This window comes from Reichenbachiella sp. (assembly GCF_965233835.1).
GTDB lineage: Bacteria > Bacteroidota > Bacteroidia > Cytophagales > Cyclobacteriaceae > Reichenbachiella.
In genome coordinates, this window is record NZ_OZ247585.1 from 2,461,714 (window position 1) to 2,923,086 (window position 461,373).

The 461,373-nt window shown below is 39.6% G+C and carries 365 protein-coding genes, 1 tRNA gene, 1 other RNA gene and 1 riboswitch (2 of these 368 cut by a window edge); of the genes, 221 read left to right on the plus strand and 146 right to left on the minus strand.

The window, feature by feature from the left end; all coding sequences use genetic code 11:
* Positions 1–1,230: the 3' portion of an ABC transporter permease gene (locus ACO6S2_RS10485; protein WP_422358499.1), read on the plus strand. The gene continues 1,206 nt to the left of window position 1, outside the view; only the last 1,230 of its 2,436 coding nucleotides appear in the window; the start codon falls outside the window, past its left edge; its stop codon occupies positions 1,228–1,230.
* Between the two features lie 52 nt (positions 1,231–1,282).
* Here the strand turns inward: ACO6S2_RS10485 and ACO6S2_RS10490 are convergent, their stop codons facing one another.
* Genes ACO6S2_RS10490 through ACO6S2_RS10500 form a run of 3 tightly spaced genes read right to left on the minus strand, consistent with a single transcriptional unit; the run spans position 1,283 to position 3,563 of the window.
* Positions 1,283–2,236, minus strand: a complete 954-nt coding sequence (locus ACO6S2_RS10490) for a succinylglutamate desuccinylase/aspartoacylase family protein (protein ID WP_422358500.1) — start codon at positions 2,234–2,236, stop codon at positions 1,283–1,285.
* 3 nt (positions 2,237–2,239) lie between these two features.
* Complete coding sequence (gene rimK, locus ACO6S2_RS10495) at positions 2,240–3,139, minus strand: 30S ribosomal protein S6--L-glutamate ligase (protein WP_422358501.1); 900 nt, start codon at positions 3,137–3,139, stop codon at positions 2,240–2,242.
* A 1-nt stretch (position 3,140) separates the two neighbouring features.
* Positions 3,141–3,563, minus strand: coding sequence for an ATP-dependent zinc protease (locus ACO6S2_RS10500; protein ID WP_422358502.1), 423 nt, complete (start codon positions 3,561–3,563; stop codon positions 3,141–3,143).
* A 147-nt stretch (positions 3,564–3,710) separates the two neighbouring features.
* On the opposite strand from ACO6S2_RS10500, the gene ACO6S2_RS10505 reads away from it, so the two are divergent.
* The 17 genes from ACO6S2_RS10505 (at position 3,711) to ACO6S2_RS10585 (ending at position 21,655) form a co-directional block, all read left to right on the plus strand.
* Positions 3,711–4,184, plus strand: coding sequence for a GNAT family N-acetyltransferase (locus ACO6S2_RS10505; protein ID WP_422358503.1), 474 nt, complete (start codon positions 3,711–3,713; stop codon positions 4,182–4,184).
* Positions 4,181–5,395, plus strand: coding sequence for a sodium:proton antiporter (locus ACO6S2_RS10510; RefSeq protein WP_422358504.1), 1,215 nt, complete (start codon positions 4,181–4,183; stop codon positions 5,393–5,395). Before ACO6S2_RS10505 ends, ACO6S2_RS10510 begins: the two co-directional genes overlap by 4 nt.
* A 29-nt stretch (positions 5,396–5,424) precedes the next feature.
* Complete coding sequence (locus ACO6S2_RS10515; RefSeq protein ID WP_422358505.1) at positions 5,425–6,477, plus strand: formylglycine-generating enzyme family protein; 1,053 nt, start codon at positions 5,425–5,427, stop codon at positions 6,475–6,477.
* Between the two features lie 213 nt (positions 6,478–6,690).
* Positions 6,691–7,437, plus strand: coding sequence for a hypothetical protein (locus tag ACO6S2_RS10520; protein ID WP_422358506.1), 747 nt, complete (start codon positions 6,691–6,693; stop codon positions 7,435–7,437).
* Positions 7,438–7,486: 49 nt separating this feature from the next.
* Positions 7,487–9,034, plus strand: coding sequence for an arylsulfatase (locus ACO6S2_RS10525; protein ID WP_422358507.1), 1,548 nt, complete (start codon positions 7,487–7,489; stop codon positions 9,032–9,034).
* Positions 9,035–9,097: 63 nt separating this feature from the next.
* Positions 9,098–10,099, plus strand: a complete 1,002-nt coding sequence (locus ACO6S2_RS10530; RefSeq protein WP_422358508.1) for an HAD family hydrolase — start codon at positions 9,098–9,100, stop codon at positions 10,097–10,099.
* 7 nt (positions 10,100–10,106) lie between these two features.
* Positions 10,107–11,072 carry an AAA family ATPase gene (locus tag ACO6S2_RS10535; RefSeq protein ID WP_422358509.1) on the plus strand — a complete coding sequence of 322 codons (966 nt, stop codon included), beginning with the start codon at positions 10,107–10,109 and terminating at the stop codon, positions 11,070–11,072.
* Positions 11,073–11,075: 3 nt separating this feature from the next.
* Complete coding sequence (locus ACO6S2_RS10540; protein ID WP_422358510.1) at positions 11,076–12,005, plus strand: DUF58 domain-containing protein; 930 nt, start codon at positions 11,076–11,078, stop codon at positions 12,003–12,005.
* A gap of 2 nt (positions 12,006–12,007) precedes the next feature.
* Positions 12,008–12,487 (plus strand): DUF4381 domain-containing protein, encoded by a 480-nt coding sequence (locus tag ACO6S2_RS10545; protein ID WP_422358511.1) that lies wholly within the window; start codon positions 12,008–12,010, stop codon positions 12,485–12,487.
* Positions 12,480–13,490, plus strand: a complete 1,011-nt coding sequence (locus ACO6S2_RS10550) for a VWA domain-containing protein (protein ID WP_422358512.1) — start codon at positions 12,480–12,482, stop codon at positions 13,488–13,490. Before ACO6S2_RS10545 ends, ACO6S2_RS10550 begins: the two co-directional genes overlap by 8 nt.
* A 175-nt stretch (positions 13,491–13,665) precedes the next feature.
* Entirely contained in the window at positions 13,666–15,201 is a 1,536-nt protein-coding gene (locus tag ACO6S2_RS10555; protein ID WP_422358513.1) for a VWA domain-containing protein, read from the plus strand.
* Positions 15,185–16,519, plus strand: a complete 1,335-nt coding sequence (locus ACO6S2_RS10560) for a hypothetical protein (RefSeq protein WP_422358514.1) — start codon at positions 15,185–15,187, stop codon at positions 16,517–16,519. Before ACO6S2_RS10555 ends, ACO6S2_RS10560 begins: the two co-directional genes overlap by 17 nt.
* 17 nt (positions 16,520–16,536) lie before the next feature.
* On the plus strand, positions 16,537–17,070 hold the full coding sequence (locus ACO6S2_RS10565; protein ID WP_422358515.1) for a hypothetical protein: 534 nt from the start codon (positions 16,537–16,539) through the stop codon (positions 17,068–17,070).
* Positions 17,071–17,132: 62 nt separating this feature from the next.
* Positions 17,133–17,696 carry a DUF4136 domain-containing protein gene (locus ACO6S2_RS10570; protein WP_422358516.1) on the plus strand — a complete coding sequence of 188 codons (564 nt, stop codon included), beginning with the start codon at positions 17,133–17,135 and terminating at the stop codon, positions 17,694–17,696.
* Between the two features lie 116 nt (positions 17,697–17,812).
* The gene (locus ACO6S2_RS10575) at positions 17,813–18,421 is read left to right on the plus strand and encodes a fumarylacetoacetate hydrolase family protein (protein WP_422358517.1); all 609 of its coding nucleotides are present in this window, start codon (positions 17,813–17,815) and stop codon (positions 18,419–18,421) included.
* Positions 18,408–20,288, plus strand: a complete 1,881-nt coding sequence (locus tag ACO6S2_RS10580; protein ID WP_422358518.1) for a M23 family metallopeptidase — start codon at positions 18,408–18,410, stop codon at positions 20,286–20,288. Before ACO6S2_RS10575 ends, ACO6S2_RS10580 begins: the two co-directional genes overlap by 14 nt.
* A 197-nt stretch (positions 20,289–20,485) precedes the next feature.
* Entirely contained in the window at positions 20,486–21,655 is a 1,170-nt protein-coding gene (locus ACO6S2_RS10585; RefSeq protein ID WP_422358519.1) for an aspartyl protease family protein, read from the plus strand.
* 9 nt (positions 21,656–21,664) lie between these two features.
* On the opposite strand, the gene ACO6S2_RS10590 is transcribed toward ACO6S2_RS10585, so the two are convergent.
* From ACO6S2_RS10590 to ACO6S2_RS10600, 3 genes are all read right to left on the minus strand, one after another.
* A complete protein-coding gene (locus tag ACO6S2_RS10590; protein ID WP_422358520.1) occupies positions 21,665–22,849 on the minus strand; it encodes an aspartate aminotransferase family protein in 1,185 nt (394 codons plus the stop codon).
* Between the two features lie 65 nt (positions 22,850–22,914).
* Positions 22,915–23,874, minus strand: a complete 960-nt coding sequence (locus ACO6S2_RS10595; protein ID WP_422358521.1) for a transketolase family protein — start codon at positions 23,872–23,874, stop codon at positions 22,915–22,917.
* Between the two features lie 13 nt (positions 23,875–23,887).
* Complete coding sequence (locus tag ACO6S2_RS10600) at positions 23,888–24,739, minus strand: transketolase (RefSeq protein ID WP_422358522.1); 852 nt, start codon at positions 24,737–24,739, stop codon at positions 23,888–23,890.
* Positions 24,740–24,936: 197 nt separating this feature from the next.
* Here ACO6S2_RS10600 and ACO6S2_RS10605 point away from each other — a divergent pair, with 197 nt between their 5' ends.
* The 8 genes from ACO6S2_RS10605 to ACO6S2_RS10640 all read left to right on the plus strand — a co-directional run bounded on the left by ACO6S2_RS10605 (position 24,937) and on the right by ACO6S2_RS10640 (position 38,098).
* Entirely contained in the window at positions 24,937–26,979 is a 2,043-nt protein-coding gene (locus tag ACO6S2_RS10605; protein WP_422358523.1) for a carboxy terminal-processing peptidase, read from the plus strand.
* Positions 26,980–26,994: 15 nt separating this feature from the next.
* Positions 26,995–27,801 carry an alpha/beta hydrolase gene (locus ACO6S2_RS10610; RefSeq protein WP_422358524.1) on the plus strand — a complete coding sequence of 269 codons (807 nt, stop codon included), beginning with the start codon at positions 26,995–26,997 and terminating at the stop codon, positions 27,799–27,801.
* Between the two features lie 31 nt (positions 27,802–27,832).
* On the plus strand, positions 27,833–28,282 hold the full coding sequence (locus tag ACO6S2_RS10615) for a DUF302 domain-containing protein (RefSeq protein ID WP_422358525.1): 450 nt from the start codon (positions 27,833–27,835) through the stop codon (positions 28,280–28,282).
* 109 nt (positions 28,283–28,391) lie between these two features.
* Positions 28,392–29,414, plus strand: a complete 1,023-nt coding sequence (gene holA, locus ACO6S2_RS10620) for a DNA polymerase III subunit delta (protein ID WP_422358526.1) — start codon at positions 28,392–28,394, stop codon at positions 29,412–29,414.
* Positions 29,415–29,495: 81 nt separating this feature from the next.
* Positions 29,496–32,462: a tetratricopeptide repeat protein gene (locus ACO6S2_RS10625; RefSeq protein WP_422358527.1), complete on the plus strand. Its 2,967-nt coding sequence runs from the start codon at positions 29,496–29,498 to the stop codon at positions 32,460–32,462.
* Positions 32,463–32,472: 10 nt separating this feature from the next.
* On the plus strand, positions 32,473–34,125 hold the full coding sequence (locus ACO6S2_RS10630) for a hypothetical protein (RefSeq protein WP_422358528.1): 1,653 nt from the start codon (positions 32,473–32,475) through the stop codon (positions 34,123–34,125).
* 82 nt (positions 34,126–34,207) lie between these two features.
* Positions 34,208–34,747 carry a hypothetical protein gene (locus ACO6S2_RS10635; protein ID WP_422358529.1) on the plus strand — a complete coding sequence of 180 codons (540 nt, stop codon included), beginning with the start codon at positions 34,208–34,210 and terminating at the stop codon, positions 34,745–34,747.
* 219 nt (positions 34,748–34,966) lie between these two features.
* Positions 34,967–38,098, plus strand: coding sequence for a CHAT domain-containing protein (locus tag ACO6S2_RS10640; protein ID WP_422358530.1), 3,132 nt, complete (start codon positions 34,967–34,969; stop codon positions 38,096–38,098).
* On the opposite strand, the gene ACO6S2_RS10645 is transcribed toward ACO6S2_RS10640, so the two are convergent.
* On the minus strand, positions 38,091–38,846 hold the full coding sequence (locus ACO6S2_RS10645; RefSeq protein WP_422358531.1) for a tetratricopeptide repeat protein: 756 nt from the start codon (positions 38,844–38,846) through the stop codon (positions 38,091–38,093). The two genes, ACO6S2_RS10640 and ACO6S2_RS10645, sit on opposite strands and share 8 nt — an antisense overlap.
* Positions 38,830–39,456 (minus strand): RNA polymerase sigma factor, encoded by a 627-nt coding sequence (locus ACO6S2_RS10650; RefSeq protein WP_422358532.1) that lies wholly within the window; start codon positions 39,454–39,456, stop codon positions 38,830–38,832. Before ACO6S2_RS10650 ends, ACO6S2_RS10645 begins: the two co-directional genes overlap by 17 nt.
* Positions 39,457–39,991: 535 nt before the next feature.
* On the opposite strand from ACO6S2_RS10650, the gene ACO6S2_RS10655 reads away from it, so the two are divergent.
* The 8 genes from ACO6S2_RS10655 to ACO6S2_RS10690 all read left to right on the plus strand — a co-directional run bounded on the left by ACO6S2_RS10655 (position 39,992) and on the right by ACO6S2_RS10690 (position 56,048).
* A complete protein-coding gene (locus tag ACO6S2_RS10655) occupies positions 39,992–43,108 on the plus strand; it encodes a hypothetical protein (protein ID WP_422358533.1) in 3,117 nt (1,038 codons plus the stop codon).
* 15 nt (positions 43,109–43,123) lie between these two features.
* The gene (locus tag ACO6S2_RS10660; protein WP_422358534.1) at positions 43,124–45,766 is read left to right on the plus strand and encodes a DUF6443 domain-containing protein; all 2,643 of its coding nucleotides are present in this window, start codon (positions 43,124–43,126) and stop codon (positions 45,764–45,766) included.
* A gap of 19 nt (positions 45,767–45,785) precedes the next feature.
* On the plus strand, positions 45,786–51,734 hold the full coding sequence (locus tag ACO6S2_RS10665) for a DUF5675 family protein (RefSeq protein ID WP_422358535.1): 5,949 nt from the start codon (positions 45,786–45,788) through the stop codon (positions 51,732–51,734).
* The gene (locus tag ACO6S2_RS10670; RefSeq protein ID WP_422358536.1) at positions 51,731–52,303 is read left to right on the plus strand and encodes a hypothetical protein; all 573 of its coding nucleotides are present in this window, start codon (positions 51,731–51,733) and stop codon (positions 52,301–52,303) included. Before ACO6S2_RS10665 ends, ACO6S2_RS10670 begins: the two co-directional genes overlap by 4 nt.
* Positions 52,304–52,671: 368 nt before the next feature.
* On the plus strand, positions 52,672–53,007 hold the full coding sequence (locus ACO6S2_RS10675; protein ID WP_422358537.1) for an SH3 domain-containing protein: 336 nt from the start codon (positions 52,672–52,674) through the stop codon (positions 53,005–53,007).
* Positions 53,008–53,035: 28 nt separating this feature from the next.
* Positions 53,036–53,581 (plus strand): REP-associated tyrosine transposase, encoded by a 546-nt coding sequence (locus ACO6S2_RS10680; RefSeq protein ID WP_422358538.1) that lies wholly within the window; start codon positions 53,036–53,038, stop codon positions 53,579–53,581.
* 122 nt (positions 53,582–53,703) lie between these two features.
* Positions 53,704–53,916 (plus strand): hypothetical protein, encoded by a 213-nt coding sequence (locus ACO6S2_RS10685; protein ID WP_422358539.1) that lies wholly within the window; start codon positions 53,704–53,706, stop codon positions 53,914–53,916.
* A gap of 563 nt (positions 53,917–54,479) precedes the next feature.
* Positions 54,480–56,048 (plus strand): hypothetical protein, encoded by a 1,569-nt coding sequence (locus tag ACO6S2_RS10690; RefSeq protein WP_422358540.1) that lies wholly within the window; start codon positions 54,480–54,482, stop codon positions 56,046–56,048.
* Between the two features lie 3 nt (positions 56,049–56,051).
* Here ACO6S2_RS10690 and ACO6S2_RS10695 read toward each other — a convergent pair whose 3' ends face one another.
* Positions 56,052–56,783 carry a toxin-antitoxin system YwqK family antitoxin gene (locus tag ACO6S2_RS10695; RefSeq protein ID WP_422358541.1) on the minus strand — a complete coding sequence of 244 codons (732 nt, stop codon included), beginning with the start codon at positions 56,781–56,783 and terminating at the stop codon, positions 56,052–56,054.
* A 487-nt stretch (positions 56,784–57,270) separates the two neighbouring features.
* Between ACO6S2_RS10695 and ACO6S2_RS10700 the strand changes: the two genes are divergently transcribed.
* The gene (locus tag ACO6S2_RS10700) at positions 57,271–58,584 is read left to right on the plus strand and encodes a hypothetical protein (protein WP_422358542.1); all 1,314 of its coding nucleotides are present in this window, start codon (positions 57,271–57,273) and stop codon (positions 58,582–58,584) included.
* 3 nt (positions 58,585–58,587) lie between these two features.
* Here the strand turns inward: ACO6S2_RS10700 and ACO6S2_RS10705 are convergent, their stop codons facing one another.
* The 7 genes from ACO6S2_RS10705 to ACO6S2_RS10735 form a co-directional block, all read right to left on the minus strand.
* Complete coding sequence (locus ACO6S2_RS10705) at positions 58,588–60,324, minus strand: ABC transporter ATP-binding protein (protein WP_422358543.1); 1,737 nt, start codon at positions 60,322–60,324, stop codon at positions 58,588–58,590.
* An 83-nt stretch (positions 60,325–60,407) separates the two neighbouring features.
* On the minus strand, positions 60,408–61,004 hold the full coding sequence (locus ACO6S2_RS10710) for a hypothetical protein (RefSeq protein WP_422358544.1): 597 nt from the start codon (positions 61,002–61,004) through the stop codon (positions 60,408–60,410).
* Between the two features lie 13 nt (positions 61,005–61,017).
* Positions 61,018–61,644, minus strand: coding sequence for a DUF4136 domain-containing protein (locus ACO6S2_RS10715; RefSeq protein ID WP_422358545.1), 627 nt, complete (start codon positions 61,642–61,644; stop codon positions 61,018–61,020).
* Between the two features lie 117 nt (positions 61,645–61,761).
* Positions 61,762–62,634: a TolB family protein gene (locus tag ACO6S2_RS10720; protein WP_422358546.1), complete on the minus strand. Its 873-nt coding sequence runs from the start codon at positions 62,632–62,634 to the stop codon at positions 61,762–61,764.
* Between the two features lie 36 nt (positions 62,635–62,670).
* A complete protein-coding gene (locus tag ACO6S2_RS10725) occupies positions 62,671–63,579 on the minus strand; it encodes a DMT family transporter (protein WP_422358547.1) in 909 nt (302 codons plus the stop codon).
* A gap of 27 nt (positions 63,580–63,606) precedes the next feature.
* Positions 63,607–64,557, minus strand: coding sequence for a bifunctional helix-turn-helix transcriptional regulator/GNAT family N-acetyltransferase (locus ACO6S2_RS10730; RefSeq protein ID WP_422358548.1), 951 nt, complete (start codon positions 64,555–64,557; stop codon positions 63,607–63,609).
* Positions 64,558–64,636: 79 nt separating this feature from the next.
* Entirely contained in the window at positions 64,637–65,146 is a 510-nt protein-coding gene (locus ACO6S2_RS10735) for a GNAT family N-acetyltransferase (RefSeq protein WP_422358549.1), read from the minus strand.
* Positions 65,147–65,191: 45 nt separating this feature from the next.
* Here ACO6S2_RS10735 and ACO6S2_RS10740 point away from each other — a divergent pair, with 45 nt between their 5' ends.
* Positions 65,192–65,572: a rhodanese-like domain-containing protein gene (locus ACO6S2_RS10740; RefSeq protein WP_422358550.1), complete on the plus strand. Its 381-nt coding sequence runs from the start codon at positions 65,192–65,194 to the stop codon at positions 65,570–65,572.
* A 6-nt stretch (positions 65,573–65,578) separates the two neighbouring features.
* Here ACO6S2_RS10740 and ACO6S2_RS10745 read toward each other — a convergent pair whose 3' ends face one another.
* A complete protein-coding gene (locus ACO6S2_RS10745; protein ID WP_422358551.1) occupies positions 65,579–66,640 on the minus strand; it encodes an exo-beta-N-acetylmuramidase NamZ family protein in 1,062 nt (353 codons plus the stop codon).
* A gap of 181 nt (positions 66,641–66,821) precedes the next feature.
* Between ACO6S2_RS10745 and ACO6S2_RS10750 the strand changes: the two genes are divergently transcribed.
* The 7 genes from ACO6S2_RS10750 (at position 66,822) to ACO6S2_RS10780 (ending at position 77,465) form a co-directional block, all read left to right on the plus strand.
* Positions 66,822–68,039 (plus strand): ABC transporter permease, encoded by a 1,218-nt coding sequence (locus tag ACO6S2_RS10750; protein ID WP_422358552.1) that lies wholly within the window; start codon positions 66,822–66,824, stop codon positions 68,037–68,039.
* A 101-nt stretch (positions 68,040–68,140) separates the two neighbouring features.
* Positions 68,141–68,662, plus strand: a complete 522-nt coding sequence (locus ACO6S2_RS10755) for a flavodoxin family protein (protein WP_422358553.1) — start codon at positions 68,141–68,143, stop codon at positions 68,660–68,662.
* Between the two features lie 80 nt (positions 68,663–68,742).
* Positions 68,743–71,247, plus strand: coding sequence for a hypothetical protein (locus ACO6S2_RS10760; protein WP_422358554.1), 2,505 nt, complete (start codon positions 68,743–68,745; stop codon positions 71,245–71,247).
* Positions 71,248–71,256: 9 nt separating this feature from the next.
* Entirely contained in the window at positions 71,257–74,061 is a 2,805-nt protein-coding gene (locus ACO6S2_RS10765) for a CHAT domain-containing tetratricopeptide repeat protein (RefSeq protein ID WP_422358555.1), read from the plus strand.
* Positions 74,062–74,134: 73 nt separating this feature from the next.
* Complete coding sequence (locus ACO6S2_RS10770; RefSeq protein ID WP_422358556.1) at positions 74,135–75,049, plus strand: glutaminase; 915 nt, start codon at positions 74,135–74,137, stop codon at positions 75,047–75,049.
* Between the two features lie 562 nt (positions 75,050–75,611).
* Positions 75,612–76,517: a WD40 repeat domain-containing protein gene (locus tag ACO6S2_RS10775; RefSeq protein WP_422358557.1), complete on the plus strand. Its 906-nt coding sequence runs from the start codon at positions 75,612–75,614 to the stop codon at positions 76,515–76,517.
* A 9-nt stretch (positions 76,518–76,526) separates the two neighbouring features.
* Complete coding sequence (locus ACO6S2_RS10780; protein ID WP_422358558.1) at positions 76,527–77,465, plus strand: DUF1579 family protein; 939 nt, start codon at positions 76,527–76,529, stop codon at positions 77,463–77,465.
* Between the two features lie 12 nt (positions 77,466–77,477).
* On the opposite strand, the gene ACO6S2_RS10785 is transcribed toward ACO6S2_RS10780, so the two are convergent.
* The 6 genes from ACO6S2_RS10785 to ACO6S2_RS10810 form a co-directional block, all read right to left on the minus strand.
* Complete coding sequence (locus ACO6S2_RS10785; RefSeq protein ID WP_422358559.1) at positions 77,478–78,635, minus strand: aminopeptidase C; 1,158 nt, start codon at positions 78,633–78,635, stop codon at positions 77,478–77,480.
* 67 nt (positions 78,636–78,702) lie between these two features.
* On the minus strand, positions 78,703–79,368 hold the full coding sequence (locus ACO6S2_RS10790) for a uracil-DNA glycosylase family protein (RefSeq protein WP_422358560.1): 666 nt from the start codon (positions 79,366–79,368) through the stop codon (positions 78,703–78,705).
* Positions 79,369–79,386: 18 nt separating this feature from the next.
* Positions 79,387–79,986 carry a bifunctional nuclease domain-containing protein gene (locus ACO6S2_RS10795; RefSeq protein WP_422358561.1) on the minus strand — a complete coding sequence of 200 codons (600 nt, stop codon included), beginning with the start codon at positions 79,984–79,986 and terminating at the stop codon, positions 79,387–79,389.
* 7 nt (positions 79,987–79,993) lie between these two features.
* Complete coding sequence (locus tag ACO6S2_RS10800) at positions 79,994–80,950, minus strand: electron transfer flavoprotein subunit alpha/FixB family protein (protein ID WP_422358562.1); 957 nt, start codon at positions 80,948–80,950, stop codon at positions 79,994–79,996.
* A gap of 25 nt (positions 80,951–80,975) precedes the next feature.
* Positions 80,976–81,713 (minus strand): electron transfer flavoprotein subunit beta/FixA family protein, encoded by a 738-nt coding sequence (locus tag ACO6S2_RS10805; protein WP_422358563.1) that lies wholly within the window; start codon positions 81,711–81,713, stop codon positions 80,976–80,978.
* A 305-nt stretch (positions 81,714–82,018) separates the two neighbouring features.
* A complete protein-coding gene (locus tag ACO6S2_RS10810; RefSeq protein WP_422358564.1) occupies positions 82,019–82,555 on the minus strand; it encodes a DUF3347 domain-containing protein in 537 nt (178 codons plus the stop codon).
* A 112-nt stretch (positions 82,556–82,667) separates the two neighbouring features.
* Between ACO6S2_RS10810 and ACO6S2_RS10815 the strand changes: the two genes are divergently transcribed.
* Complete coding sequence (locus ACO6S2_RS10815) at positions 82,668–82,904, plus strand: hypothetical protein (protein WP_422358565.1); 237 nt, start codon at positions 82,668–82,670, stop codon at positions 82,902–82,904.
* A gap of 58 nt (positions 82,905–82,962) precedes the next feature.
* On the opposite strand, the gene ACO6S2_RS10820 is transcribed toward ACO6S2_RS10815, so the two are convergent.
* From ACO6S2_RS10820 to ACO6S2_RS10830, 3 genes are read right to left on the minus strand one after another with little or no spacing between them, the layout of a single operon-like run.
* A complete protein-coding gene (locus ACO6S2_RS10820) occupies positions 82,963–83,454 on the minus strand; it encodes a glycine zipper domain-containing protein (RefSeq protein WP_422358566.1) in 492 nt (163 codons plus the stop codon).
* A 4-nt stretch (positions 83,455–83,458) separates the two neighbouring features.
* The gene (locus ACO6S2_RS10825; RefSeq protein ID WP_422358567.1) at positions 83,459–83,959 is read right to left on the minus strand and encodes a nuclear transport factor 2 family protein; all 501 of its coding nucleotides are present in this window, start codon (positions 83,957–83,959) and stop codon (positions 83,459–83,461) included.
* Positions 83,960–84,011: 52 nt separating this feature from the next.
* Entirely contained in the window at positions 84,012–84,689 is a 678-nt protein-coding gene (locus ACO6S2_RS10830) for a hypothetical protein (RefSeq protein WP_422358568.1), read from the minus strand.
* A gap of 137 nt (positions 84,690–84,826) precedes the next feature.
* Here ACO6S2_RS10830 and ACO6S2_RS10835 point away from each other — a divergent pair, with 137 nt between their 5' ends.
* The 5 genes from ACO6S2_RS10835 to ACO6S2_RS10855 are packed head-to-tail and all read left to right on the plus strand — an operon-like array spanning position 84,827 to position 92,255.
* Positions 84,827–85,978: an efflux RND transporter periplasmic adaptor subunit gene (locus ACO6S2_RS10835; protein WP_422358569.1), complete on the plus strand. Its 1,152-nt coding sequence runs from the start codon at positions 84,827–84,829 to the stop codon at positions 85,976–85,978.
* Between the two features lie 9 nt (positions 85,979–85,987).
* On the plus strand, positions 85,988–89,140 hold the full coding sequence (locus ACO6S2_RS10840; RefSeq protein ID WP_422358570.1) for an efflux RND transporter permease subunit: 3,153 nt from the start codon (positions 85,988–85,990) through the stop codon (positions 89,138–89,140).
* Between the two features lie 2 nt (positions 89,141–89,142).
* Complete coding sequence (locus ACO6S2_RS10845; protein ID WP_422358571.1) at positions 89,143–90,549, plus strand: efflux transporter outer membrane subunit; 1,407 nt, start codon at positions 89,143–89,145, stop codon at positions 90,547–90,549.
* On the plus strand, positions 90,550–91,209 hold the full coding sequence (locus ACO6S2_RS10850) for a potassium channel family protein (RefSeq protein ID WP_422358572.1): 660 nt from the start codon (positions 90,550–90,552) through the stop codon (positions 91,207–91,209).
* A gap of 20 nt (positions 91,210–91,229) precedes the next feature.
* Entirely contained in the window at positions 91,230–92,255 is a 1,026-nt protein-coding gene (locus ACO6S2_RS10855) for a S1C family serine protease (protein ID WP_422358573.1), read from the plus strand.
* Here the strand turns inward: ACO6S2_RS10855 and ACO6S2_RS10860 are convergent.
* The 4 genes from ACO6S2_RS10860 to ACO6S2_RS10875 form a co-directional block, all read right to left on the minus strand.
* Complete coding sequence (locus ACO6S2_RS10860) at positions 92,252–92,980, minus strand: DUF3307 domain-containing protein (protein ID WP_422358574.1); 729 nt, start codon at positions 92,978–92,980, stop codon at positions 92,252–92,254. The genes ACO6S2_RS10855 and ACO6S2_RS10860 overlap by 4 nt on opposite strands.
* On the minus strand, positions 92,977–93,579 hold the full coding sequence (locus ACO6S2_RS10865) for a transcriptional regulator (RefSeq protein WP_422358575.1): 603 nt from the start codon (positions 93,577–93,579) through the stop codon (positions 92,977–92,979). The genes ACO6S2_RS10860 and ACO6S2_RS10865 overlap by 4 nt, the downstream gene beginning before the upstream one ends.
* Positions 93,580–93,674: 95 nt before the next feature.
* The gene (recQ, locus tag ACO6S2_RS10870) at positions 93,675–95,825 is read right to left on the minus strand and encodes a DNA helicase RecQ (protein WP_422358576.1); all 2,151 of its coding nucleotides are present in this window, start codon (positions 95,823–95,825) and stop codon (positions 93,675–93,677) included.
* A gap of 86 nt (positions 95,826–95,911) precedes the next feature.
* Positions 95,912–96,214 (minus strand): GIY-YIG nuclease family protein, encoded by a 303-nt coding sequence (locus tag ACO6S2_RS10875; protein WP_422358577.1) that lies wholly within the window; start codon positions 96,212–96,214, stop codon positions 95,912–95,914.
* Positions 96,215–96,421: 207 nt separating this feature from the next.
* Here ACO6S2_RS10875 and ACO6S2_RS10880 point away from each other — a divergent pair, with 207 nt between their 5' ends.
* Complete coding sequence (locus ACO6S2_RS10880; RefSeq protein ID WP_422358578.1) at positions 96,422–97,699, plus strand: phage integrase SAM-like domain-containing protein; 1,278 nt, start codon at positions 96,422–96,424, stop codon at positions 97,697–97,699.
* 33 nt (positions 97,700–97,732) lie between these two features.
* On the opposite strand, the gene ACO6S2_RS10885 is transcribed toward ACO6S2_RS10880, so the two are convergent.
* The 5 genes from ACO6S2_RS10885 to ACO6S2_RS10905 all read right to left on the minus strand — a co-directional run bounded on the left by ACO6S2_RS10885 (position 97,733) and on the right by ACO6S2_RS10905 (position 101,651).
* Positions 97,733–98,026, minus strand: coding sequence for a hypothetical protein (locus tag ACO6S2_RS10885; RefSeq protein WP_422358579.1), 294 nt, complete (start codon positions 98,024–98,026; stop codon positions 97,733–97,735).
* A gap of 30 nt (positions 98,027–98,056) precedes the next feature.
* Positions 98,057–98,482 (minus strand): hypothetical protein, encoded by a 426-nt coding sequence (locus ACO6S2_RS10890; protein ID WP_422358580.1) that lies wholly within the window; start codon positions 98,480–98,482, stop codon positions 98,057–98,059.
* Positions 98,479–98,925, minus strand: coding sequence for a hypothetical protein (locus ACO6S2_RS10895; protein ID WP_422358581.1), 447 nt, complete (start codon positions 98,923–98,925; stop codon positions 98,479–98,481). The genes ACO6S2_RS10890 and ACO6S2_RS10895 overlap by 4 nt, the downstream gene beginning before the upstream one ends.
* Entirely contained in the window at positions 98,915–99,409 is a 495-nt protein-coding gene (locus ACO6S2_RS10900) for a hypothetical protein (protein WP_422358582.1), read from the minus strand. The genes ACO6S2_RS10895 and ACO6S2_RS10900 overlap by 11 nt, the downstream gene beginning before the upstream one ends.
* A 127-nt stretch (positions 99,410–99,536) precedes the next feature.
* The gene (locus ACO6S2_RS10905) at positions 99,537–101,651 is read right to left on the minus strand and encodes a KAP family P-loop NTPase fold protein (protein WP_422358583.1); all 2,115 of its coding nucleotides are present in this window, start codon (positions 101,649–101,651) and stop codon (positions 99,537–99,539) included.
* A gap of 212 nt (positions 101,652–101,863) precedes the next feature.
* Between ACO6S2_RS10905 and ACO6S2_RS10910 the strand changes: the two genes are divergently transcribed.
* From ACO6S2_RS10910 to ACO6S2_RS10920, 3 genes are read left to right on the plus strand one after another with little or no spacing between them, the layout of a single operon-like run.
* Entirely contained in the window at positions 101,864–102,058 is a 195-nt protein-coding gene (locus ACO6S2_RS10910; protein WP_422362442.1) for a helix-turn-helix domain-containing protein, read from the plus strand.
* A gap of 4 nt (positions 102,059–102,062) precedes the next feature.
* Entirely contained in the window at positions 102,063–105,182 is a 3,120-nt protein-coding gene (locus ACO6S2_RS10915; RefSeq protein WP_422358584.1) for an Eco57I restriction-modification methylase domain-containing protein, read from the plus strand.
* Positions 105,183–105,184: 2 nt separating this feature from the next.
* Positions 105,185–107,491 (plus strand): ATP-binding protein, encoded by a 2,307-nt coding sequence (locus ACO6S2_RS10920; protein WP_422358585.1) that lies wholly within the window; start codon positions 105,185–105,187, stop codon positions 107,489–107,491.
* Here the strand turns inward: ACO6S2_RS10920 and ACO6S2_RS10925 are convergent.
* The 13 genes from ACO6S2_RS10925 to ACO6S2_RS10985 all read right to left on the minus strand — a co-directional run bounded on the left by ACO6S2_RS10925 (position 107,486) and on the right by ACO6S2_RS10985 (position 117,458).
* Positions 107,486–107,950: a JAB domain-containing protein gene (locus ACO6S2_RS10925; protein WP_422358586.1), complete on the minus strand. Its 465-nt coding sequence runs from the start codon at positions 107,948–107,950 to the stop codon at positions 107,486–107,488. The genes ACO6S2_RS10920 and ACO6S2_RS10925 overlap by 6 nt on opposite strands.
* 162 nt (positions 107,951–108,112) lie before the next feature.
* The gene (locus ACO6S2_RS10930; RefSeq protein WP_422358587.1) at positions 108,113–108,697 is read right to left on the minus strand and encodes a hypothetical protein; all 585 of its coding nucleotides are present in this window, start codon (positions 108,695–108,697) and stop codon (positions 108,113–108,115) included.
* Positions 108,694–109,419 (minus strand): relaxase/mobilization nuclease domain-containing protein, encoded by a 726-nt coding sequence (locus tag ACO6S2_RS10935; RefSeq protein WP_422358588.1) that lies wholly within the window; start codon positions 109,417–109,419, stop codon positions 108,694–108,696. The genes ACO6S2_RS10930 and ACO6S2_RS10935 overlap by 4 nt, the downstream gene beginning before the upstream one ends.
* On the minus strand, positions 109,416–109,730 hold the full coding sequence (locus ACO6S2_RS10940; RefSeq protein WP_422358589.1) for a plasmid mobilization protein: 315 nt from the start codon (positions 109,728–109,730) through the stop codon (positions 109,416–109,418). Before ACO6S2_RS10940 ends, ACO6S2_RS10935 begins: the two co-directional genes overlap by 4 nt.
* A 143-nt stretch (positions 109,731–109,873) precedes the next feature.
* Complete coding sequence (locus ACO6S2_RS10945; protein ID WP_422358590.1) at positions 109,874–110,767, minus strand: toprim domain-containing protein; 894 nt, start codon at positions 110,765–110,767, stop codon at positions 109,874–109,876.
* On the minus strand, positions 110,764–111,414 hold the full coding sequence (locus ACO6S2_RS10950; protein ID WP_422358591.1) for a hypothetical protein: 651 nt from the start codon (positions 111,412–111,414) through the stop codon (positions 110,764–110,766). Before ACO6S2_RS10950 ends, ACO6S2_RS10945 begins: the two co-directional genes overlap by 4 nt.
* A complete protein-coding gene (locus ACO6S2_RS10955; RefSeq protein ID WP_422358592.1) occupies positions 111,407–112,480 on the minus strand; it encodes a VapE domain-containing protein in 1,074 nt (357 codons plus the stop codon). Before ACO6S2_RS10955 ends, ACO6S2_RS10950 begins: the two co-directional genes overlap by 8 nt.
* A 186-nt stretch (positions 112,481–112,666) precedes the next feature.
* Positions 112,667–112,912: a hypothetical protein gene (locus ACO6S2_RS10960; protein ID WP_422358593.1), complete on the minus strand. Its 246-nt coding sequence runs from the start codon at positions 112,910–112,912 to the stop codon at positions 112,667–112,669.
* A gap of 73 nt (positions 112,913–112,985) precedes the next feature.
* Entirely contained in the window at positions 112,986–113,693 is a 708-nt protein-coding gene (locus ACO6S2_RS10965; protein ID WP_422358594.1) for a hypothetical protein, read from the minus strand.
* A 145-nt stretch (positions 113,694–113,838) separates the two neighbouring features.
* Positions 113,839–113,912: transfer RNA gene (locus ACO6S2_RS10970), tRNA-Thr, on the minus strand.
* Positions 113,913–114,123: 211 nt separating this feature from the next.
* Positions 114,124–116,238, minus strand: a complete 2,115-nt coding sequence (locus tag ACO6S2_RS10975) for a DUF349 domain-containing protein (protein ID WP_422358595.1) — start codon at positions 116,236–116,238, stop codon at positions 114,124–114,126.
* 45 nt (positions 116,239–116,283) lie between these two features.
* Positions 116,284–116,862, minus strand: a complete 579-nt coding sequence (locus ACO6S2_RS10980; protein WP_422358596.1) for a YqgE/AlgH family protein — start codon at positions 116,860–116,862, stop codon at positions 116,284–116,286.
* 11 nt (positions 116,863–116,873) lie between these two features.
* Complete coding sequence (locus ACO6S2_RS10985) at positions 116,874–117,458, minus strand: tRNA-(ms[2]io[6]A)-hydroxylase (protein ID WP_422358597.1); 585 nt, start codon at positions 117,456–117,458, stop codon at positions 116,874–116,876.
* 128 nt (positions 117,459–117,586) lie between these two features.
* Here ACO6S2_RS10985 and pdxH point away from each other — a divergent pair, with 128 nt between their 5' ends.
* The 3 genes from pdxH to ACO6S2_RS11000 are packed head-to-tail and all read left to right on the plus strand — an operon-like array spanning position 117,587 to position 121,177.
* Positions 117,587–118,234, plus strand: coding sequence for a pyridoxamine 5'-phosphate oxidase (gene pdxH / locus ACO6S2_RS10990; protein WP_422358598.1), 648 nt, complete (start codon positions 117,587–117,589; stop codon positions 118,232–118,234).
* Between the two features lie 3 nt (positions 118,235–118,237).
* Positions 118,238–119,494 (plus strand): glycosyltransferase, encoded by a 1,257-nt coding sequence (locus ACO6S2_RS10995; protein WP_422358599.1) that lies wholly within the window; start codon positions 118,238–118,240, stop codon positions 119,492–119,494.
* 54 nt (positions 119,495–119,548) lie between these two features.
* Positions 119,549–121,177, plus strand: coding sequence for a hypothetical protein (locus tag ACO6S2_RS11000; RefSeq protein ID WP_422358600.1), 1,629 nt, complete (start codon positions 119,549–119,551; stop codon positions 121,175–121,177).
* An 8-nt stretch (positions 121,178–121,185) separates the two neighbouring features.
* Here the strand turns inward: ACO6S2_RS11000 and ACO6S2_RS11005 are convergent, their stop codons facing one another.
* On the minus strand, positions 121,186–121,731 hold the full coding sequence (locus tag ACO6S2_RS11005; RefSeq protein ID WP_422358601.1) for a hypothetical protein: 546 nt from the start codon (positions 121,729–121,731) through the stop codon (positions 121,186–121,188).
* Between the two features lie 567 nt (positions 121,732–122,298).
* Between ACO6S2_RS11005 and ACO6S2_RS11010 the strand changes: the two genes are divergently transcribed.
* Positions 122,299–123,234, plus strand: coding sequence for an ROK family protein (locus ACO6S2_RS11010; RefSeq protein ID WP_422358602.1), 936 nt, complete (start codon positions 122,299–122,301; stop codon positions 123,232–123,234).
* A gap of 66 nt (positions 123,235–123,300) precedes the next feature.
* Here the strand turns inward: ACO6S2_RS11010 and ACO6S2_RS11015 are convergent, their stop codons facing one another.
* Complete coding sequence (locus ACO6S2_RS11015; RefSeq protein WP_422358603.1) at positions 123,301–123,765, minus strand: RNA methyltransferase; 465 nt, start codon at positions 123,763–123,765, stop codon at positions 123,301–123,303.
* 56 nt (positions 123,766–123,821) lie between these two features.
* Positions 123,822–124,235, minus strand: a complete 414-nt coding sequence (locus ACO6S2_RS11020; protein WP_422358604.1) for a GNAT family N-acetyltransferase — start codon at positions 124,233–124,235, stop codon at positions 123,822–123,824.
* Positions 124,236–124,434: 199 nt separating this feature from the next.
* On the opposite strand from ACO6S2_RS11020, the gene ACO6S2_RS11025 reads away from it, so the two are divergent.
* Positions 124,435–125,241 carry a DUF2490 domain-containing protein gene (locus ACO6S2_RS11025; protein ID WP_422358605.1) on the plus strand — a complete coding sequence of 269 codons (807 nt, stop codon included), beginning with the start codon at positions 124,435–124,437 and terminating at the stop codon, positions 125,239–125,241.
* Positions 125,242–125,249: 8 nt separating this feature from the next.
* On the opposite strand, the gene ACO6S2_RS11030 is transcribed toward ACO6S2_RS11025, so the two are convergent.
* Entirely contained in the window at positions 125,250–125,837 is a 588-nt protein-coding gene (locus tag ACO6S2_RS11030; RefSeq protein ID WP_422358606.1) for a tetratricopeptide repeat protein, read from the minus strand.
* Between the two features lie 495 nt (positions 125,838–126,332).
* On the opposite strand from ACO6S2_RS11030, the gene ACO6S2_RS11035 reads away from it, so the two are divergent.
* The 15 genes from ACO6S2_RS11035 to ACO6S2_RS11105 all read left to right on the plus strand — a co-directional run bounded on the left by ACO6S2_RS11035 (position 126,333) and on the right by ACO6S2_RS11105 (position 142,234).
* Positions 126,333–127,163 (plus strand): prephenate dehydratase, encoded by an 831-nt coding sequence (locus tag ACO6S2_RS11035; RefSeq protein ID WP_422358607.1) that lies wholly within the window; start codon positions 126,333–126,335, stop codon positions 127,161–127,163.
* Positions 127,160–128,317 carry a pyridoxal phosphate-dependent aminotransferase gene (locus ACO6S2_RS11040; protein WP_422358608.1) on the plus strand — a complete coding sequence of 386 codons (1,158 nt, stop codon included), beginning with the start codon at positions 127,160–127,162 and terminating at the stop codon, positions 128,315–128,317. Before ACO6S2_RS11035 ends, ACO6S2_RS11040 begins: the two co-directional genes overlap by 4 nt.
* Complete coding sequence (locus ACO6S2_RS11045; RefSeq protein WP_422358609.1) at positions 128,257–129,204, plus strand: prephenate dehydrogenase; 948 nt, start codon at positions 128,257–128,259, stop codon at positions 129,202–129,204. The genes ACO6S2_RS11040 and ACO6S2_RS11045 overlap by 61 nt, the downstream gene beginning before the upstream one ends.
* A 14-nt stretch (positions 129,205–129,218) precedes the next feature.
* A complete protein-coding gene (locus ACO6S2_RS11050) occupies positions 129,219–130,331 on the plus strand; it encodes a chorismate mutase (RefSeq protein WP_422358610.1) in 1,113 nt (370 codons plus the stop codon).
* A gap of 106 nt (positions 130,332–130,437) precedes the next feature.
* Positions 130,438–130,962 carry an RNA polymerase sigma factor gene (locus ACO6S2_RS11055; RefSeq protein ID WP_422358611.1) on the plus strand — a complete coding sequence of 175 codons (525 nt, stop codon included), beginning with the start codon at positions 130,438–130,440 and terminating at the stop codon, positions 130,960–130,962.
* Complete coding sequence (locus tag ACO6S2_RS11060) at positions 130,959–131,780, plus strand: FecR family protein (protein ID WP_422358612.1); 822 nt, start codon at positions 130,959–130,961, stop codon at positions 131,778–131,780. The genes ACO6S2_RS11055 and ACO6S2_RS11060 overlap by 4 nt, the downstream gene beginning before the upstream one ends.
* 52 nt (positions 131,781–131,832) lie before the next feature.
* On the plus strand, positions 131,833–134,433 hold the full coding sequence (locus ACO6S2_RS11065) for a TonB-dependent receptor (protein ID WP_422358613.1): 2,601 nt from the start codon (positions 131,833–131,835) through the stop codon (positions 134,431–134,433).
* A 109-nt stretch (positions 134,434–134,542) separates the two neighbouring features.
* Positions 134,543–135,448, plus strand: coding sequence for a FecR family protein (locus ACO6S2_RS11070; protein WP_422358614.1), 906 nt, complete (start codon positions 134,543–134,545; stop codon positions 135,446–135,448).
* Positions 135,449–135,474: 26 nt separating this feature from the next.
* Positions 135,475–136,521 (plus strand): hypothetical protein, encoded by a 1,047-nt coding sequence (locus ACO6S2_RS11075; RefSeq protein WP_422358615.1) that lies wholly within the window; start codon positions 135,475–135,477, stop codon positions 136,519–136,521.
* Positions 136,522–136,674: 153 nt separating this feature from the next.
* The gene (locus ACO6S2_RS11080) at positions 136,675–137,049 is read left to right on the plus strand and encodes a hypothetical protein (protein ID WP_422358616.1); all 375 of its coding nucleotides are present in this window, start codon (positions 136,675–136,677) and stop codon (positions 137,047–137,049) included.
* A gap of 136 nt (positions 137,050–137,185) precedes the next feature.
* Positions 137,186–137,929, plus strand: coding sequence for an acyl-[acyl-carrier-protein] thioesterase (locus ACO6S2_RS11085; protein WP_422358617.1), 744 nt, complete (start codon positions 137,186–137,188; stop codon positions 137,927–137,929).
* A 168-nt stretch (positions 137,930–138,097) separates the two neighbouring features.
* A complete protein-coding gene (locus tag ACO6S2_RS11090; RefSeq protein ID WP_422358618.1) occupies positions 138,098–139,021 on the plus strand; it encodes an ATP-binding cassette domain-containing protein in 924 nt (307 codons plus the stop codon).
* Between the two features lie 11 nt (positions 139,022–139,032).
* Positions 139,033–139,758: an ABC transporter permease gene (locus ACO6S2_RS11095; protein ID WP_422358619.1), complete on the plus strand. Its 726-nt coding sequence runs from the start codon at positions 139,033–139,035 to the stop codon at positions 139,756–139,758.
* 44 nt (positions 139,759–139,802) lie between these two features.
* Positions 139,803–141,314: a GldG family protein gene (locus ACO6S2_RS11100; RefSeq protein WP_422358620.1), complete on the plus strand. Its 1,512-nt coding sequence runs from the start codon at positions 139,803–139,805 to the stop codon at positions 141,312–141,314.
* An 11-nt stretch (positions 141,315–141,325) separates the two neighbouring features.
* Positions 141,326–142,234 (plus strand): DUF4340 domain-containing protein, encoded by a 909-nt coding sequence (locus tag ACO6S2_RS11105; protein ID WP_422358621.1) that lies wholly within the window; start codon positions 141,326–141,328, stop codon positions 142,232–142,234.
* Positions 142,235–142,269: 35 nt separating this feature from the next.
* On the opposite strand, the gene ACO6S2_RS11110 is transcribed toward ACO6S2_RS11105, so the two are convergent.
* Positions 142,270–142,737, minus strand: coding sequence for a CBS domain-containing protein (locus tag ACO6S2_RS11110; protein WP_422358622.1), 468 nt, complete (start codon positions 142,735–142,737; stop codon positions 142,270–142,272).
* Positions 142,738–142,938: 201 nt separating this feature from the next.
* Between ACO6S2_RS11110 and ACO6S2_RS11115 the strand changes: the two genes are divergently transcribed.
* The 3 genes from ACO6S2_RS11115 to ACO6S2_RS11125 all read left to right on the plus strand — a co-directional run bounded on the left by ACO6S2_RS11115 (position 142,939) and on the right by ACO6S2_RS11125 (position 149,332).
* A complete protein-coding gene (locus ACO6S2_RS11115; RefSeq protein ID WP_422358623.1) occupies positions 142,939–144,969 on the plus strand; it encodes a tetratricopeptide repeat-containing sensor histidine kinase in 2,031 nt (676 codons plus the stop codon).
* Positions 144,970–145,716 (plus strand): LytR/AlgR family response regulator transcription factor, encoded by a 747-nt coding sequence (locus tag ACO6S2_RS11120; RefSeq protein WP_422358624.1) that lies wholly within the window; start codon positions 144,970–144,972, stop codon positions 145,714–145,716.
* A 199-nt stretch (positions 145,717–145,915) separates the two neighbouring features.
* Positions 145,916–149,332 carry a T9SS type A sorting domain-containing protein gene (locus ACO6S2_RS11125; protein ID WP_422358625.1) on the plus strand — a complete coding sequence of 1,139 codons (3,417 nt, stop codon included), beginning with the start codon at positions 145,916–145,918 and terminating at the stop codon, positions 149,330–149,332.
* A 222-nt stretch (positions 149,333–149,554) separates the two neighbouring features.
* Here ACO6S2_RS11125 and ACO6S2_RS11130 read toward each other — a convergent pair whose 3' ends face one another.
* On the minus strand, positions 149,555–151,960 hold the full coding sequence (locus tag ACO6S2_RS11130) for an ABC transporter permease (RefSeq protein WP_422358626.1): 2,406 nt from the start codon (positions 151,958–151,960) through the stop codon (positions 149,555–149,557).
* Between the two features lie 108 nt (positions 151,961–152,068).
* Here ACO6S2_RS11130 and ACO6S2_RS11135 point away from each other — a divergent pair, with 108 nt between their 5' ends.
* Positions 152,069–152,515: a nuclear transport factor 2 family protein gene (locus ACO6S2_RS11135; protein ID WP_422358627.1), complete on the plus strand. Its 447-nt coding sequence runs from the start codon at positions 152,069–152,071 to the stop codon at positions 152,513–152,515.
* A 125-nt stretch (positions 152,516–152,640) separates the two neighbouring features.
* Positions 152,641–152,940 (plus strand): GIY-YIG nuclease family protein, encoded by a 300-nt coding sequence (locus ACO6S2_RS11140; protein ID WP_422358628.1) that lies wholly within the window; start codon positions 152,641–152,643, stop codon positions 152,938–152,940.
* Between the two features lie 120 nt (positions 152,941–153,060).
* On the opposite strand, the gene ACO6S2_RS11145 is transcribed toward ACO6S2_RS11140, so the two are convergent.
* The gene (locus ACO6S2_RS11145) at positions 153,061–154,716 is read right to left on the minus strand and encodes a M1 family metallopeptidase (protein ID WP_422358629.1); all 1,656 of its coding nucleotides are present in this window, start codon (positions 154,714–154,716) and stop codon (positions 153,061–153,063) included.
* A 222-nt stretch (positions 154,717–154,938) separates the two neighbouring features.
* Here ACO6S2_RS11145 and ACO6S2_RS11150 point away from each other — a divergent pair, with 222 nt between their 5' ends.
* A complete protein-coding gene (locus tag ACO6S2_RS11150) occupies positions 154,939–155,733 on the plus strand; it encodes an alpha/beta fold hydrolase (RefSeq protein ID WP_422358630.1) in 795 nt (264 codons plus the stop codon).
* Positions 155,734–155,791: 58 nt separating this feature from the next.
* On the opposite strand, the gene ACO6S2_RS11155 is transcribed toward ACO6S2_RS11150, so the two are convergent.
* The gene (locus ACO6S2_RS11155; protein ID WP_422358631.1) at positions 155,792–156,376 is read right to left on the minus strand and encodes a hypothetical protein; all 585 of its coding nucleotides are present in this window, start codon (positions 156,374–156,376) and stop codon (positions 155,792–155,794) included.
* A 112-nt stretch (positions 156,377–156,488) separates the two neighbouring features.
* Between ACO6S2_RS11155 and ACO6S2_RS11160 the strand changes: the two genes are divergently transcribed.
* The 8 genes from ACO6S2_RS11160 to ACO6S2_RS11195 all read left to right on the plus strand — a co-directional run bounded on the left by ACO6S2_RS11160 (position 156,489) and on the right by ACO6S2_RS11195 (position 166,197).
* On the plus strand, positions 156,489–156,680 hold the full coding sequence (locus tag ACO6S2_RS11160; protein WP_420581382.1) for a cold-shock protein: 192 nt from the start codon (positions 156,489–156,491) through the stop codon (positions 156,678–156,680).
* A gap of 148 nt (positions 156,681–156,828) precedes the next feature.
* Positions 156,829–158,580 (plus strand): PQQ-dependent sugar dehydrogenase, encoded by a 1,752-nt coding sequence (locus ACO6S2_RS11165; protein WP_422358632.1) that lies wholly within the window; start codon positions 156,829–156,831, stop codon positions 158,578–158,580.
* 255 nt (positions 158,581–158,835) lie between these two features.
* Positions 158,836–159,975: a saccharopine dehydrogenase family protein gene (locus ACO6S2_RS11170; RefSeq protein WP_422358633.1), complete on the plus strand. Its 1,140-nt coding sequence runs from the start codon at positions 158,836–158,838 to the stop codon at positions 159,973–159,975.
* An 87-nt stretch (positions 159,976–160,062) separates the two neighbouring features.
* Positions 160,063–161,793, plus strand: coding sequence for a DEAD/DEAH box helicase (locus tag ACO6S2_RS11175; protein ID WP_422358634.1), 1,731 nt, complete (start codon positions 160,063–160,065; stop codon positions 161,791–161,793).
* A 208-nt stretch (positions 161,794–162,001) separates the two neighbouring features.
* Complete coding sequence (locus tag ACO6S2_RS11180; protein WP_422358635.1) at positions 162,002–163,810, plus strand: tetratricopeptide repeat protein; 1,809 nt, start codon at positions 162,002–162,004, stop codon at positions 163,808–163,810.
* A gap of 43 nt (positions 163,811–163,853) precedes the next feature.
* Positions 163,854–164,027: a hypothetical protein gene (locus tag ACO6S2_RS11185; RefSeq protein ID WP_422358636.1), complete on the plus strand. Its 174-nt coding sequence runs from the start codon at positions 163,854–163,856 to the stop codon at positions 164,025–164,027.
* 41 nt (positions 164,028–164,068) lie between these two features.
* Positions 164,069–164,995 carry a tetratricopeptide repeat protein gene (locus ACO6S2_RS11190; protein ID WP_422358637.1) on the plus strand — a complete coding sequence of 309 codons (927 nt, stop codon included), beginning with the start codon at positions 164,069–164,071 and terminating at the stop codon, positions 164,993–164,995.
* A gap of 68 nt (positions 164,996–165,063) precedes the next feature.
* On the plus strand, positions 165,064–166,197 hold the full coding sequence (locus tag ACO6S2_RS11195) for a sensor histidine kinase (RefSeq protein ID WP_422358638.1): 1,134 nt from the start codon (positions 165,064–165,066) through the stop codon (positions 166,195–166,197).
* Between the two features lies 1 nt (position 166,198).
* Here the strand turns inward: ACO6S2_RS11195 and ACO6S2_RS11200 are convergent, their stop codons facing one another.
* Both ACO6S2_RS11200 and ACO6S2_RS11205 read right to left on the minus strand, forming a co-directional pair.
* Positions 166,199–167,032 carry a hypothetical protein gene (locus tag ACO6S2_RS11200; RefSeq protein ID WP_422358639.1) on the minus strand — a complete coding sequence of 278 codons (834 nt, stop codon included), beginning with the start codon at positions 167,030–167,032 and terminating at the stop codon, positions 166,199–166,201.
* A gap of 54 nt (positions 167,033–167,086) precedes the next feature.
* Positions 167,087–167,944 (minus strand): hypothetical protein, encoded by an 858-nt coding sequence (locus tag ACO6S2_RS11205; RefSeq protein WP_422358640.1) that lies wholly within the window; start codon positions 167,942–167,944, stop codon positions 167,087–167,089.
* A 250-nt stretch (positions 167,945–168,194) separates the two neighbouring features.
* Between ACO6S2_RS11205 and ACO6S2_RS11210 the strand changes: the two genes are divergently transcribed.
* Positions 168,195–168,923 carry a hypothetical protein gene (locus tag ACO6S2_RS11210; RefSeq protein ID WP_422358641.1) on the plus strand — a complete coding sequence of 243 codons (729 nt, stop codon included), beginning with the start codon at positions 168,195–168,197 and terminating at the stop codon, positions 168,921–168,923.
* 21 nt (positions 168,924–168,944) lie between these two features.
* Here the strand turns inward: ACO6S2_RS11210 and ACO6S2_RS11215 are convergent, their stop codons facing one another.
* The 4 genes from ACO6S2_RS11215 to ACO6S2_RS11230 form a co-directional block, all read right to left on the minus strand.
* Complete coding sequence (locus ACO6S2_RS11215) at positions 168,945–169,967, minus strand: DUF481 domain-containing protein (RefSeq protein ID WP_422358642.1); 1,023 nt, start codon at positions 169,965–169,967, stop codon at positions 168,945–168,947.
* Between the two features lie 58 nt (positions 169,968–170,025).
* Entirely contained in the window at positions 170,026–172,023 is a 1,998-nt protein-coding gene (locus ACO6S2_RS11220) for an OmpA family protein (RefSeq protein WP_422358643.1), read from the minus strand.
* A gap of 226 nt (positions 172,024–172,249) precedes the next feature.
* On the minus strand, positions 172,250–174,487 hold the full coding sequence (locus ACO6S2_RS11225) for a DUF5916 domain-containing protein (RefSeq protein ID WP_422358644.1): 2,238 nt from the start codon (positions 174,485–174,487) through the stop codon (positions 172,250–172,252).
* A 115-nt stretch (positions 174,488–174,602) separates the two neighbouring features.
* Positions 174,603–176,198, minus strand: coding sequence for an ABC-F family ATP-binding cassette domain-containing protein (locus ACO6S2_RS11230; RefSeq protein ID WP_422358645.1), 1,596 nt, complete (start codon positions 176,196–176,198; stop codon positions 174,603–174,605).
* 99 nt (positions 176,199–176,297) lie between these two features.
* On the opposite strand from ACO6S2_RS11230, the gene ACO6S2_RS11235 reads away from it, so the two are divergent.
* Complete coding sequence (locus ACO6S2_RS11235; protein ID WP_422358646.1) at positions 176,298–177,515, plus strand: NAD(P)/FAD-dependent oxidoreductase; 1,218 nt, start codon at positions 176,298–176,300, stop codon at positions 177,513–177,515.
* On the opposite strand, the gene ACO6S2_RS11240 is transcribed toward ACO6S2_RS11235, so the two are convergent.
* Complete coding sequence (locus tag ACO6S2_RS11240; RefSeq protein WP_422358647.1) at positions 177,504–178,238, minus strand: pseudouridine synthase; 735 nt, start codon at positions 178,236–178,238, stop codon at positions 177,504–177,506. The two genes, ACO6S2_RS11235 and ACO6S2_RS11240, sit on opposite strands and share 12 nt — an antisense overlap.
* A gap of 95 nt (positions 178,239–178,333) precedes the next feature.
* Here ACO6S2_RS11240 and ACO6S2_RS11245 point away from each other — a divergent pair, with 95 nt between their 5' ends.
* The 3 genes from ACO6S2_RS11245 (at position 178,334) to bglX (ending at position 182,264) form a co-directional block, all read left to right on the plus strand.
* Complete coding sequence (locus tag ACO6S2_RS11245; protein ID WP_422358648.1) at positions 178,334–179,134, plus strand: DUF481 domain-containing protein; 801 nt, start codon at positions 178,334–178,336, stop codon at positions 179,132–179,134.
* A 66-nt stretch (positions 179,135–179,200) separates the two neighbouring features.
* Positions 179,201–179,890 (plus strand): head GIN domain-containing protein, encoded by a 690-nt coding sequence (locus ACO6S2_RS11250; RefSeq protein WP_422358649.1) that lies wholly within the window; start codon positions 179,201–179,203, stop codon positions 179,888–179,890.
* A 121-nt stretch (positions 179,891–180,011) separates the two neighbouring features.
* Positions 180,012–182,264 carry a beta-glucosidase BglX gene (gene bglX, locus ACO6S2_RS11255; protein ID WP_422358650.1) on the plus strand — a complete coding sequence of 751 codons (2,253 nt, stop codon included), beginning with the start codon at positions 180,012–180,014 and terminating at the stop codon, positions 182,262–182,264.
* Between the two features lie 17 nt (positions 182,265–182,281).
* Here bglX and ACO6S2_RS11260 read toward each other — a convergent pair whose 3' ends face one another.
* Positions 182,282–182,641 carry a LytR/AlgR family response regulator transcription factor gene (locus ACO6S2_RS11260; protein WP_318172083.1) on the minus strand — a complete coding sequence of 120 codons (360 nt, stop codon included), beginning with the start codon at positions 182,639–182,641 and terminating at the stop codon, positions 182,282–182,284.
* Between the two features lie 244 nt (positions 182,642–182,885).
* Here ACO6S2_RS11260 and ACO6S2_RS11265 point away from each other — a divergent pair, with 244 nt between their 5' ends.
* Positions 182,886–185,651, plus strand: coding sequence for a phosphoenolpyruvate carboxylase (locus ACO6S2_RS11265; protein ID WP_422358651.1), 2,766 nt, complete (start codon positions 182,886–182,888; stop codon positions 185,649–185,651).
* 151 nt (positions 185,652–185,802) lie between these two features.
* On the opposite strand, the gene ACO6S2_RS11270 is transcribed toward ACO6S2_RS11265, so the two are convergent.
* On the minus strand, positions 185,803–185,961 hold the full coding sequence (locus ACO6S2_RS11270) for a hypothetical protein (RefSeq protein ID WP_422358652.1): 159 nt from the start codon (positions 185,959–185,961) through the stop codon (positions 185,803–185,805).
* A 302-nt stretch (positions 185,962–186,263) separates the two neighbouring features.
* Here ACO6S2_RS11270 and ACO6S2_RS11275 point away from each other — a divergent pair, with 302 nt between their 5' ends.
* The 4 genes from ACO6S2_RS11275 to ACO6S2_RS11290 all read left to right on the plus strand — a co-directional run bounded on the left by ACO6S2_RS11275 (position 186,264) and on the right by ACO6S2_RS11290 (position 191,331).
* A complete protein-coding gene (locus ACO6S2_RS11275; protein ID WP_422358653.1) occupies positions 186,264–186,725 on the plus strand; it encodes a MarR family winged helix-turn-helix transcriptional regulator in 462 nt (153 codons plus the stop codon).
* 132 nt (positions 186,726–186,857) lie between these two features.
* Positions 186,858–189,254: an efflux RND transporter permease subunit gene (locus ACO6S2_RS11280; protein ID WP_422358654.1), complete on the plus strand. Its 2,397-nt coding sequence runs from the start codon at positions 186,858–186,860 to the stop codon at positions 189,252–189,254.
* A 62-nt stretch (positions 189,255–189,316) separates the two neighbouring features.
* Positions 189,317–190,102, plus strand: a complete 786-nt coding sequence (locus ACO6S2_RS11285; protein ID WP_422358655.1) for an outer membrane lipoprotein-sorting protein — start codon at positions 189,317–189,319, stop codon at positions 190,100–190,102.
* Positions 190,103–190,104: 2 nt separating this feature from the next.
* On the plus strand, positions 190,105–191,331 hold the full coding sequence (locus ACO6S2_RS11290) for a hypothetical protein (protein ID WP_422358656.1): 1,227 nt from the start codon (positions 190,105–190,107) through the stop codon (positions 191,329–191,331).
* A gap of 48 nt (positions 191,332–191,379) precedes the next feature.
* On the opposite strand, the gene ACO6S2_RS11295 is transcribed toward ACO6S2_RS11290, so the two are convergent.
* The 3 genes from ACO6S2_RS11295 to ACO6S2_RS11305 all read right to left on the minus strand — a co-directional run bounded on the left by ACO6S2_RS11295 (position 191,380) and on the right by ACO6S2_RS11305 (position 196,148).
* Complete coding sequence (locus tag ACO6S2_RS11295; protein WP_422358657.1) at positions 191,380–193,764, minus strand: ABC transporter permease; 2,385 nt, start codon at positions 193,762–193,764, stop codon at positions 191,380–191,382.
* A gap of 231 nt (positions 193,765–193,995) precedes the next feature.
* Positions 193,996–194,700, minus strand: a complete 705-nt coding sequence (locus ACO6S2_RS11300; protein WP_422358658.1) for a hypothetical protein — start codon at positions 194,698–194,700, stop codon at positions 193,996–193,998.
* 38 nt (positions 194,701–194,738) lie between these two features.
* Positions 194,739–196,148, minus strand: coding sequence for a CCA tRNA nucleotidyltransferase (locus tag ACO6S2_RS11305; protein WP_422358659.1), 1,410 nt, complete (start codon positions 196,146–196,148; stop codon positions 194,739–194,741).
* A gap of 113 nt (positions 196,149–196,261) precedes the next feature.
* Between ACO6S2_RS11305 and pafA the strand changes: the two genes are divergently transcribed.
* Positions 196,262–197,896: an alkaline phosphatase PafA gene (gene pafA / locus ACO6S2_RS11310; RefSeq protein WP_422358660.1), complete on the plus strand. Its 1,635-nt coding sequence runs from the start codon at positions 196,262–196,264 to the stop codon at positions 197,894–197,896.
* On the opposite strand, the gene idi is transcribed toward pafA, so the two are convergent.
* Positions 197,893–198,408 (minus strand): isopentenyl-diphosphate Delta-isomerase, encoded by a 516-nt coding sequence (idi, locus tag ACO6S2_RS11315; RefSeq protein ID WP_422358661.1) that lies wholly within the window; start codon positions 198,406–198,408, stop codon positions 197,893–197,895. The two genes, pafA and idi, sit on opposite strands and share 4 nt — an antisense overlap.
* A gap of 163 nt (positions 198,409–198,571) precedes the next feature.
* Between idi and ACO6S2_RS11320 the strand changes: the two genes are divergently transcribed.
* Together ACO6S2_RS11320 and ACO6S2_RS11325 are read left to right on the plus strand one after the other, a co-directional pair.
* A complete protein-coding gene (locus ACO6S2_RS11320) occupies positions 198,572–200,995 on the plus strand; it encodes a penicillin acylase family protein (RefSeq protein WP_422358662.1) in 2,424 nt (807 codons plus the stop codon).
* On the plus strand, positions 200,995–201,366 hold the full coding sequence (locus ACO6S2_RS11325; RefSeq protein ID WP_422358663.1) for a hypothetical protein: 372 nt from the start codon (positions 200,995–200,997) through the stop codon (positions 201,364–201,366). Before ACO6S2_RS11320 ends, ACO6S2_RS11325 begins: the two co-directional genes overlap by 1 nt.
* A gap of 3 nt (positions 201,367–201,369) precedes the next feature.
* On the opposite strand, the gene ACO6S2_RS11330 is transcribed toward ACO6S2_RS11325, so the two are convergent.
* Positions 201,370–201,897, minus strand: a complete 528-nt coding sequence (locus ACO6S2_RS11330; protein WP_422358664.1) for a hypothetical protein — start codon at positions 201,895–201,897, stop codon at positions 201,370–201,372.
* 392 nt (positions 201,898–202,289) lie between these two features.
* On the opposite strand from ACO6S2_RS11330, the gene ACO6S2_RS11335 reads away from it, so the two are divergent.
* From ACO6S2_RS11335 to ACO6S2_RS11405, 15 genes are all read left to right on the plus strand, one after another.
* Positions 202,290–204,989 carry an ATP-binding protein gene (locus ACO6S2_RS11335; protein ID WP_422358665.1) on the plus strand — a complete coding sequence of 900 codons (2,700 nt, stop codon included), beginning with the start codon at positions 202,290–202,292 and terminating at the stop codon, positions 204,987–204,989.
* 1 nt (position 204,990) lies between these two features.
* A complete protein-coding gene (locus ACO6S2_RS11340) occupies positions 204,991–206,127 on the plus strand; it encodes a response regulator (RefSeq protein WP_422358666.1) in 1,137 nt (378 codons plus the stop codon).
* A 144-nt stretch (positions 206,128–206,271) separates the two neighbouring features.
* Positions 206,272–207,066: a hypothetical protein gene (locus ACO6S2_RS11345; protein WP_422358667.1), complete on the plus strand. Its 795-nt coding sequence runs from the start codon at positions 206,272–206,274 to the stop codon at positions 207,064–207,066.
* A gap of 155 nt (positions 207,067–207,221) precedes the next feature.
* Positions 207,222–207,791: a hypothetical protein gene (locus tag ACO6S2_RS11350; protein WP_422358668.1), complete on the plus strand. Its 570-nt coding sequence runs from the start codon at positions 207,222–207,224 to the stop codon at positions 207,789–207,791.
* 9 nt (positions 207,792–207,800) lie between these two features.
* Positions 207,801–208,676 (plus strand): hypothetical protein, encoded by an 876-nt coding sequence (locus ACO6S2_RS11355; RefSeq protein WP_422358669.1) that lies wholly within the window; start codon positions 207,801–207,803, stop codon positions 208,674–208,676.
* 2 nt (positions 208,677–208,678) lie between these two features.
* Positions 208,679–209,062, plus strand: coding sequence for a peptide-methionine (R)-S-oxide reductase MsrB (gene msrB / locus ACO6S2_RS11360; protein ID WP_422358670.1), 384 nt, complete (start codon positions 208,679–208,681; stop codon positions 209,060–209,062).
* A 59-nt stretch (positions 209,063–209,121) separates the two neighbouring features.
* Positions 209,122–210,315, plus strand: coding sequence for an L-2-hydroxyglutarate oxidase (gene lhgO / locus ACO6S2_RS11365; RefSeq protein WP_422358671.1), 1,194 nt, complete (start codon positions 209,122–209,124; stop codon positions 210,313–210,315).
* Between the two features lie 317 nt (positions 210,316–210,632).
* Positions 210,633–211,562 carry a PLP-dependent cysteine synthase family protein gene (locus tag ACO6S2_RS11370; RefSeq protein ID WP_422358672.1) on the plus strand — a complete coding sequence of 310 codons (930 nt, stop codon included), beginning with the start codon at positions 210,633–210,635 and terminating at the stop codon, positions 211,560–211,562.
* Position 211,563: 1 nt separating this feature from the next.
* Positions 211,564–211,992: a M67 family metallopeptidase gene (locus tag ACO6S2_RS11375; RefSeq protein ID WP_422358673.1), complete on the plus strand. Its 429-nt coding sequence runs from the start codon at positions 211,564–211,566 to the stop codon at positions 211,990–211,992.
* 4 nt (positions 211,993–211,996) lie between these two features.
* Entirely contained in the window at positions 211,997–212,275 is a 279-nt protein-coding gene (locus ACO6S2_RS11380; RefSeq protein ID WP_422358674.1) for a MoaD/ThiS family protein, read from the plus strand.
* Between the two features lie 10 nt (positions 212,276–212,285).
* Entirely contained in the window at positions 212,286–213,425 is a 1,140-nt protein-coding gene (moeB, locus tag ACO6S2_RS11385) for a molybdopterin-synthase adenylyltransferase MoeB (protein WP_422358675.1), read from the plus strand.
* 128 nt (positions 213,426–213,553) lie between these two features.
* Positions 213,554–214,156, plus strand: a complete 603-nt coding sequence (locus ACO6S2_RS11390; protein ID WP_422358676.1) for a Crp/Fnr family transcriptional regulator — start codon at positions 213,554–213,556, stop codon at positions 214,154–214,156.
* Between the two features lie 53 nt (positions 214,157–214,209).
* Positions 214,210–214,659, plus strand: coding sequence for a DMT family transporter (locus ACO6S2_RS11395; protein WP_422358677.1), 450 nt, complete (start codon positions 214,210–214,212; stop codon positions 214,657–214,659).
* Positions 214,656–215,387 carry a GNAT family N-acetyltransferase gene (locus ACO6S2_RS11400; RefSeq protein WP_422358678.1) on the plus strand — a complete coding sequence of 244 codons (732 nt, stop codon included), beginning with the start codon at positions 214,656–214,658 and terminating at the stop codon, positions 215,385–215,387. The genes ACO6S2_RS11395 and ACO6S2_RS11400 overlap by 4 nt, the downstream gene beginning before the upstream one ends.
* A 35-nt stretch (positions 215,388–215,422) precedes the next feature.
* Positions 215,423–216,052 (plus strand): NAD(P)H-dependent oxidoreductase, encoded by a 630-nt coding sequence (locus tag ACO6S2_RS11405; RefSeq protein ID WP_422358679.1) that lies wholly within the window; start codon positions 215,423–215,425, stop codon positions 216,050–216,052.
* On the opposite strand, the gene hrpB is transcribed toward ACO6S2_RS11405, so the two are convergent.
* Entirely contained in the window at positions 216,049–218,544 is a 2,496-nt protein-coding gene (hrpB, locus tag ACO6S2_RS11410; RefSeq protein ID WP_422358680.1) for an ATP-dependent helicase HrpB, read from the minus strand. The genes ACO6S2_RS11405 and hrpB overlap by 4 nt on opposite strands.
* A gap of 265 nt (positions 218,545–218,809) precedes the next feature.
* Between hrpB and ACO6S2_RS11415 the strand changes: the two genes are divergently transcribed.
* The 6 genes from ACO6S2_RS11415 to ACO6S2_RS11440 all read left to right on the plus strand — a co-directional run bounded on the left by ACO6S2_RS11415 (position 218,810) and on the right by ACO6S2_RS11440 (position 223,248).
* Complete coding sequence (locus ACO6S2_RS11415; protein ID WP_422358681.1) at positions 218,810–220,246, plus strand: histidine kinase; 1,437 nt, start codon at positions 218,810–218,812, stop codon at positions 220,244–220,246.
* A gap of 2 nt (positions 220,247–220,248) precedes the next feature.
* On the plus strand, positions 220,249–220,893 hold the full coding sequence (locus ACO6S2_RS11420) for a response regulator (protein WP_422358682.1): 645 nt from the start codon (positions 220,249–220,251) through the stop codon (positions 220,891–220,893).
* A 170-nt stretch (positions 220,894–221,063) separates the two neighbouring features.
* Positions 221,064–221,516: a DUF1987 domain-containing protein gene (locus ACO6S2_RS11425; protein ID WP_422358683.1), complete on the plus strand. Its 453-nt coding sequence runs from the start codon at positions 221,064–221,066 to the stop codon at positions 221,514–221,516.
* A gap of 191 nt (positions 221,517–221,707) precedes the next feature.
* The gene (locus tag ACO6S2_RS11430; RefSeq protein WP_422358684.1) at positions 221,708–221,866 is read left to right on the plus strand and encodes a hypothetical protein; all 159 of its coding nucleotides are present in this window, start codon (positions 221,708–221,710) and stop codon (positions 221,864–221,866) included.
* A gap of 72 nt (positions 221,867–221,938) precedes the next feature.
* Entirely contained in the window at positions 221,939–223,054 is a 1,116-nt protein-coding gene (locus tag ACO6S2_RS11435) for a tetratricopeptide repeat protein (RefSeq protein ID WP_422358685.1), read from the plus strand.
* A complete protein-coding gene (locus tag ACO6S2_RS11440) occupies positions 223,054–223,248 on the plus strand; it encodes a hypothetical protein (RefSeq protein ID WP_422358686.1) in 195 nt (64 codons plus the stop codon). Before ACO6S2_RS11435 ends, ACO6S2_RS11440 begins: the two co-directional genes overlap by 1 nt.
* A gap of 9 nt (positions 223,249–223,257) precedes the next feature.
* Here ACO6S2_RS11440 and ACO6S2_RS11445 read toward each other — a convergent pair whose 3' ends face one another.
* Complete coding sequence (locus ACO6S2_RS11445) at positions 223,258–223,644, minus strand: hypothetical protein (protein WP_422358687.1); 387 nt, start codon at positions 223,642–223,644, stop codon at positions 223,258–223,260.
* 213 nt (positions 223,645–223,857) lie between these two features.
* Here ACO6S2_RS11445 and ACO6S2_RS11450 point away from each other — a divergent pair, with 213 nt between their 5' ends.
* Positions 223,858–224,091, plus strand: coding sequence for a hypothetical protein (locus ACO6S2_RS11450; RefSeq protein ID WP_422358688.1), 234 nt, complete (start codon positions 223,858–223,860; stop codon positions 224,089–224,091).
* 50 nt (positions 224,092–224,141) lie between these two features.
* Here ACO6S2_RS11450 and ACO6S2_RS11455 read toward each other — a convergent pair whose 3' ends face one another.
* Both ACO6S2_RS11455 and ACO6S2_RS11460 read right to left on the minus strand, forming a co-directional pair.
* Positions 224,142–226,214, minus strand: a complete 2,073-nt coding sequence (locus ACO6S2_RS11455) for a helix-hairpin-helix domain-containing protein (protein WP_422358689.1) — start codon at positions 226,212–226,214, stop codon at positions 224,142–224,144.
* Entirely contained in the window at positions 226,211–227,056 is an 846-nt protein-coding gene (locus ACO6S2_RS11460; RefSeq protein ID WP_422358690.1) for a hypothetical protein, read from the minus strand. Before ACO6S2_RS11460 ends, ACO6S2_RS11455 begins: the two co-directional genes overlap by 4 nt.
* 47 nt (positions 227,057–227,103) lie before the next feature.
* Between ACO6S2_RS11460 and ACO6S2_RS11465 the strand changes: the two genes are divergently transcribed.
* From ACO6S2_RS11465 to ACO6S2_RS11515, 11 genes are all read left to right on the plus strand, one after another.
* Complete coding sequence (locus ACO6S2_RS11465; protein WP_422358691.1) at positions 227,104–227,304, plus strand: hypothetical protein; 201 nt, start codon at positions 227,104–227,106, stop codon at positions 227,302–227,304.
* A gap of 87 nt (positions 227,305–227,391) precedes the next feature.
* On the plus strand, positions 227,392–228,384 hold the full coding sequence (locus ACO6S2_RS11470; RefSeq protein WP_422358692.1) for an SMP-30/gluconolactonase/LRE family protein: 993 nt from the start codon (positions 227,392–227,394) through the stop codon (positions 228,382–228,384).
* Between the two features lie 311 nt (positions 228,385–228,695).
* Positions 228,696–229,490, plus strand: a complete 795-nt coding sequence (locus ACO6S2_RS11475) for a thymidylate synthase (protein ID WP_422358693.1) — start codon at positions 228,696–228,698, stop codon at positions 229,488–229,490.
* A 168-nt stretch (positions 229,491–229,658) separates the two neighbouring features.
* A complete protein-coding gene (gene sdaAB, locus ACO6S2_RS11480; protein WP_422358694.1) occupies positions 229,659–230,333 on the plus strand; it encodes an L-serine ammonia-lyase, iron-sulfur-dependent subunit beta in 675 nt (224 codons plus the stop codon).
* A gap of 7 nt (positions 230,334–230,340) precedes the next feature.
* Positions 230,341–231,789, plus strand: coding sequence for a TolC family protein (locus tag ACO6S2_RS11485; protein WP_422358695.1), 1,449 nt, complete (start codon positions 230,341–230,343; stop codon positions 231,787–231,789).
* 4 nt (positions 231,790–231,793) lie between these two features.
* Positions 231,794–233,140, plus strand: a complete 1,347-nt coding sequence (locus ACO6S2_RS11490) for an efflux RND transporter periplasmic adaptor subunit (RefSeq protein WP_422358696.1) — start codon at positions 231,794–231,796, stop codon at positions 233,138–233,140.
* A 117-nt stretch (positions 233,141–233,257) separates the two neighbouring features.
* Positions 233,258–236,362, plus strand: coding sequence for a UvrD-helicase domain-containing protein (locus ACO6S2_RS11495; RefSeq protein WP_422362443.1), 3,105 nt, complete (start codon positions 233,258–233,260; stop codon positions 236,360–236,362).
* A gap of 12 nt (positions 236,363–236,374) precedes the next feature.
* A complete protein-coding gene (locus ACO6S2_RS11500; protein WP_422358697.1) occupies positions 236,375–237,349 on the plus strand; it encodes an NADPH:quinone oxidoreductase family protein in 975 nt (324 codons plus the stop codon).
* Between the two features lie 43 nt (positions 237,350–237,392).
* Entirely contained in the window at positions 237,393–237,770 is a 378-nt protein-coding gene (locus tag ACO6S2_RS11505) for a hypothetical protein (protein WP_422358698.1), read from the plus strand.
* A gap of 535 nt (positions 237,771–238,305) precedes the next feature.
* Positions 238,306–239,904, plus strand: a complete 1,599-nt coding sequence (locus ACO6S2_RS11510; protein WP_422358699.1) for a hypothetical protein — start codon at positions 238,306–238,308, stop codon at positions 239,902–239,904.
* An 8-nt stretch (positions 239,905–239,912) separates the two neighbouring features.
* A complete protein-coding gene (locus tag ACO6S2_RS11515; protein WP_422358700.1) occupies positions 239,913–241,361 on the plus strand; it encodes a DUF5723 family protein in 1,449 nt (482 codons plus the stop codon).
* Here ACO6S2_RS11515 and ACO6S2_RS11520 read toward each other — a convergent pair.
* From ACO6S2_RS11520 to hisS, 5 genes are read right to left on the minus strand one after another with little or no spacing between them, the layout of a single operon-like run.
* Positions 241,358–242,371, minus strand: a complete 1,014-nt coding sequence (locus ACO6S2_RS11520) for a metallophosphoesterase family protein (protein WP_422358701.1) — start codon at positions 242,369–242,371, stop codon at positions 241,358–241,360. The two genes, ACO6S2_RS11515 and ACO6S2_RS11520, sit on opposite strands and share 4 nt — an antisense overlap.
* Positions 242,372–242,373: 2 nt before the next feature.
* Positions 242,374–243,390 (minus strand): glycosyltransferase family 2 protein, encoded by a 1,017-nt coding sequence (locus ACO6S2_RS11525; protein WP_422358702.1) that lies wholly within the window; start codon positions 243,388–243,390, stop codon positions 242,374–242,376.
* Complete coding sequence (locus tag ACO6S2_RS11530; protein WP_422358703.1) at positions 243,383–243,721, minus strand: YbaB/EbfC family nucleoid-associated protein; 339 nt, start codon at positions 243,719–243,721, stop codon at positions 243,383–243,385. The genes ACO6S2_RS11525 and ACO6S2_RS11530 overlap by 8 nt, the downstream gene beginning before the upstream one ends.
* Positions 243,722–243,725: 4 nt before the next feature.
* Entirely contained in the window at positions 243,726–245,651 is a 1,926-nt protein-coding gene (locus tag ACO6S2_RS11535; protein WP_422358704.1) for a gliding motility-associated C-terminal domain-containing protein, read from the minus strand.
* A gap of 45 nt (positions 245,652–245,696) precedes the next feature.
* Positions 245,697–247,067, minus strand: coding sequence for a histidine--tRNA ligase (gene hisS / locus ACO6S2_RS11540; RefSeq protein ID WP_422358705.1), 1,371 nt, complete (start codon positions 247,065–247,067; stop codon positions 245,697–245,699).
* Between the two features lie 136 nt (positions 247,068–247,203).
* Between hisS and ACO6S2_RS11545 the strand changes: the two genes are divergently transcribed.
* Positions 247,204–248,394: an NlpC/P60 family protein gene (locus ACO6S2_RS11545; protein ID WP_422358706.1), complete on the plus strand. Its 1,191-nt coding sequence runs from the start codon at positions 247,204–247,206 to the stop codon at positions 248,392–248,394.
* Here the strand turns inward: ACO6S2_RS11545 and ACO6S2_RS11550 are convergent.
* The 4 genes from ACO6S2_RS11550 to ACO6S2_RS11565 are packed head-to-tail and all read right to left on the minus strand — an operon-like array spanning position 248,378 to position 252,184.
* Positions 248,378–248,914 (minus strand): DUF4136 domain-containing protein, encoded by a 537-nt coding sequence (locus ACO6S2_RS11550; protein WP_422358707.1) that lies wholly within the window; start codon positions 248,912–248,914, stop codon positions 248,378–248,380. The two genes, ACO6S2_RS11545 and ACO6S2_RS11550, sit on opposite strands and share 17 nt — an antisense overlap.
* 7 nt (positions 248,915–248,921) lie before the next feature.
* A complete protein-coding gene (menD, locus tag ACO6S2_RS11555) occupies positions 248,922–250,598 on the minus strand; it encodes a 2-succinyl-5-enolpyruvyl-6-hydroxy-3-cyclohexene-1-carboxylic-acid synthase (RefSeq protein WP_422358708.1) in 1,677 nt (558 codons plus the stop codon).
* A 3-nt stretch (positions 250,599–250,601) separates the two neighbouring features.
* The gene (locus tag ACO6S2_RS11560; protein ID WP_422358709.1) at positions 250,602–251,819 is read right to left on the minus strand and encodes a chorismate-binding protein; all 1,218 of its coding nucleotides are present in this window, start codon (positions 251,817–251,819) and stop codon (positions 250,602–250,604) included.
* Complete coding sequence (locus tag ACO6S2_RS11565) at positions 251,819–252,184, minus strand: hotdog fold thioesterase (protein WP_422358710.1); 366 nt, start codon at positions 252,182–252,184, stop codon at positions 251,819–251,821. Before ACO6S2_RS11565 ends, ACO6S2_RS11560 begins: the two co-directional genes overlap by 1 nt.
* Before the next feature lie 110 nt (positions 252,185–252,294).
* Here ACO6S2_RS11565 and ACO6S2_RS11570 point away from each other — a divergent pair, with 110 nt between their 5' ends.
* The 3 genes from ACO6S2_RS11570 (at position 252,295) to ACO6S2_RS11580 (ending at position 255,715) form a co-directional block, all read left to right on the plus strand.
* On the plus strand, positions 252,295–252,912 hold the full coding sequence (locus ACO6S2_RS11570; RefSeq protein WP_422358711.1) for a histidine phosphatase family protein: 618 nt from the start codon (positions 252,295–252,297) through the stop codon (positions 252,910–252,912).
* Positions 252,913–253,132: 220 nt separating this feature from the next.
* Positions 253,133–253,309 (plus strand): hypothetical protein, encoded by a 177-nt coding sequence (locus tag ACO6S2_RS11575; protein ID WP_422358712.1) that lies wholly within the window; start codon positions 253,133–253,135, stop codon positions 253,307–253,309.
* 81 nt (positions 253,310–253,390) lie between these two features.
* Positions 253,391–255,715, plus strand: coding sequence for a PAS domain S-box protein (locus ACO6S2_RS11580; RefSeq protein ID WP_422358713.1), 2,325 nt, complete (start codon positions 253,391–253,393; stop codon positions 255,713–255,715).
* Here ACO6S2_RS11580 and ACO6S2_RS11585 read toward each other — a convergent pair.
* Together ACO6S2_RS11585 and ACO6S2_RS11590 are read right to left on the minus strand one after the other, a co-directional pair.
* Positions 255,712–257,916: a B12-binding domain-containing radical SAM protein gene (locus ACO6S2_RS11585; protein WP_422358714.1), complete on the minus strand. Its 2,205-nt coding sequence runs from the start codon at positions 257,914–257,916 to the stop codon at positions 255,712–255,714. The genes ACO6S2_RS11580 and ACO6S2_RS11585 overlap by 4 nt on opposite strands.
* A 104-nt stretch (positions 257,917–258,020) precedes the next feature.
* The gene (locus tag ACO6S2_RS11590; RefSeq protein WP_422358715.1) at positions 258,021–258,470 is read right to left on the minus strand and encodes a hypothetical protein; all 450 of its coding nucleotides are present in this window, start codon (positions 258,468–258,470) and stop codon (positions 258,021–258,023) included.
* A gap of 321 nt (positions 258,471–258,791) precedes the next feature.
* Between ACO6S2_RS11590 and ACO6S2_RS11595 the strand changes: the two genes are divergently transcribed.
* A complete protein-coding gene (locus ACO6S2_RS11595) occupies positions 258,792–259,772 on the plus strand; it encodes an SDR family oxidoreductase (RefSeq protein WP_422358716.1) in 981 nt (326 codons plus the stop codon).
* A gap of 81 nt (positions 259,773–259,853) precedes the next feature.
* On the plus strand, positions 259,854–261,650 hold the full coding sequence (locus ACO6S2_RS11600) for a M2 family metallopeptidase (protein WP_422358717.1): 1,797 nt from the start codon (positions 259,854–259,856) through the stop codon (positions 261,648–261,650).
* 50 nt (positions 261,651–261,700) lie between these two features.
* On the opposite strand, the gene ssrA is transcribed toward ACO6S2_RS11600, so the two are convergent.
* Positions 261,701–262,096, minus strand: a transfer-messenger RNA (tmRNA) gene (gene ssrA / locus ACO6S2_RS11605).
* Between the two features lie 168 nt (positions 262,097–262,264).
* Here ssrA and ACO6S2_RS11610 point away from each other — a divergent pair.
* Together ACO6S2_RS11610 and ACO6S2_RS11615 are read left to right on the plus strand one after the other, a co-directional pair.
* Complete coding sequence (locus tag ACO6S2_RS11610; protein ID WP_422358718.1) at positions 262,265–262,852, plus strand: RNA polymerase sigma factor; 588 nt, start codon at positions 262,265–262,267, stop codon at positions 262,850–262,852.
* Positions 262,836–263,207, plus strand: coding sequence for a DUF6768 family protein (locus ACO6S2_RS11615; RefSeq protein ID WP_422358719.1), 372 nt, complete (start codon positions 262,836–262,838; stop codon positions 263,205–263,207). The genes ACO6S2_RS11610 and ACO6S2_RS11615 overlap by 17 nt, the downstream gene beginning before the upstream one ends.
* A gap of 1 nt (position 263,208) precedes the next feature.
* On the opposite strand, the gene ACO6S2_RS11620 is transcribed toward ACO6S2_RS11615, so the two are convergent.
* The 7 genes from ACO6S2_RS11620 to ACO6S2_RS11650 all read right to left on the minus strand — a co-directional run bounded on the left by ACO6S2_RS11620 (position 263,209) and on the right by ACO6S2_RS11650 (position 296,732).
* Positions 263,209–264,279 (minus strand): SO2930 family diheme c-type cytochrome, encoded by a 1,071-nt coding sequence (locus ACO6S2_RS11620; RefSeq protein WP_422358720.1) that lies wholly within the window; start codon positions 264,277–264,279, stop codon positions 263,209–263,211.
* Between the two features lies 1 nt (position 264,280).
* Positions 264,281–265,528 (minus strand): parallel beta-helix domain-containing protein, encoded by a 1,248-nt coding sequence (locus ACO6S2_RS11625; RefSeq protein ID WP_422358721.1) that lies wholly within the window; start codon positions 265,526–265,528, stop codon positions 264,281–264,283.
* A gap of 129 nt (positions 265,529–265,657) precedes the next feature.
* Positions 265,658–266,914: a M24 family metallopeptidase gene (locus ACO6S2_RS11630; protein ID WP_422358722.1), complete on the minus strand. Its 1,257-nt coding sequence runs from the start codon at positions 266,912–266,914 to the stop codon at positions 265,658–265,660.
* 106 nt (positions 266,915–267,020) lie between these two features.
* Positions 267,021–267,950, minus strand: a complete 930-nt coding sequence (locus tag ACO6S2_RS11635) for a type IX secretion system membrane protein PorP/SprF (RefSeq protein WP_422358723.1) — start codon at positions 267,948–267,950, stop codon at positions 267,021–267,023.
* 6 nt (positions 267,951–267,956) lie between these two features.
* Positions 267,957–291,584, minus strand: coding sequence for a gliding motility-associated C-terminal domain-containing protein (locus ACO6S2_RS11640; RefSeq protein ID WP_422358724.1), 23,628 nt, complete (start codon positions 291,582–291,584; stop codon positions 267,957–267,959).
* Positions 291,585–291,812: 228 nt separating this feature from the next.
* Positions 291,813–295,124 carry an FG-GAP-like repeat-containing protein gene (locus ACO6S2_RS11645; protein WP_422358725.1) on the minus strand — a complete coding sequence of 1,104 codons (3,312 nt, stop codon included), beginning with the start codon at positions 295,122–295,124 and terminating at the stop codon, positions 291,813–291,815.
* Positions 295,125–295,130: 6 nt separating this feature from the next.
* Entirely contained in the window at positions 295,131–296,732 is a 1,602-nt protein-coding gene (locus ACO6S2_RS11650; protein WP_422358726.1) for a type IX secretion system membrane protein PorP/SprF, read from the minus strand.
* Positions 296,733–296,985: 253 nt separating this feature from the next.
* On the opposite strand from ACO6S2_RS11650, the gene ACO6S2_RS11655 reads away from it, so the two are divergent.
* On the plus strand, positions 296,986–297,822 hold the full coding sequence (locus tag ACO6S2_RS11655) for an outer membrane beta-barrel protein (RefSeq protein ID WP_422358727.1): 837 nt from the start codon (positions 296,986–296,988) through the stop codon (positions 297,820–297,822).
* An 8-nt stretch (positions 297,823–297,830) separates the two neighbouring features.
* On the opposite strand, the gene ACO6S2_RS11660 is transcribed toward ACO6S2_RS11655, so the two are convergent.
* Positions 297,831–298,253, minus strand: coding sequence for a TerB family tellurite resistance protein (locus ACO6S2_RS11660; RefSeq protein ID WP_420581483.1), 423 nt, complete (start codon positions 298,251–298,253; stop codon positions 297,831–297,833).
* A gap of 322 nt (positions 298,254–298,575) precedes the next feature.
* Between ACO6S2_RS11660 and ACO6S2_RS11665 the strand changes: the two genes are divergently transcribed.
* From ACO6S2_RS11665 to ACO6S2_RS11710, 10 genes are all read left to right on the plus strand, one after another.
* Entirely contained in the window at positions 298,576–300,012 is a 1,437-nt protein-coding gene (locus ACO6S2_RS11665) for an anthranilate synthase component I family protein (protein WP_422358728.1), read from the plus strand.
* A complete protein-coding gene (locus ACO6S2_RS11670; RefSeq protein ID WP_422358729.1) occupies positions 300,012–300,578 on the plus strand; it encodes an anthranilate synthase component II in 567 nt (188 codons plus the stop codon). The genes ACO6S2_RS11665 and ACO6S2_RS11670 overlap by 1 nt, the downstream gene beginning before the upstream one ends.
* Before the next feature lie 4 nt (positions 300,579–300,582).
* On the plus strand, positions 300,583–301,596 hold the full coding sequence (gene trpD, locus ACO6S2_RS11675) for an anthranilate phosphoribosyltransferase (protein WP_422358730.1): 1,014 nt from the start codon (positions 300,583–300,585) through the stop codon (positions 301,594–301,596).
* A 2-nt stretch (positions 301,597–301,598) separates the two neighbouring features.
* Positions 301,599–302,393, plus strand: a complete 795-nt coding sequence (trpC, locus tag ACO6S2_RS11680; protein WP_422358731.1) for an indole-3-glycerol phosphate synthase TrpC — start codon at positions 301,599–301,601, stop codon at positions 302,391–302,393.
* Positions 302,390–303,001 carry a phosphoribosylanthranilate isomerase gene (locus ACO6S2_RS11685; RefSeq protein ID WP_422358732.1) on the plus strand — a complete coding sequence of 204 codons (612 nt, stop codon included), beginning with the start codon at positions 302,390–302,392 and terminating at the stop codon, positions 302,999–303,001. Before trpC ends, ACO6S2_RS11685 begins: the two co-directional genes overlap by 4 nt.
* A gap of 7 nt (positions 303,002–303,008) precedes the next feature.
* Positions 303,009–304,190, plus strand: a complete 1,182-nt coding sequence (gene trpB, locus ACO6S2_RS11690; RefSeq protein ID WP_422358733.1) for a tryptophan synthase subunit beta — start codon at positions 303,009–303,011, stop codon at positions 304,188–304,190.
* 31 nt (positions 304,191–304,221) lie between these two features.
* Positions 304,222–304,992: a tryptophan synthase subunit alpha gene (gene trpA / locus ACO6S2_RS11695; RefSeq protein ID WP_422358734.1), complete on the plus strand. Its 771-nt coding sequence runs from the start codon at positions 304,222–304,224 to the stop codon at positions 304,990–304,992.
* 517 nt (positions 304,993–305,509) lie between these two features.
* Positions 305,510–307,273 carry a peptide MFS transporter gene (locus tag ACO6S2_RS11700; protein WP_422358735.1) on the plus strand — a complete coding sequence of 588 codons (1,764 nt, stop codon included), beginning with the start codon at positions 305,510–305,512 and terminating at the stop codon, positions 307,271–307,273.
* 154 nt (positions 307,274–307,427) lie between these two features.
* Complete coding sequence (locus ACO6S2_RS11705) at positions 307,428–308,954, plus strand: peptide MFS transporter (protein ID WP_422358736.1); 1,527 nt, start codon at positions 307,428–307,430, stop codon at positions 308,952–308,954.
* Positions 308,955–309,105: 151 nt separating this feature from the next.
* A complete protein-coding gene (locus ACO6S2_RS11710; RefSeq protein ID WP_422358737.1) occupies positions 309,106–309,537 on the plus strand; it encodes an outer membrane insertion C- signal in 432 nt (143 codons plus the stop codon).
* An 81-nt stretch (positions 309,538–309,618) separates the two neighbouring features.
* Here ACO6S2_RS11710 and ACO6S2_RS11715 read toward each other — a convergent pair whose 3' ends face one another.
* Together ACO6S2_RS11715 and ACO6S2_RS11720 are read right to left on the minus strand one after the other, a co-directional pair.
* A complete protein-coding gene (locus tag ACO6S2_RS11715) occupies positions 309,619–310,185 on the minus strand; it encodes a carbonic anhydrase (RefSeq protein WP_422358738.1) in 567 nt (188 codons plus the stop codon).
* Positions 310,186–310,297: 112 nt separating this feature from the next.
* Entirely contained in the window at positions 310,298–312,721 is a 2,424-nt protein-coding gene (locus tag ACO6S2_RS11720) for an ABC transporter permease (protein WP_422358739.1), read from the minus strand.
* A gap of 135 nt (positions 312,722–312,856) precedes the next feature.
* Between ACO6S2_RS11720 and ACO6S2_RS11725 the strand changes: the two genes are divergently transcribed.
* Positions 312,857–313,342, plus strand: a complete 486-nt coding sequence (locus ACO6S2_RS11725) for a hypothetical protein (RefSeq protein ID WP_422358740.1) — start codon at positions 312,857–312,859, stop codon at positions 313,340–313,342.
* 54 nt (positions 313,343–313,396) lie between these two features.
* On the opposite strand, the gene ACO6S2_RS11730 is transcribed toward ACO6S2_RS11725, so the two are convergent.
* From ACO6S2_RS11730 to ACO6S2_RS11745, 4 genes are all read right to left on the minus strand, one after another.
* Complete coding sequence (locus ACO6S2_RS11730; protein ID WP_422358741.1) at positions 313,397–313,795, minus strand: hypothetical protein; 399 nt, start codon at positions 313,793–313,795, stop codon at positions 313,397–313,399.
* Between the two features lie 126 nt (positions 313,796–313,921).
* On the minus strand, positions 313,922–314,515 hold the full coding sequence (locus tag ACO6S2_RS11735; protein ID WP_422358742.1) for a TetR/AcrR family transcriptional regulator: 594 nt from the start codon (positions 314,513–314,515) through the stop codon (positions 313,922–313,924).
* Positions 314,516–314,591: 76 nt separating this feature from the next.
* Entirely contained in the window at positions 314,592–316,610 is a 2,019-nt protein-coding gene (locus ACO6S2_RS11740; RefSeq protein ID WP_422358743.1) for a dipeptidyl-peptidase 3 family protein, read from the minus strand.
* Positions 316,611–316,706: 96 nt separating this feature from the next.
* Positions 316,707–317,339 (minus strand): deoxynucleoside kinase, encoded by a 633-nt coding sequence (locus ACO6S2_RS11745; RefSeq protein ID WP_422358744.1) that lies wholly within the window; start codon positions 317,337–317,339, stop codon positions 316,707–316,709.
* 135 nt (positions 317,340–317,474) lie between these two features.
* Between ACO6S2_RS11745 and ACO6S2_RS11750 the strand changes: the two genes are divergently transcribed.
* Together ACO6S2_RS11750 and ACO6S2_RS11755 are read left to right on the plus strand one after the other, a co-directional pair.
* Positions 317,475–318,116, plus strand: a complete 642-nt coding sequence (locus ACO6S2_RS11750) for an O-methyltransferase (protein WP_422362444.1) — start codon at positions 317,475–317,477, stop codon at positions 318,114–318,116.
* On the plus strand, positions 318,113–319,915 hold the full coding sequence (locus ACO6S2_RS11755) for a LysM peptidoglycan-binding domain-containing protein (protein WP_422358745.1): 1,803 nt from the start codon (positions 318,113–318,115) through the stop codon (positions 319,913–319,915). The genes ACO6S2_RS11750 and ACO6S2_RS11755 overlap by 4 nt, the downstream gene beginning before the upstream one ends.
* 243 nt (positions 319,916–320,158) lie before the next feature.
* On the opposite strand, the gene ACO6S2_RS11760 is transcribed toward ACO6S2_RS11755, so the two are convergent.
* The 3 genes from ACO6S2_RS11760 to dnaX all read right to left on the minus strand — a co-directional run bounded on the left by ACO6S2_RS11760 (position 320,159) and on the right by dnaX (position 322,860).
* Entirely contained in the window at positions 320,159–320,986 is an 828-nt protein-coding gene (locus tag ACO6S2_RS11760; RefSeq protein WP_422358746.1) for a hypothetical protein, read from the minus strand.
* A gap of 198 nt (positions 320,987–321,184) precedes the next feature.
* Entirely contained in the window at positions 321,185–321,547 is a 363-nt protein-coding gene (locus tag ACO6S2_RS11765; RefSeq protein ID WP_422358747.1) for a hypothetical protein, read from the minus strand.
* A 197-nt stretch (positions 321,548–321,744) separates the two neighbouring features.
* Positions 321,745–322,860 carry a DNA polymerase III subunit gamma/tau gene (dnaX, locus tag ACO6S2_RS11770; protein WP_422358748.1) on the minus strand — a complete coding sequence of 372 codons (1,116 nt, stop codon included), beginning with the start codon at positions 322,858–322,860 and terminating at the stop codon, positions 321,745–321,747.
* A 154-nt stretch (positions 322,861–323,014) separates the two neighbouring features.
* Between dnaX and ACO6S2_RS11775 the strand changes: the two genes are divergently transcribed.
* Positions 323,015–323,332 (plus strand): hypothetical protein, encoded by a 318-nt coding sequence (locus ACO6S2_RS11775; protein ID WP_422358749.1) that lies wholly within the window; start codon positions 323,015–323,017, stop codon positions 323,330–323,332.
* Between the two features lie 236 nt (positions 323,333–323,568).
* Here the strand turns inward: ACO6S2_RS11775 and ACO6S2_RS11780 are convergent, their stop codons facing one another.
* The gene (locus ACO6S2_RS11780; protein WP_422358750.1) at positions 323,569–324,432 is read right to left on the minus strand and encodes a M57 family metalloprotease; all 864 of its coding nucleotides are present in this window, start codon (positions 324,430–324,432) and stop codon (positions 323,569–323,571) included.
* 122 nt (positions 324,433–324,554) lie between these two features.
* Between ACO6S2_RS11780 and ACO6S2_RS11785 the strand changes: the two genes are divergently transcribed.
* Positions 324,555–327,368, plus strand: coding sequence for a S8 family peptidase (locus ACO6S2_RS11785; RefSeq protein WP_422358751.1), 2,814 nt, complete (start codon positions 324,555–324,557; stop codon positions 327,366–327,368).
* Between the two features lie 5 nt (positions 327,369–327,373).
* Here the strand turns inward: ACO6S2_RS11785 and thiH are convergent, their stop codons facing one another.
* The 11 genes from thiH to ACO6S2_RS11840 form a co-directional block, all read right to left on the minus strand.
* Positions 327,374–328,495: a 2-iminoacetate synthase ThiH gene (gene thiH, locus ACO6S2_RS11790; protein WP_422358752.1), complete on the minus strand. Its 1,122-nt coding sequence runs from the start codon at positions 328,493–328,495 to the stop codon at positions 327,374–327,376.
* Positions 328,488–329,258, minus strand: coding sequence for a thiazole synthase (locus ACO6S2_RS11795; protein ID WP_422358753.1), 771 nt, complete (start codon positions 329,256–329,258; stop codon positions 328,488–328,490). Before ACO6S2_RS11795 ends, thiH begins: the two co-directional genes overlap by 8 nt.
* On the minus strand, positions 329,224–329,883 hold the full coding sequence (locus tag ACO6S2_RS11800; protein ID WP_422358754.1) for a thiamine phosphate synthase: 660 nt from the start codon (positions 329,881–329,883) through the stop codon (positions 329,224–329,226). Before ACO6S2_RS11800 ends, ACO6S2_RS11795 begins: the two co-directional genes overlap by 35 nt.
* Complete coding sequence (locus ACO6S2_RS11805) at positions 329,880–330,629, minus strand: hydroxymethylpyrimidine/phosphomethylpyrimidine kinase (protein WP_422358755.1); 750 nt, start codon at positions 330,627–330,629, stop codon at positions 329,880–329,882. The genes ACO6S2_RS11800 and ACO6S2_RS11805 overlap by 4 nt, the downstream gene beginning before the upstream one ends.
* On the minus strand, positions 330,622–331,194 hold the full coding sequence (locus tag ACO6S2_RS11810; protein WP_422358756.1) for a thiamine phosphate synthase: 573 nt from the start codon (positions 331,192–331,194) through the stop codon (positions 330,622–330,624). Before ACO6S2_RS11810 ends, ACO6S2_RS11805 begins: the two co-directional genes overlap by 8 nt.
* Positions 331,195–331,197: 3 nt before the next feature.
* On the minus strand, positions 331,198–333,069 hold the full coding sequence (gene thiC / locus ACO6S2_RS11815; protein WP_422358757.1) for a phosphomethylpyrimidine synthase ThiC: 1,872 nt from the start codon (positions 333,067–333,069) through the stop codon (positions 331,198–331,200).
* 9 nt (positions 333,070–333,078) lie between these two features.
* Positions 333,079–333,285 (minus strand): sulfur carrier protein ThiS, encoded by a 207-nt coding sequence (gene thiS, locus ACO6S2_RS11820; protein ID WP_422358758.1) that lies wholly within the window; start codon positions 333,283–333,285, stop codon positions 333,079–333,081.
* The gene (locus tag ACO6S2_RS11825; RefSeq protein ID WP_422358759.1) at positions 333,282–335,525 is read right to left on the minus strand and encodes a TonB-dependent receptor; all 2,244 of its coding nucleotides are present in this window, start codon (positions 335,523–335,525) and stop codon (positions 333,282–333,284) included. The genes thiS and ACO6S2_RS11825 overlap by 4 nt, the downstream gene beginning before the upstream one ends.
* Positions 335,526–335,576: 51 nt before the next feature.
* A riboswitch (TPP riboswitch) is annotated at positions 335,577–335,681 on the minus strand.
* Between the two features lie 56 nt (positions 335,682–335,737).
* Entirely contained in the window at positions 335,738–336,274 is a 537-nt protein-coding gene (locus ACO6S2_RS11830) for an AAA family ATPase (protein WP_422358760.1), read from the minus strand.
* Entirely contained in the window at positions 336,241–336,873 is a 633-nt protein-coding gene (gene pnuC / locus ACO6S2_RS11835) for a nicotinamide riboside transporter PnuC (protein WP_422358761.1), read from the minus strand. The genes ACO6S2_RS11830 and pnuC overlap by 34 nt, the downstream gene beginning before the upstream one ends.
* A gap of 109 nt (positions 336,874–336,982) precedes the next feature.
* Positions 336,983–337,504, minus strand: a complete 522-nt coding sequence (locus tag ACO6S2_RS11840) for a hypothetical protein (protein WP_422358762.1) — start codon at positions 337,502–337,504, stop codon at positions 336,983–336,985.
* Positions 337,505–337,676: 172 nt separating this feature from the next.
* On the opposite strand from ACO6S2_RS11840, the gene ACO6S2_RS11845 reads away from it, so the two are divergent.
* The 5 genes from ACO6S2_RS11845 (at position 337,677) to ACO6S2_RS11865 (ending at position 341,164) form a co-directional block, all read left to right on the plus strand.
* Positions 337,677–337,862 (plus strand): hypothetical protein, encoded by a 186-nt coding sequence (locus ACO6S2_RS11845; RefSeq protein ID WP_422358763.1) that lies wholly within the window; start codon positions 337,677–337,679, stop codon positions 337,860–337,862.
* A gap of 133 nt (positions 337,863–337,995) precedes the next feature.
* Positions 337,996–338,397, plus strand: a complete 402-nt coding sequence (locus ACO6S2_RS11850) for a hypothetical protein (RefSeq protein WP_422358764.1) — start codon at positions 337,996–337,998, stop codon at positions 338,395–338,397.
* Positions 338,398–338,512: 115 nt separating this feature from the next.
* Positions 338,513–339,622: a sensor histidine kinase gene (locus ACO6S2_RS11855; protein WP_422358765.1), complete on the plus strand. Its 1,110-nt coding sequence runs from the start codon at positions 338,513–338,515 to the stop codon at positions 339,620–339,622.
* Entirely contained in the window at positions 339,619–340,377 is a 759-nt protein-coding gene (locus ACO6S2_RS11860) for a LytR/AlgR family response regulator transcription factor (RefSeq protein WP_422358766.1), read from the plus strand. The genes ACO6S2_RS11855 and ACO6S2_RS11860 overlap by 4 nt, the downstream gene beginning before the upstream one ends.
* Before the next feature lie 76 nt (positions 340,378–340,453).
* Complete coding sequence (locus ACO6S2_RS11865) at positions 340,454–341,164, plus strand: hypothetical protein (protein ID WP_422358767.1); 711 nt, start codon at positions 340,454–340,456, stop codon at positions 341,162–341,164.
* A 51-nt stretch (positions 341,165–341,215) separates the two neighbouring features.
* On the opposite strand, the gene ACO6S2_RS11870 is transcribed toward ACO6S2_RS11865, so the two are convergent.
* The 3 genes from ACO6S2_RS11870 to ACO6S2_RS11880 all read right to left on the minus strand — a co-directional run bounded on the left by ACO6S2_RS11870 (position 341,216) and on the right by ACO6S2_RS11880 (position 344,357).
* Positions 341,216–342,049, minus strand: a complete 834-nt coding sequence (locus ACO6S2_RS11870) for a S1 RNA-binding domain-containing protein (RefSeq protein ID WP_422358768.1) — start codon at positions 342,047–342,049, stop codon at positions 341,216–341,218.
* A 97-nt stretch (positions 342,050–342,146) separates the two neighbouring features.
* A complete protein-coding gene (locus ACO6S2_RS11875; protein WP_422358769.1) occupies positions 342,147–343,106 on the minus strand; it encodes a hypothetical protein in 960 nt (319 codons plus the stop codon).
* A gap of 102 nt (positions 343,107–343,208) precedes the next feature.
* Positions 343,209–344,357 carry a vWA domain-containing protein gene (locus tag ACO6S2_RS11880; RefSeq protein ID WP_422358770.1) on the minus strand — a complete coding sequence of 383 codons (1,149 nt, stop codon included), beginning with the start codon at positions 344,355–344,357 and terminating at the stop codon, positions 343,209–343,211.
* 203 nt (positions 344,358–344,560) lie between these two features.
* Here ACO6S2_RS11880 and ACO6S2_RS11885 point away from each other — a divergent pair, with 203 nt between their 5' ends.
* Genes ACO6S2_RS11885 through ACO6S2_RS11900 form a run of 4 tightly spaced genes read left to right on the plus strand, consistent with a single transcriptional unit; the run spans position 344,561 to position 348,301 of the window.
* Positions 344,561–345,058, plus strand: a complete 498-nt coding sequence (locus ACO6S2_RS11885; RefSeq protein WP_422358771.1) for a GyrI-like domain-containing protein — start codon at positions 344,561–344,563, stop codon at positions 345,056–345,058.
* Positions 345,055–347,034, plus strand: coding sequence for a histidine kinase (locus ACO6S2_RS11890; protein WP_422358772.1), 1,980 nt, complete (start codon positions 345,055–345,057; stop codon positions 347,032–347,034). Before ACO6S2_RS11885 ends, ACO6S2_RS11890 begins: the two co-directional genes overlap by 4 nt.
* Positions 347,027–347,785, plus strand: coding sequence for a LytR/AlgR family response regulator transcription factor (locus tag ACO6S2_RS11895; protein ID WP_422358773.1), 759 nt, complete (start codon positions 347,027–347,029; stop codon positions 347,783–347,785). Before ACO6S2_RS11890 ends, ACO6S2_RS11895 begins: the two co-directional genes overlap by 8 nt.
* A gap of 33 nt (positions 347,786–347,818) precedes the next feature.
* Positions 347,819–348,301, plus strand: a complete 483-nt coding sequence (locus ACO6S2_RS11900; protein ID WP_422358774.1) for a hypothetical protein — start codon at positions 347,819–347,821, stop codon at positions 348,299–348,301.
* 50 nt (positions 348,302–348,351) lie between these two features.
* Here ACO6S2_RS11900 and ACO6S2_RS11905 read toward each other — a convergent pair whose 3' ends face one another.
* A complete protein-coding gene (locus ACO6S2_RS11905; protein ID WP_422358775.1) occupies positions 348,352–349,149 on the minus strand; it encodes a DUF3108 domain-containing protein in 798 nt (265 codons plus the stop codon).
* Positions 349,150–349,286: 137 nt separating this feature from the next.
* Here ACO6S2_RS11905 and ACO6S2_RS11910 point away from each other — a divergent pair, with 137 nt between their 5' ends.
* Complete coding sequence (locus ACO6S2_RS11910) at positions 349,287–350,462, plus strand: twitch domain-containing radical SAM protein (RefSeq protein WP_422358776.1); 1,176 nt, start codon at positions 349,287–349,289, stop codon at positions 350,460–350,462.
* Here ACO6S2_RS11910 and yaaA read toward each other — a convergent pair.
* Positions 350,437–351,216 carry a peroxide stress protein YaaA gene (yaaA, locus tag ACO6S2_RS11915; RefSeq protein WP_422358777.1) on the minus strand — a complete coding sequence of 260 codons (780 nt, stop codon included), beginning with the start codon at positions 351,214–351,216 and terminating at the stop codon, positions 350,437–350,439. The genes ACO6S2_RS11910 and yaaA overlap by 26 nt on opposite strands.
* A gap of 119 nt (positions 351,217–351,335) precedes the next feature.
* Between yaaA and ACO6S2_RS11920 the strand changes: the two genes are divergently transcribed.
* Positions 351,336–352,535, plus strand: coding sequence for a helix-turn-helix domain-containing protein (locus ACO6S2_RS11920; protein ID WP_422358778.1), 1,200 nt, complete (start codon positions 351,336–351,338; stop codon positions 352,533–352,535).
* Position 352,536: 1 nt separating this feature from the next.
* Here the strand turns inward: ACO6S2_RS11920 and ACO6S2_RS11925 are convergent, their stop codons facing one another.
* The gene (locus tag ACO6S2_RS11925; RefSeq protein WP_422358779.1) at positions 352,537–354,984 is read right to left on the minus strand and encodes a caspase family protein; all 2,448 of its coding nucleotides are present in this window, start codon (positions 354,982–354,984) and stop codon (positions 352,537–352,539) included.
* Between the two features lie 176 nt (positions 354,985–355,160).
* On the opposite strand from ACO6S2_RS11925, the gene ACO6S2_RS11930 reads away from it, so the two are divergent.
* The 3 genes from ACO6S2_RS11930 to ACO6S2_RS11940 all read left to right on the plus strand — a co-directional run bounded on the left by ACO6S2_RS11930 (position 355,161) and on the right by ACO6S2_RS11940 (position 360,372).
* Positions 355,161–357,527 carry an ABC transporter permease gene (locus ACO6S2_RS11930; RefSeq protein WP_422358780.1) on the plus strand — a complete coding sequence of 789 codons (2,367 nt, stop codon included), beginning with the start codon at positions 355,161–355,163 and terminating at the stop codon, positions 357,525–357,527.
* 165 nt (positions 357,528–357,692) lie between these two features.
* A complete protein-coding gene (locus ACO6S2_RS11935; RefSeq protein WP_422358781.1) occupies positions 357,693–358,817 on the plus strand; it encodes a PAS domain S-box protein in 1,125 nt (374 codons plus the stop codon).
* 31 nt (positions 358,818–358,848) lie between these two features.
* The gene (locus ACO6S2_RS11940; RefSeq protein ID WP_422358782.1) at positions 358,849–360,372 is read left to right on the plus strand and encodes a sensor histidine kinase; all 1,524 of its coding nucleotides are present in this window, start codon (positions 358,849–358,851) and stop codon (positions 360,370–360,372) included.
* Here the strand turns inward: ACO6S2_RS11940 and ACO6S2_RS11945 are convergent.
* Positions 360,369–360,950, minus strand: coding sequence for a hypothetical protein (locus ACO6S2_RS11945; RefSeq protein WP_422358783.1), 582 nt, complete (start codon positions 360,948–360,950; stop codon positions 360,369–360,371). The genes ACO6S2_RS11940 and ACO6S2_RS11945 overlap by 4 nt on opposite strands.
* A 188-nt stretch (positions 360,951–361,138) precedes the next feature.
* Between ACO6S2_RS11945 and ACO6S2_RS11950 the strand changes: the two genes are divergently transcribed.
* The 6 genes from ACO6S2_RS11950 to ACO6S2_RS11975 all read left to right on the plus strand — a co-directional run bounded on the left by ACO6S2_RS11950 (position 361,139) and on the right by ACO6S2_RS11975 (position 374,332).
* Positions 361,139–363,052, plus strand: coding sequence for an OmpA family protein (locus ACO6S2_RS11950; protein ID WP_422358784.1), 1,914 nt, complete (start codon positions 361,139–361,141; stop codon positions 363,050–363,052).
* A 114-nt stretch (positions 363,053–363,166) separates the two neighbouring features.
* A complete protein-coding gene (locus ACO6S2_RS11955; RefSeq protein WP_422358785.1) occupies positions 363,167–366,211 on the plus strand; it encodes a two-component regulator propeller domain-containing protein in 3,045 nt (1,014 codons plus the stop codon).
* Positions 366,212–366,265: 54 nt separating this feature from the next.
* Positions 366,266–367,252 (plus strand): ChbG/HpnK family deacetylase, encoded by a 987-nt coding sequence (locus tag ACO6S2_RS11960; protein WP_422358786.1) that lies wholly within the window; start codon positions 366,266–366,268, stop codon positions 367,250–367,252.
* A 302-nt stretch (positions 367,253–367,554) separates the two neighbouring features.
* Positions 367,555–373,686: a T9SS type A sorting domain-containing protein gene (locus ACO6S2_RS11965; RefSeq protein WP_422358787.1), complete on the plus strand. Its 6,132-nt coding sequence runs from the start codon at positions 367,555–367,557 to the stop codon at positions 373,684–373,686.
* A gap of 185 nt (positions 373,687–373,871) precedes the next feature.
* Positions 373,872–374,087, plus strand: a complete 216-nt coding sequence (locus ACO6S2_RS11970) for a cold-shock protein (protein ID WP_422358788.1) — start codon at positions 373,872–373,874, stop codon at positions 374,085–374,087.
* Positions 374,088–374,140: 53 nt separating this feature from the next.
* Positions 374,141–374,332 carry a cold-shock protein gene (locus ACO6S2_RS11975; protein ID WP_084370440.1) on the plus strand — a complete coding sequence of 64 codons (192 nt, stop codon included), beginning with the start codon at positions 374,141–374,143 and terminating at the stop codon, positions 374,330–374,332.
* A 56-nt stretch (positions 374,333–374,388) separates the two neighbouring features.
* Here the strand turns inward: ACO6S2_RS11975 and ACO6S2_RS11980 are convergent, their stop codons facing one another.
* On the minus strand, positions 374,389–375,258 hold the full coding sequence (locus tag ACO6S2_RS11980) for a DUF72 domain-containing protein (protein ID WP_422358789.1): 870 nt from the start codon (positions 375,256–375,258) through the stop codon (positions 374,389–374,391).
* 243 nt (positions 375,259–375,501) lie between these two features.
* On the opposite strand from ACO6S2_RS11980, the gene ACO6S2_RS11985 reads away from it, so the two are divergent.
* Complete coding sequence (locus ACO6S2_RS11985; RefSeq protein WP_422358790.1) at positions 375,502–376,671, plus strand: T9SS type A sorting domain-containing protein; 1,170 nt, start codon at positions 375,502–375,504, stop codon at positions 376,669–376,671.
* Between the two features lie 49 nt (positions 376,672–376,720).
* On the opposite strand, the gene ACO6S2_RS11990 is transcribed toward ACO6S2_RS11985, so the two are convergent.
* Positions 376,721–377,536, minus strand: a complete 816-nt coding sequence (locus ACO6S2_RS11990; RefSeq protein ID WP_422358791.1) for a M48 family metalloprotease — start codon at positions 377,534–377,536, stop codon at positions 376,721–376,723.
* Between the two features lie 128 nt (positions 377,537–377,664).
* On the opposite strand from ACO6S2_RS11990, the gene ACO6S2_RS11995 reads away from it, so the two are divergent.
* Entirely contained in the window at positions 377,665–379,014 is a 1,350-nt protein-coding gene (locus ACO6S2_RS11995) for a DEAD/DEAH box helicase (RefSeq protein WP_422358792.1), read from the plus strand.
* Positions 379,015–379,018: 4 nt separating this feature from the next.
* Here ACO6S2_RS11995 and ACO6S2_RS12000 read toward each other — a convergent pair whose 3' ends face one another.
* Both ACO6S2_RS12000 and ACO6S2_RS12005 read right to left on the minus strand, forming a co-directional pair.
* Positions 379,019–381,946, minus strand: a complete 2,928-nt coding sequence (locus tag ACO6S2_RS12000) for a CHAT domain-containing protein (RefSeq protein ID WP_422358793.1) — start codon at positions 381,944–381,946, stop codon at positions 379,019–379,021.
* A gap of 67 nt (positions 381,947–382,013) precedes the next feature.
* Complete coding sequence (locus ACO6S2_RS12005) at positions 382,014–383,438, minus strand: hypothetical protein (protein ID WP_422358794.1); 1,425 nt, start codon at positions 383,436–383,438, stop codon at positions 382,014–382,016.
* Between the two features lie 120 nt (positions 383,439–383,558).
* Here ACO6S2_RS12005 and ACO6S2_RS12010 point away from each other — a divergent pair, with 120 nt between their 5' ends.
* Positions 383,559–384,035: a nucleoside deaminase gene (locus tag ACO6S2_RS12010; protein ID WP_422358795.1), complete on the plus strand. Its 477-nt coding sequence runs from the start codon at positions 383,559–383,561 to the stop codon at positions 384,033–384,035.
* Here ACO6S2_RS12010 and ACO6S2_RS12015 read toward each other — a convergent pair.
* The 4 genes from ACO6S2_RS12015 to ACO6S2_RS12030 form a co-directional block, all read right to left on the minus strand.
* Positions 384,032–384,490 carry an ExbD/TolR family protein gene (locus ACO6S2_RS12015; protein WP_422358796.1) on the minus strand — a complete coding sequence of 153 codons (459 nt, stop codon included), beginning with the start codon at positions 384,488–384,490 and terminating at the stop codon, positions 384,032–384,034. The two genes, ACO6S2_RS12010 and ACO6S2_RS12015, sit on opposite strands and share 4 nt — an antisense overlap.
* Before the next feature lie 2 nt (positions 384,491–384,492).
* Entirely contained in the window at positions 384,493–385,044 is a 552-nt protein-coding gene (locus ACO6S2_RS12020) for an ExbD/TolR family protein (protein ID WP_422358797.1), read from the minus strand.
* Positions 385,045–385,161: 117 nt separating this feature from the next.
* On the minus strand, positions 385,162–385,545 hold the full coding sequence (locus tag ACO6S2_RS12025; protein WP_422358798.1) for a response regulator: 384 nt from the start codon (positions 385,543–385,545) through the stop codon (positions 385,162–385,164).
* The gene (locus ACO6S2_RS12030; protein WP_422358799.1) at positions 385,546–386,679 is read right to left on the minus strand and encodes a sensor histidine kinase; all 1,134 of its coding nucleotides are present in this window, start codon (positions 386,677–386,679) and stop codon (positions 385,546–385,548) included. It lies immediately after the preceding gene.
* A 137-nt stretch (positions 386,680–386,816) separates the two neighbouring features.
* Here ACO6S2_RS12030 and ACO6S2_RS12035 point away from each other — a divergent pair, with 137 nt between their 5' ends.
* From ACO6S2_RS12035 to ACO6S2_RS12055, 5 genes are all read left to right on the plus strand, one after another.
* The gene (locus tag ACO6S2_RS12035) at positions 386,817–387,143 is read left to right on the plus strand and encodes a PadR family transcriptional regulator (protein WP_422358800.1); all 327 of its coding nucleotides are present in this window, start codon (positions 386,817–386,819) and stop codon (positions 387,141–387,143) included.
* Positions 387,140–389,776, plus strand: a complete 2,637-nt coding sequence (locus ACO6S2_RS12040) for an ABC transporter permease (RefSeq protein WP_422358801.1) — start codon at positions 387,140–387,142, stop codon at positions 389,774–389,776. Before ACO6S2_RS12035 ends, ACO6S2_RS12040 begins: the two co-directional genes overlap by 4 nt.
* Positions 389,777–389,903: 127 nt before the next feature.
* Positions 389,904–390,242 carry a PadR family transcriptional regulator gene (locus ACO6S2_RS12045; protein ID WP_422358802.1) on the plus strand — a complete coding sequence of 113 codons (339 nt, stop codon included), beginning with the start codon at positions 389,904–389,906 and terminating at the stop codon, positions 390,240–390,242.
* A 2-nt stretch (positions 390,243–390,244) separates the two neighbouring features.
* On the plus strand, positions 390,245–392,845 hold the full coding sequence (locus ACO6S2_RS12050) for an ABC transporter permease (RefSeq protein WP_422358803.1): 2,601 nt from the start codon (positions 390,245–390,247) through the stop codon (positions 392,843–392,845).
* A gap of 144 nt (positions 392,846–392,989) precedes the next feature.
* A complete protein-coding gene (locus ACO6S2_RS12055; protein ID WP_422358804.1) occupies positions 392,990–393,988 on the plus strand; it encodes a carboxypeptidase-like regulatory domain-containing protein in 999 nt (332 codons plus the stop codon).
* Between the two features lie 69 nt (positions 393,989–394,057).
* Here the strand turns inward: ACO6S2_RS12055 and ACO6S2_RS12060 are convergent, their stop codons facing one another.
* From ACO6S2_RS12060 to ACO6S2_RS12070, 3 genes are all read right to left on the minus strand, one after another.
* Positions 394,058–394,621, minus strand: coding sequence for a hypothetical protein (locus ACO6S2_RS12060; RefSeq protein ID WP_422358805.1), 564 nt, complete (start codon positions 394,619–394,621; stop codon positions 394,058–394,060).
* 160 nt (positions 394,622–394,781) lie between these two features.
* The gene (locus ACO6S2_RS12065) at positions 394,782–394,916 is read right to left on the minus strand and encodes a YcxB family protein (RefSeq protein WP_422362445.1); all 135 of its coding nucleotides are present in this window, start codon (positions 394,914–394,916) and stop codon (positions 394,782–394,784) included.
* Entirely contained in the window at positions 394,892–395,284 is a 393-nt protein-coding gene (locus tag ACO6S2_RS12070) for a hypothetical protein (protein WP_422358806.1), read from the minus strand. The genes ACO6S2_RS12065 and ACO6S2_RS12070 overlap by 25 nt, the downstream gene beginning before the upstream one ends.
* Before the next feature lie 200 nt (positions 395,285–395,484).
* On the opposite strand from ACO6S2_RS12070, the gene ACO6S2_RS12075 reads away from it, so the two are divergent.
* The 10 genes from ACO6S2_RS12075 (at position 395,485) to ACO6S2_RS12120 (ending at position 400,687) form a co-directional block, all read left to right on the plus strand.
* Positions 395,485–396,336 (plus strand): ATP-binding cassette domain-containing protein, encoded by an 852-nt coding sequence (locus ACO6S2_RS12075; RefSeq protein WP_422358807.1) that lies wholly within the window; start codon positions 395,485–395,487, stop codon positions 396,334–396,336.
* Entirely contained in the window at positions 396,333–397,088 is a 756-nt protein-coding gene (locus ACO6S2_RS12080) for a hypothetical protein (protein WP_422358808.1), read from the plus strand. Before ACO6S2_RS12075 ends, ACO6S2_RS12080 begins: the two co-directional genes overlap by 4 nt.
* Before the next feature lies 1 nt (position 397,089).
* The gene (locus ACO6S2_RS12085; RefSeq protein WP_422358809.1) at positions 397,090–397,464 is read left to right on the plus strand and encodes a GntR family transcriptional regulator; all 375 of its coding nucleotides are present in this window, start codon (positions 397,090–397,092) and stop codon (positions 397,462–397,464) included.
* A gap of 18 nt (positions 397,465–397,482) precedes the next feature.
* Positions 397,483–397,998: a hypothetical protein gene (locus ACO6S2_RS12090; RefSeq protein ID WP_422358810.1), complete on the plus strand. Its 516-nt coding sequence runs from the start codon at positions 397,483–397,485 to the stop codon at positions 397,996–397,998.
* 27 nt (positions 397,999–398,025) lie between these two features.
* On the plus strand, positions 398,026–398,211 hold the full coding sequence (locus ACO6S2_RS12095) for a hypothetical protein (protein WP_422358811.1): 186 nt from the start codon (positions 398,026–398,028) through the stop codon (positions 398,209–398,211).
* 4 nt (positions 398,212–398,215) lie between these two features.
* The gene (locus tag ACO6S2_RS12100; RefSeq protein ID WP_422358812.1) at positions 398,216–398,434 is read left to right on the plus strand and encodes a hypothetical protein; all 219 of its coding nucleotides are present in this window, start codon (positions 398,216–398,218) and stop codon (positions 398,432–398,434) included.
* Positions 398,435–398,436: 2 nt separating this feature from the next.
* Entirely contained in the window at positions 398,437–399,393 is a 957-nt protein-coding gene (locus tag ACO6S2_RS12105; RefSeq protein WP_422358813.1) for an NAD(P)-dependent alcohol dehydrogenase, read from the plus strand.
* A gap of 214 nt (positions 399,394–399,607) precedes the next feature.
* On the plus strand, positions 399,608–400,051 hold the full coding sequence (locus ACO6S2_RS12110; protein WP_422358814.1) for an Hsp20/alpha crystallin family protein: 444 nt from the start codon (positions 399,608–399,610) through the stop codon (positions 400,049–400,051).
* Positions 400,052–400,171: 120 nt separating this feature from the next.
* Positions 400,172–400,339 (plus strand): hypothetical protein, encoded by a 168-nt coding sequence (locus tag ACO6S2_RS12115; RefSeq protein WP_422358815.1) that lies wholly within the window; start codon positions 400,172–400,174, stop codon positions 400,337–400,339.
* A 156-nt stretch (positions 400,340–400,495) separates the two neighbouring features.
* Complete coding sequence (locus ACO6S2_RS12120) at positions 400,496–400,687, plus strand: hypothetical protein (protein WP_422358816.1); 192 nt, start codon at positions 400,496–400,498, stop codon at positions 400,685–400,687.
* Here the strand turns inward: ACO6S2_RS12120 and ACO6S2_RS12125 are convergent.
* From ACO6S2_RS12125 to ACO6S2_RS12145, 5 genes are all read right to left on the minus strand, one after another.
* Entirely contained in the window at positions 400,674–403,061 is a 2,388-nt protein-coding gene (locus ACO6S2_RS12125; RefSeq protein ID WP_422358817.1) for a leucine-rich repeat domain-containing protein, read from the minus strand. The two genes, ACO6S2_RS12120 and ACO6S2_RS12125, sit on opposite strands and share 14 nt — an antisense overlap.
* Before the next feature lie 2 nt (positions 403,062–403,063).
* Positions 403,064–403,897 (minus strand): hypothetical protein, encoded by an 834-nt coding sequence (locus ACO6S2_RS12130; RefSeq protein ID WP_422358818.1) that lies wholly within the window; start codon positions 403,895–403,897, stop codon positions 403,064–403,066.
* Entirely contained in the window at positions 403,894–404,469 is a 576-nt protein-coding gene (locus tag ACO6S2_RS12135; protein WP_422358819.1) for a hypothetical protein, read from the minus strand. The genes ACO6S2_RS12130 and ACO6S2_RS12135 overlap by 4 nt, the downstream gene beginning before the upstream one ends.
* A gap of 21 nt (positions 404,470–404,490) precedes the next feature.
* Positions 404,491–404,982, minus strand: coding sequence for a nucleoid-structuring protein H-NS (locus tag ACO6S2_RS12140; protein ID WP_422358820.1), 492 nt, complete (start codon positions 404,980–404,982; stop codon positions 404,491–404,493).
* Positions 404,983–405,128: 146 nt separating this feature from the next.
* Positions 405,129–406,160, minus strand: a complete 1,032-nt coding sequence (locus tag ACO6S2_RS12145; protein ID WP_422358821.1) for a sensor histidine kinase — start codon at positions 406,158–406,160, stop codon at positions 405,129–405,131.
* 256 nt (positions 406,161–406,416) lie between these two features.
* Between ACO6S2_RS12145 and ACO6S2_RS12150 the strand changes: the two genes are divergently transcribed.
* The 11 genes from ACO6S2_RS12150 (at position 406,417) to ACO6S2_RS12200 (ending at position 426,068) form a co-directional block, all read left to right on the plus strand.
* Positions 406,417–408,108 carry an FG-GAP-like repeat-containing protein gene (locus ACO6S2_RS12150; protein WP_422358822.1) on the plus strand — a complete coding sequence of 564 codons (1,692 nt, stop codon included), beginning with the start codon at positions 406,417–406,419 and terminating at the stop codon, positions 408,106–408,108.
* A 166-nt stretch (positions 408,109–408,274) separates the two neighbouring features.
* On the plus strand, positions 408,275–409,579 hold the full coding sequence (locus ACO6S2_RS12155) for a sensor histidine kinase (RefSeq protein WP_422358823.1): 1,305 nt from the start codon (positions 408,275–408,277) through the stop codon (positions 409,577–409,579).
* A gap of 32 nt (positions 409,580–409,611) precedes the next feature.
* Positions 409,612–410,292 (plus strand): hypothetical protein, encoded by a 681-nt coding sequence (locus ACO6S2_RS12160; RefSeq protein WP_422358824.1) that lies wholly within the window; start codon positions 409,612–409,614, stop codon positions 410,290–410,292.
* Between the two features lie 80 nt (positions 410,293–410,372).
* Positions 410,373–411,599, plus strand: coding sequence for an alpha/beta hydrolase-fold protein (locus tag ACO6S2_RS12165; RefSeq protein ID WP_422358825.1), 1,227 nt, complete (start codon positions 410,373–410,375; stop codon positions 411,597–411,599).
* A gap of 73 nt (positions 411,600–411,672) precedes the next feature.
* Positions 411,673–412,188 (plus strand): HEAT repeat domain-containing protein, encoded by a 516-nt coding sequence (locus ACO6S2_RS12170; RefSeq protein ID WP_422358826.1) that lies wholly within the window; start codon positions 411,673–411,675, stop codon positions 412,186–412,188.
* A 3-nt stretch (positions 412,189–412,191) separates the two neighbouring features.
* Positions 412,192–413,610, plus strand: a complete 1,419-nt coding sequence (locus ACO6S2_RS12175; protein WP_422358827.1) for a protein adenylyltransferase SelO — start codon at positions 412,192–412,194, stop codon at positions 413,608–413,610.
* Positions 413,611–413,675: 65 nt separating this feature from the next.
* Entirely contained in the window at positions 413,676–415,700 is a 2,025-nt protein-coding gene (locus tag ACO6S2_RS12180; RefSeq protein ID WP_422358828.1) for a M13 family metallopeptidase, read from the plus strand.
* A 272-nt stretch (positions 415,701–415,972) separates the two neighbouring features.
* Complete coding sequence (locus ACO6S2_RS12185) at positions 415,973–420,994, plus strand: beta strand repeat-containing protein (protein ID WP_422358829.1); 5,022 nt, start codon at positions 415,973–415,975, stop codon at positions 420,992–420,994.
* Positions 420,995–420,996: 2 nt separating this feature from the next.
* A complete protein-coding gene (locus tag ACO6S2_RS12190; RefSeq protein ID WP_422358830.1) occupies positions 420,997–422,874 on the plus strand; it encodes a hypothetical protein in 1,878 nt (625 codons plus the stop codon).
* A 2-nt stretch (positions 422,875–422,876) separates the two neighbouring features.
* Positions 422,877–423,920, plus strand: coding sequence for a PorP/SprF family type IX secretion system membrane protein (locus ACO6S2_RS12195; RefSeq protein WP_422358831.1), 1,044 nt, complete (start codon positions 422,877–422,879; stop codon positions 423,918–423,920).
* Positions 423,921–426,068, plus strand: coding sequence for an OmpA family protein (locus tag ACO6S2_RS12200; protein WP_422358832.1), 2,148 nt, complete (start codon positions 423,921–423,923; stop codon positions 426,066–426,068). It abuts the gene before it with no gap.
* Here the strand turns inward: ACO6S2_RS12200 and ACO6S2_RS12205 are convergent.
* Entirely contained in the window at positions 426,065–428,983 is a 2,919-nt protein-coding gene (locus ACO6S2_RS12205) for a CHAT domain-containing protein (protein ID WP_422358833.1), read from the minus strand. The genes ACO6S2_RS12200 and ACO6S2_RS12205 overlap by 4 nt on opposite strands.
* A gap of 197 nt (positions 428,984–429,180) precedes the next feature.
* Between ACO6S2_RS12205 and ACO6S2_RS12210 the strand changes: the two genes are divergently transcribed.
* Positions 429,181–429,441, plus strand: coding sequence for a hypothetical protein (locus tag ACO6S2_RS12210; protein ID WP_422358834.1), 261 nt, complete (start codon positions 429,181–429,183; stop codon positions 429,439–429,441).
* 9 nt (positions 429,442–429,450) lie between these two features.
* Here the strand turns inward: ACO6S2_RS12210 and ACO6S2_RS12215 are convergent, their stop codons facing one another.
* The gene (locus ACO6S2_RS12215; protein ID WP_422358835.1) at positions 429,451–433,323 is read right to left on the minus strand and encodes a hypothetical protein; all 3,873 of its coding nucleotides are present in this window, start codon (positions 433,321–433,323) and stop codon (positions 429,451–429,453) included.
* A gap of 236 nt (positions 433,324–433,559) precedes the next feature.
* Complete coding sequence (locus ACO6S2_RS12220; RefSeq protein WP_422358836.1) at positions 433,560–436,580, minus strand: triple tyrosine motif-containing protein; 3,021 nt, start codon at positions 436,578–436,580, stop codon at positions 433,560–433,562.
* Between ACO6S2_RS12220 and ACO6S2_RS12225 the strand changes: the two genes are divergently transcribed.
* Entirely contained in the window at positions 436,575–437,831 is a 1,257-nt protein-coding gene (locus tag ACO6S2_RS12225) for a clostripain-related cysteine peptidase (protein WP_422358837.1), read from the plus strand. The genes ACO6S2_RS12220 and ACO6S2_RS12225 overlap by 6 nt on opposite strands.
* Here ACO6S2_RS12225 and ACO6S2_RS12230 read toward each other — a convergent pair.
* Both ACO6S2_RS12230 and ACO6S2_RS12235 read right to left on the minus strand, forming a co-directional pair.
* The gene (locus ACO6S2_RS12230) at positions 437,828–438,190 is read right to left on the minus strand and encodes a hypothetical protein (protein ID WP_422358838.1); all 363 of its coding nucleotides are present in this window, start codon (positions 438,188–438,190) and stop codon (positions 437,828–437,830) included. The two genes, ACO6S2_RS12225 and ACO6S2_RS12230, sit on opposite strands and share 4 nt — an antisense overlap.
* Positions 438,191–438,220: 30 nt before the next feature.
* Positions 438,221–438,901, minus strand: coding sequence for a response regulator (locus ACO6S2_RS12235; protein ID WP_422358839.1), 681 nt, complete (start codon positions 438,899–438,901; stop codon positions 438,221–438,223).
* 195 nt (positions 438,902–439,096) lie between these two features.
* On the opposite strand from ACO6S2_RS12235, the gene ACO6S2_RS12240 reads away from it, so the two are divergent.
* Entirely contained in the window at positions 439,097–439,483 is a 387-nt protein-coding gene (locus ACO6S2_RS12240) for a hypothetical protein (protein ID WP_422358840.1), read from the plus strand.
* Between the two features lie 232 nt (positions 439,484–439,715).
* The gene (locus ACO6S2_RS12245) at positions 439,716–442,691 is read left to right on the plus strand and encodes a ligand-binding sensor domain-containing protein (RefSeq protein ID WP_422358841.1); all 2,976 of its coding nucleotides are present in this window, start codon (positions 439,716–439,718) and stop codon (positions 442,689–442,691) included.
* A 4-nt stretch (positions 442,692–442,695) separates the two neighbouring features.
* Here ACO6S2_RS12245 and ACO6S2_RS12250 read toward each other — a convergent pair whose 3' ends face one another.
* Both ACO6S2_RS12250 and ACO6S2_RS12255 read right to left on the minus strand, forming a co-directional pair.
* The gene (locus ACO6S2_RS12250) at positions 442,696–443,982 is read right to left on the minus strand and encodes a flavin-containing monooxygenase (protein ID WP_422358842.1); all 1,287 of its coding nucleotides are present in this window, start codon (positions 443,980–443,982) and stop codon (positions 442,696–442,698) included.
* A 434-nt stretch (positions 443,983–444,416) separates the two neighbouring features.
* Positions 444,417–448,511 carry a T9SS type A sorting domain-containing protein gene (locus ACO6S2_RS12255; protein WP_422358843.1) on the minus strand — a complete coding sequence of 1,365 codons (4,095 nt, stop codon included), beginning with the start codon at positions 448,509–448,511 and terminating at the stop codon, positions 444,417–444,419.
* A gap of 393 nt (positions 448,512–448,904) precedes the next feature.
* Here ACO6S2_RS12255 and ACO6S2_RS12260 point away from each other — a divergent pair, with 393 nt between their 5' ends.
* Positions 448,905–450,605 (plus strand): chondroitinase-B domain-containing protein, encoded by a 1,701-nt coding sequence (locus ACO6S2_RS12260; RefSeq protein WP_422358844.1) that lies wholly within the window; start codon positions 448,905–448,907, stop codon positions 450,603–450,605.
* A gap of 5 nt (positions 450,606–450,610) precedes the next feature.
* Here the strand turns inward: ACO6S2_RS12260 and mltB are convergent, their stop codons facing one another.
* Positions 450,611–451,618: a lytic murein transglycosylase B gene (gene mltB, locus ACO6S2_RS12265; RefSeq protein ID WP_422358845.1), complete on the minus strand. Its 1,008-nt coding sequence runs from the start codon at positions 451,616–451,618 to the stop codon at positions 450,611–450,613.
* Positions 451,619–451,760: 142 nt separating this feature from the next.
* Between mltB and ACO6S2_RS12270 the strand changes: the two genes are divergently transcribed.
* The 10 genes from ACO6S2_RS12270 to ACO6S2_RS12315 all read left to right on the plus strand — a co-directional run.
* The gene (locus tag ACO6S2_RS12270; protein WP_422358846.1) at positions 451,761–452,204 is read left to right on the plus strand and encodes a hypothetical protein; all 444 of its coding nucleotides are present in this window, start codon (positions 451,761–451,763) and stop codon (positions 452,202–452,204) included.
* Positions 452,179–452,328, plus strand: coding sequence for a hypothetical protein (locus ACO6S2_RS12275; protein ID WP_422358847.1), 150 nt, complete (start codon positions 452,179–452,181; stop codon positions 452,326–452,328). The genes ACO6S2_RS12270 and ACO6S2_RS12275 overlap by 26 nt, the downstream gene beginning before the upstream one ends.
* Before the next feature lie 508 nt (positions 452,329–452,836).
* Entirely contained in the window at positions 452,837–453,442 is a 606-nt protein-coding gene (locus tag ACO6S2_RS12280) for an OsmC-related (seleno)protein (protein WP_422358848.1), read from the plus strand.
* A gap of 428 nt (positions 453,443–453,870) precedes the next feature.
* Entirely contained in the window at positions 453,871–454,227 is a 357-nt protein-coding gene (locus tag ACO6S2_RS12285) for a hypothetical protein (RefSeq protein ID WP_422358849.1), read from the plus strand.
* A 6-nt stretch (positions 454,228–454,233) separates the two neighbouring features.
* Positions 454,234–455,562, plus strand: a complete 1,329-nt coding sequence (locus ACO6S2_RS12290) for a hypothetical protein (RefSeq protein WP_422358850.1) — start codon at positions 454,234–454,236, stop codon at positions 455,560–455,562.
* A 1,006-nt stretch (positions 455,563–456,568) separates the two neighbouring features.
* On the plus strand, positions 456,569–458,299 hold the full coding sequence (locus tag ACO6S2_RS12295) for a multicopper oxidase family protein (protein ID WP_422358851.1): 1,731 nt from the start codon (positions 456,569–456,571) through the stop codon (positions 458,297–458,299).
* Between the two features lie 26 nt (positions 458,300–458,325).
* Complete coding sequence (locus ACO6S2_RS12300; RefSeq protein WP_422358852.1) at positions 458,326–459,723, plus strand: tyrosinase family protein; 1,398 nt, start codon at positions 458,326–458,328, stop codon at positions 459,721–459,723.
* 4 nt (positions 459,724–459,727) lie between these two features.
* A complete protein-coding gene (locus ACO6S2_RS12305) occupies positions 459,728–460,276 on the plus strand; it encodes a hypothetical protein (RefSeq protein WP_422358853.1) in 549 nt (182 codons plus the stop codon).
* 27 nt (positions 460,277–460,303) lie between these two features.
* Positions 460,304–460,714, plus strand: a complete 411-nt coding sequence (locus tag ACO6S2_RS12310; RefSeq protein WP_422358854.1) for a hypothetical protein — start codon at positions 460,304–460,306, stop codon at positions 460,712–460,714.
* 58 nt (positions 460,715–460,772) lie between these two features.
* On the plus strand, positions 460,773–461,373 hold the start of the coding sequence (locus tag ACO6S2_RS12315) for a S8 family serine peptidase (RefSeq protein ID WP_422358855.1). Its footprint extends 776 nt past the window's final position; the window shows 601 of its 1,377 coding nt (coding positions 1–601); its start codon is at positions 460,773–460,775; its stop codon lies off the right edge, out of view.

Consider the following 461,373-nt stretch of genomic DNA (forward strand, 5'->3'; position numbering starts at 1 on the left):
TTATTTGCAGGAAGCTATCCGGCATTCTATTTGTCGAGGTTTCAGCCAGCAGAGGTGCTGAAAGGAAAAGTGAAATTAGGAATGAAGAGTGGAGCACTAAGGAGCCTCTTAGTAGTTTTTCAGTTTAGTATATCTATTGTCCTCATGATTGGGACGGCCGTGGTCTTTGACCAACTTTCGTTTATTCAGAACAAAAAGCTGGGGTTTAATAAGGATCAGATTCTTATGGTTGAAGATGCCTGGATATTGGATCAGAAAGTGGAAACTTTCAAGACCGAGGTCAAGAGGAATATTAATGTAGAAAATGCGACGGTAGCCAGCTTTACTCCGGTAGGAGGGAATGATAACAGTGACTTGTTTTTCAAAAGTCCGTCTGGAGAATCAGATCAAAGTTTAGTTACCAATAAAGCTCGAGTGGATCATGACTTTTTAGAAACCTTAGGTATTGAAATGTCGGAAGGTAGATTTTTCTCTCGAGAATTTCTGTCTGACAGTAATGCGGTTGTGATCAATAAGGCTGCCGTTAAAATGTTCGGTTATGAAAACCCGATCGGAGATAAGATATACACCTATGGAGGCAGCCAGGAAGAGCCTGAGGTCATAGCACTAAAAATTATCGGCGTAATGGAGGACTTTCATTACAAATCGCTAAGAGATAATATAACTCCGTTGATTTTCTCACTAGGTAGAAGTACCGGATTTGCCATATTCAAAGTCAATACTGATAATATTCAGCAAACCATTTCAGATATAGAGCAAACGTGGTCGGATATTTCACCGGGACAGCCTTTTACCTATAGCTTCATGGATCAAAAATTTGATAGTATGTATGAAGCCGAACAAAAAATAGGACAGATTTTTACGGTGTTTGCCATACTCGGAATATTGATAGCTTGTCTGGGATTGTTTGGTTTGGCATCCTTTACTGCCGAACAGAAAACCAAAGAAATAGGTATCCGCAAGGCGTTGGGTGCTTCTATCTCTGGAATAGTTTTTATGTTATCGAAGAGTTTTATCAAACTCGTAGCAGTGGCTTTTGTATTGGCCGTTCCAGCCGCCTATTTCGCCATGGGATATTGGTTGGAGGACTTTGCCTACAGGACAGAAATTAAGGCCGTGACCTTCATTGGGATTGGAATTTTAGCATTTGCTATCGCATGGCTAACTATGGGATTTCAATCCTGGAAGGCTGCCCGACTAAATCCTGTGAAGTCTCTCAGAGAAGAATAAGCATTGATTTCAAGTTGAGTTTTAAGCCGTGCCGGAGGGCGCGGCTTTCTTTTTATCCTACGAAGCCAATATGAATCAACGCATCTCCACGATTGACCACTGGTACATTATTAATAGCGATGGCATATCCTGAGCTCGGTGCTTTCATTTTATGTTCGAATTCACCGTACGGGCCTGTGATTAGCCCTATTACAGTACCCTTCTCTACAAATTCTCCTGTGCGACAATAGGAGTGATAGATGCCGGCTGATTTTGCCCTGATCCAGGAAGATTTTTTTATGTACAGCGGTTCGCTATTGGCTACTGGAGCCTCTTCCCTCATATTCAAATGTTTCATGACTCGCAAGAATCCGTTTACGCCTTCGTCGATCGCATGCTTTCTCAATCTTAGAGACTCCCCGCCTTCAAACACTAATATAGATTTATCCTTCTTGGCAGCTTCTTTTCTGAAGGATTTTTCCCTGAAAGGGGAGTGGATCATGAATTTTGGTGAGAAAGCTTTTGCAAGCTCCAGGTTTTTTGCATCATCCATTTGGGCCCTAATCTGTGGGTAGTTATTGATCCGAGCACCTCCAGTATGATAGTCTATGCCGTAATCTATCAATGGTAAAATGTCCTGTGTCAATCTATACGCCAGTTGACTGGCCAAAGACCCATGGCGTGTTCCTGGAAAACTTCTATTTATGTCTTTTCCTCCATCGGCTGTTTGCCTGGAGAAATTGATGAAACCATAAACGTTGAGTATGGGAATACATATAACAGTACCGATAAGCGGCTTATGAAATTTGTTAGAAATAATTCGCCTTACGATTTCGATACCATTGATCTCATCGCCATGCATACCTCCAGTTATCAACAAGGTCGGCCCTGGCTTTTTAGCTCGACTTATGATGATTGGAATATCAATAGAGGTACGACTCGGTAGTTTGGCGATTTGCGCATCGATTTGCTTTTCTTCCCCAGGGGCAATGGCTATACCAGCAATTTTTATTTCCTGTAGACTCATCTTTTAGGCATCTACTTTTTTTCTTTTCTTCTGACTATTGATTTCAATATACTCAACAATTTTTCCTGCTATATCTACACCTGTAGCTTTTTCAATGCCTTCTAACCCAGGCGATGAGTTGACTTCCAGAATGAGTGGGCCTCTTTTTGATTGTAGCATATCAACTCCAGCTATTTTGAGTCCCATGGCTTCAGCGGCTTTAAGCGCAGCTGACTTTTCAGCTCGTTTTAGTTTGATAATATTGGCGCTACCACCACGATGGAGGTTGGAACGAAATTCTCCCTCTTTACCTTGACGCTTCATCGCTCCGACAACTTCACCATTGACAACGAAAGCCCTAATGTCTGCGCCTCCAGACTCTTCGATGAATTCTTGTAAAATTACCCTGGCCTTGAGACCTTCGAAAGCTTCAACAACAGACTTGGCGGCTTTCTTAGACTCTGCCAAAACAACCCCTAATCCTTGTGTGCCTTCTAGGAGTTTAATAACTACAGGAGCATTTCCGACTAACTCAAGCGTATTGTTTTCTTCTTTAGAAAAATTGGTAAATGCAGTCTTTGGCATGCTTACGCCTGATCTGGATAAAATTTGCAGGCTTCTGAGCTTATCTCTAGATCTGGTAATGGCCAACGAACTGACAGCCGAAAAGACTTTCATCATTTCAAATTGACGGACGACTGCTGTGCCATAAAAAGTCACTGAGGCTCCAATTCTTGGAATGACAGCATCAATGTCTTTTAGTTTTTCTCCTTGGTAATATAAGGATGGCCCTTCGTCGTCAATGATAATATCACATTTCAAATGGTCAATAATTAGCCCTTCATGCCCTCGTTGCTCTATCGCTTCCAGCAATCTTTTCGTTGAATACAAATTCGGATTTCTGGATAATACGGCTATTTTCATTTTATTGGATTTTTAAATTATATGATAAATCTTTTTCTTGAACATCAACAATGAAATGTCCTGCCAAGAGCTTTCTGCCTAGTAGTATCGGATACTTCATGTCCGTTCGATCGGTTAATGAAAAAGATGTCTTAAAGCGCTTACCGAATAGCACTACAGTTGTCTTTATAATATAACGTTCTTCGACATGCCCAGACGAACTTTTAATTTTTTTCTTGAAAAAATCTGAGCTATGGAAAGAATTTTCCTCTCCATTGCTCGCTAGAGGAATGCTGAAAATGATGCTGTCTACCCCTTCAAAGTCTCTATGTTCAATTTTGGAACAGTGAATAGAAGAACGGTTGGCACCTGTATCAATTTTTGCTTTGATATTCTCCAATGCAAATTCCGGAAGATCTATTTTATCCGCTCTTCCTATAGTCATTTTTTCCATGTCAAAAGCCTAACTGTTTATTCAAACTGAATTCAATTTATTAAGTTAATTTAGTTCGACCTATTGGCAATTGATGTACATATCAAATTTTATTTTCGCTTAATTAATTTGTGCTATTTTGCATTAAAAAAACAATACTTGATCGTACGAAAAATTCAGAAGTTAGAACCCAGAGACATCAGCACTTCTACAATTCTTTGGGCGTTGTTTCAAAAGTCTTACAAGGTGGAAGCAGAATTAGTGGCTGTATCGGATTTTCCACCTCTTCGAAGGGCAGTTGAGGATTTTCAGGAAAGTAACACTATGTTTTATGGTGTTTTGATCAATGAAAAATTGGCTGCGGCGACAGAGGTGTCCATAAACGAAGTTGATTTAGAAGTTTGTAGTTTAGTGGTTGATCCAGACTTTTTTAGACAAGGTCTTGCTCGTGAATTGTTAATCTTTATTGAGGAGAGATTTAAACCTGAACGGAGTACAGTGGAGACGGCAGCAGTTAATATTCCTGCGATCAAGCTCTATGAGAAACACGGCTTCGTCATGACTGATCAATGGATGACATCATTCGGCATAGAAAAAGTAAAATTAGTTAAGAGAAAAACTAGCTGTATATGACCACTGCAATTATTATTACATTTTGCACTTTATTACTGGTGGCCTATTTGTTTAATCTTACTTCGGCAAAAACCAAGGTGCCTTCAGTGATATTGTTGTTGATATTAGGATGGGCTCTTAAAAGAGGAGTGGAGTACTTTGAGATTAATGTGCCTAATTTAACAGCCATTCTACCTGTATTAGCTACAGCTGGATTGATTTTAATAGTGTTAGAGGGCTCGCTTGAATTGCGTTTGAATAAGTCCAAAATCCCGCTCATCAAGCAATCTGTTTTGGGGGCACTTGTCCCAATGATCAGTCTATCCTTGCTACTGGCTTATGTGTTTTCTTTGATGGGTGAGTATTCTTTCTTGAGGTGTTTGACCAATACAGTGCCCTTATGTATCATAAGCAGTGCCATAGCAGTGCCAAGTGTTTCAAATCTTTCAGAGTTTGACCGTGAGTTTGTCATCTATGAAAGTAGCTTGTCAGATATTCTGGGTGTGTTATTTTTCAACTTTGTTGTACTTTATGATAGTATTGGGGCGTCTTCATTTGGCCATTTCAGCATTCAATTGGTTGCGATTGTAATTATCTCTTTTGTCGCTACCTTAGGGTTGGCCTTACTTATTCGTAGAATTGATCACCACGTAAAGTTTATTCCTATCATATTGTTGGTGATATTGATCTATACGATTTTAAAAATCTATCACTTACCGGCACTGATATTCATATTGATATTCGGATTGTTTATTGGCAACGTAAACCAACTTCGTTGGTTTGCATGGATCGATAGATTGAAACTTGATGTTTTGGAAACCGAAAGTGTTAAATTCAGAGATTTGACTATTGAGCTGGCGTTTTTGGTTCGAGCGTTATTTTTTATCCTCTTTGGTTTTTTATTGGAGACATCAGAGATTCTAAACCTTGAAACCTTGATGTGGTCTGTTGGTATAGTGGCTTTGTTTTTTCTTGTCAGAAGTCTTCAAATTAAAATATCAGGGCTTCCGTTCAAGCCACTTTTATTTGTGGCACCACGTGGTCTTATCACTATTCTATTGTTTCTGAGTGTGACACCTGCTCAGCAGATTCCATTTGTGAACAATTCATTGATCATTCAAATTATATTATTAACCGCCATAGTGATGGCTGTGGGAATAATGACTACGGATACAGAGGAAGAGGAAGAATTTGATACGGTAGACGAGTCTTCGATAGAACAAAATAATTGATCAAAATTTATATAATAACTACGAACAGAATGAAGAATTTTATAGTAGCTCTATTGGCTATAGGAACAATAGCTTGTTCCTCGAAAGATTCCAACCAAAAGAATACTAATCTTCAAAAAGAGATAGTGGCGGAGACCCCTATCGACATGGTCTTTATCCCTGGAGGGACCTTCGTGATGGGAAATGAAGGCGAAGAAGCCACGCCCATAGAAGGGCCTGAGTTTAATGTTGAGCTTTCTGGATTTTATATGGATATAACAGAAGTGACAAATGCTCAATTTCAAAATTTTGTAGATGCTACAGGATATAAAACAGTAGCAGAGAGACCAGTGGACTGGGAAGAGCTCAAAAAGCAATTACCAACAGGGATAGAGAAGCCAGCTGATTCTTTGTTGCAGCCTGGCTCATTGATTTTCGCACCAATACCAAATGTCACAAATCTCTACGATATAGCTCAGTGGTGGGCCTGGCAAATTGGTACGGACTGGAAACATCCCTACGGACCAGGTAGCGATATCAAAGGAAAAGAAAATCACCCAGTGGTACATATTGCACATGAAGATGCTGAAGCCTTTTCCGAATGGGCCGGCAAAAGATTGCCTACGGAAGCAGAGTGGGAATATGCTAGCCGAGGTGGTTCGCAACAATCTTTTGCCTGGGGAGAAGAGTTGACACCTGAAGGTCGTTTTTTAGCTAACTTTTTCCAAGGCACTTTCCCAGGAGACAATTCTATGCAGGATGGTTTCGGGAAAACAGCACCTGTGAAAAGTTATCCACCAAACGCCTACGGATTGTATGACATGATAGGCAATGTATGGGAATGGACTAGTGACTGGTATAGACCAGATAGTCATTTAAAAAACAAAAATAAGGCAATAACGGTATGCAAAAACCCAACTGGGCCAGCGTCTAGTTATGACCCTATGGAACCACAGGTTCCCAAAAGAGTAATCAAAGGTGGCTCCTTTCTTTGCAGTGATCAGTATTGCAGCAACTACCGGCCCAGTGCCAGAATGGCAACGGCTATAGATTCAGGTCAGGAGCACTTGGGATTTAGGTGTGTTATTAGCGCGAAAAACTAGATTTGGAAAAAGCATCGTTACGATAGTGTTATCATTTTAGTCAAATCACTAGATTTTTAGGTTCATGTTTTTTACTTGTTGAACAATTTATTAATTTGTTTGACGAGTGGACTTGTCAATAGGCTAGTTCATAGAACAAACCTAAACGCTAAAATGACTTATTGTTTGAGATTTATTTCTCTTATATGTCTCTTGTCAATTTCCTCCTTGGCCTTGGCCCAAGATAAAGAGGAAGCAGCAGGTGGGGCTGCCCAAGCGAATAATCCCCTGGCCAATATGACGGCCCTTAACTTTCATAATTATTATATGCCTAAGTTGAGTGACGCACAGAATGATGCTTACCTCAATACTTCCTGGATTCGTTTTGCCAAACCGTTTAGTTCGGGAAAATTATTGCTTCGAGCATCTGTGCCACTAAGCACCGTAGCCATTCCTGACCCTAGTGGTGTGGTCAATTCTGAAAATGGCCTTGGAGATATTAATGCTTTTGTTTCATACAATTTTATATCAAAAGCCAATGCTACAGTGGGCATTGGGCCGATGATTTCGGCTCCTACCGCCTCAGCTGATGCTTTGGGTACTGGCAAGTGGCAAGCCGGATTGGCATTTGTAGCCTTTGTTGTCAAAGCCCCGCAATTTCAGCTTGGAGGACTGGTGACCTGGCAAACTTCTATAGGTGGTGATGCAGATCGAGCTGACACCAACAATGCAGCAATTCAGCCTTTTTATTTCTGGCAACTAGGGAAAGGAACTTATCTAAGAGGGGCACCCATATGGTATTTTGATATAGAAAATGAATCCTATGTTGTTCCAATTGGGTTAGGAATTGGAAAAGTAATTAAAGTAGGAAATACCGTATTCAATTGCTTCATTGAGCCGCAATACTCAATGCTTCATGAAGGCACTCAGCCACAAATTCAACTTTTCACGGGCATCAATCTACAATTTCTCAACCCATAGATCAGGGGTCAAATCAAGACATTAAATTTTATCAACTAATATTTATCCTATGAAAAATAAATCAATACTACTTTTGATAGCCTTGTTTACGCTCTGCGTGCCATTGGCAGAAGGTCAGAAAAATAAGAAACCCAATATCCTTGTGCTTTGGGGAGATGATATTGGACAGTCAAATGTGAGTGCCTATTCGATGGGAATCACAGGGTACCGAACCCCAAACATTGATAGAATTGCCAAAGAGGGGATGATTTTCACGGACTATTATGCAGAGCAAAGCTGTACAGCCGGTCGTTCCTCATTCATCCTTGGTCAAAGTGTTTTCAGAACCGGATTAAGTAAAGTAGGTATGCCAGGTGCGGCAGAAGGGATATCAGAAAAGGATCCTACGATTGCCGAACTATTAAAACCTCAGGGCTACGCCACGGGCCAATTTGGAAAAAATCACTTGGGAGATAGAGATGAGCACCTTCCTACCAATCATGGCTTTGATGAATTCTATGGGAATCTATACCATTTGAATGCTGAAGAGGAGCCTGAGTTGCCAGATTATCCGGATCCAAAAGAGTACCCAGATTTCAGAAAGAATTTTGGCCCAAGAGGAGTAATTCACTCTACTGCTGATGGGAAAATTGAGGATACGGGACCTTTGACTAAGAAACGTATGGAAACCATCGATGACGAATCATCAGAAGCAGCAATGAAGTTTATTAGAAATGCGGTGAAGGCGAATACACCATTTTTTGTTTGGTGGAATGGTACGCGTATGCATTTTAGAACGCATGTGAAGGCCGAGTTGAGAGGCGTTTCTGGCCAGAACGAATACGGTGATGGTATGGTAGAGCATGACATGCATATTGGGAAATTTTTGGACCTGTTGGATGAATTGAAAATTGCAGATAATACCATTGTGATGTATTCAACGGATAACGGTCCTCATAAAAACACTTGGCCCGATGCTGGTATCAATCCTTTTCGAGGAGAAAAAAACACCAACTGGGAAGGAGGATGGAGAGTGCCTGCTATGGTTAGATGGCCTGGTACCGTAAAGCCTGGTTCTATATGTAATGAAATCATGTCAGGTATGGATTGGATGCCTACATTTTTGGAGGCAGCCGGACAGGGAGATGTGCCTAAAAAATTATTGAAAGGATACTCTGCCAATGGTAGAAATTTTAAGGTACATCTAGATGGTTATAGTTTCATGCCTTATTTCAAAGGTGAAGTAGACAAAGGACCTAGAAAGGAATTATTCTACTTTTCAGACGATGGTGATCTGACGGCATTAAGATATGATGATTGGAAACTAATTTTCATGGAACAACGCTCACCTGGAACTCTGCAAGTTTGGGCCGAACCATTTATTCCATTAAGGTTACCGATGATTTACAATTTAAGAAGAGATCCTTATGAATTTGCTTCTATCACGTCAAACACGTACTATGACTGGTTATTAGATCATGCTTTTCTTCTAGTACCTGCGCAAAAAATTGTAGGTGATTTTCTAATGACTTTTAAGGAGTATCCGCCAAGAATGAAAGCGGCTAGTTTTAGCTTGGATAAAGTGATGGATAAACTAAGTACCCCTTCAAATAACTAATACATATTATTAATTCTTACAAAGCCGAATAGCATCTATTCGGCTTTGTTTTTCCTATTAATTATGAAAAATATATACATCATATTTTTTGGTTTATTGTGCATGGGGAGCTGTGGCCCCGAAAACGATAAAGTATCTGAAGTAAATCAAACCCCATTGCCTTCATGGAACGAAGGAGCAAGCAAATCGGCTATTTTGAACTTTGTACAAAGTGTAACGGATTCTACCAGCGCCTCTTTCGTTGCCATCCAAGATAGAATTGCTGTATTCGACAACGACGGTACCTTATGGTCAGAGCAACCCATGTATTTTCAATTGGCTTTTGCTTTGGATCAAATAAAGAAAATGGCTCCCGATCATCCAGAGTGGAATGAAACCGAACCTTTCAAATCTGTGCTCAACAATGATCTAGCTTCAGTGATGCAGCAGGGCGAGCACGCGCTTATTCAAATTATAATGGCTTCTCATGGAGGAATGACAACAAATAAATTTGAAGTCAACGTTACTGCCTGGATGAAGGCAGCCAAACATCCAAGATTTGGTAGACCGTACACTGATTTGATTTACCAACCTATGCTTGAAGTATTAGAGTACCTCAGAGCAAATGATTTCAAAACGTTCATTGTTTCTGGTGGAGGAATCGGTTTTATGAGACCTGTAACTAATCAGCTATATGGTATTCCAGCAGAGCAAGTGATGGGGAGCATGATGAAAGTGGAATACGACAAGGAGAACAAAGTGATTAATAGATATCCAGAATTAGCTTTTCTTGATGATAAATCAGGAAAGCCTGTTGGTATTTATAATTTTATTGGGAAGAAACCCATTGCTGCATTTGGCAATTCTGATGGAGACCTACAAATGTTGGAATGGACTTCTACCAATGAAAACTCATTCATGATGTTTGTTCGCCACACCGATGCCGAGCGAGAATGGGCATATGATAGTTTGTCTCATATTGGCAGATTGAAGGAAGGATTTGCAGTCGCTGCTGCATCTGGCTGGACCATAGCTGATATGAAAAAAGACTGGAAAGTGGTGTATCCCTTTGAGTTAGAAAAATAGAAAAAGCATGTCTGCATTAGAATCTATACAAGAATTAAAGTCTCGGATGTCGGCTTCCATCATAGGCCAAGATCAGTTAATAGACCGAATAATACTGGTGTTATTGGCGGATGGAAATATGCTCCTAGAAGGATTGCCAGGATTGGCCAAAACAAGAGCCATTAAGACCTTGTCCAAAGAATTGGATTGTGGATTAAGTCGAATTCAGTTTACTCCGGATTTGTTGCCTTCAGACATTACGGGTACTGAAATTTATCAGCCTGAATTGGAAGAGAAATTTATTTTTCAGCAGGGTCCGATCTTTAGCAACCTGATTTTAGCAGATGAAATAAATAGGTCACCAGCGAAGGTGCAGTCAGCATTGCTCGAAGCCATGGAAGAGCGACAAGTTTCCGTGGCTGGGAAAACTTATCAGATGGAACCCCTGTTTATGGTCATGGCCACACAAAATCCAGTAGAACAGGAGGGAACTTATCCACTTCCTGAAGCTCAGATGGACAGATTTCTGATGCACGTTATCATTAGCTATCCAGACGATGCTTCGGAATTAGAAATTTTAAGGCTGAACCGTTCAGAGCAAATGAATGCGGCGAATGAAAAGAAGGATAAGATATCTCCAGAAGTTATCCTTGCGGCAAGGAAAGAGATTGCCGATATTAAGATTTCCGAGAATATGGAACGCTACATTGTAGACTTGGTGTCTGCTACCAGATATCCTGAAAAATATTCAGAAGAACTAAATCAATGGATAGATTTTGGTGCGAGTCCTCGGGGGACCATCGCTTTGGATAGGTCAAGTAGAACTCATGCTTGGATGTCGGGCCGTGATACTGTAACGCCCGATGATGTGCGCGCAGTGATGCATGATTGTTTAAGACACCGATTGATTTTGAGCTATGAGGCCAATGCAGATGGTGTGGATGCAGATCAAGTGCTTGATGAGATTTTGAAGCAAGTGGCTGTGATTGGTTGATTGATGGCAGATCAGGACAAATACCCGAAAGATATTTTCACTTCCCTGAAAGAACTTCTGGAAATGGAGCGATTTGCGCACAGCATTCGCTTTCAATCATCAAAAAAGAAGGTAAAAAGTGTGCTAGGAGGTAAACATGCATCAAAGCTTAGGGGTAGAGGATTGGATTTTGAAGAGGTAAGAAACTATGTTCAAGGTGATGATATCCGTAACATCGATTGGAAAGTAACAGCTCGAACAAAAGTTACACATACCAGAGTGTTCAGTGAAGAAAAGGAAAAGCCAGCCTTGGTAGTCGTAGATCAATCCAGGTCGATGTTTTTTGGCTCAAGTCAGCGAACCAAGTCTGTCGTAGCTGCGGAGCTAGCGGCCATTGCAGCATTCAAGGTACTGAAGCAAGGAGACCGAGTGGGTGGAGTTGTAATCGCTGACGAGGAAATTGATGTCCTAAAACCCAAAAGAGACAGAAGGAATATTCTGAGGTTTTTAGAGAAAGTTGTTTCGAGAAATCAAGAATTGATCGAAGGTAAACCGACCAATTTTGATGATGTGTTGAAAGCGACTTTAACAAAAGTACAAAACCTTGTAACACATGATTATTTGGTGGTCGTTATTAGCGATTTTCACAGGTATTCTCCGGAGGTAATTCAGTTCGCCTCTCGAATGAAGCATCATAATGATGTGGTGTTCATACAAGTGACTGATCCGATGGAGCGTGATATTCCTGCTACGAAGTTTGTAGCCGGCGATACAGCAACACAAATTGCTATCGATGGTGCAAATGCTAAACTTAGAAAGCATTTTTCGGAAGCGTTTGATTCGGATTTAGACAGTTTCAAGTTGCAAATGAAAATGCATCGCATACCTGTTTTGCAGTTCGATACGGTGCAGTCCATAGATCAGCAACTGAAAAAAGTTTTGGAACAAGTTTGAAAATGGATTTTCTAATCTCACAAAAGGCTGATACCACGCAACTCAAGGCAGCAGATTTCAAACTTGAAGGACTATACGAGCCGCCTCCAGTAGAATTCACCTTTGAAACTATTGGGTGGAGTATTTTGGCAGGATTGGTTTTTCTAGCGATCGGTGTATGGATGTTTAGTTCTATAAGGCAGTTCGTTAAAAACAAATACAGAAGAGAAGCACTGGCTAAAATCAAGAATTCAGATAACGACATTAACACTATCTGGGTCGTACTAAAACAAGTGGCTATTTATCGTTTTGGAAGGAGAGGGGTTGCAGACTTGACTGGAAAAGATTGGTTGTCGTTTTTAGAGTATTCAGCTGCCGATGTGGAGTTTTTGAAGTGGAGTGATGAGGTCAATAAAATGCTATATGAAAAGATAGTGCTTGATGAATCCATCAGGGTCGAATTAGTAACTAATGCGAAAAAATGGATAAAAAACCATGCCTAGCAATTTTGAAATAGCGTTTCCATGGGCCTTATTTCTACTCCCATTGCCACTCTTGATCTATTGGCTTTTTCCTCCATTACGGATGCGAAGTGCTTCGCTCCAATTGCCGAATTACGACCGAGCTGTTGCATATACTAATCAGAAAACCAGAAAGTCGTCTTTCATAAAGAAGAGAGGCTTTTTTAGATCACTTGTCCTAGTTGCAATTTGGATATTGATAGTCGCAGCTTTAACAAATCCACAGTTGGTAGGTAAGCCTGAAATGAAAGTAAAAACCTCGCGTAATTTTCTGATAGCTGCTGATATATCGTTCAGTATGGCGCAAGAAGATTGGGAAATTGATGGAAAAAAAGTAAGGCGGTGGGAAGCTGTTAAATCCGTGATGCGTGAGTTCATAAAGAAACGGGAGGGAGACCGAATGGGTCTGATTTTTTTTGGGTCAAGTGCCTATATCCAGGCTCCTTTTACTCCCGAATTAGAAACAGTCAATCAAATGCTAGATGAAGCAGATGTTGGCATGGCAGGACAAATGACACATATCGGAAAAGCCATTACCAAAGGAGTTGGTATGTTTGAAAAGGACACTATCAAGACGAAAGTCATGTTACTGCTCACAGATGGAATTGATGCCGGTACCGATATTTTGCCACTCGACGCTGCTGACATGGCTCGCGAAGATTCTGTCATGATTTATACCATCGGGATTGGTACACCTGGCAACCGAGGGTCTGACTTAGATGAAAATACCCTTAAGGAAATTGCAGAATTAACAGGTGGTCAGTACTTTTTGGCAAAAGACAATAAACGGTTACAAGAAATCTATGCTGAGTTGGATAAACTAGAGCCCATGGAGTATGAGGAAGAAAAGAATAAGCCTATCACTCTACTTTATCCTTACCCGCTAGGAGCTGCATTAGCGCTCATGATGGTGCTTACATTTTTGCTCATGATTGTAAACCTTTTGGAGAGCATAAGTAACAGAAAGGAGGTTTACAATGAGTGATTGGCTACCATTAGATTGGGAACAATTCCATTTTTTGAGACCTGTATTTTTATGGGGATTTGTGCCAGTTATATGTTTTGTAGTTGTGGGGTTATTAAACCTAAAACAGGAAGTAAAGTGGCGGAATGTCATCGCACCGCATTTAAGGCCTTATGTGATTCAAAAAGGTAATCATATGGTCAGATTCTGGATGAATCTTGTTTTACTTCTGGTCTTTTCGTTTGGTCTGTTGGCATTGGTTGGACCTACGTGGAAGAGAGTAGAAGTGGCTGGCAGGGACCTGGAAACACCTATGGTGATATTATTGGACTTGTCGCAAAGCATGTTGGTAGATGATCTACAGCCTAATCGTTTGGAAAGAGCCAAATTTAAAATCAAAGACCTCTTGGGTAAGAACCCGCAAGCCAGAGCAGCTTTGGTTGGGTATTCGGGATCTGCTCACACGATTGTGCCGTTAACACGAGATTATGAAATAATAAATAACCATGTGGAGGGCTTAAAACCATCAGTCATGCCATTCCCCGGTTCTGACCTTGCTGTAGGTATCGCATGGTCTGACTCTGTTATGTCTGTGACCGACGCACCGGGTACGTTGATTCTTTTTTCAGATGATTTTGAGCGTTCTCATTTTGAACTAATCAGCAAATTTTTTTCACAATCTGAACACAAGGTGGAGATCGTGCCTATGAATACATTGGCAGGGGGAGAGGTGCCCAATCGATGGGGCAACAACCCTATGATGGACGACAAAGGCAATCCAGTATATTCTGCCTTGAACCAAGAAGCACTGGACTATTTGAGCGCTATTGACGGAGTAACGGTACATGCGCTAACCTTGGATGATAGCGACGTGGAGGCGATTAGTGAAAAAATAGCGGCTAATCTAAAGTTTACTGAGGAACCAGAAGAAAAAGAAGAAGACTGGCGGGATGCTGGTCTTCTGTTGGTTTTTCCTATGGCCTTCTTATCCCTATTCTGGTTTAGAAAGGGATGGGTCATCTATCTGTTGCCAATAGTATGGCTTTCTTCTTGTGGCCAGATCAATGATTTTGATGACCTATGGTATACACCAGATTATCAGGGACAGCAATGGAGCACGAAAGGTGACTTCAAAGAAGCAGCTGAAAAATACCAAGATCCATTAAGGAAGGGTGTGGCTTATTATAAGGCCGGAGATTTTGAGTCCGCCATCAAAGCATTCAATGAAGATACGACTGCCATGGGTGTTTATAATTTGGGATTGGCATACTTTAACAATGGTGATACACTAGCCGCGCAATTGGCTTTTGCCCAAGCCGTAGAAATGGACCCTACCAATGCGGCGGCCGCAGAGAATCAAAACTTGGTAAAACAATTGATCGGAGGAGTAAACGAAATAGATCCAAAGGAAGCTCAAGAAGCGTCAGAGTCTGGTTCTGCTGAAAATGAGCAAAACAAGGATATGGAAGACCTTGGTGGTGGAGGCCAGGAAGCCACAAAGGAAGACATGGATAAAAAGCGCAAGGAAGAAACCGTATCCACCGACATGCGGAAAGGAAAAGAGTTAGATCAAGTGCCAGACGATTTGGGTACAGATGCTCCACGTAGTGATCAAAGCAAAGTGCTTATGCGTAAAGTAGATGATGACCCCACTTTGTTTCTAAAAAGAAAATTTGAATATCAAGTAAGGAAAAAACAAATTAAACCCAACCCTGATGCTGACAAGTGGTAAGATAAAATACGGTTTTTTGTTTATGGTCATGATGGTTCTCTTGGTTAGTACTGCTGATGCTCAAAAACTGTGGAGCCAAGTCAAACTCAATAGATCTGTGACCTATGTCAATCAGCCTGTAGAAGTTACCATTACAGTCTACACCTCAACTTGGTTTACCAGCGGAATAGACCCGGGAAACGTCAAAGTGAACGGCGCGTTTACTACCTATTTCAGGCCTGTAAGCACTTCTTTTGTAGACAAGGGACAAAACTATGCAGGCGTTCAATTGATTTATCATGTTTTTCCTTTTGAGAAAAAGGATGTGGTTTTTCCATCGCTTACACTTGAACTAGAAACTCCACCTGATGGGGACTACGTGGGTGTCCTGAAAAAATTGAAGACCAAAGAACGCTTGATTAAAGTAAGACCTGTTCCTTCAGGATTTAGTAAGTCTGATTGGCTTGTCGCCAATGGCTTAAAAGTAGCTGATCGGTGGAATAGATCAAGTAAGCAAGTCAAGGTAGGAGATGTGCTAGAAAGAAAAATCACAAGGACGGCTTATGGAACTGTTGCCGAACTCATCCCGCCAATAAATTGGGATACCGTAAGAGGAGTGAGTCTATACCCTACCCGGAGTCAAGTTGAAAATTTCAAAACCAAAACAGCCATTAGCGCTTCTCGAACTGAAACCATGCGCTATTTGTTTGAAAAAGAAGGAAAGGTTACTTTACCCGAAATAGTTTTCACCTGGTATCATCCTTATCATAAAAAACTATATAAAAAGACCTTAGAAGAAGTTACTGTCTTGGTGGCTTCCAATCCAGACTTAGGAATGCTTTCAAGTGTCCGGGACTCGTTGCTGGTAGATAAAAAGCACGAAGAAATGTTGACAAAAGATGATCAGCCTTTTGGAATGTTGGGCCTGACCTGGCAGGAGTTGGTGAAATATGGAATTGGGGTGCTTGTAGTTGCTTATTTTATGACTTTGTTGATAAAAAGGACAGTTCTCTATATCCAGTTAAAACGCAAAGCTTACCTTCATTCTGAAGCCTTTTATTTCCATGAAGTCAAGAAAGCCGTTAGGCGAAATGATCGAAAAATGATGCTCAATAGTCTATATAGTTGGCTGGCTCAACTAGAGGGACATCATACTAGCCTAACCGCATGGGTGAATTTATATGGCACGATTCGGTTGAAAAAGGAGGTTTTAGACTTAGAAAATGACAAAGAAGATTTTACTTGTAGCATTAGCGAATGGGTATATGCAAGGAAAAGCTATTTGCGAGAAGTCCATCGAACACATAAGCCATCCTTAGCAAGTTGGATTAATCCGTAAACATTAAAATGTAAGATATGAGGTTGATTAAGATTCTTTTAATTATTCTGGCTACAATTTTTTCACAAAGTATTTACGCGCAGGAGGCGGAAAGAGGAGAATTTAAAAACCATAAACTCTCTTTGATCATTGGACATGCTTATGTTCCTGCAGGTGTAAACATATTACGAGAAAAGGTATGGACTGTCTTACCCAGTTGGGGACTAGATTATGACTTTAGGTTCAATGAAAAGTGGGGCTTGGGAATACATACCGATTTAGTTGTGGAGAGTTTCGAATATGAAGGAAATGAAAAGATTGTCTTCGAACGAACACGACCATTTTCGGCAGTTCTAGTGGGTTCAAGAAAGTTTGGTAAACATCTTACTTTGATGGCTGGAGGAGGAATAGAATATGCAAAAGAAGAAAACCTAAAATTAGTTCGTATTGGCTTTGACTACGGCTGGGAATTACCCAATGAATGGGAGCTAAGTGCAAGTCTAATGTCGGATTTTAAAATTGATGCATACAACTCGTGGGTGATTGGCTTGGGAGTGGGGAAATTATTTTAACTTAACTATCTAAATCATCATTGAATTAAATTATTAATATTATTTATCTAATCTAATTAACTATGAAGAAGACTATATCCTTTGGAGCTTTAATGATCATGTTGTTTTTAGCTCAGACGTCTATAGGACAAGTGAAAAGTGACTACGATAAAGAAGCAGACTTTTCGAAGTATAAGACGTATACATTCGCGGGATGGCAAGAAAACAGTGATAAGATCCTAAATGAATTTGATAAGAAAAGAATTCTAGATGCCTTAAGATCGGAGTTTTCCAATAAGGGGATGGAAGTTGTAGAGTCTGATGGTGATGCCATTATTACGCTCTTCGTTGTTGTCAACCAAAAAACAAGTACGACCGCATACACTGATTTTAATGGCGGCATGGGCTATGGCGGCCGATGGGGCTGGGGTTATGGTGGTATGGGCATGGGAAGTGCTACCACCACCTATACAGAAAGTGACTATAACGAAGGTACATTGGTGGTAGATATGTACGATACTACTGAGAAGCAATTAATCTGGCAGGGCGTTATTACATCTACTGTGACTGAGAATCCAAAAAAACGAGAGAAAACCATTCCGAAGAAAATACGGAAGCTTATGAAAAAGTACCCTCCAAAGAAATAGAGAAAAAATCCCCGGAACCCCCGGGGATTTTTTTTATGATGCACTTAGTTTATGCTTTGCAATAAATTATCTTCACCGTTTAATTGAGTTTCAAGTCTAGATAAAGCAACAAACACATGAAAATCCTGGCGATTGGAAGAAACTATGCTAAGCATATAGAAGAGCTGAATAATGAGCGACCGGATGAACCAGTGGTTTTTGGCAAACCCGAAACTGCTATTTTAAAGAAAAACGCAGCCTTTTATTATCCAGACTTTTCAAAAGACATTCATCATGAGGTTGAGATTTTGGTGAAAATCTGTAAAGTTGGTAAGAATATTGATCAACGGTTTGCTCATAAGTATTATGAGGAGATTGGTATAGGAGTGGATTTTACAGCCAGAGACCTACAGTCTAAGGCTAAAGCCAAAGGACTTCCATGGGATTTGGCCAAAGGTTTTAACGGATCTGCCCCAATCTCAGAGTTCGTACCTAAAACTGATTATGATCTTTCCAACCTTAATTTTAGTTTAAAGAAAGATGGTGAAGATGTGCAGGTTGGAAACACCTCAATGATGCTCTTTAATATTGATTACATCATATCCTATGTCTCCAAGTTTTTCATGTTGAAGAAGGGAGATATTATATTTACCGGCACCCCTGAAGGAGTTGGTCCAGTTCAGATAGGACAAAGGTTAGAAGCATTTATTGAGGATAAAAAAATGATGGATTTTGAAATCAAATAGAGTCCTTTTTGTCCTTGTCTTTATTGGTTTTCAGACATTAGCTCAAGTGGTGCCGAAGAGAGGGGACTTTATGTTTCCAGTTCGTCCTAAACAAGAAAACTATTTGGCAGGAACGATGGCAGAGTTACGGTCTTCTCATTTCCATTCAGGCTTGGATATCAAAACAAGTGGGATAACTGGTTTACCCATTTACGCAGCAGCAGATGGATACATTCAAAGAATTAGAGTGGCGTTAGGTGGTTATGGTAACGCACTATATCTGGTTCACCCTGAAAATGGAACAGTCACCGTTTATGCACACCTCAAGTCATTCAATCAGGATATTGCGGCCTACGTTAGGAAACAGCAGTATGAGGACGAGTCTTTTTCAATTGATCTCTATCCAGACAAAAATCAGTTTACCTTCAAGAAAGGGGAAGTCATTGCCTTGTCAGGTAACTCAGGATCTTCTTCTGGCCCTCACCTTCATTTTGAAGTTCGAAATTTGAGACATCGAGCACTTGACCCACTGGAGTACGGTTTTGACGAAATTGTTGATAAGACTCCACCCGTGCTAGCTTCTGTTGCCTTTGTGACTATGGACGAACACGCCAGAGTCAATGGCATGTGGGGAAGAATTGAGTTTGATGTAATCACGGATGAAAACGGAAACGCAAGAATAGAAGAAGGAATCTCTTTGTTTGGAAAGATTGGAATTGAAATTTATGCCTACGATAAATTTGACGGTGCTAGAAACCGCAACGGTATCCGATACCAAACCATGCTTTTTGATGGTAAACCAGCTTTTACTCAGCGTATTGATCAGCTTAATTTCAGCACGCAAAGAAATATCTTGGTGCATACGAACTATAAGCGATCGAGAGAAGGAGGAAGAAGGTTTAATAAGTTATATAAGGATACTGGCAATAAACTGTCTTTTTATGATACCAATGATCAATCTGGCTTGCTAAGGGTATATGATCCAATGGAGCATCAGATTGACATCAGACTGGAAGATGCCTATGGGAATATCAATCAGGTGAATATTAAAATAAATGAGAATGGATTTGAACGCAGTCGTGACCTTAAGCATACTTATGGACTCGATAACGAAGGGTTTGATTTGTTCAGGCACTGGCTAGAAATAGAAAGTGAAGAAGGTTATTGCGATGCTAATTTTTATATAGAGGGCAAAAAACAAACGGTAGATATGGCGTATTATACAAATACTAGTCATCATTTTTTGTGGGATCTTCGAAAGGGCTTGCCGGATTCTGCTGAGCTATGTAATAAATCCTTTCGTTTTTCTTTGGTCGAAAGTATTCCCTCCGAACAAAAAATCAAGTGGGAAGGTGATGGGTTAAGATTATCCTTTCCGAAATATGCGTTGTTTGATACGACATATTTGCGTTACGAAAAGTTGGAAAGAAATGGTTTTGAAGTTTTCAATCTTCAAAACAGAACAACACCGCTGAGACAGTTCTCAACTGTTTATCTAAAGCCTGAAGGCGTATATGATTTGATCAAATCAGGGGTCTATTCAATTACTAGTAAGAATCAACTTGGATTCGTAGGAGGGGAGTGGGAAGGAGACGAGCTTGTTTTTAAAACCCGAGATTTGGTGCCTTTTACCATTGCTACAGATTCTGTTCCGCCGACCATTGTAAGGAGACCTTCAAGAAAAGGTCGGGTAAAATTCAAAATTGAGGACAAGATGTCTGGTATTCATTCGATTAAAGCAACCTTGAATGGAACTTGGTTACTTATGAATTTCGATGCCAAGTCAGGATATATCTGGTCTGATGAAGAAGTTGAAATTATAGGTCAGTTTTCGCTGTCAGTCAAGGACAATGCAAGCAATATTACCCGCTTCGAAGCGACCTTTTGATTTTTTTGGCATAATCTCTGATTGGTAGGCTCAAATTATGCTTAATAAAAAGGTGGCGTGTTTTGATATTCCGCTATTTGAGATTAATTTCATGCACTTATGACAAATCAGGTATTAGGTGCTGTTTTTTTTAAATCATCAACCTGAATTAAGCACACGGTAATTTTGATTTGATCACTTCTAAAAACTATTAAATAATGAAAAGAAAAATAGGAATAGCAATAGCAGCAGTACTCTATGCTGGTGTAGCGTTGGCGCAAAAGCCTGTAGCAAGTTTTCCTTTTGAACAATATGGCTCTCATTCGTTCATTAAGGTTAAGGTCAATAATTCAGAAGAATTAGATTTTATTTTTGACACTGGAGATGGCTTGACAGTTCTCAATATTGACAGAGCCATTGAGCTAGGTATGAAAGCTGGTTCTAATGCTACTACCACAAGTGCCGAAGGTACTATTAGCGGTAAGTTGGTTAAGCACAATGAACTAACAGTAGGTGGTGCGCCAGTTCACAATATCAAGGTGTATGAGACTTCATTAAATCATTTGGAGATAAGCATAGGAAGAGATATCGATGGTATTATTGGATATGACATCCTTAACAACTATGTGGTGTCCATGAATTTTGATACCAAAATGATTGACCTCTATGATCCTTCTACTTACAAGTACAACGGTACAGGTAAGATGATGAGCATCAACTTGACTTCATTCATTCCACATATCTCGGGTCAGGTTACGCTGAGCAATGGTGAAAAAGTGAAAGGGGAATTTTTCGTAGATACAGGAGCTAAGGCTACAGTTGATTTTAATACACCTTTTGTAGAATCCAATGGGATGGCATCAAAGATTGGCGACAGCTATATCTATTTAGTGGCAGGCCTTGGTGATAAGGAGTACGAACACCATCGAGGAAGGGTACAGAAGTTTGAGTTTGAAGGGTTCTCTTTTGATGACATGCCAGTAGGGCTTAGTCACGCTAAGCATGGTATTCAAAATCATAAAAAAGTTTCTGGCATTATTGGAGGAACTTTGTTGAGTAAATTCAATATCGTATATAACTACAAAGACAAAAAGATGTACTGGGAAAAAGCCAAATCTTATGATGAAGCATTTCCTGTGAATGCATCGGGTATGGAGCTCCAGTTAAGTAGAAATAAGTCTCAGGTTTTGGTACACAAAGTATTTGACGATAGTCCGGCTTCCGAAGCAGGAGTAAAGGTTGATTCCACTATTGAGGCAGTGGATGGTCAGGATGCTTCAGAATTGGGCTTGGCCAAGCTAAGAGAAATATTCGCTCAGGATGGAAAAAAACTTACTGTTACTATCGATGGTAAAGACATTGAAATGAAGTTGAAATCGATGCTGTAAAGTATCCGATCAACTCACTTTATCAATGGCTTGCAATATTTTATTGCAAGCCATTTTTATTTCCTCTGATGTGATCGTGAGTGGAGGAGCGATACGCATAGAATTATCACAAAATAAGAACCAGTCAGTGAGTATTCCCTCATCCAGCAATTGATGAATGATTTGATCCAGGTATTCAAAAGATTCAAATTCCACAGCCATCATCAATCCCACATTTCTTACCTCTTTGATTTTATCGTGCTTGAGTAATGATAAAAATAACGCTGCTTTTTCAGTCACTGATTCAATCAAATTTCCTTCTTGCAACACTTTGACTGTTGCCAACGCAGCAGCGGAACTTACAGGATGACCTCCAAATGTAGAAATATGGCCAAGGATTGGGTCGTGGGTTAAATCGTGCATGATGGCTTTGGAGGATATAAATGCACCGATAGGCATACCACCTCCCATACCTTTGGCACAAAGCAAAATATCAGGGAAAACGCCGTAATGTTCGAAAGCCCAGAATTTGCCTGTTCGCCCGAATCCGCATTGAATTTCATCCATAATCAAAAGTGTACCAGTCTCTGTACATTTTGCTCGTAAGGCCTCAAAATAGGTGCTGTCTGCAAATCGAACGCCAGCTTCTCCTTGTACGGTTTCGATAATAACTGCGGCAGTTTCTTGATCAATTTGGCCCAGATCTTGTATCTCACCAAATCGGATTTGATGGATGTCTGGAAGTAATGGCCTAAAAGGGGCCTTGAGTTTTTCATCTCCAGCTATGGAGAGTGCGCCTGAAGTAGAACCGTGATAAGCATCTACAAACGAAATAATCTTTTTCCTTCCCGTATGTCGCTTAGCCAGCTTCAAGGCACCTTCGGTGGCTTCACTGCCTGAGTTCACTAGAAATACATTATCCAGGTGTTCGGGTAGCGTTTGAGTAATGGCATGCGCCAATTGAACTTGTGGTGCAGTGACAAACTCTCCATACACCATCACATGCAAATGCTTGTCTATTTGGGTTTTTATAGCTTCTATTACCTTCGGGTGCCTATGTCCTACAGAGCTGACTCCAATACCGGAAATAAGGTCCAAATAGGCCTTTTCATCTTTGTCGTACATGTAGACCCCTTCGGCTCTTTCAATTTCAAGAGCCAATGGAAATTCTGATGTTTGTCCTAGGTGTTTGAGGAAGAGTTGTCTGTTATTCATAAAATAAAAAAGCTGCCTAAATTTAATACAATTCAGGCAGCTCCATGATTTTGTTATTGTTTGTCTTAAGCGTTCTTTCTTGCGATTGCTTTTTTAGCTGATTCCACAATGCTCTCTACACTCAATCCATATTTAGCCAGAAGCTCGACTGGTTTGCCACTTTCACCAAACGAATCGTTAACGCCAACGATTTCTAACGGCTTAGGTGTGTTTCTCGCTAGGAGAGAAGCAATGCTTTCTCCCAAGCCACCTGCTATTTGATGTTCTTCTGCAGAAACGGCACAACCTGTTTTTTCAACAGATTTCAACACAGCCTCATCATCCAATGGCTTAATCGTATGGATGTTAATGATTTCAGCAGAAATACCTTGTTCAGCTAAAATAGCTTCTGCTTCAATCGCCAACCATAGCATATGACCAGTAGCGAAAATGGATACATCTGAGCCCTCAACAAAGTTGATTGCTTTACCAATTTCGAATTTCTGATTCGGGTCAGTGAAGATTGGCCATGCCGGACGTCCGAATCTCAAATAAGCTGGTCCATGATGATCTACTAAAGCTAGTGTGGCTGCTTTAGTCTGATTGTAATCACAAGGATTGATAACAGTCATGTTTGGCAACATCTTCATCATTCCGATGTCTTCCAAAACCTGGTGAGTTGCTCCATCTTCACCCAAGGTTAATCCTGCGTGAGAAGCACATATTTTTACGTTCTTTTCAGAATAGGCAATCGACTGTCTGATTTGATCATAAACTCTACTTGTAGAGAAGTTGGCGAAAGTACCTGTAAAAGGGATTTTACCACCAATAGTCATGCCTGCAGCAATACCCATCATATTGGCTTCGGCAATACCTACCTGTACAAATCTTTCTGGGAACTCCTTTTTGAAGTCTCCCATTTTTAAAGAACCAATCAAGTCAGCACAAAGGGCAACTACATTTGGATTGTTTTTACCAGCTTCCAACAAACCGGCACCAAATCCTGATCTTGTATCTTTTTTTTCTGTGTATGTATATTTTGTCATCGTCAGTCAAGATTTAGTAATCACCTAAAGTTTCTTCCAATTGGGCTAAAGCCTTTTGCAAGTCTTCGTCATTTGGAGCAATACCATGCCATTTGTGAGTGCCTTCCATGAAGTCTACGCCAGCACCCATTTCTGTTTTCATGAGAATTAAGATTGGCTTTTCTTTCTTAGAGAGAGACTTGGCCAATTTAAGGTTGGAAACAATGTCTTCCATTTCGTTACCGTCGGCTTCTATAACTGTCCAGCCAAAGGCTTCCCACTTAGCTTTCAAGTCACCCATGTCGTTTACTTCAGACGTAGGGCCATCAATCTGCTGACCGTTGAAGTCAACTGCGGCAATGAGATTGTCAACCTTGTTACTGGCAGCGAACATGGCTGCTTCCCAGATTTGCCCCTCTTGCAATTCGCCGTCACCCATTAAAGTGAAGACGGTCGAGTCATCTCCGTTTATTTTTTTAGTTAATGCAGCTCCAATAGAAACAGACAAACCTTGTCCTAGAGACCCAGAGGCAATTCTAATACCTGGAAGTCCTTCTTCTGTAGCAGGGTGTCCTTGTAGACGGGTGTCTAGTTTCCTGAATGTAGCCAGCTCCTTCACATCAAAGTACCCGCTACGAGCCAAGACACTGTAAAACACAGGTGAGATGTGCCCGTTCGACAAGAAGAAGAGATCTTCATTATTGGCGTCAGGGTTGAAGCCTTTGTCGTGACTCATGATATGAAAATACAAAGCGACCAAATAGTCGGTACAGCCTAAAGAACCGCCCGGATGACCGGACTGAGCGCCATGGACCATACGTACGATGTCACGTCGGACTTGGCTTGCGATTGATTTTAATTTTTCTATGTCTGGATACTTATCCATGGGAAAGAGATTTTTGACGCGAAGATATAATAGAAAGCAGTGACATGCCAGATGAATTGAAAAGATATCCTAAGATTCTTGACAACTTGAATAACCACCTAAATAAAATGAAGACAAAATACACCCCAATGCTCCAAATTATCGTTGATATAATCCATATTTACCAATTACATGAGGTAAGAAAATAAGAATCTAATATGAATTTGAAGGAATTGAAGAAGTTATTTGTTGTAGGATTGTTGGGATTGATTGCCTTTTCATCGCAGGCATTTGTACTCAGGGATTCTGTTACAGTTTTAGAGCCAGCCGAAAAACATGTTACGGAGATTGAATTGACGATTGGGTTATTGGCAACAAATCATTATTTGAAAATTGATTTAAATGATTCTATATCTGCGGTCGTGTTTGACAATTTCTTATCCTCGTTGGATGATAATAGAACTTTTTTTTCGAAATCTGATATAGACTATTTCACGAAATACAAATACCAATTGGATGACGACCTGAAGGAACGAAATGTAGATGTGGCTTTTCAGATTTTTAGGATTTTCAGAGAGCGAGCCAACTTAAGAATAAATTACATCCAGACCCTGATTGACGGTGGGTTTGATTTTACCAAAGAAGAGTCAATCGAACTTTCGGATGAAGAATTACCCTGGGCAAGCACTGATGCGGAAATAAATGAACGTTGGAGAAAGCTTATTAAAAGCCAGGCTTTGAGTCTAAAGCTATCTGGAAAAGACGAAGCAGGAATAAAAGAAACCCTTGCTAATAGGTACGAACGGTACCGTAAAGGAATTAATCAGTACAACTCGGATGACGTCTTTCAGTTTTTCATGAATGCGGTGGCGGAAACCTACGATCCACACACCAATTACTTTTCACCTATTTCATCAGAGAATTTCAATATTAATATGAACCTTTCCCTAGAAGGAATTGGGGCTAGGTTGACACAAAGTATGGATTATACAGTGATCAATGAAGTGATTGCCGGAGGCCCAGCCTATAAGAGTAAACAATTGCACAAGGATGATAAGATCATTGGTGTAGCTCAGGGAGACGAAGATTATGTGGATGTAATCGGATGGAGATTACAAGACGTGGTACAATTGATCAGAGGACCAAAAGGTAGCAAAGTGAGGCTTCAATACTTGAAGCATGGAGAAGAGACGATTGTCAAAGAAGTAAGTATCATAAGGGAAAAAATTAATCTGGAGGATGAATCTGCAAAAGCGGAAATGATTCCAATTTCTAAAGGAAACAAAGTGTATAATCTGGGTGTCATCACGATACCAAGTTTTTATATGAATTTTGAAGATGCTAGAAATGGAGTGCCAGATTACCGCAGTGTGTCTAGGGATGTACAGAAATTGATTGAAGAGCTGCAAACACAAAATGTGGATGGAATTATGATTGATCTGAGATACAATGGAGGAGGTGCTTTGCCTGAGGCCATTAATCTTACTGGCTTGTTTATTGATCAAGGCCCTGTAGTTCAAGTGAAGCACAGCAATGGACGGATAAACGTGCAAAGAAACCGAAATGCCGGAGTTTTTTATGACGGGCCCTTGGCCGTGTTGGTTAATAGGTTTTCTGCTTCGGCTTCTGAGATTTTTAGTGCTGCTATCCAGGACTATCATCGAGGGATTGTCATAGGGGAAACCACTTTTGGTAAGGGAACAGTGCAGCAAATGGTAAGCTATAATGGTATGCTTCCAGATTTCACTGAAAGAATGGGAAATCTTAAGCTTACATTATCAAAATATTATAGAGTGTCAGGAAGTAGTACACAAAATATTGGTGTGACCCCGGATATAGAATTTCCGTCTGCGTTTGATGCAGAAGAGTTTGGAGAAAGTTCCAGACCCAATGCTTTGAAATGGGACCAAATAGTTTCTTCGTATTATCAGCCTACTCAGACCATCACTGATGAAATCATTGAGAACCTTAGGTCCTTATATAAGGAAGATTTGAAAGTAGATGTGGATTTGAAAAATATGCAAAAGGATATCGCGAAGATGAAGGCTAATCAGGAACGAAATGAGTTGTCATTGAATCTGGAAGAAAGAAAAGCCGAACAGGATAAAAATACTGAAGAAAGTGATCTGCAAAAAAAGCTTTCGGAATCAGCTGGAAAAATATATCAGGAGTACAGCACCTCTGAAGAAGATCAGAAGAAACTCAGAGAAGATCCGTATCTCAAAGAAGGATTGAGACTGTTGGCGGAGCTGGTCAAGTAAGGCAGATAATAGAAAATGAGTTCCACATCACTTGGAATTGGACTGGCAGTTGTATTTGCGATGTTGTTACTGTACAATTTGTTTTTCGTTCTGTTTTATGAAAACATCCTTTTTCAGGGAGATTCTCTGGATGAATCCTATGAATTCGATTTTCAGTTCCCGTATCAAGAGGTTTTAATAGATGTAGAAGATAAGGCGCGCTTGCATGGTCTGCTTCTGAAGGGAGATTCTTCTAAGGGACTCATTCTATATTTTCATGGTAATCGAGGGAATCTTGAAAGATGGGGTTTGATTGCTGACGACATCAGAAGCCAATATGATTATGATGTACTAGTAATGGACTATAGAGGCTATGGCAAGAGCAGGGGAGATCGTAGCGAGCAGGCTTTGTATCAAGACGCCACCGTTGTATATGATTATGCTAGAAAGGAATTAGAATATGATAATATAATCATCCATGGTAGATCGCTTGGTACGGCTATTTCTACTTATCTGGCTACCCAAAGATCAGTGGCTCATTTGATTCTAGAGACTCCCATGACCAACATTCGTGCAGTGATTCCGACGCTTGATTTTCTCTTAATTAAAAAATCCTGGTTGCAGTATGAATTCAATTCTTTGTCTAGAATAGATGCTGTTTCATGCCCTGTTACTATCCTACACGGCACAGAGGATCGCATTGTCCCCTATGAATTAGGGTATCAATTGTATTTGGATATAGATCAGTCTGAGAAAAAAATAATTACGATAAATCAGGGTAAGCACAATAATTTGGATACTTTTGACATATATCAGCAAGCTATGGAACGAATTTTGAAATAACGCCAAGGTGTTCCATTGGCTCTTGCTTAGAATGAACAAACGAATAATAGCACTTCTTTTTTTCTTGATCATCGGTTTTGCGCTGCAGGCTCAAGATGTAACAGTTTACAATAGTCCGCACGATTTGGATGATACCATTTCAAAACTTTACTTCAGTATTGACAAGAACGGGTTCTCCTATCTAAATACAGAAGAGTATAAGGCTAGCCCCCGTGGTTCTAATGGGGTGTATAAAGGTAGAATTCAGGTGATTAGCTTTGAAACCGATGAGGTAACTCGACTCGCTTCTTGTGAGCCTACTGTTATGCTAGATGTACCGTTCAAGATACTGGTCTGGCAGGATGAAGACGATACTTTTATTGCATTTACCAATGCCATGAATCTGAAACATAGATATATGATTCGCGACTGTGACGATATTATCCATGAAATAAACAAATCGCTGATTCGTATAGTAAATGATGCCATTCGGACCAATTAGATTTTTGACCCTTTCTACACACTTATCGGCAAAACAGAATGTGTAATTGCTGCACTTTCTGTGATTAATTTCATTTATTTGCCAAGTCAGAATTTAATCAAAAAGAAGCGTGGCCGTTACTTATCAGGACATCCTAAGTAATCTAAAGAATAATCAATATGCACCTGTGTATTTCTTGCAGGGAGAGGAGTCTTTTTTTATTGATGAGGTGATCAAGCATATCGAGAAGCATGCCATGGACGAAAGCCTGCGCAGCTTCAATCAGGTGGTGGTTTATGGTAAAGACGCCAATATTCCGGATATTCTGAATCATGCCAAGGGATTTCCAATGATGGCTGAGCGTAAGGTGATTATCATCAAGGAGGCACAAGAGATAGCCGGATTCAATAAAGAAGAAAATGAGAAAATGCTTCTTGGCTATTTAGAGAATCCTCAGCCTTCTACAGTACTGGTGTTTGGTTACAAATACAAGACACTTGACAAACGTAAAAAACTCGGAAAGGTAATAGATAAAAAGGCTGTGCTCATGACGGCTACAAAGTTCTATGACAACCAGATTCCGACTTGGGTTGAATCATTCGTGAAATCCAGAAATCGTCAGATTGATCAGAAAGCCTTACAATTGATTGTTGAGAATATTGGGAATAATCTTACCAGGATAGCCAATGAAATTGATAAAATGCTGATCAACATAGGTGACGAACCCAAGATCACTGCGGAGCATGTTTATAAGAATATTGGTATCAGCAAGGAATACAACGTTTTTGAGCTTCAGAAAGCTTTATCGTTTAGAAACGTGATGAAGGCTAACGAGATTATTCATTACTTTAAATCCGATCCTAAGTCGAATCCAATCATTCCGGTCATTGCGAATTTATTTTCGTTTTTCAATAAGTTATTGCTGTTGCATCACTCCAAAGACAAGTCAGAAAAACATTTGGCATCTTTATTGGGTGTTCATCCGTTTTTCGTAAAAGAATATACGATGGCAGCAAAAAATTATCCGTTGGCCAAGGTAGTTGCCAACGTAAAGCATTTGAAAATTGCAGACATGAAATCAAAAGGAATCGACTATCCGAGTCAACCCGAAGGTGAAATCTTGAAAGAGTTGATTTTCAACCTGATTCATTAATTTCATTGTTAAATTTTAATAGTTTCAACTATTAGACGTTATAGCTTAATCTATCTGTTAAAAGAATTAAAATATTCTATTTTGAATTCACTGAATCCCAAACGACTAGCATTCAGTCTGCTATTCTTCTTTTTTGTTTTATTGGGTTTGAGCGCAATAGCTCAGCCTATTCTGGATTTTCAGCAGCGATATAATCATGCCAAAGACCTGTACCAAAGAGGCGCTTACAAGGCCGCACGAGCTGAGTTTAGCAATACACTAATTGATCCATATTTAGCAGAGTCAAGCTATTTCTTAGCCTCTAGTGCAATCAGAGGGGGTCAGGCTGATGGAGAGCAATTGATGAATGAATTCGTGAGCCAATATCCGTTTCACGTTTTTGCGCAAAGTGCTTATTTAGACATTGCTGATTTTTACTATGGCAAAATGAAGTACGAAGAAGCCTTGTCTAACTTCGATAGATTCGAAGGACATTTGACCACTTCTAATCTATTTAAAAAGGGGTATTGTCAGTTTCATCTGGATAGATATGATGGGGCACTAGCTACATTCAAAAAGTTAGAAGGCAGCTACTCGACCGCTCAAAATGATGCTGCCTACTTTCAGGGTTATATCTACCACAGTCGTGGTGATTTCAATACTTCTTATGAATTTTTAAAAGAAGCTTTTGAATCAAAGGAGTATAGGAAGCCTGCCATGGAGCTGTACGCCAGTACACTTTATGAAAATGGCCAGTATCAGGAGTTAATTCGTTTGGTAGAGTCCGAACTATCACCCGTTGATAATGGAATAGTGCTCAATTTCTTGGCCGATTCTCAGTATGCACTTGAGAAATATAGATCTGCGGCAGGGAGCTACAAAGACTTATTCAAGTCTTATACAAAGCATAGGAATGAAAGAAACTATTTCAGAGCAGGGTATAGCAGTTTCAAAATTGAAAATAAAGATGATGCCATTCAGTATCTGAAAAGGTCAGCAGTGGCTGATGATAGCGTAGGTGCTTATGCTTCATATTACTTAGGCGTGATCTATACAGAACAAGAGAATTGGCATTTTGCTGTCAGCTCTTTTGAAAATACGGCCAAATACCCGACGGTTATTCGAGAAGATGCTTTGTTTCATCAAGCCCGCAGCTTAATGCAGTTACCTAATTACCAAGAGGCTATAGAGGTATTGAATACTTACACTTCTTCTTACTCTTCAGGAAGATTTTCTTCAGAGATCAAAGAAATGTTAAGTATCTGCTATGCACAGACGAACGATTATGACTTGGCTATTCAGCATATTGAAGAGTTGGATCGATTAACCCCAGAGTTGAAACATACTTATCAGCGAGTATCCTTCCTAAAAGGAGTTGCTTTATTTAACGATAAGAAATTCGACCTGGCTGCTGAGGTGTTTCAGAAGTCACTCATATACGATGAAGACGTTATCCTCAACCAGCAGACTTATTATTGGATGGGAGAAACTCTGACATTGATGGATCAAAATGACGTGGCGTTGCTTTATTATCAAGGCGTGCAACCTGACCCAAATATGATTGTGTATCTCAAGTCTTTGTATGGTAAGGCGTATGCATACTTTAATTTGAAAAATTACGAGAGCAGTGTTAAGGTGTTTCGGCAGTTCGAATCACAATATTCCAGTGAAGTCAATAGAAAGTATTTGGCAGACGCCTTACTTAGAATGGGGGATTGCTACTTTGCACTCAAAGAATATCAGCAAGGCATAGACTACTACATCAAAGCAGAGAAAGCTGGAAACAGGAATAAAGACCATATCTATTTTCAAATTGGTTTACTCAATCGGTACTTGGATAATCAAGGGGAGGCAAAGCAGCATTTTAATCGACTCATCAAGGAGTTGCCTGAGTCTTCAAAAGCAGATCATGCTTATTTTCAGATCGCTCAAATGGACTTTGAAGCTGGTAATAGCAAGCAGGCGGTAGAGTCTTATCGCATGTTCATGATGAAATATCCGTCTAGTGATTTCATCCCTTTTGCGTTGTTGAATCAGGCGGTTGCCTTTGACAACGAAGGACTAACCACATCGAGCATTTCGAATTACAGAGAAATCTTAGATAGGTTCCCAAGGCACCAAACAGCCAATAGTGCGCTGCTGGGCTTGCAGGATAAAAACACGGCCGGACAATTTGATGAGTTTGATGTATATCTAAAAAAATACAAGCAGGCAAACCCTAACAGTGAGGCACTGGAGAATATCGAATTCGAATCGGCCAGAGCGAATTATTACAATCAGCAATATGAATTGGCGATCAAGGGACTTGAGGATTTTGTTAAGGCTTATCCAAATAGCTCACTTATTACAGAAGCACAGTACCTGATTGGAGATGCGTACTATAGACAAGAACATTACGAAAAGGCCTCGGCAAGCTTTAAAAAACTGGAGGGGCTGGTTGATTTTTCAAAGCATGCGCGCGTACTTTATCGTTTGGCGACCATTGAAAGTCTCCTTGGGGATTTGGACAAATCGAATGCCTATTTCTACAAGTTGGCAACTGTTTCCAGATCCTCAAGAAATGTGATCAACGTACATACGGGACTGATGGAAAATTACTTTGCAGCCTCACAATTTGATTCGGCTATTTACTATGGCAATGCATTGCTCGACAACCCCAGAGCTGGTGTTTTGATTAGTGCCCAAGCCAATTTGATTATAGGAAAGTCCCAATACGAGCGCGAGAATTTAGAAGAGGCCTTGCAAAATTTCTTGCCACTGGTGAGTAATTCCCCAGATGAGAGAGGGGCAGAGGCTTATTATTACATCAGTAAAATATATTATGATCAAGCGAACTATGATCGGGCCTTAGAGAGCCTGTTTATTCTGACTGATAATTTCATGGCTTATGAAATTTGGCTAGGTAAAGCCTATCTGTTGATGGCTGATATATACATTGAAACGAATGAATTGTTTCAAGCCAAAGCCACACTGAATTCATTGATTGAGCATTCCTCATTGCCGGAAGTGACTGCCGTGGCCAAAAGCAAATTAGAACAGATTGAAGATTCCATTGACACAAACGAATAAGGTTAGAAATATGAAAATTGTGATCAAAAATATTGTCGTTGTTTTGGTGGTTCTTGTGACTGGTTCGTTCGCTCAGGCGCAGACTGATTATGAAGTGGATGGCGAAGTTCAGGATGCTGAAATACTAATCGAAAAAGAACGCAAAATAGAGCTCAACAAGGAAGTTAAGCTCTATGAGTTTATCAAATGGACACCGGAGCGAACAACTCCTGTTTCGAAGCCAAGTGAATTCAGATGGTATGTTTATGACGTGGCCAATGAGCCCATGCAGTTTGAGCCAGCCAAGGCGATGGCTGTGCAAAAAGGTCAAAATTATCAGCATTATGGAAAATTAGGTTTTGGTAATTATGCTTCACCGTTGCTGGATGTGAGTCTGACCTCTATGGATGACCCTAACAAAATGATTGGACTAAATGTAAAACATGAGTCCTTTGGTAAGGGAGAAGTGGATGATGAAAATAGCGCATCTGCCGCTTCGGAGATAAATCTGTACGGTGCACTGTTGAGAGAGCAAATAAAGTTGGAATCAGCGATAAACTATCGACTGGAGAACAACTACTATTATGGCTATCCTACCGGAACCGTAGTGGATCAAGATGACATCAGGCATAAGGGAAATTTCTTTAACCTGGATCTGTCGGCAGTGGGTACAGAAACAGAAGATTTATTCGCCTACAAAGCTGCGCTAAGCTTCAAGCACTATTCAGACAATTTTGAGGCCAAAGAGAATACACTGACGCTCGATCTAAATGGTAATTATGGCGATAATATTTATTTGGATGCGCAGATCAAATTTTCAGGATATAAGGACACGGGGATTGATGAATCCAGGGCTTACTTTAGATTAAATCCTTACTATAGACTTATGCTTGATGAATTGACATTGGATGTTGGTTTGTCGCTCAGTCTACAAAATGACGATTTGCCAGACATAAGTACATCTAAGGTTTTTCCTTTTGCCAAAGCCAGCTATGACTTGAGTTCCGATTATAATGTCTATGCGAAATTGGATGGGGGCTACACTTTCAATAGTCTGTATGACTTTGCTATGGACGTTGGTATCCTTAATCAATCGGTAGGAGTGGCTAACTCAGAGCGTTTGTTTGATTTATCTGGAGGAATTGTTGGCAATCCTATGGATCAGTTGAGTATAAGGGCAGAGGTTGGGTTTCAGTCCGTTAGATATTTACCCATATTGGTGAATAGTGCAACAGATCAATCAAGAATGGATATCACCTATGACATAGAAGAATCTAAAGTTTTTACTTTCAAAGGTGAAGCTCAGTACGAAATCAACGCAGAGCATCAGTTGTCTTTAGGAGTGAATTTATACGGTTACTCTTCGGACGGCTATGATCAAATCTATCATAGGCCTACTTCAGAGATATTATTGACTGGTGATCATCAGGTTGTCCCGAAACTGAGCGCCAAATGGAATTTCACCCTGATCAATGGGGTCGTTGGCCAAGATTTGTCATTGGCAGATACAGATGTAGCGTTGGATGCGATACCAAAACTTGATTTAGGTTTACATTATCAGCTTAAAGAGCAATGGGGAGTGTTTCTGTCAGGAGAAAATCTGATTAATAAAAACTACTCCAGGTATCTGTATTACCCTCAAAGAGGTATTCAGGTCAAGGTGGGGGCTACGTTTAGACTCTGATTTTCCCGGCTACTAAGCTGTTTTTATTTGACTTTTTTTCCTTTTTTTCACTATATTGGTTCATCAGCATCCAGGGAAAGTTATGAAAAAAGGTCTATTCACACTAGTGAACTGTGTTTTTGGGTTTATGCTATTAGCCCAAGACATCACTGACAACGGAAAAAACCTTCAAGGTTTGTGTCCTACCGAGAGTTGTATCTATATCACATTCACTTCTACTATTTATTTTCCATTCGCAGAGGACAAGCAGTGGGAGATTAGGAATATGGAAATAGCCACCAAGAAGAATGGTAATTTTCTAGCGACAGGTGACTTGTATATTCATGGGGTAGATACGGCAGCTGCCTTACAGCTCGAACTGGTTTTTATTTCAGAAGACGACAAAGAGCTATACAGATACCCAATTCCTGAGTTTGAGTTTTACAATGAGCCGGCTGGCGCAGAGCCCATTGTAGCCTCTGGTAAAATGGAGGCATCTATTGCTGCACAAGTGAGCTATGTCGATGTGGATATCAAGGGTAGCCGATTGATGCCTTACTATGAGGTAGACTCAGACTGCTACCATGCTTGCAAAGAACATAAACTCAAAGAAGCAATGAAAGCCTTTAAGAAGGCTAAATAATCAAGTTTATTAGCATTAACTAACTATTAACTTGTTTCTAATAAAGGCTGGATTAGTATCGTAATATCTTTCTGAGTCTGTTTTTTAATCTAAATAAGATAGGTGGAGACCCTAATGATTCAATTCCTTAAAATTATTTGATAAATGCTGAATTGAGATTGAGTTTTTATGCACATTTGAGCCGGAAATTAACTTTTGCTATTATTTTACCGCCAACAAATGAAGTTTACATCTGGTTTCATATTTTATCAATTTTTAGTTCTTGGCCTCTTTTCTATTAATGGAAAATGCTTTGCACAAGAAAAATTAAGTCGTCAAGATACACTTGTCGCTAATTCACTGTTTTTAGAGGGTGATTCTCTATTACTCTCTGGGAATTATGAGCGTAGCAATGAATTGTTTATTCAAGCGGCTGAACTTTATGGTAAATCAAATCAATGGAAACGAGTTGCTATATGTTATAATAATATAGCTGGTAACCTTTCTAAGCTTGGACAACTAGATCAGAGTAAAATATTTTCAAATAGAGTTGTCAATGAAGTCACGCAAAAGTATGGACAGCATCATCTCGAAAAAACTAAGGCTTATGCCAATCTTGGGTTTATTTATGCACTAAAAGGAGATGCAGATTTGGCACTCCAGTATTATGAAGATTCCGAAGATATAATACAAAGTTCACCTAATAACGAGCATCCATTTCTGATTAAGATTTATTCAGGTTATGCTCATGTATATTATATAAAGGGAAATTTGGATAAAAGTCTTGAAATGTTGTTGCTGGCCCTTGAGATAGGAAATCAAGTTTTAGAAAAAAATAGTCCTAAACTTGCATTTTTATATAATAACATCGGAGGTATATATGGTATTCGTGGAGATCAGAGAAAATCTCTTGAATTTCTTCAAATGGGGCTTGAAATTAATATTAAAAGATATGGTTCGAATCACCCGAAATTGATGAATACCTACGATAATTTGAGTCAATCTTATAGAAAAATGGGCCAGTACAAAAGGTCTTTAGAATATTCGAACAGGGCTTGTAGTCTTGCAGAAGAATACCTTCCCGAGAATCATGAAAAAATTGCCGATTTGTATTTATTTATAGGAAGCCAACTTATAGAAGTTGGACTAGTTGATTCGGCAAAGACGCTTACTTTTAAGGGAATCAAGATACTCGAAAGTAAAGAACAGATGTCAGTTTCGCTGATGCGCGCTTATGCCTATGCTGCATTGTTATATGATGAGACTGAAGAGTTTGATAAGTCGTATGAATATGGGGCTAAAGCGTTGAAAATACATAACGAACTAAATTTAGAAAATACAAGAAACGGTGATATTTACAACATGATGAGTAGAATATACAATCAGTTAGAGGATTTTGAAAACACAATTGTATATTCGAAAAAAGCCATTAAATCTTTAAGAAATAGTTATGGAAGTAAGAATATAGTACTTACTCAAGCCTATACCAATTTAGCTTATGCTTATGCTTCTTTACAAATGTTCGATAGTGCAAAAGTGGCGATGGATAGCGCAAAACTCTCAAACTCTTTGTTGTACAATGCTGGGTATTCAAACTATCAATTTAAGGATATAGGGGGTGAAATTGGTATTTATTTACTTCAATCCATTATTGAAGTAAAAGAGTATTTGGTTGATTCCAATGTAGAACATTTGGAAATAGCTGAAACGATTAATATCAAAGGGGATTCTATTATTTCTCATTTCATAAAAAATTCAACAAGGCATCTTGATGATAAATTGACGGTATCTAGAAAAATCAGACCATTTTATACAACGGCAATTACCACCTGTTTCAAAAAATACATGGAAACAGGGAAGGTTGAAAATTTGGAAAGAGCATTTTATTATTCTGAGAAGGCAAAAAACAACCTTTTGAGAGGATCCGTCCAATTAGGACAAATAGAAAAATTTTTCAATATACCTGATAGTATTTTGGAGAAGGAAGAAAGATTGCGGGTAGATATGGCTTATTTCGAGTCAGAACTAAACAAACATTCAAAGAATAAGGTTGACATTGACTCAGTCCATAGTGAATTAAAAAAAAAACTGTTTCAGTCAACAGATGCATTCTATGATTTGCAGGAGCGCATCAAGTCTAATTACAAGGACTATTTCAATTTTAGTAGAAAAGCCGAATTAAAGGACTTAGGTGATATTAAGAACGCCTTGGGTGATGACCAATCATTAGTCGAGTATTTTGTTGGAGATTCAATTATATACATTTTTTCTCTTGACAAGAATAACTTGTCAATTAAGGTTCAACCCAAGCCGGATAGCTTGAGTTTATTGGTGAAGGATTTTAAGGACGCCATTGTTTCATCAGATTTTAATACATATCGCGACAATGGACGAGAGTTATATGATCTTCTGATTGCACCCATATTGGATAAAACGAATGGAAACAGGCTTGTAATTATTCCTGATGGCCCTTTGTGGGAGGTTAATTTTGACCTCTTACTGTCTCAGGACAGTGGTGTCAAAGATTATAGATATCTTGATTATTTAATGAAAGACTTTGCTATCAGTTATATATATTCTGCAGACCTTCTAATTAAAGAGAAAAGTATTCCTAAGGAATTTGGAGGTGAGGTGTTGGCCTTTTCCTTTGGTAAGAAAAAAGAGCCGGGAAATGTGATGAATTTTCAAAAATACAGGAACAATTCAGAACCACTACCAGGTAGTGTCAATGAAATATTTCAGGTATCAAAATTAACAGATGGTCGGTATTATTATGGAGATTATGCCAGTGAAGAGGCCTTTAAAAAGAATGCTCAAAAATATTCAATTATTCATTTGGCTGTTCATGGTCTGGTAGATGATAAATTCCCAATGAATTCAGGGCTGCAGTTTATGCCTGGGTCTGACTCCATAGAGGATGGTTTTTTGCATGCCTATGAGTTATATAACTTATCTATTGGTGCGGATATGGCTGTTTTGAGTGCGTGTAACACAGGGGCTGGTAAATTGATAGAAGGGGAAGGTTTGATGAGTTTGGGACGAGCTTTTTCATATGCAGGATGCAAAAGTCTTGTTATGACTCAATGGCGAATTGCTGACGAAAGTAGCTCGTTGCTAATGGATAATTTTTACAAAGAACTTACTAAAGGGGAAACTAAGGATAAAGCCTTACAAAGAGCTAAAATACTATATCTTGAGCAAGCTGACGTGCCCGTGACAAACCCCATGTATTGGGGTGCTTTTGTAGTAGTGGGTGATGTAAGTTCAATTGAGCTCGCAAAGCTAAACGATCAAAAATATTTTTTATTGATTTGTGCTGTTGGTGTTGCTTTGCTAGTTCTTGTTTATAAGAGTAAACATTTATTTATTTAGTTTTTTGATGATTTTTCATCTTGTTTAAGAGCTCTTGGGCCTCTTTAAAATATAGTTGTTTCTGGTCAATTATGTCTGTTAAAACTTCCTTAGAGTCATTTATTTTTGCGCTTTTTAAATAACTCAAAGCCAGGTACCATTTAGCATGGGCTCGTATATCTTCTTCCGATGACTGCTCAGCAAGTTTAAAGAATTTAATGGCTTGATTTATATCATCTTGAGCAAGAAAGGAGTTGCCAATATATATAGCAAGATTATGATCTGATTCTTTTGAAAATTGCTCTAATAAATAAGGGAGAGCGTTCTGGTAATACCCTCTTTCATAGGCTTGGATAGCCTTTGATAAGTTGTCTTTTTGATTTAAATCTCGAAAGATGGGGTGTGCAGGATACTCTTCATAATATTCCATGAAGAGTGTTTGACTGATGTTGTCAGAATCATTATTTAATGCAAAAAGTGAGCAAAGGACAAGTGAAATTCCCGCTGCAATAAGACTGAGTTTTTTAATTTTTGTATTTTTTTCAATTTCTTTTTTCGAATGTTCAAATATTTCAAAAAGTTCTTTTTTTGTAAATGGCTGATAATTCTCTTTGATATCCTTAATTGTTATTAGGGCTAGTTCTAGCTGGTCTGAAAATTCGACCGATTGCTGTACCTTTTGATGAAAAAGATTTGTTTCCTCATCAGACAATGAATTATCTATATACTTTTCAATTAGTTCGATTTCGCTATCAGAAAGTGTCTTCATAATCCCTTAATTGAGTTTCATTCTGAATCAAATTAACCTGCTGAAGTAGTTTTTTGAAGCAGCGAGATTTGGTTGTTTTGGCCACATTTTTGTTGGCCAGTCCCATAATTTCTGCGATCTCAGTCATTGATTTATTTTTTACATAGAAATGACTGATGATTTCCTGACATTGCTTACCGAGCCTGTTCAGAGCCTCCATGCCAGTTTTAAGCTTTTCTTCTTTTTCAAATGAATCATTGTTCCTATCATAAAGTTCACTAACTATATCTTCTGAATGACTACTTTGAGCTTTTTCTTGATGATACTTTGCTAACCACATACGATAGCAGGTAGAAAAAAGATATGCCTTTACATTGGTTAGATATTTAACTTTTCCACTGATTATTTTTTCTCTAAAATTTAAAACGGAATCCATAAATAGATCTTCAGCATCAGCTTCCGAGCATCCAGTTTTATTTATTAGGGTCCCTATGCAATAGGAAGCATACTTATCAAAAATTACTTTAAGACAATTATTTTTCCCTAACAGCAAATCCTCCTTTATTAGTCTTAAATCATTGATTTTCAATTCTTTGTATATTATTGTAAGTGTATGATGAAGTTCTGTCAAAAATACTTCATCTAATCATGTTTACCTTTTTTACATTTTCTTATACCCTTCAAAAATATCTCTATTTTAATCAAATATGCAAATAGAATAGAAGGTGGGTAAGTCGCTTGTATGAAGATGAAATAATTTACTGATACTGAATCAGCAGGTGACCTAAAGAAGAATATTGTATAAGTTTTTTGAATTGAGAAAAAATTTAGTTTTGATAAAATGAATTTTGTATGTACACTTGCGGCAGCACACGAGAAAAATTCATTTTCAAAAACCTGACCTACTTTGAAATGAATTTTAACACTATTATAAACCGTTTAATCAACCAATGATAATCTTGGCTTTTTGAGTTCTCAGGAAGCCTTCTCAATTATAATGTACTGATTGGCTTTCTTCATTCCTTTCTATGGAACAGGTATGCCTATGAGCCTGTCTGCAAGATTATGTTGGCATAAAATATTCCTTTTGAATTCTCAAATGGAAAAATAAATATTGAAATACCTATTAGCTCTTGAAAGAAACTATAACAAAACAGTTGAAATCTATGAATTCAAATTTTTATCGGCTGGTGTTTATTTGTCTACTGACTGCACAATTGAACACGGTTGTCAACCTCACGCTCGCCCAGGAAGCCTCAAAGCAAATAACCAACTATGAAGGGTTTGTTAGCCCATCGATCAACTCCTCAAATGCAGCTCTAACTTCGGTAGGGAATAACGGAGCGGTTCGTTTGAGCATTCCCTTGACTTCCTTTAGTACGGATTTTTATACCATTCCTGTTTCACTGAGCTACTACTCCGGAGGAACTCTTGTGTCTCAGGAGTCTTCTCAGGTTGGGTTGAACTGGTCCTTACAGGCTGGTGGGATGATCAGTAGGGAAGTTCGTGATCAGGCGGATGATATTAACTCTCCCGTAGGCGTTAAAGAAAACCTGGATATGAACGATCCTATTGACAAGAGCTATGTGCAAGACGTAGCAGAGAATGAGACCAGGGACAGTGAACCTGATCTCTTTTCCTATCAATTTGCCGGGGGGCAGGGCACTTTTGTGTTGGATGCCACTGGTGCATTTGTACCATTGGAACACCGAAATTGGGAGATTTCTGTTTCAAACGATATGACTGTATTTACTGTCAAAACTGATGATGGTATGCTTTACAAGTTTGGAACTGTCGATGGTGAAAAAAACGAACAGGATGACTCATCGGTAACTACGGCCTGGTACCTGGTTAATGTGATTCACCCCACCGGACAGCAAATTGTTTTTACTTATGAAAAGCATACAATTTATAGCACGCAGAAAGGTTTTCAATACAAATTATCTTCCTTGAATAGTGCCCAACCCTGTGGGGCAGGTTTTAGTGAATCAAGTCAGCAAATTCAAGGAGAAACGGTAGAATATCAGACTCCTTTTGTGTCAACAATATCCAGCTACGGTTGGGGATCATGTTCGTTTGAATATGATACTTCGGGCGAGAATGTAAGGCTATCCGCTGTGTCCCGCTACGATTCGAATCAAAGTCTGATCAGTCAGTCAGTATTAGATTACTCGTCTGTAAACGGTCGTCATTTCCTTGATAAAGTTACTCATAAGGGCTCAGATGGTATAGAGGTTTCAAATTATGCGATGACCTACTATAATCCTTCAGGGCTACCTGCTTTTGACTCCTTTGCACAAGATCATTGGGGATATTATAACGGTGCCACAACGAACGATGACAATAATCAGTTTGTGCCTAAGAACAATGTGCTACTGGATGTTCCTACCACACTACATTTTGGTTTGGACGGGGCTGATCGTGAGGCCAATGCTCTACAAGCGCAAGTAGGGATGTTGGAATCAATTAAATATCCTTCAGGTAAAACCGTTTATTACGAATATGAAGGCCATGAAGTGGAGGATGTCATTAAAACAGCCGGAGCGCCGACCATACTCTCCAGAGGACTAACCGCCCCATCAGGAGCTGGAAGTAAAGACTATCAGTTTTTGTCCTATTATAATCAAACGATTACACTAAATATTGATGTTCAAGGTACACCCGGAGTTGGGTCATCTGGAACATTGAAAGTTTGGGATGAACTGTCTCAAAGCTATGTGCCTGGGCTATCCAACTATAATATTGAAGCAGATGGAGAGGTTTCGTTTAGTGGTGTTCAAGGGGTGTACTATAAGCTGGAATTAGTGGCCAATAGTACCAATAATGTTGCGGTAAGTTTTGATCAGAAAGAGCCTACCATTGTTGAATCCACTGGGACTGTTGCCATTGGTGGTGTGAGATTGAAAGTGGTTACGGCTCTGGATGGTTCATCCGGACGAGAATCATCGACCCGATATTATTACGGACCAAAAGAGTCGTATGCTGTTAGCTCTGGCGTGACTTATGAGAAATACCCTTATAGATCATATTATAGCAATACCACACTCACTCAGGAAGGAGAGGATTGTGAATACATTATCCTTAGTTCCCATTCCAGAAACTTGCTGCATAAAAGCGGCAATGAGGGAGTACAGTATGAGTATGTAACTGTTAGTAAAGGTGGAGATAATTTTGAAAACGGGGGTTATCAGATGCAATACAACATTGGTGCTCAAAGTGCTCCGGAAGTTGTTTCGGGTAATCCTATCCAAGATAGCCCATGGTCCAATGACAACTGGAACCGGGGACTTCTAAAATCCAGAGAAACATTTAAAAAAGAAGGGGAAAGCTGGAAGGTATTAGAACGTGTAACTACTCTATATGATTTAAAGGCAGAGCATAGCAAGACCATACCTGCGTATGTGATCCGAAAGAGATATGAGTCTCAAGACGATCCTGAATACCAGCGGTATGATGCCAGTGGATACAACTATCATGTGTATAAGCCAAAAGCCTATCAAGTGGTTACAGAAATGTATGACGAGAATGCCGATAACCCTATAGAAAGTACCACTCATTATCATTATGATAACTCAGAACATCCCTATCTCACGAGAGTAGAGACCTTGGATTCTGAAGGCAAGACCAAAAAAACAACTACTAAGTATCCGCAGGATTTTGCTTCGCCCGGTAGCTTGATTTCTACGATGGTAGGCGACAGATTTTTGAATGCTCCTATTGAAATCATTACGGAAGAAAACGGGACGGTAGTAAAAGCTGCAGCGGTCGCTTATGAATATGATACTGATTATAATTATTTCTCTGTCAAAGAAACCTTGCAGTTCGAAGTTGGATCTTCATTCACTGAATCTAACAACGGGGAGTCATTTCATTCCTCTTATCAGTGGCAAAGACGAGTATTAAAACGAGATGATCAGGGCCACACCCTAAGTGAAATATCACGCGCTGGAGTACCTACTACTTATATACGTGGTCATGGAGGCAAGTATGTGGTAGCCGCCATTGTGAATGCTACCTATGATGAGGTTATGAGTGCTCTTGGGCTCAATGCTAATCTCCGTTTGTCTGGCGAGCTTTCTGTCGAACAAAATACGACACTTAGAAATCAACTGTCCAATGCAAGAGTGAGTAGTTATACTTATCAAGAAGGTGTTGGGGTTACCTCAAGTCAGGATCCTAATGGCAGAGTGAGTTATCATACTTACGATCCTGCCGGAAGGTCCAAACACACCAAAGACCATAATGGTCATGTTCGATCAACCCAATCCTATTATATCAAATAAGCAATTCCAATAAAGATGAAATACTTAATATCCTTCCTTTTATTAGTTTTTTGTTTAGCCTCCGCTGAACGACTTTTAGCACAAGGCCCTCCCGCTGCTCCTCCGGCTGCTGGCGGTGGTACGCTCCCCCCTAACCCTGATACAGAGGTCTCTCAGACTCACGAATGTGGTTATACAGTATTGAAGGCAACGAGCACTCCGCCAGGTGGATATGCATGGTATTGGCAAACGAGTAGAGACGGAACAAGTACGACGCATTCTGCAAGTAATAATTCGCCCTATAATGCTACAAGTACCTCGGCCACTTATTATATCCGAACTTATTATTCGCCTAGTGAAACCTGGAGTGATGAGTATGAATCGCTTCGTGTTCAGGTGAACTCAGGGTTCAGGGTCAAACCAGCCAACCCTGTAATTACCGAGGACCGCCACTGTGGGTCAACGGCCTTATTAGCCGAAAACCCTTCGACTAGCATCACCTGGTACTGGCAAACCAGTGATTCACCTTCGAGTTATCAGGTTAATAATGACAGTAGTGTGCTTTCCAGAACAACGGCAGGTACGGTGTATCTAAGAGCTAAACACAATAGCAATGGATGTTGGTCAGATGGTACAACTTCAAAATATTACACGGTAAGAGAGATTCCCGAGTACCCACCAGCTCCTGTCGAAACTAATAATGGAGGTAATACGCTTCTGACAGCAGCTACACCTACGGATCCGAATGTAAGGTTTTACTGGCAAACCGAACCTGACGGTACCAGCCAGGCTAACGATGATAAAGAGTATACGGTCTATTCTGGTAATCAAGTATGGCTGAGAGCATTTAACAAACTGAGTTCGAATGAATGCTGGTCAGGTACCAGACTGGTAAATTATCAAATTCTCTATAGCCCTGCACCGCCTACTTATATTGGTTCTTCCGAATGTGGGAAAACTACATATAGGATGGATTTGGAGGAACTGAATTCAAGAGGAAATGAAGAGTGGTATTGGCAGACAGATGAATATGGTACAAGTCAGGACGACGATAGTCCGGAAAAGGTGATTACTCAAGTAGAAGGTAAACCCTCCCTGTATTTACGAGCCAAGAAAAGGAATCATAACATATGGTCAAGTACCACAGTGATTCACAGGTATATAAAAAAGAATCCATCTACACCATTAGCGAGTGATAAAGAGGCGTGTTTTGGTCAGGACGTGACGACACTAAGTGCTAGTAGTTCAGAAGAGGGAGTTACCTTGGAATGGTATAGATATCCGGGATCAGGATCTATAATTAAAACTGGTTCTACGCTTTCAATAAATGATATCTCCGAAAACGAAACCTATTATGTTGGAGGATATAAGGATAGTTGTCGATCTATAATTCGAAGAAAAGTAGAGGCCAAAATAGTAGAATACCCCGAACGTGAATTGAATTACAAGATACAGAAGATGAATGAGCTGCCTTGTACTGAATTGTACGTCATTAATTTGGAAGGCCAACAGGATAATCCTTATTACTTCTTAGGTGAAAATCCGAATGGAGAAGTTAAGACCTTTAATTCGCCAACCATCAGCTCATCAGGAACTTATTATTTTGCTCAAGGTAATGGAGCTGCTGATCCAGCCAATGCCTGTTTGTCTATACCCGTATCGGAAACATTTGATATGGGAGTCCCTCCTGATATGAAGACCGTCGTAGGAGGGGGACGTATTATGGATCACCCTTATTCTTATAATAAAATTCATGTGATCAATGCCTCAGAAGACACCTATTACCATATTTCTGATGGTAGCGGCCAGGTAGATGTATTTAAAGGAGATACCAGAAACGCTTCCGTTGACCTGGAAAATGGCAACTATTCTGTTCAGGCTTCCCATTACCTTAATAATTCACCGATTGAATGTTTAACTGACTTAGGAGAGGTAGAAATAACAGAAGGACATTTGACCCTTTCAACAAGGTCATACAATAGCGTAGAGACTTATCTTACTCCTACAGAAGAAGCTGATATCTCTTCCAGCCTGGATTCAGATGTGATCAAATCCACCACCTATAGAGACGATTATGGTCGCCCCATTCAGTCAATTGTGGAGAATGCTTCACCGGATGGGAGAGATATTATTCAGTCTCAGAGCTATGATGCTTTAGGACGTACCCCCAAGGTTTACTTGCCCTATGCAGCAGCATACAACGGAACCTATCACTCAGGAGCTTCTGCGTGGAATGATCAGGTTGAATTTTATACCACAGAGTCAGGTGTAGCCCATGATGCCCGACCTTACTCAGAAATGACCTTCGATGATTCACCCATGAATAGAGTGAAGACGATGACAGGTCCAGGGGAAGACTGGAAAGATAATGACCGAAAGGTTAGAAATGAACAACTAAATAACACGCTTTCAGACGATGTGATACACTGGGAGGTGATAGATGGTCAGATTGCCAATGTAGGCAGTTATGCACCCGGCTTACTTATTAAACAAGTTACATACACCGAAGACAACCAGACGAAGATTGTGTTCATCAACAAGTCAGGTCAGGCGATACTGAAAAGAGAGCAGGCACCTTCTATAGATGGCGGCTGGGCGGATACTTATTCAATCTACGACGAATACGGAAACGTTGTAGCTGTGATTCCTCCGAAAGCCTTAGAAAATTTAAATAAGTAATAGAAATAGCAATAAGATCATGAAATTACGACCAAATAACACAATTTTTTTCGGCCTTGTTTTTCTTTTTGCTATGGCCTGTTTTAGCAGTTTCGCTCAAGGGCCAGCACCTGATCCAGACCCAGGAGGTGGTAGTGGAGGTGGTAGTGGAGGAGGTGGTGGCACTAGTGGAACACCAGCCAGGCCATCTACATCATTTAGTACTTATTATCAATGTGGTACTACAAAAGTGAAAAGAAACTCGAACGCACCAGCAGGAACGGTGTGGTACTGGCAGACTTCTTCTGGTGGAACAAGTAAATCGTACCAGGGTACCTACTATTCATTTACCAGTTCTAGATCTGTATACCTTAGATCATACAATCCTTACAGTAGAAAATGGGGTAGTGCCCAGAGCGCTGGCTATAAAAGCGTAAACCCGAATAACTTGAATGCAGGGAATACAAGTGGAGCGAAGACTATTTGTTATGGCGCTTCTGCCGGAACTTTAGGGAATTCTTCCAGTGCTAGTGGTGGTTTATCTTCTTATAGCTATCAATGGCAGGTGTCCAGTAACAATTCCAGTTGGTCCAACATTTCAGGAGCTACGGGTACGTCGTATTCACCAGGAAATTTAACGGCTACCAGGTATTACCGCCGTAGAGTAACCTCCTGTGGGCAAACCAAGTACGCCGCCAGCGAAAAAATTACCGTAAGAGGTAATTTGAAATCAGGAAGTATCGGCAATGCGCAAACGGTATGTTACAATGGTAACCCCAGTACATTGACCAATACCGCTTCGGCTTCTGGTGGAGCTACTCGTTATTATCAGTGGCAAAAATCAACATCGAGCTCATCTAGCGGTTATTCAAACATCAGTGGAGCTACCGGTAGCACTTATAATCCACCTACTCTGACCCAGAATACTTGGTATCGGAGAAGGGTAACCTCGAGCTCAGGGTGTGGAACTAAATATACCAACGTGATAAAGGTGACCGTTCGATCTAATCTAAGCGCTGGAAGTATTGGTAATGCCCAAACCTTATGCTATAATAATGATGCAAGTACGTTGACCAATACTGCTTCTGCTTCCGGAGGAGCCACAAGAACCTATCAGTGGCAACAGTCCACTACTAGTTCTTCCAGTGGATTTGCAAATATCAGTGGAGCTACAAGCAGTACATACAATCCTCCCGCCTTGACTCAAACTACATGGTATAGAAGAAGGGTAACCTCCAGTTCAGGTTGCGGAACTAAGTATACCAACGTCATTAAGCTGACGGTGTATGGCAATTTGGTGGCAGGAAGTATAAGCGAGCCACAAACGCTCTGCTACGGCAGTGATCCAGTGGCCTTCAACAATACATCATCTGCCACTGGCGGCACAGGCCTTAGCTACATATGGCAACAGTCCACTACCAGCGCATCCAGTGGATTTTCGAATATCATGGGTGAGATCAATAGCACCTATAACCCTCCTGTGCTCTACCAGTCTACCTGGTATAGAAGGGGTGTTGTATCGGGGGCTGGATGTGGAACAAAGTATACCAGCGCCGTAAAAGTTACTATTCATGATGAATTGCTGTCAGGAAGCATCGGCAATGCCCAAACCATCTGTTACAATACAGACGCAGCCGCTTTGACCAGCGAGGTGTCAGCTTCAGGTGGAGATAGTAGGGTTTACCAGTGGCAGTCGTCTACGACTAGTGCTTCTGTTGGCTTTTCAGATATCATTGGAGAAACAGCTTCCACCTATGACCCTGGTTCATTGACTCAGACCACATGGTTTAGAAGAAATGTGATTTCCTGCGAATCAACCTTAGGTAGTAACGTGATTGCCGTGAATGTATATGAGCCAATGACATCAGGTACGATTGCAGGCCCGTCAAGTTTGTGTTACATAGAATCAGGTGTAATTAATGCTACCAGCCCTACAGGGGCAAACGGTAGTTATAATTATCAATGGCAAACATCTATAGATCAAGCCAATTGGTTGGATATGGACGGTGCCACTTCTAGTTCTTTGGTGCTAGCCGATTCGTCTCAGTCAGCCTATTATAGAAGACAAGTGAATACCAGTTGCAATATTTTGCTTTCAAATGAAATATTTGTTGAAGTGAAGTCGGCGATAGATCCAGGATCCCTTGGTGATGATTTGGTAATCTGCGAAGAATACGTAGCAGATCCTATCATTGGGTCTGATCTTTCATCTCAAGGTGCCACTTACCAATGGCAAGAGTCGGCAGATGGAAACGTCTGGTTAGATATTGCTTCAGCTACCAACCAGAATTATACGCCCCAGGCACATAATAGCTACTATCGCAGAGCCGTAACAGTCGATGGCTGTACCGTTTTCAGTGATGTCAAACAAATTGAAGCCATCGCTTGTGTGGCAGCGGCAGGAGAAGATAAGGTAACTACATCTGATGATCAGCCCATGACACTATCCGGAAGTCCGGATGGCGGAACCTGGACAGGTGCTGGCGTTGTCGATGATATTTTTGATCCAAGGGTTGCGGGAGAAGGCCTACACGAACTTACCTATACTTATACCACGGCTCCAGGAGGAACTACCGAAGACAAGCTTTTGGTAGATGTATCATTTGCTTCTATTGCGCCTGAAGAATTAGCAAAGCACATTTTTCAATACAAATATGATCAACGCCACCGTTTGATCGCTAAGCTAGTGCCTGGCGCCGGCTGGGAGTACATCGTCTACGATGCACGCGATCGGGTCGTATTGACCCAGACAGCCAATCAGCGTCTGGAAGATAAATGGTCTTTCGTGAAGTACGACCAGTTTAATCGCCCAATAATTACAGGAGAGAAAGTGATTGCAGGAGATGTGGAAAACATCCGGGCAGCGGTAGCCAGTAGTGAAGGGGTTGAATCCTTTGATACGAATGGATTGGTTCAGTATACCAATACAGCCTATCCTGTAGGTATCAGTATCGATGAGATATTGTCCGTCACTTACTACGACAATTATGACTTCACGAGTGAAGGATTTCAATTGCCAGCCGGTGTATTTGATGCGACAGAAAACAAGCTCATTCCTGCCGAAAGTACCTTTGGGGTGAAAGGGTTGACCACCGGGTCTATGGTCAAAATCTCGGGGACCACAGATCAGTTTGTGAGCACGGTCAACTTCTATGATAACGACTATCGCGTAGTGCAGACTGTGGCTCAAAACCATAAAGGAGGTACGGACAGAATGACGGCTCAGTACCACTGGCGAGGATTGCTTATGAAAACTTATGTAGAACATCAGAGCCCGGATGCCAATATTGGGAACCTGAGTATTACTCAGGTATATACTTATGACCGTATGGGCAGACACCTGACGACTACGCATCAGATAGGAAGTGATACGCCTGTACCCTTGGTGAGCAACAGCTATAACGCCCTGGGCCAGTTGATCAACAAAAGCCTGGCCGATGGTTTTGATGAAGTAGATTACGCCTACAACATCAGAGGGCAAATCACGCAAATGAACGACCCGAATGATGCAGAGGATCACCTTTTCGAGATGGCCTTCAAGTATCAGGATGCTACTCATGCCAAGTGGGATGGTACGATAGGAGAGGTGGCTTGGAAAAACCCCTACGAATCGCAAACCAATGGTTTCGACTACCAGTATGATGAGATGAATCGAATCAGCGAAGCGACCGGATTGGGCGAAGCGATCAACTATGACCTGTCCGCCATCAGCTATGATCTCAACGGAAACATCAAGTCCTTGAAACGTAAAGGCACCCATGCGGATACAACGAATCAAATGATTGACGATTTGGTATATGCCTACCATGAAAATACCGATCACCTTATCGGTGTGACGGACACTTCGGATAAATCGACAGGATTCTTTGACGGTAATACAGCAGGGGAAGACTATGCTTACGATGCCAACGGCAACCTGACGATGGACAAAAACAAAGGCATCACCGCGATGACCTACAACCATCTCAACCAGCCCCTGACTGTAAGTCTGAGCCATGTAGCTGGCGACAGTAGTAAGACCCAGCATACAGAGAATATTTACGCAGGCGCACAGAAGGTGGCACAGGTACACTACATAGATGGAGTGGCAACCAAGCGCACCGACTACATCGGAGGCTTTGTGTATGAAAATGATACCCTGCAGTTTATAGCTCATGATCAGGGACGTGTAGTGGCTGAGAGAGATGTCAACAATCAATTCGTGGAGTATGAATACCAATATCATTTGACTGATCACTTGGGTAACATTCGTGTGACCTTCAAAACGGAAATCGATGAGGACAACTATCTGGCCACGATGGAGAATCAGGATACGACATCCATCAAAGCCTACTTCGAGAAGTATGACGAAGTGTCTCGAATCAAGTCCACACTGTTCGACCATACCACAGACAGCACAGGCTATGCGATACATCTCGATGGTAGTGCGAACAAAAGAATCGGACTGGCTAAGTCTTTGATGGTGATGCCGGGAGATACAGTAGACATGGAAGTGTTTGCCAAGTATTACCACAACGATAGCTCAGCCAGCTGGACGGCCCTACTCAATACCGTAGCGGCCAATATAGCAGGAGGAGCGCCGGACGTGGTCTACGAAGCAGCCAACAACGCCTCAGGACTTCCTTTTGCAGACTTTTTTAGTGGAAATAGAAATCCAGAAGACGCCCCAAAGGCCTATCTCAATTATCTGGTATTTGACAGCAACTATAAAGTAGATTCGACCAGATGTGGTTTTCAACAGATCAGTACCGTAGCCGAAGAAAAAGGTAGCAATGGAGACCACGAAAAACTCAGTCATCAACTTACTTTTGATAAGCCAGGATATGTATATATTTACTTGTCCAATGAGGAAGATACGCCCATGGATGTGTTCTTTGACGATTTTAAGGTCACGCAGAAGCATAGTCCTGTAGTACAGAAGGATGATTATTATCCTTTCGGCCTCTCGTTTAACTCGTACACCAGAGCAGCGATCACTGATCAGAACTTCAAGTTCAATGCAGGTAGTGAGCTGGAATCTATGACTGACTGGTACAGTACACCATTTAGAAAGTATGATCCGAGCCTGGGCAGGTTCCATGGGGTGGATGCTTTGGCGAGTATGTATAGCTCGTGGTCTCCGAGTCAGTTTGCTGGGAATAATCCTGTGATGTATAATGATCCTACTGGGCTACATAGAGATGATCCAGATGGAGAACCTAGTGCGCCTGGGAATCCATTTAGAAATAGCGGTTTATTGGTGAGCTCTGGTACACATTGGAGTAACTCAATGAGATCAGAGGAAGATAATGCAAGATATATGAGTAGTAATACGTGGAACAAATATTACGGAACGGATCAGATGACCGAAAGTGAAAAAGCTGATTTCGCTGAAAACCTGGCAGATCCAGTTTATAAAGTAACTTCAGAAAAAGGAACCTTTTACTACCTAGATAATAGTTTTCATGATGATTTTAAGGGTGGAGTATGGTATAAGGCACAGAATATGAGTCTTGCTCCAAAATATGGAGTTACCATCTATCAAAACAGGTTCTTGTCTTCCGAAAGTGCTACAATAAGTACCTTTAGCGCTGTGGCTGTTGAATCTGTAAGAAGAATAAATGGATACCTTTTTGAACCTGGAGGTCCCTCTACTTTCGAAAGTGGAAAGGATAAGGCTATTCCGGCTGGAACATATACTGTTGAACCTTATAGCAGCAAAGATCATCCGAATTCATGGATAATATCTAATGACAAAGTATCTAAGGATAGAAGGATTCTTATTCATACAGGAAACTTACCTTGTCATACGGAAGGTTGTCAGCTTCCAGGATCAGATTATGGGTTTGGCAATATGTTTGATACAGCAAATGATATATTGGTTAGAGATACATATTATGTTTCTGGAAGTAACGCCGCATTTAAAGAGTTGTCAGGGTTCTTAAGAGCATATGGTTCCGCAGGAATTCAATTAATAATTACTGATGTAAAAAAACCTGGGTTATTATGAGATTAGTTCTAAATTTTTGTTTGTTACTTATTTCTATTCCTCTGTTTGGAAAACAAGATGATGTCATAAAGGAAAAAGCAGATAGTCTGCAATTCCTTGCAAGGGAAATTTCTTATGGTAACGCATTCGAAGATGTCTATTTAAGGACGTTTCCAAGTGATTTTGATACTTTTCTACAAATATTTGGAGATAGGAACGAAACTTCATCTGGATCTTTTGATGGAGGACCATTATATGATGAAGGATATACTCATATCATGGAAATTATGCTAACAATTGATGAAAAAGTGGATTTACAGATGTACTATCAAAAACTTGTTGATGCTTCGATTAACGGTAGATGGCAAGCAGATGGAGTGAATTTTTTTTCTGGATTGGTTGGTTATAAAATGAAGGAAAGACCCGATAGGTTTTTTAGTATACTTTGTCAGAAAAACCCTGAAGAAATTGACTCTTTTTGGGATTTTTATGTGGACGGACCACATGGAGAAAAAAGACTCGATGGGATGTTACTTCTTGTAGAGGATTATCCAAAACTAAAATCAAGTGTTAAAAGATATATTAAGTGAGCCCCCAGCTCTTTTAAGTCTTAGCGAAGCGAGATTTGAAAGTGTAGGATAAGGGCCAAATCTGCAACTTCGGATATAAAATAATTAAAATGACTGACCTTAGGGTTGGTCATTTTTGTTTTGTGGGAGTGTTAGGGCACAGGACAGGAGAGACTGAACGACAGAAACAACAGGATTTGGTCATGTGAAGTGAGAGTTTAGAGTAGGGGCTAATGTGTTGTAGGACTTTCTGTCATTTTTGGTATTTCTGTCTCTAGAGGATGTTGGTTCTTTGATATAGTTAGAGATAGAACTATATTAGTGACAGCAGTTTTTTTTGAGAAAATTAAGATTAGGAATAATCCGACACAACCTTAATTTTCTAAGCTATGAAAAAGCGAATTTTTCTATCTCTTCTTCTCTTATCAATCAGTTTCATTTCATTTTCTCAGACCTACTATGTATCTGTTGGTTCATTGAACCTAAGGAGTGAATCAAACACAAACTCTGAGGTGCTAGCAAAACTCAGGTATGGTGATAATGTGGAATTCATTAGTAATGCCATTGTTGAAGGATGGTACAAGGTAAGTATTGAAGGCAAAGAGGGATTCGTATCAAATCAGTATATAAAAAGGGGTAAGTGCATAAAAAGTTCATACCCCTGCTGGCGCAAGCTTGTAGCTTGTGCTCTACGTACTACAAATCAAGCTAGTACCAGTAGATGATCTGACCTGAATCATTTAGATTTAGGCTTTGAGTAGGAAGTATAAGTTTCAAAATCCAGATGGATTATATTTTGTCAGTTTTGCTACAGTCTATTGGTTGGATATTTTTGTTCGCGATCAGTGTTTCGATTTAGTCATTCAAAGTTTAAATTTTTGCAGGAAGGAAAAGGGTATGGAAATCTATGCCTATTGTATCATGACAAGCCACATCCATCTTATTTTTAGATCCAAAGATTCAAACCCTTCCAAGCTACTCAAGGAATTTAAGACTTATACTTCTAAAAAATTGCAACAAGCTATTTCAGATAATCCACAAGAGAGTCGAAGGGAATGGCTACTTTGGATGATGGAACGTGCAGGGTTAAAGAACAGTAATGTTAAGAATAGGCAGTTTTGGCAACAGAACAATAAACCGATTGAGTTGTGGAGTGCAACTGTAATTGACCAGAAAGTTGATTATATCCATCAAAATCCTGTAGAAGCAGGTTTCGTGCTAGAACCTGAATATTGGAAATATAGTAGTGCCGCTGATTATGCTGGGAGAAAAGGAATTTTGGATATAGATTATGTTTGACTTAAGGCAAATGGATACAAGCTACAAGCTCGCACCAGCAGAGACATAGTTGAATATAAAATACGGGGAGGGCAAGGTGCGAGGTTTAGCGCAGATGGCCATACATTTTTAGGATTTATAGAATGAAAACATTTAGTATAGATATTGCAAGTGCTCCTGATCGGGAAAAGCTTGTAGCAGAAATTTGGTTAGATAATGATCTTATTGCGGAGATTAATCAAGATAATGAATTTTTAGAATTAGAAATTTATAATAAAGGAAATGAGCAACTTAGATTGAATTTTGTAGATTTTATTAATGCCTTAGAATCAGCGAAGAATAAACTTTCGGAATAGTAGTTGCTCCAACTGAGGATAGAACCCGCTCGGTCGGATTTACAATGTGACTGAAACATTGGAAGGCATCGAAATGCTTCCACTGACCGTAGCGTCTGCTAAAACCATATAAGTGGATAGGATATAATAAAATGAATGATCTTTTGGGTTGGTCATTTTTGTTTTGTGGTGATGGGCTTTATACAACAGGTTCATCCCCCACCAGGCGTAAAAAAAATAAAAAGAAGTAAAAAGGTGCAGAATTGATAATGAAGAGTAGATACGATCTAACCTTAGAGGGGTTTGTTGGTTCCTCGGTGCTATTCATTCCCTTCTGAACAAAAAGCGTGACAGGGCGAATAATCCATTAGAAATACAATCGAGGAGAAGGTCACTTTCAAAATCCATCCCTTTGCGCTAGTTTTGGGGCAAGCATTTCATGAGAATTATTCAATAGCTAAATTTTGTATACTAAGAACCTGTAAAGATTTTGATTTCACTTCACTGGCAGTTTACAAAAATTAGTGAGAAACGGGAGAGGAAACCTTTCCGAATTCACCAGCATATCAATTAACATAGATAAAATGACAAGTAAAATGTTCTTTCTGATGAGAGTGGTAGTAGTCCTATTTTTGATTTTTGGAAGTCTGCAAGCGTTTGCTCAGCAGGAGTATCTCACTTTTGATGAGGTGCAATTTTCATCCTCGCTAGAAAAAGAAACCTTAGCCAGAGTCCTGAATGATGAAGGAGACCTAATTGATGGATTTCTAATCATTTCTGCTGAAGATTCTAGCGAATTTGCAGCATGGAAAAAGGTGTATTCTCGAAAAATTGAGGAGCTTCAACAACGAAAGAAACCCAAAAAGATAGCTAAAGATGTCAAGTACCTCTATGATCAGTTACACCAAGAATTCCTTACTAAATACATGTATTTGGCTTACTTCGATGAGATTTTTGAGACTGGAGTATACAACTGCGTGACTGCAGTCGCACTTTATGCTATGGCATTCGAAGCCTGTGATATTCCCTACAATATAAAGGAAACACCTACCCATGTATATATCGTGGCAGATCCTGATGATTCTCAATTGCTAATTGAAACAACAGACCCTGTAGATGGATTCAAAACCTTTAGGCCTGGATTTAAGGAACAGTTTGTTTCTCAATTGGGAGTTCTTAAACTTATTAATGAAAATGATATTGCAAAAAAAGGTATTTACGGCGTATTTGATGAGTTCTATTTTGGTGGAGCCGTGTTGTCTTTGAAGTCGCTGGTAGGTATCCAATATTACAACAAAGGGATTTCTCTGTATGAGAATAATGATTATCATGGGGCATGGCATGCGTTTTCTATTGCTCAGCTATTTCATAGCAATGATCAAATAAATAAGATGCTTTTTGCTTCTATTGCGAGCGTGGTTTCTTATAGCGATTATTCTGATTGGAATGACATAGAATTATTGCCCTATCTAGAACGCTTTTTGGATTATGACCTTAAACAGACCAACATAGTCGGAGAATTTCAAAAAATGATAAATTATGTCCTTATTCAGAATAATGATAAAGAGACTATGAAAATGGCGTATGAGTACTTCATGGAAAAATCAAAAAATGAAGAACTCAAAAAGGAGATCTCTTTTAACTATTACAATGAACTTGCGATTAGATCATATAATAGAGCTAATTATGATCAATCATTTGGTCAATTTGCTGAAGCGTATAAAGCTAAGCCCGGACATGCCAGGGTAGAGAATATGCTTTTAGAAGCATTTAAATTAGCCTATAGATACAAAACCCCTGTAGAGGGATTAACAAGATTAGATACGTTGATCACTAACTCACCAGAACTACTGGAAAACAATAGAGTAAACTCATTGCGACTTAATTTGTATCTGGAAATTATGAAAAACAAGTTTGACTCTAAACAAGCCACCAAAGGAAATTCATATAAAGCATTGTTTGAAGAAGCTGTAGCAGCTCATCCTGATTACAGATATGACGAACATATATTGGGTACTGCCTATTCAAAAGCGGCTGTTTATTATTACAAAAGGGGATATACAACCAAGGCTAGATCTATTATCCGCACAGGGCTCAAATATGCTCCCAACAACTATGAGTTGAAATCCAGATTACGAATGGTTAGTAATTAGAGTTTAGAAGTCGATAGCAACATTGATTGATTTCTGAACGATATACGGATTACCTTGTGGTGTTTTGTACTGTCCCACTACGTCTATTTTTTTCATAATAAAAGTGCCAGGAACAGGACGGAATGTAATAATTCCCTTGTGGCTAGATTCTTTGAGTTTGGAGAGAAATTGTGTGTCTAATGCTCCATTGTCTAGTTTGCCTTGATAATAATTTCCCCTTTGTCGGTTAGAGCTAAAATAAACTTGTACAATGTATTCGCCAGAGGTTTCCAAATTATCAATTTGATTGATGACCAACTTTGGATAGCTGGTGATTTTTTCACCCTTTTTGTTATATTCAATCAAGCCAGTTTTTGGATTGTTTTCTGCGTATTCTAAGACAGACTGTAATTTACCATTTTGCCAATACTTCTTTCTTTCTCCGTGCTTCAGACCATTTTTATACAAAAACTCCATTTGCTTTCCGCCAGTTTTATAATACTGTACTGCGTTCAACTTGGTGCCATGTGCATATTCAATTTCATTTTTAATAGTGCCTGACTCGTAGTATTGTTTAACTATACCATGCCTTTTTTTATTCTCGTCTAATCGTATTTCAGATTTGATTTTACCATTCTTGTGAAACGTTTGAACTAAATTTTTATCGACAGGAGCTTCTTCAAAAGTCGATTTTATTTGATCACAAGAGGTTAATAAGAAGGTTAAAAATAAGGTCGTTGATAGTAGGTATTTCATGTTATTAAGTCTGTCATTATTCTTTTTGTAATTTGCAAGCTATTAGACACTATGTCAAGAATAAATCTATTTTAGTGGTAACTCTAATCCAATAATATCAACTCGCTCTTGTAAACCGTGCTGATTTAGGGAAGCATTTATAATACGATAAGAAAATAAATTAGGGATTCTACATACTGTAAAAGAGGTATGGGATTTTTAGTTTTTAAAGGAGTTCACTAGTTCTGATGTAGTGTGGTAGCTTTTTTAGCAAATGCATTCTGCTTTTGGTGTAGAATAAGGCAAAAAGAAGTAACTAGGTGAGTTTTAAACTACACCTTTGATCATTAGTGCAAATATGATATTGAAGAGTAGATGCAACCTATACTTAGTGGGGCACAGTCATCAAAATCAAGAAGTAAATAAACTTTATAAATCTGTTTACCTTTTATCTTTTTGTCGATTATAAGTATAGACTATTATATTTTAGCCTTTTGATTGATTAACCGTGAATACCAAAACATACGTACTCTGTCTACTTGTTTCAGGCTTTGCTTTTGTATCGAAAGCACAGACCTTCGATATCAAACTCTTCGAAAACACCCGAGGCAATACCATTGGTGAAGTGGAAAAAAACAAAGCTGAATTAGATCAAATCTCCAAAGACAACAAAGCGTTCCTCAAAGCCCAGCGCAAGACCTATAAGGCGAAAAGAGACAGTTTGGATGCACTAAGAAATCAAGATTGGAAAGATAGTACCAATAGAGAAAGGCGCCTACAGAAGCAGCACTTCATCTTTACGAATGAGTGGTACGATGTAGAAGAAATAGCCGCCTGGGATTCTACACAAATGCAATCCAAAGAAGAACTGCTACTGTACTCCAAGGACCGACTGGAAGGCAATTATTACTATGATAAGTACAATGGCATGAATAATCAGATCATGGGCTATCATAGTGAACTCAAGGACTATCGAGACAGCTTGAAGGTACACGAAGAGGATAAGGAGAAACGGGAGTACCTGATCATCCTCAAAAAACAAGAACTGTCAAAAAAATATGGCAAAGACCTGGAAGAGCGAGCAGCCAAGGAGGCCATGGAGCAAGGTAAGATCAACTTTCCTTCAAACAACCCTGAATTACAAAAAGTCCTGGGCTACAAAGAAATGGCTGATGAGGTATTGAATGTCAACCAATCCAAGGTAAAAGGAGTCAATTACTTTGAAGGAAAGGAGGAAGTGCTGGCCAAGGCTATGGAGCAAAGTGCCGAACTCAAACAGAAGTACTCCAAAGTGGTCAATTCAAACGATTTATCCACTGCGACCAAAAGAAGTTCATTGGAAGGGGATAGCTTTTGGGAGCGACTAGTATTTGGTGGAACCTTTCAGATTCATATAGATCAGGAGACTTCCATAGATCTCAACCCTGAGTTGGCCTATCGTATCAATAAGAAATGGGATGTAGGTATTGGTGGCAACTATAGATTGAATGGTGAAATAGATGATCTGCTGGGGCAGGCGCAGGATAGGCAAATCTATGGATATCGTGTTTTTACAGAGTACTTCCTCTTTAAAGGATTTCATGCACATCTGGAATTCGAGTCATTGGCGGCTAAGTCCACGGCTGCGTCTGATGATAACAAGGTGGAATGGAATAATAGCCTGCTCGCAGGAATAGAACGAAGATTCAATTTGGGTACTAATGCGCAGGCTCAGATTTCTTTATTATACAACTTCATGCATGCCGATAATCCCCTCTACAATAGCCCCTGGAATGTTAGATTTGGGTTCAACTTTAAAAAAGGAAAAAAGGATAAGAAGTAATATTTATATCCTGGCCTGATACGTGTATAAATCAAAGTACCTGCCTTCTTGAGCTATGAGCTCCTCATGGGTACCTGATTCCGCAATCTGGCCTTGTTCTATGACGAGGATTTGATCTGCTTGTTTGATGGTACTCAGCCTATGAGCGATCACAAAGGTTGTTCTTCCTTTCATCAGTGTTTTCAGGCTCTCCTGAATAAAGGATTCACTTTCAGTATCCAGATTGGAAGTCGCTTCATCCAGAATAAGGATTCTTGGGTCGGCCAATACGGCTCTTGCAATAGCGATTCGTTGTCTCTGACCACCAGATAGTTTCACGCCTCGTTCACCTATCACCGTATCCAGTCCATCTTCAAATCGGTCGGTAAACTCCTGTACATGTGCTGCTTTTACCGCTTGTTGTACTTGCTCATCAGTAGCGCCTGGTCTGGGGAAAAGGATGTTTTCTCGAATCGTACCTTCAAACAAAAAGTCATCTTGAAGCACTACGCCCAATTGATTTCGATAGCTGCTGAGTGTCATAGTAGATAGGTCTACATCATCCACCAAAATCTTTCCTGATTGGGGGCTGATAAAGGAGGCTACCAAACCTGCGATGGTTGATTTGCCTGATCCTGAGGTCCCGACTAATGCGGTCACAGAACCCGGTTGGGCTTCGAAAGATACTTCTTTGATCACATTTTTCTCTTCTTCATAGGCAAAACTTACTTGATCAAATTTGACTGAGCCGTCAATGCGTTTCATGTCATGAATACGTTCTGGGTTGTCATCTTCCGTAGGCATAGACATGATTTCTTCCGTACGATCCAGGCCAGCAAAGGCTTCAGTGATTTGGCTTCCGATATTACTCATTTGCACGATAGGAGCAATCATAAAACCCAGGTACAAGGTGAAAGACAGAAACTCACCAAAGGTTAGTTCATCGTTGATGATCATGTATCCGCCGATACCCATGATGCCCGCTGTAGCCAACCCGAGAAGGAAGGTGGCTGAGCTGGTCACGAGGGCAGTGGAGGTGAGGCTCTTCTTTACGTTCTCATATAGTCTGAGTGCTCCGGATTCAAAAATTTTGATTTCTTGTTCTTCAGCGTTAAATCCCTTGATTACTCGAATACCATTTAGCGTTTCTGTCAGACGGCCGGTAACTTCTGCGTTGATCTTGCCTCTGGTTCTGAATATGGGGCGTATGTATCCAAAGGCCTTCAAAGAGATAACCCCAAATATGGCTACTGGTACGAGTACATATAGCGTCATCATCGGACTGATTCTTATTAGCAAGACAAGTGAAAGGATAGCCGCTAAAGATCCGCCGAACAATTGTACCAAACCTGTACCCACCAAGTTTCTTACCCCTTCCACATCACTCATAATTCTTGATACCAGCGCTCCGCTTTTGTTGTCATCAAAGAAATTGATGGGAAGCTGGATGATTTGTTTTTGTACCTTAACTCTTAGCTGGGCGATGAGGTGCTGAGCTTCGACACTGAGTAATCGGGTGAGCGCAAAGCTAGTGGAGGCTTGTACTACTATGGCACCGACTACAACGAGAAGTAAGGTTTTGAGCATATCAAAGTCCTTGTTAACTATCACGTTATCGATCAGGTATTGGCTGGCGCCTGGTAGTACCAGACCTGATAGTCTGCTTATAATGATCAGCACCAACCCAAGTAGCAATAGGTTTTTTCTGGGAAGTACAATGGTTTTGAAAACGTGGCCAAAGGAGGCTTTTTGCTTACTCATAAGTAGGGATAAAAAAATATTCTAATCTATTACGGCAATTTGCCAAAATAGATTAGAATATCTGAGTAAGTCTTAAAAAAGTATTAGTTCAGGAAGATAAATCCCAGGAAGAACGAAAATGCCTGAACGTTCATGTCAAGCTTGTTGGTTTTGAAGGCCATATCATAACGTCCTCCAATATTGAGTCCGGCTCCGGCTACGCCCACTGGAATAAAAGTGCCAATTTCTGGAGCAATGGAAAAATGAGTAGAGGTTTCCGATACTGCCCACAATCCAATTTCTGTTCGAGTGTTGATAAAGGTCACACCAGCGTTGGTGCCTATATATGGACGTACACCTCCATCTTCACCCAAGTAGAAGTGCATATTAGCCATCAATGGGTATATATTCATATATCTGAATTGTGTGCCAGAAACATCAACATTACCATCTACGTTTTGAGTGCCTGTCCATTTGTCATTGAAAACTTGCCAGCCGCCTTCGCCGCCAACGGAAAAATTATCATAAATCCAGGCTCGTCCGCCGATTCTAACGCCTCTGTAACTTTCATCTTCGATGAAGTCACTCATATCACCCATCGGTATTCCTACATTCCAATCGATTTTAAATACTGACATCTGAGCAGACGCGGTTGAATTAATTAATCCAATAACTAGAGCTATTAATATATATTTTTTCATCTGTATCTACTGTTTATTTTTTGAGGTAATAGGCTGACTGATCAAAGGCCTGATCAACGTATCCATTGAGCAGGGACTCACTTATTGATCCCCTGAGTAGTCCGTTCACACCACCATTCCATACGGTTAATGCTGTGCCACCAAGCAATCCATCTTGAGCGGGATCTACCATGTGCATTAGAATTGTTCCTGAAGAATAAGAGACCACATAAGAAGGAGGGTAGTATGGTGGATATCCTCCATACCAGCAACCTGGGCATCCCCATCCCCATCCCCAACAACCATAGTAACATCCACCACCACCAACGATGTAGTTGTCAGTAAAAATGATTTCAGGTATGATAACAAGGTCTGGTGTGTTGTTTTCTGGATCCGATTCTTCCACGTATCCTAATGCATTCATATTTGCTTTGATCTGAGCTATTAGAGCCTCATCATATTCGCCGTTATAATCTTCGTAGTCTTCGTCCCAAACGACTTCATCAGCGACAGCATATGTGGTGTAACCAGAGAATGTTACTTCTTCATTTCTATACGTAATGACAATATCCAAATCGCTCACAGGTATTTCTTCACTAGGGTAGCAACTATTCAATCCTAAGGTTGCTATGGCCACTAAGATGTAGTTAAATAACTTCATTTATTAATTTTTAAAAAGAGAAATTTTTTTAAAAGAGCACCAGTCGTGGCTGGTATTCCATATTTAAAATTAGTGCAAACGGGATAATAATAAACCTACAAGTAAGAATAAAATTCATTACTCATCAATGACAATGGCCATCCACTTGAGGTTTGGGCTTATTGCTAGTCTGGACGCATTGGTTAGCTTGAATGCTTCCATATTGGCTACCAGTTGCCAGCTGTTGTCCGTTTCTCCATTGAATTTATAGATTTTGTTTTGGTTACTGAGAAATGCGGTGCCGTCAGCAGCCCAAGTCATGTCCTCTGCACCCTTGATGCATTCAGTGATATAGGTAACTTTATCGGTGTAGGGATCATAACTATTAACATACCAAATATCATCTGATTCTTTATGAATAAAACTAATAGTCTTCTGATTGGGAATTCGGCTCAATGATCTGCCCGGGTTCATCATAATGATTTTGAATTCTGAATTTTTGGTGTTCCACTCTTGTAATGAAGGGGGAGAGCCAACCACAAATGAAAAGACCGTTTTCTTATCGAACCAGCAGTAGTAACCAATTTTTTGCTCTGACGGAATGACTTTTGGTTCACCTCCTTTTATTGGGTACTTCACCAAAGTTTGACTTCCGTCGCGATCCAAAATAATACTAGAAATGTACTTGCCATCTGGCGTGAGTTTTGGAGAGAATTCGCTGCCAGGTGTATTAGTCATTCTTGTTTTTTCTTTTGACTCCAAGTTGAGTCTTACAATGTCGGTCTGATTGTCGTAGGTGGCCGCATAAACCAACTCGTCATCGCTTATAAAATAGGGTTGATTATCATATCCAGGGTTGTTGGTGATGTTAGTTGGGTTGGTCAATTTATAGGTGTCATTTTCCTTTTCTATTTCAAAAAGAAAGATTTCGGTTGAGGATTGAGCATACCCCAGCGAAAATTTGGTCAAAAGCACAATTGTGGCTAGTGCGGTCGTAATAATTCTACTCATAGATTAAAAGTACAAATATTATTTTGTTTTCAATTGTTATTTGGCCTTAACTGCCAAAATTGCACCAGCAATTACTGCTAATGCACTTATGAACCCTTGAGGAGATAGCACATCAGGTGATATCCAGCTGACTTCAATATATGCAAGCAGCGTCATTACAAAAATTGTAATCAGTGGATTGAGTGTTATTATTATTCCCACTTTGTTGGCATCTGCATATTTGAAAGCCTCACCCAAAAAGCTATACGCCAAAAACGTATTCAGACCTAAAAACAACATCAGACCCCACATCCCTATACTCATTTGAAAAATACTTTGGTAATCGACCATAGGAGCCAAAGCAAATGTTGAAAAAATGAAAAGAATGAAATTAATCGCTCGAACAGGGTAAGTGCGAACAAGAATTTTTTGGCAAACGGCATAGACTACCCAGCACATGGCAGCGAGTAAAACATAGAATGAACCCATGTTGTAAACTGACTGGCCAGTCAGTGCGGTACCATCAAGTTGATTGAGATAGAAAAAGTAAAACCCGGTCGCTGCAATGCCAATACCCACCAACTGTCTTTTGGATACTTTTTCCTTGAAGAAAACTATGCCAATGATCCCGAGTGTAAGAGGAGCGGATTGTATAATAATCTGTGCGTTGCTTGGACTTGTGAGTTCTATGCCGGCGATGTATCCAATATAATTTAGTGAAAGTCCGGCTGCAGCCACTACGGCTAGCCAGGGAAAGTGCTTGAGCGATCGGAGTTCTCCATTGTTCTTAGCTTTGATAATACCCAGTAGTAATACTGTGGCAATAGAAAATCTAAACCACGATACGGTGATAGGATCAATTTCGGCTACAGCTACTTTCAGAGCGATAGCCAAAAATCCCCACAACAAGGCGGTAAGGCCAGCGAAAATGAGTCCCTTTTGCTGATTGTTTGATGTATTTGTCATCTGTTCAATTAGGCCGGCAAGATACGATTATATCATGATTTCCATTTCAATATCACACCTTTCATACACAGACTTTTCTCCAAAGTGCTGACCAGATTTGAAACCAAGTGATTTATAAAGGTTGATGGCCGGAGTTAGTTTTTTATTGGATTCAAGGATGACTTTAGAACCGCCGAGTTGCTTGGCTTTTACTAAGACAGACAGCCCTAATTTTTTCCCAATCTGTAGGCCTTGACATTTTTCAGTGACTGCCATTTTTGCCAATTCATAAACTTCATTGTTGATTTTTATTAATGCACACGTACCTACAATTTCATCTTGATATTTGGCGAGTTTGATGGCCCCTCCAGGATTGATGATGTGGGTGTCTGGATTTTCGAGTGTCTTTCTGTCTTCGTCTTCCAACTTGAAGTATTTTTCAATCCATTCTCTATTGAGGCGAAGAAAATCTGGGGCATGCTTTGGCTGATAATCTATGATTTCTATTTGGCTCATCAGTCGGGCCTTGCGGTGTTTTTGCACTCTTTCCAGCATAGGAATTTGTTCGAAATCATCCTCGCATTGTTCTAGTGCACACAGAATATTGTGTGTATGTGTACTGATCATTTCATTCATGGCATTAGATATATCAGACCAGATAGATTGGATGCCTGGAAGCAGGTCAATGCCTTTTTGAGAGAGTTTTAGGTTTCTCTTTCTAGCATCATTTGTGTTGGCCTCAGTTTCAATGAGTCCATTTTTTTCGAGTTCTTTTACCAATTGACTCACAGACGGATGTTTGAAGCCGATGGCATCAGCAATATCTGTTACGGTTGTTCTTTCGGATTGCGATATGGCGTAATATACTGGGAACCATTTAGGTTCAAAGTCAATTTTGTTGGCGGCGTATATTTTTTTGCCATCCTTCATGATTTCATCGCTGAGTCTTTTTAGCCTACTGCCTAAGGCGAGCTCTCCGAGTTGTTTAACTGTATCCATATTGTAATATATTTAAAAACGTAGTTAACTACGTAAATAAATTATAGATTGTTTCAAAATGTACTAAATAGCATGTTAGTTAAAGGTTGAGTTCAAAGTAAATCACCTCATTATTGTAATAATGTGCTTGTCCTAAGTTATCGAAGCCGCACTTGATCAATACTTTTTGAGAAGCCATATTGTCCAGATCTGTAACGGCTACCAGCTGCTTAATGCCTAGTTTTTCATTGGCATATTTTACAACTGCTTGTGTGATTTCGGTAGCAAACCCTTGACCCCAGTAGGGTTTGTCGAATCTGTAGCCTACTTCAACCTTGTCAGTTTGATCCAGATGTTTGAGTCCGCCCCACCCAATAAAAGCATCGTTTTCCTTGAGGTATGCTGGCATGAGACCAAAACCATCTGTCTTGTATTCTGCCAATCTTTTTGTAATCCAATCTTGAGATTCTGCTTTGGATCTTGTTTTTCCTCCAGTGATGTATCGCAGAATTTCAGGGTCAGAATCGAGCTTTCTGATTTGTTCAAAGGCTAAAGTATCAGGGGTGCAGAGGTAGGTCCTTTCTGTGGTAATTAGTGGATTGATAGGCATGAAATGAAATTAGTATATTAGCGAGTAAACATAATAAGATTGAAAATGAGAAACGCAATTTGTCTTACACTGTTACTTTTTTCGGCCATTTCTTGTCAGTCGCAGGTGGCCAATCAGTTATCAGCTGAAGCCTTTAAAGCTCAAATTGAAAATGAAGAAAATTCTTTTAAAGTTTTGGATTTAAGAACGGACGAAGAAGTTGCCACTGGAATGGTTCCTGGTGCAGAGCAACTAGATTTTTTGTCAGATGATTTTGATTCGAAACTAAGGGCGCTAAATAAAGAGAATACCTACTATATCTATTGCAAATCGGGTGGTAGAAGTGGCAAAACACTCAATCAGATGACAGAATTGGGTTTCAAAAAAGTCTACGAATTGGAGGGAGGTATGAATGCCTGGAAGGCTTCCGGACTTACAACTGAATGAAGAGAATTATTTATAAATCAAATAAGCCTCTCTTTTACTCTTGAATTTTTTTATATCTGCTTGCCAGCTGGTACGAATCTCTTCTTCAGTCCACCCGTCTTCGATTTGCTTTCGTAATTCACTGGTGCCGGATAGATTGGTGAAAAAGGCATTAAAGAAGTCCTCTTTATTGTTCGCCTTTTGGTAAAAATCAATGAGGTATGACAGGCGAATTTTATTGGGAGGACTAACTGATCTTAAATCATATCCGTAACAGGTTTTGTTTTTGTGTGGAGGATATTTGGAAACTTTCGGGATACTTCTTGGTTTAAACTCAAAGTCGCCAAAGTTCGGGTCGGGATATCCCACGGCTTGAAATGGGAAATCGGTTCCGCGCCCCATACTGACATTCGTTCCTTCGAAAAGACACAGCGATGGGTAGAGTGCAATGGACTGTGCGTTAGGTAGATTGGGAGATGGTGATATAGGTAATGTATAGCTACTATCCCTTGTCCAATTTTTAAGTGCAACGATGTTGAAATCTAAAGTCTCCGATCCATTTATCCAATTTTCACCTTTGATCATTGAGGCTAATTCGCCAACTGTCATGCCATAAACGATAGGTATAGGATGTACGCCTACAAATGAGGCGTGAGCCGGGTCTAGTACTGGGCCATCAATATAGTGAGCATTGGGATTGGGCCTATCAAGTAACAAAAAGCTGATTCCATTTTCTGCACAGGCTTCCATCATATAGTGCATAGAACTGATGTAAGTATAGAATCTTGCGCCTACATCTTGTATGTCATAGATCACCAAGTCAATATCTTCCAATTGTTCTTTGGAAGGTTTTTTATTTTTACCATACAAGGATATTAGTGGTAGCCCCGTTTTTTGATCAAAGCCATCATTTACTTGTTCACCGTTGGCGAGATCACCACGGAAGCCATGTTCAGGAGCGAATATTTTGATTACATCTACTCCTGAAGCAAGCAGGGTGTCAAGTAAGTGTGTCTGGCCTACCAAAGAGGTGTGGTTAATGAGCAGAGCTATGGACTTGCCTTCTAATGCAGGTAAGTATTGATCCATTTGTTTTGCCCCGGTGGTTATGCGTTGCGGTTCGGTAACTTGTGCTTGGCAGCCATAAAAGGCCAAACAAGCAGTAAGTATAATTACACGACTAAAGTATTTGATCAGGATCAACGGAATTGAATGGTTTTAATTATTTTACACCCTTTTTTAGAGTACCCAACGAAAGTAGTTGTAAAAATTGAATTTTCCTTATTTCATATCTAAACGCATTACATCAGAGGCCAATTCGTCCTTTTCATCTATTATATCTAAACTGGCGATTATCAGCATCAGTGTAGGGCTAGCCGCTATGATCTTAGCCTTTTTTATTCTGGGAGGTTTTCAGCAAACAATCAAACAAAAAATTTACAACTTCAAGGGTCATCTGGAGATTACCAAATACAATATGGGTAATGCATTAGATGAAAAGTCCATAAGCTTTGGTTCTGATTTCTACAAGCAAAAGGATGAATTCGATTTTATAGACCATGTACAAGCATTCGCTTATAAGCCGGGATTAATAAAGACCAAAGAAGAAGTAGAAGGAGTGGTTTACAAAGGGGTAGATGCTCAATTTGATACGACCCGTTTTGCTGTCAATATGCAACGCGGAAGATTCATTCATCACAAGGAGGATGGGTATTCAGATGAGGTGATATTAAGTAAGCACATTGCCAATAAGCTTAGAATGGAATTGGGTGACAAGTTTATGATACACTTTGTGCAAAACCCTCCAAGGTTTAGAAGGTTGAAACTGGTCGGTATCTACGAAACAGGATTGGAGGAATTTGATAAGAGCGTAATCATCGGAGATTTGGCCATGATTCAAAGGTTGAATGAATGGAATAAGGATCAAGTTGGGGGCTTTGAAGTTTTTGTGAAAAATAAATCACAGATCAATGAAGCCGAAAACGTGTTGTTTAATGCTATAGATGCGGATTTATACGTAGATAAAGTGAGTGATAAGTACAACCAGATCTTTGATTGGCTGGGATTGCTTAATCAAAATGTAACGGTTTTTTTAGGTTTGATTTTGATTGTTGCTTGCTTCAATATGATTTCGATTTTATTGATTTTGATATTGGAACGGACTTACATGATTGGGGTGCTTCAGGCACTGGGTGCCAGCAAGAGGCAGGTCAAGCGAATTTTCCTATTCAAAGGTATGCTGTTGGTAACCAAAGGGCTGGTTTATGGAAATTTGATTGCGTTGATCATTGCTCTGGTACAGGATCAGTTTCAGTTGGTACCATTAGATGCAGCCAACTATTACATGTACTACGTGCCCATTTCCTGGGACTATGAGTCGTTGATTGGACTCAATGTATTGACTTTTTTGGTGGTCTCCTTGGCACTTGGAATTCCAATGACCGTTGTATCAAGAATCAAACCCATTGCCGCTATTCGGTTTAATTAGTCTAATCAAGAGATTCAATGGATTCATCAATTCTTCTGATGGCTATATTCATAAGGAGAGAAAGATTTCTCGTTTCTTGCTGAGTATAAAAACTCAAATAGATGAATACAAAAGAAACTCGAATACTCTCATTGATTGGTAGCTCTCATCAAAATGGAAATACCACATTCGTCACTAAGTTATTTGCAGATATATCTGGAAGTGAGGTCATAGACTTGGGGCAACGAGACATTTCCTATTACGACTATGACCACAAGAATCGCGAGGACGACTTTCTTCCATTGATTAGAAATTTTATTGATCACTATGATACCCTGGTGATCGTTACCCCCATATACTGGTACACGATGAGCGCAGAAGTGAAAACATTTCTTGACAGGATATCGGATTTACTTACCATAGAAAAAGAAACTGGAAGAAAGCTCAGAGGAAAATCTATGGCGTTGATTAGTCAAACGGAAGGTGATTATTGTCGTGAGTGGTTTGCCGAACCTATAAAGTTAACTGCAGAATATTTGGGGATGGAATTCAAAGGTCATGTGCATGTCTCTATAGAGGATGGTAAGGTGGAAAGTGAATTTGCTAATAGGCTTCGGGAATTGTTTGAGAAATTGCAAGCGTAGCTAGCAACACTTGTATGGAGTATGGAAAGTTTATTAGTTTAGTTATATTTCTAAGATAGAATAATCAAACTAAACATATAATGAACTACTTATCAGGAAGGTTGAGCCTAGTTATTTTGTGCTTGATCATCATTCTACCTGCAGTTGGTCAGGTCAATACCAGCGATATTAGCAATTACAAAAACACAAAGGGGGAATACGGCTTTAAGTCCTCCTATGCCAACGGATACGTGACGCTACGAGACGGCACTCAGATCGACGGAAAAATCTCAATTTTCGGAAGCAGTTTTGAAAATATCTATGGAGTAAAAATTAAGACTTACGCTGGTGAGAAGTATAATTTTCAGACTCGCAGCTTGAAGGAGTATGGCTTGTCCAATTCTAGTGTGAATGACACACCCGAATTGTTTTCTTGGGGAGAAGCCGCAGTCAAATTGAAAGGATTGAAAGTTGGCTATACAGATTTTGGTTATGTAGTGCTCAAAGATGGTTCGGTAAAAGAAGGAGAGCTGAGGCTTAAGGAGTATAAAGGTAGAGTGCAAAGTATGGAGGTGAAAGATGCCAATAAGGACAAGTTTAAGTATGAGGCAGCAGAAGTATCTAACTATGGTGTTCGGGTATATGAGGATGAGAAATTCAATAGCCTTTGGTCATTGATTAGATGGAAAGTGGCTGCCTTTCAGAGTGATCTGGCCAGTACCAAATCTGAATTGTTGCCTGGCTATGTGATATTAACCAATGGTCAAAAACAACAGGGTTATATCCAGTTGCTGAAAAAAGAGACAATGATTACTCAGGTCCACCTGAGAAGTTCGAAAGATGCCAAACCCACCAAAATAAAGTCCGGTGAAATAAAGGAATATGGTGTGAATTTGACGCCAGACTCTTATTATAAGTTATTGGCAGAGCAGAATCCTATTGAAAGCTATCCGCCTGTGATGAAGTTTTACCCGGGTAATATTGTATTGGTAGATGGTACTGCGATAGAAGCTGAATTGGCTTTTGCTACCAACAATGTTTATGGTGATCTATTCTATGTTAATCCAGAGAATGGAAAACTGGTAGGTGTTAAGTCAATAGATATTGATGAAGCCACACAGGATATTCCGCAAGAGGATATAGATGTTTATGAGCAATTTGTATATGATGCTACCCATGTCAAGGGTCTATTGATTCAGAATCCACCTAAGTATGATTATAAAATGATCAATGGAGGTACTGCTGGGATATATGAGACCAGACCGCAATTTGGGTTTGTAAAACTGAAATCAGGTCAAGTAATGGTGGGAACGCTTTATCTTAAAAAGAATGGTTCTCCTATGAGTATGATTAGAGCATTTATTTCAGAGAATGGAGAGAAGCCAGTAAAGTATGCTTACAAAGACATGGAGAGTTATGGGCTTATAGCGCATGAGGCCACTACAGCTTTTAATGAACGCCTCATTGATGGCAGCCGTAATGGATTCGTAGTGCTGATGGATGGGCAGCAAAAGGTGGAAGGTCCGCTGTCCATCGAAATTGAAGAAAGTGATAAATCAGCGCCCATGAAGATTTTCAAGTTTCAGGATGGAAACAGCTATAAGGAGCCGGAAGTTGCGTACTATGGACTCGTTGATGTTCCTGTCAGTGATTTGACAAGTGATGGCACGGTGTATTATGAAGATGAAAAGAGAAACTTTCATCCTGGTTCGTTTACCATAGGCGGATCTTCGAAATCAGGATATATCGCTTGGGCCAAGCCGGCTAAGAAGGGAGCTTATGATGCATTTTATTTTGCAGATACTAAAGATGGAGATGTCAATGTGTATTACGTGAGCAAAGGAGCCTCAGACGTTACGCAGACGGTTGAGGAGGCGTTTGAAGCCTACGACCCAGCAGATGACAGTTTCTTGTTATCAAAAACAATCGAAACAGACATTGAAAGCAACGGCTATGTGATTACCACTGAGGGTGAGAGAATTGATGGACAAATTGAAATGTCTTTTCCTCCAAAACTCTGGTTTGCTACTGATGTTTCTTTGACACAGGCAGATGGGACTGTCACTGACTACGCAGCGGCTGGTGGCATCCTGAGATTGGTTACCACAGTTGATGGTCAGGAAAAGGAATTTGTGTTTTTTGATGGCGCATACATAGAAGTGCTGGATCATGAGGGCGACTGGGTACATTTTAGAAACCCACATCCTACTACACCTACAGGTTTGAGTAATTGGATGAATGCCTTTACCGGTGCGGCGATGAATGCTTCTCAGGAATATGTAGATCAGGAAGTAGCGAAGTATGCGGCTGTTCAGGCGTTGAAAGGCAATGAAAATGCAGCGAAATCGGCTGCAGATTTTCTAGATAGAGAACGAACAGATTATACTTCGTACGACCAATTTGCCTTGTATGCCAAAGAACACATCATCATGGATTTGAAAAATAATCGATACGCTATGTATGTCCCTGGAAAAAATTATCAATTTGTAGAAGGCGAGCTCATGGGGTCCATTGATTATTTGACGATGGAGTCGGAAGCGCAAAAAGGGTTACGTAAATTGAACAACCCAAGCGAAACATTAAAGTATCTAGACACTACTTTCTAATTAAATAGAATGGTGAAAAAACTAACTCAGGGAGCAATTATATTTTGCTCCCTTTTTATTGCCTTTAGTATATCCGCCCAGCAGCAGAGTGTTGCAGATATCAAGTTTGTCATTAGCGTTGGAGATCAAGTACGTATGGCTTATGACCACGTGTCTAGGGCTACTCAGAGGGAGATATCACAGTCCCATGGAGAAGGTAGTTTGCGCTACCACCTGGGTATGGGTGACTACTTTATGTACAAGGGTAAGTATGGTACGGCCATCAGCTACTATCATAATGTACTGGAACGATTAGCGCCCAAAGAAAAAAGTGATAAAGATCCTCGAACCATTGATGTTTTTACTATATCAAAAAGTCGTGACTATCGATTTACCCGAACCGAGCGGTTACTGAAAAGAATTACCGTACAAACGCCCTTGAAGAAAGAAGAGTGGATTCTGTTTGGAAGGGCTGCCAATGCCCTGGCAATTTATTATCACGCCATTGGCAACTATAAAGTAGCAGAAAAATTATACGTAAGGGCTTTAGAAGCAAGGAAGCAATATATCGGAAATACGAGTGAGCATTATGTGAGCTGCTTGCATAATCTGGGTGTATTAAGAAAAGATCAGGGCCGCTACAATGCAGCCGAAGACATCCTGAAATACGTGGCTCGATACTACGGACAAAAAAAATCTAAAACGAGTAGGGAATATGTCATCGTGGCAAATAATCAGGCACTGTTGCTCAATGAAATGGGGCGGAAGGATCAGGCAGTGAACCTATTGAAAAAACAGATGTCGGTGTTGGAACAAACGAAATTTTCTGCTTGGTCATCTGACCCATCAAGGATACAAACCAACTATGCCTTGATGTTGCTTGAGGAAGGGAAGCCTACTGAGGCAGAAAAATTATTGAAATCGGCTTTGGCAAGTTACATCAATAGCGGAAATCAAAAAGACCCAGACTACCTTCAGCTATCGATTTATCTAGGAGAAGTTTATTTGAGTTTGAATGAGACTAACGCACTAGAACAATTGATTACAGAAGTGCAGAAAGGAATGGAAAAGACTTATGGGGCTTCGTCCTTGCCTTACGCCAACGCCTTGGAGTTGCAGGCAGGTTACTTCAGAGTGTCATCCAGCTTTACCCAAGCATATTCTACTTATCAGCAAGTGGCTGATATTAGAAAAATCAAGTTAGGTGCGCTGCACAAGGGCTATCTCTCTGTACTTAATAAACAGGCTACTTGTGCCTGGAGGTTAGGACAGACTACAGTCGCCTTCAATAAATTCAAAGAGTCTTCTGACGGTTATCTTCAGGTGATCGACAAGTTTTTCTTCAATATGAGTGAGAAAGAGAAAACGAGGTTTTGGCATGTTACTAAACCTGCTCTTGAGGAAATGTATTTTTTCGTAGCTCAGGAAGGAGGTCAAATAGAGGGTGCACTGAAATATGCCTATGAGGTACGTCTGAAAACAAAGGGGCTTTTGCTGCACAGCTCAAATCAGGTGCTGGCTGAGGTCAATAAAATGCAGGATCCAGAAGTGAAAAAGAAATATCAAGATTGGTTGTTGCTTAAACAGGACTTGTCTAACTACTACAGCATGAGTCCAGCGACTATAGCTGATATGCAGATAGATCTTTCAGTATTAGAGCAGGAGGCCAATGAATTGGAGAAGGAAATCAACTTGGCTGTTGCAGGGAATGTAGGTAGACAGTCTAAAACAGTCACGTTTGAGATGGTAGCCAATGGATTAGCCGAAAATGAAGCGGCAGTTGAAATTATCAGACTTAGTGATTATGATGAGAGCAAGCCAGCAGAATATGGTGCCTGGATTGTGAGGGATGGGGCTTTGGATTTTGAGATCATTGGAGAGGCCAAGTTGCTTGAAACCAGAATGATCAAATATTACAAAAATGCGGTGAGGCTAAAGTGGCAGGATAGCTTGTCCTATGAAAAGTTTTGGAAGCCGTTGGCTGGTGAAACTGCTGGTACCAAGAGAGTATATGTGTCTTTGGATGGGGTGTATAATTTGCTCAATCTGAATTCATTGATGAGCCATGGCCAGTACCTACTGACCAGGCGTGAAATTGAAATTGTGCCAAATACGGCTGTATTGGCATCCATTCAAAATGAAAAAGTGACTATCAGCAAGGGTGTGCTTATGGGTAACCCTGTTTTTGGATCGGAGAAAATCGCCCCTCTACCAGGTACTGCTATAGAGATTCAAACTATTGAAAATTTGCTGAGTGAGAATGAAGTCAGGACTGATTTTTTTGAACTGAACCAAGCCACTGAGGCCACATTGAAAAAGGTTTCCAATCCATCCATTTTGCATATTGCCACCCATGGCTTTTTTATGGGAGATAAGGTGTCCAATGAGGGAAATATTGCTAGTCGCACCTTAAGATCAGCTAATCCTCTAATGAGATCTGGATTGCTTCTGGCTGGTGCAGGGCAACAAGATGAACCAAACGTCGAAAATCCTTCTGATGGTGTATTTACAGCTTATGATGCGATGAATCTGAATCTGAATGACACTGAACTGGTCGTGCTCAGTGCTTGTGAAACTGGCACGGGTGAAGTAGTAAATGGCGAAGGGGTATACGGATTGTCAAGAGCGTTTAGCGTAGCAGGAGCAAAGCATTTGGTGATGAGCTTGTGGAAAGTTGATGATCAGGCTACTATGAAATTGATGAGTACTTTTTACAAGAATTGGTTGGGTGGAGCCGAAATAAAATCTGCCTTCAATCAGGCCCAAAAGGCTGTTAAGGAAGAGTATGAAGACCCTTATTACTGGGCAGCTTTCGTTATGGTCAACAATGAATAACCAGTTGTCATTTTTTTAATTAAAAAGTTAGAATGGAATTTCATGGAGTCAATTTATCCATTCAAATTTGAGGATGGATTATCAAAAAATACTCAATGAGATAGCACTTGAAGTTGGTGCTTTGGAGAATAGTGGAGAAGTGGCAGACTACATTCCCGAATTGGCCAAAGTAAATGCTGATAAATTCGGTATACACCTGACAACCATGAATAAGGAATATTTTGCTTCAGGCGACTCAGAAGAGAAGTTTTCTATTCAAAGTATATCGAAGGTATTTAGTCTTGCTATGGCCTTTTCATTGCTTGGAGAAAAGCTCTGGCGGCGAGTAGGTGTAGAGCCATCTGGAAATCCTTTCAATTCTATTGTTCAGCTTGAGTATGAAAATGGAATCCCTAGAAACCCATTTGTCAATGCTGGCGCATTGGTAGTGGTCGATGTATTATTGTCTGAGCTAAAAGATCCTGAGGCGGACTTATTCGCCTTTGTCCAGTCATTAACTGGTTCTAATGAGATTTCTTATAATAAATTGGTAGCTCAATCGGAGAAAGAAACAGGCTATCTGAATGCTGCTTTTGTGAACATGATGAAAGCAAAAGGAAACATCGTAAATGAAACGGATGAAATCCTGGATTTTTATTACAAACAATGTTCAATAGAGATGACTTGCAGGGAGTTGGCCGCTGCTTTTCTTCATTTTGGAGAGAATGGTATGTCTTATGAACATGCTGGATTCAGCTTGACGAAAAGTCAAGTGAAGCGACTAAATGCCTTAATGCTATCCTGCGGATTTTATGATGAATCGGGTCAGTTTGCTTTTAAGGTTGGGTTGGCAGGAAAGAGTGGAGTAGGGGGCGGGATAGCTGCAGTCTATCCGGAAGAATTTGCAGTAGCGGTTTGGAGCCCTAAGCTAAACAAGAAGGGTAATTCTGTTCGTGGTTTTCATAGTCTCGAATTATTGACGACCAAAACAGAGTCGTCAATATTCTGACTATCTTCCTCTATAGCTAATAAAAAAGACCTTGCGGTCTTTAAATTTTTTGTATCAAACGAATATCAGGTACAATGCTAATGGAATGGCTTTCATTAAAAGTGTACCGATGATAATTGATTTTCTGACAAGATTCATAACTATTTGTTTAAGTATCTATTACAAATATGTACTAATACTTGCACAATAGTAATTCGTACATTTACCTAAATATTTCTATAGGTAAAATTCCTAATTTGCACATTTCTAATAATATGTTGTAAAATATAGAAATAGATTGCATAATACTAATATTGGGATATTTTATTTTCGTTGGTTTTATTGTAGAATTTAGTGATAACAATTGTACTATTAGTTGATTAGGTATAATATCAATAAGCAATTGTATTAAATTGAGAATAGGCAATTCTTTAATTAAAAAGCCATCAGAAATGTACTTTATCAATTCCTTTTAGACCTATGCTACTATCAGTTCGTTACCTAGAATTGGTTAGTCGGTGGTACCTCACGTGATCATGAAAATGACATTCGTATTTTAGTGTAACCTAAAATCAAATTGATCATGAGAGTCTTAATCTTGCTACTGGTTATTTTCGAGAGTAGCGTATTTGCTCAAAGCGTATCCTTGGATCATCCCAGTACAATTTATGATGTTGCAATATCCAAATTGGGCGACAAGATCGCTTCAGCAGGGAAAGACTCAGTTGTAAACATTTATACGGTAGAAGGAGAATTTATTGGAAGCTTTACTGAGTTTAATCACTCTCTTTCTGATGTCATATTTACCGATTCAGATTCAAAGGTAGTTGCCGTGGATTATATGGGGTTTAGATATGTCCTAGATTTAAACACCGGATCCATCGAGTCATTGAAAATCCACAACCAGTCAATATTAGACCTCTATGAAATAAACACTATGAAAATGTTTGTGACTTCAGGGAGAGATCAAGTGGCAAAAATCTGGACTGCTCAGTGGGAGTTGGTGGCAGAGCTTGAGGGCCACAAGGGACAGGTGAGAAAAGCCTCCTATATTGGCGACCGTTTATTGACAGTTGCGGATGATTCTAGTATTAAGATTTGGGATCTGTCAGGTCAATTAATCCGAACCATTGATACCCCACACGAATCCGCAATCTGGGAGTTGGCTATAGATTTGGAAGGCAATATGGTCACCGGGGATCGAGGTGGAATAGTTGTGGTTTGGGATCAGGATTTTGAAGTTGTATCAAAATGGAAAGCGCATGAAGGCGCTATTTCAGGAATGGTCTTGTTGGAAGAGTACATGTTAACATGTGCAGACGATGGCCATATCAATATTTGGAGTTTAGGAGGAAAATCGATCAAAAATATAGCGGCTCATGAGAAGTATTGCACAGGTATTTCTCTATCCTCAGATCAATCCACTCTGGTAAGCGGCGGAGGCGATGGTAAGGTCAAAATATGGTCAATGAATCAATTGCTCAATTAAACATAAAAGATGCAAAAACTATTATGCTTATTATTAATAGCTAGCCTAAATAGCTATGCTCAACAAACAGGCTTTCCCTGTCAACATACCGGAAACGCGAGACTAGGCGAACTGATTGGAACATGGAAAGTAGAAGCTAAGGATAGAATATCTCCAGGTAACTATGAAATGAACGCGGGTGTTTCAGTGATCTCAACGGGTTTAAATGGATGTTCTATTCAAGAATCCTACAAGGGTGTATACAGAGAGAACTACTATGCAGTAGAAGTTGTAACGTATATGAGAGATAGCATGCAGTTACAAAGGGTGTACTACGACTCCGAACATTCGAATGTGATGGTCTTGGAAGGTTTTATAGAGGAAAAGGGTTTTACGCTGAATTGGACTCGTGATCCAAATAAAAAGAAGATGCAGGTGAAATTTCAGCTTGATTTTAAAACGACTGATACTTTTGAATGGACCACTCATCTCTCTACAGATTTTGGAAAAACCTGGCAACTGACACATCAATGGAAGTACAACAGAGTAACTCCTTTTGTCCCTATCAATGAGGAACATTCCAGATTGAAGGAAATCATAAGTAATTATCATCAAGGGTTAAGTCAGAACAAACCCAAGCTAGTTCTGTCAGCCTTAGGCGATCAGTTTATCATGTGGAATGGAAACTACTCTCCGAATCCAATAAACTGGCAGGCACACATGTCTTTGTCGGGTGAAGATTTAAAAGAATGGCCGGCATGGATGATCCAGCAAGCAGGGCCATACGCCAATACCTTTGATATTCTTTCCGTTAATGTAAGAGCCAATTCTGCTGTGGTTGTGACTCTTGATACGGGACAAAACAAGTTTAGAAAGTGGAAGGAGGAACAAACCACCTGGCTGTTAGGTAAAAAAGATGATGATTGGAAAATACTAGGGTATTACCTTCAGGATATAAGTAATCCCTAGTATTTGAATATTTTATTTTACCCCAAGTTTTTTAGCAATATCCTTTGGAATTGCATCTTTATGAACGGTGATGCTTATGGTCTTCAACTTCATATACGACTCACTCATATGAATAAATCCATCATTTCCGATTCGGTCTGAGTTGTTACCCCAACTGTTTTTCACTTTGTAATATTTGTTGCCTTTCTGATCCTTTACTAGTCCCATGATATGCATCAAATGGTCATCAGTAGTGGCGAAGTTTTCAAACTCACCCTGACGGTACTGCTGAGAAACTTCCAACTCAGGATAAAGCGCCTCAAGTGCGGCCTTATTGTTACTAGCCTCTTCAGGTATGATAGCTAGTCCATATTTTGCAGAGAAGGTTGGTTCACTGATATCACAGTCGAATTCTACGGAATAGCCATTCTCCAAGGAGTTGTCCAAAGTTTTGATAAAGTCATCGAGCGGTAGGTTATAAAAACTACCATTGCTGAAGTTGTCTGGGATATTCAATATGAATGAAGAATAGAAATCAGCATGACTGAATGATGTAATAGAAACATAGTCATCAGGATTGATTTGGGTCATTTCAAAAAAGGATTGAGGAGTGTAGCTTTTTCCTTCATAGGTAAACGTTTTTGGGGCTTCACCTAGATACACGTCTAAAACCGCGCTAACCGCCGGCTTCCATTTTTTGCTTAATTTTTTCCCAGGGTTGTCTACATAGGTTTTAACCATTGACTCCAATACTGCCACCATTTCAGCATGGTTGTGATAGTTGTTTCCTTCATCCAATCCGCGGTAGGCTTCATTAGGGACAAGTCCATTGGCTTTGATGGAATTCAATACGTCATGTGCTAGTCCACCTTCGCTGAAGTTGGCTCTGCCTTGTCGCATGACATAGTTTTCAGCTTTGTCCATGTAGGTTTGGCGAACTGTATACATTTCCGAAAGGTCTATGGTCTTTCCAGTCTTTCTGATAATTTCCGATTCGATAAATGAAGAAGCTGAAAAACTCCAGCAGGTGCCTGTTCTTCCTTGACTGATAATGGGAGTGGCTTCCAAGTCGATGACCGTGGTGAACTCGTATGGATCTTGCGCCTGTAATGACATAGTTGCAAATAGCGCAACCAAAGCAGCTAACTTTCTCATAGTTGATTGAATTAATGGATTCTTGATGATTTTCAAATCCGAAGATATAAAATCTTGGAATGATCGAATTCAAAATGGCAATGAGTTTGATAAGCGGCAAAAATCAGCCTAGTTTTTGCAAATATTCGTCAATGAATTCCTGCTTTCTTTTGAGTCGGTATTGCATCACCCAACGGGGGTGAGGGACAGGAACTATCTCATCGAAGAATTGGTACTTGTCATTCAGTTGTTTGAGAAATTTCAAGTTCTGACCTTGTCCAATACTATATGCCACTGAGGTATCGATATTGAAAGTCAATTGATCTTTGATCCATTGAATCATATCCTTTTCGAATATCTTCTGCCAGTTTTTGAGGTCGTAATAATTCAAATTCTTACCATCCATGACGAAGCCTAATGGAGACATTCCTGTAATATAGAATTTGGCATAGAAGGTTTTTGGTCCTCCAAAGTTGTCAATCATCTCATAGATGAATCGAGAGCTTAATTCTGCTCTTTTGTTGAATGAATTCGGAATCTCGCAGACTTCTTCTAAAAGCAATGGATCTGTAAAAGGTATTCCTGTGATACCACCTCCGAATCGACCGGGGTTGATACCAAAGAGCATTCTGCGAGGATTGTTGTCCGAATAATATTTTTGGTAGAATCGAGTAGTCGTTTCCCAACCATCTTCAGACTGGTAGGGATTCATGGTTTCTACTTTCTTAGGGAGTTTGTTTGGTGGAGCTAAAGATTTATAAAATTCAAGAATTCGATCTGATACCAGCATAATCTTGGCTCTTGACTCTTAATTCCGACGATTCAATTCATCACGAAGTTGAGCCGCTTTCTCATAGTCTTCTTCTGCCAGTGCTTTGTCTAGCAGACGATTCAGTTCTTCCACCGAGTGTTTTTTGATGCCTTTACCTTTTGACTCTTCCTTCTTAGGTTCATCTTCTGGTGACGAAAGGGTGTCTAGCTCTTCTTCAAACTCATCAGTGACTACAATACCGGCTTCTTCCATAACCGCAGGGTTAGTATAGATTTCGGCATCGAAACGAATGCCAATGGCTATGGCATCCGAAGGCCTGGCATCTATTTCTACTTTTTTTCCATTGCTATCTACACAAACAATCTTGGCAAAGAAAACACCTTCTTTTAGATCGGAGATGATAATCTCTTTGATGTCTATTTCGAAATTACCGGCGAATGACTTGAATAAATCATGGGTCATGGGCCGGTTAGGCGTAATCTTCTCAATCTCAATGGCAATGGCTTGCGCCTCAAACATGCCAATGATAATCGGTAGTCTTCGACCACCGTCCGATTCGCCTAACACCAGCGCAAATGAGCCCGATTGTGCATGGCTGGAGGATAATCCTATAATGTCTAGTTTTATTTTCTCCAACTGTCTATTAATTGTTTAGTGCCTTGATAGCTTCTGTTAACTTCGGAACAACTTCGAAAGCATCGCCTACGATACCGTAATCGGCTGCTTTGAAGAAAGGAGCCTCTGGATCCTTGTTGATTACTACGATATATTTCGATGAGTTCACACCTGCCAAATGCTGAATCGCACCTGAGATGCCCACAGCAATATAAAGGGTAGGGGCTACTTTGATTCCCGTTTGTCCCACGTGCTCGTGATGAGGTCTCCAGTCCATATCGGATACCGGTTTACTACATCCCGTCGCTGCACCTAACGTCCTCGCTAAATCTTCTATCATACCCCAGTTCTCTGGGCCTTTCAATCCCCTTCCGCCTGATACTACTAAGTCAGCTTCTGGAAGTAAAATCTCACCAGTTGCCTTCTCTTGTGAAGTCACATTTACTTTGAAGTCAGCATCGTCAGCACTTACGCTAAATGCTTCTACGGCTGCATCAGCTCCATCTTCTTTGATCGTAGCAGCATTCTTTTTGATGCCGATAATTCTTTTGCCTTCAGTCAAATCAACATTTGCAAAAGCCTTACCAGTGTAAATGCTTCTTTTAACAGTAAAGCCGTTAGACGTGTCAGGTAATTCAGTCACGTTAGTGGCTAGAGAAGCACCGATTTTGATAGCCAATCTTGCAGATACAGGATCGCCAAGAGACGACTTAGCTAAAACCACAGTTTCAGCTCCCGTGCTTTCTACAGCCGCTGCTAGTGCCGACGCGTAGGCTTGTATATTTCCTTGTTTGTATTTGTCGTCAGCTACGTGCAGTACTTTGGTTGCACCTGCTTTTCCAGCTGCGGCCAATGCTTCATTACCGGCTTCGCCGAATGCTATGGCAGTCACATCACCACCGATACCTGCAGCATAGCTTACTGCTTCCAATGACGATTTTTTGATTTCGCCTTCTGATATTTCTATGAATACTAATATGGACATTTCTATAATTTTTTGGGCTTGATAATTAGAGTACTTTGGCTTCGTTTTTCAACAAGTCAACCAGTTCTGATACGTTGTCCGCATCAATCATTTTCACTGCTCCTTTAGCAGGAGGCATCTCGTAAGTACTCAATTGAGTCCTAACCGTATCATCTGCAGGTTCTACCACGTTCAATGGTTTGGTTCTTGCTGTCATAATCCCTCTCATGTTAGGGATTTTCCACTCAGCAATCGGTTCCTGACATCCTAGCACTAGCGGCAAGTCAGCTTCTAAATATTCTTTACCTCCTTCTATCTCTCTTGTCATCTTGGCTGTACTGCCTTCGATATCAAGCGTCATTACTGGTGATAGGGAAGGCATACCTAATAATTCACCTACCATGCTGTGTACCACACCACTGTTGAAGTCAATAGATTCTCTACCCATCAAGATCAGGTCGTATCCACCTTCTTTGGCTGCATTCGCTATCTGATTGGCCACGAAAAACGAATCCTTAGGGAAAGCATTTACGCGAATCGCGTCGTCAGCCCCAATGGCCAAAGCTTTTCTCAAGGTAGGTTCGGTTTCGGCTTCTCCTACGTTCAATACAGTGATACTCCCTCCAGATTGTTCCTTTAGCTCCACGGCTCTGGCCAAGGCATAATCGTCATAAGGTCCAATGATATATTGAACACCCGTCTGATCAAACTTGGTGTTGCCATCAGTGAAGGCAATTTTGGAAGTCGTGTCTGGAACATGCGTAATACAAACAAGAATCTTCATGTGCTTATTTATTAATTAATGTTGCTATTTAATCTATTAAATTTTGAACCCAATTGCGAATTATTAGCAGACTAAAATCCGAGGCTCAATGAGCCACGAATATAGCAAAAACAGGTTCAAGATCACGGTAGACCCTAAATATTAATTTTGGAATTGAAGAGGAGGTAGGAAATAATGAAATATTGCGGCAAGATTAAAATTGCAAAACGTCATTCCCTGATTTATTCAGGGAATCCGTTAGAGACACAGCCTATTTTTTTCGGACGGATACCCCGGACATCGCCGGGGTATGACGCAGCGTTCTTTTACTTAATCGTCTTCTTCACCACACCACATTTCAGCATCTTGTCACCGAAGTACGGGTTCTTGATTTCTTTGGTGGTACTGAACCATGAAGCACCTTCATTGTCTAGGGCCATAGGACAGAAGCACTTATTAATCTCACCAGATTCAACAGCTCCTTCAAATACGCTCTCCATGGAGTTGTTCAATTCTGAAAATACTTCTCGTGCCTTTTCAACGTCTCCGGCATTCATGATGCCATCAGCAATGCTTGCCTGTTGCCAGGTGCTTTCATCTGCTTTCAACGCTTCACTTAAATCTTTGGCGAATGCCTTGGCCGTTTCGTAGTCTGTCGCTACTAAAGCGTCTCTTAGTTTTTCATAAGCGCTGTATATCGTTTGGATACCTTTGCTCTTAAACTTTACGCCTTCGGTGGTCGTATCTTTTACCGATTCAGTAGTAGTTTCTGCGGGTTCAGAAGCAGTTTCTGATGAGGATTGCGGATTGCTGGTGCAAGCCGTGATGAAGAAACCTGCTATGATTAGATAAGAATATTTCATTTTCTACTGATTTAGTTATGGTCTTAATTGTGAGGATAAAATTAGGTCATAACCGCTCAATTTTATAATCAGAAATAAATAATTTGCGCCACACAAGTAACAACGACATTTGATGTTTGGATTATTCAAAAAGAAGAAAAAAGAGAAGCAAGCCCCGCAGCTATTGGATATCAATGGCGAACCACTAGCAGAAGGAGATAAGGTCGAAGTATTAAGATATGAACTTGGGGAGTGTACACTTACGCTGGAGGGTTTGCACTACTACTACGAATCCGCTTCTGGCGAAAAAGTGAGTTATGCCAAAATGATCGATGCCTCTACAGAGCAACAGAAAGTTAGAAAGATATAATATTGGTTTGCAAGGAAGGAGAGAATTTACCTCCCTCATGCAAGTTTCAATTGGTTCACTATTGAACCGAATAACCTTTCGCAGTCATACAAGCAGTGAATGCCTTCTTAAAATCATTCATCATTTCTTCTTCTTTGGCCTTAGCATTCGCTTCACTTTGCTGAACTTCTTGCTGTTGGTGATAAGCTCTAGCTCTTCGGCCTCGAAGTCCACCTGCTACTGCTCCTATTGCCGCACCCTTGCCGGTATCTCCTGCTATCGCTCCTATTGCTGCACCTGCAGCTGCTCCCCGGGCAGCACCTCTCACAGCCGAACCATCTGGTCCAGTTTCGACTTCCTCAGCTTCAATTTCAGGAGGGTTTAATGGATTAAATCCAGTTTGCTCAATAGCCCATTTGTAGCATTCATATTCTTCGTTGTCTTGTTTGATTTTATCTTGTCCTTGCGAAGGAAAGACAAACAATCCAAGACCTTTAGCCAAATTCATTTCAGATTGAGCTTGTAGGTTGAACCCAATAAGCATGAAAACGAGTATTAGTATATTTTTCATAGGATTATTGGTTTAAATCATTAAGGTCTATAAAAACGTAATCAAGCTGTTCTAAAGCATCAGCCTCATTATAGAAAGTGAAGCTATTTGTAATTTTTCCTTCCTTAATTTTATAAGAGGTATTTGCCAGTAGCTGAACAGACTTCCCATTCTTGTACTTTATTGTGAGCAAGGCAAAATTTGTTACCCATTCACCAGGATAATCGCCATCTTTTACTGTGATGGGAAAGATCCGTGATTTCGTGTATTTGATGGACTCATACAATTCTGAACTATTTGTTTTCCAAGCAGCTAGCGCCAAACTCCTTGAAGTAGTGTCCTTGACTGAAGGACCTATGCCAACATAGTCATCTGCTAGTAGAGAGGCCATGGTTTCATACTCATTGTTTTCTACGGCTGCAACGTAGCTTTCGATCAGCTTAACATTGTTTGCTTGGGTCGCCTCTGTCGAGTTACAGCTCGATATTGCTAGGGTAGCCAGCATCAGGTATAGTACAAGTTTCATAGGAATAGTTTTAATTGATTTTTATTAATGAGACTAATATATGAAGTGAAATTTATCTCTCCAAAATCACCTGATCCTCAAAAAGCGCATTGACTACCACATGGGCATAGTTGTCTATTTCTATAGCTACGTCAGATTTCTTCTCCAGATCATATTTGAAATGTGAAATCCAAACTAATCCGCTACCATCGAATTCATTATAGTCCATGAGGTAATAGAAGTTGGCTTCCAGGATAGAGTATTTGTGATGGGAATGATCCACATCTGACTGCAAGTGATCGTATCGCGCTTCGAAATATTGTCCGAACTTGTATAGCCCTTCCGCATGACTGGCCAATTCCTCATCGGTAATGTCATCATCGTCTGTCGAAATGTTTTCAATAGAAGAGGCGGTTAGCACCCCATCAAATCCCTGAGCAAAAAGCTCCTTTTTAACATCGGATCGATTGACCTCATCACCTTCGGGCTCGTGTTCGAAGATGGTATATCCTGCTACAGCAGGTACGCCTTTACTTTTGAAATACTTTACTGCATCCTTCTCGAATTCTTTTTTGTTTTTGATGTCTTTGGACATACCAAAGACCGCCACTTTTCTAAAACTGCGCGGTTCGTATACTGAGTTTTCCCAGGCGGCATCTAGTACTAATGGGTGGCTTGGAGCACATCCATATATGAATAGAACGAAAGAAAAGTAAATTGAAAAGTGTACTAATGATTGTTTAGAATTCATAGGAGTCAAAAAAAGGTTAACAAAAGAATATGAAAATTTGATATTAAAAAGAATAATTAACTATTAGTTTTTATTTTCGAATACCGATGGCAGTATCTGTCGGCATAAACTAATTTGACATTTTCTAAACTCATCCAATGAATTTACGCCAAACGCTGATGGTCTTGATCTTATCAGTGATCATAGTTAGCTGCAAAGAAAAGCAGGCCACCGTCATTCCTCCTCAAAAGTTGCCTGTAGTAAAAGTATCAAAAACGGATGTGCCGCTATACCGGCAGTTCGTAGGGCAGGTTTTCGGGTTGAAGGATATTCCGATTCGAGCCAGAGTGGAAGGGTTTTTAGAAGGTATTTATTTCACTGAGGGGGTGAGGGTTGAAAAAGGTAAACTGCTATACGCTATAGACCCTGAGCCATTCAAAGCTGAAGTTTCTGCCATGCAGGCAAACTTGGCTGAAGCTCAAACCATGTTGGCTAATGCGGAAAATGAATTGGAACGTTATAAGCCATTGGCAGAGATTAATGCTGTAAGTAAGAGTGACCTGGACTTTGCTCAATCGAAAAGAGATGCAGCTGTAGCTTCTGTCAACGCTGCAAAGGGTAACCTAAGAATGAGTCAGATCAATTTGGGATATTGCAGAATATCGTCTCCCATTACTGGATTCATAGGTAAGACTAATGCTCGAGAAGGGGAATTCGTTGGGAGAGACCCCAATCCTGTGATTTTGAATACTGTATCCAGAATTGATACAATCAGAGTACAGTTTTTCCTGACTGAAAGTGAGTATCTGACCATTGCGAGGTATGTGAGTAATAATAGGGAGGAATTAAAATCAAGAGGAGAAGATGGACGAAAGGAGTCGTTAACTCTGATTTTGTCTGACGGTATTGAGCACCCTTTTAAAGGAAGCGTGGATTTTATCAACAGAGAAGTGGATGCCACCACGGGCGCCATTTTAGTGCAGGGTTCATTTCCTAACCCAAATTTGATTGTTCGACCGGGACAGTTTGGAAGGGTTCGAGTGAAAATGGACGATAAAAAAGACGCTATTACCATTCCACAAAGATGTGTGTCTGAATTGCAAGGTCAATATTCAGTTTTTGTGGTGGACAAAGAAGGTACCGTTCAAGCACGACAAGTTAAAGTGGGCGAGCGAATGGATGATCTCTGGATGATTAGCGAAGGCTTGAAAGAAGGTGAACTAGTAGTTCTAGAAGGTGTCCAAAAGGTACGGACGGGAGATAAGGTTATTCCAGAAGTGACTGAGTTCAAAAGCGTTAGTTTAAAATAATCGTCCGATATGTCAGATCAGAAAGGAAATTTCTTTGTTCATCGGCCGATTGTGGCCATGGTAATTGCGATTATTATTGTAATCGTTGGGGCAGTGTCAGTTATAGATTTGCCCATCGAACAATACCCTAACTTAACTCCACCAATCGTACAGGTAAGGGCTAACTATACAGGTGCCAATGCAATTAACGTAGAAGAGTCAGTGGCGACTCCGTTGGAGCAGCAAATCAATGGTGTAGACAATATGATCTACATGAAATCTACCAATGCCAATGATGGTTCTATGGTGATCGATATCTCATTCGATGTAGGTACGGACCCGGATATGAATACTGTCCTGGCTCAGAATCGCGTATCGGCTGCTACAGCTAAACTACCTGAAGCAGTTAAGAAACTTGGAGTAACTACCGAGAAGTCACTTCCCAATATTTTGATGCTGGTGGCGCTGACATCAGATGGTCGATATGACCAGGATTTCTTAGGGAACTATGCATTGATCAATATCAAGGATAGGTTATCCAGAATTAAAGGAATTGGTCGGGTAAATGTATTGGGAGCCTCAGATTACTCGATGAGAATTTGGATCAAACCAGATCGTTTGTCTCACTTAGGATTAACAGTTCCAGAGATTCTCACAGCGATTAACGAACAAAACATCATTGTGCCAGGAGGAAAGTTTGGTGCTGAGCCTGCACCACCAGGAACAGAGTTTACCTATACTGTTCGTTTACCTGAAAGATTTAATTCACCAAGGGAGTTTGAAGAGATTGTAGTGAGAACCAAAGAAGATGGATCTCAGGTGAAGTTGGGAGACATTGCCACGGTTAGTCTGGGGGTAGAAACTTATAACTCATTTACTCGATTGAATGGTGAGACTAGTGCTATTGTAGCCTTGTATCAGGCGCCGGGGTCTAACGCTGTAGAGTTGGCAGAAAATGTGATCAAAGATATGGAAGACCTCAAAAGTGCATTCCCTGAGGGTATGCAATATGATGTGTCTTTGGATTCTACAGCACCAATTACTGCAGGTATCCGAGATATCATTGTAACGCTGATTGTGGCTTTGATTCTGGTGGTTTTGGTGGTGTTCATTTTTATCCAGGACTGGAGGGCCACATTGATTCCTACTTTGGCCATACCAGTTTCTTTGATAGGAGCCTTCATGTTTTTTCCAGCCTTGGGATTTACCATCAATGTACTGTCCTTGTTGGGTTTGGTGTTGGCCATTGGTATTGTGGTGGATGACGCCATTGTAGTAGTAGAAGCGGTGCAAGTAAATATCGAAAAAGGAATGAGCACCAAAGAAGCTACTTTGGATGCGATGAGTAAAGTAACTGCTCCAGTTATAGCCACAACCTTGGTTTTGATTGCTGTATTTATTCCTGTGGCTGGAATGGCTGGTATCACCGGACTGCTCTATCAGCAATTTGCCATTACGATTGTGGTATCTGTTATGGTGTCTTCTGTTAATGCTTTAACACTGAGCCCAGCCCTTTGCTCAATCCTCCTTAAGAAACCCGAGAAATACGGCGGTCCCTTAGGTTGGTTCTTTGGAAAGTTCAATCAAGGCATGGACAAGAGTACTGATGCCTACATGAGTTTTACTAATGTAGTAACCCGGAAGATAAAAAGGGGCGTGGTCTTTATAGTTATCATGACTGTGGCAGCTGGTATTTTTGGAAAGATGGTGCCAGGTGGGTTTATACCTGAAGAGGATATGGGCTATTTCTTTGTGAATATGCAGTTGCCCAATGCTGCTTCCTTGCAAAGATCTGATGTGATCGCTAAAAAAATTGAAAAAATTGTGGCCACTGTTCCTGAAGTTAAGTTCGTGACCACAGCTACGGGATTTAGCTTGTTGTCAGGAGCCATGTCTTCTAACAATGGTTTCATGTTTGTCACACTTACCGATTGGGCAGAAAGAGACAGAACAGCTAAGGAAATTGTAGATGAAGTAAACAAGAAACTATACTTTTCGATCAAAGGAGCTGAGGCCTTTGCCTTCGGACCACCCGCGATTCCAGGTTTAGGTAATGGTTCAGGGTTTAGTATAATGATTCAAGATCGGTTGGGGAATTCTCCTGATTACTTGGCTCAAAACACCATGAAGTTTATCCAGGCTGCGAATGCTGCTCCTGAAATAGGACGTGCGTTTACTACTTTCCAGGCTACAGTGCCTCAGCGCTACATGAATGTGGACAAGGAAAAAGCTTTGAAGATGGGGGTGAAGCTCAATGATCTATACACGACCGTTGGAGCGTTTATGGGCGGTGCCTATGTCAATGATTTTACCAGATTTGGACGCCTTTACAAAACTTATATCCAAGCCGAACCAGAATACAGGGTAGACGAATCCCAGATCAGTAATTTCTTTATAAAAAATAATAAAGGAGACATGGTACCTTTGGCAACGTTGGTTGATATCGAACCAATTTCCGGTCCGGATTATACCAATAGATTTAATCTGTTTAGATCGGTAGAAGTAACAGGAAGTCCAGCACCTGGATTTACATCTGCTCAGGCGATGGAAGCACTCGAAAGAGTAGCTGGAGAAGCATTACCTTCGGATATGAGCTTTGCATGGAATGCCATGTCGTTTCAAGAAAAGAAAGCATCTGGATCTTTAGGAGTGATTTTGACCTTTTCACTTGTCTTTGTATTTCTGATTTTGTCTGCGCAGTACGAAAGTTGGTCTTTGCCGCTCAGTATCTTGCTTGGAACACCATTTGCCATTTTTGGAGCCTTGTTTGCCTTATGGGCATCCAGACAGTTCAGCCCAACATTCGAGAACAATATTTTCGCCCAGGTCTCTTTTGTTATGCTCATAGGCATGGCAGCCAAGAATGCCATTCTTATTGTGGAATTTGCCAATGAAGAGTTTCAAAAAGGCCTTTCTCTTTTTGATTCTGCGATCGCAGCTGCTAAGTCACGATTTAGACCTATTTTGATGACGGCCTTTTCTTTCATATTAGGTGTATTTCCATTGGTAGTTGCCAGTGGCTCGGGTGCTGAGGCCAGAAAAGTGATGGGAATGGCACTCCTCGGAGGTATGGCGTTGGCTACCTTCCTGGGTGTATTTTTATATCCTATGCTCTTCGTGTTTATAGGCAAACTTTTTAATTACGAAAAAAATCGAAGCATCGAGCCTTCAACAGATCAATAAGCATGGAGAAGACGATAAGATATATAGCAATTTGGGTTTTAGCGGGTGTGTTTTTGTATTCCTGCAAAATGGGTCCTGCATTCAAGAGCCCCGAAATGAATACTCCTGAATCTTACCAATATGCCGAGAACGAAACCGATTCACTTGGAGATATTAAATGGTGGGAACTGTTCAACGATCCGGTTTTGGACTCACTTATTCTGGTAGCACTGGATAGCAACAGAAATGTTAGCATCGCTGCGAATGACTTGAAGCAAGCACAACTACTCTATAAGATTCAAAAAGTAGAGATGCTACCACAATTCAATGCCCAAGGTAATTTGACTTATGGTAACTATGCGGGATTTTTAGGTACAGAAGCGAATGGAAACTATGCAGGTTTAGCCACGGTGAGTTGGGAATTAGATTTTTGGGGAAAGCTGAGAAGACTAAACGAAGCTGCATTGGCGGAGTATTTGGCTTCAGAAGCAGGGTATCAAAATCTTAGATTGGCAATAGCCAGTGAAGTGGCCTTTTTATACTTTGAACTGAGGAGGTATGAAACCAGTATTGAGATATCAGAAAGAACAGTAGCACTTAGAGATAGTTCTGTGAATTTGATACAAGCTAGATATAACAAAGGTATAGTGGCAGAAATTGACCTGAACCAGGCGCAAATTCAACAGGCCATTGCAGCTTCCGCTGTGCCGTTGTACGTCAGAGCTGCAGCGCAAACTGAGAATGCTTTGAGTGTTTTGCTCGGTGGATTTCCAAGAAATATCGAAGACAGTTTACCTTTAGATAGTTTGAGCGTGGCCGTGGATATTCCAGCCGGACTTCCTTCTGAAGTTTTGCTGTACAGACCCGATGTTGCACTAGCCACACAGCTTATAGTAGCACAGAATGCACGGATTGGAGTTGCTCAGGCTGCCCGTTTTCCATCTATTTCCTTGACTGGCGTTTTGGGGGTTAGCAATGAACTTAATGATTTTAATTCTGGAGGCTTGGCGTGGAACGCTGGAGCCAGTCTAGTTGGACCAATTTTTAATTGGGGCAAAAACAAAAGGAGAGTGGAGATAGAAAGAGTACGAACGGAGTCTGCTTATCTCAACTATGAAAATGTGGTCTTTAATGCGTTTCGGGAAGTAGAAGATGCTTTGATCGCCATTCAAACCTATGAGCAGGAAATGGTGGCCAGACAAAACCATGTTCAAGCCGCCACTAATGCTCAGTACTTGAGCTCAGAACGGTACGACAAGGGGATTACCAGTTATCTGGAATACTTAGAATCTCAGCGTCAGGCATTTGAGGCTGAGCTTGCTCTTGCCGCTGTTCGAAGCGAATTGTTGGTATCGTACATTCAACTCTACAAGGCTTTAGGTGGTGGTTGGCTTACGGAGGAAGAATATAGTAATCAACCGACTGAATAGATGTCTATTTTTAAAGAAGTGGTTAAGGAGTCTCCTGTTGCTCGATACAAGTATCAAGTCTTGTTTTTTATCATGCTGGTTAATATACTTTTGCCAGGCTTTTTTCCGCAGGAAATTAGGACTGCTTTTATTTCACCAGCATTGAACATATTGATGCTGGGTGCCTGTTTTTTAGTTATACAGCGACTAAGAAGAACGGCATTGTATATACTGATATTGGGTATCCTAGGAGTAGTATTTAATTGGTATGAAGGATATGCCGGCTTAGTTGGATTAGTCGTTTTTTCAGTTTTTGTTGGTATTGTAGCTTTCGAGCTTTTCTCTGATTTGGTAGCTCAAAAGAATATAGGAGTTAGTGAAATATTTGGAGCTTTCGATGGTTATATGCTCATTGGTTACATTGGTGCGTTACTCTCCTTGGCGATACATATCGTCGATCCTTTAGCATATTCTAACATAGATCCAGGTCGCGGAAGTGGGCAGGACTTGCTTTATTTCAGTTACATTACCATGCTCACTATAGGGTATGGAGACATTTCACCACTTATCTCTGCATCCAAAGGTCTTTCTATCGTATTAGGCTTAGTTGGGCAGTTTTACCTGGTAGTGGTATTGGCTACCTTCGTGGGCAAATTTTTAAGAGACTCAAATCCAAACTAATCATCTATTTTAATCTCATTATGAAGAAATTTTTATCATTATTCGCTTTTTCCGTCTTAATCATATTTCAATCTCAGGCGCAGACACTGAGTGATCTGTACGAAACATTATCCAAATCGGTAGTCAAAATTCTCATTGAAGAAAAGGACTTCAATGTTGGAGAGGGTCAAATGGTAACTAATCAGGGAATTGGGTCTGGTGTTTTAATAGATGCTAATGGATTGATTCTAACGGCTTCGCACGTAGTGCAAACGGCCGAAAACATAAGAGTACAGTTCAATGATGGTGAAACTATTCCTGCCAAGGTCGTTAGTTCGGCACCCTTTGCAGATGTGGCTGCTATTCAGTTGTCTTGGGCACCAAAAAATAAAGTTGTCGCCAAATTAGGAGATTCAGACAAGGTAAGGGTTGGAGACGAAATATTTATGGTAGGCTCACCTTATGGATTGGATTTTAGTCTTTCAGTGGGCTATATCAGTGGAAGGCATATTAAAAGACGTTTTGCTCACGGCGCACACGTGATAGAATTTTTTCAAACGGACGCATCAATTAATCATGGAAACTCAGGAGGTCCAATGTTTAATATGAAAGGAGAAGTGGTAGGTTTGGCAAGTTATATCCTGTCAGAATCAGGTGGGTTTCAAGGGCTAGGTTTTGCTGCTACATCTAATGTATGCAAAGACCTGTTGCTTGATGAGCCGACACCATGGACAGGCATGGAGGCAGTCCTGATTGGCGGTGAGTTGGGGCGGGCACTCAATATCCCTCAGAATGTAGGACTGCTCGTTCAAAAGGTTACTCTATTTTCACCTATTGGTGCATTAGGAATTGAGGGAGGTTCAATACCTGTGGAGTACAATGGAGAGATTGTTTTGATTGGAGGTGATATTATTCTGGCAGTAGATGGTACACCATTGACTACTGAAGCTGGTATTGAAAAAATTGCAAATGAATTCTCCAAGCTCAAAAAAGGAGATTCATTTTCTTTAATTGTTTGGCGAGATGGTAAGAAGCATAAATTGAAAGGAACTGTAGGAGGGATTTAATCACCAATTCTTTCGGAGAAGTAATTGTAAGCTAAGCCAAAAAGTATGGCAAAGCCAAAACTTAGAAGTGTTCCGATAAGGATGTATTCTGTAAGTTTTCTGTCTTTGGCTTTCGATAGATCACCAAATCTGAAAACGGACTTGGCGGCTAATAAGAATCCAATGGCTTGCCACTGACCAAGAACAATAAATCCAAATACAAAAAGACGCTCAAGCATTCCTATGTATTTGCCTGCATGTTCTAGTGAAGCGCTACTGATGTCTTCTTCCAGTTCCCATTTAGTAATGATAACTTTCATGAAAATAGAGGAGGCTACAGTAGTGGTGAGTAGGGCTATCGCTAATAGAATCATTTGATTTCCCATTAGGAAAGAACTCATAAGGTTAAGTTTATATGGTTCGTATAGATAAACGACCCAAGCAATAACAAGGAGGTGTGCTAATTGATCAATAAAAAATAACCATCGTTTGTTCGAAGTGTTTTGCCAATTGATTTTGATCAGGTCAATAGCAAAATGAGAGACGATGATAATCACCAAGCCTTTCCAGTAAGTGAAATCAAATTGTAGAAGTAGGAGAGTAGCTATCGCATGAATCAGCAGATGTGCAAACATGTATTTTGATCTGTGTTTCTTTTCTTCTTTGTCTTTTACCCAATGGTCGGGTTGGATAAGAAAATCTCCAATCAGGTGTGCTAGTAGAAGTTTTAGGGTCAGTGAGATCATAGGTTGGTTATTAGTTCGCGGTATCTTTTTTCGAATTTCATGATGTCGTCAAAACCTGCTCGATTGAGACTTTGGCTAATGGTGCCCTGGCTTTTACCTAGATGTTTGGCTAGTTCATTCTGTTTCCAATCTGGATGCTCAATGGAGGTCTGAATGTACTTGGCGGCATTTGTTGGCCATGTGTTCATAGTAAGCAGGGCAAGATCAAGTGCTAGCTGCATTTCTTGATTGACGTTGGGCCATGGTGTAATTAGTGCCATGGTTCTTTTATTGTTGAGGTGGTCGAAGGCCTGTCCAGAGTTGACAAAAGCTTCACCATTGGCTTCGGTGATTTTTGATGTGGTTTGATCTTTCTTTCCAATACCAATGCCCAAGCGGATATCTAATGACGTGATTTGTTTGATGCAACACTTCAAGTGTATGGCAGCTAGTAACGCCATTGCTGGTTCTACTTCTAGTTGGAAACTGTCTCCACGATAAATCTCCCATTTTTTAGGCGTTGTACCATAATTATTGAGGGTACTCTTGAGTACAGGCAACCAAATTTGGCTGTCTACTTCTCTAGAATTAATAATATCACCTGTGAGGATACTTGTCATAGTTAAGCAAATATCGGCATAATTGCCAATAATAACAAATATCGGCATAATTGCCAATAATTATAAATATTGGCTTTAATACCAATATTAAACTACTAGCCTCCAATTTTTGCTTGTTTTTTGTAAACCGCCATGGCCAATCTGAGTTGATCGTACGGGATTTGCTCTTTAAAAAATTCAAATAGAGGCTTAAGTTGCTCCGTTTGTCCAATCTTTTCGATTCCTGCAATAATGGTCTCCAGGTTCTCTTCAGTAATGAATTGAGAAATGTCTACCTCGCGTCCTTGCTCGTAGAGAGTAGCGATATGTGAGAAAATGGTTACCTTGTTTAGTTTGCGTTTGGTAGCAATTTCATCAGGTGATAGCCCTTCTTTGAGCAATTCGTAAGTCACCAAATGAGTCGCTCCTTTAATTTTTTCCCCCTCAAGCGTTTTTTCTTTTAAGAAAGTCACAATTTCATGAATAAACTCACGACCGTACTGATCAGCCTTGCGTTGGCCAATTCCCGAGATGTTGAGTAGTTCGTCGTCGGTGGTTGGTTTATGTGTCGAAAGCTCTTGCAAGGTGGAATCACTAAATACCACGTAGGCGGGTACTCCTTGTGCTTCTGCGATTTGTTTTCTTAATGCTCTCAATCGTTCGAACAGCGCATTCGTCTGTAGCGCCTTTTTGGTAGGTTGGGCCGGGGTTAGTCTTTGTTTGCGCTGTTCTTGTGTTTCTGGTTTACTAATTTTTACTTCTATTTCGCTATAAAGCGCTTTTTTCCCCAGTTCTGTAATTCTCAGGATATTGTGTTGATCGAAAGCTATCTCAAGGAGTCCGAGGTTGAGAAATTGTCCGATGTAGTGCTGCCAATCCACGTAACTATGGTCTTTCCCCACACCATAGGTTTTAATGTTTTGATAGCCGAACTGAAACAAGTCGTTTCTCCCAGATCCACGGAGTATATCGATTAGCATACGAGTGCCTACTTTCTGCTGGGTACGAGCTATAGCCGAAAGTGCCATTTGGGCCAACTTGAGACCATTCATAAACTCTGGTGGGTTCCTGCAAATGTCACAGTTACCACAGTCCTTTTCCAATTGCTCACCAAAGTAGCTCAGCAGAAGCTTGCGTCGACAAGAGGTAGCTTCTGCAAATTGTTGCATACGCTGCAGCTTGGCTTCCAATAGTTGCTTTTGTTCGCCTTCCTCTATGAATTGTTTCAATTGCATCACGTCGCTATAACTGTAGAATAGCAAGGTTTTTGAATCTAAGCCATCACGACCTGCACGACCGATCTCTTGATAGTAGCTCTCCAGGTTCTTAGGTAGATTATGGTGAATCACCCAGCGTACGTTGGACTTGTCTATGCCCATACCAAAGGCAATGGTGGCGCATACCACTTTTAAATCGTCTTTGATAAATCTTTCCTGTACTTTGTCTTTGACTTGTGGGTCCATCCCTGCATGATAGAAATCCGCATCTATTCCCTGCTTTTTGAGCTTTAGGGCCAGCGATTCTGTGCTTTTTCGGGATAGACAATAGATGATGCCTGATTCCTCCTGCTGGCTTTTGATCCAGTCGATTATGGCTTCGACTCTTTTTTGTGCGGGTCTTACTGCCAAACTCAGGTTTGGACGATCGAAAGAGGAAAGAAAGGTCTTTGTATCAGCTATATTCAGTTGATTTAAAATATCACTCCTCGTGGCTTTGTCAGCCGTAGCCGTGAGTGCCATGATGGGCACCTCTGGAAACTGCTCTTTTAGGAACTTAAGTTTGGTATACTCAGGCCTGAAGTCATGACCCCATTGGGAAATACAGTGAGCTTCATCTACGGCGATGAGGTTGAGTGTACTTGATTTTAATACATTGAAAAAGTCGCGAGTCATGAGCTTTTCGGGTGACACATAGAGCAATTTGACCTGACCAGACATAAAATCTTCTTCAACTTGTCGTTGCTGGGCGGCGGTTATCGAGCTATTCAGAAAAGCAGCAGCTACTCCATTTTGTTTTAAGGCCTCTACCTGATCCTTCATCAAGGAAATTAGCGGTGAAATAACGAGGCAGGCTCCATCCTTCACCAAGGCTGGAATTTGATAACAAAGGGACTTGCCTCCGCCTGTAGGCATAATGACCAATGCGTCCTTTCCATAAAGTACTTGTGCAATGACGTGCTCCTGTTGCAGTCTGAATTGGTCATACCCAAAGGTGTTTTTTAGAATGTTATGAGCTTGATCTAGAAGGGTAGAGGATGGGTTTGTCATGTGGCGAAATTACATTTTTTGACATAAAAAAAGCAGCTACTTTCTCAAGTGCTGCTTTAGTGTGAGCCCCCAGTCGGTCCCGATAGCTATCGGGACGAACCAACGGATTTGAATTTCGTCAGTAGTTTTTGAGTCATTTCTGGATATTTGATAAGGTTCTTGATGTAGACGGTGGACTTCATTTGCTTGATGTGATGCTCAATGGCTAAAGCTTGAGATTTATTTGTACACTCAATCGTGAAGATAACCCTCCAGTCATCAGCACGAGTAGTAAATGAGTCGAGATAGAATTTATTGAGATGTTGATTGATTCTGGTCTCTAGATTCTCACTGCGACCTATGTAATGTTTATCTAATGACTGAGAATGTAATATGTAAACCGTATGCATAAAAAAAGCAGCTACTTTCTCAAGTGCTGCTTTAGTGTGAGCCCCCAGTCGGATTCGAACTTAAATACTCGTAAGTACAAATAATACCTTCTAAATACTCTAAAACACTTAAATTGACTGATGTCATATTGCTAAAATACACTAATTACTTATAATAAAGTGACCTATATCGTGACTATATTTGTATATTGCTTCAAACAATAAACTATGGCAACAGTAAAAGCGCTGATAAAAAGAAACAAAATTGACGCCAATGGAAAGGCTACCATATATGTAAAGTACAGGCACAAGCAAAAAGTTGTTGAGCTCAGCACTTCGATGAAAGTGGATTCAAAAAATTGGAATGATTCTAAAGAGGTTTGCAGCTCCCTGGTGGGAATCAAAGTGAACAAAACAAATGAGGAATTAATTAAAACGCTTAAGAGAGCTGATCTTCTAACTAATTCGACGATAGCAAATTTTAAGGCAAGAATAATTGAAATTTCTAGAGAGCTTAGGTTAAAGGGTGATGAGCCCGATGCAGAATTAGTTAAAACTCAATTTCTGGAATCCCGAGAAGGTAAACGCAAACAAGAAGGTAAGGAGTTGCTTTTGCCTTTGTACTGCAAATTTGTAAGAAATTGTAACAAAAGTGATGGAACCAAGGCGAATTACATGACTGCTGTTTATCATCTAGAAAAGTTTGAGAAGGCAAAAAAAAGAACATTAACACTTAATGATATTAGTCTTAAACTTTATGATGATTTGATGTATTTCTTATATCATGAAATCGAAAAGTCCGATAAGACGAAGGGATTGGCAGATAATACTGTAGGGACTAGTATAAAGAACTTTAAAGTCTTTCTTACTTACTTGTTGAAGAGAGGGTACCCAATTCCAAATATTACTTCTGAAATAAAAGTGCCCCGTGTCGATACGCCAATCTATTTCCTTACCGAAAATGAAGTCGATATTTTAGAGCAAAAACAATTTAAATCGGAGAGGTTAAGTCAGGTGCGAGATGTATTTGTATTTAATTGCTATACCGGATTAAGGTATTCAGATTTGAGTCGTTTGCAAAAGGATCATATAGTGGATGATGTGATAGAAATGAGAGCTTATAAAAATCAAAAGGATTTGTATGTTCCTCTGAGTCCTCGTTCTGAAAGGATTTTAAAAAAATACAATTATCAGTTGCCCATAATTTCCGAGCAGAAGTACAATGATTACATAAAGGAAGCTTGTGAAAAGGCTGGAATAACTAAAGAGGTTGAAGTGATCAAAACATCCTCCGGGAATAAAAGTTACACCTATGTTCCGAAATTTAAGGTGATAACATCACATATAGCAGTAAAGACATTTATATCATTGTGCGGAAAGAAGGGGATCTCACCAAAGATTGTTTCAGAGATAACAGGTAAGAGTGTTGAAATCATCATCAAGCACTATTACGGTATTGATAGAGAAACAATAAAAGAACAAATGAGAAGGGGATTTTCAATATGAATCTATATTGAGTGAGAATTGATAAATACAGGGTTATTTAAAAAATGAGTAGCTTGATATTAAGAGATGGTCATGAAAATCAATCACCTTACTCATCCATGTGTTGTAGGTGTAAGTAAGGAATGCAATAAGGGACATTCTGCCTAATTCCACATAATTAATACCGAGCTTGCCATACTCTTTCCAGTGTCTAAATAACATAATTCCAAGTGCTATTAGGAAAAATGGTATAATAAGATGATTTGCCAAGCTTTGCGAGGCTTCTTGCCAAGGGGCAAAGAAAGCATCCATTTCCGACTTCATTTTTAGGTATAATTGGCTGTCCATAAATCTTGTTTATGAGTTTGGAATATTTAGCTAGCCTACTTTGAATTGACTAGGGTCAACAATCGGGAGAATTGCATTATGAAGGAATGTTCCTCTATACTCGGAAAACATAATCCCTCTAGTAGTTGAAATGGTTACTGAATTAAGTAGTAATGCTAGTTGATCTGGTAGATTTCCTTTTTTAGTTTCGGGGTCGAAATACTGTTCTAATTCAGGTAAGTCAAAGATGCAACTTGCTTTGATGTTTCCTAAGTTATCTTCTTTTGATTCCAGAAAAGTATCTACAGTACATACGATTATTCCAATCTTAGACTCAGTGCTGAATTTATGTTCAAGTTTTAAGTCAAAGTTAAAAATCACCTCTTTCTCTAAATTTTTTGTTGGTGTGACTAAAGTAGATTCAAGTAATTCTACTTTCTTCAATTGAAATTTGAATTTGTCTTTTTTCTGTGTCATGCCTCGACAGGTTCAGTGTTTGAAAAGAACTCTCGGATAATAGTATTTCTTTCGTTTAATGTCCCATAATAAAAATTATCAGGAGTAGGGTAAGAATATTCTTGGCTAACTTCAATTCTGTAGGTTATAGTTGGAGGCTTGATTTTAAGATCAATATTTAAGAAATTGGTGTCTAATACTTCTCCTAATTCAATCAAAGTGTCTGTTGTAAAGTTGTGTGTGCCACTAAGCCATTTTGTAATTATGGATGGATTTTCTTTTCCTAAGGCCTGAAGAAGGTCTTTCTTTCTCCATCCTTTTGCTTTAATTGCATCGTCTAATTTTGCAGCCAAAGCCATTTTGTATTCAATTTTTTTGGATTCGATTGGAGAGATAGAATCAAGCAATTCGTCAAACAAATCACTGTTGTACAATTCAATTTCGTCCTGTTTTTTACTTTTCATAGTCGTTAAATTCTAGGTCACCAATAAAATCAAGGCCATCCTCGGAGAAAGTTATTTCTTTGTCCCTGATTTTTTCAGTTATCTCTTTAGATAACCATCTTAATTGATAATTTGAATCCTCTAGTTTTTGATCCTCTTGTAAAGCTCTTATGTTTTTTGGTTTATAACCACCGCTACCTAGTACAATAATTTGTGTGCCATATCTTATGCAGTAAAGTCTTAAGTTGCTGTTTGGTTCATCATAAAGTGCACATACACCATCTCCTGGAACACCTTCTTTGTGTTTGAAAAATTGTTCTCTTGCACCAATATTTCCAATAGTATGTAAACGTTTTGCAATATTTTTTAATTCACTTAAAAATGAATCTTTATTCTCATTAATAAAATTATCGAATAAAGTTTTGCTTTCGTTATTTTCTATAACAGAATAGATTGAGGCATTAGTTCCGCTAAATTTTGAAAGTTTTACAAGTCTACAATTCATTCTGTTAATTGTGTCGCGAAATTATATAATTTCACTTAAAAGTAAAATTATGAATATATTTAATAATTCCAAATTCATGGAATCGCAATTTGAGTAATTCTCAGGTTAAGTGAATTAATGCTATTTATTATGTATTGCCACTATTCTTTCTGTATATCATCTGAAACCATCCAATTAACTCTTCCTGTGAAATTGGATCTCTATCTGTCATGTTTATCGGAGGATTTTGATTGCCAAAATATTGAATAGACAATTTGTACATTTTAGATAAATCAATGACTTGTCTCAGTGAATCATAATAACTCTGACCAAAACCAGCTTTGTAAGGTTCTGGATGATTTGAACTAGTAATGGTGGTGCTGAAAATGTCAAGTAACTTCATGAAGTTACTTGATCCTTCCTCAATGAAATTTCCTATAGTTTTAGATGTTTCAGAGTAGTTTTGTTTACCCCAAAATATCAGTAAATGCATTAGATTGGTTTCACCAATTTCTTCAAATAAACTTTGAGTATCATATTTCTTTTTTGTCCTATCTAGAATAATTAAACCAAGTTCTATTTTTTCGATCTCGCTCAGGGCAGTCACAGTTGGTGACTTTTCTCGAACTTGGAGATACCTCCAAATCTCCCATCCGAAATCAATGGGTTGTGCTTTTTCTAAAATCTTTTTGGCCAGATCTATCCTGGATTCGTGCTCATTTTTTTCGGTGAGCCTACCTAAATACGCTGCCATTTGGGTATAGATCCCATAAATAAAGAAGCCTCTCTCATTTGGGAAAAGATCACCTAATTGAGCTAGGTTTTGGCATATCAAGTTTGTTTGATTTGGGTCAATTTGATCCTCTAAAAATTGAAATTTTAAAACTAGTTCGTCAATGTTTAAATCTGAAAACAATTGTCTGAGGTGAACTTGATCATTCCGAAAGTCTTTTGAGCTTAGCTCCTCGATAAGATTTTTATATTTGACTTCTGATATATCATCTGAGGATACGGAAAAACTGAAATATCTATCAAAATGGCGCGGTGAGCATATTCTCATTTGTTCATACCATTCTTTCCTGTCATGATCGTTTATGTAGTTTGTCTCAAATATTGACTTAGTCTGGGGAAAAAGTTCTTTTAGAATTTTTATTATATGATCATTTTCAAAGCAATTGACTGTCCCAAGGGATTCAATTTTATGTTTTGCTTGATTTTTTTCTTCCTCTACACGGCTATATCCATATTGACTATTGCTATCATATTTTTTAATTAAAATATTGCCATTCTCCCTTATATCATTGTACAATGCAGGAGCAAGTGACTTAATGCACTCCATGAGAATTAAATCAACAGTGTTTACTTCATTCTTTAAAAGTGGAAGTAAAAAAATCAATGAATTCGAAAGTCGAATTGATATTCTAGGAGTGTCAATATAGGGAAGTAAATACTTATCGAAAAATTGAATAAACCTATACCCCTCATCATCTGAGGGTGAAACATGGTTGTGATCCAAAATGTTATTTAAGGCATTTAAAGTATAGTTTTTTAATTGAGACTTTCGAGCTAAGGGTATATTGAGAGGCACTTGAATAATTTTTTCAAGAAACTCATGTCCACCTTTTGCATATTGACTGTCTAAAGATTTAGCTACCAAATCATCATCGAAGGCTAGAACATATAAGGTATTTTTGAAATCTGCTGTGAGCTTTACTAGGCGGAAAATATCTTGTATTTCAGAGATTTTGAGTCTATCGATATCATCCATGAAAATGACAATTTTCATGGATGATTTTTGAAGTAGTTGATCAACTTTCGCCTTTACTTCCTCTATTGTTTTTTTAGGGAATATACTTTTGAAAACACTCAAAATACTTTTAGAATGTGGTACTCCTGTTATTGCTCCTAAAGTTTCCAGTAAGTCAGCGTATTGGTTTATAAGAGTGACTAATTTTTCATTTTTGCTTTTCAAGGACTTTTTAAGTGCTTGTGCTAATATTTCAAAAAAGGACTGCAATAGCTGCTGTTCTGAGGAAAATAACCAGGGATTGAATTTTACAGTAATTAGGTTTTCAGAGGATCGTAAATTGTGCTCTACAAAATTGATTACAGTTGATTTACCTTCTCCCCATTTTCCATACAGACCAATAGTTAAAGAGTCATTTGGTTGGTATTCTGAAATAATTCTAGACACCCTTTCAGCAAAAGGATAACGCTGAAATTTATCGTCTTCTTTTCTACTAATTGGATTGTCTGATAGCATATTAATTTTGAAGGTTAGGTGATTCGAAGTATTGTTATTGGCAAAAATTAACGATAAACATTCGAAGAAGACATTATTCTCTAATTACTAATATGGCCTTATTGTTTCATAGAACCAATTATTATTAAGATAATAATAATTGAAAATTGTATATCATTTTATGATATAGTATAAGAATACGCTAATTTGTACGCTCATCAAATAGCAGCATGATGAACAGAATAAAAGAAGTACTTGAAGAGAAAAACATTAAGCAAACATGGTTAGCTGAGAAGCTAGATAAAAGTTATAATATGGTAAATGGATACGTTCAAAACAGAAGACAACCTAAATTGGAAATTCTTTTTCAAATAGCTGATATACTAAAGGTAGATGCTAAAGAATTAATTGACTCTAAACTCCACTGATTTAATGGGCCTATTTCAAACTTCAGTACTTCAAAAGTATCTTAAAGCTCAAGACAAAGAGATAGCTGCAAAGGCATATAAAAAATTCGTTAAGTTTTTCCATAACCCGACTATTCAACAAAATATTAGAGAAAGTAAAGAAGAGCAATTTCAAGCTGGCTTTCTAAAAGAATTATTTGGTAATGTTTTGGGCTATAAATTGAACCCGGAACCTAATTATAATCTTACCACAGAATTCAAAAATGAGAAAGGTGCCAAGAAGGCTGATGGAGCAATTTTAAAGAATGGTCAGGCAATAGCAGTCATTGAACTAAAGGGAACAAAGACAAAGGATCTTGAAAGTATCAGGCTACAAGCATTTGATTATAAAGCTAACCAGTCAGCCTGCATATATGTAATTACTTCCAACTTCGAAAAGCTTCGGTTTTATGTAAATAATGCCGTTGAATATGAAGAATTTAACTTGTTTGATTTAACTCAAGAACGGTTTGAGTTATTATTCTTGTGCCTGTATGAGGTGAATGTTTTTGGAAACGTGCCTCTTGAAATAAAAGAGTCTTCAATTCGTGAAGAGGAAATTATTACCAAAAAATTCTATACCGCGTATTCTCTCTTCAAAAGAGAATTGTATCGTGACCTTGTTAAAAAGAACATGAAAAACGAGGTCTTTAGGGCTGAACTTAATAAGGGAGATCAGGAGAGGGCAAATAAGAATATCAAGCTGGCGCTATTTAAAAAATCACAAAAATTGATTGATAGATTTCTCTTTATATTCTTTGGTGAAGATAGAGGGTTACTACCACCTAATTCCACGGTTCAAATTCTAAATAAATGGAAGGCTGATGTGGATTTTGGAGATGAACGACCATTATATGAAATGTTTAAATCTTATTTCAATTATTTGGATATAGGAAGACAAGGCACCACTTCCAGAAAAGAAATATTTGCATACAATGGAGGCCTGTTTAAACCTGATGGAGTTCTAAATAGTGTCATAATTGATGATGAACTGTTATATAAACATACCCATGAATTATCACATTATAATTTTGACAGTCAAATTGACGTAAATATTCTAGGCCATATATTTGAGAATTCTCTAAATGAGATCGAAAGTGTAAATGCAGAAATCGAAGGAGTAGCATTTGACAAGCAAACAACTAAACGAAAGAAAGACGGTGTCTTTTATACACCCAAGTACATCACCAAGTACATTGTTGACAATACCATTGGTAAGAAGTGTACAGAAAAGAAAGCTGAACTTGGTGTAGAAGAAGCAGAGTATTTGAAAAGCCGCAAAGGGCGTACAGCTAAAAAGCTCAAAGAGCTTCAAGATCAATTGGAAACCTACCGTGAGTGGTTGCTATCGCTGACGATACTCGATCCTGCTTGTGGATCAGGTGCATTCTTAAATCAAGCTTTAGATTTTCTAATCAAAGAACATAGGTACATTGATGAACTAAACGCTAGTTTATTGGGCGGTTCTATAGTTTTTCAAGATATAGAAAATACCATTCTAGAAAACAACATCTACGGTGTAGACTTAAATGAGGAATCAGTTGAAATCGCTAAGCTCTCTCTTTGGTTGCGAACAGCACAACCACGCAGGAAGCTCACGGTATTAAGTAGTAATATCAAATGTGGTAATTCCCTTATTAATAATCCAAAAGTGGCAGGTGACAAGGCTTTTAATTGGCAAGAAGAATTCCCTGAAGTGTTTGAGAAGGGTGGATTTGATGTTGTTATTGGAAATCCACCATATGTTCAATCTCATTCTCTAAACGATATTGAAAAAGAATACATTTATTCTAATTATAAGACATCAGAGTATCAAATAAACACGTATTCGATTTTTATTGAGAAAATATTTTCCGTTCTCGACAATAACTCGTTGTACTCGGTGATCATTCCAAATTATTGGCTGTCTACTAAATATGACTCGTTGCTGAGAAAGTCTGTGTTTTTAGTAAATGAATGTATCGAAGTTTTGAATACGTATCAAGTTTTCGAAGACGCAACTGTTGATACAGTCATCATAACTGGACGTAGAACCTTTAGTTCTAAGTTTCCGAAAATGACCAAACTCCGGTCCATAGACTATAAACTAAGCACTATTGATGCTCGACTTAATGCCATCGATGGTCAACTATGGTCTTTTGATGGGGTTAACCCCTTTAAATCAGTTAATTCTGATACATTAATATCATTTAATGAAAAGTTTGAACTCAAAGGTGAAAAGACATTGAGTGACTTTTTCATATTTAAAAAAGGAATGCAACCTTATGAATTAGGGAAAGGCAAACCAGAACAAACTAGAGAAATGATGAATGACAAAATTTATCATTCAAAAAGCAAGCTGGATGATAGCTACTTAAGTCTAATTACTGCTAGAAATGTGCAAAGATATTATCAGAATGGTGACGGTGGATTTATTAAGTATGGATCAAATTTAGCGGCTCCAAGAAATCCTTCCATTTTTCAAGGCCCAAGGGTTTTGATAAATAGAATTTTATCAAAAAAATCGATTGATGGCTATTATACAGAGGAGCATATGCTCATCAACAATACAGACATATTTAACTTACTACCTAAGTCTTCGGAAGTTAATGTAAAAGCATTGTCGGTATTTGTATTACATAAGATATGTGCTACATTTTTTAAAAAAAAGAACATTAATCTTAACAGAGCAGCCTTTCCAAAACTTAATGTAAATACACTCGAAAAATTTCCGGTCCCGAAAATGGACAAAAAAACTGAAACTACTTTGTCCGAACTCTCAGACCGTAGACACAAACAAACTAACACATTTTTTGCATCATTAATTAAATTTTCGAAATATCTAAAATCAACTTTTACTTTAGATAAGATATCATCTAAAATTCAAAATTGGCACGAATTAGATTTTGATGAGTTTATCTCTGAACTAAATAAAGCCATTAAAAAGTCTGGTTCCGAAAAACTTACAAAGGCTGATGAAATGGATTGGATGGAGTTTTTCGAAACCAAGAAAGCAGAAGCACAGGCACTCAAATCAGAGATAGATAAAACGGATAAGGAGATAGATCGGATGGTGTATGAGCTGTACAGGTTGAATGAAGAGGAAATTAAAATTGTTGAGCAATAAAGATGAAAGTATCCCTAACCCAACCCCAAAGAATAATAGTATCGATATTATATCTAGTAATTCTATCTGCAATTTTTATTCTTCTAGGTGGAAATTTGAACTCCTTAGCTTTTGAAGTTGCAACTGATCGCAGTATCTGGTTCTATTCAGGAGCATTACTAATTATTCTTGGTAAGTATGTTGCAGAGCCCTATTTCACTAAACCTACAGACTCGCTAACGAATTCAATGGCAGTAATCATTGCATTAATTAGTCTAAACAACAAATCTTCTTTATTTGGATATGGTTTGGTTTTGGGAATTTCAATGTCCGTTTTAATACTTACCCTTGTTTCCATCAGTATCAAAGCATCAGAAAAGCCATTCTACAAGTGGCTTTCTGTTAATTCGTATTGGTATGTTGTGAACATTGGAAGTAGTAAAGTGCTATTTTCGTTAATTTATCTCTCTTCAATCTACTCATATTTAGCGTTAGGAAAACCTCAGGATTTAACCGGCTTTATCGTCCTACTTGCATTTTGGATTTGCCTTATCTTTTTTGACATAATTGGAAAATTTGTCGAATTCGTTACCAAGTTTAGAACTGTAAATAAAGAATTGAAATTTTCTCTTGGTAAGGCAATTGGCTGTGAAAACCCCTTACTTTATAAGGTCGAAATTGACAGTTCGGGAACGGGAAATGTGAAAAATGGTAGATTAGTTGCCATTGAAAATACAAGAGGGTCAAGAGCCATAGGCATAATCATCAATGTTCGTCAACTGATCAATAAAAAATGGATCAGTATTTATTTGCTAACAGATGAAAAAGGTTACCAATTAAAAATACCTTCACCATCCTACTTTTTGGCAAGCTCGAATTCATTGTTCTATCAAGTCAATGAAGCATATTTTATAAACACCATAGAAGAATTGCCACCAGAATTGAAGGAAGTTGTAAGTAAGAATTACTTCTATTTAAACAGAGATAAATTTTGCGGATTTGTGGAAAGGGGAACCAATTTAAATTCATTGAGATTTCATTTGCTAAATAAAAATGACATAAATAAAATATCTGAAGGATCTATTTTATCAGTTAATATTAATACTCAGAATACCTTGTTTCAAGTGATTGACGGGTTGACCTTCGAAGAAAACCTAGAAAACCAAGATAAATATGGATTCACTATTGGTGTAGCAAGAAAGCTAGGCTATTACAACTTACCAGATAAAGAGTTGAATGTAGTTTCTTGGATGCCAGAGATGTATGCTCCTGTTTTTAATCACTTAGAATCGGACTTGGAGGAAAAAGAGTTAAAAGATATTGCAGATAATGCAATTGGTAGATTACCTGGTTCAAACTATCAAATTCCAATCAAGAATATTAATGAACTCGTAACTCATAATACAGCTATTCTTGGAATTTTGGGCATTGGCAAGTCATGTCTCACATTTGAACTTCTACAAAAATCGAGAAATGAAATCGAGGATTTAAAAATTATCTGCATTGATATTACAAATGAATACAGCTTAGATGAAAAACTCCCTTCTTACATACCCAAAAATGAAATTGTGAGTGACACCGAAAATATATTCAGTGAAATAGATGCAAATTACGAGTATATAGAAACAGTAGGTACGGGAAATTACGCCAAATTAATTCCTGAAAGGAGTGGTAATATCAATGATTATAAAAAGGCAATAAGACAAGACGTATTAACATTTTTATTTGGTAATGCTGACATACCCTCAGAGTATGTTATTTCTAAAGATAAGAGAGTAAGAATATACAATCCTGACTATCATAAGGTTTCAAAAGGAGAAAAAATGGGAATTCACGTGTTAACACCGCCATTAAGTCCTGCTGAAAAAACAAGAGTAATTGCAGAAGAGATATTGAAGGTTCTAATGCATTTCAAACCAAATGGAGGAAAAAAGGCAAATGTATTGTTGGTGTTTGAAGAAGCTCATTCCTTGGTTCCAGAATGGAATTCGGTTGCAAATGAAGGGGATAAGGCCGCTGCTAATGGAACTGCCAAAATAATATTACAAGGACGAAAATATGGATTGGGTAGTCTCGTAATAACACAAAGAACAGCAAATATTAGTAAAAGTATTTTAAATCAGTGTAATACTATTTTTGCCCTTCGTGTTTTTGATGATACGGGAAAACAGTTTTTGGAGAACTATATTGGATCAGATTATTCTAATACATTGCCTACATTAGAAGAAAGGCATGCAATAATAGTAGGCAAGGCGTTAAGACTAAAACAACCAGTGATTGTTCAGCTAAACGATATGAAGTACATCAAAAATGATCAAATGCCCTCATAGAAGGCATTCATCGGCAAAACTGAAAAAGCTTTCCTTAGTTAATATAACATGATCAAGTACAGGCAGATCCATTGCTTCGCCGACTGATTTTACCTTCCTGGTAAGATTGATGTCTTGCTGGCTCGGCTGTGTATTTCCACTGGGATGATTGTGAATCATAATGATATGTGCAGCATTGCATAGAAGAGCATGTTGAAATATTGTTTTGGGATCGGCCACGGTTCCGCTAAGTCCACCTATGGAGATAACAGCAAAACCTTGAACATTGTTGGCTCTATTGAGATACAAACACATGAACGCCTCACGCATTTCTATATCTACAGGATAGACCTTTCTAATATATTGATTGACGGCTTGTGACGAAGAGACTTTAATGGCTTGCGCCTGATTCTTAGGGTTGTAAGTCGCTTGAATTTCTGCAACTACTTTTTTGTAAGTTTTAAAAGAGGAACTTTCCATGTCAATATGATTTGATGAAACATAAATTATGGATGAGCTCCTGGCTAACGGAGTGGTTTGTCCTGAATTAGAAAATCTTGGGATGTGAGCTGGCTAATTAGTCCCGATGGTTATCGGGACGGCTTACGGCGTGGATTTTCGTTTCAAGTCAAAAGCCTAATTTTATCTATCATTTAGTTCTCGTTCCTTTTTTTTGAGGGATTCTATCTGCTGATGTATTCTGGCTTTTTCTTCGTTTCTCTGCATGACTGAATCGGAAAAATACAATAGCGTTTCAGGGTCTTTGGTATAGTAGTCTTCTAATTTTTCGACTTTCATACCTAGCTCATTGACGAGGTAGTACTTTAAATGACCAATTTTATACTGGGTCATTTTATCATGCCATTCTACATTAAGTGCTAAGGAAATCAGCAGAAGTCCTATCAATATCAAATTGATTACCCATCTCTTAAATCCATCAAGCCAAGCAAGTATGCCTGGAAAGAAAACATGCTCATGATGGTGCAGCGTATTGTTGATAGGCTCCCACATATTCACTTCTTCTTCCAGCCCTCGAAACCTTTGACCTAGTTTGATCAAGTTTTGATTGATGAGTGTTTGATACTCCTCCAATCCATCAAAACGCTTTAGCTCATTGGAGATGTCATTAGTTTGAGGCTCTGGCTTATCTGAGTCCAATTTGACTTTCAGCTCATCAATTCCCTTGACCAATTGCTCCAGAATAATAAGAATTTTATCGTTGTTCATAAGGTTAGTTTTTTGGTTTTAAATGATTGTATTTTTTGAGCGGCTTGCACCAACTTGGAATAGGTATAATCCCTATTGATGGCACTAGACTTAAAACAAATTCCTTTTTCTTGATCAATAAAACTCACGCCTCGGATATTGCCTGTGCTCGTCTTGTTGTATTTGATTTTGAAGCCAAGTTTCTCAATTCTATTAAATATTTGATCCACTGATTCTTTATTGGCAAGCCCTTTTTCAATTTGATTAGCAATAGCCTCTTTTCTTTTATTTCCCTGTTGTTCAGCGATGACGAGCTGATATTTCTTTTCTAGTTTTTGCATCGCCAATTTGGTTTTATATCTGCATTTCCAATCTCGTGCTACATCGCCTGCAAACCCAATTCTGTTAATGACAATATGCATGTGTTCATGTTTGGTGTCCTTATGCTTCACGATTAAATATTGATTGTCTTGAAGGTTCATTTCAGTGAGATAGTCCTTTGCAATTCTGATCATCAATTGATCGTCAACTTTATCAGAATGAGCGAATGAAATTGGGGTGTGCCAGACAGGACTTTTTAAGCCTGGCTTCTGACTTCTAATCACATCGAACTGATGAATAATATCTTTCGGATTTAAGCCAAATAAGCCATGTTGGTCAAGTATTTCTGCACCCTTCTTTGGATTCAGACAATACCTAATACAACCCCCGAATGACTTCCCTATAATCGCCTTTCCAATCATTTGAATTCTTTTAAAATTTGAGTGACTTTCTCTAAGTCATTAAGACATCTGATTTTTAGAGTCTCTCCATTATTTAATCGCCTGGCGATTTGGTTTAGGCTATTTGACATATTTGCCAGTTTGCGAAATAACACAACTTCTTCGTTGCTGAATTTGGCTTCAATCGGATGACCCAATCCGCTGTTCAATAGAAACTCACTCAAGGAAAGACTAGTCTTTTGTGCGGCGTTTTTGAGCAGTATAAAATCCATACGAGTACAGCTCACTGTAATCTTCTTTTCTTTCCGTATGGATTTTTTGGGTCGTCCCATTTTTGCGAATCTTAAATGAGCAAAACCAGATTGTTGAACTATCCAAAAACGTAGTTTTGGGATGGTGAAAACCCATCTGGCTAACCATCAGAATAAAGCGCGGGCTTTGTTGTGGTGGTTCATTGCAGTCAGCTCTTTTCAACCTACATTGATAACTTTTTAGATGACTGTTTTTTTAATCCTTTTGCTGTCAACAGGTCATTCAAATCATTCACCTTTGCATATAAATTTGATTGACTGACAGCCTGAGGAATTTCTTTTTGAATGGACTGAAATGCTATTAGTCCAGCATTGTCATTATCCATATAGATATCCACTTTCGCGCCCATAAATCGACTCATGATTTTGTTAATTCCCTTGGATGTATTTGTTGTTGAATTCAATACTATCACACTTTGATTTTCATATTTGTTGAGTTCAATCAGAGATAGAAAGTCAATGAATCCTTCGAATATTAAGAGCTCGTTAGGATCTTTCATCAGTGTGGTGATATCCTTTTTACCTAAACAGAATTGTAATTTTTCAGTTCTTACCTCGTAACCTCCAGAGTCATTTTTAAATGCAATTCCATATCCATTTTTATTTCCAATCATATACTTCATTTCTTCAATATATGGTCCCCAAGAACGTTTTGAAATTCCCCTTGAGCTCAGGTATTTTATAAGATCATAAGACTTGAGTTCTTGGACTGAAAGCATAATGAGTTTACTTTTTCCAACTGCTTGATTCTTGCCTTTTTCTTTTAGCTGGCTAAAGGAAAAATCGAGCGTTTGGAACTGCTGATTGAATCGACTGAGCATTACTGAAACTGAGTCGGTTTTATATATCTGCATAAGCAAGTCAACTAGCTTTCCGCCTTGGCCAGTTCCATGATCATGCCAAAGCTTCTTTTCAATATTGATGCATAATGAAGGCTTTGTCTCTTTTCTGTCGAAAGCAAAATAAGTGTATTCATTACCATGATGAGTTACATAATTGATCCCAAGAGCTAATAAGATGGTTACCGGATCTGCCTGATTTATTTCGTAGCAATTCATATTTGAGATATTAAAGGTTTAATTGATTCTTTGCAGGATCTAATATGTCCATTACGTTGATTGATATTTTCGAATTCTTTTGAGCACCTAGGGCAGACCTTTGGATCGTCCCTAGCTATGATTTGGCTCAGCGTTGCTGAACCTTTGCTGATGCGCTGTTGGAGTTCGCTCTCCTTAGTTTCTAATTGGCTGATGGATTGCTGAAGATCTGCTACTATTTTCCTTTCACTATAGAGGCTTATAAATAAGTGACAATAGGAGTAATCAATGATAGAGAACAGAACAACGATTACATTCTTGAACGATAGAGTAAGAACGGACTGAAATATATCATCAGCTCCATCATCGCTATATGCTGTCCAAAAGAAAAACCCCAATACAAGATTGGTTGTTAGAAGTAGGCGACTTATCCAATTACCAGTTCCATATTTGGAAATTTTGAACCGCTCTATGTGACAACCAAAAACCAATAAGGATGTAGATAAAATTACAGATACCAATATAGAAGCAGGCACTTTTATGGTATCATTCAACGGAAGGTATCTGCCAAATAAACTGTATAATTCTATAAGTCTGTAGCTCGTAAAAACTAGCATGCCAAGGACTATAGCCTCGAAACTTGTTAAGAAGTTTGCTACTCTATTCATGAGCAGAATTGGTAAGTAAGTAAGACAGATAATATCCCTTTATTTGATATGTACCGTTCCATTTTTGTTCTCTTGAAAAACCGAGGATGGCGAGAGCTTTGCCCACCAAGATTAGTTTTAAGGGAATTGCTCTTTCGGTTTTGGCAGTCAAGTAATTCATGACCTGAGTAGCATTCCAAAATTCGTCGTGTTGCTCTTTTGAACCAGGTTTGAGATATTGCTGAATCAACTCGAGCTCAGAAGTATTTACTTGATGTTTTTTATTGATTTGATCATTTTCAATGATCTCTTCGGTGGTCAGTTCATATTTGAAGCCAGATTGATACAAGGAATAGGCCTGAGACCAAACCTTGTTTATGACTACCTCTTTAGAATAATTCCAATCTATTTTAATGATCTCGAAGCAAAGCCAACGAACCGACCCAGTTTCATCATTTAGAAATTCAAGATTGTTTGTTGAGCCAATGAATGAAGCTCTCCGGGTTATCATTTCAGCTTTTCGTTCATAGGGTCTTCTTACTTTTACCTTGTCTTTGCTAAATATGCTTTTCAATGCATTGACTTCTAACTTTGACATGGTTGCCAACTCGTCAAGGATGATGATAAAATTTTCGCATAGACTGATCAGACTATCTTTATCTGTTGCAATATTCTCAGCCACATATTCTGATAATTCAGGCGGTGCAAGAAATCTGGAAAGTGTAGATTTACCACTGTTTTGTTCACATTGCACTAATATCAATGCTTGCTTATTGAAGACTTTTGGATTCAGGGCACAGGCAACAACTCTTACAAGCATTTTCTTAAAATGACACCTGAACCTTTCTTTATCAGAAGCATGAATAAATGAGGCAAAATGATCAATGTGATCTTTACCGTCCCATTCTGTTAGGCTTTCAAAATATTGCACAAACGGATCGTAAGACCGCACAAAATCCGATTTCATTAAGGCTATCAGATTCGGAATTGAGAAATTGATTCCTTCGTGCTGCAATTCTCGGTATAGGTTATTTTCGTTTAGGGGTTGCCAACTATTGACTGACCTTGGCTTTAATTCTATGCGCATTGATATGAGATTGAATCTGAAATCATATTTGCCTTTTAGGTGTTGTTCAACTCTATAGAATAGAGATTTGAATGCTTTATTCTTGTTCAAAGCAATTGATTGTTAAGGTTTGAAAAATGGTTAATTGATCGTACCTTTGACTCTGTACAAGGAATCAAAGGAGCCACTGTTAGAGCAGTGGTTTTTTTATTTGCTGGCTCTAAAGAAAACTTGAGCTATTTCCGATTGCTTGAAGTACGGCTTCCCTGTAGGTTTATCCAATTCGTTCTTTTCTAAATAGTAAGGGTGAAGAATACCTTTTCGAATTAGTTTGTATAGGTAAAATTTTGAGCAGTCCAAAAGCTCTAAGGTTTGCTTTAAAGATTTGAAAGGAAATTCTTGAAGAGGTTTGGTGTCAACTGCTTCTAGAATTTGTTTGTTAATTAAGTTCATACTAATTGGCTTTAATTGCGATTAATTACTTGCCAATAGTAGAAACTTGAAAGTGCTAAATTGTTACAAACTATTACAAAAGTTTGGCTTGTAATAGTGGAGCGAATATAAGCTCCATATTTTCAATTTCTTCAGATGTGAATTCATCAAATTTTCTACGCTTGAAGATTTGAAATCGTTGATTTTCTTTTTCAATAAAGAAATGTTTGTAATAAATCTCGGCTAATTGATCTTTATCATATGGTATTTCAATCCAGTTTTTAAATTTGGTGTAGTAAGCTATTGTTGCGAGGAGAGATTTATTCCATGTCCCGTCATTTTTAATTAGCACTCCATTTTTGAGGCAATTGAAATAATCATTTGAATCAACTCTCAGAATATTTGATAATATTGGAATTTTTAAGTTTGTGATTCTCTGCTCGCATAGGTCTATCAATTTTTGAATTTCATTTTTTTGAAATTCGAGGTATTCTATTTGTCTTGGTGTAGGGTTGTATGTTCTGGGACCATGAATTTCTTCCTTGTAGAAGTTGACTTCCCGCGAATATTCCTTTTTTCGTTGTTCAACAATTGAAATATCATAACTGCGTAGTATTTTTTGAGTTAGACTCGTGCGTTTATTGATATTCAGTATTAGTGGCCTTTCTGATATTTCTATGAACCTTTCTTTTGATGAAAATAGTTTATTAAGTCCTCTTGAACTTTTGTGGAATTGATTGAATTCATCCGTGAATTCAAATATTTTGATTAAGCTTCTTTTCCCTGCTTCTATGATAGTCATTTTGTATAGACGTTTTGACTAATATAGAAAATTGATTTTTTGAGTCAAAGTCTAATAAAGTCCAATAATTACGTGACTCATATCATGACCTAAAAAGAAAAAGCCTTGCAAATCATTGATTTACAAGGCTTTAATTCTAACTAAGAGCCCCCAGTCGGATTCGAACCAACGACCTACTGATTACAAGTCAGTTGCTCTGGCCAACTGAGCTATGGAGGCAAAATATTTTGCGGTCTTCTCTTCTTAAGAAGAGATTCCAAGTTAGTTGCTCTGGTCGAATTGTTGAACCGCAACTAAGCGATGGAAGGCAATAAAATTTTAAATTTAACTAGCCCTTTTGGCTAATTGCGAGTGCAAAAGTAAAGCAGAATTTTTCTTCTGCAAGTTTCTCAATAATTTAATTTTAAAGTTTTTTTTAAGCCATTGATTATCAATGTTCCGCGTAAGTAATCAACTTTAATTCTTCTTTCAGTTCTTCTAACTCAGCTTCTGCTTTTTTGATTTTTTCTTCAAAATCTTTCAGCATTTCATTGGCTGTTTTCGATGAAGCAAAGAAACTTAAATTATTCTTCCAGGTAGATACATCCTTCTCCAGATTCTGAATCTTCCTTTTGATGGAGTGCTCCTTTCGTTGCAGTTTGTGATCACCATGAGGACCAGATTTGATCTTGTTGATTCTAACCAGAGATTTCAATTCTGCCAGTTCTTCTTCATCAAAATCTTTGGCCTGTGCAATGATTTTGTTCAGCGCATCCTGATATCTATTTTGAATAGACTTAATAGCCTTTTTAGGGACAAAGCCAATAGAATTGAATGCATCTTGCAGTTCGTATACTTGCTCGGGGTGTAAGTCTTCTGCACCCACTAATGCTTCTAATGAACCGCAGATATCTTCTTTCTTCTTGAGGTTTTCATCGTAAGAAGACTCCATTTCTTTGTTATGACCTCGCTTCTTGTTGAAGAACTCATCACACGCTGCCTTGAATTTCTTATAGATCTTCTCTCTTTCTTTGCCTGGCACAGGACCAACTTCTTTCCATTCTCGTTGCAGTGCTTTATAGGCATTGGCTGTTTCATTCCAATCTTCGCTTGATTGCAATTCAATGGCCTTGTCCACCAATTCTTGTTTCTTCTTGAGATTGTCTTCTCGCTGCGAGTCTAATGTTTTGAAGAAGGCGGATTTATTGTGGAAGAATGATTTGAAGTCTCCCCAAAACTTTTTGTTAACTGCTTTGGCCTGGTCTTTTGGCATGGCACCAACTGCTTCCCATTCTTTTTGAATCGCTAGTAACTCTTTAGTTTTTGAATTCCACTCGCCAATGTTGTCAGAAGAGAAGTTGGCGTATTCGGCAATCTTCTCAGCGATTTTAGTTTTCTTCTCAAAGTTCTCTCCCAGTTCTTCTTTGAGATGAGATACGTAGTCTTTACGTTTAGCATAGACCAAGTCAGAAGCGGCTTTAAATCGCTGCCAGGTTTCTTCCTGAACCTCCTTAGGAATAGGACCAATATGTTTGTATTCTTCGTGAAGCTCATTCAGTCTTTTGATAGCTTCGTTCAGATTTTCAAGTGCATCCAGAGATTCAGCCTGTTTACAAAGCTCTAACTTGGCTTCAAGATTTTTCTTTCTGTCTAATTCTTTGAGTTCGAAGTAGATGCTTCTGTGATCGTAATATCGATCCATCAGGGCATTGTAATTTGCCCAGAGGGTTCTATTGTGCTGATGATGTACTGGGCCAATGGCCTTCCATTCCTCCTGCATTTTTTTTAATGCATTGATACTGGAGGTGTTTTCATCATCATCTACAAATGCTCTCAGTTTTTCGAGCAGTGCATTTTTCAGTTCTAGGTTTCGCTCTTTTTGCTTTTCCTGCTCTTTTGCGTTTTTAGATTTCTTCTCACGGAGAATTTTGAAATAGGCTTCAAACTTAATGGAGAACTCGTCCAGCTTGTACTGGAAGTCGTCTTTAGAACCACCATCCGCCTCAAACTTCTTTAGGGCTTCAGCTCTTTCGGCCTGGAATATTTCATCGTACGCCTTTTTGATATCACTGATCTTCTTACCTTTTTTGAATCCGTCGTCTTGACTAGATAAATCAGCCAAGGCAGTTGTTAAGTCTTCTTTGGTGAAAGTAGAGTAGTCTATCTCTTCTTCGACTTCCTCCTCTTCTTTGGCTTCTGAAGCAGCATTGTTTTGTGCAGCGGGTTCAGCTGGTGTATCAGCTGTCTTACCTTCATCACTTGGAGTAGTAGGTTCTTCTTTCGATTCGGGTTGAGGGGATTCCGCTACTGATTCCTTTTCTTCGGTCGCAGCTGAGGGTTCCTCATTAGCTTGTTCTACCACAGGGATTTCTTCTTGTGCAGAAGCTTCCGTTGTACTCGGTACCTCATCCGCTACTTCAGCTTGTGGTACTTTGGTTTCATTAGAATCGGAGGTGGAATCAAGATTGTTATCATTCTCATTTGTTAATTCAGGGTTTTCCTGAACAGCCCCCGGATTCGTCGATTTTTCATCTGTTGATCCAGTCATTTCATTCTCGTTAGTCATAATACTTTTTCTCTACACCATGCAATTTATGCAATTTTTGTGGCATTAGTTCATATTGGGATCCGCTGGGTAGTTCGCAAACATTTTAAACTTGCCGCCCAAACTTTCCAATACATCCTTCCATAATAGGCGTTCGTCTATATCAAAAACACGTTGCGCAGAGATACCCTTACATACGATCCAAGACTTTGCTTCTAATTCTTCTTCTAGTTGCCCAGCAGCCCACCCAGAATAACCCAGAAAGAAGCGAAAGTCTAGCGGATTAATTTGTTTGAGGTCGATCATGGAGAGCAGCTTGTCGTAGTCGCCCCCCCAATAGATGCCTCCGCCTACAGCTTTGCCTTCTGGCATCAGATCTGGTGCTCGATGGATAAAGTGCAAAGTATCTTGCTGCACCGGCCCGCCAATAAATAGTTTCTCTTTAAAATCTGTTACCTGATCGATTACTTCTTCAAACGTGGCATTGGATGCCTTATTCAATACATACCCAAATGTGCCATTCTCGTCGTGCTCGCAGATGAGTACTACCGTCCTTTCAAAATTCGGATCGGGGAGATAAGGTTCGGAAATGAGTACGTCTCCTTTTTGGGGATTGAATTTTTGTTTTGAATGAAAGTAATCCATAGGCTATATGCTTAGTGTAATCTTGGAGATAAAGGCATGGCTTCCATGATTTTGCCTTCGATCTCATTCATTTCTTTAAGTCGTTTATATACGTCGTCTTCATCAAAATAGATCAAGGCCATTTTTACGAACACTTCGCCGTGCTTGGCCTCTGAAGCCCAAAGGTCTTGATAAAACTCCTTGAGTTTTCCTTGTGGTAAATTTTCATAAACCAATCTGAATCGTTCCGCTCCTCGATTTTCTACTATAGAGGCCAATAAAAGCCGATCCATGAATCGTTCTTCTCTTCCGCTTCTGCAGCTCTGAATCAATTGTTTGACATATTTGTCTTCTTGAATTTCATGATTAAGCTGTATGCCTCTTTCCTGCATGATTTCATAAACAGAGCGGAAATGCTCTAATTCTTCTACGGCTGTATCAATGAGTTCAGGAAGGATTTCTAGTCGATCTGGAAACTTGGCAACGAAGCTCATGGCCATCGAAGAGGCCTTGCGTTCGCAGTCGGCATGGTCTTGTAAAAAAGAATCGAAATCATTCATTACAGCTTCAACCCATTCGGGCGAACTGTCGTAGCATAAGGGAACTCGTAACTGCATATTTTAAGATAGTGAAATAAGTTTAAAGTCTAAAGTTTCAAGTTTAACATCTAAAGTCTAAAATCTATCATGTAAAGTCTAACATTTAGTGATATTTGTAACAGACGCAAGAATTAATAACAGTAAGCATGGCTAAAGAATTTTTACCCGGGATGAGAAAGGATTATGGAAAGGATTCCCTGACCAAAGAAAGTGTACACTCAGACCCAATGATGCAATTTGAAGATTGGTTTAAAGATGCTATGAAGTCGGACGGAGAAGAAGCTAACGTACTGACGCTTTCTACCTTGGGTGAAGATCAAATTCCTGAGGGGCGGATTGTGCTGTTGAAGTTCTATGCCGAAGATGGATTTACTTTTTATACCAACTATACGAGCAACAAAGCCAAGCAGCTTGAAAAACATCCTTACGCTTCTATGACTTTTCACTGGAAGTCACAGGAGCGACAAGTACGAATCAAGGGAAGCATTACTAGAGTACCAGACGAGGTATCCGATGCTTATTTTAACGAAAGACCTTATGGTAGTCGAATAGGGGCCTGGGCTTCTCCACAAAGTCAGGAAATTCCAAATCGTGCTTTCCTTGAAGATCGTGTAGATGAGGTTCAAGACAAATTTGAAAATCAGAATGACATCCCACGACCTGAATTTTGGGGAGGTTATTTGTTGACTCCTGTGAGAATCGAATTTTGGCAAGGAAGACCTAGCCGTTTACATGACCGAATTGTTTATGATTTGGTGGATGGCCAATGGTCTACCAAGCGTTTGGCTCCATAAGTTTTGAGAAATATTTACCTAGAGCGCTACGCTTATCAGCAGACCTACATCTCTGAAGCGGACTACGGGGAGCCAGATTTGATTGTGGTATTGCCATGTCACAATGAGCCTGATTTGTTGACTTCTCTGAACGCTATTGAAGCCTGTGAAGCACCAGGAGGGAAGGTGTCAATAATCGTTGTTATAAATGCCTCAGTGGTTAGTTCTGTAGAAATAAAGAAGCACAATGAAGAAACATTCAATGCTTGTCAAAACTGGCTGAGCAGGTCTACCAAGAAATACCAGTATCATTTCGTTTTAGAAAATGAGTTGCCTAAGAAACATGCTGGTGTTGGGCTTGCCAGAAAGATCGGTATGGATGAAGCCGTTCGCATGTTTGAGGAACAAGAGAAAGATGGAATTATACTTTGCTTTGATGCGGATAGCACATGTGAGAATAACTTATTGGTGGAAATAGAGAAGCTATTTCTGGAGAACCCAAAAACACCAGGTTGTTCTATTCATTTCGAGCACCCACTAAAAGGCGACTTTGAGCCGGAAATTTATGACGGTATTCTCCACTACGAACTGCACTTACGTTACTATGTCGATGGTTTGAAGTATGCTGGCTTTCCTTATGCCTTTCAGACCATAGGTTCGAGTATGGCAGTTCGGTCTTCGGCCTATCAAAAGCAAGGCGGCATGAATCGACGTAAAGCAGGAGAGGACTTTTACTTCTTGCACAAGATCATTCCTTTGGGAAATTTCAAAGAATTGAATACAACGAAAATTATCCCTTCACCAAGACGGTCGGACCGGGTGCCCTTCGGTACCGGACGAGCGATTGGTGTCTGGTTGGACGAGGGCAAGTCTGAATTACTGAGTTACGATCCACAGATTTTCGAGGATTTGAAGGTTTTCTTTTCATCTGTAGATGGATTGTATCAATGGGCAGATGTGGAGAAGAAATGGCAGGACTATCCGGAATCCATTCGACAGTTTATTTCTCTAGAAGAATTCAAAACTCAAATACAAGAATTTAACAGTCAAGCCAATAGTTTGGCTACTTTTCAAAAACGTTTCTATCAGTGGTTTGATGGTTTCAAAGCACTCAAGTTTGTGCACTTCGCTCGAGATGCGTTTTATCCCAATGTGCCTGTTTCCGATGGGGTGGATTGGCTTTTTGGAACTTTGGACAAAGACGCTAGAGTATGGAATTTGAAGAAGAAGTTGGAGGAGTTGAGAATTGCCGATCTGGATTACAAACAAACTATAGGATAAATAGAATGGTCTATTAGTTTTGCCGGCTGATTTATCATTTTTCAATTTCTGCCAATGTTCAAGCCAAACGCTGTCTTCATTCTATTGATGTTTGTTGTATTTTCAACTCAAGCCCAGACCAAAGAAGAGTTCATTTCATTTTTAAAAACCATGAAAGAAACTTTGGGTGATTCTAAAGGCTTGGGGTGGAATTCAGTAGATAAATCTAGCCCCTTGGATTCGGTTTATTTTTCAGAGACATCTACCGTTGAAACGAAACGAAGAGCAGCCAATTTTTCCAATAGCCTATATTTTACTCCTGGTAAAAATGAGCTGTACACCTATGGTGATTATCCATTTGGTAAATATTATTACGATAGTCTATTGGTGACATTAGAGAATGGAGAACAATTTTATGCCTCAATCAACGATGGTGGTCATTTCTCAGAAGGAAGTTTAGATTTCAATCCCGATACGCTCAATAGTCCGGTGAAGTTTGTGGTAGGCAAGGCCAGATATTGGTATCCTGATCGTATCAAGGTTTTCACTTTCGATAAAAACAATCTGGGTGAAAAAGTCTGGAAAGACGGTATTTATGCTCAGCTTCTTGAGTTGGAGGATAGTTACTTCAAGGTCAATATTGGACCTGGTGATTCATTGAGCTACGATAAGTATTACTCGACAGGCTATTTGGAGATGAGGACATATGCACTAAATGAGAATCAGGAAGAACTCAGTGCTGTATTTGGCACGTCTTTGTATAGCATGGAAGGTGTGTCAGAGTTGCTTGATCAAACCATTGAAAAAGGTGAGGACGAATCATTGGATGGGGAGCAACTTAGTGAATACATGTCTGACCTCACTCAACAGAAATTTGCAAGCCCAGGTGTGAATTATGCCGAATCTGTAGAAGGCAAGATTGATCAGGTGATGGTGGTGGTTCGATTGGAAAATGACTGGGACTATGTAGAAGATTCAATACGCATCATGCCGGAGACCACGGCTGAGGATGGATGGCAAAGCAAGGAAGATTTGATACTTAATAGCGATCAGTTACATGTAGACTTTACTCAGTTTACTGCAGACGAACTGATGGCACAATCCACCATTGGGGTTTCCAATTATTACAATGAATATTTAGATATCTATCAACCACAGATGGACTTGCGTCTTCCTTGGAATGACAACGAAATATCTACGGGCTATGACGAACTGGATGTAGAGTTAATGAACGTTGAGTTTTATAAGAACAAAAAACAGCTGGAAGGAAGTACGAGATTCTCTGGTGTGGATACTCAGGTTTATCATGGTTTTTTCGGCACCTTGGATAATAGGAAGGCCATTGCGAATCGAGTGAAAGGGGAGTTTGTGTTCGACTATGCCACGCATGTGGAACTCAAGAAACTAGCCTCCAATCAATATGACGTGGATAAGAATTCTATAGTCAGTATTTCGTTGGACTCGCTGGATTATGAGAGTCATAGAGATTTTAAAAGCCATACCGCAGGGCAAAAGGTTTGGGCAAAGAACAACGCAGGGGACTGGCTAGTTATGATTGATGACGATTTCTACCTCAGTGAAAAACCCAATAGTATCAACTACTGTTTTGCTGGCAAGGTAGTCGAAGTGTATGTTGCAGAAATCCCACAAGGAAAGGAACAAATCCGAATACCGTTTGATATGGAGATAGAGGAGCCAGAATAGAATTAGCTCTAGTCTACAATTTCTATCAAGGGGTCTGGATCTACCAGCTCAGGAATATCATCAGGCATCGGAGCATAGCTCCCTTCTATAGCGCCCATACATTCCTCACCGGTCATTTTGTCCAGGAAGTAATGTCCAAAAGCTACTTCATTGTCAATCAAGATTTTATACATGGTAGAATCTTCTACAATACTATTGTTGAAGCCTAATCGTGGCATACCAAAAGCATCGACCACAAAGTCAATTTTTTCTTGTTCTACTTTGGTTGGTATGTAAAAACGTTTCATACCCCAAGTATCAAAGGGTGAAATGGTTTGATGGGTGAGGTCCACCTCAAAATCATAATCCAAATTTTCATCCTTTTTGTCCAAGGGAGTAAATCGGATGACCCGCCTGTATTTTACTATAGTCTTTTCGGTGTTGACCCAGGCTGTAATTTCGTACTCCTGGGCGTCGAAAGTGAAACTAGGGTATTTAGTTTCCAGTAGTTCATTAGCCAATTTTACTAATGAGTCTTTTTGAAGTTTTTTGAGGTTTGGTGATTTGTTATCCATGGTTTGAGCAATCGCAATAGAGTGGATATTAAAGATGATTAGGGATAGGAGGATGTTTTTCAAATGAGAGGATGAAGAATTAGGACCCAACTAAAAAATGTAAGCCAAATGATTTTTTTCTAAATCTAGAGTAACCGGCTTGTATTTGCAAGCGGAGAATGCTTATGGGTTTAGCGTTTGTTGTATATCCTTTAAAAAATATTTTCACTTCAGTGAGTATGTTTTTAAAATCTAATGCTCTAGTTGGTAGCACTGGCAGAAATGCCGGCCTAATCTAATATCCATTCTGTTAATGCTGTCTTACAGAGTACTCGTGAGCTTGAGGTGCGTATCTGAATTGAAAATTTCAGTGAGTAGAATAAAACATGTCCACTCAAGGAACTAGACTTTGTTTGTTCCTAAATCAATCTAATCTTGATCTTTTCTTGGCGAAAAAGGATAGGTGAGGAGTATAGACCTCTTGCTTGTCCGTTTGATTTTTTTCTATAGCGTCTATAGGAAAATCTGAGATTCGTCATATAGTAGTATTTGAGAAAAATAGATTGACAACATAAATAATCAATAAAAATGGAAAGAATAGGAATTGGATTACACATTGGTGGAAAAGGAGTGAAATCTGGTGCAGTAAATCTTAGCACTGGGCATATTTACCCTAATTCAGTTTTTGAAGCCAAGGTTGATAAAAATGCTTCGGCAAGACATATCACTACCCTCTGGGCCATGCAGGTGAATAAAACAATTAGTACAGTAGATGATTCCAAGGTAATTGGTATCGGGGTTTCCACGCCTGGTCCATTTGACTATGTTCAAGGGATAGCCAGCTACAAAGGTTTGTCCAAATATGAAAGTTTGGATGGGCTGAATGTAACTGTAGAAATTGTTAAGAGACTCAAGTCTAGACAAGACTTGAAAGTGAGGTATATCAATGACGCTATAGCCTTTTCAATAGGCGAAGATTGGAGTGGAAATCTGAATGGTTACAAAAAGGCGGTTTCAATCATCATAGGAAATGGCTTTGGGTCAGCGTTTTTAGATCATGGTATTCCAGTAGTATCTGGAAGTACGGTGCCTTACAAAGGTACGGTCTATAATTTGAGATACGAAGATAAACTAGCAGACGACTACTTTTCTTCGAGAGGGCTGGTCGATACATTTATAGATAAAGATCGATTGGTATATAAAAATATTCAGGCTTTAAAGAAGCATGCTAAAATTAATGAATCAGCAAAAAACCATTTCGAAGATTTTGGAGTTCGTTTAGGGGAATTTTTACATCCTATAATATCAAAGTTCGACGCAGAGGCAGTGCTTTTTGGAGGTGAGGTAGGAGCTGATTCCGCTCTCTTCGAGTCGGCATTTCAGAACGTACTCAATGATTATAAATGCACTGCCAAAGTATTGAAAGCAAATGAGTCAAGTGACCCTTTTATTTGTGGAGCAGCTCGTTTAGTCGATGATAACTATTGGAAAAAAATTGAATTCGTTATTCCAGAGTTAGATTAATCACTTATCTGATTTTCTAAGTATTAGCGGAAAAATTTAAATGTGCTTATAAAGTCGTTCTACAGATTAGGACGACTCTAAGCTCTTCATATTCCGATCATACATCACGATACTGCCTGCCACGGCTACATTGATACTAAGGGTGGTGCTGAACTTGACCAAATGATGAGATTTTTCTAAAGCCTTTTTGGGCAAACCATGATCTTCAGCACCCAAGAGATAGACACAATTTTTGGGGTGTTCGAAGGTTTCCAGTGGCACGGCGCGATCATCTAGCTCCACCCCCACGAGCATAGCACCTTTAGGTAATTGCTTGTAAAACTCATCAAAATCTTTATAATGAAAGTAGGGCATAGCGCCAGTGGCCTTGTGCGTATCACTAGCCTGCTTAGCGTATCGTTTGCCGATGGTGAAGATGTAACTAGCACCCATGTTTTGGGCCGATCGCCATAGCACGCCCAGATTCTCAGGTGTCTTGCCGTTTTGAATCCCAATACCAAAGAATCCTTGTTTTAAATTATCTACTATCATGCGCTATTTTGTCCAGACAAAAGTAATGATGATTTTAAATAGCTATTGAGACCTGATCAATCAATAGTTTTTTCCATAATCACATAGTCTATGCCTCCTTTGTTAAAAGTTTCGTTTGTTAGTTTCAAACCAAACTTCTTGTAGTAGCCCGACTTATCCACACGTGCGTTGCACCAGATTTTGCTCAGGTTTTGTTGGATGGCAATTTGCATGATATGTTTCAGTAGCATTGACCCATAGCCTTTACCTTGGTGTTCGTTGAGGGTAGCGAATTTTCTAAACTGAGCTTCTCGATTCTCAATAAACAAAGATATTACTGAAATCAGTCGGTTGTCGATAAATAGTCCATAGTGTTTGGCTTGGTTATCGTTGGGTAGTATGACATAATCAAGGGGTTGATTAGGCCACATGACTTGATGACGAATGGGTAAAGTTTCTTCGGGAGTTATCTCGATAATTTTTGATTGCATCTATTGGTGTTGGGTTCAATTTTTAATTTCTCGCAAGAATACTAAAAGCAGGTATTGAAGTCTAGAAAAATTTGAAGTGTTGTCTCTGAACGAATGATAATAATGACGCCTAATTGCATGAATACTTTTTATTCTATCAAAATATTACCTTAATTACTTGAAATAATTCAACTACCAATTCAAGACTCTCAACTAGCTCATGGGTAATTTCCGTGTAATTATCTGGCTTACACTGTTTTGTGTGAGTACTACCACTTTGGTTTCAGCACAATCGCTGTCCTATCAACCACCACCGGAAAAAGTCAAAATCAAAAGCACAGGTGTATGGTTTGGTCTATATACCAAATATCATTTCAATGACAAATGGGCTTATTACGGTGAATATCATATTCGTCGTAGGAATGGATTCAAGGATATGGCGCAGCTCTATCTCAGGTTTGGCGTCACTTATACACTAGCCAAATATGCTGATTTGACTGTGGGAATAGTCAATCCATATTACTGGGCACCTGATCAAGACGACCCCGATCTCGACAATGTAGTGCCGCAGTTCAGAACCTGGGAACAGCTGGTTTTTGCCACCCCTTTCGATCATATCAAACTGTATCATCAGTTGAGATTCGAGCAACGGTATAAGCGTGATTATGAAAAAGGCTCTGATTTTAAGTTGACTCATCGATTCAGATATAAGATCACTTTGTATGTACCACTAAATAAGCCGGCTTTTGAAAATCATACCTTGTTCCTAAGTTTTTATGAAGAGATTTTTATTCAGGCAGGAGAGAGTGTTATCTATAATCATTTGGAAGATAATAGAACCTATCTCGGGTTAGGTTATAATCTTAGTGAGAAACTGCAAGTACAGGCTGGGTACATGTATTCTTTTCGTCACTTTGGAGCACCTCACGTATATGAGAATCGGAGCATTTTTCGTTTGAGCCTATATCATCATTTGGATTTTCACCTCGACAAGCATAGAGAGAAAAGAGATATTCCGATCCATTGATGAGTGGCTTATTCCACCTTTTTCTCCAATTCTCCTCTGAGGTAAAGGTTATACTCATCGCAAGTAAGCTTGCCTGATAGACCAGAGTAAGGGCAGGTTTGATAAACGGCTCCAAACTTACCAGGAGTGATCAACACACCCGTACCATTGCATAAGGGGCAATGCATATAATCTGATGGGCAGTCAAAATAACCTTGAGAGGTTAGTTGTTTTTGTGTACGCCCGATTTCAGCTTCTCTTTGTTCTTTAAATGCCGCATTGGCCAATTCTAAATATTCACGGACTTCATCGTTGAATTGTCCGGTGGTTCCTTTGAGTTCCACATATTTGTTCAACCAGTTGATAGCTTGTTTGTATTTGCCGAGATGATAAGAGTTTCTACCGAAGTAGTATGCCAGATTACTAGGAAGCTTGGTCATCTTGCTCAAGGCATCTCTGAAAAACTGATCGGCTGCTTCATAGTAGCCAGATTCCATAGCTTCGACGCCGCGATCCATGCTGGTCAGGGCTTCACGTTTGATAATACCTTGAGCAAAAGAGGTTTGTCCTAGGCAGGTGAAAAGAATTATTACCAAGAGTGTCTTAATTGGGGACATATGTTAAATGTAAAAAGGGAAATTCATTGTTGCCTTCCCTGTCATTTCGACGATAGGAGAAATCTATTTTTTGTCCAGTAGTGCATTTGGATTTCTCCCGCCGGTCGAAATGACAACTGGTATTGTTTAATTGAACCCTGCGATCAGGCTCCTTATCTTAATGCGCTAACATTAATTAAAGTTGCAAATTAGAGCAACTAATCAGTTTTTGATAGAATAATTGCAAAATATGATAGGGTTTTCTTGAATAATTGAAAATGTGCCAATTTTTTCTTTCATAAGTTTTGATATTAAAAATTTGCTGAGCACATTTGAATCGTTAAATAACAAGATGAACAACACAAGAGCATTTTTCTGGAACTATTATTACTTTTATTTCTATGCGATAGCAAAGGGGTGGAAAGAATAGTTCTTTAGTGTTTTTGAAGAAATATAGCAAAGCCCCGAAAGTATTCGGGGCTTTTTTTTTACCAAAAATTTGAATTTTAGAATCTAATGGAAATAGGCATACAAGGGGTACAGGGATCATTTCATAACGAAGCGGCAAGTTCGTACTTCGTAGACAAGGAAATTGCGATCCAGCCATTTCATGATTTTCGAGCATTGGCCAAATCTATTCAGGCTAAAGAAATGGATTATGGTGTGATGGCGATTGAGAATACCATTGCTGGAACCATTCTGCCCAACTATGCTTTGATCAACGAGTATGACCTGAAGATCACGGGCGAGATCTATACGAGGATTGAGATGAATTTAATTGCTCACAAGGGTAAGAAGGCGGCTGACCTAGACCAAGTGTTTTCGCACCCTATGGCTTTGTTGCAGTGCGCTGACTATTTAGCGAACTACCCTCAAATCAAATTGTCTGAGTATGACGATACCGCTGATAGTGTGAGAATGATTCGAGATAAAAAAATGGAGAACGCAGGCGCCATTGCCAGTAAATCAGCAGCTTCGATTTTTGATATGGATATTGTAGATAGCAATATCGAAACCAATAAGAAAAACTACACCAGGTTTCTAATCATGAAAAGCCGAATGAATGGGCATGATCAGATTCCACAAAAAGCTTCACTTCGGGTGATTACTAAGCACGATCCAGGGGCATTGGCTGATGTTTTGTTGATCTTTAAACTAAATGGAATCAACCTAACTAAAATTCAATCGATGCCAATTTTGGGTAAACCTTATCAATATGCTTTCAATATTGATGTGGTTTGGGAGGATTATGACAATTACAAGGATGCACTTCATGCGTTGAGCCAAAAAGCTGAACTGGTGAAGGTGCATGGAGAATATAAAAAAGGAAATTTACCAACGGTATGATAGAAGTAGCCAATAGGATAGCAGAAGTAAAAGAATATTACTTCTCCAAAAAACTCGACGAAATCAGGGAGATGAATAGTCGAGGGTGTGATGTGCTCAACTTAGGTATTGGCAGCCCCGATTTGCCACCTGCCAAGCAGGTGACTGATAAATTGGTGCAAAGTGCCAGTCAAGCGAATACACATGCGTATCAGTCTTACCGATCTATCCCTGAGTTGAGAGATGCCATTGCTGGTTTCTATAGACGTCATTACAATGTGAATCTGAATAGTGTCACCGAGATCCTGCCGTTGTTAGGTTCAAAGGAAGGAGTCATGTACATCTCCATGGCTTTTCTGAATCCGGGAGACACCGTATTGATTCCAAACCCTGGATACCCGGCTTACAAAACAGCCGCAGATATGATGGGTGCCAAAGCCGTCACCTTCGATCTGAGAGAAGAAAATAATTGGTTTCCGGATTTAGAAAATTTAGATGTAGAGGTTTTGGCTGCGGCCAAAATGATGTGGGTGAACTACCCGAACATGCCAACAGGGCAAAAAGCAACCGCCGAGCTGTACAACCAATTGGCAGCATTTGCTCAAAAGCATAATATCCTGGTAGTGAATGATAATCCATATAGTTTCATTCTCAATGATACTCCGATGAGCTTGCTATCAGCACCAGGAGCTAAAGAGAACTGTTTGGAACTTAATTCGATGAGTAAAGCTTTCAACATGGCAGGCTGGAGAGTAGGGATGGTTTGTGGACGAGAAGAATACGTGAATGCCATATTGAGAGTAAAGTCCAATGTGGATTCGGGTATGTTCAAACCCGTACAGGAAGCATCAGTAGAAGCTTTGAATTTGCCGGACTCATGGTTTGAAGACGTAAACTTGGAATACTCTCAAAGAAGAAAATTGGCCGAGCGCATATTGGATATTTTGGGATGTACTTATGATAGCAAACAGTCTGGAATGTTCATGTGGGCCAAAATACCTGCGGGTAGAAAGAGTGAAGAGTTTATCGAAGAGATTCTGCAAGAACGATTTGTGTTCATTACACCCGGGACCATATTTGGATCGAATGGAGAAGGATATGTTCGGATTTCGCTATGCTCCAACAAAGAAATGTTCAACACAGCCATCGAGAGGCTAGAAATGGTAAAGGCATGATCGTATCAATAATTGGACTGGGATTGATCGGAGGCTCTGTGGCGCTCAAGTTGAAGAAGAGCGGATTTGCAGAGCAAGTGATCGGTGTGGATGTAAACGATGAACATGCCGAACAAGCTAAATCATTAGGTTTGGTGGATGATACTTTGGTGCTACCTAAAGCGCTGGCAATTTCGGATTTAGTCATATTGGCTATTCCGGTGGATTCTATCAGGAAGCTATTGCCAAGTGTATTGGATCGAATTGAAGAGGGGACTACAGTTATAGATATGGGTTCTACAAAGGCTGGTATTTGCGGGGCTGTATTGGGACATCCTAACAGAAAAAACTTTGTTGCGGCTCACCCGATTGCAGGTACAGAGAACTCAGGCCCAGAAGCGGCATTTGATTCTTTGTTTGACGGCAAAACGGGTATTTTGTGTGACAGAGAAGAGAGTCAAGAGTCTTCCTTCTTATTAGCGAAAGCCTGCCTGGAAGCATTGGATATGCATGTGGTAGAGATGGACAGCAAGTCGCACGATTTGCATATTGCCTACGTATCGCATTTGTCTCATATTAGTTCATTTGTTTTGGGACAAACCGTTTTGGAAATAGAGAAGGATGAAGCTACTATTTTTAATATGGCGGGTAGTGGTTTCGAATCTACTGTTCGTCTGGCGAAGAGTTCACCAAAAATGTGGGGGCCCATTTTCAAGCAAAATCAAAAGCACATTTCAGACTCCTTAGGAGCTTACATAGAAAATTTACAGGCATTCAAAAATATGATCGAAGAAGGGCAAGAAGATGCCATGATCGATTGTATGGAGAATGCCAATGAGATCCGTCGTGTTTTGGATGGGATCAATGATAAATCAAAAGAAAGAGAAAAACTGAATCAAATTATTTAGAGTATATAATAGACATGGACGTAAAATTAACTTTATCCCCACTAGAGAATTGGATCGAAGGACTCGACCAACCACTAGTGATATCTGGGCCTTGTAGTGCAGAAAGTGAAGAGCAGGTGTTGGAAACTGCCCGACAACTGAAAGAACACACCAACATCAAGGTGTTGAGAGCTGGTATTTGGAAACCTAGAACCAGACCGGGAGCTTTCGAAGGTATCGGAGTTGTAGGTTTGAAATGGCTGAAAAAAGCCAAAGAAGAAACTGGTTTATTAACAGCTGTAGAAGTGGCTACTGCAGAGCATGTGGAGTTGGCTTTGAAGTTTGGTGTAGATATCCTTTGGGTAGGTGCTCGCACAACGGTAAACCCATTTGCCGTTCAGGAAGTTGCGGATGCATTGAGAGGTTATGACGTTCCTGTATTGGTTAAAAATCCAATCAACCCGGACCTACAGTTGTGGATTGGTGCATTGGAAAGAATCAATCAAGCGGGTATCACGAAGTTAGGTGGTATTCATAGAGGGTTTTCACCTATGAGTGGTTCTCAATACAGAAATGATCCGTCTTGGGAGATTCCTATCGAATTGAAAAGAATTATTCCTGAGTTGCCAATCGTGTGTGACCCAAGCCACATTGCAGGTAATAGAACTTTGATTGAGCCCATCTCGCAAAAAGCATTTGATATGCAAATGAACGGTATCATGATTGAGTCTCATATTGATCCCGATAATGCGTTGAGTGATGCCAAGCAGCAAATCACACCAAAAACACTGGCTGGTATTTTGGATAGATTGATCATCAGAGAGCCTGCAACTCAAAATGTTGACTTCGAATTGAGATTGAAAGAGTTGAGATCTAAAATTGATAAAATCGATAGCGAATTGCTAGAAGTAATGGGACAGAGGATGCAAGTGGCTGAAGAAATTGCCTTGCACAAAAAAGAGCACAACATTACGATCCTTCAGGTAAATCGATATGAAGAGATTATGAATGATCGTATTCAAAAAGGAAAAAGAGCCTTGTTGAAAGAAGAATTTGTCAAACATTTGTACGAATTGATCCATGACAATTCCATCAAGCGTCAGACAGAAATCATGAATACAGAAAATAAGGCAGGCGAAACAGCCTAAGAATTTCTAACTCAAATTGGAGCCGAATTGCCGTTGTGCAATTCGGCTTTTTTGTGTTTTCATGAATATATCTAACTTGCTTATTATAAAATTAACCACCATTTAGTTGGCGAAAGAGAGAGACATATTTGCGGGTCAGTTTGATCTGGATACATTCAAGGTGTTTTTTGATGATCATTTTATTGAGATCAAAAATTTCATTTATTATAAGACGGCGAATGTAGAGTTGTCAGAAGATTTAGCACAAGAGGCATTCTTGAAGGTATGGGAAAGAAGAGGGAAAATTAATAAGGATACTGCCAAAAAATACCTTTACACCATCGCTAAAAACCTTGCCCTTGACCAGTATAAAAAACAAAATCGCTTTTTTAGTTTCATTAGCAAAAAAACCAAGTCGGTAGATGCAGAGACTCCATTGTACATTTTGGAGGAAAAGGAATTTGATGAGCAGCTACAAAAAGCAGTGGCTAGCTTACCTGAAAATCAGCGGGAAGTTTTTTTGATGAATAGGATTGATGATTTGACCTACAAGGAAATTGCCGAGAGACTAGGACTCTCTGAAAAAGCCATTGAAAAACGAATGGGACAGGCACTTAAGAAATTGAAAGAACACATAACTCATAAGATATGAATGAGCGCGAGCAGGAAATATTGGAGAAAAGTGGACAGTGGCAGGTACCAACATCCAGGTCCAAAGAAGAGATTTGGCTTGCGCTAGAAAAGCAAATTGATGAGAGTGAGGAGACCGTTGGATCCACATTTGGAATTTACAAATGGGCGGCTGCAGTGGCTTTACTTGTGCTAGGAGGTATTGGTTATTTCTATCTGTCCTCCAGTATGGAATCAATAGAAACAGGTTTGGCTGAAATTAAAAAGGTAGAATTGCCAGATGGCAGTAAAGCCATTTTGAACGCAGAAAGTAAAATCAGTTTTGATGCTGTAGATTTTCTTGAAAATAGAAAATTATCCTTTCAAGGGGAAGGGTACTTTGAAGTCAAATCGGGAGATGATTTTAGGATTGATTTAAACGGTATAGAGGTGAGTGTTTTGGGTACTAGTTTCAATATCTATTCCAGAGAATCTATAAAGGAGGTGAAGTGCCTAACTGGTAAAGTGGCGGTGAGTAATCAAGGCCAAAAATTAATTCTTGAAAAGGGTGATATGGCCTTAAGTGCAAATGGCACATTGCAGAATGAAATTATCGAGTTTGACGAACAAAGCGCAATAAGTTGGCAGCAGGGCGAGTTTGTATTCAATAATGTGTCGTTCGCTAGAGTGGTCAAGGAAATGGAAATTCAATATGATATTGAAATAGAGATGAAAATGGCTGACTCGCGGTATTATACTGGGTATTTTGACAACACAAATCTGGAAAAGGCAGCCAAGCAGGTCTTTTCGCCTATGGGTTATTCCTATGAGATATTCGACAAGAAAATAGTGATAAAGTAATTTGAAGTCTTTTTTTTTCTTTGCCTGTTTAGTCCTCTTTGGCACCAATGCCATGAGTCAAACCTTAGCAAAGGATAGTATTTCATTGGCCGAAGGTTTGAGTAGGTTGTCTCAAAAGTATCACATCAAGTTCGCTTTTGACCATGCGCAACTTAATCAAGAGAGAGTAAGTTGGACTGATAATCAGCATTCTCTTGAATCCTCTCTTTCTCAAATTCTTGAAGGAAAAAAGTATCGTTTTGAAATTCAGGATGACGTCGTATTAATCATTCCAAATAAATCGGAGATTAGAAAAAATATTGCTATTACAGGAACCGTGGTAGACGAAAAATCAGGTGAGCCATTGCCCAATGCCACAGTTTCATTACCTACTTCCGGAAAATACACTATTACCAATCAAGAAGGGAAATTTAGCTTTGTCAATGTTCCATATGATACTTCAACCATCTATGTTAGATATCTGGGCTATGATCAGCATATTTTGAATATTCAAAATGATGCAGATCAAACGAAAATGAATGTGAATATGAAGGCATCTTCAAGTTATTTGGAAGACGTCGTTGTGACTGATCATACCTATCAGGTTTTGGAATTTGGGACAGACCCTTCTCATATTACTTTAGACCTTAAAGAGTTTAATAGCATTGCGAACTTTGGTGAACCGGACGTATTTAGAGCTGTGCAGTTGTTACCGGGTATTAGTGCCACCAACGAAACCTCCTCTGGCTTGATTATCAGGGGAGGGTCTCCAGAGCAGAACTTAATTTTATTTGACGGGTTTACTGTTTATCATTTGGATCACTTCTTTGGTATCTATAGTGCTTTCAATAGCAATGTGATAAAGGATGTGCAATTGCATAAGAGCGGTTATGGAGCGAAGTGGGGCACAAGAGTGTCTGGGGTTATGGATATCACGGGTAAGTCCGGAAATACGAGAGCAGTCTCTGGAAACATAGGAGTCAATCTGATTAGTGCTAATGCAATGCTAGAAATACCAGTGTCAGATAAAACATTTTTGTTGGTGGCTGGTAGGAGGGCGTATACCGATATTATTCAGAGTGATTTATATAAAAAACTTTTTGACCACTCTCAATCTAACGAACTGAGGGGGACAATCATCCAAGAGGAAAATTTCACTGATGAGCCCATCACTTCAGATTTCTATTTTTATGACATGAACGTGAAAGCTACACATCATTTCACAGACAATGACGTGATACAACTGAGCTACTATCAAGGTAAAGACGATTTGAATCAATCAAACACCTACCTTTCGCAAATTGATGAGGATGATTTTTCCTTATTGGAAAGAATACAAACCCAAGAACATTTAGAGTGGGGAAATTATGGGAGTTCTTTGGTTTATAGCCGACTATGGAACAATCAGTGGTATAGCAAAGTCTCTTTTTCAGCTTCCAATTTTTTCAGAAATCAGAATTTTTCACAAGAGTATTCCTTTGAATATGACTCTTTAGGTGCAGGAGGTATTGATGAGTATAGCTACCTTTTTAGAAACGAAAACGAAATTTCTGAATTCAAAATAAGCTTAGACGCAGAGTATAAAATTAGTGATCGACACATTTTAGATATGGGTATTTTTTCTGTGAATAGTGATGTGAGATACCAAAACTTCTATGATGCCACTTTAGAAGATTCCGATTTGAATATTGAAGATGACGGTTCAGTAGTAGGAGGGTTTGCGCAATATACCTTTCAGCCCGATCAAAAACTCTTAATGAAAGCAGGTTTGAGGGTGAGCGGATATTCTTTAATGCCTAATGCTTACTGGGAACCACGTTTTTCTCTTAGATACAATCTGAAGCCCACTTTTTATTTGAAAATGTCTTATGGTAAATATTATCAGTATGTGGTCAATGTTGGAGGGGAAAACCCCACGCTAAACGCTGGTGACTTTTGGCTGATGGGAGGTCAAGATGGTGTGCCAGTTTTAGAATCAGATCATTATGTTTTTGGTTTCAATTGGAATAATAGATTCTTTGAGATAGATGGAGAAGCGTATTACAAAAGTGTCGATAACTTGAGTAATTACATTTTTGCGTCGTCTTTGGATAATGACGATGATGGTTTTTTGGAGTTGTTTTTCCAAGGGCAAGGTAAAGTATATGGGGTCGATTTTATGCTGAAAAAGGATTTGAAGTATTATACAGGATGGGTCTCATATACACTATCGAAAAATCAAAATCGGTTTTCAGATGTTAACAATGGGGATTGGTATGCTAGCGACTATGATGAGCGGCATGAGCTCAAATTTGTCAATATGGTTAATTTCAAAAAATGGGAGTTATCCGCTACGTGGATATATGGTTCTGGGCGACCATACAGTGTAAATACATCTAACAGTACTGATTCCACTTTTTTTGATTTTGGGGTAAATGTTGAAAATCCCAATTCAAAAAGAATTCCAGCCTATCACAAGTTAGATTTGGGCGTTTCATACTTACAAAAATTGCACAAAGGCCAACTAAGGCTAGGTCTTAATTTGCTCAATGTGTATAATAGAAAGAATATAAAATCTATTAATCAATTTGCCTCCATTTCTGATGATTCAAACGCAAGTGATCAGTCTTTTTCAAATCAAAAAGTAGAACTACTTGGGTTTACACCAAGTATTTTCGTGAATTATTCTTTCTGACTAATTCGCTATAAATCAGTTGGTTAAAAATTTATTTTTCTTTTTTTTGAGATTCTGGTAGGGTGTTTTTTTCCTTATAAGTAGTTGTTATTGTATTTCATAAAATACTTTGACACTACGAAAGAACGATATCGAAATTTTACATCAACTGACATCAGAGGTCAGTTCAGGTCCGGAGGAGATCAATAGAGATTGGTCTTTATTAAGTGAAATTCTCAGCACTTCTGCCAAATGGCAAGTGGCAAGTACCAAAACTCCAGATATCACTGCTCTTCTCGAACGCGCGACAACCGAAGCCCAAATACAAAAATCAGAAGCTAACCGCTATGGTCTTGTAGCTGCCTCTATTGCCATATTGATAATGGTCTGTATTTCATTGGTAAGACTCAATTCAACCATAGAAATAGTAGTGCCTTTGGCAGGAATGAAAACCGTATGGTTGCCGGATAGTTCCAAAATTATACTCAACGCTGGTGCTACCTTGTCCTACCCGAAGAATGACTGGGACCGATCAGTGTATTTACAAGGGCTTGCCTATTTAGAGGTCAGAAAAGGGTCGAGATTCACCGTTTCTACTGATCAGGGAGAGGTAGAAGTGTTAGGTACGAGTTTTAATGTATCGGCTTTAGGGCAGCAATTTGTTGTAGAGTGTATTACAGGCAAGGTGGCGGTCACGAGTAGTGATGATGAAAATCCTGTGATTTTAACACCTGGATTCAAAACATACAAAGATCATAATTCTGGTTTATTGATTCCCGACAGATTTGACGTGAATCATAGTAAGGAGTGGGTAGCAGGTGTCTTCAATTTTAGAAATAGGCCCATGAGTCAGGTGTGGGATGAGTTTGAAAGACAATTCAATATCAAGGTAAACTATAACGCCACTGCTGAGCGATTTTACACAGGAACCTTCAAAAATGATGATATGACAAATGCTTTGGTGAACATCTGTAAACCAATGAATATGAGATTTGAAATTGATCAAATCAATAAAATAGTAACAATAAGTGAATAACCTTTTTTAACTAAACAATTTATATTATGAAAAAGATGAGTTTGATTTTAGGTGTTTTTGTAACCATGTTATATGTTCTCACAGCATGTGAAGATAATGCGACACCAACACCAGATTTGAGCACCAGCAGTGCAGAAAAAGCAGCTTCGGTAAAAGCAGCCTTGAAGCTAATGTCGAATAGTCAAGCCTTGGAAAGACTAGGCTTTGGTTCGCCTTCCATGTTCAACGAGAACTTTGGTATAACATCAAAGCAAAGTGCAAATGGGGCGAGAAAATTATCTACTGCAAGACAAGCATCAAGCAATGGACTATCCATGGCTAGATCCACCAATGATTCAACTGATATAGACGATCATGAGGAATGTGAGTGGACAACTTGTGCCACTGAGACCTTTGAGGAAAATAGTGATGGTAGCTACACTTGGACACTAGATTATGGAGTAGATGGATGTGAAGAGTATGGGTACTTCATGAAGGGTAAATTGATTGAAACTTTTGTTGAAAATGGGAATGAATTTTCTGGCACTATTGAATATGTAGGTTTTGGAGATGAGTATTCTACGATGACAGGAACTGAAACCTTTTCTGGAACATGGGAAGACTCTGGCAATTCCGAGGACTCTACAGAATGGGATTATTCAGGATCTTACGAATACACAGAAGATCTGACATATTTGTACAAGGAAGACGACGTTGAGGAAGAATATACTTTGAAAGCAAGCGGTAAAGAAACTTATGATGAAGAGGGTTTCACACAAGATGAAGGAGAATATACCTACACTGCTTCGAATGGAGACTTTTTTAGCGGTGTCATCAGTGTGCCGTTGTATTACTCTTATACTTGTGACAGCGATTTTGAAGATAGCTGGGTGTTTGTAGATGTGTCTGGAGTGGAAAACTTTAGTTATCAGGAAGGTGATGAAAGTGGTGAGTTTAGTATCAACTATGGTGATGGATCTTGTGATAACATCATTAGCATTACAGAGAATGGAGAGACTTATGATGTTGACCTGGGAGAAGAGTGGGATGAAGAATGGAGCGATGAAGCAGATGGAGAAGAATCAGGAAGTTAATTGACGAGAATATTTAGGTTTTTTAGATTAGATAAAAGGTGTGCCATAGGCATGCCTTTTTTTATCTTGAAATAATTCAAATATCCTATTACTCCCCTTTGAATTAAAAATCAATTGACATAGATTTGCACCTCGAAATTTAATAGCAGAACAATGGCTGTAACAAGATTAAAAAGAAAAGGAAGAAGAAATAAAGTAGTTGCTAAGGCAAAAGTAGATAGAATCCAAAGATTGAGTTCTACTCCAGTGATCAAGCAAGTTGATGTGGAGCAGATGAAGGAGGAGTTTAAAACTGCTGCAAAAGCACCTAAAAAAGCCGCTGCTAAAAAAGAGGAGGCTCCTAAAGCTGCAGCTGTAGAAGCTCCAGTTGAAGAAAAGAAAGCTGCACCTAAGAAGAAAGCTGCTGCGCCTAAAAAAGAAGCAGAAGCAAAAACTGAAAAGAAGCCGGCTGCAAAGAAAACTGCTGCGAAGAAGCCAGCAGCAAAAAAAGCTGCTCCTAAGAAAAAAGAAGACAAAGAGGAAAAATAATAAGCATCAAGCTTACACTCAAGAAACCATCTCGATTGCTATCGGGATGGTTTTTTTATATCCTATTTTTTAATGAATATGGAATAATTATCCATTGAATAATTATTTTTCTCCTTTGATCATTTAATCAACCCAAATGGACGATTCCATCTATTACCATCACCTACAGGTTTCTTCAAAAGACTGCACCAAACATAAATCTATCAAGCTACCCAATTTGCTTGATCACATGCAAGAGGCTGCGTGGTTTAATGCAACAAAGCTAGGTTTCTCTACTATTGACCTGATGGAAAATAATATCACCTGGGTGATGAATAGAATGAGACTTGAGATTACCAGATTACCTAATCACAAAGAAAAAATCAAAGTGGAGACTTGGCCCGCTGGGATGGATAAGTATTTTACAAAACGAGATTTTAGGGTTTGGAGCGAAGAAGGTGAGCTATTGGTGGAAGCTACCTCCAATTGGTTGGTGATGGATATCAACGAAAGAAAACTGATTACGATTCCGGATTACATCAAAGAAGCCAACTTTGTGGTGGACCGCAACAATGTGCATCCCATTACCGATAAGGTAAAGTATAGCACAGAGTTAACCGAGCGAACCAAGGATATACAAGTTTCCTGGTTTGACATAGACATCAACGACCACGTCAACAATATCAAATATTATCAATGGGTATTGGATAGTTTGGGTGGAGAGTATTTGAATAGCCATAGTCTAAAGAAGATAGACATCACCTTCAAGCACGAAGGAAAATACGGAGATGCGTTTGCCTCTAAATCATATTTTGATGAAGAACAAAAGGCTTGGTTGCATTCACTTGACCACCTTGAAACCGGCGTCTCTCACATCATTGCTAAGAGCTGGTTTGAGTAGCCTTTTTTGGAGACCCTGTTAGAATTTCAAATCCTAACAGGGTTTAATTTCAAATGAGCTTAACAAAATTTAACATCCTCCCATTTTGCCTCCCTTGAAAATTTAAAATCCGATTTCTATACTTGCGGACGCAGTATAAAAATTATTGAACTCAATTTGTTTTAGTACATGTCGATAGTAATTGAAAATCTGACCAAGAAGTACGGAGAGCAGAAAGCAGTGAACAACATCTCGTTTGAAATTAAAACGGGAGAGGTGGTCGGTTTCCTAGGGCCAAACGGTGCTGGAAAAAGTACCACCATGAAAATGATCACGTGCTATATGTCTCCAAGTTCAGGTGATGTAAAGTTGGACAATCTGTCCATTCTCGACCAACAGGAAGAGGTGAAGAAAAAGACAGGTTATTTACCTGAAAACAATCCACTCTATACGGATATGCCAATTGTAGAATATCTACGATTTGCTGCTGAAATTCAAGGTGTTGAAAAATCTAAAATTTCGTCTCGAATTGCTGAAATGATCGAAATGTGTGGATTGGATTTAGAGAAACACAAAAAAATCAATGAGCTGTCTAAAGGGTATAGACAAAGGGTAGGTCTGGCGCAAGCCATGATCCATGATCCGGAAGTTTTGATTTTGGATGAGCCAACTACTGGTCTTGACCCAAATCAGATCATAGAGATCAGGAAGCTGATAAAAAAACTGGGTAAGGAAAAAACGGTGATTTTGAGCTCGCACATTCTTTCAGAAGTGGAAGCGACCTGTGATCGGATTCTGATCATCAATAGAGGTAGAATTGTAGCCGATGGTTCTTCGGAAACTTTGAGAAAACAATCTCAAGGACAAGAGCTCCTAAATGTAAGTATTGAAGCTACAGATGAAGAAGTGAAGAAGGAGTTACTTGGATTGGCAACGGTAGAGACTGTAACACCCGTAGATGGTAAGTCAGGTTTGTTTACCGTGCAAAGTAAACCAGATCAGGAATCACGAAAAGCCATTTTTGATATGTGCGTAAGCAAAAAGTGGTACCTCACAGAATTGAAGGGAATAGAAACCCAGCTGGAGGATGTATTTAGAGATTTAACGAACTAAAAACATAAGAAATGAACAAAATTTGGATTATTACCAGAAGAGAATTGGCCTCGTTTTTTGATTCGTTGATTGCATATGTAATCATTATCATGTTTTTGGGGTTCACTGGATTTTTCACTTGGCTGGCAGGAAACAATGTCTTCCTTATGGGACAGGCCAATTTGCAAGTCTTTTTTCAGATTGGCTTTTGGACATTATTCTTTTTTATTCCGGCTTTGACGATGAAAATGCTGGCCGAAGAAACCAGATCAGGCACGATTGAGTTGCTTAGCACTAAAGCCATTTCTGATTGGGAGATTGTAGCAGGTAAGTTCATGGCTTGTTTGCTGTTAGTACTGATTGCCCTATCATGTACCATACCATACTATGTTACAGTGAGTCAACTGGGGTCTGTGGATCATGGCGCCATGATCGGTGGATACATGGGCTTGTTGCTCTTGTCTGCGGGTTATATCAGTATTGGTCTGTTTGCCAGCTCCATTACCAACAATCAGATCGTAGCCTTTTTGATCGCCTTGCTCATTGGTATCTTCTTTCAATTGCTCTTCGATATCATGGGGTTCTCTTTCAGAGGTATTGTGGGCAATGTTTTGAATTATCTAAGCATGAGAACGCATTTTGATTCCTTGTCAAGAGGAGTGATTGATAGCCGTGATTTGATTTATTTCTTTTCAGTAATTGGTGTAGGGTTGACTTTTGCCCAAGCCATGCTTTCACGAAGAAACTGGCAAGGTTAAGAGGAGAAGAAAGGAATTACCAAAAAGATTAAAGAATTAGAAACATGAAGAAAAATACTGTAATAATCAGATTGATGGTGTTTGCACTCATTTTGGTAGTGTTAAACATGATTTCTTCGAAACTGTATTTCCGTTTGGATTTTACAGAAGATCAAAGATATACCCTGAGCAAGGCTACCGATGATATACTCACCAACTTGGATGACGTCATCACGGTGAAGGCTTATTTTTCAGAGGATCTGCCCACCCAGCTCATTAGCAATAGGCAGGACTTTGAAGATTTGCTACTCGAATATGAAAATAGGAGCGAAGGGAATATCGTTTATGAGTTTATCAGTCCAAATGAGGATGAAGCCCTAGAAGCGGAAGCCCAGCAAAGTGGAATCCAGCCCATTATCATCAATGTGTCTGAAAAGGATCAGGTGCAGCAGTTGAAAGCCTATATGGGTGCGGTACTGATGATGGGAGATCAGAAGGAGATCATTCCTGTTGTGCAGCCGGGTGTAGATATGGAATACGGTTTGACTACTTCTATAAAAAAACTGTCTGTTACTGATAAGCCTAAGGTGGCATTGCTTCAGGGGCATGGTGAGCCATCTCTACAAGAAGTTGCCCAATTAGCCCAACAGCTTTCTGTGCTTTATGAGGTGGAGACCATTGACTTGTCTGAAAAAACGGAAGTACCTTCCTACGTGAGGACTTTAGCGATCATCAATCCAAGCGATACCATTTCGGCTGTCGAGTTTTCAAGAATTGATGATTTCATGAGCAAGGGAGGGGCAGTCTTTGTCGCTTATTCTAATATGAATGGAGACTTGCAAAGTGGATACTTGAGCAAGGGAACTGATATTGGCTTAGAAAGCTGGCTGAGAAACAAGAATATCAATTTGGGTAGTCAGTTTGTGGTAGACGCACAGAGTGGCTCAGTGAGTGTTCAACAAAACAATGGAGTATTTACGTATCGCTCCCAATTGAAGTTTCCATACTTTCCAATGATCAGCGATTTTCCAGAACACCCAACTACCAATGGATTGGAGACTTTGATGTTGCCTTTCGTTAGCGCGATTAACTATACTGGAAACGATTCTACTGTCAGTTACAGTCCTTTGATGCTGACTTCAGAAATGTCTGGTCTGTCACCAACACCATCCGGCTTGGATATTCAAAAAAGATGGGATGAAAATGACTTCCGCGAAGGCACTCAAACTTTGGCAGTAGCACTAGAAGGTGCTTTGGTTGGAAATCAGGCATCTAAGTTGGTAGTGATTGCTAACGGACAATTCATCATCAATGGCAATCCTCCTCAGCAGATCAGTGAGGATAATGTTAACTTCGCGTCGAATGCTATTGACTGGTTGTCTGATGATACTGGTTTGATCGATTTACGTACCAAAGGTATCACCAACAGACCATTGGAAGCCGTGGAGGATGGTGCACGAGAGATGCTAAAGTATGGAAATGTCATCGTACCGATTTTACTTGTGTTTATCTATGCATTCATCAGAAGGCAGCAGTACATGAGCAAAAAACAACAATGGATGGAAGGAAACTTTTAATCAGCTAAACAATGAAAAAACTATCTAACGGTAAATTAATTGGATTACTTCTGGCTTTATGCCTGATCTACTTTGTGGTGGATTATACTGGTAGTAAGAGCAAGAGCAAGTCGCTGAGAACGGAGTTGGTTGAGATTGATACAGCCAAAGTGAGTCAGATCACCGTGGAAGCTCCCGGGAAGACTAAGGTGCAACTAGATAAAGTGCAAGGAGAGTGGGAGCTGACCTTGGCCAATGGAAAAAAAGTAGTGGCCAGTCCGAGTGCGGTAGATAATGCCCTTTATGCTTTGCTTAGTATCAAACCTTCAAGAATGGCAACTAAATCTGAAGCCAAATGGAAGGATTATCAAGTAGACTCGGCAGGCACTAGAGTGAAAGTGTACGAAGGGAATAATAATTCATTAGACTTGGTTATTGGTCGTTTTGGCATGGAAGGCCAAAGAGCTTACCATACTTTTGTACGTCTGTTCGAAGACAAGGAAGTATATGTAGCAAAAGACTTTATGGGCTTCTCTGTCTCATCCGAAGCCTCAGCCTATAGAGACCAAGTGTTGGCCAGGATTACAAAAGATTCTGTGTCGGCTATAACCTTCAACTATCCTGCAGATTCATCATTCAGGCTAGAACGAATTGGAAATAGCTGGCAAGCCAATGGTAGCCCTGCTGACTCAGCCGCAGTCGCTAAGTATTTGGGAGGGTTAGGTTATGTAAATGGAAAGGATTTTATGGATGAGGAGAAAGATTTAACTGTACCTGTGATGTCCGCGACAGTAGATATGAATAATGGTCAGACCATCTTGTTTGATGCCTATCAGAAAGAGGGTGATTGGGTGTTTCATTCGTCCGACAATGAACTAGGATACTTTAAGGACGAGACTATACTAGACAAAGTGTTTGTTGGGCTATCTGAGTTAAGATAGTCTAAATCAAGAAATGATTTAAAGCGAGGGTTGGTTTAGTGCCAGTTCTCGCTTTTTATGTTTTTAACAGCTCTCATGATATCCTTTTGGCTAATTTGTCCAACTAACTTGCCCGTTTCATCCAATACAGGAAATCTTCTAATTTTCTTTTCCAAAAACATATTGGCCGCTTCAAAAATATTAGTGCCTGGTCGAATGGTTATCACATTTTTAGCCATATGTTCACTGACTTTTCCATCCATGATGGGATGGTTGTGATATTTGCCCTTTACTACTTCTTTAAGGCAATCTCCTTCAGAGATTACTCCACAAAGTTCTTTTTGATCATTGACAACTGGAGCGCCGGATATTCTGTGTTTAAGTAATTCATCTACTACTTCCATCATGCATTGATCAGGGTGAAAGGTGATGAGTTTGGTAGACATGTAATCACTAACCGACACAGGTTGGGCTTCTACCGTAGTATCCTTTTCTATTTGAGCGCCTTTATAACTTTTAACCATGCTAGTAAATGTTTTGGTGGAGTAATAAGTTACTCAATTCCATGGTCAATAGCAATACATCCTTTAAAACTGAGATTGGGTAAAGTAATACATCTCAAAGCAAATGAATTACATCTGTCTACTTGTAAATCTTGCTTAATTTTGGGATAAAATACACATGGCCAAGATCAGGGTGCTTTTATCAATTAACCTAATACCTAAGTGAGACTTAAATACTGCCTATTATATGTTTTTCTGAGTTTGAACGAATTTGCTATAGGACAAAACCAAGCCGTTATAGACTCACTTTTGCCCTTACTTGAAAGTAATGTTTCTACTCAGCAGTTGGTCGATATTTATGTTCAAATCGCTGATGAATATGATAATGTAGATTCTGCAAAGACGGCTTATTATGCCAATCGAGCTATAGATTTAGCAACACGTATAGATTACTATAATGGTATCTCCAATGCCTACTACGAAATAGGATGGGCTACCATGCAGCTAGGATATATTGAAGCATCCAAAGACCTGTATAATAAGGTTTTGAGCTATGCAGAACTGGGCAATTATGATGAGGGTAGATCTAATGCGTACAATGGTCTCGGTTTTATTTATCGTAGAAAAGGTGAGTATGATAGTTCTCGTATGAATTTTTCTCGTTCCCTTAGACTAAGGGAAATGATCGGTAACAAGAAAGGTATGTCTTCTACCCTTGGAAATATAGGTGCCACTTTCGTCGACCAAGGCAATTACCCTGAAGCGTTGAAATGTCATGTTCAATCTATGAAAATAGCAGAGGTCATTCAAGATAAAGTTTCCATGTCCAATGCCTATCATAGTATGGGGCTTATTTTTGATTTTCAGAAGAAATATGATAAAGCTATAGAGTATTATAACGAGGCATTAAGTCTTTATCAAGAAATAGGAAATATCAGAAGCGTCGCATTGATATATAACAACTTGGCAGTTATAGCAAAGAACCAATCAATGGATTCTCTTGCTCTAGAGTATCATTTTAAAGCACTAAAAATTCACACTCTGTTAGATGATAAGAATGCTATGAGTACTAACTATGCTAATATTGGAGGAATTTATGAAGAGCAGAAAAAATTTAAAGAAGCATTAGCGTATCTCAATCGAGCCTATGACATAGCCAAAAGTTTCGGGCATTTGGAGGTAGTGTGCTCAGCCTTAACTTCTAAAGGTGCAGTTCTATATGCCTTAGGAAACTATACTGAATCGAGAAAAGCACTCTCAGAAGGACTTGAATTGGCCAAGAGTTTTGGTTACAAAAAGTTTGTTAGAGATTTGGCTTATCACCTTTCTCTTGTAGAAGAATCAGTAGGAAGGTACAAGGAGGCACATGAGGCATTTGTTACCTACCATCAAATTTATGATTCATTACTCGGTAAAGATAAATCGAATCAGTTATCTACACTTGAAGTGCAATATGAGACTGAAAAAAAAGAACAAGAGATTCATAACTTAAATCAACTGGCAACCATACAATCGCTTCAATTACGAGAATCAAACCTTAATTTGATTATCCTCACCATCGTGCTTGTGGCAGTATTTTTGTCGGCCGTCATTATTTATTTGATCAATCGACAAAAACGACTGGCTCTCAATCAGAAAAATCAAGATATGGAGCAAAAATTGCTTCGCGTACAGATGAATCCTCATTTTATCTTTAATGCCATGTCGGCCATTCAGGAGTTTATGGTGCAGGGGGAGGCGTCTCAGGCAAGCGGATATTTGTCCAAATTTTCTAAACTTATCAGACAGGTGTTGGACAATTCTCGAAGCGATTACATCATACTGGATGATGAGGTGAATATGCTCGAAAACTACCTGAGTCTTCAGAATTTGAGAAGAGATCGACCTTTCGAATATAAGATCGAAATCGACCCTGAGCTTGACACAATGGAAGTAGCTATTCCGCCTATGTTTGCGCAGCCATTCGTTGAGAATGCCATCGAACATGGGTTAGTGGATCAGACCGAACATGCGAGGATTCATATTAGTTTTTCTCTAGAGACGTCTCATCTGAGGTTGCAAATTTCTGATAATGGCCAAGGGATAAGGGATAGCTTCAATAGGACAGAAGGTCATATATCTCATGCTACTCAAATCACTGAGGAACGAATCAAGCTTTTCAGACAAAGTAAAAAAAGAAACATTCTTTTTGATGTCAAAAAATTGAGTCAAGGCACACAAGTAACCTTTAATTTACCATTTGAATATATTTAATTGGAAGCCATACTGATAGACGATAATCCGAGTGTTCGAAATCTTTTGCTAAAGATGCTGGAGAAGGCATGCCCTGATGTGCATGTATGTGGAGTGGCTACCAATGTCCAAGAGGGACTTAACTTGATTGAAACAGTCAATCCCCAATTAATTTTTCTTGATGTGGAAATGCCAGATGGAGATGGCTTTAGTCTGTTGAGACAGGTGCATAAAATCGACTTTCAGGTGATCTTCATTACCGCTCATGAAAAGTATGCACTCAGAGCAATCAAATTTAGTGCATTGGATTACTTGCTCAAACCCATCGACCCAGAGGATCTGATAGCCGCTGTGGCAAAAGCTAAAACGGAATTAGAGCAGGACAATACCCCACAAAAATTAAGCGTTCTCATGCAAAACATGGAGGATCAACTCAAGGTTCCCAAGAAGCTTGTTCTCAAAGACAAGTATGGGGTGCAGATTGTGGCAACCAAGGATATAATAAGGCTAGAGGCTAGCGGGAGCTACACTAAGTTTGTGATTCAGGGTCAGGAATCATTACTGATTTCGAAAGGCATCAAAGAATATCAGGATCTTCTTTCTCCGGACTTGTTTTTTAGGTGTCACCAGTCACATATCATCAATTTCGATTTTCTCTCGCGGTATGATAAGCGAGAAGGAGACTTTCTCCACCTTACCGACGGCAGCAAGGTTCCGCTGGCTGTTCGCAAAAGGGAAGTGTTTCTTGAAAAGATCCAAGCCAGATGATCATTCGTTAAACACGAATATCAAATCAATTCAGACGAATATAAGTCAATCCTATACGCTTAAAATTTTCAATTTTTTTCAACGGTTTGCCAGTCTATTTTCGAATCAAAATTGCTCAATAGCTCAGTAAATGACGCTTTTGAAGTAGTTGTGTTTGAAATTTTAGACCTTAAACCATTGGATTGAAATGAACTATGTTTTGAAAAAAATACTAGCTATTGTTCTGGGTTGTAGCATGTGGCAATGGGGCTACGCTCAGTCACTAACCTATTCGTCGCCAAGCGATATCAGCGCTGCCGAAGTTAACCCTATCTCTGTGTCTTCGAATACATCAGACCCGTACGGGATAGCTTTCAATACTGACGGGACTCAGCTATATGTGATTGGTGGAGCTCAACAAGCGATCTACCAATATGACCTGAGTAGCCCTTACAATACGGCCACGGCGAGCTATTCAGGAAAGTCCAAGGTCTTAGATGCCACCTATCTTGCACTTAAATTTGCTGATAACGGAAATAAATTGTACCTGTCTGGCAACGCTGGTGTGAAAATAGTCACATTAAGTACCCCGTATGATATTACCACTGAGAGCTACTCTCATTTGTATACAGATATATTAAATGTTGATGCTGGGCCAAGAGGTATGGATTTTAGTCCCGACGGTACACAGTTTTATGTTTTAGGCGTGCAGAATAAAAAAGTTTTACAATACGTCTTATCGACGCCTTTCGATTTATTCTCGGCTACAGACTTTAAGGAATTGAATGTGAGTGGACTTGATGAGTTTTTTATGTATGATGTGGCCCTGAATGATGATGGGAGTGAATTATATGTCGTGGGCCAGGCCAGACGAATCAATCAGTATAATCTAAGTTCGCCGTATGATGTATCCACGGGTACACTTCAATCGAACCCGTTCTCATTTAACAATACTTTTGCAGACCCTTCTGGTATTGCATTTAATGCAGATGGTTCACGTATGTTCGTCGTGCGTAGAGATGATGCACAGATTGAAATGTACGATTTGAGTACAGCCTTTGATCCTACCACTGCGAAGATGCTTTTAGGAGAAAAACAATTCGATACATCCGCACAGACCTACGGCATTGATTTTCAGTTTAGTGCGGGTGGTACATTGCTGTATGTGATGGGAAGCTCGTTTGATTTGTACCTATACAAATATGAGTTGACCACTCCCTATGACCTGTCTACCATGTCGTATACAAATGAACGCTTGAGTATGCAGTTTGTAGCCAGCCCTACCGTTACTAAGCCAGCTGGTTTTGTGATCAACGAGGAGGGAACCAGACTGATTATTGCCCATGAGAGAAGGTATATTGAATTAGCATTGAGTACTCCTCATGACATCTCGCAAGCTTCCTATACAGACCGACAATGGGGTTTTGCAGGACAATACGCTACTGATATGATAGGCATGGGGTCGAGCCATGATGGAAAAATGATGTTTGCTCTGGGAGATGTAGGCATATTTGCTTCAGATGTGTGGATGTCAGAGCACACTACTCCATACAGTTTGATTTCTACCTCGTTGTCTACGAGTACAAGAGTGTTGTATGAACATGCAGTCAATCCTACAGATATTGAGTTCAGTAGAAACGGTAGGAATCTTATTGTAGTGTCCACGATTGCCACGAATGGAACCGACCATGATAATGTGGGGATATTGCAATTTGGTCAAACATTTGATTATGGATTGAATGTCGGTGAAATAGGGGCGTTTTTAGATCTACCTACTCAGGCTATAACGTTCCACCCTGACGGTACCAAAATGTTTCACATGAATAATGGAATAATTGCCGAAGTGAACCTTGGTACCACTGTATTTAAAGAAACAGCGGCTGTCAATGGAGCCGTCTCAGGGTCATTAATTGTCAGTATAGAAGGAGATACATTTGTGAATGCAGGTGCTAGTCTAAGTGCTCCTGATCATTTTTCCATTGCCAATTTGCCTGTAGGACTTTCTCCAGTATTCAGGGTGAGCGAAGATGGTACCTATGTTACACTTCTACTTGAGGGTGCCGCTGAAGCTCATGCCCCGACCGATGGGATAGAAGGTTTAGTCTTCAATTTTACTGATGCTGCTTTTACTTCCTCTATAGCTGATGAAGTATCAGGTGCAACTGGCACGAGTTCTAATTTGGGTATTCAGTTTTTTGAAGATACCACAGTACCTAGAATCTTGAACAAAAACAGCCAAATAGTAACAGAAAACCGCACCAACGTTACCACATTGGAAGCGTCCGACGCGGGTCCTGTGAATTTTCAACTGACATCAGGCGCTGATCAAAATCGTTTTGAGATCGTCAGAATTGATGACTCATCGGCAGAGTTAAATTTTAAGGAAGCTCCAAACTATGAAGCCCCACTTGACGCTGACTCGGATAATCTTTATGAAATTGAAATCATGGCTTCAGACGATTCTGGTAACGAGAGTAGATTGACCATAACCGTCACAGTTCACAATGAGTCAGAAGCACCAAAAGTAGTAGAGGAGATCAATGACCAAAACCGGTTAGAAGGATTTGTATCCTATGATATTAATATCACAAATGTTTTTCAGGACGAGGATGCAGGGGACGAAATGCTCATTTTCGCTAACTCATCAAATAGAAATGTTGTAGATGTCTCAGTGACAGGAACACTTGCTGATGGTTTGACGCTGACCATCACTGAGAAAGGAATAGGAGAGTCAGAGATCACCTTAACGGCTCGCGATAAAATATTTTTTGAGGCTAAGGATGTATTTATATTGACCGTAGCTTCAGAAACTAACCAATTGCCAGTGGTAGATGAGATGGTGGATGATTTGAATTTAGTACAAGGGTTTAATTACACAACGCTAGATTTAACTAGTCACTTTTCAGACGCTGATGGAGATGCTATCTATCTCACCGCCACAGGTAGTCAGGAGACTGTAGTTTTGGTAGATGTAGTGGAAAATACACTACTCACCATTTCCGAAAAGGGTACTGGCAGCTCCGAAATCACAGTAACGGCTCACGATGGTCGAGGAGGAACTGTACAAGAAGACTTTACAATCTCTGTAATAGCAGCTGGCAATCATGCACCAACGGTTGATCAATCAATTTCAGATCAGCAGCTAGATGCTGGCTTTGGCGCTTTGGCTATCGACCTGTCTAGTGTGTTTGTAGACGATGATAATGATCCGCTTACACTTAGTGTGTCTTCATCTGACGAGGCTATTGCTACTGGTTCAATAGCTAACCAAACACTCACAATCATTGAAAAATCGGAAGGTACTGCAGAGATGATTGTAGTGGCCAAAGATGAAAATGGTGGAAGTGTTGAAGAGAAATTCAATGTTATAATCACTAACGTACTTGCCATATCAGAGCATGGCATTGAAAAAGCAGTTGTTTATCCCAATCCAACAAAAGATGTGCTTACGATCCAGTTAGGCAAATCCTGGCAAGGACAGTTCAGCGTTGTAGATCAGTCGGGAAAACAAGTGCTAAGCCAGTCGGTAAAAGGTGCTGAATTCACTTTAGACGTATCTCAACTTCAACGGGGTTTGTATTTCCTTCGATTGGAAAACAATGAAGGTAGTAGAAGCTTTAAGTTGGTTAAAGATTAAAATTTCACAACAACAATATGAGTATCGATTATTTACTAATCCAAACTCATCAAATAGGTAGCATGGTGTGCTGCCTATTTTTTTGTTTGTGTATGATAATGAAAAAAGCGAAGCCACCTGATCATTAGGGAGATTTGTAAATGATCAAATGAACTTCGCCATCACCAAGATTTTAACCGCCTATCCGTCTGATTGACAGCATTTCATTTTTAACTAAATATTTTACTCATCCCTTAAAACCTCAGAAGGGTTAGAAACAATCACCTTATAGAAATTACTCAGTACAGTGATTGAGGAGATGATTATGGCCAAGAAACCTGCCAAAATGTAAGGAGCCACGCCAATGTTAATTCGATAAGCAAAATCGTCCAACCACCCTTCCACAAAGTAATAACTGATCGGAATGGCTGATGCAAAGGCGACTACAATTAGGATAAATTGTTCTTTGTATCCTACATAAAAAAGCTTCATGAAGTTGGCACCTAATACCTTTCTGATGCCTATTTCTTTCATTTTTTGTTGGGCAAGGAAAGAGGCTAGTGCGAATAGACCTAAGCACGCAATGATTACTGTCAGCACAGCAAACGTTCCTAGTATAGAACCCATATTGTTCTCTTCTTGATAGAGCTTTCTCAACTCTTCATCAAGCATTTTATAAGTGAATGGTACATTGTTCACATTCTTTTTCCACACTTCCTCTAAGTGTGCCAAAGTTGCCTTATCGGTATTATTCAAACGAATGGCCACATGTCGAGTGAAGAAATTGCCATTGTTTCGTTGTCTGTTTCTTCTTACATCTAGCGCAAATGGACCAATGGGAGAGTGAAGTGATTTATAGTTAAAGTCCTCTACCACACCCACAATCTTCTCATTTCCGTTCCTTGAGACCATACGCTTACCTATAGCGTCTTGAGGGTTGGCATATCCTAGGGTTTTAACCATTGATTTATTGACAATCATGGATAAAGAGTCTTCTCTGGCATAACTCACCGAATAGTCTCTACCAGCTATAATCTCCATGCCCAACGAGGCAACAAACTCCTCATCTACAATTAGCGCAGGGTAGTAGTTCCATTCTCCGGCTGTCATGCCTTCATGATTAAACTCATGGTTGTTATTATTCACCGCCAGGATATCACTCATTATAGTTACGTTCTCTACCGCAACATTGCTCATCAGTTGTGTTCTGAAAGCATCATAAGTTTGACCAATTCTGGTATTGGCTACATCCAGTACCATGATTTTATCCGCATCAAAGCCATAATCTTTGTTGTTCATCATGGACAGTTGATTATAAGTCACATATGTGAATATGATGAGTACAATGGCGATAGTAAACTGAGCGATTACCAATACTTTCCTCAATACTTTACCACTGCCTTGAGAAATCATTTTTCCTTTGAACACCACGAGCGGATCGAAAGAGGATATGAAGAAAGCAGGGTAAACACCAGATAAAAATCCGATTAAGAATACAATGCCAGTCATAATTGATAGCATCTTTAAATTGAATAGTTCACCTACACCAATTTCTAAAGTAGGTTCCAAAAATGATATCGAAGCAAATGATATGGCAAGTGCAAAGATGTAGGCAATGAAAGCAATGATGATCGACTCCGCTAGAAACTGAAGAATCAACTGACTTTTGGTAGCTCCGGTTACTTTTCGAACACCAATCTCTTTTCCCCTTAAAAGGGAATAAGAAGTAGACAGGTTTACAAAATTCACCATGGCAATGATCAACAAGAAGACTGCACATGAGGCGAATATGTAGATGTATTTGATGTCGCTATTTGGTGCCATTTCAAACTCTAGATGCGATTTGAGATGAACATCTTCAATGGGGATTAAATAATGAGAGGTGCCATCTTTCGCTCTGTCATCATAAAATTTATCTATAAACTCAGGTAGTTTGGCTTCAAAATTTTGCGGAGAAACGTTTTCTCTTAGTGTGATGTAGGTCCAAGCTGGATTCCATACCCAATTGCGTTGTAAAAATTGGAAGCCATCCACCGTGGCAAAAGAGTGAAGCATACTTGTTTTGATGTGAGATACCGAATTTTGTCTGTAAACTCCGGTAATTTCAAATTGATTTTGAAAGCCCACACGAGTGATTTTCTTACCCATTGGGTCTTCGTCTCCCCAGTATTTTTTTGCTAATGATTCGGAGATTACTGTTGTGTTAGGTGCGGTAAGCGCTGTTTCTTTGTTTCCCTGAATCAATTCAAAATCCATCATATCAAAGACAGAGGAATCCGTGAAGTACACATACTTCTCATTATAGAGTTCTTGGTTTTCTAGCTGAATGGTGACTATAGGATTCTGAAAGTCAAAAAATCTGACCATGTACTCAATGTCATCAGGAAACTCCTTTAACATGTATTTCCCAGTATTAGGGGGGCAGCTAGAGGAGTTTTCCGTGAAATTATCACTTTTAATGATTTCAGCTACCCGGTACATGCGATCAGAATTAGGATGGCCTGTATCGTAGCTGAGCTCTTTTTTGATATAAAGAGTAATAAAAATAAAGGCGGAAAGGCTAATAGCTAACCCAAGGATATTAATCGATGAAATTAACTTGTTTTTGGCTAGGCTTCTGAGAGTAACTTTTATGTAGTCCGTTAGCATATGAGTTGAGTTTTTGATTAACAGCTATTACGTAGATGCAGTTGCCCTGTTATTAGTTTTACATGAATGGTGATTTTTGCATACCCAAAAACCATTTAACTTAGTCTAATGAACAATTCACCATTAACCCAATGGCATGAGATGTTGGAATCTCAGGATATCAGTCAGCTGGATCAAATTATAGATGCCAAATGTGTATTTCATTCACCTATTGTTTTCAAACCACAAGAGGGCCAGCGATTAACAGTCATGTATCTAATGGCGGCGTTCCAAATGTTTATGGAAGCTGAATATTTCAGGTATATCAAAGAAATTGTACAGGATCAAAATGCTGCTCTAGAGTTTAACGCCGAAATTGATGGAATCCTGATTGATGGTATTGATTTGATCACATGGAATAAGGCTGGAAAAATTATAGAATTTAAGGTGATGATACGGCCCTTAAAAGCCATTGATTTAATAAAAGAAAGAATGCTAGCCCAGCTTAGCAACATGTCCACCTTCGATAAGCTTAAGCTGAACGGTAGGGTGATCTGGGATAAGTTAAAGTCTTAAGTGCTTCCTTCGCGGGCTTGTCCTGCGATCTTCTTGAATAACAGCCGACGCACCCGAAACAGATGCCGCAAGGCAAATTAAAATAATTTTCTGATTGTGATTATTTTTATACTAACCCTAACCTTATGTCTGGAGTCAATTTTTACGTCTACATCATAACCAACAAAAATCATACAGTTCTTTATACAGGATTCACCAGTGATTTAGAACGAAGAATGTTTGAACATAAAACGGGTGTGTACAAAGAATTTTCCTTCAAATACAATTGCAATGAACTCCTTTATTATGAAGAGTTTATTGATAAAGAAGAGGCTTTACATAGGGAACGTCAACTCAAAAAATATAAGAGAGAATGGAAAGAAAACCTCATATGTGGCTTTAATCCATCTTGGAGAGATTTATATGATGACTTTTTATTGGATTAATAGAGGAAGCAAATTTTATCTCCTTCGCGCACCTGTTGCGCGATCTGTTCGAATAGACAGCAGCTGTGTCGGACACAGGTGCCGCAATAAATGCGGCAAGGTGGTTAATTTAATTTATTTTCAAGACCCCATCACGTTCAATACAGACACATAGAAATTTCGATCCACTTCAATGGAGGTGTCTTTAGTAGCCTCAATAAACTGCCAGTTGGTTTTGGTTTCTAACCATTTTTCCTCACCATTCAAATAAACCTTTAATGGCAGGTCAAACCCACTAGCCACGCCAGACCAGCGATAACCCATTCGTCCATCTCGAAATACATATTCAAATATAGGTAAACTGCTGTTTCTCAAATACTGATCAAAAACATACTGAAAGTCTCGCCCTGCTTGTTCACTGATGTATTCTTCAATTTGTTGAGTGGTTACCGTCTGATGGTAAAAAGTCTCATTCAATCCTCTTAAAATGTTTCGCCATTTTTCATCATCATTGATGGCTTGTCTTAGCGTATGCAAGAAATTGGCTCCCTTAGAGTAGACATTACCATGTTCTTCAGAGTTTACATCATAATCGCCGATCATGGGCAGGATATTGTTTATTCCGGCTCTCTGTCCTCTGATGTACTCTGCTCCTGCTTCTTTGCCGAAGAAATATTCGGTATATAACCCTTCAGAGTAGCAGGTGAAACCTTCATGCACCCACATGTCTGCCATGTCCTTGTAGGTAATGTTGTTGGCAAACCACTCGTGTCCAGTCTCATGCGTGATGATATAGTCCCATTTCAATCCCCAACCTGTACCTGATAGGTCAGAGCCGCGGTAGCCATACTGGTAGTCATTGCCATAGGTTACAGAACTTTGATGTTCCATGCCTAAATAAGGAGCTTCTACAAGTTTATAACCATCTTCATAAAAGGGGTAGGGACCAAACCAATGTTCCAAAGCTTCCATGGTTTTAGGGGCAAGCTTAAAGTGTTTTTTTGCTTTTTTAAGGTTTTCTCGAAGCACGTAGTAGTCCATGTCTAAAGGTCCTTTTTCACCCTCATAAGTTTCGCTGAAGTGAACATAGTCTCCAATGTTAATATTCACTCCATAATTATTAATCGGATTGCTGACGAACCAATGGTAAGTTTTGGTACCGTCTTTATTGTCATCTAAACCACGGGGCCTACCATTTGATACATTCATCAAGTGCTCTGGCACAGTGACGCTCATCAGCATGCTATCTACTTCATCGTACATGTGATCCTTGCACGGCCACCAGACACTGGCACCCAATCCCTGGCAAGATGAGCCTACGAAGTCATTGCCATTAGAGTCTTTGTCCCACGAAATACCACCGTCCCATGGAGCATGTTCTGCTTCTACTGGTTGGCCTCCATAAGACAGCACCAAACTATTTACACTCCCAATTTCTTGTTTGTCTCTAAGGGTAATGAAGTGGGCTGGGCCTTCATTGGTGAATTCAAGGGTTTGACCATTTTGAGTGGCACTTTTAAGCGCTAATGGAGCCTGCAAGTCAATCTGAATGATTTGATTTTCGGTTAATACTTTATAGTCTACGCGGTTGGTGCCTTCTATCGTTTTGGTAGCCGGGTCAACGCTGATATCTAAATGATAATAAGTCAAATCCCACCAGATACGCTCTGGAGTAATTGAACCTCTGAGGCTATCAAGTCTGGTATACTTACTATCGGATGGTATATCGACTTTCGATGATTGAAGAATAATGAAAGAAGATAAAGTGGTGAAAAGGATGATGGCTACTCGTTTCATTCTGAGACTGTTGTTTGAAGATCAAAAATAGAAAGAAATCAATACCAGATGTTTGTAGGATTGAGGAATGTTTTTATTGAACACTTTGCCGGTTTGGGTGGAACTATGCTTGGATAATTGGTATCCTATGAGATCGAATTATTCAATCATAAATTTTGATAACTTTGGTTTGTACAAAATCAATCATAAACCTGACTTCGAGTCGTAAAGCAGCTAATACTTATGCCATCAATTAATATCAACGGTGCAGAAATTTATTATGAAATTCATGGGATAGGCCCGGAGACTATTGTCTTTAGTCACGGTCTACTGATGAGTGGGAAGATGTTTAAAGCTCAGGTCGACTACTTCAAGGCGAGGTATAAATGTGTGATTTATGATCACAGAGGACAGGGTAGAAGTGAAGTTACTGAAGAAGGATATGATATCGAGAGTCTGACCTCTGATGCCATTGGCTTGATCAACGCACTGAATTTAGGGCCTTGTCATATGGTAGGGCTATCCATGGGCGGATTCGTGGCCATGCGAATGGCTGCTCGACATCGTGAATTGCTAAAGTCTATCATGTTGATTGAGACCTCGGCAGATTTGGAGCCTAATAAATTCAAATACAATGTGCTCAATACCATTGTTAAACTTTTTGGCGTGAAGGCGGTGATCAATAAGGTAATGCCCATCATGTTTGGTAAAACTTTTCTGAATGATCCGAACCGTCAGGGTGAAGTGGATTATTGGAGAGGAGAGATCCTAAACAATCAAAAGTCTATCACAAAATCTGTCACTGGCGTTATTCAGAGAGATAGCGTGAGCAAAGAACTAGGGAAAGTTTCTGTTCCTACTTTAGTAATTGCCGGAGATGAGGACGTAGCCACGACATTAGAAAAAGCCAGAAACATTAAGCTAAAGATTCCTCAGGCCCACCTAGCCGTCATCAAACGTGCTGGTCATTCATCCACCATAGAAGAGCCTCGACAAGTGATCGAGGCGATGGAAGTGTTTTTGAACGGGGTGCATTAAGGTAACGAAGTAATGATTCAATGAATTCATTCATTTGGTCATTGGCTCATTGAACAAACTACTTCCTGGGAGGAGTGATCATGATATGCGCAGCATGTGTACCTGGAAACATCAACCAAGGTCCACCAGGAACCATAGGCTTCAGAGGTAGCCCGCTAGTCTCTTGAGTCGCCCAGGGCATGTAGACTACATATCTCAGGTTAGCATTTTCAACCAAACCTGTTTCTTTATTGTACTTAGCCTCCTTGCCATAGAGGACGTGAAGTGTGGCAGGCTTTTCAGGCATTTTTAGCGTACCAGCTTTGGCTTCGGCTTCTCTAATGTTTGATACTTCTTGTCTGGATTTGCCTTCTGCCTTTAATGCTCTGCCTCTGGCCATAAAGTCTGCCAAGCTGGAGTGATAACAAGCGGCATTAAATCCGTCCTTGTTAGGATTGTCGGCCAGGCATACCAATTGATTGCTGCCTTTTCTGAGTTCGATGAGTTCTCCATTATCGTTATAGCCAAGTACTGTCGCATCGGCTCTTTGTTCTTCTGGTCCGGCCTGTATGGCTGCATTGATTTGGTCTTCGCCAGATGGTACTTGTGCGAAGGCACTGGATGAAACAAAAAGAATAAGAGAGAGTAGGGATAAGTTTTTCATATAGAGAATCGCTGTTTAATTACTGGAAATGTAGTTAAAAATAATTTGTCATTTTTTTGTATTATCACTTAACCTACATACTTTACACTATAATTTATTCTAATATAGTACAATGAAACAAGGTAAAGTAAAATTCTTCAACGAATCCAAAGGATATGGGTTTATCGTTGATGATGAAGATTCAAAAGAGTATTTCGTTCACATTTCTGGTCTGGTTGACCAAGTGAAAGAAGGAGATGCGGTGACGTTTGATTTAAAAGAAGGTAAAAAAGGCTTGAATGCGGTTGACGTAAAACAAGCTTAAATTATATCTCGTTTTTATTAAAGGTATAAGTCCCGGGCAATCGGGACTTTTTTTATGTTTTAACTGTCCATTTTATGCATCAATGAGATAGAATTTTTATTTAACCAAGTTTTTTCCTTTACGCAATTAGAATATAAAGTGACCAAATATGAATTATAGTTGCCTTAATAATTTCACATTTTTATCAGCCATGTTGGTATTAGTGCAAATAAATTTTGTTGTGGCTCAAAATGACTTGCCTGAACATATGATTCCAAAAGAATCTAGTTACACGATGGTATTAAAAAGCTTTGCTGATCATAAAGAATATGAAAGTGGAACTGGAAGCAATCCAGCTGGTACAGTTTCTGCCTTCGGGGCAATCAAGGTTGGGGCCCCAAAAGATGGTACGGGCAGAGTATTTGTCTCTTTTCAAACGGGCAAAATAATAGTCTATGATTCATTGGGAAAAGAGTTAAATGTATTTTTAGATCTTTCTTCAATATCGTCAGAAACTGGTTTTATAAATGGTGAAGGTGCTAGTGCTTTTCGTGGTTTAATGTATTTTGATTTTCATCCTCAATATGGAATTGAAGGAAGTTTAGGTTACGGGAAAATATATTTGGGTTATCAAGTCAAAAGTTCTTTTGACCAATATGGATTACATGCCAATTATCGTATCCAAGATTTTAACAGTAGAACAGGATCAAATCAATACGCAATCTCAGAATTTACTGTAGATCTTTCAGATAAGAATAAAGCTGATATCAATTCTTATCGAGAAATATTTAGAGTTCAAACAGAGGGCAATAATCCTCATGGGCTAGGTGAGCTCGCATTTAACCCTAACTTGAAGCTCGGAGATGAAAACTTTGGTTTGCTTTATGTTGCAATTGGAGATGGTAATGCATTAGGAAATAATGCGCCGGACAAGGGTTATATTCAACAACTGAACAACCCTTTTGGGAAGATTTTGTGTATTAACCCCTTGCAAACTGCAAATTCAAAATATAGTATTCCACTAAGTAACCCCTATTACGGTCAACAAAATACGGCACAAGAAATATATGCAGTAGGATTTCGCGATCCCCAAACCTTCAGTTTTTCAAAAGATTTAAATGGTGAACAGATCTTAATCGTATTTGATATTGGAGCTTCTGATCGTGAAGAAATTGTATTTGCTAGACCTGGAGGTAATTATGGTTGGGATCGATTTGAAGGAACTCTTATTCATGATAGTAGCATTTTGTTATATAACAATCAGAAACACTCCTTGCCTGTAGTTGAATATGATCATTCTATTTCTAGCTATGCAATAGCAGGCGGGTTAATTGTTAGCGATTTAAACGATGGGTCTTTCAAGGAAAAGGTGATTTTCACTGATCTTCCAACTGGTCGAATGTTTTTTTCAGATTACAAGAAGATGCTTCATTGCGAGAAAGAAGGAACCCAATCAAATTTTTATGAAATCACAAATTTTGACTTAGATAACAATTCAACCAATCAAAGTGTTTCAATTAAAGAATTGTTAAATATTGAAAGGGGAGATATTAGATTTGGATTCGACGAAAAAGGAGCGGTTTATTTGATTTCCAAACAAGTAGGAAAGATTTTCAAAACTGATTTTGTGAGAACAAAAAATATAATACTGTCTAGTGCTGCACAAAATAATTTTAGTGATGATATTATTTTGTATCCTAACCCAGCTGATGAATATATAAAAGTAAAGATGCCGAAATCAACAAATAATACTAATCTCAATGTGAGTATTAGAAATTATACAGGTATTATTTTTGAAACGGTGGTGAAATATGAGGCTGAAGAGTTCGTAATTGATTTAGATAAATTAGAGTCAGGTTTTTATATTGTTGATTTAATAATTAACGACAGAAGTTTTCATGAGAAAATTTTTATCAAATAATAATTGACAACAATATGAATAGCTTTGTTTCAATAAGCAAACAGTTTTATTAAATGAGAACATATATCTCCATACCTTCTTCTAATCAAATGCCATGGGTGCTTATTCCAGGGTTGTAGCTCGTACAATCTCATTAACCAGAGGTCTCTGTTAGAGTCAAACTCTTCAGTCAACCGAGCGGTAGCCTTCATCTGTGTGTATAGGACAATCGAAGCATGACGGCTCTTTATTATTTCAATCACAAATCATCAAAATATGAATAATATCATCGTATTAGGCGGTGGCATGGTCGGAAGCGCCATGGCTATCGACCTGTCTAATAATCATAAAGTCACCGTTACCGATTTCAACCAAAGGGCACTGGACAAACTAAAAAACATATCGCCCAAGATCGAAGTCACCCAGCTAGACGTCACCAAGGAAAATGAATTGAAGGAACTCATTTCACCTTTTGATTTGGTAGTCTGCGCTGTGCCAGGCTTTCTCGGTTATCAAACCCTACAATGGATCATAGAAGCGAAAAAGGATGTGGTAGACATTTCTTTCTTTCCTGAAAATGCTTTGCAACTCAAGGAATTGGCGAAAGCAATGGAAGTCACCGCCATCGTGGATTGCGGTGTAGCTCCGGGTATGAGCAATCTAGTACTCGGTTATCACAACGAAACCATGAAAATCGACCACTTCGAGTGTCTTGTGGGAGGCTTGCCTAAAGTGAAAAAATGGCCATTTGCTTACAAGGCACCTTTTTCTCCTATAGATGTGATCGAAGAATATACGCGTCCTGCCAGATATGTCGAAAACAGTCATATTGTGACAAAACCCGCGTTATCTGATGTGGCACAAGAAGAATTTGATGGTGTGGGAACGCTGGAGTCATTTAACTCCGACGGTCTCCGTTCTTTATTGTTTACGATGGGACATATCCCAAATATGATCGAGAAGACGTTGCGCTATCCTGGTCATGTGGAGTACATTCAGGTATTAAAGTCCAGTGGTTTTTTTAGCGAACAACCAATTGACGTAAAAGGAACCACAGTAAGTCCTTTGGATTTCACATGCAAGGTGCTCTTTGATGAGTGGAAATTGGGTGAGACCGAAGAAGAAATCACAGTGATGCGAATTACTGTATCAGGTAAAAATGAATCCGGTGATCAAGAAACCATCGTTTATCATTTGCATGATGCCTATGATCCTGAGACACAAACTTCATCGATGGCCAGAACAACCGGATATACAGCCACTGCCGCAGTGAATTTAGTTTTAGATAAGAAGTTCAACGAAAAAGGCGTGTTTCCACCTGAGTTGGTGAGCAATCATACCGGTTGTTTTGATTTCATTTTGCAATACTTGAGTGAAAGAGGAGTGGTTTATCGCAAAGAGACCATTTTGGGATAATTTGCTCGTAGAAGAGAATCTTATGGGCAATTGATAGCGCAGGGCTATTAATTGCCTACCTTTGCAACTTATCATAAGATTTTCAGATTGAATACTTTTTCAGAACTCGGGCTCGAACCACGTTTGGTTGATGCGCTCACCGATTTAGGCATTGTTAAACCTACGCAGATTCAGCAAGAGGCCATTCCCATTTTACTCGACTCCATGCAGGATTTTATTGGCTTGGCGCAAACGGGCACTGGAAAGACGGCGGCCTTTGGCCTACCATTGATTCAGTCAGTCAATGAGGATTCAAATACCTGTCAGGCTGTGGTATTGGCACCCACACGGGAATTAGCCCAGCAGATTGCAGAACAGCTCAAAAATTTTTCTAAAAAGAAGCCGAAACTTAAAGTAGAAGTGGTTTTTGGTGGTGCAGCGATCACCAATCAAATCAAAGCGTTGAAAGCCAAACCGCAAATCGTTGTAGCTACGCCGGGTCGTTTGGTCGATTTGATCAACCGAAAGGTGATTAGCATGAAAGCACTAGACTATGTGGTACTGGATGAAGCTGATGAAATGCTCAATATGGGCTTCAAAGAAGAACTCAACAAAATCTTAGCAGATACCCCTCCGGAGAAAACTACCTGGCTGTTTTCGGCTACTATGCCGTCTGCCATCAAAAATATGGTGAACACCTACATGAATGATCCGAAAGAAGTATCGGTGAAAAGTGGAGTGGAAGTGAATAAAAATATCTCTCACCAATACTTAGTAGTGAAAGTAAGTGATAAACTAGAAGCCATCAAAAGGGTATTGGATGTGAATCCAAACTTCTATGGAGTCATGTTCTGTCGAACCAAGATTGATACGCAGAATTTAGCCGATGACATCAGTAGAGCTGGTTATAGGGCAGAGGCACTTCATGGTGATCTTACACAGAAACAGCGTGATTCTGTGATGAGAAAATTCAAAGACGGCACATTATCTATGCTTGTCGCTACAGATGTAGCAGCCAGAGGTATTGATGTGAATGACGTAACGCATGTGATCCACCACAGGTTGCCGGATGAGTTGGAGTTTTATACACACCGAAGTGGTAGAACGGCCAGAGCCGGAAAAAAAGGAATTTCGATTGCGTTGGTTAGCAAAGGCGAGGTAAGAAGAATCGCAGAAATTGAACGCAGGTTAAAGATTAAATTCGAAAAAGAGTTGATTCCAACTGCCTACGAGGTCATGTCTTCTCGAATGGACAACTCTTTGAAATTAATTGCTGATTACGAAATCAAGAAAGAATTACCTGAAGATTTGAAAAAACAAGCTCAGGATATGTTTGCCTCCTTGTCCAAAGAGGAACTAGTTGACAAACTATTAGCCCTAGAATTATCTAAGATTAGCATATCCAATAGCGGCAATTTAAATCAGACGGAAAACAGTAGATCAAAAGAAACAAGAGATCGCGATCGAAATGGTGGTAAACACTCCCGTTTGTTTATTAACCTTGGGAAAATCGATGATATCTCCAATGCAGAGCTATTGCATATGATTTGTGATATATCTGGAGCTAAGAAAGGACAAATCGGAAAAATTGAACTCCAGCAGAAAAGAGCCTATTTCGAAGTAGAAAAAGACATTGCGAAAGATGTCATGGGGAAATTCAAAGGCTACGAGTTCGAAGGTAGAGAACTCCGAGTAAATCTAGATGATGCCCCTCCCAAATCTGGCCGCTCTAATCAAAGAGGATATCAGGATAGAAAACGTCGAAGCTCTCGTAAACCTTCAGGTTCTGGAAGGTCGGGAGGTAGACAAGGTCGCTCTGGCGGTGGAAGAAGGCGATAATTTCCTTTTTTGGCTTAAAAAATAGTTATCTTGTTGCATGCAACGGTTTAATGTTGTTGTGAATTGAACAATTAGGATATTGACTTGAAATATTTTGATATTTATTTCAGTATCCCTTTGATAGGTTCGGGTTTAACATGTATATTTAAAGTCCGCCTGTATTATTTTATTAGAACTTGTTGAAGACTGTCTTCCAAATTTTAAAATAATGCAACCCAAGATTCAAAAAGAGCCATCCCTCGATAATGAGGCTCAAGTAAAAAGCGTGGAATCCACGTTGAAATATGCTATGGATTCTCGCGTAAGCAACGTCAAGAATTCCATAGATCTAACCATTCAGGCTCAAGCAAAAAGTGAAGCTATAGGGTACGAATTAGGATTGGCCAGATGTTCTTGTCAGCTGGGTTTGTTCTACATGATCATGGGCGATCATTTGGCAGGACTAGAACATTCAGAAGAAGCATTGACTGCTTTTCGAAAATTGGATGATAAGCAAGGAATGGCTGATGCCCTATATAACATAGGTAGCATCGAATATAAGTCCACTCAATATCACAAGGGATTAGAGCATTTGTATGAGTGCCTTCGTTTGCAGAAAGAAATTGAAGACTTTGTTGGGCAGTCAAAAACGCTAAAAGCTATTGGCTTTATTTATGAAGCTTTTGGTGAGCTGGATAAGGCCTTGGAAACTTATGTGAAATGTCGCGAACTGAGTCATCTAAATAATGATAAAAACGGTGAGTCTAACGCATGTAACCCACTTTCGGGGCTGTACCTTAAAAAAGGGGACTATAAAAATGCCTTAGAATCTATTAATACGAGCATTAGTTTAAAAAAGGAAACAGGGGATAAGCGAGGTCTGGCATTTTCCTGGTATGGCAAAGGCAAGATTCACCTACATATTAATGAGTATCAGGAGGCAGAAGAGTTTTTTAAGACTAGCCTAAAGGTACATAGTGAAGTAGGTGAGAAAATGGGTTGTGGAATGGCTCTTACCAAATTGGGTCAGGTGAGTCTGGCAACTAACCAGTATGAGCAGGCTAAAAAATATTTTCATGAGGCAATAGAAGTAGGAGAGCAAATCGATAATAAGCAAATAATGTTTAAGGCTTATTATGAGCTGTTTAACATAGCCATGAATGAAAATGATCAGGCGGAAGCCTTGGCCTATCATATCAAGTACCATGACTTTAAGGAGCAAGTCATCAATTCTGAGACTAAGAGTAAGATTAAAAGTCTTGAATCCATGTGGAAGATGGAATCTCTGGAGTCTGAGGCTAGAATTCAAAGGGAGAATAACTTAATAGTAGAAAAGAAGAACGAGGAATTGGATAAGTTCTCATCAAGAGTGTCGCATGACCTTCGTGGACCTATTTCTTCACTGATGGGGTTGTATGATGTAGTCAAATCGGAAATCAAGGATGAGCAAGCTTTGAAGTATTTTGATTTGTACCACCACCGAATTACTCGCATCAATCAAACCATTATTGATCTGTTGGAGCTTTCGAAGGTAAGAGACTGGCAACTTTCGAAGACAACCATAAACTTCGATGAAATGGTTTCAGATTGCATAGAATCATTTAATTATTTGCCAGGTTTCGATAAGATTAAATTTTCAATTGAAATCGAGAGGGAAATGAAGATTCAGTCAGATCGAAGTTTGATGAATACCATTATTCAAAACTTGATTGAAAACAGTATTAAATACTCTCGCCAGGATATTGACGAACCTTTTGTGAATATTCAGGTGATGCAAACAGCCGAGGACTACATGTGCATTATTGTTGAGGATAATGGAATAGGTATTGATCCCAAATATCAGGAGAAGGTCTTTGATATGTTTTATAGGGCCAATGAAGATGTACAAGGGTCAGGGCTTGGAATGTTTATCTTGAAATCGGCTGTTGACAAGCTAGAAGGAGAAGTTAGCTTGGTCAGTGACTTAAATAAAGGAACGAAATTCGTTATATTACTACCTATCATAGAAAATATGAAAAAAGAATACTTAGGTATATAGTATCAGAATAAGTATTTAAGCGTTTTGATAAAAAGTAATTATCATGAGTAAAAAAGTAGAAAAAATCGATAATCCGCTTGAAGACCTGGATGATAACGAAATCACCAATGTTGACCCAACTAAAATAGGAGGGTTGGATAAAAATGTGGCTGAAGAGTTTGATGAAGGAGCACTAGAATGGACAAAAAGCAGAGGTAAAAAGAAGGAAAAAAAATAAGCCTTCTCATTCATCTTTGAGCGGAACGAAATTGGGAGTTGATGACTAAGAAGAAAAGGTCAATAAGCATTGTTTTTATTCTTTTGATGCTATGCAGGCTTACTACGTTCTCGCAGACAGTAATTGATAGTCTGCTTGTTGAACTGAATAAGGTCGGTACCACGGAGGATAGTATTCGAATTTATCTGTCATTGTCGGAAACAGAGGAGGATGGTCCAATGTCCTTGAATTATGCGTATCAAGCCTTAGACAATCTGAATGAGATTGACAATAGTGAGCTTTTTGTTACTGCCTATCAGAGTATTGGCCATGCTCTGGAAAAGGTTAATCTGCTTGATTCTGCTAAGCTTTTTTATAAAAAAGCACTCACTCTTGCAGATTCCATTCAGAACACTTCAAAATCTGCCTTGATTCATCTTGATCTAGGGGACCTGGAGAATACGAGGGGAAACAATGCGGCCGCACTTCGCCACTTTACAACTGCCAACAATTATTTTGATACACCAAGTCATTTGGATAGTGCCTGGTTCTCTTTGAACCGATTGGGTATAGTGTATAATGAGATGGGCTTGTATGCGAAATCGCTGGAATATTATCTTAAAGCCTATCAACTTATTCAGGATTCTGATGATAACAATGCGAAACTGATTCTATTAAATAACCTAGGAATTATTTACAATGAAATTGGTAAGCCGGAAGACTCTAAGGAATATTATAATAGAGGGTTGGAAATAGCTAAGGCTTATGGTGTTTCAGATAAAGAGGCTGTGCTGCTGAGTAATCTTTCCATTGTCTACAAAGAACAGAGGGATACACTTGGAGCATTAGACTTAATTAGAAAATCACACGCCATTCAAGTTGAGAACAACTTTACTTGTGGCTTGGCCTATTCATACGAGGGCTTGGGAGAAATAATGACCTGGAAAAGGGAATATGACTCGCACGGTATTTTTTCGAACAAGCGATGAACTGGGCTAATACTTGTCAATTGACGGGTTGTCAAACAAGTATTTATCGCAATATGGGTTTGTTGGCAATGAAACAAAGAAAGAATCGTACAGCTGAAACTATGCTTCTTAAATCGTTGGATTTGGCCTCTAAAGCGAACTATGCTTTTGAAATGAAGGAGACAGCCAAAGGGCTTTTTGAGTTTTATAAATCCAAAAATGACCTAAAGAATGCCCTTAAATACCAACTAGAGTATAGTGATATAAAAGACTCTTTATTCAATGCCCAGTCTACCGAGAAAATTGCTAGAATGACAGCAGAATATGATTTCAAAAGAGAAATGGAATCATTGAAATACAAAAAAATGGCAGAAGAGATGCGGTTGAACGAAGAGCTTCGGGAAGAGCAGTCCTTCCAAAATAGTATTCTTGTGGTTTTAGTCTTAACTACACTTTTGGCAGCGAGTTTGGGAAGATCTTACTACTTGTTACAAAATCATAACAAAAAACTAACCGTGCTTAATGAGGAAAAAAATACTTTGATGGGCGTAGTGGCTCATGATCTTCGTAGCCCATTAAATAATATCAAAGGTCTGATTGCACTAGTGAAAATGGAAAAGTCAAGCCTGACTCCAGAGCAGAGTCATTACTTTCATTTGGTCGATGATACCATGGAGCGTATGCGTGACATGATAGATCGTGTATTGGATGTTAGTGTGGTAGAGGATATGAAGGTAAATCTCAATTTGAAAAAGGTGGATCTTGGACAGACTATGAACTTTGTTGCTGGTAATTTTGAGCTCTTGGCAAGCAAGAAGTCTATTGCTATCCAAAGCAATATAGATACCGAAAAGCATTTCATATTTGCTGACTACAATTATCTATTGCAGGTTATTGAAAACCTTCTATCCAACGCGATTAAATTTTCGGAGTCTGGTAAGAGTATCTTTCTTAATGTCTTCCAGGAAGATGGGAGTGAAACAATGATTATTAGAGATGAAGGACCAGGCATAAGCGAAGAGGATCAACCTAAGCTGTTTACCAAGTTTCAGAAGCTGAGCGCAAAACCTACGAACAACGAACAGTCTACCGGATTAGGACTGTCCATTGTAAAAAAGTTTGTAGACGCAATGGAGGCAGAAATAAGTTGTGAGAGTGAAGTTGGTGTAGGCACCAGCTTCATCGTGAGGTTTAAGTCTGCCGTAGAGGAGGAATTAGTTTAACTTATTCCTTGAGTAGTTTGATTTGGAACTCCAATGCTTCCATTTTGGCATCCAAGGCGGTGGCCTCTTCATTGCCATTAAAATGATCGTAGACGAACTTCCTTGCTTTTTTTACATCCACCAATGCTTGATCAAAATCATGAAGTTTTGAATAGTTGATCAAGCCACTGTAGTAGTAGTTATAAACATGATTGTAATCAGCAGATATCGGAGGATTTTGCTGATAGAGCGTCTCTGATTGAGTGAAATAGTTTGTTGCCTCTTCTATGTTGCCTTGCTTGTATTGTAATAAACCAAGTAGGTCATCGATCTCATAAGATTCACCTATAAGCTCTTTTAGTATAAGTAGTTCGTCTATGACGAGCACAACTAAACTGTCAGTTTTTGGGTCATTTGAACCACGGTCTATTCTTAGCGAGTCGGCAATAGTTTTCCCAAATTGGAAAGTAACATTCAATAAATCACCTTTAGTCTCGGCGATTAAGTCAGAACATTTACCATCATCAAATCGAATAGCTTGGTCTAGGTCTTCAAACGCATTGACTAAGATATTAGGGTTGTCAGAGATAAATTCCGAATTGTTGTTGCCTAGCATTACGCCAAAGTATTCCGCCACGGTTTTAGCTCTGTAGTTGTATGCACGCGGCACATCCTTGCCCTTCATGAGATACTTATTATCCAATGCTTGCGTAAAACTCAATAGAGCAGTTTCATAGTCCTTCTTTTCATAAGCAGCCATTCCATTTTCATAGAATTGATCTTGTGCATGTATGGCATGAATAGAAAATGTTTCTATTATAAAAATAAGAAGGCAGAGTTTATGAAGAATTTTCATCCTTGAATGTACGGTTTGACTTTAGTATATGTTGTTTAAAAAAGAGAACGAACCTTAGTTACTGGAATCTTTGATTCGTGTCATATATGAGCGGAAGCGATTTTCAATCTTGTTGAGACGAAGAATCTCATTCATTTCACTATCGTCCAAATTATTGATTAGGACGGAGGTATAAGAGCTGCCTTGCTTGCAGACATTCTGGGTTTCTTTCAGGTCGTTTGCTATCTTAAAATAGTAATTAGCACTCAGAACAAAATTTTTCAGGTGTAATGGACTAATTGGTTGTTCAGTCAATTTTGAAAATTGGTCTCTACCTTTTTTGAATTCAGACATAGCTTTTGGGTTTTCTCCAAGATAGAAATGAGCCAAACCTAAGATGTCATGAAGCTCCCAATTGTCGACAGCAATGTTTTCTAATTCGCCAAATTGCTTGATCGCGAAATTGGCCAAAAAGTTGGTGGTTTCGTTGGGCTGATTTTCGTCGTAAGTCATCAAAGAATCTCCTATTACTTTCAGCGCATGTGAAGAGACCTCAACCAATGTTTTTTTAGACTCATTGATCATTGACTTTGTGTTGCCGTCCTGGAATTTTGAGGCACGTACCATTTCTTGGATGGTTTGGTGAATTTGACCTTGCTTGGCAATGATATTACTGAATTTGACATTATTTAGATCCTTCTCCAAATAAGCAGTTCTGATGACTGCCAAATAAGCATAGGCTTGAGAAAGGTCTTTGCCTGAAATTTCAAACTTTTCATTCTCCACCACTTTGGTGAAACACACCAAGGCCTCATGATAGCGATTAGCTTGCATCGCCTCAAGGCCTTTTTTGTAATTATCTGTTTGAGCAGTGACTACAAAAGACTGAAGTGCAAAGATTACGGTAAGTAAAGTAAAGGTGGCTTTTTTCATAGCTGTTGTATTTTTTCGTCAGCGACTTGGTGTCACGTTCTAATCAATTACAGCCGCAAAGCTCCAAATTATATTGACGGATAGCAATGATTTTTTATATAAAAGGCTGAAAATTACGGTTTTACACGGATGAATAGTAGGGGATTTTCCTATGTTTCTTGATTTTTTTTGAGGAGAATAATTATTTCAATAAGAAAATAAAGAAGCTTTTGATATTTATATATTTGTCTTCTATCAGTTTATACAACCCATGAGATCAATTGTAAAATACTTTCTTGTATTGTTCTTTATACTTTCTTGTCTTTCAGTAAATGCTCAGTCCGGAGATACCTATGTGACTACTGGTGGTGAGTGGATTTTTTCTTTTGGAGGAACAGACAACGATGGAGCAATTCGATTCAGTCCAGTTTTTAACTTTCAGATGAATGTCAATAAAGATGTAAATGAAAATTTCGGATTCTATTCGGGAGTGGCGATGCGAAATGTTGGATTTATTTGGGATGACCCAGACAGTGCTCAGATCAGAAAAAAATTTAGAACATATAACATTGGAATCCCCGTAGGGCTAAAGCTAGGAGATACCAATGGTTTGATGTTGTTTGGAGGGTATGAGCTGGAAATCCCGTTTAATTACAAGGAGAAAACGTTTGTCAATGAGAAGAAGGAGGACAAGTTTAGCGTCTACTTCAGTGACAGAGTGCCTTCTTTGTATCATACATTGTTTGCTGGTGTGCAGTTTTACTCTGGTATCAGTCTTAAGTTCAAATATTACTTGACTAATTTCCATAATAAGTCATATACTGAAGTGGTAAATGGAGTCGAAGTAATGCCCTATCAAAACCTAGACAGCAATGTTTTTTATATATCTCTCAACTTCAGTTTATTCCGGAATACAGAATTTCATTACAAAAAGATAGATCGGGACGTTTCAAGAGTGTCCTATTTGGATTGTCCAGGGAGTAAGAAAATGAGAAACTAAGTAGAGTGGAAGAGGAAGAAACTAAAACTTCCACCCAATGCTACTTTTAATTACATAGTCCGACCTCGAGCCAGTGGTTTCCTCATTAGAGTCAAAGTTATAAGTGACATTACCACCTATGTAAAAATCGAGTGGAAGGTCGTATTTGGTGTCAAATATAACATTTACCCTTTGTCGGCTTCTATGAGCTATGATAGAAAAATACTGAATTTTGGTACTCAGGGTAAAGTCTTTAATTCCAAATATTTTGAGCTCTACCTCTCCAAATGATTCTATACTTTCACCTGAAGCGTTGTCTTCATTCGTGTATTTTTCAGCATTGAGAGCTATTCCTGCTGCCGATACCAAATACATTTTGTTATTTCTGATTACATCTCTACCCAGACCAACTTGAATCGTTGTTCTTAGGTCAAGATTTTGTTCATCACTTTTGAGAAAATCGGCGGCGCCTAAGACATACCATTTTCTTGTAAAGAACATTTTCAGGCTGGTACCATAATTATCACGTTCGGTCACAATGGTATCCTGAACTACATTGTACAACGTGTTAACATATAGATCAGCTTGCAGGCCAGTGTACAGATATGAAATGCCTCCGGAAACATTGAGCTGTTTAGTGTCGCTTGCTTTGGTAATAGAAGCCCCGGCATCTACATTAGCAGATATCCTGTTTATAAATGCCTCTTCAAATGATTTTAGATAGACTATTTCTAAGGTTTTAGCAAACATTTTGGATCCTTCTTCGGGATATAATATTAAATAATCACTATTGTTAGGGTCAGGTGATATGGTTCCTGTAAACCGGTAATTATGCGATAGCATAATAATGAAATTAGTCTTCGTTTTGAGGGATTTTACATCATCCCAATCTACTTTAAAATCATCTTCACTGTACTCAGTTTCAAATGTTAGTACACCATTTTCTAGTTCTTTAATCTCTCCGATCAGCACTTGATTGTTGTGCATGAAAACGGTATCCTGATTTTGACCAAGGGAAGCGTGTGAAACAAGGATGAAAATGGCAAAAAGAAGACTTCTGGTCATCGGGTTGTTCTATTAAATAGCAAAGGTATAAACCAGCCTTTTTAGAACAAATGAAATATTACTTATTCATGCTAAGTGATTGATTCAGAACTCTTAATTCTATTCGGCGATTTAAACTTCTGCCGTCTTCTTCATCATCGTTAGAAGCCAGAGGTTGAGACTCTCCATAGCCTATAGCTATTAGTCTACTTGGTGATATACCATGAGAAATGAGGTAGTTCTTTACGCTTTCTGCACGTGCCTGTGAAACTTGGAGATTGACTTCATACGAGCCGATGTTGCAAGTGTGACCGCCTATTTCAACAACCAGTCCTGGATTTTCAACCATCACTTGATGTATTTTCTTCAAAGTAGGAATAGATCCCTGCTGAATGGATGTGGCATGCAGGTCAAAATAGATGTTGTTGAGAATGGCTTTTTCTCCTGATCGAAATTTGCTTCCAATCATCTCCAGTTTCTCATACTGTGGTCGGGAAGTGTTTTCTCCTTGATATAGTGCAGCATAATCTGTCTCCTGATCTAGTTGTTCGGGTACGGTGATGTAGAAGTTCTTTTCGTAGGATTTGTGATGTTCGTCATGAGTTGAATAGACCTGTGTTGAAAACAGTAGTTGATTTTTTAAATAGATATTAGCAATAAAATTCTCATTTTCATAAACCTCAATCTTGTAGTTTCCTGTCGCATCAGTTGAAGTAGTAAAGGATTCGTCTTGATATTTGGTTGGGTGAAAGATTACCTTTGCTTGGGGAATAGGTTCCAGAGTCTCTTGATCGTAAACCACTCCCGAGGCTAGAACCTTTCCTTGTTTATGGAAATAGTATATGTCGAAATCTCCTTGTCCATGTAACCTATTGGAACTCAGAAATCCTGAAATATTGTCTTCGTTTAACTGGTAGTTTATTTCATCATCTATTGAGTTTATCGGATAGCCGACGTTTACAGCAGCACCCCACAAGCCGGTAACTGGATCAATTTCTGATTTGAAGATATCGTAACCTCCAATTGACTCAGGTCGATCTGAGCTAAAATATAAGGTCTTTCCATCGTGAGATAGAAAGGGATGATCTTCATTTGAATTAGAATTTATCTGACCTACGATAGGAAGTGGGGAAGACCAGCTTTCATTGGTAGGGTCCAAAATGGATTGAAATAGATCTAGTTTACCATTTTCGCCCTTAGAAGCAAAGTAAATGATGTTTTCATCATCGTTGATGAAGAAGTGAGACTCAACCAGATGATCTCTAAGTCCAGAGTTAAACTCCTGTGGGTTGCTCCACCCGGAAGACATGGGTTCCGAGTAATAAAGGTCGCCTCCAGTGTCTTCCTTATACATGAACAGTTTGCCATCATTGTTTACCACTTCTATCTTGGTGTTGTTGTCATCTAAAGCACCAAGGTTTCTTAGTACTCGGGGTGAACTAAACTTATTGTTTGATTTAAGACTATAAAAGACCTGGTATTGATCAACCAGTCTGCCTGCAGGTCTTGAAGACACGAGTAATAATTCATCATGCTCAGAAAAGAAAGCTGGTGAAAGATCGGCGTATTCAGAGTTGATTGGTGCCGCCAGTGGTTCTATTTCGAAATCATTAACAGTCGCATAGAATTCCTTGGCTCTTTTGGCCATGGTTAGGAAATATTCTGATTCCTTTTTTATCTCATGAGTTCTGTAAATGTCAATGTCAAGAAAAGCTTGGAAATGTTGTTCAGCTAGTTCAAACTCGTATCTACCATAATGAATTCGACCGAGCCAGTAGTTGTAGAACTTATCAGTGATGCCTTCATTTTGTTCATACTCTTTTAAGGCGGTCATATCGCTGCCTCTACCCGTAGAAAGATGATAAGCAACAAAGGAGTGATATTGGATATAGTGGTTTTTGGGGTAGTCTTCCATGAGTTGATTGTACAACTCTAGCGCTTTGGTAAAGTTCTCTTTGAAGAAATAGTAATCCGCTTGTTCGATCAATTGCTTTTTGCTCAATTTTTTCTCAACGATTTGAGCTTGAGAAATAGTGAACACACAAAGCACCAATATCAATGCTATATACCTTTTCATGTTGACTTATTAGATTATTAAGTAAACAAACCTAAAAATAAAATGGTTGGAATTTGGAGCGAAAATCTGTAATAGGGTGGATTTAGGAGGATGCCATATATGATTTAAGAGATTTTCTTAAAGCGTCTTTATGCGATTCTTTTAGATATTTAGGAAAAATAGAAATAAATCCTTCTATCTATCTGATTATTAATAATTAAGATGGTTTTGATTAAACTAGTTTCGACTATAGGTTTAACCAGTAAGTGAGCTTGACGACAAGTGCGCGATTTCTTTTCTGAAGACCAAAATCTTGGTTCATATCCATAGTGGCATAATTGTCTGTGTATACAATGAAAAAATCTGACACTGGCTTGAACCTCCACTGAAGTCTTGTATTGATGTTGAAATTTTCTGCCTGGTTGTTGTACTGCAAGAAGGAGGTGAGAAACAGCTTTCTTGTCATAGTCAAATCTATTCGTGAGCCTATCAGTACTAGGTCAGCACTGTTATACGGTGCGGGCATAGATAGTCTGTTGTAATTGATATTTACGCTGAAAGCAGCGAATGGCTGAATTCGATAACTAACATCTCCACCCAGCCTAAATCTCTTGCCATTAAAATATTGACCATATTGTCCGACCAAACTATAGGAGAATGTCTTTCGCTCATCAGAGTTGAACCGAGCCCATACCCAGTGATAAGTGTATTCGGTATCGGCTACTAATTCCTGGCCTTCTGTATTGGTTGGATCAAATGAATTAAACAAGTAAGTAAATCGTCGTCTAACAGAAAAATCGAATCTGGCGGTGTTTTGAAATTGCATGTTTTCGGTTATCGCCATGAGTTGATCTGATTTTACTTGTTCTCCTGTGGTTTCTGTATCTCCCCAAAGGGTCTCCAAGGTGGCTTCTATTTGATGGAAGTTTACAGGCCCTTGTTTTGGATAAAAGTTACGTGCCAGTACATTTTCAATTCTGAAAAGCCCGTTTCTTGGTACGAATCCCATTTCGGCGTTGAAGCCTTCGCCTACTAAGGTATGAGCCCACTCTACACGCCAGTTTCGGCCTCGATAGGCGAGCCAAAAAGCGTGGGCATATTCCTCTGAGTCAATACTGTCGCTGTCCCAGGATCGTTGATACATGGTCTTGCCAATCCATTTATTGTCAGCAGAGGCAAGGTTGTAATCTACACCGACCACTCTGTTGAAATGGTCTGGGTCAAAATCCATATTGTCGTTAGGAGAATCAAAGGTTTGTTTGTTCACAACGACCGCTCCAATATTAGATCTTGCGAATACTTTACGCTGAAGGGCAGCAAATGAGTAGTTATATCCAGGTAAGCTGATATCTTCTATTGCCTCAGTTTGCATGTTTAGTAGTCCAATTCTCCAGTTGTTGTCAAGCTTTCCACTCAGTCTGGCACCATATAGTATTTTGTTGGGTCGTATTTCCCCATTGATTGTATCGTTCACTATGCCTATACGTCTAGAGAAAAATGTCCTGGCATAGTAGGGATGTCCAAAATTGGAGAAGAGATCAGCATTCTCTAAGAAGAATTGCCTTTTTTCAGGGAAGAATAACTCGAACCTGTCCAAATTGGTAACCTGCTGATCTACTTCAACTTGCGAAAAATCAGGATTAACTGTCAAATCAAGGTTTAGACCTGAGCCAATAGCAACCTTAGCATCTCCACCAAAATTCACTTTGGATTCTGTACCGTGCTGGTCTGCATCCTCAAAATCTCTGTTTATCTCTGTAGCGGTATAGGGAATAAGAGAAATATTTGTCCCAGGCTTTTTCAATGGTTGGTCCCACTGCAATACTCCAGTAAAGGCCAGCGATTTAATATCGTAATTCCTTGGTATTTGATTCCAGGTAGACCTTTCACCATTTTCACTGTCCAAACGATAAAAGTTAATATTCCATTGGTCCATACCCTCCTTAAATCGAATGGATTTAAATGGGATGGCACCTTCAGCTACCCAATAGCCGGGATATTTTTTGGCTTCTGCGTACCACTTATTGTCCCAGGACCATGAGGTTCCTCCAAACCCTCCAGCAATAAGGCCTTCTCTCTGAACTCCATAGGAGTTGACTCCAAATTGAAAGGCATTGGTTTTGTCTTGAAAAGTATCAAAAAGTAAAGAGATGCCGTCAATTTGATTTCCTCTGTAATCTCTTCTGAAAGAAGGTACTACATATTCTCTGTCCTCTGATTGATTGTACATCTTGGCTGAGAAATACAAAAAGTGATCGTCGTAAGTAAGTCTGATCTCAGTTTGTGAGTCTGCTCTAGAACTGTCGCTAGGAAAATACTGGAAGAAATTTTGAGCTACATCAAGCTCTTCCCAAACATCTTCATCCAGCACCCCGTCAATTTTGATGGCGGAATCTGTTTTCTTGATTTGATATACCAAATCCTGCCCATAGGATGGTAGAAAAGATATACTCAACAGTGCCGTATATAGAATGATTTTGCTCAAGATTCTTTGTTTACTCAATAAGTCGGCAAAGAAAACTCTTCTTCTTTGGTTCGACTAATCACATTGTGCTAAACGGTTGATCTGAGTGTTGAGTCAACTAAATCAATGATAAATATTAATCAGTTGCTTGAATGCTACTCATGTATTCATCAAAAGTGCTCAGCTTGTCTACATAGCCATCAGGCTTCAAATCTATAATTCTGTCAGCAACGGTTTGTACAAACTCATGGTCATGAGAAGTAAATAAAACCGTTCCTGGGAAATCCTTCAAAGCATTATTGAATGCCTGGATAGATTCTAGGTCTAAATGGTTAGTAGGTTCGTCAAGTATCAATACATTGCCACCTGCAAGCATCATTTTTGAAAGCATACAACGCACTTTCTCACCTCCTGATAATACATCGCACATTTTGAATGTTTCTTCACCAGAGAAAAGCATTTTGCCAAGGAATCCACGTATGTAAACCTCGTCTTTTTCTCCGTCAGAATATTGTCTCAACCAGTCTATTAGGTTTAGTTTCTCTTTGAAGTATTCAGCGTTTTCATTGGGAAGAAAGGCTTTGGTGATGGTCTGACCAAATTTATATTGTCCGCTGTCTGCTTTCATTTCCTCATTCAAAATCTTGAAAAGGGCAGTCGTTGCCAACCCATCTTTAGCTAGGAAGGCAATTTTATCACCCTTGTTGACAAAGAAATCTAGGTTGCTGAATAGCGGTTTGCCATCCAATGATTTCGATAGTCCTTTGACCTCAAGAATTTGATCACCAGCTTCTCTATTTTGATTAAATATAATGGCTGGATATCTACGTGAAGAGGGTTTGATCTCTTCAATATTGATTTTGTCTAGCAACTTCTTTCTGGAGGTAGCTTGCTTAGATTTGGCTGCATTGGCGCTGAATCGAGCAATAAAATCCTGCAGCTCCTTTTTCTTTTCTTCCGCCTTTTTATTAGCTGAAGTTCTTTGGTTCAGTGCCAGCTGACTCGACTGATACCAGAAACTATAGTTTCCAGTAAATACATTGATAGCGCTAAAGTCTATATCTGCTGTGTGTGTGCAAACCGTATCCAGGAAGTGTCTATCGTGAGATACCACGATGACAGTATTTTTAAATTCAAGTAAAAAGTCTTCTAACCAGGAAATGGTATTGATGTCCAGGTCGTTGGTAGGCTCATCTAGAATCAACACATCTGGGTTTCCAAAAAGAGCCTGAGCCAAAAGGACCCTTACTTTTTGGTTACCATTCAGATCTTTCATCTGTCTGTAGTGATCATCTTCTACAATCCCTAAGCCACTCAATAAGGCCGCTGCATCAGGTTCAGCATTCCACCCGTCCATCTCTGCAAACTTTTCCTCTAGTTCAGATGTTCGGATACCGTCTTCTTCAGAAAAATCAGCTTTGGCATACAAGGCATCTTTTTCTTGCATGATTTCCCATAGGGTACCATGACCTTGCATTACGGTATGGATGGCTGTTTCTTCATCAAAAGCGTGGTGATTTTGAGATAACACTGCTAGCCTTTTCCCTGGGTCCAAAACAACCTGACCGGAATTTGGTGAAATTTCCCCTGAGAGTATTTTCAGAAACGTTGATTTACCAGCGCCATTGGCTCCAATCACACCATAGCAATTGCCTTGGGTGAATTTGATGTTAACCTCGTCGAACAAAACTCGCTTGCCGTATTGTAAAGAAACGTTATTTACTGAAATCATATCTACTGTAATTTTGAAGGCGCAAAGTTATTCCTTTTAATGGGCAAAAGAAAAATAAGTTCTAATATTGGCTTTGTACCAAAATAGAAACACTTCAATATGAAAGTAGCGGTAATAGGAGGAGGTGCTGCAGGTTTTTTTGCAGCTATTTCGTGTAAGGCACATCATCGGGAGGCCATTGTATCAATTTTTGAAAAATCATCTAAAACGTTGGCTAAAGTAAAAGTGTCTGGTGGAGGGAGGTGCAACGTAACGAATGCTTGTGAACAACAAGCTGATTTTTTACGTCATTACCCCAGGGGACAAAAACAATTGAAGAAGACCTTCAATTATTTTAATAGAAAGGATACAATTGAATGGTTTGAGAGCAGAGGGGTACAACTAAAGGCTGAATCCGATGGGAGGATGTTTCCAGTGACTGATGACTCGCAGACTATCATAGATTGCTTGCGAAATGAAGTTGAGCGCTCCAGTGTTTTGTTGTTTAACAAAAAGGGCATCTCAGGGCTGAAACCATGTGCTCATGGCGGGTTTGAACTCTCCTTTGAGTCGACGGATGCTGATTACTTCGATTTTGTTATTATAGCTACTGGAGGGAGTCCTAAACCCACAGGTTATGATTGGCTGCGCCAACTGGGACATAAAATTGTAGAACCTGTGCCATCATTATTTACTTTTAACATTCCTGAGGAAAAGAAGCTTAAAGCCTTAATGGGTTTGGCTATTCCTAATGCCGTAGTAAAGATTCAGGGAACTAAAATGGTGCAAGAGGGACCCGTATTAGTTACGCACTGGGGATTGAGTGGACCAGCCGTGCTTAAATTATCTGCCTGGGGAGCCAGGCAATTGTCTGACATGAATTACAACTTCAAGGCTCAAGTGAATTGGACAGATGGAATGAATGAAGAGGGACTCAGACAGCGAGTGGTAGGTGTGTCGGAGAAAGAATCGAAAAAGAAAGTACTCAATGCAAAACCAATTGATATACCCAATCGACTTTGGGAATACTTATTGGATAGGATAGATCTGGACAAAGACACCGTTTGGGCAGAAGTTAAAAAGAAGGACAAAAATCGCTTAGTCAATATTTTGCTCAATGATGAATATGCTGTAGCAGGTAAGACTACTTTCAAAGAGGAATTTGTGACTTGTGGTGGTGTAGATCTGTCGGAGGTGGATTTTAATACCATGCAAAGCAGGAAGTTGCCGAGTTTGTTTTTTGCTGGAGAGGTATTAGATGTAGATGGTATTACTGGTGGATTCAATTTTCAGGCGGCATGGTCCACAGGTTTTGTGGCAGGAAAATTAGCCCAATAGTCTTTTATCAAAGTTTAATGTTTCGATCATTCTGACAAATTCAGGATGAGGGTGAGCTTCAATCTCAATCGGTTTATCCGTGATTGGATGAATAAAGCCAAGAGATCTCGCATGCAAAAGCATCGTGTTCATATTCCATTGCTCTAAAAAGAATTTATTCTGCTTGTTGCATCCATGTGGGCGGTCTCCTATGATGGGATGAAAGATATGTGCAAAGTGCTTTCTTAACTGATGCATACGGCCCGTCTTAGGTTTGGCTTCTACCCATGAATATCGCGAAGTCGAGTGCTTTCCAAAAGGCACATCAATTTCGGTTTTGTTCAGTGTGATATAGGCTGTTTGAGCATCCTGAGTCTTACCCTTGTCATTGGTGAGTGAATAGTCAATCAACCCTTCAGGTTCGGTGAATCCTCTTAGAATAGCCCAGTAGTTCTTATTGATCTCCTCTTTCTCGAATACCCCACGAATGGCCGATAGTGCTGGTTTGGTTAAAGCAAAGAGTAGGACACCGCTGGTTTTTCTATCTAATCTGTGAGCCGGATGTACATGTTGACCGATTTGATCACGTAATTGTTGCACGGCAAACTCATCGGCATTGGTGGCAATTTTGGAACGATGTACCAGTAGTCCATGAGGCTTATTGATAGCCACATAGTGTTCGTCTTGAAACAGAATCTGAAGCTCTTTATTATTTGTTGGATCTACCACCTTTGCATCTGTCATCCACAAAACTAAAAGTTTATAGACTCTATTACTTCTATAGTTTGTCTGTTCAAGGAAGTATTTCTATTTTGAAGGAAGAACTAGGCTTCCTTCCTATGAGATTTGTCTTTTCGTTGATTGGATTCATTGCTCTACTTTCTGTTGAGACAGCACAGGCTCAAATTTTGAATATCAATACACGTGACGTTACCTCTGATTCTTCCAACTATTGGTTAGGCTGGTTCGACTTTTATTTTGAGGTTGATAACAGAAGCCCAACTCCAGATGAGGATGCTTCCCTTCTTTCTTTGGAGGCTACTTTAGACCTTATTTATGTCTCAAAATCACATGCTTATTATCTGTCTGGAGATATCAGTCACTATGAAGCAACAGGAGATCCCGTAATAAGCACAGGATATGCACATGTAAGGATTGATCTAAATAGAAAAAAGAGACTTTCGACAGAGTTGTACACACAATTCAACTTTGACCACAGCAGACATCTTCAGCTTAGATATCTTTCAGGAGGAGGGTTGAAGTATAGGTTGGTAGATAGAGAGGAGATTGAGTTTGATATTGGGACAGGCTTTTTCTATGAACATGAAAAATGGAAGGATCTTGTTATAGAGGATTTCTATGTGACCAACAATATGATCAAATCTTCATCCTATTTCAAATCCAACATTGAATTGACAGATCATGTGAACTTGGCTTACATTACGTTCTATCAAGTTGGATATGATGAGAATATTGAAGCTCTTAGGAATCGAATAAGTGCGCAGATTCAATTGGAGTTTGAGTTTTCAAAACATTTTATGTTTATGATCGAAGGGATCATTCATTATGAAGACAAGCCTATCATTCCGATCAACAAAACTATCTACGGTATTAAAAATGGGTTGAGATATAAATTTTGATTGATGCAACCATTCGTTTTTTGATTTGGTCTTTGGTTTAAATTTTAAAACTCAAAGTATATAACTATGAAAAAGATAATCATGCTTATGATGCTCCTTTCAACTACCATGATAGGGGTGGCACAGGAAAAAGAAACGAGGAAATTTGATGATTTTAGCTCAATTGAAGTCGGAGAAGCTATCGAACTTATCATTACTCAAGGAGATAAAAATGAGGCCGTGGTTGAAGTAGATGATATTGACTTAGATGATGTAATTACGGAAATCAGGGGGTCTGAATTGAATATCGAACGAAAGAATTCAAACCGAAACAATTCCAATAATAGAGGAGAAGTTGTGGTTCGCTTGACTTATAAAAACATTGATGAAATATCAGTAAGCTCTGCTGCGTCAGTTTTTTCAAAATCTAAAATAAAAACTGACGATTTCGAAGTAAATGCAAGTAGCGCTGGACGCATAGAATTGGACCTAGATGTGTCTGATTTGGAAGTGAACGTAAGTAGCGCAGGGAGTATTGAGCTTTCTGGGACTTGTGCCTCTTTGGATTTGGATGCGAGCTCCGCTGGTAAATTCGAAGGATACGATTTGATGTGCGGAGCTATCAAGGCAGATGTCAGTTCGGGAGGTTCTGGAGAGGTTTCGGTGAAAGAAAGGCTTGAAGTGGATGCTGGAACCGGTGGTTCTTTGTATTATAAAGGTGACCCTGACAAGGTATTGGCCGACAGCAATCTGGGAGGTAGAATACAGAAGAGATAAGTACAAGGTTTTATTCTTAATAAAGGTAGGGGGTAGTTCTAAAGAATTACCCCCTTTTTATGTTATAAATCCCATGGTTGCTTGGCTGGTATTTTTTTGAATTTTGAGTAAAATCTAAATTATGAGAAGACTAATTCTACCATTCGTTGTCACCCTTGGTTTGTTTGGCTGCGAGCCAAATCAACAAGTTGTCGAAGGCTCTTTGGAGCAACAAATTGATTCTTTGATGTCAAAAATGACATTAACAGAGAAAATTGGGCAAACTGCACAGCGCGGTACTTCTAGTCGAGTGAAAGGTGCCTTGTCTGAAGAACTTAAGACGGCCGTAAGAGAAGGTAGAGTGGGTTCATTGATCAACGTGATGAATAAAGAGTTTGTTGATGAACTCCAACGAATAGCGGTAGAAGAAAGTCCGAATAGAATTCCACTCATTTTTGCTCGAGATGTTATTCATGGATTTAAAACGATTTTTCCAATTCCGTTGGGACAGGCAGCTACCTGGAATCCCAGACTTGTCGAAGATGGAGCAAGAGTTGCTGCTGTAGAGGCGAGCACCTATGGTGTACGTTGGACCTTTGCTCCTATGCTGGATATAGCTAGAGATCCTCGGTGGGGCAGAATAGCTGAGTCACCAGGGGAAGACCCATTTCTGGCTTCTGAATTATCAGCTGCCTATGTAAGAGGTTTTCAAGGGAAGGATTTGACGGATCCGTCGAGTATGGTGGCGTGCGCCAAACATTTTGTGGGTTATGGAGCCGCCGAAGGAGGACGTGATTACAATACGACTATAATCCATGAGCCGCTACTACGTAATGTATACTTACCTCCGTTCAAAAAAGCGGTGGATGCCGGGGTTCAAACTTTCATGTCGGGGTTCAATGAACTGAACGGGGTTCCGGTATCTGGTAATAAGTTTTTATTGGATCAGGTATTAAGGCAGGAGTGGGCATTTGATGGGTTTGTAGTTAGTGACTGGAATTCGGTCACAGAAATGATTGCTCATGGTTACTGTGAGGATGAAAAAGACGCGGCTTTCAAAGCGGCTAGAGCTGGAGTAGATATGGAGATGACCAGTCAGTCGTATGATAATTATCTTGAGGAACTTATTAATCAAGGAAAGTTGGATGAAAAGGAGCTCGATCGAATGGTTCGTTCCATTTTACGAGTGAAGTTAAGGATGGGATTGTTCGATCAGCCTTATCGTATGGAAAATGAGGACGCCATTCTTTCAGAAAGTCATTTGGAAAAAGCTAAACAAGCAGCATTGCAAAGTATAGTACTGTTGAAGAACGAAGATGGTGTGTTGCCACTGAAATCCTCTCAAAAAATTGCCGTCATAGGCCCATTGGCAAATGCACCGTTGGACCAACTGGGCACTTGGATATTCGACGGAGATCAGGATGATTCAGTGACGCCTTTGACTTCTTTGTTGGATAAGCTTGGAAAACAAAACGTAAATTCAGTACCTGGTTTAGGTTTTAGTAGAGACCGGTCAGTTGCACGGTTTTCAAAAGCGATTAGGGCTGCTGAACAAAGCGATGTAGTTTTATTCTTTGGTGGCGAAGAGGCCATTTTGTCTGGAGAGGCACATAGTCGAGCACATATTAATTTGCCTGGTGTTCAGGAAGAACTGATAAAGACCATTCGAGCGAAGACTAAAAAGCCAATTGTTTTGATCATTCAGGCTGGGAGACCAATTGTGCTTGAGAATATTATCAATGAAGTAGATGCTGTTTTGATGGCCTGGCATCCAGGTACTATGGGTGGGCCGGCTATAACTGATGTGTTATTGGGTGAATTTAACCCTTCAGGTAGATTGCCAGTGACTTGGCCCAAATCAGCAGGACAAGTGCCAATTTACTACAATTATAAGAATACAGGACGACCGGCTAGTGAAGCTTCATTTGTTGGGATAGATGATATTCCTGTGGGAGCCTGGCAGAGTTCTCTTGGCAACAACTCTCACTATTTAGATGACGGATTTAGACCACAATACCCTTTCGGGTACGGATTGTCATATACGAGTTTTGCATATGGAGACCTCAATATATCGAAAGATACATTGGGTTCAAATGATGTACTTAAGGTAAGATTCGAATTAACCAATACAGGTACGTTACCAGGTGCAGAGACTGTGCAAATGTATATTCGGGATCATGTAGGGTCTATTACTAGGCCGGTAAAAGAGCTGAAGAATTTCCAAAGAGTAATGCTGAATCCTAAGGAATCAAAAGTGATTGAATTGACTATTGATAGCTCAGACTTGAAGTTTTACAATGCTGAAAATCAATTTGTGTTGGAGCCAGGACAGTTCTCTGTCTATGTTGGAGCCAATGCTCAGTCAAGCATAAGAAAGGATTTCTGGGTTAAGTGATGAAGAGGATTGGTGGACTACGCCTCCATCACCTCTTTTACAATTTCTTCTAATTGCTCTGGACCTTCGAATGGCTTGCGAACGTATTTTTTCACGTCGATTTTGAGCTCATCTGTTTCGTATTCCAGGTGCGAAGATACGATTACGATTTTTGGTTTCTCTTCTAGAGTAGAGATCGTTTCATATCCGTCCAAATACGGCATTTCAATATCAAGGAATAAAACTTGAGGCTTCAGTTTTGATACACCTACGGCACCATCTATTGCACTACTGAAAGTACCAACCAAGTCTATACAATCTACTTTTTCAGCTAATTTTTTGAAAATTTCGAGATAAACCAAGTCATCATCAATTGCAACGCATCTATATTTTTCCATGAATAGTCGTGGTGGTGTAGTGTTAATTAAAAAAGCAGTTCAATCTTAACCAATTTATTTAAGTAATCGAAATTTACTTTCACAAATTAGTACTGCATCTATAATATCTTCAATGTAATCTTGATATGTTTATTGTTTAACAATTTCAAATTATTTTATGAGTCCTTGCAATATTTCTCTAAATTGCAGTAACATTTAACAACAATAAGCCCAATTTTATACAATATTCATAATTTAATTGGGAATGAATTCAATATTAGCAGAAGTAAAGGAAAGACTTGGAAAGCCATATGAGGACTTTGAGTTTTTACTAGAGTGTTTGAAAGAGGTATTAATTGAGAATGGTGAAGAAACTATTGCTAATGAAATTCCTTTTATCAACAAGTATCCTTTTGAAAATGGCACCCAGATGTCTGACAAGCATATACAGATGTATTCGCTCGTTTTTCAGTTGGTGAATATGGCTGAGGTTAATGGTGCGGTTCAGCATCGTCGTTCGGTTGAGAATGAAAAAGATTTCACTTCAGTTAGCGGTCTGTTTGCCAACAACATAAAAAATTTATTAGATGAAGGGGTGACTGAAGAAGTCATTTTGGATAAAATGCCTCAGATGCAGATTGAGCCAGTCCTCACCGCTCATCCAACAGAAGCGAAGCGTGCGACCGTTTTAGATCACCATAGAGATTTGTATTTGCTACTTGTCAGCTTAGAAAACAAGATGTTTTCTAAGAAGGAACTGATGAACATCCGTCATAATATCAAATTGACGCTATACAGATTATGGAAGACTGGTGAGATCTATATGGAGAAGCCAGATCTAAGTTCTGAACTCAGAAACATCATTCATTATTTGGTGAACGTCTTCCCGGAAGTAATTCCCGTTCTTGATAGACGATTGATACAGGCATGGAAGGCTTGCGGTTTGTCTAAACAAAATTTGCTTGATCATCATAGCTTTCCCAAAATCAGTTTTGGTAACTGGGTAGGTGGTGATCGGGATGGTCATCCATTGGTAACGGATACGGTTACTGCTGAGACTTTGGAAGCGCTACGTTTGAATGCGTTTGTGGTTATCCGAAGAAAACTTATCGCATTGGTGAAGCAATTGAGTTTTGCCTGCGAGTTGAATGAATGTGACACACAGCTCAAATCGAGAATTGATGAGATGGTTGCTGAGTTAGGTGAAATAGGAAACGAGGCCCTAGAAAGAAATAAGGGAGAAGCATTCCGGCAATTTTCAAACTTAATATTGGCCAAGCTACCAGTAGATACGCAACGTGGACATGCAACACAACTTTCAGAGCATGCAGGTAGCTATAGATTTGCCTATCAAATGCTTGACGATCTTGATTTGCTAAAAAAGAGTCTATTGAACTATGGAGCGAAATCAATTGCCTATGATGATGTGAATATTACCATCAGAAATGTACAGACTTTTGGTTTTCATCTTGCCAAGCTGGACGTTCGTCAAAACAGTGCCTTTCATGATAAGGCCATTGAGCAACTTCTGCAGGCGGCACAATTTGAAGAAACCAATTTCTCCGAGTGGAGCGAAGAAAAGAGGCTTGAATTTTTAAATAAAGAATTGAAGTCTAATAGACCATTCACACATCAAAGCGCTGAATTAGGGGAAAATGCACAGGCAGTGCTGTCGTGCTATCGTGTAGTAGAAGCACATGTGTCCAAATATGGAGGAGAAGGTATAGGGTCATTTATCGTCAGTATGACCAGATCACTTTCTGATTTGTTGGCTGTTTATCTATTAGCTAGAGAGGCTGGATTGACCAAGCAAATTGAGGAGGGGTTAGTTTGTGAAATTCCTGTGGTTCCGTTGTTGGAGACTATTGAAGATTTAGAAAATGGTCCTGTAATTTTAGAGGGCTTCCTGAATCATGACTTTACAAAAAGAAGTCTGGAGCATTTTAGAAAAGTAAGAAACTATAGAAATCTCAGACAGCAGGTAATGGTTGGATATAGTGATAGTAACAAAGACGGAGGTATTATCGCGAGCCAATGGAATTTGTATAAAGCTCAATTTAAGCTGAGCGAAATAGGAGAAAAGCATGGAGTGAAAATCACTTTCTTCCATGGTAAAGGAGGGTCAATTAGTAGAGGTTCCGGGCCTACTCATTATTTCATAAAAGCCTTACCGTATCAAGCTATTCAAGGAAATGTGCGATTGACTGAACAAGGTGAAACTATCGCTCAGAAGTATGAAAATAAGGTAAATGCGGAATACAATCTGGAGCTTTTAGTAGCTAATTCACTTTCCAGAACGATTCTAGATGAAAGAAGTGAAAGAGCATATCATCCATTGGCAGATGTATTAGACCATTTGGCGAAGCAAAGTAAGGACCATTATGAAGCTTTGACTCATCATGAAGGTTTTATTCAGTTTTTTCGTCAGGCTACACCAATTGACGCGATTGAAACAAGTAAGATTGGTTCCAGACCTGCCAAGAGAACGGGTGCCAATTCGTTAGATGACTTAAGAGCTATTCCTTGGGTGTTTTCATGGAGTCAGTCCAGGTTCCATATGACCAGCTGGTATGGGGTGGGGACCTCTCTAAATAATCTAAAAAATTCGAACCCCGAAGATTATAAAAAATTTAAAGAGGCAACTAAGAAGGACTCCTTTATTAGATATGTACTGACTAATGTAGATACTAGCCTTGCAGCCACAGACGAGAGCGTGATAGAGGCTTATTCAGATTTAGTCGATGATGATAAAGTTAAAAAGGAGTTTTCAGAAATGTTCTTGTCTGAACTACAGCTGACTCGCGAGTTACTGTTGGATCTCTTGGGTGAAGAAATCCAGGTAAGAAGAGTGAATCATTATTTTTCAAATCACTTGAGGTCACCATTGATGGCTCATTTGCATGAGAAGCAGATTGAACTACTTAAGGTTTGGAGAGCAGATAGAGCAAGTGGAAAAGATGTAAGCGATATGCAGCGCGAGTTAATGCTAACGATTAACGCCATTGCTAGTGCCATGAGGAACACTGGCTAAAATAAAGGCACAAAAAAACACATTCATATCATAAATGTGTAATTAGATTGAAGGCAGGTGGAAAAGGGGTGAAATCCTTCACAGTTCACCTCAGTAAGACGTAAACAAAAACTAAAAAGAGATCCAGCGGATCTCTTTTTTTATGTCTTTTTTAGGAAAAGTTATTGATGTAGGTCTTGCACTGATCTTCACCTCCGATGAACATGATGCTATGACCTTTTAAAACAACCCACGACTTCTCGTCTTTGTTGAATTTCAATTTGAGTGATTTGCTGGTGTCTTTAGTTCGGGAAAATAGTGCCTGTAACATGGGTAATTGGTTTAGATATTTCGTAACTGTGAATTATTATAATTCAAATATAAATAATCATATTGAATAAATAAAATAAAATGTAGAAAAAGTACAATTTACGACAATTATTGTCTGAATATTGCTTAAATACATAATCAAAGTACAATTTGAGAGTATTTTGAGTAAAAGGGTAGACCAATTCTTGTCTAATTTTAAAAAAGACTGAAATACCAAGTAGAAGGTTGTTGAACTTTTGAGAAGGAGGAATTCAACTATCTTTGTAAATTATATGTTCAAATCAAAAAGGGATTGATAGCACCATGAAAGAGGAATTAATGGATGATAAGATTTGTAAGTTTACGCAATGCTTGGAAGCGTTATTGATGAAAATGCAAGAAGCTGACAACACTTGCATAGAGCTTTCTAAAGATATCAGCAAGCGCGACTTTTCCGTTTTGACCTTCCTAGGAAAAAATCATGATGTGATCATGCGTGATATCGCAAGTTACTTAGGTATCCCGGTGAGTACTACCACTGGAGTGATCGACAAGTTAGTTGAAAAGGGCTATCTGAAACGCTATCATTCAAAGGAAGATCGTCGTACAATCAAGATAGGTCTAAGCAAGTTCGGTCAAGATTCTTTTAACCTGCTTCAAAGTACTTTACATCACATGGGAGGAGCCATGCTTGGCGGACTTTCTGAAAAGGAACAAGGCGAACTCATTCACCTGCTTGAAAGGATTTCAGATAATCTTGTCAACTACGTTCCCACCGCAAAGTAATATTCCTAAAAATTAATATTACGAATTTCGTAATATATTGAAACCATAGTATTTGGTTGCCGTAATAGTGACCCAACCAGGGTGATCTATTATTTATTGAGAAGCACCCGCTCATTCAATAACCAGATACTAATGACAAAAGCAATCAACGAGTTCCAGGAAAAGGGACAACAAAAAGTGATCAGCTTCGCTAAATGGGTAATTAAGTGGAGGTGGTTAGTGTTGGTGGTGAGTTTAGCACTCACTGCTTTCATAGGAAGTGGAGGCCGAAACGTAGGCTTCAATAGTGATTATCATGTTTTCTTTAGTGATGATAATCCTCAGATGTTGGCATTCGATGCCTTACAAAACAAGTACACTAAGGACGATAACGTTTTCATAGTCATTGAACCCAAGGATGGGAAAGTGTTTACTAAGGAAACATTGGCTGCAGTTGAAAAACTAACTGCGGATTCGTGGCAGACTCCATATTCGACTCGGGTAGATGCCATTACTAACTTTCAGCACACCAAGGCTGTCGCAGATGATTTGTACGTAGATGATCTGATTCAAAATTCCGCGGACTATGCGCCTGATCAGATTGAGGCGGTAAAGCAAATTGCCATTGATGAAATTCTTTTAAAAGACCGTTTGATCAATGAGGACGCCAACCTGACGGCCGTGAATATTACAGTGCAGTTGCCAGGTGAGAATATGGAAGAGGGCTCGGAAATCATTGCCCATGTTCGGGAGTTGGCTGCCAAATTCGAAGAAGAGAACCCAAATCTAAAAACCTACCTTTCAGGAATGATAATGCTTTCAGGAGCATTTCAAGAATCTGCCTATGGAGATATGCAGTCGCTGGTTCCACTGATGTTTTTAGTAGTTATAATCACTATTTTCATAACCACAAGAACACTTTCAGGAACATTCGCCACATTACTTGTCATCATCATGTCAATCATGACAGGAATGGGTTTTGCAGGCTGGTTTGGAATTATGTTGACGCCACCTTCCTCGGCAGCCACTACCATTATTATGACTTTAGCAGTGGCTGACAGTATTCATTTGCTCATCACTTTTATGCAAGGCATGCGCAAGGGATTGACCAAACATGACGCATTGGTAGAAAGTATAAGAGTCAATTTTTTACCGGTGATGATTACTAGCCTGACTACCGTTATTGGATTCTTGTCAATGAATTTCAGTGATTCTCCGCCATTCCACGATTTGGGTAATATTACCTCTGTCGGAATGTTGGGAGCCTTCACCTATTCGATTTTCACTTTGCCAGCTTTGATGGCTATTCTTCCAGTGAGAGTTAAAGTAAAACAAACGGATGAACCTGATGTTCAAATCAATTCTTTCTTTGGTCGATTGGCTGAGTTCGTTATTCAAAATGACAAGAAAGTACTTTGGGGGTCCATGGCTGCTTCCATTTTGATTACGCTATTGATTACCAAAAATGAGTTCAACGAAGAGTTTATTAAGTACTTTGATCAAGAGGTGCAATTCAGACAGGATACTGATTTCATTTCAGAGAACCTGACAGGGATCTATACCTTAGAATTTTCACTAGGATCAGGAGAAGAGGGAGGTATCAATGACCCAGCTTATTTGAAGAAACTAGAGGAATTTGAGTATTGGCTTGAAGCAAAACCTGAAATAGTCCATGTAAGTGCTTTTTCTGAGATTGCTCGACGCATCAACAAGAGTATGCACGGTGATAGTTTGAGCTACTATCGAGTGCCTGACAGTAGGGAAGAAGCCGCTCAATTCTTGTTACTCTATGAAATGTCCCTGCCATTTGGTTTGGATCTGAATAACCAAATCAATGTGGATAAATCAGAGACGAGACTTATTGCCACGACCACTAACCTTTCTTCTAAAGAGTTTATTGCTTTAGGGCAAGAAGCGCAAAATTGGTTGAGTATGAATGCACCTGCTGAGATGTACTCTGATGCTACCAGTACGGCTACCATGTTCTCTCACCTGACCAAAAGGCAGGTGGATAGTATGATGAATGGAAGTATTGCCGCATTGATTCTGATCTCCGTGATCTTGATGTTTGTGCTAAGAAGTTTTAGACATGGTTTGATCAGCTTGATTCCCAATTTATTGCCTGTAGCCGTGGGATTCGGTGTGTGGGGTGTGACGAACGGAATCATCAATGTAGGAATCTCTATCGTGTTTGGTATGACACTTGGAATCATTGTGGATGATTCAGTGCATTTCCTTTCTAAATATCTAAGAGCAAGAAGAGAACTAAACAAGAGTAAAGAAGAAGCAGTTCGCTTTGCATTTGATACGGTGGGCAAGGCACTGGTAGTGACTACCATTGTTTTGGTAGCTGGTTTCGCGATTCTCGCCCAGTCAAGTTTTGGGATGAATAGTGGAATGGCAAAAGTTACCGTGTTGATCATAACGTTTGCTCTAGCACTGGACTTTTTATTGCTCCCAGCACTATTGCTCAACATTGGAAAAAGCACCAAATCTAAAACAAATACACAGTCTACAACGGTAGATACAGGACAGCTAAGTCCGGTTTAATTATATCAGTTTTAATAAATGGGATTGGGCCTAAGCGCCTGATCCCTATCAATCACATCACTATGAAAAAAACAATCAAAACGATAGCCTTGCTGTTGATCGGTGGATCATTGGCCTGGGCACAAACTCCCGAACAAAAAGGATTAAAAATTGCTCAGGACGCTTCTAAATACGATGAAGGCTTTGGGAGCTCAGAGGTTAATCTGACCATGACATTAAAAAACAAACATGGACAGGAAAGCACAAGATTTCTTTCAACACAGACACTAGAATTGATTGAAGACGGAGATAAATCACTCATCGTGTTCAATAGCCCAAGGGATGTAAAAGGTACATCTACTTTGACTTATACACATAAAGAAGGTTCGGATGATCAATGGTTATACTTACCATCTATCAAAAGAGTGAAAAGGATCTCTTCAGATAACAAGTCAGGGCCTTTTATGGGTAGCGAATTTGCCTACGAAGATTTGTCTTCTCAGGAAGTAGAGAAATACACTTATAGGTATATCAAGGATGATAACATCAATGGAGAAGATGCTTATGTAATTGAAAGAGATCCTGTGGATCCAAAGTCTGGTTATACTCGTCAATTAGTATGGTTGAATAAATCAAATTATAGACAGGAGAAGGTTGAGTTTTATGATCGTAAGAATGTATTGCTCAAAACGCTGACCTATTCTAATTATAAGGTTTATCTGGATAAACATTGGAGAGCAGGTGAGTTCTTGATGGTGAATCACCAAACAGGAAAAGAAACCACTTTGAAGTTTGAGGATTACCAGTTTAAGATAGGTTTGGCTGAAGCTGATTTTTCTCAAAATAGCCTGATAAGGGCTGGTAGATAGCCATGAAAAATACGAGTAGTTTAGGTTGGTTTTTTACTATACAGCGGGCAATAGTGCTCGCTGTATTCCTTTTCTCGTCAACCTCGGTAAGTGGCCAATCGGAGAAAGTATATACTGAGTTTTCCGGAAATGTGAGTTTCGAATACAGATACTTTTTACAGGATGGATTATATCTAGGACAAAAGGATCATTTTCCTGCTATGAGTATTCAACCAGAATACTATATGGAATGGCAGGGAGGAAAGTACATTTTAAACTTCACAGGATTTGGACGTGTGGATTTTACTGATTCAGAACGAAATCATCTTGATATACGTGAGCTTTATTTTCAAACGGTAAATAACAATTGGGAATTTAGTTTTGGATTGAAAAAGATTTATTGGGGGGTAACGGAAGCGGCTCATTTGGTAGATATTATTAATCAGACGGATAATTTGGAGACCTTCGATGGTGAGCAAAAGTTGGGTCAGTTTATGGCGCATTACTCGTACATGACCAATTTTGGGACTTTTGATCTTTTTGCGATGTCCTTGTTTAGAAAAAGAAGCTTCCCCGGAGTGAATGGACGACTTAGAACGCCTGACCCTATTCAAACGAATGAATTGACCTTTGAGAGCGACATGGAAGAGTCTAGGCCAGAATTAGCCGTTCGATGGTCGCATTATTTTGGTCCGGTAGATATAGGAGTCTCACATTTTTATGGAACTGGTAGAGAACCCATAGTGAGTTTGGCAAATGATGGAACACTTCTTGGTATATACCCTGTAATCAATCAAACCGGACTTGATCTTCAAGCTACTACAGGGCCGATACTTTGGAAGTTTGAATCGATTTTCAGGAGGAGTGACGTTCAAGATATGAAGGCCTTGGATGTTGGGATCGAATATACTTTCGGAAATATCGGAGGTAGTGGGATTGACCTTGGTCTTTTAGGCGAATACCTATATGATGATCGAGGAGATATAGCATTGAACAGCCTGCAAAGTGATGTTTTCTTAGGAGGAAGATTGGCTTTCAATGATGTACAGAGTACCGAATTTTTGTTTGGTGCAATTCTGGATGTTAACCGAAGTACACGCTTAATTAGTCTGGAAGGCAATCGTCGTTTTGGAGATTCCTTCAAAGCCAGTGTAGAGATGAGGTTGTTTCAGAATGTCAGTGATGAAGAATTCATTTACCTGTTCAGACAGGATGACTTTCTAAAGTTTGAACTGGGGTGGTACTTTTAAATAGTCAACAATCGGGTTGACTTAAAAGCAACCCGATTGTTGAAATTTCTATTCGTATTTTAGGCTTTCAGCCGGATTGGAAGTAGCTGCTCTCAAGGCGAAAAATCCGGTGGAAAGAATTGTGATGACCATGGTTATCAATAGAACACCAACGAAAATTAGATAATCAACTTCCACACTGTACTCAAAGTTCTGCAACCAGTTTTGTCCAAAGTACCAAGCCACTGCAAAAGCTGGAACGGCTCCAATACACACTAGAATCAAAAAGTCTTTGATTAGTAATTGAATCAAACCGCTCACATTAGCGCCAAGTACTTTCCTAATGCTTATTTCTTTGGTTCGTTGTTCTGCCGTGAAAGAGGCCAACCCAAGTAACCCCATACAGGAAATTATGATGGTCATAAGCGAAAACCCAAGAAACAGATTGCCTCTGAGTTGATCGGTTTCATATTGCTGTTGAAATTCTTCATCCAAATAAGTGTAGTCCAATGGAAGATTCGGAAAAACTTCAGCCCAGCTTTGTTTAATAGAAGCCACCGCTTCTTTCTGGTTCTTGTCAATTTTGACCAGGGCATTATTGTTGTTCAACCTTGGGAAGAACATAATGGGTTCTATAGGGTTGTACAAAGATTGTTGATGGAAATCTTTCACTACTCCAAGTACTTTGAAATATGTGGTAGTATCTGGTCCACCCATCATCTGAAATCGCTTACCAATGGGCTCTGACCAGTTAAACCTTGTTGCCATGGCCTCATTGATTATTACGGAAGACGCCGTGTCAGACGGAAATTCTCTTCTGAAATTTCTTCCCTTTTCAAAATCAATGCCAAGGGTAGGGAAGTAGTCATAGTCTACTGCATACATATTGACTCCTTTCTCTTCAAAACCGCCTTCTTCCATTTCTACTCTCATCAAATTTTTACCAAACCCCTGTCCAGGCCTTGAATTTGAGGTAGCAGCACTTCTGATATTAGGATCTTGCAATATCTTGTTTCTGAGGACATCCCACTTACCCCGTTGTTCGCCATTGGTAAAAGTGAAAGTGATTACTTGATCTTTGTCAAATCCAAGGTTCTTACTGCTTACGAATTGCATTTGATCATAAATGATTCCTGTACCGATCAACATGAAGATGGAAATCGAAAACTGAATGACCACCAAGGTTTTTCTTAGAAAAGCATTACCAGACCTTTTGCTTTTTCCTCCCTTTAGTACTTCTGCCGGTAAAAATGATGATAAGTAAAAAGCAGGGTAACTTCCTCCAAATACGCCTGCAATCAGAAGGATCAGCAGCATCATCCCGATCAACATGGGTTGTGCCAGCATGGATATTTGAAGGTTAATTCCTAATGCATTATTTATAATAGGTATACTTAGAAATACAATGATCATACTCAACACAAATGAGCAGATGGTAATTAAGACAGATTCTGTGAGAAACTGGCCAATTAGCAATTGACGACCTGCGCCCATTACTTTTCGAATACCTACCTCCGTGGCACGTTTTACAGATCTCGCTGTAGCCAGATTCATATAATTGATACAGGCAATAAATACCATGAAAATACACACAGCAGAGAAGATGTAGATATATGTAATATCTCCTAGTGGTTGTGGTTCGCCTTGAAAATCAGAGAAGAGGTGAATGTCTCTTATATTGATTAACTCATAAACTATAGTGATGTTGAATTGGGCAAATATGGGTGCCACATGCTCCTGAATTACTTCATCGAGTTTAATTTCAAAAGCGTTTGCGTCTGCTGTAGGGCTCAGTAGGATGTAGGTGAATATATTGAAACCTCCCCAGTTATTGTTAGCCATGTTAGGGCGGTTGTCTACCGAAATTAAAACATCGGCTATTAGGTGAGAGTTCTTGGGCATATCTTTGTATACACCTGTGACCTGAAATAAATCTCCACCATCCACTCGAAGAGATTTCCCAATTGGGTTTTCTCCTTTGAAAATTTTATCGGCAACTGTTTTGTTTAGCACTAAGGACTTAGGAGCAATCAAAGCTGTTTCTGGATTGCCAAGAACGAATTCAAATGTAAATACATCAAACAGCGTTGAGTCTACGTTGTAAACATTTTCTTCAAAATAGCTAATATCATCTATCGTGAGCTCAGTTCTTCCGTTATCCGAAAATCGAACATACTGCTCTACCTCTCCAAATTCGCTAACCAATTTTTGTCCTAGCGGGTTTTGAGTTACAGCCCAGCGGAAAGCATCGTCTGTTTCTTTGATGTCCGAGCTGACACGATAGATTCGATCAGCCTTTTCATGGTATTGGTCAAAGCTGAGTTCGTTGTGCAGGTACAAAATGATAATAAGACTCGAGGATATTCCTATAGTAAGCCCGACGATGTTGAGCGCAGTGTATCCTTTTTGTCTTCCTAAATACCTGAGTGCGGTTTTTAAATAGTTTTTTAACATTGGTTGAGTTTTTAATATGAACTAGCGTCTGCCAATTAGAATGCCAGAAATTCTAAGTATTAGATTTTCAGGTAGTTGTTGAGGTAAACCGTTGACTTAACAAGGGAATCGTTCATTTTTGCTACACCTTAGTGTACGTTTTTGAGCACAATCCTATTTAAAGACAAACCATAAAACAAAAAAGCCAATCCAGAAGTGGATTGGCTCTTAATAATTTTTTCAAAGGTTGGACTACTTCCCAGCCTTACTGAGATTAACCTGTGCCAATTCAAACCCGGGAGCAACCTTTAAGGCCTCAAGAAAAAGTTCTTTTGCTTTTGGTATATCTTCGTTTCCCTGAGCGATCAGGCCTTGTAAGTTGAGCAGCGCGGCACGCATAGAAACTTCCTGTTGTGTTTGGTCTAGTTTAGTGAATCTCATTTTTATTTCATCAATATCGGTCCTCTTTAAAAGGATGTCTACTGAAGTGCTAGATTCTGTATACCTGTTTAATTCATATTGCATAAAGGCAATTTGGTAAAGCGTGCGGCTATTGTTGTTTTTCAGAAAGAGCTTTTCATAATTTTCTAAGGCTTGATCTTTTGCTCCAAGCTGATTAAACGCGATAGCACCTAATTCAAGTGCTACCTGATTGTCTGGATTCATTTTAAGGTTTTCTCTGGTAACCAAGGCCACGGAAGGCATCTGATTCATCTCATAATACATGTAGGCAAGGGAATCCAGTACGGCAGATTGGTTGTTGCTATAGAAGAGCAAATTATAAAGCGCCATTCTCGCAACAGATGGATCATTAAATTGCATCGCCAATTGGTAAATGGCTGCGTTTTTCTGCACATCTACATCAATAAAATTGAGTGAATCAGCTGATTGTGCAGTGGTGTCGTTGCTATGAAGAATTCCTCCCCATACAACCAAAACAAATAGTATTTTCTTCATAATTATTTTTTGAAAGTGTGCAAGCTACTGGCTTAAGATCAATTTTCCAATCCTCTTGACTTTGCTATTTCCTGCATTAGCATTTCTGCTTGCTCTTTGTTGTTGTCTATTTTTCCTTCGAGTATAGCCTCTCTGATTTCATTTTTTATTTCCCCAACGATCCGCGAAGGCTGTAAATTGTAACGTTCCATTATTTCTTCCCCTGAAATTGGAGGTTGGAAATTTCGAAGCTTATCCCTTTCCTCCAGTTCCACTAGTTTTTGTTTCACTTTTTTAAAGTTGGAAAGATATCGTTTGACTTTATTCGGGTTTTTAGTGGTGATATCTGCATTACAAAGGGTCATCAAATCATCCACATCATCTCCAGCTTCAAAGAGCAATCGTCTAATGGCAGAGTCGGTAATTTCATCTCTTACAAGTGCAATAGGTCTCAAATGAAGCTTGACCAACTTCTGGACGTACTTCATTTTGTCATTCATTGGCAACTTCATACGCTTGAATATACCAGGTACCATTCGGGCGCCTTTATCTTCGTGTCCGTGAAAAGTCCAGCCTGCTTTTTTATGGAACCTTTTTGTTGGAGGTTTGGCAATATCATGCAAGATGGCAGCCCACCTTAAGTACAAGTAGTTGGTGTTTTCAGAGATATTATCCAAGACTTGCAAGGTGTGGTAAAAATTGTCCTTATGTGCTTTACCATCTCTAGTCTCAACGCCATGGAGGGCTATCATTTCCGGGAAAATATGGTGCAATAGTCCACTTTGAAAAAGTAACTTAAAGCCATAACTTGGGGTTGGAGATAAGATAATTTTATTCAACTCATCAATAATTCTCTCTTGAGAAACGATTTTGATCCGGTCGGCCTGTTTGATGATAGAATCAAAAGTGTCAGCTTCTATATCAAAATTGAGTTGACTGGCAAAACGAATAGCCCGCATCATGCGCAACGGATCATCTGAGAATGTTATAGAAGGGTCAAGTGGTGTGCGAATGATTTTCTTTTTCAAATCATTCACACCATCAAACGGATCTACCAGTTCTCCATATCCTTCATTACTGAGTTTTATCGCTAATGCATTGATGGTAAAATCTCTTCTGTTTTGGTCGTCTTCGAGCGTGCCATCTTCTACGATTGGTTTCCTTGAATCTCTCTGATACGATTCCTTTCTAGCACCTACAAATTCAAGCTCGTGTGCTTTATATTTTACCATGGCTGTACCAAAATTTTTGAATACAGAAAGATTTTTGCAATTCAATTCTTGCGCTACTTTTTTAGCAAGGCTGATACCACTGCCCACAGAAACAAAATCTATATCTTTGGATGGCCTATTGAGAATGATGTCTCGTACAAATCCACCGATTACATAGGCATCAAGGTTAATTTTAGTGGCGCACTTGGCTACCGTGGAGAAGACTTCTTCTGGTAAGAGGTGTGATTTTAAATTCAATGACTAAAGCTTTGCTCAAAATTAATTTTAATTTCTTAATAATGAGATAATACGTTTTGTCATTGTTGAATTAATTTCGTGAGTGCAAAACAAAGCTCATATAAATCTGTGCAATGAGAAATTTCATTTTTACAATCCTGCTGACCTTACCTGCCGTTCCTATTTCAGCACAAAGTTCTGATAAACCTAAGTTGGTAGTCGGTATTGTAGTGGATCAGATGAGATATGAATTCCTCAATCGTTTCGAAAATCACTATGGAGAAGGTGGATTTAAAAGACTTACATCAGAGGGTTTTTCATTTAGAAATGCTCATTTCAACTATATCCCAACAAAAACAGGTCCTGGACACGCCTCGGTATATACCGGTACTACACCTAGAGTGCATGGTGTAATAGCCAACGACTGGTACGAGAAAGTGCAGAAAAAAATGATCTATTGTGTAGAAGATGAAACCGTCAGTGGGATAGGAGGCTTAGGTGAAATTGGGCAAAGGTCTCCTCGTAATCTATTGAGTAGCACAATAACGGACGAGCTGAAGATACACTTTCAAAACAGATCCAAAGTGGTTGGAATCTCATTAAAGGACAGAGGTTCAATTTTGCCGGCAGGTCATAATCCTGATGGTGCCTATTGGTTTGATGAGGCGTCTGGTAATTTTATGACAAGTACATTTTATACTGACGAATTACCGGAATGGGTTACGAAGTTTAATGCCAAAAAAATGTCTAACCAGTATACTAAAGGGAAATGGGAGACGCTGATGGATATGGATTCTTATATAGAATCTGCTCGTGATGACAGAGAATATGAGAATGCTTTTTTTATGGATTTGAGCCCAACTTTTCCATATGACCTGAAAACTATACGAAAGTCATTCGGTACTCACAATACACTGATGTATTCTCCTTTTGGTAATACGATATTAGTAGATTTTGCTGAAGTAGCTATAGAAAAGGAGCAACTTGGAACAGATAAGATTACTGACTTTTTGGCCATAAGCTTTTCTTCTCCTGATAAAATTGGCCATGAGTTTGGACCATATTCTAAAGAAATCCAAGATACCTATGTTAGATTGGATAGAGATTTGGAAAGACTATTTACCTACCTAGATAATAAAGTTGGTCAAGGGAAGTGGACGGTGTTTTTGACAGCTGATCACGCCATAGCTGAATTACCCAAATACCTCAATGAGCAAAACCAAACGGTGAGCTATTTTGATAATAAGAATAACCAACCGTTGTTAAAAAAATCTGTAGATGAGAAGTTTTCAGCAAAAGGAATTATCGAAAATGTCAGTAACCGTCAGGTGTTTTTGAATCATAGCTTGCTGCAGGAAAAAAATATAGCTCTCACTGAAGTAAAGAAATATATTGTTGAATTATTACTTGAGATGGAAGGTGTTGGCTCAGCTTATGATACGAGAGAAATTGAAAGATATCATAGCAATAATTTGGATGTAGGTATGCTTTCCGCTGGTATCAATAGCAAAGCCAGTGGTGATGTGGCGTACACTTTGCAACCAGGATGGTTGAGTGATTATAATTTGTATCACAAAGGCACCAATCACGGCACTGGGTATTCCTACGATACACATGTACCTATGCTATTTTATGGCTGGGGAATCAAAAAAGGGAGTACGGTCAATTATCATCCAATTACAGATATAGCTCCCACGATCAGCACCTTATTAAGTATCAAATTTCCATCGGGCTGTACGGGTCATCCAGCTGCTGAACTTCTGGACTAAAATTGAGGAGTTTGCTTCAGTACTCGTTCGACAATTTTTTTAAACCAAAAAGTGTATTCGTCAGGGTGCTCTTCAATGTGCTTTAGGAGTTTGTCTGGAGCTACGTATTTAAAATCAGAAATCTCCTCTTCATTTGGAATTGGTTTTTTGTCACTAATTCCCCAAAACACATGATCTAGTTCGTGCTCGGTCAGCCCATTGTCAAATTCAGATTGGTAGGTGAAACTAAAGAGAAAGGAGAGCTCCGCCTCAAGTCCTAATTCTTCTGAAAGTCTTCTGATAGCGGCATCATGTGTCTGCTCTGAGGGTCTAGGGTGGCTGCAGCACGCATTGGTCCACAGACCTGCTGAGTGATACTTTCCGTCAGCTCTCTTATGTATGAGCATGTCGCCAGCGGAATTAAATAAGAATATAGAAAAAGCACGATGAAGTAGTCCTTTCTGATGAGCCAACAGTTTTTCTTCTGAACCGACTTCTTCATCCTTTTCGTTAACCAAAATTACTTTCTCCATTTTTTTATTTTTAGCAATTATCTGACATATATCGGAATAATCATAATTGATGAGATAAACTATGAATTAATATTCCATGAGGTTGTTTACATTTTGTTTGCTTCTTCATTGTGTTATATATTAGTGCCTTTTTCAATCCAGCTTTTTTTGGAAATTCGATTGTATGAAACTAATCAGATTCATTTTTGCTCTGGGTCTCACACTGACCTTCTTTTTTTATCTAAACTTCAAGCAAGGCAAAGTTCCTCCTCTGGGTAGTTTTTTAAGTCCTTTTACGGGCTTTTGGCAAAATGGTGAAACCGAGGGGTTAAGCATACCTGCATCACTCGAGGCTGGTCAGCTTAGCAATCCGGTAACTATCAAATTTGACGATGCTTACATACCTCACATTTTTGCGCAAAATGATTATGACGTGTACTTCGCGCAAGGATATGTAACTGCCTTTCATCGTTTATGGCAAATGGAATTTCAGGTATTGGCTGCTGCTGGTCGCACCGCAGAAATAGTCGGCAAAAGTCAATTGAAGTTTGATAGAATTCAGAGACGAAAGGGTTTAGCTTACGGCGCAAAGAGATCCCTGGAGGCTGCCCAAAAAGACCCTGAAATTATGAATATGATTCAGGGTTATACCGATGGAATCAACTACTTGATTGATGAATTGGATTATGCCGATTATCCGATTGAATACAAGCTGTTGGATTATGCGCCTGAGTCATGGACAAACTTAAAAGTTATGCTTCTGCTAAAGAACATGGCAGATATGTTGTCGAGAGGGGAAAATGACTTAGAAAATACGAATGCCTTACAAGTCTTTGGTTTAGAAGGTTTTAATAAACTGTTTCCAGAATCCTATGTAGACATCGACCCTGTGATTCCAAAGGGTACTGATTGGGGATTTGACTCTGCGCCAATAGAACAACCTCAAGTGACATTTCCTCAAGTTTTCACTTCAGAGACCATCGACAAACCTGATCCAAGGAATGGCTCCAATAACTTTGTGGTTTCTGCTGAGCGAACCGCGAATGGTAAAGTGCTTCTGGCTAACGAGCCAGATTTAAGTTTGAACCTACCGTCTATTTGGTATGTGGTTCAATTGAATGCTCCAGGTATTAACACAATGGGAGCATCATTGCCTGGGGCCCCAAATGTCATCATTGGATTTAATGATTCTATTGCTTGGGGGCTTACTAATGCAAAGCGAGATGTGGTAGATTGGTATAACATTAACTTCAGAAATAACAAGAGAGAAGAATATCAATATGATGATAAGTGGCTCAAAACGGAAAAGGTGGTTGAGCGTTTCGAGGTTAGAGAAAGTGAGGATTTTTATGATACGATAGTATATACCCATTATGGTCCGTTGACTTATGATAGAAATTTTCTAGGTGATAGTAATAAGGTAAACCTGGCCATGAAGTGGACTGCTCATGAAGGTTCACGGGAATTGAAAACTTTGTATCGGGTAAACCGAGCAAAAAACTATGATGAATTCTTGGATGCCTTTAAATATTATACAGGACCACCGCAGAATTTCGCTTTTGCCAGTGCACATGGAGACATTGCACTTACCATACAAGGGAAGTTTCCTAAGAAATGGCAGGGACAGGGTAAATTCCTATTAGATGGAAGAGACTCAAGGCAAGAGTGGTCCTCTATTATTCCTTATGAGCACAATGCAACGGTGAAGAATCCAGAACGAGGTTTTGTAAGTTCAGCCAATCAACACCCTGTGGATTCTACTTACCCTTACTATGCTTATGATTATAACTATGAGTTTTATCGAAATAGAAGAATCAATGATCGTTTGAAACTTCTAAATAGAGTGACGGTGAAAGATATGATCCGTTTGCAGAACGACAATTATAACTATCGAGCTTCTGAAAGTCTGCCACTTATGTTAGATTATTTGGATACCACAAATATGACTTCTGAGAAAGATAAGATTTATCACTTGCTCAAGCAGTGGGATTATTTTGCTGAGCCAGAATGGATAGCGCCTACTGTATATCAGGTTTGGTGGGATGTACTATATGAGTTGATATGGGACGAGTTTGATAGCCAAGAATTAAAACTAAGTAAGCCACATGTGTTCAATACCATACATATAATGACTAATGATTCGTCAAGTAAGTTCTTTGATATTCAAGCAACGCCAACAAAAGAAACTCTAGATGAATTGGTTAATATTTCATTCGTATCTGCGATGGAAACATTGCAAAAATGGAAAGATGAAAATGAAAGTGAGTATGCTTGGTATTTATATAAAAATACACGTGTGAAACACCTTCTAGGTCTGGAGCCATTCTCGTTTGATCAAGTCAAGATTGGTGGGTATAACAATATTGTTAATGCAGCAAGTGGACGCCACGGACCAAGTTGGCGAATGGTGGTCGAGCTGGATGTTGAGGGGCCAAAGGCGTGGGGGATATATCCAGGAAGCCAAAGTGGAAATCCAGGGAATCCAACTTATGGTCATATGATAGAGGGATGGGCTACCAAGAATTATGTGCCTCTATTGTTTTTAAACTCGCCATCTGAAGAAAGCGAACGAGTTATTTATTCACAAACCCTTCAATCGGAGAACTGATGATTTTTATTTTTAGACTTATATTAATTTCAACTTTAACCTATTTGCTTGGGTTGATTGCCCCTTGGTGGTCTGCTATAATTGGTGCTGCCATAGTTGCTTTCTTAATGCCGGGTAATAATTTTAATGCATTCCTTAGCGGCTTTATGGGAGTGGGGTTGATCTGGATGGTTTTAGCATGGAAGGTTAATGTTGAAACTAATTCCATTATGTCGCAGAAAATAGTTCAATTGTTTCCGGTAGATGACATTAACATGTTGATTATTCTCACGGCAATTATTGGAGGTACAGCCGGTGCGTTGGGAGCATTCACCGGCAATAGCTTTCGTCAAATTTTCATAAAGAAAAAAGAAAAGAGCTTCTACAGCTGAAGATCAATCTAAGCCTTTCAGATGGTGTACATGTTCATCAATGAGATCGATGCGCTGTGTAATTACTTGAATATATTTCCCAGCTTCTTTTTCAAGAGCAGCAGTTTCTTTTTCGTATTTACTACCACCTTTTTTACCGTAGTTTTTCTCTACATCATTGAATTGATTACATTCCTTATGAAGGAAGTCAAGGAAATTTTTTGTCGTGTATTTTTCTTCAACATGTTCAATGTCGTTTAGTGTTGCCTTCGCCTCGGCATCACTATTTTCATCAAACTTTGCTTTTACAGTTTTATAGAGAACAGTGTCATAGTGGTGAATCTTATTGAGAAGTCTGACCATCTCTACTCGATAACTTCGATTTGTACAATATTCGGCTAGTCCATCATACTTGCCTAAGTTGAGGGCTTCTTGATCCCACTTTCCAGTGAGGTCATCAATTATAGAAGTGATATTTTCTGATTCATCTTGAGCTTGGATGTTGAAGATGACTCCAATGAGTAATAACGGTAGGATAAATAAGCGTTTCATAGTGTTTGGTTAATAATTAGTAATAAACATAAGGTGAATTACTGAAGAAATCAAAAATCAATTTATGAGTCTTCAGAAACAAGATTATAATTGAGCAACAATGTCATATTCAAGGGGTAATAATTGATATTAGAATAATACAAGTTATTATGTTTAAGTAAATATTCGAACTTTTGTCCATTTCAAAATCTACTGTTTATTCATAGAAGGATTTGTTGAATTGGTCGAATATTGGTTATATATTGTCCATAATCTTTTTGAAATGTCAGTAAAAAGATCATACTTGTATAGTCAATGAAAGTTGGACTAATATTGGAAAATTGATATTCAGGTTTAATTTTTACGGTCCCAAAGATTAACTCTATAGATAGAGTAACGAAGCAAATTAAGTTATGAGATTTACGGCGGTCATTTTTGCGATACTTATCATGTGTTGTCAATTTACTGTAGTTGCGCAGCAGGCAAGTTACAATGAGGCCGTTTCCCTTCTTGAAAAGACAAATTACAATAAGAAAAGAGGAAATTTAGAAGGAGCCATCGGTCATGCACTTCTAGGCCTTGATCAAGCAGAGTCTCTCGGTAATCAAGAGTTGATCATCCAGTTTAGAGAGGTTATTGGTGAGATTTACTTATCTAAGAAAGACTATAAAAATGCTGTTTCTTCTTTTCTCGCAATTATTCTTGCGGCTGAGCGTCAAAATGACCAAGCCAGCTTAGGGAAAGGAAATTTAGCTCTTGCTAATACGTATTCTAGTATGGGAGCCTATGAAAAGGCAAGTGATTATTATCAGAGAGCTATTTCTAATTTTGAAAAACTTGGAAAGAAAAGAGACAAAGCAAGTGCAATACAGGCACTAGGATATAATTATAGTAATTCTAATCAGTTTGATAAATCTATTGCCACGTTCGAAACCCTTCATAAACTGGCTATTTCTGAAAGTTTATATTCTTATGTTAGTTCGGCTCAAAAGCAGCTATTTCTTGATAATATTAAAATCAATAACGCTGCACAGTCTACCAAGTATGGATTGTCATACTATGAAAGGATAAAAGATAAAGGTAACAATGCCAACCTTTCGAATACTACAAGGAATTTAGCCTTACAGTTTATTAAAACTGGAGACAACAAGAATGCTCTGAAGTTTGCTAATATATCCGTGAGTATTGATGGTCAAAACACCATGTCCCTAGAAACATTGGGTAAAGCATACGCATCCAACGAAAATTATAATAAAGCAGTTGAAAGTTTTGAAATGGCTTTGGCTTCCAATGAAAAGAAAAGGAATCCCGAGGGAATGGCTCGCAACTATAATCAAATGGCGGAATTGGCTATTGATCGCGGAGATTTGAGAATTGCAGCAAATAATTTGAACAAGGCTGAAGAAATCGGAATAGAGAGAAATACTAGGATTACTCTACTCGATACTTATAGGATGTTAGCCTTGGTCAACCAAGAGAAAGGCAACGATGATCAAGAGGCCAAGTATAGATCTATGTATGAGGCTGTAAGATTACAAATCGGAGACCCAGACAAAGTTCGGACTAAATTATCCAGAGCAAAGGAGAATTTGGCTGAAAGTTATGAACAAGAAGCAAGAGCACGTATTTCAACCAGTGAAAACAGAAAATTGGCCCAAGAACGAGAGAAATTGCAAGCGCAGCAAAAGCTTAAGGATATAGAACTCATTGAACAACAGGCCAAGCTCCAAGCTCAAGAATTGCAGGCGAAGCGTTTGGAAGCGGAACGAGCCAAACAAGAGTTACTTCTAACAGAAAAAACCGTTGAAGCTAGTTCTCGCGAAGCGGAATTAGAAAGACTTCAGTTGGATGCTGAACTTCAAAAGCTAAGCGAAGAGGAGAGGGAAAAGCGATTAGAGTTAATCGAAAAGGAGCGTGAAATATTAAGGCAGCAAACAGAGCTCCAAGCACAGAAAATAGAAAGTGACAGACAAGCAAGGATGTTGTATTTTATGGCCATCGGGGCCACTGTCATCATTTTGGCTATTTTAGGGGTAGCCTTTTTCCGTACTTATAATAATAGTAAGACAATTAGGGAGCAAAATCAAAATTTGGCCGAGCAGCAAAAGACAATTTTAAATCGGAATATTCAACTGAAAAAGAGTTCCGAGGCAATGTTGGCCATGAACAACAAACTGAAAAAGGCTCACGTTAATTTGAAAGTTCTTTTGAAAAAGGAGCAGGCAATTAAGGAACAGTTAGAGAAGACGAACCTTGACCTGAAAAACACCCAGGTTCATTTGGTTCAAGCTGAGAAAATGTCTTCACTTGGTCTTTTGACTGCGGGTATAGCGCATGAAATCAATAACCCCATCAATTTTGTATCAAGTGGCGTGCAGTCACTTACCAAGAACTTCGGTGAGATAGAAAGCTTCATTGAAAACTATCAAAAAGTGCTTGGCTTGGATTCGTTTGAAGAAATAAAAAAATATGCAGCTGTATTAGAGGAGGACGAAGATGTTTTGAGCGAATTGAGTGATTCAAGTAAAGAACTATTGGATGATGTTCGGTACGGAATCGTTAGAATTACCGAAATCGTAAATGGGTTGAGAAGTTTCTCAAGGCATGATGAGGCTGAAGTTAAGGAAACGGATATCAATGAGAGCTTTGATTCTGCACTTTTGATATTGAAGAATAAATATAAAAACAAGACCGAGATTGTTAAGGAAATGGATGAAACATTGAAACCAATTCAGTGCTTTCCAGGTCAGTTAAATCAGGTCTTTGTTAACTTAATCAATAATGCAATTGATGCGATTGATGAAACTGGAGAGATAAAAATTAAAACGACTAATTTGGATGAAGATTCCATTGAGATCAGAATTTCTGACAATGGAACCGGGATGCCAGATGACGTTAAGGACAAAATATTTGATCCCTTCTTTACTACCAAGGAAATTGGTAAAGGTACTGGGTTAGGGTTGTCAATTTCTCACGGTATTATAGAAAAACACAGAGGAACTATTAGAGTAGAGAGTAAAATGGGTGTGGGAACCACTTTTATTATTAATCTACCTAAGAAGTTAGAAATAGATGATAAGATCTTAGAAGAAGAAAACTTGAAATTAGGTTAGTATGGAATTAGTATTACAACGTCCACAGCGTAAGGAAAGCGTTAAAAAGTACAGTATATTGTATGTGGACGATGAGCCAGTAAATCTTAGAATTTTCCAACACGCGTTTAAAAGAGACTACAACGTTTTCACTGCGTTGAATGGGTTTGATGCTTTGGAAATATTGAATGATAAAAAAGTTGATTTGATAATAACGGATCAGCAGATGCCGCGTATGTCTGGTGTTGATTTGTTAGCTAAGATAGTTCCAAAACACCCTAGTATCGTTCGAATGATTATGACTGGCTTTAGTGATATCGGTGCAATTATCAGAGCAGTAAACGAGTTTGGATTAGATAAATATTTAGTTAAGCCTTGGGACAGGGATCAGTTGAAGGTTGAATTTGACAAGGCACTTGAGAAGAAGCATCTAGAAGATAAGTCTAAGTCTGGTAAAGATGGAGTAGATGCGGCTGACCTGGCATTTTCATTCCTTCCTGATGAAGGTAGTCTAAAAGCGATTTTTAAGGATGGATTTGCTATTTATGATAAAACCAAATCCAACAAACATGGTTATTGGTTTGGTAGTATCGGAGATAAATCTATTACGGCATTTTATAATGGAGCCAACTCTAAGATGAATGCTATTGCTTTGAATTCATATATTAATATGAGTTTAACCGAGATCGTTTATAAAGATGGGAAATTAAAAGGAACTGAAATCATAAAAAACTTGGCAGAAAGAATTAAATCTCGTTTCGGTGCTCACGGCGATATTGGTTCTTTTGATATAGCCGTAGTTACCGTGGATGCCAAATCAAAAAAGGTTACCTACTCTGGAGCTAACCAAGATATTTATTGTTCCCAGGATGGGGGTGAATTGAAATCTGTAAAAGGCGCTGGTGAAGCTATCGACCTCAATGATTTTGACGGAAATATAGAACAAAAGACTTTTGATAAAGTTTCTACTATTTATATGGTCTCGAAAGAAATGGTCAACCAAATAGTACCTTCAGATGATCCTAAGGTAGAAGGAAAGAACTTTTTACAAATGCTAAAGGGTTACTCAAAAGAACCACTCAAAGAGCAAGCAAAGCAAATAGATGAGAAGCTTAGTGGTGATAACACTAAGTGTATGTTGGCATTAAAAATTGTATAGTCAAGTACTTTATTCAAACTAACATTCAGGTATAATCGTTATTTCTTTGTTCTAAGGAAGTAATGTTTTGTTAATTTCACATCATATATCAGATTCAATTTTTTATCCTGAATTGATTAAAGAGTAGTACTAACAATTTGATAGATGGGCTGGAGAATTTTATGTTGTCTTATTGGATGTTACTTTTCCTACACCGGAGCCCTAGGCCAGCAGAAATATGCAGAGGTGGGGGAGTCCATGGAAGAGTATATCAAAGAAAACCACCTGGAACAGGTAGAGGAGATTGTACATAAACTCGCCTATTCAAAACAATTCCTTAATCAGTTTTTGGAGAAGGAAAGGCATATCCATGCTGAGGCTGCTGATTTAAAAAGAAGTGATGTCAAAATTGGTGAGGATGTAGATATTTATGTGAAGCATTTTACGGAGCATCAAAATTTCACCATGATTTTGGTTCCTATAAGTATCTACAGTTTGGCAGTTTATGATACCATTCTTTTTTCCGTTCTTGAGGTGAGCGATATTTGGCTAGAGCGCGAATTCCCTTATGATAATTTTAAAAATGATTCTATTAAATCAAGCCTACTTTCAATTAAAAACCATGCTTTGCTGGCAGAACATATTTACGACCAGGCATTAAGTGAATCGAATACAAGTATGGGTGAAGTCCAACTTGAACTGGACGAAACATTTATTTCCACTAATACCATCCATGAAAGTGTCGGGAAAATGACGAGAAGGGAAAAGGATGACTTCAAAAGTCATTGGGGCTTACTTAAAAAAGCATTTACTCATAACGTTGATCTTAATGTTGAGATGAATGTCTATGTTTTTGGATTTGATGATCTGGAAGTGAAATGTAAAAACGTTAGAGGAGTTACTAATTTTAGAGTAACTCCAGGAAACATATTTCAGCGGCATCACTTTCAGGAAGAGTAGTCCGGTACCTGGAACTTTTTGCAAGTTGTTTTGTTGTAGATTCTATGAAACGAATTTCTCAAGCTTTATTTTTTTTATTAGCTGTTACTCGATGTATAGGTACAGATGTTATAGATGATCTGGTTCCTGAACAAATTGAAATAACAAACCCTATCATGAGCCTCAAAGTAGGAGAGTCTTACGATCTCATGTATAGATACCTGAACAATGTGGGTATGCCTGAGAATACTGAGGTTAGATGGGAGTCAAGTGACGTTGCAAAAATCGAGATCGATGAAAATGGACAGGTTATGGCTCTAGAAATGGGGCAATCAGTAATTTCAGTGGTTTTGATAGAAAATAATGAAGTAATGGATAAGATCACCGTAGAAGCAGCTGATGAAACGGTTGTGTTGGCTTCCGGGGATAAATCGGGCACAATTGCAACGACGAGTAGTTATGAGTTGAGTGGAGACTTTGTTGTAAATAATATTGAAGGAGGCGTAGAAATATCCATAGCTGATAATTATGTGGCTTCTGAAGCATTGCCTGGTTTATACGTATATCTATCAAATAACCCCAGCACGGTTAGTGGGGCACTTGAAATTGGAGCGGTTACCGTATTTTCTGGAGCACATAATTATAGTGTTTTACAAGAAAACTTAACCACAGATACTTACGCTTATCTCTTGTACTTTTGTAAACCGTTCAATGTTAAAGTTGGCCACGGCGAAATCCTAGACTAATCTTAATTTATGAAATTTTTAAAACTCACATTTGCGTTATCGATAATGGTAATGTTTACGACTCAATCAATTGCCGGAGGCGGATGGGTGCATGCCAAAGGAAAAGGATACTTTAAAATAGGACAATGGTGGGTTGTTGCCGATAAACATTATACAGATACAGGAGAGACAGATCCGAATGTAACCATGGGTACTTTTAATACCAGTTTTTATGGAGAGTACGGAATTACCGATCGTTTAAATGGTCAGATTTATTTTCCTTTCTTTAGCCGTTCTTTTCATAATGAAGTTGTGTCGGGAACTACCGGTTCAGTGGATATTCCTGGTCGAGGGGTAAATTCCATAGGAGACACTGATATTGGTTTGAAATATGGATTAATCGTGGGGAAGCCGGTGGTGCTGAGTGCCCATTTGTGGTTAGGTCTTCCTTTGGGAAAAAGTGACTTTGACCCCAATGATGTAAATACAGTTCCTTTGTTGACTGGTGATGGCGAATTCAATCAAATATTAGGATTGACAGCCAGCACATCCAGGACTTTTGGAAGTGTAAATACCTTTGTGAGTTTAGGTGCTGAGTTCAATAATAGAACCAATGGGTTTTCTGACGAGACCCGAGTCAATTTTGAGCTAGGAGCCGTAATCAAGGAAAAACTCATTTTGGTTTACAAATTGCGTTGGTTGAATTCTCTTCAAAATGGTGACTCAACTGTTGAAAACGGAGCAAGTATATTCTCAAACAATGCTGAATATATCGGATACTCTTATGAGATAGCTTACAATATTACCAAACAGTTTGGCGCCACTTTCAACTATGGGGCGGTCTACTCCGCAAAGTTGATATTTGCCAATCCATCTTATGAGGTGGGAGTATATTTTAATTTATAAATATGGATAAGTCAGACGAAGAGTGGAAAGAAAGCCTTTCTGAAGAGGAGTACTACATTCTTAGACAAAAGGGCACAGAACACCCCTTTACCGGTAAATATAATGACCACAAAGAGGAAGGTAAATACTTGTGTGCTGGCTGTCAGCAAGAACTTTTTGAATCGGAGGCTAAATTTGATTCTGGTTGCGGCTGGCCTAGCTTTGATAAATCTATTGACAAGACCGCAGTCAAAGAGTCATTCGATAAATCACATGGTATGATGCGTACCGAGATCACTTGCTCAAACTGTGGTGGACATTTGGGGCATGTCTTTAATGATGGCCCTACCGAAACTGGGCAAAGGTACTGTATCAATTCCTTAGCTTTGAATTTTACTAAAAAGTAGAAGCCAATTTAGAAATACATCTTTCATTGCCTATTTTCGCCACTCACTAGCGAGTAACTATGAAAGACGTTATTGTAATAGGAGGAGGAATTGTTGGATTGGCCACCGCTTGGCAGATTAAACAGCAATCTCCAAACCTCACCATCACAATATTGGAAAAGGAGTCTGGTCCAGCGCATCATCAGACTGGAAACAATAGTGGAGTGATTCACTCAGGACTCTATTACAAGCCTGGAAGTCTCAAAGCGACCAACTGTATTAAAGGTTATGACTTAATGCTAGACTTTTGCAGAAAAGAAGGTGTTGATTTTGACCTGTGCGGAAAAGTAGTGGTCGCCACAGATGATCATGAGGTACCCTATTTAGAAACACTTTTTTCTAGAGGAGAGCAAAATGGTTTGACTAACCTTCAATGGCTTACACCCGAAGAAATCAAAGAACATGAACCTTATGTGACTGGTGTCAAAGGTATTTATGTGCCTCAAACCGGGATCATTGATTATAAAGAAGTTTGCCAGAAACTTGAAAGCAAGTTGGTTGAGTTAGGGGTGTCAGTATTCTACAATGAAAAAGTAGTTGAAATCAACCATCAAGGCTCTTCCAGTGATGTAGTTACCACAAACAACGATTACCAAGCCAAGCTAATTGTGAACTGCGCTGGACTCTATTCTGACAAGGTGTCCAAAATGACACCACTCAAACCAGACCTGAAAATTGTGCCTTTTAGAGGGGAGTATTACCAGCTCAAAAAATCTAGTGAGCATTTGGTGAAAAATCTTATATACCCTGTTCCCGATCCAAATTTCCCATTTTTGGGCGTTCACTTTACCAGAATGATAAATGGTGGAGTAGAGGCTGGACCAAATGCCGTATTAGCTTTTGCGAGAGAAGGTTATACAAAGTCAGATATTAACTTACCCGAATTTTTGGAAACGTTAGCATGGCCAGGTTTTCAAAAAGTAGCAATGAAATACTGGAAGACGGGTTTTGGCGAAATGTATCGTTCATTTTCGAAGGCAGCATTTACCAAGGCGTTGCAGAAGCTCATTCCAGATATTAGAGAATGTGATTTGGAAACGGGAGGCGCAGGGGTACGTGCCCAGGCCTGCGATCGGTCTGGTGGATTATTAGATGATTTTCATATTTTGGAAAATGACCATTTTGTCAATGTTTGCAATGCTCCATCACCCGCTGCTACTTCCTCGTTAGCCATTGGCGACGAGATAGCTAGTCGAGTGATCAAAAGATTCTAAAATTGTTAATAACTGTGTGGTTAGATTACCAAAACGTTAAATTATTAGCAGTTGCTTAATTTTTTTTATTAAAAATTATGAATTCATAAACTTATCCAAGAAACTTGCGTTGAAGAATTCAAAATTCAGACATTGAAAACAAAAAGTACCATAAACACAATTCAAAACGCGATGATGGCATGTTGTTGCTGTTGTGCACCTAATTGGTGTTTATGGGAAAGTTATTAATTTATAGAAATATCATACGATAAAAATATAAAAAGGGCCTTTCTCAATTCGAGTAAGGCCTTTTTCGTTTTAAAACCTCAATATCTACAATGGTAATCAGTCAAGAAACAGAAATTGTTGAAAGTGTATTAGCTCTAGGAAATCACATTGGAAACACTCCTCTGTATGAGTTGCAACACATCTCGCCTAAGAAATCAGTTCGCATTTTTGCCAAACTCGAATGGATGCAGTTTGGAGGAAGTGTAAAGGCCAGACCTGCCTACAACATCATTAAGCAGGCAGTATTAAACGGAGACTTAGGTCAAGGTAAGATTCTTTTGGATGCATCGAGTGGTAACACTGCCATCGCGTATGCTACTATCGGAGCCCGCCTCGGCATACCAGTAACGATCTGCTTGCCAGAAAATGCTTCTTGGGAACGCAAGATGTTACTAAAAGGGCTTGGTGTTTCTATTGTTTATACTTCCAAGTTTGGGTCTACCGACGAGGCGCAAGAGAAGGCATTGGAGTTGTTTCAAAATGAGCCCGATAAGTATTTCCTTGCTGATCAGTATGGAAATGAAAACAACTGGAAGGCGCATTATGAGACCACAAGTGAGGAGATTATCTCAAAAGTAAATGGAAGCCTAACACATTTTGTGACTGGTCTAGGAACCACTGGCTCATTTACGGGTATTAGTAAGAGACTGAAGGAAGTTAATGAAGGAATCTCTACGGTTGCGTTACAACCTGACGGTGCCTTACACGGATTGGAAGGCTGGAAAGATATGGAGACCGCAAAAGTACCGGGTATCTATGATCCGTCCTTAGCAGATCGATTCATGAATGTAGATACTTTCGATGCATATGAGACCTTAAAATTGGCAGCGAAGAAGGAGGGCTTGATGATTAGCCCGTCTGCTGCAGCTAACCTGAAAGGTGCATTACAATTAGCTGAAGAAATCGACGAGGGCATCATAGTAACGTTGTTCCCGGATAACGCTGAAAAATACAGTGAAGTGATTAAGTCTTTGTTTTAATATGAAGAAACAGATTCAAGTAGGTGAGGCAGTTTTGGAGGAAATGCATCGGCATGCGTTGTCAGACTTTCCCAACGAATGTGTAGGTTTTTTCTACGGTCAATCAGAAGGAAATACAAAAACAGTGACGGAGTACGGACCGTTAGAAAATAACAAAGAAGGAGATCAGCGCAGACGATTTGAGGTCAATCCTTTGGATTACATGAAGGCAGAACAATATGCGTTGGCCAATCAGTTGGAACTTTTGGGGATATATCATTCTCATCCCTTGCATCCAGCTATTCCTTCGGAGCACGACCTGAAACAAGCTGTACCTTTTTTTTCGTACATCATTGCTTCGGTAAATGAAACAAAAGTTGAGAAGACAACCTCTTGGCAACTGAATGAAGAAAATAAATTTGAAGAAGAATTATTAAAGAGCAATAAATAGCATCATGGCAAATATTATTATACCAACACCCTTAAGAAAATTCACCAACAACCAGGCTTCTGTGGAGTCCAATGGATCTACAGTTCAGCAGTCTGTTGAAGACTTGGCAAAGCAGTTTCCTGATTTGAACAAGCATATTTTTGATGCAGAAGGAAAAATTCGACAGTTCATCAGAATCTATGTTGGAGATGAGGATATTAATGCTTTGGAAAATGAGAACACCAAAGTAGATAACAATTCAGTAATCAGTATCATTCCAGCGATAGCAGGAGGAGTTCAATAAACCCAAACCCATGGCAGAAGTAAATTTTTCAAAAGAAGAACTCGAGCGGTATAGTCGTCACCTGATTATTCCAGAGTTCAATATTGAAGGGCAGAGAAAGCTCAAAGAGGCCAAAGTACTTGTTGTAGGGACTGGCGGATTGGGTAGTCCATTGTTGTTGTATTTGACAGCAGCAGGAGTTGGCAACATTGGTATCCTTGACTTTGATGTTGTAGACGATAGCAACCTACAACGTCAGGTGCTGTTCACTGTGGATGACGTTGGGAAACCAAAATCTGAAGCAGCAAAAGCAAGATTGGAAAAATTAAATCCGCATGTGAATTTCACCGTGCATAATACCATGCTGACTTCTGAGAATGCGCTAGACATTGTGAAAGACTACGATGTGGTAGCTGATGGAACAGACAACTTTCCAACCAGATATTTGGTGAATGATGCCTGTGTGATCTTAGATAAAGTAAATGTCTATGCTTCTATCTTTAGATTTGAAGGGCAAGTTTCAGTCTTCAATTACAAGAATGCTGAAGGTGAGTATGGACCGCATTATCGTGACTTGTTCCCTACACCACCACCTCCAGGTTTGGTGCCGAGTTGTGCCGAAGGGGGAGTCATTGGTGTGCTTCCAGGTATCATCGGTTCATTGCAGGCCAATGAAGTCCTCAAGGTAGTAAGTGGAGTAGGTGATCCATTAGCTGGTAGATTGTTTCTATTCGACGCTTTGTCCTTCGAGACGCGGGTGATGAAAATTCACAAGAACAAGAATACAGCAGCAGTGACTGAACTCATAGACTATGAAGTTTTCTGTGGATTGGGAGAGAAGGAAGAAGAAAAGGAAGTCAAAGAAATAACCGTAGAAGAGCTGAGTCAATGGAAAGCTACAAAGAAAGACTTCCAATTGATTGATGTTCGAGAGGGTTATGAGTATGAAATTGCCAACCTAGAGGGAGAATTGATTCCCTTAGCGGAAGTGGCAGATCATGTGAATGATATCAGATCGGATGTGGATGTAGTGGTACATTGCCGCAGTGGTAAGCGTAGCGCAGATGCCATTGTACAGCTAGAAAAGTTGGGTTTCAAAAACCTTTATAACTTAAAAGGAGGAATCTTGGCTTGGGCTGATCAGCTAGACTCCGAAATGGCAAAGTATTAAAATCAAGAACTCATATTATTTTATAAACCTCGGGGAACCGGGGTTTTTTTATGAGGTTTAAAGAAAAATAGATAAGAGAGAACGAGTTGTTTGTAATTGATGCAAATTTGAATTGAAAACAAAAACTCATGAACTCACTCAGTAAGCACGAATCTCAGGCCTTTCACAATATGGTGGCCCGATATGTTGATATAGACTCCCAGGTCATTGATCAAGTGTGCGCGATTGGTAGAATTCAGCAATTGTCCAAAGGAGATTTTCTACTCCACATGGGAGAGGTAGCTAGAAAAATCTATTTTGTATTGGAGGGTATTTTGATATCACAATATCCATCAGGCGAAGGTCAAGTTCATATAAAAAATTTCTTTCTACCTGGTAATATGGCAGGATCCAAAGTGTCCTTGCTCAAAAGTACGCCGTCGAAATTTTCCATTCAATGTCTGGAGGATGCTAAGATTATTGCCTTTGACTTTGCAAAGTATCGTGACCTTGTGTTTTCAACCCCTGACCTGATGAATTTTTATATTAAGTATCTGGAGGATAAATGGATCATAGAAAATGAAAAACGTCAGATGGCCTTTGCTACCCAATCGGCCACTGAGAGATATCTAACATTTTTGAAAGACTATCCTGATTTAGAAAATAGGGTTTCTCAGCATCAAATTGCGCTTTTTTTAGGCGTTACACCTACTCAGTTGAGCCGTATACGAAAAGATTTGAAAAAAAATTGAGGCTATCAACATATGTAAATGCGTAGGCTATTTGAGCGTTCTACCTTAGCCGCATGAATCAATTTATATTAGTCAGCATGGCCTTTACAGGCGGCGTATTTTTAGCTATTCAGGGCTCTCTGAATGCTCAGCTAGGGGTGTTACTCAAAAATCCATTGTTGGCCTCTTTAGTGGCCTTCTTTACAAGTGCCTTTTTTGCTTTGCTCTTTGTAGTAGGTAGTGTTCGCAATTTTCCAAGTATTTCAGATTTAAAAACAGTGCCTTATCATCTTTGGTTCGCTGGTGGTTTTTTCAGTCTGCTCGGGATCAGTCTGTATTATTATACCATTCCTCGACTGGGTGTTTCGTCCATGATATCACTGGGGTTGTTTGGTCAGATCATATTCGCAATGATTGCTGGCCATTTTGGGTGGTTCGATTTGCCTGAAGAACCACTGAGTACGCGTAGAGTATTGGGAGCATTGGCCATGATTGCCGGAATTTTTTTAATCAACAACAAATGAAGAACGAGTTAGTAAGCTTAAATATTGACAACCTGACATCATTATGGAGATCGGTAGGTCAAAAAGAACAAGCACATCAAAGAAGACAGGATGTGGAAATAGTCGATGTGAACCAGTCTGAGTGGCCCAATCGTATTTGGTTCGTTCAAGGTGCGGAGGTTGAAGATTTGCCACTTGTCGAACAAATTATGAGTGAGGCATCCAACACGTTGACATTATCTTATATGGATGTGTTGAACGATGGACTGGACGTCCAATCTGTGGGGTTGGAGCAAACCTCCGAACTCATTGGGATGGGTATGGCATTGAGCAATGACTACCCTGTGGATAGCGAACTAGAACTAGAAGCTGTCAAAAATTTGGATCAGGCGTCAGACTGGGTGTCATACTTTGAGCAGGCCTTTGGCTATCGTATCAATTCTAGTCAGTTGGTTCACCCATATCCATCTACTGTCTTCTATATCATCAAGTATCAGGGGCAACCTGCTGGAACTGCTTTGGTACATCACACGGATCGAGTAGTCGGCATTCATTCCATGGGTGTTATCCCCAGTATGCGACGCAAAGGACTGGCCAGATTAGTCATGCATAACATTTTGTCCAATGCCTTGGAACAAGGTTATGAGTATGCTACACTACAAGCTTCTGCCATGGGTAAAGGGCTGTATGAGCAGCTGGGATTCGAAGAGCACTTTCTGATGAAAAATTATCGATTACCCAAAAAGTAAATCACTCACCATTAAGCAAACAAAATTAAAAGGATATGAAACTCATTGAAAACCTCAATTGGCGATACGCCACCAAATATTTTGACACAAGTAAAAAAGTCAATTCAGACAATCTGGAATTGTTAAAAGAAGCGATACGACTATCGCCGTCTTCTTATGGCTTGCAGCAATATAAAGTGTTGATAGTAGAAAAGTCTGAAATAAAGGAGCAACTGAAAGAGGCAGCCTACGGGCAAGGACAGCTGACAGATAGTTCACATGTATTCGTTTTTTGTCACTATCTGAATGTGTCAGGCGACATGATTGACAATTACATTGAGCAAAAGGCCAAAGCAGAAGATGTAGCTATTGATCGGATATCTGGTTACGGTACATTTATCAAAAATACCGTGAGTGCCATGGATACAAAGGATATGGTTCACTGGTCCAGAAGACAGACTTATTTGGCTGTAGCTAATTTGCTCACCGCTTGTGCGGAATTGAAAATTGACGCCTGTCCTATGGAAGGTTTTGAGCATGATAGGTTTGATGATATATTAGGATTAGCCGATAAAGGACTGGCTTCTGCTATTATTGTGCCCGTGGGTTATCGCTCAGATTCAGATCAAACACAATTCGTTCCGAAAGTAAGAAAGGCAACAAACGAAATGTTTGAAACCATTTAGTTTTTCTTCTTGGATCGATCTACACCGCGCAGGGCCTGGGCCGTTAGCGGGTCCTCTGGCCAGGCGTGCTTTGGGTATCGTCTTTTCAACTCCTTTTTCACTTCAAAATAGGCATCGGACCAAAAGCTCTTTAAGTCAGAGGTGACTTGTACGGGTTTAAAACCTGGTGATAACAAATGAATCAGTAAGGAGGTAGTGCCATTGTTTACTTTGGGAGTTTCCAACAGGCCAAATAACTCTTGAAGCCTCACCGCTAACACTGGAGGAGCACCATCAGTGAAATACTGAATTTTGACATTTGACCCACTGGGCACTTCTATTTTTTCAGGTGCCAATTGATCCAATTGACTTTGCTGTTCAATGGGCAAGTGGTAGTGCAGAACCTCTTTGAGGTTGATTTTTTTAAGGTCTTCGGGTTTTTTGACCTTGTTTAGGTAAGGCTTCAACCACTCTTCATTAGTAGATAATAAGTAGGTTTGGCTCACATCAGGCCAATTTCCTTGTGGGTTCCAACGTCTTAAGCTAAGTATTCTATTTTGCCATTGAATGACGTCATCATCCCAGTTGAGAAGGTGTTGGCCTTCAGACTTCACAGCATCACAAATGGCCTGTTCCAGGTGTTCGGGGTCTGGATCAGGAAGTGGTACGGATTGCAAAACGATGCTTCCAATCCTCAACTCTTTATTGGCAATCAATCCACCATCTTTAGTATCCCATTTAATGACCTCTAGACTTTTGACCATTGGGGCCAGGTCTTTAGGGTTCAAAGGAGAGGCCATGAATATTTTACCCATGCCATCTCTAGCATCCAGATGTGCAATAGCCAACCAAGATTCGTGAGCCAGATCATCACGATGACCAGCCATGGCTATTTTGCCATTGGATAGTTTGAATTGGGCATTGTTTCCTGGTCTTGCAAAGGCTATTCTTTCAGGATAGGCTTGAGCGAGCAATAGGCCAGTTTCATAAGCATCTACTGGAGAATTATCTGATGCTTCCAACTGAAACATTCTACGATAGGACTCCGCGATTTTTTCTATTCGACTGAACTTTCTACTTAGTCGGTTTTCACCTCTTAAGCGGCGCAATACAATGATTCGCTCATTGATATCGATCCCAGCTTCTGGACCCAAGGGGTCTCGCTCCTCTATCAATGCAGCGATATCGGTAGCCAGAGGGAGTAGTTCCTGATCTTCCGCTTCGATGAGCATATGAGCTATTCTAGGGTGGCATGGTAAAGCATGCATACGTTCGCCATGGGAGGTGATTCTACCATTATTCAACGCATGCAATTCATGTAAGGAAGCTAAAGCTCGCTGCATCGTGCCTGATGGAGGAGGAGTGAGCCATGTCAATTGATTAGGGTCGAGTATACCCCATTTGGCTAAGTCTAGTGCTAAGTTTGAAAGATCGACTTCTAGAATTTCAGGTGAGGCATGTAATTCCAAACGGTCCTGAGTGGCTTTCGACCACATGCGATAACAAGCACCGGCACTCAAACGGCCGGCCCGGCCAGCACGTTGGTCAGCCGAGTCTTTTGATATTTGTATGGTGTGCAAACGAGACAGTCCTGACTTCGGGTCAAATTTGGAAGTCCTTCCAAATCCGGTGTCAACCACGATTTTAATTCCTTCTATAGTTAAACTGGTTTCAGCAATTGAAGTAGCTAATACTACTTTTCGTTTACCATTTTTGTCTGGTAGAATGGCTGCCATCTGCTTGCCATGTGGCAATTGACCGTATAAGGGGTGAATGGCAAAGCCCTTTAACCTTCCCCTTAATATCTCTTCGCATTTTCTGATTTCTCCTTGCCCAGGAAAAAAAGCTAGTACATCACCTTCATTTTCTTTTACTGCTTGTGTGATAACTCTGGCCGTCAATTCGGGAAGTAAAGCCATATCCGTATCTCCCATATACTTGATGTCTACGGGGTATTGTCTGCCTTCACTTTTTACTACTGGGCATCGTAGCATGCCGCTCAATTGGGGCATGTCCAGTGTGGCAGACATGATCAAGATTTTTAACTCCGGTCTAAGGACTTGTTGTGCTTCTCTACAGAGTGCCAGAGCCACGTCGGCATGAATGCTACGCTCGTGAAATTCATCAAATATCACTATTCCAACCCCCTCTAATGAGTTGTCACTGTGAATCATTCGTGTCAAAATACCTTCTGTGAGTACTTCTATTTGCGTTTGATCAGAAACTTTGTTTTCGAACCTTATTCTGTACCCCACGGTTTGTCCAGCTTTTTCTCCGAGCAACTCTGCCATTCGAGTGGCTACCGTTCGGGCAGCTAACCTTCTTGGTTCTAGCATTAATATCTTTTGCCCATTGAGCCAGTCCTGTCCGAGAAAGGTTAGGGGTAGTAATGTGCTCTTTCCTGCGCCAGGAGGTGCGTTTACTATTTGAGTGTTTTGGCTTGAAAAATTATTACGAACTTCCTCAACTGATTCAACAATGGGTAAGTCTATGTTTTTAAAATTGAATGACAAGGCCTGATATTATTTCATGATCAGCTGCGAAATTAGGGTAATAATGAGTGAGAAGACAAAATTTACAGAAAAGTTGAGATCAAGTTTCTTCGAATAAATTCTGAAGATCACTTAATAAGTATTTTGGTTTTTGCTAATTTCTGCCTCGAATTTAAAATCAGCCTTTGAGACCCACATGACCAACCTGCAGCCTTTTGATTCTTTCTTTTATTCCTGTTTTTTGAGTATTTATCGCACTGTGATGCTTTCTATGAACTAAAGAAAAGTGAGCGGTAGTATTGATCTAATATATGACAAGACATTAAAGGTGATCACGGATTTACTCCATGTGAAGAATGCTGCTATACTTAGTGTTGGAGAGTCAGCGCTGATCGTCGAACGTTATTTAGACAAGGGTAAAGTGAAAAATGAAGGACAATTGACGCTCGACGATAAAAAGCTGCTCAATGAAGTGTCTAGTATGACTGAACCATCTCTTATATCCTCTGGTATCTTTCAAACGACAAGGCTGGTCAAACTAGTTCCAGGCTCTAACTATTATGTTTTTCCCTGTTTGGACAGTCACTCTAGGGTAATTGCGGTGATCCTGTTACCAGTGCTTGATCTAGAGGGTTATAATACAGAAAACTATTCTCTGGTACATGTGGTAGGACAGCGGTTGTCTGTAGAGCTAGAGAAAAGTAGAGTGATCAAAGAACGGGAAAGTTTGAGTGAGTTCAACGCTTCAGTACTAGAATCTTTGGACGAAGTGACCTGGGATTATTCTATTACAAAAAAAAGAACCCTATGGTTTGGAGCTGTTTATAAGGTATTTGGCTATCAGAAAGAAGAAATGGGGAATGATCCTGAGTTTTTCTTAGATCGTGTTCACCCTTCGGATCGAGTAAGTTTGGAAGACAGGTTGATTATGAATAAACAGCCAAACGAGAAGTTTACGATTGATTTCCAGTTTAAGAATTCAAAGGAGGAGTACCATTGGTTGAGAATAGAAGGGGTTCTTCATGTCGCAGCGGATGGGAAGGCAGAAAGAGTGATTGGGGTTGTTAAGAATGTCCATATGGAGAAAATGGCTGAACTTTTAAGAATCAGAGCCATGATAAAAGCTAAAGATGGAGAACGAAAAAGAATTGCTTCAGAAATACACGATAGCCTTGGGCAAACACTTTCGGTAGCGCGCCTTCAGTTGGATACACTTCTAGAACTAAACAAAGACGCTGATTTCGAGGATAAAGTGAAAAGTGTTTCTGATTTGGTTGCAGGTGCGATTCAGGAAAGTAGAGCTATTTCTCATGACCTGATGCCACCTGCATTGGTAGATTATGGTTTAATTCCTGCTTTGGAAACAATGATCAACCAAGTGGATAGATCCTCTGATGTGAAATTTACTTTTTTTCATAATGAAATTGAAGAGCGTTTCGAAGAGGAGTTTGAAACGAATATTTATAGAATTTGTCAGGAAGGAGTAAATAATATCCTCAAGCATGCGAAGGCCAAAACAGCTACCATACAAGTGATTAGGCATCCCGATTATGTTTACATTAGTATTGAAGATGATGGTGTAGGGTTCAAGCAAATCAGCGATATTAAAGAGGGAGCAGGCTTGGGATTAAAAAATATGGCCAATCGGGTGGCTTATCTGGGAGGAAAAATTGACTTCGAGTCTAACCAGGGATCAATCATAACCATAGAAATTTCAATCTAGCAATGAGTAGGAGAATTTTATTAGTAGATGATCATAAGATCATGAGAGATGGCATTAAAGCCATTATTACGGAATCGTCAGCGTATGAGGTGGTATCAGAGGCATCAGATGGTGTGGAAGCCCTCGATTATTTGGCGGATCATTCCGTGGATATTGTGGTGATAGATATCAATATGCCAAATCTTGATGGAGTAGCTTGTACAAAGGCCATCAAAGAAAAAAATGCTGAAACCAAGGTGTTAGCCATGAGCATGTATGTAGATGAGCAGCACATTGTGAATATGTTACAAGCAGGGGCCAACGGCTATATTTCCAAGGACGCAGGAAGAAAGGTGTTGTTGGAGGCTTTAGATACGATCAATAATGGCGAAGCCTATCACGGAAAAGAAATCACAAAAGTCATTATGTCCGAATTCTCCAAGACAAAAGAGGAGAAGATGAAAGAAAACCCCATTGACTTCTTGACGGCTAGAGAATTGGACGTATTGAAATTGATTGTTGAGGAGAAGTCTAATTATGAAATTGCCGATGAACTTCATATCAGTATCCGGACCGTCGATGCTCACCGTAGGAATCTACTACAAAAGACTGGTGTGAAAAATGCAGTGGGCTTGACCAAATTTGCTCTAAAACATGGTATAGAGTGAATTTAGAGCCAAAAAATCAGCACATCTAAGTGATTTGCCTATAAGAAATTTGGGTATCAGTACCTATTGTCCTCGACCGTAATGATCCATACTTTTGATCTTATAACAAACTGATAAAGTTTGTTATTTGGATTGAATAATCATTAAAAGATAAATTAATGGGTCTAGCTATGGAGGGTATAATCACAATTCCGAGAAGTGAAAACTTGAATACGACGGTAAATCACAGAAGATTTAGGAACTATGTGATCAAAGCTACTTCAGAGACACCTTTTGTCGCACTTGAAATGGCAAATCGTACATTGCTAATAAAAGGGACTTCGCACCCTGAAAACCCAGGTGACTTTTATGATAAGGTTGATAAGCTTCTTGCCTTCTATTTGGCTGAGGGTAGAAAATCTTTAACTGTCAATCTTAGTTTGGATTATTTTAATACCAGTTCTGCTCGTTATTTATATCAGCTTATGGCTCAATTGAAAGAGTATCAAGAAGATGGAATGGACTTGACTGTGAATTGGTATTATAAAATTGATGATGAGGATATGTTGTTGTCAGGTAAGAATTTCAGCAGCTATACCCAATTAGAATTGAAATTGGTACCGACCTCACCATCAAAATATTAGATGAAACTTTTTTGATTTTAGCCGAAACCAAGAAGAAATATTGAAAGAAAAAAACTGAAGGTAAACCAACCTAACCAACTTTCTAACCTGCCTACCCAGATTTTTTCAGCCACTATTTCAATTATTTCTGACTGGTTTTCGGTCTAAATGTAGCATTAAAAATTAATCAGTTATACCAAAACATTACAGTTATGAAAAAATTAGGTTCATTATTACTAGCAGTTATTTTTGCAGGTAGTTTATTGACATCTTGTGTAGATGCTCAGGCAGACGAAATCTATGATAACGTTGTGCCAGAGAAGACTTCAGAGGGTGAAAACTCTAGCCATAAGACCACAGGCCCTGGGTGATTATTAACTTCTTTTAAAATACTGAATTGCTTCTCCTAAATCAACCAAACCCTACCTATCTTTGATATCAAAATGAAGATATTAAAACTTTTCTTGATAACCCTTGTAGTTTTTTCCTGCACGGATGCTTTAGACGTTGATGTCGAAAATAAGTATGAAGAGGCTATGAGCTTATATAGGAACGGAAACTATGATGAGGCACTAGATAATCTAGATATTGTTTTCAATAATATAGATGGTGATGGCTCGGAACTCAAGGTAAAAACTCTTTATCTAAGAGGTTTCATTTTCTATTTACAGGATAATAACAAGTCTGCTTATAAGGACTATCTCGAGGCTATTGAGATAGCAAACGCTCTAGGTGATAAATTGAGAGTTTCAAAACTTTATAATGAAGTTGGTCAAATTTTTTATGAAAGTGAATTGTATGATCAAGCTCTAAATCATTTTCAAGAGGCTCTGAATTTGGCTGATTATGCCACAACTCAAGATAGAGCTAATTATAATTATGGAGTAGGGAAATCTTTAAAAATGATTGGTAAAGTTGAAGAAGGGGTGAGCTATTTACTCAAGTCAATGGATATCAATTTAAGTTTAAATAACTATGCTGCCCTTGTAGGAGATTATAATGAATTAGCAATTGCACAAAGGAAAGTTGAGAATTTTGATGAGGCGATAAGGTTATATCAGAAAAATGAAGGTATTGTTTCATTAATACAAAATTCAAATTTCTATTCTTGGCAATTATACAATAACATGGGGAATGCTTATCTGGAAAAGGGAGATATTGAGAGTGCTGAAAAATATTTGAAAAAGTCACTTAAATTTAAATCAAACGATGTTCAGCTTTGGATTACCTATAATAATCTAGGTAAGGTTTATAATGAAAAGGGCGAGTATGAAAAGGCCTGGAATTGCTTTAAGAGAAGCTTGGTATACAATAGTAAAAAAGGTGAAATGAATGAATTGGCGATCACTAATCAGGCACTAAAGAAGACTTTTGAAAAGTTGGATCAACCTGATAGCTTGCTGTATTATACCATGTTAATAAATGATATGGCCTTGCCTATGATCCAAAACCAATCCTGGCTAAAGGACGAAGAAGAGAAAATTGCTTTGCTCACGAAGTATCAAGATCATGAAAGGAGAAAGCAGAACAAGAACAGTACGCTAAAACCTCTTGGCTGATGGCGTTCATTATGACTTTTATCTTTGTTTCCGGCGTTTTATCAGTAAGACTTTGGAAGATTTACCATTACAAGTCTGCCGAGAAAGGACTCGCATTGATCAAAAACTCTAATGAAATGGTTTATCTCCTGGATATGTTCAGGAAGGAAAAAGAAGAAATGAAAAAATCTATGGATCAAAAGATTCGACATTGATCCGTTTCCCTAGGCATTCTTATACTCGTCAATAAGTTTATTCTTCACTTTTATTAGTTCACTGAGTCCCTCAATGTGCTCCTTGAGGAGTTGGATTTCAATATCCTTGCCTGCAATTACATTATATATACCATCCTGCGATTCTACATTTTCGATCGCTTTTCCTATTTCATGATAGTCGTCTATTAGCATTTCTCCCTTTCCGGTAACTAGCCAAATTGGGTTGAGCTGCGGATATTGCTTACAAATTTCCTCTAGTACGTCTGTACTTACCGACCCATCTTCAGATCCCGCGAGTTGTAATGCGTCTTTTCCCAGGCCTATGCTGTTATTTAGTTGGGCAGAGGAGATAGATTCATTCTGGATGAATTTTAGAATGCGATGGATGATTTTCATTTTCTCATAGGCTGTAGTTGGAAGAGTGAAATTACCAAAAACAAGGTATACTTTGAATTAATCTCGGTGAAATATTGAACTGTAAATTGAGTGAGTAATTATCTAAGGTTTATGCCAAATAGGTATTTTACCAATTTCATAAAATAGGTTTTTCTGACATAGTATGAGGTTAATATTGACCGTAACTTGGCGGTATAATTAAACATAAAAGTTATGAAAATTGAAGATCCAAAGGTTTCACTAAGAGTAATTGAAGACTCACTAATGACAGAAATCGCAAGAAAGGAAGCAACAAGAAATGTGTTACAATGGTTTAATCAGATTGATGCTGAAGAGGAATTGATCCCAATAGATAAACCCTCAGAACTGTTGGCACTCATGATTGATGCTAAGGGCGAATATTTGAATAAAAATGAATTATCAGTGGTAAGAGAAATGTGCGGTTGATATGGTAGACTATAAGAATAATTAAATCCTCATTGTAAATCAATGAGGATTTAAAACTTATATCTGACTTGAAACTTTACATCACTTCTGGTATGTCCTTCTATTTCGTTTAGTCCGGATCCTACACTGGACAAATTTCGATAGTCATACCTTCCATATCGCGCCCATATTGTCATTTTCCTCGTGGGTTTGTATTGTAGCATCACATAACTTCGTGTTCCTTGGTTTGCGTAGGCAGGAATCGAAAAAACATACAACAAATCCTTTTCGAATACATACTGACGGTTTTCATAGTCCTCCGTGTCAAACAAAGCGAACCTCGTACTGATGGTGAACTTATTAATTTTGATATTGAAGTCTTGAATGACCGCCACACCTTTGGTTTGACTGCCAGAAAGGTCATACGTACTAAATTGAACCCTTGATTTCAACGTAAATATTTCGTTGGCTGTAAAATCTAAGTTACCAGCATAATTACGCTTCACTCCATTTTCAAGTACATGTAAATTCCCTCCTTCAGTGGATACAGATACTTCTTTGGCCTGTTCTCTGAGCTGAGCATAGAGCTTGATCCTTCTGGTTGGTTTATATTCAGCTCGGAGAAGGTATTCGTAACCTTGAGAAGGGGAGTTGACTCCGAATCGAAGCCAGGGAAATTTGAATCGATCATAGTATGCTGAAAAGGATGTTCTTTTACTTGGTGTTACTTTGATACCCCAATATAAACCTTCTTCATTGATGTTTCTTGAGCCCTCACCAAACGAGTTGCCATAGAACGAATGGTAATCTTTTGCATAATTTCTGTACAAAAAGCTCATAGAAACAATGGGAGAAAGACTTCCCATAAAACCACCCACAATGGCCATGCCGCCAGACTTGGAACGTGCTACTTCTGAAAAAAGTAGAAAGTTGTGCCAGTTGTAATTGGCAAACAGGCTGGCATTATAATTATTGTCTCCTTTGAATTCAAACTGGTTGTAATTGTTTGGAGTCTTTTGGATAGGAACAGAAAAGCTGTTGTGTAAGAATGTAGCTCCAAATTGCAGATTGCTATTTTTGAGATCGTTGTAGGTGAGATTGATACCTGCAGATTCTTCCTGAATTCCTTTTCGTGAGGCTAGTTCGCTGTATGTTCTATGCATACCAACGTCCTGAATGCCGGTAATGTATTCTTGATAATCACCACCGAAGTCTTCAGATCTAATGATACCATCTTGTTTTAGTCTGGAATAGAAAGGAGTGATTTCAAGATTTTTAATAGTGTAGGTAAAAGCTGCACCGCGCATAAAACTGGTTTCTAGCGCTGAGGTATAGGGTCTTAGGCCCGAATTGCCGCGTTTTACTGTGGTGATAGTCTCTGCACCCTTTCCCGGGTTGAACCCCGATCCCAGTACAAGCCCTTGTCCAAACTGCATTTGATAATCACCCAAAGCGATACTTTTGAAAGCACCTTTATCATATAAGAACAGGTGATAAGAATAATAATCAAAACCATATTGCTTGGCGTCATGATCTATAAGAACTTGCTCCCCAGGATCCTTTTCGAAAGTAAGTCCTACACTGAAATCCTTGGAATGACTTGATCTAAACCTTCCATAGATTTTGTACGGAGAACCGAGGTATCTGGAAGAGTCGGATCGCAGATAACCCGATTGATCTTCTAAAACTCTTTCGGTACGCACGATGAGGTAGTTGTTTTTTTCTGAAGCAATGCGCTTGAGTAGATGACCACGAGTGGAATGGTCTCCAGGAGATCGGACTTCGACAAAGGGTAGGAGATTGTTAATCGTGGTCCTATCAAACCCATCTATCACTTGAAGTTCATAAATGGATAAAAGTGGGCCATTGCTATCTAAGTATTCGATCAGATTGTTAATCTGATTGATGTTGAGTTGAAAAAGACTATTGAGTTCGTTTTTTGTGGTTTCGTTTAGGTTGATAGGATTTGAATACAGTTGATACAACGTCTCATACAAATCATCATAGTTGATATCTTCATCTGGAACTTGAAATAGATCCTCAATAAACTCCTGAATGTCAATGTCGTTTCTGTCGTACTGCTGTGCTAATAGAAGGGGAGAGTCAAAACAATACACTAGCGCTATGATGACGAGCTTTTTCAATCACCGAAAGTATAACCTACTGATATTTCATGAATGCCTCCTAAGTCGGGATTATTGTTGTAGCTATAATCAGCTTTCAACTTTCCTGGGTAAAATCCTAAACCAAAACTACTTTCAAACGGTTTGGTGTTGAAGCCCGTTCTCAAACTTAGGTTATCCAGTATTTTATATTCCAAACCTAATTTTAGTACTGCATCCTGATCAACTTCCTTCTCTACTTCAGCATTTAACATGAGATCTTGACTTGGTCTATAGCTTAGCCCGGTTTTCATTATGGTAGGTATTCTTTCGTCGCTTACCGTTGAGAGCTTGGCTTGGTTAAGGTTAGATACATGTGCACCAAAAAACAATTGTTCGGTCAGTTGTGCTCTTCCCCCAAAATCAATCATCAAAGTTTTTCTGCTCCCAGCTCCTTCGATATTAAGCTGATAATAGCTCACATTGAGGCCAAGACTAACAATACCAAATTGATTACTAAAACCAAGGTTTAAACGTTGCTCATTATACAGGTCATCACCAAAGCGGAACATGCCTAAACCTGCAGTTCCTCCTAAAAGCGGATAAGTTGCTCCAAGTGCCAGGCTGGTGAATTCCGTAATGCCATATTTATTTTTAAAAGAAGTGAATATGGATTTTTCTTGAAAGTGAGCTAGACCACCAATATTATTGAATAGCGCCCATTCATCTCCAAGCGTAATGGAAGAGCCTCCGATGGCGGAAGACCTTGCACCCATAGCGTAATCACCATTTTGAGCTTTGGTAGAGACAATCGTAGTCAGCCAAATAAGTCCAGTGAGGAAGTATTTTTTCATCTGCTGCAAACTAATAATTCTTATTTTCAATTCATGGCATTTAACAAAATTGTAATATTGCCTACTGAAAATTACTCATGAGTATCGCCCTAGATAATATCCGAACCAACAAAAAATATGTACTTACCAACTACGGTGAGAAGTTTGAATTTACCGTTGTGGAAATCAAACCTAATGATGAGTTCGTGCTAAAGGATTTAAACACATTAGAATTTTACCTGATGTCTGAATTGATAGGAAGAGGAAGGGGAAAGGACTTTAGTATTTGGGAGAAGTAATCTTTGACCAGCTCATTTGTGACAAATGCCCATCTTGTGTAAAGCGCAGAATAATCAATTTAGCTTTAGAAATTAAAATCAAGACTAATGAATGTATTAAATGCCATAGGCATTTTCGGATTGGGGTGCGCATTGATAGCATGCCAGGCAAAGAGTGAATCAGGAAAGGATATTTCTCAAGAGAATTTAGTGAATGAATGGGACGCTAGCCTTTATTTAGAAATGCAAAATCAATTGGGTGAAGGTGCGATCTATAATCATAAGACAAATGAATTTTGGCATATAGATATAGAGGGCAAACAGTTCTATACCACAGATATAGTGAGTCGTGAACAAAGAACTTTTGACGTAGGGGATAGAATTGGCACTATCGTTCCCAATGACTTGGGTCAGGCCGTTGTGGCGTTGCAAAATGGATTGTATACATATGATTTTGAGTCCAATACGCAGGAATTGATTGTGAACCCATTGGATACAATTTCAAATATTCGGTTTAATGACGGAAAATGTGATCCTGCTGGTAGATTGTGGGTAGGCTCCATGGGTTTGGATCAACAATCTTATAGAGCTTCCTTATATAGTTTAGATCAAGGTATTGTTAAGCAGCAGTTGGATAGCATTACTATTTCCAATGGCATTGTTTGGTCTAAGGACCAAAAGACGATGTACTACATTGATACGCCGGATGAGAATGTAAAGGCCTATGATTATGATGTAAAAACCGGTCGTATTTCTAATGGTCGGGTAGTTATAGAAATAGGCGGTATAGGTTATCCAGATGGTATGGCGATAGACTCAGAGGATATGCTTTGGATTGCACTGTGGAATGGCAACATGGTAGGCCGATGGAATCCAAATACTGGAGAGTTGATAGGCAAGGTGAACGTGCCTGCACATAATATTACTTCTTGTGCCTTTGTGGGTGAAAGATTGGATTCCTTAATCATCACTTCGGCTCGGGTTGATATGAGTGAAGAAGAATTAGAAAAATACCCGTTGGCTGGAAGCTTGTTTGTAGTTGTGCCAGGAGTAGAGGGTGTCAAAAGTACTTTTTACAAAACAGCTGTTTCAGCGCAATAAAAATATAATTGTATGCTAAGTGAAAGGCCTGCTCTTCGAGCGGGCCTTTTTTGTGTAGAAGTACCCTGGTAAATTCGTGCATTTCCAGTCTATCAATTACCTTTATCGCTTCAAGTTTAATCCATAATCCATATTTGTGATTGAAACTTTGTTATGAGAGTATAAATCGCAAAAAATCAAGAAGTTATTCGAGAGAGACATAGCAAGGCTATGGTGATTGAGAGTAACGAAGCGAAGCGTTTGATTTGAAGAGAGTTATGCTCGGAATAGATTTTTCAATGACAATTTTGAATTTAATTTCATAGCCACTCATGAAGCAGTATCACGAACTCATGCAAAGAATTCTGGACGAAGGTGTTCAGAAAGGGGACCGTACAGGAACAGGAACCAAAAGTGTATTTGGCCACCAAATGCGATTTGATCTCTCTGAAGGTTTTCCGGTAGTCACTACAAAAAAACTGCACTTGAGGTCGATTATCCACGAGTTGTTGTGGTTTTTGAAAGGAGACAGTAATATCAAATATCTCAAGGACAACGGTGTATCCATTTGGGACGAATGGGCGGATGAAAATGGAGAGTTAGGCCCTGTATATGGAGTACAGTGGAGAAGTTGGCCTACGCAGAGCGGAGAGACCATCGATCAGATCAGCCAACTGATTCATGATATAAAGAACAACCCCAATTCCAGAAGGCTGATTGTAAATGCCTGGAATGTAGCTGAAGTACAAAACATGGCATTGCCGCCTTGTCATGCGTTCTTTCAATTTTATGTAGCAGAAGGTAAGCTAAGTTGTCAGCTGTATCAGAGAAGTGCCGACGTGTTCTTGGGGGTGCCTTTCAATATTGCTTCTTATGCTTTGCTGACCATGATGGTGGCTCAAGTATGTGACTTAGAACCGGGGGATTTTGTGCATACGCTTGGAGATGCTCATTTGTATTCTAATCACATGGAACAAACCGAATTGCAGTTGAGCCGAGAGTGCAGGTCGTTGCCACAAATGAAAATTAATCCTGAGGTAAAGGATATTTTTGGATTCAAGTATGAGGATTTCACCTTGGAAAATTATGACCCACACCCGCATATTAAAGGAGCAGTTGCGGTCTAAATATTCTGTATTCGAGCTTTTTCAATTATTCAGCACATAAATTTTAACTTGCTGTAATAAATATTTTATTCAGACAACTAATCACCTGATGTAACGATTATCATGTTGACTCGGTCTAATGAGTGTTTGTGATAATATTTTGTGTCAGATGATGCAACCCAAAATCAAGTGGAAAAAAGTAGTGTATTCGATATGATCGGTCCAGTGATGATCGGACCCTCAAGTTCTCACACCGCTGGTGTGGTGAGAATTGCCAGAGTTGGTGTTAAGTTGCTTGGCGGCGTTCCGGATGAAGCCGAGGTAATTTTCTACAACTCGTTTGCTCGCACCTATGAGGGGCATGGTAGTGATAGAGCCATCATAGCTGGTTTATTGGATTATAAGACAGATGACAAAAGGATTAAAACGTCATTTGATGAAGCGAAGAAAACTGGCTTGAAATACAGCTTCAGATCAGTGGGCAATGCCTCCACAAGACATCCAAACACTATTGAGTTGAAATTGAAAAAGGATGGTAAAACCGTTACCATGATAGGAGAAAGCAGGGGCGGTGGTGTAGTGAAGATCGTGGAGGTAAATGGATTTGCTGCTGGATTTACAGCCAACTTGCACACTATCATTATAGAAGCAGATGACCGTCCAGGGAGTATCACTTTCATTACCAGCGTAATTGCTCATGATGATTGCAATATTGCTACTATGACCGTCTCTCGCAAAGGCAAGAATGATTTGGCCTGCCAGATTTTGGAAATGGACTCAGGCCTCAATGATATTACCCTAGAGTATTTAAGAAATTTAAAGTGGATTAAAAATGTCATCTATATACCTGACATTGATAAGTAAAGTATAAATGAAGAACCTAACAAGCTTGATATGGAGTGGCTTGCTTTGCCTTTTTGTTGGCAATGTATGCGCGCAGGACTACCAATATTCATTAGAGGAATGTATTAAAATTGCCTACGAAAAGAATCTTACTATTCAACGAAGTCAGCTCGATCTGAAGGTGAGTGAGGTGACAAAGAATCAGTCAAAGCTAGAGCGCCTACCAGACTTCAACGTGGGAGCAAACTATGGCATCAACTGGGGACGAACGATTGACCCAACTACTAATAATTTCGTAACAGAACAACTCAACTCTTCTAATATCAATGGAAGGAGTAATTTGACGGTATTCAATGGTATGCAGATTCACAATAGCATCAAACAGTCAAATGTGAGTTATGAAGCTTCCTATGCAGATTTAGAAAAAGCAAAAAACGATGTAGGTCTGAATGTTGCCACCCTTTACCTCAATGTAATTTTCAATCAAGAACTATTGGCGAATGCCGAGTACCAACTGAATAGCACCAATCAGCAACTGGAAAGAACAAAAAAACTTGTTGATGCAGGAGCACTACCAGTAACAAATTTGCTTGACTTGCAAGCGCAATCAGCGAGCAATGAGGTGAGCGTGATTAACGCAGAGAACAGCTATAATTTGGCTATTTTGAACTTAAAACAGGCTCTTCTTATTCCCGCTGGTGATCGTTTTGAAATTGAGATTCCTGAGCTTGAATTAACGCTGGATGAAACTGCGCTCATGACTCCGGATGAGATATATAAAACGGCAGAAGCTGTCATGCCAGAAATCAGGAGTGCTCAATTGAGGATTGAGGAAGCCGATCTCAACTATAAAATTTCTAAAGGGGCCTACTCTCCAACCTTCACCGTTTCTGCAGGGTTTAACACGAACTATTCAAGCTTCGCTGATCGAGAACGCGATATTTACGATGGGACTATTCCTTCTACTGTTCCGATAGGGTACGTGCCTTCATCAGGAGAAACTGTAGTATCTGATGTGAATCTTCCTAATGTAGTTGAAACTCAACCTGACTTTCCTATTGGAGAGCAATTTCAAGAAAACATTAGTAAGAATATTGCTTTTAATTTGAGTATTCCTGTTTTTAATAAATTCAGAACTCGGGCGGATGTACAACGGTCTATGTTGAGTAAGTATAGGGCAGAAGTTTCTTCGCAGGAAGTTCGTAATCAGCTCCGTCAAAATATTGAATCTGCTTATAATGACATGATGGCTGCATCTAAAACTCATACAGCGAATCAAAAGCAAGTGGAAGCATTAGAAGAAGCATTCCGGGTGACAGAGAATCAATTCAACCTGGGAGCGGTGAACTTTGTGGACTATCAAGTGGCTACCAATAATTTATATATGGCAAAGTCCGACCTGGTTAGGTCAAAGTTCGATTTTATTTTCAAACAAAAAGTGCTGGATTTCTATCTCGGCAAACCAATTACTTTCTAAACTCATGGCGAAGAAAAAAAATAACAATAAGCTGATCTATGGACTGATCGGCGGAGCACTAGTATTGATTGTTTTCCTAATGATAGGGAAAAAGAAGGGGTGGATCGGTGAACGTGAAAGGACTGAAGTGGCTTTTGGTGAAGTTAAAAAGGTGGACATCACAGAAAAGGTGAGTGCCTCTGGAATGATTCAACCTATTGTCGAAGTCAAGCTAAGCCCTGAGGTATCAGCGGAAATAATTGAACTTAATGTGGAAGAGGGAGATTCTGTAAATATCAGGGACGTGCTTGTTCGTTTAAAGCCTGACAATCTTAAATCTGCATTAGATCGTACACGTGCTTCTTTGAATCAGCAAAGAGCCAATCTGGCAGATGCTGAAGCCAGGTTAGCTTCAGCTAAAGCTTCATTCAAAAGGTCTGAATTGGAGTATAAGCGTCAGAAGCAATTGCATGATTCTAAAGCCATTTCGAATGCGGATATGGAATTGGCTGAAGCGAATTTTAAAATCGCCGAACAAGATTTGAAATCTGCGGAGAAAAATGTTGAGGCTGCCAGGTATGTAGTGCAAAGTGCCTTGGCTACAGTAAAAGAAGCGAATGAAAACCTGATGTTTACTACAATCACTGCACCTATGGGAGGCATTGTATCTAAGTTGGATGTAGAAAAAGGTGAACGTGTGGTAGGTACTTCTCAAATGGCAGGTACGGAGATGATGCGCATTGCCGATCTAGGTAACATGGAGGTGCGTGTAGATGTAAATGAAAATGACATCGTGAGAGTAGCATTGGGTAACGAAGTGGAGATTGACGTAGATGCTTATTCTTACTTGGATAAGAAGTTTAAAGGAAGAGTAACTGCGATAGCTAATACAGCCAATGCAAAAGCATCAGCTGACGCTGTCACAGAATTCGAAGTGAAAATTAGAATATTGAATAGTTCTTACAAGGACTTGTTATCCAACAATAAAGTGCCATTCCGTCCCGGCATGACTGCCAGTGTGGATATTATTACCAATACAAAAAGAGGTATTCTGTCAGTCCCGCTTGGAGCTGTAACCACCCGGATTCCAAAGGATGAGGACGAAGGGAATGAGGAGAAAGATGGATCTAAGAAAAGAAATCGTGACGATGAGTTAAAAGAAGTGGTCTTTGTGAATGTAGAGGGTAAGGCTGAACTAAGAGTGGTGAAAACTGGAATTAGCGATTTTGATAATATTGAAATTGTAGAAGGTGTTTCAGAAGCTGATCAGGTGATTGTTGGTCCTTATTTAGCTGTTTCTAAGAAGCTGGAAGAGGGGGATTTGGTGAAGGCGCAGGAAACGAAAAAAGAAGATGAAGAATCTGAGTATTAATCATCATGAAATTAATTTAAAAGGCGAAGAATAATTTCTTCACCTTTTTTGTTTTGAAGATGGTTATACCCTTTCTTAGATGGGTATTAACTTACATACCCTATCAAAAACTTCAGCATATATCGAGCTTCTGCCGGATCAGGTAAAACTTATATTCTGACCTACAATTATATCCGTCTGGCCTTGAAGTATCCGGATTATTTCAAGACTGTGCTGGCGGTGACTTTTACCAACAAAGCGACTGAAGAGATGAAGTCGCGAATTCTCGAAACACTCGAGCAGCTTGCCAAGGGACAGCATGCGATGTCTTCAGATTTGATGAAAGAATTAAATGTCAATGAACGTCAATTGGCAGAAAGATCGGATGCTTTGCTTCGAAGCATCCTTCATAATTACTCCTTTTTTGCGGTAACTACTATTGATGCTTTTTTTCAAAAGATCGTTAGATCATTTGCCCGTGAAATTGGTATTCAAACTGGTTTCAAAATTGAGCTGGATCAACCCAAGGTCATTTCAGAAGTAATTGATAAAATGCTTCTGGAAATGGTAGACGATCCGCAACTGATTCGATGGCTCACAGATTTTGCGATTTACCAAATCAATCAGGGTAAGTCTTGGGATACCCGAAATGATATCAAAAGCTTATCTAATGAGCTCTTCAACGAGTTTTTAGTCCAAAATAAGCACAAGGTGTTTGCTCAATTGAACAAACCTGATTTTATAGGAGAATTCATTTTGAGTCTAAACAAAAGGAGAGAGGAGTTGGAACATAGCTTAATTGAAATTGGAAAGCAATTAAGAACTAACCTGAAGACACATGGATTAACACGAGATGATTTTACATACAAGGCAGCTGGAGTGGGTGGATATCTGGATAAGGTGGTTAATGGAGAGTTTGCTGAGCCTGGAAAACGCGTGTATGATGCCCTGGAACAGGGTAAATGGTACAGCAAGGGAGCTGACAAGACGGCTGCTATAGATAATGCTATTGCAGCTGGATTAGCGGATCAGCTATCTGCCGCGATCGATTATTACTTCAAGCACAACAGAGAATACCAATCGCTCGAGCAAGTAATCAAGTACATCTATACGTTTGGCTTGTTGTCGAGAATCTCTGAAGAAATCAACAATTACCGAGAGGAAAATGACCTATTGCTCATTTCTGACTTCCCTGTTTTCCTCAATGAAATCATAAATGACAGTGACGCACCGTACATCTATGAGAAAGTAGGTACGAGATATAAGCATTATCTGATTGACGAATTTCAGGACACTAGTGGTTTGCAATGGAACAACTTTAAACCGCTGATCCAAGACACTTTGAGTGCTGGCAACTTTTCTATGGTAGTAGGTGATATCAAACAATCTATTTACCGTTGGCGTGGTGGTAATTGGAAAATTCTTTTGGACCAGATCAAAAAAGACATTGGTGAAAACCACATACAAGATGAAGGGTTGAGCACTAATCGCCGTAGTAAACAAAACATTGTTGAGTTTAATAATGACCTTTTCAATAAGGCACCCGAAATGCTAGAGAGCCATTTAGGGTCAAATATAGGCGAGGCTATTCAAGCCAATTTGAATATGAAGGCTGCCTATCAAAATAGTGCGCAGCAACTTTTTGATGAGTCCGGCGAAGGTTTAATCAACATTCGATTCTTTGAGAAAAATGAAGAATTGGAGGATTCTGATGACTTTGTGGTTGGAGAACTGGTAAAGTATATTCAACGATTGCAGGATGCCAATTATCAATTGAATGATATTGCAATATTGGTTAGGACTAATCCTCAGGGGCGAAAAATTTCTCAAGCATTGATGGAATATCAGTTGCAGGTGGGGGATGATGGATATAAGTATGACCTAATCTCTAACGAATCCCTCTATATCAAAAACAACCCTGCCGTCCATCTCATTTTGCAGAGTCTGGCATGGGTAACCAATACCGAACAATCATTGGCCTTGGCTCAATTGAAATATGCGTGTACACAATACGCCAATCAAAGAAACACTGAGATATCATTAGAGCAGCTAGTCTCAAGAGTTGATGAACTGACGAGGATGAATATGTCTCAAATGGTTGAGACCTTGATAGATCATTTTAGTCTATTTCACTATCAGCAAGATCATGCCTATGTTCTTGCTTTTCAGGACCTTATTTTGGATTATCTAAAATATGAAAAAGACAGTCTTACTGACTTTTTGCTTTGGTGGTCAGATCATGACACTAGATCTATTCAAGTATCTGACGATCAGGAAGCCATGCGGCTGATGACTGTGCATAAATCTAAAGGACTACAGTTTAAAGTTGTCATTGTACCCTACTGTCAATGGAAGCTAGATCATTCTGGGACCAATGAGCAATTGCTTTGGTGTGAAACCAATGGTTCATCTGTATTGGAGCAGATTCCTTTTGTACCGATCAGATACAAAAATGATTTGTCTAAGACCGTTTTTGTCGAAGATTATTACTTAGAAAAGTCAGATATCTATTTGGATAATTTGAATTTGCTATACGTGGCTTTGACCAGAGCTGAAGAAGCGCTCTTTATCGTTTCTCAGATAAATGCCAATTCAAGAGGGATTTCACAAGTAGGCGATATTTTATTTAATTATGCCAAGGAGAGGGCGTTGATTGAGGAGGCCTTGGAACCAATTGAAATAGGTAGATTGCCAGAATATAGCAGCTATGAGAAGGAGCTGCTGAACCAGGAGTCTTTGTTGCCTGTTGATTCATCAGTTCCGGAGAGCAGAGTCAAATTGAGGCATAAAGCCAGAATTCTGGAGGAATCTGTTATTGAATCAATCAACTATGGGCAGGTCATTCATTGGATATTTTCGATGATACAGTCCAAAAAGGATTTTGCAATGGCCTTGGGAAAGGCTCAAATCAAATTTGGTCTTTCGGATATGGAATTGACAGACATCAAATTAAAACTGAGAGAAATTTGGGAGACGCCTCAGATAGCTGGTTGGTTTGAATCTAATTGGGATGTAAAAAATGAGTCTTCCATATTGCTCACTGATGGTAAATTGAAGCGGCCTGATCGGGTGATTGTTCGAGATAATAAGGCAATTGTAATAGATTATAAAACAGGAGCCAGGGCTGAAAGTCATCTCCGCCAGGTGAGTGAGTATAAAAATATCCTGGAACAAATGGGTTATGATCATGTAGATGGTTACTTAATTTATTTGTCGGAGCCAGATGTATTAGCAGTAGAATAAACATATAAAGTGATGAAAGCAGTATTATGTGAATCTTACGGGCCGCCTGAAAACTTGGTGGTTAGAGAGATAGAATCATTAACTCCCGGAAAGGGAGAAGTAGTCATTGAGGTGAAGGCGAGTGGATTGAACTTTCCGGATACTTTGATCATTGAGGGTAAATATCAATTTCAGCCGGACATGCCCTTTTCTCCTGGAGGAGAAGTCGCTGGGGTTGTTAAGGTACTAGGTGAAGGTGTTACACATTTGAAAATTGGAGATCGTGTGATGGCTGGCACTGGTTGGGGTGGATTTGCGGAAGAAGTAGTTGGAAAGGCGACGAATGTTTTTCCACTGCCAGAAGGTATAAGTTTTGAGCAGGCTGCTTCTACCATGATGACTTTTGGTACATCATATCATGCTCTGGTCAATCGAGCAGAGCTGAAGGCTGGAGAAACATTATTAGTACTGGGTGCTGCTGGTGGAGTGGGTACTGCGGCTATACAGATTGGTAAGGCACTGGGAGCGAAAGTAATAGCAGCGGCTAGTACAGATGAAAAACTGCAATACTGCAAAACCATAGGAGCAGATTTGACCATCAATTACAGTGAAGAGGATTTAAAAGCAAAAGCAAAAGAGTTGACAACAGGTCATGGAGTTGATGTGGTATATGATCCTATTGGAGATAGATTTACCGAGCCTGCTTTGAGAGCCATGGCCTGGAAGGGGAGATATCTGGTTGTCGGGTTTGCTGCGGGAGACATTCCTAAAATTCCTTTGAATTTACCATTACTCAAAGGCTGTTCGATAGTTGGTGTCTTTTGGGGAGGTTTTTTTAGAAATGAACCTCAAGTGAATTCAGATAACTTTAAAACTATTGTGAAATGGTTGGCAGAAGGTAAGGTGCAGGCGCAAATCCATAAGAAGTACTCCCTAGATGAAGTCGCCTCTGCAATGAATGAACTTACAAATAAAAAAGTGAAAGGAAAGATCATTTTTGAACCTTAGAATATTTCTGATGGCTTTAGAATTATCAACTTAACAAATCATAATGAAAAAGCTCTTACTATTATTTTCTTCCTTGTGTTTTACATGGTCGCTCTATGCCCTAAACATTAACACTAAAGACTACAAATTTGAAATGGCCATTCCTTCAGGCTTCGAATTTAGATTAATCGAACCTAAGGGTTATGTAAAAATTGAGGGATATAATGAAATGACCGATACGAATATTCATGCTTATGCATTTTTTTACGAAGATTTTACCAGAGCTAATTTGGTCAATTTTGGATTGGTCAATTTTGGAGCCAATGAAAGCGGTATTGATGCCACTAAATGGGAGAAAGTTCCTGACGGTACAAGTGACAACGGATTTGCCTGGTGGGATACTTATGAGACGAGGGTAGGAGAAAGCTGTTTTATGGAGTGATTGCTAAGAATGAATTCAATGACATTCATTACCTGTTTTTTGCTATGGCACCTGTTGATAGTTTTGAAGACAACCAAGAGCAATACATAGAATGGGCGTTGAGTTGTCAGGGGATAAAGTAAATCAGGACTCATCAAGAAAAGCAAAAGAGCCACAGAATATGTGGCTCTTTTTTTCTTTTTCTACTTTTGAAATAGATGTTCCAAAGCTTATTCTCATCACTTTCTCAAGTAGAATGGAATTTGAAAAATGGATTAAGTTCTTAGTTAGGTACTACTTACTCTAACTAAAATACTGAATTAGAAGGCTAAAGACAAAAAGTTGAAATAGAAATGACTTTATACCAACTTTAAAATGTCCAATACAATGCCGATTTATTGCAACAGGTGTCTTTGTTTAATCCAAGTATCTGCATGATTTGATAGAGTCAGCGCATCTGTTCATCGAAAAAATTCAATAGTGACCAATTTAAAATTAAATAAAATAAGTTCTTTATTCGAGGTAGGGTAATATTGCGTTTGACCTTTTAAAGACTATGAGAAAGATTTTTTTGGGAGCAACCCTGTTGTCCTACCTTTTGCTTGCTTCCTGTCATGTTGATGACCTTGGGAAGGTAAAGCCAGGTACAATATCCCCACACCTTGCCCTTAATTTGGGCTATTCAGAATATACTGTCCAAGAGCTTTTGGAAGACATAGAAGATGAGTCGGTTCAGATCACTACCAATGCAGACCAAACTATGGCTCTCTATTTTAGTGAAAACACGGTTTATGATGATAATGATGAGTTGGTAGCAGTAACTTCGGTCACAAATCAGGAGGAATTTGCTCCAGCTGAAAATGTACCAGCTACTCCAATAGGATACGAAATTGACATTGATGAGGTCTTTACTTTTTCCTTTCCAGCCAACAATGGGGAGGAGATAGATTCTTTATTTTACAGTTCAGGAACACTGGATTTTGAAATGCTTTCCACATTCAAAGGGGATATTGATTATACCTGGGTAATAGAGGGTACCAAGGTGGTTTCTACCGATCAAGATTTGACTAACTCAGAGCAATTGGAGTATGTCAGTGGAGATGTTACGGATAGCTATTCAAGACCATTGGATGGTTTAAAGTCAAAGTTTTATAAAAATGCTTCGGATGAAAATGAGTTTCAGGTTCATGTTGAAGGCACTATTACTTTCGAAGCGGGTACTGAAATATTGCCCGAACAGAAAATGACTTTTGACCTGTCATTCAATAATCCTGAATTCACCAAGATCTATGGGAAGTTTGGAAGTGATCCAATTGACTTGCAAAATCAGTCCATTGATATGACTGCTTTCAATGATTTTTCAGGAGATGGATTAAAGTTGGGCGATCCTCGGATTTACCTAATTACGACCAATTCATACGGTATGGATATAGAGTTGTCATTCGACCAGCTCAAGGCAATAGCTAGTGATGGAAGCGAAGTATTACTTCAGGAAAAGACCCCTCCTGGAATTGATGGTTTTGTTTCTTCTCCGGATGTAGAGGGAGAGGTGAAAATAGATACAGTTGAACTAAATAATGAAAATAGCAATATTGATGATTTGCTGAATTCTGCACCAGTTTCGATGGAATTTGAAATCTCGGGAATTCCAAATCCAGCTGCTAGCACCAGACTGAATAATTTTTTACTTGCGGATAGTAGAGTTGAAATAGAAAGTCTAATTGCTATTCCTATGCAATTTCAAATGGATGGATTTTCTGTTGACTTTGATTTTGAATTGAATGATCTGGATATAGAAAGCGCAGAGAGTATCGTTTTTAATATCATAGCAACAAACGAAATTCCTTTTACAGGCTCCATTGATCTTAGTTTTATAGATGAGCAGGGAAGTGTGTTATTTGAACTTCCTAATGCCGCTGGTATTGAATCACCAACCGTTGACAGCGATGGAAAGACTACGGAACCTCATGTCTCAACTTCCGGAATCGATTTGCCATCTGATGGGATAGACGCACTCATCAATGCCCACAAAATTTTAGCAACGGCTAATATTTCTACGTTCGAGCATGAAAAGGATCGATATGTAACCCTCTACTCAGATTATAAACTAAACATTGAATTGTCACTCGCGGGTGAGGTAACCATACAGCTATGATCCAGAATATGAAAACAATTGTATTAAGCTTTTTGATTGGATTCGTTGGGTTGACTCCTATAGTTCATGCTCAAAGTGACTTGTCATTTTATCACTTAGGAGAGTTAACTCCACAGCACAATATCTACAACCCAGTGTTTTTTCCTGATGCCGACTTCTACGTTTCCTTGCCGCTTATTTCGGGTGTCAGCACTAATATCAACAACAGTTTTACTTACAGCGACCTGTTCGCTGAGATTGAAGGCTCTGACTCAGTTCAATTTGATCCGGATAACTTGTTGTCCAATGTAAACAACGGGGATCGGTTGTCTTTTGATGGATCAATTTCTTTGTTACAAGTAGGGTTTCATGTGGGTAAAGGAGCGGTTCAGTTGTTTGCTAATGAGCGAGTAAAAAGCAGGCTGTATTACCCTAAAACGTTGATGCAATATTTATTAGCAGGTAATGGAGATTACTTGGGGCAGGAAATATCAGAAAATAACCTGCGCGGAGACGGATCTTACTATCGGGAGTACGGTGCGGGTTACTCTCATGAGCTTTCTATTATGGGAGGAAAGAAGCTCCGGGTAGGTATGAAAATCAAATACTTACAAGGTTTTATTCAGGCGGAAGTTGATGAAGATGCGATGGTCAATATACTCACCGATCAGGACAACTATAATGTGCGTGTGACTACAAACCAATCTGTGTTACGTACTGCGGGATTAGATGCCATAGAAAATGCAGATTATCTCGTGTCCAATGGAAACAATGGATTTGGATTTGATATTGGAGCCGATTTACAGATAAACCCGAAGTTGAACGTGGCACTTGCCATAAATGACATAGGTAGTATTACCTGGAAGGAGGGAGTGAAAAACTATGAGTTGATAGAGTCCGAAGCGACCTTCGGTGGTATGGATTTAAGAAATTTAGATAATGCGGGTGATGTTCTCAAGGATACTTTGGAGCAACTTTTTGACTATCAAGTAATTGAAGACGGGCAGTTTAAAACAAAACTAAATACCAGGGTGTTTGTCTCTGGATCCTATAAAGTAATTCCGAAAGGAACCGTAACAGCTACTGTTATGACCAGAAATGATCTAGGAGACTTAAGTCTGACTTATGGGTTTGGATATACTCATTATGTTGGTCGGATGCTAACTGTTTCGGCCTCTCTTTCAAGAAAGCCGAAACAAGGAATAGCAATTGGTGGGGGATTTGGAGCTAGATTGGGAATTGTTCAGCTCTATACTTCTGTGGATAATATGATTGGTTTTACCGATGTTCGAAATATGCAAAATTTGAATGTTCGTGTCGGTGTTAACTTTCTATTTGGACGTCATTCAGTTAAGAAAGAAAAGGATAAAAAATCAGATAACCTTGACGAGCCATCAAAAAGCAAATCAGTAAAGGGGAAAATTGGGCCTTTTCCAGATGAGTATGAGCTGCATCACTTACATGACATTGGCAATTAATCTTGCCCCCTTCGATGCAAACTAGAGAATCCAGAAAGAGTAATATTCATTGAATCGTTAAAAAATCCTTTGGTTTTCAATTTGGATAGCTCATATAGTATGTCTTTCTCATCTGAGTTGATTTGGACAATAGCATCAGATTCAAATGTCTTCATCCTAATGGACAGAAATTCAGCAAGCTGTTCGATAGTTAGCGATATATTTCTGAGATCTATTTGATACATAGGTCTGGTTCTAAGGGGGAGAAATTCGTGGGTAAATGTTTTGCACTCAATGTTCAAAATGTGATAGCCTTTTGTTTCGTTTATCTCATCAAACATGGTTTTTTCTGTAGAACCGCTATAAATTATCGGAACGTTTTTTCCAGCTTTTGAAGGTGCTTCCAAAATTTGATGTTTGTGAATATGCCCTGAGAGGACTATATCAAAGTCACCAGGAAGATCCTTGATGTTGAGCGTGTCTTTTCTGTTTCTAAATTCAAAAAAATGGTGACCTGCTTTTACACCATCTATAGCATGGTGAACGCACAGGATGTTGAAGTCTGATTTACTTACGTTCTTTCCCAGTTTAGTTCGAATTGAAGGAAATTTAGAACGGATATCACCCTTATAGTACGGAAATCCTGAAATCGAGAGCTTAGCGAATGAATACGTTCTAGCAACATCGAATATGTGAATGTTTGGATGGTTTAAAAATAGAGAAGGCGGGAGAGCTGATCTTTCATGATTTCCTGGAACGATCAAGATTTGAATTTCCGCGTTAGCTAAACGTAAAAATTCGGCATACGTTTGATCTACCAAAAATGTAGGTACTGAAGCCTTTTCAAATACATCTCCGCAATGAATGACATAGTCGACTTTGAGCTCTAGCGCTCTGTTTACGACTAACTTAAAGTTATTTAAGAAATCAAAACCTCTTCTTCTTTTTTTACTAGGCTTATTGGTCAGGGGATGATCGAACCCAATATGAGTATCAGAAAGGAGTAAAATGCTGATATTGTCAGCCGACACGTTTATGACTTTTGATGGAGGTCGTGGTAAGTTTTTCGACCTTTTATGAAATATTGATACGGCAAAAGAAACTGTGAGTTTCGAATAGATGTTGATGGGCTTAAATGTACCTGCCTTCTCTTTTTTAAATTTTTGGGCAACAACTTTAAAAAATCAATATGTGCCCGAAGCACTGCCCACCCATGCCCCCAGGATTGTCCTAATCCAAGTTTGAAAGCTGCAGCCATATCCAATCCCCATTTCAATGGAAGTTTCCAAAACAAGTTAAAGGCGTTCTCATTTTTGAAAAGCAATGAGAGGTTGTTGCGAAAGTTGAGGTATGTCTTTCGTGGATTTAGTTTGTTCAAGGTACCACCACCGACATGGTAAACTTTGCTTTCCGGAACACAGAAAAGTGATTTGCCCATCAGACGCATACGCCAGCAAAGGTCTATCTCTTCCATGTGTGCGAAAAAGTCCGTATCAAAACCACCAGCACTTTTGAAGTCAGCAGTTCGTACGAACATACATGCCCCTGTAGCCCAATCCAATTGTTTGATTTGGTCATATTGACCTTGATCTTCTTCTAGGGTATCAAACACTCGCCCTCGGCAATAGGGAAAACCCATGAAGTCTAAAAAACCTCCAGCAGCCCCTGCATATTCGAATTTACTTTTCTGATTGAAATCAAGAATTTTGGGCTGGCAAGCTGCTACATGAGGATGCTTATCCATATAGTCAATTATTGGCTCTATCCAATTTGGGGTGACCTCAATGTCGGAATTAAGCAATACAGAATATTCATTGTCTAGTTGATCCAACGCCTCATTATAGCCACCAGTAAAGCCAAGGTTTTTCTCAAATTGAATAACCCTTAGCTTAGGGTAATTCTCTTCTAGAAATGAAATAGAATCATCAGTCGAGGCATTATCCACCACAATAACTTCAGCTTCTTTACTATACTGAGTAACGGATGCTAAGAATTGCTCTAGGTATTGAACACCATTAAAGTTTAATATGACAACGGCTGTTTTAGCCATTAAACATACTACCTAGATCGAAACCTGGGATATTCGGCATGATACCCTGTGTTTGTTTTTGCATGTGCTCTTTTGCTAGTATATCGGCTTCTTCCATTGCCTTATTAATAGCCGCAACGATCAAATCTTGTACAATATCTTTATCAGCAGTGTTGATCATTGAGTCATCTATTTCAACTTTGATCACTTTCTTTTGGCCGTTGACTGTAGCCTTTACAAGCCCAGCTCCAGATTCGCCTTCAACTTCAATTTGGGATAGGGCAGCTTGAGCTTCTTTCATTTTCTCTTGAACCTCCTTCACTTTGCCCATCATTTTCATCATATCAAACATATCGCTATCCTTTTCTCATCAGTAACATAGATCCTGATTGGTCATACTTTCTGCCTTCAGCATCTTCATAATAAATTTTGTATATGTAAGTTCCTTCTGGTGCATCGTTATCATTGATTTTCCCATCCCACCCATTGAAATTATCATTGGTTGAGAATATCAGCACACCCCACCGGCTGTACACTTCCATTTCAAAGTTAAATACTTTAGGCCCTTTAGCTACAAACCGGTCATTTAAGCCATCGTCATCTGGGGTAAATACATTAGGCAAAAACATGGTGGTGCTCAATTCTGTAAGGACAATATTTGAGTAGGTGAATAGAGGAGTTGCATCCAGAGACTCAGCTCTTACTCTAATCAACTTATCTTCAGAATCATTAGGTGAAAAAGTAACTGATTTTTCGCGTCCGCTCAATACATCAAATTCTTCCAAAACCACACCAGTTTCATCAATTCGCTCAATAGTATAATTGCGTATACCATTGTCCCAGGTCTCGTATTTGCTCCAATTGAAGTTTACCTCTTTGCCTCTTACATCTCCCTGCTCAATGATCATGGGGACGGTAGCCGGCGATGGAGTGGCAAGGTTACCACAATCATCATCATATCGAATCCTGTAGGCATGTTTTCCTATGAAGTTAGCCTCGGTATCTATATATGTGGTGTCATCAGAAGCATCATAGTATTTCCATGCACGATCTCTAATGTTTCGTTCAATAATATACCTTCTAAATGGAATTTCTCCTGTATCGGGTGGTCCCCAGGTTAACTCTACATCATTGTCAATATTTACAGTGGAAGCGGGATTACCTACTGCTGGAAGTTCTGCGGATTTGTTGGCAATGACTGCAGTGTCCACCGATACGGATGAACCCGATTGGAAGATAGGCTGTACATTGTATACGTATTCTTTGTTACAAATCACTTCGCTGTCATCATAACTTACAATGGAGGAGTTGGTGATGTTGGATAACAAATCTCCGTCTCTAATGATATTATAGGAAATGGCTTCAACGGTATCAGTTTGCCAGGTAATCGTGTTGGCTGTTTCTGTACCCTCCACATCAAAATAGACAGAACAGATGATATCGGAGAGTAAACTAAGTTCATTACAGGCATCGTAGGTGTTGATGCGGTAGCAGTAAAATTCACTCATTGTGTTGAGGTTAGTTTCAACATCAGTTGCTCCTGTGACCAATTTTGTAAATTCAAAGTTTTCCGTGCCATCCGTTGAGCGTTCAAGGTTGTAAATAATATCATCACCAAGCGTAAACCCTAATTGTATTTCCCCATTAGAGGCCTCATCAGTGGTTTCTACTGATGTGAGTACTGGACTGACAATTGAATTGATACTATTGAAGGCTTTATTATCTGTGCCGCAACTTGCATTGTTTCCACCACTAAAACGTCCGGAAACATCAATTCTATAATTCCCTTGAACACCATAGTTATAGGCAGAGGTGAATGACAGCGGTGCAATTTCTTCATTGTCTGTACCTGTAAATTCGACAAAGTAACTGTCATAATAATCATCTTCTACTTCCACACGAACATTATGAGAGGCACAGTTGTGAATCGTGAATTGGGGTAACTGAGGCTCCAATACTTCTACACGAATTGAATCTTTTTTTTCTCCACCTGTATCGGCATCACCGTTGGAGACAAGCATGGTAACGTAGTACTCCCCAGGAGTTGTATAGGTATAATTCCCAGAGGCATCTCCCGTTACGTTGATATCAAACCCTTCGTACCAAAACTGAGCGTCTGTCCAGGCTGGCACATTCGCATTGACTGACACGTTTATGGTCATTCCTGTACATCCTTTTACATAATCAATATCAAACCTGCCCAATAAGCTGGTGTGTTGTGCTATGGATAGCTGAGTGCTAAAGCACAGGAATGAAAGAAGGATATATTGATAATATCTCAAGGGCAATTAACCAGGTCTGTTTGATTGTGTATAAAGATGATCAATCTAGTGACTATTCTTGATTTTAGAAATAAGATCATCGATTTTGTAGGCGGCTTGCTCACCTTCGACCATATTTTTCAAGGCATAGTTTCCAGATGCTATCTCATCTTCACCTATCATCACAACGTAAGGAATGTTCAGATTATTAGCATATGACATTTGTTTCTTCATTTTCGCAGGGTCCGGATACATTTCTGCTCTAACTCCATTTTGGCGCAGACGCTGGAGCAAGGCTATTCCTTTCTCAGTCATTTCTTCTCCGAAATTGACAATCATCACCTGAACCTGAGTGGATGTAGAATCCGGATAGAGATCCAATTCTTCCAGTACATCATAAATTCGGTCGACACCGAACGAAATACCAACTCCAGAAACATCTTTAAGCCCAAAGACGCCCGTAAGATTATCATATCGACCTCCGCCTGTAATGCTACCAATTTTTACTCCATTGGCTTTTACTTCAAAAATGGTCCCTGTGTAGTAGGAGAGTCCTCGAGCCAAAGTAAGGTCCAGTTCCAGATGATCATTTTCTAAATCGTAAGCTTGAAGATAATTCAAGATTTCTTCGGTTTCGCTCACACCCTTCAGTCCAATTTCACTTGTGTTGAAGTAGTCTTTTAGGAAAACTAACTTCTCGCTTATAGACCCTTCAAATTCAAAAATGGGTTTAAGTAAATTGATATTATCTTGAGTGAACCCTTTTTGTCGCAATTCCTCGTTGACCTTGTCTAGACCTATTTTATCGAGCTTGTCAATAGCCACACAGAATTCTGCTTCCTTACCTTCAGCGCCTATCGCTTCGGTAATACCTACCAGAATTTTCCTGTTATTCAGCTTAATTGTGAAATCAGGTAGTCTCAGGCTGGTGAACACCTCATTGATCATGGCTATGATTTCTGCCTCGCAAAGCAATGAGTCCGTGCCGACTACATCAGCATCGCATTGATAAAACTCTCTGTACCTACCTTTTTGTGGCCGGTCTGCTCGCCAAACGGGTTGTATCTGATATCTTTTGAATGGAAATGAGATTTCATTTCTGTGCATCACAACATATCGCGCGAATGGCACGGTCAAATCATATCTCAATCCCTTTTCAGAAATTTTAGGCAGCATGATTTTGCTGCCAGATCCGTAGTCTTCCGATTGGGTTTTAGATAGAAAATCTCCAGAATTCAATACTTTGAAAAGTAACTGATCTCCTTCGTCTCCATACTTGCCAGTCAATACCGATAAGTTTTCCATGGTTGGAGTTTCCAATTGAGCAAAGCCATAGCGCTCATATACTCCTCTAATGGTATTGAAAATATAGTTTCTTTTGGCCATCTGTAGTGGACCAAAATCTCGTGTTCCTCTTGGTATAGAAGGCTTCTGCATTTGATTTTCTTTGTTCGCAGCAAAACTAAGAATCGACTCTCTTCAAAGCAATCTGATTCCTCTATTTATTATTTTTTGAATAATTACTCAATAGATAAATTTTGTAGATTAGCGTCTTATTAAAATCCGTATAAAAATGACTCATCGCATTTTCATTTTGATATCAATAATATGGTTCAGCTTTGCCTGTGAGCAAGGAGATAGCAATGTTAATCTTGAAAGAGCAATAGCTATTAGGGATAGTCTGAAGTCCCAATATGTGCCTGATAGCAGAGTAGCATTATTTAGCATTGAAATTAGTGATGAAAATGGATTGGTGAAGGTCTCAGGAGATACTGATCAGTCCTATGCACTGGCTACTTTAATGAACAAGTTTTTAGCAGAAGGAATGCGAATTAAAGATGAGGTTTCACTACTTCCAGATTCTTCAACCTTAAAGTATAAATATGCTTTGGTTAACAACTCTGTAGCAAATCTGAGAAGCAAACCTAAGCACTCTGCTGAACTGGCTACCCAAGCCATATTGGGTACAGTATTGAAAGTACTAAAAATCACAGATGAATGGTATCTGGTTCAAACCCCTGATGATTACATTGCTTGGGTCGATCATGGTGGCGTTGAGCTAAAAACCAAATTTCAAATTGAAAACTGGCATAAAAGGGATAAAGTAATTGTTACTAAATCGTTCAGCCAGGTCTTTAAAAATGAAAAATTGACGTCTGTTGTTGCTGATGTTGTACTTGGTAGTGTATTGGAGGGAGTGAATATAAAAAATGGGGTGACCACAGTAGAATTTCCTGACGGGCGTAGGGGATATATAGCAACTTCTCATGTCAATGATTTTCAAACTTGGTTAGATAATAGGAAGCCTTCTGAAACATTGATAGAATACTACGCACGTTCGTTAATGGGTTCGCCATATCTCTGGGGAGGAACTTCCGCAAAAGGCATGGATTGCAGCGGTTTTACCAAAACGGTTTACTTTATGAATGGATTGATCATTCCACGAGATGCGTCTCAGCAAGTTAACGCCGGAATTGTGGTGGATGAAAACAACACTTTTGAAGGATTGAAGAAGGGAGATCTTTTGTTTTTTGGCAAACCGGCTACTGAATCCACTAAACAAAAGACTACTCACGTAGGTATTTGGCTGGGAAATAATGAATTTATTCATGCATCCAAGAGAGTGAGAATAAGTTCAATAGATCCTAACAATCCTAATTATGACGAGTTTAATAAAAACAGATATCTGGGAAGTAGAAGGTATCTGAGAAACAAGGAAGGAAATGTATTGGAGGTAAGCTCGGCTTTTACTCTTCAGGAATAAGCTTGTCATTTGACCCTGCCTCATAAGGGTAAGACTCAAATATTCTGTTTATGGCTTCCAGTAAGGTGAGTTTGGCTTCGCCTTTCATAGTGTATTTTAGGTCTAAGCTACCCTGCCAAACGAGCTTCTTTTGTTTTCGATCACGAAGTTCTATGAGTACAATCCCCTGTGTGTACTTTTTGGTAGTGGGGGGAATGTAGTAGTTATACCCGTAAGGGTCATAATTTCTGTTGTCGGTTTCTGTGGCTGTGGTTGATACTATTTCATATCTCGCAATAAGGTCGGGGCGATCAGCAGCTTGGTACCCTTTGGCAGCCATGTTTTGTTTTATTCCATTTTCAATCTCATCATAAAAAGCCATGCCCTCAGCAGCAAAGGATTTGTCGTCGCTTTTATAATTAATCAATCGATAACTATGGTATTGGCTATAGTCCAATTCGCTATTCAGAAACTTGACCACTTTTGGCGGCGCACAAGTTTGAAAAAGAAATAAAATGACGAGCCAATTAGTTAATCTCATGTTAACATTATTTATTTAAAATGGTCCTGAACAATTCTTTATAGGCACTCTTGCTTTCTTCAGCGTTAGTGAATATTTCCAGAATTTTTCGTTTCCCTGTACTGACGAAAGAGGTAAGGTTTTGTTCCAATTCTTTAGTCGTTTGGCAAGCAAAGTATTCAAATCCAAATTCATTGGCCACATGACTAGCATCTTTTTGTTGACGTGTTTCAAAAAACTCTTCGAGTTCTGGTTGCTTGGAAGGTCCATCTATCATTCGGAAAATACCTCCGCCATGATTATTGAATACCACAATACTCAAATTGTCTGGTAAATGATTGTGCCAAAAGGCATTCCTATCATAAAGAAAAGCCATATCTCCTGTGAGTAGGAACGTTGGTCTATTCGTCATTACAGCTGTTCCCACGGCAGTGCTGTTTGAGCCATCAATGCCGCTTGTGCCTCTATTGCAGTACACTTCAATGCTCTTATTTTTATTCAAACCAATCACATTAGCATATCTCACTGCCATGCTATTAGCCAAATGAAGGTCAGATCCAGACGGGATGGTGTCTAACACTTTTTTGTAGCAATTAAAATCTGAAAATTCATCTGAATTGAATTGCCTGATATGTTTTGTGGTGGTGGTATCTGCTCCTTGCCAAGCGCTTTTAAACTCACTTTGTGTATTGCTGGCAGCTAGTGTTTTTATTAGTTCATTCAAGAACTCAATTTCTGTAACAGAAAAATGCTTAGATAAAGAAAGGTAGGTGTCTGGTGCTTGAGCCTCCTTGCGAGCATGCCAGTGTGCTTTTGGTTTGCATTCGCGTAAGTAAAGTTTCAGATTTTTACTAATCACTGACATACCCAGAGTAATTAACAGGTCTGGTTGAAGGTCTTTGTTTTTTGAGCCTTTTAGAAATACATCTTGACTGGTAATGCCCCCCTCTAATTGATGAACATTGGAAATAATGTCAGCGACAACAGGAATGCCGTACTCTTCCGATATTGAGGAGACCAAATCTTGAAGCTTTTCATCTCTTGCTGATTGGCCCATGACAATAAGAATGCGGCTGAAGCCTGAAATTTCTTCCAATTCTTTTCTCCAATTTTCAGTGGTTGACTGGTCAGGTTCAAAAACAGGCAATTGCTTAGAGAATGTATAGGTCTGATCCGAGGTAGGATAAAATGGCTCTCTAAAAGGAATATTAATGTGGACTGGTCCCATTTCAACATTGAGACAGGCATTGATGGCCTCGTTAATTATCCTAGACCCTAGCTGGGCGCTTTTCTCATCATTCTCTAATGATGGAAAGACAAAAGATTCTTTGACGTGCTTGCCAAATAGCTGCTGTTGATAAATGGTTTGTCCGTCCCGTTGTCCAATCCATTCGGGCGGACGATCTGCTGAAAGAATCAACAAAGGCACTTGATTGAAGAAGGCTTCAGCGACCGCTGGAGCGTAGTTGAGCGCTGCAGAACCAGATGTGCATATTAAGACGGTTGGTAGGTTAGTTTTAAGGCTCATACCTAGCGCAATGAAGGCCGCTGATCGTTCATCAGGGACACTAAGACATTTGATCTCGGGGTGTCTGGCAAAGGCAATAGTTAAGGCCGCATTTCTTGAGCCCGGAGAAATGACAGCTTGCTTGATTCCTTTCAAATGACAAATCTGTACTAAGTCAAAGACGGGTTGAAGATTCATGCTTTAGGCTTGAATAACATTTAGCAGCGTTTGAAACTTAATTTCTGTTTCGGTCCATTCTTTTTCAGGATCACTGTCTTCAGTAACTCCAGCACCTGCAAACAAAATGAGATCGTTTTTATAAATTTTTGAACACCTTAGGTTCACATAAAGGGAAGTTCGACCATCATAGTTGACAGGACCAAGATATCCACTGTAATATTCCCTATCATATGCTTCATTTTCTTGTAGAAACTTGGCGGCGGGTATCATAGGCATCCCACATACCGCAGAAGTGGGGTGTAATAAGTTCAGCATCACAGTTCCCAATTGAGGAAAGTTTACCTCCCTCATATTCACTTTGAAAGAAGTCTTTAGGTGTATAAGGTTTCCCGCTTTAACTGTTTTTGGACCATATTCGTCAAATTCACGAAGTCTTATTTTCTTGAAGCAATTCACGATATATCTACTTACCAGTGCTTGTTCTTCAATTTCTTTTTGTGTCCAGCTGACCTGAGCTAATTCGAAACCCGGTCTGATTTCTTGGGTACCTGCTAGTGATATGGTTTCAAAATTTTGTTCTTCGTCAACCGAGATCAAAAGTTCAGGCGTCGCACCTAGCCAAAGACCCTGATTGGGTAAATATACTAGTGAAACAAAAGCATTTTCATATGCTTCACAGAGCTTGGCCAATTCTTTGACAGGATGAAAATTCTTTTCAGTTCTGAATTTTTCTCTTCTGGATGGAACAATTTTTTGATAGTACCCTTCATTGATTGAGTCTTTGCATTTCTGGACTAATTCGAGAAAGGATTCTTTGGATGTCTTGAATGAAGCTGGTGTATCTAAAAAATCTCTATAGTCGAAGGAATTATCTTCATGAACCAACGAGAACTGCTGAACGAAATTCTCAAATCTACCTTCTTTGTCTTTAAAACCTGGGCTCAACAATATCTCATTAAGGTCACTATCAAGCAGCACATCAGACTTAATGAATTGAGAGTCATGATTGTCAGAAGATTCAAAAGGGCTTACCATAAAACCAGTAGGCGAGTTCTCAATTTCTTCTGGTACATCGTTGTCCTGATCAAGCTGCAAAGTAGAGTGGATAATCGTCTCTCTTGGGTTTCTCCAAATGGCAAACGGTAGATCCATCTTAATACCTGTACTAAAAAAACTTTGTAGCTTTTCGTAGAATGCAGTAGTAGGCGTGGTTTGAGTAGATTGTTTGCTTGCTTCCATTATTTCTTATCAATCACAGCCATAGTTATTCTGCTCACGCATACGAGTTGATTTTCTTCATTGGTGATTTTAATTTCCCACACCTGTGTTTTTTTTCCAACATGCAGTGGACGAGCGGTGCCTTCCACCAGCCCTTCTTTTACGGATTTAATATGGTTGGCGTTTATGTCGAGCCCTACGCAGTATTTTTCATTAGGGTCTACTGTCATGGTAGCAGCTATGCTCCCTAGCGTTTCAGCTAAGACTACAGAAGCCCCTCCGTGAAGCATTCTAAGAGGTTGAACCGTTCGACTATCTACCGGCATGGTTGCTTTTACATAATTCTCTCCGATTTCGGTGAATGCTATACCAATGTGGTCTGTCATTGTGTTTTTTGAGAAGGCATTGATACCTTCGAGGGTAAACGAGGGGAGGAACATATTTTCTTTCTATTAGTGGGTTATATTCACCTGATACAAACAAAAAGACAATTCGCTTGAAAACCAAAAATATATACATCATCCGGCATGGACAGACGGATTTCAATCTTGAAAACAAAGTGCAGGGCCGGGGCATTGATTCATCTATTAATGCTACAGGAAGAAAACAGGCTCAGGGATTTTACGAATATTATAAGCAAGTGCCTTTCGATAAAATTTACGTCTCAGCATTGAAACGAACCAAAGAATCGGTTCAACAATTTATTGATCTGGGTATTCCATATGAATCACTTGACGGATTAGACGAAATAAGTTGGGGTAAGCATGAGGGGCAGGCCTATGACCCTGAGATGCATAAAATTTACTTGGATACGATTGCCGCTTGGGCTGACGGAAAGCTTGACATTGCCGTGGGTGGAGGTGAAACTCCCTTGGATGTAGTAAAAAGACAGAGGGCCGCTATGGAATACATTTCTACCAAGGATTCAGAAGAAAACATTTTGATTGCTACGCATGGGCGCGCCATGCGTATGTTGGTGTGTTGGTTGATGAACTACCCACTAGAAAAAATGGACGTGTTTGAGCATGCAAACCTTTGTCTTTACCAACTGAAATATATAGAAGGCCAATATCGGATGGTCAAACATGGGAGTACTATACATTTACTTGACTAACCGACATATAATTGATTTACCGATTGTTCTTGTCTCTAAGATTGATTAACTTAAATGTCCGAAGCCGTCGTTGAACGGTTGGCACGGCATAGTAAGCGAGATTTAATCCATCTTTAAAAATGCTAACTCAGCCCAAAACCCGGTGAAGCCGGGTTTTGGTTTATTACCATCCTCCTGTATCCCAGCTCTTTATTTGTTGTATTGACCTAAATTCATTGGAATGCCAGATTCAGAAGAAAAAAAGGAGAAGTTTGAAGTAATCAAACATAAAATTGACTCCTTGGTTATGGCTATGCGTGACTTATCAGAAGAGGACGTTAAAAAACTGTCTGTTAAAGATTTTCATGAGTTAGACAAGCATATTTTTGATATTCTCAAAATCATAGAACGCTACTGATTTTAGGCATTTGTTTCAACATTTCACCCAAACTTTATTGTCATTAAAAAGAAGGATTTAAAGCAAAAAGCTGAAGATAAGTTGAATGAACATTTAGCCTATAGATTCGCTATGGATGCTATGTCTGACGCGATTTATTTGACTGATAAGGAAGGTATAGTTACCTACGCCAATCAAGCCATGCTCAATCTATTCAATGTAGAACAAGATACTTTGCTCGGCAGCACATTGTCCGATAATGCTTCTGATTATAAGGATTTTGAATTGCTGGGGACTGAAGATCAAAAAGTATTATCCACTGAGCAACCTCAGGAGAATTTTTATGATTTTAGGAGCAAATCGTCATATAAAATTGATCAAACTCGGACTTCAAAGTCTCCCATTTTCGATAACAAGGGAAAATTGATTGGGGTCAGTGCACTCATTACCCCTATAGGAGAAAAGTATGTAAGTGCCAATTTGTTAGCGCGTGGTGTGAAGCACTATCAAAATATTCAGCAACTCACTTTATCCATTTCTAAACTGAACAGTGAGCAAGCCATTCTTTGGGAACTTGCTGAGGAATGTGCCAGGTTGTTGTCCCTGACTGATTGTGTAATTTATATCTACAATGAAAGCGACCAAAGACTTGCGCAAAAAGCCGCTTATGGAGCAAAAGGAAAGGAGGGAGTCATATTATCTCCAATTTGCCTGAAAATCGGAGAGGGAATAGTTGGGAAATGTGCCAAACTGAAGAAAACTATATTGGTAGATGACTTGACGAAGAATAAGGATTATGTAGAAGATGCCTATGTGGCGCTGAGCGAAATTAGCGTACCGATTCTATTTCAAGGTAAAGTGATTGGAGTGATTGACAGTGAGTCCCCAGAATTTGGTTTTTATAATATCAAACACAAAGATTTTCTTGAAGCCATAGCCGGTATTGCTGCATTGAAAATTTCTGAGTTGAGAAACCTAAAGGATGTCAGTGAAAAGGAGCAATACCTCAATCAGATTCTAGAAAGCCCTAAAGATTTAATGGCCTACTCTATAGATAATGATTTCTGTTATAGATCATTCAATAAAAATCATGCAAGGATCATTAAAGATGATTTTGGGGTTGATATAGAAATTGGTATGAATGTGCTGGATTTTGTTGATGATAAGGCAGAAAGGGAAGAGTATCAGATGAGTTTTGAAATGGCATTGAAAGGTTCTGATTTTGCCATTTTGGAAAAATATAAGAACAAAAAAGATGGCTCCATCAGCTACCTGGATAAGTTTTATTCCCCATTATATTCTATCGATGGCGAGATACTAGGAGTCACTGCTTTTATCCGAGATATCACGGATGAAAAGATGGTTTCAATGAAGTTGGAAGAACGCGAACGGCTCATTCAAACCATCAATGAAAACATAAAGGACGGGATTTTCAGATATAGTGTGAGTCGTGGCTTTTTGTATTCTAATAGTGCTTTGTTGGATTTGTTTGGGGTTGAGCCTCCCGGAGAGAAACTGGTCGATCTCCAAGATTTTCATGTTTTTAAGCACATGCATCTCAAGATTTATAATGAAATTTTGCAACAAGGTTCTGTAGAAAATAAAGAAGTGCACTTTAAGCGAACTGATGGAACAACGTTCTGGGGCTTATTGGATTGTACTTTGACCTTGGACGGTGAAGAGCAGTTGATTGATGGGGTCATCACTAATATCACGATACTCAAAGAAATGAGCCAGAATCTCATAAAAACTAATTCCGAGATGGATCAGTTGGTGTACAGAACCTCTCACGATCTGCGGGCGCCCATTGCCTCTCTGCTGGGATTAGAAAGTTTACTGGATGTCAGGGTGAAGGATGAGGAGCAGCGAGAACTTTTGGGGATAATGAAGGGGCAGCTCAAACAATTAGATAGCATCATATTGGATATCATCACCTACAGGAAGGTGGCCAAGTTAGGGTTGACGAAGGATGCGATTTCAGTGGAGGAGATGATCAACAGTATTCTGAAGGGTATGCAGTTTATGGAGAACTATGATCATGTAGAAAAGACAATCAAAATAGATGCTACTTCAGAATTTGTAAATGATAAACATAACCTACAGGTCATATTTAATAATCTTTTGTCCAACGCGATTAAATATTCTAAGAAGGATCAAGAAGGTTTTATAAATATCGTTGTGGATATTGATGAGGAGAAACTGGTAGTGGTAATAGAAGATAATGGTATTGGAATAGAGAAGGGATATCTAAGTAGGGTGTTCAATATGTTTTACCGAGCAACCAACTACGCGACTGGAACGGGGCTAGGATTGTTTATAGTAAAAGAAGCTGTGACTAAATTGGAAGGAGATATCAAGGTTGATTCAAAAGAAGGAGTAGGAAGTACCTTTGTTGTCTCAATACCTAATCTCATACAGGTTGATTAAGTAATTAAAAGTCCTGTTTTTCGCAGCACGTGCCAGCCTTGGGATTTGGTTAACACATCAAATTTTTCTGACCTGTTAGCTTCGAATGATTCACGAAATTTTGTAAGTGTGATAGGGCCACCAGTGTTTAAAGCTAAACTAGAAAACAGCTCTTCAAGAATTTTACCTTGAGATTTATTGAAGATTGCAGTTTCTGTAGTTTGATTGGTGTGAATTAGAAATTTGCACTTTTCCTGTGATCTTCCTTTTTGCTTTTTAGAATAGAAAGAAATCTGGGGGAAGGGCAAAACCCAGAGTAGTTTACTACTATCCGTAACTGGAGTTCCAGGATTGTTTTGTACGGCCATTTCAATTTCAAATGGAGATATGGTTGTTTCTGGAATTTCAAAATCAAACCAATCTTGCAATGGAAAATCAAAACAGGTACCATGCATGTAATTGAACAGAGATTTTCTAAGCCCCTCACTAAACATGGCATGCGCAGTACCTAGTGTATCTTCATGAGGGATGTCGTTGTGCGCAAAATTGCCAGCCTCTGCCAAAAGTGATTTCGCACCAAAAGTCTCAGGGTTCATGCCTACCGGACTATGTGCAGTCATAGCAAATTGATGCCAAAATCCTGATTGAATAACTCCCAACTGAAACAGCTGACGCACCATTTCAAGAGAATCGATCGTTTCCTGTTCCGTTTGTGTGGGGAATCCATACATCAAATAGGCATGTACCATGATGCCGCTGGCCGTGAAATTTTCTGTTACCTGAGCCACTTGTTCAACGGTCACACCTTTTTGAATCATTTCTAATAATCGATCCGAAGCTACTTCCAACCCACCTGAAACCGCAATGCAGCCCGAGGCTTTTAATAGTCTACACAAGTCTGGAGTAAATCTCTTTTCAAACCTTATGTTAGTCCACCAGGTAACCTTCATTTTCCTTCGAAGGATTTCAATAGCCACTTCTCTCATGAGCGCAGGTGGTGCGGCCTCATCTACAAAATGAAATCCAGTCTCACCTGTTTGTTTTATCTGCTCTGCCATACGATCACATAGGATAGAGGCACTTACCGGTTCATAGTTTTTGATATAATCTAAAGAGATGTCACAAAAGGTGCATTTTTTCCAATAGCAACCGTGCGCCATGGTGAGTTTGTTCCACCGGCCATCACTCCACAAGCGATGCATGGGGTTGGTGATTTCTATTACAGATAGATACTGGTCAAGTGGTAGTCCATCATAGTCAGGTGTTCCAGTTTCACTGAAAGGCACGTCACGCGCTTTAGAGCCATTAATGTATTTGACCTGACCAGCACTTAATAGGAGTGTTCTCTTTAGTGTTGAGACCTCTGACTTGTCCATCAGATGATCTAGCAAAACTTGAATAGGCTTTTCACCATCGTCTAAGGTGATATAGTCGATAAATTCAAAGAGACGGACATCTTTCAAAGATCTCAATTCAGTATTGGGGTATCCGCCGCCCATAGCAATTTTAATACACGGAAAGTGAGATTTAATGTATTGCCCACACCTTAATGCGCCATAAAGATTTCCGGGAAATGGAACTGACAAACAGACTAAGTCAGGGGACTGATCTTCAAGCTTTTGTTTGAGGCACTCGAATAGTATTTCATCCGTAAATGATGGTTCGCTACTCAAAGACTCGTAGAGTGGGTCAAATGACTCAGCAGAGAGACTCAGGCGTTCAGCATACCGACTAAATCCAAAGAATGGGTCAATCGTGTTTTTTATTAGATCAGCCAAGTCTTCAAGGTATAATGTGGCCAAATGTCTTGCCTTGTCTTGAATGCCCAGGTTACCAAAGGCCCAGTCCAGATCATCTAATTGCTCAAATCTTGAAGCTTCTGGCAAATAGTCTCTTTCAGCTATGGAGTAGGCGAGCGTTGGGTTTTTGTTCTGTAGAAAAGATATGACGGGCTCGACCGTGGCCAGGTATTCTTCCTGCAAAGAAAATATTCTTTGTTCATTGGCTTCAAGAGGCCCTTTAACATTAGAAATTGTTTTGAAAAGTCGAGCAAGGCCATTTTTTGTGAACAAAGTTAGAATAACCTCAATTCCCAGATCGACTTGTGCAGATTGAACATCGATCGTATTTAAATAGCCTTTGAGATAGGCGGTAGCAGGATAGGGGGTGTTGAGTTGTGTAAATGGGGGAGTGATTAGTAGTGTTTGAATTTCGGATGTCATCTTGGATGTAAAGTTCGCTATTGTCTTTGAATTACCACCATCATAAAACAAAAAGAGGGCAACTCAATGAGTCACCCTCTTTATTACCTGTTTAATTTTCTTTACTACTTCATGCTGAATGCAGGTTCGCAGTTGATTTTGGCAATACTTACTGCTTCAGGGGTATCTATCATTACCTCCAAGTTGTTTTTTACCACTACTATCTTGTCAAATTTTTCATTGACATAAGGAGAATGCAGATCTACATAGTGATATTCTGCATCCGAATTTTTTGGCACTTTAAAATCATGAACTTCTACAACACCCACCTGACGGTCATTTTTATCTACCAGATATAACGTGAGGTCGACTTTAAATAAGTCAAATTCTGTGCTGTTCTTCAATCGATAGGTCACCTCAAAATTATCCCATCCGTATTTCTCTACACGTTTGATTTTTTTTACGTCAATACTAACCCCTTGATTGATTTTATGCTGAGTGTAGGAATTGATTTTCTGAGCGGTCGCTGTGGCTCCTAGAGCGCTGACCAATAGTATGGCTACTAGTTTTTTCATCTGCTTAACATTTTTTATTTCAAAGGCCGACCCACCGATCGACACAAATTGCTGGCCTCCAATGAGACCTATTCATAACACATTTATAAAACTCAATAATGATACCATTATTATGTATTGAGCAGGATAATTAATAAACAACGATTCAATAGTTTACCCTCATTTGTTTTGATAAATATTGAAAACAAAAACTATTCTTTTGCTAAGTCAGTGATTTTTAATCAATACTTCAATTTTTTTCGATCAACACCAGAATTATGTATATGCCTAGTCTGTTATTAAATTCTGTCTATCTGATAATATTCCTTTTAATTTGCGACTATGGATTTAGTAAGTGGCAAGAAAATATTGGTAACGGGAGGAGCAGGTTTTATTGGCTCAAACCTCTGTGAAAAATTGTTGGAATTAGATAATCAGGTCGTTTGTCTGGATAATTTTTCTACTGGGAAAAAGGAGAATGTAGAACCCCTTATTCAGGATGCCGGATTTACTTTGATAGAAGGAGATATCAGAGACTTGGGCGCCTGTCATGCAGCGGTTGTAGGTGTTGATTTTGTTTTGCATCAAGCTGCTTTAGGTTCAGTTCCTCGCTCTATCAATGATCCAGTAACCACCAATGAAGTAAACATCTCTGGTTTTTTAAATATGCTGGTTGCCTGTAAAGAAGCCAAGGTGGGTAGATTCATATATGCAGCGAGTTCTTCCACTTATGGTGATTCTGAAAAGTTGCCCAAAGTTGAGGAAAACATAGGGAAACCACTATCTCCCTATGCGATTACAAAATATGTGAATGAGCTGTATGCTGAAATATTTTATAAAACTTATGGTTTGAATACGATTGGATTGAGGTATTTCAATGTGTTTGGCCGGAAACAGGATCCTGATGGTGGATACGCCGCCGTAATACCAAAGTTTATTAAAACTCTTATAAATCATGAGTCGCCTGTTGTTAATGGAGACGGTTCATACTCTAGAGACTTTACGTACATTGACAATGTGATTCAAATGAATCTTTTGGCGCTAAGCACGACTGAGGAGGCAGCATTGAATCAAGTCTATAATACGGCTTATGGGGAACGAAACACCTTAAACGATTTAACGAATTGGCTTCAGAAATACTTGAGTGAGTTTGATGCTGAAATCAATAATATTGAGATTATCCATGGACCAGAGCGACAAGGGGATATACCTCATTCTTTAGCCAGTATTGACAAAGCAAAAGCATTATTAGGTTATGATCCACAATTCAACTTTCAGGCTGGTTTGAAGGAGACAGTGAAATGGTTTTGTGGAAATCGATAAGTAGTTAAATCTGAATGTCATGTGTTTTTAGGAACTTGATCATCACTTCCCTATTTTAGTCGCTCATAAAACTAATAACCCATGAAAAAACTAGCTTTCTTTCTACTTATAGTCGCTGTTGGCTGTAGTAGCAAAACGGACAACAGCATCTCAGAAGTAGATCAGTTTCTCAATTCTTATACAAATCAATATTTAAAACTGTATGCTGAGTACAGCGAAGCGGAATGGAAGGCAAACACCAAGATAGTAGAGGGAGATACGTTGGCCGCGTATAATGTGTCTCAAGCTGGTGGTGCCTATGCTGCTTTTACTGGTAGTGCAGAAAATATTGGAAACGCAACCAAATTCCTTCAGAATAAAAAAGGTCTCAGCGATATTCAAGTTAAACAGCTTGAAGCCATTTTATATGAAGCGGCCTCCAACCCTGGAACGGTATCTGATTTGGTGGAAGAAAAAATCAAAGCAGATGCAGCGCAAAATGCAGCCCTATTTGGATTTGATTTTCAAATTGATGGAAAGTCTGTCACCACGAATGAGCTTGATGAAATACTAAAGTCAAGCGATGATCTTGATCAAAGATTAAAAGCATGGGAGACCAGTAAAGAAGTAGGTGTAGATTTAAAAGATGGATTGGCCAATTTGGTGAGCCTGAGAAATCAAACCGTACAAGCCTTGAATTATCAGGATTACTTTACCTATCAGGTGTCTGACTATGGAATGAGTAGAGAAGAGATGCTCGTATTGTGTGAAAAATTGATACAAGACATTTGGCCGTTATACAGGGAATTGCACACTTATGCCAGACATGAATTAGCCGCTAAATATGGACAAGACGTTCCAGAAATGCTTCCTGCCCATTGGCTCCCGAATAGATGGGGACAAAGCTGGTCATCGATGGTAGAAGTGGAAGGCATTGATCTTGATGCGATATTAGAAGAGAAAGGTTCAGAATGGTTGGTGAAGCAGGCCGAACAATTTTATGTGAGTATGGGGTTTGAGCCTTTACCTCAGAGTTTTTATGACAAATCTAGTTTGTATCCTTTACCTGAAGGCGTGGATTACAAAAAGAACAATCATGCTTCAGCCTGGCACATGGATTTGCAGCAGGATGTAAGAAGTTTGATGAGTGTGACACCGAATTCCAGATGGTATGAAACCACTCATCATGAGTTGGGGCATATCTATTACTATATGGAATACACCAATCCAAATGTGCCTCCATTGTTGAGAGGAGGGGCTAATAGAGCCTTCCATGAAGGTGTGGGTTCTCAAATGGGACTAGCTGCTACGCAGAAGCCATTTTTGGAAGGACTTGGCTTAATAGAAAAAGGTGTGAAAACAGATGAAATGCAAACTTTGCTCAAAGAAGCGCTGGATATGGTTGTTGTTATGCCATGGGGCTCTGGAGTGATGACGCAGTTTGAGAATAGCTTGTATGCAGAGTCACTATCTATCGATCAGTACAATCAAAAATGGTGGGAATTGAAGAAAAAGTATCAAGGGATTGTGCCTCCGTCAGATAGAGGAGAGGAATATTGTGATGCAGCGTCCAAGACGCATATCAACAACGACCCAGCACAGTATTATGACTATAGTTTGTCTACCGTGATTTTGTTTCAACTGCATAATCACATTGCCGAAAATATTCTGAAGCAAGACCCTCGTGCCACAAACTACTATGGTTCGAAAGAAGCTGGTGCATTCTTGCAAAACATCTTGTCCAAGGGTGCTACCGAAGACTGGAGAAAGTTAATGAAAGAAAACACTGGGGAGGAAATCAGTGCCAAGGCTATGCTCAAGTATTTCGATCCCTTGATGGCCTACTTACAAGAAAAAAATAAAGGAAGAACTCATACATTGGGTGATAGTCCGATGTAACATAAGAGTTGAACTAAATAAAAAAGGCTATGGAGTTCCATAGCCTTTTTTTGTGGAGTCGGAGGGAATCGAACCCTCGTCCAGATAAGGTCATATTGGACCGTCTACATGCATAGTTGAAACTTATAATCTCGTAGGAGAGCTGGCGTTCAACAACCCACTTTTCCTACCAGTTACTTTAGCTTCGCTATCGGTTAGCAACTTCACCTCAAGCTAGTCTTACTGGGTGACACCCCTTGATCCTGCTCATAAGACAAAAGCCTGGAGGGATGTGTCTGTCTTGACTCTTAGCCAAGATTAATAATTTTCGCTATCGCAAAAAATTAAGCAGCCATGGCGTAATTAGATTCGCCAAATAGAATATGAGTAAATTGATCACGCGTGCTTACTCAACACCCGACATGCAAGTACAATATCCACACTTACTGTCAAAACCGGTCGACCCCATAAATCAATGAACGGCAACAAGCGTTTCACTTTTTGCGGTTGCAAACTTAGCGGATTATACGAGAATATATGATTCAGAGATGTTAGATTTTATAAATTGAATCAGCGCTAAGAAAATTTTTCAATGGATTGAACCATTTGATAAAGTATACGACTTCCTTTTGACCATGCACGAAAAATCAAATATACTGGATGAGTGGTTGGTGCTCAACGCACAGCAGGGTGATCAGGCAGCTTTTCGTCAATTGGTAACAAAATGGCATCAAAAACTGCTGTACCAATCTTATATCAGGACCAATGATTGGGAGCAATCCGAAGATATTGTGCAGGATGTTTGGCAGTGGCTGGTCGTTAATCTTACCAAGCTAAAAGATGTCAATAAGTTCAGTGCTTGGATAAGAACTATTGTAGATCGTAGGTCTATTGATTGGGTGCGCAAGCACCAAAAGGAAAGAGTAAACCAAAAACAGTATCTAAATGGAATTGATCAAACTGATAACCCTGGCCTTACAACTTATTCTGATACTACTTCAGCTTTTGATGAACACTCCATAGTTGTTCTGGAAAAAACACTGGAGCAGTTGAATGCAGATAGTAAGTTGGTATTGATACTTTATTATCTAGAGTCAAATTCTATTGAGTCGATAGCTGAAATTCTGGGTATTCCAAAGGGAACTGTTAAATCCAGACTGTTTCACGCTCGCGAAAAATTAAAGAAACTTTTAAAACCAAAAATTCATGAAAAATCAGAATGAAGAAATTGATGAAATGATCAAAACTGCACTCTCAAAAGAAGAAGCAGTCTTTTATGAGGATTTAAGAGAGCAATCTCCTTTTGAAATGATTGTTGGACTGTATGAAGGAAAAATGAAGTGGTGGACCGTTGGAAGTGTATTGGTATCATTATCTTTTATTGGGTTGTCAGTGTTTTGTTTGTTAAAGGTTTTGGAGGTGGAAAATACCAATTCTTTGATCCGATGGAGTTTGGCACTGATCGGGTCTATGTCAGTACCAACCATGCTCAAACTTTGGAATTGGAATCAAATGCAGCGAAACTCTATTCTTCGAGAAATCAAGAGGTTACAACTGTTAATAGCACATAAAGAATAAGTTACATTTTTTCAATCCATGACTTGATTAACGCAATTCCTTCGTTGTGAGGTATTGTTCGTCCCAGCTCTGGCATCATGGTACCAGGTTCGGTGGTTTGCATTCGATGGACAAGGATAGAGGCATTGGGATAGCCTGGTACAATACCATACTTAAGATTGGCTGAACCTCGACCCGCTGCAACCGGTTTTTTGTTTACACCCAAACGATAAGGATCAGATTCATGAATGGTCAGATTTAACCCACTGTTCTTTGCAGGCCCTTCATCGTTGTGGCAATGGGCACAGTTGATATCTAAATAAGCACGCGCCCGGTCATCTAAGCTTCCGGACGTTTCCTCGTTCCATTGCGCAAGTTTAGGAAGCTCTCCCTTAGGTAATTCTATCCATTTCAAATTGGCCATCTGAATCAACTGATTAACTCCACTGGAATCTGATGGGTTTATGTGGTTAAGCTGACGGACAGAAGGACCAATTGGAGTCATTTGTCCACCTTTGTCATGGCAGCTTTTACATTGGTTCATGTCTGGAATATTATAGCTCAGTTGGTCTTTCTCGACGAGATCTATTGGAACCTTTCCTCCTGTTATTTCCAGATAGGCTTCTGATTGTTCTGTATTCCAGATATAAGGTAGTGCTATCCAACCATCAGTTTTGCGAATGAGGAGACGGGTTTCTAAGATTTTATTTGAAGAGGAATTTAACTGCCGAGTATCGTAATAGAAATTTTTGATAAGAACAGTTCCAATTGGGAAATCTAATACCTCTTTTTCACGATAACCTATTTTCTCACCTTTCGGTAGATAAATGAAACGCTTCTTTTTCGCGTAATCTGAGAATAAAGGCGTATTTAAATCATAGGGCAATACATTTTCAGCAGGAGATAGATCAGATAGTTTTCCATTGAAGAAATTATAATCAGAAAGTTTGGTAAACCCCAAAGAAGCATATTGTACTTGTTCAGAAATGGTCTGATCACTGCCTTTAGGCACAGGTATTTCTATTTTGGTTTGCCTGGATTGCTGACATGAAATAAAAGCGAAAACAACTAGTCCATAAATGAATGTTCTCATATTAGTTGCAATTGAATATGGCTGGGTTCACTTCAAGTCCTTCAAATTCATTGGCGGCATCAAGGTTGACTGATTTGACCCCTTCAGCCTCTCGGACACAGATGGCATAATCAGGATTGATACTCCCATCTGCTAAAAAATAGTCAGGTGATTGGAGTCCATCCCAGGCCACTTGAGGAATGTCCGTACCGAACTTAAGCAAAAAAAGCTTTCCAAAGTCATTACTCAAATTGGGTAGGAGGTAGCTGTTCTCATAAGAGTTGTTGTAGACCTTTATGTTACCTACGAATGGGTCGTAGTTGATATCAAGTTCATTTTGTTTCTCTAACTCTTCTCGACTACCACCGCCTCCAGTGTTCTCATCCCCGCCCATGGCTTCGAGCAAAGAATAACTCACCATTCCTACACCAATAGTTTTGTTGTTTCTAATCGTATTATCGTGTATTTGCACGCCTTTTGTTGCCAATACTAAAATTCCAGTGCCAGGAGGGGTAACACCAACCATGTTTCCTGGTGGTGCAAAATTCTCCATGTTGTTTTCATAAACATTGTTGTTATACACCTCTATGTTTCTTCCGTATTGAGTTAAACCCGGCAAATCAAAGACTAGGATGCCCCCGGTATTTTCATAAGAAGTATTTTTTCTGATGATTACTTCTTTGGAGTTTTCGCTTTCAATTCCTGCGACATTCCAATAGGTAGTATTGCCCTCTATAAGCACTGTATCAGATTGCCCTACATATATACCCGCGTCGCTGGCACCAAAAACAATGCAATTTCTGACTGTTACATTTTTGCATAGCACAGGGTAGAGACCATAGGCACCATTGGTTGAGTCTACTTTTCCAGTCCAGCCAACCGTTAAGTCTTCAAATAGGATACCTTCGGTATCTGTTACTTTGATATTGTCCCCAGCTGCATCTTCAATGGTGAAGTCTTGTAGTGTGATGTTCTTACAGTTGGCAATGCGAATGCCTTCGGCACCTTGTGTCTGATTTTTAAAAGAAAGAATAGTCTTGTCTTTGCCTTGTCCTTTGATAATAACATTGGTTTTACCTTCAAGGATCAAACTTTTGTCAAAACTAAATTGTCCTTCAGGAAGTTCGATTGTGGAACTGTCCTTTGAGAGAATGAAAGAAGTGAGAATTGTTTTTTGCTGATCAGAAAATTGTCGAGGTGGATTGTATTCTAGTGAATCCGAACAGGATATTAGAAATAAGAAGAATGTACAGTAAACAATGAATTTCATAGTCTGAGTTGATATTTGTCAACTTCAATTTAATCAATTAATTGCCTGAATATGAAATGAACAGAGCACTATTTGAACAAATCATTAATTCGTTCAAATAGTGCCAAGCTTTGTTTTATGAAGGATACCTTATATTGGGTTTTCGATGGACGGGCTTTGTGGGGTGAAAGCTTCATAGCCATTTTCGGTGATATAAAAACAGTCTTCCAATCTCACTCCAAACTCACCGTAAATATAGATGCCGGGTTCATTCGAAAAGCACATACCAGGTTGCATAGGAGTGGAGTTACCTTTTACCAGATACTCCCATTCATGAAAGTCCATACCTATTCCATGACCCACTCGATGAAAGAAGTTTTCATATCCATTACCAAACCCATGTTTATCAACGATAGCTCTCGCCGTTGCGTCTAATTGTTCACACGGTACTCCAGCTTTCGCTTGCTCATACACGGCGGTTTGCGCTTCTTTTACAATGTTCCAAATGTCCTGCTGACGTTGTGTTGGTTTTCCGAATATGGTTGTTCTTGTAATATCAGCCTGGTAGCCACCAAGTTTGCAGCCACCATCGATTAATACCAGGTCGCCTTCTTTTAGCTGTTGAGCCGTTTTGCTTCCATGCGGGAATGCAGTGTACTCGCCAAACATGGCACCTGCCCATCCAGCTTCAGTAGCTCCTAAGGCTGTGCTAGCCTCTGCAACGATGGCACTGAGTTCGTATTGAGATATACCTTCTTTGAGTTTTGAAAAACCTATGCGATAGGCCTCAAGTGTAATCTCATTGGCTTTTTTCATTAAAGCCAGCTCTTTAGGTGTTTTGACAGCCCTGCATCCAGCAGTAATGGGTTTTGCATTGAGAATGGTAGTCTGGCCTAGAAAGGAGGCAATTCCGTCTGACTGAAAGAAACGTACATTCTCTTCAATACCCAAAGTGGCTGTAGCTCCGCTTTTGTCCTTGAAAAGTTGGGCTACTAATTGGAATGGATTTTCATGTTCTTCCCAACTAGCCACATCACCTGGCAGGGTTATCATTTCTTCTAATCGCTCTTTTTCAAATGCCGGACCAATATATTTCAGTGTGGCATCAGAAAAAATGAGAACGCCTGTGAGCCGCTCGCTCGGCCACCATTTGATGCCGGTAAAATATTCTAGAGAAGTGCCAGATTCAACAAAAATGGCATCAAATTGATGTTGTTGCATCAGTTTGGAGGCTTGCTCAATACGTTGAGTTCTATCTTGAGCATTGATAAATTCAATACCATCAGTAATTGATTCAATTTTAATCTGTTGGTCGGATTGTTCGGTGGAGGCACATGATGTTGCACCGACTAGTGCTATGCCGGAGCCTGCCAAGGCACTGTTTTCAATAAATTTTCTTCTGTTCACTTTGGTAAGTCATTAATGAAAAACCAATTTAGTGAAAATCCTAAAATAGAAATAAAAGAGTTGATGAACGGTCAAAAAAATCCCGCGATAAGCGGGATAAGTATTTTTAAAAGTATACAGGACAGAGTCCATCTTTTTTGCTGAACTTCAGTGGAATCCTATAATTTAAGAATATCTCATGTGACCCGGCGGTATATGTACCTAGGCTACCGAATGGTATGTCATAGGCATAGCCAATCCTAAAGTTCTCGTTTAATACCAACTGTGTCATCAGCGAAAATGAATCCTGGTAGCGATAGGATACACCTGCATACACAATTTCATTGATAATGAAGTTTAAGTTAATATCAAAAGCCGCAGGAGAGTTGTCTTGTAAACGAACCAGCACAGAAGGGCTAATCTTAAGATTGCGACTTATATCCTTGACAAAACCAGCATTAATATAATAGTATCTAGAGGCCTTTCCTTCCGAGGGAATTGCTCCATCTCCAGAACCTTCAATGACCTCAGGAGTTAGAAAATAAGGAATAGAAGCTCCAATAAAATAATCTCTATTGGCAAAATATATTCCCATACCAAAATTGGGATTAAAGGTTTTAGAGAATACGAATAGGGGATCGTCTTGTGTAAGAACATTAACACGATCCAAGTTGGACGTTCGTTGATCGAAGCCTCCTTGAAGTCCCATAGCCAATATTCCTTTGTTCATTCTGATTTTATAGGCAAAACTTCCGTAAACACTGTATTGTTCGTGGACACCAACTGCATCTCTAACTACATTTAGTCCTACACCTACATTTTTCTCTCTCAGAGTTGTATGAGCAGTCAGTGACTGATAGACCGGTGCCCCATCAATATTGACCCATTGGTTTCTATTAGTCAAAATAGCGGAGAACAAATTTAAACTGCCTGCATAAGCTGGATTTAGCGCAAGGCCGTTGTAGGGGTAAGTAGAGAATACAGGTCTTTGCTGAGCTACAACCAGCTGACACACACACACCAATACACCTATTAAAAATCCTTTTACAAGTTTCATTTATTGTTATTTGACCAATTCTAAATACCCTTGGTATACATCCCCATCATTGCCTTCACCTTTGTCAAAAATATAGAAATAAGTTCCCGCAGGCAAACCATCGCTTCCACCACCTACACCAGTATTTCGTTTTCCAGTGAATACATTACCACTGGCGTCATCTTCATAACCCGAAGTTTGGTATACCAAAGTACCTGATCTTGTGTAGATTTTCACACTATTTGAAGGGAATCTATCTGCACAAGAGATTCTAAAGTAATCATTCTTACCATCTCCGTTGTCAGATACTCCATTAAATATCTCAATATCTGTTTCTATAGAGAAAGTAGCTTGATATGAACAGTCTTGATCATCTATAACTAAAACCTTGTAATCTCCTGGGTTCAATCCACTCATTAGTTCGTTGGTACTAATGATGCTCTCAGTATCAGTAGGGTCTATTGGAGTAGTATCATCTACTCCGCTAGCCTCAGTCCAGTATTGATTTTCTATGCCAGAAGTTACGAAAGATGCGAACGTTAGAGAAGCTTCACCATTTCCTACATAATCGTTAGTGCCGAATTCTAATTCAGAACATGTTGATTCTGTAGTTTCCACAGTAAATTCCGGATCTACTCGAGCATCAACTATTTCGATTGAAGCCGCTTCTGATACACATTCTGAGACCAGGTCTGTAGCTCTTACAGAATAAGTACCCAAATCCAAACCGGCTGCACCGAAGGTAGAACTAATAGTTGTTCCGCTATTATCGGTCCATTCGAAGGTATAACCAGAAACTGTTCCGGTAGAATCTATAGCCGCACTCACTGCTCCATTAGGAGTGATACAGTTGGTCACGTCACTAATTAAGTCAACAAGTGGAGTCGGTACCAATTCAATGTCCGAGTTGATCGTAATCGATTCGGAAATCGTACAACCTGTAAGTCTATCAATCATCTCTACTGTGTAAGTCTCATTGATCAACTCATGTAGTGTCAAGGTAGAATCTAGAACCGCGTCTGCAACGCTAGGTCCATCATGCCAGTAGATGGTATATCTCGATGGGCTTTCAGGAGCAGGAGTTACAGTGGCTTGTCCATCAGCTCTTACGTTCTGGAAATCACATTTAGTCAATGCATGATCTTCTACAATAGTCATTTGCATATCATCTTTATCAGACGCTATGGTAATAAATGTAGGCTCAGAAAAACATCCACCATCCGTATCTTCTACCATTACTGTATAGTCTCCATCGATCACATCGTCAGCAAAATTGCTTGCCATCTGGTCAGCAGGATCAAATGGAGTAGGAGAATTATCAGTCCCGTCTATGAGGTAATATTCAAATACTGCCGTTGGGTTCAGTGAATTAAGCACGTTGATAGCCAAGGCTCCATTTGGATCCACACAATTCTCATTTGGAATAGTAGTAATACTCAAGACTAATGGGTTGTTAGTATCATTAATCATTCCGTAGGTCTCAGAAGTAGTACAAAGCGTTGTTAAATCTTGAACCTCTACGGTGTAGGTGCCAGCATCCAAATTAGAATAAAGTGGATTTGTACCAGGGCCAGGTGTACCAGAGGCACTAGTCCAGTCGAAGCTATAATCCGCCAAGTTGGTAGAACCATCTGCCGTGACAGAAAGGAAGCCATTGCCATTGCCCACAGTCAGATCACAATTGTTCTGTAATTCAAAGTCAACCAACGCAACTACTGGATTCACGCTTTGATCTTCAACGATAAACTCAAAGACTTGAGAGGTACAATCGGAATTTCCATTGGTAGCTTCAACATAATAGGTGTCAGCTGCAAGTCCAGTTTCATTGGCTGTAGTTCCGCCTGTCCAGGCCGCTAGACCTGCAGCATCGTATGTGCCTTTATACCAGGTATAGGTATAGTCTCCAGGTGTGTCAGGTGAAATTGCAGTAATTTCAATCGAGCCATCTACATTAGCTGCACACATAGTAGTAGGAGAGATGTTTACATCTGCATTCACATCTATAAGGATATCTTCTGGTTCGAATGGCAGTACATAGCTATCGGTAACTGAACATCCAGTAACTGGATCAGTCACTGTTACTTCATAGGAAGAAGTTGTAGCCTGATCAAGATTTGATATGGTCTGAGTTATTTCACCTCCCGTTGTCCATAGGTAAGTTGCTCCATTCGCCAAAGTAGTTGCATCAGGCACAACAGTGATTTGCCCATTTCCTCCGGTACAATACTCATCCGCTTGATCCAAAGTAAAGGTTACACTTGGTTGAGTGGTATTGTCTTCGATCACAAAGTCAACGACATTTCCTTCACATTGAGTAGAAGTATTGACGAAGTAAACTTCATAGCTGCCAGGGTCTAATTGATTCACATGCCAGTTTGCAACATTGTTGAATACGTAGCCAGGATCATCATTTTTTGTGAATGTATAGTTGAAATCAGCGAGAGCTCCTCCACTTATGGTAGTAATCTCAAATTCTCCATTATATCCACCGCCAACACAATTTGTATTCGGACCATTGTTGAATGCAGTTACTTCATAAGTAGGGATTGTTTCTGAGAGTGTTATGGTTTGATCTACATAACATGTATTGTTAGGAGTTGTGCCATCTGTTACTCTTAGCGTATAGGTTCCGCCATCTAGTCCAGTGATAGTTCCGCTGTAGCCCGCAGCAATCGTACCTGATATACCTGTGATGCCAGTTCCAGTCACCTCATTAGTACCTGGAATGGCTGTAGCACCCACGTACCATTGATAATCGTAGCTACCAGCGGGGGTAACGCCACCTGCTGTATTTCCAATACTCCAATCAATAGCACCATTTCCTTCATTAGGATCAGGGTCACAACTTGAGTCCGTGATGTTTTCCATCAAAGTTAATGTAGCAGGTTCAGCCTGATCTTCAATTTCAAAAGCTATTTGACCTGTGTTACATCCTGTAGCAATATGTGTTGCTTTGATGTAGTAGGTGCCTGGACTTAATGTGTTAATCATCGTAGTATTAGCTGCAACCCCCATATCAGTCAAAGGTCCATCAGAATACCATGTAAAATTATAATCATCAACATCCCCTGACGTCACATCTGCATCAGCTATGGTAATGGTTCCATTAGTTCCACCACAATCTGTGACATGTACTATGGCAGCATCAATATTAGCTTCATTCAAGGTGTGCGTTGCAGGCACATTATTGATGGTGAATGTGGTAGTAGAGAAACAACCGTCATTGTTGTCATCAGCATCGTTGTCAGTGACCAGTACGGTGTACTGTCCAGGAGACAGATCAGAGATCGTTTCATCATCACCACCAGTGATTACAGCAGATCCCTGATTGGTGTTAGTAAATGCTGTTCCGGTGATTTCGCTATCGGTATCAGTTACATCAGTACCTCTAAACCATCTGAAGGAGTAGTTGCTTACTGCTGCCCCACCTACGATCTGTACGGTGAGGTCACCATTACCAGTGTTGGTACCTGGCGAGACACAATTGGTATCAGGGTTTTTAGTATTCAACTCAGCGATAGGATCGACAGAGTTATCATCGATAGTAAAGTCGGTCAATCCACTAGAACATCCTGTAGCATCGACAATTTCTACTTGGTAGTCACCAGGCTCTAGGTCAATAACTAAAGGATTAGTACCTACTTGCGTACCGCCATGGGCAGCACCACCAGCTTTAGTGAAAGTGAAGTCAAATCCTGTCGTATTACCTTGAGGTACTCCATTGATGGCTACATCAAAGATTTGGAACGCTCCGTTGTACCCACCCGCTGAACAGTTGTCGTTAGGGGTGTTGGTGAAGTCAGCTCCATCCGTAGCAATAGAGATGGTAGGTTGCTCTTCGATGAGTTCGAAGGTAGCATCTACAAAACAGTTGTCACTAGTATTTTGCTCATCAATGACTCTAAGGGTATAGAAACCACCGTCAACGCCACTCAAAGTACCCGAAGCTACCATAGCTGCAGCGCCTACGGCACCATTGATAGAAGCTCCATTGGATAGGATAGTACCACCGGCTACAGAAGTACCCGCATACCATTGGTAAGAATAGTTACCACCATCATCATTAGTGATAGACCAGTCAATGGCTCCATTGCCTTCATTGGCATCTGTATCACAACTTGTATCAATTACATTAAGGGTGAGACTAAGTGTTGGTACTACGGTTTGATCTTCTATTTCAAGTTCGAACAGAGAAGTCATACAGCCGTTGTTCGGTGTGCTGGCCGTATGTTCAGCCTCTACAAAGTAGGTGCCAGCAGCTAGTCCAAGAAGTTCATAATCATTGGCAGCTGTAGCAATAGGAGTGACCGCATCATCTTCATACCAAGTGAAGTCATAGTCATCTCTATCACCAGAGGTCACATCAGCATCTTGGATAGTAGCAGAACCAGTTCCACCACAATCTTCCACATGAGCTAAAGTGATACCAGTAATTTCATGAACCTCAGGCACATTATTGATGGTGAATGTGGTAGTAGAGAAACAACCGTCATTGTTGTCATCAGCATCGTTGTCAGTGACCAGTACGGTGTACTGTCCAGGAGACAGATCAGAGATCGTTTCATCATCACCACCAGTGATTACAGCAGATCCCTGATTGGTGTTAGTAAATGCTGTTCCGGTGATTTCGCTATCGGTATCAGTTACATCAGTACCTCTAAACCATCTGAAGGAGTAGTTGCTTACTGCTGCCCCACCTACGATCTGTACGGTGAGGTCACCATTACCAGTGTTGGTACCTGGCGAGACACAATTGGTATCAGGGTTTTTAGTATTCAACTCAGCGATAGGATCGACAGAGTTATCATCGATAGTAAAGTCGGTCAATCCACTAGAACATCCTGTAGCATCGACAATTTCTACTTGGTAGTCACCAGGCTCTAGGTCAATAACTAAAGGATTAGTACCTACTTGCGTACCGCCATGGGCAGCACCACCAGCTTTAGTGAAAGTGAAGTCAAATCCTGTCGTATTACCTTGAGGTACTCCATTGATGGCTACATCAAAGATTTGGAACGCTCCGTTGTACCCACCCGCTGAACAGTTGTCGTTAGGGGTGTTGGTGAAGTCAGCTCCATCCGTAGCAATAGAGATGGTAGGTTGCTCTTCGATGAGTTCGAAGGTAGCATCTACAAAACAGTTGTCACTAGTATTTTGCTCATCAATGACTCTAAGGGTATAGAAACCACCGTCAACGCCACTCAAAGTACCCGAAGCTACCATAGCTGCAGCGCCTACGGCACCATTGATAGAAGCTCCATTGGATAGGATAGTACCACCGGCTACAGAAGTACCCGCATACCATTGGTAAGAATAGTTACCACCATCATCATTAGTGATAGACCAGTCAATGGCTCCATTGCCTTCATTGGCATCTGTATCACAACTTGTATCAATTACATTAAGGGTGAGACTAAGTGTTGGTACTACGGTTTGATCTTCTATTTCAAGTTCGAACAGAGAAGTCATACAGCCGTTGTTCGGTGTGCTGGCCGTATGTTCAGCCTCTACAAAGTAGGTGCCAGCAGCTAGTCCAAGAAGTTCATAATCATTGGCAGCTGTAGCAATAGGAGTGACCGCATCATCTTCATACCAAGTGAAGTCATAGTCATCTCTATCACCAGAGGTCACATCAGCATCTTGGATAGTAGCAGAACCAGTTCCACCACAATCTTCCACATGAGCTAAAGTGATACCAGTAATTTCATGAACCTCAGGCACATTATTGATGGTGAATGTGGTAGTAGAGAAACAACCGTCATTGTTGTCATCAGCATCGTTGTCAGTGACCAGTACGGTGTACTGTCCAGGAGACAGATCAGAGATCGTTTCATCATCACCACCAGTGATTACAGCAGATCCCTGATTGGTGTTAGTAAATGCTGTTCCGGTGATTTCGCTATCGGTATCAGTTACATCAGTACCTCTAAACCATCTGAAGGAGTAGTTGCTTACTGCTGCCCCACCTACGATCTGTACGGTGAGGTCACCATTACCAGTGTTGGTACCTGGCGAGACACAATTGGTATCAGGGTTTTTAGTATTCAACTCAGCGATAGGATCGACAGAGTTATCATCGATAGTAAAGTCGGTCAATCCACTAGAACATCCTGTAGCATCGACAATTTCTACTTGGTAGTCACCAGGCTCTAGGTCAATAACTAAAGGATTAGTACCTACTTGCGTACCGCCATGGGCAGCACCACCAGCTTTAGTGAAAGTGAAGTCAAATCCTGTCGTATTACCTTGAGGTACTCCATTGATGGCTACATCAAAGATTTGGAACGCTCCGTTGTACCCACCCGCTGAACAGTTGTCGTTAGGGGTGTTGGTGAAGTCAGCTCCATCCGTAGCAATAGAGATGGTAGGTTGCTCTTCGATGAGTTCGAAGGTAGCATCTACAAAACAGTTGTCACTAGTATTTTGCTCATCAATGACTCTAAGGGTATAGAAACCACCGTCAACGCCACTCAAAGTACCCGAAGCTACCATAGCTGCAGCGCCTACGGCACCATTGATAGAAGCTCCATTGGATAGGATAGTACCACCGGCTACAGAAGTACCCGCATACCATTGGTAAGAATAGTTACCACCATCATCATTAGTGATAGACCAGTCAATGGCTCCATTGCCTTCATTGGCATCTGTATCACAACTTGTATCAATTACATTAAGGGTGAGACTAAGTGTTGGTACTACGGTTTGATCTTCTATTTCAAGTTCGAACAGAGAAGTCATACAGCCGTTGTTCGGTGTGCTGGCCGTATGTTCAGCCTCTACAAAGTAGGTGCCAGCAGCTAGTCCAAGAAGTTCATAATCATTGGCAGCTGTAGCAATAGGAGTGACCGCATCATCTTCATACCAAGTGAAGTCATAGTCATCTCTATCACCAGAGGTCACATCAGCATCTTGGATAGTAGCAGAACCAGTTCCACCACAATCTTCCACATGAGCTAAAGTGATACCAGTAATTTCATGAACCTCAGGCACATTATTGATGGTGAATGTGGTAGTAGAGAAACAACCGTCATTGTTGTCATCAGCATCGTTGTCAGTGACCAGTACGGTGTACTGTCCAGGAGACAGATCAGAGATCGTTTCATCATCACCACCAGTGATTACAGCAGATCCCTGATTGGTGTTAGTAAATGCTGTTCCGGTGATTTCGCTATCGGTATCAGTTACATCAGTACCTCTAAACCATCTGAAGGAGTAGTTGCTTACTGCTGCCCCACCTACGATCTGTACGGTGAGGTCACCATTACCAGTGTTGGTACCTGGCGAGACACAATTGGTATCAGGGTTTTTAGTATTCAACTCAGCGATAGGATCGACAGAGTTATCATCGATAGTAAAGTCGGTCAATCCACTAGAACATCCTGTAGCATCGACAATTTCTACTTGGTAGTCACCAGGCTCTAGGTCAATAACTAAAGGATTAGTACCTACTTGCGTACCGCCATGGGCAGCACCACCAGCTTTAGTGAAAGTGAAGTCAAATCCTGTCGTATTACCTTGAGGTACTCCATTGATGGCTACATCAAAGATTTGGAACGCTCCGTTGTACCCACCCGCTGAACAGTTGTCGTTAGGGGTGTTGGTGAAGTCAGCTCCATCCGTAGCAATAGAGATGGTAGGTTGCTCTTCGATGAGTTCGAAGGTAGCATCTACAAAACAGTTGTCACTAGTATTTTGCTCATCAATGACTCTAAGGGTATAGAAACCACCGTCAACGCCACTCAAAGTACCCGAAGCTACCATAGCTGCAGCGCCTACGGCACCATTGATAGAAGCTCCATTGGATAGGATAGTACCACCGGCTACAGAAGTACCCGCATACCATTGGTAAGAATAGTTACCACCATCATCATTAGTGATAGACCAGTCAATGGCTCCATTGCCTTCATTGGCATCTGTATCACAACTTGTATCAATTACATTAAGGGTGAGACTAAGTGTTGGTACTACGGTTTGATCTTCTATTTCAAGTTCGAACAGAGAAGTCATACAGCCGTTGTTCGGTGTGCTGGCCGTATGTTCAGCCTCTACAAAGTAGGTGCCAGCAGCTAGTCCAAGAAGTTCATAATCATTGGCAGCTGTAGCAATAGGAGTGACCGCATCATCTTCATACCAAGTGAAGTCATAGTCATCTCTATCACCAGAGGTCACATCAGCATCTTGGATAGTAGCAGAACCAGTTCCACCACAATCTTCCACATGAGCTAAAGTGATACCAGTAATTTCATGAACCTCAGGCACATTATTGATGGTGAATGTGGTAGTAGAGAAACAACCGTCATTGTTGTCATCAGCATCGTTGTCAGTGACCAGTACGGTGTACTGTCCAGGAGACAGATCAGAGATCGTTTCATCATCACCACCAGTGATTACAGCAGATCCCTGATTGGTGTTAGTAAATGCTGTTCCGGTGATTTCGCTATCGGTATCAGTTACATCAGTACCTCTAAACCATCTGAAGGAGTAGTTGCTTACTGCTGCCCCACCTACGATCTGTACGGTGAGGTCACCATTACCAGTGTTGGTACCTGGCGAGACACAATTGGTATCAGGGTTTTTAGTATTCAACTCAGCGATAGGATCGACAGAGTTATCATCGATAGTAAAGTCGGTTGTCGTACTTGAACAACCCGTGGCGTCGGTAATAATTACCTCATAATCCCCTGGCTCCAAGTCTGTGATTAAGGGGTTAGTACCCACTTGAGTACCCCCGTGTGCTCCTCCTGACTTGGTGAAAGCAAAATCGAAGCCAGCCGTGCCGCCAGTAGGTGTGCCATTAACAGATACGTTGGTGATTTGAAACTGACCGTTGTATCCTCCTCCAGAGCAGTTATCGTTAGGCGTATTGCTAGATCCTGCTGCAGCAATTGTTATTGTAGGAATATCTTCATCTAATTCGAAGGTAGCATCTACAAAACAGTTGTCACTAGTATTTTGCTCATCAATGACTCTAAGGGTATAGAAACCACCGTCAACGCCACTCAAAGTACCCGAAGTTACCATAGCTGCAGCGCCTACGGCACCATTGATAGAAGCTCCATTGGATAGGATAGTACCACCGGCTACAGAAGTACCTGCATACCATTGGTAAGAATAGTTACCACCATCATCATTAGTGATAGACCAGTCAATGGCTCCATTACCTTCATTGGCATCAGGGTCACAGCTTGTATCAATCACATTCAGGGTGAGACTAAGTGTTGGTACTACGGTTTGGTCTTCTATTTCAAATTCCACCATTGGTGTGTTGCAACCGAACAAAACGTGTTCCGCTTCCACAAAGTAAGTACCAGCAGCTAGGCCTAGGAGTTCATAGTCGTTGGCAGCTGTAGCAATAGGGGTGACAGCATCATCTTCATACCAAGTGAAGTCATAGTCATCTCTATCTCCAGAGGTTACATCAGCATCTTCTACCGTAGCTGAGCCAGTTGCACCACAATCTTCAATATGAGCAAGAGAGGTAAGCGCGTCAATGGTATGCTCTTGAGGATCTGTATTAATGGTGTATGTTCCTTCAACAGAACAACCAGAATACACATAAGACGCCGGACCCGCTCCTCCGACAATTCTATAAATTTTAACAATGTAGTCTTCTGGACCTAAATTAGATAGGGTAGAAGTGGTCTCATGTTGCTCAACCAATAATTCATCCCCCGGATAGGTTTCCGCACCAACAACGAACCATCTAAATTCGAAATCCTCTGGACGATCGAATGGTCCGTAAGTGTCTTCAGCATCTTTTTTCGCAATAACCGTAATCTCACCATCTCCAGGATCACCATCACACACTGTATTGTCAGTGACTGTAAATCCATCAATGAATGGTGTGTAAGCACGCTGGTCAATGGTTTCCACTGCACTTGCAGAAAAACATCTGTCAGTATTGGCAGGAGCAAACGCTGGATTGTCTATTTGTCTGGCGACAGCAGTATAGTCTCCAGCTGGTAAACCTGTAAATTGAACTACATCACCTGGCTCATTATCTGCAGCCGCTCTACTGGTGGATAGATTAATTAATGGGTAGGTTATTCCATTAACCATATAAGTAGCCAATGGATCTGCCGGAACACCGTCTCCTGCGTACAGATAAATATCATATTCTGAAATGTCGTCGAAGTTTCCATCAAAATGGCCCGGAGTTATTCCATCAATATCGGCAGTAGCTCCGCTTAGTTGGCCAGTTATGTCGTCCGCAATGGTAAAGCTAGCAGGAGAGGATGTAGTTGATATTCTCATCGACACCCCATTCGTATTGTTACTTACCGTACCCGTTGCTCCACTTGGTGCTGCTACAACAGTTTCACCGTCGTCAAAGTTGAAACCATTAGTGGCTGTATAGGTAATGAAAATGCTTTCAGAAATTCCTACTTCCGCACTGCCGTCATCAGGGCATTCTTCCACGTGTTCTACAGCAATAGTAGTAGTAGCCTGTTGTCCAACGAATGGAAGATCATAAACAATTTGATATCTACATTGAGTAGAGCCTGTGTAATCTATTATAAGTGAGTATAAACCAGATTCTAGTCCACTCAGTGTGGTTGCCCCTGTACCTCCATTGGTGTTGTACCCGGCAGGGTTAATAGGGGAAATACCATCTATGCCGTTTTGGACCTCATCTGTATAATCGTCTGATCCTTCCCACCATTCGAAGGTAATATTAGCATCAGCTCCTAAAGTGGCATCGATGGTTCCTGTAGCAGATGCACAGTCTGTAGGTAATATGCCATAGGCAATATCGACAGCCGGTGCTGCTGGTGTCAAATCATCAATAAATTGAGTGAAAGGATCACTTGTACAACCAGAAGAAGTTTCCGTAGCAATAACCGTATAATATCCAGATACTTGACTAGTTAAAACCGGGTTAGCACTATTGGCTTGAAGTACTGTACCAAATTCGTCTTGACCTTCATAGAATTCATAGGTATAGGTAGGAGTGAAGTTAATAGGAGCACCACCACCATCTGAGTAAGTTAGTCCTATAGCCGTTACTTCTACTTCACCGTTAGGTGTACAATCTGTTTGATCTTGATTAACGTCGTATGTTAGATTCATGATCGGTGTTGCTCTTCTTACAACGACTTGTTCGGTAGCAAAACAACCAAGGTTGTCATGCGTTACCTTAACTGTGTATGTACCGTCAGGCAAGTTGCTAATGATGTGATCATTGTTGTTAGGACCCGCATCTTGAGTAGCTGATGCCCCACCAATGGCACCTGGTAATAGGTTGGCAGGCAAAGTGTTGGTACCCGCAAACCATTCAATTGTGAAACCAGTATTGTCGGTAACTCCGGCCCCATCATAAGTAGTAATGTTAGCTGTTACTTGCCCTGTCGGAGTTGCAAGGTTACAGCTAAAGTCATCTTGAGTTACAGAAACAGTCGGAACTATAGCAATTAGGCTCTCAGTAAGTTCAATAGTAATAGGAGCAGAGGTACACCCTGTAGTATTGTTGATAGCCTCCACGGTATAGAATCCAGCGCTCAAGTTCGATATGGTACTGGTAGTAGATCCAGTTACATCAATGGTAGACACTGGTGTTTCACCTTTTTGCGTGTAGATATCATCGGCATCATCGATAACATTTGCAGGATCATTAGAAGCCCCGAAGTACCATACATAGTTAAAGTCAGCGACCGGATCATTATCTGCACCGGCTACCACATCGAGTAATTGGATGACTCCGTTAGGGTCGGTAGGGCCACCGCTACAAGAAGTTACTTCAGTGAGTAGTACATCAGTACCAGCCGGTCCTGTATCCGTATCTGTGATCACAGGTAGGGTGATAGTCTCACCGATGATGAATTCATAAGTTTGACTACATCCAGTCACCAAACTAGTTGCCTGAGCAGTATAAGTACCTTTTGGTAGGTTGTCGATATTGGCCGTGGTAGTACCCGCATCATTGGTCACCGCCACCTGATCGTAATCAGCTTCTGCATTACGAGGAGCGATATCGATTTGATTGGCCGCATCTGTGTTAGCCCCTACAAAGAAGGTGAAGTTGAAAGTGTCTCCACCGCTAGCTGCAGTAATATCAATGTTACCGTTGAAATTGTCGTCACAATTAGTCTGATTGTTGTTGTTGGCCTCACCCATGGTGATGGTAGCCAGACTTTCAGTCAGTTCAATAGTGACAGGATCAGAGATACACCCGGTAGTTGTATTGGTAGCTTCTACGGTGTAGAAGCCAGCACTTAGGTTTTGGATATGGTTAGAAGCAGATCCTACGATATCAATAGTAGAAACCGGTGTTTCACCTTTTTGAGTATAGATATCATCATTATCATCAAGGATATTTGCCGGATCATTAGAAGATCCAAAGTACCAAGTGTAAGTAAACTGAGTAGCAGGGTTGTTTTCAGCACCAGCCACTACATCAAGCAACTGAATTGCTCCATTAGGGTCAGTAGGGCCACCGCTACAAGAAGTTACTTCAGTGAGTAGTACATCAGTACCAGCCGGTCCTGTATCTGCATCGGTGATAACAGTAGTGGTAAATGTTTCATCAATAATAAACTGATAAGTTTCACTACATCCAGTGACATTGCTTACTGCCATAGCAGTATAAGTACCTTTTGGTAGGTTGTCAATGTTGGCCGTGGTAGTACCCGCATCATTGGTCACCGCCACCTGATCGTAATCAGCTTCTGCATTACGAGGAGCGATATCGATTTGATTAGATACATCGGTATTGGCGCCTACAAAGAAGGTGAAGTCGAAAGTGTCCCCACCGCTGGCAGCTGTAATATCGATACTACCATTGTAGTTGGTATTACAGTTAGACTGATCGGTATTGTTGGCCTCACCCATGGTGATGGTAGCCAGGCTCTCAGTAAGTTCAATAGTAATAGGAGCAGAGGTACACCCTGTAGTATTGTTGATAGCCTCCACGGTATAGAATCCAGCGCTCAAGTTCGATATGGTACTGGTAGTAGATCCAGTTACATCAATGGTAGACACTGGTGTTTCACCTTTTTGCGTGTAGATATCATCGGCATCATCGATAACATTTGCAGGATCATTAGAAGCCCCGAAGTACCATACATAGTTAAAGTCAGCGACCGGATCATTATCTGCACCGGCTACCACATCGAGTAATTGGATGACTCCGTTAGGGTCGGTAGGGCCACCGCTACAAGAAGTTACTTCAGTGAGTAGTACATCAGTACCAGCCGGTCCTGTATCCGTATCTGTGATCACAGGTAGGGTGATAGTCTCACCGATGATGAATTCATAAGTTTGACTACATCCAGTCACCAAACTAGTTGCCTGAGCAGTATAAGTACCTTTTGGTAGGTTGTCGATATTGGCCGTGGTAGTACCCGCATCATTGGTCACCGCCACCTGATCGTAATCAGCTTCTGCATTACGAGGAGCGATATCGATTTGATTGGCCGCATCTGTGTTAGCCCCTACAAAGAAGGTGAAGTTGAAAGTGTCTCCACCGCTAGCTGCAGTAATATCAATGTTACCGTTGAAATTGTCGTCACAATTAGTCTGATTGTTGTTGTTGGCCTCACCCATGGTGATGGTAGCCAGACTTTCAGTCAGTTCAATAGTGACAGGATCAGAGATACACCCGGTAGTTGTATTGGTAGCTTCTACGGTGTAGAAGCCAGCACTTAGGTTTTGGATATGGTTAGAAGCAGATCCTACGATATCAATAGTAGAAACCGGTGTTTCACCTTTTTGAGTATAGATATCATCATTATCATCAAGGATATTTGCCGGATCATTAGAAGATCCAAAGTACCAAGTGTAAGTAAACTGAGTAGCAGGGTTGTTTTCAGCACCAGCCACTACATCAAGCAACTGAATTGCTCCATTAGGGTCAGTAGGGCCACCGCTACAAGAAGTTACTTCAGTGAGTAGTACATCAGTACCAGCCGGTCCTGTATCTGCATCGGTGATAACAGTAGTGGTAAATGTTTCATCAATAATAAACTGATAAGTTTCACTACATCCAGTGACATTGCTTACTGCCATAGCAGTATAAGTACCTTTTGGTAGGTTGTCAATGTTGGCCGTGGTAGTACCCGCATCATTGGTCACCGCCACCTGATCGTAATCAGCTTCTGCATTACGAGGAGCGATATCGATTTGATTAGATACATCGGTATTGGCGCCTACAAAGAAGGTGAAGTCGAAAGTGTCCCCACCGCTGGCAGCTGTAATATCGATACTACCATTGTAGTTGGTATTACAGTTAGACTGATCGGTATTGTTGGCCTCACCCATGGTGATGGTAGCCAGGCTCTCAGTAAGTTCAATAGTAATAGGAGCAGAGGTACACCCTGTAGTATTGTTGATAGCCTCCACGGTATAGAATCCAGCGCTCAAGTTCGATATGGTACTGGTAGTAGATCCAGTTACATCAATGGTAGACACTGGTGTTTCACCTTTTTGCGTGTAGATATCATCGGCATCATCGATAACATTTGCAGGATCATTAGAAGCCCCGAAGTACCATACATAGTTAAAGTCAGCGACCGGATCATTATCTGCACCGGCTACCACATCGAGTAATTGGATGACTCCGTTAGGGTCGGTAGGGCCACCGCTACAAGAAGTTACTTCAGTGAGTAGTACATCAGTACCAGCCGGTCCTGTATCCGTATCTGTGATCACAGGTAGGGTGATAGTCTCACCGATGATGAATTCATAAGTTTGACTACATCCAGTCACCAAACTAGTTGCCTGAGCAGTATAAGTACCTTTTGGTAGGTTGTCGATATTGGCCGTGGTAGTACCCGCATCATTGGTCACCGCCACCTGATCGTAATCAGCTTCTGCATTACGAGGAGCGATATCGATTTGATTGGCCGCATCTGTGTTAGCCCCTACAAAGAAGGTGAAGTTGAAAGTGTCTCCACCGCTAGCTGCAGTAATATCAATGTTACCGTTGAAATTGTCGTCACAATTAGTCTGATTGTTGTTGTTGGCCTCACCCATGGTGATGGTAGCCAGACTTTCAGTCAGTTCAATAGTGACAGGATCAGAGATACACCCGGTAGTTGTATTGGTAGCTTCTACGGTGTAGAAGCCAGCACTTAGGTTTTGGATATGGTTAGAAGCAGATCCTACGATATCAATAGTAGAAACCGGTGTTTCACCTTTTTGAGTATAGATATCATCATTATCATCAAGGATATTTGCCGGATCATTAGAAGATCCAAAGTACCAAGTGTAAGTAAACTGAGTAGCAGGGTTGTTTTCAGCACCAGCCACTACATCAAGCAACTGAATTGCTCCATTAGGGTCAGTAGGGCCACCGCTACAAGAAGTTACTTCAGTGAGTAGTACATCAGTACCAGCCGGTCCTGTATCTGCATCGGTGATAACAGTAGTGGTAAATGTTTCATCAATAATAAACTGATAAGTTTCACTACATCCAGTGACATTGCTTACTGCCATAGCAGTATAAGTACCTTTTGGTAGGTTGTCAATGTTGGCCGTGGTAGTACCCGCATCATTGGTCACCGCCACCTGATCGTAATCAGCTTCTGCATTACGAGGAGCGATATCGATTTGATTAGATACATCGGTATTGGCGCCTACAAAGAAGGTGAAGTCGAAAGTGTCCCCACCGCTGGCAGCTGTAATATCGATACTACCATTGTAGTTGGTATTACAGTTAGACTGATCGGTATTGTTGGCCTCACCCATGGTGATGGTAGCCAGGCTCTCAGTAAGTTCAATAGTAATAGGAGCAGAGGTACACCCTGTAGTATTGTTGATAGCCTCCACGGTATAGAATCCAGCGCTCAAGTTCGATATGGTACTGGTAGTAGATCCAGTTACATCAATGGTAGACACTGGTGTTTCACCTTTTTGCGTGTAGATATCATCGGCATCATCGATAACATTTGCAGGATCATTAGAAGCCCCGAAGTACCATACATAGTTAAAGTCAGCGACCGGATCATTATCTGCACCGGCTACCACATCGAGTAATTGGATGACTCCGTTAGGGTCGGTAGGGCCACCGCTACAAGAAGTTACTTCAGTGAGTAGTACATCAGTACCAGCCGGTCCTGTATCCGTATCTGTGATCACAGGTAGGGTGATAGTCTCACCGATGATGAATTCATAAGTTTGACTACATCCAGTCACCAAACTAGTTGCCTGAGCAGTATAAGTACCTTTTGGTAGGTTGTCGATATTGGCCGTGGTAGTACCCGCATCATTGGTCACCGCCACCTGATCGTAATCAGCTTCTGCATTACGAGGAGCGATATCGATTTGATTGGCCGCATCTGTGTTAGCCCCTACAAAGAAGGTGAAGTTGAAAGTGTCTCCACCGCTAGCTGCAGTAATATCAATGTTACCGTTGAAATTGTCGTCACAATTAGTCTGATTGTTGTTGTTGGCCTCACCCATGGTGATGGTAGCCAGACTTTCAGTCAGTTCAATAGTGACAGGATCAGAGATACACCCGGTAGTTGTATTGGTAGCTTCTACGGTGTAGAAGCCAGCACTTAGGTTTTGGATATGGTTAGAAGCAGATCCTACGATATCAATAGTAGAAACCGGTGTTTCACCTTTTTGAGTATAGATATCATCATTATCATCAAGGATATTTGCCGGATCATTAGAAGATCCAAAGTACCAAGTGTAAGTAAACTGAGTAGCAGGGTTGTTTTCAGCACCAGCCACTACATCAAGCAACTGAATTGCTCCATTAGGGTCAGTAGGGCCACCGCTACAAGAAGTTACTTCAGTGAGTAGTACATCAGTACCAGCCGGTCCTGTATCTGCATCGGTGATAACAGTAGTGGTAAATGTTTCATCAATAATAAACTGATAAGTTTCACTACATCCAGTGACATTGCTTACTGCCATAGCAGTATAAGTACCTTTTGGTAGGTTGTCAATGTTGGCCGTGGTAGTACCCGCATCATTGGTCACCGCCACCTGATCGTAATCAGCTTCTGCATTACGAGGAGCGATATCGATTTGATTAGATACATCGGTATTGGCGCCTACAAAGAAGGTGAAGTCGAAAGTGTCCCCACCGCTGGCAGCTGTAATATCGATACTACCATTGTAGTTGGTATTACAGTTAGACTGATCGGTATTGTTGGCCTCACCCATGGTGATGGTAGCCAGGCTCTCAGTAAGTTCAATAGTAATAGGAGCAGAGGTACACCCTGTAGTATTGTTGATAGCCTCCACGGTATAGAATCCAGCGCTCAAGTTCGATATGGTACTGGTAGTAGATCCAGTTACATCAATGGTAGACACTGGTGTTTCACCTTTTTGCGTGTAGATATCATCGGCATCATCGATAACATTTGCAGGATCATTAGAAGCCCCGAAGTACCATACATAGTTAAAGTCAGCGACCGGATCATTATCTGCACCGGCTACCACATCGAGTAATTGGATGACTCCGTTAGGGTCGGTAGGGCCACCGCTACAAGAAGTTACTTCAGTGAGTAGTACATCAGTACCAGCCGGTCCTGTATCCGTATCTGTGATCACAGGTAGGGTGATAGTCTCACCGATGATGAATTCATAAGTTTGACTACATCCAGTCACCAAACTAGTTGCCTGAGCAGTATAAGTACCTTTTGGTAGGTTGTCGATATTGGCCGTGGTAGTACCCGCATCATTGGTCACCGCCACCTGATCGTAATCAGCTTCTGCATTACGAGGAGCGATATCGATTTGATTGGCCGCATCTGTGTTAGCCCCTACAAAGAAGGTGAAGTTGAAAGTGTCTCCACCGCTAGCTGCAGTAATATCAATGTTACCGTTGAAATTGTCGTCACAATTAGTCTGATTGTTGTTGTTGGCCTCACCCATGGTGATGGTAGCCAGACTTTCAGTCAGTTCAATAGTGACAGGATCAGAGATACACCCGGTAGTTGTATTGGTAGCTTCTACGGTGTAGAAGCCAGTATTTATGCCTACTATGTGATTTGTGGCAGGAGGGTTTGAAAATGAAACATTGACAGCGGTTGCAGCACCTCCTTTAAGTGTTCCGATGTTATCACCATTATTAATAACGTTGGCAGGGTCATTTGATGCACCAAAATACCATACATATGAAAAGTCATCAGCCGCATTGGTAAAACCTGCGTCAGTAACGTCGGTTAGCTCAATTTCGCCTTCAGGATAATTAGTTCCACCTGGGCACGATTCTACCTCGGTTATTACTACATCTCCTGGGTCGGTATCATCTATAACAGGAGTGGTAGGGTTGCTGCCTAAAGAAATAGTGGCAGTATTTGCACATCCGTCAGCATTCGTGATTCTAACTGTGTAATCGTTATTTCCAACGGGGGCATTCAACCCGTCCACAATGTGGTTGGCTCCTCCAGAGAAAGCAGGAAGAGAGTTGTTGCCAGGATCGACACCAGCTACCAACTGTGTACCTGTATCATCCGGACCAAGGAACCACTCTACGGTGTAACCAATAGGGTCAATAGCACCTGCCCCTTCATTAACTAGTGCCTTAATAGAACCATTACCTGTTCCACTACAAGCGGTATTTTCAGTCTCTTCTGTAAGAATGATTGTAGGGAAGTTTCCAGAAGGGTCATCAATAACCTGTGTATCTTGAAAACCTGTTGTACAACCTGTGGTTTTATGTGTAGCCTGGACTTTATAAGTGCCAGCTGATAAATTATCCAGAAGATTAGCTGTGCCGTCCACAGCTCCGTCAACATCCGTTTTCCCAGGCACATCACTATCATCTGAGTATCTCCATGACCAGAAATAATCCTCTTTCGATTCTCCAAACACGTTGGCGATAACTTGTCCATTTGCACCCCCAGAACAGGAAGTGTTGTTATTCACAATGAAATTTGAGAAGGATGGTATTTCGGAATCATCTAAGATGGTAATATCAGTGAAGGCTCTACATTCATTGTCTCTACTAACTACTACCACACGATAAGTATTATCTTCCAGATCAGTGAATGTATAGTCTCCATCAGGGTCAACAATAGGTCCTGCAAATGGGGTTGCGGTAGTATCCGTTCCGGTATAAATTTCATATCTATAACCATTTGTTGGATCACCGCTGTCTGTTGAAGCGGTGATTCTTTGGGTACCGTTTCCGTCAACACAATACTCATCAGGTGTTTTTGTCTGTCTAACCAGAATAGGCTCTTGTTCATTCAGGTTGATGATAATAGGGATATCATCTGTAGGACAGCCTGTGATATTGTTAACAATAGAAAGGGTATATGTTCCTTCAGACAGGTTTTCGAAAAGACCAGTAGTGTTTTCCGCTAACGGACTTCCAGATGAATTGCTACCTGCAAACAATTGGAAGTAGTAAGGAGCTACTTCAAAGACTACGCCATCAATAAAGTTTCCTACAGTATTATTGCCTGACGCCGTACTTACCGCTTCAAAAGAGAATCTTGTAATGGTTTGACCATCAGGGATAGTGTATTCTCCTGAATACACTTGCCAAGCACTATTACCTGTACTTGCTGTTAATATTGTAGCTGGACTACCTGCCGCTGGATCATCAATTTTTAAATCCATAACATCTACTCCACTTCGACCTCTATGAGCAAAAGACCATACCATCCGAACACCTGGTTTGGTTACTACATCAAAATAGAAAGCTCCGCTTCCATCTGAGTTTATTTCTGCAAATTGCTCTCCCTCATAAGCTGGAACTCCCTGAAATCCATTGTCCCAATATTCTAAATTACCTGAGGCATTGGTAGTAGACCACCCTAGAGCATCTGCCTGATCTAATAGCGTCCAGCTTCCTCCTTTGTTGTATGGAGCCACTGAAATATTGGGTACTTCAAAACTTCCATTAACTACTGCCTCGAATTCATCGGTGTCGACTGCAGCCATATTGACTCCTGTAGCATCAACAGAACCATCTCCTTGACCCGCGCCGTTACAGGCAGTGACATCCAGAACAGTGATTTCGTTGAAAGGAGGGGTGGTTGGATTAGTTATGTTGTCATCTATTGTGAAATAAGCACGCCCAACACAACCCGTTGATGTTTCTTCAGCTGTCACCAGATAGTTTCCGGCAGACAATAGTTGAGCAACTTCTCCTTGAGTACCACTAGTGGTTGAAATTTGATTGGCAGGGATTGAATTGGAACCTTCATAATAAGTAAATGTGTAGTCTGTCAATACGCCACCGTTGATTTCTGCCGTAGCAGAACCATTTCCATTATCCGTACAAGATGTATTGTCACCTAAGGTCATTACAATATCTGGTGAAGCAGAGTTGTCCTCTACTTGGATTGTAATAGAACCAGAGAAACATTTAGATGAATTTTCTTGAACTTCTACGGTATAAAACCCAGCTTCAAGGTTATCGTAGGTCGCTCCAGAAGCTCCTGTATCAGTGAAATCAGGAGTGGCCTTTACCTCAGATCCATTGTACCAGTTGAAAGTATAATCAGAAGCCGGTCCGTCTGAGCTAACCGTAATGGAACCGCTTTCGAAGTCGATACAATCAGTAACATGAGATACATTATCTTGAAAAATATTAGGTGTTGTCTGATTGGTGTCCACGGTTTCTGATAATGTCGACTCACACCCTGATGCTTCATTGGTAACTACAACTGAGTAAGTTCTTGCTTCTAGATTGATCGCTGTTGGACCTACGGCAACAACTGTGGTAAAGTCATTTCCAATGTACCAGGCAAAATCATAACCAGAGGTAACTTGAGACCCGCCTTCAATAGCATACGCGTCTAGGATACCATTAGGTGTTGCACAATCTGTAAGGTCCTGAGTTTTTGTAATTCCTACTACCGGTAATTCTTCGACTCTATTGATAGTAATATCTTCAACGTTGGAAGCACAAGAGTTGCCCTGAGAGCTAGCTATTACCTGATAATTTCCTTCTGGGAGGGCTGTATATCTATTACCGGTAAAAATAGTATCATTAAAATTGTTGTTCTGAAACCAGTGAAAATCAAAGCCTGCAGTAATTTCTCCTGTTTGCGCATCAGTTATACCTTGAACAGACAAGTTGTCCAAGTAGTAGAATTCGTCATTTCTGTTATTCTTCACCCTTGCTCTGAAAAATATAGAATTTCCTGTGATACCATCAAGGGTGGCAGTAAGTGATCCAAAATTCCCACTTTGTATACCACTACTCAATGCAGTTTCAGTCCCATCTATTACTAGGTATACATTCATAAAATCTGAGCCATTATCATTTTTAGCACTTGAACGCATATCAACAGAGACATTTGCGGACTGATAGCTTGAAATGTCTATGGCCCCTGATTCCCAAATAGCGGTACCGTCTATATCCGCAAAAAAGAGTTCGTTAGTTACTCCAGTAAAAGAAACTTCGAGATTATCAGCATTTCCAGGTGCTGTGGGAAAACTCCAAGCTGTACTTCCATTGTCTACTTCATCACCTGGGTTGAGATCATCGAAAGTTTCATTCCATACGTTAGTTACAGTTTCAGAAATAGTTCCGAAATAGTAAACTTTGGCATCTCCATTGTCGGGTTTAGTAGGGTCACATTTTACGTTGTGGCTAATAATTTCATGCTGAAGATCGAAGTTCAATGCGGTTACGTTAGAGAAATCCAAGTTGTTACTTTCATCACATTCAGGAACAGGTCTAATGAATTCAGTTACAGGAGGGTTTTGAGCTCCAGCATCATTTACAGAAATATAAAGGTCAAAATCGCCACCAACGCCGTAAACAGTTTTTGTGATATTACGCGTTTCGCCAATAGCGAAATTGGTAAATGTTTCAGTTACTGTATTCAACTTTGTTGAAGTAGCTAAGTCAGGAGCGCCATTATAAAAAGTAATTGGCATGGTGCCAGTCAGGTCCGTATCTCCAGTATTTTCTATAGTAATGGTGACTGAAAATTCTCCTTCTGGACATTGCGCTTGTCCAACATTCGTAATTTCAACCAACGTGATATCAGGTGATACATAAGAAGGACATCCCGTTTCATTCAGGTATGGCGCTTGGTTAAGGAATGCATTCAAGGGCCTGTTAGGCCCTGTTGTACAAACGTTTGTTGAAAATACTTTGGCGGGGTCTTGCTGATTGGTAGGGACTATTAACTCATCGTCAATATTAACATTGAAGTAACCATGTTGATTCCAGGTCGGCCGAGCGGGTTGCCAGTTTTCACCTCCATCCGCTTCAAAAACTCTAATATGGCCATAACGTCCATTGCTATATGGAGTAAAGGGGGTATTATCATCAAACGAACACGAAACACAGATTTCACTGGCTCCGTCACCATCCACGTCGGCTACGACTGGATACTCCTCAAAAGTACGCGAAGTACATTTAATTTGCTTTAATGAATTTCCCGTAGTTCCATCTATAATATGCACATATCTTTCTCCTCGGTAAATAACCTCAGCTGCTTTATCGTCATTAAAGTCAAACACTGTACAACCCGTAAAACCAGAGGAACCTTCGTTAATATCTTTATATCCCAAGCCTCCATTCCAAGATGTTAGAGGGGTCAGGTTTTCATCAAGTGCATATAACCTTTGTTTGGATACAAAGGTACAATTGAGCTCACCGTCACCATCGATGTCAGCAATATTGATTCTACCAGTACCAGCTGAATGGTTTTGTGGTACGATATAACTTAGGGCAGAAAAGTTTGTTACATCCCAGAAAAATACCGCTGTTTTGATAGAGCCACTCACATATTGTCCAGCACTTAATAAGACATCAATTGTTCCATCTTGATTGTAATCTGCGACAGATGCAGTGTTAAAATTCCAGCCCCAACCATTTTTTATAGCGAATTCACTACCAGCAGGTAAAATATCATTTATATCCCGTTCTAAGGTCCTTGTACCTACAGGATTGGCTGTTCTATCTGTTTGATCTGGGATATCAACACTGTAAACTTTACCACCTGAAACAATTTCAAGTCCTTCACAATTAGCACAGGCTGCATCAGGTAGAATATCTATAGCAATGGTGCCGTGAAAAACATCATCTTGGAAATCTCCCAGCCCAGCAATTATCACTTCTCCAGTATTCGCATTTCTTATTTCATTTCCATGTAATAGCTCGACAATACCATCACCATTGAAATCTGCTAAAGAAATGAGACCAACCTTATTTCCCGTATTAGTATTAGAAACAGACCAGAGGACCGAATCGAGTGAACAGTTATATGCTCTTAGGTTGCCGTTTTTAAAACCTCTTACAAAAATGGTAGCACACTCTGTATCTATTCCTGTTGCGGCTGCCTCTGTAGCAGAAATGTTTAGATTGGCAATAGCTACAGTTTTGGCGATATCAAAGCCTACATTTAGAGGGCCATGTTCCGTAGATCCATCAGCCCCATTTAAGACAGTTACCGTATTTGAATATCTGTTCGTCGAAACGACTTCGGGTGTGCCATCCCCATCTATGTCTCCAATAGCAGGAGTAACAGAATTGAAAGCGGTAAGATCATCAGAGCCCCACTGTAGTTTTATCTGAAAATCTGGATTCTGTGTAGCTGGTTCTTGGCATAGCACTGAATTACCAAAGTAAAAATTTTCACAGGCCTCCGTTCCTGAACAGGCGCTATCGTAACAATCTACAAACCCGTTGTTATCATTATCCAGACCATCTCCACAAATTTCTTGTGCTGAAAGCAGGTTAGGTACAAAACACAGGATAAGGATAATAATCTTTCTATAGCTATTCATACGATTGAAAAAAAGTTCTACTTTTTAATGCCCTTGTGAACGTAAAAGTAACCATTCGACTTTTATACTGATCTGGCTCCATTTTTGGTCTCAACATGGCCAATTTTGCTTTAAAGGTATATTAAATAAAATATCGTGTACTATTTTTATAAAAAATGTCACTTAAAGAAGGGGGTTTTTCGATGAATTTACGGATTTCCCCTATGGATTAGGTAAAAAAAACGGCAGTTATCGAGCCATAAATATGGATCCGCTGCTTTCATTTTCACTATCTGAACAACTTATAAAGTAATAATACATTCCGTCGGGAAGTGCGGAACCGTTAGATTTATTACCATCCCAAACGCAATCATCTGCTCCGCTATCAGGACTGAAAGAAAGATCTCTTATCCTTCTTCCTTTACTATCAAATATGACTACCTGACAATCTGTGCCACCTATATTAGATACCTCCCAGCAATCTCCGATTCCATCGCCATTCGGTGTGAAACTCTTTGCTGCGTTTACACCCGGGAAAACTAGTGTTACCGAATCCTTCTCATTGCAGCCCAGGTTGTCAATGCCATATACGGATATCAACTGCTTATTGGATACTGAAACGACTACTGTTAACGCCGTGGTATCATCAATATATAAAGCTGGTTCCCAAGCTGGGTCGGAGGCATTGTTAACGCTAAGTGTAATGCTGGATTGACCTTCTTCCATATTGATAATTCTTCCAAGATCAACGTCATCTTCGACGGTGTTGGAGCTGGCAGAAATAGTGATACCTCCTGTAGTATAGTTTGAAACTGTCACCGGATCTGTACTGAATTCGCACTTAATGCTGTCAGTTACAGTAACAAAAACATCTGCTTCAATTGATATGTCAGCAATAGAGATTTGACTAATGGTATCCGTGCCTATTCTCCATGCATAACTTTCATAGTTGTTTTCTAGTCTAAGGGTTAGGGCAGAGTCACTGCATTTTTCGAAGTTATTTTGATCACTATTGTCAGAAATGATCAGATCGACATCAGTAGGTGCGGCAACTACTTTTATTGTTGAGTCGGCCAAGGTATATGTGCAATCAGCATCTGCAATGCCATCATATTTTGCAGTAAGTGACACATCATAGGTTCCAACCGTAGCAAATGCATGAGGCAAAGCATCTCCTGTTTCGGTAGTGCCATCTTTGAAATCCCAATGGTTAATAATGCTCAATCCGTTGGCACCAGTAGATGTGGCATTGAATGTGACTTCAACGTTTTCACAAATTGTGGTGTCAGAAGGGGTGAAGGATGAAGTAGGAGAGACTACAGTGGTCAGAGTACGTGCAGCACTAGTGTATTCGCAGGTGCCATCAGAAATAGTAACGGTATAGTCACCAGCAGTAGTGGCTCCAAATGATGCAGGGTCAGACCCACCTGTGCTTACATCGTTGAGTTTCCAATCGTAAGTGTATCCGGCAAATTCATTTGTTGATAAGTCTAACGTAGAGCCGTTGCAGAAAGAATCTGGTTTGGTATTATTAACAGCAACCACTGGGATTGACGTTACTGTTACAACTAAAACATTGGATTCAAACTGACATCCTGCGGTACTTGATGTAGCGGTTACATAATATTCACCAGAGCCAACAGAAGTAATTTCTGCCAAAGTTGGGTTTTGGTCTGTACTTGTAAATCCGTTAGGTCCGCTCCATAAATAGGCACTAGTAGCACCACCAGGAGTGGTTGTAAAAGTTATATCGTCTCCTCCACAGGGTGTAGAATCATCTACAATGATAGTTGGTTGTGTATAGCCATCGGTTGGGGTAGAAACTGTAATTGCAGCAGACTCTATTTGACATCCGGCATTGTCTAGAATAGTTACCGTATAATCACCAGCGGTGTTGATACCCACGAGAGAGTTGGTAGCACCGCCCGTAGCGCCACCATTTAACTCCCAAGCATAGGAGTACCCACTTGTTGGTGCAATTAGATCTACAGTTTGACCAGTACATAGAATAGTTGAACCTGATGGTCTGATTACCGGCTCAAAGCATATTTCGTTCAATCGAGTACCTAGATTACCATTGGCTGTCGATTTTGAGTTATTAGTATATGCGAAATCAGGGCGACCATCGTTATCAAGGTCGGCCACTTTAATGTTTCTAGCGTTATTTAGGTTAGACTCGGCAACCAGGCCTACGCTGTAGCTTGAGGTCCCAATGGACGAAGGGTTTGTATTCATTACGGTGTAAAATCCATTTTCAATTTCTGATCCCACTATGATATCTAAATCACCATCTCCATCAATATCCCCAAGGTCTACTCCCCAGCTTTGTCTGATTCCGAGTATGGAAATAGGTGCAGTCATACTGATGTCGCTACCGGCTGAAGTCGTGCTATTCTCTGAAATTTCAATGACGTTACTGCTACTTATATCAGAATTGGTAAGAACCACATCAGCAAAACCATCATTGTTTAGATCTCCAGCAATTAAGGTTCTTATACTGCTATTGGTATTTACAAACAGTGGGTCTCTGAATGCAATGGTATTTGGTTGACTATTGTTTTGAAATACATAGTATCCTAATTCGGTGAAATTGGACGTGATAATTTCGGGTAGTCCATCATTGTTCAGATCGGCTACATCTAGACCCCCAAGCCCTGCGGTGCCGGAGTTTTCAGTTGCGGATAGTGCGACCGGAGTACTATTAAAGTTGATGTCTACGGCGGTACTAGTATTTTCGAAATAATATACCTTATTATCGTCTTCTGTAGCGACTATGATTTCCGGAAGCCCGTCCAGATCCAAATCAGCGATAGCGATTCGTCCAGGTTTTCTGAATAAACCGCCGTTGGTTGGGAGTGTCCACTCTTCGCCAACGTCAAAATTACCTGCTCCATCATTCAGGTAGGTATATAGACTTCCTTCGTTTCCTAGCTCGTTACCCAGCAAATCGGAAAAACCATCTCCGTTCAAATCACCACAGACCACATTGGTCATAGTGAAGCGACTTTCAATTACAACCGCGGCATCAAAATTAGCATCTCCCACGGTAGAAGAATTTTTGAACCAAATCAATCCATCTGTGCTTCCCGCATTGGTAATAGCTATGTCGAGAAGATTATCGCCATCTAAGTCACAAGTACATAAGTCTTGAGTTTGAGTTCTTGATGTTGTGAAAATTTCTTGATCTCCCAAGTTTCCCAAAACCGTCGAACCATCGGTTACAGATTTGCCATCAAAAGTCGGAATGAATTTTTCCATGGAATATCCGATGCCATTGGTAGTACGCACAGAAATCTGATCGAAAGTTGCTCCAAAAGGTACTGTAGCAGTAACTAGCCCGGCTCCTGCGTTGCTTAAGTCTACTGTTCCAGACTCCGCTCCACCGAAAAATACTGTAGCTCCAGTAAGATTACTTCCGGTAATATTTATCACTTGTCCGACACCTGCCGAAGTAGGGCTGATACTATTAATGTAAGGTGCTTGCCCAAATACGGCTACACTGCTTATCAGCAAAGTGAATGCTATAAAATATTTGATCGTTATTTGAATACTCTTTCTCATATCTGATTATTCCACCACATTTAAAATGTACACATGATTGAGGTTTTTACGCTTACTCCACCTTTCTTGCTCTTCTTTGGCTATTCCCATAGTAGCACCCTTATGTACTACCACCACGTACTTTTTGTCTTCAAGAGATTCTAAGTGTCCAACTAGAGATCCGTGAAATCCCATTTCAAAGATTTTGTCACTGTAGTCTTCCGCTTCCTCGTATGAATCAAACTCCCCAGCTACAACATGGTGTCCTGCAGGTAACTCTAGGATGTTGCCTGGGATTCTGCGGTGCGTATTAGGAGGTAATTCGGCATGGTCCGGTGTGTCGGTTAAGGCGTCGTGCCATTTGAGTTCTTTAGTCTTCGAACTGTCTGCTCTTGTTTGAATGTAAGTAGCTCCTATTTCCCAAACACCTTGGTCCGTAGTTCTATGTTGTAGTGGTGTGTCATGATCTAAGGTCTCATTAACTACGGCTGCTTGCGACTCACCAGTTGCTGTGGTAGCGGTTGCTTGCTCAGTAGTATCTGGTGTGACTTCGGCATTTTGCTGTGCGGTTTGAGTTGCGGCTGCCGCGGCAGTTGCCGCAGCGGCTGCAGCAGCAGCCTGCTGAGTTCTTCTTTCTTCCGCAGCTTTTGCTCTTTGCTGAGCCAGGTATCTACTTCTAGAAGAACTTTTCGATTTCTCATGTTTGGATTTCTTAAAGTTGTGAATAAAGGAAACAGCCTGCCTTTGATTTTTCTTTTTGTCGCCAATTTGCAACCCAATACTCACTTCAAAAGTCCCAGAAGTTGCCCCGTCCAATTCAGATTTACCATATTCATAAGCGAAACCGATAGCGCCTTTCTCTTGTATTTTAATTCCAAATAATGCTCCGGCTCCATAATCTTGTCGGTAGTTTAGTCCTGCCCAAATCACATGACCAATATGGGCTATTACTGCTGCTTCATATTGAGATAGATTTTCTACAGAAAATCTATATATAAGGTGTGGCTCTATGGAGAAGTCTTTGTTTATTAAATGTCTATAATTGGCCTGAAGTGTTAGGTCTTTGTAAGGTTCTACTTTGATCTCACTAAATCCATTGGAGTCGACAGCGTTTCGTCCAATTAGATTCGGAACTGAGAGTGCCACATTGAAATTTTCGTAATAGTAAGAAACGCCTATGTCGGCCATTAGGAAGGAAGTACTAGAAAGTGCTAGTAGGGTAGGATCTACCCCAGCATCAACATCATAATTAGTGTATCCTCCACCTATGGACATTCCAAAACGGATGAATTGTTTCCTGTCCAATTCCAAAAGATAACCTCCAGTTACTTTAGCTCCGGAAGTTTTAATCGCATTCTCGTTATTATTAAATGCCATGGCTCCAAAAGAAATATTATTTTCTAATGGAGTACTAAAGCTTAAATGAGAGTAGGCTGGTGCACCCTCAAGCCCAAGCCATTGTTGTCTATGCACACCGAATACTGTAGTATAACCAGTGGATCCAGCATAAGCCGGATTGATGACATAGGGGTTCATGAAAAATTGACTGTAAATTTTTTGATCTTGAGCTAAAAGACCGTGACCTGCTAAACTGGCCGACAGCAGGAATGCTAATATAATTTTTTTCATAGGTTATACCTGATTGCTAAAGTAAAAGACAATTTATTTAATCTTTTATTTTGACATTTGTACGATTCAAATCTAATTGAAAATTAACAAACTATAGAAATTAGATTGGACTCAATACAATAATTGAAAAAAAACGATATTATTATCAAAACACGAATAATTTTTGTGCAATCTACCACATGATTAATGATATTGATAGAATTATTGTATTTTGCAAATCTTGGTACAAACAGGTGATCACTTTAGTATAGAAATGAAAAGGTTATTGTTATTAGTGTTATTGTTAGTTTCGTTTTCCAGTCAAGCTCAATTTTGGTTTGGGCCTAAGATAGGAGGGCAAATTATAGTACCGCAGTATCAGACCGAGGCCCGTAGGGATACCTTTAAGATTTCCAGTAAAGTGAATTGGCATGCGGGTATTGCAATGGATTATACTACTGAAAGTCGTTTTGAAGTGCATACTGAGTTGATGTACATGAGGGTGAACAATAGAACTCAGGCAAAGGATCTTTATTTTGACGAAACCACTGATAGCAAAACTGTCAATCATTTTCTTACTACTCCTCTAATGGCTCGGGTTGTATTTATGAAAAATAGCCGATTCAAAGTATTTGTTGAAGCAGGACCAAGGTTGAGTTGGTGGTTAGGAGGTAAAGGAAGTTTTATATCCGATGAAACTGAGCAAAATGCTTCAGAGCCAGGTGAACGGGTAAACTTTAATGTAATGTTTCTCAAAGACGAACTTGAGGATATTGAAGTAAGCGACTACGAGAATAAGTTAATTGTAACCAAGCCAAATCGCTTACAGTATGCCTTAGATTTAGGTGTAGGTTGGTTGTTTGATATTACGCCGACTCAGAGAGCCATTGTAGACGCCAAAATTAGCTGGGCACATTCTAATATGGCCTTCAATGATGGGACTACCTTCTCTGAGGATTATTTCTCTCCATATAGAGAAGATATGGAGTATCGCTCTCACATGTTTATTGTATCTGTAGCATACATGTTTGGTTATGATGCTGCATTGACTACAAAAGGAAAGAGTACCTCGAATGTGGGTGGAAAGAAAGCTAAGAAGTATAAAAGATAGTAAAGAGCCTATTTCTTTTTTCTAGGCATTAAGTGTTCATCTACGATACTTCTCAGAAAAGTCTTGCTTGTATTGATCGTTGGATCACTATAGACATAAGCTGATAAGTCAGCAATTACACCAGGCTTGTAGCCCAATTTAAGCGCAATCTTCTCGCAAAAATCAATCTCTGATTGGAATACTTTGCCATCTACCTTCATTAACTGAACGATGTTGAATAAATATTCAAACTTTGTATCTGGATGTAGGTCCTGAAGTTCAGGAATTGGCATTGGGTTGTCAATAATAGTCTCAATGTCATCCTCTGTAAGCCCATGTAAATTGCCTAGATAGTGAATCATTTTAGATTCAGGTTCTGCGATAAAATTATCAACCTTTGACAGGTGGACAAGCAAACTCAACTGTTGCTTTACATCTAACTCTGATGACATATATATATTGATTTAGGCTGTGTTTCTATTCTATAAAGAAAGTACAAGTTCAGTAATTTGTTTCTAATTTTCAAATTAAATCAATTTTTGAAATATATAACCATTAATCCAGCATGAGGGAAAATTATTTTTCAAAAACATGAATATAATTTTGCTTCTCGCAAAATCCTGAAATATAATTGCAACAATGAAAATGATAATTAACAATACGAACTGGTGGTGGAGCATTTTGCAAGCGAAATGTGATCGGAACTAGTATGTATTGAAAAACATAAATAACAAAGCCCCGATCATCGGGGCTTTTTTTTTGCCAAAATTTGACATGAAACAAATAAAAATCTATTCGAAAACACGAGAAATACTAGGAGATATACTAACTCCTGTGAGTATTTATCTCAAAGTAAGGGATCAGTTTCCCAATTCTTTCTTGCTCGAAAGTTCTGATTATCACGGTAAAGAGAATAGTATCTCATATATCGCATTTTCTCCTTTGGCTGAGTTTAAAGTGGACAAGGGATATGTTATTGAACAGTTTCCAGATGAGCCAGCTGAATTTAAAAGCCTATCTGATATCAATGTTTTAGCTGCCTTTCAAAAATTCTTAGGTTGTTTTAGCACCGGAAAGGACGCTCATGCAGGTTTTACTAAAGCAGGGTTGTTTGGATTTACCGCTTACGAAGGGGTTCAGTTGTTCGAGAATATCAAGTTTAATTCAGAAAAGACCAAAGATTTTGAATTGCCCTTAATGCAGTATTTTTTCTTTGAGTATGTCATAGCTTTCGATCATTTCTCCAATAAGATTTTTATCACACACAATGCGTTGCAAGATGAAAGTCAGGCTTTCAAATTGGATGAAATTGAAATGTTGATATCATCTAATAATACGCCAGAATACTCCTTCCAGTCAAACGGTCAGGTGAATTCCAATATGACCGATGCTGAATATAGAGAAGGCGTGTTGAAAGCGATTGAGCACTGCCAAAGAGGGGATACCTTTCAAATGGTACTTTCAAGAAGCTTCAATACTGAATTTAAGGGGGATGAATTTTTACTCTATAGGGCTCTACGAAGTATTAACCCTTCACCGTATCTGTTTTATTTTGATTACGGTTCATTTAAGATCTTTGGTTCTTCTCCTGAAGCTCAGTTAGAGGTGAATAACGAACAAGCGGCGATTTTTCCGATTGCAGGAACTTATAAAAGAACCGGTGATGATGAACAGGATGCTGTAGCAGCTAAGGCTCTTTCTGAGGATGAAAAAGAGACTTCTGAACATGTTATGCTAGTTGATTTGGCTAGAAATGACTTGAGTAAGTCTGGTGATCAAGTGACCGTTGAAAAATTTAAAGAGATTCAGTTTTTCTCTCATGTAATCCATTTGGTGTCCAAGGTGTCAACTTACCTGAAAAAGGGTAAAACGGCTGTTGACTTAGCTGCAGACACTTTTCCGGCTGGAACGCTTTCAGGTGCCCCTAAACATAGAGCTATGCAGTTGATTGATGAATATGAGAGTTCTCAAAGAGGTTATTATGGAGGAATGATTGGTTTGATGGATTTTCATGGGAATTTCAACCATGCAATTTTGATCCGGTCATTTTTGAGTCAAAACAACAAACTGCATTTTAGAGCAGGAGCAGGAGTAGTGGCTAAATCAGATCCCGATAGTGAGGTTCAAGAAGTTTATAACAAAATAGGTGCGCTGGAGTCGGCTATTAAAAAGGCAGATAGCATCAATCAAAAATTAGAAGCACAACAATAATGAAGACTTTAGTATTAGATAATTACGATTCTTTCACCTACAATTTGGTGCATATTCTTCGAGAGCTTGAGGGAGATGAAAGTATGGATGTGTTTCGTAACGATGAAATTACACTTGAAGAGGTTGGAAAATACGACCGGGTTCTGCTCTCTCCGGGCCCTGGGTTGCCATCAGAAAGTGGAATATTGCTAGACGTGATAAAAAAATACGCAAAGGACAAATCCATATTCGGCGTATGTCTGGGGCATCAAGCCATTGGAGAGGTGTTTGGGGCAAAGCTCTATAATCTTCCCACTGTTTTGCATGGTATTGCCACTGATGTGAAAGTGCAGTCTGCTGATAGTTTATTCAGCGACATACCAGAGAGATTTAAAGTATGTCGTTATCATAGTTGGGCACTAGATCCCAAGCAAACAGGTGATTTAGAGGTAACTGCCGTAGATGACAAGGGTGAGGTTATGGCTATTGCGCACAAGGAGTATGAGGTAAGAGGTGTGCAATTTCACCCTGAATCAATTCTAACCGAGCACGGTATTAAACTCATGGAAAACTGGATTAAAGCCTAATCAGATGAAAGAGATTTTACAAAAACTGACAAGCAACTATATCCTCACTCAAGAAGAGGCGAAGGATACACTAATAGAGCTGGCCAATGGCGCATACAACGAGAGTCAAATGGCTGCATTTATGACGGTTTATCTCATGAGAAGTATCCGTACGCATGAATTGGCTGGTTTTAAAGAGGCGATGCTAGAGTTGTGCAAGTCCATTGATCTGAAGGGGTACGACGCTATGGATATGTGTGGTACCGGCGGGGATGGAAAAGATACCTTCAACATTTCTACGACTTCGTGTTTCGTGGTGGCAGGTGCTGGACAGCATGTTGCCAAACATGGGAATAACGGTGTCTCTTCTATGTGCGGCTCCTCCAACTTACTTGTCCATCTGGGTTATGAATTTAAAGCAGAAGAGGATGAATTGAGGAAAAGTCTGGATCAGGCAGGAATTTGTTTTCTTCATGCTCCCTTGTTTCATCCAGCTATGAAAAATGTTGCCCCTGTACGACGAGACCTAAGTTTAAAAACATTTTTTAACATGCTTGGACCACAAGTTAACCCGAGTCGTCCAGAGAAGCAGTTGATAGGTGTGTACAACCTTGAATTGGCGCGATTATACCAGTATTTGCATCAAAATGAGAATAGAGATTGCGCCATCGTACATGCGCTGGATGGATACGATGAAATTTCCCTAACAGGAGCCTTCAAGGTTATCACCAATCAAACAGAAACCGTGTATAATCCTAATGATCTTGGATTGAGCCTCACCAGTCAATCGTCTATTAATGGAGGGAAAACAATAGAGGATTCTGCCCAAATTTTTCTAAACGTGTTGAAAGGAGAAGCTACCCAGTCACAAACCGAGGTGGTTTTGGCGAATGCCGGACTAGCGCTAACGATTGGGAAAGGACTTTCAGATATTAAGGAAGGAGTGGCCATGGCTAAGGAATCTATAGACTCTGGCGCAGCCCACAGTTGCTTTAAGACCTTTTTAAACCCAAACAAAACCCAAATACCAGTTGCATAATCATGAATGTATTAGATAAAATTGTTCAGACGAAGAAAGAAGAAGTGGCTTATCAGAAGTCGGTTATTTCCATTGATGATTTGATCAAATCGAGTTATTTCGATCGAAATTGTCATTCCACGGTAAAAAACTTAGAAGAAGCAGCTCCTTATGGAATCATTTCCGAATTCAAAAGGAAGTCTCCGTCTAAGGGGATTATTAACAATAAAGTGGACGTGGCTGAAGTAGCCAAAGGTTATTGTCAGGCAGGAGCCTCTGCTATTTCTATTCTTACCGATCAGGACTATTTCGGTGGCAGTATTGAAGATCTTCAGCGTGCGAGAAAGCATATGTCTTGTCCAGTGCTGAGAAAAGACTTCATTATTGACGAATATCAGGTGTATAAAACCAAGGCTATAGGAGCTGATCTTATGCTTTTGATTGCCGCAATTTTGACCAAAGATGAAATTGTTAGGTTTACTGATTTGGCTCATCAGCTGGGATTAGAGGTGCTTTTGGAGATTCATAATGAAGAAGAATTTCATGAAGGCTACTACGAGGCGGTAGACATTCTGGGTGTTAATAATCGAGATTTAAAGCGTTTCAAGACCACTATTCAAAATTCTATTGACTTGGCTAAAATCCTTCCGAAAGAACAACTGAAAATATCAGAAAGTGGTATTTCCTCGACAAAAGAAATGGATATCCTAGCGGCAGAAGGGTATAAAGGGTTTTTGATTGGAGAGCAATTTATGAAACATGCTGATCCAGCCAATGAACTCAAAAAATTCATGACTACTCAAATGGTAAAAGGATGAAAATCAAGGTTTGTGGTATCAGAAATCAAGACAACTTGAGTTTTCTCAATGCCACGGAAGTGGATTTTATCGGGTTCATTTTTTACGATAAGTCCAAAAGAAATTTTGATGATGGAGACCTGAGTGGAAGGATTGAGTCGAACAAACGGAAAGTAGGTGTTTTTGTGAATGAGACTATCGAAAAAGTGGAAAGTATAGCACAGACCTATAGTTTGGATTGTTTACAACTTCATGGGGATGAGAGTCCTGGCTACTGCCGGAAACTTAAAGAGTCAGGATTTAAGCTGTTTAAGGCGTTTTCCGTTCACAATCAGCTGCCTGTGGATTTGGAAGCCTATGAGCCAGTAGTGGATTACTTTCTGTTTGATACTAAAGGGGCAGCTTATGGAGGTAATGGGACTCAATTTGACTGGAGGGTATTGGATCAATACAAGCTGGACAAACCTTTTATTTTAAGTGGGGGCATTGGACTTGAGGACATGTACTCATTGAAGAAGCTGGATCATCCTCAACTCTATGCAGTGGATGTGAATAGCAGATTTGAAATTAGCCCAGGTCAGAAAGATGAGCAGATGTTAAAAAAATTTATAGAAGAATTAAAGAATTAAAAGATAGATGGAAACCAAGTTGAAGCCAGACGAGAGAGGTTATTTTGGGAGTTTTGGAGGAGCGTTCATTCCAGAAATGATGCAAGCCAACGTAACTGAGTTGAAAGAAAGTTACGAACGGATTATTGCAAGTGATGATTTTAAACAGGAATTTGATAAACTACTTTCAGACTATGTGGGGAGGCCTTCTCCACTGTATTTAGCAACAAGACTTTCTGAAAAATACGGAGCGAATATTTACTTGAAAAGAGAAGATCTGAATCATACAGGTTCTCATAAAATCAATAACGCACTGGGGCAAATCATATTGGCAAAAAAACTCGGCAAGAAGAAGATCATTGCTGAAACTGGTGCAGGACAACATGGTGTAGCTACTGCTACTGCCTGTGCATTGATGGGAATAGAATGTGTGGTTTTTATGGGGGAAGTAGATGTAGCCAGACAAGCCCCGAATGTAGGGAGAATGAAAATGCTTGGCGCTACGGTAGTTCCGGTATCTTCAGGAAGCAAAACGCTCAAAGACGCTACGAATGAGGCCATGCGCTACTGGATCGGCAATCCATTTGATACGCACTACATTATTGGGTCTGTAGTGGGGCCACATCCTTATCCTGATATGGTGGCAAGGTTTCAGTCTGTTATTAGTGAGGAGATCAAAAAACAGCTTAAAACAGCCACTGGGACTGAATTTCCTGACCGTGTGATCGCATGTGTGGGTGGTGGTAGTAATGCTTCTGGAGCGTTTTTTCATTTTATAGAAGATGAGCAGGTGGAGCTAATCGCATCAGAAGCGGCAGGCAAGGGGCTGGAGTCTGGATTTACCGCTGCAGCTACTTTCAAAGGAAAGAGTGGAATCTTGCATGGAAGTAAGACGCTTTTTATGCAAACGGACGATGGGCAAGTGGTAGAGCCACATTCGATTTCAGCAGGGTTGGATTACCCAGGAATAGGTCCGGCGTTAGCGCATTGGTTTGAATCGGGTAGGGTGAAGTATGAGGCTGTGACAGATTATGATGCTTTGAAGGCTGGAAAGGAATTGTGTTTGCTAGAGGGAATTATCCCAGCTGTGGAGTCCGCTCATGCCTTGGCGACATTGGACAAGATTAAGATTAAATCTGGAGAAACCATAGTTGTGAATTTGTCTGGGAGAGGGGATAAGGACCTCGAAACTTACTTAAATAACCTTTAAAACTTTATTCAAATTAGAATACAATTCTGTAATGGGAAATAGAATAAATAACTTATTAAATATTAAAGACAACATTTTGTCTATCTATTTTACCGCAGGTTATCCAGGGCTTGGTGATACTGTCGAAGTAATAGAAGAGTTGGTTGATAATGGAGTAGATTTGCTTGAAATAGGAGTGCCCTTTTCTGACCCTGTAGCAGATGGGCCAACCATCCAACATAGCAACACTGTGGCCATTGAGAATGGTATGACTGTGAAGCTACTTTTCGAGCAATTGAAAGACATTAGAAAGTCTGTGGATATACCTCTGATTATGATGAGTTCTTTGAATCCTATTGTGCAATATGGATTCGAAAATTTCTGTAAAAAATGTAAAGAAATTGATGTGGACGGATTGATTATTCCAGATCTTCCTGTTGAAGAGTATATTGACAACTACAAGGTAATTGTAGAAGAGAATGGATTGCGGAATATCATACTGGTGACTCCGGCTTCTACGGATGAAAGAATTCGATTGGTAGATGAAAATACCGATGGGTTTATTTACATGGTTTCGTCGTCTAGTACCACAGGAGAGAATAAAAATTTCACTTCAGATTTTGAGAGTTTTGCTGGAAGACTAAAGTCGATGAATTTGAAAAATCCTCTAATTACTGGGTTCGGAATTAAGGATAAAAATTCCTTTAATCAAGTGTGTCAATTCTCGAAAGGAGGGATAATTGGAAGCGCTTTTGTAAAGGCGATAGGAGAAACTCAAGATATTAAGTCCAATATTGAAAAGTTCATGAATCAGTTCAATTAGTGTAAGATTTTTAGTTTTAGTCTTGTCTAAAAATTAATGCATAAAAATCTATTAATCAGGTGGTTTATGACTTGTTGACTAACTAGTTAATTCATGTTATTGCTATTCAAAAGCTAGAATGATCGAAATTTCGTAAATCAAGGTGAAAAGCGTTGAGTCACACGGTTATGTTCCTTCTTTTTTTGGTAAATATATAAGGTGAATACTGTAATCCGAACTTCTTGAATTTCTGTACTCTGTTCCAATACTATCTTGACAATAAGTAGCAATTAAATAGAGCATCCATTTGATTTAACATTATTCTTTTTATTTTGGCGGATCGATCTATATCAAACAACATCCAAAAGTGATTAACCTCATCGAATTCGATCTAAATAAGATGTGCTATCTAAGGCATAATTTGCCTATGTAAACTTCAGTTTGAAGTGTAAAAGTAATGTCTGTTGAAGATGAAAATGGAGGAGAGATTTTAAGTTGTTGGTAGAGGCGAAATTGAACTAGAATACTTAAAATCTATATGGAAGACAGGCAGGAAATATTCGGACACCCTAAGGGACTTTACATTTGCTTTCTCACAGAAATGTGGGAGCGATTTTCATTCTACGGAATGAAGTTTTTATTACTCCTTTACCTTACAAAATACCACTTGTTTACAGATGGTGCCGGATACGATGTCTTAGGTGCGTATGCTGGTTTGGTTTATGCTTTACCTGTAGTCGGGGGGATTTTGGCTGACAGGTATTTGGGAATGAGAAAGGCAGTAATCTTTGGAGGTATCATGCTTTGTTTTGGTCATCTTGGACTTGCCTTTGAAGGTGATCAGGCTACTCTAATTGATGGGGAAGTAGTGCAAGATGATTTTGCACTAAAAATATTTCATTTATCACTGGCATTAATCATAGTTGGAGTAGGCTTTCTTAAGCCCAATATATCGACCATCGTTGGTAAGCTTTATGAGGTTGGCGACAAACGTCGTGACTCAGGTTTCACCATTTTTTACATGGGTATTAACCTTGGCTCTTTTACTGCCACTCTGCTTTGTGGATACTTAGGAGAAAATTTTGGCTGGGGATATGGATTTGGCGCAGCCGGAATCGGTATGTTATTAGGACTGGCTGTTTTTCTCTGGGGTCAAAAATTTCTGCATGGCCATGCTGAGCCGGATAATCCAGAAGTGTTGAAGGAAAAAGTTTTCTTAGGTGTTAACAAAGAAATGGCTATTTATTTGGGCTCTTTTGTTAGTGTGCCGCTCATCTGGTTTTTAGTACAATCCAATAGCATCGTTCATGACTCTCTAAATGCCATGGCCTTAGCTGTTTTGGTGTGGTTGGTTTGGTTCCTATACAAGGAATGTAACGCTGTAGAAAGAGGCCGAATGACGGTGTTGGCCTCGCTTACTTTGTTTACTGTGGTGTTTTGGGCTCTGTTCGAGCAGTCTGCTGGCTCTATGACTTTATATGCTGACAGGGTTATTGATCGTGTGTTGATCAATCTTCATTTCATGCCTAATGAAACTACAAGTTTATATGTTTTAGGAGTTGTATTGATCATACTGCCAGTGGCAGTTGGTTATATGGGTAAAGATAGATTTCTGGCCATGAATGATTCCGAAAGAAAGATTACGGGTTCTGTGTTTGCTTTATTAGGAGCTACGTTAGTGTATTATGGAATTGATAGTTTCTTATTTGCTTCCGAAGTGGCTGCATCTACCAATGGTCTGCCAATGAAATGGGAAGTGACTGCGGTTCAGACAGGTTCTTTAAACGCTATGTTCATCTTTTTACTGGCTCCGGGATTTGCCTGGTTATGGACATTTTTGAGTAAGCATAATATGGAGCCGGGTACACCTATGAAGTTTGGATTAGGCATTTTACAAGCAGGTCTGGGTTTTGGAGCATTGGTTTTAGGAGCTACTATGCCAGATGCTTCAGGCAAAGTGGCATATATCTGGATTGTATTGGCGTATTTGCTCCATACCACTGGAGAGCTTTGCCTTTCTCCTGTAGGACTTTCTGCTGTTACAAAATTATCAGTACCCAAGGTTGTTGGGTTTATGATGGGGGTATGGTTTTTAGCCACAGCTTATTCTGAATTGGTAGCTGCACAAATTGGAAAATTTGCGGCTATGGATACAGCAGGTGGCGAAGTTACCGATGTAGGTGCTGCAGGTGTTGTGTATGCTGATTTCTTTTCTTCCTTAATGTGGGTTGGTGTAGCCATAAGCGTGGTACTCTTTGTCCTTACTCCATTGATGAAAAAAGGAATGCATGGAGTCAAATAGGATCTTAAAAGTTATAAAGAAAAGCCACATTCATGATGTGGCTTTTTTTGTGCAGAAATTACCCCATTCAACTGCTATTTGAACCGTTAGTCGCAAGACGACAAGCCAAATAGTTCATTCTTATTATATTCGTCAAATTTTTAATACAGAATACATGAATGCAAAACAACAACCCGAGTTATTCGGCCACCCTAAAGGACTGTTTTACCTATTCTTTGCAGAGTTATGGGAGCGCTTTAGTTTTTATGGCATGCGTGCCTTACTTACTTTGTACATGGTGAACGAGATGTTCAGCGCTTCAGCCGAACGAGACAGTATAGCTTTTGGAATCTATGCTGCTTATGGAATGTTGGTTTATGCAACCCCAGCTCTCGGAGGTGTGGTAGCTGACAAGTTGTTAGGGTTTAGGCGAGCGGTGATGTTAGGAGCTGTATTCTTTACCTTGGGTCATTTTATCTTGGCTATTGAGCATCCAATTGCATTCTATACAGCACTCGGCTTATTGATTGTTGGCAATGGTTTTTTTAAACCAAATATCTCATCCTTCGTAGGAACCCTTTACGAAAAAGGAGATGTTCGTAGAGATTCAGGTTTCACCATTTTTTACTTGGGAATCAATGTAGGAGCTGCTTCAGCCCCAATTCTCTGTGGATGGTTAGGAGCTACTTATGGCTGGCACTATGGATTTGGTGCAGCCGGTATCGGTATGCTTACAGGTTTGATTGTATTTTGGAAGGGAGCTCAGGGAGGTGTGTTTGGAGATCATGGATTACCGCCTTCAGAAGAGGCGTTGAATGAAAATGTATTTGGCCTCAAGAAGAAACACTGGGTGCCAGTAGTAGCTGTGTTATTAGTTCCGATCATTGCCTATCTCATCCAGTTTGGGGATTTTGTGCTGGAAGCTTTTGGAAGTATAATGTTTGAAGGCACAATTGTTTCATTCATCTTTAATATTCTTGTTTTGGGTGTTCTGATTTATTTAATCTGGACCTTCACCAAAGTGTCGGGTAAAGAAAGAGGGCAACTCTTTATGGTACTTTACATGACTTTACTTATGACCGTTTTTTGGGCTTTTTATGAATTGACAGGTAGTTTGTTGACTTTGTTTGCAGATAGAAATGTAGATCTCATTGGGTTTACTGCAGCAGGGACGAATGGTATCACAGCCATCTTTGTTGTGTTGTTAGCCATACCATTTTCAGCTTTATGGATCGCCTTGAAAAAGAAAAATTTAAACCCTAGAACACCTTACAAGTTTGCCATTGGGTTATTACTGATAGGCGTAGGCTTTTATGTGCTAGCCTTGAGTGGAGGCTTTGCAAATGGAGAGGGTAAAGTCCCAATGTTCTTTTTGGTGGCAGCTTACTTCTTGTTTGTAGTGGGAGAGCTTAATATGTCACCTGTTGGTTTATCAAAAATCACTGAGTTAACCCCTAAGAAACTCGTTGGATTCATGATGGGAATTTGGTTTATGGCTGTAGCCTATGCCTTCAATATTGGAGGCTGGATAGGTAGAAGCATGGCTATCAATACCGATGATATAGAATCTGCCTCAGGCATGGACTCGTTAGCCGTCTATGTGGATGGTTTTGAAAAAATTGGAACATTCGGGTTAGGCCTTGGATTGGTTGCGCTTGTTTTAGCACCATTCTTGAAGAAGCTTATGCATGAGGTACATTAAGAGGTAATGAGAGATTTGATTTTCAGAAATAGTTCTTGAGATGATTTTATTTGGTTATTTTTAATTGAAACTATTTCATTAAAGAATTGCATTAATCGATGAAGCATTCCTTTTTTGCAGCTTTAATTTCTCAACCTTAAAATTTCTTAACATGAAAAAATTATTAATTCTATCTGCATTTTTTGTGGCTTCGTTTACTTCGGCCAACGCTCAAGAATTGGGTATCCGATTCGGTGATGTGCTAGGAAATGATGTTGCCATCGATGGGATTTTCTCATTGGGCGAATTCAGCAGACTTCATGCTGATGTAAGCTTTGGAGACAATGTAGGTGTTGAAGTACTTTATGACTTTTTATATAGACCACTTGGAGATACGCAAGGGTTGAATTGGTATGTTGGAGTTGGCCCTTCCGTTTTGTTTGCGGATGATTTGGTACTAGGTGTGAGTGGAGAGCTTGGCTTGGAGTATCATTTTGACTTCCCAATGGCAATTGGAGCTGATTGGAGACCAATTTTTGTTCTAGTTGAGGATACAGATTTTTATGCAGATCAATTTGGTCTAAACTTGAGATATGTATTCTAAAAGCATTGTTTGATACTCAAAGACACAAAAAAGGCTCACCAGAAATTCTGATGAGCCTTTTTTGTGTCTTTGTATTTTGTTTTATGCAAAATCTACCTTGCCTGTATCTAAGTTGTAATATGCGGTTACAATTTTTACTCCGTCAGAAGCCACTGCGTTAGAAATAATATCAGATTGGCTTGTTAGCGTGCTCGCAGAAACATTGGCATTCTCCTTAATGATATCAGCTACATCAGCATCTTTTCCTAACTTTTCTACAGCAGGTTGAATATAGCTTACTAGTTTGTTTAAGTTTGGTCCATTATCTCCACCAGCCACGGCAGCACCTACAGCGCCGCAGCTTTGGTGACCCATTACTACAATTAGTTTGGTGCCTAGATTAGCTACCGCATATTCAATACTCGCGATAGTAGAGGTGTTGGCTACGTTGCCTGCCACACGCAATACGAATACTTCACCAATTCCTGTATCGAATGCTAGCTCAGGAGCTACACGGCTATCAGCACAAGAAAGTATAATGGCATAAGGTGATTGTCCATCTGTGTGACGTTTTATTTCAGCGGCGTCTGGGACAGGGGTGTCTCTTTTTGCGCTTGTAAATCTTCCATTACCATCTTTTAATCGTTGAAGTGCGTCTTTCCAGTTCATATCTAAAGTTTATTTTAATTCAAAAAAGTGTTAGACAAATATGCATCATAATCTATGAACTATACAATCCGTATTTTCTGCAATTTGTCTAATCGATTAACCCAGTTCATAATCAATCTTGTCTTAATGAATCCACGGGATTACTCATCGAAGCCTTAATTGTTTGAAAGCTAATAGCCAAGCTGCCAATAAATACAACAATAAGAGTGGATGCCACATAAATCCATATACTGATTGTAAGCCTATCTGCAAAATTTTGTAACCAATAGTTAGTAGCAAAATAGGCTAATGGCCATGCAATTAGGGTAGAAATGATGATCAACTTCACAATCTCACTGGAAAGTAATTTGATCAATGTCTTAGTACTAGCACCCAATACTTTTCTAATGCCAATTTCTTTTTTTCTAATTGCTGCCGTATAAGTTACCAGCCCAATCAATCCTAAGCAGGCAATGAAAATCGAAAGCCCAGCAAAAACAACAAACACTTGTGCAGTAGTGGACTCTGATCGGTAAAGGTTGGCATAGTCATCGTCAAAAAAGAAGTATTGAAATGGCTTGTTATGTGAATGATCAAACCAGGTGTTCTCCACAAATTGTAGTGTTTCACGGATGTTATGTGTATTACTTAGCTTAACAACGGCGTAGCCCTCTTGATTGCCGTACATTACTCTGAGAACTGATGGCTGGATTGGTTTGTGCAACGATTCGATATGATAGTCTTTTACAATTCCAATGATAGGCATATAGAATACGTTGCCATTACGATCTTGATTCATAAATCGCTTTCCAATCGGGTCGTCATATCCGAGTGCTTTTGCGGCAGACTCATTAATTACTACTGCAGTAGAATCTGTCGGAAATTCTTTAGAAAAGAATCGGCCAGAAACTAACTCGAGTCCCATTAATTCTGCATATCCAAAACTAACTCTGTTTTCAAATAATAAATATGGAGAATCTGGAGATTCTTCTGTCATGTAGGCGTTATTGTTATACCTGCTTTTGCCTGGGATAGATAGGGCATTGGCTACACTTGTTACATTTGGGTTTTTTAGTAGGTCATTTTTGAAGTTTTCAATATTATCTAGAAGAACGTCTGATCTTCTAACCACTAAAGTCTGTTCTTTGTCAAATCCCAGGTTTTTACTCAACATAAAATCGATCTGATTGTAAACTACTACTGTGCCAATAATGATAATAATAGCGGCTGTAAACTGAATAACCACGAGCAAATTCCTCATCCATCCAGCTTTAGCTCCTGCACTCATGGTGCCTTTCAAGACATGAACAGGTTGGAAAGCAGCAAGTACAAAAGAAGGGTAGAAACCCGCCAGGATACCAATCACTATTGCCAAACCACCAAGCAAGGCAATGCTCCAAATGCTAGAGGTCAGCGTGTATGCTACTTCTTTTCCAATCAGTTGATTGAAACTAGGAGTTAACAGAAATACAATAATGGATGCAATGATTGTCGCCAAGGAGGACACTATAATGGACTCAAAAATAAATTGTGAAATCAACTTTTTCTTACTTGACCCTACAACTTTTCTTATCCCGACTTCTTTCGCTCTTGAGGAAGATTGAGCCGTAGCTAAATTTACAAAATTGATGATAGCGATAAATAGTAAAATCAGGGCAATGAGTGAATAAATATAAATGTATGAAATGTCACTATTGGCCTCCATTTCTTCATCTACGTTAGAATAGAGATAAATATCTTCAAGAGGCATGAGGTAGTATCCAAATGAATTTCCCGCACTTTCCCAGGCTTCCATCGTGGTACCTAGAAATTGCTCTACTTGAGGACCAACATACTTGTAGACAAGATTCTGAATTTTATCTTCAAATGCAGCGACATCCGTTCCTTCGTGCAATGTGACATAGGTGTAATGATTATGACTCACCCATTGATTGTTGTTCCAGAATTTGTACGTGCTCATGGATCCCATCATGTCGAACTGCATGTGAGAATGATCAGGTACATCTTCCATTACTCCTGTAACAGTATAGAATATGGTGTCTTGTTCTACAGTCAATTTCTGTCCAAGAGGGTCTTCATCACCGAAGTACTTTTTAGCGTAAGATTTGGTTAGTACAACAGACCTAGGGTTGATTAATGCTGTAGTTTCATCACCGGACAAAAGCTTGAAGTCAAAGACGTCAAAGAAAGTAGAATCCGCAAATAGAACACCGTCTTCATTAAATTTCTTATTGCCCCGACCAATAAACCAAGCGCCACTTTCTTTGATACGTGTTACTTTAGAAACTTCTGGGTATTCGCTTAATAGGGCCTGAGCCATTGGAGAGGCAGTAGCAGCCATATCCATCCCTTGTCCCATCATCTGTCCACGTACGTGGATGCGGTAGATGTTTTCGGAATCACTATGAAATTTGTCATAACTCAATTCATTAATGATATAAAGGGTAATAAAAATAAAGCTGGCAATGCCTATAGCAAGGCCACTAATATTGATCAGAAAATAGCTTTTGTGCTTTGCTAGGTTTCTGATGGCAGTTAAATAAAAATTTCTAAGCATGATATTGAGTTTTTGATTTGAGTTTTCTTGGTGCAAATTACATCTTCTGTTGTTTTATAACAGATGGCATGTCTTGCCTAATGGTTGCAGGTTAGATGCCCGCAACACGAAAGAATTACAGAATTTAGACAAAAAATGTATACGGTCTCAATTAGTGAACTAAAAAAAGAACTAAAACAACTGCCTGAAGAGGAACTGCTTGCTGTTTGTCTCAGACTGGCTAGATATAAGAAGGACAATAAAGAATTACTTCATTATCTGCTTTTGGAGTCAGCCAACGAAGAATTTTATGTAGAGCAAGTCAAAGATGATATCACAGACGCGTTTTCAACTATCAACCCTTCCAGTCTTTATTTAGCTAAGAAAACCATAAGAAAAGTACTACGACTTGCAACAAAGCAAATTCGTTTTTCAGGAAACAAGCAAACCGAAGTAGAAATTTTACTGTTCTTCTGTCAAAGCTTGATTGAATTAGGTATTGGATGGAAGGGGAGTAAAGTATTGGTGAATATGCTCCTTAATCAAATAAGGAAAATAGAGAAGGCGTTGGCTACTTTACATGAAGATTTGCAGTATGACTATCAGGAGAGCCTGGAGAGGATAAGAACTGCTTGTGCATAAAAAAAGACAGCCTAAGCGAGACTGTCTTTTTACTCAACAAAACATAATGATATTTTAGTTGGCCGTATAGGCCTCGTCGTTAACACTCAAATTGAGCATCACGCCTTTGCTTGCTCTTAGTGATTTCCCTTTAAGAATTACTGCTTTGCTGTATGGCGATACATTTTCAGCGACAGTAACCACCATTACTCTATTGATTTTAGGATCCAAACCGTCTTCGAAAGAAACAGTAACTCCTTCAGGTAGTGTAGAATCAATCAATAAGTCGATAGATGTCTTCTTATAAGACTTTGATCGGTTGAGTGTTACGAAGTACTTTTTAGTTTCGCCTGGTTGTAAAGCGATGTTTTTGTCAGATACCGAAATGGTAAATTCCTTCTTTGGAATTTCTTGTGCCACAGTAGCCAGTGATGAAAGTATAGCCACAGTAAGAATTAGTGCAAATTTTTTCATGATTTAGATATTTAGAACAAATTGGTTAAACGTTCGAATTTCAATCAAAATAAAATCCCTTTCGGGAATGTATTTGCAAATTTATACGATGATTCGAACAAAAGGTTTGTTTGTTCGAAAAATATTTTAATTTTTTCTTATTCCATCCAAAATCAAACCTATGGCATAAAGTATCTGTTCGCGAATATGTGTCCAATCCTCCTCCGTAGGGTAGCTATGCAAAAACATGCTCAGCTGATCGTATTGGATAGAAAATTTGATTAAGAAGAGCGCTTCAGCTACCTTTTCTACCTCGCATTCTTTAAAATCTCCACTGTCAATGCCTTCATTGATGGCGGTGATATAAAAACTGATACCCCCTCTATTAATCTTGTTTACAAATGAACGATAAAGGTTTCTTGTTTCAATAAGTGCTTTAACAGGGATTTTGTGCTCAATGACAACCTTTTCGTAATAATTTAGGGATTGAGTAATGTAGGCAAGTATTTTATCCGTTGGGTTGTTTTCTTTGTTGGCCTCGGTTTCAAACATTCTGAATTTCTGCTCCCAGTCATCTCTAAAAGAACACATGAAGAGATCTTCTTTGTTTTTGAAGTAGTAATAAAGGGAGGATTTACGCATGCCTACCGCCTGGGAAATGTCATCAACACTCGTTTTTGAATAGCCCTGTCTGTTGAAAAGCAACTTGGCTGCGTCTAGAATTTGATCCTTTTTTGCCATTTAATAATAATACAGTTTTTCTCGATTAAATAAAAAAGGGAATGCTTCAAATGAAACACTCCCTTTGCAGTTTTTTTTACTTAGTTAGGAAAGCATATTTCTTTCCATAATCAAGCATTTGTTGCGTAAAGTCTATAGGATAGGTTACTTCGATATTGGTGATATTTCCAGTGTCATCCATGACCGGTACTAGTTCAGGATTGATGAAGCCACCGTACGGAGCGCCTTTTAGTTTCGCTGCTCTATTAAGTACTTCTTCATGTAGAGCTCTTTCTACTTTGACTCCATAACCTTCTACTAGAGCTTTAGCCGCCTCATAGTCACCTTCAGATTTGATTCGCTGTGTTTCTCTCAGTAGTCTGCCAAAGATATCTCGAAGCTTTTCGTAATCGTTAACAACAAAGTAGGTCTTGTCATCTTTTTGTTTTCTTTCAATCACATTGTCAGCTTTGCCTTGCTCAAAAGACCAAGCCGATACCCAGGCTCTGTTTCTCATGTGAGCTTCTTCGATGTCTTCACCTAGTTGTAGTCTTCTCAACTGAGTCATCATTCCATTCCTGATATAGCCATCATATTCTTCCTTGCCCACTTCAAGACTTTCGATCAATCCAAGTTCAACCAACTTTGGATCCATCAAGTAGTATAGTCCTACTAAATCTGCTCTGCCTTCTTCGATGGTTGAAGCATAGTTTTTCAATGTCTCTTTAGGAGTACCTATTCCAGGGTTCAACCTTCCTGAAGCATGCCCAATTACTTCGTGTAATGCGGTATGCATTTTATCTCCGATCTCGCCGTGTTTTCTGGCTCTGTCCATTTCAGCTTCATTAAATGCAAATTCAGCCAGAAACCCAGAGGTACCTGCTTTGTCATACGCATCGATGATGTTTCCTAAACTTACTGATTTAGAACCGTGCTTTGCTCTGATCCAGTTGGCATTAGGTAGGTTTACTCCAATAGGAGTGGAAGGAGAGGCGTCGCCTGATTCACCGGCTACATTTACTACTTTGTAGCTTACGCCTACTACATTTTCTTTTTTGTGATCATCCATAATAGGTGAGTTGTCCTCAAACCATTGAGCGTTTTCCGACAATACCTTCATTCTTTCTGACGCTTCAAAATCATTGATTTGAATGATTGCCTCGTAAGATCCTCTGTAGCCTTTTGGATCGTTATATACTTCGATAAAACCTAAGATATAATCAATGTCACCCTTAGTGGCTGCCGCCCAAACTACATTGTACTCGTCCCAAGTCTTCAAAGATCCTGTTTTGAAATATTCGATCAACAATTCCAACCCTCTTTTTTGCTCTTCGTTTTCTGCAACAGTAGTGGCTTTCTCCAACCAACCAATCATTTCGTCTATCGCAGCTCCATACATACCGCCAGACTTCCAAACTTCTTCTTTTAGTTGACCATTTTCATCTCTTACCAATTTGGAGTTTAGCCCGTAAGAGATAGGTTCCTCAGCATTTCTGTCTGTGATTTGAGCATAAAACTCTTCCACTTCTTCAGCTGTAATGTCTGAATCATAGAAATTGGTCGCAGAACCTACCATCAATCCCTTGTCAGGATCAAGGTTTACCTTTTTCGCATCTACCGTGAGATCAAAAATGGTGTTGAGCGCATCTTCTGCCAAAGTGGTATTGGTGGCATCAAGTAGACCTTGGAAATATTCTTGGCTAAATTCAGGGGCAATCTTAGCCATCGAATAGTGATGATGAATACCATTGGAGAACCAAACTCTTTTGGTGTAAGTCATAAATGCTTTCCATTCTTCAGTGGTTTGATCTCCATCAAAATTGTTGATGATGTTTTCAAGCGCAGTACGGATAGCCAAGTTATGACGATAGTTCTGATCCCAAATAATATCTCTACCCGCAAGACCGGCCTGTGTTAAATAATAGGCCAGTTTCTTTTGATCTAAAGTGAGTTTATCAAATCCGGGGATTTGATACCTGATTATTTTTAGATCGGCAAACTGTTCAGTTTTCCAAACAAATTCTTCCTCAGCTACAGGCTGTTGCTTCTCTGTGGTAGAAGGTGTACATGCCCAAGCTAAAGGAATTAATAACAAAAGTGTTAACTGCTTTCTCATATTTTATAAGTGTGTGTTGTTTAAACAATCTCGCAATTTAACACGGATGTGCTAAATGTCAATAACAAAGTGATAAGAGGGACAAAAGGGGGATAACTAGCTAAAAAGTCCGTGAAGCTCCACGTCAATCTTTGATACGATGGACGCAAAGTCATCTTGGTTTTTTACAAAATCAATATCGTTCACATCGATGACGAGCAATTTTCCTTCTTTGTAATTAGCTATCCAATCATTGTAATGTGAATTGAGACCTTGTAGATAATCAATACGAATGGCACTTTCATAGTCACGTCCACGAGTTTCGATGTTTCGAACTAATTTGTCAATATCAGATTTCAAATAGATAAGCAAGTCGGGCGCTTCTACAAATTTGATCATAGAATCAAACAGTGTGAGATAATTTTTATAGTCTCTATTATTGAAATAGCCCTGGTGATGAAGACTCTTTGCAAAGATGTATGCGTCCTCATAAATGGTGCGATCCTGAATGACCGTCTTGTCACCCGTTCGAACTTTGTTCACCTGCTCAAATCGACTGTTTAGGAAATAGACTTGCAGGTGAAAGGACCATTTGCTCATGTCGCCATAAAAATCAGCCAAATACGGGTTGTCTTCTACATCCTCAAACTCCGCTTGCCATCCATAATGCTTAGCCAACATTTCTGTTAAGGTTGTTTTTCCTGCGCCAATATTGCCTGATACGGCTATGTGTTTTGGATGAATGCCCATGTGGACAAAGGTAAACCCTGAACGGTTTTTTCAAAGGGTCAAAATTAGATTGTGGATAAATTCTTTGCGTCCATCGGATGTATGGTTTTTGTATATATTTTTGGGTTGATCAAATTCAGACAAAGAAGAATACCATTGGATTTTATTAAAAAGGACATTCAGGACTACTCGGCTAACCATACCACAGCGGCTAGTTCACTATTAGAGAAAATAGATAGGGAAACCAACTTGAATGTACTTAGGCCACGGATGCTGTCGGGACATGTGCAAGGCCGAATTCTATCTATGTTGTCGCATATGATCAGGCCGAAATGTATATTAGAAATTGGAACCTACACGGGGTATTCCGCGCTTTGCATGGCAGAAGGTTTGTCTGATGATGGGAAGTTGTATACCATAGACATCAACGAAGAGTTGGAGCCAATTGTACAGCAATATTTTGAGGAATCAGACTATACCAGCCGACTTGAGTATTTGATTGGAGATGCGATGGAGTTAATACCAACGATCGATGAAAAGTTTGATTTGGTCTTCATTGATGCCGATAAGGTAAACTACCTGAACTACTACGAGTTGGTCTTAAATAAAATGAATCCAGGAGGTTTTGTCATTGCCGACAACATCTTGTGGAGTGGTAAGGTAACTTCCAGCCCAAAAGCCAACGATAAGGATACTAAGGCGCTGATCGAGTTCAACCAAAAAGTTCATGAAGACTCAAGAGTCGAAAACGTATTGATGCCAGTGAGAGATGGTCTAATGATTTTGCGAGTATTATGAGAGGCCTTCTAATTGTCTTTTGCTGTTTGGGTTTCGTTTTCGCTGAGGCCAATGATAATGTTCGCAAGGTTCGCGTGCCTACAGAGATCACCCTGGGCGATATGAAGTTGAAGATATCAGATGCCTGTAGAAGAAACATCCAGAAGGATGTAGATGCGCTGACGAAGAGTCCTAAGTTCATGGAGATCAAAGCCGACCGGGCACGAATCTATTTTCCAATCATCGAGAAAATTTTCAAAGAAGAAGGTGTGCCTGAGGATTTTAAATTTTTGGCACTTCAAGAAAGTGCCTTAATCTCTGATGCAGTTTCTTCAGCAAATGCAGTAGGTTTTTGGCAGTTTAAAGACTTTACCGGTAGAGAGGTAGGTTTGAGGATTGATAGAAGTGTGGATGAACGATTGAACATTGTAGCTTCCACGCACGGAGCTGCCAAGTATTTCAAGCGCCACAATTTCTATTTTGATAACTGGGTTTATACCATACTGGCTCATATGACGGGTCGAGGTGGGGCTGGTAAATATGTGAGCAAGAGCAATTTTGGCAAGAAGCGTATGACCCTGGATGGAAAGACCCATTGGTATGTGGTGCGATTCTTAGCTCACAAAATTGCGTATGAAGGCATTACTGGAGGGCCGAATACAGAAGGACTAAGACTCGTTGAATATAAGAAAGGAAAAGGTAAAACACTTTCTGCCATTGCGAAGGATACCAAGGTTAGTGAAGTAGAACTGAAGAAATACAACAAATGGCTCAAAGCCAATAAAGTGCCTGGAGAGAAGGCTTATTCCGTCATGCTTCCAGTGAGAGGTAAAGCACCTAAAATAAAAGACAACAAACCTGATAAGGATAAAACAGATGACGAGGGAGCGGAAGATGGGTTGATCTCAGTGAAGGTTTACCCAAAGATCGATGAGGATTTGAACGTTTCTGGAACCATTTATATTAAGATCAATGGTATTCCTTCTATCCTGGCTAAGAAAGGCGATGGTATCAATGTGTTGGCCAAGAAAGCCAATTTGACTCCTGAGAAGTTCGCGAAGTACAACGATCTGAATATGTCCAGCACAATCAGAGAAGGAGAGATCTACTATTTGAAATCCAAAAGGAGTAGGGGCAAGATCTATTTCTATACTGTACAGCCGAATGAAACGCTCTGGGATGTCTCACAAAAGTTTGGAATTAAATTGGTGAAATTGGCTAAGCTCAATCGGATGGCCACGATTGATGAAATCAAACCCGGTCGCGTGCTTTGGCTGCGTAAAAAACGTCCAGCCAATATGCCGATAGAATATCGTGAACTCCCTAAGATGCCAGTGGATGAAGTGATTCCAGTGAAGGTAAATCCCAAACCGGTCGAGGAAATAGTTGTTCCCGAAAAGGAAGACCAGGAAGAGTCGACAGCTGCAGAAGTCATAGAAGCTCCAATTAAAAACGATGAGGTCACGGAAACCATTTCTGAATTGGATGAACCTATCGTCATCACTAACCATTTGGTTTTGAAAGGAGAGACCTTGTACGGTATATCCAAGGCGACAGGTGTGTCTGTAGAAGATTTGATCGAGTGGAATAATCTATACGATACTTCAATCAAAGTAGGTCAAAACCTGGTTATTCATGGTTCTATAGAAGAGAACCTCGAAGTACCTAAAACTTCAGAGGTTAGCTTTCATGTAGTAGAACCTGGTGATACCATGTATGGAATATCTAAGAAGTATGGCCTGGAAGTCGAAGAACTCTTGAAGCTCAATCAGAAAGATAATTTTAATTTGGATATAGGAGAACGGTTGAGGGTGAAGTAACGCCCGTTCATCTCTTGTATCCAAGGAGCTTGTTTAAACAGGCAAGATTGTCGAACGGAGCACAACCACAAATGCTTGTTTCTCCAATACATTTAATTAGGACTACTACAGAAACCTCGAATGCTACCTAGGTATTAGAGATTCTGAGAAGAGGGGTGGTGTTGTCCCGATAGCTATCGAGACTGGCATTGGCTTGATAAGGGTGCAAGGACATTCGTGCTTACACACTGTAATGGGCTTTTTTTAATCTTGGACTTCAACAAATCGGCTACTCATCCATCCCATTGATTTTGACATCATTGGTTTATCACCGAAATACATCAAAGATTTTATTGGTGCTATGTTGTTATCCATAATTACAAACCACCATACCCGTCCAGTTTCATCTGTAGATTCAGCTACTGCAACTCCTCTTGATCCTTTCGGATAAATTGCACATGTGTTTCCATCAAAAGTACCCATCCAACTGTTGAAATCAGGGTTTATTTCAGGTGTTGCTCTAAGCTTGTATTCTGGATTTACTGTTGTAAATCTTGTGCTTTTAATGGAATTTGAAGATTCAGAAGTCTCTTCCATAAAGTTTATGATAGACAAATTGACAAGTTTGATTGTTGAGGTTACATATGCCAAATAAACATACAAAGTATGGACTTCTCCTGCACAACATGGTCGTAGATGAGATTTAATCTCAAAGCTATTTGATAGTGAAGTTTTAGCAATTCTGACAACTTCACCGGCAATTAAGTCAGATCGTTCAAATTCCGATCCTTTATTCAAATATATGAGTGCGCCACGATCTTCTAAATACTCTCCGCTGTAGGCTAAGTCTAATTGCCCATCAGAATTCAAATCAATAACATGATAAGAATTAGGGTGTACTTCATGTCCGTTCATTGTCATGATTCCTTCTCCATACTGCTTCACAAGTTGTTCTAGTAATGCATTCTTCGTTTCAGAACTAACATTAATTTCTACTTCTCCCCATGCTCCAAAACCACTTGGGTTAAGTGATTCCTGAGCAATAGTTGACAAAGAAGGAAATATTAAAAAGAATGTAATTATTGATTTCATTAATTCAGTAATTGGCGATAACAACCAGATATCAAACACTAGTATGATATTCCATTTTTAAGAACACGAATATAAATCATTGCAATAAGAATAGAGGCTTAAAAAAACTGGCAGAATACTTTTTTGGGTTATGCATGGGTGTTAACTCCAGAGTCTATCCAGGAAAGGCTTTTGCCTTCGATACGATTAGCGCCCGATCTAATGATCCGTATCCAACCCAAACTCATCGGCAAGCTTGAGGAGTGCGGGGTTCTTCTTAGCCATGGCTTTGAATTTCTCTTCAGCCGTATAGGGACGACGTTCTTCAGTGTCCTCTGATACCTGGTAGTTAAAAGCAATAGAGGAGTTTTTCAATTCACTTCTTAGATACCCTAATAATTCCACCTCCACATTTTCGATCATGGCGATCTCAACTGAGTTGGTGATGGTCAGTTGGATTTGACTGTCTATCACTTTGATGGGCTTAGAAAGGATAATTTTGACCGTATTAGATGCCTTCTTCTCAGAGATGTATTGATCCAGTTTTTCACGAACACCTTCCTGGGTAATCGGTGTTTGCATTTCTTCGTTTACCGTTTCCTGTACCTCGTGCTTCTTTTCTTCCGGTTCTTCCTTTTTATTGAATATGGTCTTTAGACTTGGCGTCTTTTGGACAGGTTTAGCTATAGCCTTAAGCGGTGTTGGTTTTGGTTTAGAAGGAGCCGTTGTTGACGTGGCACTTTCAGCGGCTGCTGAAGGGGCAGGGGACCTCGATTCAGCTACGCTGTCACTTTTTTTTTTAGGTCAGCAGACGCACCGGCTGACACCTTGAAGGCCTGGTCTAAATATCCCAATTTCATCAAAGCAAGCTCTACATGGAGTCTCTGATTCTTACTGGATTTGAAATTCAAATCTGCCAAATTCAGGATATTCAATCCTGACATCAAAAATGAAAGAGAAATAGCCTTGGCTTGCTCTAAATATTTTTCTTGAATGTTTTTAGAAACATTCAAGAGTTTCACTGTTTCTGGGTCCTTGCAAACCATCAGGTTTCTGAAGTGTTCAGACAGACCAATTAGGAAATTGTGTCCGTCAAATCCATTCTTCAAAATTTCATCATACGTCAGCAGTGCTTCAGAAACATTGCCTTGATCCAGCATATCTGTAAGCTTGAAGAAATAGTCGTAATCAAGAATATGAAGGTTTTTGATTGTATCCTGATAAGTGACTTTGTCTCCAGAAGAGAAGGTTACTATCAGGTCAAAAATGGATAAAGCATCTCTGAGTGCACCATCAGCTTTCTGTGCAATCAAGTGAAGCGCTTCTTCTTCACAATCTATATTTTCTTTCTCAGCAATCTTCTTTAGCTGATAAGTGATGTCATCGATTTCGATTCTATTGAAATCAAAAATCTGACATCTGGAAAGAATAGTAGGGATTACCTTGTGCTTCTCTGTTGTAGCCAATATAAAAATGGCATACGCAGGGGGTTCTTCCAAGGTCTTCAAAAAAGCATTGAAGGCCTGATTCGAGAGCATGTGAACCTCATCAATGATGTACACTTTGTGTGTCCCTTGCTGAGGTGGGTAGCGAACCTGATCGATCAGGTTTCTAATATCCTCCACGGAGTTGTTGGATGCAGCATCCAGCTCATAGATGTTCAAGGCATTAGCGGATTCAGCATTACCCTGATCCTCGAACTTATTGACCATTCTGGCCAGAATTCTGGCACAGGTTGTTTTACCAACACCACGAGGTCCACAAAACAACAGGGCTTGCGCCAGATGGTTGTTGTCTATGGCGTTTTTTAAAGTAGTTGTAATATGGCTTTGACCCACTACTTCAGCGAAGCCGAGCGGTCTGTATTTGCGTGCCGATACTACAAAATTTTCCATGGGCGCAAGATAGCAATCAGTGAATAATTTCCTCGCAAATTGATGATCAATAATTAAAAAAAATCAATCTGAAAGAAATTTTAAATCTATGGCCTTTCGCATCGGAATTTTTCAATACCTATATTTAGATTTGATGTAACAAAATCAATTTGCTATGAAAACAATTAAGTTAGTATTAATGGTATTGGCGTTAGCCATGTTTGCCTCACATCAGGGAGTAGCTCAAAAGAGCAAGAAGCCGAAATACAAAAGTGAAACCAATAAACCAAAGGCATTTCGAGTACATCAGCATGTGATGGTGACTATGAAAGATGGCTCACAAGTAGAGGCAGTGGTTCATGGACACATATCTAAAAAAAAGTATTGGGTGCGTCAGTGGCATAGTGGACGAGAGGGCAAAGTACATGAAAAGTACATGAGGGCCCTTAGCGAAAGCGAAGTCACAGAATTAAAGAAGACCAAAAAAAAATAAACCCAAATTTGTCATTAGAAAGTCTATTCCGAGAATAACTCCCTTCAAATCAGTCGCTGCGCTGAGTTTTGTGATTAGGCATAGCCGAGCTATGATGAATGAACGAAATTCCCTGATTTATTACGATTTATGCTCTCATTACAAAGTTCCAATGACAAATTTGGGATAAAAAAAGACCGAGAAAATCTCGGTCTTCGAATTTTTGTACAATTAATTTTCTCGATTTCTGAGTTAGGTTAGTACAAATATTCTAGTGCTACTCGGTCGTAATATCCAAATTCTCCATCCTCTCCAGCACTAAAGCAAGAAAGCATAATAGAATTGGCATCAAAACCAGTTGGCGTTCCCGGAATGTGATTAGCTCCAATACCTCCATCACCTTCGTTTCCACCGGAACCGCAGGATAAAGAACGATTGAAGTAATCTGTGTGACGAAGACCCAGGCAGTGTCCAATCTCATGAGTAATTACATGCTCGGTAGTATTTGTACCATAGCTGCTCGTACCCGAGTTGATTTGAACCCACTTGTATGGTCTTCCGCCGGATGGGAAACCGGCTTGTCCACCACCACCAGAATTACTGACTCTATATACTACAATGTCGTAGGCATTGTAGTTAGTGCCATAATTCAAGGTGAAGTTTAGGTTGGTGTTTAGGGCGTTGTAGTTGGCGACAGCCCAAGAAAGGGCAGTCTGCATGGTGTTGTCTAGTCCATTCACATTATTGCCTGTATAGCCAATAACAGAAATAGTCTGAGGAGTTGATACCAAATTGTTGGTTCGGTACTGCTCTCCACACACACCATTGTGTGCTACGCTGCTCTCCAGCATGGCAGAAAAGTTTTCCGGTGTGATGGTGATATCCCCTTCCAATAAGAAGTTGTAATCATCCGACACTCCAGAAAGCGGATTGCCTGCTGGCACTTTTTGAATATCACTGACATCAAAGCCAAGAGATTCAAATTGCTCCATTTCAGCTCCAGTCACGACATCTTTCTTAGCAGTGCTTTGAAAGTCGTCGGTTTGACTACAGGCTGAAACAAAAAATGCCATGACTGCAAAAGCCACGACATGCGGTTTGTTGTTTAATAAATTAAACATAACGGTTAGGGTTTAAGGTTAAAAAAAACGGAATGTAAGAAGATTATTCTTGAAAATCTAGTACTAACTAATATTTGTTAGTTTTTGTTTTGAATTTGTGAGATATATAGTAGCATTGTTCTATGAACCTAACCTTTTTTTATCGTGGCTTTTGGCTAACGGTATTCTCCTTATGCTTAGTCGATTGTTCTATTTATGCTCAATCAGTGGGGTTGCCAGAGCTTCCTAATAGGCTTAAATCACTGGTGGTTGAACAAGCTCAATCGAGATATAGATCGGTCACAGAATTTCTCGTTCCTACGTCATTGGTCGTTAAAAACGAATCCTTACAAATTCTTCGAAAGTTAGATGGTTGGGCAGTTGTACGCTCTGAAGGCTCAGATTCAAAACTTAGTTTAATACCTCATTATAAAGTCAACAAACTTTGGAAGTTATCGCATTTGGACCTCTTGAATAGCAAAGAAAGTCAGTTGATTACTATAAAATATGATAATGAAGAGGTTTTAAAATTACTTTCACCTAGTAAAATAGTTTATCACTCTTATCCTTTTTTGAAAACTTATGCTCAGCCAAACGAGGTTGAAAGGCTACTGAATCATTCTGGTGTGCTATATATAGGGAAAGAATCAAATGAAGCGATTTTAGAAAGCAGAGTGCTTGATTTGAATCTTATTCCCAACAATGTATTAAAAGTTCATAAGAGATATCCAAGCCTGAACGGGAGTCCAGTGGCAATTGGGCTGAAGGAGGAACTGTTTGATTTAGATGACTTCGACATTTTAGACAGAGTGTTTACGAGCGAGTGGGCCTCCGAAAATACTAATAACCATGCCACAGAGATGGCCACCATTATTGGCGGAGCCGGAGTTAGCTTCGTAGACGGAAGAGGGGTCGCTGATGAGGTTGAAATGTTTAGCAGCAATTTTGATGTCCAAATGCCTGATGTGAATCAGTTTTATATAGATCATCAATTGCTTGTACAGAATCATTCCTATGGAGGTGGCGTAGAGTCTTTTTATGGTGCCAGTGCCGAAGCTTACGACAGACTCAGCAATGAAATTCCAGAGCTGTTACACGTCATGTCTTCCGGTAACAGCGGTGAGGAGGCGCCATCAGCAGGAACCTATGCGGGTCTGGTTGGTTGGGCTAATCTAACCGGCAACTACAAAAATGCCAAGAACAACCTGGTGATTGGAGCTGTGGATACAACCGGGGTAGTTTTACCTTTTTCATCCGTCGGTCCTGCCTCAGATGGAAGGGTGAAGCCCGAATTAGTGGCTTATAGTACAACGGGGACCTCTAATGCGACCGCATTGACTTCAGGAGTTGCCGCCCTGATACAAGATGCTTATTTAGTGGAATATTTGGAACCAGCGCCATCTGCTTTGGTGAAAGCCTTATTGATCAATGGTGCTTCTGATGTAGGCGTGGAGGGATTGGATTTCAGAACTGGCTATGGAAACATGGATGCATATGCAAGTTTGAAAATGCTGGATAATGAGCAGCTATTTCTTGAATCTATAGAAAAGGGTAATTCTAAATTGATGGCCATAGAGGTTCCCGCTCAGACCACTAACATAAAAATTACTTTGGTTTGGAATGACCCTGCAGGTCAAGCCAATGACCTAAATCCATTGGTCAATGATTTGAATTTGAGCCTACTAGATCCGGATGGAAAAACCTGGCTGCCCTGGGTGTTGGATAATACGGCCAACACTAGCGCTTTGGAAGCACCTGCTGTCAGAAACAAAGACCACCTTAATAATGTAGAACAGATTTCTCTGGAATTTCCTACTGCCGGAACTTATGAGATTATGGTGGATGGAATGAATCTTTTTACAGACAAACAAGATTTTAGTGTCGTTTATAGCTTTGAGGAAACTAACCTTTTGGAATGGGAATATCCTTTAGAGCATAGCTTTATGCCTTATGATGGAGAAACAGGATCATATTTCAGGTGGAATAGCACATTTGATACGGCGGAAGGAGAACTATATTTGAGCATAGACGATGGGAAAAGCTGGGAATTGCTGACAAGTACATTAGACCTTGATAAAGGCCACTACCGCTGGTCGCCTGAAAATATGAATAGTCGAGCCAGAGCAAAAATCCGAATTGGAGGCCAAGAATTTGAATCAGAGAATTTTGTGATATCAAATACCCTGCAAATGAACCCGGGGTTCACGTGTGAAGATTCTGTGATGCTCCATTGGTCGGCTCAGCCTAACATTTCCGAATACGAAATTCTTCAATTTGATGGCCATGCTTTTCAGGTTTTCAAAACCACCGTTGATACAATGGTCGTTATCGAAGGCAAGGATTCTAAAGAGAAGCACTTCAAAGTAATACCCAAATTTCAAACAGGAGAAGAGGCTATTGGCAGCTATTTGGTTAGTACTGATCAATTGACTTCTGATTGCTATTTGACCTCATTTTTTGGCTTCAAAAATGAAGATGGAATTCTTCTCAATACGAGTTTATCTTCACTGCATGAAGTAAGCTCTGTAAACTTAGAGACATCTGTGGATAATGAGTTTCAGCCTTTGCATAGTTTTAATTTAGAAAATCGATCGTTGCTAGAGTATTTAGATACTGAACCAGAAGAAGGCCTAAACCTTTATCGTTCATTGATCACTTTTGAAAATGGAGAGATCATCATATCAGATACATTGAAGTTGATTTACTTAAACCAAATGACCGCTCTTCTATATCCCAATCCAGTGCCATATGGTTCCTCATTGGCTATTCAAACCAATCAATCAGGTGAGCAAAAATCTATACTTCGCATCTTTGACCTGAAAGGAGAGGAGCATTCGGTGATGGAGCTTTCAGAACAAGAATATATGAATATAGGGGCTAATCTTATCCCAGGTATGTATTTGTACTCCGTTGAAAACGAAAAAGGAAGCACAACTGGTCGTTTAATTGTTCGGTAGAAGTATCAGCTCAAAGTTTCCAATGCCATGTCCCAGTCTTTCCAAACAGGCTCATAGCCGTTGGACTGTAGCATATTCATGATTTCCTTGGGAGATCTTTCATCTGAAATTTCAAATTGCTCCAGAGATTGGGGTTCTACCTCATAGCCTCCTGGGTTGGTTTTAGAGCCGGCGCTCATGGTAGTGATTCCTAATTTGATTACATGGTTTCTGAACGCATGCGTCTCTCTGGTGGACAAAGACAATTCTACTTCTTGATTGAATAATCTATAGGCACAAATGAGCTGAACTAGTTCTCGATCGTTCATAGCTACTTTTGGTTCTAGGCCGCCAGAGAAGGGACGTAGACGAGGGAAGGAGAGCGAGTACTTGGTCTGCCAATAAGTACGCTCCAAATAGTCGAGATGCAAAGCGGTGAAAAAGCTATCCACACGCCAGTCTTCTAAGCCAATCAACGTGCCTAATCCCACTTTATGAATGCCTGCTTTACCCAGACGATCTGGCGTGTCTAGTCGGTATTGAAAGTTTGACTTTTTTCCTTTTGGATGATGCTTTTTATAATCCGCTTCGTGATAGGTCTCTTGATAGACCAGCACAGCGTGTAGGCCTGCAGGGATCAATCGTTCATAATCTTCCTGATCCAATGGCTGAACTTCCATACTCACATTCGCAAAATGTGGTCTGATTTTCTTTATCGCATGTTCGATGTAATCTACTCCAACCGTCTGATTGGCTTCACCTGTTACAAGTAGCACATGGTCAAAGCCTAGTTTTTTGATGGCTTGTACCTCTCGGGCTATTTCAATGTCGTTGAGGGTCTTGCGCTTGATTTTATTGTCCAGACTGAAACCGCAATAGGTGCATATGTTTTGGCACTCATTGGACAGGTACATGGGAGCGAATAGTTGCATGGTGTTGCCGAATCGCTGCAGTGTCAGCTCGTGACTTTTTTGAGCCATTTGCTCTAGATAAGGGGCAGCTGCCGGGGAGATGAGTGCTTTGAAATCCTCGAGTGAGCGATCAGGGTTATTCAATGCTGTTTCTACATCTGAAGCAGATTTATCATAGATCGAAGTTTTGACTTCATCCCAGCTGTACTGTTCAAAAAGGTCTTTGAAGTTAGGCATCCAAGAAAGCGGTTAATGGGCTGCTAGCCACGGCGTTGGCTACCGGTTTGGCTAGTTTGGCTTCATAGGCCATGCGTCCGGCCTCCATGGCCATTTTGAAGGCGATGGCCATTTGCACTGGGTTTTGAGATACAGCTATTGCAGTATTGACCAAACAGGCATCGGCACCTAGCTCCATGGCTTTAGCGGCATCAGATGGTGCTCCAATACCGGCATCTACGACCACAGGTACATTCGCCTGCTCTATGATGATTTCCAGGAAGTCTATTGTCTTTAGTCCTTTATTGCTACCGATAGGAGAGCCAAGTGGCATGACTGCTGATGTTCCGGCGTCTTCCAGTCTTTTACACAGCACAGGATCAGCGTGAATATAGGGCATGACCACAAATCCTTTTTTTGCCAGTTCTTCAGTGGCTTCCAACGTTTCGATAGGGTCTGGCATCAAATATTTTGGATCGGGGTGGATCTCCAATTTTACCCAATTGGTTTCGAGTGCTTCTCTGGCCAGTTCCGCAGCAAACACTGCTTCACGAGCATTTCGTACACCAGAGGTGTTGGGTAACAAATTGATACGTTCGTGTGACAAGTGCTTGATGATCTGATCGTTTTGATCTTTCACATCTACTCGTTTTAAAGCAACCGTAACCAGTTCTGATTCAGAAGCCTCTAAGGCTTCTTGCATGTCTTGATTGCTTTTGAACTTGCCCGTGCCTGTAAACAGGCGTGACTTAAAATTCTTCCCCGCTATCGTCAAATGTTCCATCTGGAAGGAGTAGTTTAATTTCTTCTATTGTCTCTTTTTTGTCGAATGAGTTGTTGATCAATGAGGCGACAGCAATACCGTGGCAACCAGTCATTTGCAGATCAAAAATGTCTTCCATTTCAATACCACCAATGGCGATAATGGGCATATCTATTTCCTGAATAATCATGTTGTTCAGGATGTTGGAGTAGCCTCGAATGCCTAGCTCAGGGCCTAGGTTTTCCTTAGTGGTAGTGAACTTGAAAGGCCCCAATCCAATGTAGTCCACTACCTTAGATTCGTAGAGTAATTCCACTTGTTCCCAAGTATTGGCTGTGCCTCCGATGTATGGTTTGTCGCCTAATATGGCTCTAGCCTCTACTGGATCCATATCATCCTGCCCGAGGTGAACTCCATTGGCACGAACGGCTTTGGCGATTTCGACATGATCGTTTAAAATCAATTTGGCTCCATATTGTTTGCAAATGGTTTTGGCTTCGAATGCCATTTCTTCAATCTCATCCAACTCACGGTCTTTCACGCGTAGCTGTACCCAGTCTATGCCTGCCTGACAGGCTTCTCTGATATTATCGAGGTGACTGTTTTCGTCTGTTTCTTGCGATATGTAGTGTAATCGACTAATCATATTTCAATGGTGTAATGTGCTCCTAATTTGTTGACGCCACTTTTCAGGTAGCCTTCAATGTACCTTTTGGCAAAGGTACAAGCAGTTTTTAATTTCATTCCCTTGGAAAGCCCAGCAGCTATTGCGGACGAAAGCACACAGCCAGTGCCGTGTTTGCTTTTTCCATCTATTCTCTGTCCTATGATTTGAGTTGTAGTGCCATCTAAACTAATCAGTTGGTCTGAGGTGTCATTGCCGTCCGTATGGCCACCTTTGAGCAACACATGTGTGGGTAGCTGCTCCTCCTTCAATGTTCGTGTCAGAACCTCAAATTCAGATAGGTTAGGAGTAATCAAATGAATCTGTTCAATTACTTTTTTTAACAGCTGAGCATCTAACTTTTCCAAAAATTGGAACCCAGAGGTAGCAGTAATAACAGGATCCCAAATGATGATAATCGTCGGGTTATGAGCCCGAAGGTGTTCGACAATAACACTCAAAGTTTCTAGATTTTGAGTAACTCCAATTTTCACCACCTCAAATTCATATTTACTCAAAAGCGTATCCAGTTGAGCAATAATACCTTTAAGTGGATGCCAAAAGACTTCTTTGACTTCATCTTCGTTTTGAATAGTCAGTGCGGTTTGTACAGACATACCCTGCACTTTGCATTGCTGCAAAGTCTGCATATCAGCTAACAGTCCAGCGCCTGCACAAGGGTCGAAACCGGCAATGCTCAAAACGATATTTTGTTCACTGTCAGGCATTAAGAATCTCTGTTGTTTTTGCTATTCTTCTGGATACAGATGATTCCATCCAAACGGTACCCAGTAGCGCCACACCTTCAAAGTTCATCTCCTGGATTTGTTTCATCTTCTTGATGTCAATTCCGCCTAAGGCGTATATCGGAAATTTGTCAAATGCTGTCAAGGCTTCGTTCAGTTTATGGTGATTGAAGTCAGACTTATACTGCGACTTTGAAATACTCTCAAAAATAGGGCTAAGAAAGCCGTATGTAAGCAAGGACTTTTCCACCTTTATTTCATCCCAATGATGAAATGATTTGGATTGCTGGCCTTCGCCGTTGGCATCATTGTAACTTTTGAAATGCTTTCCACCCAATCCAAATTCGTCTACCAAGTTATGATGACTATGCAAGCTCACTTTGTCATAATGCTTCGAATCGAGCACTTCAACATAAGCTCTCATTTGATCCTCAGAAGCAAAAGGCTTTCTTACATGTAAGCGCTCTATATCGCTTTTTAGCAATAAGTTGCAAGTTTCTATTTCGCCTTCTGCTTTGATCTCCGGTGTGATGACTATTGTTTTCAATGGCTATTGTTCTAGATACAACTCATTACCTTTTTCAGCGAACTCTTTTGCTTTTTCTTCCATTCCCTTGGAAAGCGCATCATTTTCATTCACTTCTTTTTCTGCTGCATATTCTCTTACATCTTGTGTGATCTTCATCGAGCAGAAGTTCGGTCCACACATCGAGCAGAAGTGTGCTACTTTAGCACCTTCAGCAGGAAGTGTTTCATCATGGAATTCTTTGGCCGTATCTGGGTCAAGCGAAAGGTTAAACTGATCTTCCCATCTGAATTCAAATCTTGCCTTAGACAAGGCATTGTCTCTGTACTGAGCGCCAGGGTGTCCCTTAGCCAAATCCGCGGCGTGAGCTGCAATCTTGTAAGTGATCACGCCATCCTTAACATCTTTCTTGTTAGGAAGACCCAAGTGCTCTTTGGGCGTCACATAGCAAAGCATCGCGCATCCGTACCAGCCAATCATAGCTGCACCAATACCAGAAGTGATGTGGTCATAACCTGGCGCGATGTCTGTCGTCAATGGCCCGAGAGTGTAGAAAGGTGCCTCATGACATTCTTTCAATTGTTTGTCCATATTTTCTTTGATCATGTGCATCGGTACGTGTCCAGGACCTTCGATCATTACTTGCACATCGTGCTTCCAGGCAATTTTGGTTAGTTCGCCAAGGGTCTCTAACTCAGCGAATTGTGCTTCGTCATTAGCATCAGCCAAAGAACCTGGCCTTAAACCATCACCTAAAGAGAAGGCGACATCGTAGGCTTTCATGATCTCACAGATTTCCTCGAAGTGCGTATATAAGAAACTCTCTTTGTGATGTGCCAAACACCACTTAGCCATGATAGACCCACCTCTGGATACGATTCCAGTTACACGCTTGGCCGTCATAGGAATATATCTTAGCAATACTCCTGCATGAATCGTGAAGTAATCTACACCTTGCTCAGCTTGCTCGATCAATGTGTCTTTAAAGATCTCCCAGGTCAGATCTTCGGCTTTTCCGTTTACTTTTTCCAAAGCCTGATAAATAGGCACTGTCCCTATCGGAACCGGTGAGTTTCTAAGAATCCACTCACGCGTCTCATGAATGTTTTTGCCAGTAGACAAGTCCATGATGGTATCTCCTCCCCAGTGACAAGCCCAAACGGCTTTCTCCACTTCTTCTTCGATGGAAGAGGTGACTGCTGAGTTACCAATGTTGGCATTGATCTTCACAAGGAAATTTCGCCCAATGATCATCGGCTCAGATTCTGGGTGGTTGATGTTGTTTGGAATGATGGCTCTACCAGCAGCTATTTCGTCTCTGACAAACTCAGGTGTGATTTTACCCTGTGGCGTATTCGCACCAAAGCTGTCACCTTTGTGTTGATCGTTGAGATGACCCCATTCCTCGATCTTTTGATTTTCTCGAATGGCAATGTATTCCATTTCTGGTGTGATTATGCCTTTTTTGGCGTAGTGCAGCTGAGTAACGTTTTCTCCTTCTTTCGCTTTTTTAGGCTTGGCTAGGTATTCAAATCTCAATTCATCCAAAGACTTATCATTCAGTCTTTCCTGACCATACTCAGAAGAAATGCCTTCCATCTCCTCTACATCATTTCTATCTAAGATCCACTGTTCACGCAGCTTAGGCAATCCTTTTTTTACATCTATATCAATATTAGGATCTGTGTAAGGTCCACTGGTATCATAAACAGTTACTGGTGGATTACATTCTTTAGGTGCTGATGGATTGAATTTTAAAACGGTGTCGTTCAATCTTATCTCACGCATCGCAACTTCAATATCGTGGATTTCACCTTTTACATAGATCTTTTTAGAAGCAGGGAAGGGGTCTCTGGTGATTTTCTCTTCCGAAGGAATTTGGTCTGATTTCGCCATAAGTCTTTATTATCCGCCTTGTGTGGCAGTAATGATTAAAATATTATCGTTGTCTTTTACTTGGTATTGTTCCCAGTCTGTCTTGGGAAGTATTTCTTCATTGATAGCCACGGCTATCCCACTGTCGTGGTATAGATTCTTAGCTTTCATCAAAGCCAAGAGGGACTGTTTTTCTTGATCGACCTTGATGGTTGTGTCGTTCAGTTTGATGGTCATAATTTGATATTCAAGCCAATCATGAAATTGGTTCCAGCTTGAGGGTAGTAGAAATTTTCTCTGATCTCATCCCCTCCACCACGGTATCCCCAGGTGTAGCCATTGGCTGAATACATCTTGTTGAAGACGTTGTAAACCGCCAGTTTGAGGCTTATTGCTCTAAAATTTTCGCCAGTGAGGGTATATGTGGCTATCGCATCACTTATGTAATAGGCGTCCAGTTTACGAGAGTCAGTGGATGTATTGTCAAGGAATTGCTCTCCTACATATTTGTGTACCCATCTTAGGTTCAAGCCCTCTATAGGCTTGTATTCCAGATTGCCACCTGCAATCACATTGGGAGAGAAGGCGATGTCAGTTTCTCCATGGTTGATGACATCAGCGTTGTATTCATCCCAACCCAACCCATAGTTGTAGATGGTTTCGTCATAACTTTGAATTCTGTTTTTAGACACTGTGGCGTTTGCATTTATATTAAGCTCTTCTGTCAATTGATAGCCTAACTGCAATTCGATACCCGAGCGGTAGCTCTTATCTACATTGGCCCGTAGTGAGGAGCCCACATCATTCAACTCACCGGTCAACACCAATTGGTCTTTGTAATCCATCCAGTAGAAGTTGGCTGAAAATGAATACTTCGATGTAGCTCGGCTATAGCCAATTTCTACATCTGTCAATTTCTCTTCTTTTGGAATCGTGCCGGCTACATTATCTGTGAAGTCGGATCGAATAGGTTCTTTGCTTCCCATCGCTACGGAAGCATAAGCACTCGATTGATCATTGATTTGAAACTTAACACCAAATTTTGGATTGAAGAAATTGTAGTTGTGAGATTGATCAATAGTCAAACCATCATTATCATCGCCTTTCATTGCATAGTCAATGGCTCGGTATTGTAAATCGCCGAATAGCGATAAATTGTCGTTTAGGTCATAAATAGCCTTTCCGAAGATGTTAAAATCTCTTTTCAAGCTATTGTTGAAATAATAGGGATGGCGAATAGCTCCATTGCTGGCATACTCTGCCCAAATTACCTGACCATAGTGGTCGCCGTCGTATTCATTCCAAGCTCCACCAAGCGTGAATTTAAAGGCATTGTTTGGTTGATAATCAAGGGAGAAAGTAGTCCCGTAGAAGTTGTTGTTCAACCATCGACGACGAATTAAATCGGTGCTGGTAATAGTTTCAGAGCCGATAGAAACGTCGTTCAGACCATAATCCGCTAAATCCTCATCTTCTTTGAATTGCTCAAAATAGCCTTCGCCATGAATGAGAAATAATGCTATATTCAACGTGATGGATTCTGACAAATCAAAAGCAGAAATCAATTGATAATGCGTCTGCTCATAGTCATCTACCTCATTGTCATAGGTGTATTGGTTATAGGTTCTGCCGGAGTTGAGTAGGTTGGCTCGGTCTGCATCACTCAGACCATTCCTGTCTGCGTAATCATTCATTCCAGCTACATCATCATTCATTCTGGATTCAGGAACACCATACCAGGCTTGGTAAGTGGTTTCATGACCAGAAAAAATGTTGAATTTGATTAGCGATTTTTTTCCGTAATATCCACCTGAAAAAAAGTATGATCTTAAGTCCGAAGTAGCTCTATCCACATATCCATCAGAGGTGATTTGTGATAGGCGTCCATCGAATGCAAACTTGTTGGCAATGAGTCCTGTACCTATCATAGCTGTATGCTTTCTGGTATTGAATGAGCCATAGGCATTATCTAAGGTAACATAGGAATCTTTGTTCAACCCGTTGGTTTCTATATTGACAGATGCTCCAAACGCTCCCGCACCATTGGTAGAAGTACCCAAACCGCGCTGCACTTGAATCGATGAAATAGAAGAAGCAAAGTCAGGAAGGTTTACCCAGAATACACCTTGAGATTCGGGATCATTATAAGGGATGCCATTCAATGTTACATTTACCCTCGCAGCATCACTGCCGCGAATTCTGATTCCGGTATATCCTACACCAGCGCCAGCATCGGAGGTAGTCACTGCCGATGGTGTGTTTTCCAATAAATAAGGAAGATCCTTGCCCGTATTATTTTCTTCAATTTCTTCTTTCTTGATTTCATTGAAGGTCATTGGTGTTTTACTGGTAGCTCGGGTTGAAGACACTACAATTTCTTTCAAATCAACAGTTTTAATAGAGTCCTGTTGTGAAATAGTCTGTGCAGTCGTAGCAAAGCTCCAAAGCAAAGCCATGGCTAACAAATAATTTTTCATTTCAAAATGAATCTTAGTTAATACTTGACAAAAGCTAAGGGCACTCTTGTCTTTAGCGTACCACTATATCCCTTCGACCGCATTATCGGCATCAGGTTCTACGGGTATAATCTCAGCCTGTAGGTATTATCCATTTAGGCACCCCTTATGAGGACAAAGGTATGAGAATAGTTTTGTAAAACACAAGAAGTCTGTCGTGTAATTGGAAGAGGTTACTTCTGAATGTAGTTGTTGATGGCTTTGATCGCTCGACGGGTACGCAATAACCCTAATCCAGAAATGATCTCATAAGGTTTGTTCAACTGGTCTATTTCTTTTTTGTAAATATCAAAAATTACGTTTCTGTCGTGTGGGTTTTCTCTTAAAGGATCATGTTCCCAGGCCATATCTGGAGAAAGTAATAAATACAAGTCAGCTGTTCGGGATTCGAAGTTGTTCAATATATAGGGGTCACACACATCGTATTTCCATTCGGACCAGACCTTTAAGACTTCCATGCTCGTGTCTAAAAAAACTGTTGTGCTTCCATTGGATAGTACTTCATCCTCTTTTTTGATTTGCCCTTTAGCAATTTCCAACAGGTCACTGTCTTGGTATGGTCTGTTTAGTTCCGTAAGGTAAGTTCTGGCATATTCAGGTACCCATGGTTGTTCAAAGTATTCACTAAGCTGTCTTGAAAGTGTGGATTTACCGGTACACTCCGGACCAGTAATGATTACTTTAAATATAGGTTTGGTGATTTTTTCCATGCTAGGTAGCCTGACACTGCCATGACAATGTATAGACCGTATAAAAATGAATAAAAATAAATGCCCTTGTAAAAATAAATACCACAGGCCAAAACATCTACTGCAAACCAATAATACCAGTTTTCAATTTTCTTTTTAGTCATCAACCAAATACCGGTCACACTCAGAATGGAGGTGGTAGAGTCCCAGTAGGGTAGTGCAGCTGGTGCAATATGACCCCAGATAAGGTGTATGTTATCAAGAAAGTAACCAAAAAATAAAACTCCTATAAAGGATAGTCCAAGTAGTGCTAGGTTTTGATTCAAACTGTAAGTGGTGATAGGAAGGTCTTTTTCATTTTGTTTTTTACCAAAGACCCAAAAATACCATCCATATATGTTGAGTATCAGAAATATAACATGGAGTAGAAGATCTCCGTACAGCTGTATTTTCCAGAATACAATGAAGGATACAAGTACATATAAAATACCTGCTGGCCAGGTAAGTACACTTTCTTTAATCAGATACCAAACGGCTAGTAAACCGAATACCAATCCTGCGAATTCATAGAAGTCTATACCTAACGCATAGTTGGTAATTTCATTGAAGAATTGATTCATTTACAGACCTTCTTGAATTGGTGAAACAGTATAGCGAATATTTGCAAAAAAAATCTTTTAACCCTAATTGACTGCAATTATTCTTTTTGAAATGTATGCTAGTAGATTATTAGCTTGAAGTAGTTGTGGTTGAGTCTTCGTTCATCTTTTGTGATGAATTGTCTAACTCTGAATATCCGGCTGAAACAATTTCTCTTTGAATCATATAAGAATTTTCTTGATGGCAAATATGAGAGCATCCAATGGATAATGCCTGTCCTGGTTGAAGTTGATACATTCTTGTCATTTCATTGATGTCATTGCCAGGTAACTTGAACTTTGCCTTTATCACAGCTGAAATAGCCTTTTCAGCGTTTTTGTTTTCCATTACCAATGAAATGCCACATTCCTCTTTTCCGCAACTACCATTAGCATAAATACTCAAATCGTCAGTTGCGTCACTACCAAATGAATCACCGTGGAAATCCATGCCTCCTCCGTTTTCAGCAGCTAAGGCGAGGTTGTAAATGTCTATGTAAGTCAGTTCACTCGTGTGCTTATCTTCAGGATGTGCCGAAGGGTCTGAAGTTTTCTTACTGCAAGCATAAATACTTAGGAAAATGATCAAGAAAAGAACAGACTTTTTAGACATAGTTAATGTTGAGTTGTACTGATTGCAATTATAATTAAAGTTAACACGAAATATAAGGACCAACGGTATGGATAAACAAGGATAAGCAATATTTTGTTTCAAATATTTGATTCTAAGGAAGCCTATGGCCTATATATTGGCTTACACAGTGAGAATTGTATAACTTGCAGACATGAATATTGTAAGGAGTTGGCGAGAACAGAAAATTATCCTGAAAAGATGGTTTCCTATTTTGAGAGATGAGGATTTTTTGTTTGAACCAGGGGAGAGAGAAAATATGCTAGATCGGTTAGCTGCTAAATTGAGTAAAACTCGAACTGAACTAGAAGTGGTATTTTCTGAATTACAGCGATATTGACTTCCCACTGGGATTTGCCCATTCACTTCTGTTTGATAGAAATTTTATTCACCATCACCTGACTTTAGCAGCTCATTCTCAATAGGTCTTGAGAAATTTTAACTTATTAACTAATTAAAAAAATCAATTTGGCATGGAAAATCATGTGTTAGACAATCTTAAATATTCATATCTGTGGAATAAGTACCGTCCTATGGTACTGAAGTTAATGAAAGATGCTGCTGATAAACCACAACAGTATAAATTTCAAAAGCACGAATTCCATGATATTAACCCTAAAGAAAAAGGTGGGCATTCATTTACTATGGAACTGTCTAATGGTCGCCCAAGCAAAGAGGTGAAAACTTCTATGGTGGCCAAAAGCTTGTTCGCTGTATTAGATCAGTCGATGACGGCTATGGACTTGTCTCAAGGAGCTACTTATGAGTTTGCCATGGATAAGCAATACAATTTAGAAATCACGTTAAAAGAATCTAAGGAAGAAAATACGGATGCAGTTTCTGAAGAAGTAGAAGAGCTACCCAAAGAAGCTTAATTAAAAAGTGATGACAAGCATTAGGAGCTTGTCATCACTTTTTATGCAAATTGTCACACTTGCGGTATCTTGAATTCCGTCTTATCGTATCTTTAGTGCTTCAATGATTGCTAAAATGCGAAATCAAAACAGAATTAGAGCCTATTTTGGGAGATTGCCCATCTCTTTGACTACACTGTTGTTGTTGGTAGCCTTTCTTACTGTTTTTCAAGTCTTTCAACAATACGCCTATCATCTGACCAGTGGATTCGACTTCGAATTTAGCTGGGTCCCGATCACTACCAAGCTTATTATCAGTAATATTATATGGGGTTTGATAAGCCCACTTTTACTATATATTGGAAGAAAAATTTCCTCCCTTAAAAGAGTTTTTGACCTACGCTCATTCATTTATATCACTTTCGTAATTGTTATCACATTCTTGCAAAATGCCTTGTCACTGTGGTTGTACAACTTTAGTTATTATCTACAGATTGGTTATATGCGTGATTTTTTTGGTAATAACAATAGATCCGATCTTGTCACGGGCTCATTCACCAGCTTGATAGAAGGAGTCGTTATTATTGGGCTGTTTATGGCGCTCGATTATCAAAAGAAACTTGCCAACAAGGAACGTGATTTGGCAAAGGCACAACTCGACGCGCTAAAAATGCAGTTGCATCCACATTTCATTTTTAATACACTTCACTCTATTTCATCTATGATTGATATTGATGTGAAAAAAGCACAGCGAATGATTACGAAAGTGGGCGACTTACTCAGAAGTATGCTGGCACACGATGAGGTTGAGTTTGTTACACTCAGGCAGGAAATCGATTTTATACGAAATTATCTAGAACTCGAGCAAATCAGGTTTCAGGATAGGATGGAGGTAGACTTTGATATAGATGAGAATCTGACAAATTGTAAAGTGCCAAGTTTGATTCTTCAACCACTGGTGGAAAACTGTATTAAACATGGTGTGGCCAAAAGTGCGGGAAAAAGTAATGTATGTGTTTCTGCAGTGACATATCAAAATGGCTCACCTGAACCTTGGTTGAAGTTAGTGGTAAATAATTTTAATGAGGAGGGTTTAAACTCAAGTGGTCCAGCGGGTTTTGGTATTGGTCTTCAAAACGTCAAGAAAAGATTAGAACAGGATTATCTGGAAAATTACTTCTGTGAATTTAGGAAAGTGGATAACCAGCAATTTAAATCTGAAATTAGAATTCCCTTAATGGTATGATTAGATGTGTGATTGTAGATGATGAGTTTTTGGCTCGTGAGAGATTGAAAAAGTTGCTGGATGAGCATACAGACTTTGAAGTAGTTGCAGAGGCAAAAAATGGCAAATTGGGCGTAGAAACGATCCAGGCTAAAACTCCAGATTTGGTGTTTTTAGATATTCAAATGCCCGATTTGGATGGATTTGGAGTGATCAACAATTTGGAGAAAGTACCGCACATTGTGTTTACCACCGCCTATGATCAATATGCACTCAAGGCTTTCGACGTGCATGCGTTAGACTACCTACTAAAACCTTTTGATGAAGACCGGCTCAGCGATACATTGGATTTGGTTAGGGATCGAATAGCTTCTGATCAATCCAGTCTCCTGGCGAGTCAAATGAAATCTCTACTCAAAACTTTTGAAGATTCTAAGGGTAAGTTTCGTAGGTCATTTTTGGTAAAGGAAAAAGGGTTCGAAAATGAAGTGAATGTTGAGGATATCAGCTATATGGAAGCGCAGGGTAACTATGTGAAATTAGCCACAGAAAAAAGAGACTATCTATACAGGATTGCGATGAATATTTTAGAGTCTGAGCTTGATCCCAAGCATTTTATGCGTATTCATCGGGCGTATATTCTCAACAAGCACTGGATTAAGAAGCAGAGTTATCAAGGAAATAATGAATTCAAATTTACCCTGCAAAGTGGTATGGAGCTAAACTCTTCGAGGTCTTTTAAAAAGCATATTGCAGAACACACTGCTGATCACTAATTCAACAGTCGGTCACGTATTTGTTTTAGTCAAGCGTGTACACGTCTACCTTAGCTGCATCATTAAAAAATATGTTATGGCTAGAATTCTGATATCACTTTTGTTTGTACTGTCACGTTGTGAATGTGTACAGGCTACAAATCCTGCAGAATGGAAAACGTTTAACACTTTCAATAAACTGCAAATCGAATATACTGTATTGTTACCCAAAGAATTTGATCCAAACAAGACCTATCCTGCAGTACTCTCATTTAGTACCTATCGATACAATAAGGAAAAGACTTTGTCAATGGCCAATGAATTTTGGAATGAAGCTACGATGGAAGATTATATTGTCATTGTACCTACATCTCCCAAGGATCAAAACCGAGGTTGGATTAGTCACCCAGCGCATCATGGATTACTAGATTTTCTTAAAATGATCAACAAAACCTATCGTATTGAAAATGATAAGTTTCATATACTTGGATTTGAAGAGGGCTGTATCCCTGCACAGACTTATGTGACCAAGGATCTATTTGTTTCCTTGACTACAGTATCAAGTGAGGAATGGGGTAGATTTGATAGTGATTGGTACGAGAAAATGTCGAAACATCAGATGCCTACTTTGATTATCTACGGTATTGAGGATGAGTCTGGCGTATCGATCGGAAAACAAGCTAAATTTGAACTGAGCAAACGTGGCGTTGTAAGTCAGCTTATATTGGACGAGGGTGATCGTTATACGCTACCCAGTGCTCATGGAAATCAAGTATTGAAGCATTTGAGCGATTTTGTCAATCGCTAGAGTTACATTTTAAGTTCAAGAAGGTCTTCTCAGTAGATTGAGAGGACTTTTTTATGTAAGGAGTTCTATACTGTCAGGGTTGAGTTTGACCATCTTTTTCTTGTACAAGATACCTAGAGAACGTTTGAAGTTCTTTTTGCTCATTTGCAGTATCATTTGTATCTCTTCAGGTGCACTCTTGTCATGAATGTTGAGCTTGCCGTTGTTGAGCTTGAGCCGTTCCAAGATTTTTGATGCACCGTCTTCCAGTTGTTCCATGCCGGTTTTTCTCAAGCTGATATCTATTTTCCCGTCCTCTCTGATTTCTTTGACAAAACCTTTCATTTTATCACCTTTCAATAGCTCCTGAAAAACTTCATTTTCGTAGATGAGCCCTTGGTATTTATTGTTGATAATGACGGCGGTACCCAATGGAGTAGTTTCGCCAATAATCAGGTCTACTTCTTCATTGTTTTCTAGTTCAATATTCTCCGATTCAATGTAATAATGAATCTTGGCGCTGCCCGCGAGCCTTTTGGTAATTTGATCGAGGTAAACATACACCATATGCCATTGGCCTGGTCGCATGTTCTTTTGTTGCTCGCTAAACGGAATAAGCAAATCCTTTTCTAGTCCCATATCCATAAACGCACCGATATTGTTTACGTCCTTCACCTCGAGACAAGCGAATTCATTTCGTATCACTTTAGGTATGAGCGTAGTAGCTACAATTCTGTCTTCTGAATCGGTATACACAAACACGTTAAGTTCATCTTCTTCCTGAGCATTTTCTGGAACATACTTGTTTGGAAGTAGTACCTCGTTTTCCTCTTCATCGATTAGAATGGCGCCGGGAGGAACTAATCTGGCAATGCTTAGAGAATTGTATTTACCGATTTCTATCATGCGACAAAGCTAGATTAAATTGATGTGTTTGTTAGAATAGCGGCTAAGTATGTTTTGATATGAAAGAAGGATGCTGTTTAGACACTATTGAGACATTCTATTTTGCATTATTTGACTGTATCTCGATGAGGCTGTCAATTAGTTTTCTTTCATTTCTTACTGTCAAAAATTCTTTTGCGACTGGAATCCCAAGTTTAAGCAAGGCACTTTGAACGGAAGTTTTATTCAGGCTAATTGGGACTAATTTTTTGCTGCTGCCTGATAAAAAGTACATTTCATCATCCACAAGTACTTGATTGCTTTGGTTGACCAGAGAAACGGTCCCGCTGCTTAAGTTCTTTTTTGTATTCAATTTGAGTAGATAAACTTCCGATGTTTTGTGTAAAACTTCGAAAAAAGTTCGCTCGTTTTGATCTGCCAATTCTGAAATGACATCTACCTCGTATATGTCGGAGTTATTATTAAGGTGTTGTTTAAATTCAGTTAAGATATCTTCTCCAAAAGTTGAGATATCAATACTCAAGCTTTGCTCATTAGTTTTGCTATTCATGGAAAGTTGATCAATCACTATTTCCGATAGTGAATTGAACTCCATCAAATATTCCGTGAGTTCTTTGATATTCAACCTTGATTTGGCAACTACTTGATATGTTTTTTGAATTCCATATCCATTTTCAAAATATCGTATTTGACCGTTAAAATGGATTTTAAACGAAGTAAGTGCTGTAGTGCTGAATCTGTAATGTTTTACTCCAGTATTAACATACAAAGCATTTTTTATGGTGTTGAATTTTAGTTTGAGAGAATCAAAAGATTGTCCATTGGGTAAAGTAACATCTCCCTGGTGCCAAAAAACATTATCAGCATTGAACCGTGTGTCCAGAAAATAGTTTATGTCTCTTTTGATAACGTTTTTATCGACTGAATATCCATTTAGAGTTAGATAGTTTTCTAATTGACTTTGACAATAAGTACTCTGAATAGTAACAATTAGAACTGAAGAGATGAGATAGAATTTATTTTTGATATGTGAAATGTTAAAAACGAACAGAGGCATACACTTTATACATTTCAATGAATAAAAAACCTTATCCATTAACTTCTATGTAGGAAATTAAAGCTACTATGAAGTTTAAATCATAGTAGCTAAGGTTATTTTTCACTCAAAAATCAATTGCTTAGACTTCCCTAAATCTTTGACTGCATTCACCATGGCCTGATCCAACGTATTCTCTGGTGCTGCTGTAGGTTTATTGTCTACGATGTATTGCTTGCGCTTAGTACTAAGTTTTTGAATTTCTTTTTTTATTGATTCCCTTTCGTTAGTTACCTTTTTCACGTAAGCTTTTCTTTCGTCAGTATCCATTTCTTTCATGGGTTCTGGAAGATATTCTTCCTCCACAGATTCTAGTACTTCTTCATTGTCTTCATAAGCATCCACCAAATCCCAACTCGAATTTTTGTAGGCATGTGAGCTTTTGGAAATGGCACGTTTTACCTTGTTGGCCTGGCTGTATGATTCTGCATTTTGATCCTGTCTCATTTGCATTTCCTTTTTGCTTTTGCCCTTTGAGCCGTAATAAATGTAGGTCTTGTTTAGCTCATTGTTCAGTTGATCTATTTTGTCGTCGTATGGAGTTCGAACATATACAGTTTTTTGATTTTGCTCGATGCTCATGTAGGATCCACCAGTAAGTGTAGCTCCATGTCTCCATGATGTACGAATACCTTCGTTGTAATCCCCACAAAAGATAGTGTTCACCACAATGTCTTTTTCTTTGGCCAATTGGCAAGCTGATTCATAGGTGACGTTACCTTGACTAAAAGGCTCGTTGCCTGCGATGAATATCATTTTTAAATCAGCCTTTGATTCTGACCAGTTCAATTTTTTAATAGATTTGTTGATAGCGTAGCCACAATATTCATCTCCTCCGTTGGTGGATAAGCCAAACAGTCGCTCTGATATTTCATCCAAATCAGTGGTTAGGTCAGTGACCATTCTCATATAACCCTCTGCTTGAGGTAGACCATCATTTCCATATTCAAATAGAGCAATTTGAATTTCAGGTCTGGCTCCGTTACCACATTTAGCAGCAGCCAGTTCATTCACTATGGTCCATAGTTGAGATTTGGCTTGATCGATAAGACCGTCCATACTATTACTGGTATCCAGCAATAAAGCCAGCATGATTTTTTGATTGTCTGGTTCTGGTTTGGCCTGAGTGGTAGGGGAAAAGCACCCAATAGTGAAAACTGTTATAAGAAAGAAAGCGATAGCTTTAACTGATACTGAGGTTGAATTTTTCATGACTTTTTTGTTTAAATGATGGTTCAAAAGTCTGGTGATAGAATGAAACAAAATAGCAGCAATGAGGGAAGAGCAACTTTCATTGAGTAAAAGAAAGTCTTCAGTTAGTTAGTGTGGGAATAATAACATTTCATAGCACGGACTCATTTTTTATTCCTTTGTTTTGTTTGCAAATTTGTTGGAGTTGGAAAAGAAACCGAACTATGCAAACACCACGAATTGTTGAATCCTCTGCCAAGATACTTGTAGGTATGTCTATGGAAATGACCTATATGACCAATAGTCTAACCGGGAAATTGTGGGGGACCTTTATGCCTAGAAGAAACGAAATAGTCGGTGCTGTATCGTCGGATAAATACTCTCTGCAAAAGTTCGAAACTGGTTTTGACTGGAGGCTGGCTGATGAAAATACATGCTTTGTGAAATGGGCAGCAATGGAAGTGAAAAGCAAGGATGAAGTACCAAGGGGAATGGAAGTGCTGGATTTAGAAGGAGGCCTATACGCCGTTTTTATTCACAAGGGACTGAGTAGTGAGTTCCCGCAAACCTTGCAGTATATATTGGGAGAGTGGATGCCTACCTCGGGTTATGAACCCGATGGCTCTCGTCCACAGTATGAGTTGCTGGGAGAGAAGTATATGAACAATCACCCAGATTCAGAAGAAGAAGTCTGGTTCCCAATCAAAAAACAAGAAGGTTGAATAGCTACAAAACGATATTAACTTTAATATTTTTTCTGATAGTTGTCAGTGGTTCCAACGCGCAAGAGAAGAGGAAGAAGGCGTCCAGATATAGGAGTTTGTCGGAGCGCAATATTTCTGTAGATCAGAGTGTGCCCGGTTTGTTGGAAGAAGCCGAATCTTTGATCGTTACTGATCCGACCGGTGCTTTAGATTTGGTAGAGCAAGCTTTGGCGACAAGCATCACTCAGAAAAGTTCCTTCAATGAAGCCAAGTGCTATATCGTACTTGGAAAAATTAATGAGAGTCAGACAGAACTCGAGTTGGCCAATCAAAACTACATGGACGCGTATAAGATATTAACTAAGGCTTATATCGATACTGATGATTATAGAACAACGCTGGACGCTTTGGGTAGAGTTAACTTTGAATTGGAAAATTTCGAATTGTCGAAACAATTTTATGAACGCCTGGGTCAGACTAAGATCGAAGAAAGCAAGCGGTTAGAGGTGGAGCTGAATGTGGCTGAGAATGAGATTGAACTAGGCCAAACACCTCAAGCCATTGAGCGTGTAAACCAACTGGAGCCTTCGGCCACCTACAGTCAATCTAGAGAATTGCAATCCAAGGGCCGTGTTGTGAAAGCTCGCGCTTATGCCAAAGAAGACAACTTTGAGGCTGCAGAAGAATCGCTGACACCCGAACCCTCAGCAGAAGGGGCTGCTGCATCAGACGACCTTGACTATGAGCTAGCAGAAGTAGTGATGGAAGATATAGAAGCAGATGAGTTGTTGGATATCTATCAAGAGCAAGATAAAAAGGAAGAGGAAATAGCCCTGCGTGAAAAAATTGCTTTGAAGAAAGCAGCATCTAACCAACCCGTAGAGGCCACTAAACAACGGCAAGCCATAGGTAAGGCCTTGATCGAGCAAGGAAGAACATCAGAGGCTATTGAACAGCTGAAGCAGGCAGCTGTGCTTGCAGACTCCACGGGAAGTGCGGAAGAAAAAGCGAATGCTTATTTGGCTTTGGCAGAAGCTTATAATCAATCTGGTCTGAGGAGTTTGGCCTTGAATGCTTACAAAGCACACAGCAATGCGCTGCAACGTTTTATCAAGGAGCAGAACGATAGAACAAGTATCAGGGAGTCTTTGCTTAGAAAGCAGCAGGACATTCAGGCGTTAACCAAAGACCTTGCTTTAGATGAATCGAGCTATCTCTTAGAAGAAACAACCTCCGAACTTCAAGTTCAGCAATTGAAGAGTCAGCGGCTAATGATTTATGGCCTTTTGACTTTGTTGGTTTTGGTTGTAGTTGGAGCCTATTTTATTCATAGAAAGGCACAGCAGACTAAAAGAGTGGGGCAGTTGCTGGCCTTAAAATCTTTGCGTTCTCAGATGAACCCTCACTTTATTTTCAATGCTTTAAATTCTGTGAATCAGTTTGTTGCGTTGAATGACGAAAGAGCTGCGAATAAATTCCTTGCTGATTTTTCTAAACTGATGCGCATGGTGTTAGACAATTCTCAGAAGGAATTTATTACCATGAGAGAGGAACGTGAAATGATAGCTTTGTATTTGAAACTTGAGCACTATCGTTTTAGAGATCAGTTTGAGTACACCCTTGAGATTGACCCATCACTTGACCTGGATGAAATAGAAATTCCACCCATGCTGATCCAACCCTACATAGAAAACGCCATATGGCATGGCTTAAGGTACAAGGAAGAAAAAGGCCATCTTAATGTCAATATTTACCAGAATGGTGAGGGTGTGAAAATTAGCATAGAGGACGATGGGATAGGTAGGTTTGCCTCTAAACAATTGAAAACAGATAATCAAAAGAAGAAGAATTCAGTAGGCCTGAAAAATACGTTAGAACGGGTTTCAATTATCAACGAAGTGTATAATACCAATTACGCTATCTCAATATCCGATATGAGCGAAGATCGTTCTGGGACTAAAGTAGAAATTTTAACACCATCGAGTCATGGATAAGCTCAAGGCCATATTGGTAGATGACGAACAGGACAGTCGACAGATATTGTCCAACTATCTGACAAAGTATTGCCCTCAGGTAGAACTTAAAGCTGAATGCAAAAACATTCAGGAAGGATTAGCTGCGATCCAGCAGTATCAGCCTGATTTGGTTTTTCTGGACATTGAAATGCCATTTGGTACAGGGTTCGACTTACTTGAGCAATTGGATGAGGTCAATTTTGAAACTGTTTTTGTGACCGCATATGACAACTATGCCATACAGGCGTTGAACATGAGTGCGGCTTATTATTTGCTCAAACCGTTGGATATTGATGAGCTCGTTCAAGCCGTTGAAAAAATTCATGAGGAACGAAAGCAAAGCAAAGATTCCTTTCATGTGCAGGTGCTACTAGACAATATCAAACATGAAAATGAACGACCGAAAAAGATCATGTTGCCTACATTCGAAGGATTTGAAATTGTACCGATAGATCAAATTATCTATTGCGAGGCGGATGATAACTTTACTAAATTTCATTTGAAAGATGTAATAAAACCCTTGCTGATTTCGAAGACACTTAAGCACTTTGAAAACATGCTCCCTGCCAATAAATTCGTAAGAATACATCGATCGAGCTTAATCAATACCGACTATGTGATCAGATATACCAAAGGTAAGGGAGGGTATGTTACCATGGAGAATCAGGTAGAACTTGAAGTGTCTCCAAAGAAAAAGCCCCAGTTCCTTGAGGCTTTTAAATTGTCATAACTTTGCCGTTTAGTGATATAATCTGTTGAATTAATGAATAATATTATTTTAATCTTTCTTCTTATCAGTCTTGGATGTGTTCCTGAGAAAATGGATTCAAAAGAACTATTAAAAGGTTCTCTAAATAAGGCTATTATCTTAAAAAAAGAATTGAAGATAAACTCTCTAATTACCGAGTTTATTGAGCAAAACAGTCTGGACAGTTTGAGTGAAGTTATTATTGTTTCACATCAGAACTCTAGAGTTGACTTTATTGACTATTTCGATATTGAAATTACTTCTTTTTCAAATTGCAGGTTACCATCATACCCTGATTTATACTGTGAAATAGAGGGGTTTTTGGTTTTCTTTTTCACAGAATTTAATTCTTGGCATAGACAAGAAGAATTAAAATTAACCTTTCGAAGCATTGTCATGGAGCATGATATAAACCTTTCTTGCGACTCTCTTTTAGTAAGAACACCAACATGGAAAATTGAACTTATAAATGATAGTATTGTTAGTGTTAAAAAGTAACCAATTGAACAACCAGGGTTGGTCAATGTTTACTTTTTATTCCTAGCATTCTAGAATATAGGTTCACCATTATTGAGCTCTACCAGTTCGACTCTACCTTTTCCCAGAAATGGGAGCTTGGTTTGAATCAGTAACGGATATTGATTTTTGTCCGAGCTTATATAAATCTCTACTGGTCTGTCCTTCTTCAGTTTATCATTTTCCGGAAGGAGCAGGTGCAAACAATAAACACCTACGTAGCGATCGTTAAATTCTATAATTTGTTGGCCCATATAACGAACACCCACTTTATATAGCTTTTTCTCATAGTGCGTCGTGAGCATCACTGAATCCCCTACATTAAGGCCTATCCAATTGTAGTGTTTAAAAAACATAAAAGTTCCGAGAATGTCCTGCGTATTTTCTTCCAACTTGACCTTCCAGGCACGATTAGGGTCTTCTCTTTTATAATCCAGCACCTTGACATCAACCGTCATTGAATCGTAATTGTAGTTAGTCCATTGTTCCCAGGTAGCATCACCGCTCACCACATTTTTTTCGTTGTAAATAGGTTTTTGCGTTTTTTTATCAATTATTGAAGTGTAATGATCGTCTAAGCTTCCGAGCCAATTGCCTAATCCCAGTGTTTCAGCATAGACACCTACTTTGTAGCAAGGAAACCCTCTCCAGTAGGAGTCATTGTCAATGGTGACCTCACCGCTTCCAATGCTAAACCAGCCAAGTTTTAACTTGTACTTGAGACTTTCAACTTTATTCGAAGGTTTTTCCACCCCGTTAGATTGGGCAAAAAGGGTATGACCAATAAAAAGTGCTAGGAAAAAAGTGAACTTGCCAAACTTAAAATTCATGACTCGATATTTAGTATCAACAAAAATATTTCCATGATGGCTTTAAATAGTAATTTTGGATTGACCGATGGTCACAAACACTAATTTAAAACATCAATTTCGAGTTCTTGCAAAATTCAAACCAAAACTTATGTCTAATGCCTTGGTTGCATCTCCATGTGGATACTGATGGGTTAGCCAAAGCTTGCTGTAATGCCAATATAGTTTTTGGAGATATCAACTCGCAATCCATAGATGAAATATGGCAAGATGAACCTATTCGAAAGTTTAGAAAGTCTTTGATGGAGGGCAAAAGAGATAAAAGATGCCATGCTTGTTTTAGCAAAGAAATGGTTGGAAAAAGTAGCATCAGAACCGAAACGCTAGGAAAATTTAAACACCGGATAAATTGGGTAGATGAAACTGATACCGATGGCTATTCGGCTAGCTCCAGACCAATATATTTTGATATTAGGTTTAATAATTTGTGTAATCTTCGCTGTAGAACTTGCTGGCATGGTGCCAGTTCGAGTTGGTTTGAAGAAGCAAAGCTGCTCAAGCAAAACTTTGGGAACAAAGCAATTATTGAAGCCAATAAAGAGGGTTCTGAGTTCGTAAATGAACTGCTGAATGCAGGAATAGAAGTCGAAGAAATCTACTTTGCAGGTGGCGAGCCGCTGATGATGAAGGAGCACTATGATTGGTTAGAGGGATTGATTCAGCAAGGCCGTACCAATGTTCACCTGAGATACAATAGCAACTTGAGTGTGCTGAAACTGAAGCATAGAGCTGTTCTCGATTTGTGGATGCATTTCGATCGTGTGACCGTATCAGCGAGTATTGATCACATGGGAGTGAAGGGAGAATATATAAGAAAAGGATTGTCTTGGGACGGTTTTATAAGCAATGTTAAAACTATCAAAGCAAAAGCTCCTCACGTTGAATTAGAGATGGCACCGACAGTGAGTGTGTTGAATGTAGCCTCAATTCCCGCACTGCATCAATTTTTTGTGAATGAACAACTCATCGAGATTGATTCGTTGTATTTGAATTTGCTTTCAAGACCAGATTATTTTAACATAAAGGTGCTACCAGAGGCACTTAAGCAAATAGTTTCTCAGTCTATTCGGAAACACATAGAATGGTTGTCGGATCATGGAGCCCAGAGTACCTTGATTGATGAATTCCAAGCTTTGATTGAATATATGAATCTAGACGACTGGAGTAATAAGCTGCCCAAGCTCAAAAAACAATTAACATTAATTGATAAAATGCGAGGTGAGGATTTTACTCAATTTTTCCCTCAGCTTAGGCAGGTGCTTGATCCCTTTTAAACACCAGGTTGCTTTCAGTAGATGTCTGAGGATCAAAGTAATAACCTTCGTAGTCAAATCCTTTGAGTAGTTCGGCGTGGTTGATTCTATTTTTGATAATATATCTCGCCATCATACCTCTTGCTTTTTTTGCGAAAAATGAAATTACCTTGTACTTATCATTCTTCAAATCGAGAAACTCAACATTGATGACGTTGGCCTTGAGTGTTTTTCTCTGCATGGATTTGAAGTACTCATTGGAAGCCAAATTGATAATCACTTGATCTCCTTGTTCTTTTAAATCTTTATGAACCAATTTTACAATTTGATCATTCCAATATTTGTATAACGTGGAATGCTCACCAACTTGAAGACTCGTGCCCATTTCCAAACGATAGGGTTGAATAATATCTTTCGGCCGAAGTAGACCATATAGTCCAGATAAAATACGCAAATGGTTTTGCGCAAATTCAATATCTGAAGCATCAAGTTGATCAACATCTAACCCAACATATACATCGCCCTTAAACGCATGGATACTTTGTTTGGAGTTGTCCAGCGTATGATCCCGTCGGTAGTCTTTGTATCGTTTTACGTTTAGTTTGGCTATGTTTTCACTCACACCCATAAGTTGCTGAATATCTTCAGCTTTTTTTAGTCTTAATTCCCGAATGAGACGATTGGTCTGTGTAGAAAATCGGGGAGTGGTAAATGACTCTTGCTCTATGTTGTTTTCAAAATCCAGCGTTTTTGCTGGTGAAATGACTGCGATCATAAGGTGCTAATTGCGTAAGGAGACAAAGCTATATGAACAATCAGAATTATGAGACTTTCAGTTAATCTTTATCGGATTTACCCCTAAATTGAGTGATAAGGTCGTAGTTACATGACAAAATGAAAATAGAACGAAAGAATTTAAGAGTGGGAATGTGGGTTGTATTTATGACCTTTCATGTGAATGCTTTTGGTCAAAATGCTGAGGTTTTGCCTGAACCCTCATTCGATACTTGGACCTCCCTCTTTTTGTTCGTCTCATTGCAGGCTTTGTTTGTTTTTATAGCTCTTTTCAATTTAAAAGGAGCTCAATCTCAAGCCAACAAAATATTAGGTTTTCTGCTACTTACATTTTCGGTGATTCTTTTTAGCTATGTCCTGTATTGGACAAATTACAATCGAGAGTTTCCCTATTTGAACGGATGGTATCACCCTCTCTTGTTGGTGTCAGGTGTTTTGTTTTTTCTTTATGTACGGAATATTATTACTGGTCGGAAACTGAAAAAAAGTGATTGGTTGCACTTCGTGATACCCATTTTCATTACGGTCTGTTTGATGCCGATTTATGTCGACAACTTTCATGGGGGTAGAAGGCTTATGCCAAATGAGGCTTTCAGACCTTATATAATGATAGGCCTCAATTCATACCTCAAGGTTGTGTATCTCGGTATTTATTTATTCTGTTCCTTTCGACTTTTTTATCAAGCCAGTCTCAAAGATTCTTATCTAAAGCCTTGGTTCAATTATCTATTGATTAGCTACTCAGGATATTACCTGACCATTGTGATGTATTATGCTTTGGTCAACCTTAGCTTCTTCAATGTGACCTGGGATTATATGATTTCGTTTGCCATGTCCTTTTTTATTTTTTGTGTCAGTTTTCTGGGATATATCTACCCTCAGGTGCTGGCCGGAAAACCTGTTTCCAATATTCTGCTCAGACATAAGTACCAGAATTCAGGTTTGACTGAACGCGGGGAGATCGAATTGAAAGAAAAGTTGCTGTCGTTGATGGCAGAAGATCAGATTTTTCTAAACAATGACCTTAATCTTAATCAATTGGCATTGAAGGCAAATACAACCAGGCATAATGTGTCATTGGTCATCAATAAATACTTCAATCAAAACTTTTTTGACTTTGTTAACAAGTATCGTATTAAGTATGTTCAAGAGTTATTCCTGAAGCCAGAATGCCAGGGAGAGCATATCATTCAATTGGCTTACCAGGCGGGGTTCAACAATAAAGTGTCCTTCAATAAGGCCTTTAAAAAATTCACCGGGCAAACACCTTTATCTTATAAGTCAGAGAAGGTAGGGTAGATTATCTCTTCAAGAAAATAAAATCTCCACCTTCATCGCCAGCTCCTTTGATATCACCAAATTGAGGAACCTGACCATGGCTATTATTCATGACGGCAATTTTGAATGAGCTAAAAAGAATTTCTGCTGGAAGCAGACTTCTTTCATTTTCACTAAGTCGCTTGGTCAAGTATTCAATGAATACGCTCTTGTCTGGTACCGTCTTCATTGCTCCACTTGTGATAGCTTTTCTACTGGGTAGCTTGGCAAGTTCCAGAGAGGCCATATTTTCAATAAACACATCTCGAGTCTTAAAAATACCACCACTAAAGCAAGCATCTGCGACAAGTAAAGTGTGTTTGGTATGAATACCGCCAATATAATCCCTGATCATAGCATTTGACAACCAGGCTGCCTTAGATGTGCGTTTTGCATCACTTGGCAACCAAAAGCCCTGCTTTAAGTCCTCATCCCAAACACCGTGGCCAGCGTAAAAAATCAGGAGGTTATCATCTTCGTCAATTTTGCTTTGAAGTCCATCAAACGTTTCAATGATTTCTGTTCGCGTAGGGTTTTTTAAGAAAGTAATATTCTCTTCCTCGAAAGTGTAATTAGTAGTCAATACATCTTTTAACCTTCCGGCGTCCGCAATAGGACCGTCTAACTGAGTTATAGAGGGATCCATATATTCATTTACACCTATCAAGAGCGCGTGATAGGTTTTGGTACTGAAATAGTCAACTATTCTACTATCCAATTCCGATGTCTCAGTAGTTGGTCGGACTGAGTTCGATGTTCTGGAAGTGGCAGGTACGGATGCTGCTGCTGGTACAGTCTTAGTTAGGCTATTCAGTAGTAGATTGGCCTCATCAGCTACAAATAGCGCTTTCCTTTGTTTACCGAATTCATAGATCTCTTTTTTGTCGGTTACAATTTTGTAGTTGAATTTTTCAACTGTTACGGCATCGTCTAAAAGCTGGCTATTACCAACGACTTTGTAAAAAGGTGAATTTTGTTTGAAGTCACGGGCTTTATCAAAAGGTACTTTGACTTGGTAGGTCATTCCGTCGATCGTAATTGGAAACTCCTCAGCATCGGCATCATATGTTCCAAGTTCGGAGATCCGCGTGTAATACTCCTTATATGATCCTTTAATCTTATCTCTAAAAAGGGCAGCTCGTCGTTCGCTATCTCTTTTTTCTCTTTCAGCCAGAATTTTTAATCGTGCAGCTTCTAATTCTTTAGCCACCTCAGCTTCTCTATTAGATAGATCACGATAATAATCGAAGATTCCTTCCTTGTACTCCTCTGCTTTTATCTTTCTTTCGTCATAGTCTACTGTTCGTTCAAACTCACCCCTTGGTTTGAAGAGATCTGCTCTTAGATTCAGCTCATTATCAATTTCAACCTTGTATTTGCGGTAAATTTCATCACTGCTATTAATCATAGTAGCTGGCGTAGACCTGGTTGCTACAGCACTTGATGCAACTGTTGGAGCAAGGCCGCCTGAATTCCATACCTCGATGCTATTGTCTCGAGCCTGGAGTAGGATGGTGGCCTTGTCCGGACTCACAGTTACTTTTTCTATTTCCAATCCAGTGGATGAGATAATAGATACTTCATCATGTGGGTTCGATACATCTCGAATTTTTAGACCTTCTTCTCCATGGATTAGCAATTTGTTTTTCTGATTGAGTATCCAGGAACCATATATCCGATCAAAATCTTCTGGAGTTGGAACAACCTTCCATTTGAGTAAATAACTCTTTCCCGAAGATATTTTCCAATACCTTAAAGTGTATCGGTCGGTTGTTGTCATCCAATCTGTTTTCGAAGGGTTAATATCAATAAACTCAATTCGACTGTCATGTCCTTTGAGTTTTTTCTCAATAATGTCAAGTCCAATGTTTTTGATGAGTAAATCTTCGTTTTTACCTATGTACATGAAATTTCCATCTGCACTAGTTTTGAAAGATTCTACCCCTCCAACACTTGGATGGAAAACATCGAATTTTCTGCTCTTCAAATCAATACTATAAATTTTCTTAGCTGGATCAGTCTCTCCTCTTGTGGCCAAAATATAAAGTTGGTTAGTAGTATTGTTGAGGTCTATCCATTGGATTTTATCAAAAATTGAAATCTTACTTATTTGTGCACCGTCTTGCTTATTTGAAAAGACTATCTCTTGGTCAGTAAATGAGACAATTTGACTTCCCTCTTCATAAAATCTAATAAAGTTAATCTTATCTCTATGTGGGCGAACTTTAAATTTCTCTGTTTTCGTTGAGAAATCGAATGCAGTAAGAATTCCGATTTTGTTTCCCAGGGCGATGATCTGATTGCCAGCGTCCACTTGGAACTCAGAAATTTCACCAGATTTATCTTCTAACTCTGCTAATTTCTTGGCTTGACCAAATACTGACGGGTCAATAAGAAATATGATAAGGATACTTACTATTAATTGCTTCATGTTTAGGGTGTTAGTCAATACTTAAATCTATACAATATTGATAAAAGCCACGTGATTTTTTAAAGTAAAGTGCTGATTATGAGACTTGTAATTAGATGAGAGTAATTAATTTATCGATCAATGCAACTATTTGAAGTTTGAATCAATCAATAAAGTGACTCAAACTCAACATAATCATGCTTAAGAACTTTATAAAAATCACGCTCAGAAACCTGCTCAAGAATAAACTCTATTCAGCTATTAATATCCTAGGGTTATCCGTAGGAATAGTTTGCAGTATACTCATTTGGTTATGGGTTGCGGATGAATTGTCTTTTGATAAGTTCATACCAAAATACAAGAACCTGCATCAGGTTTGGGTGCATGCAACTTTTGACAATAAGATCAACACCTGGCAGTCAATTCCATTACCAACCTATGAAGCAATGAAAACTGCTCATAGTAGTGTGGTGAACTCTGTGGTCACAGGTTGGGGTGGTGAACGCTTGCTTACCGTAGACGATACCAGATTGCTTAAACAGGGATACTACGTAAGTGAAGAGTTTCTTGAAATGTTCGAATACCCTCTAGTTTCTGGAGATCCGGCAGTTGTTTTGGATGATCCTCATTCTATCGTGATCAGTCAGTCGTTGGCTCAGACGCTTTTCAAGAATGAAGACCCATTGGGTAAGGTGATTCGATTTGAGGATCAAGTGAACCTAAAAGTTACTGGGATATTAAAGGACGTGCCGGACAACTCTTCGTTTGAATTTGAATTTCTTGTTCCGTGGAAACAGAGAGAAATGCTCAGCGAGTGGGTGGTTAGAAATAAGACCAATTGGGGTAATTACTCCTTTCAGGTATTTGTGGAGCTAAATGATGAAAAATCTCAAGGAGCTGTGGACGAAGCAATTGCCACCATGCTGGCGGATAATGGAGAAGACGATATGCCACGAACGTTGTTTTTACATCCTTTGGAAAAATGGCGGCTACATTCGAATTTCATTAATGGAGAAATTAAAGAAGGCAGAAATGATCATGTTAAGTTATTTTCAGTTATCGCCATATTTATTCTGATTATTGCCTGTATTAATTTCATGAATTTGACGACTGCCCGATCAGAAAGAAGGGCTAGAGAGGTAGGCATAAGAAAGAGCTTAGGTTCTACAAAAAAATATTTGATTCTACAGTTTATTGGTGAGTCATTAATTATCTCGGTGATTTCTTTTTTACTTGCCATTTTGATGACAGAACTTGTGCTTCCAGCGTACAATAATTTAGTCGATAAGTCACTTTTTATTGATTACACCTCCTTAGAGTTCTGGCAAATTGGATTGGGTATTGTCTTTCTTACTGGTGTTTTATCTGGAAGCTATCCAGCTTTTTATTTATCCTCGTTCCGACCGGCGGAGACGCTAAAGGGAACGATTAAAATTGGAAAAGGGGCCACGTCTCCACGCAAAGTATTGGTCGTTATGCAGTTTGGTTTTTCTATTTTGTTGCTTGTAAGTACTGTAGTGATTTTTCGACAAATAGAGTTGGTGAAGGATAGGGACTTAGGATACGATCAATCCAATTTGATTTCGGTCGACTACAGCGATGAATTGGCTGAAAACTATGATGTATTAAAAAACCAACTGTTACAATCTGGCGCAGTAGAGGCCGTGACTCGCTCAAATAGTAGGATTACATCCATTAACTCTAATAATTTTTTGAGCTGGCCTGGAAAGCCTGAAAATCTAAAGGTGATATTTACCACCATATCTACCGAATACGATTACACCAAGACCATGGGAATTAAGGTGTTGCATGGTCGTGATTTCTCAAAAGAGTTTGTGACGGATACTTCAGCCATAGTGATCAACAAAGCTGCACTTGATCTGATGGGGTTGGAAGACCCTATTGGCACTACACTTGATCTATGGGGCGACAAGCGACAGCTCATTGGTGTAGTAGATAATGTTATCATGGGTTCTCCATATAAAGAGGTGAAACCGATGTTTATGATTGTCAATCCTGATTGGATCAATGCGATTACGGTCAGGCTTAAGAACAACAATAATCTAAATGGAAATTTGAAAACGGTGGAAGCCATGTTCGACAGATATAATCCGGCCTACCCATTTGATTATCAATTTGCCGACGTAGAATTCCAACGTAAGTTTGATACTATCAATATGATACAAAACCTAGCTACAATATTTTCATTACTGGCCATATTCATTACTGGATTAGGCTTGTTCGGTTTGGCATCCTTTACTGCAGAACAAAGGACAAAAGAGATTGGTATTAGGAAAGTTTTAGGCGCAAGTATTACGGGTCTCATAGCGCTAATGTCCAAGGACTTTTCCAAGTTAGTTTTGGTTGGGTTTGTGTTGTCTGCACCGATTACCTGGTATTTATTAGATCAATACCTCGATCGGTATCCTATTCGAGTGGATGTTCAATGGTGGATATTTCCTGCGATAGGGTTAATTGCTTTGATTTTCTCTTTACTTATTGTTGGGAACCAAGCGCTACGGGTGGCTCGATCGAATCCAGCAAGGTCTTTAAGAGATGAATAGATTTGTTTAAGTTTTTGTTCAAATTTATTTCTTCAACAGAATAGCAAAAAATAGAATATCATTAACTTGCGGGTCTATTATAGTTGACCTATTTTAGACCCTCCCTGATATCCTATAATCCATTAGCGAAGGCTAGGAGTATGCATTTTGGTGAATGAAAAATTAATGGTTAGGACAAAAGCAAAACACAAAACCTTATTACAGCTTTCCAGATCGGACTACTTGCATAATGGCAGGTTTAAAGACCTCGTGCATGAAGTTTTGGTAGCGCTTACATTTGAACTGGATGTGGAACGAGCGGGTTTTTGGGCTTTAAATCAGGAAACTGGCGTTCTCAAAAATCTTTTCTTGTATGAAAAGGAAGACGATGAATTTGTAAAGGGCAATGTATTTGAAAGAAGCAATTGTCCTAATTTCTATGAGACCATCCGAACGAAACTAATTATCAAAATAGATAATGCAGTTGAAGGTAAAGTAACCGATGAAATAAAAACGAGCTATGTAAGACCGAATGAAATCAAATCAATGCTTGGCATCCAGGTTTGGTACAAGGAGGTTATTCTAGGTGTTGTTTTTGTTGAAAAGACCTCTGAATTACATCGGTGGACTACCCACGATAAGATTTACCTAACGACGGCAGCATCCTACATTTCACAGTCTTACAGTTCCCAACTTCGAATAAAAGAAAAGGGACTGCGACAGCTTACTGAAGCTAGTTATCATTCAGTCTTCAATGACAGTCCAGTCCCCATGCTGATATACGATCCAGAATCATTCACTATATTGGATGCTAATAATGGAGCAATTTCTCTATATGGGTATGACTTGAATGAATTCAGACAATTGACTCTCATGGATTTGAGGGCTGATGCTGGTACTACTTCGAAGTCCACCGACTTGGATTATGAGCAAAAATTGAGCGCCAAGTGGAAAAAATCAGAATGGCAGCATAGAAAAAAGGATGAGTCTGTGTTTACTGTGGAAATATCTGGTCATTCGACTACCTATCGAGAAAGCAAAGCTCGTATTGCTGTGGCTATTGACATCACACGAGATAAAAAACAACGAGAAGAAAAGGAAGCAGTAATTGCTAAGCTGGAGGACTATGCTTTCTATGCTTCTCACAATATTCGAAGACCTATTTCTTCTATATTGGGCATTTTAGATTTGGTTAAAATGTCATGGGATGATAGAGAAAGTTATGAGGAGCTAATGGCCAACCTACAGATTGCAACCATGGATTTGGACGAGGTGATAAGAGTAATGAATGCTAAATTAGACCTCGATTAAGAATTAGTTATAAAGAATAGTAAGGCAAGCGATGAAAAATAAAGTAAGGGATACCATATTAAAGAGAAGTAGTTTTATCATTTTGATGCTACTCATACTAAGTGCTTTTGCTTTGCTTAGGATGTTGGCTACCCATCAAGATATAGATGATGTGGCAAGAATTGATTTGCCATTGGTTGAAATTCTTACTCAGATTGAAACCAATCAACTAGAGCAATCCATCAATTTTGAAAGAGCCATTCGATATGCCGAAGAATTTGACAAAAATCAGTTTGCTGAGGAACATTTTGTTCGTGCAGATAGTACGTTCAGGTATTTAGCAGCTCTGGTTGATCAGGATCTACTTGATGCGGACGAGCAAGTACAGCAAGCTTTGAAAAACACAACTAGTAGCAGCCAGTTGTCCAAATTGAAAACGCTAGAAGTGGCTTTGAAAAAATTAGAATCAGAGCATACCAGTTATGAAAAGCATGCCATAGAGGTATTAGAACTGTTGGAACAAAGAGATTTGGAGACTGCCATGCTCAAGGCAGAAAAAGTGGAGTCCGAAGAAAATGAATTCAATGGGCAGATAGAAGGCGTATTGATGCGTTTAGAGATGTTCACGGAAGCACAGGTAGAGTCGGTCGAACAAGAAGAAGAAATGTCTATGCAGTGGATAGTTGTGCTGACGATCTTTTTTACCACACTATCATTGGTAGCCGTCTATACTTTTAGTTATAAAATTTGGGTTCCTCTAGAGCAAATTAGAAAGGGTGCAGAAAGGCTTGGTGCGGGAAATTTGGATACAAGAATTCAATTGAAGCCTGAAAGTATCACAGAAGATTTGGTAGACGCCTTCAATAACATGGCTGACCGTCTACAAGAGGCTCAGGAAGAAATCGAGCGTTTTACACATTTCTCTTATAGTACAGCACATGATTTAAAGGCGCCCGTAAATAACATGAAGTCATTGATTGAAATGTTAGAGAATACCAAAATGGGAGACAATAGCTATGATACGGTCTTGAAGAACGTAAAGCGTAGTGCCGAGCAGTTGTCTATGACAGTCAATGCACTAAATGACGTCAACCACCTTAGAGCTTCTCTGAATCAGGATTCTCAGATGGTTTCCTTCGACAAAATTTTGGCGGAAGTTGCTCAAGGCATGTTGCAAGAAATTAAAGATTCAAATGCGACCTTTAAAAAAGATTTTTCTGCTTGCAAACAAATCAATTACCCTCCATTGCATTTGAAAAGTATTATGCAAAACCTGCTGACTAATGCGGTAAAATATAAGAATCCAGAGAAACCACTAGTAATCGAGTTGAAGACTGAGGTTAATAAAGGAAGGGTATCTCTAATTGTGAAGGATTCAGGGTTAGGTTTTGATGCGGTAAAATACAAAGAGGAAATTATGAAGCCTTTCATAAGGCTACACTCTCATGTAAATGGTAGTGGTCTTGGAATGTACATTGTTAGTACAATTCTAAGTTATCATCATGGGGAGTTATTAGTGGATAGTAGACCTAAACAAGGAGCTAAGTTCACTGTCCATCTGAATGATATGGACTAAAAGCCAGAAGCATCTTCATCTTCTTTTTTCTTTGCTGGTTTTAGAGCTTTTGGATCTAGTTCTTTTAGGTGATGAATATGCTCATCTACGAGATCTACTCTTTCAGTTACAGCATCAATATATTCGATGAGCTCCTCTTCTAGAGCTGATATATCTTTGTCAAATCCACCACTGTCTTTTTTTGCCATGTTCTTTTCTATGTGAATTACCTTTTCACATTCCTTTTTTAGAAATGCTACAAAATTAGGATTGGTATAAACGGTTTCTAAAGTCATAATATCTTCCAAAGTTTCCTTCGCTTCTGGATCTGAGCTCACATCGTATTTATCATTGACTGTGTAGTATAGGGTGGTGTCATAGTGGTGGATTTGATCCAGCAGATCGAGAATTTTCTTTCTGTAAGGTTTAGAATGGCAATATTCTCGCATACCGTCATATTTTTCCATTTTCAGTGCCTCTATGTCCCATGTGGTTCGGAGCTCATCTACTATAAATATAATGTCATTGGTGTTCTCTTGAGCAGTTAGAGAAAGAGTAGATAGGGTCGCGAGCAAAAAGGTAAGCAAAAAATTTTTCATGATGATTTCTGATATTGTTAGATCAAGTTAAACAAAACTAAGAGATATACTTGAATATGATTTAACATGATGACATCTAAGACTGGAACTGTCATTTATTGTACTTTACTATTTGACTATCCAAAATGAGCAATATCTAATTTTAATAAAGATTCCTTATTTTGCGTATATATCAACCAATTATCACAATGAGAATATTTAGTATAGTTTTTCTAACATTTGCATTGGCTGCTAATGTTCATGGACAAAATTTTGCAGATGCTTTTAAAGACGGAGGAAGATATTTTAAGCATTCCCGATATGACGAGGCAATTGAAAAATTCAATGAAGCCTTAAAATACAATAACAGGTCTGATAAGGCTTGGTTTTATTTAGCGATGTCCTTCAAGCGAAATAATCAAGCAGAGCAGGCATCCATTGCTTTTGAAAAACTGAGAGCTGTAAATCCAGATTACAATCCCGTACAATATTTTGAGGGGGGAGAGGTCTTTATTGAATTGAATAGATTGTCTAGGGCAGTTCGATACTACGAGAAGTTTTTGGACATGTATCCAGATACCCCCAAAAATCAATTGAAAAGGCATGAAGCTAAAAATCGGTTGATCTATGCTCAAACGAGTAGGTCTGTAAGAGAGCAGCCAAACGCTAGTTCTGACCCAATTTTGGTCTCTCAGTTGAATAGTTCTTCAAATGATTACGCGCCACAAGTTAACCCTATGGGAACGAGGCTATATTTTACTAGTGTTCGCCCTGGCGGTTTTGATAATGTGCAAGATAGCTCTAGAGCCAATCATTATGGCGAGGATATATATGTGTCAAATATGATGAATGATTCATGGAGTAGACCTGAGATGCTCCCAGAACCAATTAATTCCATCAATGATGATTTTGGATCTGCATTTACAGGAGATGGACAAACTATGGTTTATGTGAGATGTGGAGGTAAAGAAAGCGTAGGAAATTGTGATTTGTATATTACTACATTAGATGGAACGAAATGGTCTGAGCCGGTTAACATGGGAAATGTGGTGAACAGCAAAGATTGGGAGTCACAGCCAACCATCAGTTCTGATGGCACTCGAATTATTTTCACTTCCTCTAGAGATGGAGGTTATGGAGGAGCAGATTTGTATATGACTGAAATCAATCATTTAGGTGATTGGGGAATACCACAGAACTTAGGAAGTACCATCAATACACCATTAAGTGATAATAGCCCTTTCTTAGCGGCAGATGGTAAAACCTTATACTATGCGACGAGCGGCCACCCAGGGTACGGTGGAGTTGATATTTTTTATAGTGTTTTTGAAAATGGTAAATGGGCTAAACCTATCAATCTGGGCGCACCGATCAATTCTTCGGGAGAGGATAAGAATTTCAGTATATCGGGTTCAGGAAAAGCATATTTTTCTTCTTCAAGAGATAGTGATAGCTATAACATTTATGAGACAGAGCTACCAGATTATTTGAAGCCAAAACCTACTGCTGTAATAGAAGGAGTGGTAGCCAATGCTAATACCAATGAACCATTGGGAGCATTGGTCATGATCGAAGATATTGACACCGGAGAACTCATTGCCATAAACAAGAGTAATTCAGAAAGTGGAGAATATTTAGTGGTTTTACCAGCCGGTAGAAATTATAGTGTATCAGCAAGTAAAGATGGTTATTTCTTTTATTCTCAGAGCTTTGATTTGCCGAAGGATACAACCTATCAGGAAATCACCAAGGACATTGGTCTAGAACCAATAGAAAAAGGAACAAAGGTTGTTCTCAACAATATTTTCTTCGAATCTGGTCGTGCGGAGCTCAAACCAATTAGCTATGTAGAGCTTAATAAAGCCGCTGAACTGCTGCAGCAAAACGGGACTATGGTGATAGAAGTAGGGGGGCATACCGACAATTTGGGTTCTGAAGATTCAAACCTTAGGTTGTCTCAAGCCAGAGCCAATGCTGTGGTTGATTATTTGAAATTAGCGGGAATCGAAGAAGCTCGCTTGCAAGCCAAGGGATACGGAGAATCTGTGCCTTTGGAGGACAACAGTACTGCTGAAGGAAGAAAAGCCAATCGACGAACCGAATTCGTAATTGTCGAGTTCTAATCTTAAATGACATGTCTTGACCAACTAAAAATCAAGGTACTTTCAATTCAATAGTTTTTGATTTATCTTTTGTTGAAGGAACCTAACGTTTTTGGTTGGTCATAAAAAGCATGCATGAGAGGACTTCTTGTTTTTGTATTATTTAGTTTTTGTACAGCAGAAGTTGGACTTGGGCAGATAGCTGGGTTTGACCCAAAAGATCCTATTCAAAATATTAGTCTGGCACAATGGACAGCGGAAGATGGCCTTTCTTCCAATAATCTCACACACGTATTTCAAGATTCTAAGGGGCTCCTGTGGATTACCTCATTCAATGGAGTAATGATATTCGATGGAGAGCGTGTTGAGATTTATGATATTAATAATTTAGATCTACTTGAAACGGATGGTTTTTACACCGTAGTAGAGGATAGCAATGGAGTTGTATACCTAGGTTCGCAAGGCAGTGGTGTAATTAAATATACCAATGGCGTTTTTTCTAAGGTAGAAAGTAAGTCGGGCTACTTGCCAAAGTCCGTCCCTTCGCTCTTAGTCAGTCAAACTGGTGCGCTTTACATAGGAAGTAACAATCAAGGCCTGTTTAAGCTTAAGGACAAAAAAGCAGAATGGATTGATATCCCAATCTTGAACAAAGGAACTATCAGTAGTATAAAAGAAGATGATCAAGGAAGAATTTGGGTCGCTACAGAAGGGCAGGGTCTTTTTTGCTTAAAAAATGATAAACTAGAACGCCATATTTCAACTCAGGATGGGCTTCACGATGATTATGTAGAAAGTTTGGCCTGCACCGGAGAAGGACTTTTAATGATAGCTACCACCAAAGGATTACAGTATATTGATGGTTCTGGAAGTGTTGTTTCAATCAAGGAACTAACAAATATTTACATCAATTATTTATTGGTAGATCAATGGAATTCTGTTTGGGCTGGAGCAGAAAGTGGACTTGCTCGCTGGTCTAACAAAACGGATAAGGTGGATTGGGTTCGTGGTAAGCAGGGTATTGACTTAGTTCGGTTAAGTTCAATAATAAAGGATAGAGAAAACAGTCTTTGGCTTACTTCTAGTAGAATGGGTCTCATGAGATTGAAAGAGAGTAGACTTTCCAATTTAACAGAACCGGATCTTTCGAGTGACAGGATCAATATTTTACACGAGTCTTGGGATGGAAATTTATACATCGGCACCGATCAAAATCAACTAGATGTGTATAAAGACGGAGCGTATGGAAGGATTAATATTCAGACGGATCTGGGAGGAAATGGCATAAGAGACATTTATTACGACGAAGATGGTTCTTTTTGGCTGGCTACTTATGTCGGTATTATCCATAAAGAAGGACTCAGCGAAACAGTGTATTCAACAGCCAACGGAATGCCTGCTAATAATTTCAGAATTGTACTTAAAGATCAGGCGGGATACTTTTGGTTTGGGTCTCGATCTGGTGGTTTAGTAAAATTTAAAGATGGCAGGGTTCATGAAGTCTTTGACAATGAAAATAAGCTAGAATCCAATTTCATACTCAGCGTTCAAGAGTCTTCGGATGGTAGCTTGTATATAGGCACTCACAGCGGGGGGATGTCTATACTAAAACCTTCAGGTGAGGTGTCGACCTTTCACCTGAAAGAAGATGATGCTGGTGTCCTTTTATTCAATATTGATTTGATGGCTGATCATACTGCTATGGTGACGGCTAATGTAGGGTTGCTTCATTTTGATGGGACTAAATTGAAACAGGTCAATTTAGCTTCGGATAGGAGGAGCAAAACATATTTCGATCTTGTGGATGATGGAAAGGATAATTTTTGGATTACTACCAACTTAGGAATTTTACAAATAGCTAAATCTGATTGGGAGAGTTACAAAAAGAACCAAATTCAGCAACTTCCATATGTCATTTTGGACGAGAATAGCGGAATGAACAACAAAGAGTGCACAGGCGCAACGCGATCTTTATTGACCTCTCAGGGTAAGGTGATGGTTCCCACGCTAGGAGGCGTGTGTGAGATTAGCCCTAGCAATCTTCAATTTGATAATTCACCACCAGATGTGTTGATTAGAAATATACTGGTTGATGATGAGGTGTTATCAGTCGGAAGTGAGTTTGCAGAAATAGAGGCAGGTGCTCTTCGCTATATTTTTGAGTTCGCAGTAATAAGTTATACCGCACCAGAACGAAATCAGTTTAGGTACAAACTCGAAGGTCTTGAAAAAGATTGGAGCAGTCCGGATTACTCAGGTCGGGTAGAATATACCAATTTGCCTCCGGGAAAATATACTTTTAAGGTAATTGGAGCTAATGAATCTAATGTGTGGAATACAAACCCAACGAGCTTTTCATTTAGAGTAAAACCTTTTTTTTATCAGACTATATGGTTCTACCTATTGGTATTGGCTCTTATGATTGGCTTGTTTTTAGTTATTTACAAATGGAGAATTGCGTTCATCAATCGTCAGAATGTTGAACTAAAAAAAGTGAATGCAGAACTGGATCGTTTTGTTTACAGTGCTTCTCACGAGATACGCTCTCCTCTGTCATCTATCTTGGGTCTAATCCAACTGGCAAGGGTAGGAGAGCCCGATCAGCAAGGAGAGTATTTTGATCACATAGAAAAAAGTGTAAATCGCCTTGATGAGTTTATTCATGATATAGTGGACTATTCCAGAAATGCTCGTTTGGGGATAGAAATTGAAGAAGTGGATTTCAATACCATGATCGCTAATATACTTGAGGACATTAGCCACACCAAGAATTTTCATGCTATCGAACACGATGTCAATTACTCTTTGGATGGTAAGTTTTATAGCGACCCAAGGAGATTTAAAGTTGTTTTGAGCAATATTATTACTAACGCGTTTAAGCACCATCAACCAGATAAGACAAATAAACCTTATGTGTCAATAGATGTTTTGGGAGATAAGCAGCAAGTTCAAATAACCGTAAAGGACAATGGACCAGGAATAGAAAATAAACATGTTTCGAAAGTGTTTAAGATGTTTTACCGTGCGACCACTAGAAGTGAAGGCTCGGGATTGGGCTTATACATTGTTGAAGAAACTCTTGCAAAGCTTCAAGGAGCCATTGATGTGAAAACCGAATTAGGTAAGGGTAGTACCTTCAAAATAACCGCAAGAAACTTGAAGACATTGCATGAGAAATAGACTATATTAAAGTAAGATTTTACAAACTGCTCTTAGACTGACGAACCCAAAGCGATGAACAAAGTAATTTTTACCGCAGATGATTATGGAGCCATTCCTGCTATTGATCAAGGTATTATCAAAGCAGTAAATGCCGGAAAGATAAATTCAGTAGCAGCTTTTTCTAACCACCATTTGTTCGAATCAAAAATTAAGCGATTGCTTGACGAATGCGATGGTAGAAACTTTGAAGTGGGTTGCCACTTAACTATTTCTTCTGGTAAGCCAATCTCTGGTAGGAAAATTGGTCTTTTGACAAGAAGAGGGACGCTTAGTTTGCGTAAGGGGAAATATTTTAAGAAGTACACGCAAATGCGTAGAACCAGACATGTTGAAAAAGAGTTAAACGACCTGCATTACGAACTGAGCAAGCAAGTAGAACAGTTTGAGAAATATAATATTCCCATAACTCATTTAAGTAGTCATCACAATACCTTGTTTTTCTTTAAGGATTACCATGAGGTGTTTTTTAAGGTGGCTAAGGAAAATAATTTAGCAGTTCGTTCACCACTTAATATTCCTAAGGCAATGAATGATTTGTACATGTCTATGGTGGTGCTTAGAATGTTTGATAACATGAGCAAGGAAAACCGACAGCGTATACTTACTCATACTCGAAGTATGCGATCGTTTTTGGCTCACTATGATGGATTACCCGACATGCCAATTGCCCTCAATACGGTTCACTATGGGCCCCTGGCACTCCCTACAAATAACCTGACGAATCAGGAGGTTGACTCTTTTGCAGATGAGAAAAACCTATCTCTTCGGGAAGAGCTTAGTATGGATGCTCCGGAAGAGGAAGTAATGGAGTATGTGTTTCACTTGATAGATGATAACTACCAAAGATTAGGTGAATACTGCAAGCAAACTAAGTTCTCTAAATCGAAATACACGGGTATTGACTCGGGGTACTTCGATAGTCGAATGGCCGAACAGCGCGCTCTACTCAATTTTGATTTGTCTACGCTGGTGTCATTTGAGTCTTGGAAGAACTTGTAGCCAAAGCGAGGTTACTTACCTTTAATGACGACTAGATGTTGTCCTGTCTGTTATAATACCTAATATTTGTTAAAAAACAATAAAACATACTATGTCTAGGTAGTTTAGCCTATACCTTCTAGGTACTTAACTCTAAATATTATTCATTAAAAATTCAAAATATTGAATATGAAATAATAACTGAATAAATTAAAAAAAGAGGATTGAGAAACCTCTACGTATAGAAGCAAAAAACACCTTTTACGGCAGCAGAGATTAATTGATTAGGATGATTGGAATGATGTACCCTAAACCTAGTCGAAATGAAAAGGATCGTTTTATGCTGCGCCTTACTTGTTTTCTTGTTTTCAATTTCTAATGCTCAGACTACAGTTTATTCGGCTGATTTCGAAGCTGATGCCGATGGTTGGTCTACTACCAACTGGACACGCGATGCTGATGTTGCTCTGGGCACTTCAGATGGCAATTACCTTCACCCCACCAGTTTTGATAATTATGGCATTGGAGACAATGTAACGACTACCAGTTCTACCATTGATTTAACTGGACGCTACAACCTCATATTTCAAATTGATATTAGTTACAATACAGATGATACTGGCAACGGAGTCACCAACAGTGAAGATGGGTTTAACATCGAATACTCGTCCAATGGCGGAGCTGGGTGGGCCTTGCTAGGTGTTGTGGATGAGGGCGTTAATTGGTATAATGATAACAATGTGCAGGCCTTAGGAGATGAAGGGTGGACGGGAGATAACGGAGGGTGGAGTACCGCTCAAATTTTACTCCCGGCCGTGCTAGAAAATAATTCTCAGGTCCAATTTAGAGTGAATTTCGAATCTGGGGGTACCCCCGTTACAGAAACCGTAGATGTAGGGATTGGCTTTGATAATGTGACTATTCTTAGTTATAGTGATTCCGACGGAGCTCCTGGCAGTGTTACTACCAACTTGTCTTTATGGCTTAAGGCAGGCTCAAGAGCGCTCTTAGACGGCACCGAACTGTTAGCTTGGGCTGATGAAAGTGGTAATGACAATCATGCCTATGAAGAAACCAGCGCAGACAGACCAAATTCAAACGGTCAAATGATCAATTACAATCCGGTTATAGACTTTGATAATAGCCACATTGAAGGTGCTGCGGGTATGTATACCAATGAAATTTTTGTAGTGGTTGACCCAGATTTTATTAGCAGTTCATCCGCAGAAACCGGAGATATTCTTGGTTATCAACCTGGAGATGTTGGTAGTCTTGAGCTTGGTTCGGCTACAGTTGATTTTGCTGATGAGCTTATTACCCACACAGAATCCCCGAGTGGTGGATATAGGTCGGCCTATCAAGATCTGACGGGAGAGGTTGTCTTGGCAAACCCAATGATTATCAATGATCGATTAAATGTGACTAGCGATGGGCAGGAGCTGTTTGTAAATGGAGAAGCCGTGAGTAACATCGAGTCTGGTACTTGGTCCGGCTTTAGTAATCAGGCATACATTTTAGGTTATGGATTTGACCTTTCAGATGATTTTCAGGGAAGTATAGGTGAGGTGATTAGCTATTCTGGTAGACTCAGTGATAGTGATCAACAAGACGTTTTTACTTATTTGGCTATTAAATATGGATTGACATTGGACGAAGATCCTAGTAGCGGAACGGTTAATTTCGATTATCAGATAAATGGAAGTACGCTGATCTGGCCAGGGACCACAAATGCCGATTATCAGACTTATCATCATGACGTTGCCGGTATTGGTAAGGATGAAGTTGGTCAGGAACTAAACCAAACGAGTAGTCAGAGTGTGAATGATGCAACCATTGTAAATATTGAAAGTGCCAGTGATTTAGATGATGGAGAGTATCTGGTTTGGGGAAATGATAACAACCCAAATACGTTCACAACAAGTGATGTCATTTCAGGAATTACCGAAAGACTTGAAAGAATATGGAAGGTTAAAGAGACAGGTGATGTGGGTACAGTCACTTTGAATTTTGATATTACAAATTTGGCAGTTGATAAAGACAACACAACCTTAAATCTTTTAATTGCTCCTAATACGGCAACGATGCCCACGGACTTAGCTAATGATGCTATAACTACTTTGGTTATTGGTGGAAACGTGACCGATTTAGGAGGAAGAGATATTCTCACTTTTACATCTGTTGATTTTTCTGATGGGGACTTTTTTACCATTGGAGGGGATGTTCAAACTATTGCTCCAGGTGGAGTCTCTTCCGGTTTAACACTTTGGTTGCGGCCGGATGAAGGATTGGAAACGAGTGGTAGTTTGGTGACTTCCTGGAAAGATGTGAGCGGTAGTGGTAACGATGCAGATCAAGGAGACAATAACGAGAAACCTTCTCTGGTTAATAATGAAATTAATAATAATGATGCCATCGATTTTGCTGATGACTTTCTTGATGGTATAGCTGGTTTTAACACGCAAGAGTACTTTATCATTTTAAAACCAGATGCCGCTATCGCAGGTGGAGCTTCCAATGGCTATGTGTTAGGTTTGCAAAATGGCGCCTATGGTGGAATGTATTTGGGTGCTCAGGGTGCTGATACTTTGATTGGGCATGCCGTAAACGACTACCGATCCGCTTATGTAGATGGCATCGCAAGTATTACAAGTCCAGTGGTCATGATTAATTCCAGAAATAACTTGGGCGCGACAGGTCAGGATATCCTAGTAGATGGTATAGCATTGGATAATGGTGATGGTGGAACTTTTGCAAACCGAACCAATTCCTACTTCAGGTTAGGAAACAACTTCCTAGGTACAGATGGCTATGATGGCAAGATATCAGAAGTAATTAGTTTCAACAGCCGTCTGTCTGATGCGGATCACAGAGATGTAGAGACCTATTTAGCCATTAAATACGGGGTGTCATTGGATATATCAGGCGAAGGCTATACCGTGGGCGGCACCACAATTTATGATAACTCAGCTTATGATAATGAAATTGCAGGTGTCGGGTTTAACCTTGATCATGGACTAATTCAATTGACTTCCCAAAGCACGGAATCAGGCTCGGCGGTGAAGGTCTCAGCAGGGGAGGGCATTAATTCAGGCGATTATCTGATTTGGGGAAATGATGGTGTTGATAAATCACTCACACAGTCTACAGAACTTCCGTCAAATTACGGAAATCGTTTGTCTGCAGAATGGCAGGTAGATGTTACAGGCTCTCCTGGATCTATGACCGTAAAAGCTAATTTGGCAGGAGTTACTGATTTCGCCTTATTGAATAAGGTGCCATCCTTATACAGCTTGTTGATTAATAATACGAATGATTTTTCAACTGCCGTTACAGAGATTGAAGGCAGTAGCTTTTCAGGAGATACAATTATTTTCGAAAATGTAACCTTTTCCAATAATGACTACTTCACACTGGCACTTCCTCCTTTACCATCGGGAGCTATTGGCAAGAGCAATGGAACATTGTGGCTGACATCAGAAGTGGGTGTAAGTACAAGCGGAAGTGATGTTACTCAATGGGATAACCAGGTATCAGCCGCTGGATTGACTGCTCTAGAAGATGTAGATGGATCACCACCTCAGACGGCTACGATCAATGGTTATGATTACCTATCGTTTGATGGCTCTACTTATTTGGAGTCCAATGGAGTAATTACCGGAGCGACGATCTTTGGAGCAACAGACAATACTATTATAGCAGTGGTCAAACCTGATGCGGGAACATACCTAGCGTATTGGGAATCTGCTGTTGGCAACACGGCTGCCTTTGGTCTGAACGGAAACAATGCCTCAGTGACTTTTGTTGACGCAGGATCTGGTGAACAGGCTAGTGGTAGTACAAATGTCATTTTGCCCGGGGTATTTCAGATCATTTCCTATCAATCTTCGGCTGCAACAAGTAATGATATTTTCCTCAACGGAGCGACCAGCGATGGTACATCTTCAGCTGGTACATTAGCTGCTGGTAGTGCTGGGTTAGGTTTGGGTGCCACGCCCGCTGGTGCGTCAGGGTTTGACGGTGATTTGGCTGAGATTGGTTTTTGGAGTACTGCATTGTTGGCCAATGATAGAAGAGATGTCGAGAGTTACTATGCGCTGAAATATGGTATTGATTTAGATATTTCTGCTGGAGATTATACTTATAATGGCGGAACCTCTTTATATAATAGAACAGGTTATGGAAATCGCATTCGTGGCGTAGCTGCCAATAACGACCAGGGTCTTTTTATTAACGCAAGTCAAAGTATAAATGGAAGCGACATAGTAGAGGTTAATAGTCCTTCATCTTTAAATCATTTGGATTATTTGCTTTTTGGAGATGATAATGCTGGATTGACCTACATATCCTCTGAACTTCCGGCCTCCGTTACCGAGCGTGTCACACGAAAATGGGGGGTAGATGAGGAGAATGATGTCGGCACTGTTACCCTTACCATTGATGTTTCATCTGAAGATAATACCGGGTATACGGTGGGTGATTTCGCACTTATATTAGACACGAACGATGATTTTACGGATGGAATATTAGACCTGGTTGCTGCTACATCATTTGCTTCCGAAATTGTTACTATTGAAAACGTCGATTTTAGTGGTGCTGCATATTTTGGACTAGCTACAGGAATTGATTTGGCAACTGATACAGATTCTGATGGCATACCGGATTATTTTGAAGTGGCTTATGGTACAGATTACAATGATGGTGACAGCCCTGAGTCAGGTGGAGCAGGTTCACCTCCCACGGATGTTGATGATGCCGATGGTCCTTTGGAGACCACATTGACTCTTAATGCGGGAAGGATTAGTGGAGCATTGGAGCAAATTTTAATAGATCAAGGCGCCGATGCGCCGGTTACAAGAAACACTGACACAGATGATGATGGAGTTTCTGATTGGAGAGAGGTACGCGATGGGACTAGTCCATTTGATGCTGATACACCTACAGCTAATGGGAACATAGACTCGGATGGTGATGGATTGAGTGATGGAATAGAAGCATTGATATTGTCTGAAGGCGGTCCAGCTGATTCTAATCCAGTCACAGATACAGACAACGATGGAATACCAGATTATTATGAAGTACTAAATGGATACGATCCTAGCGATGCGGATGACCCGCTAGCAGGAGGAGGTGCATTGTCGGATACTAACGATGGTACAGGCTCTCAAGAAGTTTCTGCTCCAGTTATCAGTGACGCACTCGAGAGCCTACTAATTGAATCTGGAGCTAGTGCACCGATTGAATTATCTACTGATACGGATTTAGATGGTATTCCTGATTATATCGAGGTGGTGAGTGCAACGGATCCGTTTAATGAGAACAGTCCAAGTGTTCCTTCTAGTATTACTACCATTCGGTCTCTACAGGCAGACTACGAATCCACTAACCCAAATTGCGAAAACTTAGATGGCTATCAATGGGTGCATGTAACAGACAATCTGGGCAATTTGGTTTTTTCTATAAATCCGGTTGGAAACAATTTAGGAGAAACTTGTTGGGCAGTGCGGGTACTAGATGGCGAACCGAATGTCAGAGACCGAACAATAAATTCAGTAGATGAATATGTTATGAATAGAAACTGGTGGATCAACCCAACGAGTCAGCCGGCAGGGGATTACCCCGTTTATCTACGTTTCTATTCTTTAGCTTCAGAACCAACCGATTTAAGGACAAGAGTTGTAAATGATGGGTATGACCCAGACGTACTTGCCGATTTTGTACAAGACAGTATCAACTTCACCAAACATGGCGGTATTAATGATTTAGACCCTTTTGAGGAGGGTACAAGCAAACAACTAATTCATAGCCGAGGAGAGTCGTTTAGAAGTACTAATTATCAATTTACACTCGGAGTAGAGAGCTTTTCTTCATTTGTGGCTTTTTACAACCCCGGTCACCCCAGTTATGCATTGCCAGTTGAATTGGTCTATTTCAAAGGTGAGGCTAGTGATGCTCATGTTGCTTTACATTGGCAAACACGAAGTGAGCTAAACAGTGACCATTTTGTATTAGAAAAAAGAGTGGGTAAGGATTCGTTTATTGAGCTAAGCAAAGTAGAGGCTATGGGAAATTCAAATCAACCAGCTGATTATTTTTCGATTGACAAAGCCCCAGTGTTGGGAGAAAATTTCTACAGGTTAAAACAAGTAGATATAGATGGCTCTTCAACTTATTCAGAAATTATAATGGTTGAATCTAACAATAGTCTAAATAACTGGGTGGTTTATCCAAACCCTGCAAAAGAATTCCTTCAAGTTTATTTAGGTTCTGCGGAGGTAAAGAGTGAGGAACTAAATGTCAGTCTATTCGACGTGTCTGGACAGAGACATGATGTCATTTATGATATGGAGCCTGATCATTTAGTTGTGAATACCAATCAGTTAAAAGGAGGGTATTACGTTTTGAAGGTAGCCTTAAGAAGTCAGGTGCAGTCTTTTGCAGTTCTTCTAGAAAAATAGGTCTTAGTTTTTTATAAAATGAATTGTTGGTATTAAATACAAATTAATGAACTACCTTTGTCGCTGGAATCTATAAGATCCATCCCGCATTTGTCCTTTCTGCAAATATTTAGGCTTATCCGTTTTGATTTTATTTCTTCCTTGAATGGGTAAAATGCTCATTTATTAAAATGTAAATATAAGATATGTCAAAATCCCAGAATAGCTTCATCAAGAATCAGAAGGCCAAGAAAAAAATGCTTAAGAAGAAGGAAAAAGAGGAGCGACGAAAGGAAAGACAAGAAAATAACAATAAAGGAGGTGATTTATCAGATATGATGGCTTACGTAGATGAGTTTGGAAATATTCTATCTGAACCACCTGAACCTAAAGAAGAAAAGAAAGAAGATAAGAAGGATTAAAGAACCTTTAGCTACAACTTAAACAAAGATTTTTTTTAATAATTTAATAAACAATGCAAGGAACAGTAAAATTTTTCAATGACGCCAAAGGATTTGGTTTCATTAAGCCATCAGATGGAGGAGACGACATTTTTGTTCACACTTCTGGTCTAGTGGATGAAATCAGAGAGAATGACGAAGTTGAATTTGACACCGAAAGAGGTAAAAAAGGAATCAACGCAGTAAACGTAAAAGTTTTGGGTTAATCCTTTCTTTTGATATCATACAAAGAGACAAGCGAGTTCAATAGAACTCGCTTTTTTTATGCTATTATATTTGGCCCTCTCACTGAAGTACCAAGTTCTTTATTTAAGCGTTGGATGAAATGAGTGGATAACAATGGAGACTCTTTTTCTAAGTTTTGATGTACAAAGAAGTATAATTCTTTTAAACCTTTAGATTTCCATTGTTTGATTCGCTTTACCCAATCGTCTAATCTGTTATAGTCCGAAGCGTGATTGGCTCCCACATATCGGACGAATGCAATTGGACTTGTTAGTCGCATGTGAAGCAAATCCCTTCTGCCAGCCGTATCGGTAATAATATTCACAACGTTTTTCGCCTCTAGTAACTCATATAGTTTGGTGCTAATACTATCGTCGTTGTACCATTCTGTATGTCTCAATTCCAGGGCTAACGGGATACCTGTTGGCCAATGGCAAACAAATTCTTCCAGTCGATCCCAATTTTTAGGAGCGAAATTGTCAGGCATTTGGAGAAATGGCATCCCTAGTTTGTTGCCAAATCCGGCAATACTGTCACAGTATTCGGCGACAAGCGTTTCGCAGTTGTTTAGTCGTTGAAAGTGACTAATGGATTGGGGAACTTTGGGAAAGAATTTAAAGTCCTCCGGCGTTTTTTGTGACCATTTGACTGATTGTTCATTTGGAAACACACGATAAAAAGTGGCATTTAGTTCAATACTATTAAACTGAGTTGCATAATAAGCCAGTTCATCCTTAGTGCCCCGAGGATAAAACCCTTTTAAGTCCTGTCGATTCCATTTTGCACAGCCCACATAAATTTGATTCAATCCATCTTTATTCTTTGATAAGATTCTTTTGTTTTCCGGATCATCAGCTGGCAAATTGAAGTCAAAGTCCTCTGGGTTTTCTACACTTCCAAATTTCATAGTTTAAAGTTAGTATCAATTTAGCCCACCAATAACCTGATCCTGTAGTATTATTTTTTAAAAGGAAATGTTATTTGATAACATATAAGTGCAATGGCCATTGAAATATTCCTGTTTTACTAAGTGAGAATTTAGATTTGAAATAAACCAAAACCGACCTTATGCACATCAAAACATGACTTTCTCTGGAGCTTTCCTGTTTCCAGATTTTCAATACTTTTTAAAACCATAAACTATTTAACCATGAAAACTATTTCTACCATTTTGTTGGTGGCTGTTTCCTTCTTGGGATACGCTCAACATATGAGACACCCCGGAGGACTTAATTACACAGTCTCCACTTTTTTAAATTCGCCTGATGCAGATGTAGACGATGCACTCGCTTTTGATTCAGAAGGCAATTTGTACGGGTCTAACTTTGCGGGCAGCACTGTATACAAAATCACTCCGTCTGGAGAAGTAAGTGCTTTTGTAACTGGCTTGAGTAATCCTAATGGGCTTGCTTTTGATAGTCATGATAATCTTTATGTGGCAGAGTACAGTGGATCAGCCATCCATAAGTATGATATTGATGGCAATCTCCTTCAGACTTATCCCATTGATGGGTTTCCTTCAGGAATGATTAGTGCATACCGTAGTGACAATGTTATATTCACAACTGCAGATTTCAATGATGAGGCCAACAATATGATTGCAGAATTATCTCCTGATGGGAGTATAAATGTTTTGCACCAGGGAGCCCCTATCAATTTGGGAGTAGGACTCGCTTACGGCCCGGGAGGGACGCTCTATATAGGAGACTATTTAGATCGAGAGATTTATAGATTGACAAGGCGCGGCGATTTAGAATATGTAGCTACTGTGCCTGCTCCGGATAACTTTGTTCCCTTTCTTGCTTTTATAGCCTATGCACAAGGTTATTTATATGGCACGGTTTACGGAGAAAACAAGATATACAGAATCAATCCACGCAGAATAGATGATGTAGAAGTTTTCGCTGGTAGTACCTATGGAGATACCGATGGACCATTATCTGAAGCGACCTTTGGTTTTCCTGCAGGAATAATATCTAATAGGTCGGGAAATACGCTGTATGTTTCTGAATTCAGTGGCGTGGGTAACATCCGAAAAATCAAAAGAGGTAGAGGTCGACCATGTTATACTAGAATAAGACTTAAAGCCTATCCAAATCCAGCTTCCGGTCAATTAAACATTCGTGTGGAGTCATCGGATTCAGATGTTCAGCTGACGATGTATGATAAAATGGGGCAGAAAGTGTACGAAGAAGAGTACGAAACTACCGGCAATTTGCTGATCAGTAACATTGATTTAACTGGTTGGGAATCCGGGCTGTATGAATTAAAAGTTACCAGCGGGGATAATCAGACCTCCAGGCGAATCATTGTGAGGTAAACTTATTGCTAAAGAGATAGTCGGACTATGAAGGCTATCTCTTTAGTTTTTAAGGTAAGCTTGCTTGAAACTCGGCGTAGGTCATACCTGTCTCTACAACAGCATCCTTGCTGCAGCCTAGGTCATCAGCTTTGGTGTTTATGTCTGCCACTCTTGAGTCTGGAGAAGGGTGGGTGCTTAACCATTCAGGTCCACTGCTTTGACCAGATTCGGTCAACTTCTCAAAGAATGTAGCAGCTCCATTACAGGCATAATCAGTATCCTGTAAATAGATAACTGAATGCTCATCAGAATCTGCCTCATCTTCTCTGCTGAACTTTAATGAAAAGAAGCCTGATGCCATTTGAGCAAGCTGTGTATCGCTAGCCTGGCCAAAGATAACCTGAGAGAGTAGTTGTAAGCCCAATTGTTGTTTCATCTGATCACTCGAATGCCTTTCGGATGCATGAGCAATTTCATGTCCCATCACACCTGCTAGGTCATCTGCTTTATCTAAATATTTAATGAGTCCTGTATAGACATAGATGTAACCACCTGGTGTAGCAAATGCATTCAGCACATCTTGATCAATGATCTTTACTTCATCGTACTGAAATAGATCCTTGTACTTCACGTCATCACTTGCAACAATAGCCTCAGTCATACTGCGTATGTATGCATATGCTTCGGGGTATTCTGTATCTGAAAGTACAGGATAATTTGTTGGGTCGGCAGCTATTTGTGCTACAACAGATTGACCAAGTTTCACATCGTTGGCAGGAGTGAGGCCAGTAAGCTGATCGAGGACTGATCCATCTTCCTCACTACACGATAGAAAAGTACCACAAGTGATAAGTGCACCAACTAAATATTTGAATGATTTCATAAGCGACAAATTCAAAAGCAAATGTTTTTACTACCTGCCAAAGTTAATCAAAAGGAAAGAATGACAATCTCTCGAAAGCCGCTTTCAGTCATTGATATTATATCTAGCTTTGTAGAAAATTCAATGGCATGCAGACTTTCGATTCCCTTCAACTTAAAAACCCGCTTAAAAATGTTATTGCTGATTTAGGGTTCGAAGAGCCTACACCCATTCAGATTCAGGCCTATCCAGTGATACTTTCAGGAAAGGATATGGTAGGGATTTCTCAAACGGGTACAGGAAAGACCTATGCCTATATGTTGCCATTGCTTCAAGAGTTGAAGTTCTCTAAACAACAGCATCCAAGGATATTGATCTTGGTACCTACTCGGGAGTTAGTTACTCAGGTCGTAGAGCAAATTGAACTTTTGGCCAAGTATATCAATGTTAGAGTTCTGGGTGTATTTGGAGAATCAAATATTCGCGTTCAAAAATCGGAACTTTCTGAAGGACAGGATATTGTGGTGGCTACTCCAGGACGGTTGTATGATCTGATCATTAACCGGGCACTGCAACCCCGAGATATTTCTAAGTTGGTGATTGATGAAGTGGATGTTATGCTCGATTTGGGATTTAGAGTACAGTTGACCAACCTGTTCGAATTGCTTCCAGTGAGAAGACAAAATATCATGTTTTCGGCTACGATGACAGAAGAAGTAGATGCATTAATTGACGATTTCTTTACTACCCCTGAAAAGATTGAAGTGGCAGTGAGCGGTACTCCTCTGGATAACATCAAACAGTCCTGCTATGCCGTGAAAAACTTTCATACAAAAACGAGGTTATTGAACCACATACTAGAGGATAGAAATGAGTATCATAAAGTGGTTGTTTTTATATCCAACAAAAAGTTGGCCGATCGTTTATTCGAAGCGGTTGAGGACTCGTTTGGTGCTCAGGTGTGTATTATTCATTCTAACAAATCACAAAACTACCGGTTACGATCGGTAGAAGAATTTGATGAAGGCAGCAAGCGTATTTTAATTGCGACTGATGTGATCGCTCGAGGCTTGGATTTGGATAAGGTGTCTCATGTCATCAATTTTGATGTGCCAAATTACCCAGAGAACTATATGCACCGTATTGGGCGTACAGGAAGGGCAGAGGAGTTGGGGAAATCCATTTTGTTTTTTACAGAAAAAGAAAAGGAACAAAAAGAGGCTATTGAGTCTTTAATGGATTATCAAATTCCATCAGTACAGTTTCCTGAGGAAGTGGAAATTACGAATGAACTGATTGCGGAAGAAAGGCCTAAAATTGCCGAGAGTAACTACAATAGAAATACTAAACCCAGGAAAATTGTAGTACCAGATGCTGAAAAAAAAGATAAAAACAAGAAGATAAATCTCGGTGGATCTTACAAAAGAAAACTGGCCTCCAAACACAAAAAGCCTAAGACCAGAGGAGACAAAAATCAAAATAAAAGACGCCGAAGTTAGTAGCTTAGTTTAGCAAGACAAAAGCGCCCCAGTAGTAAGGTTCTGGAAAATCCTGTCTGAGCCTCTTTTGAGCGGCGATAAAAGCTTCATTTTTATTCTTTCCGCCCATCCATTCGCTGTAAAAATAGGTCATGAGGTTTTTAGTTGCTTCATCACTGACCTTCCAGAGACTCATTATGACGGATTCTGCACCTGCTACCTGAAAAGCTCGCTGAAGGCCATATACGCCTTCCCCAGACTTAATTTCACCCAGACCAGTTTCGCAGGCGCTGAGTACTACAAGGTCGGTGTCTTTTAAATCTAACGTGAGTACCTCGTAAGCCGTTAGAATACCGTTGTCGGTCTTGCCCGTTTCATTGTCGTTCTCATAATCAGTTGATCGCATAGCGCTTTCAGCATTAGCGAGCATCAGCCCTGACCTAAGCAATGGGTTGGCTTTGGCTTGACTAACTTCAATACCCAGAACTTTCTCGTTTGAAGTATTTTCTTCTGGAAGGAAAAATCCGTGAGTCGCCACGTGTAACAATGAAGGGGAATTAATCTTCTTGAAATTAGCTTCAGAGGCGTTGTCTTGCAAATAGGTGTCTATCTGATAGCCTTTAGATTTTGTTATTTGACTGATGGTTTCAATTTCTGCCTTGGTACCGGGTAAAGCCGCCAACAGTCCTTGAGTTCCATAGTTGGGATAACCAAAGAAATCGGCTTTTTTGCTAGTCAGTTCAGAAGATTGATTTAGTAATTCTCTCGTGCTTGAATAAAGGTGGAAATTCATGCCATCGGACACAAAAGTTTGGTCTGGCTTTCTCAATGCGCTGATATTGACTTGAAAATACACCCCATCCAAAGACAAGTGTACATTCTTTACGCCTCCCAGTCTTTTGTCTACTGCTTGCCAATATTTTTCATAGAGTATTGGATTGTCTATTTTTAAGCGAATCATATTTCTGTAGCCTTTCGCATATTTACCATCCAACTCATTTCCATTGTCGATAAGGCTAAGGGTAGGATGTACGGCATTGGGGTCAGCTATAAGAAAAGCGTATTTTTTTTCATTGTTGAAGCTATTACCGAAGCTAGGGAAGCCGATTACTTCAATAGCTACGTCAGTAGGTCCGAGCTTAGATTTGATATCGTCTAGTGTAGCACTTGGGAGTCTGTTGGCGGAAGAAAAGCTGGATGAACTTCTGTTTAGCTCTTTTTCCAACTGATTGGCGTTTTGCTCAGCTGCGGCCAAATCAATTTTCATCTCATCAAGTTGCGTTTTCGAATAGGTATAATACAAAAGCAGGTCTTCTTTGGCTCGTTGCCAGTTCAAGTAGAGACTTTTTAGATTTTCATCATCACTACTCAAAATTTCATCTCTCATCTTGGTAGAAGCACTAAACAAAATACCCTTCGTTTTCAGCTGTATATTATACATCTCAGAAAGCAAGGCTGGGTCTTCTGAGCCACGTTCACAGGCGTAGTTGAAAAACTTCAAAATAGACGGTCTGATTTGTGTCCAATACTGTCCTTTTTCATATTCGCTCATCGCAGCAAAATTTTCCTCCACAATATCCAGATTGGAGGTGATCACCTTCTTAAATCGCTCATTGGCCTTGGTGTAATTTCCTTGCTTCCAGTCTATTACAGCCAAGTCTTCGAGTGATCTAAGGTAGTCTGGGTGCTTAGTGCCAAAATACTGTTCGTAGGAATTGTTGACTTCTGTTAGGGTGTTATGCGCTTCTTGGAAGTTGCCTTGGTGTAAATGAAACTTACCTAAGTTGTGGCTGGTTTTGATATAGGCCGGATGTTGTTTGTCATATTTTTGGGCAAATATTTTGAGTGCATCTTCAAGCAGCGTTTGCACCTGATCCAATTTTCCCGACTCCATGAGTACACTGGCCAAGTAGTTCTCAACATTGGCATAATCTGTTTGATTTCTAGCCATTCGCTTTCTTTTCAATTCGAGAATTTCGCTGAAAATACTTTCGGCTTCTTCGTATTTTCCTGAACTATAGAAGATTAGGCCTTGGTTGATCTTAAAGCTTACGTTGTCGCGTCCTTTGGATCTAAGTTCGTCACCAGCCAGGGTCATTGCCTGAGAGATCGAATTTTCAGCTTCTTCACTCTGACCAATTTCGTTGTAGTATAGCGCCAGGTTACTCGTCATGATGGCATGCGATAAAGAGTTCTTCTTATCATGTTTTTCTAGCAAACTTTCTGATTTCTGAAAATACTCTTCTGATGATGTGTACTTTCCCTGAGATTGTAGGATCACTGCATAGTTGTTGTAAAGCGAGGCAAGACCAATCGATTCTGTTCCAATCTCTTCTTGGAAATAATTAATGGTTTCTTTCATTAGACCTTCTGAAAGGTTGTACTTGCCCTCTGCATGCATGGTAATCGCTATATTGGCCATGGTTTTGCCCACAGCATATTTTTCTTCAAGAGAAACCGTATCCATATCAAGCATTTGCCTAATATCAAATGCGGAGTCCAAAGAGATTTGGTTGAAGCTCTCATTGTTGGTAAACAAGTCAATCGCTTCTAAAAATTTGTATGTCGCAATCTCCGGATGGATGTAGATGGAAAATTCAGCTGTACGGTTCAATTCAAAAATTTTCTCATAAACTTCGGGTTCTATAGGTTCTCCATCTTCACTATAGTCAGACCCTAAGGTATAAAGCAAACTTTCCTGACTATCTCGGTTGGCAAAAAATGAAGCTCTGTTGCCCTGAGAAAAGATATAATTATAGAATGAAGTGTCTTTTTTTAACTGCTCTGCCTTTAGTTTGGCGACTTCATTGTCCGTACCCAGTAGCGTGTTAGCTGCTTCGAGGTGTTCCTTTTTTACCAGGTCGTCTATTTTTAGCTTTCCGAGCTTGAATTGTGCTACTAATGGTTGAGCTAAAAATATAAGAGATAGAATGAAAAATGTTAGGTGCTTCATATAAGTCAAATTTGGTATTCGAAGTTATAAATTATTATGAAACACTCATTGCCAATGACTAATCTTCTTACTCGTTAGACGTTCTACTTTTGGTGAGTTTACTTTCGTATTGGCTGCTGGAAAGGACCTGATTCATCATTTTGATTACATCGTCAATTTCCAGAGAAGTATCGTTGATGTGCTTCAGCATTTCTGGAAGCTCTTCTTGGTCAAAAGCATTTTTATTGAGCAGCAAGCTTGTTAATCCTAGAAGTCTCGATAATGGACCTCTCAATTCATGCGAAGTTTGAAAGGCATATTCTTCAAGGTTGTTCAACAGAATTTTCCGCTCCTTATCTTGTTTACTTTTTTCCGTGATATCTAGTTTGTTGAGCCACAGCCAGTGAACTTTGTTTTCTTCGATATGAGAGGTGATATGGCTTATAAACCACCGATCTGTATCATGAATAGACTCTTGCATGGTAATGCTATCCAATCTATAACCCTGCTCTATATAAGCTTCCAGGAGGTTGGATATGGATTCATTATGGTCCATGATGAATGCCAACTCTTTTCCAACGAGTTCTTCTGGATCTTTCTCCAGATAAAGTTGAGCAAACACATCGTTACATTCTACCAGTTTAAGGTTGTCAATCAGATACTCGATTTGCGCATTTTTTGGCAGCCTTGTATCTAGTGGTGGGTTCAGCTCAAGTTGAGCAATTGCTTCAAAACTATTGGTAAACAGTTTTCTGTACTTTACTTGGCTTTCCTTTAGTTGGTTGGCTATAGCGATAAGCTCCTGTTGTTTGATTTGTAAATCCTCGGTCCGTTCCGCTACCACTTCCTCTAGATTGATGGTAAGCTGATCTAATTTTTTATTGTTTTCAGCCAAATGAATGTTTGCCTTCTCATAGATGTATAGCAGATAACCAATGATTAGATTGAATATCGCCCAATAGTAGATGGAGGTCTGGTAGGTATAAACGTTGTCTAATAGTACATCTGCGGTTTGTTCATTACTATCAAAGTAAAGTAAGTAGGATTGCTGAAAAAAGATGCAAACAAGACTGAAGACCATGGCTGTGGTAAAAACAATCGGCTCGCGCTTATAAGAGACTAAAATCTGGGTAACAAGAGACAATCCTATGATACTTAAGTCAAAGTGAAAATAGTAGTCGGATGAGGTGCCTTGAATGACAGGGTCTAAAACAAGCCAAAAAGCAACCCACGAAGCGAGGTAGATCCAGCGACTGATACCGAAGAGCCCTTTGCGGTTCAGTAAATAACAGATCAATGAAGCAATGCCGAACATTAACCTGGTGAATTGGTCAAAATTTAATTCTTCGGCGGGAACCAGAAATTCCTTAAAGTCAACAAGGTAAGAAATGAAAATAACAACAGGTACCGCTAGAAATATGACATTGGCTAGAATGATTCTTTCCCTGGTCGTATCTGAGCTCGTCGTGATTCCAACGAGAAAATATTGATCAATAAACTTTCTTATTAACACAGTCGAAGTTTAGTTAGGTATACACATTAAGCGCACAGGTTTACTTCAATTTAAATCATTAAGTATTGAATGCAAAATTAACCAAGAGGAGTTAACTTGATGATATTCAGATTAAAACATATGGACATTAATAAAGAAAAATTTATGCAAGAGGCTATCCGGCTTTCTGTAGAGAACGTTAGGTCTAATACTGGAGGACCGTTTGGAGCAGTGATTGTAAAAGATGGAGAAATAATAGCAAGGGGAACGAATCGTGTTACCACTAGTAATGACCCAACGGCTCATGCCGAAGTGGTGGCTATTCGAGAAGCATGCAAAGTGCTAGGAACTTTCCAACTCGATGGGTGTGAGGTTTATACTAGTTGTGAACCATGTCCGATGTGTCTGGGAGCGATATACTGGGCCAGGCCTGACAAAATCTATTTTGCCAATACCAAATCTGATGCTGCAGCAATCAATTTTGATGACCAATTTATTTATGAAGAATTGGCTCGACCCATTAAAGAACGCAAGCTTTTTACCAAGCAGATGCTGAGAGAGGATGCTCTTGTTGCTTTTACAGAATGGTCCAACAATCGCAATAAATTAGAATACTAGAAGTTCTGTGGCTTATCCAAAGTACGGTAAAGTACTTTTCTTGCATTATTCTTTCTTAGTTCCATTTGAATATCTCCAATAAGTCCCATGTCGACTTTTTCATCCACTTTAAGCATGACGATCAGTTGATCTTTGTACGCCTCTCCCAAATCGGACTTTTGTTCTTGAACCCATTGACCAATTTGATCTAGAGAAACCCATTTGTTGTTGCCAGAAATTCTAGGTGACGTACCTAGTCTAACATCTTTGGGAAAGCCTACAAACAATTCTTTAATGAGGAATTTCTTGTCTACTGTGGTTATAGAATGTGCATTTGGGGTCTGTACATTTAATTGCTCTTCGTTCACCTTTATTGTGGCCGTGACCATAAAAAAGAACAACAGTAAGAAGACGATATCTGGCATAGAAGCCGTTGATATTTCAGCTGTGGTAGAGGTTTTTTTTCTGATTTTCATAATTATTTTATTTGATCCGGATTTGCGATTGAAATGTTCATTGGTAGACCTATTCTAGCTTTTTGATACAGCGCCAACTCAGAGGGGTTTGATTTTCTCAGTTTTCTGAACTCATCAGAGGTTAGCCCTACACGTTCCCCATACATTTGGTAATAGGATTCTTTGACGAGATCAAGAATGGATATGAAAGAGGTATAATGAGCTCCACGCTGAGCTTTGATAGAGATAACGGCTTTTTCAGGCTTTTCAGAAAGGGTAGGGTTTGAGGATGGGTTTTGTACAAAAGTTTTGATTTCCTCAACAAGTCCGGATAGGTCAGTTCTTACTTGTCCTTCGATCAAATACTCATTTTTGGAATTGATGAGTACCTTGAAAAGATTTCGTTCATTGACTGGTGTTTCTGTTGGTTCAACATCCGGAGGAAGCTGCAGCATGAGACCTTTGTCTTGGAGGAGACTCGTACTTACAAGAAAGAAAATAAGTAAAAGAAACGCTATATCTGCCATGGACCCTGCGGATACCTTTGGTTCTGATTTTGGACGCTTTAGTTTCATAGACTTTTTGTTAGATATAATCCACGAAACGGAAATAGTCACAAACGAAAAGTTGACTAAACACTCCTTAAATGAACTGAGAATTGGTTTGTCGAGAGTAAGTTGAGACTAATAAGCCTAAAAATGAGAAACTAAAATATCTTCAATTTTCTCTACAGAGATAGGCTTACTTACAAATTCTTGTATTTCATTACATACCTCAGCTCTTTGTCGATCCTTGGGATCCATAGATGTGCTGACCATGACAATTACTATTTCTTCTTTTTGCTCTAGGGGTAGAGATCTGAACTGGTCAATAAAATCCCAACCCGATAGGGCAGGCATATTAATGTCAAGAAATATAAGATTAGGTCTTTTTATTTGAAGATAATTTAAAGCTTCTGAAGCACTTAACACGGAGTGAATTTGCTTAAACTTGTTGGTTTTTTTTAGAATCACTTCATGGATGAAGTTGGTAGGAACATCATCGTCAATCAATAAGACATGGTCAATTTGATTCATCTATTTAAGGATTGTAAAGTGAAACTTGGCGCCGTTTTTATAATTTCTGTCTAACCAAATTTTACCTCCAAAGGTATCTAAAATTTTCTTGCAATAGGCCAAACCTATTCCGTTGCCACCATAGATTGAACTATTGTGTAACTGTTGGTAAATCACGAAGATTTTATCTTCAAATTGAGGGTCAATGCCAATGCCATTATCCGAAATGGTGAACTGCATGTATCGGTTTTTGTCTGAATGAGTAATTTCAATTTCACACGGAACATCAGACTTACTAAATTTTAGTGCATTTTCAATTAGGTTCTGAAATAGAATGCGGAGTTCAGTCGGGCTAGCCTTTACACTTGGTAACCTGTCAATCTGAATGGTTGCATTTTTTTCCTGTATCAAACTCTGAAGATCTTTCAGTACATTTTCACAAATAATGCGACTATCGACAGTTTCCAATTTTATATCATGACCAATTCTGGAGTATTCAAGCAGGCCCGTTATTAGTTGCTTCATTCTAACAGAAGCTTCTTTTATGAAATTGAAATACATTTGCCCTTCATGGCTTAGCTCTTTTTTATTCTCCGACTCGAATAGGTCGATGTAATTGATGATGGTGTGCAGCGGGCTTTGTAAGTCATGCGATGCTATGAAAGCGAATTGTTCGAGTTCTTTATTTTTTAACTCTAAATCTCTGTTTTTTTGTTTTAGATCTTCAAAGATCTGTTTTCGTTCTGTAATATCAGAGTAGGTGCCAAGTATGCCAATTACCTCGCCTTCGTCATTTTTTAGTGGAACCTTATTGGTTTCGAGCCATGATTCCTTCCCATCAGCGTGTTTTTGTGGTTCTATGATACCGAGTTCAGAGTCACCTCTATCCATAACCTTCTGATCAGTTTCAACAAAAAAATCAGCTTCCGATTTTTTCCAGGCTAAATCATAATCCGTCTTGCCTAATATCTCAGGGGCCGAGCCCACGCCAGCATCTTCTGCAAATAATCGATTGGATCCGAGATATACTGAATCTCGATTTTTCCAAAATATGCGAGTAGGAATGTTGTCTAGAATTAACTGAAACATTTTATCCTTAGATATCGGGAAGATATCAGAATCGGAGATGTCTTGCGGTTTATCTTTTTTGGTCATGATTAGGTTTTGTTAATCTAATATACCAATACTCAAGGTTTTTGAAAAGTAAATTTGCTAACTCATTCATTTAATCTCCATTTACGAAACAAATAAATAATCACTACGTTTGGTCTTCAAAACAGAAACAAATAGCAATGAAAGGATCAAATCTGGGAGAGTTTCAGGAAGTGGTATTGTTATCCATTCTCATTTTGGATGATGAGGCCTATGGCTTAAAGATACAAAAGGAGCTAAGCACAAGGCTCAAACGTACGCTGAGTAGGGGAGCTTTGCATACGGCACTTTCTCGATTGGAAGAAAAGGGGTTCATTACCTCACATACTGGTGGTGCCACAGCCGAACGTGGTGGTCGTCGCAAACGCTATTACACGCTTACGAATACTGGCAAAGAATCGCTCAAACAAGCGCGAGAACTGCGAGAAGAAATGTGGAGCCTCGTACCCAAACTGAGTCTGTCATGATACCATCACAATTGCCCAGGTGGTTTGTTCGACTCTTTAAATGGTTTTGCAAGGCTGATCTATTCGAAGAATTACAAGGAGACTTAGAAGAGGCTTTTCAGGAAAATATTAATATTCATGGCGCAGCCAAAGCGCGCCGCATCTACCGATTAGAAGTGCTGAGAATGCTCAGACCCTCAGTAGTCGGTTTCGGTCAATTTCACTCAAAATTTAACCATTTTATCATGTTTAAGAATTATTACTTAACAGCTACAAGAAATCTCTTAAAGCATAAAAGCTATTTTTTTACGAATGTACTAGGCCTTGCCTTAGGTATAGCTAGTTTTTCATTTATTGCCATTTATGTCTGGAATGAAATAAACTATGATCAATTTCATTCTGACTATGAAAGAATCTATCGCATTAGTAGCAAAGCCGTTATTAGAGGGAAGTCTAATCATGAAGCGACTACCGGGGCTCCGCTGGCCAAAACTATGTTGAGCTATTACCCCGAAGTACAAAAAGCCACAAGGGTACTAGATGCAGGTTCCGTGCTTATTGGAAAAGACAAGAGGAAGTTTATTGAAGATCGTATGTTGTTTGCAGACTCTTCATTCTTAAGTGTTTTTGACTTCAAGTTAGTGAAGGGGAATCCTCAAACCGCACTAGCATCTCCGAGATCTGTTGTTCTTTCAGAGCGCTATGCGAATAAGTATTTTGGAGGTGAAGAGGCTTTAGGGCAATTGCTATCTGTCGAAGAGGATTCGGTGTCCTATATCGTGACTGGAGTCATGGAGAATATTTCTCCAAATTCTCATATTCAATTTGACATTATGGGCTCTATGAGTTCCAGACCAGAAGGGACAACCACCCGCTGGATTGGAACTAATGTACACAACTATATTCTGTTGGATCAACATTCCGATCCGTCAGAGCTGGAAATCAAATCAAAAGAAATTTTCTACGATTTTATCGCTCCCGAAATTGAATACTATACTGGTATTGCAATAGAGGATTGGGAAAAGGCAGGTAATACTGTAGGATTTCAACTCACTCCAATTCCGGACATTCATCTGAGTTCTACCGCATCCAATGAGTTAGAGCCGACAGGCAATTCTACCTATGTATACATTTATGGAATTATTGGTGTAGTCACCCTGTTTATAGCCATTTTTAATTTTGTCAATTTGGCCACAGCCCACTCATTAAACAGAGCCAAAGAAGTAGGAGTAAGAAAGGTGATTGGGTCAACCAAACAAATGCTGGTAGTTCAGTTCATGGTTGAATCGTTGATCATTTCGTTTGTTGCTGCTTTACTTGCTGTAGGTTTTATGGCCGTATCAATGCCTTCATTTACTTCGCTGATAGGAAAGGATCTTAGTATTGGCTTATTCACTAATTCTATAAACTGGGTGTTTATCGTAGGGTTGGCTTCATTTGTTGGAATTGTCGCAGGTTTGTATCCTTCTTTGGTATTGTCCAATTTCCGTCCTGTTCAGGTGCTGAAGGGTGATAAGTGGTCAGGAGCTAAATCAAGTTGGTTAAGGAATCTATTGGTAACTCTGCAATTCACAGCTTCTATTGTGATCATAGTATGGACCTTGGTTGTATATAATCAGATCAGTTATATGTTGGCTAAAAATTTGGGATTCGACAAAGAGCAAATGCTAGTGATTAAACGACCCGATTGGTTAGGAAGTCATATGCTAGCTTTTAAGAATGATTTGCTTGGTCAGACCCATATTAGTGCCGTCGCTAATTCAAAAACCATTCCTGGGAAAGAATATAAAATCAGATCATATCGCAAACAAAACGAAACAGAAACTTTCCTTTTCTTAAATAATCAGGTAACACATGAGTACAAAGATTTGATAGGGTTGGAGTTAGTTGCCGGAAGATTCTTTGCAAAGGATATAGCTTCAGATTCAAGTGCCGTTGTAATCAACGAATCAGCTGCCAAGGCATTTGGATTTGATGACCCGATTGGACAACCATTAACTTCTGCTTTTGCGAATGGACCTTTGCATATCATTGGAGTAATAAAGGATTACAACATTGAATCTCTGCATAAGCCAGTAGAGCCTGTTTCATTAGAGTATGATCCAGGTAATCAGGAAGGCTATATTAGTGTGAAGCTTAATAAAACAACTAATATTTTAGAGACATTGACTGCCATTGAAGAATCATGGGAACAACATTCCGGAGGTGAGCCGTTTCAGTATTTCTTTTTTGACGAAGAGTATCAACGTCTCTATAAATCGGAAGAAGCCACAGGTAAAATACTTTTCGTTTTTGCATCACTTTCAATTTTTATTGCCAGCCTGGGATTGATAGGTTTAATCACTTATTCGGCCAGAAGACGTCAAAAAGAAATTGGCATACGAAAAGTACTTGGGGCAGGGGTTCGAGCAGTGTTCCATTTGCTCTCAGCCGAAGTTTCCAAACTTATCGGTTTGGCTATTCTTATCTCTTGGCCGATTTCTTATTTTGCGGCAAACTATTGGCTACAAAATTTTGCGGACAGAAAGGAGATAAGTATTTGGATGTTTATAGGATCCATGCTGGTTGTTGTACTCGTTGTTGGTGGGATCGTAGGATTACAAACTATGCGCTCCTCAAATCAGAACCCTATAGATTCTTTGAGACAAGAATAGAAGACTAATCTATTAGATTTATAAAGGACAGTCATTGATTGTCCTTTTTTAATGATTATTTTATAGACAAAAGTAAACTTAATCGGAAGTCTTCCGTATATTGCTGACAAATGTAAATTTAATAGCAATGGAAAGACTACATCTCGGAGAATTTGAAGAACTAGTGCTACTCACAGTAGGGGTGCTGTATGAAGAGGCTTATGCTGTGGCCATTACCAAGGAAATTGCTGAGCAGTCTAAGCGCTCGGTTAACGTGAGTGCAGTTCACAAGTCCTTATATCGACTAGAGGAAAAAGGGATGCTTAAGTCAGCACTTGGCGAAGCAGAATCTAAAAGAGGTGGCAAACGCAAGCGTATATTTTCGATTACGCCTATAGGGAAAAAAGCCCTTGACGAATCATTGGAATTGCGTAACAAGCTTCGTAGTCGGATTCCAGAGGTTGTATTCAAATGGCAAATGGTTTAAACATGCCACGTGATGTGAACATACCGAAGTGGCCCTATCGTTTCTTTAAATGGTATTGCCGGAAGGATCGTTTCGAAGAATTACATGGCGACCTGGAAGAATTTTTCTACGATCGATTAGAAGAAAGAAATCTTCGCTATGCCAGATTTCAATACACCCTGGATGTATTCCGTTGCTGCAGGTCGTATGCCTGGAAAAAAAATAGTCAAACTCACTCAAAATTTAACCAATTAATCATGTTCAAAAATTATTTCAAAACTTCCATGAGAAGTATGATGAGGAACCCACTCAGTTCTTTCATCAATGTATTTGGCTTATCTGTAGCCATTGGTATTTGTCTGATAGTCTATGCATTCATGGATTATGAATTTAGTATAGATCAGCATCATGAAAACAAAAATGAAGTCTTTCTGGTGACCTACTTTGTAGATAAGGAAGGGGAAACCCTCCAATATGGCAAAAGCCCAGTCTTGTTGGCAGAAGCACTAAAAATAGACTATCCACAGGTAAAAGCCACCTGCCGGATAGAAGACCGGAACGTAGTGGTAAAGTATGAAAATAAGGTGTTTCACGAGCAGGTACGCTATACGGACCCTGACTTTCTGACCATGTTTACTTTTCCTCTCAAATGGGGTGATCCAAGTACACTTAAAGACTTAAATAGTGTCATTATCAGTGAAGAGATGTCTGAAAAATATTTTGGCGACGTCAACCCAATTGGATATGATATCGTCTTGAAGTTCGACGAGAATATAAAAAAGTCTTTTAAGGTGACAGGGGTAGGTCAGGCTTTTCCGAGTGCCCATCAGATTGAATTTGATTTTCTAATCAATTTTGAAAATTTCGGATTTTCACATCCTGATGTGGCCTTCAATGATTGGTACAAATTACTGGATGCTACATTCGTACAAGTATCAGATCCTGAGGATATTCATACGATTTCCGCTGGTATGAATGTTTACCGTGATCTGGTCAATGATACTCACAATGATTGGAAAATCAATGCTTTTCAGTTCGAACAGCTGTCTACTCTATTTGAGCACTCGGAGTATATTTCAGAGTCGATTACTTACAATTATGATGCGGCGGGTCGTATCACTATGCCCATATTGGGATTATTCATGCTTGTGTTGAGCTGTTTCAACTACATTAATATAGCCATTGTCTCCGCTGCTAAAAGACTCAAGGAGATCGCAGTCCGTAAGACCATAGGGGCAAGCCGATCCTCTACTGTGATCCAGTTTCTTACTGAAAATGTATTGGTGACACTGTTAGCTACGGTCATGGGGGTATTCCTTGCTACCACAGTGTTTTTACCATGGTTTGTAAACTTAGCTGACATAGACCTGAGTATTGACTTAACTGATTTTCAACTGTGGGTGTATTTGACTCTGGTTGCCCTGACTACTGGAATTGTATCAGGCATATATCCAGCTTTCTATATTGCCAAATTTCAAGCGGTAAGTATACTAAAAGGAACGATGAGGTTTGGAAAGAAGAATTTGCTCACGAAAGTATTTCTCTGTATTCAACTTATCTTAGTCTGTGTTTTGATCACAGCCGCGGTGGTTTTTACACAAAACACAGCATTTCAAAAAAACAGGGGATGGGGGTATAACAAAGATCAAGTAGTATATATGCAGCTGCCTGATCCAACTTCCTACCAGGAACTCTACGGTGCATTTCAACAAAATTCCAATGTTACAGCACTTTGTGGTTCCGAACATCATCTGGGCCATCAAGTAGATTACCCTGTAGTTCACACACCTGAGCGAAAGTACGAAACCCGTAGGGTAGGTGTGTCTCCTGAGTACTTTGGGACGCTGGGTATAGAATTAGTGGAAGGTAGGTTTTTTGAGCCTAACCATCAGGGCGATCAAAATGCAGTGGTAGTCAACGAGCTATTAGTCCAAAACTTTGGTTTCAAAGATCCAATCGGAGAATCATTCAAAATCGACAGTGTGAGATACAGCATCATTGGAGTGGTTGAAAACTTTCATATTTATAGTTTCTATGACAAAATCAGGCCGACCTTTTTTAGCCTTGCCGATCCTTCAACCTACCAGTATCTTACCTTGAAGGTAAAACCTGGAACTGAATATGAGATGTATGATCAACTCCGCGAACAGTGGGCTGGATTGTTTCCAGATACTCCCTTTCAGGGTGGTCATCAAGCAGATGTTTGGGGTATGACATACTACGAAGAAGAGGGAAAACAAGGGGACTTTATGCGAGCCGTAGCTTTGGTTGCTGTGCTACTAGCTAGTCTTGGGTTTTACGGATTGGTGTCACTCAATGTATCCGGCCGAGTACGAGAATTTAGTATTCGTAAAGCCTTAGGCGCAGGGTATAGCAGTATTGCCCGTCAAGTGACCAAACAGTATTTGATTTTGATTGTTCTAGCCCTTTTGGTTGGTGTGCCCCTCAGTTACCAATTGGTGGTTTCTCTCCTGGATCTGCTGTATGAATACCCTATGCCTGTAGGTATAGTGGAAGTGGTCATTTCCATTGGTATTCTACTTCTCATTCTTTTTTCCGTAATCAGCACACAAGTAAAAAAGGTGTTTGAAACCAATCCTGTAGAAGGTTTGAAAGTAGAATAAGAAAGTTGCCTGACAGGGGTGTCGTGCAACCTCTGTCGGGATAAATGCATCTGCACATCATAAATACCGACTGAAGACAGCGGTCACTTTTTTGATTTTTGTTGTCTTTAGTCTAATTGTCAAAACTCAAAATACTTAATACTCATGTACTCAAAATTATTATTTGCTAGCATGCTCATGCTGGCTGCCCTGACGGGTAATGCCCAATTTCTTTTGACGGGAAAAGTTGTAAATGTAGAAGACCACCAACCGATAGCCTTTGCAAATATTGGTATTGTGAATACTAGTGTAGGCACCTGTGGTTATGAAGATGGGTCTTTTCGACTCATAGTACCAGCGAATATGATCAACGACAACATTACATTTTCTGCCATCGGTTTTAGCAAGTTTGAACTAAAAATTGATACACTCCATTTGGATGAAAATTTAATTCTCCTAAAAGAAGATGTAGCCATGCTTAGGGAGATACAAATTACTCCATCTGATCAAGTGAAGTCTGATGTTATCGGGCTTACGTCACCAGGTGTCTTTAACAATTGGGGAGAAGCTTTGGCAAGTTCCGATGGGGGTAGTGCCTGGGCTACTAAAATTGAAATGCCAGAAACAGTGATTGATATTAAAAAAGTAAACCTTCACATTTTCAAAAATGATCTGGACAGTTTTAATATTCGCTGTAGAATTATGTCGATTGGTCAGGATAACCTCCCCTCAAAGGACTTACTGAATAAAAGTGTAATACTTCGGTCAAGTATAAAAAAAGGATGGGTATCTATTGATTTTAGTTCGTATGAGATCAGCCTTGCCGAAGATTTCTTTCTTGTTTTTGAGTGGATTATGGATAAAAAGGGAGCGCAATTGGCAGCAGAGTTTGAAGCCAATAGTCTGCCATGGAGATTACCTGATTCTGATATTTGGAACAACAACTTGATGGTTTATTTAGATGAAAATGGTGAGATGGTTAAGCAAAAGCTCACCAAGTCTCAACAAAAGCAGTGTAAAGAGAGAGAATTTCCTCAAACTTGGTTTGGTATCAAGAAGACGAAAACGGATGAAACCAATTATAGCCGCAAAGGCAGCATGGCTCCATGGATAGAACAACCTGCTTTTGATTTGGTTGCCAATATCGAATATCAATGGTATTGAGGATTGCTCTTAAACCTATAAGGTTTTAAAAACCTTATAGGTTTAATAATTACTAATATAAAAAATAAATCATCTTCTTTTCTTCCTCACCAACCACACCACAAAGTATACGACCACTACTAACCAGCACAACGTAGTCGTTCCACTTTTTATTTGTGTAAATAGACTGGCGGTTTTAATGATGGTCTCAGAGACATGGTTTGAATTTGTGATCATTTTTGCGATCAAAATATTCTCGCCATAGTCGAGTAGCATGGCCAGGAAGGGCAGAAGATACAGATTGGAGAGAATGTGTCCAGAAGGGAGCTTTATCAAATGAGACAATCGAATAATCAAAGCGCTCAAAAGCAGTCCCAGAAGTAGAGGGTAAAAGAGGTCCAACAAGAACAACTGCGGAAACAAATAGAGATCGACAGTAGCTTGATCTAGCTTATTAATCATGACCGTCGCTTCCTCTACAGAATACCCCATCGCCTTCAGATCAAAAGCTTCGGTACCCAGCTGGGCATTGATGCGAGGAAAGGTAAATAGCATCATCATCAAAAGCACCAAATGAGCTAGGATGAATAGCGTGATGATTCTTGGTTTGGTGGTTAACCGTTCTAGATTGTTGTGGAGGTTTTTGAAGGTCATTGGATGTTTGAAGAGATATTGAAAGCGATCAACTATTTTCTTTGTTTTTTGACGGACATCTTATTTCAGCTACAATTTAGAAATATCTTAAATTTGACGCTGTTATTAGAAACCACCGGACTAAATCATATCGGTAATCACCAAAGAGGGATAGTTGATATTAGGCAATGTTTGTTTTTAGTATTTTGTCAAGTTCTTCGAGATCGTTTTCAATTTTCTTTTTAGGGATAATTATCGCAGATACCGCGGTATTGTATAAAAAGTAATAATCTATGGTTTCTTCAATTTTCTTAATTCCAGACCACTTAAATTTTTGTTCCGATTCTGGTTCAGTATTCCTTCATCGCTAAAAACTAAATTATGTATCCCAAGAGTGCCTGAGTTATCACCGTTTTCAAGAATTTTTCGCGCATTGTCCATGGTTCTATTTAACATGTGTTTAGGATAGAATAAAATCCACGCTATAGATATTAGACCAAAATTTATTGGAAGTAAAATTCCTGAACCTCCATTTGTATAATAAGATGTTAAAAAAACAATAAAAAAGCCAGGTACAATTAAAGTTGATATTAATCTGGCTCTTTTGTGTTGGTGAGAGTTTTGAATATAGAGTTTTTGAAACTCCATCCAATCATCCATATCAAAGTCAAATTTTATTTCCATAATAACGGATCCATATTGTCAATATTTGTACATACCCCATAATGGAGTTTATTCCTCTAATATGCCAGAATAAAGTGCATTAAACAAGCGGTCTCAGAAGCAATTCTTAAATCTTTTAACAATTATTTCATATGAACCGAAACCTTATTTACATTTGAGGTGTATTAGTATGATAGTACACTAATTTACTTCAGAAAAGTATGGTGCAAATTGAAAATGTTTCTTTTGGATATTCCTCCAAACCTCAGCTGTTTAAGAACCTGAATGTTTCCCTACCGCTGGGAAATATCTATGGCCTGCTGGGCAAAAATGGAGCAGGGAAGTCCAGTCTGCTCAAACTCATTGCTGGCTTGTTGTTTCCTAAGGAGGGAAGTCTTCATGTTGGTGGTTTAACCCCAAGAGATCGTCGACCAGAGTTTCTTAGCGAAATCTATTTGGTGACGGAGGAGTTTGAAGTGCCGGCCATTGGCATGAAAAGGTTTGTGGACTTGTACAGCCCGTTTTACCCCAGATTCAACCATGAGCTACTTCGAGAGTATTTGAATGAATTCAGCTTGCCCACAGACGAAAAGCTGACTTCACTGTCTTACGGACAGAAGAAGAAGTTTTTACTGTCATTCGGATTGGCCACAGATTGCCAGTTGCTGATTCTGGATGAACCGACCAATGGGTTGGACATTCCGTCAAAAAGTCAATTTCGGAAAGTGGTGGCTAGCGCGATACATGAAGAGCGAAGCTTTATCATTTCTACCCATCAGGCTCGAGATATGGAGAATTTGATCGATCCGATCATCATTTTGGACGAAGGTCAAATCGTCTTCTTTGAGGACTTCCAACAAATCTCAAAGCGATTGACGATCAACAAAGTAAAAGAACTACCTGAGCACGATCGAGTGGTTTATGCTGAGTCTACTTTTAGCGGATACACTGTGGTAGAAGAAAACACAAGTGGTGTAGAGTCCAATATGAATCTGGAGACGCTGTTCAATGCGGTGGTGAACAACAAGGAGAAGGTGCAAGAAATTTTCAAAAATCAAACGGTAGATAAATGAGCCATTATTTTAATATCCATAGGTTTTTGAAGTTGCTTAAGCTTGAGCTGTTTAGAAGTTTTAGAGGCATTTTCATTGCCTTCGAAATCACATTCGGCATGCTCTTCTTTGTTGGCTTATTGATGTCCATTATCGTAGAAGACAGCATGGTTTTCTTCGAGCATACACGTGGCTATGCTTTTACATTAATTATTGGAGGGTTTGTCCTTAGTTCATTGGCATTTAATGATTTAAGTCATTCATTGAAAAGTAGTAATTACCTCACTTTGCCGACTTCCACTTTTGAGAAGTTTCTTTCCATGTGGCTGTTGACCTCTGTGGGTTGGATCGTGTTTTTCAGTTTTACCTACTATCTATATACCGTTTTTGTAGCAAATCCAATTGGGACAATGATTGATGCCAATATGCGATTTGAGGATTTTGACCCGCTCAGTGATTTTGCCCTTTCAGTTATGCAGTACTACTTCGTGTTGCAGGGCTTGTTTTTAGTAGGTGCGTCGCATTTCAACGGTTATGTGTTTCCCAAAACCATATTCACCGTGATTTTGGTGGCGATAGTAGCAGGGACAACCTTCTACTTTATCATGGGGGATTTGATGCAGGATGATCAGGAGTGCTTATCTGACAATAATCCGTATGTGGATAAGCCCATATATAAGATTTGGTTATTGGCGCAATGGGCATTTTGGTGGTTATTGGCTCCATTTTGCTGGGTGGTGACTTATTTGGGATTGAAAGACAGGGAGGTGTAAGATGGAGTTTCGAGACGATCAAGCCATATACCTGCAAATTGCTGATCACTTTTGTGAAAACATTCTCCTAGAGAAGTGGAAGCCAGGCGATCGGATTCCATCAGTAAGGGAAATGGCTGTAAGCATCGAAGTAAATCCCAATACGGTCATGCGTACATTCACCTATCTACAAGAGAAGGGCATTATCTACAACAAACGAGGGATAGGCTATTTCGTAGCGGAAGACGGGAATGTAAAAACCAATGCCCTGAGAAAAGAAGACTTTATCAATAATGAATTACCACGATTGTTTAGAGCTATGGACTTGCTTCATTTATCTATAGACGACATTGCCAAGTACTACCAGCAACATGTAAAATCAACCGAAAAGGCCTAACCTAAAACTATATAAACCATGCAAACAAGTAAGAAAATATTGATCACTACTGCGGGCATTCTCCTGGCACTTTTTGTGAGTAGTCTGATGGTGCTACGTGGAGATGTACAAGCCATCAATGCCAAACAAGCCGCTGAAACTCAGCTCACAGCAGTACCTGTGGAAGCGTTTAAAATCATTCATTTCTCAGGGAATTGGAATGTACAGGTTCGCCAGGGCAGAACCTACCAAGTAGAAGTAGCTTTTGATCCACAAAACAGGTATTTGCCTCAATTAGAAAATAGAAATGATACGCTTCATTTCTTTATAAAAGGCGATAGCGCACTTGAGGTAACAGCTAAGGTGATCACGCCAGTATTGAACGGGGTCAAGGCCGAAAATGCCTACGTCACACTAAAAAAATTCCAAGTGGACTCTATGTCCATTAAACTAGATGCTAGTCATCTCATAGGGGAGGAAAACAAATTCATTTACACCTCCTACGAAACTACAGGAGATTCCAGATTAGAATTTTTGGACGATCCTTTTAAATAACAGATTGACAACAGAAAACATAAACCAATGAAAGAAAAATTTAAATCATCAACATCAAGGGGAAGCTGTTTTTACGTGCTGGGATTCTTTGGCGCAGCTTATTACTTCATATCTACTGCCGCTGGGTTTTGGTTGGGCGTAGGAGGATTCTTCAAAGCGATTGTGTGGCCGGTATTCTTTGTGTACGAAGCCTTTCACTTCCTTGAAATTTAACGCCATGGAAGTATTAGTATTTAGAACAAACATTAAAACCCGCAAGCGCATGGATCAATTCGCATGGGTGTTTAATCAACATCCCTACATCAAGGATTGGAACGTAGACCTTCAGGATATCGACAAGGTATTGAGAGTAGAAGCTTCAGACCGTCTTTCGGAAGCTGATGTGATTGATATTGCTCAAACGTTCGGTTTTAATTGCGAAGCTTTAACAGACTAAAGATGAGAGTAGTAAAAATAGATCGCTATGGAGGACCGGAAGAGATTTATGTAACTGAGGTAGAAAAACCAACTCCAGCAGATCATGAAGTATTGATCAAAGTTAAGGCGGCAGCTATTAATCCTTTGGACTGGCATGTCATGCGAGGCACGCCTTATTTTATGCGAGCTATGACAGGCGTGTTTAAACCCAACAAAAATTTTCAGACTTTAGGAGCAGATGTAGCAGGCGTGGTGGAACAGGTAGGCGAACAAGCGAGCCATTTGAAAGTAGGGGATGCTGTCTTCGGAGATATATTCAATTATGGCTATGGTGCCTTGGCGGAATATGTCTGTGTGCCGGAAGAGGCATTAGTCCTCAAACCTGATAACATCAATTTTGAAGAAGCAGCCGGTGTGCCTGTGGCGGCACTCACGGCCTATCACGGCTTACGTAAGTTTGGTAGTATCTCTCCCGGTGCAGAAGTATTGATTAATGGCGCTTCCGGTGGTGTAGGTACTTTTGCCGTACAACTGGCTAAGTATTATGGAGCGAATGTGACTGGAGTTAGTAGTACGAGGAATGTGAGCCTGGTAAAAGAATGCGGTGCTGAAGATGTGTTGGATTATACAGAGCAAAACATTGCTGATCAGCAAAGGAAATTTGACCTGATTTTTGATGCTGTGGGCAATCTTTCTCTCTCGGAATATAAAGGTCTTTTGACCAAAAACGGAAATTGTGCGGTAGTTGGATTTGGTGGTATGGCTCATTTGATTGGTGCTGGATTGTTAGGAGGTAAGCACATCAAAATGGTAGACTTTAAGGCCAATCAAAAGGATTTACAAACCATTGCAGATCTGATGGAAAGCCATGACCTATCCACTGTGATTGACCGAACTTATTCATTAGATGAGGCCGCTGAGGCTATCAAATATTTGGAAACATCCAGAGCGCAAGGGAAAGTGATAATCATTCCCTGACCAAAAGTTAACAGAAGTTAAAAATTGTGAAATCAATGCATTCCCCTGAAACAAAATACCTCACTTTTTTCGTATTTGAGGCTGATTGAATAATTTCAATTAGTCGCGACTCGCTCGGTTTGTAGCGTTAAGTTTTGATGGTCCCGGTCCTGTAATCGGGATTGCGGTTTAACCGAATTTTTGTTGAATTGTTTAACTATTAAAATTTGAAAAAATGAACTTAGTGAAAAGAAGCAATTACATTCCTACATCATCTTCATTCTTTGATGATTTTTTGACTAAAGATCTTTTTGACTGGTCTGGATGGACTGATCAAGGTGGTTCGGTCCCAAGGGTAAATATTGTAGAAACCAATGATGATTTTCGGGTAGAGGTAGCAGTCCCGGGAATGAAAAAGGAGGATTTTCATCTTGAGCTGGACAATGATATGCTCACCATTCAGTCGGATGCTGCTGCAGACGAGACCCAGATGAATGGCAATATGAAGTTTACCCGAAAGGAGTTTGATTATGGCTCCTTCAAAAGATCCTTTTATTTACCGAATACGGTTGAGATAGATAGCATTGAAGCTAAATATCAAGATGGAATTTTGAGGTTATTAATACCTAAAAAAGAAGAAGCCAGGAAGAGACCGGTTAAAACAATAGCCATTAATTAATACCTGATTCAATAATTTGCTTGGATTTAAGTGGCTTGAGGTACATGCCTCTAGCTCTCCGAGCAAAGCACTTTTTTTGAAACAAAGGAGAAAGGAGGAATAATGTACAAATCAAAATGGATGAAATTTCTAATTTCTGGTTTTGCATGGATGACAATGTTGTTGGCACTCATCAGCTGTATAAAACAAGAGTCTACAAAATTATCCGACGATCAGCAAGTGGAGACTGTGGAAGCTGAGAAGGGTTCGACTTCTGCCAAATCAGATTCTACATTGATTACAAAATAATTCAACAGTTTTATCAATCACATATTAATTCTATCCAATAATGTTAACGCATTTGACCAAGGTGCCAGAGGTATGTTTAATTCGAAGTCCGCCGAGGGTTAGCGGCTTGTTAAAAACAGAAACTGAATACAACATCTTCCTTAAAAAAATACGAACATGAAAACTTCCTTTTTAGACTATTACAAACTCATTCTAGAGAAAGTTAGTTTTGATAAAGGCCTACTGGCCAAGGAATATCAAAAAGCGATTAGGTCACTTCAGCCTGATGAACTTGAGGAATTTCAACACTGGCTAGAATCTAGCAACCTGCAATTGAAACCAATCCAAAACCGATCTAGTAGAAGGTGATTTCACAATCAGGTCGAAGGGCCTGAAACTCATCTATTTTACTTTGACTAATTCGCGTATTGTTGCAGATGAGTGTTTTGATTCTGCGCATGCTTCCGAGTCGATCTAGCCTCCATATTCTTGTGTTGCTAATATCTAACGATTCCAAATCCACCAGTTTGTCGATGCCTTTTAGGTTTTTCAGGCCTGTACGAGAGCAATTGAGATGCTTTAGCGAACTCAAGTAATACAGGTCTTTCAAGTCCTCCATAGCGGTGTTAGAAATATTCAATGATTTCAATTGATTCAATTGATCAATGCCTTCAAGAGTTTGAAGCGGTCCATTTGTATAGCTCAGATTTTCAAGGCTATTTATACTGTAGAGCTCACTCAGGTTAGTAAGTTTCAATCGATCCAGGCTTACTGATTTAAGATTGATGAAGGCTTGCAAGGGAGCCAGCGAAAGTATGGGTTTGTTGTTGATTTCAATTTCTTGACGTTCAACCAATTGATGCAAATGGTAGGCATCAGAAGCAGGTAGGTTGAAAACTGTTTGCCAGGTAGGAGAAATGTTGTTCCACCAGGCAAGCAATGAATCAGATTGATAAATAACGACTGTCTGAGGATTGGCAGAAAGATGTTCTATTACCTGCGCCTCTTCTATAAAAGTGCCTTCTACATCTAAATGCTCTAGACTGTGCAATTGTTCTAACCTCTTCACATCTTTAAGTTTAGTTTGGCTCAGATTGAGATGCTTTAGTTCTTTGTTTGATTGCAGGTCGTTTGCAGATTCTACTGGCAGGTTGATACCAATCAGCGTCTCCAATTCGGGCATTTCTTTGGCAAATGCTAAGGTCACGAAATCATTATAACTGACATCAAGGTATTTGAGTCGTTTGAATTTAGAAAGGGGAGCTTCGATGTAGAGCTTCTTGCTCGCAACATTCAAAGAATCGATGATCAACAGTTTGGCTAAATCTTCTTTGGTGGGCTCGTCGTGGCCGATCAGCTCTACAAATACATTTTTCCAGTTGGTAGGTAGTTCTATCCACCATTTCGTTACTTGCTCACTATTGGTGACTACTACTATTTGGGGATGTGCTGTCATAAAGTCTGAGGCCACTTGCTCGGTAATGCCAGATAGATCGGCATAAATCTTTCTTAGACTTGGATTGTCTCCAACTGGCTTAAATGATTTAACCGCAGTTTGATTGATATATAACTCCTTTAAAGCAGGGTGTTTATCCAGACCATTAAGATTGACAATTTGTGATTCGGACAAATCCAATAATTCTACCTGAGGCAGACTTTGAAAAACAAACAAGTGATCCACTTGTGTTCGAGATAAGTTTACCTCCTTTAATTCCGTATTTGAAGCGAGGAGTGTAGGATCATCAAAACTGGTGTTGGACAAGTTGATGTGTTGTAAAAGCTTTAGTGACTTTATCGGACCAAAGTCTGAAATGGATGTAGCTGAAAGATTCAGCTTTCTTAGATTAGCCAATCGACCAATTTCTTCTATGTCTTTGACATCCGTTTGAGAAAGGTTTAGGGTATTTAATGCTGGGAAATATTGCAGCACAGATACATCAGAGACTTTGGTGTTGGAAGCGTCTAACGCTTCCAGATTTCTGGCATATCGCAGAGGATTCAAATCTGTAATTTTTGTATTGCTTATGTCCAGAAATTTCAGATCCTTAAGTGCAGAAAGTGCTTCCAAATCCCGAATGAAAACATTACTGGAAAGGTCTAGGCTGTCTATCGATGCTAACTTCTTTAAAGCTGAATCAGAGATAGAGTCAAAAGCCACTTGCTGATTAAAAATGGTGACCCATTCAAAGGATAGGCTTTCCCACCAAAGTTGTAGTTCCTTCTCTCTGTTTACTTTCGTGCTATATACACTTACTATTTTTAGGTCGCTGGCTTGCTCATCGAGGTTCAATTCAATAAACCTTTTCTTGGATTGGCTTTGACTTTGCCCATCAAAGGTTACAGCGGTGATGGTACTTTCGAAACTTGCGAGGAAGTAGTAAGAATCATCTTCAAGCTCAACTTTTTCAATTTCAATACCCTGAAAGTCGAATTGAATGTTGTCAAAAAAGAAGTCCACATCGCGCAAGTAAGAAGATACATCCTTGTTGGTAATTACTTTCCTGTCCAATGCCAAGTCATCTTCAATTTGAACGAATTGATCTTTGAATACCTTTTTATAACTCTCCGATATAATTACCTCTTTGTCACGTGTAGAGCTCTTGCTAGAACCTACTGTGTTGAGCATATACTTGTAGAAGTTCACCAAGCTGCGAGCTTCGTCATACCGGGTAGAGTCCTCGGCAACTTGTGCTTGAGCGGCTATGAATGTAAAGCAGAGTAAAAAAGAAAAAAGGTATTTCATGGTTAGTCCTTGCGATAGATATAATCTTTCATTTGCTGTTTTTGGTCCTCATTCTCCAATGGAACCAGACTTGAAATCAACCAACCAGAATTATAACCAGGTCTATTAAAGTTGGTAATGGAAAAGTAATAGCCATCTATAGCGAAAAAGTGGAAGGCTGTGTTTTTGGCAGAAACAAAGGTCAAGTTACCCTGATTCAGTTCAAATAAGAATATACTTAAATAATCTGGCTCGTAAGAATCCAAAGTATATTGTTCGGCATGCTTCTGCTTGTCTAGCGCTTTGCGCAAAGTCATAAAATCTAACTCATGACTCATTGGATGCAGGAACTGTTTGTCTTTACCAGATGCCTTATCGAAATACTTACTAAATTCACTGAATGCCACATCCTGAATCACCCATTCATATCCTTTGCCTTGAGGTTGCAATTGCATGTACAGTGTGCCACTAATTGATCTGCCTTTGTATTTGAAAGTGGCACTAACTTCAACAAACCAGTCGTCCTTGTGAAAGTCCAAGAATTTGGGAGACTTCTTGTCTGTGATGGTTTTGATAAAAGTTTTGGCTACCGATTGATCTATTGGACTGGTTTGCGTATCGAACAGGACGGGTACATATTTCTTCCTGAGTGAGGCGTCTCTGTACCGTTTGTGCGTAGGATAGTAGCGCTTGCCATTTTCATCTTCCTCACCGTTGAAACGTCTGAAGAATTGGTTGATTTGTTTCGTTGAAGCTCTGAGTTGATCTTCAGTGGCTTTCATGTCATCGGTGAGTCCTTGACTCACCGATACATGAAATGATAATAAGGTTAAAAACGCGAATGGGAGGGTTCTCATGCAGATGTTTCAGTTACTCTGATGTCGCCTAACATCACGTCCCAAAATTCTATAATTCGTCCAGCGATTTGTGTTTCTTTTCGCTTTACAAAGATGGTAATATCCTTTTTGGTCGTATCCTTGTACTCCATGGTTCCATCTTTAGAACTTCCTTCAAAGCGCTGGTAAACTGTGATTACTCCCACGAAGGTGCCGTCAGGTTGTTGTTCCAAGTCACTCACATAGTGGATGTCATACCATTGGATTTTCACCTTGTCGTAGTTTAGAGCCATCAGTCGCTCAAAGTACTCTCTTACTTTGTAGTAATTCACTTCTTCTCTTTCTAAAGAAGAAACGCCCATCTCGCTGTTTTCAGCAAATAACTCCTCTGCGCGATCCATTACTCGCTGAGCTTCAGAAAACTGTGTTTCTTTGTTTCCAATAATACTGATGTATTTACTCAGGTCTTTTACCTTCTCCAGTGCCAGGGAATCAATAGCCTGCTTCCTTCTGGGGTCAATGTCGTTTTGAGCGAATGCGCTGACACCGAACAATAAGCTCAGTGAAAGGGCAGTATATTTTATCAATTGCATGTCTTTATGTTCTAGTTAAGATTATTTTTTTAGCACCAACTCTTTGATTCGGCCTTCGCTGTCGTAAACTACTTCTTCTACCGTGGCCGCTTTAGTTTTGGTGTCTTTTAGATAGTTCAAATATTTGGAGATGGTAGTAGGCTCATCATAATCAGGATTAGCACCATCATTGTAAATCACGATCAGTACAGGAGCATCTGGACTGCTAAACATATTGAGTGCTTGATCTATGTTGCCGTTGGCGGCATCTGTGGTAGCTGCACCTGAAACCTCTCTGAAATAGTTATTTAGTTTTTGCTCTTTTGAAAGTATTTTTTCTGGAACTCTTTCTTCCACTACTTCCTCAGTTACTTCTTCAAGCTCTTCTGCCACTTGTTCCTCTACTGGTTCAACCTCCTCAACTGGAGTGACCTGCGCTAGATTCTTTTTAGTCTTACAAGAAGACGCACCAATTATCAAGGCCACCAGTAATGCGAGTGTAAGTGGCGTAGTATTTAAAATGTGTTTTGTCATGGTTGAAATAATTTGAATGTGTTTATAATATTCATTTGTTCAAACGTCAGGCACTATTACAAATAGCGTTCCAGTTCTGACTAACGAGATGAAAATAGTTTTATTTAATGAAATATTTGAAATATGGGAAGATAATTCCACAGGTGCTAAGCAGTAGCTGTCTCTAGTTTCATTGGAATAGAAACAATAAAGGTCGTTCCCTGGCCCAATTCGCTGTCTACCTTGATTTTTCCACCTAGCTGCTGACAAAGACTTTTGATGATTGAAAGTCCTAAGCCGTTTGATGGTTCACCATCTGTAGGTACTGCAGAGAGCCTTGTAAACGGTTTGAACATTTTTTGTTGGTCTTGTTCACTAATTCCGGGACCCTCATCGGTGATTTTAAGAACCAGTTGTTCATCTTCTTGGTTAAGCGAAATCAAAATGCTTGTGCCTTTCTCAGAAAATTTGATAGCATTAGACATCAAATTGTCCATGATTCTTGAAAGTAATCCCTGATCCGTTTGGAGCTCAAGGTTTTCATAATTCCCATCTAGTTTCAATTTTTGTTTTTTGGAGGATAGGGATTTTTCGAAGTTGGCTTGCCAGTCATTCACGAATTCTCCAAGTCCAAGAGTCGAAATTTTTAGTTCAGGTTTCTGGTTTTTAGCTTGATTGATATCCAGTAGATCTCGAATCATTTCATTTCCATGTCGTACTACAGAACGAATTTTTGCAATGTAGTCCTTCTGATCATCACTCAAGTTTCCATCCATGGAGACCAGTTGTATAAGTCCTTCAATGTTATTGAGAGGTGTTCTTAGATCATGCGCGACAATACTGATAATACCATCCTTTTCTCGGTTGACGTCTGATAACTTTGCGAAGGAGTTGGTCAAGTGCTCAAAGGCTTCTTCAATGGCAATGTTTTTGACCTTGATTTCTTCGTAAGCCTTTTGCAGTTTTTCTGATTGCTCCTGTAATTCTTCTTTTTGTTTTGAAATTTCTGAGGTACGTTTTTCTACTTTTCTCTGTAAAACACGTCTTTGGATTTTGGTGCGCCTGGTGTAGAGTTTGAATAGGAAATAAGACCCAATAATGACAATCAACACAAACAGCAAAACCAGCCAATAGCTAATATCACCGCTGTCGGACAACGAGTTCGTTGCCTGTAACGCCACTATTCTTTTCCCAAACATGCTTCCTTCTTTGTTACCGAAAATAAAAAGGTTCTACTTATAAACTTCCTTTTTGATAAAAAATTTCTGATACAATGAAATTCTTAGAAGAAACAATTGAGTTGAAGATACTATTCTGATTAAGTCTCGCAGAGCATATAGCCATTAGGAGAGGAATCTATATTTTGCAGCAAAAAAAGAAGAGTTAAGTATGATCGGAATTTACCTTTAAATTAGGAGATAAGGACATTTTTGAAGAGAACTCAAAATAGATGAAATGAAAAAAATTGCAACTTTCAGCGTATTACTCTCCTTAATGTGGTCAACTCATTTATTAAATGCGCAGTCTGATCCATCTCAAGCAGTACAGGAGTCTTTTCAAAAATTGAATGGCGGGAATATTGATGAAGCGATCAATGATTTAACAAAAGTTCTTGAAACAAACCCGAATCACGGAGGAGCCTTGAGTATGCTTGGATTGGCCTATAGACGGAAGAAAGATTATGGTAGATCGGTTGAATTTTACCAAAAGGCGGCTGAAACACAACCCCAAAACTCAAGTACTCAATTCAATCTAGGTATAGCTTACGCATTGGCATCAAAAATGGATGATGCTTTTGCGGTCCTAATTTCATTAAAAGATAAAAATAATTTTAATATCACGAATATCGGCTTGAGCCCTGCCTCAGAGATGCTTAAGAAAGATTCGAGATACAAAGAATTGTTCCCATCTGATGCTGCTTATGCTAATCCGTTTGTAGAGAAAGGGGTGAATATTATACATGATTGGAGTGGAGAAAGCCAGAACGATCAATTTGGTTGGATTGGAAGGAACATAGGAGATGTAGATGGGGACGGCGTGATGGATGTTACCGCTTCTGCACCAACGAACAACGAAGCTTCGCCAAATAGTGGGAAGGTGTACGTCTATTCTGGTCAGTCTGGAAAGTTGATTTGGTCCTATGCTTCAGCAGATGCCAATGGCCAATTGGGAATGAGTATAGAAGCTGCGGGTGACGTGAATAAAGATGGTATACCAGATGTAGTGGCTGGTGCACCCTATGTAAACAAGACATTTGTATTTTCAGGAGGCGACGGTTCTTTGATTTATGAATGGCAAGGCTCGGATGAAAGAGGTGCTTTCGGCCGTGGGGTAAGAGGTGTAGGGGATGTGAATGGCGATGGACATAGTGATGTGCTCATTGGTGAACCTTATCAAATTTGGGGTGGCCCCTTAAATAGCAGTAAAATTGAGCATGCTGGAAACACCTATTTGTATTCTGGGAAGGATGGCTCAATTCTCCAGAAGTGGAGCGGTGAAGAAATAGGTGATGGGTTTGGGACCGCATTAGCTGGAAAAACTACAGAAGGCTCGTCAATATTGATGATCGGAGCACCAGGTGCATCTAACGGTGGCAAGGTCTATGTCTACGAAGGAATGAAGAAAAAGGCGACATTTACTATCGACCCAGATGACACGGGTAGAAGATTAGGTGGAATGTTTATGTCAGTTGTTGGCGATGTCAATAATGATGGAGTACAAGACGTATATGTCTCAGATTTTGCCAATGCTGCATTAGGAAATTCTACGGGCAGAGCCTATGTTTATTCTGGCAAAAACGGAAAGCAGTTGTACACTTTTACAGGAGAAGGTCCTGGAGAAGGTTTTGGTATTGGGGTAGCCGATGCTGGAGATACAAACAGAGATGGATATGACGATTTAGTTATAGGGGCCTGGCAGCATGCTTCTGCTGCTCCATCTGGAGGGAAAGTGTATGTGTATTCCGGAAAAGATGGCAGGGAACTTCGTACCCTTACGGGAAGTGTGATGGGTGAAACATTAGGTTTTGACGCAACTGGTATTGGCGATGTGAATGGCGATGGAAAAGTCGATTTGTTATTGACTTCCGCTTGGAGTGCAATTAATGGATCACGTTCAGGGCGCATGATCGTCGTGGCAGGTAAATGACAATTTTCGGTTGTTGTTATGATATCAAGTCAGATCTACTTCTTTTGGGTTTGACTTTTTTCTTTTCATTTTTTCAGTTCTTTACATTCGGTTTTATGAGGAACTAGCTATACTTTTGATTTATCCACCTGCCACAGAAAGGTATTTGAGAAGAAAAAGGTTAGTGATGGCAAGAAAAGGTATTGTCTACAAATTGAGGAATCTCTATTCTTTGGGTTGTTCTGATTCTCTGAACATCTATGAGGAATGTAAACTGGGGATCATTAATCGCCTCACGCTTATATGCATACTTCTCAGTTTAAGTTTGATTGCTGTCAACCTAAGCATCGGAAATTACCAGGGAATAATCATTGACCTTCTCGTTATTCTTGTTGTTCTACTACCAGTACTTGGCCTCAATTATTATCATAAATACCGATCAGCTGAATATGTTTTTTTATGGGGTGTGCATCTGGCAGTAGTGGCAGGGTCCATTCATGCAGCTATTGAAAACAGGCCAAATGAAATAGAATTGCTTCTGATACCTAGTGCTATAGCCGTTGTTATTTTGTTAGATGGATTGGGTCAATGGCTGTTGTTTGTATTTAACCTAATTGCTTTTTTGGTGCTGAAGTATTTCATTGTTGAATTGGATGGTTCTGGATATTTTAAACTAGCTGCTATTGTGATGGTTGCCTATACCGGTATCTACTATTTTGTCATTCAATTCAAAACCCAGCTGATTAGAGCATTACATAAAACGGAAAATCTGAATGAAAAATTAATTGAAAAGGAGAAAGCTCTTACAGAGTCCAACTTAGCTAAAGACAAACTTTTCTCTATTGTTGCTCATGATTTAAGGGCTCCTTTAGGACTTATTCAAAGCTTATTAGACCCTTCTATTATCACCAGCTTGGATCGTCAGAAATTCATGGATTATCAAGCGACTATCAGGTCCAGATTCAAAGTACTACAAGAGAATATGAACAATTTGTTGACTTGGGCGCAGTCACAATTGGGTAGTTCGAAACGAGTGGTCTCTCAATTCGACTTGGTGACTGAAGTTAATTCAATCATTGACTTGTTTGCGGATATGACAGCATCCAAGCAAATCAAAACGGTGAGAGAAGGGCAAGATGAGATAGTGGTGAATCTGGATAAAAATCATGTCAATATTATTCTTAGAAATTTGGTTCACAATGCTATAAAATTCTCGCCTCAAAACGGTTCGATTAGTATAAATCTAGACCAAACATCTACTAGTACAATAATTCAAATAATAGATTCAGGTAAAGGTGTGAATGATGAAATGAAGTCAAAAATTTTGGATGCTAAATTGATGGACTCTGGTATTGGAACGGGGGGAGAAAGAGGATCCGGCGTTGGACTTAGTTTTTGTCAAGAGCTAATCAAAAAGAATAAAGGAAGTTTAGATATTAAAGACAATCCATCAGGCGGTGCCATTTTTGAAGTAAGCTTTATAGAAGCGTAGTCTATTGAAATTGACTATTTGATTAAACAAGTATGAAGCAAGGCACGATTAATCTATTTCACATTCCTATCACGGATCTTATTCACCAGATTGACAATGAGTTTGAATGTGTCTATGACTATCAGAAGCATGTAATTTTCTTAAAGAATCAATCTGGTGATACCATAGGACAGATCAGATTACCACTTCATTTGACTTTAAATGATCAACTTGAAATCCTGAATGAAAATACTCAAACCTTATATCTGAGTATAGAGTCCGGCAATGCTGCGATATGTACGATGAAAGGCAAAACCAACACCTATCACACCACTTTTTCTGCTTACATGACCAGAAAGAAACAAGGTGTGAGTCAGATCAAATACTTGAATAAAAAGGGAAAGTCGAGGGCAGGCTCCAGAGTTCGTTTGGCCAAGACCATAGAATTCTTTGAAAACATTAATTCAACATTAGGCGATTTGCTGAAAGAGGAGACTTATTCAAGAATTGGGATCAATTGCAACGCTACTTTAATACCTTTTTTATACAATTCTAAAGTTCAGTGTCCCTGGGATAAGAAAGACCAGAGGCTGTACAAAATACCATTACATATTCCTCAATCTAACTTTACTCATCTAGACAAAGCCATCAAGAAGCTTATGGCTCCCTTGCTGATTTACGATAATCGATTCAAGGATGAGCTAAAAATATTTGATAGCCTAAATAATTGTTAACCTTATGTTAACGTATGGGGAAAGCAAAGTCGGATATTGGAAATAGTCGATCTTGCATAAGCACTAACAAACTCAAAATCATGTATCATTTAAGGATTCTTATTTTTTTTCTTTGTGTAACTGTATCGGCTGTAGCACAGGAGTCCATTCAGATCGGACAATTACATACCATTTCTTCCAAATTTCTGGATGAAGAAAGGGTTATTCAGGTCTACCTACCAAAAAGTTATAAAGATACTGATAAGCAATACCCTACACTTTACATATTAGATGGTCAATGGTATTTCTTCAATGGTGTTGCCATTCAAGAATCTATGAGAGGCGAGTACTTGCTTCCGGAGATGATCGTAATAGGGGTTTTGATGGACAGGCCGGGTAGAAATCAAACCCTAAGCAAACAATGGGATGAGTTTAAAAGCTTTGTTCAATTGGAGTTAGTTCCACATGTCAACAACAACTTCAGAACTACCCAAGAGAACATCTTGTTTGGCTGGGAAAACGCAGGCTTCATGGCTTGCGAGTTGATCTTGGACAAGCAAGGTGTCTTTGACGGAGCTATAGCTTCCAATGGAGCCTACATAGATGATGAAATGTTCCTGCCATTTGACTCCTTGAATGCTCGTAGGTATCTGTACCTGGCTAATTCTACAAAAGACATCTATACGGTCTCTTATACTGATCAAGCTGCTGAATTTCTTAAAAACACTAAATCAGACAATCTCATTTGGGAGTATCGCCAGTTCAATGATGAAATTCATGAGGCATCGGCTAATGTGTCTTTGTATCAAGGACTTAAGTTCTACTATCACAATTTTTCTTCATTGGCTTTTAGTAGCATTGATGAATTTTATTCCTTAGGTGGAATACCTTATGTGGAGTCTTATTTCAAATCAAGAGGAGAACGTTTTCAGTTACCAACAATAGTAGATGAAGGCACAAAAAATACACTGATATGGATGGCTTGGAAACAAGATAGGTTTGAAGCTTTTGATCTATTTATGAACGAGTTTTCGGAAGTGCTCGATACCAAACGGTATGCATCTGCTTATTGGCAAAATCGCTTAGCGCAATTTTATTTAAAGAATGAGGCCTTTGAGGATGCCAAAAAGTATTTCGAACAGGGAATTACAAAATATCCTGAGGAAAAATATTTGGCCAAAATGTATAGAGGTCTGGGACAAACATATTTAGGTCTCGGACAAAAAAAATTAGCCAAGTCACAATATAAACAAGCCATAAAAATAGCGAAGGAAAACAATGATCCAGACCTGGAAAAATATCAAGCAGAACTAAAAACTATAGGATGAAAAATTGAAGGTGGATGATTTATCTACTTTGACCCCGGCATCATTTACCTTTGCTGGGAATCAATATTGAACAATGGATATATCAGCGCTGGTAGCACAACTATCTGGAGAATTAGATGATCAGGCTTTTAAAGCTTCGGACCTCTTGGCCCAAAATAATTCAGCCGAAGTGGTAGGCGAAATGATTAAGTTACTCGAGCATTCGAATGACGAATCTAAGATACTGGCCGCTCGAACTCTGGGCTTGATTGAAGACAATAGTGATGCGCTAGTTGCATTACTGGAAGCTATCGATAAGAACCCCAAGATTGCGGGGGAACTACTGGTTCATTTGGAAGGTTTTGACCTAAGCGATAAGTATGTGGCTCTCTTTAAGTTGTCCCTTTTTGGAAGCTTCAAGGTGTCATCTGTGGCTCAGGATCTAATGGATCATAAGGAATTTGATATTACACCTAGGGTTTTGAAGAAAGCCAAAAAGGCTTGGCATCACTATCAAAACAATGTCAAACAAGACGAGCTGTACGAGCTCAAAAAGGTAGAAGTGGAAGAGTTACTTAACGATCTTCAGTCATTTATAGACAGCGAGTAGTTTATGACAACATTAGAAAATTCCTACCGAGACAACCTACCTTCAAAGTTTTATAGTGACCAATTACCAACCTCAGTTCCAAATCCTGAAACAATTTGTTTCAATAATAACTTGGCGAGAGAGCTGAAACTTCAGGAAGAACTGTCAAACCCAGAACTAGCTATTCATTTCCTTTCAGGAAGAGAAGTTCTTAAAGGAACCCATCCTATAGCACAAGCCTATGCTGGCCATCAGTTTGGTCAGTTTACCATGCTAGGAGATGGAAGGGCAGTGTTACTCGGAGAGCATGTCATTGATAGTCATCGTTTCGACGTTCAACTCAAAGGTTCAGGGGCTACCAATTATTCCAGAAGAGGAGATGGGAGAGCTACGTTGTCTTCTATGCTCAGAGAATACTTGATGAGCGAAGCCATGTTTCATTTAGGCATTAAGACGACAAGGAGTTTGGCTGTGATGAAAACCGGCGAGTCCGTTTACCGAGAACAAGTTAATGATGGTGCTGTGCTGACACGAATAGCCGAAAGTCATATTCGTGTGGGCTCGTTTGAATATGCTCGTTTTTACACGGATCAATTAGCAGCGTTCACAAAATATGTAATCAAAAGACACGACCCAGATTTGTTAGAATCGGAAAACTATGCCCTTGAATTTCTTGAAAGGGTAATGAATAGACAGATTGATCTGATTGTAAATTGGATGCGTGTTGGGTTTATTCATGGAGTGATGAATACGGACAATATGTCCATTGCGGGAGAAACTATTGATTACGGACCTTGTGCCTTTATGAATGCCTATCATCAAAACACAGTTTTTAGTTCAATTGACAAGCAAGGACGGTACGCTTTCGGAAATCAACCGAGAATAGCACATTGGAATTTGGCAATTTTAGCCAATGCACTTCTTCCCTTGATTGACAAGGAGGAAAAAGCAGCTGTAGAGCAAGCAGAAAGAGTGATACAGACATTTCCTGATTTGTATGAAACTAGCTTTTATAAGATGATGATGAATAAATTAGGAATTGTTAATACTTCTATGGAAAATAGAAAGCTGGTAGATGAACTGCTCGTTTTGTTACAAAATCATCAAGTGGATTACACCAACTTTTTTGTATCACTTCGCTATAAGTCATTAGAACCAAAGCTGCTTAAAGATAGTCTATTCCAGGACTGGCTAAAGAAGTGGGAATTGGCGCAAACACGAAATGATGGCTCCGAGGAGGGGCTGATGCTGATGGATCAAAGCAATCCGGTAATCATTCCAAGAAATCATTTAGTTGAAGAAGTACTGAAAGAAGCGGTTGAAGGCGATGTTGAGTCATTTAATAAGTTGGTGGCCAAGCTTTCAACGCCGTATGTCCAACAAGAGATTCAACACATACCTTCTGGTTTTGATAGGTCCTACCAGACGTTCTGTGGAACTTAATGCACTTATTCTCATTCATTTTGCGGCCTCAAAATTTGGATTATCTTTGATTAAACACATGTCCTATGAAAAATATATTCTGCTTCTTTCTTATCCTAATCTTTACAGTTTCATGTTCTGATAAAAAACTGATTGACAAACAGCCAAAGCGTCAATACGTAGATGTGAAGGGATTAGACTCAAGTATTAGACCTGGAGACAACTTTTTCAAATACGTCAATGGCCTTTGGCATGATACCGCTAGAATAGCTGATGACCAATCTGGGGTAGGGTCATACCGATTTTTGAATATCCCTCAAAAAGTACTTTTGCGGAATATTTTGGAAGAGCTGGCTGCTGAAGAATATGCACAGGGAAGTATTGAACAGCAGGTTGGTGATTTTTATGCTTCTGGTATGGATACGCTTAGTATCAATCGGTTGGGTTATGAGCCAATCAAACCAACTCTGAACAGCATTGATGCTATTGAGAACGTCTCTGATTTAATGAGTTTTATAGCGGACGATCTCAAGTCAGGTGTATCTTCAATAATTAGTTTAGGTATTTATCCTGATCAAGCTAATAGCAATGTAAATATTGCCCATTTTAGCCAAACTGGGTTGGGGTTGCCTGATCGTGATTATTATTTTAAAACTGACTCTTCCTCTGTTGCCATTCAGCAATCTTATCAAGCTTATCTCCAAAATCTATTTGAACTGACCGAAACTGAAAATGCAGAGTCTTTGGCTAACATAGTTTACAGTATAGAGAAACAATTGGCTGAATCACATAAAACGAGAATCGAACGTAGAGATGTCAAAGCCAATTACAACAAACTGTCGCTAGCAGCTATTGAGCAACGACAGCCAAACATTGGCTGGTCTAACTTATTTGAAAAACTTGATCTGGAAGCTGATTCGATTGACATGAGACAACCAGCTTATTATGATCGCGTCCAGGCCATGTTGAAAACTGTGCCTCTGGAGGATTGGAAAGCTTATCTAAAAGCAAATACGATAGCCACTAATGCAAGTGTACTAAGTAAAGATTTTGAGTCAGCGGAATTTGAATATACCAAACTTTTATCGGGCCAATCTACCCAAAAGTCGAGAGCAGAACGAATGGTGCAGATGGTTGATCGTCGCCTTGGCTTTGCTTTGGGACAAGTGTATGTGAAGCGACATTTCAATGAAGATGCAAAAAAAAAGGCCCTTGAGTTGGTAAACAACCTCCAAAAAGCATTTGAAAATAGGATGGACCAGTTGGATTGGATGAGCGACAGCACCAAACTAAAAGCCAAAGAGAAATTATATGCCATCACAAAGAAAATTGGATATCCAGATGTGTGGCGTGAGTACAAGGGTATCGAGATAGATAAAAGTAAATACTTTGAGAATGTTGTTGAACTTAGAAAAGAGCTCTTCAGATACAATTTAGCTAAGTTGAACAAAGCTCCAGATAGAGAGGAATGGAGAACTACACCTTCAACAGTTACAGCTTACTATATGCCACCATTAAATGAAATTGTATTTCCTGCAGGCATTCTACAATATCCTTACTTTGATCTGTATGCAGATGATGCTATCAATTATGGAGGTATAGGTATGGTAATTGGGCATGAACTGACGCACGCCTTTGATGATCAGGGAGCCCAATACGATAAAGATGGAAATGTAAAAAATTGGTGGACCGAACAAGATTATGAAAAATTTAAGGCTCGAACTCAGAAAATGATTGACTTGTACAGCTCTTTCACTGTGTTAGATAGTGTAGCTTTAAAAGGTGCACTTACTGTTGGTGAAAATACGGCCGACAATGGAGGAATTGCTATTGCTTATGACGCCTTTAAAATGACCAATCAAGGACAAGACACTACTAAAATTGATGGTTTTACACCTGATCAGCGTTTCTTTTTGTCTATCGCTAGAATCTGGAGGGTAAAAATGAGAAAGGAGTTTTTGAGGAATTATGTAGCAGTAGATCCGCATTCCCCAGCCATGTGGAGAGTGAATGGTCCACTAATGAATTTCACTCCATTTTATGAGGCATTTGATGTGCAAGCAGGTGATAACAATTACAGAGCAGAGGAGGACCGAGTGAGCATTTGGTAATTGATGTTTTGGCAATAATTGAGTAGTTTATTGCTGTTAGTCTCTTTTTTTTGAATATTCGTCGAATTATATGTTTATTGTGTTAACTACTTGTTTATTTTGAAAATGGTAGCGCTGATAATGCCAAACTCTACTTGAAAAGACTTTGAAATTAATGGCCAATCCATAGACCATCCGTCCTTATTATCCCTGTGAGAGAAAGGCTGCAATTAAAGCAGTAAAGAAAAGTGATGACTTTTAAGTTGATTGTAATAACTGGCAATATTTCAACCATGGTAAAACAAATAATAAGTGCTTTAGCAATTCTTCTAGTGGCCTCTACGGCTCAGGCACAAAACTCAATTGGAGTAAATACAGATTCTCCTAGTCCAAATGCAGCGATGGATATAAAACCAGTCGCAGGGCAAGCTCAGGGTATTCTTATACCAAGGCTGACTACAGGAGAACGTACGGGAATGGCTCTGGGAGCAGCCGACAATGGTATAATGGTTTATGATGAAACTTTGGGTAGTTTGTTCATTTGGAATGGCGTTTGGAATCCTGTAGCTATCGAGGGAACCATTGTGGTAGATGGAATTACTATTAGCGGAGATGGGGGTGGTACACCGTTGGCTGTAAATGTAGGAAATGCAGCAAACCAAATTGTCCAGTTAGATGGATTAGCCAGACTTCCTGCGGTTGATGGTTCCCAGTTAACAGGGGTAACAGCAACAATAGGTGCTGGGTCAGTAACTACCACCGAGATTGCCGATGGTACCATCGATGGTGTTGACATAGCAGGGACTACCATCACAGATGCAAATATCAATGATGTGGATTTTGGGAAAGTCACCAATGTCCCTGTCAATTTGGATATAGATGCAACAGACGATATTACCACCGCTGACGTAGGTAACGCTGCGAATCAAATTGTCCAGCTAGATGGTTCGGCGAGACTTCCTGCTGTTGATGGCTCTCTGTTGACAGGAGTAACTGCAACAATAGGGGCAGGATCAGTAACTACTACGGAGATTGCAGATGGCACCATTGCAGGTGTTGACATTGCGGGTACTACCATTACCGATGCCAATATCAATGATGTTGATTTTGGAAAGATAACCAACGTACCAGTAAATCTGGATGTAGATGATACGGATGATTTGACTACAGCCAACCTTGGCGTGGCAGCGGGCAATGTTGTCCAGCTAGATGGTTCGGCGAGACTTCCTGCTGTTGATGGCTCTCAGTTAACAGGAGTAACTGCCACAATAGGGGCAGGATCAGTAACTACTACGGAGATTGCGGATGGTACCATAGCGGGTGCTGACATAGCAGGTACTACCATTACAGATGCCAATATCAATGATGTTGATTTTGGAAAGATAACCAACGTTCCAGTAAATCTGGATGTAGATGACACAGATGATTTGACCAATGCTGACCTGGGCGTTGCAGCGGGCAATGTTGTTCAATTAGATGGTTCGGCAAGATTACCAGCCGTGGATGGATCTCAGCTTACCAATCTTCCGGCGCCAGTCTTAGCAGCTAATTCGGTTACAACCTCAGAAATAGCAGATGGTACCATAGCAGGTGCAGACATAGCAGGTACTACTATTACAGATGCAAATATCAATGACGTTGATTTTGGAAAAGTTACCAACGTTCCGGTTAATTTGGATGTAGATAACACAGATGATTTGACCAATGCTGACCTGGGCGTTGCAGCGGGCAATGTTGTTCAATTAGATGGTTCAGCAAGATTACCAGCAGTAGATGGTTCACAACTAACTAACCTACCAATCATTCCAGTTAACTCAGACGGTACAACTGTATTAGGAGACGGCGATGCCACAGCGCTTAATGTCAATGTAGGTGTAGGTCCAAATCAAATAGTTCAGCTTGATGGTACGTCCAGGCTACCAAATGTTGATGGCTCACAACTCACTAATCTGCCAATTGTTCCTATTAATTCTGATGGGACTACGGTTCTTGGAGATGGAGACGCTACAGCATTAAATGTCAATGTGGGTGTAGGCCCAAATCAAATAGTTCAGCTTGATGGTACGTCCAGGCTACCTAATATCGATGGTTCACAACTCACTAATCTGCCAATCACTCCAGTTAACTCAGACGGTACAACTGTATTAGGAGACGGCGATGCCACAGCGCTTAATGTGAATGTAGGTGTAGGCCCAAATCAAATAGTTCAGCTTGATGGAACGTCCAGGCTACCTAATATCGATGGCTCACAACTCACTAATCTGCCAATTGTTCCTATTAATTCTGATGGGACTACGGTTCTTGGAGATGGAGACGCTACAGCATTAAATGTCAATGTGGGTGTAGGCCCAAATCAAATAGTTCAGCTTGATGGTACGTCCAGGCTACCTAATATCGATGGTTCACAACTCACTAATCTGCCAATCACTCCAGTTAACTCAGACGGTACAACTGTATTAGGAGACGGCGATGCCACAGCGCTTAATGTGAATGTAGGTGTAGGCCCAAATCAAATAGTTCAGCTTGATGGAACGTCCAGGCTACCTAATATCGATGGCTCACAACTCACCAATCTGCCAATCACTCCAGTTAACTCAGACGGTACAACTGTATTAGGAGACGGCGATGCCACAGCGCTTAATGTGAATGTTGGAGTAGGTCCAAGTCAAATCGTTCAATTGGATGCATCTTCAAGACTACCTAACATAGATGGTTCACAACTTACGAATCTACCTGTAACCGTAGCTTCAGGAAATGGTGTGACGGTTTCAGGTTCAAATATCGACTTAGGAGGTGTGCTAGGGAGTACGTCTACCATCACTACGGCAGCCGGATCGGATATCATAATTGATGGTGCTGGGACTTTGGACGTAGATGCCTTAGCAGATTTTAGTGCTCAATCTAATTTCTCAAACATTAATGTAACAGGAGGTAGCATCTCAGGTGCAACTTTAACACAGACCGATAATACCTTTTCAATAGAGGATGATGGAACAGGAAATAGTGCAACCTTTGAGTTGAGCGCTTTGACAGCCGCACATTCATATGCTTTGCCGGATAATTCTGGGCAACTAGCCTTAACCAGTGATATAGCTGCTGCTAGTTTATGGGCCGATAATGCAGGAGATATCAACTACTCTAGTGGTTTGGTTGGAATTGGTACAACCACTCCAGGAACCGATTTGCATGTTTATAACAATGGCTTAGATCAGATTTCTGCTTTAACTGTTGATGCACAAGGCACGCAGACAAGTCAATTATCTGCCATTATTTTACAAACGTTGGGAGATGGTGCAACTGATGTAGGAGATGTAAGTACAAATGGTTGGATGCTTCTCGGATATGGTGACGCATTTGGAGATGCCACGAGACAAAACGAGCTATCTTTTTCAAATTTTATGGGTGGAACCGAGACTGCGGCAGTTCTACATCTTGAACCAAATGGAAATGTTGGAATTGGTACAGGTGACCCGTTGTCAACATTTCAGGTAGAGCAAAGCTTAGCACTGTCACATTTTGAGAATGCTACCCAAGCCATCAACGGTGATTTTATTGGCTCTGATCTTTATGTTGATAAGACAAATACAACAGACAACGACTTAGTCAGAAATTCAGGATCCCAGGCAAGTTTTATATTTTTAGAAAATGGAGAAATTTCCTTCCATTATACGCCATCTGGAGCGGCTAATGGAGTATTGAGTCTTACAAGTGACATTGAAACTTCTCTGACTCTACAAAATGATGGATCAGCTGAATTTAATGAAATGGTTAGATTCAATTCAAACGAAGCCATCGCCATTGCTGCAGGTAGTAGTTTTGATAGAGATGCAATTACAACACCGATACCAGGTATGTTAAGGTTTAATTTTGATGATGATCAGTTTGAAGGGTACTCATCAGGTGGGTGGTCAAGTTTTGGAAACTCGTCTTTTTCAAATATAAATACCCCAATTACTTTTGATGGCGATGCGTCAGGCCTTATACAAGTTAACCCACCTTCCAGTGGGCCGGGTGGCGTAATGCACTTGCTAGCTGGAGACGCCGCGGGTGGTAGCGCCGCTGATGGAGGCAATGTGATCTTACAACCTGGGTTTGGTGATGGAGCAGGGTTTGATGGAGTAATAGATTTACAAGGCGATGCATATATGAGAGCCAGTTCTATTTTTTCAGCAGGAATCGACCATGACATTTTAGTTGAAGGAGCAACATCATCAGTAGGTAACAACCTTTCGGTAAGGGCTGGAGACGGAGATTCCGGTTTTAACGGAGGTAATTTGATATTAGCACCCGGAACTGGAGTGGGTAACCCTGGTCATATTGAAATGGACGCCAATACTGCCTTGGTATTGCCTCGTGGAAATGATATTGAACGAAGTGGAATTATTACTCCCATAGATGGTATGATTCGATACAGCAATGAAGGTGGTTCAGAAGGGTTTGAAGGAAGAGTGTCAGGTGTTTGGCAGCCACTTGGTGGAGGAAGTATCACTGGTGCTGCCAATGGATTGAATGTGAATGGTAGTAACATTGAGCTGGGTGGGACATTATCTACATCCACCGAGATTTCTGTGAATGGAAACGAATTCTCAATTAGAAGAGGTTCTCCCACAAATGCACCAACCATGCATGTGTATAATGATAATGGCTCGATTGGAACAGGAGGGAATATTGTTTTTGATGGGATCAATAGTTCAGCTGTTCAAACAGAAATTGGTAAAGTAGAAACGAGATTTACTAACAATACAGCCGGGGTAGAGGCTTCAGAGTTGGTATTGAGTGTGAAAATGAGTGGGGCTTTGGTTGAAGGTCTGAAAATAGATGATGCTGGCGAAGTGAATGCCAACGCGTATAAGTATAATAGCCCGGTTACTAAGTATTACGGAATTCCTCCTGTTGCTTTTAATCTCACTAAAAAAGCAAATACGACAGATGAACTAGAGTCAAATGGTGGAGGAGCTGTATACGTTTTAGCTACTGAAGCTGGGACAGGTGCTCAACTATCTGCACCCGTTCATTTGCCTGATGGAGCAGTGATTCAAGCTGTCGAGATTATGGGTAGGAATACTTCTGGTGCAGATGCCGTGGCTCATTTTGCCGCTAAGTCTTATTCTACAGCATTTACTTTCAACGATGTTGTTACTATTCCAGATGGAACTTCTGGTATTACTGGTTTTCCGATCGCTGCATCTGTTGGGAAAATTATTGACAATAACTCAAATAATTATTTTATATATATCGATTTGGACACTCCAGTAGGCCCGTCAGCTGATTTCACTGGGGCTCGGATTACTTACCGAATGGACTATGTAGACTAAACATGAAGTATTTTTCAATTTTCATATTACTTCTATTTTCTAGGTTAGGGTTTGCCCAAACTACTAACCTGGGAGCTTCTACAACCTTAAATGTAAAAGGAACTGCTACTTTTTATATTGGAGGTGGTGCTACTTTTAATGGGCTAATAGATAACGAAGGTAATATTCTTGTAGAAGAGGATGCATATGTTGTCGGAACCGTCAGCAACAGAGGAACCCTAGTGGTTAGGGGAGATGCACACTTTGATCCTATATCAGTTACGAACAATGACGTAGAATCAACGCTCGGTATTAGAGGAAACACTCTAGTGGATGGTGTTGTAGGTAATAATGGAGATTTGTTTATCACAGGGGGTGAAACCTCAGTTGTCAATGGATCTATAGATAATAACGGCACATTTAATGTAGAGTCGAACCTACAGCTCAGTGGGATGTTGGACAATACCAGTGGTCAATTTGGTATGTTAGGAAATTTGGTGGTTGATGGGACTCTTATTAATCCTGATGGAGCCGAGAGTGCTATTGATGGAGATGTAAATTTGAATACACCTTTCTCTAATGGTGGAAAAATTAGTGCAACCGGAACAGCAATCATCAATGATGAATTTGTAAACACGAATGAAGCGCTATTTGGAGGAGAGACTTATTTTGAGAATACCGCTGTCAATGAAGATACAATTGCTTTCGCCTCAAATGTCACCTTCAATGGAGCCCTAACTAACAATGGAATCATTTTCTCAGTTGAAGATGGTGAGTTGAATTTTGTTAACAATAAGCACCTGGGCGACTTAAGTTTTATTGATGTAGAGGACAGAGCTACTATTAACGAAGTGATTTTGGTCAGTAGTGCAGATTCTATTTTTATCAATGAACTCAACCTTAATACTATTGGTACAGTTACGCTACCGCCGAATTTTGTTTTGGTACAATCTGGATTAAACATTGAGAAAGGAGTATTAAATGCAACCAATCAAGAGACTTTCTTAGTACAAGGACAAGTCAATGTTAATTCTGACAATGAGACTTCAACACCTTCTTATGTGGAAGGTCAAATGCTGGCCGTTACAAACGATACAGTGGCAACAGTTTTTCCTATGGGCATCAACGGCTCACCTAATTATGTTGCGATAAATAGTAGTACGCCAGGCGTAACTGTCAAGGTGGAGTGTAAGCAACCGGATCCAGATAGTCTGATTACTGACGAAAATACCATGGGATTGGCTCAGGAAGTAGAGTGGGTTATTCAGGCTCTTGGCGATAGTGCAGAAATAAATGTATCTGTTAGTTACTCTGGAGTTGATTTCACTAGTACACCTAATTTTATTAATGCCAGAGAATACGACGCCACGCTACAGCGATTTGCACAAGGAGACTCGGTATTTACGGCTCTGCAAACCACTGGTTCGGTTAATGACAATATTGGTACTACTATTCCGGAAGCCGGTACTATACGCACGGCTGACAAGATTTGGATTACTTCAAAACCAACGCGGTTTGCATTGGGTATTTCACCTGTACTTACAGAACCAGAGGTTTACCTTCCAAACGTATTTTCTCCTGGAGCGTTGCTGAGTGATAATACGATTTTTAGACCATTTGTAGGTGGAGCGATTGTAAATTCAATTACATTTCTAATTTTTGATTCATTCAATCGTGAAGTATATACCGCTACCTTAACAGGAGAAGATCTCAAACTAGACGATTTGGGTTGGGATGGAAATTTAAAAAGTGGACAAGAGGCACCCGAAGGGGTGTATTATTATAATGTTAGCATTTCCTATGATATAAGTAACGAGGTAAGTGATAAGTATTTTAGTAATGGAGAGAGAAATCAGACTCAGGAGTTTAGCAAATTAGGATCTGTGCTATTGGTTAAATAACAATGAAGAAAGCGCTACTTCTCATATTATTCATCTATTCCACCAGTGCCTTTGGCCAGGAAGGTCAATTTTCGCAATATTTTGCAAGTGGTGCACTCATGAATCCGGCTTTTCCGGGTACAATTACTACCATCAATTTCAACTCTAACTATAAGCGAGCCGGTAATCCGGATACAGAGAGTTATGTAGAACTCATGCAAGGATCATTCAGCTACCCGTTGAGAAGAGTTACCACAAGAGAGGAGTATTTTGGTAGTGTGGGCTTAACCTTCTTTAGAGAGAGCAGGGGTTACCAGGGGGCTTATAGAAACCAGAAGGTTATCGGTAATTTTTCATATGTAGTGAACTTGTCAGAGCTCAGAAATCAACTTTTGGTGTTTGGAGTACAGGCTGGTTATGCTCAGCAGAATATCTCAGGAGATGGTTATCGATGGGGTTCCCAATTCAATCAGTATTTAGATGGGGGTTACGATGGTTCTTTGGCTGGTGAAGGAATTGTGTTTGACCCAGTCTGGTATCCGGTGATCAATTTTGGGGCACTCTATACGACTTATGACAACGATGATTATAAAATTAGAGACTATTCTTTTTCAGCTGGTATAAGTGTAGATAATTTAAACAGGCCAAAGATCGGGTCGATAGAAGACTTTGATGCTAAGAAAGCTATGTTGTATAAGGCATTTGCAGTTTTTCAGTTTCCTCTTGGCGCCAGATTTTATGGTTACCCATCAGCCTATGTACTCAATTCGAATGGCAGTACTCAAATGAATGTTGGGATGTATGTATCCACCTATGTAAGTTCATCTAAATCGAATCTTGGCGTAGAGCTACAGACAGGCGCTTGGTATAGAGTGAATGATTCTTTTATAGGCTTGATAGGATTGAAAATTGAACAAGTCAAGGTGGGTTTTAGTGTAGATATGAACGCCACCAATCAAGGTATCAATGAGCAAACTGGTGGTAACGTTTCGGCTTATGAGATATCTCTTGGTTATAGCTTTGAATTGCATAAGTCTTATAGAAGATTGTCCAACCCAATGTTTTAAATGAAAAACTTATTTTCAGCCGCGCTCTTTCTTATCCTATCCGGGAATCTTTTTGCCCAATCTGTACCAAAATTCATTGCACTTGGGGATGAACAATTTGAAAAGAATAGATATTTAGAGGCTATACCATATTATGAAAAGGCCTATGCCATTGGTAAAAAGAATTATTATGCAGGATATCAGTTAGCCGTATGCTATGAACAAACCTTGCAGTATGAGAGGGCAATGAAAAGTTTTAAAAGGCTAAGTGAGCAGACTGGTCATGACTATCAAACTAAGTCTATTTACAAGTATGCTACATTAAACAAACTTGAAAGTAAGTTTGATCTCGCTGACTCCATTTATCAGGAACTTGCCAAAATTTCCGACATTGATCCAGAACTGCTAGAATTGGCCAATAGGCAAAGAGAAGGTTGTCTCATTGCTAAAAGAGAACAGCAGCAGAACAGACGGTATCAAATAGAATACATTAAAAAACTCAATAGTAATTTTCATGATTACGGCGCTACTGAAAACCCAGCGGATGGCCATTTGGTTTTCGCTACTTCTAGAAATCTTTCGGGAGAACAATACCAGGGTAGTCAGTATAGTGGACTCCTTCCTGATATGATGATGTATGAGTTGCGAGAAAATGGTAGTTATCACAATATCAGTGGAAAACACAAGTTTGACAAATTGAATACTAAATGGTCTGAAGGATCAGGAACATTCAACACCGCTGGAGATAAGTTTTATTATACCTCTTGCGAGAATGAAAATAATGCTGGCTGCAAAATCAAATTCAGCGCTTTGGTAGACGAAAAATGGACTAGTCCGGTGGAATTGAATGAGTTCATTAACGAACCAAACTCAGAAAATAAACATCCTTCATTATCAGTAACTGGAGATACGCTTTTCTTTTCTTCTGATCGCCCTGGAGGTGAAGGAGGTAGTGATATCTGGATGAGTTTGAGAGGTGATGACGGGGAATCCTGGCTGCCTGCTATCAACATGGGGAAGGTTATTAATACTCGCGAAAACGAGATTACACCTTACTATTCTTCTGCTCATGAAAGTTTGCTCTTTAGTAGTAATGGCCATGTGGGGTATGGAGGATATGATATTTTTGGAGCCAAAGGTCACTCTTTTTTCAATCCTGACTTGTTCAATATTGGCTTTCCTTTCAATTCGACCTGGGATGATACTTATTTCTTTATTGGCGACACTACGGGCTATCTTTCATCCAACAGAGAAACCAAAGAGGTACTGGACTTATACAAGTTTTCAGTACCAAATGAAAAACTATTTTTATCGTTGCTGTTCGCAGGTGAGTTGATGGTTGATGCTCAAATCGTGTCCAGATATAGAGATGTGGGTGCTATCGACCTGGTCACTTTTAGGGCAGAAGACTATGAGGGTTATGCATTATTTCAGCCTGTGGTGACTAAGAAGAAGGATCTGAGAAAGCTATTCAACTCGAGCGCGGTCGAAGGCGGGTCTATTGCATCTAACCTTGAATCTGCTCGGTCCGATCGTAAAGAAAGAAATGAGAGTAGGAATGAGGTGATTGCAAAAAGCAAACCAACCAAAATTTATGAATCTGTAGACAATGTAGAACACTTGTATTTCGATTACGGAGATTATGCCTTACGATTACAATCGAAGCAAGCGCTCAACGATTTTTACGAGGCGATTAAGGATGAACCTTATAGGAAAATAAATCTTTTGTCCTACTCAGATCATCATGGTTCAGAAAGAGGTAATGTGGCACTTTGTCAGAAAAGAGGAAATACAGCCAAAGCATATTTAGTTGGATTGGGAATACCTGAAGAAAAAATTCAGGTGATGGCCAGAGGTGAGATGAGATCTGAAAAAGAAAAGGACCATTGGTTCAGGAGAGTGTTGGATAGAAGGGTAGAGGTACACGTAGAAAGTCATGAACCCCTTGCGTTGCCGGCAGCAAAAAATTTGGTATTAAGAAAACCTTTGACTCTTGACAATATTGCAGAAAAAATGAATCTCGACCCTAAAGATGTTCACCGTTGGAATGGATCAACCAAGAAAGTGATTACACCTGGTCATTCTGTAAGACTCTACATCCCTAATAGCACCACTGTTGATCCTAATTTCTTTATTACGGAAGACAATCTCTGGGAGGTTTTTGACTAGCCCTTGGTTACCAAAATGTAAGCGCCCCAGTTATACGGGTTTTCATCTTCCTGGCGATACAACGCTCGGGCGTTGAAAAAAGCTTGTTGAGGATCCTCAATCTCTCGAAGTTGTTCGTATAGTAAATTCATAAAACGCCTGGCGGCTTGATCATTTATTTTAACCAAACTTATCAATACATTGTCTGCTCCAGCTACTAGAAATGCACGCTGCAAACCAAAAACCCCTTCACCGTTTTTGACCGTACCTAGGCCTGTCTCACAGGCTGCCAATACCACTAAGCTAGTTTGATCCAACTGTAAATTCATAGCCTCATAAGCTGTGAGAATTCCATCATTAGCGCTGCCTTCTTGCTTGCTCAGGAAGATTCCTGAGCTGTGAAGAGGATCGACATTATCAGGATCATCTTTAAAAAAGCCATGAGTGGCTATATGAATGACACCTGGGTTTTGAAAGGTCTTAATTTGATCTTCTGTGGCCTCTGCGAAATAAAACGATTCTGTGTGCCACTTACGAACATCCAGTATTCGTGTGATGTCCTTGGCTTCTTCTTCCGCGCCAGCCAATTGTTTTAACTGCATATATTCTGTTTGTACGTTTGAGAAGTCAGGGTTACCCACAATTCTTGCTTCACGTATTAAACTTTTATCCTCCGCATAAATAAGATCCTTACCACTGGTAATGTTCGTGATATCAATTTCATCCGCTACATATTTTTGTCTTTCAATATCGAAGAGAATAGCAGGGTTTAGCTTATGATAAATTCCATCAGGCGAAAAGTAAACTCGATTTACATCATTTAAGTGTTCTTGAATGGGTGCCCAAAAAATCTTATGCGTTAATTTATCCTTTACACCAAATTTAATGGCGTTGTTATACAATTTGAGTCCCTTTTCAAAATCAATATCCCGATCCCATGTTACAGCTTCTATGACACTATCTTTTTTGATTACAAAAGCCACATAGTGTGCCTGATCTTCAAAACCCTGATCAAGTTCCTCGTCCACTATTTTGGCGTGATAGTTTCTAAACTGAATCATATCAATCATAGCAGTGCTATCAGGCAGTACCTCACTTATCTCTTCCCAAGTATGATAAGCGCTTCGCTCTTCTTCTAAGAAAACATGGAAGCTTTGCGCCAGTTCTTTTTCCAAATCGATACAATAGGTTTCCATTTCCTGAATATCCAACCCCTGCCGTTCTCGTTCTCCCTGAGTAAGCAAATAGGCCTGCGCCAGTAGGTATTTTTCTTCACGCCACGTATTATAGGTATTTATAATATCCTCATCACCGCTGCCTAAGATGATTCGTCTCATTTTTTCAGAGGCATAAAAAAGCATGCCTTTGGTATTTATGAAATGGTTGACTGCATGAACGGCATAGGGCGTATGGACAAAACTTGGCTGGAAGGCAAGTGCACAATAGCGTTCAATGTTACTTCGCGTCTCATTGAAGTAGAGTTTTCGTTGCTTGTCTGTCAACACTGGGAAAATATCATGCATGTGGTGAATTTCAGCATCTAGCGCATGGTCAAATGCATCCATGGCAGCCACAGTGTCTTTTTCAATCAAATGATAAATGGCCAGGTCATTCACTGTTTTGATATATAGAGGATGATAGCCGCCGAGCGTATTGAATCGTATTTGTTTGGCTTGATTGAGCAACCTTTTTGCCATGCCCATACTTCCAAATTGCATGTAGAGTAGTCCTACATTGCTGAGTGATGTGGCATAGGTAGGATGGTTCGTGCCATAGATCGCGCGATCCATGTCAAGCACTTTTGAATAAGTGTCCAGCGCGCGCTTAAGTTCTCCTCTAAGTTTATAAATACCGGCCAGGTTACTCAAACTGGTAGCATAGTCAGGATTGATGCTTCCATAGATTTCTTGAAACGCTTTAGCACTTTCATTGAAGTATTTTTCAGCTTCTTCCAAATTGCCTTCTTTCATGTAGATCGTACCCAAATTGTTTAGCAATTTTGGTTTTACCGTTCTGATATTTTGATTTTCGTCTAGACCCCGGGCTATATATTTTTCAGCTGATTCGAGGTCATTTAATCTATAGTATAGAATGCTTAGGTTGTTATAAGTCTCAAGTTTGAGTAGGGGAGAGTCGTTGTATAAACTGTCCTTTCGTTGCAAATTTTCAAGTAAGTAGGTCTCTGAATCAGAAAAGTCTCCCAACTCAATCATCAAAGCTGATAATCTATCGATAGCTTTTAACAAGAGCATTTCCTGATTTCCTTCGGAGGCTTCAATAGCTTCAATTAGTATGAGCTCACTTTTAGCCATATCTCCAGAATTCCTGTAAGTAGTACCCAATTCAATTTGTAAGGCAATTTGAGTAGAGTCAGCAGATAAGTTTATCTTGTCAATAGCCGCCTCAAGCGCCTCTATACTTTTAGAGAAATCTCCTTTCTCTCTATAATAGACCCCTTTGTTGAAAAGAAAACCTACTTGCTTTTCTTTGTCGTTTGCAAAATGTCTATTGACTACACTTTCTGCTTTATTGAGATAGCTCTCTGCTTCAACGAAATTGGCCGATTCACGATAGAACGTGGTAAGGTTGTAATAAAGCCCCAGTAGGTCAGGGTGAGTTTCTGGTTTTGTTTTCAGCTCTTCTATGAGCCCTCTTTGTAGTGCATCGAGTCCTTTTTTCTTCTCATTAATCTCCCATAGGGACAGTCCGATGTTGTTGTATATGGCAGCAAGTCCCAATTCAGTTACACATCGTCCTGAGTCCAAATCCTCTAAAAGGGCACTTGCATAAAATCTGGCTTTTTCTGGTGATTCATACTTATGCAGATAAACACTATCTAGTTTTTGCAAACAAGTCTGTGAGAAACCATTGGATGTAAATACAAGGACAAACACCCCAGTTAAAGTGCTGATAATATGACTCTTAAGTGTTTTCACCGAATGTAAATTTTTTATATTTTCGCCACGTTGTTTTATTGAAATGCGGCAGTTTCTTAAATATAGTGAATCAAAATTTTGGACAGGTGGATAATCTTATAGATTCCTCATCCAAATGTAAGTTTTAAATCATTTGGTTCAAACAATTACTCTGATCTATCTTGCTTTAAAAATTACAAAGGACAAATGCGAATACTATGTTTGACGGTTCATATTATCCCAAATCGCTAGAAGAAGAAGAATTTGAGAATTGGTTGGAAAAAGGGCGGCTAAGCAAAATTGGTTATACTTTTCTGCTTGTTGTTTGGGATGCCTTGGAGGAAATGTATTTACCCATATACATAGAGGATCGTAATGCCATAGCATCTTATGAACTATATCCATACGCCACGGGTCAGGAAGCATTAATCGCAGTGTATGACTTGTATTCTGAAGCTAGAATTGCATTACCTTCTTAAGTCTCTCTATTAGAAAACAATAAACCGTTGCACCTCTTCATTCACGAATAGCATATATACGCCTGGCAGCAAATGTGAAACATTTATCTCAAACCTACTGCCTGACGAATGCTTGGCAATACCTTCAACTTTCCTTCCAGAAAGATTTAATACCTTCACTATTGGATCAGATGAATCTGTAAATGTGAATTTTAACTTCCCCTCAGAGATCGGGTTTCCGAGTATTTGAAGAGACCGCTCGTTGAAAGCCAAATTCACGGCAACAGTAGTACTATATTCATAAGCGCCATCATAATCCACTTGTTTCAATCTATAGTAGTTAGCATATAAAGATGGGTTGTGATGTGTGAAGGAATAGGTTTGTCGTTCATTGGTGGTACCAAATCCACTCACCTGACCAATCAAGTCAAAATCAACTCCATTTACGCTATGCTCAATTTCGAAACGATCGTTATTGAGTTCTGAAGCTGTGATCCAGTTTAAATAAACTTTTTGGCTATTGGTTTCTGCAGTAAATTGTATGAGCTCTACTGGTAAAAGAGACCCCGTCACCGATGCTATGGTAAAGTTAACATCTGCCAAATCATCTATAGTCACGGTCGCTAAAATATAGTCTGTACTATAAGAGACAGATTCATAACCTATCCATTCTCCAGCAGAAACATCATATTTGGCTATGACCAAATCATCACTACCGGCAATGGCATCCGCAGACTCGTCGAAATATAAGGCTATATCAGCTGTTCCGGTAGAACCAAAGGTGATGGTATAGTATCCGGAAGTAGTCAAGGCTTGTGGGTTGTGCGTGCCATCCGTGTCGAATGTGCCACTAATTGCATTAGGATCAGATCGCGTATATTCTGCTATTACGGTCATACTCGAAGCAGGATATGCAATCAATGGCCTATAATAGTCTGTGCCAGCATCATTAGCACCAATAGGAATGAATTTTGAACTCGAATAGGATGCAATAGAAACGGGACCTTGAATATGAGCAGATGACGATTGTCCTGTAAAACTTATGGTTGACGAAACCGACAGGACACCTGGAGCACTGGGTTGAGCGGTGAAAATTCCTTCTTCGAAAGTCAACCCATTGGTCAAAGTAATATCACTATCTAAGGTCAGACCAGCAGAATTATCTACAACAATGTCTGCTACCGAAGTAGTCCCACCATCTAGCGTTCCAAAACCAGTAGCCTGTGCGGCAGTTCCATTGAAATGAAAAATGGTTCCATTGTTGATGACCAATGCATCTGCTCCAGCAAACTGATCAGCACCAAATCCCTGCGTATTGGATACTTTTATAGTGGAGCCACTTTGAAACGTAAAATCACCAAAATCACAATCATAATCGCCAAGGACCAGTGTTCCACTTGATTGAACATCAAAATTCAATCTATCATTACTACTAGAAGTTACATCTCCTAACAATTGAATGACAGACGGAGCAGAAGAAGAGATGTCAACATCAATTTCACCCCCACCAGAATATAAATTTCCGCTGAAGAAGAGGGTGTCACCTGGCATAGAAGTGATATTTTCATATTGCAAGTCAGAGCCAGGCTCTGATATCATACCGTTTCTAAGAATATAATTATTTGTACCCAGATCCATTCTGTCCGGATCTGTGTAATACACAATGCCGTTGATGGTATGCGTAAACCCTCCATTAGACAAATCTTTATATCTAATAGCAGTGATCTCGAAAAGCGGATATTGAGAGCTAGAAGCATTTGGGAAAAAGGTAGTGTTGGCAGTTAAAGCAATGGTTGCGTCCGCCGTATATCTTAGAACACTGTAGGTCTCCCAATAGCCATTCGTACTCTCTCCAAAATCGACAATATAGTCTGCTGTACCTGAGGTAATAATGCCACCTCCAGCAATTGAGCTGCCTTCCTTTACTAAAAATGTTCCTGTGATGGTAATAGCAGCTTCTACATCCAATGTGCCTCCATCTTCAATGGTAAGATCCTCCAAACTGGTGCCATCTTCATTGATAGTGAAGGTGTTGTTTACATCCAAAACACCACCTGAATTAATATAGAGTTGGTCGCTGTTATACCCAGTGGTTTCTATGGCTACAGTATTGTTGATATAGATAGGCCCTACGTTGGCTGCAGTGGCATTCGGATTCTCATTAGTCGCGGCGGTAGTCCAGCCTGCACCATCTATGAAATATTCCCACACTGTACCTGAGCTGTTGCCCCAATCGCCATCTGCTGCTGACCGCCAGGAGGTAGCCGCTGTTATGGCAAAATTTGTCCCTGTATATCCTGCTCCTGAGGAGAACGAAATCGTGTAGCCACCTGAGGTATCAAAGTAGAGATCAGTGAAGGTGTAAATCCCTGCGGCGAAATTGACTGTTGACGAGCCCGCGGTAAACGTTAAACTTCCAGATTGTAGCGTTTGGGTAGCTTCTGTAATGGTCAAGGTACTACTCACATCTTCATCAAGGTGTCCTGCTGCATCTTTTGTCAATATCGTCAATCCAAAATACACGTCGGACGTACTTCCGGTACCAACCACAGATGGTTCGTCCTGAAGCTCCAGAAGACTGGCGGTCACATCCATTGCATTATTAGACGAGCTGGTCTCTATTTGATTGGCCGTGAGGAAAGTACTAGAAACACCTTCAATTTCGATGTTTTCTGATTTTACAAGGAATTGCAGTAACTCATTGTCTATGGTTTGAGAGCCAGTATAGGTATCCACAAAATCTATGGTCAGCGAGTAGGTTTTACTGGCACCATCTGTTACAAACCCCATGTCAGTAGCTGATGCGTAATTCAATCCAGAAAAAGTCAGGGTATTGGTACCAATTGTAGCTGTGGTGCTGCCGCCTCCAGTTTCATCTGTCAGGGTTACTGTTTCGAACAAGTCCGTCCAATCATTTATACCATCACTGGTGCCCTCTTCAATGATTAACTCCGAAAAAGTAGTGGGATAGCCGTCCGAAGCTCCATCGTCTACAATATCGAATCTAAACACTTCAGCAGCGTTGGCAAGCGGGTCAAGGGTGGTAGTTGAAGCTGATTCGTCTATGGTAAGACTCGTAGTGGCATCTGTGCCTCCAAATCCTACGGGAGTTACGGCGATGTTGTCAATAGCCAAGGCAGGATCAGGGTTAGCTGCTTCACCGTTTGGACTAAATGTAAATTTTAAATACAAGTATTCTCCCGGATCAATGGATATACCATTGATTTCCAGATCTGTGCCTGGATATTGCTTCCAACCGTCGGTGGTTTCATTGTTTTTAGAAAGTGTAGTGATTTCAGTCCATGTCGCAGATGATAAATCAGTTGTAATATCTGTTGCACTGATATGATAATGAATGCCTAAATTGAATAACCCTGGAACACCATACCAACCGAAGTAAACATAGTAGTAATAGGCATCCAACGAAAGCTCAAGATCTGTATACTCCAGACTCGAAGTATTTTCTATTTTGGTAATTAAAGAATTGTCCTGATTATTAAATGTACTATTTCCACTTACAGCCATGCCTATCGCGGGAAAATTTGAGTTTATCCCTCCAAAGTCATAGTTATAAGAGAAAAATGCTTCGGCTGAGCCGTGATCCGACCAATCGCCATTGTCCGCTGTAAAGTTTTCACCTTCAGCAAAGTTGGATCCAAATCCTCCGGTATTGTCACCACCCATATCAAAGTCATTGTCGTCGTCTAGGTCGATGGCCCAGAGATCAGAATCCAGTTGTCCAAGCGTGCCTGCACCGGACTCCAAAGGATTGGTCACTGAAGCATTTACTCCATCAAAGGTGATAGTGATGCCCGTCTCTGTCATGGCGTACTGACCTGTTGCAGTAATTGAAATGGCCAATGAAAGTAATAAAAAAACAAAACGAAGGTTTGAATTTTTCATATGCTGCTGCTGGTATTATTATTAGTGCAAAGTTTCGACATTGTTGTTTCTATTGCCTCCCATGAGGGTCAACAAATGGGTAACATGTCTTTAGAATTAGACGATCAGAGACAGTTTTTCCCTACCATTACTTTGCGTAGGTTTAGAAAATGTCAAGTAGGGATGCAGATTATATTAATTTAAAAAACTACCTGGGATAGGAGAGAGAAGAGTGAAAGTGAGTTTGCCTCAAACTATTAATCAATTATTCCTACAAATTCGGTTGTGGTGCCTTTGCCAGGATTAGATTTCACTTGACACTCAAATCGAACTTGACTGGCCCTGTATTGCATACTATCCAAACCTTTGCCCATGTTTACATTATCGTAGTCAAAACCTTTGCCGTTATCTTTTATGATAAGCCTAAGTTTGGATTGAGCATACTCGAATGAAACCTTGATCGTAGTGCATTCAGCATACTTCACGCTGTTGTTGATGCACTCTTTGGCCACCAAGAAGATGTTACGTTTGATTTTTTTGGGGACAGGTTTTTCTGAGGTTGCCTTTACTGTTGAGACAAACTCTATGTTATTCGCCATACAAATGGGAGAAGCAAACTTCTTGATTCTTTCCATGATTTCATAGACAGAATCTTGTTCGTCCTCCAATACCCAGATCATATCTCGTAGTCCAACAGTAGCTTCAGATACAGATTCTTCTATCTGCTCGATATGACTTTTGTTGTTGGTATCGGTTTGCGCCAGGTGTGCGAATATTTTTAATGAGTTAAGTGTACTGCCAATGTCATCGTGCAAATCATTGGCAATCTCTTTTCTAATGAGTTGTTGCTTTCTGAGCTGAATCATTCGATAACGCTGTATCAGATAGACAAGTCCAGCCACAAGCAGTAGCAGCAAAATTTTAAACCAGATGGTTTGATACCACTTGGGTAGAAAATTCAGAGTCATCTTTAGGGGTTCGCTATCTGTTCCTTCGGAGTTGGTGGCTATTACTTCAAAGTGATATTCCCCAGGGTTCACGCCAATCAAGTCTACAAAATTTTGATTACCGAGATTTACCCATTCTTCACTCAATTCATCAATTTTATAACGATACTTCATTCGATCTGGGTTTTTGTAGTCTGGGGACACAAACTTCAAAGTGGTTTTGAAAGCATTGTTGGGAATGATGAACGAGGTCATTTCGAGATGGGTACTGTCAATCTTACCATCATGTGTATTGATGGTGATACCGGTAGGATAGAGAATAGGGGCTATACACGAATCGGGAAGGAGGTCGGTATTTACAATGGTAAATCCTCCTGGTCCACCGACATAGATTTTATTGTCTTTTTGGTAGCCGCAGAACTGCTCGAATCCATTGCCATGTAGACCATCTCCTTCATAATAAGTTTTAAACTTTTTTGTCTTCAAGTTCAGAATGGATAAGCCATTGTTCGTGGTCATCAACATTTTTTCATCATTGATATTGAAGATGCGATAGATGCAGTTGTTACTTAGTCCATCTTCGGTGGTATAGACTCTCTTGACATTAAATTGCTTGTCGGTTTCAATCAAGCCTTGTCCATAGGAGCCAATAAAATAACTGTCTGGAGATTCGTTCATGTCCATGAAATTGGTAATTACTTCCTTAGTATCTGGTTTTTGAATTTGATGGGTGGAGTACAAATACTGTAATGGATCAAAGCTAATAACCGACCTATCTGTAACAATCAAAATCTCTTCATTTTTACTTTTGAATAAATTATTTATTTTTCCTAACCCTTTGATTTTGTTATTCAAAGAATCCCCGTGAAAAGTTGTTGTTTCTTTACTGAATAAGTTCCATATAGTGATTCCCTTTTGGATAATGCTTGAAAGAATAATTAATGAATCATTAAAATTGACAGCAGCATTAAAAATATCTCTACTAAGTAATTTAGGCACCTCTTCTCTCTCTTGTGAAGAGATAAATTTGTAGTTGTCATCAAGACTATTTAAACTTTGAGAGTTAGAAGCAAATAAGTTATTTTGATTATCTGAAAATAATAAAAAATTCAGGCTAGTTGAATCTACTACACTAACGTTTTGTGATTGGGTATTAAAATGATAAATCCCATTTTCTCCAGCTAAATAGACAGAGTTTTCCTTAAAGGGAAGGATGGAATATAAATTTGTAAATGTTGGATTCGTAAATGCTTGAAAACAAAAAGATGATCGGGATTGGTCATAGTTTGCAGACCATAAACCTGACTGGGTTCCGCACCAGATTAGGCCTTTTTGCTTATCAAGTTGGAGGCTATATACATTCTGTAACGTTTCAAATTCTTTATTCTCAGGAAAAAAAGATGAAACCTCTTGTGTTTTTCTATTGTATAAAAGTATGTTATTTGTAGTTGAGATTAACAGTTCAGTTGTCGAGATTAATTCCAAATCTAATACCTCTGATTCGCTTAAAACTGTAGGTATATCCAAAATTTGTTCCGGGGGATTTTCGATGCTACCTGTACTTAGATGTAATAGACCAGTATTGGATGCGAGATAAACCGAGTTCTCTATGGCAATAGCATCTCGGAACAATGTGTTTTCTGCAATGTTTTCGAGCTCAACTTTTTCAATACTATTTCTGGATCGACTGATTAACTCAATGCTTTTTCCTTCATTAAAAACCCAAGTTTGTTCTGATTTGTCATGAATTATTTTTGAAATATTGTATCCGCTATTTTTATTAAGGTTATTCTCAATTTTATTTATGTCAAGATATGAATCCCTTCGAACATCGTAAAGAGAAAAAGTATTTGCACCACCAATCCAAAGAATATCATTTTTCAAGTCGATGCTTCGCGTCCAAACAGATGAATAATCCTGACCCTTACTATCCTTGCTTAGAACTGTTTTGCAAGTTCTAGATTTTACATCAATGGCAACAGGGTTAGAATATGTTGCTAAAACCCATAAAACAGACCTTTTTTTATCAAGGCAAATATCCTGAATTAAGCTATTACCGACTTTGCTTGATAATTTGTCCGATAAATCTAGAAATTCTTTCCCGTCAAATACTTTAAGCCCTTCTTGCGTTCCTATCCATAAAAATCCTTCTGAGTCAACCAAAGTCTTAGTTATATATTCGCTGGCGAGGCCTTGATTTTGATTATATTCGTTGAGTTTAGTTGGTCTAAGTTCTTGACCCTTTGAATTACTTACTGTATAAAAAACACAAAGTAGTATACTGATATGTAGTTTGAATGAATTCAAATCAACCAAAAAATAAATATGCATAATTCAGCAAAAAAAGAATGGACGGTTTTCTTTCTTGCAAAATCTATTGAATCGGAAGATACAAAAAGGTTAATAAGACTCCTTAAAAAAATAGAAAATACATCGTTTGATCCGCATATAGCAGTAGTATTCTGTATCAATTTTAATCGATTTTATCTTGATGCATTATTCAAATTGGATGAGCACTTTGTCGATCCAAATAGCAAAGTAGTTTTTACGACTATGTTTTTTCAGTTTAGTCAAGGAGAAGTTCATAGTGAAAATAGGTTACGTTGTATAGGGGAAAAGGAAGACTTTGATATCACTCATGCCGATGATGTGTCATTTTTCTTTAAGAGGTTTGTTCTTAACAAGTATAAGGCTAAAAACTATTTGCTATTCACATGGGATCATGGAAATGGGTTTAATATTTTTCATGGAATTGGACAAGGTGGTGTGAATGAAGACAGTAAAACTGTGCCAATTCTTGAAATGAGAGAATTAGCCAATGCTATCAAAATTGCATTTGGATCAAATAAAATTGATCTATTAATAATGATGAATTGTTACATGCAAATGTTTGATACCGGCTTCGCTCTTTGTGAGCACGTTGATTATTTGGTTGCACCACAATCATTTATGGAATTTGGAGAATATGATTATGAAGGTATTTTTTCAAAGTTGGCAACTGATGTGAATCAGAAAAAAAAAATAAATGCTAAGGAACTTGGTGAGTTTGTGATACAGCGATTTGAGAAAAAAAAACCGAAATCCAATCTTCAAATATCATGCGTAAACCTATCATCATTAGATGATATATATGATTTCTCAAATGATTTAGATGAATTGGCTGAATTGCTGATCACAAGAGTAAGGAATGGCCAATCTCAACATGTTATTAGCTTTTTCAAAGAGGCAGATCCAACCCGTCCTCAAAAGCGTTTTGTTGATTTAGGTTCGGTCCTTAAGAATATGAGAGAATCAAAATTTCAGAAAAAAAGTCTTAGCTTAACGGAGGATGAAATAGTATTGTTGGATAAACTTCTGACTTATCTAACTAAAATAATAGTTATATTCTTTAGAAAGGATGGGAGTAATAGCTATCTCTCAAGAGACGGATGTAATGGATTTTCAACTATCTCCCCAGTACCGATCGAAGTGCATAACATCAATGATTCTGAAACTAATTTAGAGTCCCATATTTGGAAATCAGATTTTATGAAATCAAGTAGATGGGGAGAATTGATTTATGTTTTGGATATACTCGATTAACTCTTTTTTGTACTATCAGGCTCACCTGCGATTGGATTACTTCCAAAATGTGGGACTTTTGGAATTGCATTCATTGATACTGTCAAAGTAACACCATTTGTATTTTCAACGTCATTCTTGTGCATAACAACTTCGCCAACTGATGGCTCTCCAATAATATTTTGATCCAATTGAATTTTCCTGTAATTGTCTTGGTGCTTCCGCTTATTAGTGTTTGAAGTTGCGGGTAATTCGTCGTTGGTTTTAATTTCTACTTTGAGATTAAGAAAATAAGTACCACGTTCTCTTGTGATTTTTACTTCATTAGAACGATTCTCTTTATCGTAAAGATTTCCTGATAACTGAATCCATTTGCTCATGATTATTAATTGTTTAGGTTTATAAATTATTTAAATAGTTACTAATTCTCTTCTAATAGCCTCCATGGCCATGCCCACACGGCTTTGTACTTTGAATTTTTGAAATACTGATTCCCGATAGCCGTCTACGGTTCGCACTGCCTTGTTCATTTTATCAGCTATCTGCTTATAAGTTAGGTCACTACAGGCATATTGCAAAAAAGTCAATTCCATATCTGAAAGCTCGGCTGTATCCGATAGTTCATTGGTGAGCATTCTCCTGTACCTTATATTATCGGCGTCAGCGTTGTAGAATCCTTTTTCATGAATCTCTTTTAAGGCCAATTCCAGCTCAGCCGGATGAATGTCTTTGAGCAAGTAGGCACAGCAACCAGCTTTGAGCATACTGATAATGGTAGAATCATCATCCTTCATAGATAATGCTACCAGCTTCAAGCCGGGGTAGGCTTTGGCCAATGACTGAGCAGTGGCTATTCCACCCATGACTGGCATATTTACATCTAGCAACACAATATCTGGAAGGTCGGGAAGTCGCTCAAGTTTGTCCCATAAGTCTTTACCATGCATGCCTTCCACGATTACTTGACAGTGATTGAATTGATTGATTAGTGTGCTTAAGGACTTGAGAAAGAGCTGTTGATCATCAGCCATTCCAATGGTGATTTCTTGAGAGGAGTGAGGCGAATGTTCGGTCATGGTTTGGTTATTCATGATTAAAGTTTCAGACATCTGACAATGCTAAGGACTTTATCACCTTAATGTAAGGGGAAATTTCCCGTATTGCGATTTTTTGATGAAGTTTCTTGAAATACGGGAATTTTCCCGTACCCAATACGTGGATTTTCACCTTGAAAGAGCTTACGTCTATAGACATGTTTGTAATGAAGTTTTTTAACTGAAAACGTCATGAAAGAAAGTCTAAGAGTAAAATTCCCAAGTCTCATACTGAGGCTATCAAACATAGAAATTAAGCCTATTCAGCTCGGGCTGGGGCAGGTGGCCCATCGTTTCCTTCAAAGGATGGCAGTTCTCCTTCCTGCAGAGGTGATTATGACATTTATATGTATTGAATTGATTGTTTCCAGTTTGAGTTTTCATGCCCCATGGCTCCCTTATGCTGGGATAACGTTAGTGCTTTTGTTGCGCATGTTCAGCAATTCCTTCCAATCTGATGAAAGACCATTCCATATAGGCGGATTTATGATGATCATTTCGGTAGCAGCTTATGCTATCTGGAACTTAGCTATTGCTGTTTTCTTCTTTTTGTGCTCACTATTGTTGATGACCCTATAGGATAGAAGTATAAATTTGACATGCCGTAAATCTATGCTAAGGTTCTGTTTTCAATAACAAGTTTTCTAACGTTTACCATGAATCTGGTACAATTCTAACATGGTGTAAATTTTGTATTTTAAATAATGCGTCAAGGTTGACAAGCTTCCCATAATATTTGGTTATTTTAGGTAAGCAGTATTTTAATTATCAATCATTTTACCGACCTATTCTAGTTTCGAATCGAAATAAAATGATGATGCACCTTGAGAAAATTAATTTTAGTACTTCGAAGAGTATAAAGTATTTCTGTGTGCTATGGCTGCTGTCCTTTCCGATCCGGTCCGGCCTGAGTGTTCAAAATACAAACTCCGAGAAATTTACCTCATCAAAGACCGTTGGTCAAAACGTAAGGTTTAATCATTTGACGCTGGAAGATGGCCTCTCACAGAGTACAGTAAATAGCATTGTTCAAGACAATCAGGGCTTTATGTGGTTTGGGACTGAGAATGGTCTCAATAAATATGATGGTTACAATATCAAAGTCTTTTTTGAAAATTCAAGAGATACCTCCGCGCTGAGCAACAATATTGTTAATGTAATTTATAAAGAGACTGATGATGTTTTTTGGATTGGAACGGATAAAGGACTGAATCGGTTTGATCTAAATTCTCAAAAATTTGAACAATTCTTATATGATGCAAATGATGCCAATACCTTAAGCAATGATAGAATTTATTGTATTGCAGGAACTAGGGACGGGGCTATTTGGATCGGAACCGAAAACGGATTGAATAAGTTTAATCCTAAAAATCAGACATTTACTAGATTTTTAAATATTCAAGAAGACGAAACCAGTTTAAGTCATAATACAGTTACCGCCATTATTGAAGATAACAATGATCAATTATGGGTAGCCACCCTAGGAGGGGGGATCAACCGGATGATCAATGACAAAAAAAACTTTGTCCACTATAGAAGTCAAAACCAAGATTCAGAAAGCCTAAGTGATGATCGTGTGCTAAGCATGATTGAAGATAAAAATGGTATGATATGGATTGGGACCGAATCTGGGGGGCTTAATCGCCTCAATTCCAAAACAGGAAAACTGAAAGTTTTTCAGCATGACCCAGCAGACATCACAAGTATTGGGGATAACCATGTTACTGTACTTTTTGAGGATCATTTAGGTGTCTTGTGGATTGGAACAGAATCAGGTGGCGTCAACATTTTTGATGAAACGAACAATTCATTTCTAAGGTATGAGTCAAATGCCGATGATAAATATAGTTTGAGCAGCAACCGAGTGACTTCTATTTATGAAGATCATACTGAAACAATCTGGGTGGGAACCTGGATTGGTGGAGCTAATATCTATAACAGATCTATTCAAAAATTTGACCATTTCAAGCATGAACCTCACAATCCAAATAGTATCAGTCACAATGATATAAGGCCTATTATTGAGGATGAAAATGGTTATTTATGGGTAGGTACCGATGGGGGCGGACTCAATAGAATTGATAGAAAGAAAAACAAAATCAAAGTTTATCAACATGATCCATTTAATATCAATAGCATCAGCAATAATCATGTTTATGATGTAAAGGAGGACGAATCAGGCATTTTATGGATTGCTACTCATGGGGGTGGATTAAACAAGTTTAATCCAAAAACAGAAAAATTCATTCATTACAGACATGAACCAAAAGACAATAATAGCCTGAGCAATGACAATATCAGGATAATCGAATTTGATAAAAAAGGCAATCTATGCCTAGGTACAAATGGTGGTGGACTTAATATTTTTGACCCCAAAAGCGAAAGCTTTATAAGCTATGAAAATGAGCCTGGAAACACCAATAGCCTCATAAGCAACAGAATATACGCCATGTATATTGATCAATCTGACGTCATTTGGCTTGGGACTTATGGGGGCGGCCTTTCCAGGTTTGACCCTAACACTAAGCAATTTACGACATACAAAAATGAGCCTGGTAATCCAAAGAGTTTGAGTAACGATTTTGTACTTTCTATATATGAAGATAGAAACAACACCTTATGGATTGGAACCTCTGTTGGACTTTGCAAAATGAATGACGAAGATGAAACCTTTGTTTCTTATTTTGAAAAAGAAGGATTACCAGATAATGTGATTTACGATATCATAGCTGATGACAATGATCAACTATGGATAAGTTCAAATGCCGGATTGACGAGATTTGATCCTGAAATATTAAATTTCAAAACCTATGATGTAGAGGATGGCCTTCAGAGTAATGAGTTCAATACGGGAACTGCGTTCAAGTCGGAAAAGGGTGAAATGTTTTTTGGAGGAATCAATGGTTTCAACTCTTTTTTTCCAAAGCAAATGGAAGACAATGTGCATGTCCCAAAAATAGTTATCACCAACTTCACATTGTTTAACAAACCTGTTCCTATTGGTGAAATGGAGGATGGTCGTATTCTTCTTGATCAATCTATAACTAGAGTAGATCAAATTGAGCTTTCGGACAATGATCAGGTATTTGGGTTCGAATATGCGGCGCTCCATTATGTATCTCCAGAAAAGAATGAATATGCCTATAAAATAGACGGCTTGGAAGAGGACTGGAATTATGTTGGTAGCCGTCGATTTGTTTCGTATACGAGTTTGCCGCCAGGGGATTATGTGTTTAGAGTTAAAGGGTCTAATAATGATGGGCTATGGAATGAAGAGGGAACAAGTATAAGGCTAAAGATTCTTCCCCCTTGGTGGTCTACTTTGTGGGCCAAGCTTTTGTTGGTTGTTGGCGTATTTGGTGTAGGCTTTAGTTTATACAAGCTAAGAACAGCCAAACTTAAGCGCCAAAAAAGAGAATTAGAATATATCGTTGCACTTCGTACAAAAGAACTTGAAGAAAAAAATGAAAGAATAGGGCAGCAAGCAGATGAACTTCATGCCTATAATGAGAGCCTTAATCGTCTGAATGAAAACTTAGAACAAACCGTCTCCGAAAGAACGAAGGAGCTTACAGAGAAAAATAGGAAGTTGGAGGAATATGCCTTTATGAATGCACATAACTTACGTCTACCTATCACCAATATCCAGGGTATCATTCAGCTTTTTGATGTAGAGAGATCGTATGAAGAAACAAAAAAAATGCTTGATCTCGTCAAAGGTCAATCTGACCAAATCGACAAGGTTCTCATAGACATACAGTCTAAACTAGAAGAGGATAGCTTCTGACAAATTAATGCTTTACTAGTTGCTTTTTAAGCTGCTTGACGAATTTGAAATAGTCTACTGTAATCGTATGGCGAGCTGATTTGATTTGTTTGATATGCGGGTGAGTCACCTCTCTTTTGCACAATGCTTCAATATCCTTTGGACGCTTCCACTTACCTGCAATAGCCCGTGCCGCAATTTTACTTTGTAACTCGCTTCCTGGCCAAATGCAGCCTAAAGGTTGAAACATTCCTATGAAAAATAGATTAGGATACTTGTCATGGATCATTTTCAAGTAGAGTGGTACGTCGCCCTCGCTGTAGTCAATAAAGTCCTTGTCAAAAAATGGATGCGCCAACACAAAACCGGTGCAGGCAATTACTACATCAAATTCCTCCTTAGAACCATCTTTAAAATAAACTATTGAGCCTTGGAAGCGATCTATATCCACTTTAGGAAAAACTTTGCCATGCCTCAGTTTGTATAACAATTCATCATTGACCGTAGGATGAGTAGCGGCCACAGCATGTGTTGGTTTTTGCAACCCATAAGATTCATTGCTGCCAGTCAGCAGCCTTACTGTTAATCCAGAAAGAAAATACTTGAGTTTTGGTGGCAGCCATTTCATTCTGGCGGCTACAACGTCTGTAGGTTCGCCAAATAGGAACTTAGGTACAATACGATATCCTCTTCGCCAACTTATGCTTGTTTTTTCACTTACCCTGCTCGTTTCTACCGCTACGTCACAGGCTGAGTTGCCACCTCCGATGACTAGAATCCTCTTTCTTGCAAAGGGAGCGGCTTTTTTGAACTGATGGGAATGTAAAAACTCCCCCGTGAATGTCCCCGGGTAAGAAGGGTAACGCGGTTGCCAATGATGGCCGTTGGACACTATCAGGTCCGAAAATGTTTGGGTTTTGGTTTCTCCATTATGTTCGATGGTTACTTCCCAAGAGTTATCATCGACCCATTCACAATGCTTGACTAAGGTGCTGAACTGGATTACCTTATAAAGGTCAAATTTTTTAGCGTAAGCTTGAAAGTACCTTCTTAATTGATCGTGAGAAGGGTAGTCCGGTATGTTGGGCTCAAAATCATCAAAAGTGAAATCCTCATATTGAGAGTGCTCCTTAGAACTGATGATGTGTGTGGTCTCAAAGACACTACTATGGCTTTCATTCTCACTATAAATCCAATTCCCTCCGACATCTTCATTATAGTCATAAGCTGTTACATCGAGTCTCTCATCAAGCAAATTTTTTATAGCTGTTATTCCTGAAGGTCCCGCACCAATTACACATACTTTTTTCATTAAATAGTTTCTTTAGGAATCAAAATTGGCAGTGATAAGGATGTGTCTTTTCTAGGTAGTTAAGTCTATAAAAAACTAGGTAACTAATATTCATTAGGGCCATGAGTCAATTCCAGATAAATAGCATAGGATATCAAGCAAACAACAAACAACCCAACTCCAAATATAACTATCTGATCTACCATGATAATTTATTGATGTTGGCCGTTTCTCCCTAGCTTAATAAATATTCCTAGAGTAATGATTGATGGAACCCAAATCCCGACAAATATTCCGGCGTCTTTTTGGCCAGAAAACCATAAATAGACTGAAAATAAAAAGGAAATAAATGCAGCCAATAAGAATATTTTATCTGATTTTGTCATTAACCTAAGTTAACGAAAACTTCCCAATTGAAACACCTTGTTCCGGACTTTGCGCTGCAAGTATGACCATTATAAGCTTTGTATGAATTTTTTTCTCAGTTTGGTAGTTTCAGATTCCACTTGCAATAAATAAATACCTGGGACCAAAATGGTACTTAGGTTCTCAATGGACCACTGCCTTGTAGCAGGAGAGAGGGATTCTTGATAAACTATTTTACCCATGTGATCCAGGATAGATAGTATAGACTGACTTTGTCCGTTTGTACCATCCAAACGGACTTGCATTTTGCTTTTTGTTGGATTAGGGTATATAGTGAGTTGTGCTTGCTGGATGTGTTGTGCTCTGACAGCAATAGGCTCAAATAGTTCAAAATTACCATCGTAATCCACTTGTTTCAAGCGGTAATAATTAATCCCTTCAAAATATTCTCTATCATTGAAAATGTACTCGACGCTCTCGCTAGTACTCCCATTTCCAGAAAGGGTGGCGATACTTTGATAGTTTTCACCATCTTTAGATCTTTTCAATTCAAAATAGTCATTGTTTATTTCGGATGCAGTAGACCAAACTAACTTAATATGGTCTTCATTCAAGTGCCCAGTAAATGAAATTAGATCAACTGGTAATGGTGTAGCAGTTAGGTCAGTGGTGCTTACACGCCAGTCTCCAGTCAAATTAGCTAAAGTCACAGCTGTACGGCTAGCAGTTGGGTTGTCTGCAGATCCTGTCGCTGCAGCATGTGCGCCTACTGTAGTTACTGTCGTTGCGCCATTACTTAATGCCAGACGGATGTCTGACAAATTGCCCATAGTATTCAAGTCAGTCATAGTCACATCGATGTCGTATGTTCCTCCCGTCGCTGTAGTTGTAGTTACAAAAGATGCATCATGTTTCCTAACAATATTTGTCCCTCCATCATCAAACACCGGACTGAGGTTAGTAGTGGATGAAGCATCCGTATGAGTCACACTAAATGATCCGGTACCCGTTGGGTCAACAGTGCTATTGATTTCAACTGGACGGTAGGCAGATGCCGAGGCAGTGCCTAATGCAAACAATCCATAATAATTACCAGAGTTGCTAGTCACGGGTGTCGCTGCAGGCCAAAACCTGCGAAAGGTGCCATTATACATCCAGTTAGTCGTGGTGCTGGCTGATCGAGTCAAGGAAGAGGCGGCAGCGCTTGTACCTAAAGCAAATATGAATTCGTTCATGTCTACAATTCCTGAAGTCATAGTTAGGGCATTGGACACATTAGTATCACCATTGAGGGTAAATGCCGGAGTAGCTCCAAATGAATTATTCAGAATTAGATTATAATAGTCCAGGTCAACAATAGTCTGAGCTGATGTACCATCGTACTCCACTGTACCCGTACTAGAGGTCAAATCTATAAGAGATGCGCCAACGATAGCTCCACCCAATTGTAATAAGCCAGCTCCAGTAAAAGTGAAGGTAGCTGTACCCTCTCCAGTAGCTGTGATGTCTCCATCAATATCAACCGTTCCCGTAGATAAAGTAAGCGTAGGTGCTCCGCCAAATTCAATAGTTGCAAATGCTAATTCATTTGCATTTAATGTTCCTGCACCCACAGCCAGAGTGTTTACACCTCCCGACAATACAGGGGAGGCCGGCATATCAATTTCTGCCGATACATCCAGGGTTATACCTGTGTTAATAGACACAGTAGGTGAATTTCCGGTACCGCCTTGAAAAAAAATGCTTTCACATGCAGAAGCCACATTCACCGTAATCGCAAAATCACCGCCGCCAACATTCACTATATCGCCAGCTACTGGGAAGGTGCCATTGTTTGTAGCGTCTCCATAAGTGATGGTAGACCAGGTGGTCGCAGCGTTCCAGTTACCTGTTTGACGTGTGAAATAAATATTCGCCCCTGCAGAAGATGTAGTAATAACCCCCGTGTTATTGGCAAAATAAGTATCATTTGATTGAGTAACCCCCGTACCGTTAGAATGCCCCCATATACCTGCTACTTGGCTGGTGCCGCCCAAGCTAAGTCCATTGGCTGTATGAGAGGTGAAGGTACCAAGGGCAGCTACAGCGGTGTCATCAATAGAGAAATTTCCTGCAATGGCGGTTGAAAACACAAAGGTTTTGGTACCCGAGCCAGAGAGACTAAGCCTGTTGAAGCTTGTCGCGTTACTACCTCCAATACTTTGGGCACCTGTATTGTCAAAATCAATATTACTTCCAGCGTTGTTGAAAGTCGCACCGTTATTTATCCAATCGCCTGCCACCGTGTGGGTGTGTGATCCAGCAGTAAAAGTAGATCCGGAAGCAAGTGTTAGATCTCCATCCACATCCAAACTACCCGCCACAGTTTTTTCTCCCGTTCCTGAAAGTGTTAAATTGTTGTAGTTAAAATCCCCAATAACTTGAGAAGAAGATCCATTATATTCTACCGTTCCGCTACTGGGTGTCAAATTTCCGTTGCTCGAATTAAGAAAGTCTCCCCCGACCTGCAATAAACCGGCACCGGTAAAAGTAATAGTAGGAAAGGAGAGGACCAAACCGTCAGAAGTGACATCTCCTGCTACAGTAACCGTACCTGTACTGATGGTAAGGGAATAGGTAGCCAACCAGCCGCCACCATCAAAATGAATACTACCGGCATTTAGTGTGCCGCTTCCAACCGCAAAGGTATGATCTTCACCTCCGGCAGGTCGAGGCATTCTCAAGGCCTCAGAGACATCCAATGAGATTCCGGCATTCAGACTTATGCTTGGAGAATTTCCGGCACCCTCTTCGAACACCAAGGACTCACAAGCAGAAGCCACATTTACTGTAATGGCAAAATCTCCGCCCCCGATATTCACAATATCGCCCGCAACTGGGAAGGTTCCATTGTTAGTAATATCCCCATAGGTGATCGTCGACCAGGTAGTAGCAGCATTCCAGTTTCCAGTTTGTCGGCTATAGTAGATATTTGCTCCTGCCGATGCTGTGGTAATAACACCTGTGTTATTGGCAAAATAAGTGTCATTAGATTGGGTAACACCAGTACCATTAGAATGACCCCAAATGCCGGCTACCTGACTTACTCCACCAAGGGTAAGGCCATCAGCTGTATGACCTGTGAAAGTGCCTAAATCTGCTACCACACCATCGTCTATAGAGAAGTTTCCGTCTATGGTCGTAGCGAATGCAAAAGTCTTGGTATTAGATCCGCTGAACGCCAAATAGTCAAAATTGGTCGCAGTTGTTCCTCCAATAGTTTGAGCTCCACCATTCAAATTGATGGTACTACCTGCGTGGCTAAAGGTACCTCCATTGTTTAGCCAATCTCCTCCCACATAATGTGTAAATGAATTAGCTGTAAAACTAGTACCTGAATTAAGTGTAAAATCTCCGCCTACGGTTATGGAAGTTCCTGCTGAGGTGGTAACGGAGCCATCTAGCGTTAAGTTGCCATTTACTGTTGATAGGCCTGTAATGTCCTTGACACCACTTCCTGAAAGAATAAGGTTATTATAGGTATATCCGGTAATGGTTTGATTTGTAGTGTAATATTCCACCGTACTGGTTGAGGCAGTAAATGCTCCGCCAGACATCGTGCCACCAATGTTTAAAATTCCAGTTCCTGTAAACTGTATAGCAGAAGTAGAAAAGAAACCACCACCGCCCATGGTGATGTTTCCAGTTACATTAATAATTCCTGTAGAAGCCGTAACTCTTGAAGTTCTACCAAACCCACCAACCGCAGCAACAGAAATAGAACTACACGTAAGAGTTCCATCGTTTACCGCTAGTGTTTTTTGTCGAAAGTTTTGTGTTGAGGCTCCAATTGTTACTTCATTGGAGACGATAAGGCTGTTGCCTGTGCTTATGGTTACGGTATTATTATTGACACCCGCATTCATTGTAAATGAAGAGCAAATTCCGGCCGTATTGATTGTAATCGTGCCAGTAATTCCATCTGGTATAACTACATCATGTGCTACCGTAGGAACAATATCCAGTGACCAATTGGTTGGAGAATTCCAATTTCCATCAGCTGCATCTCCATCCCAAGTATTTGTTTGAGCGATTGATTCAAGGCTGATTAGCAAAGTCAAGAAGAAAACCGTACAGAAAATTTGAATTTTTTGTTTTCTGATCAGGGTGCTGGTTGATCGGAGAGTTTCAAAAAAATCGCACATAATATTATGATGAGTACCTATAAAATATAATAATTCTATTAAATATTTGGATCAAAGTTATATAAAAGATTAATCTCTGGATACAATACTTGTGGGTTTAAATTCTTCCATGTTTAGTTTTTTGCAGTGATAACGTTATTATCAATAGAAAATTTGCTATTTTTTTCTAATCTATGGAAATAGCAATCGATCTAGTATCTTATCATTTGACTGACAAATTTTTAAAATTGTTTATCTCAGCACCAAAATTCCATCTAATATGATTGAATCGATAGCAATTATTGAATAGATAATGAAGGTCTTCAATAGTGTGAAATAATTATTTCATATAACTTACGAAGTAATTATAGTAGGAGGATTTAATTAATGTTCAATGATTTAAATAAGCATTTCATGAATAAACTACTCCTATTATTCCTTGTCCTTTTTAAACTTAGCTATTTGTCTGCCCAAAATGTGGTAGTGAGGACGGTAACTGAATTCAATACTGCAGTAGAAAGTGCTACCGCTGGCGACACCATATTCTTACAAAATGGCATTTGGCAAGATGCTCAATTAGATTTTTTCGCAAGTGGCACATCTGAGAATCCAGTGGTGCTCAAAGCTCAAACCCCAGGGGAAGTAGTACTGTCAGGAGCTTCCAGATTGAGAATCTATGGAGAGCATTTGGTGGTCAGTGATCTTGATTTTCAGAATGGCAATTCATCCGGTGATGACATTATTCAATTCAAGAAGAGCAGTAGTGAATTGGCCCAAAATTGTCGTTTGACCAACATACGGATTTTAGATTTTAATCCTGCCACGGATAATATTGCGTACAAGTGGGTGTCCATATACGGTAGCAACAATCGAGTAGATCATTGTCATTTCGAAGGAAAAAATAACGAAGGTGCCCTTATGGTGGTTTGGTTAACAGGAGAAGCCAATCATCACCAAATAGACCATAACTATTTTGCCAATATTCCTGAGCTAGGAAGAAATGGAGGAGAGACTATTCGTATAGGCACAAGTACCAATAGCCTAACAGAATCTAGGACGATTGTGGAGTATAATCTTTTCGAAGCGTGTGATGGCGAAATTGAAATCATTTCCAATAAGTCCGGTTTTAACATTTACAGATACAACACTTTTAGAAACAGTGAAGGTATGCTGACCCTAAGGCATGGTGATGATTGCGAAGTGTATAGCAATTTCTTTTTTGGAGGAGAAGGTAAATCATCAGGTGGTGTTCGAATTATTGGTGAACGTCATAAGGTGTACAACAATTACTTTCAGGACTTGGAAGGTGATGGTTTTAGAGCGGCTATAAGTATGATGAACGGGGTTCCAGACTCACCGTTGAATCGATATTTTCAGGTTAAAAATGCCGAGGTAGTGAATAATACTATCGTGTCTTGTAAAGAGCCATTTGCTATCGGAGAGGGAAGTGATAGTGAAAGAACGCTGCCACCATTGGATTGTACTATTGCGAACAATATAGCTATTAGTACTACGGGAAGCCAAGTAATAACTTATACAGACACTCCAATAAATATGTCTTACGAGTCCAACTACATGACGGGAAATGTTGGACTTAGCGATGATGGGATCATCAACTCAGATCCTGGATTGGAATTGACTGACGGTTTGAGGAAAGCTTCAAGTGAAAGTGTGATTGTGGATGCAGAGTCTTTGGATATCAGTTACTTAACATTGGATATTGAGGGTCAAACACGGGATAGCTCTCCTGATATTGGTTGCGACGAATTGGCCACCACTACTACAACCAATGAACCATTAGCTCAGGAGGATGTTGGATATGATTGGAGCAACACAGGAAGTACTCCAGTACTATCGGTCGAGGAGTCAAACGCTGTCGTGCAAGTTATATTCACAAATCGTGAGTTAGAAATCCAGGGAATCAAACAAAGTGAACTACCAGCTAAATTAACTATTCATGACTTGCAGGGTAAACGGTTAGTGAATGAGATCGTATCCAAACCTACATGGAATATGTCTATTGCCCTCAAAGGTGTTTACATCGTTTCTCTGATTAATCGGGAGGGAACTATTAGCTACAAAGCCAAAGTACAGTTTCCTGAAAGTAGTAAGTAAATTAGTTATTTCGTTTCTCTTGCTTTCTTTATGGCTTCTCCTAACTGAAAGACAGCCAGTGCATAGAGTGGACTATGGTTGTATCTGGTAATCACATAGAAGTTCTTGAAAGTGAACCAATATTCTAGGGTACCATCTTCCATTTCCATTTTTTGAAGGGAAACCAATGTATTAGGATCAATGGTATTAGTAGATTCATATCCCTTCTGTGTATAATATGAAACGGTTTTAGAGGGCTTTACTTTTTGTTTGGCTAGTGCTTCGGCGTTTTGGTCTTTAGTGGCCTTAATGGCTACCAACCCTCCTTTATTCCATCTATGCACTTTTAGATAATTGGCGACACTAGCTATACCATCGTTTACTTCATTCATCAAATCCGCACCGGTTTCGCTATCATAACTTTTGGCATAGGCCAAGTAGCTGCTTGGCATGAATTGGCCGTAACCCATAGCTCCTGCATAGGAACCTCTGATGGCTAATGGGTCTAACCCCTCATTATTACAAAGTTCTAGAAACTTGGACAGTTCTGCTTTGAAGAAGGAAGACCTTCTAGGGTAGCCAAAGGCGAGCGTGTACAAAGCATCAAGTACGAGATGGTTTCCCATCCGCTCACCAAAGTAGGTCTCAACACCTATAATGCCAATAATGGCTTCTACGCTAACTCCCGTTTCGGTGCTTACTTCATTCAGTACCTTTTCGTTTGCTTTCCAAAAGTCAACGCCAGCGTCAATGCGTTCTTGTTTCATGAAAATGTTCCGATAACGTTCCCAGGTCATGGTCTTTTCTGCCGGCCGAGTCATTTTCTCAATGATGTCTGATTGAAAACTGGCCTGATTGACAATAGCCTCTACATCCTTTAATGGCTTTTTTTGTTGGTAGGCCACGTTTCGTATAAAATCATCTACAGCAGTTTGATCCACTTGAGCATGAGCCATTGAATAGGAAAAGCATGTAAACAGAATGAAAACAATTACACGAATGTTATCGGGTTTGACCGTATGAAGTAGCGTCATGAATATTAGAAATCTATTTACTTAATGTCATTTTGGAACGAAGATAAATTCATTTTGAATAGACGCACACTTTATAATGAAATACTACTCAAAAGATTACATTTTATGAATTTGTACTGACAGATTTTCGAAAAGAAGATGTTTGCAGATAAGTATTAAAAGTGCTCGCGCACTTCAGGAACAAGAAGCATTGGTAGCCTTGGAGGTAGCCAAAAACGAAAGCAAGCAAGTTTTAACCTGCCTATTAATTGGAGGCATCCTATTACTCGCTTTGTTGCTCTTTGTATTGTACAACAGATTCCGTGTAATGACTGAGCAAAAGAAGATTATCGAGAATCAGAAGGTTATGGTAGATGCTAACAATCAGGCCCTGGTAGAAAAAAACCGAACGATCCAGGCACAAGCTGATCAGATTGCAGAAATTAATGAAAAAATCAAATTGATTAATGAATCACTTGAGACCCGAGTAGAAGAGCGTACTGAGGAGATTGAGACACAAAACAAGAAGCTCAGGTATTATGCATTCTCCAACTCTCGTACGAGCTCCTTTGTCCAGACTGATGGCTTTAATCAATCTTTGGAATGAAGAAAGTACCACTGATGATGATCGTGAAATGCTTTCTGAAAACATTTCAAGGTCTGCTTACGAATTGGACGATATTATAAAAAAGTTGAATGACCTGCTGACCAAGGAGGCAATTAGGCCTTGAGTAACGATTATTCCAAATCGTCAATCCGTTGCTCAAAGTAGCGCGAACGTAGCTCAACTTGACTGAATATATGAGTTTGCCAGATAGGTATTAGCTTAAGGCACCTAAAATCAAAAATATGGTTTTGAATTTTAAAGAAAGGCGAAAGCTAATTTCTTCTAAAAAAGGTAGAGTTAAGGCTGACTAAGTACATATCGTCCCAGAAATAGGTATCCTACGAAAGCCTAAATTTTCATTCACAATATTAGTCCTGATACAACAACGAATGGCACGACCTCTAGTTACTGCTTACAATACACGGTATGCTTTAGTCGTAATTAATATTTGCTATTGGGGTGTTTTTTAATTTTCAAAGTATTTTTTTACAAAAAAACTTTGAAAATAATAGTATAATTCTATGTGATGTAGGATTATTATTCATATAATCTTAATTTATACCGAACACTAGAATATGTAGTGTATATTTTGTTCAAAACTACCATATTTGATGATCATTAATTAGTAAAATATGTCAGAAGAGAAATTTTATCATGTAGGCGAGTTGAGTGCTGAGCAGCCTGCAAAGACACAATATGAGTCCACCAAATTTTCTAAGGCTCGTCATCCAGAACCTTATCGGTTTGAAGTAAATCTTAGTGCTGAAGCTGGTACGAAGCAGAGTAAAACCGGAGTGGTCTCTGTAAACATACCTGGGTTTAGCCCAGTCAAATTATACTGTGATGAACAACCACCAGTGGGAGAGGACACGGCTCCACCGCCACTGGCATTCTTTTCTGCAGGCATCGGGTTTTGTCTGATGACTCACTTGACAGATATCCTGACGGCCCGCAAGATACAGGTGGACAGTTTGAAGTTAGAACAGCGAATTGTATTCAGGACCAATCTGGGCCATATGCGTGATCATGGTTATATGACCAATGGTGGATGCGATATAGTGGAAACGCATGTGATCATCGACAGCCCTGAGCCCGAGGAAAACATCAAAGACTTACTCAACGAAGCGGAAAATGGATGCATGGCTCACTATGCCCTGCGGAACCCAATTCCATGGACGACCAGATTGGTTTACAATGGTAAAGAAGCTATTAATAGATCATCAGAAACTGATCATTAATCAATATTAGGCAGCCAAACATGGTCAATGTCAAATGTTTAAAAAAATAAAGCTACTCTTCATTATTATGAAAGGTAGCTTTATTATCAAATTCAAAACTCAAGCTTGTTAAAAACATATTGCCTGCAAAGACGGCATCTTTCTTTGTTGACATACCTTTTCCATTCTTGGCCGGCGACTCCCATTTGTACTAATTATTGCCACCTGCCTCTTAAGCAAATAAGTGTTTGATATATAGATTATATTATCTAAATTCATCTTGCGGTATTTTGATGGTTGTGAACGATCACAGTTATGAAATATTTGTCAATGGTACCGTCTCTCCTTATAAATATTTATATAGTCGAAAACGTTCTCAGTTTAAGAGAGTGTGGCGGTTATTGTTTGATAAAATAATAAATGAATTTTTAACCTAACCTTAGTGTCAAATGAAAGATATAAAGATGGATAGAGACAAAGGAGATGTCTCCATCAAAATCAATATTAGCGGGCTTGTTGGATGGAAATTTGCCTTTGCAACCACTGATAATGACAAACCATTTTCTGAGAAAAGCTCTCAAACCGACAAAAACGAATTTAAATACCTATTGGGATCGCCCGAAGACTTGTTTTTGGATAACAACAATTGGGATTTTGTACTGGTCAATACTGGTGAGGAGAAGCAAGAGTATGAATTGAAAATTCAATGGTTGCAAAAAGATATTGAAATTGACGTATGGAAGGACTCGGGAGAGCTCGATGTCAATGGAATTGTGGAGAAGCCAGGTAATGCACGATTAATCTGACAGACCATGAAAAAGACCGTTGTTTTAGTGGTGCTGTTTGGTATTAATTTTAGTGCATTCAGCCAAGGTGAAGATATTAAGATTGAAGACTTATATGTTGATTTTGCCATACCCGATATTTCAAGTTTTTCTTTGCTGGGTATCGAGGAAGATAAGATTTCCCGTCCGGGGAATATCAACAAACTAGCCGTTCAATTAAAGGAATTAGTACCCTTCAACACCATTACACCGGGTGTTGCTGTTGAATTCAGTCCCTGGCTTTTGATAAAAAAGGATGTTAATGCATCATCGAATTTGGATCAATATAGAAAACCACTTCAGGGGTTACAATTCAATTTTGCTACAGCCAACGATTCGGTAGGTAGTCATGTAGGGCTTGGCCTCCGTTGGGTGATTTTTGACGATTCAGATCCGTTGAAAAACCAAAATCTGGAAAAGGAAATTTTGAGTTTGGTTGGAGATTTGGATCCTGCAAGTGTGGTTATTAAAGCCCAAGGCTATAATAGCACGGTTGATTCTTTTAGGGATAATTTGTTTAAATCATATAATGTTACCAAGCCGGAGGATATGGTAATCATAGATGGGTATCTTAAAAATCACCTTTCTTCTCCAGGGTCTCAAAGCAAATTACTAAACGATAATGCCACACTCGTTGATATCCAGGATTCTTTGAGTAGCAAGTATTCCATTACCTTAAGTTCAAATGAAAAAGAGGAGCTAAAAGAACTCATTGTAGCTTATAATCGAATTGTTATGAGTTATGTGGACCGCGATGCGCTGATTGAATCCTACAGTAAAAAGGTTAAGGAGTTTAAAGAAAAGTGGCTGGCTGAACAATGGAACGCAAAAGCAGCTCATATTGCGATGGGTACAGCTTGGAATTCTGCTGATACAACCTGGAGTAACCTCTCCAAAGATGTATTTACAGCTTTTGGAGGGTTGAGCTGGCCGTTACAGTTCAGCCCATCTGATAAGATAAAGGGACAGGCTATTCTTCAAACCTTATGGAGAAAGTCTTACGATGATTCAAAAGTGGAAGAATCTTACTTTTCGATTGGTTCCCGAATATTGCTTGGTAACAGCGAGCGAAGGATATCTGCCGAATACTTGTTTAGTAAATCTAAGAATCGCGACCAGATTGATGGTATGCCTACGATGATGGACGACATCAAAGTTTACCGTGGCACCCTAGGCTGGGAGATGAAAGTGGCCAAAGGCACATGGTTTGAATTAGCAGGAGGCTTCCGGAAGGTAGAAGGTAAAGGAGCTGAAATCACCTCCTTTAGTACTATCAAATATGCCTTTAACGGTAAAAGCCGATTTGACACAAAATAGTTAAGACCCTTAAAATCTGTAGAAACCTATACTCTTCCATTTACCTGAGACGGGAAAATAAAAAGAACAATTCAATTAACAGATTTGTCCAATATCCTTTTCCGAATAGAAAATGAACATTATGGCCCTGGATGCTAGTGAACAGGCGTTGGTAACTTCCTTTAGGTCAGCTTTAATGAAGGGAATTCAGGAGTCAAAAACAGTTTTATCATGAGGAAACCAAGAACTATTTTGAGAAATTGGCTAACCCAGGATTTGACCTGTCAAGTATGATTGAATTGGCCGTGAAAGTAGCTGAACTTGACATCTCGCAGGCCTCTTGGACTGAATAAGGCGTTTAACATAATTATTACATGGATTTGACAGGATAAAAGTGCGTCAAATTGTTAATTCTAAATTCTGTAATCTGAATGATTAAATTATAGAGACTTTAAAAGCTGATTAAGTGTGTCTAATAAACATAAGTTTGGACGGGTGAAATAAAATAGAAGTTTGCAATAATTGTTGAATTGCTTTGATACCACTTTTCCTATTGATTTAAATTCTGTTACTCCAATTGCAAGTTGTTTAGTCTTTTTTTCAAAATGACCTTCAAAGCCTGTGTGCAAATAGATGATAAAGACCAGCACAGCATGCGTTAGGGTGGCAAAATACCTGAAAATAAGTATTGGATTTTGGGTTGAAAAGCTGGATATTGAGGTAACCTTTTACCTAACCTTATGGAATACCTTTCATATTACTTGACAAGCCTTGGGTTTACTAGACACTCACAGAACAGGAATTTCTTAAGTCTGATTTTCAAGAGGCTACTTTCTCAAAAGAAGAATCATAGAGGTACATGCTTATCAAACCCATTAGGGTCAGTGTATCAGTACACGTTTGACGGAGCGAGTATAATCAAAGCCATCATCATTAGTCAAGTAAGCTCTTTTTTGAAGAAAGTAAAGTTAGCATCGAGGAAAATATTCAAACCGATTTCGTCAAGTATTCAAATTAATAATGCACTATGAAAACGAATATTACTTTCTTAACCGTGGCCTTTATGATTCTTTTCTTTGCCAATTGCAGTGATGATCCCAAGAACAGCGGAAAGGAGGATATTGAATTCATGAGTATTCAAAATCAGAAGAAAAGGATACTCGAAGAATTTAGAAGTATAGATCAGTCAGCGAAAGATCAAGGAAACATGATGCTTTCCTCTGAGGCGAATTCAAGTAGAGCCTACCAGCCATTCCGTAATCCTGCTGAGCGAAAATCATTTAATGGTTTGTTAGATACAAAGTTGGAGGTTGCTTACACGACTCAAAAAATATGGAACATCAACAAAAAATCAAGTATCTCTGTTAATCTTCGAAATTATGAAAGCTCTTTGGTAGGGCCGACCATGAGAATAAAGCAATCAGATCTTCTTCGGGTCAAAGTAATCAATAATTTACCTAGTACAGGGATGCACGATTCACCTTGTGATCCAATGAACACCATGCATCACTCCAGTGTAGATCCTTGTGATCAAGTTAACAATAAGGTGTTTAATACAACGAACCTTCACACCCATGGTTTGCACGTAAGTCCAAGTGATAGTAGTGATAATGTGCTTGTGCATATCATGCCATCTTGTGAGTTTCAGAATCATATTCAAATTCCAGGCAATCACCCTCAGGGCACATTTTGGTATCATGGCCATGTACATGGCTCCACTGCCATTCAGGTTTCATCTGGAATGGCCGGCGCTTTGATTGTGGAAGGAGGGATGGACACTCTTCAGCAAATCAAAGATGCTGAGGAAAAAATCTTTATTCTGCAACAGATTCCTTATACCGAAGATGAGAACGGCTTTTATGGAGTTGAAGATTTCAAGAACTCCTTCGGGCCTGGGTCCTGGGAGAGAGGAGTTAGACAAAATGGTTGGAGAACTATGGTTAATGGTCAAACTTATCCGATTATTAGAATGAAATCAGGTGAAGTTCAGCGTTGGAGATTTATTCATGCAGGAGTTCGAGAGACAATTGATATACATTTAGAAGAGCATAACCTTAATGAGATTGCAATGGATGGTATTGCTTTAGGAACTATGAATCGCAAAAACAGCATTGAACTGCAACCAGGTTATAGGTCGGATGTTCTTATTAAGGCAAATGAGGTTGCAGAAGCTGATACTTTGTTTCTGATTGACTTAGAGTCTGATGCTATATCTGGCCTTCAAGCAGAATTAGAATCTCCTAAAATAATTGCTATTGTAATTATCTCATCGGAGAAAAAAGACATGAATCTGCCTAATGAAGGTGCACTTGCAATGTACAAACCGTTCGAACCAATCAAAGATAGCGAAGTAGAAGGTAATGAATTACAAACTGTTCATTTCAATATTGATGTAAGTCAAATACCCATCTGCTTTACTATTGATGGAAAACCATTCGATATGAGTAGTCCTCCTAGAAAATTGAAATTGGGAGAAGCCAATACATGGACATTAACATCTGGATTGGCAAACCACCCTTATCACATACATGTCAACAGTTTTGAAGTTCATTCTATCGAACACAGAAATGGTCGTATTACAGAATTTGATCCACCTATTTGGAAAGATACTTACATGGTCAAAGTTGGGGAAAAAGTCACCATCAGATCCAGGTACGAAGATTTTACTGGAGATTTTGTGCTGCACTGCCACATTTTGGATCATGAGGACCAGGGTATGATGCAACTAGTACGAATTGTAGAAGAACCATCATCATAAATACAACCAATTAAACCTAGCACGCTATGAAAAGAAGAGACTTTATTAAATCAACAGCTTTGACAGCCGGAGCTACCACCTTAGCAATATCAACACCTTTTGCAGTTCACTCAAAAGAAAATCAAGGTGTATTACAACGTAAGAGTATAGACGAAATTGATCCTTCAGATTACATCGACGCACTGACGAAATTAAAAGACAAAAACGGCGGAAATGATTATGTTTTCTACGCCAATATTCATAATTCGGCGGTTAAACGTTGCGAACATAACAATGATCTGTTTTTTCCATGGCACAGAGCGTTGTTGCACTACTTTGAAAAAGCACTTCAAGCCGAAGTTCCTGGTGTAACTATCCCATATTATGACTATACCAAGTTACCAAAAAGTGGAAAGCGATATCCGGCCGCGTTCGAAAAAGGCGGGGATATTTTGTCCCAGATGTATGATGATTTTCAACAAAAATGGGTGAATACGAACCGAAATACTACATCAATATCTAAACCGTTTTATCCATATGTCGATGAGGTGACCAATGTCATTAGTAAAAATCCAAAATGGAGCTCAAGCAATATACTAACCGGAGGATCATCCAATGGTTTTGGGGGATTGCAGAGACCGCTGGGTGGATTTGGTGCAATAGAGACTCCTCAGCATAATTTGATGCATGACTTATACATAGGGGGTGCTATGAGCAGTTCAGTGACTGCGGCATTTGACCCGATTTTTTGGTCATTTCATGCCTACCAGGACTTGATTTTTGAGTTATGGCTTAAAAAATATGGCGCAAACACAATATCTGATCAAGGCAGATCACTCAAAAACATGCCTGAAAGTATAACATTGGGTGAGGTGCTGGATACGACTAGACTTGGATACATCTATGACCACCCAGATATGCAACCGCCAGTTATTGCGTCAGCGATAGATGAAAAAAATATAAATCTCCGACAGCAGACCTCAGGTTCTTATGCGCAGAAATATCCTCATGTGGCAGAATTAGCTGGTAGCTACGAAGCTGAAACCATCTCAATATATTCTTTTGATATACCGACCACCTTCAAAGCCACGCCTTTTGTCATGAAAGATGTAGTGATATCGGATACCGTGAATTTGACTGGCTTTGTTTTTCTTCACCCAGAAGAGGTTGACTATGAAAAAGGTGATGAACTCTTTAGAGAGCGATATTTAGTTGACCATTTTGCTATTTTTTCTATGCCGCAAATGAAGGGCATGAAAACCGATATTTCCATCGATCTGACCCAAGAAATAGTTCGACTATCAGCACAATCACCGGGAAAAAAATACAAAGTGACTGTAACAGGATTCGATTCTGCGGTCACAAAAGACGCTAAGACCTCCGCTATAACAAAACGAACTGAGTCCGAAATACTGACCTCAGCGGAATTAGTCATTTTAACTTAAAGTCATGCATAGAAAAGTACTTTTTGAATTACACATTAAGCCCTTATTTAGGGCGATTGACAGAGATCACATGCTGTGGCATTTTGATTTATGGAACCCCGATTCCTTTTATGAAAGGAATGGTCAACCCAAAATGCATGTAATCAATGCCATCTTAGATCATTTGACAAGCAATGGCCCAGATCAAATGCCACCTAACAACAATGCAGGACCCTGGCCTGAAGAATGGATTGATTTGTATAGAAGATGGATTGATGAAGGCTGTGGTCGATTAAGCTTAACTAAAGGTGATTACCAAATCAGAAAAGACGGTTCGACGGTTAAACTTTTTGCCAAAATTGAAATTGATCAAGGTGCTGAATGTTGGTGGGAAAGACAATACGAGGGAAGCGACTCTTATATTTATCATTTATCTGTAGAGTCAAAAGAAGAAACGGGTCAATCAGAAGGAAGAATCATCAGAGAATTTATAGGCAATTTCCCATCGCAGCTTCAAAAAATTACCATCGTTGATCAAGACGGTATTCAGGAGCTGCCTATTCCTATTTCATGAATTTTTTAACCATAAAACGATTTAACAATGTCAAGACAAATTATTAATGCGAGCCCGCCTGCAGCTACTGCTACCATGGCATCTCCAACACTTCAACCAGATCCGGATAAATACAAAGACAGACTTCTCAAATATATTCCAGGTGAGATTATCGCTTTGTGGATTACAGGCACCAGTGTGCTTACTGAAAATGCAGACAAATTTAACGCATCATGGCATTGGGCCTTTATGGCAATTTGTGCCATCCTATGTGTGGTTTACCTCAAATTAGCCATGAAGGTTGATAAACCTATTCAGCTGGTGGTGTCCGTATTATGTTTTGTGGTTTGGGTTTTCACTTTGGGTGGTCCTTTTCTTTTTCTGGATTGGTATGATCCTATATACGGACAGTTCATACTTCCAATCTTCACTATCACTGTTGGCTTTATCAAACCCTAGATAACAATTCAATATGTCACTAGTTAAATTACATTCAAAAGGAATGAAAAACATGACAATGAAGCAACCAAAAAAAATCGGACACCTACTCCAGCAAACTTTTGAAATGTTGGAGTCAGGTGATCGAAATATACTTCAAAGTGAGCTTACAAAAGTAGGAGGGGCTATTTCCGAATCTACAGGCAATCATATCCCTGTAATACTTAAAATTGCTACTCATCAGCCACATAAAGCTGAGAGTTGGAGTAGCTATAAAAGGAGAATAAATAGAGCATTAAAACCGGTTTTTGAGCACATTGATCAAATAAAGACTGATGTGCCCAAGGAACAGCAACCCAAGGCTTTGATCAGTGCCAATTCCATTCGGTATTATGGGTTACCTGGTCAAATCCAGGCCTTGATCAATAATCAAGTGATTGAACGAATAGAACTTGACCCTACCTTGCAACTTACCCAAATGGATGATGCCATTTCAGATGTAGGTTTGCCTGAATTTCATGTCAATCATGGGAAGAGTAGTGATGGCAGTGGAGTTTCTGTAGCTGTATTGGATAGTGGAATTGATACCAAACATCCATTTTTGAACGTGAAAAGATCAGTAAGTACAGTAGGTGAGCCAGTATCTATTCCTGGAGACCATGGAACGCATTGTGCAGGCT

Coding starts and splice junctions, on each gene's coding strand:
- ACO6S2_RS10490 (WP_422358500.1), bottom strand. CDS start 2,236: ATGAGTCTACAGGAAATAAAAATTGCTGGTATAGCCATTGCCCCTGGG.
- rimK (WP_422358501.1), bottom strand. CDS start 3,139: ATGAAAATAGCCGTATTATCCAGAAATCCGAATTTGTATTCAACGAAA.
- ACO6S2_RS10500 (WP_422358502.1), bottom strand. CDS start 3,563: ATGACTATAGGAAGAGCGGATAAAATAGATCTTCCGGAATTTGCATTG.
- ACO6S2_RS10510 (WP_422358504.1), top strand. CDS start 4,181: ATGACCACTGCAATTATTATTACATTTTGCACTTTATTACTGGTGGCC.
- ACO6S2_RS10515 (WP_422358505.1), top strand. CDS start 5,425: ATGAAGAATTTTATAGTAGCTCTATTGGCTATAGGAACAATAGCTTGT.
- ACO6S2_RS10525 (WP_422358507.1), top strand. CDS start 7,487: ATGAAAAATAAATCAATACTACTTTTGATAGCCTTGTTTACGCTCTGC.
- ACO6S2_RS10530 (WP_422358508.1), top strand. CDS start 9,098: ATGAAAAATATATACATCATATTTTTTGGTTTATTGTGCATGGGGAGC.
- ACO6S2_RS10535 (WP_422358509.1), top strand. CDS start 10,107: ATGTCTGCATTAGAATCTATACAAGAATTAAAGTCTCGGATGTCGGCT.
- ACO6S2_RS10540 (WP_422358510.1), top strand. CDS start 11,076: ATGGCAGATCAGGACAAATACCCGAAAGATATTTTCACTTCCCTGAAA.
- ACO6S2_RS10545 (WP_422358511.1), top strand. CDS start 12,008: ATGGATTTTCTAATCTCACAAAAGGCTGATACCACGCAACTCAAGGCA.
- ACO6S2_RS10550 (WP_422358512.1), top strand. CDS start 12,480: ATGCCTAGCAATTTTGAAATAGCGTTTCCATGGGCCTTATTTCTACTC.
- ACO6S2_RS10555 (WP_422358513.1), top strand. CDS start 13,666: ATGGTCAGATTCTGGATGAATCTTGTTTTACTTCTGGTCTTTTCGTTT.
- ACO6S2_RS10560 (WP_422358514.1), top strand. CDS start 15,185: ATGCTGACAAGTGGTAAGATAAAATACGGTTTTTTGTTTATGGTCATG.
- ACO6S2_RS10565 (WP_422358515.1), top strand. CDS start 16,537: ATGAGGTTGATTAAGATTCTTTTAATTATTCTGGCTACAATTTTTTCA.
- ACO6S2_RS10570 (WP_422358516.1), top strand. CDS start 17,133: ATGAAGAAGACTATATCCTTTGGAGCTTTAATGATCATGTTGTTTTTA.
- ACO6S2_RS10575 (WP_422358517.1), top strand. CDS start 17,813: ATGAAAATCCTGGCGATTGGAAGAAACTATGCTAAGCATATAGAAGAG.
- ACO6S2_RS10585 (WP_422358519.1), top strand. CDS start 20,486: ATGAAAAGAAAAATAGGAATAGCAATAGCAGCAGTACTCTATGCTGGT.
- ACO6S2_RS10590 (WP_422358520.1), bottom strand. CDS start 22,849: ATGAATAACAGACAACTCTTCCTCAAACACCTAGGACAAACATCAGAA.
- ACO6S2_RS10595 (WP_422358521.1), bottom strand. CDS start 23,874: ATGACAAAATATACATACACAGAAAAAAAAGATACAAGATCAGGATTT.
- ACO6S2_RS10600 (WP_422358522.1), bottom strand. CDS start 24,739: ATGGATAAGTATCCAGACATAGAAAAATTAAAATCAATCGCAAGCCAA.
- ACO6S2_RS10605 (WP_422358523.1), top strand. CDS start 24,937: ATGAATTTGAAGGAATTGAAGAAGTTATTTGTTGTAGGATTGTTGGGA.
- ACO6S2_RS10610 (WP_422358524.1), top strand. CDS start 26,995: ATGAGTTCCACATCACTTGGAATTGGACTGGCAGTTGTATTTGCGATG.
- ACO6S2_RS10615 (WP_422358525.1), top strand. CDS start 27,833: ATGAACAAACGAATAATAGCACTTCTTTTTTTCTTGATCATCGGTTTT.
- ACO6S2_RS10630 (WP_422358528.1), top strand. CDS start 32,473: ATGAAAATTGTGATCAAAAATATTGTCGTTGTTTTGGTGGTTCTTGTG.
- ACO6S2_RS10635 (WP_422358529.1), top strand. CDS start 34,208: ATGAAAAAAGGTCTATTCACACTAGTGAACTGTGTTTTTGGGTTTATG.
- ACO6S2_RS10640 (WP_422358530.1), top strand. CDS start 34,967: ATGAAGTTTACATCTGGTTTCATATTTTATCAATTTTTAGTTCTTGGC.
- ACO6S2_RS10645 (WP_422358531.1), bottom strand. CDS start 38,846: ATGAAGACACTTTCTGATAGCGAAATCGAACTAATTGAAAAGTATATA.
- ACO6S2_RS10655 (WP_422358533.1), top strand. CDS start 39,992: ATGAATTCAAATTTTTATCGGCTGGTGTTTATTTGTCTACTGACTGCA.
- ACO6S2_RS10660 (WP_422358534.1), top strand. CDS start 43,124: ATGAAATACTTAATATCCTTCCTTTTATTAGTTTTTTGTTTAGCCTCC.
- ACO6S2_RS10665 (WP_422358535.1), top strand. CDS start 45,786: ATGAAATTACGACCAAATAACACAATTTTTTTCGGCCTTGTTTTTCTT.
- ACO6S2_RS10670 (WP_422358536.1), top strand. CDS start 51,731: ATGAGATTAGTTCTAAATTTTTGTTTGTTACTTATTTCTATTCCTCTG.
- ACO6S2_RS10675 (WP_422358537.1), top strand. CDS start 52,672: ATGAAAAAGCGAATTTTTCTATCTCTTCTTCTCTTATCAATCAGTTTC.
- ACO6S2_RS10685 (WP_422358539.1), top strand. CDS start 53,704: ATGAAAACATTTAGTATAGATATTGCAAGTGCTCCTGATCGGGAAAAG.
- ACO6S2_RS10690 (WP_422358540.1), top strand. CDS start 54,480: ATGACAAGTAAAATGTTCTTTCTGATGAGAGTGGTAGTAGTCCTATTT.
- ACO6S2_RS10695 (WP_422358541.1), bottom strand. CDS start 56,783: ATGAAATACCTACTATCAACGACCTTATTTTTAACCTTCTTATTAACC.
- ACO6S2_RS10705 (WP_422358543.1), bottom strand. CDS start 60,324: ATGAGTAAGCAAAAAGCCTCCTTTGGCCACGTTTTCAAAACCATTGTA.
- ACO6S2_RS10710 (WP_422358544.1), bottom strand. CDS start 61,004: ATGAAAAAATATATATTAATAGCTCTAGTTATTGGATTAATTAATTCA.
- ACO6S2_RS10715 (WP_422358545.1), bottom strand. CDS start 61,644: ATGAAGTTATTTAACTACATCTTAGTGGCCATAGCAACCTTAGGATTG.
- ACO6S2_RS10720 (WP_422358546.1), bottom strand. CDS start 62,634: ATGAGTAGAATTATTACGACCGCACTAGCCACAATTGTGCTTTTGACC.
- ACO6S2_RS10725 (WP_422358547.1), bottom strand. CDS start 63,579: ATGACAAATACATCAAACAATCAGCAAAAGGGACTCATTTTCGCTGGC.
- ACO6S2_RS10730 (WP_422358548.1), bottom strand. CDS start 64,557: ATGGATACAGTTAAACAACTCGGAGAGCTCGCCTTAGGCAGTAGGCTA.
- ACO6S2_RS10735 (WP_422358549.1), bottom strand. CDS start 65,146: ATGCCTATCAATCCACTAATTACCACAGAAAGGACCTACCTCTGCACC.
- ACO6S2_RS10740 (WP_422358550.1), top strand. CDS start 65,192: ATGAGAAACGCAATTTGTCTTACACTGTTACTTTTTTCGGCCATTTCT.
- ACO6S2_RS10745 (WP_422358551.1), bottom strand. CDS start 66,640: ATGGATCAATACTTACCTGCATTAGAAGGCAAGTCCATAGCTCTGCTC.
- ACO6S2_RS10755 (WP_422358553.1), top strand. CDS start 68,141: ATGAATACAAAAGAAACTCGAATACTCTCATTGATTGGTAGCTCTCAT.
- ACO6S2_RS10760 (WP_422358554.1), top strand. CDS start 68,743: ATGAACTACTTATCAGGAAGGTTGAGCCTAGTTATTTTGTGCTTGATC.
- ACO6S2_RS10765 (WP_422358555.1), top strand. CDS start 71,257: ATGGTGAAAAAACTAACTCAGGGAGCAATTATATTTTGCTCCCTTTTT.
- ACO6S2_RS10770 (WP_422358556.1), top strand. CDS start 74,135: ATGGATTATCAAAAAATACTCAATGAGATAGCACTTGAAGTTGGTGCT.
- ACO6S2_RS10775 (WP_422358557.1), top strand. CDS start 75,612: ATGAGAGTCTTAATCTTGCTACTGGTTATTTTCGAGAGTAGCGTATTT.
- ACO6S2_RS10780 (WP_422358558.1), top strand. CDS start 76,527: ATGCAAAAACTATTATGCTTATTATTAATAGCTAGCCTAAATAGCTAT.
- ACO6S2_RS10790 (WP_422358560.1), bottom strand. CDS start 79,368: ATGCTGGTATCAGATCGAATTCTTGAATTTTATAAATCTTTAGCTCCA.
- ACO6S2_RS10800 (WP_422358562.1), bottom strand. CDS start 80,950: ATGTCCATATTAGTATTCATAGAAATATCAGAAGGCGAAATCAAAAAA.
- ACO6S2_RS10805 (WP_422358563.1), bottom strand. CDS start 81,713: ATGAAGATTCTTGTTTGTATTACGCATGTTCCAGACACGACTTCCAAA.
- ACO6S2_RS10810 (WP_422358564.1), bottom strand. CDS start 82,555: ATGAAATATTCTTATCTAATCATAGCAGGTTTCTTCATCACGGCTTGC.
- ACO6S2_RS10815 (WP_422358565.1), top strand. CDS start 82,668: ATGTTTGGATTATTCAAAAAGAAGAAAAAAGAGAAGCAAGCCCCGCAG.
- ACO6S2_RS10820 (WP_422358566.1), bottom strand. CDS start 83,454: ATGAAAAATATACTAATACTCGTTTTCATGCTTATTGGGTTCAACCTA.
- ACO6S2_RS10825 (WP_422358567.1), bottom strand. CDS start 83,959: ATGAAACTTGTACTATACCTGATGCTGGCTACCCTAGCAATATCGAGC.
- ACO6S2_RS10830 (WP_422358568.1), bottom strand. CDS start 84,689: ATGAATTCTAAACAATCATTAGTACACTTTTCAATTTACTTTTCTTTC.
- ACO6S2_RS10835 (WP_422358569.1), top strand. CDS start 84,827: ATGAATTTACGCCAAACGCTGATGGTCTTGATCTTATCAGTGATCATA.
- ACO6S2_RS10840 (WP_422358570.1), top strand. CDS start 85,988: ATGTCAGATCAGAAAGGAAATTTCTTTGTTCATCGGCCGATTGTGGCC.
- ACO6S2_RS10845 (WP_422358571.1), top strand. CDS start 89,143: ATGGAGAAGACGATAAGATATATAGCAATTTGGGTTTTAGCGGGTGTG.
- ACO6S2_RS10850 (WP_422358572.1), top strand. CDS start 90,550: ATGTCTATTTTTAAAGAAGTGGTTAAGGAGTCTCCTGTTGCTCGATAC.
- ACO6S2_RS10855 (WP_422358573.1), top strand. CDS start 91,230: ATGAAGAAATTTTTATCATTATTCGCTTTTTCCGTCTTAATCATATTT.
- ACO6S2_RS10860 (WP_422358574.1), bottom strand. CDS start 92,980: ATGATCTCACTGACCCTAAAACTTCTACTAGCACACCTGATTGGAGAT.
- ACO6S2_RS10865 (WP_422358575.1), bottom strand. CDS start 93,579: ATGACAAGTATCCTCACAGGTGATATTATTAATTCTAGAGAAGTAGAC.
- recQ (WP_422358576.1), bottom strand. CDS start 95,825: ATGACAAACCCATCCTCTACCCTTCTAGATCAAGCTCATAACATTCTA.
- ACO6S2_RS10875 (WP_422358577.1), bottom strand. CDS start 96,214: ATGCATACGGTTTACATATTACATTCTCAGTCATTAGATAAACATTAC.
- ACO6S2_RS10880 (WP_422358578.1), top strand. CDS start 96,422: ATGGCAACAGTAAAAGCGCTGATAAAAAGAAACAAAATTGACGCCAAT.
- ACO6S2_RS10885 (WP_422358579.1), bottom strand. CDS start 98,026: ATGGACAGCCAATTATACCTAAAAATGAAGTCGGAAATGGATGCTTTC.
- ACO6S2_RS10890 (WP_422358580.1), bottom strand. CDS start 98,482: ATGACACAGAAAAAAGACAAATTCAAATTTCAATTGAAGAAAGTAGAA.
- ACO6S2_RS10895 (WP_422358581.1), bottom strand. CDS start 98,925: ATGAAAAGTAAAAAACAGGACGAAATTGAATTGTACAACAGTGATTTG.
- ACO6S2_RS10900 (WP_422358582.1), bottom strand. CDS start 99,409: ATGAATTGTAGACTTGTAAAACTTTCAAAATTTAGCGGAACTAATGCC.
- ACO6S2_RS10905 (WP_422358583.1), bottom strand. CDS start 101,651: ATGCTATCAGACAATCCAATTAGTAGAAAAGAAGACGATAAATTTCAG.
- ACO6S2_RS10910 (WP_422362442.1), top strand. CDS start 101,864: ATGAACAGAATAAAAGAAGTACTTGAAGAGAAAAACATTAAGCAAACA.
- ACO6S2_RS10915 (WP_422358584.1), top strand. CDS start 102,063: ATGGGCCTATTTCAAACTTCAGTACTTCAAAAGTATCTTAAAGCTCAA.
- ACO6S2_RS10920 (WP_422358585.1), top strand. CDS start 105,185: ATGAAAGTATCCCTAACCCAACCCCAAAGAATAATAGTATCGATATTA.
- ACO6S2_RS10925 (WP_422358586.1), bottom strand. CDS start 107,950: ATGGAAAGTTCCTCTTTTAAAACTTACAAAAAAGTAGTTGCAGAAATT.
- ACO6S2_RS10930 (WP_422358587.1), bottom strand. CDS start 108,697: ATGAACAACGATAAAATTCTTATTATTCTGGAGCAATTGGTCAAGGGA.
- ACO6S2_RS10935 (WP_422358588.1), bottom strand. CDS start 109,419: ATGATTGGAAAGGCGATTATAGGGAAGTCATTCGGGGGTTGTATTAGG.
- ACO6S2_RS10940 (WP_422358589.1), bottom strand. CDS start 109,730: ATGGGACGACCCAAAAAATCCATACGGAAAGAAAAGAAGATTACAGTG.
- ACO6S2_RS10945 (WP_422358590.1), bottom strand. CDS start 110,767: ATGAATTGCTACGAAATAAATCAGGCAGATCCGGTAACCATCTTATTA.
- ACO6S2_RS10950 (WP_422358591.1), bottom strand. CDS start 111,414: ATGAATAGAGTAGCAAACTTCTTAACAAGTTTCGAGGCTATAGTCCTT.
- ACO6S2_RS10955 (WP_422358592.1), bottom strand. CDS start 112,480: ATGCGCATAGAATTAAAGCCAAGGTCAGTCAATAGTTGGCAACCCCTA.
- ACO6S2_RS10960 (WP_422358593.1), bottom strand. CDS start 112,912: ATGAACTTAATTAACAAACAAATTCTAGAAGCAGTTGACACCAAACCT.
- ACO6S2_RS10965 (WP_422358594.1), bottom strand. CDS start 113,693: ATGACTATCATAGAAGCAGGGAAAAGAAGCTTAATCAAAATATTTGAA.
- ACO6S2_RS10975 (WP_422358595.1), bottom strand. CDS start 116,238: ATGACTAACGAGAATGAAATGACTGGATCAACAGATGAAAAATCGACG.
- ACO6S2_RS10980 (WP_422358596.1), bottom strand. CDS start 116,862: ATGGATTACTTTCATTCAAAACAAAAATTCAATCCCCAAAAAGGAGAC.
- ACO6S2_RS10985 (WP_422358597.1), bottom strand. CDS start 117,458: ATGCAGTTACGAGTTCCCTTATGCTACGACAGTTCGCCCGAATGGGTT.
- pdxH (WP_422358598.1), top strand. CDS start 117,587: ATGGCTAAAGAATTTTTACCCGGGATGAGAAAGGATTATGGAAAGGAT.
- ACO6S2_RS11000 (WP_422358600.1), top strand. CDS start 119,549: ATGTTCAAGCCAAACGCTGTCTTCATTCTATTGATGTTTGTTGTATTT.
- ACO6S2_RS11005 (WP_422358601.1), bottom strand. CDS start 121,731: ATGGATAACAAATCACCAAACCTCAAAAAACTTCAAAAAGACTCATTA.
- ACO6S2_RS11010 (WP_422358602.1), top strand. CDS start 122,299: ATGGAAAGAATAGGAATTGGATTACACATTGGTGGAAAAGGAGTGAAA.
- ACO6S2_RS11015 (WP_422358603.1), bottom strand. CDS start 123,765: ATGATAGTAGATAATTTAAAACAAGGATTCTTTGGTATTGGGATTCAA.
- ACO6S2_RS11020 (WP_422358604.1), bottom strand. CDS start 124,235: ATGCAATCAAAAATTATCGAGATAACTCCCGAAGAAACTTTACCCATT.
- ACO6S2_RS11025 (WP_422358605.1), top strand. CDS start 124,435: ATGGGTAATTTCCGTGTAATTATCTGGCTTACACTGTTTTGTGTGAGT.
- ACO6S2_RS11030 (WP_422358606.1), bottom strand. CDS start 125,837: ATGTCCCCAATTAAGACACTCTTGGTAATAATTCTTTTCACCTGCCTA.
- ACO6S2_RS11035 (WP_422358607.1), top strand. CDS start 126,333: ATGGAAATAGGCATACAAGGGGTACAGGGATCATTTCATAACGAAGCG.
- ACO6S2_RS11040 (WP_422358608.1), top strand. CDS start 127,160: ATGATAGAAGTAGCCAATAGGATAGCAGAAGTAAAAGAATATTACTTC.
- ACO6S2_RS11045 (WP_422358609.1), top strand. CDS start 128,257: ATGCTCCAACAAAGAAATGTTCAACACAGCCATCGAGAGGCTAGAAAT.
- ACO6S2_RS11050 (WP_422358610.1), top strand. CDS start 129,219: ATGGACGTAAAATTAACTTTATCCCCACTAGAGAATTGGATCGAAGGA.
- ACO6S2_RS11060 (WP_422358612.1), top strand. CDS start 130,959: ATGAATGAGCGCGAGCAGGAAATATTGGAGAAAAGTGGACAGTGGCAG.
- ACO6S2_RS11065 (WP_422358613.1), top strand. CDS start 131,833: ATGAGTCAAACCTTAGCAAAGGATAGTATTTCATTGGCCGAAGGTTTG.
- ACO6S2_RS11075 (WP_422358615.1), top strand. CDS start 135,475: ATGAAAAAGATGAGTTTGATTTTAGGTGTTTTTGTAACCATGTTATAT.
- ACO6S2_RS11080 (WP_422358616.1), top strand. CDS start 136,675: ATGGCTGTAACAAGATTAAAAAGAAAAGGAAGAAGAAATAAAGTAGTT.
- ACO6S2_RS11085 (WP_422358617.1), top strand. CDS start 137,186: ATGGACGATTCCATCTATTACCATCACCTACAGGTTTCTTCAAAAGAC.
- ACO6S2_RS11090 (WP_422358618.1), top strand. CDS start 138,098: ATGTCGATAGTAATTGAAAATCTGACCAAGAAGTACGGAGAGCAGAAA.
- ACO6S2_RS11095 (WP_422358619.1), top strand. CDS start 139,033: ATGAACAAAATTTGGATTATTACCAGAAGAGAATTGGCCTCGTTTTTT.
- ACO6S2_RS11100 (WP_422358620.1), top strand. CDS start 139,803: ATGAAGAAAAATACTGTAATAATCAGATTGATGGTGTTTGCACTCATT.
- ACO6S2_RS11105 (WP_422358621.1), top strand. CDS start 141,326: ATGAAAAAACTATCTAACGGTAAATTAATTGGATTACTTCTGGCTTTA.
- ACO6S2_RS11110 (WP_422358622.1), bottom strand. CDS start 142,737: ATGGTTAAAAGTTATAAAGGCGCTCAAATAGAAAAGGATACTACGGTA.
- ACO6S2_RS11130 (WP_422358626.1), bottom strand. CDS start 151,960: ATGCTAACGGACTACATAAAAGTTACTCTCAGAAGCCTAGCCAAAAAC.
- ACO6S2_RS11135 (WP_422358627.1), top strand. CDS start 152,069: ATGAACAATTCACCATTAACCCAATGGCATGAGATGTTGGAATCTCAG.
- ACO6S2_RS11140 (WP_422358628.1), top strand. CDS start 152,641: ATGTCTGGAGTCAATTTTTACGTCTACATCATAACCAACAAAAATCAT.
- ACO6S2_RS11145 (WP_422358629.1), bottom strand. CDS start 154,716: ATGAAACGAGTAGCCATCATCCTTTTCACCACTTTATCTTCTTTCATT.
- ACO6S2_RS11150 (WP_422358630.1), top strand. CDS start 154,939: ATGCCATCAATTAATATCAACGGTGCAGAAATTTATTATGAAATTCAT.
- ACO6S2_RS11155 (WP_422358631.1), bottom strand. CDS start 156,376: ATGAAAAACTTATCCCTACTCTCTCTTATTCTTTTTGTTTCATCCAGT.
- ACO6S2_RS11160 (WP_420581382.1), top strand. CDS start 156,489: ATGAAACAAGGTAAAGTAAAATTCTTCAACGAATCCAAAGGATATGGG.
- ACO6S2_RS11165 (WP_422358632.1), top strand. CDS start 156,829: ATGAATTATAGTTGCCTTAATAATTTCACATTTTTATCAGCCATGTTG.
- ACO6S2_RS11170 (WP_422358633.1), top strand. CDS start 158,836: ATGAATAATATCATCGTATTAGGCGGTGGCATGGTCGGAAGCGCCATG.
- ACO6S2_RS11180 (WP_422358635.1), top strand. CDS start 162,002: ATGCAACCCAAGATTCAAAAAGAGCCATCCCTCGATAATGAGGCTCAA.
- ACO6S2_RS11185 (WP_422358636.1), top strand. CDS start 163,854: ATGAGTAAAAAAGTAGAAAAAATCGATAATCCGCTTGAAGACCTGGAT.
- ACO6S2_RS11190 (WP_422358637.1), top strand. CDS start 164,069: ATGACTAAGAAGAAAAGGTCAATAAGCATTGTTTTTATTCTTTTGATG.
- ACO6S2_RS11195 (WP_422358638.1), top strand. CDS start 165,064: ATGAAACAAAGAAAGAATCGTACAGCTGAAACTATGCTTCTTAAATCG.
- ACO6S2_RS11200 (WP_422358639.1), bottom strand. CDS start 167,032: ATGAAAATTCTTCATAAACTCTGCCTTCTTATTTTTATAATAGAAACA.
- ACO6S2_RS11205 (WP_422358640.1), bottom strand. CDS start 167,944: ATGAAAAAAGCCACCTTTACTTTACTTACCGTAATCTTTGCACTTCAG.
- ACO6S2_RS11210 (WP_422358641.1), top strand. CDS start 168,195: ATGAGATCAATTGTAAAATACTTTCTTGTATTGTTCTTTATACTTTCT.
- ACO6S2_RS11215 (WP_422358642.1), bottom strand. CDS start 169,967: ATGACCAGAAGTCTTCTTTTTGCCATTTTCATCCTTGTTTCACACGCT.
- ACO6S2_RS11220 (WP_422358643.1), bottom strand. CDS start 172,023: ATGAAAAGGTATATAGCATTGATATTGGTGCTTTGTGTGTTCACTATT.
- ACO6S2_RS11230 (WP_422358645.1), bottom strand. CDS start 176,198: ATGATTTCAGTAAATAACGTTTCTTTACAATACGGCAAGCGAGTTTTG.
- ACO6S2_RS11235 (WP_422358646.1), top strand. CDS start 176,298: ATGAAAGTAGCGGTAATAGGAGGAGGTGCTGCAGGTTTTTTTGCAGCT.
- ACO6S2_RS11240 (WP_422358647.1), bottom strand. CDS start 178,238: ATGACAGATGCAAAGGTGGTAGATCCAACAAATAATAAAGAGCTTCAG.
- ACO6S2_RS11245 (WP_422358648.1), top strand. CDS start 178,334: ATGAGATTTGTCTTTTCGTTGATTGGATTCATTGCTCTACTTTCTGTT.
- ACO6S2_RS11250 (WP_422358649.1), top strand. CDS start 179,201: ATGAAAAAGATAATCATGCTTATGATGCTCCTTTCAACTACCATGATA.
- bglX (WP_422358650.1), top strand. CDS start 180,012: ATGAGAAGACTAATTCTACCATTCGTTGTCACCCTTGGTTTGTTTGGC.
- ACO6S2_RS11260 (WP_318172083.1), bottom strand. CDS start 182,641: ATGGAAAAATATAGATGCGTTGCAATTGATGATGACTTGGTTTATCTC.
- ACO6S2_RS11265 (WP_422358651.1), top strand. CDS start 182,886: ATGAATTCAATATTAGCAGAAGTAAAGGAAAGACTTGGAAAGCCATAT.
- ACO6S2_RS11270 (WP_422358652.1), bottom strand. CDS start 185,961: ATGTTACAGGCACTATTTTCCCGAACTAAAGACACCAGCAAATCACTC.
- ACO6S2_RS11275 (WP_422358653.1), top strand. CDS start 186,264: ATGAAAGAGGAATTAATGGATGATAAGATTTGTAAGTTTACGCAATGC.
- ACO6S2_RS11280 (WP_422358654.1), top strand. CDS start 186,858: ATGACAAAAGCAATCAACGAGTTCCAGGAAAAGGGACAACAAAAAGTG.
- ACO6S2_RS11285 (WP_422358655.1), top strand. CDS start 189,317: ATGAAAAAAACAATCAAAACGATAGCCTTGCTGTTGATCGGTGGATCA.
- ACO6S2_RS11290 (WP_422358656.1), top strand. CDS start 190,105: ATGAAAAATACGAGTAGTTTAGGTTGGTTTTTTACTATACAGCGGGCA.
- ACO6S2_RS11295 (WP_422358657.1), bottom strand. CDS start 193,764: ATGTTAAAAAACTATTTAAAAACCGCACTCAGGTATTTAGGAAGACAA.
- ACO6S2_RS11300 (WP_422358658.1), bottom strand. CDS start 194,700: ATGAAGAAAATACTATTTGTTTTGGTTGTATGGGGAGGAATTCTTCAT.
- pafA (WP_422358660.1), top strand. CDS start 196,262: ATGAGAAATTTCATTTTTACAATCCTGCTGACCTTACCTGCCGTTCCT.
- idi (WP_422358661.1), bottom strand. CDS start 198,408: ATGGAGAAAGTAATTTTGGTTAACGAAAAGGATGAAGAAGTCGGTTCA.
- ACO6S2_RS11320 (WP_422358662.1), top strand. CDS start 198,572: ATGAAACTAATCAGATTCATTTTTGCTCTGGGTCTCACACTGACCTTC.
- ACO6S2_RS11325 (WP_422358663.1), top strand. CDS start 200,995: ATGATTTTTATTTTTAGACTTATATTAATTTCAACTTTAACCTATTTG.
- ACO6S2_RS11330 (WP_422358664.1), bottom strand. CDS start 201,897: ATGAAACGCTTATTTATCCTACCGTTATTACTCATTGGAGTCATCTTC.
- ACO6S2_RS11335 (WP_422358665.1), top strand. CDS start 202,290: ATGAGATTTACGGCGGTCATTTTTGCGATACTTATCATGTGTTGTCAA.
- ACO6S2_RS11340 (WP_422358666.1), top strand. CDS start 204,991: ATGGAATTAGTATTACAACGTCCACAGCGTAAGGAAAGCGTTAAAAAG.
- ACO6S2_RS11345 (WP_422358667.1), top strand. CDS start 206,272: ATGGGCTGGAGAATTTTATGTTGTCTTATTGGATGTTACTTTTCCTAC.
- ACO6S2_RS11350 (WP_422358668.1), top strand. CDS start 207,222: ATGAGCCTCAAAGTAGGAGAGTCTTACGATCTCATGTATAGATACCTG.
- ACO6S2_RS11355 (WP_422358669.1), top strand. CDS start 207,801: ATGAAATTTTTAAAACTCACATTTGCGTTATCGATAATGGTAATGTTT.
- msrB (WP_422358670.1), top strand. CDS start 208,679: ATGGATAAGTCAGACGAAGAGTGGAAAGAAAGCCTTTCTGAAGAGGAG.
- lhgO (WP_422358671.1), top strand. CDS start 209,122: ATGAAAGACGTTATTGTAATAGGAGGAGGAATTGTTGGATTGGCCACC.
- ACO6S2_RS11370 (WP_422358672.1), top strand. CDS start 210,633: ATGGTAATCAGTCAAGAAACAGAAATTGTTGAAAGTGTATTAGCTCTA.
- ACO6S2_RS11375 (WP_422358673.1), top strand. CDS start 211,564: ATGAAGAAACAGATTCAAGTAGGTGAGGCAGTTTTGGAGGAAATGCAT.
- ACO6S2_RS11380 (WP_422358674.1), top strand. CDS start 211,997: ATGGCAAATATTATTATACCAACACCCTTAAGAAAATTCACCAACAAC.
- moeB (WP_422358675.1), top strand. CDS start 212,286: ATGGCAGAAGTAAATTTTTCAAAAGAAGAACTCGAGCGGTATAGTCGT.
- ACO6S2_RS11390 (WP_422358676.1), top strand. CDS start 213,554: ATGAACTCACTCAGTAAGCACGAATCTCAGGCCTTTCACAATATGGTG.
- ACO6S2_RS11395 (WP_422358677.1), top strand. CDS start 214,210: ATGAATCAATTTATATTAGTCAGCATGGCCTTTACAGGCGGCGTATTT.
- ACO6S2_RS11400 (WP_422358678.1), top strand. CDS start 214,656: ATGAAGAACGAGTTAGTAAGCTTAAATATTGACAACCTGACATCATTA.
- ACO6S2_RS11405 (WP_422358679.1), top strand. CDS start 215,423: ATGAAACTCATTGAAAACCTCAATTGGCGATACGCCACCAAATATTTT.
- ACO6S2_RS11420 (WP_422358682.1), top strand. CDS start 220,249: ATGAGTAGGAGAATTTTATTAGTAGATGATCATAAGATCATGAGAGAT.
- ACO6S2_RS11425 (WP_422358683.1), top strand. CDS start 221,064: ATGGAGGGTATAATCACAATTCCGAGAAGTGAAAACTTGAATACGACG.
- ACO6S2_RS11430 (WP_422358684.1), top strand. CDS start 221,708: ATGAAAAAATTAGGTTCATTATTACTAGCAGTTATTTTTGCAGGTAGT.
- ACO6S2_RS11435 (WP_422358685.1), top strand. CDS start 221,939: ATGAAGATATTAAAACTTTTCTTGATAACCCTTGTAGTTTTTTCCTGC.
- ACO6S2_RS11440 (WP_422358686.1), top strand. CDS start 223,054: ATGGCGTTCATTATGACTTTTATCTTTGTTTCCGGCGTTTTATCAGTA.
- ACO6S2_RS11445 (WP_422358687.1), bottom strand. CDS start 223,644: ATGAAAATCATCCATCGCATTCTAAAATTCATCCAGAATGAATCTATC.
- ACO6S2_RS11450 (WP_422358688.1), top strand. CDS start 223,858: ATGAAAATTGAAGATCCAAAGGTTTCACTAAGAGTAATTGAAGACTCA.
- ACO6S2_RS11465 (WP_422358691.1), top strand. CDS start 227,104: ATGAGTATCGCCCTAGATAATATCCGAACCAACAAAAAATATGTACTT.
- ACO6S2_RS11470 (WP_422358692.1), top strand. CDS start 227,392: ATGAATGTATTAAATGCCATAGGCATTTTCGGATTGGGGTGCGCATTG.
- ACO6S2_RS11475 (WP_422358693.1), top strand. CDS start 228,696: ATGAAGCAGTATCACGAACTCATGCAAAGAATTCTGGACGAAGGTGTT.
- ACO6S2_RS11485 (WP_422358695.1), top strand. CDS start 230,341: ATGAAGAACCTAACAAGCTTGATATGGAGTGGCTTGCTTTGCCTTTTT.
- ACO6S2_RS11490 (WP_422358696.1), top strand. CDS start 231,794: ATGGCGAAGAAAAAAAATAACAATAAGCTGATCTATGGACTGATCGGC.
- ACO6S2_RS11500 (WP_422358697.1), top strand. CDS start 236,375: ATGAAAGCAGTATTATGTGAATCTTACGGGCCGCCTGAAAACTTGGTG.
- ACO6S2_RS11505 (WP_422358698.1), top strand. CDS start 237,393: ATGAAAAAGCTCTTACTATTATTTTCTTCCTTGTGTTTTACATGGTCG.
- ACO6S2_RS11510 (WP_422358699.1), top strand. CDS start 238,306: ATGAGAAAGATTTTTTTGGGAGCAACCCTGTTGTCCTACCTTTTGCTT.
- ACO6S2_RS11515 (WP_422358700.1), top strand. CDS start 239,913: ATGAAAACAATTGTATTAAGCTTTTTGATTGGATTCGTTGGGTTGACT.
- ACO6S2_RS11525 (WP_422358702.1), bottom strand. CDS start 243,390: ATGGCTAAAACAGCCGTTGTCATATTAAACTTTAATGGTGTTCAATAC.
- ACO6S2_RS11530 (WP_422358703.1), bottom strand. CDS start 243,721: ATGTTTGATATGATGAAAATGATGGGCAAAGTGAAGGAGGTTCAAGAG.
- hisS (WP_422358705.1), bottom strand. CDS start 247,067: ATGCAGAAGCCTTCTATACCAAGAGGAACACGAGATTTTGGTCCACTA.
- ACO6S2_RS11545 (WP_422358706.1), top strand. CDS start 247,204: ATGACTCATCGCATTTTCATTTTGATATCAATAATATGGTTCAGCTTT.
- ACO6S2_RS11550 (WP_422358707.1), bottom strand. CDS start 248,914: ATGAGATTAACTAATTGGCTCGTCATTTTATTTCTTTTTCAAACTTGT.
- menD (WP_422358708.1), bottom strand. CDS start 250,598: ATGAATCTTCAACCCGTCTTTGACTTAGTACAGATTTGTCATTTGAAA.
- ACO6S2_RS11560 (WP_422358709.1), bottom strand. CDS start 251,819: ATGGAAGCAAGCAAACAATCTACTCAAACCACGCCTACTACTGCATTC.
- ACO6S2_RS11565 (WP_422358710.1), bottom strand. CDS start 252,184: ATGACAGACCACATTGGTATAGCATTCACCGAAATCGGAGAGAATTAT.
- ACO6S2_RS11575 (WP_422358712.1), top strand. CDS start 253,133: ATGCCAGATTCAGAAGAAAAAAAGGAGAAGTTTGAAGTAATCAAACAT.
- ACO6S2_RS11585 (WP_422358714.1), bottom strand. CDS start 257,916: ATGACATCCGAAATTCAAACACTACTAATCACTCCCCCATTTACACAA.
- ACO6S2_RS11590 (WP_422358715.1), bottom strand. CDS start 258,470: ATGAAAAAACTAGTAGCCATACTATTGGTCAGCGCTCTAGGAGCCACA.
- ACO6S2_RS11595 (WP_422358716.1), top strand. CDS start 258,792: ATGGATTTAGTAAGTGGCAAGAAAATATTGGTAACGGGAGGAGCAGGT.
- ACO6S2_RS11600 (WP_422358717.1), top strand. CDS start 259,854: ATGAAAAAACTAGCTTTCTTTCTACTTATAGTCGCTGTTGGCTGTAGT.
- ACO6S2_RS11610 (WP_422358718.1), top strand. CDS start 262,265: ATGCACGAAAAATCAAATATACTGGATGAGTGGTTGGTGCTCAACGCA.
- ACO6S2_RS11615 (WP_422358719.1), top strand. CDS start 262,836: ATGAAAAATCAGAATGAAGAAATTGATGAAATGATCAAAACTGCACTC.
- ACO6S2_RS11620 (WP_422358720.1), bottom strand. CDS start 264,279: ATGAGAACATTCATTTATGGACTAGTTGTTTTCGCTTTTATTTCATGT.
- ACO6S2_RS11625 (WP_422358721.1), bottom strand. CDS start 265,528: ATGAAATTCATTGTTTACTGTACATTCTTCTTATTTCTAATATCCTGT.
- ACO6S2_RS11635 (WP_422358723.1), bottom strand. CDS start 267,950: ATGAAACTTGTAAAAGGATTTTTAATAGGTGTATTGGTGTGTGTGTGT.
- ACO6S2_RS11640 (WP_422358724.1), bottom strand. CDS start 291,584: ATGAATAGCTATAGAAAGATTATTATCCTTATCCTGTGTTTTGTACCT.
- ACO6S2_RS11645 (WP_422358725.1), bottom strand. CDS start 295,124: ATGAGAAAGAGTATTCAAATAACGATCAAATATTTTATAGCATTCACT.
- ACO6S2_RS11650 (WP_422358726.1), bottom strand. CDS start 296,732: ATGAAAAAAATTATATTAGCATTCCTGCTGTCGGCCAGTTTAGCAGGT.
- ACO6S2_RS11655 (WP_422358727.1), top strand. CDS start 296,986: ATGAAAAGGTTATTGTTATTAGTGTTATTGTTAGTTTCGTTTTCCAGT.
- ACO6S2_RS11660 (WP_420581483.1), bottom strand. CDS start 298,253: ATGTCATCAGAGTTAGATGTAAAGCAACAGTTGAGTTTGCTTGTCCAC.
- ACO6S2_RS11665 (WP_422358728.1), top strand. CDS start 298,576: ATGAAACAAATAAAAATCTATTCGAAAACACGAGAAATACTAGGAGAT.
- ACO6S2_RS11670 (WP_422358729.1), top strand. CDS start 300,012: ATGAAGACTTTAGTATTAGATAATTACGATTCTTTCACCTACAATTTG.
- trpD (WP_422358730.1), top strand. CDS start 300,583: ATGAAAGAGATTTTACAAAAACTGACAAGCAACTATATCCTCACTCAA.
- trpC (WP_422358731.1), top strand. CDS start 301,599: ATGAATGTATTAGATAAAATTGTTCAGACGAAGAAAGAAGAAGTGGCT.
- ACO6S2_RS11685 (WP_422358732.1), top strand. CDS start 302,390: ATGAAAATCAAGGTTTGTGGTATCAGAAATCAAGACAACTTGAGTTTT.
- trpB (WP_422358733.1), top strand. CDS start 303,009: ATGGAAACCAAGTTGAAGCCAGACGAGAGAGGTTATTTTGGGAGTTTT.
- trpA (WP_422358734.1), top strand. CDS start 304,222: ATGGGAAATAGAATAAATAACTTATTAAATATTAAAGACAACATTTTG.
- ACO6S2_RS11700 (WP_422358735.1), top strand. CDS start 305,510: ATGGAAGACAGGCAGGAAATATTCGGACACCCTAAGGGACTTTACATT.
- ACO6S2_RS11705 (WP_422358736.1), top strand. CDS start 307,428: ATGAATGCAAAACAACAACCCGAGTTATTCGGCCACCCTAAAGGACTG.
- ACO6S2_RS11710 (WP_422358737.1), top strand. CDS start 309,106: ATGAAAAAATTATTAATTCTATCTGCATTTTTTGTGGCTTCGTTTACT.
- ACO6S2_RS11715 (WP_422358738.1), bottom strand. CDS start 310,185: ATGAACTGGAAAGACGCACTTCAACGATTAAAAGATGGTAATGGAAGA.
- ACO6S2_RS11720 (WP_422358739.1), bottom strand. CDS start 312,721: ATGCTTAGAAATTTTTATTTAACTGCCATCAGAAACCTAGCAAAGCAC.
- ACO6S2_RS11725 (WP_422358740.1), top strand. CDS start 312,857: ATGTATACGGTCTCAATTAGTGAACTAAAAAAAGAACTAAAACAACTG.
- ACO6S2_RS11730 (WP_422358741.1), bottom strand. CDS start 313,795: ATGAAAAAATTTGCACTAATTCTTACTGTGGCTATACTTTCATCACTG.
- ACO6S2_RS11735 (WP_422358742.1), bottom strand. CDS start 314,515: ATGGCAAAAAAGGATCAAATTCTAGACGCAGCCAAGTTGCTTTTCAAC.
- ACO6S2_RS11740 (WP_422358743.1), bottom strand. CDS start 316,610: ATGAGAAAGCAGTTAACACTTTTGTTATTAATTCCTTTAGCTTGGGCA.
- ACO6S2_RS11745 (WP_422358744.1), bottom strand. CDS start 317,339: ATGGGCATTCATCCAAAACACATAGCCGTATCAGGCAATATTGGCGCA.
- ACO6S2_RS11755 (WP_422358745.1), top strand. CDS start 318,113: ATGAGAGGCCTTCTAATTGTCTTTTGCTGTTTGGGTTTCGTTTTCGCT.
- ACO6S2_RS11760 (WP_422358746.1), bottom strand. CDS start 320,986: ATGAAATCAATAATTACATTCTTTTTAATATTTCCTTCTTTGTCAACT.
- ACO6S2_RS11765 (WP_422358747.1), bottom strand. CDS start 321,547: ATGCAAACACCGATTACCCAGGAAGGTGTTCGTGAAAAACTGGATCAA.
- dnaX (WP_422358748.1), bottom strand. CDS start 322,860: ATGGAAAATTTTGTAGTATCGGCACGCAAATACAGACCGCTCGGCTTC.
- ACO6S2_RS11775 (WP_422358749.1), top strand. CDS start 323,015: ATGAAAACAATTAAGTTAGTATTAATGGTATTGGCGTTAGCCATGTTT.
- ACO6S2_RS11780 (WP_422358750.1), bottom strand. CDS start 324,432: ATGTTTAATTTATTAAACAACAAACCGCATGTCGTGGCTTTTGCAGTC.
- ACO6S2_RS11785 (WP_422358751.1), top strand. CDS start 324,555: ATGAACCTAACCTTTTTTTATCGTGGCTTTTGGCTAACGGTATTCTCC.
- thiH (WP_422358752.1), bottom strand. CDS start 328,495: ATGCCTAACTTCAAAGACCTTTTTGAACAGTACAGCTGGGATGAAGTC.
- ACO6S2_RS11795 (WP_422358753.1), bottom strand. CDS start 329,258: ATGGAACATTTGACGATAGCGGGGAAGAATTTTAAGTCACGCCTGTTT.
- ACO6S2_RS11800 (WP_422358754.1), bottom strand. CDS start 329,883: ATGATTAGTCGATTACACTACATATCGCAAGAAACAGACGAAAACAGT.
- ACO6S2_RS11805 (WP_422358755.1), bottom strand. CDS start 330,629: ATGCCTGACAGTGAACAAAATATCGTTTTGAGCATTGCCGGTTTCGAC.
- thiC (WP_422358757.1), bottom strand. CDS start 333,069: ATGGCGAAATCAGACCAAATTCCTTCGGAAGAGAAAATCACCAGAGAC.
- thiS (WP_422358758.1), bottom strand. CDS start 333,285: ATGACCATCAAACTGAACGACACAACCATCAAGGTCGATCAAGAAAAA.
- ACO6S2_RS11825 (WP_422358759.1), bottom strand. CDS start 335,525: ATGAAAAATTATTTGTTAGCCATGGCTTTGCTTTGGAGCTTTGCTACG.
- ACO6S2_RS11830 (WP_422358760.1), bottom strand. CDS start 336,274: ATGGAAAAAATCACCAAACCTATATTTAAAGTAATCATTACTGGTCCG.
- pnuC (WP_422358761.1), bottom strand. CDS start 336,873: ATGAATCAATTCTTCAATGAAATTACCAACTATGCGTTAGGTATAGAC.
- ACO6S2_RS11840 (WP_422358762.1), bottom strand. CDS start 337,504: ATGTCTAAAAAGTCTGTTCTTTTCTTGATCATTTTCCTAAGTATTTAT.
- ACO6S2_RS11845 (WP_422358763.1), top strand. CDS start 337,677: ATGAATATTGTAAGGAGTTGGCGAGAACAGAAAATTATCCTGAAAAGA.
- ACO6S2_RS11850 (WP_422358764.1), top strand. CDS start 337,996: ATGGAAAATCATGTGTTAGACAATCTTAAATATTCATATCTGTGGAAT.
- ACO6S2_RS11855 (WP_422358765.1), top strand. CDS start 338,513: ATGCGAAATCAAAACAGAATTAGAGCCTATTTTGGGAGATTGCCCATC.
- ACO6S2_RS11860 (WP_422358766.1), top strand. CDS start 339,619: ATGATTAGATGTGTGATTGTAGATGATGAGTTTTTGGCTCGTGAGAGA.
- ACO6S2_RS11865 (WP_422358767.1), top strand. CDS start 340,454: ATGGCTAGAATTCTGATATCACTTTTGTTTGTACTGTCACGTTGTGAA.
- ACO6S2_RS11870 (WP_422358768.1), bottom strand. CDS start 342,049: ATGATAGAAATCGGTAAATACAATTCTCTAAGCATTGCCAGATTAGTT.
- ACO6S2_RS11875 (WP_422358769.1), bottom strand. CDS start 343,106: ATGCCTCTGTTCGTTTTTAACATTTCACATATCAAAAATAAATTCTAT.
- ACO6S2_RS11880 (WP_422358770.1), bottom strand. CDS start 344,357: ATGAAAAATTCAACCTCAGTATCAGTTAAAGCTATCGCTTTCTTTCTT.
- ACO6S2_RS11885 (WP_422358771.1), top strand. CDS start 344,561: ATGCAAACACCACGAATTGTTGAATCCTCTGCCAAGATACTTGTAGGT.
- ACO6S2_RS11895 (WP_422358773.1), top strand. CDS start 347,027: ATGGATAAGCTCAAGGCCATATTGGTAGATGACGAACAGGACAGTCGA.
- ACO6S2_RS11900 (WP_422358774.1), top strand. CDS start 347,819: ATGAATAATATTATTTTAATCTTTCTTCTTATCAGTCTTGGATGTGTT.
- ACO6S2_RS11905 (WP_422358775.1), bottom strand. CDS start 349,149: ATGAATTTTAAGTTTGGCAAGTTCACTTTTTTCCTAGCACTTTTTATT.
- ACO6S2_RS11910 (WP_422358776.1), top strand. CDS start 349,287: ATGCCTTGGTTGCATCTCCATGTGGATACTGATGGGTTAGCCAAAGCT.
- yaaA (WP_422358777.1), bottom strand. CDS start 351,216: ATGATCGCAGTCATTTCACCAGCAAAAACGCTGGATTTTGAAAACAAC.
- ACO6S2_RS11920 (WP_422358778.1), top strand. CDS start 351,336: ATGAAAATAGAACGAAAGAATTTAAGAGTGGGAATGTGGGTTGTATTT.
- ACO6S2_RS11925 (WP_422358779.1), bottom strand. CDS start 354,984: ATGAAGCAATTAATAGTAAGTATCCTTATCATATTTCTTATTGACCCG.
- ACO6S2_RS11930 (WP_422358780.1), top strand. CDS start 355,161: ATGCTTAAGAACTTTATAAAAATCACGCTCAGAAACCTGCTCAAGAAT.
- ACO6S2_RS11935 (WP_422358781.1), top strand. CDS start 357,693: ATGGTTAGGACAAAAGCAAAACACAAAACCTTATTACAGCTTTCCAGA.
- ACO6S2_RS11940 (WP_422358782.1), top strand. CDS start 358,849: ATGAAAAATAAAGTAAGGGATACCATATTAAAGAGAAGTAGTTTTATC.
- ACO6S2_RS11945 (WP_422358783.1), bottom strand. CDS start 360,950: ATGAAAAATTTTTTGCTTACCTTTTTGCTCGCGACCCTATCTACTCTT.
- ACO6S2_RS11950 (WP_422358784.1), top strand. CDS start 361,139: ATGAGAATATTTAGTATAGTTTTTCTAACATTTGCATTGGCTGCTAAT.
- ACO6S2_RS11955 (WP_422358785.1), top strand. CDS start 363,167: ATGAGAGGACTTCTTGTTTTTGTATTATTTAGTTTTTGTACAGCAGAA.
- ACO6S2_RS11960 (WP_422358786.1), top strand. CDS start 366,266: ATGAACAAAGTAATTTTTACCGCAGATGATTATGGAGCCATTCCTGCT.
- ACO6S2_RS11965 (WP_422358787.1), top strand. CDS start 367,555: ATGAAAAGGATCGTTTTATGCTGCGCCTTACTTGTTTTCTTGTTTTCA.
- ACO6S2_RS11970 (WP_422358788.1), top strand. CDS start 373,872: ATGTCAAAATCCCAGAATAGCTTCATCAAGAATCAGAAGGCCAAGAAA.
- ACO6S2_RS11975 (WP_084370440.1), top strand. CDS start 374,141: ATGCAAGGAACAGTAAAATTTTTCAATGACGCCAAAGGATTTGGTTTC.
- ACO6S2_RS11980 (WP_422358789.1), bottom strand. CDS start 375,258: ATGAAATTTGGAAGTGTAGAAAACCCAGAGGACTTTGACTTCAATTTG.
- ACO6S2_RS11985 (WP_422358790.1), top strand. CDS start 375,502: ATGAAAACTATTTCTACCATTTTGTTGGTGGCTGTTTCCTTCTTGGGA.
- ACO6S2_RS11990 (WP_422358791.1), bottom strand. CDS start 377,536: ATGAAATCATTCAAATATTTAGTTGGTGCACTTATCACTTGTGGTACT.
- ACO6S2_RS11995 (WP_422358792.1), top strand. CDS start 377,665: ATGCAGACTTTCGATTCCCTTCAACTTAAAAACCCGCTTAAAAATGTT.
- ACO6S2_RS12000 (WP_422358793.1), bottom strand. CDS start 381,946: ATGAAGCACCTAACATTTTTCATTCTATCTCTTATATTTTTAGCTCAA.
- ACO6S2_RS12010 (WP_422358795.1), top strand. CDS start 383,559: ATGGACATTAATAAAGAAAAATTTATGCAAGAGGCTATCCGGCTTTCT.
- ACO6S2_RS12015 (WP_422358796.1), bottom strand. CDS start 384,490: ATGAAAATCAGAAAAAAAACCTCTACCACAGCTGAAATATCAACGGCT.
- ACO6S2_RS12020 (WP_422358797.1), bottom strand. CDS start 385,044: ATGAAACTAAAGCGTCCAAAATCAGAACCAAAGGTATCCGCAGGGTCC.
- ACO6S2_RS12025 (WP_422358798.1), bottom strand. CDS start 385,545: ATGAATCAAATTGACCATGTCTTATTGATTGACGATGATGTTCCTACC.
- ACO6S2_RS12030 (WP_422358799.1), bottom strand. CDS start 386,679: ATGACCAAAAAAGATAAACCGCAAGACATCTCCGATTCTGATATCTTC.
- ACO6S2_RS12035 (WP_422358800.1), top strand. CDS start 386,817: ATGAAAGGATCAAATCTGGGAGAGTTTCAGGAAGTGGTATTGTTATCC.
- ACO6S2_RS12040 (WP_422358801.1), top strand. CDS start 387,140: ATGATACCATCACAATTGCCCAGGTGGTTTGTTCGACTCTTTAAATGG.
- ACO6S2_RS12045 (WP_422358802.1), top strand. CDS start 389,904: ATGGAAAGACTACATCTCGGAGAATTTGAAGAACTAGTGCTACTCACA.
- ACO6S2_RS12050 (WP_422358803.1), top strand. CDS start 390,245: ATGCCACGTGATGTGAACATACCGAAGTGGCCCTATCGTTTCTTTAAA.
- ACO6S2_RS12055 (WP_422358804.1), top strand. CDS start 392,990: ATGTACTCAAAATTATTATTTGCTAGCATGCTCATGCTGGCTGCCCTG.
- ACO6S2_RS12060 (WP_422358805.1), bottom strand. CDS start 394,621: ATGACCTTCAAAAACCTCCACAACAATCTAGAACGGTTAACCACCAAA.
- ACO6S2_RS12070 (WP_422358806.1), bottom strand. CDS start 395,284: ATGGAAATAAAATTTGACTTTGATATGGATGATTGGATGGAGTTTCAA.
- ACO6S2_RS12075 (WP_422358807.1), top strand. CDS start 395,485: ATGGTGCAAATTGAAAATGTTTCTTTTGGATATTCCTCCAAACCTCAG.
- ACO6S2_RS12080 (WP_422358808.1), top strand. CDS start 396,333: ATGAGCCATTATTTTAATATCCATAGGTTTTTGAAGTTGCTTAAGCTT.
- ACO6S2_RS12085 (WP_422358809.1), top strand. CDS start 397,090: ATGGAGTTTCGAGACGATCAAGCCATATACCTGCAAATTGCTGATCAC.
- ACO6S2_RS12090 (WP_422358810.1), top strand. CDS start 397,483: ATGCAAACAAGTAAGAAAATATTGATCACTACTGCGGGCATTCTCCTG.
- ACO6S2_RS12095 (WP_422358811.1), top strand. CDS start 398,026: ATGAAAGAAAAATTTAAATCATCAACATCAAGGGGAAGCTGTTTTTAC.
- ACO6S2_RS12100 (WP_422358812.1), top strand. CDS start 398,216: ATGGAAGTATTAGTATTTAGAACAAACATTAAAACCCGCAAGCGCATG.
- ACO6S2_RS12105 (WP_422358813.1), top strand. CDS start 398,437: ATGAGAGTAGTAAAAATAGATCGCTATGGAGGACCGGAAGAGATTTAT.
- ACO6S2_RS12110 (WP_422358814.1), top strand. CDS start 399,608: ATGAACTTAGTGAAAAGAAGCAATTACATTCCTACATCATCTTCATTC.
- ACO6S2_RS12115 (WP_422358815.1), top strand. CDS start 400,172: ATGAAATTTCTAATTTCTGGTTTTGCATGGATGACAATGTTGTTGGCA.
- ACO6S2_RS12120 (WP_422358816.1), top strand. CDS start 400,496: ATGAAAACTTCCTTTTTAGACTATTACAAACTCATTCTAGAGAAAGTT.
- ACO6S2_RS12125 (WP_422358817.1), bottom strand. CDS start 403,061: ATGAAATACCTTTTTTCTTTTTTACTCTGCTTTACATTCATAGCCGCT.
- ACO6S2_RS12130 (WP_422358818.1), bottom strand. CDS start 403,897: ATGAGAACCCTCCCATTCGCGTTTTTAACCTTATTATCATTTCATGTA.
- ACO6S2_RS12135 (WP_422358819.1), bottom strand. CDS start 404,469: ATGCAATTGATAAAATATACTGCCCTTTCACTGAGCTTATTGTTCGGT.
- ACO6S2_RS12140 (WP_422358820.1), bottom strand. CDS start 404,982: ATGACAAAACACATTTTAAATACTACGCCACTTACACTCGCATTACTG.
- ACO6S2_RS12145 (WP_422358821.1), bottom strand. CDS start 406,160: ATGTTTGGGAAAAGAATAGTGGCGTTACAGGCAACGAACTCGTTGTCC.
- ACO6S2_RS12150 (WP_422358822.1), top strand. CDS start 406,417: ATGAAAAAAATTGCAACTTTCAGCGTATTACTCTCCTTAATGTGGTCA.
- ACO6S2_RS12155 (WP_422358823.1), top strand. CDS start 408,275: ATGGCAAGAAAAGGTATTGTCTACAAATTGAGGAATCTCTATTCTTTG.
- ACO6S2_RS12160 (WP_422358824.1), top strand. CDS start 409,612: ATGAAGCAAGGCACGATTAATCTATTTCACATTCCTATCACGGATCTT.
- ACO6S2_RS12165 (WP_422358825.1), top strand. CDS start 410,373: ATGTATCATTTAAGGATTCTTATTTTTTTTCTTTGTGTAACTGTATCG.
- ACO6S2_RS12170 (WP_422358826.1), top strand. CDS start 411,673: ATGGATATATCAGCGCTGGTAGCACAACTATCTGGAGAATTAGATGAT.
- ACO6S2_RS12175 (WP_422358827.1), top strand. CDS start 412,192: ATGACAACATTAGAAAATTCCTACCGAGACAACCTACCTTCAAAGTTT.
- ACO6S2_RS12180 (WP_422358828.1), top strand. CDS start 413,676: ATGAAAAATATATTCTGCTTCTTTCTTATCCTAATCTTTACAGTTTCA.
- ACO6S2_RS12185 (WP_422358829.1), top strand. CDS start 415,973: ATGGTAAAACAAATAATAAGTGCTTTAGCAATTCTTCTAGTGGCCTCT.
- ACO6S2_RS12190 (WP_422358830.1), top strand. CDS start 420,997: ATGAAGTATTTTTCAATTTTCATATTACTTCTATTTTCTAGGTTAGGG.
- ACO6S2_RS12195 (WP_422358831.1), top strand. CDS start 422,877: ATGAAGAAAGCGCTACTTCTCATATTATTCATCTATTCCACCAGTGCC.
- ACO6S2_RS12200 (WP_422358832.1), top strand. CDS start 423,921: ATGAAAAACTTATTTTCAGCCGCGCTCTTTCTTATCCTATCCGGGAAT.
- ACO6S2_RS12210 (WP_422358834.1), top strand. CDS start 429,181: ATGTTTGACGGTTCATATTATCCCAAATCGCTAGAAGAAGAAGAATTT.
- ACO6S2_RS12215 (WP_422358835.1), bottom strand. CDS start 433,323: ATGAAAAATTCAAACCTTCGTTTTGTTTTTTTATTACTTTCATTGGCC.
- ACO6S2_RS12225 (WP_422358837.1), top strand. CDS start 436,575: ATGCATAATTCAGCAAAAAAAGAATGGACGGTTTTCTTTCTTGCAAAA.
- ACO6S2_RS12220 (WP_422358836.1), bottom strand. CDS start 436,580: ATGCATATTTATTTTTTGGTTGATTTGAATTCATTCAAACTACATATC.
- ACO6S2_RS12230 (WP_422358838.1), bottom strand. CDS start 438,190: ATGAGCAAATGGATTCAGTTATCAGGAAATCTTTACGATAAAGAGAAT.
- ACO6S2_RS12235 (WP_422358839.1), bottom strand. CDS start 438,901: ATGAATAACCAAACCATGACCGAACATTCGCCTCACTCCTCTCAAGAA.
- ACO6S2_RS12240 (WP_422358840.1), top strand. CDS start 439,097: ATGAAAGAAAGTCTAAGAGTAAAATTCCCAAGTCTCATACTGAGGCTA.
- ACO6S2_RS12245 (WP_422358841.1), top strand. CDS start 439,716: ATGATGATGCACCTTGAGAAAATTAATTTTAGTACTTCGAAGAGTATA.
- ACO6S2_RS12250 (WP_422358842.1), bottom strand. CDS start 443,982: ATGAAAAAAGTATGTGTAATTGGTGCGGGACCTTCAGGAATAACAGCT.
- ACO6S2_RS12255 (WP_422358843.1), bottom strand. CDS start 448,511: ATGTGCGATTTTTTTGAAACTCTCCGATCAACCAGCACCCTGATCAGA.
- ACO6S2_RS12260 (WP_422358844.1), top strand. CDS start 448,905: ATGAATAAACTACTCCTATTATTCCTTGTCCTTTTTAAACTTAGCTAT.
- mltB (WP_422358845.1), bottom strand. CDS start 451,618: ATGACGCTACTTCATACGGTCAAACCCGATAACATTCGTGTAATTGTT.
- ACO6S2_RS12275 (WP_422358847.1), top strand. CDS start 452,179: ATGGCTTTAATCAATCTTTGGAATGAAGAAAGTACCACTGATGATGAT.
- ACO6S2_RS12280 (WP_422358848.1), top strand. CDS start 452,837: ATGTCAGAAGAGAAATTTTATCATGTAGGCGAGTTGAGTGCTGAGCAG.
- ACO6S2_RS12285 (WP_422358849.1), top strand. CDS start 453,871: ATGAAAGATATAAAGATGGATAGAGACAAAGGAGATGTCTCCATCAAA.
- ACO6S2_RS12290 (WP_422358850.1), top strand. CDS start 454,234: ATGAAAAAGACCGTTGTTTTAGTGGTGCTGTTTGGTATTAATTTTAGT.
- ACO6S2_RS12295 (WP_422358851.1), top strand. CDS start 456,569: ATGAAAACGAATATTACTTTCTTAACCGTGGCCTTTATGATTCTTTTC.
- ACO6S2_RS12300 (WP_422358852.1), top strand. CDS start 458,326: ATGAAAAGAAGAGACTTTATTAAATCAACAGCTTTGACAGCCGGAGCT.
- ACO6S2_RS12305 (WP_422358853.1), top strand. CDS start 459,728: ATGCATAGAAAAGTACTTTTTGAATTACACATTAAGCCCTTATTTAGG.
- ACO6S2_RS12310 (WP_422358854.1), top strand. CDS start 460,304: ATGTCAAGACAAATTATTAATGCGAGCCCGCCTGCAGCTACTGCTACC.